The sequence below is a fragment of the Tepidimonas sp. HKU77 genome, from assembly GCF_049728535.1.
Classification (GTDB): domain Bacteria; phylum Pseudomonadota; class Gammaproteobacteria; order Burkholderiales; family Burkholderiaceae_C; genus Tepidimonas.
In genome coordinates, this window is record NZ_CP187300.1 from 733,471 (window position 1) to 1,185,444 (window position 451,974).

At 67.0% G+C, this 451,974-nt stretch carries 420 protein-coding genes, 2 tRNA genes, 1 other RNA gene, 10 pseudogenes and 1 riboswitch (2 of these 434 cut by a window edge); of the genes and pseudogenes, 157 read left to right on the top strand and 276 right to left on the bottom strand.

Annotation, left to right across the window (positions count from 1 at the left end):
- The 8 genes in view from ACPP3B_RS03520 to ACPP3B_RS03555 are tightly spaced (at most 18 nt apart) and all read right to left on the bottom strand, a layout consistent with a single transcriptional unit that may run on beyond the window.
- Positions 1-638, bottom strand: partial view of a deoxyguanosinetriphosphate triphosphohydrolase gene (locus tag ACPP3B_RS03520; RefSeq protein ID WP_424859728.1) — the 5' portion only. Its footprint begins 538 nt before the window's first position; the window shows 638 of its 1,176 coding nt (coding positions 1-638); it begins with the start codon at positions 636-638; the stop codon falls past the left edge of the window.
- Complete coding sequence (gene aroB, locus ACPP3B_RS03525; protein WP_424859729.1) at positions 616-1,788, bottom strand: 3-dehydroquinate synthase; 1,173 nt, start codon at positions 1,786-1,788, stop codon at positions 616-618. The genes ACPP3B_RS03520 and aroB overlap by 23 nt, the downstream gene beginning before the upstream one ends.
- A gap of 10 nt (positions 1,789-1,798) precedes the next feature.
- Complete coding sequence (locus ACPP3B_RS03530) at positions 1,799-2,347, bottom strand: shikimate kinase (protein WP_299018509.1); 549 nt, start codon at positions 2,345-2,347, stop codon at positions 1,799-1,801.
- On the bottom strand, positions 2,347-4,536 hold the full coding sequence (gene pilQ, locus ACPP3B_RS03535; RefSeq protein WP_424859730.1) for a type IV pilus secretin PilQ: 2,190 nt from the start codon (positions 4,534-4,536) through the stop codon (positions 2,347-2,349). The genes ACPP3B_RS03530 and pilQ overlap by 1 nt, the downstream gene beginning before the upstream one ends.
- Positions 4,533-5,093 carry a pilus assembly protein PilP gene (locus ACPP3B_RS03540; RefSeq protein WP_424859731.1) on the bottom strand — a complete coding sequence of 187 codons (561 nt, stop codon included), beginning with the start codon at positions 5,091-5,093 and terminating at the stop codon, positions 4,533-4,535. The genes pilQ and ACPP3B_RS03540 overlap by 4 nt, the downstream gene beginning before the upstream one ends.
- On the bottom strand, positions 5,090-5,776 hold the full coding sequence (locus ACPP3B_RS03545; RefSeq protein ID WP_424859732.1) for a type 4a pilus biogenesis protein PilO: 687 nt from the start codon (positions 5,774-5,776) through the stop codon (positions 5,090-5,092). Before ACPP3B_RS03545 ends, ACPP3B_RS03540 begins: the two co-directional genes overlap by 4 nt.
- Before the next feature lie 18 nt (positions 5,777-5,794).
- Positions 5,795-6,406, bottom strand: a complete 612-nt coding sequence (locus tag ACPP3B_RS03550) for a PilN domain-containing protein (protein WP_424859733.1) — start codon at positions 6,404-6,406, stop codon at positions 5,795-5,797.
- Positions 6,403-7,485, bottom strand: coding sequence for a pilus assembly protein PilM (locus tag ACPP3B_RS03555; protein WP_299018507.1), 1,083 nt, complete (start codon positions 7,483-7,485; stop codon positions 6,403-6,405). Before ACPP3B_RS03555 ends, ACPP3B_RS03550 begins: the two co-directional genes overlap by 4 nt.
- A gap of 197 nt (positions 7,486-7,682) precedes the next feature.
- Here ACPP3B_RS03555 and ACPP3B_RS03560 point away from each other — a divergent pair, with 197 nt between their 5' ends.
- Complete coding sequence (locus ACPP3B_RS03560; protein WP_424859734.1) at positions 7,683-10,052, top strand: penicillin-binding protein 1A; 2,370 nt, start codon at positions 7,683-7,685, stop codon at positions 10,050-10,052.
- A gap of 36 nt (positions 10,053-10,088) precedes the next feature.
- Here the strand turns inward: ACPP3B_RS03560 and cyaY are convergent, their stop codons facing one another.
- Complete coding sequence (gene cyaY / locus ACPP3B_RS03565; RefSeq protein ID WP_299018777.1) at positions 10,089-10,418, bottom strand: iron donor protein CyaY; 330 nt, start codon at positions 10,416-10,418, stop codon at positions 10,089-10,091.
- A 16-nt stretch (positions 10,419-10,434) separates the two neighbouring features.
- Here cyaY and lptM point away from each other — a divergent pair, with 16 nt between their 5' ends.
- Complete coding sequence (lptM, locus tag ACPP3B_RS03570) at positions 10,435-10,599, top strand: LPS translocon maturation chaperone LptM (protein ID WP_424859735.1); 165 nt, start codon at positions 10,435-10,437, stop codon at positions 10,597-10,599.
- Positions 10,586-11,887 (top strand): diaminopimelate decarboxylase, encoded by a 1,302-nt coding sequence (gene lysA / locus ACPP3B_RS03575; protein ID WP_424859736.1) that lies wholly within the window; start codon positions 10,586-10,588, stop codon positions 11,885-11,887. Before lptM ends, lysA begins: the two co-directional genes overlap by 14 nt.
- On the opposite strand, the gene ACPP3B_RS03580 is transcribed toward lysA, so the two are convergent.
- From ACPP3B_RS03580 to ACPP3B_RS03600, 5 genes are all read right to left on the bottom strand, one after another.
- A complete protein-coding gene (locus tag ACPP3B_RS03580) occupies positions 11,844-12,500 on the bottom strand; it encodes a sulfite oxidase heme-binding subunit YedZ (RefSeq protein ID WP_424859737.1) in 657 nt (218 codons plus the stop codon). The two genes, lysA and ACPP3B_RS03580, sit on opposite strands and share 44 nt — an antisense overlap.
- Complete coding sequence (gene msrP / locus ACPP3B_RS03585) at positions 12,469-13,434, bottom strand: protein-methionine-sulfoxide reductase catalytic subunit MsrP (RefSeq protein ID WP_424859738.1); 966 nt, start codon at positions 13,432-13,434, stop codon at positions 12,469-12,471. Before msrP ends, ACPP3B_RS03580 begins: the two co-directional genes overlap by 32 nt.
- A 15-nt stretch (positions 13,435-13,449) precedes the next feature.
- The gene (gene ccsB / locus ACPP3B_RS03590) at positions 13,450-14,817 is read right to left on the bottom strand and encodes a c-type cytochrome biogenesis protein CcsB (RefSeq protein ID WP_424859739.1); all 1,368 of its coding nucleotides are present in this window, start codon (positions 14,815-14,817) and stop codon (positions 13,450-13,452) included.
- Complete coding sequence (locus ACPP3B_RS03595) at positions 14,814-16,958, bottom strand: cytochrome c biogenesis protein ResB (protein ID WP_424859740.1); 2,145 nt, start codon at positions 16,956-16,958, stop codon at positions 14,814-14,816. Before ACPP3B_RS03595 ends, ccsB begins: the two co-directional genes overlap by 4 nt.
- A 189-nt stretch (positions 16,959-17,147) precedes the next feature.
- Entirely contained in the window at positions 17,148-17,762 is a 615-nt protein-coding gene (locus tag ACPP3B_RS03600; protein WP_424859741.1) for a c-type cytochrome, read from the bottom strand.
- 93 nt (positions 17,763-17,855) lie between these two features.
- On the opposite strand from ACPP3B_RS03600, the gene yihA reads away from it, so the two are divergent.
- Positions 17,856-18,506: a ribosome biogenesis GTP-binding protein YihA/YsxC gene (yihA, locus tag ACPP3B_RS03605; RefSeq protein WP_424859742.1), complete on the top strand. Its 651-nt coding sequence runs from the start codon at positions 17,856-17,858 to the stop codon at positions 18,504-18,506.
- 39 nt (positions 18,507-18,545) lie between these two features.
- On the top strand, positions 18,546-19,472 hold the full coding sequence (locus ACPP3B_RS03610; protein ID WP_424859743.1) for an alpha/beta fold hydrolase: 927 nt from the start codon (positions 18,546-18,548) through the stop codon (positions 19,470-19,472).
- Here ACPP3B_RS03610 and ACPP3B_RS03615 read toward each other — a convergent pair.
- Entirely contained in the window at positions 19,452-20,294 is an 843-nt protein-coding gene (locus ACPP3B_RS03615) for a lysophospholipid acyltransferase family protein (protein ID WP_424859744.1), read from the bottom strand. The two genes, ACPP3B_RS03610 and ACPP3B_RS03615, sit on opposite strands and share 21 nt — an antisense overlap.
- A gap of 185 nt (positions 20,295-20,479) precedes the next feature.
- Between ACPP3B_RS03615 and metK the strand changes: the two genes are divergently transcribed.
- Positions 20,480-21,664 (top strand): methionine adenosyltransferase, encoded by a 1,185-nt coding sequence (metK, locus tag ACPP3B_RS03620; protein WP_424859745.1) that lies wholly within the window; start codon positions 20,480-20,482, stop codon positions 21,662-21,664.
- A 59-nt stretch (positions 21,665-21,723) separates the two neighbouring features.
- Here metK and ACPP3B_RS03625 read toward each other — a convergent pair whose 3' ends face one another.
- The 3 genes and pseudogenes from ACPP3B_RS03625 to ACPP3B_RS03635 all read right to left on the bottom strand — a co-directional run.
- Complete coding sequence (locus tag ACPP3B_RS03625; RefSeq protein WP_424859746.1) at positions 21,724-22,824, bottom strand: glycosyltransferase family 4 protein; 1,101 nt, start codon at positions 22,822-22,824, stop codon at positions 21,724-21,726.
- A 34-nt stretch (positions 22,825-22,858) separates the two neighbouring features.
- Positions 22,859-23,071: pseudogene (locus tag ACPP3B_RS03630) on the bottom strand (lytic transglycosylase domain-containing protein); the annotation flags it as partial.
- Between the two features lie 30 nt (positions 23,072-23,101).
- Positions 23,102-23,266 (bottom strand): annotated as a pseudogene (locus ACPP3B_RS03635) (DUF4124 domain-containing protein); the annotation flags it as partial.
- Between the two features lie 98 nt (positions 23,267-23,364).
- Between ACPP3B_RS03635 and ACPP3B_RS03640 the strand changes: the two are divergent.
- The 3 genes from ACPP3B_RS03640 to ACPP3B_RS03650 all read left to right on the top strand — a co-directional run bounded on the left by ACPP3B_RS03640 (position 23,365) and on the right by ACPP3B_RS03650 (position 27,153).
- Entirely contained in the window at positions 23,365-24,354 is a 990-nt protein-coding gene (locus ACPP3B_RS03640) for an IS5 family transposase (protein WP_066708478.1), read from the top strand.
- A gap of 420 nt (positions 24,355-24,774) precedes the next feature.
- Positions 24,775-25,946 (top strand): IS3 family transposase gene (locus tag ACPP3B_RS03645; protein ID WP_424859250.1). Its coding sequence is split into 2 segments (ribosomal slippage): positions 24,775-25,030 and positions 25,030-25,946, totalling 1,173 coding nucleotides; the frame shifts between segments, so codons are not numbered across the junction.
- 11 nt (positions 25,947-25,957) lie between these two features.
- Positions 25,958-27,153, top strand: a protein-coding gene (locus tag ACPP3B_RS03650; protein WP_424859747.1) for an IS3 family transposase whose coding sequence is annotated in 2 segments (ribosomal slippage) — positions 25,958-26,237 and positions 26,237-27,153 — 1,197 coding nt in all. Because the reading frame shifts where the segments join, the coding sequence is not laid out codon by codon here.
- 9 nt (positions 27,154-27,162) lie between these two features.
- Here ACPP3B_RS03650 and ACPP3B_RS03655 read toward each other — a convergent pair.
- The 3 genes from ACPP3B_RS03655 to ACPP3B_RS03665 form a co-directional block, all read right to left on the bottom strand.
- A complete protein-coding gene (locus ACPP3B_RS03655) occupies positions 27,163-28,767 on the bottom strand; it encodes a beta strand repeat-containing protein (RefSeq protein ID WP_424859748.1) in 1,605 nt (534 codons plus the stop codon).
- A gap of 288 nt (positions 28,768-29,055) precedes the next feature.
- Positions 29,056-29,997, bottom strand: coding sequence for an Rpn family recombination-promoting nuclease/putative transposase (locus tag ACPP3B_RS03660; protein ID WP_424859749.1), 942 nt, complete (start codon positions 29,995-29,997; stop codon positions 29,056-29,058).
- A gap of 101 nt (positions 29,998-30,098) precedes the next feature.
- Positions 30,099-30,254 (bottom strand): hypothetical protein, encoded by a 156-nt coding sequence (locus ACPP3B_RS03665; protein ID WP_424859750.1) that lies wholly within the window; start codon positions 30,252-30,254, stop codon positions 30,099-30,101.
- Positions 30,255-30,274: 20 nt separating this feature from the next.
- On the opposite strand from ACPP3B_RS03665, the gene ACPP3B_RS03670 reads away from it, so the two are divergent.
- Complete coding sequence (locus tag ACPP3B_RS03670) at positions 30,275-31,513, top strand: IS256 family transposase (protein WP_132963481.1); 1,239 nt, start codon at positions 30,275-30,277, stop codon at positions 31,511-31,513.
- Here the strand turns inward: ACPP3B_RS03670 and ACPP3B_RS03675 are convergent.
- The 5 genes from ACPP3B_RS03675 to ACPP3B_RS03695 form a co-directional block, all read right to left on the bottom strand.
- Positions 31,478-32,707: a tyrosine-type recombinase/integrase gene (locus ACPP3B_RS03675; protein ID WP_424859751.1), complete on the bottom strand. Its 1,230-nt coding sequence runs from the start codon at positions 32,705-32,707 to the stop codon at positions 31,478-31,480. The genes ACPP3B_RS03670 and ACPP3B_RS03675 overlap by 36 nt on opposite strands.
- Positions 32,708-32,985: 278 nt before the next feature.
- Positions 32,986-33,492: a hypothetical protein gene (locus ACPP3B_RS03680; RefSeq protein ID WP_424859752.1), complete on the bottom strand. Its 507-nt coding sequence runs from the start codon at positions 33,490-33,492 to the stop codon at positions 32,986-32,988.
- Positions 33,470-34,069 carry a helix-turn-helix domain-containing protein gene (locus tag ACPP3B_RS03685; protein WP_424859753.1) on the bottom strand — a complete coding sequence of 200 codons (600 nt, stop codon included), beginning with the start codon at positions 34,067-34,069 and terminating at the stop codon, positions 33,470-33,472. Before ACPP3B_RS03685 ends, ACPP3B_RS03680 begins: the two co-directional genes overlap by 23 nt.
- Before the next feature lie 75 nt (positions 34,070-34,144).
- The gene (locus ACPP3B_RS03690) at positions 34,145-34,633 is read right to left on the bottom strand and encodes a single-stranded DNA-binding protein (RefSeq protein ID WP_424859754.1); all 489 of its coding nucleotides are present in this window, start codon (positions 34,631-34,633) and stop codon (positions 34,145-34,147) included.
- A gap of 39 nt (positions 34,634-34,672) precedes the next feature.
- A protein-coding gene (locus tag ACPP3B_RS03695; RefSeq protein ID WP_424859250.1) for an IS3 family transposase occupies positions 34,673-35,844 on the bottom strand; the annotation gives its coding sequence in 2 pieces (ribosomal slippage) (positions 34,673-35,589 and positions 35,589-35,844; 1,173 coding nt in all).
- A gap of 211 nt (positions 35,845-36,055) precedes the next feature.
- Between ACPP3B_RS03695 and ACPP3B_RS03700 the strand changes: the two genes are divergently transcribed.
- Together ACPP3B_RS03700 and ACPP3B_RS03705 are read left to right on the top strand one after the other, a co-directional pair.
- A complete protein-coding gene (locus tag ACPP3B_RS03700; RefSeq protein WP_424859755.1) occupies positions 36,056-36,415 on the top strand; it encodes a toxin in 360 nt (119 codons plus the stop codon).
- Positions 36,412-36,726 carry a helix-turn-helix domain-containing protein gene (locus ACPP3B_RS03705; protein ID WP_424859756.1) on the top strand — a complete coding sequence of 105 codons (315 nt, stop codon included), beginning with the start codon at positions 36,412-36,414 and terminating at the stop codon, positions 36,724-36,726. Before ACPP3B_RS03700 ends, ACPP3B_RS03705 begins: the two co-directional genes overlap by 4 nt.
- Positions 36,727-36,744: 18 nt before the next feature.
- Here ACPP3B_RS03705 and ACPP3B_RS03710 read toward each other — a convergent pair whose 3' ends face one another.
- The 3 genes from ACPP3B_RS03710 to dcm form a co-directional block, all read right to left on the bottom strand.
- Positions 36,745-37,779 carry a replication-relaxation family protein gene (locus tag ACPP3B_RS03710; RefSeq protein WP_424859757.1) on the bottom strand — a complete coding sequence of 345 codons (1,035 nt, stop codon included), beginning with the start codon at positions 37,777-37,779 and terminating at the stop codon, positions 36,745-36,747.
- A gap of 432 nt (positions 37,780-38,211) precedes the next feature.
- Complete coding sequence (locus ACPP3B_RS03715) at positions 38,212-41,058, bottom strand: UvrD-helicase domain-containing protein (protein ID WP_424859758.1); 2,847 nt, start codon at positions 41,056-41,058, stop codon at positions 38,212-38,214.
- The gene (dcm, locus tag ACPP3B_RS03720) at positions 41,055-42,428 is read right to left on the bottom strand and encodes a DNA (cytosine-5-)-methyltransferase (protein WP_424859759.1); all 1,374 of its coding nucleotides are present in this window, start codon (positions 42,426-42,428) and stop codon (positions 41,055-41,057) included. The genes ACPP3B_RS03715 and dcm overlap by 4 nt, the downstream gene beginning before the upstream one ends.
- 363 nt (positions 42,429-42,791) lie before the next feature.
- On the opposite strand from dcm, the gene ACPP3B_RS03725 reads away from it, so the two are divergent.
- From ACPP3B_RS03725 to ACPP3B_RS03735, 3 genes and pseudogenes are all read left to right on the top strand, one after another.
- Positions 42,792-43,963, top strand: a protein-coding gene (locus ACPP3B_RS03725; RefSeq protein ID WP_424859250.1) for an IS3 family transposase whose coding sequence is annotated in 2 segments (ribosomal slippage) — positions 42,792-43,047 and positions 43,047-43,963 — 1,173 coding nt in all. Because the reading frame shifts where the segments join, the coding sequence is not laid out codon by codon here.
- A 64-nt stretch (positions 43,964-44,027) separates the two neighbouring features.
- Positions 44,028-45,265: pseudogene (locus ACPP3B_RS03730) on the top strand (IS256 family transposase).
- Positions 45,266-45,415: 150 nt separating this feature from the next.
- Positions 45,416-46,597 carry an integrase core domain-containing protein gene (locus ACPP3B_RS03735; RefSeq protein ID WP_424859760.1) on the top strand — a complete coding sequence of 394 codons (1,182 nt, stop codon included), beginning with the start codon at positions 45,416-45,418 and terminating at the stop codon, positions 46,595-46,597.
- Between the two features lie 202 nt (positions 46,598-46,799).
- Here the strand turns inward: ACPP3B_RS03735 and ACPP3B_RS03740 are convergent, their stop codons facing one another.
- The 5 genes from ACPP3B_RS03740 to ACPP3B_RS03760 form a co-directional block, all read right to left on the bottom strand.
- Complete coding sequence (locus ACPP3B_RS03740; protein WP_424859761.1) at positions 46,800-47,093, bottom strand: hypothetical protein; 294 nt, start codon at positions 47,091-47,093, stop codon at positions 46,800-46,802.
- Positions 47,094-47,236: 143 nt separating this feature from the next.
- Positions 47,237-50,194, bottom strand: coding sequence for a beta strand repeat-containing protein (locus ACPP3B_RS03745; protein ID WP_424859762.1), 2,958 nt, complete (start codon positions 50,192-50,194; stop codon positions 47,237-47,239).
- Positions 50,195-50,363: 169 nt separating this feature from the next.
- On the bottom strand, positions 50,364-51,680 hold the full coding sequence (locus tag ACPP3B_RS03750) for a tetratricopeptide repeat protein (RefSeq protein WP_424859763.1): 1,317 nt from the start codon (positions 51,678-51,680) through the stop codon (positions 50,364-50,366).
- Entirely contained in the window at positions 51,677-53,719 is a 2,043-nt protein-coding gene (locus tag ACPP3B_RS03755) for a CHASE2 domain-containing protein (protein ID WP_424859764.1), read from the bottom strand. The genes ACPP3B_RS03750 and ACPP3B_RS03755 overlap by 4 nt, the downstream gene beginning before the upstream one ends.
- Complete coding sequence (locus ACPP3B_RS03760) at positions 53,716-55,050, bottom strand: FecR family protein (protein WP_424859765.1); 1,335 nt, start codon at positions 55,048-55,050, stop codon at positions 53,716-53,718. The genes ACPP3B_RS03755 and ACPP3B_RS03760 overlap by 4 nt, the downstream gene beginning before the upstream one ends.
- 99 nt (positions 55,051-55,149) lie before the next feature.
- Between ACPP3B_RS03760 and ACPP3B_RS03765 the strand changes: the two genes are divergently transcribed.
- Together ACPP3B_RS03765 and ACPP3B_RS03770 are read left to right on the top strand one after the other, a co-directional pair.
- Positions 55,150-55,824, top strand: coding sequence for a Crp/Fnr family transcriptional regulator (locus ACPP3B_RS03765; protein WP_424859766.1), 675 nt, complete (start codon positions 55,150-55,152; stop codon positions 55,822-55,824).
- Complete coding sequence (locus tag ACPP3B_RS03770) at positions 55,821-56,861, top strand: acyltransferase family protein (protein WP_424859767.1); 1,041 nt, start codon at positions 55,821-55,823, stop codon at positions 56,859-56,861. The genes ACPP3B_RS03765 and ACPP3B_RS03770 overlap by 4 nt, the downstream gene beginning before the upstream one ends.
- Here ACPP3B_RS03770 and ACPP3B_RS03775 read toward each other — a convergent pair.
- Together ACPP3B_RS03775 and ACPP3B_RS03780 are read right to left on the bottom strand one after the other, a co-directional pair.
- On the bottom strand, positions 56,834-57,760 hold the full coding sequence (locus ACPP3B_RS03775; protein ID WP_424859768.1) for a GNAT family N-acetyltransferase: 927 nt from the start codon (positions 57,758-57,760) through the stop codon (positions 56,834-56,836). The two genes, ACPP3B_RS03770 and ACPP3B_RS03775, sit on opposite strands and share 28 nt — an antisense overlap.
- Positions 57,761-57,785: 25 nt before the next feature.
- Positions 57,786-59,543 (bottom strand): PIG-L family deacetylase, encoded by a 1,758-nt coding sequence (locus tag ACPP3B_RS03780; protein WP_424859769.1) that lies wholly within the window; start codon positions 59,541-59,543, stop codon positions 57,786-57,788.
- 275 nt (positions 59,544-59,818) lie between these two features.
- Between ACPP3B_RS03780 and ACPP3B_RS03785 the strand changes: the two genes are divergently transcribed.
- The 3 genes from ACPP3B_RS03785 to ACPP3B_RS03795 all read left to right on the top strand — a co-directional run bounded on the left by ACPP3B_RS03785 (position 59,819) and on the right by ACPP3B_RS03795 (position 63,977).
- Entirely contained in the window at positions 59,819-61,729 is a 1,911-nt protein-coding gene (locus ACPP3B_RS03785; RefSeq protein WP_424859770.1) for a glycosyltransferase, read from the top strand.
- Entirely contained in the window at positions 61,726-62,844 is a 1,119-nt protein-coding gene (wecB, locus tag ACPP3B_RS03790) for a non-hydrolyzing UDP-N-acetylglucosamine 2-epimerase (protein WP_424859771.1), read from the top strand. The genes ACPP3B_RS03785 and wecB overlap by 4 nt, the downstream gene beginning before the upstream one ends.
- A 614-nt stretch (positions 62,845-63,458) precedes the next feature.
- Positions 63,459-63,977, top strand: a complete 519-nt coding sequence (locus tag ACPP3B_RS03795; RefSeq protein ID WP_424859772.1) for a hypothetical protein — start codon at positions 63,459-63,461, stop codon at positions 63,975-63,977.
- An 18-nt stretch (positions 63,978-63,995) separates the two neighbouring features.
- On the opposite strand, the gene ACPP3B_RS03800 is transcribed toward ACPP3B_RS03795, so the two are convergent.
- The 12 genes from ACPP3B_RS03800 to rfbB all read right to left on the bottom strand — a co-directional run bounded on the left by ACPP3B_RS03800 (position 63,996) and on the right by rfbB (position 77,354).
- Positions 63,996-65,327, bottom strand: a complete 1,332-nt coding sequence (locus tag ACPP3B_RS03800) for an ABC transporter ATP-binding protein (RefSeq protein ID WP_424859773.1) — start codon at positions 65,325-65,327, stop codon at positions 63,996-63,998.
- Positions 65,245-66,051 (bottom strand): ABC transporter permease, encoded by an 807-nt coding sequence (locus ACPP3B_RS03805; RefSeq protein ID WP_424859774.1) that lies wholly within the window; start codon positions 66,049-66,051, stop codon positions 65,245-65,247. The genes ACPP3B_RS03800 and ACPP3B_RS03805 overlap by 83 nt, the downstream gene beginning before the upstream one ends.
- Complete coding sequence (locus ACPP3B_RS03810; protein ID WP_424859775.1) at positions 66,048-66,869, bottom strand: glycosyltransferase family 2 protein; 822 nt, start codon at positions 66,867-66,869, stop codon at positions 66,048-66,050. The genes ACPP3B_RS03805 and ACPP3B_RS03810 overlap by 4 nt, the downstream gene beginning before the upstream one ends.
- 24 nt (positions 66,870-66,893) lie before the next feature.
- Positions 66,894-68,255 carry a TolC family outer membrane protein gene (locus ACPP3B_RS03815; protein ID WP_424859776.1) on the bottom strand — a complete coding sequence of 454 codons (1,362 nt, stop codon included), beginning with the start codon at positions 68,253-68,255 and terminating at the stop codon, positions 66,894-66,896.
- 3 nt (positions 68,256-68,258) lie between these two features.
- The gene (locus ACPP3B_RS03820) at positions 68,259-69,614 is read right to left on the bottom strand and encodes an HlyD family type I secretion periplasmic adaptor subunit (RefSeq protein WP_424859777.1); all 1,356 of its coding nucleotides are present in this window, start codon (positions 69,612-69,614) and stop codon (positions 68,259-68,261) included.
- Positions 69,615-69,653: 39 nt separating this feature from the next.
- A complete protein-coding gene (locus tag ACPP3B_RS03825) occupies positions 69,654-71,399 on the bottom strand; it encodes a type I secretion system permease/ATPase (protein ID WP_424859778.1) in 1,746 nt (581 codons plus the stop codon).
- Positions 71,396-73,090: a type I secretion system permease/ATPase gene (locus ACPP3B_RS03830; RefSeq protein ID WP_424859779.1), complete on the bottom strand. Its 1,695-nt coding sequence runs from the start codon at positions 73,088-73,090 to the stop codon at positions 71,396-71,398. Before ACPP3B_RS03830 ends, ACPP3B_RS03825 begins: the two co-directional genes overlap by 4 nt.
- Before the next feature lie 47 nt (positions 73,091-73,137).
- Positions 73,138-73,761: a hypothetical protein gene (locus ACPP3B_RS03835; protein WP_424859780.1), complete on the bottom strand. Its 624-nt coding sequence runs from the start codon at positions 73,759-73,761 to the stop codon at positions 73,138-73,140.
- Between the two features lie 96 nt (positions 73,762-73,857).
- Entirely contained in the window at positions 73,858-74,415 is a 558-nt protein-coding gene (gene rfbC / locus ACPP3B_RS03840) for a dTDP-4-dehydrorhamnose 3,5-epimerase (protein WP_424859781.1), read from the bottom strand.
- 5 nt (positions 74,416-74,420) lie between these two features.
- Positions 74,421-75,305, bottom strand: coding sequence for a glucose-1-phosphate thymidylyltransferase RfbA (gene rfbA / locus ACPP3B_RS03845; protein ID WP_424859782.1), 885 nt, complete (start codon positions 75,303-75,305; stop codon positions 74,421-74,423).
- Between the two features lie 4 nt (positions 75,306-75,309).
- On the bottom strand, positions 75,310-76,251 hold the full coding sequence (gene rfbD / locus ACPP3B_RS03850) for a dTDP-4-dehydrorhamnose reductase (RefSeq protein WP_424859783.1): 942 nt from the start codon (positions 76,249-76,251) through the stop codon (positions 75,310-75,312).
- Positions 76,248-77,354, bottom strand: coding sequence for a dTDP-glucose 4,6-dehydratase (rfbB, locus tag ACPP3B_RS03855; protein ID WP_424859784.1), 1,107 nt, complete (start codon positions 77,352-77,354; stop codon positions 76,248-76,250). Before rfbB ends, rfbD begins: the two co-directional genes overlap by 4 nt.
- A gap of 133 nt (positions 77,355-77,487) precedes the next feature.
- On the opposite strand from rfbB, the gene ACPP3B_RS03860 reads away from it, so the two are divergent.
- The 3 genes from ACPP3B_RS03860 (at position 77,488) to ACPP3B_RS03870 (ending at position 78,517) form a co-directional block, all read left to right on the top strand.
- Entirely contained in the window at positions 77,488-77,619 is a 132-nt protein-coding gene (locus ACPP3B_RS03860) for a hypothetical protein (protein WP_424859785.1), read from the top strand.
- A 120-nt stretch (positions 77,620-77,739) separates the two neighbouring features.
- Positions 77,740-78,204 carry a ComEA family DNA-binding protein gene (locus ACPP3B_RS03865; protein WP_424859786.1) on the top strand — a complete coding sequence of 155 codons (465 nt, stop codon included), beginning with the start codon at positions 77,740-77,742 and terminating at the stop codon, positions 78,202-78,204.
- A 55-nt stretch (positions 78,205-78,259) separates the two neighbouring features.
- Positions 78,260-78,517 carry an acyl-CoA-binding protein gene (locus ACPP3B_RS03870; RefSeq protein ID WP_058615462.1) on the top strand — a complete coding sequence of 86 codons (258 nt, stop codon included), beginning with the start codon at positions 78,260-78,262 and terminating at the stop codon, positions 78,515-78,517.
- 15 nt (positions 78,518-78,532) lie between these two features.
- Here the strand turns inward: ACPP3B_RS03870 and ACPP3B_RS03875 are convergent, their stop codons facing one another.
- Positions 78,533-80,614, bottom strand: coding sequence for a molybdopterin-containing oxidoreductase family protein (locus ACPP3B_RS03875; protein WP_424859787.1), 2,082 nt, complete (start codon positions 80,612-80,614; stop codon positions 78,533-78,535).
- 56 nt (positions 80,615-80,670) lie between these two features.
- Between ACPP3B_RS03875 and ACPP3B_RS03880 the strand changes: the two genes are divergently transcribed.
- Positions 80,671-81,882, top strand: a complete 1,212-nt coding sequence (locus ACPP3B_RS03880) for a M20 aminoacylase family protein (protein ID WP_424859788.1) — start codon at positions 80,671-80,673, stop codon at positions 81,880-81,882.
- Positions 81,883-81,901: 19 nt separating this feature from the next.
- Here the strand turns inward: ACPP3B_RS03880 and ACPP3B_RS03885 are convergent, their stop codons facing one another.
- From ACPP3B_RS03885 to ACPP3B_RS03900, 4 genes and pseudogenes are all read right to left on the bottom strand, one after another.
- Positions 81,902-82,783 (bottom strand): type III pantothenate kinase, encoded by an 882-nt coding sequence (locus tag ACPP3B_RS03885; RefSeq protein WP_424859789.1) that lies wholly within the window; start codon positions 82,781-82,783, stop codon positions 81,902-81,904.
- A 52-nt stretch (positions 82,784-82,835) separates the two neighbouring features.
- Positions 82,836-83,198, bottom strand: a complete 363-nt coding sequence (locus ACPP3B_RS03890; protein WP_424860137.1) for a rhodanese-like domain-containing protein — start codon at positions 83,196-83,198, stop codon at positions 82,836-82,838.
- A gap of 72 nt (positions 83,199-83,270) precedes the next feature.
- Positions 83,271-83,975 (bottom strand): annotated as a pseudogene (locus tag ACPP3B_RS03895) (MBL fold metallo-hydrolase); the annotation flags it as partial.
- A 27-nt stretch (positions 83,976-84,002) separates the two neighbouring features.
- Positions 84,003-84,248, bottom strand: coding sequence for a metal-sensitive transcriptional regulator (locus tag ACPP3B_RS03900; protein ID WP_314225891.1), 246 nt, complete (start codon positions 84,246-84,248; stop codon positions 84,003-84,005).
- 209 nt (positions 84,249-84,457) lie between these two features.
- On the opposite strand from ACPP3B_RS03900, the gene icmF reads away from it, so the two are divergent.
- The gene (icmF, locus tag ACPP3B_RS03905; RefSeq protein WP_424859790.1) at positions 84,458-87,763 is read left to right on the top strand and encodes a fused isobutyryl-CoA mutase/GTPase IcmF; all 3,306 of its coding nucleotides are present in this window, start codon (positions 84,458-84,460) and stop codon (positions 87,761-87,763) included.
- 23 nt (positions 87,764-87,786) lie between these two features.
- Here the strand turns inward: icmF and ACPP3B_RS03910 are convergent, their stop codons facing one another.
- Complete coding sequence (locus ACPP3B_RS03910; protein ID WP_299020187.1) at positions 87,787-88,425, bottom strand: 5-formyltetrahydrofolate cyclo-ligase; 639 nt, start codon at positions 88,423-88,425, stop codon at positions 87,787-87,789.
- A 142-nt stretch (positions 88,426-88,567) separates the two neighbouring features.
- Between ACPP3B_RS03910 and ACPP3B_RS03915 the strand changes: the two genes are divergently transcribed.
- On the top strand, positions 88,568-90,526 hold the full coding sequence (locus tag ACPP3B_RS03915) for a transglycosylase SLT domain-containing protein (protein ID WP_424859791.1): 1,959 nt from the start codon (positions 88,568-88,570) through the stop codon (positions 90,524-90,526).
- A gap of 52 nt (positions 90,527-90,578) precedes the next feature.
- A complete protein-coding gene (locus tag ACPP3B_RS03920; protein ID WP_424859792.1) occupies positions 90,579-91,535 on the top strand; it encodes a complex I NDUFA9 subunit family protein in 957 nt (318 codons plus the stop codon).
- 51 nt (positions 91,536-91,586) lie between these two features.
- Here the strand turns inward: ACPP3B_RS03920 and ACPP3B_RS03925 are convergent, their stop codons facing one another.
- On the bottom strand, positions 91,587-92,876 hold the full coding sequence (locus tag ACPP3B_RS03925; RefSeq protein ID WP_424859793.1) for an OmpP1/FadL family transporter: 1,290 nt from the start codon (positions 92,874-92,876) through the stop codon (positions 91,587-91,589).
- Between the two features lie 49 nt (positions 92,877-92,925).
- A complete protein-coding gene (locus ACPP3B_RS03930; RefSeq protein WP_299019270.1) occupies positions 92,926-93,513 on the bottom strand; it encodes a DUF302 domain-containing protein in 588 nt (195 codons plus the stop codon).
- A gap of 225 nt (positions 93,514-93,738) precedes the next feature.
- Here ACPP3B_RS03930 and ACPP3B_RS03935 point away from each other — a divergent pair, with 225 nt between their 5' ends.
- The gene (locus tag ACPP3B_RS03935) at positions 93,739-94,071 is read left to right on the top strand and encodes a metal-sensitive transcriptional regulator (RefSeq protein ID WP_424859794.1); all 333 of its coding nucleotides are present in this window, start codon (positions 93,739-93,741) and stop codon (positions 94,069-94,071) included.
- A 32-nt stretch (positions 94,072-94,103) separates the two neighbouring features.
- Entirely contained in the window at positions 94,104-95,414 is a 1,311-nt protein-coding gene (locus ACPP3B_RS03940; protein ID WP_424859795.1) for a multifunctional CCA addition/repair protein, read from the top strand.
- Positions 95,415-95,440: 26 nt separating this feature from the next.
- Here the strand turns inward: ACPP3B_RS03940 and trxC are convergent, their stop codons facing one another.
- The 3 genes from trxC to ACPP3B_RS03955 all read right to left on the bottom strand — a co-directional run bounded on the left by trxC (position 95,441) and on the right by ACPP3B_RS03955 (position 97,344).
- Positions 95,441-95,890, bottom strand: coding sequence for a thioredoxin TrxC (gene trxC, locus ACPP3B_RS03945; RefSeq protein WP_424859796.1), 450 nt, complete (start codon positions 95,888-95,890; stop codon positions 95,441-95,443).
- Positions 95,891-96,003: 113 nt separating this feature from the next.
- Positions 96,004-96,198, bottom strand: a complete 195-nt coding sequence (locus ACPP3B_RS03950; protein ID WP_299019261.1) for a DUF2905 domain-containing protein — start codon at positions 96,196-96,198, stop codon at positions 96,004-96,006.
- A 15-nt stretch (positions 96,199-96,213) separates the two neighbouring features.
- On the bottom strand, positions 96,214-97,344 hold the full coding sequence (locus tag ACPP3B_RS03955; RefSeq protein ID WP_424859797.1) for a class I SAM-dependent methyltransferase: 1,131 nt from the start codon (positions 97,342-97,344) through the stop codon (positions 96,214-96,216).
- A 40-nt stretch (positions 97,345-97,384) separates the two neighbouring features.
- Between ACPP3B_RS03955 and ACPP3B_RS03960 the strand changes: the two genes are divergently transcribed.
- The 4 genes from ACPP3B_RS03960 (at position 97,385) to ACPP3B_RS03975 (ending at position 100,280) form a co-directional block, all read left to right on the top strand.
- Complete coding sequence (locus ACPP3B_RS03960; protein ID WP_424859798.1) at positions 97,385-98,215, top strand: SDR family oxidoreductase; 831 nt, start codon at positions 97,385-97,387, stop codon at positions 98,213-98,215.
- 17 nt (positions 98,216-98,232) lie between these two features.
- Positions 98,233-98,622 (top strand): dihydroneopterin aldolase, encoded by a 390-nt coding sequence (locus tag ACPP3B_RS03965; protein ID WP_424859799.1) that lies wholly within the window; start codon positions 98,233-98,235, stop codon positions 98,620-98,622.
- Between the two features lie 73 nt (positions 98,623-98,695).
- Positions 98,696-99,631 (top strand): tRNA 2-thiocytidine(32) synthetase TtcA, encoded by a 936-nt coding sequence (gene ttcA, locus ACPP3B_RS03970; RefSeq protein ID WP_424859800.1) that lies wholly within the window; start codon positions 98,696-98,698, stop codon positions 99,629-99,631.
- 1 nt (position 99,632) lies between these two features.
- On the top strand, positions 99,633-100,280 hold the full coding sequence (locus ACPP3B_RS03975) for a hypothetical protein (RefSeq protein ID WP_424859801.1): 648 nt from the start codon (positions 99,633-99,635) through the stop codon (positions 100,278-100,280).
- 14 nt (positions 100,281-100,294) lie between these two features.
- On the opposite strand, the gene ACPP3B_RS03980 is transcribed toward ACPP3B_RS03975, so the two are convergent.
- Positions 100,295-101,281: a chemotaxis protein gene (locus ACPP3B_RS03980; protein WP_424859802.1), complete on the bottom strand. Its 987-nt coding sequence runs from the start codon at positions 101,279-101,281 to the stop codon at positions 100,295-100,297.
- Positions 101,282-101,372: 91 nt separating this feature from the next.
- Between ACPP3B_RS03980 and ACPP3B_RS03985 the strand changes: the two genes are divergently transcribed.
- Complete coding sequence (locus ACPP3B_RS03985) at positions 101,373-102,029, top strand: histidine phosphatase family protein (protein ID WP_424859803.1); 657 nt, start codon at positions 101,373-101,375, stop codon at positions 102,027-102,029.
- Positions 102,030-102,048: 19 nt separating this feature from the next.
- Here the strand turns inward: ACPP3B_RS03985 and ruvB are convergent, their stop codons facing one another.
- Together ruvB and ruvA are read right to left on the bottom strand one after the other, a co-directional pair.
- Positions 102,049-103,113 (bottom strand): Holliday junction branch migration DNA helicase RuvB, encoded by a 1,065-nt coding sequence (gene ruvB, locus ACPP3B_RS03990; RefSeq protein ID WP_424859804.1) that lies wholly within the window; start codon positions 103,111-103,113, stop codon positions 102,049-102,051.
- A 10-nt stretch (positions 103,114-103,123) separates the two neighbouring features.
- On the bottom strand, positions 103,124-103,699 hold the full coding sequence (gene ruvA, locus ACPP3B_RS03995; protein ID WP_299021260.1) for a Holliday junction branch migration protein RuvA: 576 nt from the start codon (positions 103,697-103,699) through the stop codon (positions 103,124-103,126).
- 35 nt (positions 103,700-103,734) lie between these two features.
- On the opposite strand from ruvA, the gene ACPP3B_RS04000 reads away from it, so the two are divergent.
- Entirely contained in the window at positions 103,735-104,676 is a 942-nt protein-coding gene (locus ACPP3B_RS04000) for a PhoH family protein (RefSeq protein ID WP_299021262.1), read from the top strand.
- A 6-nt stretch (positions 104,677-104,682) separates the two neighbouring features.
- Positions 104,683-105,150 carry an rRNA maturation RNase YbeY gene (gene ybeY, locus ACPP3B_RS04005; RefSeq protein ID WP_299021264.1) on the top strand — a complete coding sequence of 156 codons (468 nt, stop codon included), beginning with the start codon at positions 104,683-104,685 and terminating at the stop codon, positions 105,148-105,150.
- A 12-nt stretch (positions 105,151-105,162) separates the two neighbouring features.
- Here ybeY and ACPP3B_RS04010 read toward each other — a convergent pair whose 3' ends face one another.
- Positions 105,163-106,089, bottom strand: a complete 927-nt coding sequence (locus ACPP3B_RS04010; RefSeq protein WP_299021265.1) for a cation diffusion facilitator family transporter — start codon at positions 106,087-106,089, stop codon at positions 105,163-105,165.
- A gap of 16 nt (positions 106,090-106,105) precedes the next feature.
- Complete coding sequence (gene tyrS / locus ACPP3B_RS04015) at positions 106,106-107,362, bottom strand: tyrosine--tRNA ligase (RefSeq protein ID WP_424859805.1); 1,257 nt, start codon at positions 107,360-107,362, stop codon at positions 106,106-106,108.
- A gap of 222 nt (positions 107,363-107,584) precedes the next feature.
- Between tyrS and ACPP3B_RS04020 the strand changes: the two genes are divergently transcribed.
- Complete coding sequence (locus ACPP3B_RS04020; protein ID WP_424859806.1) at positions 107,585-108,931, top strand: M23 family metallopeptidase; 1,347 nt, start codon at positions 107,585-107,587, stop codon at positions 108,929-108,931.
- A 22-nt stretch (positions 108,932-108,953) separates the two neighbouring features.
- A complete protein-coding gene (locus tag ACPP3B_RS04025) occupies positions 108,954-110,102 on the top strand; it encodes an anhydro-N-acetylmuramic acid kinase (RefSeq protein ID WP_424859807.1) in 1,149 nt (382 codons plus the stop codon).
- Between the two features lie 9 nt (positions 110,103-110,111).
- Here ACPP3B_RS04025 and erpA read toward each other — a convergent pair whose 3' ends face one another.
- The 3 genes from erpA to rplM form a co-directional block, all read right to left on the bottom strand.
- Complete coding sequence (gene erpA, locus ACPP3B_RS04030; protein ID WP_299023044.1) at positions 110,112-110,489, bottom strand: iron-sulfur cluster insertion protein ErpA; 378 nt, start codon at positions 110,487-110,489, stop codon at positions 110,112-110,114.
- A gap of 186 nt (positions 110,490-110,675) precedes the next feature.
- Positions 110,676-111,068, bottom strand: coding sequence for a 30S ribosomal protein S9 (gene rpsI, locus ACPP3B_RS04035; protein ID WP_299023045.1), 393 nt, complete (start codon positions 111,066-111,068; stop codon positions 110,676-110,678).
- Positions 111,069-111,077: 9 nt separating this feature from the next.
- Positions 111,078-111,509, bottom strand: a complete 432-nt coding sequence (rplM, locus tag ACPP3B_RS04040) for a 50S ribosomal protein L13 (protein ID WP_299023046.1) — start codon at positions 111,507-111,509, stop codon at positions 111,078-111,080.
- 175 nt (positions 111,510-111,684) lie between these two features.
- On the opposite strand from rplM, the gene ACPP3B_RS04045 reads away from it, so the two are divergent.
- Positions 111,685-112,611 carry a 23S rRNA (adenine(2030)-N(6))-methyltransferase RlmJ gene (locus ACPP3B_RS04045; protein WP_299023047.1) on the top strand — a complete coding sequence of 309 codons (927 nt, stop codon included), beginning with the start codon at positions 111,685-111,687 and terminating at the stop codon, positions 112,609-112,611.
- Positions 112,612-112,655: 44 nt separating this feature from the next.
- Here ACPP3B_RS04045 and ACPP3B_RS04050 read toward each other — a convergent pair whose 3' ends face one another.
- From ACPP3B_RS04050 to ahcY, 4 genes are read right to left on the bottom strand one after another with little or no spacing between them, the layout of a single operon-like run.
- On the bottom strand, positions 112,656-113,927 hold the full coding sequence (locus ACPP3B_RS04050; RefSeq protein ID WP_299023049.1) for an O-acetylhomoserine aminocarboxypropyltransferase/cysteine synthase family protein: 1,272 nt from the start codon (positions 113,925-113,927) through the stop codon (positions 112,656-112,658).
- Positions 113,928-113,966: 39 nt separating this feature from the next.
- Complete coding sequence (gene metF / locus ACPP3B_RS04055; protein ID WP_299023051.1) at positions 113,967-114,809, bottom strand: methylenetetrahydrofolate reductase [NAD(P)H]; 843 nt, start codon at positions 114,807-114,809, stop codon at positions 113,967-113,969.
- The gene (locus ACPP3B_RS04060; protein ID WP_424859808.1) at positions 114,794-115,561 is read right to left on the bottom strand and encodes a TlyA family RNA methyltransferase; all 768 of its coding nucleotides are present in this window, start codon (positions 115,559-115,561) and stop codon (positions 114,794-114,796) included. Before ACPP3B_RS04060 ends, metF begins: the two co-directional genes overlap by 16 nt.
- An 11-nt stretch (positions 115,562-115,572) precedes the next feature.
- The gene (ahcY, locus tag ACPP3B_RS04065) at positions 115,573-117,009 is read right to left on the bottom strand and encodes an adenosylhomocysteinase (protein WP_424859809.1); all 1,437 of its coding nucleotides are present in this window, start codon (positions 117,007-117,009) and stop codon (positions 115,573-115,575) included.
- Positions 117,010-117,069: 60 nt separating this feature from the next.
- A riboswitch (S-adenosyl-L-homocysteine riboswitch) is annotated at positions 117,070-117,179 on the bottom strand.
- 159 nt (positions 117,180-117,338) lie between these two features.
- On the opposite strand from ahcY, the gene ACPP3B_RS04070 reads away from it, so the two are divergent.
- Both ACPP3B_RS04070 and ACPP3B_RS04075 read left to right on the top strand, forming a co-directional pair.
- Positions 117,339-118,283 carry a polyprenyl synthetase family protein gene (locus ACPP3B_RS04070; protein WP_299023055.1) on the top strand — a complete coding sequence of 315 codons (945 nt, stop codon included), beginning with the start codon at positions 117,339-117,341 and terminating at the stop codon, positions 118,281-118,283.
- A gap of 19 nt (positions 118,284-118,302) precedes the next feature.
- Positions 118,303-118,379: transfer RNA gene (locus ACPP3B_RS04075), tRNA-Pro, on the top strand.
- Between the two features lie 78 nt (positions 118,380-118,457).
- Here the strand turns inward: ACPP3B_RS04075 and ACPP3B_RS04080 are convergent.
- Positions 118,458-119,666, bottom strand: a complete 1,209-nt coding sequence (locus ACPP3B_RS04080) for an HD-GYP domain-containing protein (RefSeq protein ID WP_424859810.1) — start codon at positions 119,664-119,666, stop codon at positions 118,458-118,460.
- 114 nt (positions 119,667-119,780) lie between these two features.
- Here ACPP3B_RS04080 and ACPP3B_RS04085 point away from each other — a divergent pair, with 114 nt between their 5' ends.
- Positions 119,781-121,073 carry an HD-GYP domain-containing protein gene (locus ACPP3B_RS04085; RefSeq protein ID WP_424859811.1) on the top strand — a complete coding sequence of 431 codons (1,293 nt, stop codon included), beginning with the start codon at positions 119,781-119,783 and terminating at the stop codon, positions 121,071-121,073.
- Positions 121,070-123,499: an EAL domain-containing protein gene (locus tag ACPP3B_RS04090; protein WP_424859812.1), complete on the top strand. Its 2,430-nt coding sequence runs from the start codon at positions 121,070-121,072 to the stop codon at positions 123,497-123,499. The genes ACPP3B_RS04085 and ACPP3B_RS04090 overlap by 4 nt, the downstream gene beginning before the upstream one ends.
- Positions 123,500-123,507: 8 nt before the next feature.
- Here ACPP3B_RS04090 and ACPP3B_RS04095 read toward each other — a convergent pair whose 3' ends face one another.
- Together ACPP3B_RS04095 and ACPP3B_RS04100 are read right to left on the bottom strand one after the other, a co-directional pair.
- Entirely contained in the window at positions 123,508-124,032 is a 525-nt protein-coding gene (locus tag ACPP3B_RS04095) for a TlpA disulfide reductase family protein (protein WP_424859813.1), read from the bottom strand.
- Positions 124,014-124,649 carry a hypothetical protein gene (locus ACPP3B_RS04100; RefSeq protein WP_424859814.1) on the bottom strand — a complete coding sequence of 212 codons (636 nt, stop codon included), beginning with the start codon at positions 124,647-124,649 and terminating at the stop codon, positions 124,014-124,016. The genes ACPP3B_RS04095 and ACPP3B_RS04100 overlap by 19 nt, the downstream gene beginning before the upstream one ends.
- Before the next feature lie 56 nt (positions 124,650-124,705).
- Between ACPP3B_RS04100 and mpl the strand changes: the two genes are divergently transcribed.
- Complete coding sequence (mpl, locus tag ACPP3B_RS04105; RefSeq protein WP_424859815.1) at positions 124,706-126,133, top strand: UDP-N-acetylmuramate:L-alanyl-gamma-D-glutamyl-meso-diaminopimelate ligase; 1,428 nt, start codon at positions 124,706-124,708, stop codon at positions 126,131-126,133.
- Here the strand turns inward: mpl and ACPP3B_RS04110 are convergent.
- From ACPP3B_RS04110 to rodA, 4 genes are all read right to left on the bottom strand, one after another.
- The gene (locus ACPP3B_RS04110) at positions 126,127-126,447 is read right to left on the bottom strand and encodes a hypothetical protein (RefSeq protein ID WP_299021640.1); all 321 of its coding nucleotides are present in this window, start codon (positions 126,445-126,447) and stop codon (positions 126,127-126,129) included. The genes mpl and ACPP3B_RS04110 overlap by 7 nt on opposite strands.
- A gap of 73 nt (positions 126,448-126,520) precedes the next feature.
- Positions 126,521-127,666: a 3-deoxy-7-phosphoheptulonate synthase gene (locus tag ACPP3B_RS04115; RefSeq protein WP_299021642.1), complete on the bottom strand. Its 1,146-nt coding sequence runs from the start codon at positions 127,664-127,666 to the stop codon at positions 126,521-126,523.
- A 268-nt stretch (positions 127,667-127,934) separates the two neighbouring features.
- Positions 127,935-129,407 carry a metalloprotease TldD gene (gene tldD / locus ACPP3B_RS04120; protein ID WP_424859816.1) on the bottom strand — a complete coding sequence of 491 codons (1,473 nt, stop codon included), beginning with the start codon at positions 129,405-129,407 and terminating at the stop codon, positions 127,935-127,937.
- Positions 129,408-129,454: 47 nt separating this feature from the next.
- Positions 129,455-130,612 carry a rod shape-determining protein RodA gene (gene rodA, locus ACPP3B_RS04125; RefSeq protein ID WP_424859817.1) on the bottom strand — a complete coding sequence of 386 codons (1,158 nt, stop codon included), beginning with the start codon at positions 130,610-130,612 and terminating at the stop codon, positions 129,455-129,457.
- Between the two features lie 24 nt (positions 130,613-130,636).
- Between rodA and ACPP3B_RS04130 the strand changes: the two genes are divergently transcribed.
- From ACPP3B_RS04130 to ruvC, 7 genes are all read left to right on the top strand, one after another.
- Complete coding sequence (locus tag ACPP3B_RS04130; protein ID WP_424859818.1) at positions 130,637-131,263, top strand: YqiA/YcfP family alpha/beta fold hydrolase; 627 nt, start codon at positions 130,637-130,639, stop codon at positions 131,261-131,263.
- Between the two features lie 6 nt (positions 131,264-131,269).
- Positions 131,270-132,679, top strand: a complete 1,410-nt coding sequence (gene radA, locus ACPP3B_RS04135; protein ID WP_424859819.1) for a DNA repair protein RadA — start codon at positions 131,270-131,272, stop codon at positions 132,677-132,679.
- A gap of 93 nt (positions 132,680-132,772) precedes the next feature.
- A complete protein-coding gene (locus tag ACPP3B_RS04140; protein WP_299019074.1) occupies positions 132,773-133,444 on the top strand; it encodes a 7-cyano-7-deazaguanine/7-aminomethyl-7-deazaguanine transporter in 672 nt (223 codons plus the stop codon).
- A 121-nt stretch (positions 133,445-133,565) separates the two neighbouring features.
- Positions 133,566-135,644: a ribonuclease catalytic domain-containing protein gene (locus ACPP3B_RS04145; protein ID WP_424859820.1), complete on the top strand. Its 2,079-nt coding sequence runs from the start codon at positions 133,566-133,568 to the stop codon at positions 135,642-135,644.
- A 24-nt stretch (positions 135,645-135,668) separates the two neighbouring features.
- Positions 135,669-136,547 carry a TonB family protein gene (locus ACPP3B_RS04150; RefSeq protein WP_424859821.1) on the top strand — a complete coding sequence of 293 codons (879 nt, stop codon included), beginning with the start codon at positions 135,669-135,671 and terminating at the stop codon, positions 136,545-136,547.
- Complete coding sequence (gene mtgA, locus ACPP3B_RS04155; protein WP_299019185.1) at positions 136,547-137,287, top strand: monofunctional biosynthetic peptidoglycan transglycosylase; 741 nt, start codon at positions 136,547-136,549, stop codon at positions 137,285-137,287. Before ACPP3B_RS04150 ends, mtgA begins: the two co-directional genes overlap by 1 nt.
- A 28-nt stretch (positions 137,288-137,315) precedes the next feature.
- On the top strand, positions 137,316-137,864 hold the full coding sequence (gene ruvC, locus ACPP3B_RS04160; RefSeq protein ID WP_299019183.1) for a crossover junction endodeoxyribonuclease RuvC: 549 nt from the start codon (positions 137,316-137,318) through the stop codon (positions 137,862-137,864).
- A gap of 25 nt (positions 137,865-137,889) precedes the next feature.
- Here ruvC and ACPP3B_RS04165 read toward each other — a convergent pair whose 3' ends face one another.
- The 32 genes and pseudogenes from ACPP3B_RS04165 to ACPP3B_RS04320 all read right to left on the bottom strand — a co-directional run bounded on the left by ACPP3B_RS04165 (position 137,890) and on the right by ACPP3B_RS04320 (position 170,178).
- Complete coding sequence (locus ACPP3B_RS04165; RefSeq protein WP_299019181.1) at positions 137,890-138,066, bottom strand: hypothetical protein; 177 nt, start codon at positions 138,064-138,066, stop codon at positions 137,890-137,892.
- A 26-nt stretch (positions 138,067-138,092) separates the two neighbouring features.
- Positions 138,093-139,016 (bottom strand): UDP-3-O-acyl-N-acetylglucosamine deacetylase, encoded by a 924-nt coding sequence (gene lpxC, locus ACPP3B_RS04170; RefSeq protein WP_299019179.1) that lies wholly within the window; start codon positions 139,014-139,016, stop codon positions 138,093-138,095.
- A gap of 140 nt (positions 139,017-139,156) precedes the next feature.
- Positions 139,157-140,383 carry a cell division protein FtsZ gene (ftsZ, locus tag ACPP3B_RS04175; RefSeq protein WP_299019177.1) on the bottom strand — a complete coding sequence of 409 codons (1,227 nt, stop codon included), beginning with the start codon at positions 140,381-140,383 and terminating at the stop codon, positions 139,157-139,159.
- A 20-nt stretch (positions 140,384-140,403) separates the two neighbouring features.
- On the bottom strand, positions 140,404-141,633 hold the full coding sequence (ftsA, locus tag ACPP3B_RS04180) for a cell division protein FtsA (protein ID WP_299019175.1): 1,230 nt from the start codon (positions 141,631-141,633) through the stop codon (positions 140,404-140,406).
- 7 nt (positions 141,634-141,640) lie between these two features.
- Complete coding sequence (locus ACPP3B_RS04185) at positions 141,641-142,492, bottom strand: cell division protein FtsQ/DivIB (protein ID WP_299019173.1); 852 nt, start codon at positions 142,490-142,492, stop codon at positions 141,641-141,643.
- A 1-nt stretch (position 142,493) separates the two neighbouring features.
- The gene (locus tag ACPP3B_RS04190) at positions 142,494-143,486 is read right to left on the bottom strand and encodes a D-alanine--D-alanine ligase (RefSeq protein WP_424859822.1); all 993 of its coding nucleotides are present in this window, start codon (positions 143,484-143,486) and stop codon (positions 142,494-142,496) included.
- Complete coding sequence (gene murC, locus ACPP3B_RS04195) at positions 143,483-144,925, bottom strand: UDP-N-acetylmuramate--L-alanine ligase (protein WP_299021930.1); 1,443 nt, start codon at positions 144,923-144,925, stop codon at positions 143,483-143,485. Before murC ends, ACPP3B_RS04190 begins: the two co-directional genes overlap by 4 nt.
- Positions 144,922-146,007: an undecaprenyldiphospho-muramoylpentapeptide beta-N-acetylglucosaminyltransferase gene (gene murG, locus ACPP3B_RS04200; RefSeq protein WP_424859823.1), complete on the bottom strand. Its 1,086-nt coding sequence runs from the start codon at positions 146,005-146,007 to the stop codon at positions 144,922-144,924. The genes murC and murG overlap by 4 nt, the downstream gene beginning before the upstream one ends.
- Positions 146,004-147,206, bottom strand: a complete 1,203-nt coding sequence (gene ftsW / locus ACPP3B_RS04205) for a putative lipid II flippase FtsW (RefSeq protein ID WP_424859824.1) — start codon at positions 147,204-147,206, stop codon at positions 146,004-146,006. The genes murG and ftsW overlap by 4 nt, the downstream gene beginning before the upstream one ends.
- A 92-nt stretch (positions 147,207-147,298) precedes the next feature.
- Positions 147,299-148,855 carry a Mur ligase family protein gene (locus ACPP3B_RS04210; protein WP_424859825.1) on the bottom strand — a complete coding sequence of 519 codons (1,557 nt, stop codon included), beginning with the start codon at positions 148,853-148,855 and terminating at the stop codon, positions 147,299-147,301.
- Positions 148,852-150,030 (bottom strand): phospho-N-acetylmuramoyl-pentapeptide-transferase, encoded by a 1,179-nt coding sequence (gene mraY, locus ACPP3B_RS04215; protein WP_299020694.1) that lies wholly within the window; start codon positions 150,028-150,030, stop codon positions 148,852-148,854. The genes ACPP3B_RS04210 and mraY overlap by 4 nt, the downstream gene beginning before the upstream one ends.
- Positions 150,020-151,459: a UDP-N-acetylmuramoyl-tripeptide--D-alanyl-D-alanine ligase gene (locus ACPP3B_RS04220; protein WP_424860138.1), complete on the bottom strand. Its 1,440-nt coding sequence runs from the start codon at positions 151,457-151,459 to the stop codon at positions 150,020-150,022. Before ACPP3B_RS04220 ends, mraY begins: the two co-directional genes overlap by 11 nt.
- Positions 151,460-151,464: 5 nt before the next feature.
- Complete coding sequence (locus ACPP3B_RS04225; protein ID WP_424859826.1) at positions 151,465-153,027, bottom strand: UDP-N-acetylmuramoyl-L-alanyl-D-glutamate--2,6-diaminopimelate ligase; 1,563 nt, start codon at positions 153,025-153,027, stop codon at positions 151,465-151,467.
- Positions 153,024-154,760 (bottom strand): peptidoglycan D,D-transpeptidase FtsI family protein, encoded by a 1,737-nt coding sequence (locus ACPP3B_RS04230; protein ID WP_299020699.1) that lies wholly within the window; start codon positions 154,758-154,760, stop codon positions 153,024-153,026. Before ACPP3B_RS04230 ends, ACPP3B_RS04225 begins: the two co-directional genes overlap by 4 nt.
- Before the next feature lie 23 nt (positions 154,761-154,783).
- Positions 154,784-155,074 (bottom strand): cell division protein FtsL, encoded by a 291-nt coding sequence (gene ftsL, locus ACPP3B_RS04235; protein ID WP_299020687.1) that lies wholly within the window; start codon positions 155,072-155,074, stop codon positions 154,784-154,786.
- On the bottom strand, positions 155,065-156,012 hold the full coding sequence (gene rsmH / locus ACPP3B_RS04240; RefSeq protein ID WP_424859827.1) for a 16S rRNA (cytosine(1402)-N(4))-methyltransferase RsmH: 948 nt from the start codon (positions 156,010-156,012) through the stop codon (positions 155,065-155,067). Before rsmH ends, ftsL begins: the two co-directional genes overlap by 10 nt.
- Positions 156,013-156,028: 16 nt before the next feature.
- On the bottom strand, positions 156,029-156,457 hold the full coding sequence (gene mraZ, locus ACPP3B_RS04245; RefSeq protein WP_299020681.1) for a division/cell wall cluster transcriptional repressor MraZ: 429 nt from the start codon (positions 156,455-156,457) through the stop codon (positions 156,029-156,031).
- 236 nt (positions 156,458-156,693) lie between these two features.
- Positions 156,694-158,001 carry an ATP-dependent protease ATPase subunit HslU gene (gene hslU, locus ACPP3B_RS04250; protein WP_424860139.1) on the bottom strand — a complete coding sequence of 436 codons (1,308 nt, stop codon included), beginning with the start codon at positions 157,999-158,001 and terminating at the stop codon, positions 156,694-156,696.
- Positions 158,002-158,009: 8 nt separating this feature from the next.
- Positions 158,010-158,588: an ATP-dependent protease subunit HslV gene (hslV, locus tag ACPP3B_RS04255; protein WP_299020714.1), complete on the bottom strand. Its 579-nt coding sequence runs from the start codon at positions 158,586-158,588 to the stop codon at positions 158,010-158,012.
- A 5-nt stretch (positions 158,589-158,593) separates the two neighbouring features.
- Entirely contained in the window at positions 158,594-160,282 is a 1,689-nt protein-coding gene (locus tag ACPP3B_RS04260) for an STAS domain-containing protein (protein WP_424859828.1), read from the bottom strand.
- 47 nt (positions 160,283-160,329) lie between these two features.
- On the bottom strand, positions 160,330-161,181 hold the full coding sequence (gene dksA / locus ACPP3B_RS04265; protein WP_424859829.1) for an RNA polymerase-binding protein DksA: 852 nt from the start codon (positions 161,179-161,181) through the stop codon (positions 160,330-160,332).
- Positions 161,182-161,202: 21 nt separating this feature from the next.
- The gene (locus ACPP3B_RS04270; RefSeq protein ID WP_424859830.1) at positions 161,203-162,273 is read right to left on the bottom strand and encodes a CobW family GTP-binding protein; all 1,071 of its coding nucleotides are present in this window, start codon (positions 162,271-162,273) and stop codon (positions 161,203-161,205) included.
- Positions 162,274-162,294: 21 nt separating this feature from the next.
- Positions 162,295-163,479, bottom strand: coding sequence for a class I SAM-dependent rRNA methyltransferase (locus ACPP3B_RS04275; RefSeq protein ID WP_299020725.1), 1,185 nt, complete (start codon positions 163,477-163,479; stop codon positions 162,295-162,297).
- Positions 163,480-163,524: 45 nt separating this feature from the next.
- Positions 163,525-164,748 carry an RNA-guided endonuclease InsQ/TnpB family protein gene (locus ACPP3B_RS04280; protein WP_299020731.1) on the bottom strand — a complete coding sequence of 408 codons (1,224 nt, stop codon included), beginning with the start codon at positions 164,746-164,748 and terminating at the stop codon, positions 163,525-163,527.
- Complete coding sequence (locus ACPP3B_RS04285) at positions 164,742-165,371, bottom strand: IS607 family transposase (RefSeq protein ID WP_299020734.1); 630 nt, start codon at positions 165,369-165,371, stop codon at positions 164,742-164,744. Before ACPP3B_RS04285 ends, ACPP3B_RS04280 begins: the two co-directional genes overlap by 7 nt.
- Before the next feature lie 2 nt (positions 165,372-165,373).
- Positions 165,374-165,871 carry a hypothetical protein gene (locus ACPP3B_RS04290; protein ID WP_299020737.1) on the bottom strand — a complete coding sequence of 166 codons (498 nt, stop codon included), beginning with the start codon at positions 165,869-165,871 and terminating at the stop codon, positions 165,374-165,376.
- A gap of 187 nt (positions 165,872-166,058) precedes the next feature.
- Positions 166,059-166,259 (bottom strand): annotated as a pseudogene (locus ACPP3B_RS04295) (helix-turn-helix domain-containing protein); the annotation flags it as partial.
- Positions 166,260-166,350: 91 nt separating this feature from the next.
- Positions 166,351-166,779: a DsrE family protein gene (locus ACPP3B_RS04300; protein WP_299022451.1), complete on the bottom strand. Its 429-nt coding sequence runs from the start codon at positions 166,777-166,779 to the stop codon at positions 166,351-166,353.
- 73 nt (positions 166,780-166,852) lie between these two features.
- Positions 166,853-167,878, bottom strand: a complete 1,026-nt coding sequence (locus tag ACPP3B_RS04305; RefSeq protein WP_299022453.1) for a tyrosine recombinase XerC — start codon at positions 167,876-167,878, stop codon at positions 166,853-166,855.
- The gene (locus ACPP3B_RS04310) at positions 167,862-168,629 is read right to left on the bottom strand and encodes a DUF484 family protein (protein ID WP_424859831.1); all 768 of its coding nucleotides are present in this window, start codon (positions 168,627-168,629) and stop codon (positions 167,862-167,864) included. The genes ACPP3B_RS04305 and ACPP3B_RS04310 overlap by 17 nt, the downstream gene beginning before the upstream one ends.
- Complete coding sequence (dapF, locus tag ACPP3B_RS04315) at positions 168,629-169,507, bottom strand: diaminopimelate epimerase (protein WP_299022457.1); 879 nt, start codon at positions 169,505-169,507, stop codon at positions 168,629-168,631. The genes ACPP3B_RS04310 and dapF overlap by 1 nt, the downstream gene beginning before the upstream one ends.
- Positions 169,507-170,178, bottom strand: coding sequence for an OmpA family protein (locus ACPP3B_RS04320; RefSeq protein WP_409934446.1), 672 nt, complete (start codon positions 170,176-170,178; stop codon positions 169,507-169,509). The genes dapF and ACPP3B_RS04320 overlap by 1 nt, the downstream gene beginning before the upstream one ends.
- A gap of 118 nt (positions 170,179-170,296) precedes the next feature.
- Here ACPP3B_RS04320 and ACPP3B_RS04325 point away from each other — a divergent pair, with 118 nt between their 5' ends.
- Positions 170,297-171,976, top strand: a complete 1,680-nt coding sequence (locus ACPP3B_RS04325; RefSeq protein ID WP_424859832.1) for an MBL fold metallo-hydrolase — start codon at positions 170,297-170,299, stop codon at positions 171,974-171,976.
- On the opposite strand, the gene rnpB is transcribed toward ACPP3B_RS04325, so the two are convergent.
- Positions 171,971-172,308, bottom strand: an RNA gene (gene rnpB / locus ACPP3B_RS04330) — RNase P RNA component class A. The two genes, ACPP3B_RS04325 and rnpB, sit on opposite strands and share 6 nt — an antisense overlap.
- An 87-nt stretch (positions 172,309-172,395) precedes the next feature.
- Between rnpB and ACPP3B_RS04335 the strand changes: the two genes are divergently transcribed.
- On the top strand, positions 172,396-174,258 hold the full coding sequence (locus ACPP3B_RS04335) for an NAD(P)/FAD-dependent oxidoreductase (protein ID WP_424859833.1): 1,863 nt from the start codon (positions 172,396-172,398) through the stop codon (positions 174,256-174,258).
- Positions 174,259-174,321: 63 nt separating this feature from the next.
- Here the strand turns inward: ACPP3B_RS04335 and htpX are convergent, their stop codons facing one another.
- The 3 genes from htpX to pyrC form a co-directional block, all read right to left on the bottom strand.
- Complete coding sequence (gene htpX, locus ACPP3B_RS04340) at positions 174,322-175,191, bottom strand: protease HtpX (RefSeq protein WP_299022506.1); 870 nt, start codon at positions 175,189-175,191, stop codon at positions 174,322-174,324.
- A 70-nt stretch (positions 175,192-175,261) separates the two neighbouring features.
- Positions 175,262-176,152: an endonuclease/exonuclease/phosphatase family protein gene (locus tag ACPP3B_RS04345; RefSeq protein WP_424859834.1), complete on the bottom strand. Its 891-nt coding sequence runs from the start codon at positions 176,150-176,152 to the stop codon at positions 175,262-175,264.
- Between the two features lie 38 nt (positions 176,153-176,190).
- Entirely contained in the window at positions 176,191-177,237 is a 1,047-nt protein-coding gene (gene pyrC, locus ACPP3B_RS04350) for a dihydroorotase (protein ID WP_424859835.1), read from the bottom strand.
- A gap of 86 nt (positions 177,238-177,323) precedes the next feature.
- On the opposite strand from pyrC, the gene ACPP3B_RS04355 reads away from it, so the two are divergent.
- Genes ACPP3B_RS04355 through ACPP3B_RS04375 form a run of 5 tightly spaced genes read left to right on the top strand, consistent with a single transcriptional unit; the run spans position 177,324 to position 180,458 of the window.
- Positions 177,324-177,836, top strand: coding sequence for a YeeE/YedE thiosulfate transporter family protein (locus ACPP3B_RS04355; RefSeq protein WP_424859836.1), 513 nt, complete (start codon positions 177,324-177,326; stop codon positions 177,834-177,836).
- A gap of 3 nt (positions 177,837-177,839) precedes the next feature.
- Positions 177,840-178,496 (top strand): DUF6691 family protein, encoded by a 657-nt coding sequence (locus ACPP3B_RS04360; protein WP_424859837.1) that lies wholly within the window; start codon positions 177,840-177,842, stop codon positions 178,494-178,496.
- Between the two features lie 33 nt (positions 178,497-178,529).
- Positions 178,530-178,775, top strand: coding sequence for a hypothetical protein (locus ACPP3B_RS04365; RefSeq protein WP_299018678.1), 246 nt, complete (start codon positions 178,530-178,532; stop codon positions 178,773-178,775).
- A 29-nt stretch (positions 178,776-178,804) separates the two neighbouring features.
- Positions 178,805-179,434 (top strand): DUF6969 family protein, encoded by a 630-nt coding sequence (locus ACPP3B_RS04370; RefSeq protein ID WP_424859838.1) that lies wholly within the window; start codon positions 178,805-178,807, stop codon positions 179,432-179,434.
- A 34-nt stretch (positions 179,435-179,468) separates the two neighbouring features.
- Positions 179,469-180,458, top strand: coding sequence for a sulfurtransferase (locus tag ACPP3B_RS04375; RefSeq protein WP_299018674.1), 990 nt, complete (start codon positions 179,469-179,471; stop codon positions 180,456-180,458).
- Between the two features lie 76 nt (positions 180,459-180,534).
- Here the strand turns inward: ACPP3B_RS04375 and ACPP3B_RS04380 are convergent, their stop codons facing one another.
- The 6 genes from ACPP3B_RS04380 to ACPP3B_RS04405 form a co-directional block, all read right to left on the bottom strand.
- Positions 180,535-181,272 (bottom strand): amino acid ABC transporter ATP-binding protein, encoded by a 738-nt coding sequence (locus ACPP3B_RS04380; RefSeq protein WP_299018682.1) that lies wholly within the window; start codon positions 181,270-181,272, stop codon positions 180,535-180,537.
- 54 nt (positions 181,273-181,326) lie between these two features.
- A complete protein-coding gene (locus tag ACPP3B_RS04385) occupies positions 181,327-181,998 on the bottom strand; it encodes an amino acid ABC transporter permease (protein WP_424859839.1) in 672 nt (223 codons plus the stop codon).
- A gap of 1 nt (position 181,999) precedes the next feature.
- Entirely contained in the window at positions 182,000-182,755 is a 756-nt protein-coding gene (locus ACPP3B_RS04390) for an amino acid ABC transporter permease (RefSeq protein WP_299018671.1), read from the bottom strand.
- An 86-nt stretch (positions 182,756-182,841) separates the two neighbouring features.
- Positions 182,842-183,744 carry an amino acid ABC transporter substrate-binding protein gene (locus ACPP3B_RS04395; protein ID WP_299018669.1) on the bottom strand — a complete coding sequence of 301 codons (903 nt, stop codon included), beginning with the start codon at positions 183,742-183,744 and terminating at the stop codon, positions 182,842-182,844.
- A 91-nt stretch (positions 183,745-183,835) separates the two neighbouring features.
- Positions 183,836-184,753 carry a LysR substrate-binding domain-containing protein gene (locus ACPP3B_RS04400; protein ID WP_424859840.1) on the bottom strand — a complete coding sequence of 306 codons (918 nt, stop codon included), beginning with the start codon at positions 184,751-184,753 and terminating at the stop codon, positions 183,836-183,838.
- Positions 184,754-184,786: 33 nt separating this feature from the next.
- Positions 184,787-186,640, bottom strand: coding sequence for an ABCB family ABC transporter ATP-binding protein/permease (locus tag ACPP3B_RS04405; RefSeq protein ID WP_424859841.1), 1,854 nt, complete (start codon positions 186,638-186,640; stop codon positions 184,787-184,789).
- A gap of 32 nt (positions 186,641-186,672) precedes the next feature.
- Here ACPP3B_RS04405 and ACPP3B_RS04410 point away from each other — a divergent pair, with 32 nt between their 5' ends.
- A complete protein-coding gene (locus ACPP3B_RS04410) occupies positions 186,673-187,116 on the top strand; it encodes an acyl-CoA thioesterase (protein ID WP_299018663.1) in 444 nt (147 codons plus the stop codon).
- Positions 187,117-187,241: 125 nt separating this feature from the next.
- Here ACPP3B_RS04410 and ltrA read toward each other — a convergent pair whose 3' ends face one another.
- Both ltrA and ACPP3B_RS04420 read right to left on the bottom strand, forming a co-directional pair.
- On the bottom strand, positions 187,242-188,606 hold the full coding sequence (ltrA, locus tag ACPP3B_RS04415; protein WP_424859842.1) for a group II intron reverse transcriptase/maturase: 1,365 nt from the start codon (positions 188,604-188,606) through the stop codon (positions 187,242-187,244).
- Between the two features lie 635 nt (positions 188,607-189,241).
- Positions 189,242-190,828 carry an AmpG family muropeptide MFS transporter gene (locus ACPP3B_RS04420; protein ID WP_424859843.1) on the bottom strand — a complete coding sequence of 529 codons (1,587 nt, stop codon included), beginning with the start codon at positions 190,826-190,828 and terminating at the stop codon, positions 189,242-189,244.
- Between the two features lie 112 nt (positions 190,829-190,940).
- Here ACPP3B_RS04420 and ACPP3B_RS04425 point away from each other — a divergent pair, with 112 nt between their 5' ends.
- On the top strand, positions 190,941-191,783 hold the full coding sequence (locus ACPP3B_RS04425; RefSeq protein ID WP_424859844.1) for a M48 family metallopeptidase: 843 nt from the start codon (positions 190,941-190,943) through the stop codon (positions 191,781-191,783).
- A 22-nt stretch (positions 191,784-191,805) separates the two neighbouring features.
- Here the strand turns inward: ACPP3B_RS04425 and ACPP3B_RS04430 are convergent, their stop codons facing one another.
- The gene (locus tag ACPP3B_RS04430; RefSeq protein ID WP_424859845.1) at positions 191,806-192,444 is read right to left on the bottom strand and encodes an MBL fold metallo-hydrolase; all 639 of its coding nucleotides are present in this window, start codon (positions 192,442-192,444) and stop codon (positions 191,806-191,808) included.
- Positions 192,445-192,494: 50 nt separating this feature from the next.
- Between ACPP3B_RS04430 and ACPP3B_RS04435 the strand changes: the two genes are divergently transcribed.
- Positions 192,495-193,274 carry an SDR family oxidoreductase gene (locus ACPP3B_RS04435; RefSeq protein ID WP_424859846.1) on the top strand — a complete coding sequence of 260 codons (780 nt, stop codon included), beginning with the start codon at positions 192,495-192,497 and terminating at the stop codon, positions 193,272-193,274.
- A 9-nt stretch (positions 193,275-193,283) separates the two neighbouring features.
- Here the strand turns inward: ACPP3B_RS04435 and ACPP3B_RS04440 are convergent, their stop codons facing one another.
- Entirely contained in the window at positions 193,284-193,766 is a 483-nt protein-coding gene (locus ACPP3B_RS04440; RefSeq protein WP_424859847.1) for an Lrp/AsnC family transcriptional regulator, read from the bottom strand.
- A 209-nt stretch (positions 193,767-193,975) separates the two neighbouring features.
- Here ACPP3B_RS04440 and hppD point away from each other — a divergent pair, with 209 nt between their 5' ends.
- The 4 genes from hppD to ACPP3B_RS04460 all read left to right on the top strand — a co-directional run bounded on the left by hppD (position 193,976) and on the right by ACPP3B_RS04460 (position 197,772).
- The gene (hppD, locus tag ACPP3B_RS04445; protein ID WP_424859848.1) at positions 193,976-195,079 is read left to right on the top strand and encodes a 4-hydroxyphenylpyruvate dioxygenase; all 1,104 of its coding nucleotides are present in this window, start codon (positions 193,976-193,978) and stop codon (positions 195,077-195,079) included.
- Positions 195,080-195,101: 22 nt separating this feature from the next.
- Complete coding sequence (locus ACPP3B_RS04450) at positions 195,102-195,419, top strand: 4a-hydroxytetrahydrobiopterin dehydratase (protein ID WP_068610844.1); 318 nt, start codon at positions 195,102-195,104, stop codon at positions 195,417-195,419.
- Positions 195,403-196,302 (top strand): phenylalanine 4-monooxygenase, encoded by a 900-nt coding sequence (gene phhA, locus ACPP3B_RS04455; RefSeq protein ID WP_424859849.1) that lies wholly within the window; start codon positions 195,403-195,405, stop codon positions 196,300-196,302. Before ACPP3B_RS04450 ends, phhA begins: the two co-directional genes overlap by 17 nt.
- 276 nt (positions 196,303-196,578) lie before the next feature.
- On the top strand, positions 196,579-197,772 hold the full coding sequence (locus ACPP3B_RS04460; RefSeq protein ID WP_424859850.1) for a porin: 1,194 nt from the start codon (positions 196,579-196,581) through the stop codon (positions 197,770-197,772).
- 179 nt (positions 197,773-197,951) lie between these two features.
- Here the strand turns inward: ACPP3B_RS04460 and ACPP3B_RS04465 are convergent, their stop codons facing one another.
- The 3 genes from ACPP3B_RS04465 to ACPP3B_RS04475 all read right to left on the bottom strand — a co-directional run bounded on the left by ACPP3B_RS04465 (position 197,952) and on the right by ACPP3B_RS04475 (position 201,088).
- Positions 197,952-198,899, bottom strand: a complete 948-nt coding sequence (locus tag ACPP3B_RS04465; protein WP_424859851.1) for a porin — start codon at positions 198,897-198,899, stop codon at positions 197,952-197,954.
- A gap of 232 nt (positions 198,900-199,131) precedes the next feature.
- A complete protein-coding gene (locus ACPP3B_RS04470; protein WP_424859852.1) occupies positions 199,132-200,082 on the bottom strand; it encodes a porin in 951 nt (316 codons plus the stop codon).
- Positions 200,083-200,293: 211 nt separating this feature from the next.
- Positions 200,294-201,088 (bottom strand): exodeoxyribonuclease III, encoded by a 795-nt coding sequence (locus ACPP3B_RS04475; protein ID WP_424859853.1) that lies wholly within the window; start codon positions 201,086-201,088, stop codon positions 200,294-200,296.
- Positions 201,089-201,170: 82 nt separating this feature from the next.
- Between ACPP3B_RS04475 and ACPP3B_RS04480 the strand changes: the two genes are divergently transcribed.
- From ACPP3B_RS04480 to ACPP3B_RS04490, 3 genes are read left to right on the top strand one after another with little or no spacing between them, the layout of a single operon-like run.
- Positions 201,171-201,311 (top strand): AAA family ATPase, encoded by a 141-nt coding sequence (locus ACPP3B_RS04480; protein ID WP_424859854.1) that lies wholly within the window; start codon positions 201,171-201,173, stop codon positions 201,309-201,311.
- An 18-nt stretch (positions 201,312-201,329) separates the two neighbouring features.
- Entirely contained in the window at positions 201,330-202,568 is a 1,239-nt protein-coding gene (locus ACPP3B_RS04485; RefSeq protein ID WP_132963481.1) for an IS256 family transposase, read from the top strand.
- A gap of 57 nt (positions 202,569-202,625) precedes the next feature.
- Positions 202,626-204,077, top strand: coding sequence for an ATP-binding protein (locus tag ACPP3B_RS04490; protein ID WP_424860140.1), 1,452 nt, complete (start codon positions 202,626-202,628; stop codon positions 204,075-204,077).
- Positions 204,078-204,232: 155 nt separating this feature from the next.
- Here ACPP3B_RS04490 and ACPP3B_RS04495 read toward each other — a convergent pair whose 3' ends face one another.
- The 3 genes from ACPP3B_RS04495 to ACPP3B_RS04505 all read right to left on the bottom strand — a co-directional run bounded on the left by ACPP3B_RS04495 (position 204,233) and on the right by ACPP3B_RS04505 (position 205,223).
- The gene (locus tag ACPP3B_RS04495; RefSeq protein ID WP_409786069.1) at positions 204,233-204,469 is read right to left on the bottom strand and encodes a hypothetical protein; all 237 of its coding nucleotides are present in this window, start codon (positions 204,467-204,469) and stop codon (positions 204,233-204,235) included.
- 120 nt (positions 204,470-204,589) lie between these two features.
- Complete coding sequence (locus tag ACPP3B_RS04500) at positions 204,590-204,910, bottom strand: helix-turn-helix domain-containing protein (protein WP_217086332.1); 321 nt, start codon at positions 204,908-204,910, stop codon at positions 204,590-204,592.
- The gene (locus tag ACPP3B_RS04505) at positions 204,891-205,223 is read right to left on the bottom strand and encodes a type II toxin-antitoxin system RelE/ParE family toxin (protein ID WP_424859855.1); all 333 of its coding nucleotides are present in this window, start codon (positions 205,221-205,223) and stop codon (positions 204,891-204,893) included. The genes ACPP3B_RS04500 and ACPP3B_RS04505 overlap by 20 nt, the downstream gene beginning before the upstream one ends.
- A gap of 261 nt (positions 205,224-205,484) precedes the next feature.
- On the opposite strand from ACPP3B_RS04505, the gene ACPP3B_RS04510 reads away from it, so the two are divergent.
- From ACPP3B_RS04510 to ACPP3B_RS04535, 6 genes are all read left to right on the top strand, one after another.
- Positions 205,485-206,656, top strand: a protein-coding gene (locus ACPP3B_RS04510; protein ID WP_424859250.1) for an IS3 family transposase whose coding sequence is annotated in 2 segments (ribosomal slippage) — positions 205,485-205,740 and positions 205,740-206,656 — 1,173 coding nt in all. Because the reading frame shifts where the segments join, the coding sequence is not laid out codon by codon here.
- Positions 206,657-206,814: 158 nt separating this feature from the next.
- Positions 206,815-207,012 carry a helix-turn-helix domain-containing protein gene (locus ACPP3B_RS04515; protein ID WP_424859856.1) on the top strand — a complete coding sequence of 66 codons (198 nt, stop codon included), beginning with the start codon at positions 206,815-206,817 and terminating at the stop codon, positions 207,010-207,012.
- Between the two features lie 520 nt (positions 207,013-207,532).
- A complete protein-coding gene (locus ACPP3B_RS04520) occupies positions 207,533-208,522 on the top strand; it encodes an IS5 family transposase (protein WP_066708478.1) in 990 nt (329 codons plus the stop codon).
- 515 nt (positions 208,523-209,037) lie between these two features.
- Entirely contained in the window at positions 209,038-209,814 is a 777-nt protein-coding gene (locus ACPP3B_RS04525; protein ID WP_424859857.1) for an AAA family ATPase, read from the top strand.
- An 87-nt stretch (positions 209,815-209,901) separates the two neighbouring features.
- Entirely contained in the window at positions 209,902-210,588 is a 687-nt protein-coding gene (locus ACPP3B_RS04530) for a PD-(D/E)XK nuclease domain-containing protein (protein ID WP_424859858.1), read from the top strand.
- 33 nt (positions 210,589-210,621) lie between these two features.
- A protein-coding gene (locus ACPP3B_RS04535; protein ID WP_424859859.1) for an IS5 family transposase occupies positions 210,622-211,379 on the top strand; the annotation gives its coding sequence in 2 pieces (ribosomal slippage) (positions 210,622-210,937 and positions 210,937-211,379; 759 coding nt in all).
- Positions 211,380-211,452: 73 nt separating this feature from the next.
- On the opposite strand, the gene clpS is transcribed toward ACPP3B_RS04535, so the two are convergent.
- Positions 211,453-211,773 carry an ATP-dependent Clp protease adapter ClpS gene (gene clpS, locus ACPP3B_RS04540; protein WP_144326903.1) on the bottom strand — a complete coding sequence of 107 codons (321 nt, stop codon included), beginning with the start codon at positions 211,771-211,773 and terminating at the stop codon, positions 211,453-211,455.
- Between the two features lie 105 nt (positions 211,774-211,878).
- On the opposite strand from clpS, the gene ACPP3B_RS04545 reads away from it, so the two are divergent.
- From ACPP3B_RS04545 to ACPP3B_RS04605, 13 genes are all read left to right on the top strand, one after another.
- Positions 211,879-212,355, top strand: coding sequence for a hypothetical protein (locus tag ACPP3B_RS04545; protein WP_144326904.1), 477 nt, complete (start codon positions 211,879-211,881; stop codon positions 212,353-212,355).
- Position 212,356: 1 nt separating this feature from the next.
- Positions 212,357-212,833 (top strand): NUDIX hydrolase, encoded by a 477-nt coding sequence (locus tag ACPP3B_RS04550; RefSeq protein WP_146472744.1) that lies wholly within the window; start codon positions 212,357-212,359, stop codon positions 212,831-212,833.
- Entirely contained in the window at positions 212,830-213,948 is a 1,119-nt protein-coding gene (gene mnmA, locus ACPP3B_RS04555; protein WP_424859860.1) for a tRNA 2-thiouridine(34) synthase MnmA, read from the top strand. Before ACPP3B_RS04550 ends, mnmA (ACPP3B_RS04555) begins: the two co-directional genes overlap by 4 nt.
- Positions 213,949-213,974: 26 nt before the next feature.
- Complete coding sequence (locus tag ACPP3B_RS04560; RefSeq protein ID WP_424859861.1) at positions 213,975-214,574, top strand: lysogenization protein HflD; 600 nt, start codon at positions 213,975-213,977, stop codon at positions 214,572-214,574.
- A gap of 124 nt (positions 214,575-214,698) precedes the next feature.
- On the top strand, positions 214,699-217,452 hold the full coding sequence (gene acnA / locus ACPP3B_RS04565; RefSeq protein WP_424859862.1) for an aconitate hydratase AcnA: 2,754 nt from the start codon (positions 214,699-214,701) through the stop codon (positions 217,450-217,452).
- Positions 217,453-217,549: 97 nt separating this feature from the next.
- Positions 217,550-218,626 carry an IS5 family transposase gene (locus tag ACPP3B_RS04570; protein ID WP_424859298.1) on the top strand — a complete coding sequence of 359 codons (1,077 nt, stop codon included), beginning with the start codon at positions 217,550-217,552 and terminating at the stop codon, positions 218,624-218,626.
- A gap of 52 nt (positions 218,627-218,678) precedes the next feature.
- Complete coding sequence (locus tag ACPP3B_RS04575) at positions 218,679-219,170, top strand: hypothetical protein (protein WP_424859863.1); 492 nt, start codon at positions 218,679-218,681, stop codon at positions 219,168-219,170.
- Between the two features lie 166 nt (positions 219,171-219,336).
- Entirely contained in the window at positions 219,337-220,662 is a 1,326-nt protein-coding gene (locus tag ACPP3B_RS04580) for a TolC family protein (RefSeq protein ID WP_424859864.1), read from the top strand.
- A gap of 2 nt (positions 220,663-220,664) precedes the next feature.
- Positions 220,665-222,263, top strand: a complete 1,599-nt coding sequence (locus tag ACPP3B_RS04585) for an efflux RND transporter periplasmic adaptor subunit (protein ID WP_424859865.1) — start codon at positions 220,665-220,667, stop codon at positions 222,261-222,263.
- Between the two features lie 16 nt (positions 222,264-222,279).
- Positions 222,280-225,534 (top strand): CusA/CzcA family heavy metal efflux RND transporter, encoded by a 3,255-nt coding sequence (locus tag ACPP3B_RS04590; protein ID WP_424859866.1) that lies wholly within the window; start codon positions 222,280-222,282, stop codon positions 225,532-225,534.
- On the top strand, positions 225,468-226,481 hold the full coding sequence (locus ACPP3B_RS04595; protein ID WP_424859867.1) for an IS5 family transposase: 1,014 nt from the start codon (positions 225,468-225,470) through the stop codon (positions 226,479-226,481). Before ACPP3B_RS04590 ends, ACPP3B_RS04595 begins: the two co-directional genes overlap by 67 nt.
- Before the next feature lie 542 nt (positions 226,482-227,023).
- Positions 227,024-227,242 (top strand): hypothetical protein, encoded by a 219-nt coding sequence (locus ACPP3B_RS04600; protein ID WP_201769622.1) that lies wholly within the window; start codon positions 227,024-227,026, stop codon positions 227,240-227,242.
- A 95-nt stretch (positions 227,243-227,337) separates the two neighbouring features.
- On the top strand, positions 227,338-228,165 hold the full coding sequence (locus ACPP3B_RS04605; RefSeq protein WP_424859868.1) for a three-Cys-motif partner protein TcmP: 828 nt from the start codon (positions 227,338-227,340) through the stop codon (positions 228,163-228,165).
- On the opposite strand, the gene ACPP3B_RS04610 is transcribed toward ACPP3B_RS04605, so the two are convergent.
- The 8 genes from ACPP3B_RS04610 to ACPP3B_RS04645 form a co-directional block, all read right to left on the bottom strand.
- The gene (locus ACPP3B_RS04610; protein ID WP_019562217.1) at positions 228,162-228,908 is read right to left on the bottom strand and encodes a DUF5131 family protein; all 747 of its coding nucleotides are present in this window, start codon (positions 228,906-228,908) and stop codon (positions 228,162-228,164) included. The two genes, ACPP3B_RS04605 and ACPP3B_RS04610, sit on opposite strands and share 4 nt — an antisense overlap.
- 15 nt (positions 228,909-228,923) lie before the next feature.
- Entirely contained in the window at positions 228,924-229,259 is a 336-nt protein-coding gene (locus tag ACPP3B_RS04615) for a helix-turn-helix domain-containing protein (RefSeq protein ID WP_019562218.1), read from the bottom strand.
- 81 nt (positions 229,260-229,340) lie between these two features.
- Positions 229,341-229,736 carry a lysozyme gene (locus tag ACPP3B_RS04620; protein ID WP_424859869.1) on the bottom strand — a complete coding sequence of 132 codons (396 nt, stop codon included), beginning with the start codon at positions 229,734-229,736 and terminating at the stop codon, positions 229,341-229,343.
- A gap of 436 nt (positions 229,737-230,172) precedes the next feature.
- On the bottom strand, positions 230,173-231,153 hold the full coding sequence (locus tag ACPP3B_RS04625) for a phosphonate dehydrogenase (RefSeq protein ID WP_424859870.1): 981 nt from the start codon (positions 231,151-231,153) through the stop codon (positions 230,173-230,175).
- A gap of 17 nt (positions 231,154-231,170) precedes the next feature.
- Complete coding sequence (gene phnE / locus ACPP3B_RS04630) at positions 231,171-231,971, bottom strand: phosphonate ABC transporter, permease protein PhnE (RefSeq protein ID WP_424859871.1); 801 nt, start codon at positions 231,969-231,971, stop codon at positions 231,171-231,173.
- Complete coding sequence (gene phnD / locus ACPP3B_RS04635) at positions 231,968-232,846, bottom strand: phosphate/phosphite/phosphonate ABC transporter substrate-binding protein (protein WP_424859872.1); 879 nt, start codon at positions 232,844-232,846, stop codon at positions 231,968-231,970. The genes phnE and phnD overlap by 4 nt, the downstream gene beginning before the upstream one ends.
- Positions 232,840-233,682 (bottom strand): phosphonate ABC transporter ATP-binding protein, encoded by an 843-nt coding sequence (gene phnC, locus ACPP3B_RS04640; protein ID WP_424859873.1) that lies wholly within the window; start codon positions 233,680-233,682, stop codon positions 232,840-232,842. The genes phnD and phnC overlap by 7 nt, the downstream gene beginning before the upstream one ends.
- 148 nt (positions 233,683-233,830) lie before the next feature.
- Entirely contained in the window at positions 233,831-235,327 is a 1,497-nt protein-coding gene (locus tag ACPP3B_RS04645; protein ID WP_424858771.1) for an IS5 family transposase, read from the bottom strand.
- A gap of 179 nt (positions 235,328-235,506) precedes the next feature.
- Here ACPP3B_RS04645 and ACPP3B_RS04650 point away from each other — a divergent pair.
- From ACPP3B_RS04650 to ACPP3B_RS04685, 8 genes and pseudogenes are all read left to right on the top strand, one after another.
- A pseudogene (locus tag ACPP3B_RS04650) lies at positions 235,507-235,782 on the top strand (transposase); the annotation flags it as partial.
- 204 nt (positions 235,783-235,986) lie between these two features.
- Positions 235,987-236,607: a helix-turn-helix domain-containing protein gene (locus ACPP3B_RS04655; protein ID WP_424859874.1), complete on the top strand. Its 621-nt coding sequence runs from the start codon at positions 235,987-235,989 to the stop codon at positions 236,605-236,607.
- Positions 236,608-236,639: 32 nt separating this feature from the next.
- Positions 236,640-237,878, top strand: a complete 1,239-nt coding sequence (locus tag ACPP3B_RS04660; protein ID WP_132963481.1) for an IS256 family transposase — start codon at positions 236,640-236,642, stop codon at positions 237,876-237,878.
- 367 nt (positions 237,879-238,245) lie between these two features.
- Complete coding sequence (locus ACPP3B_RS04665) at positions 238,246-241,434, top strand: helicase-related protein (protein WP_424859875.1); 3,189 nt, start codon at positions 238,246-238,248, stop codon at positions 241,432-241,434.
- 27 nt (positions 241,435-241,461) lie between these two features.
- Positions 241,462-243,249 (top strand): GmrSD restriction endonuclease domain-containing protein, encoded by a 1,788-nt coding sequence (locus ACPP3B_RS04670; protein WP_072756443.1) that lies wholly within the window; start codon positions 241,462-241,464, stop codon positions 243,247-243,249.
- A complete protein-coding gene (locus ACPP3B_RS04675; protein WP_072756442.1) occupies positions 243,246-244,001 on the top strand; it encodes a DUF4391 domain-containing protein in 756 nt (251 codons plus the stop codon). Before ACPP3B_RS04670 ends, ACPP3B_RS04675 begins: the two co-directional genes overlap by 4 nt.
- Positions 244,002-244,015: 14 nt before the next feature.
- Positions 244,016-245,122 (top strand): site-specific DNA-methyltransferase, encoded by a 1,107-nt coding sequence (locus ACPP3B_RS04680; protein ID WP_424859876.1) that lies wholly within the window; start codon positions 244,016-244,018, stop codon positions 245,120-245,122.
- A complete protein-coding gene (locus tag ACPP3B_RS04685) occupies positions 245,058-246,296 on the top strand; it encodes an IS256 family transposase (RefSeq protein WP_132963481.1) in 1,239 nt (412 codons plus the stop codon). The genes ACPP3B_RS04680 and ACPP3B_RS04685 overlap by 65 nt, the downstream gene beginning before the upstream one ends.
- 253 nt (positions 246,297-246,549) lie before the next feature.
- On the opposite strand, the gene ACPP3B_RS04690 is transcribed toward ACPP3B_RS04685, so the two are convergent.
- Positions 246,550-247,515 carry an IS481 family transposase gene (locus ACPP3B_RS04690; protein WP_424859323.1) on the bottom strand — a complete coding sequence of 322 codons (966 nt, stop codon included), beginning with the start codon at positions 247,513-247,515 and terminating at the stop codon, positions 246,550-246,552.
- Positions 247,516-247,629: 114 nt separating this feature from the next.
- Here ACPP3B_RS04690 and ACPP3B_RS04695 point away from each other — a divergent pair.
- Positions 247,630-248,346, top strand: a pseudogene (locus ACPP3B_RS04695) (DNA methyltransferase); the annotation flags it as partial.
- Between the two features lie 12 nt (positions 248,347-248,358).
- A complete protein-coding gene (locus ACPP3B_RS04700) occupies positions 248,359-251,331 on the top strand; it encodes a type III restriction-modification system endonuclease (RefSeq protein ID WP_424859877.1) in 2,973 nt (990 codons plus the stop codon).
- Between the two features lie 296 nt (positions 251,332-251,627).
- On the opposite strand, the gene ACPP3B_RS04705 is transcribed toward ACPP3B_RS04700, so the two are convergent.
- The 9 genes from ACPP3B_RS04705 to ACPP3B_RS04745 all read right to left on the bottom strand — a co-directional run bounded on the left by ACPP3B_RS04705 (position 251,628) and on the right by ACPP3B_RS04745 (position 263,308).
- Entirely contained in the window at positions 251,628-251,999 is a 372-nt protein-coding gene (locus ACPP3B_RS04705) for a helix-turn-helix domain-containing protein (RefSeq protein ID WP_424859878.1), read from the bottom strand.
- Positions 252,000-252,018: 19 nt separating this feature from the next.
- The gene (locus ACPP3B_RS04710) at positions 252,019-252,321 is read right to left on the bottom strand and encodes a type II toxin-antitoxin system HigB family toxin (protein WP_424859879.1); all 303 of its coding nucleotides are present in this window, start codon (positions 252,319-252,321) and stop codon (positions 252,019-252,021) included.
- Positions 252,322-252,612: 291 nt separating this feature from the next.
- Entirely contained in the window at positions 252,613-253,602 is a 990-nt protein-coding gene (locus ACPP3B_RS04715) for an IS5 family transposase (RefSeq protein WP_066708478.1), read from the bottom strand.
- Positions 253,603-254,130: 528 nt separating this feature from the next.
- Positions 254,131-257,328, bottom strand: a complete 3,198-nt coding sequence (locus ACPP3B_RS04720) for a hypothetical protein (RefSeq protein ID WP_424859880.1) — start codon at positions 257,326-257,328, stop codon at positions 254,131-254,133.
- On the bottom strand, positions 257,325-260,096 hold the full coding sequence (locus tag ACPP3B_RS04725; protein WP_424859881.1) for a hypothetical protein: 2,772 nt from the start codon (positions 260,094-260,096) through the stop codon (positions 257,325-257,327). The genes ACPP3B_RS04720 and ACPP3B_RS04725 overlap by 4 nt, the downstream gene beginning before the upstream one ends.
- Positions 260,086-260,715, bottom strand: a complete 630-nt coding sequence (locus ACPP3B_RS04730; RefSeq protein WP_185969597.1) for a hypothetical protein — start codon at positions 260,713-260,715, stop codon at positions 260,086-260,088. Before ACPP3B_RS04730 ends, ACPP3B_RS04725 begins: the two co-directional genes overlap by 11 nt.
- 86 nt (positions 260,716-260,801) lie before the next feature.
- A complete protein-coding gene (locus ACPP3B_RS04735) occupies positions 260,802-261,791 on the bottom strand; it encodes an HD domain-containing protein (protein ID WP_424859882.1) in 990 nt (329 codons plus the stop codon).
- Positions 261,778-263,079 (bottom strand): Arm DNA-binding domain-containing protein, encoded by a 1,302-nt coding sequence (locus tag ACPP3B_RS04740; RefSeq protein WP_424859883.1) that lies wholly within the window; start codon positions 263,077-263,079, stop codon positions 261,778-261,780. The genes ACPP3B_RS04735 and ACPP3B_RS04740 overlap by 14 nt, the downstream gene beginning before the upstream one ends.
- The gene (locus ACPP3B_RS04745) at positions 263,072-263,308 is read right to left on the bottom strand and encodes a hypothetical protein (protein WP_144326361.1); all 237 of its coding nucleotides are present in this window, start codon (positions 263,306-263,308) and stop codon (positions 263,072-263,074) included. Before ACPP3B_RS04745 ends, ACPP3B_RS04740 begins: the two co-directional genes overlap by 8 nt.
- Positions 263,309-263,465: 157 nt before the next feature.
- Between ACPP3B_RS04745 and ACPP3B_RS04750 the strand changes: the two genes are divergently transcribed.
- Positions 263,466-263,687, top strand: coding sequence for a helix-turn-helix domain-containing protein (locus ACPP3B_RS04750; RefSeq protein WP_144326362.1), 222 nt, complete (start codon positions 263,466-263,468; stop codon positions 263,685-263,687).
- Positions 263,688-263,950: 263 nt separating this feature from the next.
- Here ACPP3B_RS04750 and ACPP3B_RS04755 read toward each other — a convergent pair.
- Positions 263,951-264,026: transfer RNA gene (locus ACPP3B_RS04755), tRNA-Arg, on the bottom strand.
- Positions 264,027-264,238: 212 nt separating this feature from the next.
- Between ACPP3B_RS04755 and ACPP3B_RS04760 the strand changes: the two genes are divergently transcribed.
- Together ACPP3B_RS04760 and aroQ are read left to right on the top strand one after the other, a co-directional pair.
- Positions 264,239-264,748 (top strand): c-type cytochrome, encoded by a 510-nt coding sequence (locus tag ACPP3B_RS04760; RefSeq protein WP_424859884.1) that lies wholly within the window; start codon positions 264,239-264,241, stop codon positions 264,746-264,748.
- Between the two features lie 35 nt (positions 264,749-264,783).
- Positions 264,784-265,251, top strand: a complete 468-nt coding sequence (aroQ, locus tag ACPP3B_RS04765; protein ID WP_424859885.1) for a type II 3-dehydroquinate dehydratase — start codon at positions 264,784-264,786, stop codon at positions 265,249-265,251.
- On the opposite strand, the gene ACPP3B_RS04770 is transcribed toward aroQ, so the two are convergent.
- The 11 genes from ACPP3B_RS04770 to ACPP3B_RS04820 all read right to left on the bottom strand — a co-directional run bounded on the left by ACPP3B_RS04770 (position 265,194) and on the right by ACPP3B_RS04820 (position 274,088).
- A complete protein-coding gene (locus ACPP3B_RS04770) occupies positions 265,194-265,760 on the bottom strand; it encodes a DUF2946 family protein (RefSeq protein WP_299022094.1) in 567 nt (188 codons plus the stop codon). The genes aroQ and ACPP3B_RS04770 overlap by 58 nt on opposite strands.
- A 55-nt stretch (positions 265,761-265,815) precedes the next feature.
- Positions 265,816-266,820 (bottom strand): YheT family hydrolase, encoded by a 1,005-nt coding sequence (locus ACPP3B_RS04775; RefSeq protein ID WP_424859886.1) that lies wholly within the window; start codon positions 266,818-266,820, stop codon positions 265,816-265,818.
- Between the two features lie 10 nt (positions 266,821-266,830).
- Positions 266,831-267,247, bottom strand: a complete 417-nt coding sequence (locus tag ACPP3B_RS04780) for a F0F1 ATP synthase subunit epsilon (RefSeq protein ID WP_299022088.1) — start codon at positions 267,245-267,247, stop codon at positions 266,831-266,833.
- Between the two features lie 74 nt (positions 267,248-267,321).
- Positions 267,322-268,731 carry a F0F1 ATP synthase subunit beta gene (gene atpD, locus ACPP3B_RS04785; protein ID WP_299022085.1) on the bottom strand — a complete coding sequence of 470 codons (1,410 nt, stop codon included), beginning with the start codon at positions 268,729-268,731 and terminating at the stop codon, positions 267,322-267,324.
- Between the two features lie 45 nt (positions 268,732-268,776).
- Positions 268,777-269,649 (bottom strand): F0F1 ATP synthase subunit gamma, encoded by an 873-nt coding sequence (gene atpG / locus ACPP3B_RS04790; protein ID WP_299022082.1) that lies wholly within the window; start codon positions 269,647-269,649, stop codon positions 268,777-268,779.
- 38 nt (positions 269,650-269,687) lie between these two features.
- A complete protein-coding gene (atpA, locus tag ACPP3B_RS04795) occupies positions 269,688-271,244 on the bottom strand; it encodes a F0F1 ATP synthase subunit alpha (protein ID WP_314226901.1) in 1,557 nt (518 codons plus the stop codon).
- A gap of 46 nt (positions 271,245-271,290) precedes the next feature.
- A complete protein-coding gene (locus ACPP3B_RS04800) occupies positions 271,291-271,821 on the bottom strand; it encodes a F0F1 ATP synthase subunit delta (RefSeq protein WP_299022077.1) in 531 nt (176 codons plus the stop codon).
- Between the two features lie 33 nt (positions 271,822-271,854).
- Positions 271,855-272,325: a F0F1 ATP synthase subunit B gene (locus tag ACPP3B_RS04805; protein ID WP_299022075.1), complete on the bottom strand. Its 471-nt coding sequence runs from the start codon at positions 272,323-272,325 to the stop codon at positions 271,855-271,857.
- Between the two features lie 115 nt (positions 272,326-272,440).
- Positions 272,441-272,686 carry a F0F1 ATP synthase subunit C gene (gene atpE / locus ACPP3B_RS04810; RefSeq protein WP_043702567.1) on the bottom strand — a complete coding sequence of 82 codons (246 nt, stop codon included), beginning with the start codon at positions 272,684-272,686 and terminating at the stop codon, positions 272,441-272,443.
- A 50-nt stretch (positions 272,687-272,736) separates the two neighbouring features.
- A complete protein-coding gene (gene atpB, locus ACPP3B_RS04815) occupies positions 272,737-273,606 on the bottom strand; it encodes a F0F1 ATP synthase subunit A (protein WP_299022064.1) in 870 nt (289 codons plus the stop codon).
- 29 nt (positions 273,607-273,635) lie between these two features.
- The gene (locus tag ACPP3B_RS04820; protein ID WP_299022061.1) at positions 273,636-274,088 is read right to left on the bottom strand and encodes an ATP synthase subunit I; all 453 of its coding nucleotides are present in this window, start codon (positions 274,086-274,088) and stop codon (positions 273,636-273,638) included.
- A 267-nt stretch (positions 274,089-274,355) separates the two neighbouring features.
- On the opposite strand from ACPP3B_RS04820, the gene ACPP3B_RS04825 reads away from it, so the two are divergent.
- The 3 genes from ACPP3B_RS04825 to lipA are packed head-to-tail and all read left to right on the top strand — an operon-like array spanning position 274,356 to position 276,309.
- Positions 274,356-274,622, top strand: coding sequence for a YbeD family protein (locus tag ACPP3B_RS04825; protein WP_299022059.1), 267 nt, complete (start codon positions 274,356-274,358; stop codon positions 274,620-274,622).
- 47 nt (positions 274,623-274,669) lie between these two features.
- Positions 274,670-275,293 (top strand): lipoyl(octanoyl) transferase LipB, encoded by a 624-nt coding sequence (lipB, locus tag ACPP3B_RS04830; RefSeq protein ID WP_299022102.1) that lies wholly within the window; start codon positions 274,670-274,672, stop codon positions 275,291-275,293.
- A gap of 41 nt (positions 275,294-275,334) precedes the next feature.
- Positions 275,335-276,309: a lipoyl synthase gene (lipA, locus tag ACPP3B_RS04835; protein ID WP_424859887.1), complete on the top strand. Its 975-nt coding sequence runs from the start codon at positions 275,335-275,337 to the stop codon at positions 276,307-276,309.
- A gap of 26 nt (positions 276,310-276,335) precedes the next feature.
- Here lipA and ACPP3B_RS04840 read toward each other — a convergent pair whose 3' ends face one another.
- The 4 genes from ACPP3B_RS04840 to ACPP3B_RS04855 form a co-directional block, all read right to left on the bottom strand.
- Positions 276,336-278,537 (bottom strand): cellulose synthase subunit BcsC-related outer membrane protein, encoded by a 2,202-nt coding sequence (locus ACPP3B_RS04840; protein ID WP_424859888.1) that lies wholly within the window; start codon positions 278,535-278,537, stop codon positions 276,336-276,338.
- A gap of 98 nt (positions 278,538-278,635) precedes the next feature.
- A complete protein-coding gene (locus ACPP3B_RS04845) occupies positions 278,636-279,676 on the bottom strand; it encodes a glycosyl hydrolase family 8 (protein WP_424859889.1) in 1,041 nt (346 codons plus the stop codon).
- Between the two features lie 90 nt (positions 279,677-279,766).
- Positions 279,767-282,055, bottom strand: coding sequence for a cellulose biosynthesis cyclic di-GMP-binding regulatory protein BcsB (locus ACPP3B_RS04850; RefSeq protein WP_424859890.1), 2,289 nt, complete (start codon positions 282,053-282,055; stop codon positions 279,767-279,769).
- Positions 282,056-282,102: 47 nt separating this feature from the next.
- Positions 282,103-283,647, bottom strand: coding sequence for a glycosyltransferase family 2 protein (locus ACPP3B_RS04855; protein WP_424860141.1), 1,545 nt, complete (start codon positions 283,645-283,647; stop codon positions 282,103-282,105).
- 67 nt (positions 283,648-283,714) lie between these two features.
- Between ACPP3B_RS04855 and ACPP3B_RS04860 the strand changes: the two genes are divergently transcribed.
- Positions 283,715-284,953 carry an IS256 family transposase gene (locus tag ACPP3B_RS04860; protein ID WP_132963481.1) on the top strand — a complete coding sequence of 413 codons (1,239 nt, stop codon included), beginning with the start codon at positions 283,715-283,717 and terminating at the stop codon, positions 284,951-284,953.
- On the opposite strand, the gene ACPP3B_RS04865 is transcribed toward ACPP3B_RS04860, so the two are convergent.
- The 5 genes from ACPP3B_RS04865 to ACPP3B_RS04885 form a co-directional block, all read right to left on the bottom strand.
- The gene (locus ACPP3B_RS04865; RefSeq protein WP_424859891.1) at positions 284,934-285,581 is read right to left on the bottom strand and encodes a hypothetical protein; all 648 of its coding nucleotides are present in this window, start codon (positions 285,579-285,581) and stop codon (positions 284,934-284,936) included. The genes ACPP3B_RS04860 and ACPP3B_RS04865 overlap by 20 nt on opposite strands.
- A 247-nt stretch (positions 285,582-285,828) precedes the next feature.
- A complete protein-coding gene (gene ptsP, locus ACPP3B_RS04870) occupies positions 285,829-287,556 on the bottom strand; it encodes a phosphoenolpyruvate--protein phosphotransferase (protein WP_424859892.1) in 1,728 nt (575 codons plus the stop codon).
- Positions 287,553-287,822, bottom strand: coding sequence for an HPr family phosphocarrier protein (locus ACPP3B_RS04875; protein ID WP_058615903.1), 270 nt, complete (start codon positions 287,820-287,822; stop codon positions 287,553-287,555). The genes ptsP and ACPP3B_RS04875 overlap by 4 nt, the downstream gene beginning before the upstream one ends.
- On the bottom strand, positions 287,791-288,237 hold the full coding sequence (locus ACPP3B_RS04880) for a PTS sugar transporter subunit IIA (protein WP_424859893.1): 447 nt from the start codon (positions 288,235-288,237) through the stop codon (positions 287,791-287,793). Before ACPP3B_RS04880 ends, ACPP3B_RS04875 begins: the two co-directional genes overlap by 32 nt.
- A gap of 21 nt (positions 288,238-288,258) precedes the next feature.
- Positions 288,259-288,849 carry a hypothetical protein gene (locus ACPP3B_RS04885; protein ID WP_153004436.1) on the bottom strand — a complete coding sequence of 197 codons (591 nt, stop codon included), beginning with the start codon at positions 288,847-288,849 and terminating at the stop codon, positions 288,259-288,261.
- Positions 288,850-288,880: 31 nt separating this feature from the next.
- Between ACPP3B_RS04885 and ACPP3B_RS04890 the strand changes: the two genes are divergently transcribed.
- A complete protein-coding gene (locus ACPP3B_RS04890) occupies positions 288,881-289,297 on the top strand; it encodes a thioredoxin family protein (RefSeq protein WP_058615900.1) in 417 nt (138 codons plus the stop codon).
- A gap of 23 nt (positions 289,298-289,320) precedes the next feature.
- Here ACPP3B_RS04890 and ACPP3B_RS04895 read toward each other — a convergent pair whose 3' ends face one another.
- The 3 genes from ACPP3B_RS04895 to ACPP3B_RS04905 are packed head-to-tail and all read right to left on the bottom strand — an operon-like array spanning position 289,321 to position 296,096.
- Complete coding sequence (locus ACPP3B_RS04895; RefSeq protein ID WP_299021949.1) at positions 289,321-290,280, bottom strand: diguanylate cyclase; 960 nt, start codon at positions 290,278-290,280, stop codon at positions 289,321-289,323.
- Positions 290,270-295,675, bottom strand: a complete 5,406-nt coding sequence (locus ACPP3B_RS04900) for a PAS domain S-box protein (RefSeq protein ID WP_424859894.1) — start codon at positions 295,673-295,675, stop codon at positions 290,270-290,272. Before ACPP3B_RS04900 ends, ACPP3B_RS04895 begins: the two co-directional genes overlap by 11 nt.
- Before the next feature lie 43 nt (positions 295,676-295,718).
- A complete protein-coding gene (locus ACPP3B_RS04905) occupies positions 295,719-296,096 on the bottom strand; it encodes a response regulator (RefSeq protein ID WP_058615897.1) in 378 nt (125 codons plus the stop codon).
- 190 nt (positions 296,097-296,286) lie between these two features.
- Between ACPP3B_RS04905 and ACPP3B_RS04910 the strand changes: the two genes are divergently transcribed.
- The gene (locus tag ACPP3B_RS04910; RefSeq protein ID WP_058615896.1) at positions 296,287-296,796 is read left to right on the top strand and encodes a TlpA disulfide reductase family protein; all 510 of its coding nucleotides are present in this window, start codon (positions 296,287-296,289) and stop codon (positions 296,794-296,796) included.
- An 82-nt stretch (positions 296,797-296,878) separates the two neighbouring features.
- On the opposite strand, the gene ACPP3B_RS04915 is transcribed toward ACPP3B_RS04910, so the two are convergent.
- Positions 296,879-297,322, bottom strand: a complete 444-nt coding sequence (locus ACPP3B_RS04915) for a c-type cytochrome (protein ID WP_058615895.1) — start codon at positions 297,320-297,322, stop codon at positions 296,879-296,881.
- 64 nt (positions 297,323-297,386) lie between these two features.
- Here ACPP3B_RS04915 and ACPP3B_RS04920 point away from each other — a divergent pair, with 64 nt between their 5' ends.
- Complete coding sequence (locus ACPP3B_RS04920; RefSeq protein ID WP_058615894.1) at positions 297,387-298,067, top strand: cytochrome b/b6 domain-containing protein; 681 nt, start codon at positions 297,387-297,389, stop codon at positions 298,065-298,067.
- Between the two features lie 61 nt (positions 298,068-298,128).
- Positions 298,129-298,695 carry a GNAT family N-acetyltransferase gene (locus tag ACPP3B_RS04925; RefSeq protein ID WP_424859895.1) on the top strand — a complete coding sequence of 189 codons (567 nt, stop codon included), beginning with the start codon at positions 298,129-298,131 and terminating at the stop codon, positions 298,693-298,695.
- On the opposite strand, the gene ACPP3B_RS04930 is transcribed toward ACPP3B_RS04925, so the two are convergent.
- From ACPP3B_RS04930 to ACPP3B_RS05030, 21 genes are all read right to left on the bottom strand, one after another.
- On the bottom strand, positions 298,640-299,161 hold the full coding sequence (locus ACPP3B_RS04930) for a peroxiredoxin (protein ID WP_058615892.1): 522 nt from the start codon (positions 299,159-299,161) through the stop codon (positions 298,640-298,642). The two genes, ACPP3B_RS04925 and ACPP3B_RS04930, sit on opposite strands and share 56 nt — an antisense overlap.
- Before the next feature lie 101 nt (positions 299,162-299,262).
- Positions 299,263-299,526 carry a 30S ribosomal protein S17 gene (gene rpsQ, locus ACPP3B_RS04935; RefSeq protein WP_424859896.1) on the bottom strand — a complete coding sequence of 88 codons (264 nt, stop codon included), beginning with the start codon at positions 299,524-299,526 and terminating at the stop codon, positions 299,263-299,265.
- 12 nt (positions 299,527-299,538) lie between these two features.
- Positions 299,539-299,739 carry a 50S ribosomal protein L29 gene (rpmC, locus tag ACPP3B_RS04940; protein WP_314227453.1) on the bottom strand — a complete coding sequence of 67 codons (201 nt, stop codon included), beginning with the start codon at positions 299,737-299,739 and terminating at the stop codon, positions 299,539-299,541.
- Positions 299,740-299,752: 13 nt separating this feature from the next.
- Positions 299,753-300,169, bottom strand: a complete 417-nt coding sequence (gene rplP, locus ACPP3B_RS04945) for a 50S ribosomal protein L16 (protein ID WP_424859897.1) — start codon at positions 300,167-300,169, stop codon at positions 299,753-299,755.
- A gap of 2 nt (positions 300,170-300,171) precedes the next feature.
- Positions 300,172-301,029, bottom strand: a complete 858-nt coding sequence (rpsC, locus tag ACPP3B_RS04950) for a 30S ribosomal protein S3 (protein ID WP_424859898.1) — start codon at positions 301,027-301,029, stop codon at positions 300,172-300,174.
- A 16-nt stretch (positions 301,030-301,045) separates the two neighbouring features.
- Positions 301,046-301,375, bottom strand: a complete 330-nt coding sequence (rplV, locus tag ACPP3B_RS04955; RefSeq protein ID WP_043700961.1) for a 50S ribosomal protein L22 — start codon at positions 301,373-301,375, stop codon at positions 301,046-301,048.
- Positions 301,376-301,386: 11 nt separating this feature from the next.
- Positions 301,387-301,662 (bottom strand): 30S ribosomal protein S19, encoded by a 276-nt coding sequence (gene rpsS, locus ACPP3B_RS04960; protein ID WP_424859900.1) that lies wholly within the window; start codon positions 301,660-301,662, stop codon positions 301,387-301,389.
- 11 nt (positions 301,663-301,673) lie between these two features.
- Positions 301,674-302,498, bottom strand: a complete 825-nt coding sequence (rplB, locus tag ACPP3B_RS04965) for a 50S ribosomal protein L2 (protein WP_424859901.1) — start codon at positions 302,496-302,498, stop codon at positions 301,674-301,676.
- A gap of 4 nt (positions 302,499-302,502) precedes the next feature.
- Entirely contained in the window at positions 302,503-302,817 is a 315-nt protein-coding gene (gene rplW, locus ACPP3B_RS04970; protein ID WP_314227459.1) for a 50S ribosomal protein L23, read from the bottom strand.
- Entirely contained in the window at positions 302,814-303,434 is a 621-nt protein-coding gene (gene rplD, locus ACPP3B_RS04975; RefSeq protein WP_424859902.1) for a 50S ribosomal protein L4, read from the bottom strand. Before rplD ends, rplW begins: the two co-directional genes overlap by 4 nt.
- Before the next feature lie 11 nt (positions 303,435-303,445).
- Entirely contained in the window at positions 303,446-304,105 is a 660-nt protein-coding gene (rplC, locus tag ACPP3B_RS04980; protein WP_424859903.1) for a 50S ribosomal protein L3, read from the bottom strand.
- Between the two features lie 192 nt (positions 304,106-304,297).
- On the bottom strand, positions 304,298-304,609 hold the full coding sequence (gene rpsJ / locus ACPP3B_RS04985; RefSeq protein ID WP_144329495.1) for a 30S ribosomal protein S10: 312 nt from the start codon (positions 304,607-304,609) through the stop codon (positions 304,298-304,300).
- Positions 304,610-304,620: 11 nt separating this feature from the next.
- Positions 304,621-305,811, bottom strand: coding sequence for an elongation factor Tu (tuf, locus tag ACPP3B_RS04990; RefSeq protein WP_424859904.1), 1,191 nt, complete (start codon positions 305,809-305,811; stop codon positions 304,621-304,623).
- Positions 305,812-305,932: 121 nt separating this feature from the next.
- Complete coding sequence (gene fusA, locus ACPP3B_RS04995) at positions 305,933-308,035, bottom strand: elongation factor G (protein ID WP_424859905.1); 2,103 nt, start codon at positions 308,033-308,035, stop codon at positions 305,933-305,935.
- Positions 308,036-308,137: 102 nt separating this feature from the next.
- Positions 308,138-308,608, bottom strand: coding sequence for a 30S ribosomal protein S7 (gene rpsG, locus ACPP3B_RS05000; protein ID WP_299021759.1), 471 nt, complete (start codon positions 308,606-308,608; stop codon positions 308,138-308,140).
- Between the two features lie 197 nt (positions 308,609-308,805).
- Positions 308,806-309,183: a 30S ribosomal protein S12 gene (rpsL, locus tag ACPP3B_RS05005; RefSeq protein WP_299021762.1), complete on the bottom strand. Its 378-nt coding sequence runs from the start codon at positions 309,181-309,183 to the stop codon at positions 308,806-308,808.
- 88 nt (positions 309,184-309,271) lie between these two features.
- Positions 309,272-310,411 (bottom strand): D-alanyl-D-alanine carboxypeptidase family protein, encoded by a 1,140-nt coding sequence (locus ACPP3B_RS05010; RefSeq protein WP_424860142.1) that lies wholly within the window; start codon positions 310,409-310,411, stop codon positions 309,272-309,274.
- Between the two features lie 133 nt (positions 310,412-310,544).
- Complete coding sequence (locus ACPP3B_RS05015) at positions 310,545-311,180, bottom strand: alpha/beta hydrolase (RefSeq protein WP_424859906.1); 636 nt, start codon at positions 311,178-311,180, stop codon at positions 310,545-310,547.
- A 22-nt stretch (positions 311,181-311,202) separates the two neighbouring features.
- Positions 311,203-311,565: a (2Fe-2S) ferredoxin domain-containing protein gene (locus tag ACPP3B_RS05020; protein ID WP_424859907.1), complete on the bottom strand. Its 363-nt coding sequence runs from the start codon at positions 311,563-311,565 to the stop codon at positions 311,203-311,205.
- Positions 311,562-312,722, bottom strand: a complete 1,161-nt coding sequence (locus ACPP3B_RS05025) for a VanZ family protein (RefSeq protein WP_424859908.1) — start codon at positions 312,720-312,722, stop codon at positions 311,562-311,564. Before ACPP3B_RS05025 ends, ACPP3B_RS05020 begins: the two co-directional genes overlap by 4 nt.
- Before the next feature lie 10 nt (positions 312,723-312,732).
- Positions 312,733-313,161 (bottom strand): CopD family protein, encoded by a 429-nt coding sequence (locus ACPP3B_RS05030; RefSeq protein ID WP_424860143.1) that lies wholly within the window; start codon positions 313,159-313,161, stop codon positions 312,733-312,735.
- Between the two features lie 46 nt (positions 313,162-313,207).
- Between ACPP3B_RS05030 and ACPP3B_RS05035 the strand changes: the two genes are divergently transcribed.
- The 3 genes from ACPP3B_RS05035 (at position 313,208) to glcF (ending at position 316,678) form a co-directional block, all read left to right on the top strand.
- Complete coding sequence (locus ACPP3B_RS05035; RefSeq protein WP_424859909.1) at positions 313,208-314,158, top strand: SMP-30/gluconolactonase/LRE family protein; 951 nt, start codon at positions 313,208-313,210, stop codon at positions 314,156-314,158.
- 85 nt (positions 314,159-314,243) lie between these two features.
- A complete protein-coding gene (glcE, locus tag ACPP3B_RS05040) occupies positions 314,244-315,398 on the top strand; it encodes a glycolate oxidase subunit GlcE (protein ID WP_424859910.1) in 1,155 nt (384 codons plus the stop codon).
- A gap of 2 nt (positions 315,399-315,400) precedes the next feature.
- The gene (gene glcF / locus ACPP3B_RS05045) at positions 315,401-316,678 is read left to right on the top strand and encodes a glycolate oxidase subunit GlcF (protein ID WP_424859911.1); all 1,278 of its coding nucleotides are present in this window, start codon (positions 315,401-315,403) and stop codon (positions 316,676-316,678) included.
- Positions 316,679-316,758: 80 nt separating this feature from the next.
- On the opposite strand, the gene lplT is transcribed toward glcF, so the two are convergent.
- Positions 316,759-318,039: a lysophospholipid transporter LplT gene (gene lplT / locus ACPP3B_RS05050; protein ID WP_424860144.1), complete on the bottom strand. Its 1,281-nt coding sequence runs from the start codon at positions 318,037-318,039 to the stop codon at positions 316,759-316,761.
- 82 nt (positions 318,040-318,121) lie between these two features.
- Here lplT and alr point away from each other — a divergent pair, with 82 nt between their 5' ends.
- The 7 genes from alr (at position 318,122) to ACPP3B_RS05085 (ending at position 326,241) form a co-directional block, all read left to right on the top strand.
- Positions 318,122-319,288 (top strand): alanine racemase, encoded by a 1,167-nt coding sequence (gene alr, locus ACPP3B_RS05055; RefSeq protein WP_424859912.1) that lies wholly within the window; start codon positions 318,122-318,124, stop codon positions 319,286-319,288.
- 55 nt (positions 319,289-319,343) lie between these two features.
- Positions 319,344-320,450 carry an efflux RND transporter periplasmic adaptor subunit gene (locus ACPP3B_RS05060; RefSeq protein ID WP_424859913.1) on the top strand — a complete coding sequence of 369 codons (1,107 nt, stop codon included), beginning with the start codon at positions 319,344-319,346 and terminating at the stop codon, positions 320,448-320,450.
- A gap of 21 nt (positions 320,451-320,471) precedes the next feature.
- The gene (locus ACPP3B_RS05065; protein WP_424859914.1) at positions 320,472-323,741 is read left to right on the top strand and encodes an efflux RND transporter permease subunit; all 3,270 of its coding nucleotides are present in this window, start codon (positions 320,472-320,474) and stop codon (positions 323,739-323,741) included.
- A gap of 54 nt (positions 323,742-323,795) precedes the next feature.
- Positions 323,796-324,023 (top strand): YgaP family membrane protein, encoded by a 228-nt coding sequence (locus tag ACPP3B_RS05070; protein ID WP_424859915.1) that lies wholly within the window; start codon positions 323,796-323,798, stop codon positions 324,021-324,023.
- Between the two features lie 30 nt (positions 324,024-324,053).
- Entirely contained in the window at positions 324,054-325,070 is a 1,017-nt protein-coding gene (locus ACPP3B_RS05075; protein WP_424859916.1) for an SLAC1 anion channel family protein, read from the top strand.
- A gap of 1 nt (position 325,071) precedes the next feature.
- Positions 325,072-325,827 carry a sulfite exporter TauE/SafE family protein gene (locus tag ACPP3B_RS05080; RefSeq protein WP_424859917.1) on the top strand — a complete coding sequence of 252 codons (756 nt, stop codon included), beginning with the start codon at positions 325,072-325,074 and terminating at the stop codon, positions 325,825-325,827.
- Between the two features lie 84 nt (positions 325,828-325,911).
- Positions 325,912-326,241: a hypothetical protein gene (locus ACPP3B_RS05085; RefSeq protein WP_424859918.1), complete on the top strand. Its 330-nt coding sequence runs from the start codon at positions 325,912-325,914 to the stop codon at positions 326,239-326,241.
- A gap of 9 nt (positions 326,242-326,250) precedes the next feature.
- On the opposite strand, the gene ACPP3B_RS05090 is transcribed toward ACPP3B_RS05085, so the two are convergent.
- Positions 326,251-327,162, bottom strand: coding sequence for a LysR family transcriptional regulator (locus tag ACPP3B_RS05090; RefSeq protein WP_424859919.1), 912 nt, complete (start codon positions 327,160-327,162; stop codon positions 326,251-326,253).
- 110 nt (positions 327,163-327,272) lie between these two features.
- Here ACPP3B_RS05090 and ACPP3B_RS05095 point away from each other — a divergent pair, with 110 nt between their 5' ends.
- Entirely contained in the window at positions 327,273-328,790 is a 1,518-nt protein-coding gene (locus tag ACPP3B_RS05095; RefSeq protein WP_424859920.1) for a CoA-acylating methylmalonate-semialdehyde dehydrogenase, read from the top strand.
- Complete coding sequence (locus ACPP3B_RS05100; RefSeq protein WP_424859921.1) at positions 328,787-330,457, top strand: GMC family oxidoreductase; 1,671 nt, start codon at positions 328,787-328,789, stop codon at positions 330,455-330,457. The genes ACPP3B_RS05095 and ACPP3B_RS05100 overlap by 4 nt, the downstream gene beginning before the upstream one ends.
- 279 nt (positions 330,458-330,736) lie before the next feature.
- Here the strand turns inward: ACPP3B_RS05100 and ACPP3B_RS05105 are convergent, their stop codons facing one another.
- From ACPP3B_RS05105 to ACPP3B_RS05230, 26 genes and pseudogenes are all read right to left on the bottom strand, one after another.
- Complete coding sequence (locus ACPP3B_RS05105) at positions 330,737-331,033, bottom strand: flagellar basal body protein (protein ID WP_299022894.1); 297 nt, start codon at positions 331,031-331,033, stop codon at positions 330,737-330,739.
- A 102-nt stretch (positions 331,034-331,135) separates the two neighbouring features.
- Complete coding sequence (locus ACPP3B_RS05110; RefSeq protein WP_424859922.1) at positions 331,136-332,422, bottom strand: solute carrier family 23 protein; 1,287 nt, start codon at positions 332,420-332,422, stop codon at positions 331,136-331,138.
- Between the two features lie 111 nt (positions 332,423-332,533).
- Positions 332,534-333,883 (bottom strand): PAS domain-containing sensor histidine kinase, encoded by a 1,350-nt coding sequence (locus tag ACPP3B_RS05115; RefSeq protein WP_299022899.1) that lies wholly within the window; start codon positions 333,881-333,883, stop codon positions 332,534-332,536.
- Between the two features lie 21 nt (positions 333,884-333,904).
- Positions 333,905-335,365 (bottom strand): nickel-dependent hydrogenase large subunit, encoded by a 1,461-nt coding sequence (locus tag ACPP3B_RS05120; protein ID WP_299022904.1) that lies wholly within the window; start codon positions 335,363-335,365, stop codon positions 333,905-333,907.
- Positions 335,362-336,357 (bottom strand): HupU protein, encoded by a 996-nt coding sequence (locus ACPP3B_RS05125; protein WP_299022906.1) that lies wholly within the window; start codon positions 336,355-336,357, stop codon positions 335,362-335,364. The genes ACPP3B_RS05120 and ACPP3B_RS05125 overlap by 4 nt, the downstream gene beginning before the upstream one ends.
- Before the next feature lie 57 nt (positions 336,358-336,414).
- On the bottom strand, positions 336,415-337,848 hold the full coding sequence (locus ACPP3B_RS05130) for a sigma-54-dependent transcriptional regulator (RefSeq protein WP_424859923.1): 1,434 nt from the start codon (positions 337,846-337,848) through the stop codon (positions 336,415-336,417).
- A 36-nt stretch (positions 337,849-337,884) separates the two neighbouring features.
- The gene (locus tag ACPP3B_RS05135) at positions 337,885-339,627 is read right to left on the bottom strand and encodes an enoyl-CoA hydratase-related protein (protein ID WP_299022919.1); all 1,743 of its coding nucleotides are present in this window, start codon (positions 339,625-339,627) and stop codon (positions 337,885-337,887) included.
- Positions 339,628-339,652: 25 nt separating this feature from the next.
- Entirely contained in the window at positions 339,653-340,687 is a 1,035-nt protein-coding gene (gene hypE / locus ACPP3B_RS05140) for a hydrogenase expression/formation protein HypE (protein ID WP_424860145.1), read from the bottom strand.
- Between the two features lie 80 nt (positions 340,688-340,767).
- The gene (gene hypD / locus ACPP3B_RS05145; RefSeq protein WP_299022922.1) at positions 340,768-341,931 is read right to left on the bottom strand and encodes a hydrogenase formation protein HypD; all 1,164 of its coding nucleotides are present in this window, start codon (positions 341,929-341,931) and stop codon (positions 340,768-340,770) included.
- Entirely contained in the window at positions 341,928-342,167 is a 240-nt protein-coding gene (locus tag ACPP3B_RS05150; protein ID WP_299022925.1) for a HypC/HybG/HupF family hydrogenase formation chaperone, read from the bottom strand. Before ACPP3B_RS05150 ends, hypD begins: the two co-directional genes overlap by 4 nt.
- Entirely contained in the window at positions 342,158-343,306 is a 1,149-nt protein-coding gene (locus tag ACPP3B_RS05155) for a carbamoyltransferase HypF (RefSeq protein ID WP_424859924.1), read from the bottom strand. The genes ACPP3B_RS05150 and ACPP3B_RS05155 overlap by 10 nt, the downstream gene beginning before the upstream one ends.
- Positions 343,307-343,309: 3 nt before the next feature.
- Positions 343,310-344,269, bottom strand: coding sequence for a hydrogenase nickel incorporation protein HypB (gene hypB, locus ACPP3B_RS05160; RefSeq protein WP_424859925.1), 960 nt, complete (start codon positions 344,267-344,269; stop codon positions 343,310-343,312).
- A gap of 20 nt (positions 344,270-344,289) precedes the next feature.
- A complete protein-coding gene (locus tag ACPP3B_RS05165; protein WP_299021391.1) occupies positions 344,290-344,643 on the bottom strand; it encodes a hydrogenase maturation nickel metallochaperone HypA in 354 nt (117 codons plus the stop codon).
- Complete coding sequence (locus tag ACPP3B_RS05170) at positions 344,636-345,796, bottom strand: hypothetical protein (protein WP_299021394.1); 1,161 nt, start codon at positions 345,794-345,796, stop codon at positions 344,636-344,638. The genes ACPP3B_RS05165 and ACPP3B_RS05170 overlap by 8 nt, the downstream gene beginning before the upstream one ends.
- The gene (gene hybE, locus ACPP3B_RS05175) at positions 345,793-346,350 is read right to left on the bottom strand and encodes a [NiFe]-hydrogenase assembly chaperone HybE (RefSeq protein WP_299021397.1); all 558 of its coding nucleotides are present in this window, start codon (positions 346,348-346,350) and stop codon (positions 345,793-345,795) included. The genes ACPP3B_RS05170 and hybE overlap by 4 nt, the downstream gene beginning before the upstream one ends.
- Positions 346,340-346,621, bottom strand: coding sequence for a rubredoxin (locus ACPP3B_RS05180; protein ID WP_299021414.1), 282 nt, complete (start codon positions 346,619-346,621; stop codon positions 346,340-346,342). The genes hybE and ACPP3B_RS05180 overlap by 11 nt, the downstream gene beginning before the upstream one ends.
- A 44-nt stretch (positions 346,622-346,665) precedes the next feature.
- Entirely contained in the window at positions 346,666-347,544 is an 879-nt protein-coding gene (locus ACPP3B_RS05185; RefSeq protein ID WP_424859926.1) for a hydrogenase expression/formation protein, read from the bottom strand.
- A gap of 10 nt (positions 347,545-347,554) precedes the next feature.
- A complete protein-coding gene (locus ACPP3B_RS05190; protein WP_424859927.1) occupies positions 347,555-348,001 on the bottom strand; it encodes a hydrogenase in 447 nt (148 codons plus the stop codon).
- The gene (locus tag ACPP3B_RS05195; protein ID WP_299021403.1) at positions 347,998-348,324 is read right to left on the bottom strand and encodes a HypC/HybG/HupF family hydrogenase formation chaperone; all 327 of its coding nucleotides are present in this window, start codon (positions 348,322-348,324) and stop codon (positions 347,998-348,000) included. The genes ACPP3B_RS05190 and ACPP3B_RS05195 overlap by 4 nt, the downstream gene beginning before the upstream one ends.
- A 3-nt stretch (positions 348,325-348,327) precedes the next feature.
- The gene (locus tag ACPP3B_RS05200; protein WP_299021405.1) at positions 348,328-348,996 is read right to left on the bottom strand and encodes a HyaD/HybD family hydrogenase maturation endopeptidase; all 669 of its coding nucleotides are present in this window, start codon (positions 348,994-348,996) and stop codon (positions 348,328-348,330) included.
- A 75-nt stretch (positions 348,997-349,071) separates the two neighbouring features.
- Positions 349,072-349,818 (bottom strand): Ni/Fe-hydrogenase, b-type cytochrome subunit, encoded by a 747-nt coding sequence (cybH, locus tag ACPP3B_RS05205; protein ID WP_299021407.1) that lies wholly within the window; start codon positions 349,816-349,818, stop codon positions 349,072-349,074.
- A 36-nt stretch (positions 349,819-349,854) separates the two neighbouring features.
- Entirely contained in the window at positions 349,855-350,457 is a 603-nt protein-coding gene (locus ACPP3B_RS05210; protein WP_299021409.1) for a HupE/UreJ family protein, read from the bottom strand.
- Positions 350,458-350,481: 24 nt separating this feature from the next.
- Positions 350,482-352,341: a nickel-dependent hydrogenase large subunit gene (locus tag ACPP3B_RS05215; protein ID WP_424859928.1), complete on the bottom strand. Its 1,860-nt coding sequence runs from the start codon at positions 352,339-352,341 to the stop codon at positions 350,482-350,484.
- A gap of 18 nt (positions 352,342-352,359) precedes the next feature.
- Positions 352,360-353,226 (bottom strand): annotated as a pseudogene (locus ACPP3B_RS05220) (hydrogenase small subunit); the annotation flags it as partial.
- Between the two features lie 40 nt (positions 353,227-353,266).
- Entirely contained in the window at positions 353,267-354,505 is a 1,239-nt protein-coding gene (locus tag ACPP3B_RS05225; protein ID WP_132963481.1) for an IS256 family transposase, read from the bottom strand.
- Positions 354,506-354,551: 46 nt separating this feature from the next.
- Positions 354,552-354,800, bottom strand: a pseudogene (locus ACPP3B_RS05230) (twin-arginine translocation signal domain-containing protein); the annotation flags it as partial.
- A 352-nt stretch (positions 354,801-355,152) separates the two neighbouring features.
- On the opposite strand from ACPP3B_RS05230, the gene ACPP3B_RS05235 reads away from it, so the two are divergent.
- Entirely contained in the window at positions 355,153-357,228 is a 2,076-nt protein-coding gene (locus tag ACPP3B_RS05235) for an acetoacetate--CoA ligase (protein WP_424859929.1), read from the top strand.
- A complete protein-coding gene (locus ACPP3B_RS05240) occupies positions 357,225-358,094 on the top strand; it encodes an HDOD domain-containing protein (RefSeq protein WP_424859930.1) in 870 nt (289 codons plus the stop codon). The genes ACPP3B_RS05235 and ACPP3B_RS05240 overlap by 4 nt, the downstream gene beginning before the upstream one ends.
- Before the next feature lie 16 nt (positions 358,095-358,110).
- Here ACPP3B_RS05240 and ACPP3B_RS05245 read toward each other — a convergent pair whose 3' ends face one another.
- The 3 genes from ACPP3B_RS05245 to ACPP3B_RS05255 form a co-directional block, all read right to left on the bottom strand.
- A complete protein-coding gene (locus ACPP3B_RS05245; protein ID WP_424859931.1) occupies positions 358,111-359,022 on the bottom strand; it encodes a DMT family transporter in 912 nt (303 codons plus the stop codon).
- Positions 359,019-359,504 (bottom strand): flavin reductase family protein, encoded by a 486-nt coding sequence (locus ACPP3B_RS05250; RefSeq protein WP_424859932.1) that lies wholly within the window; start codon positions 359,502-359,504, stop codon positions 359,019-359,021. Before ACPP3B_RS05250 ends, ACPP3B_RS05245 begins: the two co-directional genes overlap by 4 nt.
- A 98-nt stretch (positions 359,505-359,602) precedes the next feature.
- The gene (locus ACPP3B_RS05255) at positions 359,603-360,943 is read right to left on the bottom strand and encodes a D-amino acid dehydrogenase (RefSeq protein WP_424859933.1); all 1,341 of its coding nucleotides are present in this window, start codon (positions 360,941-360,943) and stop codon (positions 359,603-359,605) included.
- Between the two features lie 145 nt (positions 360,944-361,088).
- Between ACPP3B_RS05255 and ACPP3B_RS05260 the strand changes: the two genes are divergently transcribed.
- Positions 361,089-362,012 (top strand): LysR family transcriptional regulator ArgP, encoded by a 924-nt coding sequence (locus ACPP3B_RS05260; RefSeq protein WP_424859934.1) that lies wholly within the window; start codon positions 361,089-361,091, stop codon positions 362,010-362,012.
- A 23-nt stretch (positions 362,013-362,035) separates the two neighbouring features.
- Here the strand turns inward: ACPP3B_RS05260 and ACPP3B_RS05265 are convergent, their stop codons facing one another.
- Genes ACPP3B_RS05265 through ACPP3B_RS05275 form a run of 3 tightly spaced genes read right to left on the bottom strand, consistent with a single transcriptional unit; the run spans position 362,036 to position 365,161 of the window.
- The gene (locus ACPP3B_RS05265) at positions 362,036-363,274 is read right to left on the bottom strand and encodes an HD-GYP domain-containing protein (protein ID WP_424860146.1); all 1,239 of its coding nucleotides are present in this window, start codon (positions 363,272-363,274) and stop codon (positions 362,036-362,038) included.
- A gap of 25 nt (positions 363,275-363,299) precedes the next feature.
- Positions 363,300-364,196, bottom strand: coding sequence for a metallophosphoesterase (locus ACPP3B_RS05270; protein ID WP_424859935.1), 897 nt, complete (start codon positions 364,194-364,196; stop codon positions 363,300-363,302).
- A complete protein-coding gene (locus ACPP3B_RS05275; RefSeq protein ID WP_424859936.1) occupies positions 364,196-365,161 on the bottom strand; it encodes a LysR family transcriptional regulator in 966 nt (321 codons plus the stop codon). Before ACPP3B_RS05275 ends, ACPP3B_RS05270 begins: the two co-directional genes overlap by 1 nt.
- Positions 365,162-365,266: 105 nt before the next feature.
- Here ACPP3B_RS05275 and ACPP3B_RS05280 point away from each other — a divergent pair, with 105 nt between their 5' ends.
- Positions 365,267-365,800, top strand: a complete 534-nt coding sequence (locus ACPP3B_RS05280) for a hypothetical protein (RefSeq protein WP_424859937.1) — start codon at positions 365,267-365,269, stop codon at positions 365,798-365,800.
- Positions 365,801-365,831: 31 nt separating this feature from the next.
- On the opposite strand, the gene ACPP3B_RS05285 is transcribed toward ACPP3B_RS05280, so the two are convergent.
- Both ACPP3B_RS05285 and ACPP3B_RS05290 read right to left on the bottom strand, forming a co-directional pair.
- Positions 365,832-367,703 carry a phosphoenolpyruvate carboxykinase (GTP) gene (locus ACPP3B_RS05285; protein WP_424859938.1) on the bottom strand — a complete coding sequence of 624 codons (1,872 nt, stop codon included), beginning with the start codon at positions 367,701-367,703 and terminating at the stop codon, positions 365,832-365,834.
- Between the two features lie 419 nt (positions 367,704-368,122).
- Positions 368,123-368,266, bottom strand: a complete 144-nt coding sequence (locus ACPP3B_RS05290; RefSeq protein ID WP_299020275.1) for a hypothetical protein — start codon at positions 368,264-368,266, stop codon at positions 368,123-368,125.
- A 64-nt stretch (positions 368,267-368,330) separates the two neighbouring features.
- Here ACPP3B_RS05290 and ACPP3B_RS05295 point away from each other — a divergent pair, with 64 nt between their 5' ends.
- A complete protein-coding gene (locus tag ACPP3B_RS05295) occupies positions 368,331-369,107 on the top strand; it encodes a nucleotidyltransferase family protein (RefSeq protein WP_424859939.1) in 777 nt (258 codons plus the stop codon).
- Positions 369,104-370,504: an aminopeptidase P N-terminal domain-containing protein gene (locus tag ACPP3B_RS05300; protein WP_424859940.1), complete on the top strand. Its 1,401-nt coding sequence runs from the start codon at positions 369,104-369,106 to the stop codon at positions 370,502-370,504. Before ACPP3B_RS05295 ends, ACPP3B_RS05300 begins: the two co-directional genes overlap by 4 nt.
- A gap of 24 nt (positions 370,505-370,528) precedes the next feature.
- On the opposite strand, the gene ACPP3B_RS05305 is transcribed toward ACPP3B_RS05300, so the two are convergent.
- The gene (locus ACPP3B_RS05305) at positions 370,529-373,033 is read right to left on the bottom strand and encodes a Lon protease family protein (RefSeq protein WP_424859941.1); all 2,505 of its coding nucleotides are present in this window, start codon (positions 373,031-373,033) and stop codon (positions 370,529-370,531) included.
- A gap of 79 nt (positions 373,034-373,112) precedes the next feature.
- On the opposite strand from ACPP3B_RS05305, the gene ACPP3B_RS05310 reads away from it, so the two are divergent.
- Positions 373,113-373,952 carry a UPF0149 family protein gene (locus tag ACPP3B_RS05310; RefSeq protein WP_424859942.1) on the top strand — a complete coding sequence of 280 codons (840 nt, stop codon included), beginning with the start codon at positions 373,113-373,115 and terminating at the stop codon, positions 373,950-373,952.
- A 30-nt stretch (positions 373,953-373,982) separates the two neighbouring features.
- Here the strand turns inward: ACPP3B_RS05310 and ACPP3B_RS05315 are convergent, their stop codons facing one another.
- The 4 genes from ACPP3B_RS05315 to thiL all read right to left on the bottom strand — a co-directional run bounded on the left by ACPP3B_RS05315 (position 373,983) and on the right by thiL (position 377,002).
- Entirely contained in the window at positions 373,983-374,537 is a 555-nt protein-coding gene (locus ACPP3B_RS05315; protein ID WP_424859943.1) for a CinA family protein, read from the bottom strand.
- Between the two features lie 4 nt (positions 374,538-374,541).
- Positions 374,542-375,027, bottom strand: a complete 486-nt coding sequence (locus ACPP3B_RS05320) for a phosphatidylglycerophosphatase A family protein (protein WP_424860147.1) — start codon at positions 375,025-375,027, stop codon at positions 374,542-374,544.
- A gap of 68 nt (positions 375,028-375,095) precedes the next feature.
- Complete coding sequence (locus tag ACPP3B_RS05325) at positions 375,096-375,974, bottom strand: NUDIX hydrolase (RefSeq protein WP_424859944.1); 879 nt, start codon at positions 375,972-375,974, stop codon at positions 375,096-375,098.
- Positions 375,971-377,002, bottom strand: a complete 1,032-nt coding sequence (thiL, locus tag ACPP3B_RS05330; RefSeq protein WP_424859945.1) for a thiamine-phosphate kinase — start codon at positions 377,000-377,002, stop codon at positions 375,971-375,973. Before thiL ends, ACPP3B_RS05325 begins: the two co-directional genes overlap by 4 nt.
- 147 nt (positions 377,003-377,149) lie before the next feature.
- Between thiL and rpe the strand changes: the two genes are divergently transcribed.
- The 4 genes from rpe to ssb all read left to right on the top strand — a co-directional run bounded on the left by rpe (position 377,150) and on the right by ssb (position 382,198).
- Positions 377,150-377,830 carry a ribulose-phosphate 3-epimerase gene (gene rpe / locus ACPP3B_RS05335; RefSeq protein WP_424859946.1) on the top strand — a complete coding sequence of 227 codons (681 nt, stop codon included), beginning with the start codon at positions 377,150-377,152 and terminating at the stop codon, positions 377,828-377,830.
- 100 nt (positions 377,831-377,930) lie between these two features.
- Positions 377,931-380,294 (top strand): methyl-accepting chemotaxis protein, encoded by a 2,364-nt coding sequence (locus tag ACPP3B_RS05340; protein WP_424859947.1) that lies wholly within the window; start codon positions 377,931-377,933, stop codon positions 380,292-380,294.
- Positions 380,295-380,403: 109 nt separating this feature from the next.
- Positions 380,404-381,597 (top strand): MFS transporter, encoded by a 1,194-nt coding sequence (locus ACPP3B_RS05345; RefSeq protein ID WP_424859948.1) that lies wholly within the window; start codon positions 380,404-380,406, stop codon positions 381,595-381,597.
- A gap of 100 nt (positions 381,598-381,697) precedes the next feature.
- Positions 381,698-382,198 carry a single-stranded DNA-binding protein gene (gene ssb, locus ACPP3B_RS05350; protein WP_424859949.1) on the top strand — a complete coding sequence of 167 codons (501 nt, stop codon included), beginning with the start codon at positions 381,698-381,700 and terminating at the stop codon, positions 382,196-382,198.
- Positions 382,199-382,245: 47 nt separating this feature from the next.
- Here the strand turns inward: ssb and ACPP3B_RS05355 are convergent, their stop codons facing one another.
- On the bottom strand, positions 382,246-382,656 hold the full coding sequence (locus ACPP3B_RS05355; protein WP_424859950.1) for an SDR family oxidoreductase: 411 nt from the start codon (positions 382,654-382,656) through the stop codon (positions 382,246-382,248).
- Complete coding sequence (locus ACPP3B_RS05360; protein WP_424859951.1) at positions 382,649-383,848, bottom strand: FAD-binding domain-containing protein; 1,200 nt, start codon at positions 383,846-383,848, stop codon at positions 382,649-382,651. Before ACPP3B_RS05360 ends, ACPP3B_RS05355 begins: the two co-directional genes overlap by 8 nt.
- Before the next feature lie 262 nt (positions 383,849-384,110).
- Here ACPP3B_RS05360 and ACPP3B_RS05365 point away from each other — a divergent pair, with 262 nt between their 5' ends.
- The 6 genes from ACPP3B_RS05365 (at position 384,111) to ACPP3B_RS05390 (ending at position 389,384) form a co-directional block, all read left to right on the top strand.
- A complete protein-coding gene (locus tag ACPP3B_RS05365; RefSeq protein ID WP_299019487.1) occupies positions 384,111-384,242 on the top strand; it encodes a hypothetical protein in 132 nt (43 codons plus the stop codon).
- A gap of 63 nt (positions 384,243-384,305) precedes the next feature.
- Positions 384,306-385,496, top strand: a complete 1,191-nt coding sequence (locus tag ACPP3B_RS05370) for a c-type cytochrome (protein ID WP_424859952.1) — start codon at positions 384,306-384,308, stop codon at positions 385,494-385,496.
- A gap of 4 nt (positions 385,497-385,500) precedes the next feature.
- On the top strand, positions 385,501-386,730 hold the full coding sequence (locus ACPP3B_RS05375; RefSeq protein ID WP_424859953.1) for a hypothetical protein: 1,230 nt from the start codon (positions 385,501-385,503) through the stop codon (positions 386,728-386,730).
- A gap of 19 nt (positions 386,731-386,749) precedes the next feature.
- Positions 386,750-387,274 carry a c-type cytochrome gene (locus ACPP3B_RS05380; protein ID WP_424859954.1) on the top strand — a complete coding sequence of 175 codons (525 nt, stop codon included), beginning with the start codon at positions 386,750-386,752 and terminating at the stop codon, positions 387,272-387,274.
- Positions 387,271-388,635: an FCSD flavin-binding domain-containing protein gene (locus ACPP3B_RS05385; protein ID WP_424859955.1), complete on the top strand. Its 1,365-nt coding sequence runs from the start codon at positions 387,271-387,273 to the stop codon at positions 388,633-388,635. Before ACPP3B_RS05380 ends, ACPP3B_RS05385 begins: the two co-directional genes overlap by 4 nt.
- Positions 388,636-388,646: 11 nt before the next feature.
- A complete protein-coding gene (locus ACPP3B_RS05390) occupies positions 388,647-389,384 on the top strand; it encodes a c-type cytochrome (RefSeq protein ID WP_424859956.1) in 738 nt (245 codons plus the stop codon).
- 23 nt (positions 389,385-389,407) lie between these two features.
- Here the strand turns inward: ACPP3B_RS05390 and ACPP3B_RS05395 are convergent, their stop codons facing one another.
- Together ACPP3B_RS05395 and ACPP3B_RS05400 are read right to left on the bottom strand one after the other, a co-directional pair.
- Positions 389,408-390,160, bottom strand: a complete 753-nt coding sequence (locus ACPP3B_RS05395; RefSeq protein ID WP_424859957.1) for a DUF4395 domain-containing protein — start codon at positions 390,158-390,160, stop codon at positions 389,408-389,410.
- A gap of 112 nt (positions 390,161-390,272) precedes the next feature.
- Positions 390,273-391,643, bottom strand: a complete 1,371-nt coding sequence (locus ACPP3B_RS05400; protein WP_424859958.1) for a sigma-54 interaction domain-containing protein — start codon at positions 391,641-391,643, stop codon at positions 390,273-390,275.
- A 306-nt stretch (positions 391,644-391,949) separates the two neighbouring features.
- Between ACPP3B_RS05400 and ACPP3B_RS05405 the strand changes: the two genes are divergently transcribed.
- Positions 391,950-392,309: a hypothetical protein gene (locus ACPP3B_RS05405; RefSeq protein ID WP_424859959.1), complete on the top strand. Its 360-nt coding sequence runs from the start codon at positions 391,950-391,952 to the stop codon at positions 392,307-392,309.
- On the opposite strand, the gene mnmA (ACPP3B_RS05410) is transcribed toward ACPP3B_RS05405, so the two are convergent.
- Entirely contained in the window at positions 392,227-393,396 is a 1,170-nt protein-coding gene (gene mnmA / locus ACPP3B_RS05410) for a tRNA 2-thiouridine(34) synthase MnmA (protein ID WP_424859960.1), read from the bottom strand. The two genes, ACPP3B_RS05405 and mnmA (ACPP3B_RS05410), sit on opposite strands and share 83 nt — an antisense overlap.
- 112 nt (positions 393,397-393,508) lie before the next feature.
- On the opposite strand from mnmA (ACPP3B_RS05410), the gene ACPP3B_RS05415 reads away from it, so the two are divergent.
- Complete coding sequence (locus ACPP3B_RS05415) at positions 393,509-393,787, top strand: hypothetical protein (protein WP_299019732.1); 279 nt, start codon at positions 393,509-393,511, stop codon at positions 393,785-393,787.
- 409 nt (positions 393,788-394,196) lie between these two features.
- Here the strand turns inward: ACPP3B_RS05415 and bfr are convergent, their stop codons facing one another.
- Both bfr and ACPP3B_RS05425 read right to left on the bottom strand, forming a co-directional pair.
- Entirely contained in the window at positions 394,197-394,673 is a 477-nt protein-coding gene (gene bfr, locus ACPP3B_RS05420; protein WP_299019730.1) for a bacterioferritin, read from the bottom strand.
- A gap of 126 nt (positions 394,674-394,799) precedes the next feature.
- Positions 394,800-395,033, bottom strand: a complete 234-nt coding sequence (locus tag ACPP3B_RS05425; protein WP_424859961.1) for a (2Fe-2S)-binding protein — start codon at positions 395,031-395,033, stop codon at positions 394,800-394,802.
- Between the two features lie 132 nt (positions 395,034-395,165).
- On the opposite strand from ACPP3B_RS05425, the gene ACPP3B_RS05430 reads away from it, so the two are divergent.
- Positions 395,166-395,792 carry a LysE family transporter gene (locus ACPP3B_RS05430; RefSeq protein ID WP_299019726.1) on the top strand — a complete coding sequence of 209 codons (627 nt, stop codon included), beginning with the start codon at positions 395,166-395,168 and terminating at the stop codon, positions 395,790-395,792.
- An 18-nt stretch (positions 395,793-395,810) separates the two neighbouring features.
- Here ACPP3B_RS05430 and ACPP3B_RS05435 read toward each other — a convergent pair whose 3' ends face one another.
- Positions 395,811-397,091: a glutamate-5-semialdehyde dehydrogenase gene (locus ACPP3B_RS05435; protein WP_424859962.1), complete on the bottom strand. Its 1,281-nt coding sequence runs from the start codon at positions 397,089-397,091 to the stop codon at positions 395,811-395,813.
- Positions 397,092-397,197: 106 nt separating this feature from the next.
- Here ACPP3B_RS05435 and ACPP3B_RS05440 point away from each other — a divergent pair, with 106 nt between their 5' ends.
- Positions 397,198-398,409 (top strand): fumarylacetoacetate hydrolase family protein, encoded by a 1,212-nt coding sequence (locus tag ACPP3B_RS05440; protein WP_366139700.1) that lies wholly within the window; start codon positions 397,198-397,200, stop codon positions 398,407-398,409.
- A 9-nt stretch (positions 398,410-398,418) separates the two neighbouring features.
- On the opposite strand, the gene dacB is transcribed toward ACPP3B_RS05440, so the two are convergent.
- Positions 398,419-399,921, bottom strand: a complete 1,503-nt coding sequence (gene dacB / locus ACPP3B_RS05445) for a D-alanyl-D-alanine carboxypeptidase/D-alanyl-D-alanine endopeptidase (protein WP_424859963.1) — start codon at positions 399,919-399,921, stop codon at positions 398,419-398,421.
- 112 nt (positions 399,922-400,033) lie between these two features.
- Between dacB and tsaB the strand changes: the two genes are divergently transcribed.
- Genes tsaB through ACPP3B_RS05460 form a run of 3 tightly spaced genes read left to right on the top strand, consistent with a single transcriptional unit; the run spans position 400,034 to position 402,299 of the window.
- Positions 400,034-400,810 carry a tRNA (adenosine(37)-N6)-threonylcarbamoyltransferase complex dimerization subunit type 1 TsaB gene (tsaB, locus tag ACPP3B_RS05450; RefSeq protein ID WP_424859964.1) on the top strand — a complete coding sequence of 259 codons (777 nt, stop codon included), beginning with the start codon at positions 400,034-400,036 and terminating at the stop codon, positions 400,808-400,810.
- Positions 400,807-401,388: a GNAT family N-acetyltransferase gene (locus ACPP3B_RS05455; protein WP_424859965.1), complete on the top strand. Its 582-nt coding sequence runs from the start codon at positions 400,807-400,809 to the stop codon at positions 401,386-401,388. Before tsaB ends, ACPP3B_RS05455 begins: the two co-directional genes overlap by 4 nt.
- A complete protein-coding gene (locus tag ACPP3B_RS05460) occupies positions 401,388-402,299 on the top strand; it encodes a uracil-DNA glycosylase (RefSeq protein WP_424859966.1) in 912 nt (303 codons plus the stop codon). Before ACPP3B_RS05455 ends, ACPP3B_RS05460 begins: the two co-directional genes overlap by 1 nt.
- Positions 402,300-402,303: 4 nt before the next feature.
- Here ACPP3B_RS05460 and ACPP3B_RS05465 read toward each other — a convergent pair whose 3' ends face one another.
- The 7 genes from ACPP3B_RS05465 to ACPP3B_RS05495 form a co-directional block, all read right to left on the bottom strand.
- Entirely contained in the window at positions 402,304-403,347 is a 1,044-nt protein-coding gene (locus ACPP3B_RS05465; protein ID WP_299019653.1) for an ABC transporter ATP-binding protein, read from the bottom strand.
- Entirely contained in the window at positions 403,344-404,339 is a 996-nt protein-coding gene (locus tag ACPP3B_RS05470; RefSeq protein ID WP_299019655.1) for an ABC transporter ATP-binding protein, read from the bottom strand. The genes ACPP3B_RS05465 and ACPP3B_RS05470 overlap by 4 nt, the downstream gene beginning before the upstream one ends.
- 18 nt (positions 404,340-404,357) lie before the next feature.
- The gene (locus ACPP3B_RS05475; RefSeq protein ID WP_299019657.1) at positions 404,358-405,269 is read right to left on the bottom strand and encodes an ABC transporter permease; all 912 of its coding nucleotides are present in this window, start codon (positions 405,267-405,269) and stop codon (positions 404,358-404,360) included.
- 37 nt (positions 405,270-405,306) lie between these two features.
- Entirely contained in the window at positions 405,307-406,287 is a 981-nt protein-coding gene (locus ACPP3B_RS05480; RefSeq protein ID WP_424859967.1) for an ABC transporter permease, read from the bottom strand.
- 112 nt (positions 406,288-406,399) lie between these two features.
- Positions 406,400-407,971, bottom strand: a complete 1,572-nt coding sequence (locus tag ACPP3B_RS05485; protein WP_424859968.1) for an ABC transporter substrate-binding protein — start codon at positions 407,969-407,971, stop codon at positions 406,400-406,402.
- A gap of 234 nt (positions 407,972-408,205) precedes the next feature.
- Positions 408,206-409,267, bottom strand: a complete 1,062-nt coding sequence (locus ACPP3B_RS05490) for a 6-phosphofructokinase (protein WP_424860148.1) — start codon at positions 409,265-409,267, stop codon at positions 408,206-408,208.
- 44 nt (positions 409,268-409,311) lie between these two features.
- On the bottom strand, positions 409,312-410,673 hold the full coding sequence (locus ACPP3B_RS05495) for an MltA domain-containing protein (RefSeq protein WP_424859969.1): 1,362 nt from the start codon (positions 410,671-410,673) through the stop codon (positions 409,312-409,314).
- Here ACPP3B_RS05495 and ACPP3B_RS05500 point away from each other — a divergent pair.
- Complete coding sequence (locus ACPP3B_RS05500; RefSeq protein WP_299020805.1) at positions 410,606-410,797, top strand: hypothetical protein; 192 nt, start codon at positions 410,606-410,608, stop codon at positions 410,795-410,797. The two genes, ACPP3B_RS05495 and ACPP3B_RS05500, sit on opposite strands and share 68 nt — an antisense overlap.
- Positions 410,798-410,813: 16 nt before the next feature.
- Here ACPP3B_RS05500 and ACPP3B_RS05505 read toward each other — a convergent pair whose 3' ends face one another.
- Positions 410,814-411,620: a carbon-nitrogen hydrolase family protein gene (locus ACPP3B_RS05505; RefSeq protein WP_424859970.1), complete on the bottom strand. Its 807-nt coding sequence runs from the start codon at positions 411,618-411,620 to the stop codon at positions 410,814-410,816.
- Positions 411,617-415,753: a YhdP family protein gene (locus tag ACPP3B_RS05510; RefSeq protein ID WP_424859971.1), complete on the bottom strand. Its 4,137-nt coding sequence runs from the start codon at positions 415,751-415,753 to the stop codon at positions 411,617-411,619. The genes ACPP3B_RS05505 and ACPP3B_RS05510 overlap by 4 nt, the downstream gene beginning before the upstream one ends.
- Positions 415,754-415,755: 2 nt before the next feature.
- Between ACPP3B_RS05510 and glnE the strand changes: the two genes are divergently transcribed.
- Together glnE and ACPP3B_RS05520 are read left to right on the top strand one after the other, a co-directional pair.
- The gene (glnE, locus tag ACPP3B_RS05515) at positions 415,756-418,545 is read left to right on the top strand and encodes a bifunctional [glutamate--ammonia ligase]-adenylyl-L-tyrosine phosphorylase/[glutamate--ammonia-ligase] adenylyltransferase (RefSeq protein ID WP_424859972.1); all 2,790 of its coding nucleotides are present in this window, start codon (positions 415,756-415,758) and stop codon (positions 418,543-418,545) included.
- A gap of 175 nt (positions 418,546-418,720) precedes the next feature.
- Entirely contained in the window at positions 418,721-419,260 is a 540-nt protein-coding gene (locus ACPP3B_RS05520) for a glutathione peroxidase (protein WP_299020800.1), read from the top strand.
- 6 nt (positions 419,261-419,266) lie between these two features.
- Here ACPP3B_RS05520 and ACPP3B_RS05525 read toward each other — a convergent pair whose 3' ends face one another.
- The gene (locus ACPP3B_RS05525) at positions 419,267-419,827 is read right to left on the bottom strand and encodes a C40 family peptidase (RefSeq protein WP_299020799.1); all 561 of its coding nucleotides are present in this window, start codon (positions 419,825-419,827) and stop codon (positions 419,267-419,269) included.
- A 67-nt stretch (positions 419,828-419,894) separates the two neighbouring features.
- Complete coding sequence (holA, locus tag ACPP3B_RS05530) at positions 419,895-420,953, bottom strand: DNA polymerase III subunit delta (protein ID WP_424859973.1); 1,059 nt, start codon at positions 420,951-420,953, stop codon at positions 419,895-419,897.
- Positions 420,954-421,015: 62 nt separating this feature from the next.
- Here holA and rocF point away from each other — a divergent pair, with 62 nt between their 5' ends.
- Positions 421,016-421,966 (top strand): arginase, encoded by a 951-nt coding sequence (gene rocF / locus ACPP3B_RS05535; RefSeq protein WP_424859974.1) that lies wholly within the window; start codon positions 421,016-421,018, stop codon positions 421,964-421,966.
- A gap of 17 nt (positions 421,967-421,983) precedes the next feature.
- On the opposite strand, the gene lptE is transcribed toward rocF, so the two are convergent.
- From lptE to ACPP3B_RS05565, 6 genes are all read right to left on the bottom strand, one after another.
- Complete coding sequence (gene lptE, locus ACPP3B_RS05540) at positions 421,984-422,526, bottom strand: LPS assembly lipoprotein LptE (RefSeq protein WP_424859975.1); 543 nt, start codon at positions 422,524-422,526, stop codon at positions 421,984-421,986.
- A 2-nt stretch (positions 422,527-422,528) separates the two neighbouring features.
- Positions 422,529-425,258 (bottom strand): leucine--tRNA ligase, encoded by a 2,730-nt coding sequence (gene leuS, locus ACPP3B_RS05545; RefSeq protein WP_424859976.1) that lies wholly within the window; start codon positions 425,256-425,258, stop codon positions 422,529-422,531.
- A 117-nt stretch (positions 425,259-425,375) separates the two neighbouring features.
- Positions 425,376-426,095, bottom strand: coding sequence for a dienelactone hydrolase family protein (locus tag ACPP3B_RS05550; protein ID WP_424859977.1), 720 nt, complete (start codon positions 426,093-426,095; stop codon positions 425,376-425,378).
- Positions 426,096-426,237: 142 nt separating this feature from the next.
- Positions 426,238-427,788: a methyl-accepting chemotaxis protein gene (locus ACPP3B_RS05555; RefSeq protein WP_424859978.1), complete on the bottom strand. Its 1,551-nt coding sequence runs from the start codon at positions 427,786-427,788 to the stop codon at positions 426,238-426,240.
- Between the two features lie 112 nt (positions 427,789-427,900).
- Positions 427,901-428,734, bottom strand: coding sequence for a 4-hydroxy-tetrahydrodipicolinate reductase (gene dapB / locus ACPP3B_RS05560; protein WP_299020790.1), 834 nt, complete (start codon positions 428,732-428,734; stop codon positions 427,901-427,903).
- Between the two features lie 22 nt (positions 428,735-428,756).
- On the bottom strand, positions 428,757-429,347 hold the full coding sequence (locus tag ACPP3B_RS05565) for an outer membrane protein assembly factor BamE (protein ID WP_424859979.1): 591 nt from the start codon (positions 429,345-429,347) through the stop codon (positions 428,757-428,759).
- A gap of 108 nt (positions 429,348-429,455) precedes the next feature.
- On the opposite strand from ACPP3B_RS05565, the gene fur reads away from it, so the two are divergent.
- Positions 429,456-429,899 carry a ferric iron uptake transcriptional regulator gene (gene fur / locus ACPP3B_RS05570; RefSeq protein ID WP_299020786.1) on the top strand — a complete coding sequence of 148 codons (444 nt, stop codon included), beginning with the start codon at positions 429,456-429,458 and terminating at the stop codon, positions 429,897-429,899.
- 6 nt (positions 429,900-429,905) lie between these two features.
- Here fur and hprK read toward each other — a convergent pair whose 3' ends face one another.
- The 3 genes from hprK to hpf all read right to left on the bottom strand — a co-directional run bounded on the left by hprK (position 429,906) and on the right by hpf (position 431,828).
- The gene (gene hprK, locus ACPP3B_RS05575) at positions 429,906-430,856 is read right to left on the bottom strand and encodes an HPr(Ser) kinase/phosphatase (protein ID WP_299020784.1); all 951 of its coding nucleotides are present in this window, start codon (positions 430,854-430,856) and stop codon (positions 429,906-429,908) included.
- A 42-nt stretch (positions 430,857-430,898) separates the two neighbouring features.
- The gene (ptsN, locus tag ACPP3B_RS05580) at positions 430,899-431,369 is read right to left on the bottom strand and encodes a PTS IIA-like nitrogen regulatory protein PtsN (RefSeq protein ID WP_299020782.1); all 471 of its coding nucleotides are present in this window, start codon (positions 431,367-431,369) and stop codon (positions 430,899-430,901) included.
- A 126-nt stretch (positions 431,370-431,495) separates the two neighbouring features.
- Positions 431,496-431,828 (bottom strand): ribosome hibernation-promoting factor, HPF/YfiA family, encoded by a 333-nt coding sequence (hpf, locus tag ACPP3B_RS05585; RefSeq protein ID WP_299020781.1) that lies wholly within the window; start codon positions 431,826-431,828, stop codon positions 431,496-431,498.
- A 225-nt stretch (positions 431,829-432,053) separates the two neighbouring features.
- Between hpf and ACPP3B_RS05590 the strand changes: the two genes are divergently transcribed.
- Together ACPP3B_RS05590 and corA are read left to right on the top strand one after the other, a co-directional pair.
- The gene (locus ACPP3B_RS05590) at positions 432,054-433,286 is read left to right on the top strand and encodes a patatin-like phospholipase family protein (protein WP_424859980.1); all 1,233 of its coding nucleotides are present in this window, start codon (positions 432,054-432,056) and stop codon (positions 433,284-433,286) included.
- A 187-nt stretch (positions 433,287-433,473) separates the two neighbouring features.
- On the top strand, positions 433,474-434,460 hold the full coding sequence (corA, locus tag ACPP3B_RS05595; RefSeq protein ID WP_424860149.1) for a magnesium/cobalt transporter CorA: 987 nt from the start codon (positions 433,474-433,476) through the stop codon (positions 434,458-434,460).
- Positions 434,461-434,478: 18 nt separating this feature from the next.
- Here corA and ACPP3B_RS05600 read toward each other — a convergent pair whose 3' ends face one another.
- Entirely contained in the window at positions 434,479-435,231 is a 753-nt protein-coding gene (locus tag ACPP3B_RS05600; RefSeq protein WP_299021980.1) for a 5'-methylthioadenosine/adenosylhomocysteine nucleosidase, read from the bottom strand.
- Positions 435,232-435,252: 21 nt separating this feature from the next.
- Positions 435,253-436,941, bottom strand: a complete 1,689-nt coding sequence (locus ACPP3B_RS05605; protein ID WP_299021982.1) for a long-chain-fatty-acid--CoA ligase — start codon at positions 436,939-436,941, stop codon at positions 435,253-435,255.
- A gap of 304 nt (positions 436,942-437,245) precedes the next feature.
- On the opposite strand from ACPP3B_RS05605, the gene ACPP3B_RS05610 reads away from it, so the two are divergent.
- Positions 437,246-437,536: a type II toxin-antitoxin system RelE/ParE family toxin gene (locus tag ACPP3B_RS05610; RefSeq protein WP_299021985.1), complete on the top strand. Its 291-nt coding sequence runs from the start codon at positions 437,246-437,248 to the stop codon at positions 437,534-437,536.
- Positions 437,537-437,557: 21 nt separating this feature from the next.
- Here the strand turns inward: ACPP3B_RS05610 and ACPP3B_RS05615 are convergent, their stop codons facing one another.
- The 3 genes from ACPP3B_RS05615 to ACPP3B_RS05625 are packed head-to-tail and all read right to left on the bottom strand — an operon-like array spanning position 437,558 to position 440,508.
- The gene (locus ACPP3B_RS05615; RefSeq protein ID WP_424859981.1) at positions 437,558-438,994 is read right to left on the bottom strand and encodes an NAD(P)(+) transhydrogenase (Re/Si-specific) subunit beta; all 1,437 of its coding nucleotides are present in this window, start codon (positions 438,992-438,994) and stop codon (positions 437,558-437,560) included.
- On the bottom strand, positions 438,991-439,317 hold the full coding sequence (locus ACPP3B_RS05620; protein WP_424859982.1) for an NAD(P) transhydrogenase subunit alpha: 327 nt from the start codon (positions 439,315-439,317) through the stop codon (positions 438,991-438,993). The genes ACPP3B_RS05615 and ACPP3B_RS05620 overlap by 4 nt, the downstream gene beginning before the upstream one ends.
- Before the next feature lie 42 nt (positions 439,318-439,359).
- Positions 439,360-440,508: a Re/Si-specific NAD(P)(+) transhydrogenase subunit alpha gene (locus ACPP3B_RS05625; RefSeq protein ID WP_424859983.1), complete on the bottom strand. Its 1,149-nt coding sequence runs from the start codon at positions 440,506-440,508 to the stop codon at positions 439,360-439,362.
- Positions 440,509-440,615: 107 nt separating this feature from the next.
- On the opposite strand from ACPP3B_RS05625, the gene ACPP3B_RS05630 reads away from it, so the two are divergent.
- On the top strand, positions 440,616-441,080 hold the full coding sequence (locus ACPP3B_RS05630; RefSeq protein WP_424859984.1) for a rhodanese-like domain-containing protein: 465 nt from the start codon (positions 440,616-440,618) through the stop codon (positions 441,078-441,080).
- Between the two features lie 78 nt (positions 441,081-441,158).
- Entirely contained in the window at positions 441,159-441,656 is a 498-nt protein-coding gene (locus ACPP3B_RS05635) for an NUDIX hydrolase (protein WP_299021995.1), read from the top strand.
- Between the two features lie 12 nt (positions 441,657-441,668).
- Here the strand turns inward: ACPP3B_RS05635 and ACPP3B_RS05640 are convergent, their stop codons facing one another.
- Together ACPP3B_RS05640 and ACPP3B_RS05645 are read right to left on the bottom strand one after the other, a co-directional pair.
- Positions 441,669-442,400 carry a 16S rRNA (uracil(1498)-N(3))-methyltransferase gene (locus ACPP3B_RS05640; RefSeq protein ID WP_424860150.1) on the bottom strand — a complete coding sequence of 244 codons (732 nt, stop codon included), beginning with the start codon at positions 442,398-442,400 and terminating at the stop codon, positions 441,669-441,671.
- Positions 442,401-442,430: 30 nt separating this feature from the next.
- A complete protein-coding gene (locus tag ACPP3B_RS05645; RefSeq protein ID WP_424859985.1) occupies positions 442,431-443,555 on the bottom strand; it encodes an aminoglycoside phosphotransferase family protein in 1,125 nt (374 codons plus the stop codon).
- A gap of 9 nt (positions 443,556-443,564) precedes the next feature.
- Between ACPP3B_RS05645 and ACPP3B_RS05650 the strand changes: the two genes are divergently transcribed.
- From ACPP3B_RS05650 to rsmA, 3 genes are read left to right on the top strand one after another with little or no spacing between them, the layout of a single operon-like run.
- On the top strand, positions 443,565-446,057 hold the full coding sequence (locus ACPP3B_RS05650) for an LPS-assembly protein LptD (RefSeq protein ID WP_424859986.1): 2,493 nt from the start codon (positions 443,565-443,567) through the stop codon (positions 446,055-446,057).
- Entirely contained in the window at positions 446,050-447,372 is a 1,323-nt protein-coding gene (locus tag ACPP3B_RS05655; protein ID WP_424859987.1) for a peptidylprolyl isomerase, read from the top strand. Before ACPP3B_RS05650 ends, ACPP3B_RS05655 begins: the two co-directional genes overlap by 8 nt.
- Complete coding sequence (gene rsmA, locus ACPP3B_RS05660) at positions 447,369-448,199, top strand: 16S rRNA (adenine(1518)-N(6)/adenine(1519)-N(6))-dimethyltransferase RsmA (RefSeq protein WP_299022009.1); 831 nt, start codon at positions 447,369-447,371, stop codon at positions 448,197-448,199. Before ACPP3B_RS05655 ends, rsmA begins: the two co-directional genes overlap by 4 nt.
- Positions 448,200-448,394: 195 nt before the next feature.
- Here rsmA and ACPP3B_RS05665 read toward each other — a convergent pair.
- From ACPP3B_RS05665 to ACPP3B_RS05680, 4 genes and pseudogenes are all read right to left on the bottom strand, one after another.
- Positions 448,395-448,796 (bottom strand): annotated as a pseudogene (locus ACPP3B_RS05665) (barstar family protein); the annotation flags it as partial.
- Positions 448,797-448,839: 43 nt separating this feature from the next.
- On the bottom strand, positions 448,840-449,172 hold the full coding sequence (locus ACPP3B_RS05670; protein ID WP_424860151.1) for a ribonuclease domain-containing protein: 333 nt from the start codon (positions 449,170-449,172) through the stop codon (positions 448,840-448,842).
- Positions 449,173-449,362: 190 nt separating this feature from the next.
- A complete protein-coding gene (locus tag ACPP3B_RS05675; protein ID WP_424859988.1) occupies positions 449,363-451,708 on the bottom strand; it encodes an NADP-dependent malic enzyme in 2,346 nt (781 codons plus the stop codon).
- A 134-nt stretch (positions 451,709-451,842) separates the two neighbouring features.
- Positions 451,843-451,974 carry the 3' end of a DUF2061 domain-containing protein gene (locus ACPP3B_RS05680; protein ID WP_299022013.1) on the bottom strand. Its footprint extends 147 nt past the window's final position, so only the last 132 of its 279 coding nucleotides appear in the window; the start codon falls outside the window, past its right edge; its stop codon occupies positions 451,843-451,845.

Here is a 451,974-nt window from a genome sequence, read left to right on the forward strand (position 1 = left end):
TTGTAGGCAATCTCGTCGGCCACGTTGGCCAACTGCGCCTCCAGCGACGGCGATTGCCCGCGCAGAAAGCGGGCCCCTACGCCGCCGGGCTCGCGCGCCTCCAGCCACTGGGCGTTGGCGCGGGAGCAGTGCTTGAGGATGCCCTCGCGTGTTTCGAAGCACAGGTTCAGGCCGTCGAAGTCCGGGTAGCGCTCCTCCAGCGCATCCACCACGCGCAGGCTCTGCAGGTTGTGCTCGAAGCCGCCATACGGCTCGTCCTCGCCGGGTGGCTCCAGCGCCGCTGGGCCCGTGTCCTCGTGCAGGCAGGCGTTGAGCGCGTCTTGCCCCGCGTGCCCAAACGGGGTGTGACCCAGGTCGTGCGCGAGCGCGATCGCTTCCACCAAATCCTCGTGCAGCCCCAGCGGCCGAGCGATGCTGCGCCCGAGCTGCGCCACCTCCAGCGAATGGGTCAGCCGCGTGCGAAACAGGTCGCCCTCGTGGTTGAGAAAGACTTGGGTTTTGTACACCAGGCGCCGAAACGCGGTCGAGTGGATCACGCGGTCCCGGTCGCGCTGAAAATCGTTGCGCGTCGGCGCCGCCGGCTCGGGGTGACGGCGGCCGCGACTGCGTGCCGGATCACACGCGTAGGGTGCCAGCATCGGTGTCGCCTCCACCCGCCGCGCAGGCCTCGATCACTTCGGCCACCACCGCGTCGGGCACCGCACGCACGAACGCCTGGCCGCGCTCATCGACAACGACGAAGCGGATCTCGCCCGCCTCGGCCTTTTTGTCCACGCGCATCAGCGACAGGTAGCGCGCCGCGTTGTCGGGCGCCAGCACCGGCGCGCGTGTGGGCAGCCCCGCCGCCGCGACAAGGCGCGTCAGCCGCTCGACATACGCTGGCGACACCAAGCCCAGCCGCTGAGACAGCACGGCGGCCATCACCATGCCGCAGCCCACCGCCTCGCCGTGCAACCACTGGCCATAGCCCAGTCCGGCCTCGATCGCGTGAGCGAAGGTATGCCCAAAATTGAGGATCGCTCGCAGGCCCGACTCGCGCTCGTCCTGCCCGACCACGGCCGCCTTGATCTCGCAACTGCGGCGCACCGCGTGGGCCACGATCGCCGGCTCGCGCGAGCGCAACGCCTCGATGTGGGCCTCGATCCAGTCCAAAAACACGGAGTCGTGGATCGGCCCGTATTTGATCACCTCCGCCAGGCCGGCGCAGTACTCGCGCTCGGGCAGCGTCGCCAACGTCGCCAGGTCGCACACCACCCGGACCGGCTGATAAAAGGCGCCGATCATGTTTTTGCCCAACGGGTGGTTGATCGCGGTCTTGCCGCCCACCGACGAATCCACCTGCGCCAGCAGCGTCGTGGGCACCTGCACGAACGGCACCCCGCGCATGTAGCAGGCGGCGGCAAAACCGGTCATGTCGCCGACGACGCCCCCGCCCAACGCCAACAGCACGGTTTTGCGATCGCACCCGTGCGTGAGCAGCGCATCGAAAATCCGGTTCAGCGTCGCCCAATCCTTGGTCGCCTCGCCATCGGGCAGCACGACCTCCAGCACGCGGGCATAGTGCGGCGCGAGCGCCGCGCGCAGCCGCGCCGCGTACAGCGGCGCCACGATCTCGTTGCTGACCACGACCGCGGTCGAGGCCCGCGGCAGTCCGGCCCAGGTCTGCGGATCGTCGAGCAGGCCGTGCCCAATGAATATCGGGTAGCTGCGCTCACCCAGCTCGATGGTGACCGTGTGCAACAGGGTGGCCGGCGGCGCCGGATCGACGGAAGAACGGGAGGCGACCATACCCCCGAGTTTAGCGGGCCGCGCCGGCGGCCGAATCCGGCACAGCCGCATCGGCGCCCAACTCCAGCTGCATCAAAATCGTGTTGACCAGCGTGGCGACCGACGGGCGGCCCGTCTCGATCACGTAATGCGCCGTCTCGCGATACAGCGGGTCGCGCGCCGCATACAGCTCGCGCAACCGCTGCGCCGGATCGGCCACCTGCAGCAGCGGGCGTGTGCGGTCGTGGCGCAGGCGGCGCATCAAGGCATCAGGGGTCGAACACAGATAAAACACCCGCCCCCGCTCGCGCAGCCGCTGCCGGTTCGCGGGCCGCAACACTGCCCCCCCACCGGTGGACAGCACGCACGGCCCGCCCTGCGTGAGTTCGTCGATCACCGCCTCCTCCAAGTCGCGAAAGGCCTGCTCGCCCTCGCGCTCAAAAAATTCGCGAATGCTGCAGCCGATGCGCTCCTCGATCACCTGGTCGGAATCGAGAAACGGCACCTGCAGCCGCCGCGCGAGCTGGCGGCCGACGGTGGTCTTGCCCGCGCCGGGCAGGCCAATCAAAACCAATCGAATCACTGCGCGGTATCCTGGCCTTCCAAAATGACCGGAGTAATGAAGATCAGCGTCTCTTTTTTCTCCACCTTGTTGGCCCGCACCTTGAAAAGATTACCAATTCCGGGGAGATCGCCGAGGACAGGAACCTTATCCACATCATTGGACTCTTCCTGTTCAAAAATCCCACCAATCATGACGGTACCACCATTGTCGACCATCACCTCCGTGTTGATTTCTTTGACTGCGAGACTCGCCCCAGCCGCACTCAAACTTTGCACACGATTTTTTGTGATATTGAGTTTCAGCAAAACTTTCCCACTAGGAGTGATCTGGGGCTCAACGTCGAGCTGCAAATTCGCATCGACCGTCTCTACACGTGGGGCAGCGTTGTTGCCGCCAGGCAGGATGAGCTTGAGTTGATCGCCCTGTTTGATCTTGGACTTACTCAAGTCACCCGTCACCAACCGAGGGCTGGAGATGATCCGACCACGAGAATCCGACTCGAGCGCCGACAACTCCAACGTTAGGAATCGAGTGGCATTGGGGCTGAAGATGGAGGCTGCAAACGTTGGAACTGCCGCACCCGTCGCCAAAGCGTTGGGCGCAGGCAGGTTGACCATCGCCGCTGGCGGATTACCGGACAAGGTTTGCGAGCTTGGCGATGCACCGATTTGGTTGTAGCTCCCACCCACATTCGCATTGATGCGACTGCCATCGACAGATCCCAGAACCAGACGCTGCCCGCCAACACCGAGGCGGACCCCCAGTGACTTGCCAAACCCTTCCGTCGCCTCGACGATACGCGCCTGAATCATCACCTGCCGCTTGGGGCTGTCCACGCGGCGAATGTAGTCACGCACCGACTCCAGCCGACCGGCGACGTCGGTCACGAAAACCTGGTTGGTACGCACGTCCGCGATCGCCGACCCGCGGGTCGACAGGATGCGGTTGGTGGCACGGTTGTCACCACTACCGCTGGCGGTGGCGTCCTTGAGGGTGTTGGCCACCTCCTCCGCCTTCGCGAAATTGAGGCGGAATACCTCGGTGCGCAAGGGTTCGAGCTCTTCGAGTTTCTTGTTGACCTCGCGCTGCGCCACGGCCTCGGCATCGAGTTCCTTTTTGGGCGCGACGCGAATGACGTTGCCTGTGCGCGTCATGCCCAGCGCTTTGGACTCCAGAATGATGTCCAGCGCTTGGTCCCACGGCACGTCTTTCAGGCGCAGCGTGAGGTTGCCCTGCACGGTGTCGGTCGTGATGATGTTGAAGTTGGTGAAGTCCGCGATCACTTGCAGCAGTGCGCGCACGTCGATATTCTGGAAATTCAGCGACAACTTCTCACCGCTGTATTTGGGCCCCTGGACGAGCTTGTTCGTATCGGCCTTGACCGGCCGCACCTCGAGCACGAACCGGTTGTCGCTCTGGTACGCACTGTGCTCCCAGTCACCGGCGGGCTCGACCAACAGGCGCACACGGTCACCGACTTGGGTCGCCGTGATCATGCGTACCGGCGTGCCGAAGTCCGCCACGTCCAGCCGTCGGCGCAGCCCTTCGGGCAGCGTGGTGCGCAAAAACTCCACCACCAGGTTGCGCCCCTGTTGGCGCACGTCGACGCCGGTCTGCGGGTTGCCCAGCTCGACGATCACACGCCCGGTGCTCTCGTCGCCGCGCCGGAAGTCGATATCGTTGAGGGCGGCCATGCCGGTGGCGCTACTGCCCGCGTCGAAGGTGGTGCCGCCGACTGCCGACGGCGCCGTGCCAGCCACCGCCGGCGGGTTTTGCAACCGGATGCCCAGCACGTTGCCCTGCAACTCGGTGTCGTACGGAACGGCGCGGTTGAGGTTGAGCACCAGCCGCGTGCGCCCGCTTGCCTCGACCAGGTTGACCGAACGCAGGTTGCCCTGGTTGACCTCGATGGTGCTGCGACCCGTGGCATTGACGGCGCCGGGGAAGTCGAGCACGATACGTGCCGGCGTCTGGATGGTGAACGCGGCGGGCAGCTCCTTGAGCGGTTCCGCGGTTTCGATCCGAACGACCTCGAGTCCACCGGAGAGGTTGGCGCTGACCGACCGAATGGCGCCCTGCGCATGCGCCCACCCCATCTGTAGCGCGGCAGCGGCCACGGCGAAGAAGGGCGCCCATCGGCGCAGCCCCCGCGTCACGCTCGATCGCCCGGGGGCGTTGTGTCGGGTTGTGAGGCTCGAGGTCATGGACCGGTTCCTTCTTGTAACTGCAGGGTCGCCGTGCGCTCGATCCACTCGCCAGTGGCGTCTTGCACGATCTCGCGCAGCGCGATTTGATTCTCGGTAATGGCGGTCACCCGCCCGAAGTTTTGCCCCAGACGGGTGCCCACGCTGACCTGATACAGCAGGCCATTGACCCGCACCAACGCCACCCGTCGGCCACCTTTGTCGAGCAGGCCGACCATGACCATCGCATCGAGCGGGAACGCCTCCAGCGGCTCGCGCGGGCGCCGCATTTCGGCCTCGATCAGACGTGATGCGGCGGCCGATGTGTCACTGCGCAGCACGCGGGTCAAGCGCTCTTCGCTGAAGGGCGATACGGCCTCACTGCCCAGATACGCCTGAGGCGTAAAACTGCTCGGAGGCAGCACGGCGGGTACCTTGGGTTGCGCCGACGCGCGCTGCTGCGCCATCCACTGGCTCAGGTCGTCACGCTCGCCATCGGCGCACCCGGACAACAGGCCCGAGGCCGCCAGCGGCACAGCCAGCGCCAGGACCGACCAGGAAAGCGGACGACCCGTCATTTCTTGCCTCCCTGCGCCGCCTTGGTGGTCGCTTTCTGCGCCGACACCTCATCCGGGTCCAGATAGCGGTAGGTGCGCACCGTCGTCTCCATCACCAGCAAGTCGTTGCGGTTGGGGGCGGGGTTGAGCGCCAGATTGCCCAACGTGACGATGCGCGACAGGTGCGCGACGTCGGAGACGAACATCCCGATGTCGTGGTAGGAGCCGCTGACGCGCACCGTGATGGGCAGCTCGGCATAGTAGTCACGCACCACCTCTTGCCCAGGACGAAACAGCTCGAACTGCAAGCCGCGACCGACACCCGCTTGGTTGATGTCGGACAGCAGCGCGTCCATCTCGGCGCGGTTGGGCAACTGCTTCTCGAGCTGGACCACGTACTGCCGCACCTGTTCGAGCTGGGCTTTGAGCGCATCGAGCGCCACCGCCTTGGCCACCTTCTGGGTGTACTGCGCGCGCAACTCACCCTCGCGCTGCTGGGCGGCCTGCAGCGCGTCGCTGCGCTCGGACAGCCAGGCATACCACAGCCCCGCAAGCACAAAACCCGTCACGGCCAGCAGCAGGAGTGCCCGCGGCAGGGGCGGCCAACGCGACGGGTCGTTGGGGTCGAGCCCGCTGAACTGCGCCTGCAGACGCTGCTGCAGGGCAGACCAGTCGACAGAAGGGGAAGTGCGTTTGGAAGCCATGGAGTCGCCCGCTGGGAATCAGACCGCTGCGCCCTGACCGGCTGGGGCGACACCCGCCGCACCGCCAGCCTCGCCTTTGCGCTGCTGCACACGCAGCGAAAAGTTGAACACGCGGCGCTGCCCACCCGGATTGAAGTTCATGGTGCCCGCCGTGATCTCGATGAGCTGCGGCTGATGCAGCCACGGGCTGCGCCCCGACAGGTTGCGCAACAGCTCCGAAACGCGCTCTTGCGATTGGGCCACGCCGCCGAGGGTGATGGCGTCGCCGTCTTGCTTGAGGGAGCGCACGACGACACCATCGGGGAGCTGTCGCACCACTTCGTTGAGCAGGTGCACGGGCATGTTACGGTCGGCCTGCAGGCTTTGCACGGCATCCTGGCGAGCCTTGAGCGCGTCGAGCTCGGTCTGCAGGGTGGCGATTTCCTTGATTTGCCCATCGAGCTTGGCGATTTCCGCCTGCAACTGCCGGTTGCGCCCCTCCTGCATCGCGATGCGGGCCTCGTACACCCCATACACCACGGCCGCAATGCCGATGGCGCCAACCACGGCCAAGCCGAGCTGGAGGTAAAACGCCTCGCGCCGCTTCTTGCGCGCCCACTCGCGGTGGGGCAGCAAATTGATGGCGATCATGACACGAACCTCCGCAGCGCCAGTCCGGTGGCCACCAGGTACGACGTCGCCTCCACAGCCAGGCGGGCCGCCGGCACGCTGGGCGGCAAGGTCATGCCTTCGAAAGGATCGAGCACGCGCGCCACAAACCCCGTCTGGGCCATGACCGCTTCGGCGATACCGGGCAGGCTGGCCGACCCGCCGGACAACAGGACGTGGTCGATCCGGTTGTACGGCGTGCTGGTGAAGAAAAACTGCAGTGCCCGGCCCAACTCCTGCCCCAGCATGTCCAAAAAAGGCTGCAGCACGAGCTGGGGATAGTCGGCCGGCAAGCCCGACCCGAGCTTTTTCTTTTGCTCGGCCTCTTCGATCGACAGACCATACTGGCGCGCGATGAGCTGCGTCAGCGCCGCCCCGCCGACGGGCTGGTCGCGCTCGTAAATCATTTCATCGTTGCGAATCACCTGCAGCGCCGTCGACTGCGAGCCGATCTCGAACAGGGCGACGAGCAGGTTCTTGCCGCCATTGGGCAGCCGCTCGATCGCCCGGCGCGCGGCCAGGCGCGAGGCGTAGGGCTCGACATCCATGATCACGGGGTGCAGGCCGGCGGCCTCGGCTACCCCTTGGCGATCCGCCACCTTTTCCTTGCGTGCAGCCGCCACCAAAACTTCGTCGTATCCCTGCGCATTGGCAGACGGCCCGATGACGCAAAAATCGAGCGCCACCTCCGACAGAGGGAAAGGGATCAACTGCGCGGCCTCGGCCTCGACCTGGATTTGCAGCACATCCTCGGGCAGACCGGCGGGCAGATGCACCTTGCGGGTGATGACCGCCGAGCCGGGCAGTGCCAGCGCCACGTCGCGCGTCTTGGTGCCCGCCTTGCGCACGAGGCGCCGCATGGCCTCGGCCACTTCATCGAATTTCTCGATGTTGCCCTCGACGATCCAGCCTTTTTCCAAGGGTTCGATCGCACAGTGCAGCAGCGCATAGCCCCCATCGCGCCGGCGGCCCAACTCGACCAGCTTGAGCGTCGTCGCGCTGATGTCGATGCCGAGCAGCGGCGCAGGCTCGCGGCTCCACCATGATCCGAGTGCAATCAAATCCCACCCCCATGGGCCACACGGCCCGCTACTGGCACAGTATCTACCCAAGGTATCCTAGCAGCAGTGGCTGCAGTCAGCCAGAAACATCTCATTCGGCATGCGACTATCTCTCCGCTGTTGCCGGCAACCGACAGTTCCGCTGGGTGAGCCGTCCGCGCGTGGGTTCCTATAATACAGAGCCTACCCTGCCTTCCATGTCTGATTCTGGCTCTCCCCCCTCGGCTCCCAAGCCTGCCCGACCCGCCTGGCTGCGTGTGTTGCTGGGCGTTCTCGGTGCGCTGGGAGGGCTTGCGTTGGCGGGACTGATGTTGGTCGCGCTCGGGTTGGCGATGGCGTACCCCAATCTACCCGACGTCAGCGAACTGGCAGACTACCGCCCCAAGCTGCCTCTGCGGGTCTATGCGCGCGACGGCTCGCTGTTGGGCGAGTTCGGCGAGGAACGGCGCAATCTCGTGCCGTTCGAGGACATCCCCCCCGTCATGATCAACGCAGTGCTGGCCATCGAGGACGCCCGCTTCTTCGAACACAGCGGCATCGACTACCGGGGCCTGCTGCGGGCAGCGCTGGCCAACTTGAGCGAAGCCAAGAGCCAGGGCGCGTCCACCATCACCATGCAGGTGGCGCGCAACGTCTACCTCTCCAGCGAAAAAAGCTACCTGCGCAAGATCTACGAGATTTTGCTCACGTTCAAGCTCGAGCACCTGCTGACCAAGGAGCAGATTCTCGAGATTTACATGAACCAGATTTTTCTCGGGCACCGCTCCTATGGCTTTGCGGCGGCAGCACGCACGTATTTCGGCAAGTCCCTGCAGGAACTCACCATTGCCGAAGCCGCCATGCTCGCCGGCCTGCCAAAGGCCCCCTCTGCCTACAACCCCATCAGCAACCCCAAGCGCGCGCGCGCCCGCCAGCTCTACATCATCGATCGCATGCTGGAAAACGGCTTCATCACCGAGGCCGAGGCCAAAGCCGCGCGCGAAGAGCCGTTGCGGCTGCGCCGCTACGACGCGGAACAGGACGTGCACGCCGACTATATTGCCGAGATGGTACGCCAAGCGATCGTCGCGCGCTACGGCGAAGACGCCTACACCGCGGGCCTGCAGGTCCACACCACCATCGACGCGGCGTTGCAGCGCGCCGCGTGGCGTGCGGTGCGCCAAGGGGTGCTCGACTTCGAGCGCAAGCAGCACTATCGGGGCCCAGAGCGGTTCATCGACCTACCCACCGACCCGGCACGGCGCGAGGCCGCCATCGACGAAGCACTGGCGGCCGTGCCGGACAACCCGCCGCTGCTGACTGCCGTCGTGCTGTCGGCCGACCCGCGCCGGGTGGTGGTGGTGCGCGGCGACGACGCGCCGATCGAGATCACCGGCGCCGGGCTGGAGCCCGTGCGCTCCGGACTCGACCCCAGTGCCCCGCCCCACCTGCGCCTGCGTCCCGGTGCCGTGGTGCGCATCGTCAAGGTGTCGCAGGGCTGGTATCTGACCCAGACGCCCGAGGTCGAAGCGGCGTTCGTGGCCGTTGACCCACGCGACGGCGGTATCCGCGCGCTCATCGGCGGTTTCGACTTCGAGCGCAACAAGTTCAACCGCGTCACGCAATCGCAGCGCCAGCCGGGATCGAGCTTCAAGCCCTTCATCTACTCCGCCGCGCTCGAAAAGGGCATCATGCCCCAGACAGTGGTCAATGACGCACCGCTGTTCTTTCCGGCCAGCGTCACGGGGGGTAAGCCCTGGGAGCCCAAAAACTACGACGGCCAGTACGAGGGACCGATGACGGTGCGCACGGCGCTGGCCAAATCCAAGAACATGGTCTCGATCCAGGTGCTGCGGGCTGTGGGCACGCAGTCGGCTCAGCAGTGGATCACGCGCTTTGGACTCGACCCGGCCAAACATCCGCCCTATTTGACGATGGCGCTGGGCGCTGGCGCCGTCACACCGCTGGAGATGGCCGCAGGCTACGGCGTCTTTGCCAACGGCGGGCACTACTTGCCGCCGGTGCTCATCACCCGCATCAGTGACCACAAAGGCCGCGTGCTGCTCGACGTCCCCGCGCAGGCGCCGTCCGAGGACAACCGCACCCTGCCCGAGCGCAACGCCTTCCTCATGAGCCAGTTGCTCAACGAAATCACGCGCTCGGGCACCGCGGCGCGCGCGCAGGCCACGCTCAAGCGACCCGACCTCTACGGCAAGACCGGCACCACCAACGACGCCCAAGATGCGTGGTTCGTGGGCTATCACCCGACGCTGTCTGCTGCCGCCTGGCTGGGCTATGACACGCCACGCAACCTAGGGCGGCGCGCCACGGGTGGCGCCTTGGCGCTGCCGATCTGGATCGATTTCATGGGCCAGGCGCTACGCCATACGCCCGTGCAAGAGCTTATGCCCCCGCCGGGCGTGAGCTTCTCCGGGGGCGACTGGGTGTATGACGAATATGCGGATGGCAGCTATGTGCGGCGGCTGGGCTTCGAGGATGCGGCGACCACGCCTGCAGGGGACGTCCCCCCCGATGCGGACGCCGAGACACGCGAGAAACGCAGCATCCTGGACCTGTTCCGGCCATGAGGGGCCGGGTACGCGCTGTGGCGGCTTCTTGCCTCGTCAAGGGGCGAATGTCAATGTCATGCCAGACTGCGCCGAAGCCTCACGTGACAAATGCTCGAAAAATTCGCCCGCGCCCTTGGTATCCATCCAGCGCTGGCCGTCGAAGCGGTAGTGGTAGCCGCCCGAGCGTGCCGCCATCCAGATCTCGTGCAGCGGCTTTTGCAGGTTGATCACGATCTGGCTGCCGTTGCGAAACGTGAGCGTGACCATGCCGCCGACGCGCTGGTTGTCGATGTCGGCGTCGGTCGTCTCGTTGATGCGGTCACAGCTCAACTCCACCGCCTTCAGCACGGCTTCGGCGCGGTCCAGGTATTCGAGGTCGGTCATCACTACAATCGTCCAGATGCAAACGAGACGGCGCATTGTAGGATGGCGCCCCGCCGCTTGGGGTGCCGTGTTGGCCTTGGCCCTGGTGGGCTGCGGACAAAAGGGGCCGCTGACGCTGCCGACCGCGGCCGCTTCTTCCCCTTCCTCCCCTTCCCATTCCCCATCGCATGTCCCGCGCTGACACACCCCTGACGCCGTATCTGCCCGGCGCTCCCTTCTTTGCTTATCGCGACGACGAGCTCTGGGCCGAAGGCGTGCGCGTCGCCGACTTGGCACGCGAACACGGCACCCCTCTGTTCGTGTACTCGCGCGCGGCCATGCTGGGCGCGTTGAGCGCCTACCAGCGCGGCCTGGCGGGCCGCGACGCGCTGGTGTGCTACGCGATGAAAGCCAATTCGAATCTGGCCATCCTGGAGGTCTTCGCCCGTGCAGGGTGCGGCTTCGACATCGTCTCGGGCGGCGAGCTCGAGCGCGCCTTGCGTGCCGGGGCGGCGCCCGAGCGCATCGTTTTTTCCGGCGTGGGCAAAACGCGAGCCGAGATGCGCCGCGCGCTGCAGGTAGGCATCGGCTGCTTCAACGTCGAAAGCCGCGCCGAGCTGGACGTGCTGGATGCGGTGGCGCGCGAGCTGGGCGCGCGCGCACCGGTGAGCGTGCGCGTCAACCCCGACGTCGACGCGCAGACGCACCCCTACATTTCCACGGGTCTGAAAGACAACAAGTTCGGCATCGCGCACGACGAGGCACTCGACGCCTACCGCCACGCGGCCAGCCTGCCTGGGCTGCAGGTGGTCGGCATCGACTGTCACATCGGCTCGCAGATCACCAGCACGGGGCCCTACCTGGACGCGCTGGAGCGCGTGCTCGACCTGGTGGAGGCGATCGAAGCCGAGGGCATCCGGCTGCACCACCTGGACCTGGGCGGCGGGCTGGGCATTGAATACCACGGCGAACAGCCCCCGGCGGCCGACGCGCTGTGGCAAGCGCTGCTGGCGCGCCTGGACGCGCGCGGGCATGGGCAGCGGCGGCTGCTGCTGGAGCCCGGTCGCTCCCTCGTGGGCAATGCCGGCATCTGCATCACCGAGGTGCTCTACACCAAACCCGGCCCGGTCAAAAACTTTCTGATCGTGGACGCGGCCATGAACGATCTGCCACGCCCAGCCATGTACGACGCCTACCACGCCATCGCGCCGGTACGCCCCCGCACCGAGCCGCCCCAAGTATGGGACGTGGTGGGCCCCGTGTGTGAAAGCGGCGACTGGCTGGGCCGCGAGCGCGCATTGGCCGTGCAGGCCGGCGACTGGCTCGCCGTCGGGTCCGCCGGCGCGTATTGCATGAGCATGGCCAGCCACTACAACTCGCGCGGCAAAGCGGCCGAGGTGTTGGTCAGCGGCGATCGCGCCCAGTTGATCCGCGCGCGCGAGTCGATCAACGACCTGTGGCGGCAGGAGCGCGGCCTCGCGCTCGACTGACGGCGTCCCACACCCGCCAGCCCAGCAGCACTGCCAGCACGGCCGCGTAGGCGATAACCTCGCCGTAGAGCGTCTTGCCGCTGCGCATCCAGAAAAAGTGTAGGATCGCCAGCCCCGCCACCGCGTACACCGCCCGGTGCAAGGCCCGCCAGCGCCGCGCGCCCAGCCAACGGATGGCGGCATCGAACGACGTCGCGGCCAACGGGAATAACAGCAGCACCGCCAGCACGCCGACGAGGATGAACGGCCGCTCGGCCACGTCGCGCAACACGGCGTGCCCATCCCAACCCTGATCCAGCCATGCATAGGCCAGCAGGTGCAGCAGCGCATAAGCAAACGTCCACAGTCCCAGCCCGCGCCGCCATCCGGCGAGCGCCGCCCAGCCGGTCCAGCGCCGCAGCGGGGTAATGGCCAGTGTCAGGCACAGCAGCCGCAGCGTCCAATCGCCCAGACCACGAATCAGCGCCTCGGCCGGGTTTGCACCCAGCCGGTCGGCCAGCGCCATCCCCCACAGCCACAGCGCCGGTGCGGACAGTGCCAGCAGCACCCAGGGCTTGGCCGCGCGCAGCCAGCGATCCACGTCAATAAAAGCGCCGCAGGTCCATGCCCGCATAGAGCTGGCCGACCTGCTCGGCATAGCCGTTGAACAACTGGGTCTTGACACGCGGCGCGAACAGCCCGCCCTGCCCGAGGCGCCGCTCGCTGGCCTGGCTCCAGCGCGGGTGCGGCACATCCGGGTTGACGTTGGCGTAAAAGCCATACTCGTGTGGCGCGGCCACCGTCCAGGCGGTTGCCGGCTGTCTCTCCACGAATCGCACGCGCACGATCGACTTGCCGCTCTTGAAGCCGTACTTCCACGGCACCACCACACGCAGCGGTGCGCCGTTTTGCGGCGGCAACATCTCGCCGTACAGACCAAAGGTCAGCAACGTCAGGGGGTGCCGCGCCTCGTCCAGGCGCAGGCCCTCGACGTAGGGCCACAGCAGCACGTTGGAGCGCAGGCCCGGCATGGACTCGCGGTCGGCGAGGGTGTGGAACTCGACGAACTTCGCACTGCCCAGCGGCTGCACGCGCTCGATGAGTGCGGCCAGCGGGTAACCGATCCACGGCACCACCATCGACCAGCCCTCGACACAGCGCAGCCGGTAAATGCGCTCCTCCATCGGCGCGAGTTTGAGCAGGTCGTCGATGTCCAGCGTCAACGGCTTGGCCACCAGGCCATCGATTTGCACTGTCCATGGCCGCAGGGGCATGCGGTGCGCGAGCCGAGCTGGCTCGTCCTTGTCGACGCCGAACTCGTAAAAATTGTTGTACTGGGTGACCTGCTCGTAGGGCGTCCATGCGTCGGCGGTGCGGGCGCCAGGCAGCGTGCTGGGCACGGCTGCCAACGGCGGGCGCTTGCCTGGCCGAACGACCGCCGAGGTCGATGACGACCATCCCTTTGGCGCCCATGCGGCGGCAGTGACCAGGCCCAGGCGGCGCAGCCAGTCGCGCCGGTTTTCATAGACCGTACGTGGCGTGATCTCGCTGGGCCGCACGGCAGACATGGCTGGGAATCCCCGTCAGAGCGAGCCGTAGCTGTGCAGGCCGCTCAAGAACATGTTGACACCGAGGAAAGCAAAAGTGGTGATGGCCAGCCCCACCAGCGCCCACCAGGCAGCGACCGTTCCACGCAGGCCCTTCATCAAGCGCATGTGCAGCCATGCGGCGTAGTTCAGCCACACGATCAGCGCCCAGGTTTCTTTCGGGTCCCAGCTCCAGTAGCCACCCCACGCCTCCGCCGCCCACAGCGCACCCAGCACGGTGGCGATGGTGAAGAACGCAAATCCGACCGCGATCGCTTTGTACATCACGTCGTCGAGCACCTGCAGGCTGGGCAAGCGCTCGGCAATGCGCCGCCGCGCGGCCAGAATGCCGCCCACGATCAGCGCCGAGACGCCGAAGTACACGAACCAGTAACTGCCTCCCTTGTCTGCCGCCCCTTGACGGAACACCAGCGGCTCGAAGCACAGCACGATCCCCAGCACCCACAGCGGCAGCAGCTTCCACCAGCGCGTCTCCGCTGCGCTTTGCTTGATCAGATAGGCAAACGCCAGCATCGCCGCGATGGCAAACGTGCCATAGCCGATGAAGTTGGCCGGCACGTGCAGCTTCATCCACCAGCTCTGCAGCGCGGGCACGAGCGGCTGAATCTGGTGCGCCTCGCGCACGACGGTGTACCACAGCAAAAAGCCCACCGCCGCACTGACGATCAGCATGGCGAATGCGCCCATACTGCGGGTCTGATAGCGATCCTCGTAATACAGGTAGTACGCCGCGGTCAACCACGAAAACAGCACGAACACTTCATACAGGTTGCTGACCGGAATATGGCCGATCCCCGGGCCGATTTGGTGGCTCTCGTACCAGCGCACCATGGTACCCACCAGCGCCAGCGTCACCGCCGCCCACGCCAGGCGCGAGCCCAGCATCTGCGCGGTCTGCCCACCGCGCGGTGCCAGCAGCCCGATCCAGTAAAACACCGTGCTCATGAAAAAGAGCACGCTCATCCACAGGATGGCCGACTGGCTGGACAAAAAGTACTTGAGCAAAAACACTTGATCGGCACGTGCCAAGTCGGCACGCCCATCGACCTGATACAAGCCGATGGCCAGCAGCGACAGCGCCGCCACCACCACCGTGAGCGCCTGCACCGGGCGCCAGAACCACGCCAGTGCGATCAGGCTGGGCGCCGTGCCAGCCAGGATCGCGCGTTCATAGACGTCCATGCGCGCGCCATAGACGGCAAACGCAACGGCCGTGCCCGCCAGCACCAGCAGGGCGTACAGCCAGTCCCAGCGCGTGCGCGCCACCAGCCAACCACGCCAGCCCGTGGCGCCGGTGCGCTGTTTGTCCAGTTGCAAATCGATCGTCTGCGATGCCGATGTCATGTCGTCCCCTCCTGGGTGGGCGGATGCAGCAAGCCCTTGAGGCCGTCGAATTCACGATCGTTGTCGAGCAGCTTGCGGTTGCTCGACAGCGCCATCGTCGCCTGACTACCCGCGCTGCCAGTGGGCGCCAACCACACCCACAAGCGCCGCTCGCGCACGTACAGCATGGCAAAAACGCCGATGATGAGCAACAGGCAACCGATATAAACAATGGTCTTGCCAGGGGCACGCGCGACCTGAAACACGCTGGCCTGTACGTGCTCGTAGTCGGTCAGCTCGAACGTCAGCGGCGCCGGATAGAAAAACGCATCCGACAGGGCCAGCACCGCTTGCGTCATGAACGCGGCCGTGGCGTCGTTGCGCTCGGCGGGCGGCAGGCCGGCGCGCTCGCGGCTGAGCTGGTGCAGCTCGAACAGCGTGCCATTGAGGATGCGCAGCAACACCTCGCCCGCGCGCTCGCGCTCGGCCTCGGGGACGTTGGCCTCCAGAAAAGCCGACAGCGCTTGCAAGCCGCCCAAGCGCGGGGCGCCGTTGTGCGGCAGGCGCTCGAGCTCGGGGTCGTCGCCGGCAAACAAATTCAAGGTCCTGTGCGCCGACGCGGTCAGCGCCTCGACCACGCTGGCGGGCTGGCCTGCGGCCGCCATCGCCACATAACGCCGCACCGCCATCGTTCGCAACGCGTCGTCCGCTAACGCGGCGCGCAGGCGAATGAAGCCGTCGAGACTGTCCTTCTCGTCCACCGGTACGCGCAGGTAACGAAACGGCTCGGACGGGGATTCCCGCACGCCCAGCAAGTAAACGCGCTGGCCGTCCAAGTCGATCGGCAACTGGTAATTATGAAATTCGCGCGCTTGCCCAGCCTCGTCGCGCAGCCGGTACGTGATGCTGGGACCGACGTTGCGCAGCACCCGTTCGGTCGCGGTCTTGTTGCCCGCCCCCAGGCGCGACTCGATCGCTTGGCGCAAATCGACCTTGCGCACATCGGCGCCGGCGCCGGCGTTGCCACTGAAGTTTTCCACGTTGATGACGCGCAGCCCGGTGAACTCCAGCCGCAGCCGCTGCTCGCCATTGGTCAACGTGGTGGCTTCGCCGATGCGCCCTTGCACTTCGAACGGCTTGACGTTGGCGCCCATCGGCAGCGCCCGCAGCTTGACCAGCGAGCCGCCGTCGTCGAAGCTGGACTGATAGATCTGGATCCCCCGGTACTCGACCGGGTGGTTGACTTCCACCCGTGCTGGGCGCGCCTCACCGGTGTAGCGGTCGTGGATGACGATATCGCTGGCAAACAGCCGCGGCATGCCCGTGTCGTAGTACTCGACGATGAATTTTTTGAGCTCGACGTCGAACGGCAACTCCTGCAGGATCATCCCCTGGGGTTGCGCGAGCACCGCGACGCCAGCGCGCGTGCCTTCAGTGACGAGCAGGTTGCCCCGAAAGGTCGGGTTGGTGTCGCGCAGTCGGTGTTTGTCCGGAATCTCGGCGATCATGCCGCCGCCCTGCAGGGGCTCCTTGCCGCCAAACCACATCTGCGCGCGCACCATGAGGTCGCCATCGAGCAGCCCACCAATGCAGATGATGACAATGGCCGAATGCGCGGCCAGATAGCCGAGCTTGTTGGCGGCCCCTGCCTTGGCCGCCACCATCCAGCCGGTGCCGTGGGGCGTTTCGCGCGATTGCAGCCGCACCTTCCAGCCGCGCGCCAGCAGCGCCTGCCCGATGCGATGGGCCGCACGCTCGGGCGCCTCGGGCAGGGTCGCCTGCGCCTTGTGGTGAAACGCCTGCAGGCTCTGCTCGCGCACGTGCTCTTTGAACTGGCGCAAGTCGGCCAGAATCTTGGGCGTGTTGCGCGCGATGCACAGCGAGGTGCTGACCACCAAGAACGCCAGAATCAGCAAAAACCACCACGCGCTATAGACCGAATACAGATCCAGCGCGTCAAACACCTGCGACCAAAACGGCCCGAACTGGTTGATGTAGTTGTTGATCGGCTCGTGCTGCTTGAGCACCGTGCCCACCACCGACGCGATGCAGATCACCGTCAGCAGCGCGATGGCAAAGCGCATGGACGACAGCAGCTCCACCACCGTGGCGAAACGGCGCGAGGGCAGCTTGAGCTCGATACCGGCGGTGGAGGCGCTCATGCGGGCAGACGACACGAAAAAGGCAGGCCGACGGTGGGCCTGCCTGGATTGAGAGTGGAGCGTCGGGAGAAGGTTCCGAGGGCAGACAAACGACCCGTGCAGATATTACCCGACACTGATATTCCCCTGACCGCCTGCGGGCGTATGGGTGGGCACGTGGTGGGCGCGTCGGGCCACCCACCCCGGCACTCAGCGCAACCCAGCCGTGTACTCGGCCAGGGCCTGGATTTCGCGGTCCGTCAGGTAACGCGCAATCTCGTGCATGGTCTTGTTGTTGGCCCGCTCGTTGCTGCGGAACAGCTTGAGCTGCGTCGCGGTGTACTCGGCATGCTGGCCGCTCAGGCGCGGGTACTCGGCCGGGATGCCAGAGCCCGCCGGCCCGTGGCACCCCGCGCAGGCGGGAATGCGCCGATCGACGATACCACCGCGATAAATCCGCTCACCCAAGCGCACCAGCTCGGCATCGGTGGCAAATCCCGGCGCGCCCTTCTGGCTGGCCAGCCAGTGGGCGATGTCGGTCATGTCCTGGTCGGAGAGCGCGCTCGCAAAACCCACCATCACGGCGTTGGCCCGCTTGCCCGACTTGTATTCCTTGAGCTGCTTGATCAGGTACTCGGGGTGCTGCTGTGCAAGCTTGGGGTTGGCGGCAGTGGTGGAGTTGCCATCCGCGGCATGGCAGGCCACGCACACCTGACCGTAGAGCGCGGCACCGCGTTTGAGGTTGGGCTGCGCGGTCTGCGCTTGGGCGCTCCAGGGCAAGGTGGCGGCCAGGACGGCTCCGATGAGCGTGGCGATGGGTTTCATGGCTGGGTCGCTGAAGGATGGGACGGCACCGGGGCCGACCCCGACGCCCTGTACGGAACGCCCAATTCTACAATGGCGCCAAACACACCCCGTATGACGACCATCAACCCCTCGACAGCAGCACAGGCAATGGCCTGGCTGCACACGGCGCGCTTCCTCACTGAAGCGCCGCAACTGCAAAACCTGCCCACGCTGGACGTGCCCGAGATCGCGTTCGTCGGCCGCTCCAACGCGGGCAAGTCGACCTGCATCAACACGCTCGCGCAACAGCGCCAGCTTGCGTTCGCCTCCAAGATGCCCGGGCGTACCCAGAGCATCGTGCTGTTCGCGCTGGGCAAGCAAGGCGCCACCGATGCCGTGCTGGCCGACCTGCCGGGCTACGGCTACGCCGCCGTGCCACAGGCCGCCAAGCGGCGCTGGCAGCAGGTCATGGCCAACTATCTGGTCAGCCGCCCCAACCTGCGCGCGGTGGTGATGCTGTGTGACGCGCGTCTGGGCCTGACCGAACTCGACCAAGCACTGCTCGACATCATCCGCCCGCGCGTGGAGCAGGGGTTGGATTTTCTCGTGTTGCTCACCAAAGCCGACAAGCTTTCGCGGCCCGAACAAACCAAGGCGCTGTCCATTGCGCGACTCCAAACCCACGGCGGGGATGCGATGCTCTTTTCCGCCCTCAAGCGCCAGGGTGTGGAGGCAGTGGCCCAACGGCTGTGGGATTGGACGCACGCGCCAGCCTCTGCTTGACCCACGGTGCGGCGGGGCCATGCGCCGGAGCCCCTTCCCATGATTGAAACCTTCGATCTACCGCTGCCCCACGGCATCACTCTGAGTGTGCGCGCCGCTGGCGACCCCACTCGCCCAGTGCTGCTGTTTCTGCACGGCTTTCCGCAAGCCGCCTTCGTGTGGGACGACGCGCTGCGCCACTTTGTCGACCCCGCACATGGTGGGTTTCGCTGCATCGCACCCAACCTGCGCGGCTACGAGCGCTCCAGCGCACCCAAGGACGTGCAAGCCTACCGCGCCAAGCACCTGGTGCAAGACATCACGGCACTCATCGAACAGGTGACCGTCCATGGCCCCACACCCGGGCGCGTGGCCGGGCTCGTCGCCCACGACTGGGGTGGCGCCGTTGCCTGGAACCTGGCCGCGCTGCAGCCGCAGCGGCTGGATCGGCTCGTCATCCTCAACTCCCCACACCCGGGCACGTTCTGGCGCGAGCTGCGCACCTCGGCCGCGCAGCAGCAGGCCAGCGCCTACATGAACGTCCTGTGTCGCCCCGACGCCGCACAGTGGCTGGCGGCCAACGGCTACGCCAAGCTGTGGGCTTTTTTTCGGGGGATGTCCGACACGTCCCGGTGGCTCACGCCCGCGCTGCAGGCGCAGCACGAGGCGGTGTGGGCCCTCGGCCTGCAGGGAGGGCTCCACTATTACGCCGCGTCGCCGCTGCGCCCACCCAGTGCCGACGACCCCGGTGCCGCCGGGGTGGAGCTACCCAATGCGCTGCTGCGCGTGTCCGTGCCTACGCTGGCCATCTGGGGCATGCGCGACCAGGCGCTGCTGCCCGGCCTGCTCGAGGGACTGGAGGCGTGGGTCCCGGACTTGCGTATCGAGCGGCTGCCCGACGCCACCCACTGGTTGCTGCACGAGCAACCCGAGCGGGTGCTCGCGTCGATCGAAGCGTTCGTCGCGTCAGCCCAGCGGGCGCGGTGATTTGTAGCGCGCATAACCCCACAAGTACTGGGCCGGGGCTCGCGCGATCAGGCGCTCCATCGCACGGTTGATCTGCGCAGCCGCCAGGGCGGCATCAGCGGCCAGGGGCTCGTCCATCACCTGCGACCACGGCTGCACGTGCACCACATAGCCACGCCCCCAGGGCAGCCGCTGCCCCCACGCCAGCAGCACCTGCACGCCGGGCTGCTGCGCCAGCCGCGCGGCCAGCGTCATGGTGTAGGCCGGGCGACCAAAAAACGGCGCCCACACCCCGAGCCCCTCGGGCGGCACTTGATCGGGCAGCAGACCCACCGCCTCGCCGCGGCGCAAGGCGTGCATCAACTGGCGCACGCCGGCCAGCGAGGTGGGTGCCGCCGCCATGCCAGGGCGCTGTCGGGCTTGGCGCAGCACCGCATCCAGCCCGGCGTGGCGCGCGGGGCGGTACAGCACCGTGATCGGCGCGCCGGCCCGGCCAAAGCGCTCGGCATAAGCGCGCGGCGTGACCTCGAAACACCCCAGGTGCGGCGTCAAGAACAACACCCCACGCCCCTGCGCCAACGCCGCCTCGATGTGCGCCGCCCCCTCCCAACCCACGCGCACCGGCGGCCCAAACCACAGACGCGGCAGCTCCGCCACCTGTTGGCCCGCCGCCCCCACCGACGCCCAGCGCGGCCACCCGCGCAGCCCGGCCAGCCGGGTGTGCTCGCGCCAGCGCCGCCGGTAGGGGGGCGACAACAGCCACACCACCCAGCCGCCCACCCAGCCCAGGGCGTGCAGCAGCGGCAAGGGCCAGCGGGCCAGCAGCGACAACCAACGCATCATGACGGCGGGATTGAGCAAGGGAACGACACATCTCTCGGCGACGCGGATACAATCCGGGCCTATCGCCGAGTTACCGAACTACTTGCGGGCGATTCACAAATGCCGCTAAAGCGTTCGCCACACCACCCGCTCACGGGGCGCCGGCGCAACGCCGGCAGCCAACCCACACACGGAGTGTAAACACCATGGCGAACGACTTCCTCTTCACCAGCGAATCCGTCTCCGAAGGTCACCCGGACAAAGTGGCCGACCAGATCTCGGATGCCATCCTGGACGCCATCCTGGCACAAGACCCGCGCTCGCGCGTGGCGGCCGAGACCCTGTGCAACACCGGCCTGGTGGTGTTGGCGGGCGAAATCACCACCAACGCGCATGTGGACTACATCCAAGTGGCGCGCGACACCATCCAGCGCATCGGCTACGACAACACCGAGTACGGCATCGACTACAAGGGCTGCGCGGTGCTGGTGGCCTACGACAAGCAGAGCAACGACATCGCGCAGGGCGTGGATCACGCGAGTGACGACTACCTCAACACCGGCGCGGGCGACCAGGGGCTGATGTTCGGTTACGCGTGCGACGAAACGCCCGAGCTGATGCCCGCGCCCATCTACTACGCGCACCGCATCGTCGAGCGCCAGGCGCAACTCCGCAAGGACGGGCGCCTGCCCTTTCTGCGCCCGGATGCCAAGAGCCAGATCACGATGCGCTACGTGGATGGCCGCCCACACAGCATCGACACCGTGGTGCTCTCCAGCCAACACAGCCCGGAGATGAGCGACGGCAAGCACATGAAGCCCGCGTTCATCGAGGCGTGCATCGAAGAGATCATCAAGCCCGTGCTGCCCAAGGAGTGGCTCAAGGACACGCGCTACCTCATCAACCCCACGGGGCGCTTCGTCATCGGTGGCCCGCAGGGTGATTGTGGCCTGACCGGGCGCAAGATCATCGTCGACACTTACGGCGGCGCCTGCCCGCACGGCGGCGGCGCCTTTAGCGGCAAAGACCCGACCAAAGTCGACCGTTCCGCGGCCTACGCTGCGCGCTACGTGGCCAAAAACATCGTCGCCGCGGGGCTTGCGCGCCAGTGCCAAATCCAGGTCAGCTACGCCATCGGTGTGGCGCGCCCGATCAACGTGACCGTGTACACCGAAGGCACGGGCGTGATCCCGGATGACAAGATCGCCGCCATCGTCAACGAGGTATTCGACCTGCGGCCCAAAGGCATCATCCAGATGCTGGACCTGCTGCGGCCGATCTACAGCAAAACGGCAGCCTACGGCCACTTCGGCCGCGATGAGCCCGAGTTCACCTGGGAGCACACCGACAAGGTGCAGGTGTTGCGGGATTTGGCGGGAATCAAGGGCTGAGCGTCGCAAGCGGGTGCATTCGGGGTATCGTCGAATCAATGGTCACCGAAACGCATATCTCACCGCCGCAACCAGCGTGGCACCTTGAACCGCACAATCGTCAAATACGCGGCGACGTAGCCCACCACGAATAACCCACACCCCAGCATCAGCACGGGCGTCATGTCCCAAAACAGGACCGCCGGTACGACGGTCGTCATGGCAAAGCCCCACAGGTAGGGAGACGTTCGGTTGTTTCGCATCAACAGTTGCCGCGCGGCATCGTCGTGGAACACGCCGCGCACGATGCGTCGGTAAATCAACTGGTGAAAGTGCAGCGCATCCGCCACCCCTGGAGAATCGCCCCGGACCACTTTGCGATAAACGGAAAAAAGTGTCTCGACGACTGGATACGACAACAGCAACATCGGAAACCAGGGTGACACCGCCGGATTGCGCTGCACCAACGCAATGGCCGCGATGGCCAGCACGCTGCCCCACAGGTAGGCGCCGCCATCCCCTGCAAACAGCAGGCCACGCGGGTAGTTCCACACCAGAAAGCCCGCCGTCGCGCCGGCCAGTGACGACAGCAGCGCCGCCAGCGGCCAGTCGCCGACCTTCAGCGCTACATATGCCAGTGCGGCTGTGATGGCCAATGCCACGGCACCCGCCAACCCATTGTAGCCATCGATCAGGTTGAAGGAGTGTGGCAAACCTGCCACCGCCAGCCATGCCAGGGCGATGCCAAACCACGGCGTCCAACGCCACCATTCGTCGAACCACGGCAAGCCAGAGCGATCGATATTCAACCCCAGCACGGCGACCGCGAGCGTTGCGGAAACACCCGTCAACGCAAAACGAAGAAACGGGCGGAGCCGGTGCGTCAAATCCTCGAAGATCCCCCCCAGCACGGCGGGCAGCACCGTCAACACGACAGCCACCCACACTGGCCATGACACGACCGACAAGCGTAAATCTCCCATGATGGGGTGCACCTGTCGTGCCGAGACCAACACAAACGCGGCGAGCATCGCTACGCCGCCCAAGCGTGGCACGTCCCCCGCGTGGAAACGCTGCGGCGCGTCTGCGGGGTAGCGATGGGCGAACCTGCGGCCTTCGCGTACCAGCCATCCGCATGCGAGCAGTGACACCAGAAAAGAAAGGACCAACTGCGTCAACATGGCGTGGCGTGGTGGGCTCGCTCGACTTAGGGGCTTACCCTGCAGAGCCCGTCAATGCGCGGTAGTAGCGCATGACGCGGGTGACATACTGCTGCGTCTCGGGATAGGGCGGTATGCGCTGACCGTGGCGCAGCACGGCGCCCTCACCCGCGTTGTAGGCCGCGATCGCAAGCTCCAGCTCCCCCTCGAACATGCGCAGCAGATCGGCCAAATAGCGGGTGGCAACCCTGACTTTCACTCGCTCGTCCGGCCCGAGCCACTGCAACCGTTTGACGGGGGGCGGCGCAACGTTACCTATATGGGTAACCCCCTGGGCATCCACGTACGTCCAAAGCCGCGACGCGCACGCCCAAGGGGGCACGCAAACCATCGCGACCGCCAACGCCGCACGCGCCACTTTGCCGCGCATGTTCCACCGAACAACTATCTGCCGATTTCGCATTTTTTCATTCTACGGCAGTCACCCGCCCGTCCAGTCCGACCTCTAGGGAAGGTCTGCAAAACCTTCCTGCCAGACTGCCGGGATGGGACAATAGCGACATGAAGCAGATGAGTCTGGAGGCGCCGATGTATACGGGCTTTGAGCTGCGCGCCAAGCGCACCCGCAAGCGTGCGTTTTTGGAGCAGATGGACCGTGTGGTGCCGTGGGCAGAGTTGGTCGCACTCATCGAGCCGTATGCGCCGAAGGCGGGTCCCAAGGGTGGGCGGCCACCCTTTGCGGTAGAGAAGCTGCTGAGGATTCATTTTTTGCAGCAGTGGTTTGGTCTGTCGGACCCGGCGGTGGAGGAAGCCTTGTACGACACGCCGCTGCTGGCGAGCTTTGTTGGTCTGGACCTGGGGGTGGATGTCGTGCCGGATGAGAGCACCATCCTGCGCTTTCGCCACCTGCTGGAGCAACACGGCCTGAGCCAGCGTATCCTCGAGACGGTCAATCGCATCCTGACCGAGCGTGGCCTCATGCTCAAGAGCGGCACCATCGTGGATGCCACGCTCATTGCTGCTCCCAGCTCGACCAAGAACGCCCGCCGTGAGCGCGACCCTGAGATGCACCAGACGAAGAAGGGCAACCAGTGGTACTTCGGCATGAAAGCGCACGTTGGGGTCGACGCCGAGACAGGGCTGGTACACACGGTGGTGGCCACCGCTGCCAACGTCTCGGATGTGACGCAGGCGCATCGGCTCTTGCACGGGCAAGAGACCGACGTCTTTGCCGATGCGGGCTATCAGGGAGTGGACAAGCGAGCGGAAAACCAGGGCAAGCAAGTCGCTTGGCACGTGGCCATGCGGCCGGGCAAGCGCCGGGCATTGGACAAGCGCACTTTTCTTGGCCAGGTGATGGATGCCTTGGAACGCACCAAGGCGCGCATTCGTGCCAAGGGTGAGCATCCGTTTCGGGTACTCAAATGCCAGTTTGGCTACCGCAAGACGCCCTATCGAGGCTTGGCCAAGAACGGCGCGCAGCTCAACGTCCTGTTTGCGCTGGTCAATCTGTGGCTGGCGCGCAAAGCCTTGCTGGCTGCGACGGGATAAGTGCGCCCGCAGTGGGCTCACTGGGGCCGGATGAGGCTGCAGAGGGCCCACGAAGGGGCTTGCTGGAGCCCAAGAACCGTTCAGCATCTGTTTCGATCCCATCCTACGAAACGATATTGACCCTGAACTCGTCGCCACGAACGAGTGGGCGGGGTAGTGCAGAGGTTCCCTAATATCGACATCAGCGTTAACTGCCGTGACACGGAAGATATAGGCATTGCTATCATTACCGTTGACAACGACGAGGTCTCCCACGGAAAGGTTATTGTCGAAAGCGTTGTCGTTGCCAGCCGTGGGGTTGGTCAGCGCCAGGAAATTGGCAATCAGGGTCGCCTCATCGCTACCTGTCACGTTCATTGACCTTGCCCCTGGAAACCGGATCCCTTGCTGAGTGGTTGAATACAGGCAAGGAGAACGGAAGTGACGAAGGCAACGAGAGCGCGCTACACGCTGGAGTTCAAGCTGGAAGCGGTCAGGCTGGTCAAGGCTGGCCAGAGCATGGCGGCGACGGCGAAGATCCTGGGCATTGCGCAACAGACGCTGCACAACTGGATCCGTGCGGACCGAGACGGTCGTCTGGCGGGGGCTGGAAGCAAGCCGGTGAGCCCAGAGCAGATGGAGATCGCCAGGCTGCGCGCGGAGCTGGCGCGGGTCAAGATGGAGCGCGACATCCTGGGAAAAGCGACGGCGTACTTCGCGAAGGAGCGGGGGTGAAGTACGCCTGGATCGAGCGTAACCGCAAGCGCTGGCCCGTGTCGGTGGCGTGCGCAGTTCTGGGGGTGAGCCCCAGTGGGTACCACGACCACCGTGTGCGCCAGGCACGACCACGACGTGGGATCAGCAACGATGCTCTGCTGGTTCATATCCGAGCGATCCATGCCGAAACGCGTGGCGAGTACGGCTGGCCGCGGATCTGGAAGGAACTGCTGGCACGCGGCATTCGGGTGGGTAAGGAGCGCGTTCGCAAGCTCATGAGCCTGCACGGCATCCGCGCCCGAGGCAAGCGCAAGTTCAAGGCTACGACCGACAGCAACCACAAGCTGCCGGTGGCGCCGAACCTTGTGGATCGGCAGTTCAAGCCGGCCACGCCGAACGCCGTGTGGACGAGCGACATCACGTATGTGGCCACCGACGAGGGCTGGCTGTACCTGGCGGTGATCATCGACCTGTTCAGCCGCCAGGTCGTGGGCTGGTCGATGCAGCCGCACATGCGGCGCGAGCTGGTGATTGACGCGTTGCACATGGCCTGGTTCCGCCGCCATCCGCCGCCGGGACTGATATGCCACAGCGATCGCGGCAGCCAATACTGCAGTGCCGACTTCCAGAAGGCGCTGACCGGCTACGGCATGCGCAGCTCGATGAGTCGCAAGGGGAACTGCTGGGACAATGCGCCCACGGAAAGCCTGTGGGGCTCGCTCAAGGTGGGCAGGCTGCACGGCAAACGCTTCAAGACCCGGCGCGACGCCATGGACGAGATCGTCGACTGGCTGACGTTCTACAACCACCGGCGGCTTCATTCGTCGTTGGGCTATGTCAGTCCGATGCAATTCGAACGGGCTTGGCTTGCCGCCCAGAAAAGGCAGGCTGCGTAACGGTCTCAGCTATGGGATCCGGAACTCGCGGGCAAGGTCAGAAGGCAACGAGAGCGCGCTACACGCTGGAGTTCAAGCTGGAAGCGGTCAGGCTGGTCAAGGCTGGCCAGAGCATGGCGGCGACGGCGAAGATCCTGGGCATTGCGCAACAGACGCTGCACAACTGGATCCGTGCGGACCGAGACGGTCGTCTGGCGGGGGCTGGAAGCAAGCCGGTGAGCCCAGAGCAGATGGAGATCGCCAGGCTGCGCGCGGAGCTGGCGCGGGTCAAGATGGAGCGCGACATCCTGGGAAAAGCGACGGCGTACTTCGCGAAGGAGCGGGGGTGAAGTACGCCTGGATCGAGCGTAACCGCAAGCGCTGGCCCGTGTCGGTGGCGTGCGCAGTTCTGGGGGTGAGCCCCAGTGGGTACCACGACCACCGTGTGCGCCAGGCACGACCACGACGTGGGATCAGCAACGATGCTCTGCTGGTTCATATCCGAGCGATCCATGCCGAAACGCGTGGCGAGTACGGCTGGCCGCGGATCTGGAAGGAACTGCTGGCACGCGGCATTCGGGTGGGTAAGGAGCGCGTTCGCAAGCTCATGAGCCTGCACGGCATCCGCGCCCGAGGCAAGCGCAAGTTCAAGGCTACGACCGACAGCAACCACAAGCTGCCGGTGGCGCCGAACCTTGTGGATCGGCAGTTCAAGCCGGCCACGCCGAACGCCGTGTGGACGAGCGACATCACGTATGTGGCCACCGACGAGGGCTGGCTGTACCTGGCGGTGATCATCGACCTGTTCAGCCGCCAGGTCGTGGGCTGGTCGATGCAGCCGCACATGCGGCGCGAGCTGGTGATTGACGCGTTGCACATGGCCTGGTTCCGCCGCCATCCGCCGCCGGGACTGATATGCCACAGCGATCGCGGCAGCCAATACTGCAGTGCCGACTTCCAGAAGGCGCTGACCGGCTACGGCATGCGCAGCTCGATGAGTCGCAAGGGGAACTGCTGGGACAATGCGCCCACGGAAAGCCTGTGGGGCTCGCTCAAGGTGGGCAGGCTGCACGGCAAACGCTTCAAGACCCGGCGCGACGCCATGGACGAGATCGTCGACTGGCTGACGTTCTACAACCACCGGCGGCTTCATTCGTCGTTGGGCTATGTCAGTCCGATGCAATTCGAACGGGCTTGGCTTGCCGCCCAGAAAAGGCAGGCTGCGTAACGGTCTCAGCTATGGGATCCGGAACTCGCGGGCAAGGTCATTAAGAGCCTTGCTCTCAAAGTTTACAAGACCAGTAAAGTCGATCAAATCCCCACCTACACCGGCGTTGAAGCCGGTAGCGATGAAGAAGCCGTTTGGACCGACCGTTGTGGGGTCCAGGGCGATGGTGTTGGCACCCGTGCCGAGCTGAACCAGCGTGATGTCGTCCGTGCCGTTACCCCCCCCCACGGTGACCACGTTGTTGCCATTGCCGAGCGAAATGGTGACCGACTCGTTCGAGAAGCTGGTATCGATCGTCAGCTTGCCATTGACGCCGGTGGCATCGACGGTGGTCAGCTTGGTCGAGTTGAGCGCAGCATTGAAGGTCAGGTCCTTGGTGGCCTTCAGGGTGAGCGAGGTCAGCGCGGTGTCGGACAGCGTCAGGTTGGCGTTGCCGTTGGCCTGCACGTCGATGGTGACGTTTTCGACGTTGGGCAGGGTGAGGGTGCCGAGGTTGAACGCATTCCCCGTCGCCAGCGCCACTTCAGCGCCGCTCGCGTCCTTGTTATTGACGACCACCGTGGTGGCGTCAGACGAGCCCGTGCCTTTGCCCGGGGCGAGGTTGACGGTGAGGTTGTCAAAGGTCTGGTTGCCGTTCGTTTCATTCCCCTGGTAGCCGACCGTCTGCAGCACCTGTTCGGCGTTGGTGAGGGTGATGGTGTTCGCTCCACCGTCCTCACGCACGATAAAGGTCTTGATGTCGGTGTTGCCACTGAGGTTGAAGGTGAAGGCGGCACCATTGGCGCTCGCCGAAATGGTCTCGATGCCGCTGATCTGGTTCTTGGTGGCGAGGTTGGCATTCAGCGTGACATCGAGGCGGTCGGTGCCGTCACCGCCGGTGACTTTGTCCTTGTCGGTGAAGTCGCCTAGGCCAAATGTGAAGCGGTCATCCCCCTTGCCGCCGGTGGCCGTGATGTCTTTGCCTGCGCCGAACGCTACACGCACGCCGGCCGTGGAGGCGCTGGCATCAAAGGTGGTGATGTCGGCATCGAGGTTCCGGATACGCAGCGCAGCGTCGGCAGCAACGTTGATGGTCTTCAGCGAGCCGCTGGCAACATTGTCGGTGATGTTGTTGATGTCGGACTTGCCGCCGGAGGTCTTGACGTTGACCACTTCGACGCCGTTGCTGACGGTAACGGTTTGCGCTGCCGCGCCTGTCGCGGTGTCGAGCAGTACGGTCACGGCGTCGTTCGAGCCGGCGAGCAAGGCGTTGGACCAGTTGGCGGTCAGGCTTTGCGTGGTGTTGGTGATCCCCACCGCGGTGGAAAGCGAACCGATGTTGCTGATGGTCTGCGCGCCAACGGCATCCTTCATGATGATCTGCTTGGCGCCCGTGACGCCGGTGGCGTTGAATGTAACACCACCACCCGCGCCCACCTGGACGGTGATCGTGTCGACATCGGTGATCGTCGCCGAGCCGGGGTAGCTTGTGCTATCCAGAATCACGCGCAGCTCGTCGCCAACGACGCCGGTGCCGACGATGACGTCACCGGCGTTGAGGGTGGAGACGGAGTTGTTGAAGTCCACGATACCGACGACGGACTTCTGGGCGTTGGACAGGGTGATGTTGTCCACACCCGTTGTGAGCATGAGAATACCGCCGCAAATTCACCAGTAAAATCATATTCGTAAAGCATATAAATATCGTTGTTATGTTTTTATATTGCGACAAACCATCGTTTTTGGCGTTTTACCCGTGTGCTTGCTTTGTCGCTTTGTCGCAAATTTGCAGGGCGTAGCAACTCAGGCGAGCATGGCCACCCACGCAACCATTCACCTCTGCGCGTACACTCAAAACAAAATGGGCCGCCCCAGAACAGGCAGCCCGCTACCAGCTCGTGGGCAGCGACACCCCGCCACCGCTTAGCGCTCGAACAACTCCTCAAGACTGCCCACGCTGAGCATCGCCGCCACCCAGCGCTGTAGTTGCTCGTCGCTTGCTTGTTGAAGCCGCTCATGCGCCCAGCTCGGCAGTTCACCGAAGCGCAGGCGTGCCTGTATGGAAACGGCCTTGGCGAGCCCGTTGTGCTCACCCGCTTCCATCGCTTGGTCGTACCACAAGTCAAGCTTCTCGTGCAGTTTCATCGATGGCTCCAGCCAGTCCACGCGTTGTTCCAGATCGGCGGTAATGCTACCCCGGCGACGGCTGCGGCGCAACCACTGTTTGAGCCACAGCGTCAGGTGCCGGCGCATCGATGCGGAAGCGTCATCGCTGAGCCAACTTTGCAGCGCTGCCAACAACTGCTGCAGTTGCTCGCGGCTTTCCCCTTGCTCCAGCTCGAACACAGCCTGCACCAGGTTGCGCACCGCCGGCACCTCATGCCTGACCAGGAGCCGCTGTTGCAGCAACACGTACTTCAGCCGTGGCAGATACCCTTGCAGGGTCGACAGCGAGGCATCAAAAAGCTCGGCGACATCGGCAGGCGCGTGCCATGCGTTCTCACCCGTGTAGAGCACCACCGGCAGCAACAGCGGCAGACTGCCGTCGTCGTTCATCTGCTTTTCTCGGAGCAGGTGCTGCGCGAGCAATGCTACGTATCCCAGCATGCGCAGCGCCATGTGCTGCTCCGGCTCCTGCTGAAACTCGAGAAGCAGGTACACCCAAACCCAGCGCTGACCCACTCGCAGCCGCCAAACCATATCGTCATGACGTTGCGTCTCGGACGGGTCTACATAGCTGGCGTTGACACGCTCAAGGGTCGAGAAATCGGCTTGGTCCCAGGGGCCGGGCACATACGCCCGCAGGAGGTCTTCAACGAGGCGCGGCTCGCTGAAAAGCCATTTGTAACTGGCGTCGTACGACATGCCGGGAATCATAATGAGCACGGGCCGGGGTCAGCCCCCGGCCCGGCAATCAGACTGTCAATCGCGATGCAGACCCCCGGTGATTTGCTGTGCGGACAGCGTCACACCCCCTGCAGCAGCCGTTGAGCCAAAACCTCTTCCGTCTGCTTGCGAGTCTTGTCGGTCAAGTGCAAGTACTTCATCGTCGTCTTGAGCTGCGTATGCCCCAGCGCTTCTTTGACGAGGGTGTCAGGATTTTTGTGTGAGGGGCCTACCATGACGACTTCCAGGAGCCCCCATGCCACGCAAGAAGACCACCCCCGCCGCGAAGCCGGACGCCATTCTTCCCGACGAGCTGCTTGAGAAGCTGATCCCCGGACCGATGGACGCCGCCGGCGTCGAGGCCGTGTTCCAGAAGCTGAAGAAGGCCGTGATCGAGCGCGCCTTGGGGGCTGAGCTGGGCGTGCACTTGGCCAGCCCCGAGGGCGGCTGCGGGAACCATCGCAACGGCCGCAGCGGCAAGACCGTGCTGACCGACGGCGGGCCGCTGCGGATCGAGGTGCCCCGCGACCGGGCCGGCAGCTTCGAACCGCAGCTGATCCCGAAGCATGAGCGCCGGTTTGCCGGCTTTGACGACCGGATCATCTCGATGTATGCCCGCGGCATGTCGGTGCGCGAGATTCAGGGCCATCTGGCCGAGATGTACGCCATCGAGGTGTCAGCGGAGTTCATCAGCGCCGTCACCGACGCGGTGATGGCCGAGGTGGGGGCCTGGCAGGCCCGGCCGCTGGAGCCGATGTACCCGGTGGTGTTCTTCGATGCCCTGCGGGTGAAGATCCGCGAGGACGGCGTGGTGCGCAACAAGGCGGTGTATCTGGCCTTGGGCGTGCTGCCGGACGGGACCCGCGACATTCTGGGGCTTTGGATCGAGAACACCGAAGGCGCGAAGTTCTGGATGAAGGTGTTCAACGATCTCAAGACCCGCGGGGTCACGGACCTGCTGATCGGCGTGGCCGACGGCCTGAAGGGCCTGCCGGAGGCACTGGAGGCGGTGTTTCCGGCCACGACCCTGCAGACCTGCATCGTGCACCTGATCCGCAACAGCCTCGACTATGCGAGCTGGAAGGACCGTAAGGCGCTGGCCGCGGCGATCAAGCCGATCTACACCGCACCGAGCGCGGAGGCCGCCGAGCGCGCGCTGGACGCGTTCGAGGCAGGGCCGTGGGGCCAGCGCTTCCCGACCGTGGTCGCGGCCTGGCGGCGGGCGTGGAGCCGGGTGATCCCGTTCTTCGCGTTCCCGCCCGAAGTGCGGCGGATCATCTACACCACCAACGCCATCGAGAGCGTGCATTCGCGGTTACGCAAGATCATCAAGAGCCGCGGGCACTTCCCAAGCGACGAGGCGGCCACCAAGCTGATCTGGCTGGCCTTGCGCAACATCACCGCGGACTGGAAGCGGGCGAGCAAGGAGTGGAAATCGGCGATGAACCAGTTCGCGATACTATACGGCGACCGCTTCACCCTCGCACCACGCTGAACGACACGAGGACAGATTCAGAAACCGCCCCACACACAAAAAACAGGACATCCCCTCTTTGACCGCCACGATGTTGACACCCGCCTCCAGCAAAGCCGAAGCAAAGCTGTGCCGCAAGTCGTGCAGCCGCAGACCCGCAAATCCCGCCGCATCGCGCACCGTCTCCCACAAGCAGCGGCGGCTATGGTAGGGCTCACCGGTCTTCGGATTCGCAAAGACCCATCGCGTCTGCAAGCCAGTCTCGGCTTGTGTTGCCCGGCGTCGCTGCAGCATCTGCATGACAGGCGCACTCAGGTGCTTGACGAACGCCTTCTTCTGTTTGACCTCGCTCGGCTCGTAACGAATCAGACCGCGCTCGAAATCGACCTGGTCCCAGCTCAAGCGATAGACGTTGCTGCGGCGCAGTCCGGTCAGAGCAGCCATCAGCAAAGCGTCAGCGAAGTCGGCATCGTGCTCGCGTGCGACCGCCAGCAGCCGGTGGACCTCCTCGGGTTGCAGGAAGCGCCCTTTGACGACCGCCACATCACTGCCCAGCTTCAGTCCTGCGGTTGGGTTATCCACTACGCCTGGCACCTTTTGGCGGCGCGCTTCGTTGAACACATGGCGCACCAGAATCAGCACCCGCTTGACCGTGCCCTCCGACAGCGTCTTTCCCGCCTGCTTCTTCCAGCGCCCCCCGGCAACGGGTTTGCGGCGCAGCTGCTCTTGAAACGCCAGTATGTGCTGCAAAGTGACTTTCGTCATCAACAACTGCCCCAAGACAGACTCGACGTGATTGCGATACAGCGACACGTGGGTCTCCGCGTTTTTGGACTGGGCGCGTAACGTGGCCAAAAATCCCCCGTAGAAGAAGTCTGACAGGGTCAGACCAGTGCCCCGCGCCGGTGGGCGACCGCGCTTGGCACGGGATTGATTGCGCACACTCACCAAAAGCTCGCGCGCCTGCCGTCGTGCTTCATGCGCCGCCAGCTTGCCCACAACGCCGAGTTTGTGCTGGCGACGCTGACCATCCGGGCCGCGCAGGGTGACGAAATAGTTTCCTGTCCCGGTCCGGGTCAGCTGTGCGCCGAACCCCGAGACCTCGGTATCAAACACCTTGACCGCCGGCTTGGCCGTCGGAACGCAGCTCTTGAGCGCTGCTTCTGTGATGTGCAACTTCATAACGTATGCCCTCGATACGCCCACGGCTCCCATCGGTGGAACCGACGCGCTGGCAGGGCCCTCCCCCGCCGCATCCCGTGACCTGAGGGGCGATACCCGGTCACGTATCACGTGTAGCGAAGCGCACTGAAGGTACTTTTCTGGACCGCCGTCGAAGTCGGTCGAAGCCACAGAAGACACATAAGTCATTGATTTGTTTCAACGTACATAAAAGAAAGCCCCCCAAGGCAGGGGGCCTCGAGGGGGTTCAAAATCACAAAACTTTCAGTAGTTTTTGTCTATTGACCTGATTTTTTCGGTTGTTTTAGTATTTACTTTCGTGGATGGACGTCGGGCACGATGAGTCGACGCTCGCTTCCCGGCTCATCCCCGTTCATGCCTGCAAGCAGCGCAAAGACGGCGACGACTTGTGCATCGTCGAGCACGGCGCCGAGCTTCGGGTGCTGTTGAAGCAGCATCCGCTGACAGCGGCCCAACCCAGACGGGCTCACAAAGTCGGTCAGGCGAAGTTGGTGCAGACCCACTCGCAGCGCGACTGCGGGCAGCTTCAGAACCCGTTTGAGCACCGCAACGGCCTCGTCTTCGAGCTCGAGCGGCTTGCCGCGAACAAAGAAGCTTCTCAGTTCCGCCGCGGAAGTGCCCAGGATGACCGCCAAATCGGCGGGCAGCAGGCGCTCTTGCACGGCCTGCCGTGCCAGCAGCCGTTTGACGGGTGTCACTGTATCGCTGGGCAGCAGCGCCGCCCAGGCCGCAATGACCTCTTCCCACGGATTGGCTGGGGGCTCGGGCAGCAGGTCACAGAAGTGTGTCATGGCCATCACGCTCCGACTCGCGGACCTCCTCAGCTGCGAGGCTCGTGGCCAGCCGAAGGGAGGACCAAGTCATCGGCGGCAGGATGCGGCTGACCCCAAAATCCTGCTGCGTCGCTTCTTCATACAAGCTGACCAGCAGTTGCTGGGCATCGGCCGGCAGTGCTCGCAGCAGTGGTTCATCGATGAATCCGGCGTACGCGGGGTCTTCCAGCAACGCTTGCAGGCCCTTGCGAATGCGTCGCTCAGGGTTGCCGGGCGCACTGAAGTCGCTGACATCGATGCTGCCCGACAGCAGCAACACGTTGAGCGTGCTCGTGTCGAGATAGCTCGCACACGCACGCGCGAAGTCGAGCGAGATGCGGCTGACATCGCGCGTGCCCGAGCGCAGTTGCATCAAATAGCCCGAAGTCACGCCCAGATGCTGGGCGAGTTCGACTTGGCTGTGACCGTTCCGACTCGCCTGGCGTCGCAGTGCGACGAGCAAGCGGGGTTCAGGCCGGTCGTGGCGCTGTTCGCTCTCCCGAATCGACGGGGTTGTCTTGGCATTCTGGGCGGGGAGGGTCGTATTCACGGTCGTGTTCATGCTGTGGTTGTCCTCAATAGCTGATGCATGGCCCGCACGCTCGCGGGGCTGCTGGAAGAACGTCACGTCGGTCTTTCACACGAGACTGAGCCACCGGGTGTCGACGTCGTCTGGCACTGCGTGCGGCTTCGAGTCGCACGCAAGCGGCGGCGGTGTCGTCGAACGCTGGCTTGGCGCACCGGGGGCCTTGGCCGCGGGCTGGCTGACGATGTCTTCGCGCTTGCCGTCGCGCGTGATGCGCGTCAGCGCAAACGCCAGCAGCGTCAAAATGCCCATGGGCTTGCCGTCGCGGGCGATGAAGACATCGTTCTTGAGCTTCCCCGTCACACAGACGAAGTCGCCTTTCTTGAGACCGGGGTCTTCGTCGCGGAACAGGCGCACGGTGTACCAAGTCGCCTCAGAATCCCCTTTCACCGATTCCGCGGCGCGGAACTCGTAGTAGGCCTTGCCGCTGGTGGCGGCGACTTTGCGGGTCGGCTCGATAGCGACATTGCAATACACTTGCATCGCGTGTCCTTTCTGTACAGATGTTGGGTCGTTGGGGGTCTGGGGCTGCGGCAACATGACCTTGCCCGCGAGTTCCGGATCCCATAGCTGAGACCGTTACGCAGCCTGCCTTTTCTGGGCGGCAAGCCAAGCCCGTTCGAATTGCATCGGACTGACATAGCCCAACGACGAATGAAGCCGCCGGTGGTTGTAGAACGTCAGCCAGTCGACGATCTCGTCCATGGCGTCGCGCCGGGTCTTGAAGCGTTTGCCGTGCAGCCTGCCCACCTTGAGCGAGCCCCACAGGCTTTCCGTGGGCGCATTGTCCCAGCAGTTCCCCTTGCGACTCATCGAGCTGCGCATGCCGTAGCCGGTCAGCGCCTTCTGGAAGTCGGCACTGCAGTATTGGCTGCCGCGATCGCTGTGGCATATCAGTCCCGGCGGCGGATGGCGGCGGAACCAGGCCATGTGCAACGCGTCAATCACCAGCTCGCGCCGCATGTGCGGCTGCATCGACCAGCCCACGACCTGGCGGCTGAACAGGTCGATGATCACCGCCAGGTACAGCCAGCCCTCGTCGGTGGCCACATACGTGATGTCGCTCGTCCACACGGCGTTCGGCGTGGCCGGCTTGAACTGCCGATCCACAAGGTTCGGCGCCACCGGCAGCTTGTGGTTGCTGTCGGTCGTAGCCTTGAACTTGCGCTTGCCTCGGGCGCGGATGCCGTGCAGGCTCATGAGCTTGCGAACGCGCTCCTTACCCACCCGAATGCCGCGTGCCAGCAGTTCCTTCCAGATCCGCGGCCAGCCGTACTCGCCACGCGTTTCGGCATGGATCGCTCGGATATGAACCAGCAGAGCATCGTTGCTGATCCCACGTCGTGGTCGTGCCTGGCGCACACGGTGGTCGTGGTACCCACTGGGGCTCACCCCCAGAACTGCGCACGCCACCGACACGGGCCAGCGCTTGCGGTTACGCTCGATCCAGGCGTACTTCACCCCCGCTCCTTCGCGAAGTACGCCGTCGCTTTTCCCAGGATGTCGCGCTCCATCTTGACCCGCGCCAGCTCCGCGCGCAGCCTGGCGATCTCCATCTGCTCTGGGCTCACCGGCTTGCTTCCAGCCCCCGCCAGACGACCGTCTCGGTCCGCACGGATCCAGTTGTGCAGCGTCTGTTGCGCAATGCCCAGGATCTTCGCCGTCGCCGCCATGCTCTGGCCAGCCTTGACCAGCCTGACCGCTTCCAGCTTGAACTCCAGCGTGTAGCGCGCTCTCGTTGCCTTCGTCACTTCCGTTCTCCTTGCCTGTATTCAACCACTCAGCAAGGGATCCGGTTTCCAGGGGCAAGGTCAACAGCCGCAGCGGATATGTCCTGTTTCGTATAGCCACCGGGACGTCAAACCGGTCAGGCCCTGCGGGTGCGCCTTGCGGCCCGGCCTCGAAGACTGGCCTTGAAGATTGGCCTTTGCTTTGGGTACGCAATTCACGTACACTTCAACTATGAAAGCCGTCTTCGTGGAGTTGCCTGCGTTTGAGCGTTTGCGGGCCGACTACATGGACGACGAGAGCTACCGGGGGTTGCAGATGGCGCTCATGCGCAACCCCTTGGCTGGCGATGTGATCGAAGGGACGGGTGGTCTGCGCAAGTTGCGGCATGCAGACCCCAGACGCGGCAAGGGCAAGCGCGGGGGGTTGCGCGTCATTTACTACTGGTGGCTCGGCGGCCGTCAGTTCTGGCTGTTCACTGTGTACGACAAGGATGAGGCTGACGATTTGACGCCACAGCAGCGCAAGGCCATCCGACAACTGCTGGATGTGGAACGTCAGCACCGTCAACAACTTGGAGGGTTCAAGTCATGAGCAAGCGCGACGTCTTCGCGGAGGTGATGGAGGGGCTCCAGGCGTTAAAGTCCGAGCGCGAGGGCAAACTCACGCTCCGCCAAGTCCAGGTGAAGTCCAAGCCCGTGCCGGGGTTGGCACCACAGGAGTTGATTGCGGTACGCACGCGGCTCAAACTGTCCCGACCGGTGTTCGCCCGCTACCTGCGCACCAACGAGCGAACGCTGGAGAATTGGGAGCAGGGCCGTGCCAAGCCCAACGCGCAAGCGGTTCTACTGATTCGGATGGTGGCGCAGTTTCCCGACACGATGCAGCGCCTGGAGGCCGTGTGAACCGTGCGTCGACCCATCTCACGGGGTGGCAGTAAAGCCCAGCGGCCGAGAAGGGGGCCATTGGCCGCTCGACAGCGACCAAGGCAACGCGCTGCTGTCAAACCACTCGCGCGGTGACGGCACACTCCAGGGCTGCACGAGCAATCGTGCGCCGACTCGGCGCACTGTCTGCACCCGGCCGCCGCTCAGGCGCTGCTCGGCGTCAACGAGCACGTCGTACAGACCCCCTCCACGCTGGACCAGGCCGCTGTCGCCGGTCAACCCCACAGTGACGCGGGGCAGCAGGTGCGACAGATTCGCCCGGGCGATGCCAGTGCTGCCGGTGAGCACCACAATGCGGCGCAGCGGCATGATGCGCTCGCCCTCGTGGCTGCCACTGCCCGGCACCCGCACCGCGCATCCGGCAGCGCGCACGAGCGCCGTGAGGTCCGCCAGCCGCCGGCTGCCACGCTGACTGCGGTCGATTTCAACCCAGACCAGCTGCGGACCAGAGGCACCGGGCAGCACGATGAACGCATCGGGCCACAGCCCGCGTGGTTTGCCGTCGACAGCAACCGTGAGTGGCGGAGTCTTGAGCAACGCTCGCAGTTCAGTCTCTGTCCACGCGGTCAGCCCCAGAGCTTCGGCGGCGATGACAGTCTGCGATATGAGCAGAGCGTGTTGGGGATTGCTCCTGTCCGCCACCCGCCGCGCGCTCGGTCGAACGGCCGGCCAGGCGGTCCACGGCTGCGGCGGTGTACCCGGGTCGTCACCGCGCAGTTCGACCAGTCGATACGCGCCGCGTTGTGTCAGTGCGTACACCGTCTGGTGCGCGACGACACTGCGCTGCACGAGCCGGTCTTCAACCAACCGGGCCAGTTGGCGCTGCGCCGCCGACATCGCCGCCTCAAACCGCCGGTCCGCGGCGATGGCCGCGGCCACATCCACCGCGCGCAGCAGCCGGTGGCGGTTGAGGTGCTCCAGCACCGCACGCTCCAGGCTTTGCTGCTGTGCGTGCGGATGCGCGTAGCGCTGGGCGTCGTAGTGCACCCGTCGGGCACGGGTTGTGTGCACGGTTTCGGACCGCGTTTGGGATGGACGGTTGAGGCCGGTCATGGGTAGTGCAAGGTCGAGCATCGGGAGGTCTCCTGTTGGGGTCTTGTTGTGTAGCGAACGCCACCGCAAAGCCCGGCCTGACCACGCTCGGACGTGGCATCGGGGTTTCGCGATTCCTGACCCGATGCCGGTGCGTCGGCCTGTGGCCAGGGCCCTGCAGCGTCTGGGTATCTGCCCTTCCGCCGCGACGCTGCATGTGAACGACGGGGGCGAGCGGGGAGGCGCTGTGTGAGCCGCGCGCCGCAGCCGGCGCGCAACCCGGTGGCGGCAGGCGGTGGGCAGAGGATGCGCGTGACTTCGCGACCCCCGGGTTGCGCGCCGCCCGACGTTGCGGCTGCCCCCGTGCGGACGTGGCCCTCCGATACCCGGCTCTCAACGCCTATCGGCGGCTCAGGTGCCGGCATCCGCCCGCTGCCCGACCTCTTGGACATCTGCTGTGCCACGTGAAGCGAACGTGCCGTCCTGCGGGGCTGCTGTGGCTTGCCCACCACGCACCGCGGCCCAGGCGTCCTCGAGCGCCTGGGGCAGCAGACCGACCGACGTCAGCAGGAGTTGCCGCTTCGCACGCGTGATGCCGACGTACCAAGTCTGCAGGGCGTCGTCAGCCGTTTCGCTAGGCTTGCGCATGCCCAGTGCAAGGACGACCGCATCCCATTCCCGGCCTTTCGATGCATGAATAGTCATCACGGGCGCGTCGATGCCGCGCAGTTTTAGGCGAGCCTTGAGCCAGGCAACCTCGGCATTGCTGCGGACCAAGACAGCGGCATCGCGCGCCGTCAGCGTGTCCGAGAGCCACGCAACGATGGTCTCGAGCTCGGCCTCGCGGCTGACGCAGCGCTGCAGCTGCACGCTGCCTGCAGCGTGCAGCGCCTGGGTAGCGGGCATACCAAGCGGCAGCGCGTTGGCCAGCGCGACAATCGGCGCCGCGCAGCGACGGTTGACGCTGAGCGCTGCGCTGCGCAGGTTATCGAACAGTGCGTCTTGGGTCGGCGCGCACTGGCGGGCCCACTGGGTCAACCCGCCCGCTTTCGCCCCCCGCCAAGCGTAAATCGCTTGGCGCTCGTCCCCAACCGCAAACACCGTATGCCCGTGTGCCTCGACCCAGGCCCACTGCGCTTCGCTCAAGTCTTGCGCTTCGTCGACCAGCAGCCATTTGTCCTGACGACCCTGCTCGGCACTGCGCAGCAACCAAGCGTCGAAGTCAGGTTCACCGCCTTTGATGCCGAGCCAGTGCCTGGCCAGCGCATGCATCGTGCCCACCTGCACGCCGTGCACGCCACGCGCGTGCAGCCGCTCGCGCAGGTGCTCGGCTGCCTCGCGAGTGAAAGTGGTCAGCACGAGCTTGTGGGCGGGCACGCCCTGCTGCAGCAGCCACGCCGCCCGTTCGACGAGGAGGTGCGTCTTGCCCGAGCCGGCGGCGGCCAGCACCGCATGATGCCCATCGACGGGCAGCTCAATGGCCTGGCGCTGTTGCGCACTCGACGTATCTTCCTGCGGTCGCCTCGAGCCCGGTTCGACCTGGGAGGTTTCAACTGTTGCTATGTGTACAAGAGCGCCTGCGGCGCTGCCCTGCCCGCCCTGCTCAGCCACCGTCTGCCGGGCAAGTCCCTCGCCGGTGAGCGCAGCCAGCGCCTCGGCGGCTTGCTTGCGCAGCAGCTGGCGGCCCAAGGGCCGCACCAACGCCCTGGCGGTTTTGCTGCGCGCGACATCCTGCACCTGCACACCCACCAGCCGCTCCCCCTCGCCGCCGTATTGCGTGGCTACCTTGACCCGTAACGGCTTGACGACGTAACGCGCTGGCATAGGCGAACAAGCCAGGCCACCCAGCAGCCGCAGGTACTCGGCGAATCCCTGGCCTTTGTCGCGCTGGCAGACTTCGGCCAACTCGGCAACGGCCGGGTCGAGCGCAGCACGCTCGGCCTCGTCATCGAGCCGGACCTGTCTGAGCAAGTCCCAGCAGCTGGCCGCGCCTTTGGGGATGCCGTAAAATTCGATTCCCCGGATGCCCCAGGTGCTGCGGTGCGCGCGCACCCGGGCGGCGGGGCCGGAGTCGATGAGCGAGTCGTCCTGTTCACCGGCGAGTTCGCTGTGCGCCGTGGCATCACCGCCGGGCGTGCGCTGGCCGTCGGCGGCGGGCTGCTCGCCGGGCTGGCCCTGCCGTGGCCGAATGCCAACGCCGCAGGCTTTGGCGACATACTTCAACACATAGCTCGCAAAGCTCGCCACCACCCCTTCGGTGCCGGGCGTGCGGGGTGCTCCCAGGTCGAGCTGGCACTGCGCGCCACGGCGGGCATTGCGGTGAAACCGACCCGTTCGGAAGTCATCGAGGCTGTCGTACTGCCGGATGCGAAACTGCAGCTTGCCCGCTCGGGTACCCACGGCTTCCCGGATTCGCAGGCCGGCTGGAAACTGGGTCAGGGTTGCCTGGCAGATGCGCCGCAGTTCGTCGTCGCTTTTGAAGAAGAACGCGCAGTGCCAATGCGGCGTGCCATCTTGCATGGGCTCCTCTGTCCGCACGCCGCTCAGGATGATGCCGTGCTTGCGTAGCTGCATGCGCAGCCGGTGCCAGCCCTGGGCGATTTCGCGGTGACCGGCATCGGGCAGTTGGCCGTTCCAGCGGTGCTGGCCGTCGTGATGTTTAGGCCGGGCGTGCCAGGCGCTGGGCAGCGTGATGGTCAGCATCGCCCAGCGCAGCCCCGCTTCGACCGCCAGCGCTTCGATGCCCTTCAGAAAGGCGTAGTAGCGCGCCGCGAGCTGCCGTGGGTGGTGCAACCGTTCCTCTAGGGGCTGCATGTGGCCCGTGGCGAGGTCGAAGATGACGCTGTCGCGCGCAAAGCGTCGCGCATGAACTTGGCTGTCTTTGTGCCACGCCAGCGCCACGTCGCTGGCGTAGCGCTGGCCGTCGTGGCCGATACTTCCGGCAGCCAGCAGCGCCGCTTCGCGGGCCTGGCGCAGCTGGCGGGCCCCAGCCCGGCGCCACCACCGGGGGTCGGCGCTTCTGAGCAGGGCTTCCTCGGGGGTCTTGCCCGAGGGCTGCAGATTCCAAACGCTGTCGCGCACCGGGACACCGGCCTGGGCGCTGAGCTGGGCTTGGCGCTTGGCCCAGGCGTCCAGCTCGGCGCGGCCCCAGGCAAGCCGCTCCTGCCCGCCGTCCTCATTTAGGGGATGCGGCTGAGGAGCAGTCGGTTCGTCGGCGTCGGCAGTTATGGGCCAGGGAGTCGGTATCGGGGGCGTCATGCCCCGTCTAGCGAATAGCCCTCGCGAACCGGGCTTGAAGTGCCCATACCCGGTGCGGCCTGAACCCGTGCTTGTAACAGCCCCCACCCAAGCTGGCGCACGACCCCCACGACAATCGCGTTGCCCATGAGCGCCACCCGCTGGGCAGGTCGAATCCCGTCCAGGGCTGTGTGCCCGCGCGCAAACCCCATTAGGGCCTCCACCTCTTCCGGCGTCAGCCGTCGCAGGCGACCATCCGCATGGCGCACGACATGCGTGGTGCGCGAAGGGCTGGCGCCCCCTTCGCTCGTGATGACCGTGCGCGCCGGTCGGTCCAGCGGGTCCGGGAAGGCCATCGCGCCCTCGCTGTAGGTATAGACATGGCCAGTGGCACTCACGCGCGGGATGCGTTTCGCGCCCTTGCACGCTTGCCAGCGAGGCAGTTGGTCCTCGGGGATGAAGAACGCCTCGGGAACGACGGTGGTGCCGGCCACGACGTCGCCTAGCGTGAGAGGCTGCGCTTGCCCCACGAACGCGGTGAAGTCCGCTGAAGACCGCGCCGCAATCGGCGCGGTCCAGACCTGGCCGCAAGCACACAGACCAGCGTTAGCAAAGGGCGACTTGGCGGGACTGAGTTCGGTGTCAGCGAGCAACTGTGGCAGCTCGTGCGGCAGCAGCAGCCCCGTTTCGGTGTTCGTGTCACCTGGTAAGCCACGGGCGATGGCGCCGTCCTGGGTCAACCACTGCCGGGCGCTGTGCGCGTTCGCTGCGGCCGCCAGCGCCGCGCGGCCTAGCGCCGTGTGTTGGTGATGGGCGAGGATGTAGAGCCGCTTGCGCCGCGTCGGGTAGCCGTAGTCTGCAGCGTTGACGACGCGCCACTCGACTGCATACCCGAGCTCCAGAAGGCTGCCGAGGATGACCGTGAAGTCCCGGCCGCGCGCGCCGGCCGGGCTGCTGAGCAAGCGGTCGACGTTCTCCAAGATGAGGTGGGCAACCGGCTGGCCGCGCTCTCGCAGCTGCTTCAGCAGGTCGTGAACGGACCACCAAAGTTGGCCCTTGTCGCCGGCCAGCCCGTGAGCGCGACGGACGGGTTGAGCGACAGAGTAGTCTTGACAGGGGAAGCCACCGACGAGTACATCGGGGCGCAGCTCTTCGAGACGGGCCAGCGTATGCGGGTCGCTGAGCACCGCGCGGATGTCGCGGCCATCCAGTTCGCCTGGCCAGTGCCAGCGGTAGATGTCGGCCGCCCACTGGCGCTTCGCGTCAGGCTCCCACTGGTTTGCCCAGACGACTTGGTAGCCTGGGGCTGGGTCTTCGGTTGATTCCGTTGGGGTCTTGGTGGACTCGAGCGCACAGCGAAATCCACCGACACCGGCAAAGAGTTCGAGCACGCGCAGCGGGCTCTGTTGGGAAACATGGGACACTGGTCACCTCCGGGTTGAGGCCCGGCGGTGACGCGTCGGTGAGCGGTGCGCCCCCTTGGCACACGCTTGGATCGACTCAGTCGGCGCTATCGCGCCGGGCTGAGTCGTCTAGGGAGTGGTTTTAAATTTCGGGGATGAGTGAAGAGAACAAAGGCCGCTGCCGCGCGATGCGACAGCGGCCCGCGAAGGCGCAAGCCGCAGCCGGTGGGGGCTTGCTCAGTCCAGAGTAAATGAGGGTGTCAGGATTTTTGTGTGGGGGGCCTACCATGACCTTGCCCCTGGAAACCGGATCCCTTGCTGAGTGGTTGAATACAGGCAAGGAGAACGGAAGTGACGAAGGCAACGAGAGCGCGCTACACGCTGGAGTTCAAGCTGGAAGCGGTCAGGCTGGTCAAGGCTGGCCAGAGCATGGCGGCGACGGCGAAGATCCTGGGCATTGCGCAACAGACGCTGCACAACTGGATCCGTGCGGACCGAGACGGTCGTCTGGCGGGGGCTGGAAGCAAGCCGGTGAGCCCAGAGCAGATGGAGATCGCCAGGCTGCGCGCGGAGCTGGCGCGGGTCAAGATGGAGCGCGACATCCTGGGAAAAGCGACGGCGTACTTCGCGAAGGAGCGGGGGTGAAGTACGCCTGGATCGAGCGTAACCGCAAGCGCTGGCCCGTGTCGGTGGCGTGCGCAGTTCTGGGGGTGAGCCCCAGTGGGTACCACGACCACCGTGTGCGCCAGGCACGACCACGACGTGGGATCAGCAACGATGCTCTGCTGGTTCATATCCGAGCGATCCATGCCGAAACGCGTGGCGAGTACGGCTGGCCGCGGATCTGGAAGGAACTGCTGGCACGCGGCATTCGGGTGGGTAAGGAGCGCGTTCGCAAGCTCATGAGCCTGCACGGCATCCGCGCCCGAGGCAAGCGCAAGTTCAAGGCTACGACCGACAGCAACCACAAGCTGCCGGTGGCGCCGAACCTTGTGGATCGGCAGTTCAAGCCGGCCACGCCGAACGCCGTGTGGACGAGCGACATCACGTATGTGGCCACCGACGAGGGCTGGCTGTACCTGGCGGTGATCATCGACCTGTTCAGCCGCCAGGTCGTGGGCTGGTCGATGCAGCCGCACATGCGGCGCGAGCTGGTGATTGACGCGTTGCACATGGCCTGGTTCCGCCGCCATCCGCCGCCGGGACTGATATGCCACAGCGATCGCGGCAGCCAATACTGCAGTGCCGACTTCCAGAAGGCGCTGACCGGCTACGGCATGCGCAGCTCGATGAGTCGCAAGGGGAACTGCTGGGACAATGCGCCCACGGAAAGCCTGTGGGGCTCGCTCAAGGTGGGCAGGCTGCACGGCAAACGCTTCAAGACCCGGCGCGACGCCATGGACGAGATCGTCGACTGGCTGACGTTCTACAACCACCGGCGGCTTCATTCGTCGTTGGGCTATGTCAGTCCGATGCAATTCGAACGGGCTTGGCTTGCCGCCCAGAAAAGGCAGGCTGCGTAACGGTCTCAGCTATGGGATCCGGAACTCGCGGGCAAGGTCACCATGACGATGTTCAGGAGCCCCCATGCCACGCAAGAAGACCACCCCCGTCGCGAAGCCGGACGCCATCCTCCCCGACGAGCTTCTTGAGAAGCTGATCCCCGGCCCGATGGACGCCGCCGGCGTCGAGGCCGTGTTCCAGAAGCTGAAGAAGGCCGTGATCGAGCGCGCCTTGGGGGCTGAGCTGGGCGTGCACTTGGCCAGCCCCGAGGGCGGCTGCGGGAACCATCGCAACGGCCGCAGCGGCAAGACCGTGCTGACCGACGGCGGGCCGCTGCGGATCGAGGTGCCCCGCGACCGGGCCGGCAGCTTCGAACCGCAGCTGATCCCGAAGCATGAGCGCCGGTTTGCCGGCTTTGACGACCGGATCATCTCGATGTATGCCCGCGGCATGTCGGTGCGCGAGATTCAGGGCCATCTGGCCGAGATGTACGCCATCGAGGTGTCAGCGGAGTTCATCAGCGCCGTCACCGACGCGGTGATGGCCGAGGTGGGGGCCTGGCAGGCCCGGCCGCTGGAGCCGATGTACCCGGTGGTGTTCTTCGATGCCCTGCGGGTGAAGATCCGCGAGGACGGCGTGGTGCGCAACAAGGCGGTGTATCTGGCCTTGGGCGTGCTGCCGGACGGGACCCGCGACATTCTGGGGCTTTGGATCGAGAACACCGAAGGCGCGAAGTTCTGGATGAAGGTGTTCAACGATCTCAAGACCCGCGGGGTCACGGACCTGCTGATCGGCGTGGCCGACGGCCTGAAGGGCCTGCCGGAGGCACTGGAGGCGGTGTTTCCGGCCACGACCCTGCAGACCTGCATCGTGCACCTGATCCGCAACAGCCTCGACTATGCGAGCTGGAAGGACCGTAAGGCGCTGGCCGCGGCGATCAAGCCGATCTACACCGCACCGAGCGCGGAGGCCGCCGAGCGCGCGCTGGACGCGTTCGAGGCAGGGCCGTGGGGCCAGCGCTTCCCGACCGTGGTCGCGGCCTGGCGGCGGGCGTGGAGCCGGGTGATCCCGTTCTTCGCGTTCCCGCCCGAAGTGCGGCGGATCATCTACACCACCAACGCCATCGAGAGCGTGCATTCGCGGTTACGCAAGATCATCAAGAGCCGCGGGCACTTCCCAAGCGACGAGGCGGCCACCAAGCTGATCTGGCTGGCCTTGCGCAACATCACCGCGGACTGGAAGCGGGCGAGCAAGGAGTGGAAATCGGCGATGAACCAGTTCGCGATACCCCCGGCGACCGCTTCACCCTCGCACCACGCTGAACGACACGAGGACAGATTCAGAAACCGCCCCACACACAAAAAACAGGACATCCCCGAGTAAATCCTCCCAATGAGTTCACAAGGCACACGTTGTAAACAAGAAACCGCTTCGCTTATCCTCTGGGCCTTTTTTGCCCGAAAGGAGGATGCGTGTTGTGGTTATGCTTACCCCTGCTGGCCTTTGCCAGCGGGGTTCTGGTTGGCAGATTAAGCGTGCGCCGCTACCGGCATGATCGTATCGCCTGGGCGCAGCGACGACTGCAACTGAAGGTGCTGTCGCTCGAGCTCAAAAGTCTGCGCAGCAAGGTGGTGTCCAACCAAGGCCGTCGCACACCACCGGCCAAGCGGCGCTTGGTGAGGAAGCGGCCGACGCTGAAATGCTGGCAGCGGCGGCTGATTGCCTGGCTGCGCCTGTATTTTCCCTGGCTGACGCGCTTCATGCGATTCTCGCCCGGTGCCTACATTCGCTGGCTGCAGGCCAAGGCGCGCAGGCGCCACGCCATGAGAATCGCCGAGGGCAAGGCGCGTGGTCGACCGCCCACTCCACCCTTCATCGTCGACGCCATCCTGGCCATCAAGCGCGATAACCCGCGCTACAGCGCCGGGCACATCGCCCGCATGATCTCGGGCGGGGAGCTGAAGTTTCGCATCAGCAAACAGACAGTGGCGCAGATTCTCAAAGCGCACGGCTTCAAGCCCAGGCCAAAGGGCAAGCGCCCGCCTCGGGAAGAAGAGCCCGGCTGGCTGACCACTCTCTACAACCAGCACGTCATGGCCATCGACTTCAAAATCACGGGCGACCTTGCGGGCAACCGGCTTGCCGTGTTTAACCTGATTGACCACGGCCGCCGCGTGCTGCAGTGGTCACGCGCCACCTACAGCCCCACGGCGCAGTGGGTCGCACAGCAACTGCGCAATGCCTTCATGGACATGGACGTGCTGCCCGAAGCCATCGTCATGGACAGAGACAGCATCTTCTTGCCCATCGTCAAGCAGACGCTGCCGGCCATGGGAATAAGGACTATCCGGATTGGCTACAAGTGTCCGTGGCAAAACGCGGTGGTCGAGCGCTTTCATCGCACGCTGGACAATGAGCTGCTGCGCTACGTGCAGCCGCTGAGCGACCGGCATCTCAATCGGCTGCTGGCCGAGTTTCGCCGGTACTACAACACCGCACGGCCGCACATGGCCTGTGGTGTGGAGCCGCCCATCTTGCCGGATGTGACGAACAACCCGGCCGCGAACGATCCCGGCTTCTTCAAGACCCCAAGGAAACTTGTGCGTCAGAAGTGGTTGGGCGGGCTGCACTCCAGCTACCGCTGGGCAGCGTAGCGCTCGAGCGCCCGTTTGCCGCCTCTCGGTCATCGGTGCCGGCAGCCGAGGCTTGCGTGCACCCGGAAATTGGGCGCTTCTGAGGCTTGGCAATGCTCTGTGGCCGGCAAAGGCTTTTACGGCGCTCAGAAGCGCTTTCAGGAAGGCGTCACAGGCGGCTGGCGCCTGGGACCAGATTCACGTGAAAGACACAAAACGTGGCTTATCGGATTTTTTCACCAGCACAGTCGTTGCCGGGTTCTCGACTGGGGCACAGCACGCTGATGAGGTCTTGCGCACTTGCCGGCGCGGCGCGGACGCGCTTTTCAATCAAGTCAATGTAACGTTGCTCACCGGTATCATCATTGGAGTGAGACTCGACCGTAAAGCACCGTCCAACGTCAGGTTGTAAACGATAGCCGTAGCCAACGAGAAATCGTTGCTTGCCAAACAGGTCATAGACGAGCGTCGTCTTACCCCAGTTGTTGAAACCAACGATCAGAAACGCGCGTCGCATCGCTCCTCCTTTTTCATCTCTTCCGTAAGAGCCCTGCCCCAACCGCAAGGCCCTTATGGAAAAAACCCTGCCCCTCGTGAGAAGGACAGGGTTTCAATCACCTCAAGCACCTACCCGAGGGCGGGTGCTTGTCTCCGGGGAGATTAGGCGATGGTCAGAACTTCCGACGCGAAAGCGGAGGTGCTGAGGTCGATGGTACCAGTCAGCTTGATGACGGCATCGGTGCCAGAGGTGAAGCCCGCGCTCGGACCGGTCGTGCCGTTATCGTTGGACACAACGATGTAGGTATCGGTACCGAACTGGAACCACTTGGCAACAGCGTTGGTCGAGCCATCGAATGCTGCGGCAGCATCCAGGTATTGATCCAGGGTCGCAGCTGCACCCAGAGTCACCTTGGCACCCAAAGCACCGTTCGCGATCGTGCCGCTGGAGATGCCAGCCAGGTCGATCTTGTCAGCCTTTGCAGCATCGGCAATGGTCAAGAACGCAGTCTTGGTACCAACTGCATTGACATCAAAGGTGTCCGCACCAGCACCGCCGGTGAACACGTCAGCTCCACCGGTGTAGACCAGGGTATCGGCGCCGTCATTACCAAAGATGCTGTCGTTTGCGGTCGCGCTACCAGTCAGGGAGTCATTACCAGAACCACCCTTGATAGTGACAGCTTCACTAACAGTGGTGTTAGCAGAAACGAAAGTCACAGCCAGAGCAGCTGCATCAGCAGCAGCGCCAGTCACACCACTTGCGTCGAAGCTGGTGATGGCAGTGTTGCCGGTGTTGGTCAGGTTCAGACCAGCGTTACCGGTCACCACAACCGACTTGGCAGCGGTGGCCACCAGGGTCAGCGTGTTTGTATGTGCTGTGGTGTCAGTATCGGTGCTCGTAATGTTGACAGTTTCAACGCCGGCCAGGGCCACGCTACCGGCAGTCAAGGCGGAGGCAGACTTTAGGGTGAGGTTGAAGGTGTCATTCGTGCCGGTGGCGTTCGCCAGCGTCACAGTGGTACCGCCGGTCGGGTTACCCAGAACGGTCAGACCGACACCAGCAGCAACATTGGTGAAGGTCGTCGCACCAGCCGTATTCCCGATTTCCAGCTCGATGAAACCATTGGCGTTATGGCTACCTTGAGCAGCAGCACCTGCAACACGCAGGACTTCGAAGCCACCAAAGGCCGGGTCAGCAATGAAGGAAGAACCGTTGGTGTTGGCAACCAGGGTGTCCTTGCCATCGCCGCCGTTCAGGGTACCACCGGTGCCCAAGGTCGCCGAAGAGAGGGTCACAACGTCATTACCCGCACCCATGTTGATAGCCTTGGTGGTCGCGCCAATCGAGATGGCATCGGCGCCAGCGCCACCAACGAACAGCACGTCGTTAGCCAGAGCGGTGCCCAGCGAAGCGCCGCCGGTGTTGGTCACGGTGATGGTCTTGACATTGGCCATCGTCTGAGCCGTCAGAGTCACCTTGGCGTCGCCAGAGATGTTCAGCGCGGTTGCGTCAGCAGCGATCAGGTCCGCGATGGTGGAAGCGGTACCGGTGGAAGCCAAGTTGATGGTGGTGAAACCATCGTCAGAAGCAGCTTCTGCGTCGGTGATCGCGCCAGCGGTCAGGCCGCTCACGTTCAGGTTCAGCGTGTTGGCGGTCGGGGTAGCGGTCAGTGCGCCACGGCTAATTCCAAGGGTGCCACCAGTACCAGAGAGATTGACGGTGGTCAGCGCGCTGGAGTCGATGGTGGAGTTGCCGTAGTTGTTGAGGGTGACGGTAGCAATCGTGCCTGCAGCAGTAGCCGAAGCAGCGTTGACATCGGTGACAGTCACTTGGCCGTTTACGATTGCTGCACGCCCCACACCAGCGGCGCCAGCGACTCGAGTCTGAGCAGCGGTTTGAGACACGCTAACTTCGGTCGTCGAGGCATTGCCGGTAACGTTGACCGCGCTCAATGTCAATGCATCATTCGCGTCATCCGATCCGCCCGTGACGGTACCCTTCACGTCGACATTAACCTTCGTGCCACCCGTGACGGAGACTTGGCCCATCGTCAGCGTCGTGGCGCCTGCACCATCAGCCAGCGTACCTGCTGCATTAACCACCACTGCACCAGCCGCAGCAGTCGTGCCGCCAACGGTGGTGGTACCGGTGGTCACGCCGGTAGCGTTGACGGTCACATTGTTACCGCCGTTGAAAGAGGTGTTGTTGCCACCCTGCAGGGCAACGGTGGCAACCAGGTTTTGAGTAGCTGCAGCAGTAATGGTCTGGGCAGCACCCGAGGTGTTCGTGTTCAGTGCCGTGGTATCAGCAAAACCAGCGGTAGTATTGAGCGTGATGCCAGCACCAGAGGTGACGTTGACGGTTTCAACGCTGGTCACAGTGACGCCAGTGGGGACGCCGGTAACAGCAGCGGTTTGAATCCAGTTCAGGGTATCGTTGCCTGCACCACCGTTGATCTGGTCGCCAACCGTCAGGGTTGCTACGCCACCGGACTCGCCAGCGGTAAAAGTGTCGTTGCCCGACGTGCCGGTCAGATTGTCCGTACCCGTAGTGAGCGTAAACGTCTGCCCCGTCGCCGCACCGGCCAACACGGCATCCAGCGCCGCCGTCGTCGACACGTCGGTCGTCGGCGTCACGCCAGCAATGACCGACTTGAGGACGGCCAGGTCGGTGGTGTTGCCGAGCTTGACTTCGGTGTAGTACCGCGCAACGGCCACTTGGTTGGCCAGCAGCTTGGCGGTGTTGCCCCAGTCGGGATCCGTCAAGGGCTTGTTGGCCAGGTTGGTGAAGATTTGGTAGATCACGTCGCCCCGGCTCCAGCCGATATTGAGGGCAGCCTCGACGTCGGCCTTGGCTTGCGCCTTGGCGGCGGCGCTGGCGGAGGTGCCAACGACGTTTTCGATCAAGGCGTTCGCGAACTGCGCGTTCGTGTAGAAGTTGGGATACACCGAGGTGAACTGCGGCTTGGTGGTGTAGACGTTGACGATTTGCTTGGTCGTCATGCCAGCCGCGTAGGCGTCGGCGATTTGGTTCATGTAGGTGACGCCGGGGGCGGCACCAAAAGCGATGGCAAAGAACCGATAGGCATCGGTTTGTTGCTGAGTGGTCATAGCCATGGGTTGCACTCCTTGAAAGGAAAGAGATGGATCGACCCCGAAGCAGGCTTAGGCTGCGGGTGCCCGAGCACATTGTATGTCACCGGCCGCCGCCGGCGGTTCCACGGGATGTGATGGCGGTCACACGGTTGCCCGAAAACATGTGGCGTGTGCGCAACAGTACGCGACGTCAACGGCCGTTAGGCAGGGTACGCTGCCACAGCAGCTGCACGTTGTGCTCGCGCCACGCAAATAGGGGCAGGTTGGCGTGCCGACGGGTGGAGGCGAGTTGCAGGGTCCATTGGCCCACAGAGGGGTCGATGGGCAGGCGCCACTGCAGCACGATTTGCCCGGTGAGCAAGCGGCGGCGCGCGCCGTTGGCGAGCAAGGGGCTGTAGCCCGAGGTGTCGCTTTGCCACTGCAGGGCGCCGAGCAGCTGCCAGTGGGGCGCGAGCTGCCACGCCAACTGCGCGCCCAGGCGAACTTGGTTGGGCTGTGTGGCGTGGCGCAGGATGTCGGCCTCGGCCCACGCCTGCGTGGCGGAGGGCCAAGGCCACCGCGCTGCTGGACGAGGGGCGGTTTGGGTGCGTAGCGCGCGCACGAGCAGGCCACGGCGGCCGTTGTTTTCGTCGAACCAACCCAGGCCGCAGAGCCAGACGGTGCCCGTATCGGGCGCGTCAGCGCAGCGGTGGATGAGCTGCAGGTTGGCGCGGGCGCTGTGGTCGAGGTCGCGCTGGGCGCCGAGTTGTAGCGCCCATTGGCTGGCCGCGGCGGGCGTGGCCGCGTCGCCCTGCCCCAGGGGAGCCCAAACCCGCAGCCGCCAGGCGGTCGCAGTGTCGGGCAGGTCGCTGCGGCGCAGCTGCAGGCCCCATTGGCTGCCGTTTGCGGCTTGGTGGGTCACTTCGGTGCTGGCGATGGCGGCGGGTTGGGGACGCTGGCTCAGGGTCGCGAAAACGTCGCCTTCCGGCAGGGTGAGGCGGATTTCGCGCGCGCCGGTGAGGGCGAGCGGATTGCTGCTGCGGCCCAAGCCGACTTGGACGGTGGTGCGCGCGGGGGTGTCGGGCCCAGGCAGAATGGAGCCAACCGCGCTCAGGCGCAGCTGCGCCAGGCGGGCCCGTTGGTCGGCGGGGGTGCGGGGGTCGGCTTCGAGCGCGGCGATGAGGGCTTGCGCGGTCTCGGTACGACCCCGGTGCAGCAGCACGAGCACGAGCTGGATGAGGCTTTCGGCGTGCTCGGGGCTTAGCATGAGGGTACGCTCGAGCCAGAGCTCGGCCTGCACCCAGTCCTGCCGGGCCAGCGCGCTTTGGGCTTCTTGCCAGGCGGCCTGGGCCTCGGGGGATAGATCGGGGGATGGGCGGGCGGTGGATTCCGCGCCGGGGCCGGGCGCGGCGTCGGCCACTGCGGGCTGCGCCACCGCCGGCCCCCAGGCCAACGACGCAGCAAGTATCAGTGCGGGGCCGACCGCGATCGCGCCGCCCGAGCGATGCGCAAGCAAGGGCAACGTCACGGGGCGCACCACCACAGCGGTTGCGACTGGGGCCGATCCGGGAGGAGGAAGTGGCCCAGGGGTTGCAGCGGCGGCGCGGCGTCTGCTTGCTGTAGGCGTTGCGCCGCCGCCGAGCCGACGAGGATGGGGGCTGCCAGTTCGGGCCCGAGGGCGAGCATGGCGGCGACGTCGTTGGCCGCCGGCCCGAGCAGCACGCTGCGGCGGCTGCGGGGGCCGCCGACGAGCCCGAGCAGGTAGCTGCCGCACTCCACGGCGATGTAGGCGGACAGGGGACAGGCCGGGTGCTCGTTTTGGCGCAGCAAAGGCGTGAGCTGGGCATGCAACACGCGGGCGCACGCCAGGACAGCGCGCGCCTCGACCGGGGATTGGCCTGGCCAGCCTAGGTAGAGGATGCCGCCTTGGGCGTGCTCCATGGTGCCGCCGTGCTGCTGGGCGATGTCCTGAACGGTGCTGTGCAGGGCATGAATGAGGGCGAGCGCCTGTAGGCTGTCGACCCGCGCCACCCAGGCGTCGAGCCCCTCGATGCGCAGCGCCAGCAGGCTGCCTTGGCAGGCTTGTCCCAGGCTGTCGCCGTCGGCGGTTTGGTGCGCGATACGGTGCGCGAGCTGTGGCGGCACAAAGCTCTCGAGCATGCGCGCGAGTGCCTGCGCGCGGCGGCGCTGGGCCATCCACTGCGCCCCCAGCAGCACGACCCACAGGCCCATGACGGCAGCCGTGGGAGCCGCCATGGGCAGGGAGAGCCCGGCCTGGAGACGCGCCCAAGCGCTCAGCAGCAGGGGCAGGGCCAGCGCCAGCAGGGCCGAGGCCGCCAGCGTACTGGCACCGTGGGGAGCCCACGCGGCCGCGGATGTGCGGGACCCGCCAGCGTCATGGGGCAACGCGGCCGGCACCGAGCCATGGGTACGCAGGAGGCGCCCACGGAGCCGCACCAACCCCCGCCACCAGGGCCACAGCGCCAAGGCCGCCAGCCCCGTGATGCCCGCGGCCAGCGTCACTGGATGCGGCAGGGGGATGCCGGGCCAGGGCCCGGGGCTGAGCGATTGCGCGACCAGCTCGGCATGGATGCTGACGCCGGGGGCGCGGGGGTGTAACGGGGTGGGAATGACGTCGCCCACGCCCACCGCGGTGGCACCGAGAAAGGCGATGCGCCCTTGCAGCGGGGGCAGCGGTGCGTCGGACTGTAGCAATAGGCGTGCGCTGATGGCGTGCCACTGGGTGTGCGCGCGACGGTACGGGATGTGGAGTTGCCCTTGGGCGTCGAGCGCGAAGCGCCAGCGGCCGCGCTGGAGCCATTGCGGGGCGTCGAGCCAGCCGTCCCCCGAGCGCAGTTGCCAGGACGAGTCGGCCGGGCTGGCCGCTGCCGCCGCCGCCAGGGCGAGCTGGGGGTAGCGCTGCGGCGCGGGGGGCCGTGTTTGCCCGGTTGTTTCGCCGTCTGACGCAGCGGGGTCACAAATGACGGCGGGCAGTCGGCGCAGGCGGCCATCGGCGTCGGGCGTGGCGCTGAGGTGGCCACTCGCGCGTGGCGTCAAGCCTTCGGCCAGGCCGAGGTAGCCATGCAGTGTGATCCCCGGGGTACACAGCGGGGGAGCGTCATCGGCGGCTAGCAGGCGCCCGAGCCGAGGGGGATCGAGGACGGCGGGGTCGATCACGAGAACCTGGCCGAGAACGATGTCCCCCACAGCAAGTTGGCGTTGCAGCTCCGCGTCGCCCGCGGCCGGCTCGGGCAGCAGTAAGTCCCAGACCTGCAGCTGCACGCCCAGGCTGCGCAATCGTTCGGCGATGCGCGCCAGCACGGGGCGCGGCCACGGCCAGGGGCCCAGTTCTTGCAGGCTACGTTCGTCGATGTCGATGAGAATGATGTCGTCTGGCGCCGGTACTGGTGTTTGCCAGCGCGTGAGTTGGTCTTGCCAAAGACGGTCGAGCCCGGCGCTGATGGGCAACCGCGCCAGCACGGCTGCAAGCGCCAGGGACAGCGCCAAGGCCAGCATCCCGGGCACGGCGTGATCACGCCACGCGCGCGCAGCCGCCACGGGGGTCATTTGGCTGACCAGAGCGTCATACCCTGGTACAGGCCCGCGGGCGCTTGAAGGTTGAAGAAGTACCCCGCCTCGCGGCCATTGGCCGTGAGGGCGCCCGCGACACGCTGTTGCGGGCCGAGCGACAGCAAAATACCGTCGCTGTTGACGCTGCCGTTGGCCGACAACGTTTGCTGCGGCTGGCCATCCGCACTGAGCGTCATTTGGGTGGCAAAACGCATGCGGTCGAAGTCGACCGACAACGCGGGGGCGCTGATGCGCACGGGGCTGGCTTGCGTGGCCTGGATGAGCAGGGCATCGGCCGCAGCAAGCGCAAAATCGACCTGCCCGCGCAGATTGCGGTCGAGGCTTGCCCGGGGATCGTCGCGAAACAACGCGAATTGGCCCAACTCCCCGACGGTGGGGTGACGACCAGCCGCGGCAGCGGCGTACTCGAGGGTCAGCCGCCAGGGCAGATCGTCCGCGCCCGAGAAGCGGCCCCAGACGAGCTGCTTGGGCATGGGGGGAACGGCGGGGAGGGGCCGAATCTCGCGGCTGGTCGCCAAGACTTCGGCGACCGAGGGGGTTTGGTTGTCGGCGACATCGAGGCCCGAATCGACGCGACGGGTGTCGAGCGCAGTAGTTTGCGGGGCGCGCGCCGAGGGCTCGGCAGCGGCGGGGCGGCCATTGACAGAGACACGAATGCCGAAGAGGGCTTCGATCTCGGCGGGGGAAACGTGGCGCCGCTCGATCTGGCCGCCGGGCCGTACGACGAGGTATTGCGCCGCGTTGCTGGCGCTCAAGGTCGCCATGGCGCTGAGAGTGCCTTCCGCCTCCAACACTGGCAGGACGACGATCATGCCTTCATGAACGTAGGTTTCGACGGAGCTGTCGCCCACTTTGGCAAGAAAGTCGGTCCCGCGCACGCCAATGACGGCGATGGGGGTGTTGAGGCGGTAGCGCTCTGGCTGCAGCTGCGCACCCTGCCCGGAGATTTGGCGCATGGCGCCGCGAATGAGGTCGATGTGAATGCGGGTATCAACCCCAGCAGGATCGATGCGGTAGCGACGGATGACGAGCTCGGTCTCGGGCCGAACCGCGACCCGGGCCTGGTCGCTAAACACCAGCATGAGCATGCCGTCCTTGCCAGTGACGATACGGTCTTGCTCGGCAAGCTCGGACCCCAGCACTATGGGCTGCGCCTGACCGCGCACATCAATGCGCTGCGCTTGCCCCACGGCAAGCGCCACGCGCGCGACCGGCACCGCGGACGACTGCGCCCACGCGACGGCATGCATCGTCGCGGCGACGATGACCCCAACGAGTGTAAGCAAAAGGCGGACAGGCGTGCACATGATCGGCTCCCGGAGAACCAGCACACAAGGCAAAATATGCCCCGCGACGGTTTCGAATCGTTCCCATTTTACGAAATCTACGCTAAGAGAGGAGCGGATTTGCCGGTCTCAGCCCTGGTTTTGCAGGCCAGCCCTTTTTTTGCCGAGACACCCGAAAACGTGCTGAGCTTCGCTGCCAGCCATATGGAGCTGTGGAGCCTGCGCCGTCGCGAGGTTCTGCCCCCCAATGGAGGGCCGTTTGCGGGTTTTGCGCTGGTGGTTCAGGGAACGGTGCAAGCCGTGGAGCGAACCTTGGATGGCCGCGAGGCGCCGCTGGTCTCTGCCTCTGCGGGCGATGTGCTGGGACTGGCGCAGCTGCTGGCCGATCGCCCGCTGCTCATGCACTGGGTGGCGGTCCAAGGGCCAGCCACGGTGGCGGTTTTGCCACGACCACGGGCCTTGGAATGGCTGCAGATGCCCACCGTGGCGCTGCGCGCCGCGCGGTGGTTGGCGCAGCAAGTCAACGACATGGCAGCATGGCAGAAGTTTTTGGCCATCCACCCGGTGAGTGCGCGGGTGTGCGCCAGCCTGCTGCACCTGATGGAGCCAGGGGGCCGTCTGCGGCTGCCGACCCATGCGGAGCTGGGCTGGCGACTGAATACGACACGCGAGACGGTGACGCGGGTGTTGCAGCGACTGCAGCAGGATGGCGTGGTGCGGCGCGATGGCGAGCGCTGGCAGGTTTATCAACCCGACGCGCTGCGTCGCTTGGCGCAGCCGGAAAGCCCCACATGATTTGGTCGGTAGAGGCATGGCGCGGCGCGGCGGCGCTGCTGGTGGTGTGGGCGCACTGGGCGGTGCCGCTGGGCTTCGAGCCTAACTATGGGCGCTATGCCTTCGTGGGCGTGGATCTGTTTTTTGTGCTGAGCGGTTTTGTGTTTGCGCCGAGTCTGTTCGGCGGCGTGGGGCCGTTGCTGCCGTATGCGGTGCGGCGGGCCACGCGGATGCTACCGGCCTACTGGGTGGCGCTGGCAGTCTATGTCGCCTTGGCTGCCGCTGCCGGAAAGCCGCTGCTGTACCTGCCGCAACATGTGGTGCTGGCACATCTGCAAAGCCGGGAGATGGCGTTTTACTACAACCCGGCGTTTTGGAGCCTGCCCGCGGAGTTGGAGTATTACGCGCTGCTGCCGGTCTTGGCCTGGGTATGTGCGCGCTGGGGTCCGCGGGGGTTCGCCGCGATGCTGGCCGCGGCCATCGCGCTGCGGCTGGGGTTGATGGCAGCGGCGGATGCGCAGTCGCAAAACCTGGCTTACCTCGCGCTGCACCATCTGCCGGGCTTGATACTGGAGTTTTTGCTGGGTGCGTGGGCGTGGCACTGGGGGCGCACAACCAACCAGAGTCGGCGGCCCCTGGCCGCGGTGCTGGGCGCAACACTGGCTGTCGCGACCGTGTGGGCGTACCCGGTGCTCGAGCATTGGGCAGGCGGGCACGATTGGAAGAACGGGCAGCTCGGCGCGGTAACGGGGGCAGCCTTTGCGTTGTGGCTGGCCGGCACGGCCCACGCGACGCCCGTCTGGGGCTGGTTGCGTGATGTGGGTTGGTGGGCTGGGCGACTGAGTTATGGGGTTTATCTGCTGCACATGGCATGGCTGCCGTGGCTGGTGGTTCTGCGATCGGCAGTCGGAGCATGGCAGGCACTGGCGCTGGGTTTGGTGTTGCTTATTTTGAGCGCCGAAGGCTTGCACCGGTTGGTCGAAGCGCCCGCGCGCGCTTGGGGGCGGCAGTGGGCTGCCGCTTGGATTCGTCAAAAGACGTCGGTGTCACCCGGCTGAAACCGGGGCAGCGGCCAGTCGGGGTGGAAGCGTCCGTTGCCGCTGATCTCCACCGCGACGATCGGGGTCGAGACCATCGGAAAATCCCCTGGCAGCCAGCAGCACCAGCCGCCGGTTCGGCTGGCCGCAGCCAAAGCGGCCAGTGCCGGCCGCAGCGGCAGATCTGCGGGCAGACTGGCGTCGATCACCTCGGGTGAGCCGGCTTCTCGCGTGACCAGCCAGCCCCGCGGCGATGCCCAGGCGCGGCGCAGCAGCCACAGGCGGTAGCGCTGCGTGGGATGACGGGCGTAGCGCCAATCGAGGTAGGCGGCGGTTTTGAGCAGGCCGATGCCGGCAACCGATGGCGCCGCGGTGCGGCGCCAGAACGCGGCCAAACCTGGATCGTGCAAGGCAGACCACGGCACGGCCTGCGCACGCCAACCTTGGGTGGCGCGCCAGCGCGCGAGCAGCCCGCGCGGAAGGTCATCGCCTTGCTGCGCCGCACAGGTGTAGAGCCGCCGGTAGAGACCCATGCGCTCGCCCAGGCGCGCGGGGCGTATGCCTGGGAAACCGTAAATAAACATCGGCCACGATGCAGGGCCGAGTGGCTGGAGCGTGTCATCGAGGGCGCGCATGAGCTTGCGGTAGAGGTTGCCCGGGCCCAAATCGCCACGCGCCTGGGGATGGACCATGACATCGCAAACTTGAACCCAGCGCACGGGTTGGTCGCCCCAACGGCCCTCGAACATCTGAGCGCCGGCGTGGGCCAGTAGCTGACCGCTGCCGTTGACAGCGACGATATTGACCGCGCCCAAGCCCGGGGCTTGCGCGAACTTCCAGCGCCACTCTTGTGGACTACGCGGATGGCCAAAAACGGTATGAAAAAGCGCGCAAGCGGACTCGATGTCGTCCGCAGTCATGGGCCGCAGCTGAACCACCACCGCTTTACCCTCCGCGCAGACGCCGTGCCAGCGAGCGCAAAGGCTGCGTCCAGCGCCAGGTCCGCGAACCCAGAACCAAAGCCAGCTCGCTTTCGGTGTGACGCAAGCGGGCCTCGGTGTCGCGCAGGCGAGCCTCTGTAGCGTGCCGGTCCTGTTCGGCGGCGCTTAGCTGCACGTGCGCCCGGGCGAGGTCGGTTTCACGCGCATCGAGGGTGATGGCGTGCCACGCCACCACGTCCGCGATCTGCGCCGCCGACCATCGGTCAGCCGCGCGTTCGAGGATGCGACGATGCCAAACTGACCAGTGATGGGGATGCGCCGGGTTGGCGAGCTGAGAATGGCCCTGCCCCTGGCGGTACAGCGCACTGACGCCGGGCACGTGCTCGAAGGGGCCAAGGGCGGCGAGCTGGCACCAAAAATGCCAATCCTCGAGCACAGGCAGGGTAGGATCGAAACGCGCCCGCGCACGCCGTACCGCGTCACGCCGAAAGAGCACTGCATGGATAGGTAGAAAGTTGATGCCGTGAAGGCGCTGCGGCGCCCATGGCAGGTCGTATTCGCGCACGGTCTGGCCGAGCACATCGATGACGCGCACACCCGCGTAGGCAGCGACCGCCTGAGGGGCTCGCTCCAGCGCGGCGACCAGCCGCTGGATGTGCTCTGGCAGCACAACGTCATCGTCATCCAGAAAAAGGGCCAGGGGGGCATCGCACGCGTCGAGGAGCTGGTTGGCGGCCTCGGCACGCCCTAACGGGGGCGCACCATCGGCAAACGCCCCCGGATTGACGGTGGGCCCGGGCTCGATCAAGCGGCAGGCCAGCGCCGGATCCAGCAATGGAAGAGGCCGGTGCCGACGGCCGCTGGCATTGAGCACCCACACTTCGACGTTCGGATAGGTCTGCGCCGCGACGCTGGCGAGCGCGTCGGCGAGGCAGTCGCGGTCCATGCTGCGGATGAGCACCGCAACGCGCGGCAAATCCGCTGGCTGCAGCGCCAGCGCCAGGGCGCGACGCGGGGCAAACCAGGCTGCGGCAGACGGTCCCTGACGGCGCAGTGTCGCCGCATCCACGAGCAGAAACGCTTCGGCCGCCGCGCAACCGGGATGTCCGAACGCGCGCACACGGGCGAGCGCCTGCGCCTGCTCGAGGTAGGGCTGTAACGCCAGCTGGGACTGGAAGCATTCGATGGCGGCCCATTTGCGCGCAGCCACCGCCGTGATATCGACCCAGGCGTTGGGTACCGTGGGTGCGCCCACTTCGTAAAACAAGATACGCTCGACAGCCTGTCCAGCTTCCAGCGCCTGGACCACCGCGGCCACGCCGGCCAAGGCGACGGCCTGATGGTCGGGGTGAGGCTCGGTGAGCGCCGGCAGCAGCACTGTCTGGCAGGCGTGTTCGGCAAGGGCGCGCACCAGCATGTTTATGAGCGCCGGACCGTAGCGTACGGCGCCGTCGCGAAGACCCGGCACACGAATGGGCGGGGCGTACCCGAGCCGCGCCGCCGCCGCAGCCGACTCCTGCAGTCGATCCTCAACGGGCGGGTTGGCCACTGCGCGGTCGGTGAAGCCCTCCTCGCCAGACGTCAACAGCCACACTCGCGGCTCGAGGCCGGACTCTGCGAGCTGCGCCAGTAAGCCGCCCGCGCCAAGGACCTCGTCGTCCGGATGGGGCGCGACGCACAGGACGCGACCGAGTTCGCGCGGATCCAGTGCCGTCTGGTGGGCCGGGTGCCCCCATGCGGGGTCATGCGGGCGATCGAGCATGGGCGGCACGGCTCTTGAGCGAGCGTTGGGTTCTCATCTCGGTTACAGGTATAGTTTTGTGTTTTGCTAACGCCCTCACGGGCGTGTCATGGGATGTCATGCTTCGCCAACTTTATCACCGTCTCCCACTGCCACCGAGCTGGAAACGTTGGCTGCAAGCCCAGCGCCACCGCTGGCAGGTTGCGCGCGCGAAGGGCGTGTCACACGAGGCAGCGGCCTCGACAGCGGGGAGCGACGCCGGGGCGATCCCCTCTTGGCCATCTGCGCGACCTGGGGTGCGCGACTGGATTTTTTTTGGGGTGATCGATTGGCACTTCCGCCATCAAAGACCGCAGCAGTTGGCGCTGGCGCTGGCGCGACAATGCGAAGCACGGGTTTTTTACCTGACACCGCATCTGCGGCCAGTGGCGGGTGCGGGTTATGCGGCTGAGTGTGTCGATCCCGAGAGGGCGGTGTACCAGATCGCTTTGCACACGGCCCGGATCCCCAACATCTATGAACATGTTGCCGACGGCGAGTCGTTGGACCAGTTGCGCGCCGGTCTCGCACGCCTATGGCTGGATGCCGAGATCGGCTCAGCGGTCTGCGTCGTGCAACACCCGTTTTGGCTGGAGCTGGCCCGCGGCTTTGGCGACGCGCTGCTGGTTTATGACTGCATGGATCACCACGCGGGATTCGACAACACGGCGGACGACCACGCGCCACGGGAGTTGGCACTGCTGGCGCAGAGTGACTTGACGGTGGTCACTTCAGACTTCCTGCAAACCTGGGCACGACCTCACGCGCGCGCGGTAGCAATGATACGTAACGCCGCTGACTACACCCACTTTTCTCGAGCGGCTCGGACGCAAACACCGGCGTCGCCTGCGAAGGCGCGGCCCGTCGTGGGTTACTACGGTGCCATCGCAAGCTGGTTCGACATGGCGCTGATCGATGCCCTTGCCAGCCGCATCCCGGATGTCGACTGGGTACTCATTGGCGAAGACACGGTAGGCGCCCGTCAGTTGTTGGCCCACCATACCCACGTCCGCTTACCCGGCGAAGTGCGCTATGCCGAGCTGCCGTCATGGTTGGCCTCCTTTGATGTGTGTCTCATTCCCTTCAAACGCACACCGCTGACACTGGCTACCAACCCCGTGAAGGTTTACGAGTACTTGAGCGCCGGGAAACCGGTCGTCGCCACGGATCTGCCGGAATTGACCCCTCTCGCCGATGAGGGGTTAGTGGCGCTGGCGAGCGACGTCGATGGCTTCGAGCGCGCGATTCGCAACGCCCTGGCCGAATCGCCAGTTACCCAGACGGTATTGGAAGCGCGGCGGATGGCGTTCGCTCGGCAACAGACGTGGGACGCACGCGCACAGAGCCTGCAGGCGTCACTCAACGATGTATCCGAACCCCGCGTGAGCGTGGTGGTGGTTTGCTACAACCAATGGCCCCTGACCCAGCGCTGTCTCGACAGCCTGCAAGCGTGTACCGATGGGGTGCCCACACAGGTCATCGCGGTTGATAACGCCTCTAGCGACGAGACCGCCCAAGGCCTAAAGCGCTGGCAAGCGCAAGACCCACACCGACGTCGGGCGGTCATCCTCGAAAAAAATCTTGGCTTCGCCGGCGGGGTCAACGCTGGCATGGCCCACGCGACGGGTGACTACCTGGTCGTGCTCAACAACGACACCGTCGTCACGCCGGGATGGGCACGGGGTTTGCGACGGCACTTCGAACGCAACCCGCGGCTGGGATTGCTTTGTCCAGTAACGAACAACATCGGGAATGAGGCCCGGATCGAGTTACCCGCAGATGGACTGGAAGCCGTGTTGCGCGCAGCACGGACTTACACCCGGTGTCATTCCGGGCAGTGTTTTCCTCTGCAAACCGCAGCCTTCTTTTGCGTGATGCTGCCACGTTGGGTATGGGAGCAGATCGGCCCGATGGATGAGCGTTTTTTCCCGGGTTTTTTCGAGGACGATGATTATTGTCGGCGACTGCAGGCCGCGGGATTTGAGATCGGGTGTGCGGAGGACGTGTTCGTCTACCACGAACTGTCGGCAACCTTCGACCAGGAAGGTGCGCGACGCAAGCGGGAAATCTTTGAACGCAATCGGCAGCGATACGAAGAGAAGTGGGGTCGCTGGGAGCCGCACCGCTATCGCATGGCGCCCGTAAATAAACCGGAGACCTCTGTATGAAGCGTTGGCATTTGGCAGTGCTGATAGGTACGCGCCCCGAGGCGATCAAGATGGCACCCGTGGTTCGAGCGATCGAGGCCGAGCATGACGCGCACTGCAGTTTGGTGTTGACCGGGCAGCATCGGGACTTGGTGCAACCGATTTTGGATCTCTTCGGACTGAAAGCCGTACACGATTTGCAGGCGATGCGCGAGCAGCAGTCGCTGGCGGCGCTGACTTCACGGGCATTGGCTGGATTGGATCGCTGGCTCGAGACGGCAAAACCCGATGTGGTACTGGGTCAGGGGGATACGGTGAGCGTACTCGCGGGTTCGCTGGCGAGCTTTTTCCGTCATATCCCGTTTGCCCATGTGGAAGCCGGTTTGCGCACACGCAATCCACTGCTGCCTTTTCCCGAAGAAATGAACCGACGTCTGACGGCACAGGTCGCTCGCTGGCATTTTGCCCCCACCGAAAACGCGCGCGCCGCCTTGTTGCGTGAAGGACACGCCGCGACACAGATTGAAGTTACAGGCAATACGGTGATCGATGCGTTACTCGACGTATTGGCCATGCCCAAGCCAGCGGACCTTCCCGTCGATGAAAACCGCCCTTATGTATTGGTGACTGTACACCGGCGCGAAAATCATGGCGAAGCACTGATTCGGATCGCCAACGCGTTGCGGCAATTGGCAACCCGGTACCCCAGCTTCGATTGGATAGTACCCGTGCATCCGAACCCTGCCGTGCGCGAGTCTCTGCAGCGCCTTCTGAGCGGCGTCAGCAATGTGCGTCTGATCGCGCCGGTTCCCTACGGCAGTTTTTGCTGGCTAATGAAAGGTGCACGGCTCATCCTTTCCGATTCTGGGGGGATACAAGAAGAAGCGCCTGCGCTTGGCGTGCCGGTACTGGTGTTGCGAGAGGAAACCGAGCGCCCCGAAGCCGTGGCCATCGGCGCCAACCGACTTGTGGGTACGCAGACGGAGGATATCGTTGCATCGACCCACGCAGTGTTGGAGGACTCCGCGCTTTACGCCCGCATGGCCGCCGCTGGCTCACCATTCGGAGATGGACACGCGGCTGTTCGCATCGTCGCACGCCTCATGGGCGATCTGCGCGCCGCGGCACGCCAATGAAACTACTCTACCTAGCACCGGTACCACTGGCAAGCTTTGCCCAGAGGCCCCACCATTTCGTCCGGTGGGTGCATGAACGCTTCGGGGCGCGTGTCTTGTGGATCGATCCCCCACCCGCCCGGCTGCCGCGATGGGCTGACGTGCGGCGTTTGATATTAAACTCGGGCGGTAGTGGGGCGCTGGCGAGTCCATGGACGCAGCAACCATGGATCGAGCGGTTGCACCTCCCTGCAATACCACTCGAACCTTGGGCGGTTGGCCGTGCAATCAATGGCCGCCTGCAACGTTCCGCGATCCGCCAGCTCGACCGTTGGGTCGACGAGCACACCTGGCTAGTACTCGCCAAGCCCTGTGCATTGGCGCTGACCCTATGTCGTCGATACGCCAACCGCCCCACGATGTTCGACGTCATGGATGCCGTACCGGAGTTTAGCAGCGGAGCATCTAAGCGTTGGCTGTCTCATTGCGAAGCCTTTCTCGCCACGTGCTGCACACGCGTGGTGGTCTCGGCGCCCTCATTACTGTTTCGGTTGGGAATCGATCCAAATGATCCTCGCGTCAACGTAATCCCTAACGGACTGGAACCACCTCCTCCGAATCACTCGGCTAAACGGGTGTCCACCATCGATCGACCGCCGCGCTTCGTCTATGTCGGCGTGATTGCAGACTGGTTCGACTGGGACGTGGTCACCGCCCTCGCCAGGCGTTTTCCATTTTCACCCATCCGTTTGTACGGCCCCTGTTACCGCAAGCCTCCCCCTGACACACCCTCCAACGTGGTTCTTTGCGGCCCCTTGCCGCACGAGGAACTCCCCACCGTGTTGGAGGAAGCCGACATCGGCCTGATTCCGTTCTTGAGCAATTCGCTCACGCAACATGTCGATCCCGTAAAATATTACGAATACCGTGCGGCAGGACTGGGGGTTCTGAGCACAAGATTTGGAACGATGGCGAATCGCGGCGTCGACGATCAGGTTTTATTCTTCGATACGCAACCCACGGCACAAGAGCTGAAAGCCATCGCGAAGGCAGCATCGCATGAAACTATCCGCCAAAGTTTTTGTGCGCTGAACGCTTGGCCACGGCGGTTCGAACGATTGGCCTCCTGGTTCAGCTCCTCCGCTTCCCTCTGATCAGCTATCGGTCGGCCTCTAGTCGCACTCGCGGCTTGCCTTGGACAACCAACGGCCCTCCCAGACAAAGAATCCTAGATCCGGCGTATCACGATGAAGATTGACGTGAGCAACGGGGTCGATCCACTGGTAGACGTGCATCCCGCGCTCACACAGAACGTAAGCGCCGATGCGGTACCGACCTTTGTTGAATGGAAGACGATCACACTCCATAATCGCGGTTAAACGCCCCTTTCGATCGCGCAACAAAGGACGCCCGCTATCGAGAGAAAATTGGGTAGCTAGAATACGCCCAGATTCCGCAGAAACCACGACTGCCACGGTTGGGGTCGGGATATCAGGATCACTTTCCACATCAATCTCTACTCGCAAATTCGATTCACCACTGCGACCATAAAGCTCATCCCCCATTTGTCCATCGAGAAAAACACGCACCGCTTCTAACCTGGCATGACCACGTGGCGAGGGAGGCGCATGGAGCGGATTGGTTGGTGCTTCCTCTTCGTGCAATCGACCCTTCGCGTCGGACAATTGTCCGGTCGATTGATCAAGAAATTCTTGATATTTCGCTAACACTCGGCTGACCTCTCCCTGCTCACGCACCCGACCCTCGTGCAGCCACATGGCGGTATCGCAGAAGATTTCGACGTGGTAAAGCGCATGGCTGCAAAACAGAATGGTTGCACCACGCTGCCGAATCTCCATAATACGATCAAATGACTTGCGCGCAAACGCACCGTCACCGACCGATAACGCCTCATCGACGATGAGGATATCGGGATCGACGCTCGTGGCGATCGAAAACGCCAGACGGACGTACATCCCGCTTGAGTACGTCTTGACGGGCTGATCGATATGGTGACCGATACCAGAAAAATCGATGATCGCATCCATCCGCTGGGCGATCTCTTGTTCACTCAATCCCAACGTCACTGCGTTCAAATAAATATTTTCACGTCCAGTAAACTCTGGGTTGAAGCCCGACCCAAGTTCCAGCAGTGCCGCAACGCGTCCATGAACTTGCATGCGCCCCTCGCTCGGGGCAAGGGTGCCTGCGACGAGCTGTAATAGCGTCGATTTGCCTGCGCCATTCAGACCGACGATTCCCATCGCCTGGCCGCGAGCCAGGCGAAAGCTCACATCTCGAAGCGCCCAAAAATCTTTTCCAACACTTGCGGCCCGTGGCCACAAGGCATTCAGAAGCCTATCGATCGGTCGCTGAAAAACCCGATAGCACTTACCGATTTGCTCAGCTTCGATGACCCAGTCAGAGCACATCAGAAAACCCTTCACGTAGCCGCTGGAACCACAGGTATCCCACGGCGGCAAATCCAAGCGCAGAAACGCCATGCCAGAAAAGCAAGGAAATATCCGATAGCCGCCCCAACATCAATGTCGAGCGCACGGCCTCCATTGCCCACGCGACGGGATTTGCCCATAGCAACCAATCCCAAGATGGAGGAAAAAAACTACCGGGATAAAATACGGGTGAAATAAACAGAAGGGCCGAACTCACCAAGGGGATAATCTGCGCGGTATCGCGCACATACACACCAAGCGCAGCAAGGCACCACGCCAATCCGACGACATAAACGGCCAAAATAGCCACAATGGCGGGTACAGCGACCCACGCGAGTGTCACTTTTCCCCAAAAAGGGGCAGTTAGCATAACCAAAATCAAGCTTAAGACGGCTTGCACCGCTGCAGCGCCTACGGTTACCACCGGTAGTAGCACCACGGGAAAGCGAACCTTTGTCACTAGATTGGCATGCGAGAGGATCGCTTGCGGCGACCGGTTCAAAACCTCTGCCGTAAAATTGAACACAGCCAACCCCACGAAGACCTGCACAATGTAGTATCCTACGCCCGTAGCAGTTCCGCTCATCCCATCGATAGGCCATCTAATGCCCATGAATTCATGAAACACGAGGGTAAAAAGCATTAACTGCAGCACTGGCTGAATCAATGTCCATGCCACCCCCAACATGGAGCCACGGTAACGACCGTGAATCTCCCGTCTCAGCCATAGTCGGTAGAGATATAGTCCTTGACGGGTGGAAGCAATGAAAGTCATCGCCATACAGATCGAACGGGCTTGCTGATTACAGCACGATAATGGGGTGTATGCCAAAGCATCCACAGACTTTGCAAATGCCACCAGAAATGCTGCCAGTGGCGGTGGCTCGCGCGCCTTGGTGAATGCCGTACTATCGCCTTTGTAGCCACCGCAATCTGCCATCCCTGAGCGCGCATACGCAGGCACAGATCGACGTCCTCACAATACATATAATAGCGTTCATCGAAGCCACCTATGGCTTTGAAGACAACAGATGGAAACAACATAAAGGAACCATTGATCCAGTGTTTGGGGGCTTCTTGCGATTTACCCCAAGGAACATAGCGGCGAAACAACCCCCGCGGAGAGGGCACCTCTCGTGCAAGGTCTTTGGCCGGCCCTCGCCCATCGGTCTGCATGGGGTAAGCACATCCCACGCGCCCATCTTGCAGACGCTCGATGAGGGCGGGAAACGGGTTCCCGATTAGGTGAATATCCGGATTCATCACACAAAAATATTCCGTGTCACACTCGGCAAAGGATTGATTATGGTTGGCCGCAAATCCCTGCGCACGGTCGTTCTGCAACACACGCACAAAAAAAGGCCACGAGCTACTCGTGATCCACCGCAACAGTGTCGGCTCAGGGATATTCAACGTCACTACCACTCGATGGATAGCAGTGGCCCCGTGCTGCGCCAGATCTTGCAGCAGGAGGGGAATCATGTCGCCATGACCATGGCTAACAATGGAAACGGTGACTGTTTTTGTGACAGACATTGAAATATCTTGCCTGACTCGGCACTTGCGTTCGTGCCCGGTATCAGTGATGCCCAATTCCCTTTTCGTTTTTTTGCAATTTTATTGCGCGCCCCGCAGCACGCCATCGACCCCCGCGATCGTGCCTTCTACATCGCCACCCGATAAACTGACCAGCCGCACACGCGCCAGGAGGTATTCATAGCGCGCCTGCGCCAGGTCACGCAGCACGGACTGGCGCTGCTGCTCGGCGTTGAGGACATCCAGCACGGTACGCGTGCCGGCCTCGTACGAGCGGCGGTTGGCGGTAACGACTTGATCGGCGGAGCGCAGGGCTTGCTCGAGGGCACGAATGCGCGCAACGCCTTCGGTGACGGCACGAAATTCTCGGTGCACGCGCAGGCCGAGGTCGCGGCGCGTAGCCTCTAAGGTTTCCTCGACCCGGGTGAGTTCGGCCACGGCTTGGCGCACGCTGGCATCGACCGCCCCCCCGGCATAGAGCGGCACGTTGAGCTGCAGCCCGATGAGTCGGTTGGTGTAGCTGGAGCTAGGGGTGGTGACGTTTTCGCTGGCGCTGCGCGTGATCTGTGCCACGGCATCCAGCGTGGGCAAGTGGCCGGCACGGGCGCGTTCGATCTCTTGCCGGGCGGCATCGCGGCGGGCGCGCAGTGCCGCGAGTTCGGGGCTGTTGGCTTCGGCAGCGGCCTGCCACTCGGCCAGTGTGGACGGTTGCGGGGGTTCGAGCACCAGTCGTTCGGGCGCCAGTGGCCACAGGGTAGACGCGCTCACGCCGGTGAGGTTTTCCAGCTGACGGCGCGCCATGTCGTGCGCTTGGCGCGCGCGCAGCTCGTCGGCACGCAAAAGGTCAAGCCGGGCTTGTATCTCGTCGATGTCCGTGCGTATGCCCGTGCCCACCCTCCAGGCTTTTTCGGCGGCGTCGAGCTGGCGCAACGCCACCTGTTGCTGCTTGAGGACGAGCTCAAGCTGGTCTTGGTTGAGCAGCGCCTCCAGGTACGCTGCGGTAACCCGCTCGGCCAGGCGGTTGGTCTCCGCGGCAAGCACCGCTTCCGCGTCGGCGACCACCGATCGCGCTTGTTCGACACCGGCGCGCAGCGCTGGCCGGTACAGGGGCTGGCGGATCGACAGCGTCGCGTTGTAGCTGGGATATTGCTCGTCGATGCGCTGCGGTCGGCCCAAAAAGTCGGAGGCGGTGCGAGAAAGGTCGTTGTAGACGCGGCTGGCGCCCAAGGCCACGTTGGGCAGCAGCTGGGCCTGCGCCAGAGGCAGACGCTCGCGCTGGACGTCGGCAGCGGCGCGGGCGGCGCGCAGCGTGGCATCGTTTTGCAACGCTAGCCGGTGCGCCTCGGCCAGGCCCATGCCGTGGGCCGCCGGTGCGGCCAATAAGGCCCACAGCAACCAGGGAAGGGGTCGGCGCACGAGCGGCGCCAGCAACGGTGTGAGCACGGTTTACTCCTCGGTCAGGCTGGCAGCGACCCGCCGCGTCAGCGGGCTGAGTAGGTAGGTCAGCAGCGAGCGCTCCCCCGTCTTGACAATGACTTCGGCCGGCATGCCGGGCTGCAGGCGGCGCGCGCCCAGCGTTTGCATGCCTTGGGGCGTCACCGCTACGCGCAGCAGGTAATATGGCACGCCAGTGTGGGGGTCGGCCAGCAGGTCTTTGGAGACGGAGATCACCTCCCCCTCCACCACGAGCTGCGGCGAGTGCGAAAACACCGAAAACCGGATGTCGGTCTTTAGCCCCTCGCGCACCCGGTCGATCAGGTGCGGCTCGAGCTTGGCTTCGATGAGCAGCGGCTCGTTTTCGGGGACGATGTCCATGAGTTTTTGTCCCGGCTGAATCACTGCGCCCACGGTTTGCACGCCCAAGCCGACGACCTGGCCCGCAGCGGGCGCCCGGATGTAGGTGCGGTCCAGGTCGGCTTTGGCCGCGACGTAGCGCTCGGCATCGGCCTGTACGTCCAGGTTGACACGGGTCAGATCGGCTTCGACCTCTTTGCGATAGTCTTGTTGCCGCACTTGGGCGCGTTGCTGCAGCTCGGCGATGGCGCGCTGCACGCGCGCGATGTTGCCCTGCAGCTCGGACAAACTGGCTTGTAGTTCCGCCACTTGCCGCTGCAGCTCGGACTGTCGCACCCGGGGCGCGTAGCCCTCGGCCGCGAGCGCGCTGATGTTGCGCAAGTCTTCTTGCAGCAGCGCGAGCTGTTGCTGTCGGTTGGGCAGCGCCTCGCGCAGCGCCTTGAGCAGCGCTTGTTGGCCCTGAATCGACTCCTCGATGGCCTGCAACTCCGCTTGCAGCGCGGCGCGGCGCGAGCGAAACAGCTGCTCTTGCGCCATCATCTGCGAGCTAATCCACGGGTCATCCTGCGCCGCCAGCAAGTCGGGGTGCCAATCGATACGACCGGCGCCCGCCTGCTCTGCCAACAGGCGACCCTGCATGGCACGCAGCCCCAGGTAGCGCTGCCGCACCGATTCGTAGTTGGCGCGAGAGATGGCCGCATCGAGCACGAACAGCAGTTGATCGGTTTGAACGACATCACCCTCGCGCACGTGGATCTCGCGCACGATGCCGCCGGTGGGGTGCTGTACAGCCTTGCGCTTGGTGTCCAGCGCAATGGTGCCGTGGGTGGGTACGCCTTCGTCCAAGGGGGCAAACGCCGCCCAAGCCAAGAATGCCCCAAACCCCAGCACGAGGGCCAGTGCGCCAATGCGCGCGGCACGGCTGGGGGGCCGCACGGTGGTCGGCGCCCCCAGCACTGCATCGTTCCCGACGTCGGCGGGTTTTGTGATGACTTCGTGGGTTTTCATGGGAGGTGTTTTGCTCATGGTAGTCGTCGACAAGGGGCATTAGGCGGGTGCTGCGGCGCGGTCATCAGGGTCCGGCAAGGGTTGCGACGGAGCGGGGGCGGCAGCGCCCTGCAGTCGGCGCAGCACCGCATCGCGCTCACCGGCGTCCACCACGCGGCCATCGCGCATCAAGACGATGCGATCGGCGACCGCCAGCACGCCCGGGCGGTGCGAAATAACCACCACGGTTTTGCCCATGGTCTTCAAGGTTGCAAGCGCCTTTTGCAGCGCGGCTTCGCCCGCGTCGTCGAGGTTGGCGTTGGGCTCATCCAGCACGATGAGGGAGGGCTGGCCGTAGAGCGCGCGCGCCAACGCCACGCGTTGCCGTTGCCCGCCCGACAGGAGCTGGCCGGCCTCGCCCATCGGGGTGTCGTAGCCTTTCGGAAAGCGCAGAATCACGGCGTGCAACCCTGTGATCTGGGCGGCTTCGATGACGCGCTCGGGGTCAGGCTCGCCCATGCGGGCGATGTTTTGGGCGATTGTGCCGTCGAACAGCTCGACGTCTTGCGGCAGGTAGCCGATGAAGGGACCAATGTCGTCGCGACTCCAGTCTCGGATGGGCTTGTCATCCAACAACACCTCGCCTTCGACCTGTGGCCAAATGCCGATGATGACGCGCGCCAGCGTCGATTTGCCAGAGCCTGACGGTCCCATGATCACAGTCACGGTCCCCGGCGCGAAGGTCAGGTTGATGTCTTGGAGAATGGGGGACATCCTTCCTGCAGCGCGGGCGGCGACACCGCGCAGTTCGACGTCGCCTTTGGGCGCCACGTAGCGCAGCGCTGGGTCTCGGGGAGGGTGGGTGGCGAGCAGCTGTTCCAGACGGGCAAACGCGGCGCGAGCGCTGGCAAACGAGCGCCACGTAGACACCAACAGGTCGATCGGCGCCAGGGCGCGCCCCGCGAGCACGTTAGCCGCGATCATCGCCCCGGGGGTCAATTCGCCTTCGATCGCCAGCAGGGCGCCCGCCCCCAGCACCAAGGACTGTTGGCTGTAACGCACGAATTTGCTGATGGCGGTGAGCCGGTGCTGTAAGCCCTGTGTTTGGCCATGTTGCAGAAGGACGTCGGCATGCCTTTGCAGCCAGCGCTGCTTGAGCCCTTTGAGCATGCCCATGGACTCGACCGCCTCGGCGTTGCGCAGCTTGTTTTGCAGGGTGCGCGCTTCGTCGCCTTGCGCCAGCATCAGGCGCTCGCTAGGCTGCTGAATGAGCCGTTGGCTGGCCCATGCCAACCCACCCTGAACGCAGGCGAATCCAATGGCCAGCCATCCCAAGAGCGGGTGCATGATGAACAGCACCGCGGTATAAATCGGCATCCACGGCAGATCAAAAAATGCAAACACCCCATTGCCAGTGATGAATTGGCGCAGTTCCGTCAGATCGGCAAAGGCCCGGCCCTGTCTGGCTGCATTCGGACGCAGACTGGCATCGAAAGCGGCCTGAAAGACGCGGGTGCTGAGCATATCGTCGATGCGCATGCCCACGCGAACCAACACGCGCGAGCGCATCCATTCGGTCACCGCCATGATGGCCAAGAGCGCCAGCGCAATGATCGAGACCACCAGCAAGGTCAGCTCGCTGCGGCTGACCATGACGCGGTCGAACACCTGCAACATGTACAGCGTGGGAGTCAGCATGAGCACATTGGCAATCATGCTGAAAAGTGCGACCACATAGAATTCGCGCCGAAAGGCCCACAGCGAGGCGCGCAATTCGGAGCGCTGGGCGGTGTCGGAAAAGCTCATGCGGGTTTCACCAACGGTTGTGGGGCGGCAGCGGTCGAACCGGCTTCCGCAGGTAACTGGGCACGACGCAAAGCAGCCAGGACATCGTCACGCGGGCCAAATGCTTTGGTCATTCCATCGGCCAACACGAGGATCTTGTCGATGGCGACCAAGACACTCGTTCGGTGCGTGATGACCACGAACGTCGTGCCGCGCGCTTTAAGGGTGCGAATGGCGTTGACCAGGGCGGCATCCCCCGCTTCGTCCAGGCTGGCGTTGGGCTCGTCCAATACCACAAGCACCGGATCGCCGTAGAGCGCTCGCGCCAGCGCGATGCGCTGCCGCTGGCCGCCAGAGAGGTTGACGCCCTCGGGTCCGACCGGGGTGTCATAGCCCTGGGGCAGGGATTCGATGAACGCGTCCAGCCCGACCAAGCGCGCAGCCTCTCGCACACGGGGCGTGTCTACGTCGCCGAAGCGGGCGATGTTCTCGGCGATCGTGCCCTCAATGAGATCGACCCCCTGAGGGAGGTAGCCGAGGTAGGGGCCCAGCTCGGCCTTGGGCCACGCGTAGACGTCTGCGCCGTCGAGGCGCACTTTGCCCCCCGCCGAGGGCCACAGCCCCACCAGCGCGCGCGCTAGTGTCGTTTTGCCCGACCCTGAGGGCCCAACCACCGCGAGCGCCTCACCGGGCTGCAAGGCAAAGGCCACGCCGCGTAGAATAGGGACCTGGGTGCCGGGGGGAGCCACGATCACCCCCTCGACGCTGAGCGCACCGCGCGGCGCAGGCAGCGACATGACGGGCGGCTGGGGTGGGACTTGTTGCAGCAACTGCTCCAGGCGCTGCCAGGCGTCGCGGGCACCGACCACACCCCGCCACTGGGTCACGAGCTGCACGAGAGGGGCCAACACGCGTGCCGCCAATACCGAGCCGACGATCATCATCGCGGCCCCACCGGGCAGCACGTTCTCGAGCACCAGCCACGCGCCCAGACCCAGCAGCAAGGAGCCCCACACGGTCTGCACCCATTTGGTGATGGCCGCGAAGACCCCGGCGCGATCCGATGCCAGCGCCTGTAAGCGCAAAAATTCCTGCTGCAGGCGCCACCATCGCCCGTGTAGCGCGCGCATCATGCCCATGGCCTCCACGACCTCGGCATTGCGCAGCATGCCGTCAGCGGACTGCTGCGCGGCAATCGCGGTGCGGTTGGCCTGCGTCAGCGGTGGCCGCGTCGTCGACTCGTTCCACCACGCCAAACCCACCTGCAACACCGCACCAATCAGCGCTGCCCAACCCCAGATGGGGTGAATCAAAAACAGCACCAACAAAAAGACGATGCCCACCGGCGCTTCCATGACGGCGGCCACCGCGGGATGATGAAAAAAATCGCGCACCGTGCGCAAATCGTTCAGGGCTTGTATTTGGCCCGCCCCGCCACGCTGAAGATTGAGCACATGAATGGCATCGATCACGCGGGGCACGAGTCGCTCGTCGAACCAGTGTCCCGCCTCGCGCATGATCTCCGACCGGGACCATTCCAACACTTCCATCACGACGTAGACCAGCAGCACCGCCAGGGTCAGCATGGCGAGCGTGGTGACGCTGCGGCTGTTGAGCACACGCCCGTACACCTCGAACATGTAAAACGTTGGGGCGAAGATGAGCAGTGAAGCGACGGTGGCATAAATCCACGCACGGCGAATCGATGGCAAGAGATCTCGCACCGCTTGAGCGAGCTCGGACGACTTCTGAATAGGGGTCATTGCGCTTCCTCGACCATGAGATATTCCGGCCAATCGCTGGACGCCTCTGCCACCCGTTTGGGCGAGCTTCGTTCACCCGACGACTCGTGCTCGTCTTCTTGCAACACAAACGTCAAGTAGTAACGCCCGTCGACACCGCTGGTGAGCATCACTTCACGCAAGCGCAGGGCGCGAAACGCCCGTTCATCATCAGCGCTCAATCCCACATCGAAGCGCAAACGACCTTCGAGCGTGAATAACGACACCCGCCCATTGCGCAGGCTGAGCGTGTGGCGATCAAAGTAGACCGGACAATTGGGGGCAAACCGCAGCAGGGGCAGCGGCCGTTCACCCCAGCGGCTGACGTGAAAAGGGCTGCTCGGGTGTTGAAAAACGAACCGCGCCGCTCGGCACACCGAGTAAATGGCGTTGCACGCCATCTGCGAGCCCAGCTCGGGCATGGCCTCACGCAACGAGCGATAGGCCAGGTGGTGCAGTGCGACGCGGTTCCAGCACCGATGATCCCGTACCATTGGCGCGAGCAGGTTGCACGCGTCGGCGAACGCGCGCTGCAGCGCCCGCAGCTGCTCCACGTGCGGCGCGGCGGCGTCCAGCGGGATGACGATGCGACGAATATTCATATAGGAGTTTCAGTGTAGCACACTCCTCTTTGCGTTACGCTGGTCGCTACGTCGGTGACACTGGCACCGATCAACGGGAGGCGGCCCCGAGCAATGTCACCGATCGGCCGCCGCGCCGAACGGTTGGCCCCGGGCGTCCTTCTCGGAAACCACAGGCGCCCTCCCCCCCAGCGGCCACTCGATGGCCAGCGTCGGGTCGTCCCAGCGGATGCAGCGCTCGTGGGCGGGGCTGTAGTAGTCGGTGGTTTTGTAGAGGAAGTCGGCCTCGTCGCTGAGTGTCAGAAAGCCGTGCGCGAGGCCCGGCGGTATCCAAAGTTGGCGGTGGTTGGATTCGCTGAGCTCGACGCCGACCCAGCGCCCGTAGGTGGGCGAGTCGGGGCGGATGTCGACCGCCACGTCGAAGACGGCACCGCGCACCACGCGCACGAGCTTGCCCTGCGCGTGCGGGGGAACTTGGTAGTGCAGGCCGCGCAGCACGCCGCGCGCGCTGCGGCTGTGGTTGTCCTGCACGAAGGTGACGCCCTGCAGGCCCGTGGCGGCCTCGAAGTCGCGCAGGTTGAAGCTCTCGAAAAAAAAGCCGCGCGCATCGCCAAAGACCCGGGGTTCGAGGATGAGCACGTCGGCGATCGCGGTAGGGGTGACGGTGACGGGCATGTGGCTCACCCCAGCAGCGACAGCAGGTAGCGGCCGTAGCCGGTCTTGCCCAGCGGCGCAGCCAGGCGCTGCAGCTGTGCGTCGTCGATCCAACCGGCTCTCCAGGCGATTTCCTCGGGGCAGGCGACTTTGAGCCCCTGGCGGCGCTCGAGCGTGGCGATGAAGTGGCCGGCATCGAGCAGGCTGTCGTGGGTGCCGGTGTCGAGCCAGGCGTAGCCGCGCTTCATGATCTGGACGTTGAGCTGTCCGCGCTCCAGGTACGCTTGGTTGACGGAGGTGATTTCCAACTCGCCGCGGGCGCTGGGCCGCACGGCGCGGGCGATGTCGACCACCTGCTCGTCGTAAAAGTACAAGCCCGTGACGGCATAGTTCGACCGGGGACGCTGGGGCTTTTCTTCGATGCTGAGCGCCCGCCCCTGCGCGTCGAAGGCGACCACGCCGTAGCGTTCGGGGTCTTGCACGTGGTAGGCAAAGACGGTGGCGCCACTCGCCTGGGCGTTGGCGGCTTGCAACAGCACTTGCAAGTCGTGGCCGTAGAAGATGTTGTCACCCAGCACCAAGGCGCTGGGTTGACCCGAGACGAAGTCGGCACCGATGATGAAGGCTTGCGCCAGTCCGTCGGGGCTGGGCTGCACGGCATACTGCAGATTCATGCCCCATTGGCTGCCATCGCCCAGCAGTTGCGCGAAACGGGAGGTGTCTTGTGGCGTGCTGATGACGAGCACGTCGCGGATGCCCGCCAGCATGAGCGTGCTCAAGGGGTAATACACCATGGGTTTGTCGTACACCGGCAGCAACTGCTTGCTGACCGCGAGCGTAGCGGGATGCAAGCGGGTGCCCGAGCCGCCCGCGAGGATGATGCCTTTGCGCAAAGTGCTTCGAATATTCATACGATCACGAGGTGATTCCCTGGTCGGCGCAAACAGACGACACCCAACGCCGCACGCCGGACTCCCACGGCGGCAGGTGCAGGCCGAACGTCTGGCGCAAGCGTGTGGTATCGAGCCGACTGTTGCGTGGACGCTGGGCCGGTGTGGGGTAGGCGCTGCTCGGAATCGGGTCGATGGCCTGCACGCGCCACGGCGCGTCGGGCCAGCGCCGCCGGGCCTCTTCGATCAGCACGCACGCGTAGCCGTGCCACGACGTGACCCCAGCCGCCGCCAGGTGGTAGGTGCCGCTGCCCTGCCCCGTGGCCAGCGCGTGGCGCAGCGCGTGGACGGTGACGTCGGCGATGAGGTCGGCCCCCGTGGGCGCACCCATCTGGTCGGCCACCACCGTCAGTCGCTCGCGCGTCTGCGCCAGGCGCAGCATGGTGCGGGCGAAATTACCGCCCTGCACGCCATACACCCATTGCGTGCGCAGGATGAGGTGGCGGCAGCCGCTGGCGCGAATGGCCTGCTCGCCTGCCCATTTGGTGCGGCCATAGACGTTGAGCGGGGCGGGCGCGTCGTCCTCGCGCCACGGCCGGTCGCCGCTGCCGTCGAACACATAGTCGGTGCTGTAGTGCACGAGCCACGCCCTAACGTCCGCGGCCGCCTGCGCCAACACGCTCGGGGCCTCGGCATTGATGCGGTGGGCACGCGCCGGCTCGGCCTCGGCCTGGTCCACGGCGGTGTAGGCCGCCGCGTTGACGATGACCGCCGGCCGCAATGCCTGGACGGTCCGGGATATACCGTCGAGGTCGGTCAAGTCCCCACACAGCGGCGCATCGATCCCGGGGACGCTCGCGCCCGCGCGGCCCAGCGCCACGACGTCACCGATGACCCCCAGGCTGCGCTGCAGCTCCCAGCCGACCTGGCCGTCTTTGCCCAACAGCAGGATGACGGGGGCCGTCATGCCAACGATTCCTGGCCGTACTGCCGCTGCACCCATGCTCGATAGGCGCCGCTTTGCACGCGCTGCACCCAGTCGGGATGGTCCAGGTACCACTGGACGGTCTTGCGCAGGCCGCTGTCGAAGGTTTCGGCCGGGCGCCAGTCCAATTCGCGCTCGATTTTGCGCGCGTCCATGGCGTAGCGGCGGTCGTGCCCGGGGCGGTCGGTCACGAAGGTGATGAGCTGCTCGTAGCGCTGCACCGGCGCACCGCTACGCACATCGCACACGCCGCGCGCCGGGGCGGGCGCGAGCGCATCGAGCAGTCGGCAGATCGTGCGCACCACGTCGAGGTTGGTGCGCTCGTTGTGACCGCCGATGTTGTACGTCTCGCCCACGCGGCCGGCCTGCAGCACGCGCCGGATGGCCGCGCAGTGGTCGCCAACGTAGAGCCAGTCGCGCACTTGCTGGCCGTCGCCATAGACGGGCAGCGGCTTGCCCGCCAGGGCGTTGACGATCATGAGCGGAATGAGCTTTTCCGGGAAGTGGTAGGGCCCGTAGTTGTTGGAGCAGTTGGTGGTGAGCACTGGCAGCCCGTAGGTGTGGTGCCAGGCGCGCACCAGATGGTCGCTGGCGGCTTTGCTCGCCGAATACGGGCTGTTGGGCTCGTAGCGGTGGGTTTCGGCAAACGGCGGGTCGTGCGGGCCGAGTGAGCCGAATACCTCGTCGGTGCTCACGTGCAGGAAACGAAACGCCGCCTGCTCTGCCGCCGGTAGTGCCGTCCAGTACGCGCGCACCGCCTCCAACAGGCGAAAGGTGCCCACGACGTTGGTCTGAATAAAGTCCTCGGGTCCGTGGATGGAGCGGTCGACGTGGCTTTCAGCCGCAAAGTGCAGCACCGCGCGCGGCCGGTGCTCGGTCAGCAGGCGCTCGACCAACGCACGGTCGCCAATGTCGCCGTGCACGAAATGGTGCCGTGCATCCCCCTCCAGGCTGGCGAGGTTTTCGCGGTTGCCCGCGTAAGTGAGTTTGTCCAGATTGACGACGGGTTCGTCATGCCGACGCAGCCAGTCGAGCACGAAATTGCTGCCAATGAAGCCGGCGCCGCCGGTGACGAGGATGGTCATGGTTGGGTCCTGAGACTGATCGGCGCGGAGTGTAGCGCGTGCGCAATGGGAACAGGGTCTTGCGCCCAGCGAGGCTGGCAGGGCCAGATGGCGCTGCGCATGCTGGGCGACGTGGCGCTGGCGGCATTCGAGCTTGGGCAGCTGGTTGCGCCGCAGCAGGCTCAACGCTACCATCGACCCCACCACTGCCAGCGACGAGCAGCTGGAGCGTTGCCTGGAGAAGATCCTCTCGGCGCAGACGCTGGAGGAACTGCTGCGCCCGTAGGGAGGAAACATCGCGCGGCCAGACAAGGCGCGGCAGCACCAGGCCCGATCGCGGCTTTGGCTGCACGACAACCAAGGAGGAAGGGTGGGACTCGGGGTGAAGTCTTGGATGAGAAGACGGATGCGCCATACCACCCAACGGGTGGCGGCGCTCTTGGGGTGGTGGTGTTTGTCGGCTTGCGCGGCCCTACCAACGCCCCTTTGGGCCGCATGGCTGGAGGCCAACACGGCCACCGCTGCGCAGTTGCAGACGCTCAAAGGCGTGGGACCCGTCATGGCCGAGCGCATCGTGCATGCGCGCCAGCAGCAGCCGTTTCGCGATTGGGCCGATCTGCAAGCCCGGGTGTCCGGCCTGGGGCCGAAGAGGGCCGAGGCGCTATCGGTGCAGGGCTTGCGCGTCAACGGCACGAGCTGGGGCAGCGAGCTCGCGCGAGGGAGAGATTCGGCGCCGGGCAAAGGCGCGGCACCCGCACCCGCCGGGGTGGGCGCCCCTGCCCCACCGCGTCGGGACGGCACCCGTTCCGACGCGCCCCCGCCTGCGCCGGCCTATCCCCCGATCCCAGGTCTGTCGGCTCCTGCGCGCTGATGGCCGCCAGCGGGCAGCAGTTGAATATTCGAACGAACGTTCGTATCATTGCAGTATGGATAACCCAACCCAAGCTGCCTTCGACACCGCGCTGCAACGCGTCAAAACCCTGACCCAGCGCCCCGACAACAACACCCTGCTGCAACTGTACGCGCTGTACAAGCAGGCGACGGAAGGGGACAACACGACCCCGAAGCCCAGCCTGACCGATGTGGTGGCGCGCGCCAAGTGGGACGCCTGGAACAAGCTCAAGGGCGTGGCGCGCGAGGACGCGATGCAGCGCTACGCAGCACTGGTCGATTCGCTGGCCTGACGGCGCGCTGGTGCCTCAATCGACGCGCCGCACGTCGACGGCGCAGTCGTAGAACGTGGGCGCGCGGCCCAGATCGGTGAGTGCCTGGCTGGTCAGTTCGTTGACGTTGGTGCCACTGGGGCTGAGTTTGCGCCACCAAATGCCCAGCCCCACCACCACCCCGGGACGGGTGCGTGTGCCGACCCGGGCGCGCAGGCGGCAGCAACCCCGGTCGTTGAACGCCTCCACCCAGTCACCGTCGGCGATGCCACGCGCAGCGGCGTCGTCGGGGTGGATGTCCAGCAACGGCTCGCCCTCGGCATCGCGCAGTGAGACGACGTTGACGAAGGTCGAGTTGAGGAAGTGCCGCGCCGGGGGCGAGATCATCGCCAGGGGGTAGCGTGGATCGGCACCGGCGGGCTCGTGGTTGGGCAGTACCTCAGGCAGCGGGTCCAGCCCGAGCGCTGCCAAGCGATCGCTCGCGAATTCGCACCGACCCGATGGGGTGGGAAAGCCCCCGTCGGCAAACGGGGCGTCGGGCACCGGCAACGACACCCAGCCCCGACCCAGCAACGCGTCGAAATCGATCGCGTCACCAAACGCCTGGCGGCACAACGCGAGGTCGTCATCGGCAAAGCAGGGTTCATCGAACCCGAGACGCTGCGCGAGCTGCCGAAACACCCAGGTATTGGGCCGCGCCAAACCCAAGGGTTCGATCGCGGGCCGATTGAGCAGCACGTCGGTGTGGCCGTAGCTGAGGTGGATGTCCCAGTGCTCGAGCTGCGTGGTCGCGGGCAGCACGTAGTCGGCGGTATCGGCGGTGTCGGTCAGGAATTGCTCGAGCACCACGGTGAACAGATCCTCGCGCGCCAGCCCGCGCACCACTTCGCCCGATTGCGGGGCGACCGCCGCCGGGTTGCTGTTGTAAACGACGAGCGCTTGCACCGGCGGGCCGAAGTGGGCGTCGCCGGGATGGCACAGGAGCTGCCCCAGCGTGCTCATGTTGAGCGTGCGCGGCTGCGGGCACGGACTGCGCAGCAGCAAATCGGGGCGCTGTAGCGCGTCGCGTTGCACGGGGTACCAACCCGAGCTGGACAACAGCACCCCCCCTGCCCGGTAACGCCACGCGCCGATGACTGCGGGCAAGCAGGCGATGGCACGCACCGCGTTGCCGCCACCGCGCGTGCGCTGCATGCCGTAGTTGAGCCGGATGGCGACGGGCTGGCGCTGCTGCACACACGCGCCAATGTGCTGCGCCAACGCTTGGATTTGCGCCACGGGCAGACCGCAAACAGCCGCCGCGCGCGCCGGCGGCCATTGCAAGGCGCGCTCGCGCAGCGCAGGCCAGCCGAGCGTGTGGTGCTGCACGTAGTCCTCGTCCACCCAACCGTGCACGATGCACTCGTGCATCAGCGCGTAGGCCAGCGCGGCGTCCGTGCCCGGTAGCAGGGCCAGGTGGTCGTGGCACTTGTCGGCAGTTTCGCTGCGCCGCGGGTCGATGCACACCAGCCGCGCCCCCGCACGCTTGGCCTGCTGCGCGTAGCGCCAGAAGTGCAGGTTGCTGCCCACGCTGTTGCTGCCCCAAATGAGGATCAGGCGGCTGTCGGCGAAATGCTCCACGCGCATGCCAACCTTGGCGCCGATCGTGGCCTCCAGCGCCGCCGCGCCAGCACTGGAGCAGATGGTGCGGTCCAGCAGCGACGCGCCCAAGCGATGAAAAAACCGCGCCGCCATCGACTCGCCCTGCACCAGACCCATGGTGCCCGCGTAGCTGTAGGGCAGGATGGTTTGCGGGTCGTGCGCGGCCAGCGCCCCCAGGCGGGCAGCGATGTCGTCGAGTGCCTCGTCCCAGCCGACGGGCTCGAAGCGGCCCTCGCCCTTGCGGCCCACGCGACGCAGCGGCTGCAACAAACGCTCGGGGTGATAGACCCGCTCCAGATAACGGCTGACCTTGGTGCACAGCACGCCGGCCGTCTGCGGATGGTCGGGGTTGCCCTGCAGATGCACGGCGCGCCCCGCGCGCACCGTGGTCAACAGCGCACAGGTGTCGGGGCAATCGTGCGGGCAGGCGCCCCGGATGGTCTTCGGCTCACTCGGTGCATCAGTGGTGACGGTCATGGGTGCATGGTACGCCAAGGCCCACAGTCATCCCAATCCGCGCTAGCATCCCCTCTATGAAACTGATCGAACCCATCGTCCAGCAGGCAGCGGCCATGACTGCCATCCGGCGCGATCTGCACGCGCACCCGGAACTGTGCTTCGAGGAGGTGCGCACCGCCGACCGCGTGGCCGCGCTGCTGACGCAGTGGGGCATCTCGATCCACCGGGGTCTGGGCAAGACGGGGGTGGTCGGTATCGTCCACGGGCGCGATGGCGGCGCCTGTGGGCGAGCGCTGGGGCTGCGCGCGGACATGGACGCACTGCCGATGACGGAGCGCAACACGTTCGAGCACGCCAGCCGCTACCCCGGGCGCATGCACGCGTGCGGGCACGACGGCCACACCGCGATGCTGCTGGCCGCCGCGCAATACCTGGCCCAGCAGCGCGACTTCGACGGCACGGTGTACCTGATTTTCCAGCCCGCCGAGGAAGGCGGTGGCGGCGCGCGCGAGATGATCGCCGACGGGCTGTTCGAGCGCTTCCCCATGGAGGCCGTCTTTGGCATGCACAACTGGCCGGGGCTGCCCGTGGGCCACTTTGCCGTCAGCCCCGGGCCGGTGATGGCCTCCAGCAACGAATTTGCCATCACGGTGCGCGGCCGCGGCGGCCATGCGGCGCTGCCGCACCATGCGATCGACCCGGTCCCGGTGGCGTGCCAACTCGTGCAGGCGTTTCAGACCATCCTCACACGCAACCTGCGCCCGGTGGAGCCTGGGGTCATTTCGGTCACGATGATCCACGCGGGCGAGGCGACCAACGTCATCCCCGACACCTGCGAGATACGGGGCACGGTGCGCACCTTCTCGCTGCCTGCACTGGATTTGATCGAGACGCGCATGCGCGAGCTGTCCAGCCAGATCTGCGCCGCGTTCGGCGCCGAGGCGACGTTCGAGTTCCGGCGCAACTACCCGCCCACCATCAACCATGAGGCGCAAGCCGCCTTTGCCGCCGAGGTGATGCGCGACATCGTGGGAGCAGACCACGTCGTGGCGCAAGAGCCCACCATGGGCGCCGAGGACTTCGCGTACATGCTGCAAGCCAAGCCAGGGGCGTATGTGTTCATCGGCAACGGCGATGGCAGCCACCGGCACGCACACGGGCCGGGGCACGACGCGGGGCCGTGCACGCTGCACAACCCGCACTACGACTTCAACGATGCGTTGATTCCGCTGGGCGCGACGTTCTGGGTGCGGCTGGCGCAGCGCTGGCTGGCGCGCGGCCAGTGACGCTGCGCGTACCGAGCGCTCACGGCCGACGCGCTGGCGCGGGGGGCACCGGTGCCTGCGCGTTGCCATAGCGCTCGCGCGCAATCGCCAGCAGCCCGTCGAAGATCAGCCCCTCGACCAGCTCGAACGGCACCGTCATGTGCGGCGCCATCTTCCAGCCGGCGCCACCGGTCATCAGGCATACTGGCTCCTGCCCGGTGTGGGCACGCAAATTGTCTACCATGCGCTGCACCGCCCCGGCGATGGCATACGTGCCGCCGCTCGTCAGTGCATCGCTGGTGTTGGTGGGGAACGCGCGCACCTCGCCGGTGGGCACGTGCAGCCCGGCCGTACCGGACTCGAGCGCCCGCAGCATGATGCCGTGGCCAGGCAAGATCAAGCCACCCAGAAAGCGGCCCTCGGCGTCGATGGCTTCTACCGTCACCGCCGTGCCGACCATGACCACCACGCAGGGCCGCCGCTGTCCGCGCGCGAGCAGCCGCTGGCGCGCACCGATCATGGCCACCCAGCGGTCCGACCCCAGGCGCGCCGGATGGTCGTAGCCGTTGACGAGTCCAGCCTCGGTCGCGCTGGGCACCACCCAATGCACCGGTGCATCCCAGAGTTCGAGCTGTTCTTCCACCCGGTGGCGCACGCCAGCACCGGCGACGATGCTGCCCAGCACCCAGTGCGGCGCGCGCAGGGCGCGCCAGTCGCCTTCGGCCAGGGTTTCGATGTTTTCCAGGAATTGCACCCCGTGCGCCAGCAATCGCGCACCGGGGCGCGGCGCCTCGTACAGCGCCCACTTCAGGCGCGTGTTGCCCACGTCGAGCGCCAACAGGGCGGTGCCTCCCGATACGGCTGGGCCATGCGCAGGGGTCGGGGAAGCAAAAACCGGGACGTTCGGCGGCGGCGCTGTCATGCCGCCATCATAAACCCGGCCTCGGAAGGCCGGTGTCACCTGCCGCCACCGCTCAGTTCTGCCGCCACGGCAGACCACGGTAGCGCCAGCCGCCGCGACGTCCGCGCTGGCCATGTTCGTCCAAATCGCCCTCGAAGCCCTCCAGCACGTTGTAGGCGGTGGCGCCCAGCTCGGTGGCGCGCCGTGCCGCCGCGATCGAGCGCGCGCCGCTGCGACACAGCATCAGCAACGGTCGGCCGTCGCCGCGCAGCAGTGAGCGCACACCGTCATCGAAGCCTGGGTTGGGCTGCATGCCGGGCCACTGCTTCCACGCCAGCGGCACCGCACCCGGCACGTAACCCACCCACTCGCGCTCGGCGTCGGTACGCACGTCCACCAGCACGGCGCGGCCCTGCTGCACCCAATCCCACGCCACGGCGGGTGGGACATCGCCCGCATAGCCGTCGGCGGGCTGGGGTGCGTCCAGTGCCGCGCCGTCCGCGTCGTGCCGGATGCCGCCATGCAGGTTGGCCGGCACCGCCTCATCCATGCGGCGGGGGCGCGGCAGGTTCAAGCCGTTCATCAACGCGACGAACTCGTCGAGCGTGCGCCCGGCCACGCGGGCGTTGTGCGCCTTCTCGTGCCCAATGGTGGAGTGCGTGCGCCCCTGGTAGTCGTGCCCCGGCCAGACCACGGTATCGTCGGGCAGGGCGAACAGCACCTCGGTGATGCTGCGGTAGAGCGCCGCCGCGTCGCCCGACTGAAAGTCGGTGCGCCCACAGCCGTCGATGAGCAGCGTGTCGCCGGTGAAGACGTGCCGCTGCACCCCCTGGCTCGTGGCACGCTCCCAAAAGTAGCTCATACTGCCTGCGGTGTGGCCCGGGGTGGCCAGCGCGCGCACGCGCTGGGAACCGAACGTCACCTCGTCGCCGTGCTGCAAGGGGCGGTGCACGGTGGCGATGCCGCAGGCAGCCGGGGCGGCCGTGAGGGCGCCGGTGTGCTCGGCCAGCCGCAGCGCGCTGGTGATGTGGTCGGCGTGGGCATGCGTCTCGAGCACCCAGCGCAGCCGCAAGTCGTGCTCACGCAGCACGGTCAAATCGCGCTCGAGCTGCACATCCACGGGGTCGATGATGAGCGCCTCGCGCGACGCCTCGTCGAACAATACGTAGGTGTAGGTGCAGGAGTCGGGGTCGAAGAGCTGGATCGGGTCCATGTCCGCCATGGTAGCGACGACCCCCGGTTACGCAAAGCGCGACAGCAGCTCGGCCACGTCGTCGGGCGGTGTGTCACCCTGGGCCATGACGCAGCCCACCATCATGAAAAACGATTTGTCCAGCGCCTTGCGGGCAGCCGCCAACTGTTGCGCCACCTTCTCACAATCGGTATCGGCCTCGATCAGGCGCTGGATGCCGCGCAGCTGCCCTTCCACGCGCCGCAGGCGCAGCAACAGGGCCTTTTTTCGCTCGGGGTCGTGGACGGCGGTCATGACATGCCAAACATGGAAAGGTATATACCCGGTATGGTATGACAAACGGTCCGGGCTGCCAAGACCCGCGCACGTGGGCGATGCCCCTCCCGGACCGGGCCAACCCGGTTGGCGAGCCGCGCGGACTCGGGTAATATTGACGTTTACGTAAACGTCAAACACGAACGCCGTCGCGCGTGCCGCCGCCCAGCCACCCCGAGGAGACCTGCATGACCCAGTTGTCTGCCGACTATCAGGCCTTGGCCAACTACCGCCCAACGCACAAGGTGCGCTTCGTCACCGCCGCCAGCCTGTTCGACGGGCACGACGCGGCCATCAACATCATGCGCCGCATCCTGCAGAGCATGGGCGCGGAGGTGATCCACCTGGGCCACAACCGCTCGGTGGACGAGGTGGTGACCGCGGCATTGCAGGAAGACGCGCAGGGCATCGCCGTGAGCTCTTACCAGGGCGGGCACGTCGAATATTTCAAATACATGGTCGATCAGTTGCGCGCGCGCGGCGGCGAGCACGTGCTGGTCTTCGGCGGCGGCGGCGGCGTGATCGTGCCCAGCGAAATCCGCGAGCTGATGGACTATGGCGTGGCGCGCATCTACAGCCCCGAAGACGGCCAGCGCATGGGCCTGCAGGGCATGATCGGCGAGATGGTGATGCGCTGCGACCGCGACCTGTCGGTCTACGCGCCGACATCGCTGGAGGCCATCCGCGGCCACACGGACGCCGCCTGGCGCGCGCTGGCGCAGCTCATCACGGCGCTGGAAAGCGGCCAAGCCGACCCCGGCTTGCGCACGCAACTGCACGAAGCGGCAGCCAGCGCGCGCGTGCCGGTGCTGGGCATCACCGGTACGGGCGGAGCCGGTAAATCGAGCCTGACCGACGAGCTGATCCGGCGCCTGCGGCTGGACCAAGACGATGCGCTGCGCATTGCGGTCGTCAGCATCGACCCCAGCCGCCGCAAGAGTGGCGGCGCGCTGCTGGGCGACCGTATCCGCATGAACGCGATCGGCCCCTGGCAGCAAGGCGCACGTGTGTACATGCGCAGCCTGGCCACGCGCGAGGCGGGCAGCGAGATCTCGGCCGCGCTGCCCGACGTGGTGGCGGCGTGCAAGGTGGCGGGCTTTGACCTCGTCATCGTTGAGACTTCTGGCATCGGCCAGGGCGATGCCGCCATCGTGCCGCACGTGGACGTGCCGCTGTATGTGATGACGCCCGAGTTTGGTGCGGCCAGCCAGCTCGAGAAGATCGACATGCTCGACTTCGCCGAGTTCGTGGCGATCAACAAGTTCGACCGCAAGGGCGCGCTCGACGCGCTGCGCGACGTGGCCAAACAGGTGCAGCGCAATCGCGAAGCATGGGGCAAGCGGCCCGAGGAGATGCCGGTCTTCGGCACGATGGCGGCGCGCTTCAACGACGATGGCGTGACCGCCTTGTATCAGGCGCTGCTGCCGCGCCTGGCCGAGTTGGGCCTGACGCTGCCACTGGGTGCGGACGGCGGCCGGCTGCCGCGCGTGAGCACGCGCCACAGCAGCCAGTTGCACGCGATCGTGCCGCCACAGCGCAGCCGCTACCTGGCCGAGATTGCCGACACCGTGCGCGCCTACAAACGCCGCGTGCGCCAGCAAGCCACGTTGGCGCGCGAGGTGCAGCAGTTGCGCGCCGCCGCCGCCATGCTCAGCGTCGACAAACCGCAGCGCCCCAAGGCAGCCGAGGCGGCGCTCGAACTCGCGACGCAGCGCGAACAGCGGCTCGACGCCGACGCGCGCAAGCTGCTGCAGCAGTGGCCCGACATGCAAAAGGCCTATGCGGGCGACGAGTACGTGGTCAAGATCCGCGACAAGGAGATCCGCACGCGGCTGGTGCACACCACGCTGTCGGGCAACAAAATCCGCAAGGTGGCCCTGCCCAAGTACGAGGACCACGGCGAGCTGCTGCGGTGGCTGATGCTGGAAAACGTCCCCGGCTCCTTCCCGTACACCGCTGGAGTGTTCGCCTTCAAGCGCGAGGGCGAAGACCCGACGCGCATGTTCGCCGGTGAGGGCGACGCCTTTCGCACCAACCGGCGCTTCAAGCTGCTGTCGGAGGGCATGCCGGCCAAGCGGCTGTCCACCGCGTTCGATTCGGTCACGCTCTACGGCCACGACCCCGATCCGCGCCCAGACATCTACGGCAAGATCGGCAACTCCGGCGTGTCGATCGCCACGCTGGACGACATGAAGGTGCTGTATTCGGGCTTCGACCTGTGCGACCCGGCGACCTCGGTGTCGATGACCATCAACGGTCCCGCTCCGACGATCCTCGCGATGTTTTTCAACACCGCCATCGACCAGCAGATCGACAAATTCCGCGCCGACAACGGCCGCGAGCCGACCGACACCGAAATCGCCAAGATCCGCGAGTGGGTGTTGGCCAACGTGCGCGGCACGGTGCAGGCCGACATCCTCAAGGAAGACCAAGGCCAAAACACCTGCATCTTCAGCACCGAGTTCAGCCTGAAGGTGATGGGCGACATCCAAGAATATTTCGTCCACCACAACGTGCGCAATTTCTACTCGGTCTCGATCAGCGGCTACCACATCGCCGAGGCGGGCGCCAACCCGATCAGCCAGCTCGCCTTCACGCTCGCCAACGGCTTCACCTACGTGGAGTCGTATCTGGCGCGCGGCATGCACATCGACGACTTCGCGCCCAACCTGAGCTTTTTCTTCAGCAACGGCATGGACCCGGAGTACACCGTGCTGGGTCGGGTCGCGCGGCGCATTTGGGCCGTGGCCATGCGCGACAAGTACGGGGCCAACGAGCGCAGCCAAAAGCTGAAATACCACATCCAGACCAGCGGCCGCAGCCTGCACGCGCAAGAAATCGCCTTCAACGACATTCGCACCACGCTGCAGGCGCTGATTGCCATCTACGACAACTGCAACAGCCTGCACACCAACGCCTACGACGAAGCCATCACCACGCCGACCGAGGAGTCGGTGCGCCGCGCGATGGCGATTCAGCTCATCATCAACCGTGAGTGGGGCCTGGCCAAGAACGAAAACCCCAACCAGGGCGCCTTCATCATCGAAGAGCTGACCGAACTGGTGGAAGAAGCGGTGCTCCAAGAGTTCGAGCGCATCGCCGAGCGCGGGGGCGTGCTGGGCGCGATGGAGACCGGCTACCAGCGCGGCAAAATCCAAGACGAGAGCATGCACTACGAGATGCTCAAGCACACCGGTGAGCTGCCCATCATCGGCGTCAACACTTTCCGTAACCCGCACGGCGATCCCATCCCCGAGGCGCTGGAGCTGGCGCGCTCGACCGAAGAAGAAAAGCAGTCGCAACTCGCGCGCCTGCGCGACTTCCACGCCCGCCACGCGCACGAAGCCCCGGCGATGCTGCAGCGCCTGAAAGACGCCGCGATCGACAACCGCAACGTGTTCGAGGTGCTGATGGACGCCGTGCGCTGCTGCTCGCTGGGGCAAATCACGCAAGCCTTGTTCGAGGTGGGGGGCCAGTACCGGCGCAACATGTGAGTGTGGCGCGCAGTTTTCGCGCCTCAATCGTCGGTCACGGGCCACGCCACGCCTTGCTCGGTCAGGATGGCGTCCAGCGGCACGTCGTGCGGCTCGGGCTGCAACCACGGCACGAAGCCGTGCGCATAGGCCAGCCCGACGGTAAACGGCCGCGGCTGCAGCGAGGCCAGTGTGCGGTCGTAAAAACCCCCGCCGTAGCCGAGCCGCGTACCGCCCGGCCCGTAGCCCACGCAGGGCACGAACAGCAGCGTGGGCTGCACCACCTCGGTATCCTTGGGCTTGGGGATGCCGTAGGCGTCCTCCTCCATCGGGCAGCCCGGGTACCAGACGTGAAAGCGCAGCGTGCGCGCCACCTTGTCGATGACCGGCAACCCGATGCGGCGGCGCTGCCGCGCGCGGGCGGCGTCGTCGACATCGGCCGCCTCCTGCCAGCGGTGCAGCGCGGGCAGCGGATCGAACTCCCCCTTGATCGGCCAGTACGCCCCCACCACCGTGTCGGTGCGACCCACCATCCACACCCGCATGACGCGCTGCAGCGCCTCGTTGCGCGCGAGTCGATCGGACAGTCGCAGCCGCTCGGCCACCAGACGCTGGCGCCACTGCTGCTTGCGCTGGGCAGCATCGGTGGGTTCCGACTGGCGTGAGGGGTCGATGTTGTCCATAATCGTGGGCATGGGTTCGTTTGTTGGACGCCTCAGGGCGCGTTCGTCGAGCACTGCCGTCTGGCGCACCATCAGGGCCGTGGCGGTCAGGGCGGCTGTCATCTTACCGCTGTGGGGCAGTGGCGCGTGGGTCGCGCCAGCCATGGCGCAGTCGGCGGCCGCGCAGCCGGTCGCCGTCGGCGACGGGGCCCCGCGCGCGGCCGCGGAGCGTGCGCTCGTCGAGATGCGCGCCGCCTTCCAAAAAGGCGATGCGCAACGGCTGGCGCAGCTGCTGCCCCTGGTGCAGGGCCACCCGCTGGAGCCGCTGGCGGCGTACTGGGCGTTGCGGGCGCGGCTGGACAGTGCCAGTGCGGACGAGATCCGCGCCTTTCTGCAGCGCTGGCGCGGCACCTACTGGGAAGACCGCCTGCGCAACGACTGGCTGTTGGTGCTGGGACGGCAACAGGACTGGGCCACGCTGCTGCAAGAGGCCATCGCGTTTCGCATGAACGACGACCCCGAGGTGCGCTGCTACACGGCGCTAGCGCGCGTCGAGACAGCCCGTGCCGCCCCGAGCGAGGTGGCCGCACTGGTGCGCGAGAACTGGCTGGCGCAGCGCACCGCAGCGCCGGGATGCGCCGCCGCCGCGCAACGGCTGATCCAGGCCGGTGCATTGCCGCGCGAGGTGGCCTGGCAGCGCGCACGGTTGGGTGTGGAGGCTGGGCGAATCGGTATCGCCACCCAGGCCGTCGGGCTGCTGGACCCGCAGTGGGTCGGGCTGGTCGATCGCGCCACCCAAAACCCCCAGCGCTACCTGGACGACAAAGTCACTGCGGTGCGCGATCGCACCAAGGAGATCGTCACCCTGGCCTTGATCCGCCTCGCGACGAAGGACCCAGTGGCAGCGGCACAGGCCGCCGACGATCTGCGCTGGCGTGCCCAGCTCACCCCTGAGGAACAGGCCTGGGTGTGGGGAGTGATCGGCAAACGCGCGGCATTGCGCCTGTCGGATGAGGCGGTGCGCTACTTCGCCCGTGCCAACGACGCGCTGCTGCCCGACGAGCTGCGCGCCTGGAAAGTGCGTGCCGCGCTGCGCGCGGGCGACTGGGGCATGGTGCGGCGCACCATCGAGCACATGAGCGAGGCGCAGCGCCGCGACCCCACCTGGACGTATTGGCTCGCGCGCGCCCTGCAAACCAGCCCACGCCCTGAGGACGCCGCGCAGGCCCGCGAGCTGTACGGGCGCATCGCGGGACTGGACGGCTTCTATGAAAAATTGGCGGCAGAAGCGCTGGGCCGCGACGTCGCGCTGCCGCCCGCCCCACCGCCGCCCACGCCGGCCGAGCGGGCGGCCATCCGCGCCCATGCGGGGCTGCAACGCGCGCTGCTCGCCATCGAGCTGGGCCTGCGCGCGGAGGGTGTGCGCGAGTGGAACTACGAAGTCGCCCTCCACACGCCGGGGGGGATGAGCGACCGCGAGCTGCTGGCCGCAGCCGAGTGGGCCTGCGAGCGCGGCGTCTGGGACCGGTGTATCAACACCAGCCTGCGCACGCGCGAGGTGGTCGATATCGCGCAGCGCTTTCCCATGCCGCTGCGCGAGTTGGTCGTGCCGCGTGCGCGCGAAATCGGGCTCGATCCGGCCTACGTCTATGGCCTGATCCGGCAGGAAAGCCGCTTCATCACCGACGCGCGCTCGCACGTTGGCGCCTCGGGGCTGATGCAGGTGATGCCCGCCACCGCGCGCTGGACCGCACGCAAGATCGGCCTGCGAGACTTCGAGCCGCACCAGATCACCGACCCCGACACCAACGTGCGCATCGGCACCGCGTATCTGAAGTTGGCGCTGGACGATTTCGAGGGCTCAATGGCGCTGGCCGCCGCCGCCTACAATGCGGGTCCAGGGCGCCCGCGCCAGTGGCGCCAGGGACCGGAGCTGGAGGCCTCGGTGTGGATCGAGAACATTCCGTTCGACGAAACACGCGACTATGTCAAGCGTGTGTTGTCCAACACCACGGTCTACGCTGCCATCCTGGAGCAGCGACCGCAGCGGCTGAGCAGCCGCTTGGGGCCCATCGGCCCCCGGCCGGCGACGGCACGCGCGCCCGATACCGACCTGCCGTGACGGCGCCGACGCGGCGACGACCACGGCCATGCCCCAGTGGAGCGATGACACCATGAAACACGTGCTGGTACTCGGCGGCACCGGCTTCGTTGGCCGCCACGTTTGCGAATGGCTCAACCGCGTGGGGGTGCGCGTCACCGTGCCGACGCGCCATGCCGAGCACGCCAAATCGATCCAGATGTTGCCGATGGTGGACGTGATCGTCGCCAACGTGCACGACGACCGCGAACTGGAGCGCCTGCTGCCGGGACACGACGCCGTCGTCAACCTGATCGCCATTCTGCACGGCAGTCGCCACCAGTTCGAGCAGGTGCACGTGGCGTTTCCTCAACGCCTGGCGCAAGCCATGTTGGCCGCCCAAATCCAGCGGCTTGTGCACGTCAGCGCACTGGGAGCCGACCCGCAAGGCCCGTCGCTGTACCAGCAGACCAAAGGGGCCGGTGAGGCCGCGCTGTGGTCGATGACCAGCGCGGGGCTGGCGCTGACCGTGCTGCGGCCCAGCGTCATTTTCGGGGCCGAGGATCGATTCCTGAACCTGTTTGCGCGGCTGCAACAAACCCTGCCCGTTGTGCCGCTGGCAGGCGCGCAGGCGCGCTTCCAACCCGTGTGGGTGGGCGATGTCGCCCACGCCATCGTCGAGTGCCTGCGCCGTGAGGACACCATCGGCAAGACGTTCGAATGCGTCGGCCCCGAAGTCTGGACGCTCGCGGATCTGGTGCGCTTGGCCGGACGGCTCAGCGGCCATCCGCGGCCGGTCATTCCGCTGCCGCGTGCGCTGGCGTACTTCCAGGCCCTGCTGATGGAGCTGTTGCCGGGCGAGCCGCTGCTGTCCAGGGACAACCTGCGCTCGATGGAAGTGGACAACGTCGCCACCGGCACGCGACCGACCCTGGCCGACCTTGGCATCACACCCAGCGCGGTGGAGCCGGTAGCGGCGCGCTACCTGGACCTGGACGGCCCGGCCGATCCGCTGATCCAGCTGCGCCGCCGCGCGCACCTGCGACGCTGAAAAAAGAGCCGCCGCCCCGAGCGGACGGCGGCAAGCGGTTGCCCCCAGATATCAGAACTTGCGGCTGTACTGCACACCAAAGCCGTTTTGGTGCATGCCGATGCGCGTGCCTGTCGGGTTCACTCCCGGCGGGTTCGTCGAGAAGTCGACGCTCGGCCCCACCACGGTCTCGCGTCGGCCGTGCCAGAGCGCAAACGTCCACTCGGTCTGCTTGTCGGGCGTGTAGGTCGCACCAAACGTCACGTGCTCGCGGATCACGCCGGGCGCCAGAATGTTGAACATCGCATCCTGGGCGCGAATCGGATTGCCGCCCTTGTTGACGCCGGCACGCAGCGTCCAGCGCTCGTCCATTTGCCACTGCACCCCCAGCTTGACGATGCTGATGTCGCGCCAGCCGAAACCGGGACCGCTGGCCGCGCCCAGCGGCTGGCCTGCCATCACCTGTGACAGGCTGCCGTTGGCGATCGAGGGCACACCGCCGTAGCGGATGCGCGTCGCATCCAGCGCCAGCGTCCAGGCCGGCGTCAGCTGCAGCGCGACACCAACGCCGTAGTTGGCCGGGATGTCCAAATCGCCCGCCCCCGCGAACAAGCCGCGGTATTTGTCGAAGCGCCCCATGCGCACCCGCGGCGAGTAGGCGGCACCGACCGTGACCCGATCGCCCAGTTTGCCCATGTAGCCCACGCGCACGCCGATGCCGGTGCTGTTGTCCTTGCCGCGGTTGGTCAGGTTGGCTGGATCGGACGACATCCCGGCAAACCCCTGTAGCCCATAGGCCTCGAAGCGCTGCCACACCAGCAACGGGGATACACCCAGGGCATGCCCCTCCGCGACTTGGATCGCCAGCGTCGGCGCCACGATGAGCTGCATCAGATCGACGCCGAGTTTGCCTGTGCCGCCCAATAGGTTCTGCCCGTTGGGAAAGGGCGCATACGACGTGTTCATGCCCCCGTTGCCATAGACGGTCAGGCCCACGGCCAATGTCTCGGACAGACGCGCGTTGTAGCCGAACTCCGGAATCAAAAAGGCGGTGCGGCCACTGTCCACCACGGGCGTCTGGCCCACGAACTGCGCGTCGCGGTATGGCCGGAAAATCTCGGCCCCCACGTCCATGCGGCTGCCTGCAAACAGCGCCGCGGCGGGGTTGTTGACCCCGGCAAATCCGTCGTGCGCCAGGGCGATCGACGCGCCACCCATGCCTTTGGCTTTCAGCCCGAATCCGTGCGGGAAGTAGCCATTGGTGGCCTGTGCCGCACCGGCGCACGCCAGCGCCACGGCGGCCAGGGTGATACGGGGAATGCGGCGTGCCGCGAGCGGCCGCCCTTCGGTTGCGTGATGCATGCGGTTCTCCTCTGTCTTTTTGGGTGGGATCGGATCTTGGCCCGTGTGCTCAGAATTCGCCCTTGGAAGCACGCTCCATCATGTCCCAGACGGCCTCGCGCACGCTCCAGGCCTCCTCCTTGAGCGGCGAGGGCAGTTTGCGGCCCATCTTGACCATCATGTCCATGTTGAGCGTGTACAGCCACAATCCGTCGGGGCGCTCGACCAGCGCGATGCGACACGGCATGTAAGCAGCCATGGCCGGACTGAAATCCGCCATGCGACGTGCGATGTTGGGGCTGCAGAACTGGTAGATCGTCAATACCGGCTCCTTCTTGCCGGAGCGGGCTTCCAGTTCCTTGGACAGCGGCAGCGTGCCGACGTCGCGCATATTGCGCTCCACCATCACGGTGCGCATGATCTCCTCGACGTCTGCCACACTCAGGCCGGGCTTGACCTTGCGCTCCCAGGTCGTCGCGACGGCGATGTCACCGCCGCCCTCGATCCAGCGGTCCCACATCTTCATCGCCTCCGCGCCCGCCCCGTCCTCGAGCTTGCCGATGGTGGCCACGGTGCCACAGCCACTGGTCAATCCCACGACAGCGACCATCGCCAGCGCCAGCCAGCTCTTGCGCCATCCTTCACGTGTCATCTTCATGCGTCCAACTCCTCCGCCCCGCAGGGCTTTGATATTTGTCAAGGCACGTGGAGATTAGCAAGGCAGACCGCGCAACGGCATCCGCATTTACCCTAGGGGGTAGGGTTTTGATCAAGGCCACCAAAGGCGCAAGCCGCGATGGGTGCGCCTCGATGGGCACACCACGCTGGGGGCCATGTTTTTTGGCACACTCGGGGCTTGCGTCCGACATCGAAGGATCACCCCATGAAAGCCTCCGCCCCCTCCGGCCACGACACCCGCCCCACTACTACCCATCCGACCGGGGCGCCGTCGTCGCGCTACCGCAGCGAGCACCAGCGCGATGTGGTCAACCGGCTCAAGCGCATCGAAGGCCAGGTGCGCGCGCTCATCGAGATGGTCGAATCCGGCCGCCCGTGCGAGGACGTCGCGCAGCAGATGTCGGCCGCGCGCAAGGCCATGGACAAAGCGTTCTTTCGCATGATGGCGTGCTCCGTGATGGAGTCCGTCGCCGTCTCGGACGACGACACGCTGCGCGAGGTCGAGCGCTCCACGCGCATCCTCGAAAAGTACGCCTGACGCCCCGGGCAGGCTGTGGCGCGAGCATGCCCATGGATATCTATCTCGTCGGCGGCGCCGTGCGCGACGGTCTGCTGGGGCACTTCCACTTGGCACACCAGCGCCCCGACGGCACGGCGCACGCCGACCGGGACTGGGTCGTGGTTGGCGCCACGCCCGAGGCCATGGTCGCGGCCGGTTATGTGCCGGTCGGGCGGGACTTTCCGGTCTTTCTGCACCCGGTCACGCGCGAAGAGTACGCGCTGGCACGCACCGAGCGCAAAACGGCACGCGGCTATCACGGCTTTGCTTTCTTTGCCGACCCCAGTGTGACGCTGGAGCAAGACCTGGCGCGCCGCGACCTGACCATCAACGCCATGGCGCTGCCCGCAGCGGCGCTGGACGCCGACGGGCGCTTCGACCCCAACGATCCGCGGTTGGTCGACCCTTATGGCGGCCGGCGCGACCTGCAGGCCAAAGTGCTGCGCCACGTCACCCCGGCGTTTGCCGAAGACCCGGTGCGCATCCTGCGCATGGCGCGTTTTGCCGCGCGCTGGCCTGATTTCCGTATCGCGCCCGAGACGATGGCGCTGATGCGCGACATGGTGGCGCACGGCGAGGTCGATCACCTGGTACCCGAGCGGGTGTGGCAAGAACTCTCGCGCGGGCTGATGGAACCACGCCCCTCGCGCATGCTGGCTGTGCTGCGCGAGACCGGCGCACTGCGCGTCCTGCTGCCCGAAGTGGACCGCCTCTGGGGCGTGCCGCAACGTGCGGACTACCACCCCGAGGTCGACACCGGCGTGCACCTAGAAATGGTGCTGGACATGAGCGCGCGCCTGAACGCGCCGCTGGCCACGCGCTACGCCTGCCTGTGCCACGACCTGGGCAAGGGGACGACACCGCCCGAGATCCTGCCGCGCCACCTGGGACACGAGGAGCGCAGCGTGCGGCTGCTGCGCCAGGTCAGCGAGCGCTGGCGCGTGCCACGCGACTGCCGCGAACTGGCCGAGGTGGTGGCGCGCGAGCACGGCCACATCCACCGCAGCGACGCGTTGGGGGCCGCCGCCATCCTGCGCTTGCTGCAGCGCTGCGACGCCCTGCGCCGGCCCGAGCGCTTCGAGCAGGTATTGCTAGCCTGCGAATGCGACGCGCGCGGCCGCCTGCATCACGAAGACCGGCCCTACCCCCAGGCGGCACGGCTGCGCCGCGCGCTGCAGGCCGCACTGGCGGTGGACACCGCCGCGCTCGCCCAGCAGGAGCAGGCCCGTCATCCCAGCGCGCACGATCTGGGGCTGCGCATCGGGGCCGCGATCGAACACGCGCGCCAGCGCGCCATCGCCGACGCGCTGCGCGGCGACTGACCGCGGACCGAGCCTGGCGCGTGCCGTCAGCGCGCCTGCGCCAACGCCGCCTGCACCCAGCGCACGATGTCGGCCTGCCCCATCGCGCCGGGCTGGCGGGCCACCTCGCGTCCGCCGACGAAGAGCGCCAGCGTCGGGATGCTGCGAATACCGAAATGCGCCGCCAGCGCCGGCTCGGCCTCGGTGTTGACCTTGGCCAGCCGCACGTGGGGTTCGAGCTGGCGCGCGGCCGCCTCGAACGCCGGCGCCATCATGCGGCACGGCCCGCACCACGGCGCCCAAAAGTCGACCAGCACCGGGATCTGGCTGCGCCCGACGTGGCGCTCGAAGGCCGCCGCGTCGAGCTCGACCGGGTGGCCGTCGAACAACGGCCGGTGGCAGCGACCGCAGTCGGGCGCTTGGTTCAACTGGTCGGCGCGCACGCGATTGGTGGTGTGGCAATGGGGGCAGACGATGTGCAACGGCTCGGCGGACATGCGGGCTCCTGGTGACAACGATAGCCCACACATGGGGCCGAAGTCCGTGGTTTCAAGTCATACCCCTCTGGGTACCGAATCGACGCCCCGTGCCGACGGCCAGTGCCGCACCCTCAGATCCAGCGCGCGATCGCCGCCGCCAGCAGACTGAGCAACACCGTGCTGGCCAGCGGAATGTCCCACTCGCGCCCGAAGAGCCGGAAATGGAGGTCACCCGGCAAGCGCCCAAAGCCCAGACGCCGCAGCCAGGGCGTAAGCCAACTGAAGATCAGCAGCGCCAGACAAACGACGATCAACCAGCGAATCATCGGTACGCTCCGCCGTCACAACGTGTGCGTACGGTCGCCCTGGGCGAACCCGATCGGCACCCAACCGCGGCTGCTCGCGGGCGGCGCCAGACCGATGACCTTGAACAGCTCGCCCATCTCGTGCTCGTGCACCAGCTTGAGCACCGCGGCGCGCTCGGCCAGCGGCGCGTCGTCCAGCCCGTCGAGCACGCCCGCGTTGAGCAAAAAGCGGCCTTGGCTGGTGTAGCCCAGCACCTCCAGCCCGACTTGTTGCGCCGCCAGCGCCACCCCCGTAAAATTGACGTGCGCCGTGATGTCCTTGGCGCCCACGTCGGTCAGCGGGTCGGCGTCGGCCCGGTGGGCGCGGTGGCACATCAGCGTGCCCCCGGCGCGCTGCGGATGGTAGTACTCGTGCTCGGGGAAGCCATAGTCGATGAAAAACGCCGCGCCGCGGCGCAAACGCTCGCCCACGGTGCGCACGAACGCCTCCGCCTGGGGGTGGATCTCGGTCACATAGTCGTGCGTGCCCGCGATCGCCAGCGGCGGCCGCCGGTCGGTCGGCCGATCCACCCACACGAAGCGCGCCTGTTGCGCATCCCACGCCACCCCGCGCTCGTGCCAAACGCCCCCCCGCCGGTGTAGCAACGTCACCGGCATGGCGTCGAGCACTTCGTTGCCGATCAGCACGCCCTCCAGCGCATCTGGCAAGCGCTCGTGCCATGTCACACGCCCGCTCCATGGCGCCAGACATTCGGCCTGCCGCGCGCGCAGCGCGCCCGAGACCTCGACGATGTGGTAGGCCACGCGCGCGCCCCCGCTGTCCGCGGGGGCCAGCGCATCGAGCGCCGCGAGTATCTGAGCCGCCAACGCCCCCGTGCCGGCGCCGAACTCCCACACCGCATGGGTGCCGGTTTCGGCCAGCGCCTGCGCCACCTGCCGCGCCAGCGTCGCGCCAAAGCGGGGGCTGAGCACGGGCGCGGTCACGAAGTCGCTGCCATCGGCCGGGGTGGCGCCAAAGATACGCGCACCGCGCGCATAGTAGCCCTGCCCGGGCGCATAGAGCGCCAACGCCATGAAGCGCTCGAACGGCAGCCAGCCGCCGGTCTCCCGCAGGGCGTGCTGCACCGCCGGCATGGCCGGCCCTGGATCTGGGGCTGCGACTTGCATGGCATGATTGTGCCTTGCCCAACCCCTGACTCACTCGACCATGACGACCGACCCGCCGCCATCGGAGCCCCTGCCTTGCCCCCGTGTGGTGCTGGTCACGGGGGCCGCCCGGCGCTTGGGCCGCGCCATCGCGCTGGCCCTGGCGCGCGCCGGTTGGGACGTGGCGGTGCACTACCGCGGCTCGGCCACTGAGGCCGAGCAGACGGTGCAGGACTGCCGCGCGCTGGGCGTGCGCGCACACGCTTTCGCGGCCGACCTGGCGGACGAGGCGGCCTGCCGCGCGCTGGTCCCCGCCGTGGTGGCGCAGTTCGGCGGGTTGCTCGCGGTGGTCAACTCGGCATCGCGCTTCTCGTATGACGATGCGTTGGGCGCCAGCCCTGCCACCATGCGTGACCACTGGCTGCCCAACACGGCCGCGCCGGTGCTGCTGGCGCAGGGGCTGTATGCCCATGTCCAATCCCGCTTGGCGCTCGCCGAAAGCGAGGACGAGCGCCAAGCGTGGCGTGCGCGCGCTTGCGTGGTCAACCTGCTCGACCAAAAACTCTGGAACCCGAACCCAGACTTTTTCAGCTACACGCTGTCCAAAGCCGCACTGCGCGCCGCCACCGAGCTGCTGGCACTGGCACTGGCGCCATGGGTGCGCGTGGTGGGCGTGGCGCCCGGGCTGACGCTGACCAGCGAGACCCTGCTGGGCGACGCGTTCGAGCGCCTGCATCGGCAGGCCCCGCTGGGGCGCTCGTCCACCCCGCAAGACGTGGCCGAGACCGTGCGTTTCGCGCTGGAGAATCGCTCGCTCACCGGCACCCATCTGCTCGTCGATGGCGGGCAGCACCTGTGGCGCTTCGAGCGCGACTTCTCTTGCATGGTATGAGCGCCGAACGCTTCGGTATGACGACCGCCGCACACCCCACCCACAAAATCGGCCGTCAGGTGCTGACGCTGACGGGCCTGCGCTTTCATGCCAACCTGGGCATCCTGGACCATGAGCGCCAAGGCCCGCAGCCCATCGAGGTGGATGCCGAGATCAACCAGGGCTTGCAGCCGCTGCAGCCGCACGACGACGACATCCGCCACGTGCTCGACTACCGCAAGGTGCGCCAGATCATCATCGACGAGTGCACCGCCGAGCACATCAACCTGCTGGAGACGCTGGTGGGCAAGCTGGCGCTGCGCCTGATGCAGCTGCCGGGCGTGATCGGCGTGCGCGTGCGCATCGCCAAGCTCGAGATCTTCGACGACTGCGAGGTCGCCATCCGCATGGAATGCGGCCAGTGGTAGGCAGGGCGGCCCCGTTTGCGGGACAATCCCAGGCTTGTCGCGGCCTGCCGCATCCGACCGCACCGGACCCCCCATGGACGAGGCTTTTGAAAACCGCAAGCTGGAAAAACGCCTGTGCCGCCTGGTCGGCCAGGCCATCGACGACTACCGCATGATCGAGGACGGCGACCGTGTCATGGTGTGCCTCTCGGGCGGCAAGGACAGCTACTCGCTGCTGGACATCCTGATGCGGCTGCAACGCCGCGCCCCGGCGCGCTTCGAGCTGATCGCGGTCAACCTCGATCAGAAGCAGCCGGGCTTTCCCGCCGACGTGCTGCCGGCCTACCTGCGCCAGCTCGGGGTGCGGTTCCACATCGAAACGCAGGATACGTACTCCATCGTCAAGAAGGTCATCCCCGAAGGCAAGACGATGTGCAGCCTGTGCAGTCGGCTGCGGCGCGGCATCCTGTACCGCGTGGCGCGCGAGCTGGGGGCCACCAAGATCGCGTTGGGGCACCACCGGGATGACATCCTGCAGACGTTGCTGCTCAACATGTTCTTTGGCGCCAAGCTCAAGGGCATGCCACCCAAGCTGGTCAGCGATAACGGCGAGCATGTCGTCATCCGTCCCCTGGCCTACGTACCCGAAAAGGACCTGATCCGCTGGGCGCAGGTGCGGCAGTTCCCCATCATCCCGTGCAACCTGTGCGGCAGCCAGCAGCACCTGCAGCGCAAACAGGTGGGCGACCTGCTGCGCGAGTGGGACAAACGCTTCCCTGGCCGCGTCGACAACATGCTCAAGGCGCTGCAGCACGTCGTGCCCAGCCACCTGATGGACCGCACGCTGTACGACTTCGCGGGGGTGCGCGCCAGCGGCCGCCCGCAAGCCGATGGCGACATCGCCTTCGACGACGAGCCTTTGCCGACCGAGGGCATGGCCGCCCCGGCGGACGATGACGAGACACCGGCCGCCAGTGACGCGGTAGCGCGTCCGCCACGGCCTGTGTTTGCCCTGCTGCCGGAGGATTGACATGCGACGCGGGCTACGCACGTGGCGTTTCATCGCCCTGCTGATCGGGGCGGCGTGGTTGGCCGGCTGCGCCACCCCGCTGCGGCTGGAACACGAGGTGCGCAGCCAGGCCGCGTGGAACGGTGGCGTCCGCCCGGCCGCGGGGGACCGTTATGTATTCGAGCGGCTGCCGTCGCAGCGCAGCGGCGATGCGGCGCGCGAGCAAGAGGCGATCGAAGCGCTGGCCGCAGCCGAGTTGGCCCGCCTGGGTCTGCAGCGCGCCGAGACGGCCAGTGGTGGCGCCCCCAGCGCGGTGCCCTGGGGGGTGCAGATCGTGGCGCGCTCGGTCAAGTATCCCTATGCACCGTGGGACGCCCCCGAGCCCCGCCCGGGCTGGGCCCCGTATGGGCAGGTGATGGTCGGCCGCGGCGTGGTCAGCAGCATCGGCCTGCACTGGACGCTGCGCCCGCCCTACTACGTGCGCGAGTTGACACTGACACTGCGCGACCGCCGCAGCGGCGACGTGGTGTATGAAACCCGGGCCGTGCAAGATGGTCCGCGGTCGGACGCACCAACCCTGTGGCGGGCGCTGCTGCAGGCAGCACTCGATGGATTTCCGGAGCCGCCGTCGAGCCCGCGTCGCGTGGTGGTCGAGTCCCCGCACCCCTGACCACCACTGCGGCGTCAGGCCGCGACGGCCTGCGCCTTGGCCAACACACTGCGCAAGGTGCTAGCCAGCTCTTTCGCCGCAAACTTGGCCACGTACGCATCGGCCCCAGCGCGCTGCACGTGCTGCTCGTTGGTATCCCCGGTCAGCGAGGAGTGGATGACCACTGGAATGGCGCGCAGCGCGGGATCGGCCTTGATCTGGCGCGTGAGCGTGAAGCCGTCCATGTCAGGCATCTCCAGGTCGCTGAGCACCACCGCCACGCGGTCGGTGACCGGTATGCCTTGCGCCTTGCAGTCGGCGGCCATTTCCTGCAGCACCTTCCACGCTTCCTGCCCGTTTTTGGTCATCACGAACGGCAAATTCAGCGCCTTGAGCTCCGACTCGATCATGCTGCGCGCCACGAACGAGTCGTCGGCCGCCAACACCACCGCGCCCGGCTTGAGCCGCAGGGCCGACCCCACATCCTCCTTCTTGACTTCCAGCGCTTCGCTAGGCATGACGCGCTGCAGGATCGACTCCACGTCCAGAATCTGCACCAGCTTGACGCCGCCTTGCCCATCGTCGAGGCGCGCAATGCTGGTCACCAGCCCGCGCGCGACCGACGCGGTGTGGTCGGCGGGCAGAATCTTGCCCCAGTCCAGGCGCACGATATCTTCCACCGACTCGGCGGCAAACGCCTGCGTGGAGCGGGCAAATTCGGTCACCAGCATGAGGTTCAGGCCCGTCTCGGGCGTGCAGCCGATGACGGCAGGCAGGTCGATCACGGGAATCACCTGCCCGCGCAGGTTGACCATGCCCAGCACATGCTGGGGTGCCCCCGCCATGGCGGTCAGCGGCGGCATGGCCACGATCTCGCGCACCTTGAAGACGTTGATACCAAACAGCTCGGACTGCTGGGCGCCGGGCGAGCGCCCAAGGCGAAACAACAGCATCTCGAACTTGTTGGAGCCAGTCAGATTGGTGCGCTCGTCGACTTCTTTTTGAAACGCGGTGCTGCTCATGGATGGGCCTTGCGAGGTTGGGGGCCGGGGCCACTCGGGGCGGGCTGTTACCATTCTAGGCACTTCTTTCCCTTTCCCGCAAGGCAACCCGATGCAGATGACGCGGATTCTGGCCATCCGTCATGGTGAGACCGCCTGGAACCGTGATGCGCGCATCCAAGGCCAGATCGACATCCCACTCAACGATGTGGGGCACTGGCAAGCCGAGCGCACCGCCGAGGCGCTGGCGCACGAGGCGCTGCAAGCGGTCTATGCCAGCGACCTCCGCCGCGCCCACCAGACGGCGGCCGCGGTCGCGCGCCGCCACGGCTTACCGGTGCAGACCCACCCGGGCCTGCGCGAACGCCATTTCGGCGCCTTCCAAGGCCGCACTTGGGCCGAACTGGAGCAGGCCCACCCCGACGTCGTGCGCGCCTGGAAAGCCCGCGACCCCGACTTCGCCCCTCCGGGCGGTGAATCACTGCGGGACTTGCGTCAGCGCGTGGAGACGACGTTTGCCGAGCTGGCGGCGCGCCACCTCGGCGGTCAGATCGTGGTCGTGGCCCACGGCGGGGTGCTCGACATCTTGTACCGGGCCGCCGCACGCGTCGACCTGCAGGCGCCGCGTGCCTGGGCCATGGGCAACGCCGCCATCCACCGCGTGCTGTGGACCGCGGACAGTGGCTTTGCGCTGTTGTCGTGGGGCGATACGCGCCACCTGGAAGAGGCCGACGAAGCCGGCCCGCGCGACGAGTCCGCGTCGGCATGACGCCGACCGCCGCATCACCCTACCCCGCGTCGGCGAACAGCCCGCCCGCGGCCGCCGGCGGCTGCAGCCCCAGATGGCGATACGCGGCCAAGGTGGCGCAGCGGCCGCGCGGCGTGCGCTGCAGGTAGCCCTGCTGGATCAGGTACGGCTCGATCACGTCCTCGATCGTGCCCGGCTCCTCGCCGATGCTGGCGGCGATGTTGTCCAGCCCCACCGGGCCGCCGTCGAACTTGTGGATCACCGCCTCCAGCAGCTTGCGGTCCATCAGGTCCAGCCCGATCGGGTCCACGTCCAGCATCGCCAGCGCGCGCTGCGCGATCTCGCGCGTGATGCGACCCTGGCCCTTGACCTCGGCGTAGTCACGCACGCGGCGCAGCAGCCGGTTGGCGATGCGCGGCGTGCCGCGCGAGCGCCGCGCGATCTCCAGCGCCCCTGCCGGCTCGATCGGCGCACCCAGCAGCCCGGCCGAGCGCGTGACGATGCGAGAGAGCTCCTCCGGCGTGTAGAACTCCAGCCGCGCCACGATGCCGAAGCGATCGCGCAGCGGGTTGGTCAGCATGCCGGCGCGGGTGGTGGCCCCCACCAGCGTGAACGGCTGCAGGTCCAGCTTGATCGAGCGCGCCGCCGGCCCCTCGCCGATCATGATGTCGATCTGGTAGTCCTCCAGCGCCGGATACAGAATCTCCTCGACCACGGGACTCAGCCGATGGATTTCGTCGATGAACAACACATCGTTGGGCTCCAAGGCCGTCAGCAGAGCCGCCAAGTCCTTGGGCTTTTCCAGCACGGGGCCACTCGTCTGGCGCAGATTGACGCCCATCTCGTACGCGATGATGTGCGACAGCGTCGTCTTGCCCAGCCCGGGCGGGCCGAACAGCAGCACGTGGTCCAGCGCTTCGCCGCGCTTCTTGGCCGCGCCGATGAAGATTTCGAGCTGCTCGCGCACCTTGGTCTGGCCCACGTACTCGTCCAAGCCCTTAGGGCGCAACGCGCGCTCCAGGGCCTCCTCGCGGCCTGACTCCGGCGCGGCCGACACCAGCCGCGACCGCGGGCTGGTCGCAAAATCGTCGGTCTCGATCGTCACGGCGACTTCCTCACTTGGCCAGCGCCTTGAGCGCCAGCTTGATGCCCTCGCTCACCCCCACATCGGCAGGCAGCGCCTGCAGCGCCGCCGCCGCCTCGCGCTCGTGGTAGCCCAGCGCCAGCAGCGCCTGCTGGATATCGGCGTGCGCGTCGCTCACCGGGGCCGCCGTGGGCGGTGCCAAATCGGGGGCGAGCTTGCCCTTGAGCTCCAGCAGCAGCCGCTCGGCGGTCTTTTTGCCGATGCCCGGGATCTTGACCAAGCGACCCGCCTCCTGCGCGGCCACCGCCTGCGCGAGTTCCGCCACGCTCAGGCCTGACAGCAGCGCCAGCGCAATGCGCGGACCCACGCCGCTGATCTTGATCAGCGCGCGAAACGCGTCGCGCTCGGCCGCGCTGGCAAAGCCGTACAACAGGTGCGCATCCTCGCGCACCACCAGGTGCGTCAGCAGCGCCACGCGCTCGCCGGTGGCGGGCAGGCCGTAGAACGTGCTCATGGGCACTTCGACCTCGTAGCCCACGCCGTGGCAGTCGACCACGATCTGCGGCGGGTGTTTGTCCAGCAGGGTGCCGGTGAGTTTGCCTATCATTGGGGCCTCTCGTTCAACACCCTGGGATTATCGGCTTGATCCTGCGCCACGCATTCTCCCCCGCCGACAACACGCGGCTGGCCCACCTGTGCGGGCCGCTGGACCAGCACCTGCGCACGGTCGAGGCCGCCCTGCAGGTGCGCATCGCGCACCGCTTCGAACACTTTCGCGTCGAGGGCCCCAAGGCCGCCGCCACCCAGGCGATGGAGGTGCTGCAAGCCCTGTACGAGCTGGCGCGCGAGCCGATCGCGGCCGAGACGGTGCAACTCATGCTCGCCGGTGATGGGCCGCCGGACGCGCCCGGCACCCCCGGCCCGGTGCTGCAAACGCGCCGGGGCGAGATTCGTGGCCGAACCGCCAACCAGGCGCATTACTTGGCCGCCATCGCGAGCCACGACATCACGTTTGGCATCGGGCCGGCGGGCACCGGCAAGACGTACCTGGCCGTGGCCTGCGCGGTGGATGCGCTGCAGCGCAGCGCGGTGCAACGCCTGGTGCTGACGCGCCCGGCGGTGGAGGCCGGCGAGCGGCTGGGCTTTTTGCCCGGCGACCTGGCGCAAAAAGTCGACCCCTACTTGCGACCGCTGTTCGACGCGCTGTACGACCTGATGGGCTTCGAGGCGGTGCAAAAAGCCTTCGAGCGCCAGCAGATCGAGATCGCGCCGCTGGCGTTCATGCGCGGGCGCACGCTCAACCACGCCTTCGTCATCCTGGACGAGGCGCAAAACACCACGCCTGAGCAAATGAAGATGTTTTTGACGCGCATCGGCTTTGGATCGAAGGCCGTGATCACGGGCGACGTCAGCCAGATCGACCTGCCGCGCTCGCAACTCTCGGGCTTGATCGACGCCGAGCGCGTGCTGCGGCGCGTGCAAGGCATCGCGTTTGCGCGCCTGACCAGCGCCGACGTGGTGCGCCATCCGCTGGTGGCGCGCATCGTCGATGCCTACGAAGCCCGCCCACCCGCGGCGGCTTGACCTGCCATGCCCCTGCCCACGCTCACCCTGTCGTTGCAGTTTGCCCGTTTCGACGACGCAGCCGCGCACCGCGCCGCGCTACCGCGCCATGCGGTCGCGCGCTGGATCCGCCACGCGCTCGAGCGCGATGCCGAGATCGCCGTGCGCATCGTCGATGCCGAGGAAGGCCGCGCGCTCAACCGCGACTACCGGCACAAAGACTACGCGACCAATGTGCTGACCTTCGACTACGCCACCGAACCCGTGGTGCAGGCCGATCTGGTGTTGTGCGCGCCGGTGGTGGCCCGCGAGGCCGCCGAGCAGGGCAAGTCGCTACAGGCCCACTACGCCCACTTGCTGGTGCACGGCACACTGCACGCCCAGGGCTGGGATCACGAGACCAGTGACGCCGACGCTGAGGCGATGGAGGCGCGTGAAATCGCCATCTTGACCCGGCTGGGCTTTGCCAACCCCTACGCCGCGCGTGACCGCTGACGCTGGGCCCGATCATTTGAGGTCGTGCGTGTCGTCGAAGTGCGCCTCCACGTCCGTGGGCAGCAATTGGATGGTGGCGCGCAACCCGGGTACTGCGCTCATGAGCGCCTGCTCGACGCTGGCGCGCAAGGCCGCGGCGCGCCCCAGCGTCCAATGCGCGGGCATGTGCATGTGCAGATCGACGTAGCGGCGCTGGCCGGCCTTGCGCGTGTGCACATGATCGAAGCGGATGATCTCGGCGCCGCCGCGGGTGTGCGCAAAGTCGGCCAACACCGCATCGATGGCGGCGCGCACCTCGGGCTCGACCGCTTCATCCATCAACCCCTGGCTGGAACGCCACAGAAGATGCACGCCCTCGCGGGCGATGTTGATCGCCACCGCGATGGCAATCAGGGGATCGAGCCACCACCAGCCGGTGGCCACCACCAGCCCCAAGCCCACCACCACGCCGGCCGAGGTCCACACGTCGGTAAACAGGTGGCGCGCATCGGCCTCCAGCGCCAACGACCGGTGCACGCGGCTGGCGCGCAGCATCACCCACGCCAGCGCCCCGTTGAGCGCGGCACTGAACACCGACAGCACCAACCCCCAATCGAGCCGCTGCAACGGCTGCGGCGACCACAGGCGATCGAGCGCCGCCCAGACGATACCCAGCGCCGCCACGATGATGAGGATGCCCTCGAAGCCGGAAGAAAAATACTCTGCCTTGTGGTGGCCGTAAGGGTGATCGTCGTCGGCCGGGCGCGCCGCGACCGTCACCATCCACAGGCCAAACAGCGCTGCCGCCAGATTGACGCCCGACTCCATGGCGTCGGACAGCAGACCCACCGAGCCGGTCAGCCACCACGCCAGGGTCTTGAGCGCGATCGTGGCCAGCGCCACCGCGACCGAGACGGCCAGCAAGCGCTTCGGGGTCAGCCGCTGCCACATGCGTGCCATCGCTGCCGGGCCGTTTTCAGGCCAGCGTCACGCGGGCAAACTTGCGCTTGCCCACCTGCACCACGTAGGTGCCCGCCGACAGCTTGAGCCCCTTGTCACTGATCACACTGCCGTCCACGCGCACGCCGCCGCCGTCGATGAGGCGGTTGGCCTCGCTCGTCGAGGGCGCGAGCCCCGCCGACTTCAGCAGCACCCCAATGCCCATCGGCGCGCCGCTGAGCGCGACCTCGGGAATCTCCTGCGGCACCCCGCCCCTGGCGCGCAACTCGAAATCCTGCTGCGCCGCCTCGGCCGCGGCGGGGCTGTGAAAGCGCGCGGTGATCTCCTTGGCCAGCAATACCTTGACCTCTTTCGGGTTGCGGCCTTGCACCACCTCGCGCTGCAGCTGCTCGATCTCGGCCAGCGAGCGCCGCGACAGCAGCGTATACCAGCGCCACATCAGCTCGTCGCTGATCGACATCACCTTGGCGAACATGGTGTTGGCGTCCTCGGTGATGCCGATGTAGTTGCCCTTGGACTTGGACATTTTGTCCACGCCGTCCAAGCCCTCCAGCAGCGGCATGGTCAGGATGCACTGCGGCTCCTGCCCATACTCTTGCTGCAGGTGCCGGCCCATGAGCAGGTTGAACTTCTGGTCGGTGCCGCCCAGCTCCAGGTCGGCGCGCAGCGCCACCGAGTCGTAGCCCTGCATCAGGGGGTAGAGAAACTCGTGAATCGAAATCGGCGTGCCGGCCTTGAAGCGCTTGGTGAAGTCGTCACGCTCCATCATGCGCGCCACCGTGTATTTGGCGGCGAGCTGGATCATGCCGCGCGCGCCCAGCGCGTCGCTCCACTCGCTGTTGTAGCGGATCTCGGTGCGCGCGGGATCCAGCACCAGGCTGGCCTGGCGGTAGTAGGTGTCGGCGTTGGCCTGGATCTGCTCGGGCGTCAGCGGCGGGCGCGTGCTGTTGCGCCCGGACGGATCACCGATGAGCGAGGTGAAATCCCCGATGAGGAAAATGACCTGATGCCCCAAGTCCTGCAACTGGCGCAGCTTGTTGAGCACCACCGTGTGCCCCAGGTGGATGTCGGGGGCCGTGGGGTCCAGCCCCAGTTTGATGCGCAGCGGCTGTCCCGTCGCTTCGCTGCGACGCAGCTTGCGCACCCAATCGACCACCGGTAGCAGCTCATCGCAGCCACGCAGGGTGATGGCCAGCGCCGCGCGCACCGCATCCGAGGCGCCCTGCAAGGCCTCTTCGGTCGCCGCGTCGGTGGATACTGTGGAAATATTCATTCGGGTTTACACAGATGACGGCGGTGGAAGAGCCGGTATACTCCGCCCATTCGCCCGCCGCAGATTGCGATTCGGCGCAGCTCGGTAGCCTCGAGCGCCAGCCGCGGTCCCGATTGTAGACGGCGGATCCAACCCTCCATGCGCGCCCTGCGGGCCTGCCAAGCAGGCTCGAGGTCCGGGTGAGTGTCGTCTCGCGCGGCCCACCCCCTCACTGGATACGGCATGATCGAACGATTGCAAGAACGGCTGCAACTCTGGCAGCGCCGGCTGCAGCGGCATCCGCGGCGTGTCGTGGCAGCCCTGGGTGTTCTGCTCTTGGGCACGGGCATCACCGCCTTCGGTACCGACCCGCTGGACGCCGCCCTCGACCGGCTGCCACAGCGCGAGCTCGTCGAGGCGGTGCCCGTCGCCTTCACCCCCGCAGACACCGAGACCCCGACCGCCCCTTTCATCCTCTACCGCACCGACACCACGCGCCGCGACGACACGCTGGCCACGTTGCTGCAGCGGCTGGGCGTCAGCGACGCCCAAGCCGCGGAGTTTTTGCGCCGCCACCCTGACGCGGCCCCGCTGTGGCGCGGACGGCCCGGCAAGTTGGTCAGCGCCGAGGTCGACGATGATGGGCGGCTGCTGCGCCTGACCGCGCGCTGGCTGCCGCGCGACGACAGTCCCACCTTCCAGCGCCTGACGGTACAGCGCGACGGCGGCGTGTGGCGCGCACGCCTGGAGTCCGCACCGCTCGTCGCCTCCGTCCACCTGGCCAGCGGTACCATCCGCACCTCGCTGTTTGCCGCCACCGACGCGGCCCGCCTGCCCGACAGCGTCGCCTCGCAGCTGGCCGATCTGTTCGGCGGCGAGATCGATTTCCGGCGCGACCTGCGCGCGGGCGACACCTTCCACGTCGTCTACGAAGCGCTGTCCGCCGACGGCGAGGTGCTGCGCTACGGCCGCCTGCTGGGCGCCGAGTTTGTCAACGCGGGTCGGCGCCACCAACTCGTGTGGTTCCAGCCGCCGGGTGGTGCCAAGGGGGGCTACTACAACTTCCAGGGCGAGAGCCTGCAGCGCGCCTTCCTTGCCTCGCCGCTGGCTTTTTCGCGCGTCAGCAGCGGCTACGGCATGCGCTTTCACCCCGTCTATGGCGATCGGCGTGCACACTTGGGCGTGGACTACGCCGCGCCCACGGGCACACCGGTGCGCAGCGTGGCCGATGCGGTGGTCGAATTCGCGGGCTGGCAGCGCGGCTACGGCAATGTCGTCATCCTGCAGCACAAGCAGGACCGCAAAACGATCTACGCGCACCTGAGCCGCATCGAGGTGCGCAAGGGCCAACGCGTGGAACAGGGGCAGACCATCGGCGCCGTGGGCGCCACCGGCACCGCCACCGGGCCGCACCTGCACTTCGAATACATCGTCGCTGGCGCGCACCGCGACCCGTTGACGATCGCGCGTGACAACAGTGGCGGCGAACCCCTGGAGGCACGCTGGCGGTCCGCGTTCGAGCGCGTCGCTGCGACCATGCGCGAACAGCTCGCGGCGGCGGCCACGGTGGTGCAGGCCAGCGCGGAATAACCCCCCGATCGCGCAACGGGCCATGCACTGCATCGGGCTGATGTCCGGCACTTCGCTGGACGGCGTCGATGGTGTCTTGGTGGATTTCGGCCCGGAAGGCGACAGTGGCACGGGACGCGTCGTCGCCGACGCCAGTGTGCCCCTGACCGACGCTTTGCGCGCCGCGCTGCTGGCCCTGCAACACCCGGGGCCTGACGAGCTACACCGCGCGGCCCAGGCCGCGGCCCAACTCACCACGGTCTATGCCGACGTCGTCGAGCGGCTGTTGACCGCGGCCGACATGGCGCCGACGCAGGTGGCGGCCATCGGTGCGCACGGGCAAACCGTGCGCCACCTGCCGCCTGGACATCCCGGGCTGGGCGAGGACGAAGCCCCTTATACCCTGCAACTGCTAGCCCCGGCCCGTCTGGCCGAAGCGACCGGCATCGCCGTCGTGGCGGACTTTCGCAGCCGCGACATCGCGGCCGGGGGCCAAGGTGCTCCCCTCGTGCCCGCCTTTCACCGCGCGGCCTTTGGGCGCGCGGGGGAGGGGGTCGCCGTGGTCAACATCGGCGGCATCGCCAATCTAACTGCCCTGCGCGCCGACGGTGGCGTGCTAGGCTGCGACAGCGGGCCGGGCAACGTCTTGCTCGACGGCTGGTGCGAGCGCCATACCGGGGCGCGCTACGACGCTGACGGCGCCTGGGCGCGGCAGGGGCGCGTGCTGCCGGCGCTGCTCGCCGATCTGCTGGCCGACCCCTATTTTTCCCGCACCGGTGTGCGCAGCACCGGACGCGATCACTTCCACCTGGGCTGGCTCGACGCCATCCTGACGCGGCACCCGGGCGTGGCACCCGTGGATGTGCAGGCCACGTTGGTGGCGTTGACGGTCGAAGGCATCGCCCGCGCGCTGGAAACCTTGGATTGGGGAAACGAACCAACCCTGGCCCCGCGGCAGGTGCTCGTCTGTGGGGGCGGCGCGCGCAACCAAGCCATCATGGCCGCGCTGTCGCAGCGCCTGCCCGCGGTCACCATCGACACGACGGCCCGCCTGGGTTGGCCCGTGCAGTGGGTGGAAGCGGCCGCCTTTGCTTGGCTGGCACGCCAGCGCCTGTTGGGCCGCAGCGGCAACCTTTCCGCCGTCACGGGGGCACGGGGCGAGCGCGTGCTGGGCGCGCTCTACGCCCCTTGAGCCGACGCTTCAGCCGACGCTGAAGCTCGAGCCGCAGCCACAGGTGGTGGTGGCGTTGGGGTTGCGGATGACGAACTGCGCCCCCTGCAGATCTTCTTTGTAGTCGATCTCGGCGCCGACCAGGTACTGGTAGCTCATCGCATCGATCAGCAGCGTGACACCATTTTTGGTCATCACCGTGTCGTCTTCGTTGACCACCTCGTCGAAGGTAAAGCCGTACTGGAAGCCCGAGCAACCGCCACCTTGCACGAAGACGCGCAGCTTGAGGTCCGGATTGCCCTCCTCGGCGATCAGGTCGGCAACCTTGGCCGCGGCGGCATCGGTGAACACCAACGGCGCGGGCATCTCGGTTTCAGTGGTGGACGGGGTTTCGGCGACAGCGGACATGGTGGCGTTCCTGATGATGACAAGATACTTGAAGGATAGCAAAGGAGCACGGCAGACCCCAAATCCGTTCCACACAAAAGCCATGACGGGGCCAGTGCCTTGTGGCGCGCGGCGCGGCGCTTCGCCCGCCAACAAAAAACCGCCCCCGACGAAGCGAAGGGCGGTTTTCCTGCAAGACCGTGCAAATCAGCGCTTGCTGAACTGCTTGGCGCGGCGGGCCTTGCGCAGACCCACCTTCTTGCGCTCGACTTCGCGCGCATCGCGGGTGACGTAGCCGGCCGCGCTCAGCGCGGGCTTGAGGCTAGCGTCGTAGTCGATCAGCGCTCGGGTGATGCCGTGGCGCACCGCACCGGCCTGGCCCGACTCACCGCCGCCGTGCACGTTGACCTGGATGTCAAACGTCTCGAGGTGGTTGGTCAGCACCAGCGGCTGCTTGGCGATCATGATCGAGGTTTCGCGACCGAAATAGTCCTGGATGTCGCGTCCGTTGATCGTGATCTTGCCGGAGCCCTTCTTGAGGAACACGCGCGCGACGCTGGACTTGCGACGGCCCGTGCCATTGTTCCATTCACCAATCATGGCCGCTCCTTAGATTTCCAACGCCTTGGGCTGCTGCGCGCTGTGCGGATGCTCGGGGCCGGCGTAGACCTTGAGCTTCTTGATCATGGCGTAGCCCAGCGGCCCCTTGGGCAGCATGCCCTTGACGGCCTTCTCGAGCGCGCGGCCCGGGTGCTTGGCCTGCATGTCGCGGAAGTTGATCGAGCGGATGCCGCCGGGGTAGCCGGTGTGGCGGTAGTAGATCTTGTCGAGGGCCTTGTTGCCCGTGACCTTGATCTTGTCGGCGTTGACGACGATGATGAAGTCGCCCGTGTCGACGTGAGGGGTGTAGATGGCCTTGTGCTTGCCGCGCAGTCGGCGTGCCACTTCGCTGGCGACACGTCCGAGCACCTTGTCGGTGGCGTCAATCACAAACCACTCATGCACCACCTCAGCGGGTTTGGCGCTGAAGGTTTTGGTCATGTCAGTTTCCTGTGGTTTGGGCAGACCCTTTTCCACGGTCGGCGCTGCTCTGCTGGCAGCCTCTTAGGTGGGGTGGAACGTTTCGCCGCGGGGCCCAGCCGTATCGCTGCGAAGCCCAACATTGTATCGCAATCAGCGACTAGGCCGCAAAGCCTACCTCGGCTACCATCGCCGCATGTTCAGTTACCGCCACGCATTTCATGCCGGCAATCATGCCGACGTTCTCAAGCACATCGCCCTGCTGGCCGCCCTGCGCCACTTGCAGGGCAAGGAAGGGGGGCTGCTGCTGGTAGACACGCACGCCGGGGCGGGGCAGTACCGGCTGGACCACGAGCACGCGCGCACCTCCGGCGAGGCGGCGCAGGGTATCGCCGCGGTGTGGGACGCGGCCATGGCGGCGCACGCCCGCGGCGACGCGTTGCCACCCGCCGTACAAGACTATTGGCAACAGATACAGGCCGCCAATCCCCACGGGTTGCTGCAGCACTACCCAGGCTCACCCGCCCTGATGCAGGCACTGTTGCGCCCGCAGGACCGGCTGCAGCTGTTCGAGTGGCACCCCACCGACGGGCGGCTGCTGGATCGGACCGTGCAGCAGTGGCGCGCGCGCGAGCCGCACCCCGCCATCGAGCTACGGCGCGACAACGGCTTCGAGGGTCTGCGGCGACTGCTGCCGCCGCCGTCGCGCCGGGCGCTGGTGCTGATCGACCCCAGCTACGAGCTCAAGTCGGACTACGGGCACGTGTTCGCCACCGCGGCCGAGGCACTGCGCCGCTTCGCCCAAGGGTGCTATCTGGTGTGGTATCCCGTGATAGGACGGCCCGAGGCGCACGCGCTGCCGCGCCGGCTGCGCGCCTTGGCGCAGCGCGCCCAGCGACCGTGGTTGCAAGCCGAGCTCAACATCGGCGCCCAGCCCGATGCGCAGGCCAAGGCGCAGGCTGCGCGTGGCCGGCCCGTGGGGGGTCTGCGCGCCAGCGGCGTTTTCGTCATCAACCCGCCGTACACGTTGGCCCCGCAGCTGCGCGAGGCGCTGCCTTGGGTACTTTCTGCGCTGCGGCAGGGGCGCGGCGCGGCCTGGACGGTCGAGGCGGCCGAGGGTTGACGCGGGGCGTGCCGGACTGCCCAGGCGCACGCGCCGCGCCACGGTCAAGCCGCGGCCAGCGCCTGCGCCAGATCGGCGCGCAGGTCGTCGATGTGCTCGATGCCCACGCACAGGCGCACGGTGTCCTCGGTCACGCCCGCTTGGGCCAGCTCTTCTGGCGAAAGCTGGCGGTGCGTGGTGGACGCCGGGTGCGTGGCCAGCGAGCGCACGTCGCCGATATTGACCAAGCGAGTGAACAGCTGCAGCGCATCCAAGAAACGCTCGCCTGCGGTGCGCCCACCCTCGATGCCGAACGTGAGCAACCCCGAGGCACGCCCGCCCAAATAACGCTGCGCCAGCGCGTGGTACGGGTCGTCGGGCAAGCCGGCGTAGCGCACCCAGCGCACCTTGGGGTGTTGTTTCAGGTATTGCGCCACTGCCAGCGTGTTGTCGCAGATGCGGTCCATGCGTAGCGGCAGCGTCTCGATGCCCTGCAGGATCAAAAATGCGTTGAACGGCGAGATGGCCGCACCCATGTTGCGCAGCGGCACCACACGCGCGCGCCCGATGTAGGCCGCCGGTCCCAGCGCCTCGGTGTAGACGACACCGTGGTAGCTGACATCGGGTTCATTCAGGCGCCGAAAGCGCGCCCGGTGCTCGGCCCACGGGAATTTGCCCGAATCGACGATGGCGCCGCCCACGCTGTTGCCGTGGCCGCCCAGGTATTTGGTCAGCGAGTGCACCACGATGTCGGCACCGTGCTCGAACGGGCGGCACAGGTAGGGGCTGGGCACGGTGTTGTCGACGATGAGGGGCACCCCGTGGCGGTGCGCGATGGCCGCCAGCGCCGCGATGTCGGTGACGTTGCCGCGCGGGTTGCCCATCGATTCGCAGTAAAGCGCTTTGGTGCGCGCATCGATCAACGACTCGAACGTCTCGGGCCGGTCGCTGTCCGCAAACCGCACCTCGATGCCGACCTGCGGCAGGGTGTGCGCAAATAGGTTGTACGTGCCGCCATAGAGCGCACTGGCCGAGACGATGTTGTCGCCCGCCTCGGTGATGGTTTGGATGGCGTAGGTGATCGCTGCCTGGCCCGAGGCCAGCGCCAGCGCGCCGATACCCCCCTCCAGCGCTGCCAGGCGCTCCTCCAGCACCGCCTGCGTCGGGTTCATGATGCGGGTGTAGATGTTGCCCGGCACCTTCAAGTCGAACAGATCGGCGCCGTGCTGCGCGCTGTCGAACGCGTAGGCCACGGTCTGGTAGATGGGCGGGACGACCGCTTTCGTGGTCGGGTCGGGGCGGTAGCCGGCATGCACGGCCTGGGTTTCGAAACGCATGGGGTCTCCTTGCTGTCGTGGCGGGTTAGGGTAAGGGGGTCAGTGCGCGGCGGGCAACAAGCCCAACCGCTGCAGAATGGTGAGCGTCGCGTCCGCCTGGTTCATGGTATAGAAGTGCAGCCCCGGCACGCCCGCGGTACGCAACTGGTCGCACAAGTCGGTGACGACATCCAGCCCGAAGGCGCGGATGGACGCCGTGTCGTCGCCATACCCCTGCAGGCGCAGCCGGATCCAGCGCGGAACTTCGGCGCCGCAAGCGTCGGAGAAGCGCAGCAGCTGCGACGCATTGGTGATGGGCATGATACCGGGCACGATGGGAATGTCCACCCCCAGCGCGTAGGCGTCGTCGACGAAGCGGAAGTAGGCGTCGGTGTTGAAAAAATATTGCGTGATGGCCGAGTCGGCCCCCGCACGCACCTTGGTGGCGAAGGCCTGCAGATCCGCCTGGGGCGAGCGCGCCTGCGGATGCATCTCGGGGTAGGCCGCCACCTCGATGTGGAAGGCAGACCCAAACTCGGCGCGGATGAAGGCCACCAGATCGCTGGCGTAGCTAAATTCGCCGCCCAGGCCGTAGCCGCTGGGCAGGTCGCCGCGCAACGCCACCAGGCGGCGCACGCCCATGGCCTGCAGCTGCGCGAGCTGCTCGCGCACCCGCGCGCGCGTCGCCCCGACACACGAAAAGTGCGCCGCTGCCGGTACCCCTTCGGCCAGGATGTCGGCCACCGTGGCGATGGTGCCCTCTTGCGTGGAGCCGCCCGCACCATAGGTGACGGAACAAAACTCGGGGCGCGCCGCATACAGCTGCTGGCGCACCGCACGCAGCTTTTGCGCCCCTTCGGGCGTCTTGGGTGGAAAAAACTCGAAACTCAACGGCAAAGCCATACCAAAAACTCCCGGTTGCCATCGCCGCCCTCGATGGGGCTATCAAAGTAGTCGCGCAACTGCAGACCCAGCGCCTGCGCCGCTTGCGCGATGCGTGCCTGCACCCGCGCGTAGGCGGACGGATCCTTGACCAAGCCACCCTTGCCGATATCGGCGGGCTGCAGCTCGAACTGCGGCTTGACCAACATCAGCATCTGCCCGTGCGCGGCCAGCAGCGGCACCAATGCCGGCCACACCAGGGTCTGCGAGATGAAGGACAGGTCGCCGACGATCAAGTCGAACGGCGGGGCGGCCGCTGGACCCGCGGCATCCCGCAGTGCCTCGGCGGTGAGGTCGCGCGCGTTGCAGCGCTCCAGCACCCGCACCCGCGGGTCGGCACGCAGGCGGGGGTGCAACTGGCCGTGCCCCACGTCGACCCCCACCACGGCCGCGGCGCCGTGCTGCAGCAGGCAGTCGGTAAAGCCGCCCGTGCTCTGGCCGACGTCCAAGCAGCGCCAGCCGCGCACGTCCAGCCGGGTGCGCGCCAGCGCCGCCTCGAGCTTGAGCCCACCGCGCGAGACGTAGCGCAGCTCCGCGTCGTCCAGCAGCGCCAGCTCGGCCTGCGCAGGCAGCTCGTCACCCCCTTTGCGCACCGGCTGCCAGGGCGCGCCCACGTGCGCGCGCCAGCGCACGGCCCCGCGCGCGATCAGGCGCTGCGCCGCCGAGCGTGACGGCGCCAGCGCCTGCTGCACCAGCTGTTGGTCGGCGCGCACGGCGGGACGGATCAATAGCGGTAGCTGTCGGGCTTGTACGGCCCCTCCTTGGGCACGCCGATGTAGGCGGCCTGCTCATCGGTCAGTTCGGTGAGGCGGGCGCCGAGTTTTTTCAGCTGCAGTCGCGCCACCTTCTCGTCCAGGTGCTTGGGTAGCACGTAGACCTTGCCCACTTCGTAATAGTCGCGGTGGGTGAAGAGCTCGATCTGCGCGATGGTCTGGTTGGCAAACGAGCTGCTCATCACGTAGCTGGGGTGGCCGGTGGCGCAACCCAGGTTGACCAAGCGCCCCTTTGCCAGCAGGATGATGCGCTTGCCGTCTTCGAAGATGACGTGATCGACCTGGGGCTTGATCTCCTCCCAGCGGCAGCGTGCCTCGAGCGAGGCGACGTCGATCTCGTTGTCGAAGTGCCCGATGTTGCACACGATGGCCTGGTCCTTCATGCGCCCCATGTGCTCGTAGGTGATGACGTGCTTGTTGCCGGTGGCGGTGACGAAGATATCGGCCTTGTCGCACGCCTCGTCCATGGTGACGACCTTGTAGCCCTCCATGGCGGCTTGCAGCGCACAGATGGGATCGATCTCGGTCACCCACACCTGGGCCGAGAGCGCGCGCAGCGCCTGCGCCGAGCCCTTGCCCACGTCACCATAGCCGCACACGACGGCGATCTTGCCGGCGATCATCACGTCGGTGGCGCGCTTGATGCCGTCCACCAACGATTCCCGGCAGCCGTAGAGGTTGTCGAACTTGCTCTTGGTGACCGAGTCGTTGACGTTGATGGCGCGAAACATCAGCTCACCGCGCGCAGCCATCTGCTGCAGGCGCTTGACGCCGGTGGTGGTCTCCTCGGTCACGCCGATGATCTGCGCGCTCTTGCGGCTGTACCAGGTGGGATCTTGCGCCAGGCGCTGGCGGATGGCGGCAAACAGCACGCGCTCTTCGTCGCTGGTCGGACGGTCGAGGACGGACGGGTCTTTTTCCGCACGCTTGCCCAGGTGCATCAGCAGCGTGGCGTCGCCGCCGTCGTCCAGGATCATGTTCGGGCCCTCATCCGGCGCACCCGCGGGCCCGAACTCGAAGATGCGGTGCGTGTAGTCCCAGTACTGCTCCAAGGTCTCGCCTTTGAAGGCGAACACCGGCGTACCTGCGGCGGCAATGGCCGCGGCCGCGTGGTCCTGCGTGGAAAAGATGTTGCACGAGGCCCAGCGCACCTGCGCTCCCAGCGCCTGCAGCGTCTCGATCAGCACGGCGGTCTGGATGGTCATGTGCAGGCTGCCCGCGATGCGCGCGCCTTTGAGCGGATGGCTGGGGGCGTATTCCTCGCGGATCGCCATCAGGCCGGGCATTTCGGTTTCCGCGATGCGGATTTCCTTGCGGCCCCAATCGGCCAGGCCGATGTCGGCGATCACACAATCGGTGGGGAGGGTCTGTTTCAGCGGTGCGTTCATGGGATGACTCCTTCGATGGTCATCCACCGCCGTGGCGCACACGGTTGCTCACGCCACGTCGGTGGGTGAGCGTCGTTGTGCCAGAGAGCCGCCATCCCAGCACGGGCGCGGCCGCGTCCCCCGAGCCTCGCGCTGGCGGTGAGGCCAACGCTGCAACGCTCCTCGAAGAACGACCCCATTATAGGCGGTCGGGGCCGGCCGTGTGGCCTTCCTATAATTGCCGGGTTGATCGGCGCCCGGCCGCCCCGGGTACCCGGACGTCACGCCCCATCTTGAACGCCACCCCGCCCTCCTCCCCCGCGCACGCGCTGTCCCTGGTCGCCGCCGACATGCAGGCGGTGGATGCCGTCATCCAGCAGCGCCTGGGCAGCGAGGTACCGTTGGTGGGTCAGGTGGCGCACTACATCATCGGTGCCGGGGGCAAGCGGGTGCGGCCCGCGCTGCTGTTGCTGCTGTGCGGCGCGCTGGGCTGCCACGACCCGCGCCGCCACACGCTGGCGGCGGTCGTCGAGTTCATCCACACCGCCACGCTGCTGCACGACGACGTGGTGGACGAGTCCACCCTGCGCCGCGGACGCGATACCGCCAACCAAGTGTTCGGCAACGCGGCCAGCGTGCTGGTGGGCGACTTTTTGTACTCGCGCGCCTTTCAGATGATGGTGGATTGCGGCGACATGCGCATCATGCGCGTGCTGGCCGATGCCACCAACGTGATCGCCGAAGGAGAGGTGCTGCAGCTGATGAACATGCACGACGCGCACCTGGACGAGGCGGCGTACCTGCGCGTCATCCGCGCCAAGACAGCAAAGCTGTTCGAAGCGAGCGCACGCCTGGCCGCGATATTGGCGGGCGCCGATGCCGAGACGGAGGAACGTTGCGCCACCGTCGGCCAAGCGCTGGGGGCGGCGTTCCAGATCGTCGATGACGTGCTGGATTACGAGGGCGACGCCGCCGAGTTGGGCAAAAACCTGGGCGACGACCTGCGCGAAGGCAAGGTGACGTTGCCCCTGATTTGCACGCTGCGCCGCTGCACCCCGGACGAAGCGACCCTGATCCGCCAGGCAATCGAAGCCGGCGACGCGGAGCGGCTCGACGACATTTTTTCCATCGTACGGCGCAGCGGCGGCCTGGACGAGGCGCGCGCCCATGCCGCCGCCGAGGCGCAGCGGGCCATCGACGCGGCCGCGGCGCTGCCTGCGGGCAGCGCCGCGCAGGAATTGCACCGGCAAGCTCTGCTACAATTAGCGGCTCAGCTATTGCAGCGCCGCTCTTGAGGGCAGCGCTGGAGCACATCGGGGTGTAGCTTAGCCTGGTAGAGCGCTACGTTCGGGACGTAGAGGCCGGAGGTTCGAATCCTCTCACCCCGACCAGGAATCGCCCGCGCGCATCGCGATCTCCCGCGGGGTAGCCGAGCTGCCCAGAGCACCTCGACAAAGACGCTCCCTTCCTCAAATCCTCACCAACAACCGCGACGGCTGAATTCGGATTTTGACCGCATCGGCTTCGACCGCCCGCCGCACGGCATAGGCCGGGTCGGCGGTATCGCGCAGCGGCGGCTCGCCGCGCGGCAAGCCGTCGCGCGTGGTCAGGGCAAACACCAGTGGCACGTTGGCGCGCCGCCCGCGGCGCGCCACGACGGCGATCTCGCCGCTGGCCAGCTCGACATACGTGCCGGGCAGGTACAGGCCCAGCGCCTTGACGAACGCCGACCCGAGCGGCGTGGGCATGCCGCTGGCATCCAGGTAGACGTCGCGCACGGCACGCGGGGCCGGCAGCCCGGCACGGCTCAGACGCGGGCTGATGCGCGCGACGAACACATCGGCCATGCGCAGCAGTTGGGCATCGTCGCTGACGACGACCCGGCCCAGCGGGTACCCTGCGCCACCCAGCTGCTCGTGGTGGTCGCGCACCAGCTCCAGCCAGGCCTCGTCGCGCACGCCCACGGCGCGCAGCAGCGCCTCGCCACGCACCGGATGGTCGAAGACGACGCGCCGCTGATCGCGCGTCAGCGGGGTGTCCTGCCGCGCCAGATCGTCGTGCAGCCGCGCCATGCCGACGTTCATGGTCATGGCGGCGCGCTGCAGCGCCTGCAGACGCGGCGCCGCCCAGCCCAACGTCTGCCCCACCAGCCGCACCACCAGACCACACAGCAAGGCATGGCTGGCACTGTAGCCCTGGCGGCGGTCCATCAACATCTGCACCAGCACGAACAGGCTGTCGTCGATGCGCAAGCGCGTCAGCGCCAGCACGCGCTGTTCGATGCGCAAGAAGCGGTCGCCAAAGTCATGGACCGCCTGCCCCTGGTGCAGCAGCAGGGTGAGCTGCTCGTGCACGTCGGCCCAGTGCTCCTCGATCGGCCGCTGCTCGGGATCGGGCGCGGGCGCCTCCGCCACGCCCATGGGCCGCGCGACGGCCGCGATGTCCTCCAGCGGCTGCTCGCCACGCAGCGCGCGGTCGATGGCCGCGGTATAGCGGTAGGTCCAGTCGCGAAACTCGTCACTTTTGACCTGTGCGTTGTGCAGGCGTAACCATTCGCGATGGCGCTCATCGCGAACCGGCTGCCCCTTGCGCAGCAGCAGCTGGCCGTGGCCATCCCAGACGTCGACCGGCAGCGGCTCGCCCAGGGTGATGTCATCGATCGGCAATGGAACGTACATAGAGTGGCATCCAACCCATACTGTAGTACGACCGACAGTGCCGCAAGCCGCAAAAAGCACTCGAATCGGGGTTTCGTTGCGATAATCCCTTCATGTTGACCCGAGGACCCCAGGATGCCTGACGCGTCGCTACCCCTGATCCCCGTAGCGGATCTGCGGGTCGGGCACTACGTCCTGCTCGACCTCGGCTGGATGGAGCATCCGTTTCCGCGCAACCAGTTTCGGCTGACGTCGCAGCGGCAGATCGAGACCATCCAGGCGCTGGGCCTGACCCGGGTGCGCATCGACCCCGCGCGCAGCGACCTGGAGGCACTGGAAGCGCCCGCGCCGCCCGGCGCGGATCGGCGCCGCGCGGATACCCCAGCGGCCGAGGCCTCCACCCCTCGTACGCCCTCCGACCCGCGCGCCCAGGCGCTGGCCGAGCAACGCCGGTCGCTGCAGCGCTGCGAGCGCCAATATCACGAAGGGGCACGGCGCTATCGGGCGCTGCAAGAGGCGGTGGAGCGCGATCCCCGGGCCGCTGCGGCCGAGGCGCACACGCTGGTCGGGTCGCTGCTGGCCGACATCGACGGCCAGGGCGAGTCGGCCATCCGTCTGCTGGGCGATGTGCAGGGTGACCGCGGCGCGCAGCACGCGATGAACGTAACGGTGCTGGCGCTGCTGCTCGGCCGCGCGATGGGGCTGAGCGCCGACGAACAGACGGCGCTGGGCCTGGCAGCGTTCGTGCACGACATCGGCAAGGTGCGCCTGCCCGACTTGGTGCGCTACAAAGACGATGCCTTCACCGCGACGCAGCTCAAGGTGTACCAGGAGCACGTCGAGCACGGCGTGACGCTGGCGCAGGCGATGGCCTTGGCGCCTGCCGTGGTGCAGGCGATCGCGCAGCACCACGAGGCGGCCGACGGCAGCGGCTTTCCCCGGGGATGCAGCGGTGCGGAGATGTCCCCTGCGGCCCACGTTCTGGCGCTCATCAACCGCTACGACGGGATGTGCAACCCCCTCAACCCGGCGCGGGCCCTGACGCCGCACGAGGCACTGTCACGGCTGTTTGCCATGCACAAGTCGCGCTTCGATGCCAAGACCTTGAGCGCCTTCATCCGCATGGTCGGCGTTTATCCGCCAGGCTCGATCGTGCAACTCAGCGACGGGCGCTTTGCGCAAGTGCAGGCGGTCAACGCGGCTCGCCCGCTCAAGCCGCGCGTGCTGGTGCACGATCCACGCACGCCACGCAGCGAAGCGCTGCTGCTCGACCTGCAAGACACGCCAGACCTATCCATCCAACGCAGTCTGCGCCCTGATCAGCTGCCGCGCGCCGCGCTCGACTATTTGGAGCCGCGACCCCGGTACTGCTATTTTTTCGAGCGCGCGCTTCGACCCGAGGGCGAGGCCCGGGAGGCCGCGGCATGAGTTATGTGCACTGGGCACCGATCATCGAGGGGCTGCTGGAGGCGGTATGGGTGATCGACCCGCGCACGCTGCGCGTGCTGACGGTCAACGCGTCGGCCGCGCGGCTGCTGGGCGTGCCGCGCGAGACGCTGCTGGGCAGCCCGGTGCAGGACTGGATCGCCGACCCGCAGGACCATGTGTACTGGCAGGAGTGGCAGGCCGGCATCGTGCAGACGCTAGAGTCCGAAGCCACGGTGCGCCGGGCCGACGGCTCGCTGGTGCGCGTGCAGCGGCGCATCACCCCCGTGACGCCCGACGGCGGCGAGACGGTGGTGCTGGTGGCGATGCAGGACTGCCGTGAATGGCAGCAAACCTGTCAGCAGCTCGAAGCATTGCTGACCGAGCTGCGCGCGGCGCTGGAGTCCACCTCGGACGGCATTCTGGTGTGCGACCTGCAAGGCCACATCCGCGCGTTCAACCGCCCGTTTGCCGCACTGTGGGGGCTGCCGGACGAGCTGCTCACACACCAGGACGACGCCGCGATCTGGGCCCATCTGGCCAGCAGCGTGTCCGATCCGACGGGTTTTCAGAGCCGGCTCGGCGAGCTGCAACGCGCCCCGCTGCTCGAGGCGCACGATGTCATCGTGCTGCGCAACGGCCGCATCCTCGAGCGGGCCTCACGCCCGCAACTGGCGCGCGGCCGCCCGATCGGGCGCGTCTACACCCACCGCGACGTGACCGAACGCGCCGCCACCGACGCCAAACTGCGCTTGGCGGCCAAGCTGTTCGAAGCCAGCCTCGACCCGATCGTCCTGACCGACCCGCGGCACCGCATCGTCGCCTGCAATCCCGCCGCCCTGCGGCTGGCGGGGCTGGATGCGGCAGACCCACAGGGCGATTCGGTGGAGGCCCTGCTATACGCCCCTGGGCGGCCGGACTGGCTGCAGGAGGTAGACACCGCGCTGCAAGCCAAGGGCTATTGGGAAGGCGAGCTTTGGCTGCGCCGGCGTGAGGCACCCGGCGTGGCGTTGCTGGCGTCGTGGGTGCTGCTGCGCGACGGCCAAGGCCAGCCCTTGCACACGGTGTTGTTTGCCAAGGATTTGTCGGAAAAACTCGAGGCCCAACGCCGCATCGAACAACTGGCCTACACCGACCCGCTGACGGGCCTGCCCAACCGCCTGATGTTGGGTGAGCGCGTCGGGCACGCCGTGCGGCTGGCACAGCGCCATGGCCGCGGCTTTGCGCTGCTGTTCCTCGATTTGGACCGCTTCAAGAGCATCAACGACTCGCTCGGGCACCTGTTTGGTGACCGCGTGTTGGTCGAGGTGGCCGCGCGCCTGCAGCGCTGTCTGCGCCAGACCGACACGCTGGCGCGCCTGGGTGGCGACGAGTTCGTCATCCACCTGCACGACGCCGACCGCCGTGCCGCGGAGATCACCGCACGACGCATCATCGAGGCGATCGAGCAGCCGGTCTCGATCGAGGAAATGCAGTTCACACTCTCGTGCAGCATCGGCATCGCGATGTATCCCGACGATGGCGCGACCCTGGATGAGCTGATCCAGCACGCCGACACCGCGATGTACCAGGTCAAGGAGCGCGGCAAAGGGCACTATCGCTTCTACCAAGCCGACATGAATGCCGACCTGCTCGCACGCATCCAGATGGACCACGCGATGCGGCAGGGCCTGGAACGCGGCGAGTTTATGCTGCACTACCAGCCCCGGGTAGAGCTGCGCACCGGCCGGGCCACGGGCTGCGAGGCCCTGCTGCGCTGGCAGCGCCCGGGCGAGGGGTTGGTGATGCCGGGCACCTTCATCGCCGTCGCCGAGGAAACGGGGCTGATCGCCTTGCTGGGGCAATGGGTGCTGGACAGCGCCATCGCGCAGGCCGCCCAATGGGCGGCACAAGGCCGCCCACTGCAAGTGGCCGTCAACGTGTCGGCGTTGCAGTTTCAGCAGGCCGACTTCGTACAGGACGTGGCCGATGCGCTGCAGCGGCACGGCTTGCCACCGCAGTGGCTGGAGTTGGAACTGACCGAGTCGATCCTGATCCGTGACACCGACGAGGCGCTGGCCAAGCTGCAGGCGCTCGCCGACCTGGGGGTGACCCTGGCACTGGACGACTTCGGCACCGGTTTCTCCAGCTTGGTGTATTTGCGACGCTTTCCGCTGCACCGGCTCAAGATCGACCGCAGCTTCATCACAGCGGTGCCAGAAAACCCGACCGATGCGGCGATCGTGGCCGCCATCGTGCAAATGGGTCATGCCCTGTCGATGGAAACCGTGGCCGAGGGCGTGGAGCGGCCCGAGCAGGTGCAGGCGCTGCTCGATTTGGATTGCGACCACTGCCAAGGCTTTTTGTACGCGCGCCCGATGCCCGCCGACGCGCTGCAGGACTGGCTGCAGCAGCGATCCGCCGAGCCGTCACGCCCGGCAGCGGCGTGACCCGGCGCTCATCGAATCGCGTCGGCCCAGGCCTGCAAATCCGACAGCTTGACCTGCCCCAGCTTGCGCTGCACCACCCGGCCGCTGCGATCGAGCACCACGGTAAACGGCAGCGCCCCTGTGGTGTTGCCCAACGACCGCGCGAGTTCCGTGCCACCCAAGCCCGCCAGCCCGATGGGGAACGACAACGGCTGGCGCTGCAGAAACTGGCGCACCGCACTCGGCTGATCGATCGCCAGCGCCAGCACCTGCCAGCCCTGGGCCTGCCGCTCGCGGTAGAAGCGCTCCAGTAACGGCAGTTCCTCGACACACGGCGGGCACCAGGTGCCCCAGAAATTGACCAGCAGCGCCCGGCCGCGAAAGGCCTGCGCTTGGATCTCGCCGCCGTCGGGCGCGTCCCAGCGCAGCGCCCAAAACGCCTGCTCGGCCCCGGCGGCGGGATCGGTCGGCGCCAGCCGCCACCACGACAGCGCGCCGCCAGCGGCCGCCGCCGCGGCCGCCACGGCAGCGATCGTCACGGTCCGTCGTTGCATGTCTCGCATCCTTTCGCCGCGTCGGATTCGGCCGCCGCGAGCAAGTTTCGCAGTTCGGCACGCGTGCCGCGCGGTACCCGCCCCAGCGCGTCGGGCAGGCGCGCGCCGCGCTGGGCCTGCGCATCGTTGACCCACAGGTGCAGGCCGACCGCCTCGCCCAGTCCATCGCAGCGCACGGTCAGGCTCAGCACACTCGTCTCCTTGCCTTGCAAACCCGGCGCGCAGCGCGCGTCGTAATCCAGCCCCGCGTTGATGAGTGCGATTTCCACCGCCTTCGGGTCGTCGCTGAAGAGCTGCAGGTGAATGTCAGACAGGCGCGTTGCCGTGCCGTGCCAGACGGCACCCCCCAGCAAGGGCTCGAACGCCGCCAGCCGCTCCATCCAGGCGAGCGCCGTCTCGCGCAAGGCACGCAACTCGGCGGGCTGCGTGTCGGCGTGAAAGATCGCCAAGTGCTCGCGCACCGCGGCATCGATCATGGCAGGCCCGGGCGGCGGCGTACGGGCGGGCAGGCGCAACCGGGTCAGCGCGCGCTGCAGCGCCCGGCGCGCCTCCAGCCCCTCGTCCACCATCAAGGCGGCAGCGACCGCCGCCCATTCCCGCTGCACGTCGTCATCCATGCCCGCATTGTCCGCCATCGGCGCGAGACCCCAGGCGCGGCCGCGATAATGCCGGGATGCACATCCACATTTTGGGTATTGGTGGCACCTTCATGGGCGGGCTGGCGGCGCTGGCGCGCGAAGCGGGCCACCGGGTGACCGGCTGCGACGCCGGCGTTTATCCGCCCATGAGCGATCAACTGCGCGCCTTGGGCATCGACCTGATCGAAGGCTATGGCGCCGATCAGTTGGCGCTGCGGCCCGACCTGTACGTGGTGGGCAATGTGGTCAGCCGCGCCCGGCTGGCCGACGGCTCGCCGAAGTTTCCGTTGATGGAGGCGATTCTGGACGCCGGGGCGCGCTACACCAGTGGCCCCCAGTGGCTGGGCGAGCACGTGCTGCACGGCCGCCACGTGCTGGCGGTCGCTGGCACGCACGGCAAGACGACGACCACCGCGATGCTGGCGTGGATCCTGGCGCACGCCGGGTGCGAGCCGGGCTTTCTGGTCGGGGGCGTGCCGCACGATTTTGGCGTCTCGGCCCGCTTGGGGCGGCTGCCGACACCCGACGAACGCACGCCGTTCGTGATCGAGGCCGACGAGTACGACACCGCATTTTTCGACAAGCGCAGCAAGTTCGTGCACTACCGGCCGCGCACGGCGGTGCTCAACAACCTGGAATTCGACCACGCCGACATCTTCGACGATTTGGCGGCCATCGAGCGGCAGTTTCACCACCTGCTGCGCACCGTGCCCGCCAGCGGCCGCGTGATCGCCAACGGGTTGGAGGAGAGCCTGACCCGCGTGCTTCACCAAGGATGTTGGAGCGAGCTGCGCACCTTCGGCGCCACCGACAGCGATTACACGGCCGAGGGCGAGCCGCAGGATTTCACGGTGCTGCGCCGCGGGCAGCCGGTGGCGCGGGTGCGCTGGTCGCTGGCCGGGGTGCACAACCAGCTCAACGCGCTGGCCGCCATCGCGGCCGCCGAGCACGTGGGCGTCGATCCGGCGCAGGCGGCCGAGGCCCTGGCAGCGTTTCAAGGCGTGCGGCGGCGGCTGGAGGTGCGCGGGCGCGTGGCCCTGCCCGGTGGCGAGGTGACGGTGTACGACGACTTCGCCCACCACCCGACGGCGATACGCACCACGATCGACGGCTTGCACCGACGCCTGCAGCGCGAGGGGCGTGCGCACGAGCGGATTCTTGCCATTTTCGAGCCGCGCTCCAATACCATGAAGCTGGGCACGATGAAAGCCCAGCTGCCGTGGGCGCTGGCGGGGGCCGAGTGGGCGTTTTGCCACGCCGGCGGGCTGGACTGGGACGCGGCCGCCGCACTGGCCCCACTGGGCGAGCGGGCCAAGGTGGCGCCCGACATCGACACCCTGGTCACGCAGGTGCTGGCCACGGTGCAGCCGGGCGACCACCTGTTGTGCATGAGCAACGGCAGCTTCGGCGGCGTGCACGAGCGGCTGTTGGCAGCGCTGCGCGCGCGCGCTGGCGCTCAGTAGCCCACGGTCATCGCCGGCACGTCCACCTTGACGACGGGCTTGCCGAGCAGGCTGCTGGCGGCGCGCGCGTACACCATGGCCCAGGGCCGGTGGGCCGGGTCGGCAAAGCGCTCCTCGCCCACGGTCTGGGCGATGGCCAGCACCTTGTCGGCCGTCAGCACCTTGCCGCTCAGACGCAGCGGCTCGCAGCCCAGCTCGATGAATTGCTGATCGAGCCACTGCCGCGCCAGCTCGTGCGGCATGGGCTGCACCTCGTCGAGGTCGAACGTGTACTCCCGATCGGGGCCGAAGTGAACGATGACGTGGTTGCGCATGGCAGGGCTTTGCGGGGTGGGACGATGGGTGCCTATCCTACCCGAGACCCGTCGGCCGCGTGCCCCACTCTGCTCATGCCCGCTTGGCCTTGCGCGAGCGCCGCTGCGCGACGGCATCGGCCAGCATCTGCAGCACCTGAACCGAGGTGTCCCAGTCGATGCAGGCGTCGGTGATGCTGCGGCCGTATTCCAGCGTGGCCGGGTCGTCCTTGCCGGGCGTGAATTTCTGCGCCCCAGCCCGCAAGTGGCTCTCGACCATGATGCCAAAGATGCGGTCCGACCCCGCCGCGATCTGACCAGCGATGTCGCGCGCCACGTCCACCTGGCGCTCGTGCTGTTTTTGGCTGTTGCCGTGGCTGCAGTCGACCATCACGCGCGCGGGCAGTTTGGCCTCTTGCAATTGCTGGCAGGCGATGGCCACGCTATCGGCGTCGTAGTTGGGCAGCTTGCCGCCGCGCAAGATGACGTGGCAATCGGTATTGCCCTTGGTGCGTACGATGGCGACCTGGCCATTTTTGTGCACCGACAGGAAATGGTGCGGCCGGCTAGCGGCCTGAATGGCGTCGGTGGCGATGCGGATGTTGCCGTCGGTGCCATTCTTGAAACCGATGGGCGCGCTCAGCCCCGAGGCCAGCTCACGGTGCACCTGGCTCTCGGTGGTACGGGCGCCGATCGCACCCCAGGCAATCAGGTCGGCGATGTACTGCGGGCTGATGACGTCGAGAAATTCGCTCGCCGCCGGCAGCCCCAGCCGATTGATGTCGATGAGGAGCTGGCGCGCGATACGCAGGCCTTCATCGATGCGAAAACTCTCGTCCAGGTAGGGATCGTTGATCAGCCCTTTCCAGCCCACCGTGGTGCGTGGCTTTTCGAAATACACGCGCATCACCACCTCCAGCGTGTCGGCGTGCTGATCGCGCAGCGCCTTCAGACGCCGGGCGTAGTCCATGGCCGCGGCCGGGTCATGGATGGAGCACGGCCCGATGATGACGAGCAGCCGGTCATCCTTGCCGTGCAGGATTTGGTGGATGGCGCGGCGCGTGTGGGTGATGAGCTTTTCGATCGCGGTACCGCGAATCGGAAAGAAGCGAATCAGATGCTCGGGCGGCGGCAGCACGGTGATGTCCTCGATGCGTTGGTCGTCGGTCTGACTGGTGCGGTCGGCCGGGTGCGGATACCACGCATCGGTGCTGCTGGCTTTGCTGGGGCTCGGGCTCATGGGTCGCTCCTTGGAGAGGGTGGGAGATGAAGTCAAAAAAAAACCGCCGGTGGGGACCGACGGTTTCGAGTTCAGTGGGCTGTTACAGGGCGCTTTCAGACCTCTCTGCCGTCGGTGACGCGTGAGAACCAAAAGGTGCCGAAGTAAAAGCCGCGCAGTTGCATAGGCCTGACTGTAGCACAGCCTGCATGACACGATGCTGACAACCCGCACGCACCGCGCCGTTGTCGTGCGGGTGCAACGCTCGGGCGCGCTGCGACGGTGGCCATCAGGCCGTCCCCCCCACGGTCAGCCCGTCCAGGCGCAGGGTCGGCTGCCCAACGCCCACGGGCACGCTCTGGCCCTCTTTGCCGCAGGTGCCGATGCCGCTGTCGAGCGCGAGGTCACGGCCGATCAGGACCACGCGCTTGAGCGCTTCCGGCCCGCTGCCGATGAGGGTCGCGCCCTTGACCGGATAGACGGGGCGGCCGTTTTCCACCCACCACGCGCTGCTGGCCGAAAAGACGAACTTGCCACTGGTGATATCGACCTGTCCGCCGCCGAACTGGGTGGCGTACAGACCGCGGCGCACACTGGCGATGATTTCCTGCGGGTCGTGCTCGCCCGCCAGCATGTAGGTGTTGGTCATGCGCGGCATGGGCAAGTGGGCATAGCTCTCGCGCCGACCGTTGCCGGTGGGGGCCACCCCCATCAGGCGGGCGTTGAGCCGGTCCTGCAAGTAGCCGCGCAAGATACCGTCCTCGATGAGCACGTTGCGCTGGCTGGCGTTGCCCTCGTCGTCCATGTTGAGCGAGCCGCGTCGGCCCTCGAGGGTGCCGTCGTCGAGCACGGTCACACCCTTGGCCGCGACGCGCTCGCCGATGCGACCGGCAAACGCGCTGGAACCTTTGCGATTGAAATCCCCCTCCAGCCCGTGGCCCACGGCCTCGTGCAGCAGCACGCCAGGCCACCCGGGGCCCAACACCACGGTCATCTCGCCCGCCGGGGCGGGGCGCGACTCCAGGTTGGTCAGCGCGGCCTGCACCGCCTCGTCCACGTAGCGCGCCAGCAGCGCGTCGTCGAAGCGGTCGAGCCCAAAGCGACCGCCGCCGCCCGAGGTGCCGACCTCGCGCCGCTCGCCTTGCTGCGCGATCACGGTCAGCGACAGCCGCACCAAGGGCCGCACATCGGCCGCCAGCACACCATCGGCGCGCGCCACCAGCACCACGTCGTACTCCGCTGCCAGCCCGGCCATCACCTGCACGATACGCGGGTCGCGCGCGCGCGCCATCTTCTCGACGCGTTCGAGCAGCGCCACTTTGGCGGCGCTCTCCAGCGTGGCGATGGGGTCGTGCCCCCCGTAGAGCTGGCGCGACGGCGCCACCGAAGGGCGCGTCCGGCGCCGCCCGACGCGCGCACACTGTGCCCCGCCCTGGCGGCCGATGGCGCGCACACTCTCGGCCGCCTCGCGCAGCGCGGCCCACGACAAGTCGTCGGAGTAGGCAAATGCCGTCTTGTCGCCGCTGACGGCGCGCACGCCGACCCCCTGGTCGATACTGAACGACCCGGTCTTGACGATGCCCTCCTCCAGGCTCCAGCCCTCGCTGCGCGTGTACTGGAAGTACAGGTCGGCGTCATCGACACCGGGCGCCATGATGGCCGACAGCGCGCGGCGCAGATGGGTTTCGTCCAAGCCATAAGGCTCGAGCAACAAAGCGCGCGCCGTGGCCAGGCGCGCTAGGGTGGGTTCGACGGCGATCATGACGGCATTGTAGGCAGCCCCGTCCGACCGTGCACGGGGACACTCCCTCAAGTGGGAATCAGGCGCTTGTGGCGGCCCACCGACAGCATCATGCCAAGGCTGGCTCCCAGCGTGACCATGGCGGTGCCACCGTAGCTCAAAAACGGCAGCGGCACGCCCACCACGGGCAAGATGCCGCTGACCATGCCCATATTGACAAACGCGTAGACCGCCGGCACCAATATCAGCGCTCCCGCCAGCAGGCGCCCAAACAAGGTGGACGCCTCGGCCGCCAGCATCAGCCCGCGCGCGATGAAATAGGTGTACGCCGCCAGCAATATCAGCACCCCGACGAAGCCAAACTCCTCGGCAAACGCCGCGAAGATGAAATCCGTGCTGCGCTCGGGCACGAAGTCCAGGTGCGTCTGCGTCCCCTGCATGAAACCTTTTCCCCACAGGCCGCCCGAGCCAATGGCGATGAGGCCCTGCAGGATATGAAACCCCTTACCGAGCGGGTCACGGGTCGGATCCAGCAGCGTGCACACGCGCTGGCGCTGGTATTCGTGCAGCACCACCCAATCGACCCCCGGCGCGCACCACTGGGGCTCCATCACGATCAGCGTGACGATGCCCACGGCCCCCAGCAGCAGCGGCGGCACGATCAGCTTCCAACTCAGCCCGGCCAGATAAATGACGAACAAGCCCGAGGCCGCCACCAACAGCGCCGTGCCCAAATCGGGCTGCTTGAGGATGAGCGCGACGGGCACGGCCAACAAGCCCAGCGCCACCGCGAATTCGCGCGCCTGCAGCCGCCCCTCGCGGCGCTGGAACCACCACGCCAGCATCAGTGGCATCGCGATCTTCATGATCTCGCTGGGCTGGATGGTGATGACGCCCAAGTCGAGCCAGCGCTGCGCCCCCTTGCGCGTGACGCCAAACAGTTCCACGGCCACCAGCAGGACGACACCGGCGGCGTAGGTGGGCACCGCCAGCGCCTGCAGCCGCTGCGGCGGTATCTGCGCGACCGCAAACATGACCACGGCCGCGATGAGCAGGTTGCGCAGGTGGTCGGCGTAGCGCCCGGGGATGTCGTACGCCACCGACCACATCACCCCCTGGCCGATGAGCGCCAGCAGCGCCACGGCGAGTAAAAACCGCCCATCAAAGCCGCGCACCAGCGGCGCCAGACGCGACAGCAGCGGGGGTTTTTGCAGGACGACAGCCATGGGGCATGGATTATGCTGCGCGCCATGGCATCCGCACCAACGCCCCGTCCATCGCTGCCGGCGCTCGCGCCCGTGAGCCATTTGCTGTACTTGCACGGCTTTCGCTCGTCGCCGCGCTCGACCAAGGCGCGCATGGTCGCCGAGCGCGTCGCGCGCGACCACCCGCGCGTGACCTGGTGCTGCCCCCAGTTGCCGCCGTCGCCCGCGGCGGCCTGGGCTTTGATCGAGCGCAGCGTGGCAGACTGGCCCCGGGGCGCGATGGGCGTCATCGGCTCCTCGCTGGGCGGCTTTTACGCCACCCGGCTGGCGGCGCTGACCGGCTGCCGCGCGGTGCTGCTCAACCCGGCGGTGGACCCGGCGCGTGACCTGGCTCGGCACATCGGCGAGCACACCGCGTGGCACGACCCACAGGAGCGCTTTTTCTTTCGCCCCGAATACGTGCAGGAGCTGCGCGCGCTGGCAGTGGGTGCCCTGCCCGAGCCGGCGCGCGTGCTGCTGGTGGCCGCCACCGGGGACGAGGTCTTGGACTGGCGCGAGATGGTGGCGCGCTACCCCGGCAGCCCGCAGCGCATCGTGCCCGGCAGCGATCACGCGCTGTCGGACTTCGCGGCGCACCTGGACGCGGTGCTGGCGCACCTGCATCTGATTTGAGACCGCATGGCCAAGGACAAAACCACCTACATTTGCAGCGAATGCGGCGGCAGCAGCCCGCGCTGGCTGGGCAAGTGCCCGCACTGCGGCGCCTGGAATACGCTGGTAGAGGCGCTGGCCGAGCCGGCCCCGGGCAGGCACCGCCTCAGCGCCCTACGCCAGGGGCTGGCCAGCACCGGCACGCTGACGCGGCTGGGCGACATCGAGGCCGCCGACGTGGCGCGCACGCCCACCGGCTTGCCTGAGCTCGACCGGGTGCTGGGCGGCGGCATCGTCGCCGGCGCGGTGGTGCTCATCGGCGGCGACCCCGGCATCGGCAAATCCACGCTGCTGTTGCAGGCGCTGGATGCGCTGCAACGTGCGGGGCTGCCCACGCTGTATGTGACCGGCGAGGAAAGCGGCGCCCAGGTGGCGCTGCGCGCGCGCCGACTGGGCCTTATCGACAGCCAGGTGCCGGTGCTGGCCGAAATCCAGCTCGAGCGCATCGTCGCCACGCTGGAGCGCGAGCGGCCCGCAGTAGCGGTGATCGACTCGATCCAGACCGTCTATACCGAACAGCTCGCCTCGGCACCGGGGTCGGTCGCGCAGGTGCGTGAGTGTGCAGCGCACCTGACGCGACTGGCCAAATCGGGCGGCGACGGGCAGCGCAGCACGACCCTGGTGCTGGTGGGCCACGTGACCAAGGAAGGCGCGCTGGCCGGCCCGCGCGTGCTCGAGCACATGGTCGATACCGTGCTGTACTTCGAAGGCGACACGCACAGCAGCTTCCGTTTGGTGCGTGCGATCAAAAACCGGTTCGGCGCCGTCAACGAGATGGGCGTGTTTGCGATGACCGAGCGCGGCTTGAAAGGCGTGAGCAACCCGAGCGCGCTGTTCCTGAGCCAACATCCCCAGCCGGTACCGGGCAGCTGCGTGCTGGTGACGTTGGAAGGCACGCGCCCGCTGCTGGTGGAAATCCAGGCGCTGGTCGACGGCGGGGGCGCCGCGCCGCGGCGGCTGTCCGTGGGGCTGGAGCGCGACCGGCTGGCCATGCTGCTGGCCGTGCTGCACCGCCACGCGGGGCTGGCGTGCGCGGATCAGGATGTGTTCGTCAACGCCGTGGGCGGTGTGCGCATCGCCGAGCCCGCGGCCGACCTGGCGGTGTTGCTGGCCATCCAGTCGTCGCTGCGCGGCCGCGCGCTGCCGACGCGCTTCGTCGCCTTTGGCGAGGTGGGGTTGGCCGGCGAGGTGCGCCCCGCGCCGCGGGGACTGGAGCGGTTGCGCGAGGCGGCCAAGCTGGGCTTTCGCGTCGCGCTGGTGCCGGCGGCCAACCTGCCACGCAAGCCCGACGCGGCCACGCGCGAGGTGCTCGACGCGATGGAGGTGCACCCGATCGGCCGCATCGAGGAAGCGCTCGACATCGTGCGCGCGTGGTGAGGTCAGTCATCTCGGGCCGATTTCGGGTATGCTCCGCATCCCGTCGGATGGGTTCCCTCACCCCATCGTCATCGCAAAAAAAAAGGACTTCTCATGCACTCGACCCCTATCGCCGCCGGCCAGCGGCCCGGCTGGCTGGGGCTGCCCACGCTGGTGGCCCTCCACATCGTCATCATCATCGCCAGCAACTACCTGGTGCAATTGCCGTTTCAGCTGTTCGGCGTGCACACCACGTGGGGGGCGTTCACCTTCCCGCTCATCTTCGTCATCACCGACCTGACGGTTCGGCTGATCGGCGCACCGGCCGCACGGCGCGTGGTGGCGCGCGTCATGCTGCCGGCACTGGTGGCGTCCTACGTCGTCTCGGTGCTGTTTTTCGAGGGCCGCTTCAACGGCTGGGCGGCGCTCGGCGAGTTCAATGCCTTCGTCTTTCGCATTGCGCTGGCCAGCTTCATCGCCTACGTCGTCGGGCAGCTGGCCGACATCGCCGTGTTTGCCCGCCTGCGCGCGCTGCCACAGTGGTGGATCGCCCCGGCCGCCTCGACCGTGATCGGCAGCCTGCTCGACACGTTCGTCTTTTTCTCGGTCGCGTTCTGGCGCAGCGCCGACCCGTTCATGGCCGAGCACTGGGTCGAAATCGCCTGGGTGGACTACGCCACCAAGCTGGCGTTCAGCCTGCTGGCGCTGCTGCCGCTGTACGGCGCGGCGCTACGTGCGCTGCTGCGCTGGCTGCCCGCGCCACCGCCGCCGGTGCGCACGGCCTGACGGCGCAGGCACCGCGCGGCGTGCCGCAATCGGTGGGCAAGTCGGTACACTGTGGGGCCGCATCGACCCCAACCGGCGCGCCCGCCCGTGTGGCGTGCGCCCCCGCACGAGAGTCCACACGTTGTTTGCCCTGTTTGAAGATGCCGGCAAATTGCTCGCCGGCCGTATCCTGTCATCTGCCGAAGCCTCGCACCAGATCGAGCTGGAGTCGGGCAAGCGGCTCAAGGTCAAGGCCGCCCATGTGGTGCTGACCTTTGCCCAACCCACCCCTGCGGCGCTGCTGGCCGACGCCAGCGCGCTCAGCGGCGATATCGACCTCGACCTGGCGTGGGAATTCGCACCGGAGGCCGATTTCGGCTTCGACGAGCTGGCGCGTGACTACTTCGGTAACGGCGCGACGCTGGCGCAGCAAACCGCCATGCTGTTGCGCCTGCACGAAGCGCCCCACTACTTTCGCCGCGCGGGCAAGGGGCGGTTTCGCAAGGCGCCCGCGGACGTGCTGCAACAAGCGCTCGCCGCCATCGAGCGCAAGAAGGCCCTACAGGCGCAAATCGATGCCTGGGCCGCCGAACTGGCAGCAGGCAGCTGCCCCGAGCCGATCCGCGCGCAGCTCTACCGCATTCTGTTCAAGCCGGACAAAAATGCCCCCGAGTACAAGGCGGTCGTGCACGCCGCGCGCGAGACGCACCTGGCGCCGCTGGCGCTGCTGCAACGCGCCGGGGCCATCACCAGCGCCTACCAGTTCCACTGGCAGCGCTTCCTGCACGAGTTTTTTCCGCGCGGCACGGGATTTCCCGCGCTGCCGGCGCCACCCGCGCCCGACGACCTGCCGTTCGCCGAGGGGGTGGCCGCGTTTTCGATCGACGACTCCAGCACCACCGAAATCGACGACGCCCTGAGTGTGCAGGGGCTGGGCAGCGGCACCGTGACGCTGGGCATCCACATCGCCGCACCGGGCCTGGCGATCACACCCGACAGTGCGCTGGACCGCTTGGCGCGCGAGCGGCTATCCACGGTGTACATGCCGGGGCACAAGATCACCATGCTGCCCGATGAGGTGGTGCGAACCTACACGCTGGAGGCTGGCGCAGCCCGGCCGGCGCTGTCGCTGTATCTGACGCTCGATGAGGCGTCGCTGGAGATCCGCAGTCACCACACGCGCCTCGAGCGCGTGCCGATCGCGCACAACCTGCGCCACGACCAGATCGACGCGGCCATCACCCCGGCGTGGCTGGAAGACCCCAGCGCCCCGGCGGGGGCCCCGGTGCCCGCCGAGGTGGAGGCGCTGCGGCCGACGCTGGCGTTTCTGTGGCGGCTGGCGCAGGCGTGCAAGGCACGGCGCGAGGCGGTCCGCGGTCGGCCCGAGACCTTCACCCGCCCCGACTACACGTTCAAGCTCGACGGTGTCGGCCCCGACGGCCCCACCGGCGAGGAGACGGTCATCATCGGCACGCGCTCGCGTGGCGCCCCGCTCGACTTGATCGTGGCCGAGGCGATGATCCTGGCCAACCAAACCTGGGGCGGCTGGCTGGCCGAGCTGGGTGTACCCGGCATTTACCGCAGCCAGGCGAGCCTGGCGCCTGGCATCAAGGTGCGCATGGGCACCAAGCCGCTGCCGCACGCGGGCATCGGCGTGCCCTGCTACGCATGGAGCACCTCGCCGCTGCGGCGCTACACCGATTTGGTCAACCAGTGGCAGCTCATCGCCTGCGCGCGCCACGGCGCCACCGCCGCACTGGCGGCGCCGTTCAAGCCCAAGGACGCGGCGCTGATGGCCATCATCAGCGCGTTCGACGCCGCCTACACCGCTTACGCCCAGTTCCAGAGCAGCATGGAGCGCTATTGGACGCTGCGCTACCTGCGCCAGCACGGCATCACCGAGCTGGAGGCGGCGTTCCTGAAAGACAACCTGGTGCGCGCCGAGACGCTGCCACTGGTGTTTGCGGTGCTGGGCACCGACGGGCTGCAGCGCGGTGAGCGCGTGCGCGTGCGGCTGGGCGCGATCGACGAGCTGACGCTGGAAGTCACGGGCACCGTCATCGAGCGGCTGGGCGACACCGAACCCGTGGCCGAGGTCGAGGACACGCTGGAGGGCGAGCCCGACGACGCGCTCGCCGCCCCGCTGACCATCGCCGTGGCCGTGGATGACGGCGAAACCGATGCCGGTCCCCAAGGGGCGGCGGGCGAGACGCCGCGTTAGGACGGCATCGGGAGATCGCTGCCGATGACGGCCCGTGCCAGCGCCTTTGCCACCCTCGGCGCCCGCGTGCGCGCCGACCCACTGCCGTGGGCGCTGGCGTTTTCAGTGGCGGTGCACGCGGTGGTGCTGACGGTGCGCTTCGTGCCGCCACTGCGGCCCGAGCGTGTGTTGCAGGACACGCCGCTGGAAGTCATTCTGGTCAACGCCCGCGGCGACCAAGCGCCTGAGCGGGCGCAGGCCATCGCGCAAGCCAACCTGGCCGGTGGCGGCGACGCCGAGCGCGGACGCGCCCAATCGCCGCTGCCGCCGGCGATGCGGATGCGCGCGGGTGACGCGCTGGACGAGGAGGAGCAGCGCATCGAGGCCATGAAGGCGCAACAAAACCGCCTGCTGGCCCAGCTGCGGCGAGAAATCGCGCAACTGAGCGCGGCGCCGCCGGCGGATGTGGCCCAGGCCCAGGCGCGCGAGCAACGCCGACAGGCGCTGGTAAAGGCGCTGGCCGAAATCGAAAAGCGCATCGAAGAAGAAAACGCCCGCCCACGGCGCCGCTACATCAGCCCGGCCACCCGCGAAGCGGTCTATGCCCTGTACTACGACGAGCTGCGCCGGCGCATCGAGGACCGCGGCACGGCCCAGTTTCCCGAGCAGGGCGGGCGCAAGCTGTACGGCGAACTGACCATGGTCATCACCGTCAACCACGACGGCCGCGTGCTCGATACCGAGGTGGTACAGGGTTCGGGGAATCCGTATCTGGACGAGCGCGCGCAGGCCATCGTGCGCAGCCTGCAGTTTGCGCGCTTCAATCAGGCCATGCGCCAGCGTGCCGACCAGATCGTCGTCGTCTCCCGCTTCCGCTTCACACGCGAGGCGGGCTTGCAGACGCAGCTAGGGGAATCCCGCTGATGGGGCGAGTCGGGCGCGCGCTGTGGCACGTGCTGGGCTGGATCGCGCTGGCGGCGCTGCTGTTGCAAGTCTGGTTTGTCGCACGCATCGCGCTCATGGCGGTGGTGGATCCGCAGAGCACCGCGTTTCAGCGCTCCGAGGCGTGGCGGCTGTGGCAAGAAGACGGCGGCTGGCAGCGCTGGCGCCAGCGCTGGGTACCCTACGACCAGATCTCGCCGCACCTCAAGCGCGCGGTCATCGCCGCCGAGGATGCCGGCTTCGTCGAGCATTTCGGCGTGGACTGGGAGGCGGTACAGGCCGCGCGCGAGCGCAACGAACGCCGAATGGCGCAGGCGCAACGCCGCGCCAGCAGCGGCCCCGTGCGCCCAGCACGGCTGGCGGGCGGCTCGACCATCACGCAACAACTGGCCAAGAATCTGCTGCTCTCCGGCGAGCGCACGCTGTGGCGCAAGGGGCAGGAGCTGCTGTTGACCTGGATGCTGGAGGCCACGCTGGACAAGCGCCGCATTCTGGAGATCTACCTCAACGCGGTGGAGTGGGGCGATGGCATCTTCGGCGCCGAGGCTGCCGCCCAGCACTACTTCCGCAAGCCCGCCGCCCGCCTAACGCCGGCCGAGGCAGCCCGACTGGCGGTGCTGCTGCCCGCCCCGAAGCGCTACGGGGCGCGGCTCGGTTCGGGCTATCTCGAGAGCCGCACGCAAACCATTCTGGCGCGCATGGGCGCCGTTCGGGTGCCCTGATGGCGGGCCGCCCGGCTAAGATCGCGCCATGCGCATTCTTGGTATCGACCCTGGCCTGACCGCCACCGGCTTTGGCGTGGTGGACGCCGAGGGCCCCCACCTGCGCTACGTCGCCAGTGGCACCATCCGCACCAGCCCCGACGGTGGAGCGCTATTGCCGCAGCGGCTGCGCACGCTGTTCGACGGCATTGGCGAAGTGGTGCGGCGCTACCAGCCCACGGTGGCGGCGCTGGAGATCGTATTCGTCAACGTCAACCCGCAGGCCACGCTCATCCTGGGCCAGGCGCGCGGCTGCTGCCTGACGGCGCTGGTGGCCAACGACCTGCCAGTGGCCGAATACACCGCGCTGCAGCTCAAAAAAGCCGTCGTCGGCTACGGCAAGGCGCACAAAGCCCAGGTGCAGGAGATGGTGCGCCGGCTGCTCGACCTGCCGGGGCTACCCGGCAAGGACGCGGCGGACGCGCTGGGCCTGTGCATCACACACGCGCAGGTGGCCCGCACCACCCAAGCCATCCGCGAGGTGGCGCCGTTGCGCGCGCGCACCCATGCGGCTTACAAGGACGGACGCCATTACTGAGTCGCCCGCTCGGCACGGCCCACCGCTACCCGATGCGCGACAAGATCAACACGGCAAAGAAGGCCAAGGCGGCGATGACCGTCCACTTCAGAATCACGAGGCCCCAGCGCAGATAGTGCCGCCGCCCGGTGCCCAAATAAAACGCAAAGCACAACGCCGCCCCGCCCAGCAGGGCAAACATCAGGAAGCGGAAGATGAACACGGCGCGGACTCCAGCGGCGTGGGGCGTCAGCGCGCCAAGGCCAGTTGGGCAAAGCCCGGCGGGGCACGGCGCTCGTCTTCGAAGGTGACGATCTCGGTCGCGTCCGGTTGCGCCAGCAGCGCGCGCAGCAGCCGGTTGTTGAGCGCGTGCCCGCCCCGATAGGCGCTGTAGGCGGCCAGCAGAGGCCGCCCCACCAGGTACAGGTCACCCATCGCGTCGAGGATTTTGTGCTTGGCGAACTCGTCGTCGTAGCGCAGGCCGTCGGCGTTGAGGACCTTAACGTCGTCGAGCACGATGGCGTTGTCCAGCCCGCCGCCCAGGGCCAGCCCTTGCGAGCGCATGTGCTCCACATCGCGCGTGAAGCCAAAGGTGCGCGCACGCGCGATCTCGCGCGCGTACTGCCCGCTGCCCAGATCGAAAGTGACACACTGCCCGGTCGCACTGACGGCGGGGTGATCGAACTCGATTTCGAACTGCAGCCGAAACCCGTGGTACGGCTCCAGCCGCGCCCATTTGAGGCTGCGGCCCTCGCCTTCGCGCACCTCCACCGGGCGCGTCACCCGCAAAAAGCGTCGCGGCGCGCGCTGCACTTCGATGCCCGCGCTTTGCAACAGATAAACGAACGACGCCGCCGAGCCGTCCAGAATCGGGACCTCCTCGGCCGTGATGTCGATGATGAGGTTGTCGATGCCCAGGCCACAGCAGGCGCTCATGAGGTGCTCGACGGTGTGCACGCGCACGCCATCGCGTGACAAAGTGGAGGCCAGCCGCGTATCGGTCACCGCCGTGGCACTGACTGGGATGTCCACCGGATCGGCCAAATCGACCCGGCGAAAAACGATGCCCGTATCGGGCGCCGCGGGACGCAGCGTGAGCTCGACCCGCTCACCGCTGTGCAGGCCCACGCCCACGGCGCGCGTGAGGGTCTTGAGGGTGCGTTGCGCAATCATGTCGGCATTGTAGGCGCGGGGTCGGATCCGCGCCCATCCGGTCGGTCATGCCCTGCCGCCGCGCAGGGCGCGCGCCGGTGAGCCGCGTCGGCAAGACGGCCCACCGGCTGATCGAGGCGTTCCAGGCGTATGCGCGTGCTTTAGTCCGCCTGCTTGCGCAGGAAGGCGGGGATTTCGAAGTCGTCCATGCCGCTGGAAGCCAGCGCCTCGACGCGCGCAGCCGCGTTGCGGGTGCGCCAGACGCTGGGCACGGCTGGATTGCCCGCCGTGGCCGCGCCACCGCCCGTGCCGGCGGCGCCCGTCGGCACCGCCTGGTTGAGCGTCGGGATGAACGGCATGTTGTCGGTCCCCGTGCGCAGGCCCTGGTGCGGCTGGGATTGCACCACGGTCAGCGGCTGGCGCTGGCCGTTGCGGTTCAGGCCGGTGGCGACCACGGTCACGCGCAGCGCATCGCCCAGCGACTCGTCGTACGCAGTGCCGTAGATGACGTGCGCGTCCGGCGCGGCAAAGGCGCGAATGGTATTCATCGCCAGCTTGGATTCGGACAGCTTGAGCGACCCCTTGGCCGCGCTGATGAGCACCAGCACGCCCTTGGCGCCACGCATGTCCACGCCCTCCAGCAGCGGGCAGGCCACGGCCTGCTCGGCGGCGATGCGCGCACGATCCGGACCGCTGGCCACCGCCGTGCCCATCATGGCCTTGCCGGGCTCGCCCATCACGGTACGCACGTCCTCGAAGTCGACGTTGACCAGCGCCTCGACGTTGATGATCTCGGCGATGCCGCCGACGGCGTTCTTGAGCACGTCGTTGGCGGCGGCAAACGCTTCGTCTTGCGTGACGTCCTCACCCAGCTCCTCGTGCAGCTTGTCGTTGAGCACGACGATGAGCGAATCGACGCTTTGCTCCAGCTCGGCCAGGCCCTCCTCGGCGTTGGCCATGCGCCGGCCGCCTTCCCAGTCGAAGGGCTTGGTCACCACACCCACGGTCAAAATGCCCATTTCCTTGGCCATCTTGGCGATCACGGGGGCCGCGCCGGTGCCGGTGCCGCCGCCCATGCCGGCGGTGATGAACAGCATGTGCGCACCCTCGATCGCCTCGCGGATGTCGGCTTCGGCCATCAACGCCGCCTCGCGGCCCTTGTCGGGCTTGCTGCCCGCACCCAGCCCGGTGCGACCGAGCTGGATCAACCGGTGCGCCGACGAGCGCGCCAGCGCCTGCGCGTCGGTGTTGGCACAAATGAACTCCACGCCCTGCACCCGGCTTTGGATCATGTGCTCGACGGCATTGCTGCCGCCACCACCCACGCCGATCACCTTGATCTGCGTGCCGCGGTTGAATTCTTCGACTTCGATCATCTCGATGCTCATGGAACGCTCCTTGCCTGTGTTCAGAAATTGCCGACGAACCACTCTTTGACGCGCGTCAGCAGGCCCCCGACCGAGCCCGCCTTCTGCGCCACCTTGTGCCCGCGCAGGCGCGCCAGGCGCGCCTCCTCGAGCAAACCCATCACCGTGGCCGCGCGCGGCTGCGCGACCATGTCCCCGAGGGCACCGGCGTACTGGGGCACGCCGCGCCGCACGGGTTTGAGAAAAATGTCCTCGCCCAGCTCGACCATGCCAGGCATGACTGCGCTGCCACCGGTGAGCACGATGCCGCTGGAGAGCAGCTCCTCGTGCCCCGATTCGCGAATCACGGCTTGCACCAGCGCAAAAATCTCCTCCACGCGCGGCTCGATCACACCGGCGAGCGCCTGGCGGCTGAGCAGGCGCGGCCCGCGATCCCCGAGGCCAGGGACTTCCACCTGCTGATCCGGATCGGCCAGCAACTGCTTGGCGCAGCCACTCTCGACTTTGATGTCCTCTGCATCCTTGGTGGGGGTGCGCAGCGCCATCGCGATGTCGTTGGTGATCAGATCCCCCGCGATGGGGATGGCCGCCGTGTGGCGGATGGCACCGCCGGCGAAGATCGCCACGTCGGTGGTGCCCGCGCCGATGTCCACCAGCGCCACGCCCAGCTCTTTTTCGTCCTCCGTCAGTACGGCCTGCGCCGCCGCCAGCGGATTGAGCATGAGCTGGTCCACCTCCAAGCCACAGCGGCGCACGCACTTGAGAATGTTTTCGGCAGCGCTCTGGGCGCCGGTGACGATGTGCACCTTGGCCTCGAGCCGGATGCCACTCATGCCGATCGGCTCTTTGACCTCTTGGCCGTCGATGATGAATTCCTGCGGTTCGACCAACAGCAAACGCTGGTCGGTGGAGATATTGATCGCTTTGGCCGTCTCGATGACGCGCGCGACGTCGGCCGGGCTGACCTCGCGGTCTTTGATCGCCACCATGCCGCTGGAGTTGATGCCGCGAATGTGGCTGCCGGTGATGCCGGTGTAGACACGCGCGATGCGGCAGTCGGCCATCAGCTCGGCTTCTTTGAGGGCCTGCTGGATGCTGGCCACGGTGGCGTCGATATTGACGACCACCCCGCGCTTGAGACCATTGCTGGGGGCGACACCCAGACCGGCGAGCTTGAGCTCGCCACCTGGCAGGACTTCGGCCACCACCACCATGATCTTGGCGGTGCCGATGTCGAGTCCGACCACGATGTCCTTGTATTCCTTGGCCATGATGCGTTCAGCGGGTGGGTTGACGGGCAGACGCGGGCGCGGGCCGTGCGGTGGCGGGGGCACGCGCTCGCGGGCTTGCGGGGGCGTCGGGCTGGGTGGACACGCCGCGCAGCTGCAGCGCGTATCCGTTGGGGTAGCGCAGGTCGGCGCTGACGATGTCGCGCGCGCCGTAGCGGGCGCGCAGCGCGGCCTGGGTGGTGGCAAAGCGCTGCAGGCGCTCGACGACCTCGGCCTCGCCGCGGCCAAGCTCGATCGGCGCGCCGCTGTCGAGCGTCAGCCGCCAACTGCCGCGGCCCGACAGCTCCAGCCGTCCGACGTCACGCCCCAACCGCTCGACGAGGGGCGACAGGCGGCGGTACATCGCCACCACGGCTTCGGCTTCGCCTGCGGGCCCATACAGCACGCCCCATTGGTCGGCGGCGGGGTCGTCGGGGTCGGCCTCGAACACCTCACCACGCACGCTCACCAAGCGCCCCCCACCGGCCTCACCCCACCACGCCAGCGGCTCGTGCTCGCGCAGTGTGACGCGCAGACGGTTCGGAAACTCGCGCTCCACCACGGCCTCGCGCACCCACGGCAGCGCCTCGAAGCGGGCGCGGGCCTCGGCCAGATCCAGCGTCAGGAAGGTACCGCGCAGGTGCGGCACCACGAGCGCGCGCACCGTCACCGCGTTTTGGTGGGTCAAGTCGCCGTGCAGGGTGATGGCCTGCAGCGTCCACAGCGGATGCCGCGCCACCCACACCCCCAGCGCCACCACGACGGCCCCCGCGGCGAGCGCCCACAGCGCCGCGGCCACGGCGTTCATCCAGCGCACATCGGCCGGCATGGGCGTGGGAGGGGTCGCGGCGCGCGTCGCCATCTCAGCGCTCTCCTCCAGACGCGGTGTCGGCGGACGGCGGGTTGTCCAACGTGGCCGCCGCCAGCAGGCGCAGGCACAGCGCACCGTAGTCCAGCCCGACGGCTTGCGCGGCCATGGGTACCAGCGAATGCCCGGTCATGCCGGGCGAGGTATTCATCTCCAGCAAATAGGGACGGCGCGTGGCGGCGTCGATCATCACGTCGGCGCGCGCCCAGCCGCGGCAGCCCAATGCGCGGTAGGCCGCCAGTACCAAGGTCTGGATGGCCGCCTCCTCGTGCGCGGGCAGACCGCTGGGGATGAGGTAGCGCGTCTCGTCGCTGAAATATTTGTGCTCGTAGTCGTAGTTGCCACCGGGCGCCACGATGCGAATGAGCGGCAGTGCCTGCGCCTCGCGGCCGCTGCCCAGCACCGCGCACGTGACTTCGTCACCGGCGATGAACTGCTCACACAGCACCTGTGCATCGTGACGCGCCGCCAGCAGGTAGGCATCGGCGCACTGCCCCCGGGCGGTGACCTTGGTCAGGCCGATCGTGGAGCCCTCGCGCGCCGGCTTGACGATCATCGGCGCGCCCAGCGCGTCGAACGCCGCCTGCGTCTCCTCGACGCTGCCGACCAGGCGCCAGTCCGGCGTGGGCAGCCCTTCGGCGCGCCACAGGCGCTTGGTCATGGTCTTGTCGATGGCCAGGCTCGACGCCAGCACGCCCGAGCCGGTGTAGGGGATGCCCATCAGCTCCAGCGCGCCTTGCACGGTGCCATCTTCGCCATAGCGCCCGTGCAGCGCGATGAAGGCGCGCGCAAACCCCTCTTGCGCCAGCATCCACAGCGAGCGCTCGGCGGGATCGAAGGCGTGCGCGTCCACGCCCGCGCTGCGCAACGCTTGCAGCACCCCCTGCCCGGACATGAGCGAGACCTCGCGCTCGGCCGAGCGGCCACCCATGAGCACCGCGACCTTGCCAAAGGCGCGCGGATCGGGCATCGTGTCGTGGCGCGTCATGTCGTCGCCTCCCCGGCCAGGGTGGGGGTCGCCAGCGTCTGTGCCTGCGCCAGCGCCACCACCTGGGCCGCCACCGCGCCAATCGAGCCCGCCCCCATGCACAGCACCACGTCCCCGTCGCGCGCGTGTTGCAGGATGGCCTGCGGCAGCTCGGCCACGTCGGGTACGAACTGCGGCTCCACCCGGCCTGCCACGCGCAGCGCGCGCGCCAGGCTGCGGCCATCCGCCGCCACGATCGGGGGCTCACCGGCGGCGTACACCTCAGTCAGCAACACGGCGTCGGCTTGCCCCAGCACGCGCACGAAGTCCTCGAAGCAATCGCGCGTGCGGGTGTAGCGGTGCGGCTGAAACGCCAGCACCAGCCGCCGGCCCGGGTAGGCACCACGCGCCGCGGCCATGGTCGCGGCCATCTCCACCGGATGGTGGCCGTAGTCGTCGATCACCGTGGCGTGCCCGCCGGCAGGCAGCGCCACCTCGCCATGGCGTTGGAAGCGCCGTCCCACCCCTTTGAACTCTGCCAGCGCCTGCAGCACCGCCGCATCCGGCACGCCCAGCTCCACCGCCACCGCGATGGCGGCCAGTGCGTTGCGCACGTTGTGCTCGCCGGGCAGGTTCAGCACGACGTCCAGATCGGGCAGATCGATGCCGTTGCGCCGCTGCACGCGAAAATGCATCTGCGCGCCCACCGCCCGTACGTCGAGCGCGCGCACCTGCGCGTCGTCGCTCAACCCATACGGCGTGATGGGGCGCTGGATGGCCGGCAGCAGCGCGCGCACGTGCGGGTCGTCGATACACACCACCGCCGCGCCATAAAACGGCATGCGGTGCAGGAAGTCCACGAACGCCTGCTGCAGGCGACCGAAGTCGTGGCCATACGTGTCCATGTGGTCGGCGTCGATGTTGGTGACCACGGCCATGATCGGCAGCAGGTTCAGGAACGACGCGTCCGATTCATCGGCCTCCACCACGATGTATTCGCCCTGGCCGAGTCGGGCGTGGGCTCCCACGCTGTTGAGCCGTCCGCCAATCACGAAGGTGGGATCGAGCCCCGCGGCGGCCAGCACGCTGGCGACCAAACTCGTGGTGGTCGTCTTGCCATGCGTGCCGGCGATGGCGATGCCTTTTTTCATGCGCATCAGCTCGGCCAGCATGACCGCGCGCGGTACCACCGGCAGCATGCGCGCCTGCGCAGCCTGCACCTCTGGGTTGCTGGGCTGCACCGCGCTGGAGACGACGACGCAGTCGGCGCCCTCGATGTGCGCGGCGTCGTGCCCGATGAGCACACGCGCACCCAACTGACGCAGGCGACGCGTGGCGGCATTGTCGGCAAGGTCGGAGCCCGAGACGGTGTACCCCAGCGTGAGCAGCACCTCGGCGATGCCGCTCATGCCGGCACCGCCGATGCCCACGAAGTGAATGTGTCGAATCGCGTGTTTCATGTCGGGGTTTGAGTCTGCTTGGCAGCCAACGCGGTACAGGCGCGCACCATGGCATCCACGGCGCCGGTCTGGCGGTGCGCCCAGGCACGCTCGGCGCGCTGCGCCAGGTCCTGGCGCGTCAGGCCACGCAGCCAGTCGGCCAGCCATTCGGGCGTCAGTTCCGACTGCGAACGCAGCCAGGCTGCGCCGTCGTCGCTCAGAAAGCGGGCATTGGCGGTCTGGTGGTCGTCCACCGCATGCGGAAACGGCACGAACAGCGCCGCGGCGCCCACCGCGGCAATTTCGGTCACGGTGCTGGCCCCCGCGCGCGCGATGATCACGTCGGCGTCGGCAAAGGCGCGCGCGGTGTCGTCGATGAAGGCCACGCATTGCGCTTCTACCCCGGCCTGCGCGTAGGCCGCACGCAACGCGTCCAGGTGCCGCTCGCCGCTTTGGTGCCACACCATCGGCCGCTGTGATGGCGGCAGCAGGGCCAGTGCGCGGGGCACGGTCTCGTTGAGCGCCTGCGCTCCCAGGCTGCCCCCGACCACCAGCAGCCGCAGCGGCCCCTGCCGCCCGGCAAACCGCCGTGCCGGTGGGTCCTGCTGCAAAAACGCGGCGCGCAACGGATTGCCGATCCACTGGCCACCAGGCAGCGCGCCGGGGAAGGCGCAAAACACCCGGTCGGCAACCTGCGCCAACACCCGGTTGGCCAGTCCTGCCACCGAATTCTGTTCGTGCAGCACCAGGGGCCGGCCAGCCAGCACGGCCATCATCCCGCCGGGGAAGGTGATGTAGCCGCCCAGGCCGACGACCACGTCCGGCCGCACCCGGCGCACCACGCGCCACGCTTGCCAAAACGCACGCAGCAGGCGCACGGGCAACCATGCCAGCGTCAGCGGTCCCTTGCCGCGCACGCCGCCAAAATCCACGGGCTCGAACGGAAAGCCGCGCGGCGGCACCAGACGCGCCTCCATGCTGCCGGGTGCGCCCAGCCAGTGCACGCGCCAGCCCTCGGCGCGCAGCGCCTCGGCCACCGCCAGCCCGGGAAAGATATGGCCCCCGGTGCCGCCCGCCATCACCAGTGCGCAACGCGCCGTCATGCCCGCCTCCCGTGCATGCGCAATTTGTTTTCCCAGTCCACCCGCAGCACGAACGCCAGCGCCACCAGGTTCATCAGAATGGCCGACCCGCCGTAGCTCATCAGCGGCAACGTCAACCCCTTGGTGGGTAGGGCACCCAGGTTGACGCCAATGTTGATGAACGCCTGAAACCCGATCCACAGGCCCACGCCCTGCGCGGCCAACCCGGCAAACACCAGGTCCAGCGCGATGGCCTGCCGCCCGATCTGCATGATGCGACGCGTCAGCCACATGAACAGCACGATGAGCGTGAGCACGCCCACGAAGCCGAATTCCTCGCCGATGACGGCGAGCAAAAAGTCGGTGTGCGCCTCGGGCAGCCAGTGCAGCTTCTCGACGCTGGCACCCAGCCCGACGCCGAACCACTCGCCACGGCCCAGGGCGATGAGCGCGTGCGTGAGCTGATACCCCTTGCCGAGTGCGTGCTGCTCGCTCCAGGGGTCGAGGTAGGCGAAGATGCGCTCGCGCCGCCATTCGTTGGTTAGCACCACCATCGCAAACGCCGCCACCACCACCAGCGCGATGAGGAAGAACATGCGCGCGTTGACCCCGCCCAGGAACAAGATACCCATGGCGATGACCGCGATCACCATGAACGCGCCCATGTCGGGCTCGGCCAACAGCAGCACCCCCACCAGACCGACCGCCAAGGCCATCGGCCACACCGCCCGGAAAAATTGCTCCTTGACCTCCATGCGGCGCACCATGTAGCTGGCGGCGTAGAGCACGACGGCGAACTTGGCCAGCTCCGACGGCTGGAAGTTCATGAACCCCAGCGGGATCCAGCGCCGTGCGCCGTTGACGCCCTTGCCGATGAACGGCACCAGGACGATGACCAGCAACGCCAGCGCGAGCACGAACAGCGGGTTGGCCCACTGCTGCCAGCGCTCGGTGGGAATCTGGAATACGACCGTGGCGGCCACCGCGCCGATGCCGATGGCCAGCGCATGCCGCAGCACAAAGTGAGTCGGGCTGTAGTTCGCAAAACGCGGGTTGTCCGGCAGCGCGATGGAGGCGGAGTACACCATCACCAGCCCCCAGCACAGCAGCGCCACGATCACCCACAGCAGGGGCTGGTCGATGCCGCTGGCACTGGCCGCCGGCGCGGGCGCGCGCGCCCAGTCGCGACGCATCAGGCGCACGGGCAGGTCAGCGGTCATGGTCCCGCCGCTGGCGTGCCCCCCGCCTGGCAGCCACCGCGCCAGTACCTTTCGTGTGGATGCCTGCCACCGCTGCCAACGATCGATCACGCTCATGCGGGTGTCCCCTCGTCGTGCTGCAGCGCACGCACCGCGTCCACGAACACCTGGGCCCGGTGCGCGTAATCGCGAAACATGTCCAGACTGGCACACGCAGGCGACAGCAGCACCGCGTCGCCGGGTTGTGCCTGGGCCGCGCACCAGCGCACGGCGGCTGGCAAATCGTCGAACCGGGCCCGTGGCACGTCCGTGTTGGCCAGCGCGGCCTCGATGGCGGGGGCGTCGCGGCCGATCAGCGCGACCGCGCGCGCGTAACGGCGCACCGGCGCCGCCAGCGGCGCGAAATCCTGTCCCTTGCCGTCCCCGCCCAAGATCACCACCAAGCGACGCTGTGGCCCCAGCCCTTCGATGGCAGCCAGCGTGGCGCCGACGTTGGTGCCCTTGCTGTCGTCGATGTATTCGACATCGCCGACGATGGCCACGGACTCGACCCGGTGCGGCTCGCCGCGGTAGTCGCGCAGCGAGTGCAGCAGTGGCGCCAACGGCGCGCCCGCCGCCGTGGCCAGCGCCAGCGCCGCCAGCGCATTGGTGGCATTGTGGCGGCCCTGGATGCGCAGCGCCTCGGCGGGCATGAGCCGCTGCAGCGGCAGCGAATCGGCCGCTGCTGCTGCAGCCCCACGCACCGGCGCATCGTCGTCGGGCCGGGCACGCACCAGCCAAGTGATGCCGTTGACGGTCTCCAGCCCCCATTCGCCCGGGCGCTGTGGCAGCCCGGCACCGAAACTCGTCCACGCCCGTGCCGGCACCGGCGGCGCACGGCGACCACGCACCGGCTCGGGCGGGGGCGGCTGCCAGGCCGCGACGATGGGATCGTCGCGGTTGAGGATCATCTGCCCGTGCTGGCCGAAGATGCGCGCCTTGGCGGCCGCGTAGGCCTGCAGGGTGCCGTGCCAGTCCAGGTGATCCTGGGTCACGTTGAGCACCACGGCCGCCGTGGGCTCGAAGCCCTCCACCCCGTCGAGCTGAAAACTCGACAGCTCCAGCACCCAGACCCGCGGCAGTGCGTCGGCGGCAAGCCGATCGGCCAGGGTGTCGAGCAGGGTCGGGCCGATATTCCCGGCCACGGCCACGTCCCAGCCGATGCTGCGCAGCAGGTGGCCGGTGAGCGCAGTGGTGGTGGTTTTGCCGTTGGTGCCGGTGACAGCCAGCACCGCGGGGCGGTAGGCCCGCGCCTCGGCGAGGGTGCGCAGGGCGTGAGCAAACAGGTCCAGCTCACCGCGCACCGGCACGCCCACGGCGGCCGCGGCGTCGCGCAGCGGCGCCAGCTGCGCGGGGGCGATGCCCGGGCTGCGCGCCACCAGCGCCCAGGGCGCGCGCGCAAAGAGATCGGCGTCGAACGCGACGCCACGCAGCAGCGTGCTGCCCGGGGCCACCGCCTGCAGCGCGTCGGCCTGCGGCGGCTCGGCGCGCGTGTCGGCCACGGTCACGCGCGCCCCAGCAGCGTGCAGCCAGCGCGCCAGCGCCCGCCCCGAGGCACCCAGCCCCAGCACGAGCACATCGCGCTCGCGCACACCGGGCAGCAGGTCGTGGGTCCAGACGGTCGTGTTCATCGCAGCTTGAGGGTGGACAGGCCGATGAGGCACAACAGCATGGTGATGATCCAGAAGCGCACGACGACCTGCGTCTCGCGCCAGCCGGATTTTTCGAAGTGATGGTGCAGCGGCGCCATCTTGAACAGGCGCCGGCCCTCGCCCCAGCGGCGTTTGGTGTATTTGAACCACGCCACCTGCAGCATCACCGACAGCGCCTCGGCGACGAAGATGCCGCCCATGATCGCCAGCACGATCTCTTGGCGCACGATAACGGCGATCGTGCCCAGGGCGGCACCCAGCGCCAGCGCACCGACGTCGCCCATGAATACCTGCGCGGGATAGGCGTTGAACCACAGAAAGGCCAGGCCCGCCCCGGCCATGGCGGCGCAAAAGACCAACAGCTCGCCCGTGCCTGGGATGTAGGGCAGCAGCAGATAGCGCGCAAACACCGCGTTGCCCGTCACATAGGCAAAGACGCCCAGCGCCGAGCCCACCATCACCACCGGCATAATGGCCAAGCCATCCAGGCCATCGGTCAGGTTGACCGCGTTGCTCGAGCCCACGATGACCAGGTAGGTCAGAATCACAAACCCGGTCACCCCCAGCGGGTAGCTGATCTCTTTGAAAAACGGCACCATCAGTCCGGCCTGCTGCGGCAGCTCGACCTGAAAACCGGAGCGGACCCACTCGACGAACAATGCCCACACCCGCGCGTTGGAGCTCTCGGAGATGGCAAACACCAAATAGAACGCCGCCACCAGGCCGATGACGGACTGCCAGAAATATTTCTCGCGCGAGCGCATACCCTCCGGGTCTTTACGCACCACCTTACGCCAATCGTCCACCCAGCCGATGGCCCCCATCGCCAAGGTCACGGCCAGCACGATCCACACGAAACGGTTCGACCACTCGAACCACAACAGCGTCGCGACCGTGATGGCAAACAGGATCAGCACCCCTCCCATGGTGGGCGTGCCGCTCTTGCTGAGGTGGCTCTGCACGCCGTAGGCGCGCACGGGCTGGCCGATCTTGAGCGCGGTCAGGCGCCGAATGAACCACGGCCCCGCCGTCACACCGACCAGCAGCGCCGTCATGGCCGCCATGACAGCGCGAAACGTCAGGTACTGAAAGACCCGCAGAAAGCCCAGCTCGGGCCAAATGCCCTGCAGCCACTGTGCCAGACTAGGCAGCATGGGGGGCCTCCTCCTCGTCCGCGAGCGCGTGCATGGCGGCCAGTGCCGCCACCACCCGCTCCATGCGCATGAAGCGCGATCCCTTGACCAACACACTGCCCCCGCCGGCGGGCACGGCGTCCGTGAGCGCCGACAGCAGCGCCTCGGCCGTGGCAAAGTGCTGCAGGCGCAGCGGTGCGGTATCCAGCGTCGCCGCGGCTCGGCCCATCCAGTCGCCCAGCAGCCACACGCGCTCGATGCCCTGTGCCAGCGCGTGCTGCAGCACCTCTCGATGGAAGGCCAAGGCTTGCGCGCCCACTTCGCCCATGTCGCCCAGCAGCAGCCAGCGCGGCCCCGGCAAGGCGGCCAACATATCGATGGCAGCGCGCACCGAGTCTGGATTGGCGTTGTAGGTGTCGTCGACCACCGTCCAGCGCGCACCGTGCAGCGTCAACACCCGGGTGCGGCAGCGGCCCGCCACCGGCTCGAAGGCAGCCAAACCCGCCGCGATCGCCGCCAACGGCACCCCGGCCGCCAACGCGCACGCCGTGGCCGCCAAGGCGTTGCGCACGTGGTGCCGACCGGCGATGCGCAAGCGTGTCTCGAACGCGCCCTGTGGCGTGTGGATGCGCAGCGACCACGCGCCGTCGATCCACTCGGCGCCGATGAGCTGCACATCGGCACCGTGCTCGCCAAAAGACAACGTGGCACGCGCACCCGCAAGCGTGCGCCACAGGGGGGTGTAGACATCGTCCGCCGGAAAGACCGCCGTGCCTTGCGCAGGCAGGGCGGCGAGCACCGCGCCGTTTTCTCGCGCCACGGCCTCGACGCTGGCCATGAACTCCTGGTGCTCGCGCTGCGCGTTGTTGACCAGTGCCACCGTGGGCTGCGCCATCGCAGCCAGGTGGGCGATCTCGCCGGGATGGTTCATGCCCAGCTCGACCACCGCCAGCCGGTGGCTGGGTCGCAGGCGCAGCAGCGTCAGCGGCACACCGATGTCGTTGTTCAGGTTGCCGTGCGTGGCCAGCGCCGCCTCGCCCACTGCGGCGCGCAAAATGGCGGCCGTCATCTGCGTCACCGTCGTCTTGCCATTGCTGCCAGTGACGGCAATCAACCCCCCTGACCAGCGCGCCCGCCACGCGGTCGCCAGCGCGCCGAGCGCCGTGCGGCTGTCGGGCACCTCCACGCCGCTGAGCCCCGCGGCGGCCAGTCCATGCTCGGCCAGCGCGCCGACGGCACCCGCTGCCGCCGCCTGTGGCAAGAAGTCGTGTGCGTCGAAACGCTCGCCGCGCAACGCGACGAACAAATCGCCGGCCTGCAGCGTGCGCGTGTCGGTGTGCACGCGCAGCGGCGCCAGCGGCGCCACGTCGCCCACGGCGCGCGCGCCGGGCAGCGACCCCAGTAGCTCCCCCAAGCCGTGCATGGGCGCGGGGGCCGGATTCATCGGCATCTCGGTCATCCCTGTGCCTCCCGGCGTTGGCGCAGCGCCGCGTGCGCATGGGCGCGATCGCTAAAAGGTCGGCGCACGCCGGCCACTTCCTGATAGTCCTCGTGCCCCTTGCCCGCCAGCAGCACCACGTCGGCAGCGGCAGCGTGCTGTACCGTCCAGCGGATGGCTGCGGCACGGTCGGGCTCGACGATGGCGGCGGCAGGATCGGCCAGCCCCGCACGCATCTGGGCCAGGATATGCAGCGGGTCCTCGCTGCGCGGGTTGTCACTCGTCAGTACGACCCGATCGGCGCCGCGTTCGGCAGCGGCGGCCATGAGCGGGCGCTTGCCCGGGTCACGGTCACCACCGCAGCCCAGCACGCACCACAGGCGTCCGCCCCGGCGCACCGCCAGCGCGCGCACCGCCTGCAGCGCCTTGGCCACCGCGTCGGGCGTGTGCGCATAGTCGATGAGCACCAGCGGCAAGCCCTCGTCGGGGCCGTCGTCGGCACTCCAGGCGGACTGCATGCGGCCCGGCACGGCCCCGAGTGCCCGGCTGCTGCGCTCGATGACGGGCCAGGACAGGCCGCGGCTGCGCAGCACGGCCATGGCCGCCAGCAAATTGGCGACGTTGTAGTCGCCCACGACGGGCAATTCGAACGTCGCGCGCGCTTCGCCCTCGGCGACCGTAAAGCGCACGCCCTGCGCGCGCCACTCGCGCTGCAGCAGGCGCAAGCGGGCCGGCGTCTCGGGCTGCGTGGCCACGGTCCAGAGTTCCACGCCCGCCTCACCCGTGCGGCACGCGAGCGCCTGCGCCAATTCGTGACCATACGGGTCGTCCACGCACACCACCGCCACCTGGAGCCCCGGCCAGTCGAACAGGCGGCGCTTGGCGGCCCAGTAAGACGCCATCGTGCCGTGGTAGTCCAAGTGGTCTTGCGTCAGGTTGGTAAAGACCGCGGTGTGCACGGCAGTGCCGTCGAGCCGCCCTTCTTCGATGCCGATCGACGATGCTTCCATCACCACGGCACGCACGCCGTCGTCGGCAAAGGTGCGCAGGGCACGTTGCAGGGTCACGGGGTCGGGCGTCGTCAGGCCAGTGGGGACCAACGCCGCACCGGGGCGTCCCATGCCCAGCGTGCCGATCAGTGCTGCCTCGACTCCCGCGGCCTGCAGCCACTGCGCCGTCCACCACGCGGTGGACGTCTTGCCGTTGGTGCCGGTGATCGCCACCACGTCCAGCGCTTGGCTGGGGGCGTGCCAAAAAGCACTGGCTAGGGCGCCGACCACGCCGCGCAGGCCGCGGAAGGTCGCGACCCGAGCCGACCCTGGCTCGCCTCGATCGAATGCCGCCTCGGGGTGCGCTTGCTGCCACTCGGCCAGGCCCTCGGCCTCCACCACCACCGCGACGGCGCCCGCGTCGAGCGCAGCGGGCACGAACCGGCGCGCATCGACCGCCGCCCCGGGCCAAGCGATGAAAGCGTCGCCGGGCCGCAGCGCGCGGCTGTCGGCGCACAGCCCAGTGGCGCCGCACGCACGCAACCACGCCACCAGGGCATCCAGCGACTCGAAGGATGGCAGCGCGCTCACACCGGATCCTCCTCGATGGCATCGGCCACGATCTGCGGCTGCACACGCATGTCAGGCGGCACCCCCAGCAGGCGCAGCGTCTGCTGGGCGACGTCCGAAAACACCGGCGCCGCCACGGCGCCACCGTAGATCACGCCGTTGCTGGGCTCGTCGATCATCACCGCGATCACCACGCGCGGCTGATCGATGGGCGCCAGGCCGACGAAAAAGCTGCGGTACTTGCGGGCGGCGTAACCCTTGCCCTCCTGCTTGCGCGCGGTGCCGGTCTTGCCCCCCACGGAGTAACCCACCGTCTGCGCCAGTTGCGCCGTGCCGCCGGGGCCGGCGGCCATGTGCAGCATGTGCCGCACCGCCAACGCATGGCGCTCGCTGAACACGCGCACGCCATGCGCGGGCTGGTCGGTGCGCAACAGGGTGATGGGCACCAGCTCGCCATCGCGCGCGAACACGGTGTAGGCCTGCGCCAGCTGCAGCAGCGACACCGACAACCCATAGCCATAGCTCATGGTGGCCTGCTCGATCGGGCGCCACGTTTTGTACGGCCGCAGTCGGCCGCTGGTGGCACCCGGAAACGGTACTGGTGGCTTGTGCCCGAAGCCGGCGCGGGTGTAAGCCTCCCACATGTCGCGCGGCTGCAACTGCATGGCCATCTTTACCGTGCCGACGTTGCTGGACTTCTGAATCACCTCGTTGACCGTCAACACGCCATAGGGGTGCACATCGGAAATCGTGAAGCCCCCCATCTGCAGCCGCCCCGGAGCGGTGGGGATCGGTGTCTCGGGCGTGACCAGCCCCTTGTCCAGCGCCAGCGCGGCGATGAACGGCTTCATGGTCGAGCCAGGCTCGAAGCTGTCGGTCAGCGCCCGGTTGCGCAGTTGCTCGCCGGTCAAGCTGCGGCGGTCGTTGGGGTTGTAGCTGGGGTAGTTGGCCAACGCCAGCACCTCGCCCGTGTGCGCATCCAGCACCACCGCACTGCCCCCGCGGGCGTTGTGCTGTAGCACCGCGTCTTTCAGGCGCTGGTAGGCAAAGTACTGGACCTTGCCGTCGATCGACAGCTGCAGGTCTCGGCCATCGACCGGCGGCACGATGTCGCGCACATCCTCGACGATGCGGCCCAGCCGATCCTTGATCACGCGGCGCGAACCGGGACGACCGCTGAGCTCGCGGTCGAACGCCAACTCGACCCCCTCTTGGCCACGGTCTTCGACGTTGGTGAAACCCACCACGTGCGCCAGCGCTTCCCCCTGCGGGTACTGGCGCTTGTACTCCTTGCGCAGGTACAGGCCCTTGATGCCCAGCGCCTGCACCTGACGCGCCACCGGCTCGTCCACCTGGCGCTTGATCCAGACAAAGTTTCGCTCACCCACCTGCAGCCGGCGCTGGAGTTCGGCCAGCGGCATCTCCAGCAACCGTGCCGCTTCGCGCAATCGGGGGTGGTTGGGATCGACGTCCTCGGGGTCGGCCCAGACGCTCTGCGCCACCACGCTGGTGGCCAAAATCATGCCGTTGCGGTCCAGGATGCGGCCGCGGCTGGCGGGCAGCTCCAGCGTGCGGGCATAGCGCACCTCGCCCTGGCGTTGGAAGAAGTCGTTGCCGATGACCTGCACGTACGCCGCCCGCGCCGCCAGCCCGGCAAAGGCCAGCGCCAGCATGGCGACGATGAAGCGGCTGCGCCATACGGGCGTGGCGCTGGTCAACAGCGGACTGCTCCCGTAGGCGATGCTGCGCGGCACCGGGGCGGGCGTCGGCTTGCGGCTCACGGCTGCCCCCCCGGCTCGACCACGGTGGTCGCCAACGTCACGTATTCGGTGATGCCCGGGTGCGCGGGACGCATTTGCAACTGGCGTTGTGCCATCTGCTGCACACGCGACGGGGCGGCCAGCGCACGCTGCTGCGCCACCAGCCGCTCGTGCTCGGCGGCCAGGCGGTTGGCCTCGGCGCGCGCACGCTCGTTGGCAACGTACAGGCGGCGCGAGTCGTACTGCAGCGTCACCAGATAGAAACAGCTGGCCAACAGCGCCAGCAACAGCACGAGGTTCAAGCGCATCGCGGCCCCCTCGTATCGGCTGGCGCCGGTGCAGCGGTGCGGGTGGCCGCGCGCATCACGGCGCTGCGCGCACGCGGGTTGGCCTCGACCTCTGCCGGGGACGGCAGGGTGCGCGTGACGTGTGCCAGCAACGCGGGCGGCGGCTCGACCACGGGAGCGCGGCGATCGACCGATGGCCGCGCGTGCGCCACCATGAAGCGCTTGACGCAGCGGTCTTCCAGCGAGTGGAAGCTGATCACCACCAGCCGCCCGCCCGGGCGCAGCAGCACGAGCGACGCCTTCAGCGCCTGTTGCAGCTCTTCAAGCTCGGCGTTGACGTAAATCCGAATAGCCTGAAATGTGCGCGTTGCAGGGTCCTTGCCCGGCTCGCGGGTTTTGACCGCGCCAGCCACGATTTCGGCCAGCTCGGCGGTGGTTCGAACAGGCCCCCGTTCCTGTCGGCGACGATCAATCGCCTTTGCAACCGATGCAGCAAACCGCTCTTCGCCGTATTCACGAAACACCTCCGTCATCTCGGCCACGCTGGCCGTGGCCAGCCACTGGGCGGCGCTGAACCCGCGCGTGGGATCCATGCGCATGTCCAGCGGCCCGTCGTGGCGGAAGGAAAAGCCGCGCGCCGGATCGTCCAGTTGCGGCGAGCTGACCCCCAAATCCATCAGCAGTCCGTCCGCGCTGGCCGGCGGCAGCGTGCCCAGGGCCGCAAAGCCCTCGTGCCGCACCGCCACCCGCGGGTCGGTCGCCGCCAGCGCCTGGGCCACCGCAATCGCCTCGGGGTCCTTGTCGAACACCGTCAGGCGCCCCCGCGGCGACAAGCGCTGCAAAATCGCGCGGCTGTGACCGCCGCGGCCAAACGTCGCGTCGATGTAGTGACCGTCCGGTTGGATCTGAAGGGCCTCGACCGCTTCGTTCAACAGGACGGTGCGATGGGGATGGGTCATCGGCACCGCCCGCTCCTCAGAACGAAAAGTCCTGGAAGGCCTCGGGCATCTCGCCCTTCATGGCCTCGGCCTCCTGGGCCGCGTACGTGGCCGCATCCCAGAGTTCGAAGTGATTGCCCATGCCCAGCAGCATGGCCTCTTTGGTGATGCCGGCCGCCGCGCGCAACTCGGGCGCAATCAGCACGCGCCCCTGGGCGTCCATCTCGACGTCCTGCGCATTGCCCAAGAAGATGCGCTTCCACCACTGCGCCGACATGGGCAGCTGCGCGATGCGCTGGCGAAACGCCTCCCACTCCGGGCGGGGAAAGATCATCAGACAGCCGTGCGGGTGCTTGGTGATGGTGAGCAGACCGCCCGCCGTGGCGCTGAGGACGTCGCGATGCCGGGTCGGCACCGAGAGCCGACCTTTGGCATCGAGACTGAGGGACGAGGCGCCTTGGAACACGGATCAGATCCCGCCGTGAAAAACCACTTTTCACCACTTTTTTGCACTAGCTCCCACTTTAGCACCAAAAACCTCCGCACGACAAGTCCGCCGCGGGTTTTTTCTCGTGAAATCAAAGAGTTAAGGCCAATTGGGCACCCCAATCGGCCTTAAAAAACAGACGCCGAATCAAATGCTTACAAGGCAGCGTGCAAGCAGCTTGTCAAGAAGCGCGGCGCCCTCGCGCGCGGCGCCGGTCAGAGGATGAAGCGCGACAAATCCTCGTGCCGGGCCAGCTCGCCCAGCCGGGCGTCGACCATGGCGGCATCCACCGTGACGGTCTGGCCGCTGTGGCGCACCGCGTCGAAGCTGATCTCGTCGAGCAGCCGCTCCATGACCGTGGCCAGACGGCGCGCCCCGATGTTTTCGGTGCGCTCGTTGACCTCGTAGGCGATGGTGGCGATGCGCCGGATGGCGTCGTCGGCAAACACCAGTTGCACCCCTTCGGTGGCCAACAGTGCCTGGTACTGGCGCACCAGGCTGGCGTGCGTCTGGGTCAGGATCGCCTCGAAATCCTGCACCGACAGCGGCTGCAGCTCCACCCGGATCGGAAAGCGCCCTTGGAGCTCCGGGATCAGGTCACTGGGCTTGCTCAGGTGAAACGCGCCGCTGGCGATGAAGAGGATGTGGTCGGTCTTGACCGGCCCGTATTTGGTGGAGACGGTGGTGCCCTCCACCAGCGGCAGCAGGTCGCGCTGCACGCCCTGGCGCGACACGTCGGCGCCGCCGACCTCGCTGCGCGTGGCCACCTTGTCGATCTCGTCGATGAAGACGATGCCGTTTTGCTCAAGGTTATGGATCGCCTCGGCACGAATGTCCTCCTCGTTGACGAGCTTGGCGGCCTCCTCCTCGATGAGCAGGCGGCGTGCCTCGGCGATGCGCAGGCGGCGCGTCTTGCGCCGCCCCAGGTTGAGCTGACCGAACAGCCCCTTGATCTGCTCGGCCATCTCTTCCATGCCGGCGGGCGTCATCACCTCCAACTGCGGCTGGCTCGCCGCCAGCTCGATATCGATTTCCTTGTCGTCGAGCTGACCCTCACGCAGCTTTTTGCGAAACACCTGGCGCGCCGCGCCGTCGCGCTCCACGTCGCCGTCGCGCGGCGGGGGCAGCAGCGCATCCAGGATGCGGTCTTCGGCCACATCCTCGGCGCGCGTGCGCACGCGCGCCATCGCGGCCTCGCGCGTTTGCTTGACGGCGATGTCGGCCAGGTCGCGGATGATGCTGTCGACGTCCTTGCCGACGTAGCCGACCTCGGTGAACTTGGTGGCCTCGACCTTGATGAAGGGCGCGCCAGCGAGCCGGGCCAGCCGCCGCGCGATCTCGGTCTTGCCCACGCCGGTCGGGCCGATCATCAGGATGTTCTTGGGTGTGATCTCGGCGCGCAGCTTGGGGTCGACCTGCTGGCGCCGCCAGCGGTTGCGCAGCGCGATGGCCACCGCGCGCTTGGCCGCCTGCTGGCCTACGATGTGCTCGTCGAGCTCGGAGACGATCTCCTGCGGGGTCATGGCAGCACTCACGACAGCACCTCCACGGTGTGGTGTTGGTTGGTGTAGATGCACAGGTCGCCCGCGATGCGCAGCGCCTCGCGCACCACGGCCTCGGCCGGCAGCGCCGTGTGGTCGAGCAGCGCCAGCGCCGCCGCCTGCGCGTAGGCGCCACCGGAGCCGATAGCCACGATACCGCGCTCGGGCTCGAGCACATCGCCGTTGCCCGTGATGACCAGGCTGGTGCTGCGATCGGCCACGGCCAGCATCGCCTCCAGCCGACGCAGCACGCGGTCGGTGCGCCAGTCCTTGGTTAGCTCGACCGCGGCGCGCAGCAGGTGGCCCTGGTGCTTGTCCAGCTTGGCTTCGAACCGCTCGAACAGGGTGAAGGCGTCGGCCGTCGCGCCCGCAAAACCGGCCAACACCTGGTCGCGGTAGAGCCGGCGCACCTTGCGCGCACTGCCCTTGACCACGATGTGGCCAAGCGTGACCTGGCCGTCGCCGCCCATGGCGACCTGCACGCGGCCGGGGTCGGCCGGATCGGGGCGCCGCACACTGACGATGGTGGTGCCGTGAAAGACGGCAGAAGAGGACGAGGGGCTTTCCATGCCCGCTATTGTCGCAGGCGCACGGTGGCCAACTCGTCGATGCCGACCACATGGAAGAGCACCGCCAACAGCGGGCTCACGCCGTCGAACTCGACCCACACGCCGCGCCCGCGTGCCGCCAACAGCCACTGCAGCAAGGCCCCCGCGGCCGCGAAATCGACCCGCTGCAGCCGCCGGGCATCGAGGACGAGCCGCCGTTGCACGTCGGCGTCTCGAAGCGCCGCATCCCACGCGGCCAGCACCGCGGCGATGTCGCCGAGCAGCACCCCCTCCAACCGCAACACGGGCGCGGCCTCGGGGCCGTGCGTGGGCACCGACCAACCCGATGCCTGCACCGTGGGTACAGCGGGAAACTCGGACTCGGCCGCCGGCAGTGCCGACGTGGCGAGCTCGGGCCACGCAGCGACCTCGTCCAGTGACGCCGCGGGCTGGGCCGGCGCCAATGGCGCGGGCGCTGGCGGCAGCTCGGGCCAGGCGTCCGTGGCCTCGACCCGCGCCACCGGCTCCCGCCAGGTGGGGGGTAGCTCGCCGTAGGTCACACACCAGTCGAGCGCGACCAGATCGAATTCGTCGCGCCGCCCCATCAGGTGCAGGGCCGCCAGCCGCAGGCGCCACCACACGGGGTGATTCTCGCGCCGCCCGGACGGCGTGCTGGCCTTCAAGCGTCGCCGCAGCACGGCGCAGCCGCGCCAACGCATGACGAGTGGCCGCTGGGCCCACTGGGCCAACACCGTCGCCAGCCGTTCGGCAGCCTCGATATCGGCCGACAGCAGATCCGTCCAGTCCAGCCACACCACGCCGTCGGCGTCGTCCACCCGCTGCGCCATCGCTTCGACGGCGGCCGCATCGAGCAGGGGCGGGCAAACCCACGCCACCGGCGCCCCCGTCGGCTCGGCCGGCATGGAGGCGGGCGTCGCCGCTGCCGCGGGCGGCAGCACCACAGGCCAGCGCGGCACCGGCTGCCCGAAACGATCCGCCCACTCTGCGGCCCATTCGTCGAACCCCTCGACGTCGCCCGCCGCCCACAACAGATCGAGCAGCATGCGCCCCGCCACGCGGGCCAGCGGCGAACGCACTTCTTGCGCCTGCAGGGCCTCCAGTGCGCGCCGCGCCTCGTCCAACCGGCCGTTGGCGAATCGCACCGCCGCCTCGGTCAACACCGGATGCGCGAGCCACGTTTCCAGCGCCGCCTCCGGGGGGGTGGTCTCGTGCGCCACCAAGTCGATGCTCATGCGAGGAGCCCCGGCACGCGCCTGCAAATGGCCACTGACGATCGGTCCCGCTCGGGCGTCTCCCGGCGCGCCGATGCGCAGACCCGGCGCGTCCGTGGCGCGGGGCATCCAGTGCTGCGCCATCTGGGCCTCGATGCGCGCGATTTGCTCGATGGTGCGGGATTTGTCCGGCCCAGAGCGGTGCCAGCCACTGCGGGCGTGGCTACTGCTGGACGGCGAAGCCACCGGCTCGGACGCAGTGCCTGCCGCCGGCCGCACCCTCATCAGCTCGCGCAGCTCATCGAGTTCCTGGTGGCGCACGCGATCGTTGCGCCGTTTGCGCAAAATGGCCGCCTTGAGGGCGCGCCGCTCCTCGTCCAGCCCGGCAACACCGCCATCGCGGCGCGCGCCCGGGCGCCACCAGCGCTGCCACAGCTGCCGCCACCAGCCAGCACTGGTGGGCGTCGTGGGCTGGTCAGGCATGGGGTGCACCCTCGCAAAAACGCCGGGCTCGCCAGCCCGTTGGCGCGTCAGTCGCCAAACAGCTTTTGCTTGAGTTCCCGTCGCTGCTGGGCCTCGATCGACAGGCTCGCCGTCGGCCGCGCCAGCAGCCGTCCGACCCCGATGGGCTCGCCGGTCTCTTCGCAATAACCGTAGTCGCCACTGTCGATACGCGCCAGCGCCTGCTCGATCTTTTTGAGCAGCTTGCGTTCGCGGTCGCGCGTGCGCAGCTCGAGCGCGTGCTCTTCCTCGATGGTGGCGCGGTCGGCCGGGTCGGGCACCACCACCGTGTCTTCACGCAGGTGCTCGGTGGTCTCGCCGGCATTGCTGAGGATGTCGGCCTTGAGCGCGAGCAGCTTGCGGCGGAAATACGCCAGCTGCACATCGTTCATGTACTCGCTGTCGGGCATGGCCAGGATGTCGGCGTCGGTCAGCTGCTCGACGGGCAGCTTTTTCCAGTTATCGGCCCGGGCGGGATCTTTGCGCAGGGCGGAGGCGGTCGTCGGGGCAACGGTGGTCGTCATGGCAGGTTCGGGGGCATAGCTGGCCTTGGCCGCGCGCGGGTCGTGCGTGGGCGCCACCGCTTCGGTGGTCTGCGCATGCATGGCGGCCTTCTCGGCGCGGCGCGAGGCCGCCACCGACGGTTTGCGCGCCGCGCGCGGCTTGGCCTCACCACCGCCCCCGTCGGACGGGGCGGCCGAGGCGGCATCGGAGGACGGGACCTCGCTCGATGGCGAACGGTTCTTCACGGCGCATCTCCTCTGGTCTGAACGGGTGCGGACGCTGAGCGGCGACACCCTGGCGGCCTCCCCGCCGCCTGGGCACACCCGACCGAATGGGCGCCGATTGTAAGCGCAGTCGGGGCTGCGCTGGCCCCGCATGTGGCAGCAGGCCGACGCGCGTCACGCCAGCGATTGTTCCAACCCCTGCACCAGGATGTCGCGCGGCAGGTCGATGCCGATGAACACCATCTTGCTCTCGCGCGTCTCGCCCGGCTTCCACACCGGCCCGAGGTCGCTGCCCATCAGTTGGTGCACGCCCTGAAAGATGACCTTGCGGTCGGTGCCCTGCATGTACAACACCCCTTTGTAGCGCAGCAGCTTCGGCCCCCAGACCTGCACCACCGCACCCAGGAAGTCCTCCAGCTTGTACGGATCGAACGGACGCTGGCTGCGCCAGACGAAGCTCTGGACATCGTCGTCGTGGTGATGGTGCTTGCCGTGGCCATGGCCATGCCCGTGCTCGTGCGCGCAATGGCCGTGCTCATGGTCGCAGTGGCGGTGGTCGTCGTGCTCGTGGTCGTGCGCGTGCCCGTCGGCCTGCAGAAAGTCCGGGTCGATCTCGAGCTTGGCGTTGAGGTTGAAGCCGCGCAAATCGAGTACCTTGGACAGCGGCACCTGGCCGAAGTGCACCGGCTCGATGGGCGCGCGCGGGTTCATGTGCTTGAGGCGATGGATGAGCGCATCGAGCGCCTCGGGCGTTACCAGATCGGCCTTGCTGATGAAAATCTGGTCCGCAAAGCCCACCTGGCGGCGCGCCTCCTGCCGCTCGTCGAGCTGCTGCGGGGCGTGCTTGGCGTCCACCAAGGTCACGATCGCGTCGAGCAGGTAGCTCTCGGCGATCTCGTCGTCCATGAAAAACGTCTGCGCCACCGGCCCCGGATCGGCCAGCCCGGTGGTCTCGATGATCACGCGATCGAACGCCAGCAGGCCCTTGCGCCGCTTGGCCGCCAGCAGCGACAGCGTGCTGCGCAGGTCTTCGCGGATGGTGCAGCACACGCAGCCATTGCTCATCTGCACGATTTGTTCCTCGGTGTCGGCCACCAGGATCTCGTTGTCGATGTTTTCGGCGCCGAACTCGTTTTCGATCACGGCGATGCGCTGGCCGTGCGCCTCGGTGAGCACGCGCTTGAGCAGCGTGGTCTTGCCCGAGCCCAGAAAACCGGTGAGGATGGTTGCAGGAATGAGTGCCATGGGATCAGTGTAGAGCAGGTGTCAAGGCCGGCGCCACAGCACCAGCCCCTTGAGGTACTCGCCCTCGGGAAAGGCGAGCCCGGTCGGATGGTCGGGGGCACCGCCGTGCCGCGCCACGATGGTGGCGTCCACCCCCGCCTCGTGCGCGGCGCTGGCGATGATTTTCTGAAACAACTCGACCCCCACCGCGCCCGAACACGAATACGTCAGCAGCAAACCACCCGGGCGCAGTAGCTTGAAGCCCAGCCGATTGACGTCTTTATATGCCCGCGCGGCGCGCTCCAGGTGCGTCGCCGACGGCGCGAGCTTGGGCGGATCGAGCACGATCAGGTCGAACTGCCGCCCCTCGGTCGCGAAGGCGCGCAGACTCGCGTTGACATCGGCGTCCAAAAAGGTACAGCGTGCCGCCTCGAAGCCGTTGAGCGCCACGTTGCGTTGCGCGCGCGCCAGTGCCGGGGCGGAGGAGTCGATCGACGTCACGTGGCGCGCCCCACCGGCGAGTGCCGCCACCGTGAACCCCCCGGTGTAGCAATAACAGTTGAGCACCTCCGCCACCCCAAAGCGGCGCGTCAGGTGCGCGCAATCGCGCCGGCTGTCGCGCTGGTCCAAGTAGTAGCCCGTCTTGTGTCCCTCGGCCACGTCCAGACTCAGGCGCCAGCCGTTTTCTTGGATCACGCACTCGGTGGGGCCGGTACCCCGCAGCCAGCCCGTCACCGGCGGCAGCCCTTCGCGCTGGCGCACGCTGGCGTCGGAACGCTCGTACAGTCGCGTCAGGCCCGTCACCCGCAACAGCGCGTCGGCGATCGCGGCCTTGTGCCGCTCGGCGCCGCTGCTGCCAAACTGCGCGACCAGCGTCTCGCCGTAGCGATCCACGACCAAGCCCGGCAGCCCATCGGACTCGCCGTGCACCAGCCGCACGCCGTCGCTGTCGATGGCCAGCCGCGAGCGCAGCTCGACCGCAGCGCGCAGACGCCGCTCGAAAAACGCGCCGTCGATGCGCTCGGCCTCGTCGAAGCTCCAGACGCGCACGCGGATCTTGGAGCGCGGCGCATACGCGCCCCAGGCCAGAAAGCGCCCGTCGGCGCTCTCCACCCGCACGGTCTCGCCGGCATCCGCCTGACCGCGCTCGATCGCGCCATCGAACACCCACGGGTGGTGGCGCAGTAGCGAGCGCTCCTTGCCCGCTTTCAGTCGAATCGTCTTCATGGGGATGGATTGTCCCACCGTTCCATCAGACTTACTCATTCCTGCTCACGCAGGAACGAAGCTGACTTCCTGCTTCACAGAGGCTGGTTTCGTCTTGAGCTTGCGCCCAAGGCCAGAGCCTGCCTCTCCACAGGCTTGACATCCGGCGGAACTCGCCGTAGGGCCGCTTAGGGCGGCCAGGCCATACGCCAGGAGATTCCTGGCGGCATTCACATCGCGATCATGGATGATTCCACAGTCCGGGCACGTCCATTCACGCACCGACAGCGGCAAATCATCGAGCCTGTGCCCGCACGCCGAGCACGTCTTGCTGCTCGCAAAGAAGCGATCTGCCACCACCACCTGCCCGCCGCGCATCGCGGCCTTGTATTGCAGTTGCCGCCGGAACTCGAAGAATCCCATGTCCATGATGGAGCGGGCCAGATGGCGGTTCTTTGCCATGCCGCGCACGTTCAGATCCTCGATGCCGATGGTGTGAAACCGGCGCGTGAGGTCTGTCGTGAGCTTGTGCAGCGCGTCCGCGCGGATGTTGACGATCCTGGCATGCAGCTTTGCCAGTCTGGCTCTGGCCTTCTTGCGGTTGGCCGAGCCTTTTTGCTTGCGACTCAGGCTGCGCGAGAGCCTTCGCAATCGGTCCAGCAGCGCCTTGTGGGGCTTCGGGCTGGGAAACATCTCTCCCGTCGAGAGCGCGGCGAGTGCCGACACACCCAGATCGACGCCTACCGCGCCTTGGTTCTCGGCTTTGGGCAGGTGCGACGTGTCGGATGTGTCCACGGTGATGCTGGCAAACCAGCGGTCGGCCACACGGGAGATGGTGGCCGACATGAGCTTGCCAGCGAAACGCAACGGCTCGCGCATGCGCACCCATCCCAGACTGGGGATGCGGATGCGACAGCCGTCGATGCTGAACTGGTCGTTGGTGAGCGTGAAGCGGTCATGCACGCCCTTCTTGCGAAACTGCGGATAGCGGGCACGGCCTGCAAAGAAGTTCTGGAACGCCTGCCCCAACTGGATGATTGCCATCTGCGGAGCGCACTTGGTCACCTCCAGCATCCAAGGGAACTGCTCACGCTTGATGGCGTTGAGCTGTCGACGCAAGGACTGCTGCGATGGCTTGGGCAGGCTAGGGTTGGCTTTCCATACCTCGTACTGGCGCTTCCACTCGACTAGTGCCCAGTTGTAGGCAAAGCGCGCAACACCGCACGCACGGGCAAAGTAGGTCGCCTGTGCGTTGTTCGGATCGAGCGCGATGCGGTGGGCAATCAGCATTGCGCAGCCTCCACGGCAGCCCGCACGCCTTCGATGAGCTTCTGGTTCTTGCGGGAGCGGCTGCCATAGAGCCGGGCACTGAAGACGGTGATGATCTCCAGCACGTCTTTTGCCAAGTCTTCCTCGAACGTCGTGTCCTCGCCCTGGTTGAGGATCACGACTTCGACGTTCTTCGCCTCGCAGATGGCAAACACCAGTTCCGCGCCCAAGCGCAGCAGCCGGTCTTTGTGCGTGATGACCAAGCGCCCGACCTGCCCGTCGATGATTGCATCGAGCAGGCGCTTGAGGCCCTTCTTGTGATAGTTCATGCCGGAACCCAGGTCGGCAATGACCTCGAACGTCCAGCCTTGGCGGGCGCAGTAGCGTTCGAGCACCTGCTTTTGCCGCTCTAGGTCGTCTTTCTGGTCGTGGCTGGAGACCCGTGCGTAGGCGATGGTGCGCCGCGCCGTTTCCGCTGCGCGGAATTGCTCTGGCCGAAGCCGCGCAAGGTCGTAGCGACGCCGGCCACCCGGCGTGCGTTCATCGGGCAAAAGCCGACCTTCGCGCTCCCAGCGGCGCAGAGTCTGCGGCGACACGCCCACGAACTCGGCGGCCTCTTGAATGCTGACCATCTTGCGAGACATGATCAAAATATACACTTCTGCGCAATAACAGTCAACTTTTTATATGAGTCCAGTACCTTTGGCACTCGGGTTGATGTTGCAAGAAGAAGGATAGCGGTGAACGCTGGCCGAGGGTGTGGTGCGGACGCTGAAGCGTTGTAGAAGACGAGCCAGTCGGCGAGCTTGCGGTTGAAGAGGGCGAGGTCGGTAAAGAGCAACTCCTCGTGGTCGTCCACGAAGGACTCCTGGATCGTGCGATGGAAGCGCTCGGCGTGGGCGGGCGTCCGGGCGTTTTGGGGTAGGTGTACCAGCGCTTGACGCCGCGCTCCTTCAAGGAGCTGGGCGAAGTCGGCTTCGAACTCGCTGCCGTTGTCGGACAGCACCGTCGTGGGGCTCTGGGGCAGCAGGGACAGGCCCCGTTCGAGGGCGCGGGCGGTGTACCGGGCGTGCTTGGAGGGTAGCCCCACGGCAAAAGCAAAGTGTGAAACTGGATCGATGAAGGTGACGATGTAGCGGGGCATGCCGCAAGCGACTGCGCTCGCGGGTAGAGCAGGCCAGCACCTCCAGGGCTTGGGCTTTGACCTTGGTGGGGTGGAGGGTGCGTAGCCGCCGGATTTCGCTCACCAGGCGCGGGTCGGTCTTGGGCACCCTGCGCTTTCGTGGAGCGCAGGATTGTGCGGCCAGGGCAGCCGGGTTGCCGCCTTGGGCTTTGAGGGCGGCTTTCCAGCGGTAGAGGGTGCGGCGCGAGACACCGAAGGCGTCACGGGTCGCGGCCAGTCCGTGCTTGTCGAAGAAACGAAGAATTTCAAGGCGTCTGTGGGCATCTTTGGGTGTCATGTCCCAAAGATGCCCCAGAGCCGCTACCCGGTAAAACCCCCGGATGCGGTACCCACCGCGGTGGATTTGCATGGCACTCCTCTTGGTTCACAGGAGTGCCAAAGGTTTCTGAGCTTATGCATGCACTTTTATCTAAGCTGTTCGCCCCGCCCACCGCCCCCGCTCAGGGACGCAGATACACGAAGCCCTCGCGTGCCTGTAACTTCGCCACCTCGGCCACGCCTGAGGGCACGATCTTCGCCTCCGGCAGCAGCTTGGCCGCGTCGATCTTGCGCGCCACCAGCGTGTTGTTGCAGACGCGGAACTCGACCCCCTTGTTGGCCAAGTCCGCCACCGCACCGGCAAACGGCTGGTCTTGCTGGTTGGTTGCCCCCTCGAGCAGAAAGTCGATCCCCAAGCCGTGCGTGACGACGACGATCTTGGCCGAGGGATCGGCCGCGAGGTGGTTGCGGATATTGCCAATCGCCCGCGAAGCTTGCGGGATGCCTTCGCTCAGGTGGTACACGACCTTGATCGGCTCGGCCGCGCGGGCGGCTGACGCCAGGGTCAGCGAAACGACGAATACGGTCAACCAACGCCACAACCACGTCATGATCTATGCATCCAACGATCGACTGGGCGCACCCCCAGCCAGCGCGACGATTGTGGCGCAAAATACCAACCGGCTACACCCCGGGGTTTCCCGAACCATCACCCCTGGCAGGGGTTTCGGCGCATCCCCGCTCGGTGGGGGCCGGCGCCGTTCGGCGCGCGCGCGGATGCGCCGCTTCGTAGATGCGGCTCAGGTGCTGGAAGTCCAGCCGGGTGTAGACCTGCGTGCTGGCGATGCTGGCGTGCCCGAGCAGCTCCTGTACCCCGCGCAGGTCGCCGCTGGACTGCAGCACGTGGCTGGCAAAGCTGTGGCGCAACACGTGCGGGTGCACGTGCACACCCACGCCCGTCTGGGCACTCCAAGCCGCCAAACGGCGGCGCGCCACTTGCGGCGTCAAGCGCTCGCCACGCGCGCCCAGAAAGACCGCCCCAGGGTCGGTGCCACGCACCCACGTCGGGCGCACCCGCAGCCACGCCGTCAACGCCGCCACGGCCGGTGGGCCCATCGGCACGCTGCGCCGCTTGCCGCCTTTGCCCACGACATGCACCTCGCCCGCGGCCAGGTCGATCCAGCCGCCACCGTCGCGCCCGGGCTGCAGATCGAGCCCGAGCAGCTCGCCGATGCGCAGGCCGCAGCCGTACAGCAGTTCGACCATGGCGTGGTCGCGCTGCGCCTCGGCCTGCGCCTGCGGCGACGCGGTGGGCGCGGGCGGCGGCGCGCCCTGCACCAGTTGCAGGGCCGCCTCCACGGGCAACGCCTTGGGCAAAGGACGCGCCGCCTTGGGCGCGCGCACGCCCTGCAAGGGATGCTGCGCGATGCCTCCCTGCCGGCCGAGCCAGTCGTAAAAACCGCGCCAGCTCGACAGCACGAGCGCAATGCCGCGTGGCGCGCGCCCCGCCGCGTGCAGCTGCGCCACCCAGCGCCGCACATGCGAGGCGCGCACGGCGCCCAGCGTCAACCCTTGCGCGTGGGCGCGATGGCACAAGTCCTGCAGGTGGCGTTCGTACAGGGCCACGGTGCGCGCGGCCAAGCGTTTTTCGACCCGCACATGGGTCAGGTATGCCGCCACCCGCGCGGCGTCGTCAGCGACTGCATCCATCGGCCCCATCTCCCGGGGGCAACAGGCGGCCCAGGGCGACTGCGGCCAGCTCGCCGATGCGCGCCAGAAAGTCGGTGCCGGCACTGGCCTGGAAGCGCCGTGCATCGGGCGAACCCAAGACCAGTAGCCCAAAGGCGGGCTGCTGTACCGCGCGGCGCAGCGGCAGCAACGCCACCGAGGCCACCGCCGCCGGATCGGGCAGCCACTGCACCGCCTCCACACCCGGATTGGCCCCGCAGTAGGGTTGCGGCAGTGACGAGGCGAACGCGCGGGCGTCGTCACTGACGCCCTGGGCAAACGGGGCATTCGTCCACGGCACATCGACGCCCCAAACCTTGAGCGCCACCATGGGCACGTCGAACTCGCGCTGCAAGCCCTCGATCACCGCCGCCGGCAACGCGTCGGGCGCGTCGACCGCGAGCAACCCACACGTCCAACGGTGCAGCCGCTGCAGCAGCGCGGTGTTGTCCTGTCCGTGGCGGATCATCTCGGCCGTGCGCAGCTCGAGCTGCCGCAGCCGCTCACGCAGGATCTCGACTTGGCGCTCCAACAGGCTGACGGCCCTGCCCGCGTGCGGGCTGGTCAGCTGCACCGAGGCCAGCACATCCGCATGCCGCTCGAAAAAATCGGGGCTGTTGACCAGAAACTGGACGATATCGTCTTCGGTGATCGGTTGCAGCGGGGCGGTGGGATTCAAGGGCGTCTCCTGCGGTCGCCGCGCCAAGGCGGCTTGACGCGGATTGTCGCGCATCAGCAGCTATCCGGCACATCCACCACGCCGCTGAATACCGGCTCGGCCGGACCGGTCATGCGCACCGTGCTGTGCAGCCCCTGGTGCGCCGGCCACTCGATGGTCAAGCGCCCCCCCGGCAAATCGACGTCCACGCGCTCGTCGAACCACCCCAGACGAATACCCGCCACCACCGCGGCACAGGCCCCCGTGCCGCAGGCCAGCGTTTCGCCGGCGCCACGCTCGTACACGCGCAGCCGGGCGCGCCCGCGATCGAGCACCTGCACGAAACCCGCGTTGACCCGGCGCGGGAAGCGCGGATGCGACTCGATCCACGGCCCCCACTGCGCCACCGGGGCCTTGTCCACGTCGTCGACACGCAGCACGGCATGGGGGTTGCCCATCGACAACACGGCCAGCCAACACTCGGGGCCGCCGTCCGGTGGGGTCAGCGGCCAGCGGCACCAGTCCCCTTCGGCCCGTGGCACGAGCCCTGCGGTGTCGAACGGCACGCGCGCCGGCTCGAACACGGGCGCGCCCATGTCCACTGTCACGCGCCCGTCGTCTTGACGCAACAGCGTCAGCACCCCGGCGCGGGTCTGCACCCGCACCGACCGGGCCTGCGTCAGCCCGGCATCGTGCACATAGCGCGCAAAGCAGCGCGCGCCGTTGCCGCAGTTTTCCACCTCACCGCCGTCGGCGTTGTGGATCACGTATTCGAAATCCACGCCCGCGTGCGGCGCGGGCCGCACGCGCAGGATCTGGTCGGCACCGACCCCGAAATGCCGGTCGGCCAGCCAGCGGATCTGCGCTTCATTCAGGGGATAGCGCGTGCGCGTCTCGTCAAGCACGATGAAATCGTTGCCCGCCCCCTGCATCTTGGTAAACGGCACCCGCATCAACTCGCCTGCTCCGCGACGAAGATCTCCACCCGGCGGTTGCGCGCGCGGCCTTCGGCGGTGTCGTTGCTGGCCACTGGCTCGCGCGAGCCACGCCCATCGATGGCGATGCGCTGGATCGCCACCCCGCGCGTGACCAGGTAGTCGCGCACGGCTGCCGCGCGATTGATCGACAGCGGGTTGTTGATGGCGTCGCTGCCCGTGCTGTCGGTGTGGCCGACGATGGTCACGCGCGCCGCCGGGTTGCGCTTGAGGCCCTCGGCAAAAGTGTCGAGCACGGAGCGGAAGTTGGGCTTGATGTCAGCACGGCCGACGTCGAACGAAATGTCGCTCGGGATCTCGAGCTTGAGCCGGTTGTCCGCCGTCTGCGTCACGGCCACGCCGGTGCCCGCGGTGGCGGCTTCCATCTCGCGCTTTTGCTGCTCCATGCGGCTGGACCAGACGTAGCCGCCCAGCGCCCCGGCCCCGGCCCCGATCGCCGCCCCGCGCACCGCGCCCTTGCTGCCGTCGGTCACCGCGCCCAGCACGGCCCCCGCCGCCGCGCCGATCATCGCGCCCTTAGCGGTGCCGGACTTTTGCTCTTCCGACATATTGGCACAGCCCGCCAGCAGCACGGCACTGGCCGCGGCCATCGCCATCGATCCGCGCATGAATGTCCGTCGAATCGTCATCACCGTCTCCTTGTCTTGCGCGCCCCAAGGCGCGATTCATTACCATTGTGCGCCAGCTTCGCGCGCAAGGCCACCCTGCCCGCGGCTTTGTTACCAACGGTCACACTCGACACCCACCATGGTCCGACCGCATCTGCGCCTGCGTCCGCCCGCACCGCCCGCCGAGCCGCGGCCGGCCTCCACTTTGCTGTTGGTGCGCGATGGCCCGCAGGGGCTGGAAATACTGATGACCCGGCGCTCGGCGCGCGCCCGCTTCGCGCCAGGGGCCTACGTCTTCCCCGGCGGGGCGATCGACGAGGCGGACCGGGCGGCCATCGACGACCCCGCCCTGGCCTGGCGGCGCGACCAGGAGGCGGCCGTGCGCCCCGCATTGCTGGCCGCCGTGCGCGAGACCTTCGAGGAACTGGGCATCTTGCTGGCACGAGACGCCCACGGTCGGTGGGCATCCCCCGACACGCTCGCGCGCCTGCAACGGCACCAGCCGCTGCTACCCCAATGCCACAACCGCGGGCTGACGCTGGCGCTGGACGAGCTGTGGTGGCTCGCGCACTGGATCACGGACCGCGACCTGCCGATTCGCTTCGACGTGCCGTTTTTCGTCGCCCCCATGCCGCCGGGCCAAACACCGCTGGCCGATGACCACGAGCAATTCGAGCCCGTCTGGATCACACCCCAGGCGGCGCTGCAGCGGCACGCGGCGGGCGACTTCCCGCTGGTCTATCCCACGGTGCGCACGCTGCAATACCTGCAGCGGCACGCCGACAGCGCCGCCTTGCTCGAGGCTTGCGCGGCGCACGGCGGCCCGCAGTGGGTCAGTTGTCCGCGCGCCGGCTGGTGGCAGGGGCGCGAGGCGCGCTTCATGGAACACGAACCCCCGTTTGGCGAGCTGGAGCTGACCTGCCCCGATGGCCAGCTCGAACACCACCTGGACTGGCGCCACGACGCCCCCGTCGCCCTGCTGCGGCACGTGCAACGCCTGACCGCCCCCAACCCGGGCACCATGACCGGCCCGGGCACCAACAGCTACCTGGTCGGCGAGCCCGAGACCGGCCACCTCGTCATCGACCCGGGGCCCCACGATGAGGCCCACCTGCAACGCCTGTTCGACGCCGCCGGGGGCGACATCCGCGCCATCGTCTGCACCCACTCGCACCCTGATCACGCACCGGGCGCCTACCCGCTGCAGGCGCTGTGCACCGCCGCTGGCCGGCCTACGCCAGCGGTGCTCGGGTTGCCCAGCGCCCCGACCACGCGCCCCGACAGCCGTTTCCAGCCCGAACGTGCCCTGGCCGACGGCGAAACGCTCGTGCTGCACGCTCCGGATGGCAGCCACCGACACACCCTGCGCGTGCTGCACACCCCCGGCCATGCAGCGAATCACCTGTGCCTGGTACTGGAAGAAGACGGCCTGCTGTTCAGCGGCGACCACATCCTCAACGGCAGCACCACCGTCATCGACCCACCCGATGGCAACATGGATGCCTACCTGGCGTCGCTGCAGCGCCTGCGCGCCGCCTGCGACACCTTCCGCATCCGCTACATTCTGCCCGCCCACGGGTACGTGCTGGGCGACGCAGCGCGCGCCATCGAGCGGCTGCACGCCCACCGCCTGCAACGCGAGGCCAAGATCGCGCGCGTCCTGGCGCAATACCCCGACGGGGATCTGGACACGTGGGTGCGGTACGCCTACGATGACGTGCCCGAGTCGCTGTGGCCGGTGGCCCGGCGCTCGCTGCTGGCGCACGTACAGCGGCTGCGGGGCCTCGCCGCGCGCCCCGGAAACCCTGAAAATGGGTGAAGCCTGCCGATACGCCGGATTCTGTGCGCCGGGGTTGCCCCCGGCGTGACCGTCATTCCTCTGGGCCGCCGGTCACCCGGTCGGCTCGGTGCCACCTACCCGCCAGCACGGCCCGCGGGCCACGGGCAGGGGTTGCCCCCAGGCTGGCCTACTTGGTGTTGCTGCGCGTAGAGATTGCCGCGTTTCACCCCGGTCTGAACCGGCTCGTCTCTGTGGCTCTGATCCGCACCTCGCGGTGGAGAGGCGTTACCTCCTACGCTGCCCTTTGCAGTCCGGACGTTCCTCCAGCGCACCCTTGCGGGCCTTGCGCCAGCGACGGTCTGGCAGACTTCACACCGCTATTATCCCGCAACGCCGGGCTGGCTGCACGCGTATCATCGGCACCGCTGCCCGATGACCACGGGCCCCGAGGACCCGACATGATCCGTATCGCCGAACTGAAACTCCCGCTGGAGGCGCTGCCGGTCGAAGTGCGCCGGGCCGCCGATGCGCCCGCCGAGACCGACGCCGACCGTGCGCCGCCGCCCCACCCGCTGGATGCCCTGCGCGCGCTGGCGGCGCAGACGCTGGGCATCGCGCCCGGCGCCATTGCGGCGCTGCAGGTGCACAAGCGCAGCTTCGACGCACGCGGCGCCGCCCTGCGCGCGGTCTACATCGTCGACGTGGCGCTGGCCGACCCCGCCCAGGAAGCGACGCTGCTGCAGCGCCTGGCGCGCCACCCGCACGTACAGCCCACGCCGGACATGGCGTGGCACCCGCCGGCCCGTGCCGCGCAAGACTGGGTACCGTCAGCGGGCGAGCGGCCGGTGGTGGTGGGGTTTGGCCCGTGCGGCATCTTCGCCGCGCTGACGCTGGCCGAGATGGGGTTGCGCCCGCTCGTGCTCGAGCGTGGCCGCCCAGTGCGCCGGCGCACCCAGGACACCTGGGGTCTGTGGCGGCGTGGCGTGCTCGACCCGGCGTCGAACGTGCAATTCGGCGAAGGCGGTGCGGGACTGTTCTCCGACGGCAAGCTCTACAGCCAGATCAAAGACCCCCGCCACCTGGGCCGGCGTGTCATGCGCGCCTTCGTCGACGCCGGTGCCCCGCCGGAAATCCTCTACGACGCCCATCCCCACATCGGGACCTTCAAGCTCGTCAAAGTGGTCGAGGCGTTGCGCGCACGCATCGTGGCGTTGGGGGGCGAGGTGCGTTTCGAGCAGCAGGTGACGGACTTCGTCGTGGAACGCGACAGCGATGGCCGTCTGCACCTGCAAGGGTTGCGCGTGCGCGATCTGGCGCACGGTAGCGAGATCACGCTACCCGCGCAGCGCGTGCTGCTGGCGCTGGGCCACAGCGCGCGCGACACCTTCGAGCAGCTGCACCTGCACGGCGTCTTTCTGGAGGCCAAGCCGTTTTCGATCGGGGTGCGCATCGAGCACCCGCAATCCCTCATCGACCGCGCGCGCTGGGGACGACACGCCGGGCACCCGCTGCTGGGCGCAGCGGCGTACAAGCTGGTCCACCACGCCGCCAACGGCCGCGCGGTCTACAGCTTTTGCATGTGTCCAGGCGGCACGGTCGTGGCCGCCACCAGCGAGCCCGAACGCGTCGTCACCAACGGCATGAGCCAATATTCACGCGCCGAGCGCAACGCCAACGCCGGGTTGGTCGTGGGCATCGGGCCCGCCGACTACCCGCAGGGTGACCGCGACGCCTGGCACGCCGCGTTCGGCGCCGAACGCGGCGATCGCTACGCCGCGCAAGCCCGGGACTGCGTCAGCCGCGGCGTCACCCATCCGCTGGCGGGCATCGTGCTGCAGCGCCAACTCGAGCGCGCCGCCTACCATGCGGGCGGGGGTGGCTATCGGGCCCCGGGCCAGCAAGTCGGCGACTTTTTGGTCGGGCGCCCCTCCAGCGGCTGGGGCGACGTGCTGCCCTCGTACCGGCCCGGCGTCACCCCGGGCGATTTGGCGACGGTACTGCCCGCCTACGCGGTGGCCGCCATGCGCGAGGCGCTGCCGGCGTTTGGCCGCCAGATCCGGGGCTACGACCGCCCCGACGCCGTCCTGACCGGGGTCGAGACGCGCACCTCGTCGCCGCTGCGCATCACGCGCGGGGCCGACTACCAGAGCCTCAACACCCGCGGGCTGTACCCCGCAGGCGAAGGCGCCGGCTACGCCGGTGGCATTCTGTCGGCCGCGGTCGATGGCATCCGCGTGGCCGAGGCACTGGGCTGCGACTTGCTCGGCGTGCCTGCCCCGCCACCCGACCGCACCGTCCACGCCGGCGTCGCCTACGGTTGACGGTGCACCAAACGAAAGGGCGCCCATCTCTGGGCGCCCAACGTCGGGTCGGCCTGCTGCCGCTCACAACGCCTGCAGGGCGGCGATGCGCTCCTCGATCGGCGGGTGGGTGGCGAACAGCTTGCCGAGGCTGCCGGTAATGCCCAGTGCCTGCATCCCCTGCGGCAACGCACCGGGCTCCAAGCCACCCAAGCGCGCCAGTGCGTTGATCATGGGCTGCTTGCGCCCCATCAGCATGGCCGCCCCCGCGTCCGCGCGGAATTCACGCTGGCGGCTGAACCACGCCACGATGATGGCGGCCAGGAACCCCAGCACGACCTCCATCACGATGCTGGTGACCAGATAGCCGATCCCCGGGCCGGAGGACTCGCTGTCCCCGCGACGCAAGAAGCTGTCGACCACGTAGCCGATGACGCGGCTCAAGAACACCACGAACGTGTTCATCACGCCTTGGATCAGCGTCATGGTCACCATGTCGCCGTTGGCAATGTGCGCCACCTCGTGCGCCAGCACCGCTTCCACTTCCTCGCGCGTCATGTTGGCCAGCAGCCCGGTGGATACACCCACCAGCGCGTCGTTCTTGAACGCGCCCGTGGCAAACGCGTTGGGCTCACCCTCATAGATGCCGACCTCGGGCATGCCGATGCCGGCCTTGTCGGCGAGTTTGCGCACGGTGGCCAGCAGCCACGCCTCGTCCGCGTTGCGCGGCTGGTCGATGATGACCATGCCCGTGCTCCACTTGGCCATGGGCTTGCTGATGAGCAGCGAGATGAACGCGCCACCAAAGCCGATCACCAGCGAGAAGACGGCCAGCGCCGTCACATCCAGCCCGTTGGCGGTCAGGAACCGATCCACCCCGAGGATGCGGGTGGTGATCAACAGCACCGCCATGACGGCGAGGTTGGTCAGAACCAGCAGCAAAATGCGTTTCATGGGATCTCCAGTCAGCGTAACAGGGGTGGTGGTTGCGGTGCTATCGAGATGGGGCCACGGCGACCCGTTTTCAACCGTGGGCGTGGCCTGCGATTCCGTCGGCGCCCCGAAGTTCCACCAGCAACGGCTGATGATCTGACCACAGGGTAGCAGAATCGATCTGCACGCGCATGACGCGCGCGCGCAGGCCGGCGCTGACGAACGCGTAGTCGCACGTCACCGGATGGACACCATCCTCGTGCACGCGAAAAGTGGGCGGCTGCGCGGTCTCAGGCCGACACAGCCGCCAGGCGTCCCACCACAGGGGCTGGCCAACGGGACTGACAGCGCCCGTCAGCACGCCATACGCCGGATCGTCCGGGGCCGCGTTGAAGTCGCCCATCAGCACCGCATCCGCCGCGTGCGGGCGCGTCTGGAAAGGGGTATCCGCGCGCTCCTCGCCCAGGATGGGGGGATGGGCCGCCAGCTCGGCGGCCTCCTGCTGCCAGGCCAGCAGGGCGCGCGCCTGCGCCGTGCGCTGACGCAGGCTGTAATACGCCAGGTGGGTGCTGCCCACACGCAGCGGCCCCCAGGGGGCTTGCACCGTCAGCGCCGCCAGTACGCGCGGCATCGAGGGCACGCACGGGTCGGCCGGGTACGGCAGCGCCACATGCTGCACGCGCCAAACGGGCAGGCGGGTGGCGATCAAGTTGCCAAAGCGCTGACGCTGCGCCAACCCGGGGCGCCATTCGTCCAGCGCCGGGGCGTAAAACACCTCATACCCCGGCAGCGCCGCCCGCACCTGCGCCAACTGGTCGGCGCCGTCGTGGCCCACCAGACCCGGGTATCCCTGCGCCACCTCCTGCAGGGCGATCACATCGGGCTGCTGCCCCCACGCCAGCACGTGCGCGAGCACGCGGGCCACGTCCACGCGGCCATCCATGCCGCAAAACCACTGCACGTTCCAGCTCAACAGTCGCATCGGCGCCTCCTTGTGCCCGTGGCGCGGGCGGCCCCCGCTCAGGCCGCGGGCACGACGCGCCAAGCGAGCGTCTCGCCCGCGCGCAGGGGCTTGACCACGGCGTCCCCCAACGGGTAGCCCTGCGGCACGACCCACGGCTCACGCCGCAGCGTGAGCGTGCCGCGGTTGCGCGGCAGGCCGTAGAAATCCGGCCCGTACCAGCTCGCAAAACCCTCCAGCTTATCCAAGGCCCCCGCGGCCTCGAACGCCTGCGCATACAGCTCCAGGGCGGCGGGCGCGGTGTAGCAGCCCGCGCAACCCACCGCGTGCTCCTTCAGGTGCGCCGCGTGCGGGGCGCTGTCGGTGCCCAGAAAGAAGCGCGGCGAGCCACTGGTGGCTGCCGCCACCAGCGCCTGGCGGTGTATCTCGCGCTTGAGCACGGGCAAACAGTAATAGTGGGGCCGAATGCCCCCCGTGAACAAGGCGTTGCGGTTGTAGAGCAGGTGATGCGCGGTGATCGTGGCGGCCAGATTCGGCCCGCCGTCGGCCACGTACTGTGCCGCCTCGCGTGTGGTGATGTGCTCCAGCACGATCTTGAGGCCTGGAAAATCGCGTCGCAACGGCTCGAGCACACGCTCGATGAACACCGCCTCGCGGTCGAAGATGTCGATCTCGCCATCCGTGACCTCGCCGTGGATGAGCAGCAGCAGCCCCTCGCGCTGCATCGCCTCCAGCGTGCGGTAGGTCTTGCGGATGTCCGTCACGCCCGCGTCACTGTGGGTGGTGGCGCCAGCCGGGTACAGCTTGCAGGCCACCACGCCGGCTTCGCGCGCGCGCGCGATCTCGTCCGGCGGCAGATGGTCGGTCAGGTACAGCGTCATGAGCGGCTCGAACGACACCCCTGGTGGCACGGCGGCGAGGATGCGCTCGCGATACGCCCGCGCCTGCGCCGCCGTGGTCACCGGCGGCTTGAGGTTGGGCATGACGATGGCACGCCCGAACTGCGCGGCCGTGTGCGGCACGGTCGTGGCCAGCGCCGCACCGTCACGCAGGTGCACATGCCAGTCGTCGGGTCGGGTGAGGGTCAGAGAGTCGCGGGTCGTCATGGAAGGGTATTGTCGCACCGCCCCTTGTCTTTCCCCAAACCCGCCCCTATACTCAACCCGGTATTGTTCATATCCGGAAACAGACGATGCAGACCACCACCTCTCCCAAACCTTTTTGGAATCCGTGGCTGGCCGGCGTGGCGCTCGGCATCACGTTGCTGGCCACGTTCATCCTCACCGGGCACGGACTGGGCGCCACCGGCTTTACCACCCGGCTGAGCGCCTGGCTGGGCCTGCAGGTCGCGCCCGAGGCCATACAGGCCAACCCCTACCTGGGCGCCATGGCGCGCCCCGACATCCTCGACGGCTGGATCACCTGGCAGGTGCTGGGGGTGTTCGCCGGGGCGCTGCTCGGGGCCTTCATGGCCGGGCGGCTGCGCGTGCAATTCGACGGCGCCCAGCGCGTCGGCACCGGCAAGCGGGTGGCGACCGCGCTCATCGGGGGGCTGTTGGCCGGTTTCGGGGCGCGCGTGGCAGCGGGCTGCACCAGCGGCCTGGGCCTGTCGGGCGCCGCCACGCTGTCCATCGCGGCGTTCGTCTTTCTCGGCGCCTTTTTCGTCACCGGGCTCATCGTCAGCCGCTGGGTCAAAGGAGTCTGAACCATGTTTCCCATGACCGAAACCGTCTGGTCCGCCCTGCTGGTCGGCGTGGCCTTTGGCTATATCCTGGAGAACGCCGGTTTTGGCAGCCCGTGCAAATTGACGGGGCAGTTCACGTTGCGCGACTGGTCCGTGCTCAAGGTGATGTTCACCGCCATCGTGGTCGCAGCCGCCGGACTGCAGGGGCTGGCCGCGCTCGGTGTGCTCGACATCGACGCCGTCTTCGTGCCGACGTCACTGATGGTGGCCTCGGCCGTGGGCGGCGTGCTGGTGGGGGCTGGCTTTGCCATCGGTGGCTACTGCCCCGGCACCTCGGTCGTGGGGGTGGCCTCGGGTCGGTTGGACGCCTTGGTTTTCTTCGTCGGCCTGATCGTGGGCACGTTTGCCTTCGCCGGCCTGTACGGGCCCACCATCGAGGCCCTCATGGCCATGGGCGAAGTCGAATCGGCCGACACGCTGCACGACGCGTGGGGCATCTCACCGTGGTGGATCATCGTGGCCATGGGCGCCGCCTTGGTCGGCGTGTACTACCTGGGCCGCTGGTTCGAAGCCCGCCACGGCGGCCCCATCTCGGCCGATGAAGCGGTCTGTGGCCAACCCAGCTGCACCCCGACGCAGGCCACCGATACCCCGCCAGGCGCGCGCTCGGCGCACGGCTGATCCCTTGACCGACACCATCACGGAGTGTGTTCGATGAAAACCAAAACGACGACCCTTGCCCAAACCCTGACCGCCTTGCTGGTCTCGACCAGTTTGGTTGCCCCCGCCGCGATGGCGCAGCCAGCGCCCAAAGCCGACGGCAAACCGGCCGCCAGCAGCGCCGGCAACCCCTGTGCACCGGGCAACCCCTGCGCGCCCGGCGAAAAGAAAAAGAAAAAGAAGCGCACCGAGGGGGACAACCCTTGCGCGCCGGCCAACCCGTGCGCGCCCAAGCGCTGACGCCACCCCTGCCCGCCCCTTGACAGTGCATGGACGCTGCTGCGTGGACCCCGTGGGCCGAAGTGGCGCTGCAAGTGCCGCTGGCCTACGCGCGCCGCGGCCAGACGCTGGCCCAGGCCGCGCTGGCCGGGGCCAAGCGCTTCGTGGAGCTGCGCCACTACCCGGCGCGCGATGTGGTGGACACCCGACACGCCACGCGCGCCTACTACCACGCCCACGACGGTGCCACGCGCTGGGGGCCGGACCAGCCGCCCGAGCACGGGCACTTTCATTTGTTCTGGGACGGCCCGCAGCCCGACATGCACGTGCACCTGGTGGCGCTGGCGCTGGATACGCGCGGCCAGCCGTTGCACTGGTTCACCACCAACCGTTGGGTAACGGCGGGGCGCTGGGAGCCAGCGGCAGCGTTGATCGATCGCCTGCCCACGTTCGCCCTGCACACGCGCGGGCGGCTGGCCCCGCTGGCACGCTGGCTGACGGCGATGGTGCATTTGTTTAGCGACGACTTGGCTGCCCTGCTGCAGGCGCGCGATGCCGCGCTCGCCCCCTACACGCGGCACCAGCGCCTAGAAGCGGTGCTAGAAGACCGCCGCATCGACATCCTCAGCCACTGCAGCGCATCGCTACCCGCGCGCCTGCAGCGGCTGGGCCTGACCTGACCCTATGCAAACCCACGTTCGAGGAGGACAACCCATGAAAACCCTGAAACGACTCGCGACCGCCGTCGGCGCCGGGCTGCTGGCCGCCAGCGCCTGGGCGCAAGGCATCCTGCCCGGCCCGGTAGTCAGCACCCAGTGGCTGGCCGACCATCTGGACAAGGTGCAGGTGGTCGAGATCCGCAACGACCCCAAGAGCTTCACCCGTGAGCCCGAGTTCGAAACCACCAAGGACGGCAAGAAGGTCCTGGACGAGTTTGGCGGCCACATTCCCGACTCGCGCCTGTTCCTGGCCAAAGAGCTGCGCACCGAACGTGACATCGCCGGCAACAAGGTCAAGTACCTGCTGCCCGAAAAAGCTGCGTTCGAGCGCGTGGCGCAAGCGGCGGGCATCCTGGCCGACAAGCCGATCGTGGTCGTGCCCGAAGGGCAGAAAATCGCCGACTTCAACGACGCCGCGCGCCTGATCATCCTGCTCAAGGCTTACGCCGACACGCCGGTGGCCATGCTCGACGGGGGCATGGTCGCTTGGCTGCTAGAAGGGCGTCCTTGGAGCAAAGGCGCACCCACGACCATGGCTGGTACCTGGAAGGCCAGCGCCGACCGCTTTGCCCGTTATGTGGCCGACTCGCCCGACGTCGCCGCTGCCATGGAAAAGAAAGACGTGCAGCTGCTCGACGCCCGCGCGCCGTCGATGTACCTGGGTCTGTTCAAGCGCGACTACGTGTATGGGTACGGGCATATCCCGGCGGCGCGCAACGTACCGCTGGAGACGCTGTTCGTCACGCGCGGCGGCGTCATCCGGCTGCTGACGCCCGAGATCTACCGCGCCGTCTTCCAGGCGCAGGGGATCGATCCGTCCAAGCCCGTCATCACCTACTGCAACAGCGGCAACGACTCGTCGCTGCCGTGGTTCGTGCTGTCGGAAGTGCTGGGCAACCCCCAAGCGCGCAACTACGACGGCTCGCTGCACCAGTGGACGCTGGAAAAGCGCGCCATGACGGCACCCGTGCCCGCCGCCATGTGAGCGCCCCTGGCCACCCACAGCCCAAGGCCGCCCGCGGGCGGCCTTTTTCTTGGCCACCCGCGTCACGCCACAACCGTCAGTGCGACAGGATCTTGTTGAGGAAGTCTTTGGTGCGCGGCTGACGCGCCTCGGGGTTGCCGAAAAACTCCTCCTTCGGGCAATCTTCCAAAATCTTGCCGCCCACGTCCATGAAGATGACGCGGTGGCTGACCTTGCGCGCAAACCCCATCTCGTGCGTCACGCACATCATGGTCATGCCCTCTTGCGCCAGGCTCACCATCACGTCCAGTACCTCTCCCACCATCTCCGGATCCAGCGCCGAGGTAGGCTCGTCGAACAGCATCACGATCGGGTCCATCGACAGCGCGCGCGCAATCGCCACGCGCTGCTGCTGACCGCCCGAGAGTTGGCCCGGATACTTGTCCTTGTGCGCGAGCAACCCGACGCGCTCCAGGTACTTCAAGCCGTGCTTTTTCGCGTCCTCCGGCGAGCGGCCGAGCACCTTGATTTGCGCCAGCGTCAGGTTTTCGGTCACCGTCAGGTGCGGAAACAGCTCGAAATGCTGAAACACCATCCCCACCTGCGCGCGCAGCTTGGGCAGGTTGGTTTTCGGGTCGTGCACCGGCTGTCCGTTGACCCAGATTTCGCCCTTCTGGATGGGCTCGAGCGCGTTGATGGTCTTGATGAGCGTGGACTTGCCCGAGCCCGACGGGCCACAGACCACCACCACTTCACCCTTGTGGATCGTGGTGGAGCAGTCGCTGAGCACCTGCACCGGGCCGTACCATTTGGAGACGTTTTTCAGTTCGATCATCGGTCGTTCCATGACGACGTCCTTTTTTACGACGAAAGGGGGCAACAGCGCCGTTTAGCGGATGATGGCGATGCGCGCATGTAACCGCTTGACCAGCGCCGACAGGCTGTAGCAGATCACGAAGTACACGACGGCCGCCGCGAGATACGCCTCGATGGGGCGGCCGTAGTTCTTGCCCGCCACCTCGAAGCCCTTGAGCAAGTCATACGCCCCGATCGCATAGACCAGCGACGTGTCCTGAAACAGGATGATGGTCTGCGTCAGGAATACCGGCAGCATGTTGCGAAACGCCTGCGGCAAGATGACGTAGCGCATGTTCTGCCCGTAGGTCAGCCCAAGCGCCTGGCCGGCATAAACCTGGCCACGCGGAATGGACTGGATACCGGCACGCACGATCTCACTGAAATACGCCGCCTCGAACGCGATGAAGGTGATCACCGCCGACCACTCCGCCCCCAGCGGGCGACCGATGACCAGCGGTACCAGCAGGAAGAACCACAGGATCACCATCACCAGCGGGATGCTGCGCATGCCGTTGACGTACACCGTAGCCGGCCACGCCAGCCACGGACGGCCCGACAGCCGCATCAGCGCCAGCACCGTGCCAAACGCGACCCCGCCCAGCGTGGCCACCACCGTCAGCATCACGCTGAACTGCAGCCCCTTGAGCACGAAGCCGCTGAGCACGTCCCAGTTGTAGAAGGACCAGTCGAGGTTGTCGAGCATCTCAGTGCCCCCCCGCGCCGCCGGCGGCGATCAAACCGGGCACGCGCACGCGGCGCTCGATAGCCGCCATCACCCGGTTGATGGTGAAGGCCGACACGATGTACAGCCCCGTGACCGCGAGGTAAATCTCGATGCCGCGCGCGGTCTCCTCCTGCGCCTGCATCGCAAACATGGTCAGCTCGGCCACGGACACCGCAAACGCCACCGACGAGTTCTTGAAGATGTTCATCGTCTCGCTGGTCAGTGGCGGGATGATGATGCGAAACGCCATGGGAAGCAGCACGTAGCGGTAGGCTTGCGCCTGCGTCAGCCCGAGCGCCAGCGCCGCGGCCCGCTGCCCGCGCGGCAGCGACTGGATGCCGGACTTGACCTGCTCGGCAATGCGCGCCGAGGTGAACAGTCCCAGGGCCACCACGACCAGGACGAAACCGGGCACCCCCTTGAGCGCCGGCACCAGCGCCGGGATCACGTGATACCACAAAAAAATCTGCACCAGCAGCGGAATGTTGCGAAACAGCTCCACCCACGCATTGCCCAGGCGCACCAGCCACGGCGCGCCCGGCAGCGTGCGCAGCGTGCCGATCAGGCTGCCCGTGACCAGCGCCAACACCAGCGCCAACACAGACACCGACACCGTCCAGCCCCAGGCCGACAGCATCCATTCCAGGTAGGTGATGTCACCCCCCTGCCCGAAACAGCGCGGCTGCAGCTCGCGCGTGAGGGTGTCTTCGCAGAAGACTTGCCAATCCCATTGCATGCGGAAGGCTCCCAAGAAACCAAACAAAAGACCCCGGGGCACCGTGGGGTGCCCGGGGTTGCGTGTGCACCGCCTTCGTCAGGCCGTCACTTGGCCTGGTAGGCCTCCATCGGTCGGTCGTTGGGGTTGGCAATCGCCGCCTTGAGGGCGTCGCTCATGGGCATGTTCATGCGCACGCCGTTGGGCGGGGTGGGCTGCATGAACCATTTGTCGTAGATCTTGGCCAGCTCGCCCGACTTCATCATGGCGATGATGGAGTCATCGACCGCCTTCTTGAAGGCCGGATCGTCCTTGCGGAACATGATGGCGATCGGCTCGACGCTGAGCACCTCACCCACGATCTTGAAGTCAGACGGGTTCTTGGAGCGCGCGATCAGCCCTGCGAGCAAGGAGCCATCCATCACGAAGGCGTCAGCACGGCCCGACTCCAGCAGCAAGAAACTGTCGGCGTGATCCTTGCCGTAGACCTCCTTGAAGTCCACGCCACCGGCGCGCTCGTGGCGGCGCAGCGTCTGCACCGACGTGGTGCCAGTGGTGGTGGCCACGTTCTTGCCGTTGAGGTCTTTGATCGAGTTGATGCCCGAGTTGGCCTTGACCGCGATGCGCACCTCCTCGATGAAGGTGGTCACGGCAAACGCCACGTCGCGCTGGCGCGCCTGGTTGTTGGTCGTGGAGCCGCACTCGATGTCGACGGTGCCGTTTTGCACCAACGGAATGCGGTTTTGCGACGTGACCGGCTGGTATTTGATGTCGAGCTTGGCCAAGCCGAGCTGCTTTTGGATGTCGCCCAGCACGCGCTGGCATATTTCGACGTGGTAGCCCGTGTACTTGCCATCGCCCAGCGTGTACGAGAGCACGCCCGACGATTCGCGCACGCCCATGGTGACCGTGCCGGTAGACTTGATCTTGCCCAGGGTATCGTTGGCCTGCGCCAGGGCAGCGGTGGCCGCCAAGGCCGTCAGAGCCAGTGCCAGCAATGGTTTTTTCATGCGGCAGTCCTTTCAGAGTGGTGGTTGGTGACGCGAATCTTACAAGCATTCGCCATGCCAGCGGACGGGAAAAACCCTGCCGTCTCACCGGCTAGCTGCCGGCCAAGCGCCACACGTCGTCCCAGAACCGCTGCGCAGCCGCCTTGGGCCGCGCCCCGCGCGCCCGATACAGGCGGATGTCGAGCTCACCCTGCCAGCATCCGGTAGCAGGTGCCGCCGGCACCAGCCGGCCATCGGCCAGCGCCGGCTGCACCGCGCTGGTGGGCAAAAAGGCCAACCCATGGCCCTCGATGGCCATCGCCTTCAGACTCTCGGCCATGTCGGTTTCGTACACGCGGTCCAGGTGCGCGGGCTCACCCGCCTGGCGCAGCACCCAGTCCACGACCCGGCCCAGATACGCCCCCGGCGCATAGGCCAGGTAGGGCACCGGGGCGCGCGCCGTGCCCGGCAGGCGCATCAACGGCTGCCCATCGGGCCCGGGGCGGCTGAAGGGGGCCAGAACCTCGCGCCCCAGCGGCAGCATCTCGTAGCGGGTGCCGTCGAGCTCGATGGGCTGGGAGGCGTGGTGATAGGCCAGCAGCAGGTCGCAGCCGCCCTCGGTCAGGCGCAGCACCGCGTCATGCACGTTGAGCGCCACCAGCCGTGTCTTGATCGGCCCCAATACGGTGCGCAGCCGCGACAGCCAGCTGGGGAAAAAGGTGAACGCCAGCGTGTGCGGCACGGCGAATTCGATCGTGTCCTTGGCCACCGCGGTGTGCTGTCGCAGCAGCGCGCGCGTGGTGTGCAGCGTCTGCAGCAGCTCGATCGCCTGCGCGTACAGGGTTTGACCCGCCTCGGTCAGGCGCGTGGGGTAACAGGTGCGGTCCACCAGATCGACACCGGCCCAAGCCTCCAGCGACTGGATGCGGCGCGAAAACGCCGGCTGCGTGACGTGGCGCAACTGGGCCGAGCGGCTGAAGCTGCGCGTCTCGGCCAGACTGACGAAATCCTCCAACCATTTGGTTTCCATGGGGCATGCTCTCCAACGCGGGGGGCTGGCGGGTCAGTCGAGGGCACCGCTTTGCTGCAGCGCCCACATCTGGGCGTAACGGCCGCCCTGCGCCAGCAAGTCGGCGTGGCGGCCGCGCTCGACGATGCGCCCGTGCTCCAGCACCAGGATTTCGTGCGCATCGACCACGGTCGACAGGCGGTGCGCGATCACGAGCGTGGTGCGATCGCTGGCCAGCCGGCGCAGCTCGGCCTGGATGGCGCGCTCGTTAGCCGAGTCGAGCGCCGACGTGGCCTCGTCCAAAATCAGAATTGGGGGGTTCTTCAGCAGCGTGCGCGCGATGGCGACACGCTGCTTCTCGCCACCCGACAGCTTCAGCCCGCGCTCGCCCACCACCGTCTGCCAGCCCTGCGGCAGGCGCTCAATGAAGTCGAGCAACTGCGCCGAGCGCGCGGCCTCGCGCACCTCGTCGAACGAAGCGTCGGGCCGACCGTAGCGGATGTTGTACTCGATGGTGTCGTTGAACAGCACCGTATCCTGCGGCACGATACCGATCGCGCGCCGCAGACTGGCTTGCGTGAGGGTGCGGATGTCGTGGCCATCGACGGTGATGCGCCCCGCCGCCGCCCGCGCCGCGGCATCGTCACCGGGGCGGCCTACGTCATAAAACCGGTAGAGCAGCCGCGCCAGCGTCGATTTGCCCGAACCCGACGGCCCCACCACCGCCACCGTGCGGCCGGCCGGGATCACGAAGTCCACGCCATGCAAAATCTCGCGCTGCGGCTCGTAGCCGAAGTGCACCGCTTCGAAGCGCACCTCGGGCGCACGCGTCAGCACCAACGGGCGGGCATCCGGAGCGTCGCACACCTCGCACTCGCGCTCCAGCAAGTCGAACATGCGGCCCAGGTCGGTCAAGCTCTGGCGGATCTCGCGGTAGAGCACCCCCAAAAAATTGAGCGGCATGTAGAGCTGGATCATGAACGCGTTGATCATCACCAGGTCGCCCAGGGTCAGCCGCCCCTCGGTGACACCGACCGTGGCGCGCCAGAGCATGGCCACCAACGCCACCGCGATGATGAGCTGCTGGCCCACGTTGAGCAGCGACAGCGACGCCTGCGTGCGCACCCGCGCGCGGCGCAAGCGCTCCAGGCTGTCGGCATAGCGGCGTGCCTCCCACGCCTCGTTGTCGAAGTATTTGACCGTCTCGTAATTGAGCAGCGCGTCGATGGCGCGCGCTTGGCTGGCGGACTCCAGCTCGTTCATCTGGCGACGGATGTGGGTGCGCCACTGCGTCACCTGCACGGTAAAGACCACATAGGCCAGCAACGCGGCCAGCGTGGTCCAGACGTACCACGCCTCGAAGCGCAGGCCCAAAATGGCCAGCACCAGCGCCACCTCGACCAGCGTGGGCACCACGCTGTAGAGCGAGTACGACACGAGCGACTGCACCGCGCGCGTGCCGCGCTCGATGTCACGCGTCAGTGCCCCGGTCTGGCGCTCCAGATGAAAGCGCAGGCTCAGCGCATGCAGATGCTCGAACACCTGCAACGCGATGGTGCGCGTGGCACCCTCGGTGGCCTTGAGGAAAACCAGCTCGCGCAGCTCGGCCAGCAGCGTCGTGCCCAGCCGCAGCCCGCCATACGCCAGCAGCAACCCCACCGGCACCACCAGCGCCGCGGTGGCTTCGGCCGACAGTCCAGGCAGCGGCGTGAGCGCATCGACCAGCGCCTTGAGCAGCAGCGGCACCCCGACGGTCGCCAGCTTGGCCGCCACCATCAACAGCAGCGCCACCGCCACCCGCCAGCGGTATGTCCACAGGTAGGGCAGCAGGCGGCGCAGCGTCTGGGCATCGCTGCGCCCGGGGGTAGGGGCGGGGGCCGGCAGCCGCGCCGCGGCTGACGACGGCATGGCTCGCTCGCGCATCGTCGACAATTCCGTGTATGACAGACGCCATCGTACCCCCAACCCCAACCATCCCGGCGCCCCCGAATGGGCTACCCCAGGACAAAGAACTGGTGCTGCGCGTGATCCCCATGCCCGCCGACGTCAATGCCAACGGCGACATCTTTGGTGGCTGGGTGATGGCGCAGGTGGACCTGGCCGGCTCCGTCCTGCCCGCCCGGCACATGGGCGGGCGTTTCGCCACCGTCGCCGTCAACCAGTTTTTGTTCAAGCAACCGGTCAAGGTGGGCGACCTGCTGAGCTTTTACGGCTCCATCGTGCGCATCGGCAACACCTCGATCACGGTCCAGGTCGAGGTGTGGGCCGAGCGCCAGCGGCCGCAGTACACCTGCGTCAAGGTGACGGAAGCGACGCTAACCTACGTCGCCATCGACGAAAACGGTCGACCGCGCCCGGTGCCGCGTCCGGCCACCGGGGCCTGACACCCGTCACCCCGTCCGCTCGACCCTTCCAGACAATCGGGATAGGGGCGGTCAGGATACCTGACCGGGCCCCTCCCACACCACCCGGCATGCGGGTCCGCACCGGGCGGTTCGAGAAGTTGAGGTCATGAGAGACGGGGAACGCCAAGTTTGTCGAAGTAGGCAATGGTCAGCACCCGGTTGAGCTCGCCCGCGCTATTCCGCCACCAGCAGCGGGAATTGCCTGCCACCCGCTTTGCCACGTGTTCGGACGCGCCTAGGTTGAGCAGTTCCCGGTAGATCGTGCTACCCCGCTTCCAGTGCTTGAGGTGGATCGCCCGTAGTCGGTGGCGCAGCCATTCGTCCAGCGATCGCCAGACGCCCGGTGTTTGCGCCAGCCCAAAGTAGGCTTTCCATCCCAACAGATAAGGTTTCAGTCGCTCAATGACCTCCGCCATGCTGCGTCCGCCTGAGCGCCGGGTCAGTTGCCTCACCCGCTGCTTGAACGTCGCCATCGGCTTGTCGGCCACCCTGCGCTTGACGCCCTCCTTGCCAAACCAGAAGCTGTAGCCCAAGAACTTCCTTCCCTTGACGCTGGCCACCGCACTCTTGGCTTCATTGATCTTGAGCCTCAGCTTGCCGTAACACTTGCGCAGCAGCGCCATGACCCGTTCGCCAGCTTTCCGACTACGGACATAGACGTTGCAGTCGTCGGCATAGCGCGCAAAGCAGTGGCCGTGCTTCTCCAGTACCTTATCCACTTCGTCCAGCATCACATTCGCCAGCAGCGGCGACAGCGGCCCACCTTGCGGCGTGCCTTGATACCGCTCAAACACTACGCCATCGCTCATGATGCCGCTGTTCAGGTACGCCCGTATCAGCCGAATGATTCCAGCATCGTCGATGCGTTTGCGTAGGCGGTCGATGAGGATGTCGTGGTTGACTCGATCAAAGAATTTCTCCAGATCGACATCAACCACGATCTTCCGTCCGGACTGGATGTAGCCCTGCGCCGCCAGTATCGCGTCGTGGGCTCGTCGGCCCGGCCGGAAGCCGTAGCTGCACTCGCTGAATGTCGGGTCAAGTAGCGGTTGCAGCACTTGCAGCAGTGCTTGCTGGATCAGCCGATCCGTGACCGTCGGAATGCCGAGCTCGCGCTCGCCACCGTCCGGCTTCGGGATCGTTACCCGTCGTACCGGACTGGGCCGGTACCTCCCCTGCAGCAGTTGTTCCCGAATCAATGGCCACGCCGTCACCAGATGGCGGGCGGTCTGGTCAATGTCCAGCCCATCCACGCCGGCTGCGCCTTTGTTGGCTTTGACTCTCTTCCATGCTCGCCGCAGGTTCTCTCTCGCCAGAACCGCTTGCAGCAGTCCCGGCCCTGTGCTCTCGGTGTCCCGTCGCGGGCCGGCCGCTTCGTCGCTGACAGGTTCCCGCCCGGCTTCACCGTGCGCTACCCCCGCCCGCTCTGCTTGCGCAGACTTCTGACGCCTTGCTTCCAGCATCGACATGGTCTCAAGCACTCCTTCTCGTTCGGCCCTTCGCCCACGACTGGCAGCTACTATGGCCTCTGCTGACTTCTCGCTCCGTGTCACCACGTCGCCCTTTCAGGCATAAGGCGAGATCTCCCCGGGTAAGAACGCACTCCTTCACTGCACAACCGCCGGATTTACGCCGCTTCGCCTTGATCACGAGAGCTTCGCGGATTCATGCCCGCTCGCCCTGCTCGGCAGCGCCTTCTATCCGGTTCTTGTCCATCGGCTCGCAGTTTCGCTCCACGCTTCCTCCCCACACTCGGTCGCCCTCATGCAGTTGCGCTTCGCTTCGTTCGCTGTGATCAACTTACGGTGGGACTTTCACCCACAAGAGTGCGCCCGTGCCGGGCGCACAGAAAAAAGCCGCCTCGGTGGTGCACCGTGGCGGCAAAGTCCATCAGGACGTCGTTGGGACTGGCACTCGCCGCCACCCGACACCCCAGGCAAACGCGTCGTTTACGCTGGTGACGGGGCCGGCACGACCGCGGTGTAAACCGCGGCCATGCCGAGCCACCGACGCCCCTCTTGTGAGCTTCGTTTTAGGGGCCTTTGTGGACACGTGACAGCGAACGTTTGGCATTATCTGCCAAAAATGGCATTTACCGGCTCCCCTATTTGGGGGAGGCCGAGGCCAGATGCGCCTGCTCGCGCTGCGCCACGCGGCGCGCGATCCCGCTCACCAGCGCCAGCACCGGCAGCCCCAGCGCCGCGGTCAGCACGAAAAAGCCCGGGTAGCCCAGCGCGTCCACCATGGCGCCCGAGTAGCCGCCCAGCGCCTTGGGCAGCAGCGTCATGAGCGAGCTGAAGATGGCGTACTGCACCGCCGTAAAGCGCACCTGCGTCAGGCTGGACAAAAAGGCCACGAACGCCGCACTGGCAAAACCCGCCGCCAGGTTGTCCGCCGCCACCACGGCGTACAGCAGCGGCCGCTGTGGCCCAGCCAACGCCAGCGCCACGAACGCCAGATTGGTCAGCGCCGACAGCAACGCCCCCCACCACAACGCGCGCAGCACCCCCAGCCGCAGCGCCAGTAACCCGCCCAAAAAACCGCCGGCGATGCTCACCACTACCCCGAACGTCTTGACCGCGGTGGCGATGTCCGGCTTGGAAAAGCCCAGGTCTTGATAAAACACGTTGGAGATGACCCCCAGCACGATGTCCGAGATACGGTACAAACCGATCAAGGCGAGCAGCAACGCTGCATCGACCCAGCCATGGCGCTCGAAAAACGCCTGCACCGGCTCGACCCAAGTCTGGCGCGCCGCGGCGCGGCTGGCCAGCCCAGCACGCACCAGCACCGCCCCCGCGCCGAAGGCCGCCGCCAGCGCCAGCGCCAGGCGCAGCCCCTCCAACGCGAGCGCGGCCAGCGGCCCCGGGGCCGCCCACCCCCACGCCGCCCACACGTGGCCCACACCCCAAAACACCGCCACGAACGCCGCGACCGCGCAGGCAAACACCCCCAGCAGCCAGGCGTGCTCGCCCGCCGGGGCGCTCGCCACGGCTGCCGACGCACGCGGCTCCGGCACCAGCAGCGTGGTGACCAGCCCCGTGGCCATGGCGAGCGCCGCCACCCCATAGGCGGCCGACCAGGCACCGTAGTCGTAGGCGCCCTTGGCAGACCCCCACGCCGCGGCCAAAAACAGCACGCCCGCCCCCGCCACCACCATGCCGATGCGGTAGCCCGCGATGTACGCCGACGACAGCACGCCCTGTTGCTCGGCAGCCGCGATTTCGATGCGGTAAGCGTCGATGACGATGTCCTGCGTCGCCGACATGAAGCCAAGCAGCACGGCAAACCCTGCCATGCGCGCCAACGCCGCTGGCCCCGCGGCCGGGTCGGTGGCCGCCATGCCCAGAATGGCCACCACCACCCCCAACTGTGCGGCCAGCAGCCACGCGCGGCGCCGCCCGAGTCGTGCCGACAGCCCCGGCAGCGGCAGCCGATCCACCAGCGGCGCCCAGATGAATTTGAACGAATACGCCAGCGCCGCCCAACTGAAAAACGTCACCGCGCGCCGCTCCACCCCGGCCTCGCCCAGCCACAGCGACAGCGACGAAAAAATCAGCAACAGCGGCAACCCCGCCGAAAAGCCCAGCGCCACCATGGCGGCGACGCGCCAGTCCCACAATACGCGCCACCACGCAGGAGCGGAACGTGGCGCTTCGGGACGTGGTGACGCAGCGGGGGGCGTGGGCATGGACGGGACAGTGATGGATGGCAACGAGGGGCGTGGAGAGCAGCGATGCAACCGTTACCGATGACACAAACCGCTTACACCGCCCCCTTGCGATTGTGCCTATGATGGCACCATGTGCTGGATGTGCAACGCCCGGATTCCATTGGCCGCACGCCGCGGCTTTCTGCGTGCTGCCGCCGCTGCGGCCGGCGCCACCGCCCTGGCTCCCGCATGGGGACAAGTGCAAGTGGGGCCACCGTCCAAGCTGCGCTCGCTCGTGCCCGCGCAACAGCTCGAGGCAGCGGCCGCGCAGCAGTACGCACAAATGTTGGCGCAAGCCCGCGCCCAGGGGGCGCTCGCGCCGGACGACCACCCCCAACTGCGGCGGCTGCGCGCCATTGCGCGCCAGCTCATTCCGCACGCGCTGCCCTGGAACGAGCGCGCGCGCCAATGGCGCTGGGAGGTCAACCTCATCGGCAGCCGCCAGATCAATGCTTTTTGCATGCCGGGCGGCAAGATCGCGTTTTTCACCGGTATCCTGGACCAGCTACGCCTGGCGGACGACGAGGCGGCCATGGTCATGGGGCACGAAATGGCGCACGCTCTGCGCGAACACGCGCGCGAGCGCATCGCCAAAACGCAGGCCACCGGCCTGGGCCTGTCGCTGGGCGCGCAGTTACTGGGCTTGGGCGACCTGGGCCGGCTGGCGGCCGACTTGGGCACGCAGTTGCTGAGCCTGAAGTTCAGCCGCGAAGACGAGGTCGAAGCCGACCTGGTCGGGCTGGAGCTGGCCGCGCGCGGCGCCTACGACCCGCGCGCCAGCGTCACGCTGTGGCAAAAGATGGCCGCCGCCTCGGGCAACAACGGACTGGAGTTTCTGTCCACCCACCCCAGCGGACCCAACCGCATCCGCGAGCTGGAGGCCAACATCCCCAAGGTCGAGGCCCTGTACGAACAAGCGCGCCGCGCCGGTTGACGCTGCGCTGCCCCGCGCCGGCTCACGTGCCGCCCACGAACGGATTCGTACGCCGCTCGCGGCCGAACGTACTCTCCGGCCCGTGGCCCGGGATGAACACCGTGTCGTCCCCCATGGGCCACAGCCGCTGCGTGATGCTGTCGATCAGCTGCTGGTAGTCGCCCCCAGGGAAGTCGGTGCGGCCGATGCTGCCCGCAAACAGCACGTCCCCCACGAAAGCACGCCGCGCCTCGGGCGAATGAAACACCACGTGCCCCGGCGTGTGCCCCGGGCAGTGCCGCACCTGCAGCGTGCATTCGCCCACCGTCACCGTGTCGCCATCGAACAGCCAGCGCGTGGGCGTGAACGCGCGCGCCGGCGGGAAACCAAACATCTGGCTTTGCTGCGGCAGCCCGTCGATCCAGAACTGATCCCCCGGATGCGGGCCGACGATGGGTACGCCCAGCCGCTCGGCCAATTCACCCGCACCGCCCGCATGGTCGATGTGCGCATGGGTCAGCCAAATCTGGCGCAGATCCAACCCCAGTCGTTCGGCGGTGGCGAGCACCGTGTCCAGGTCGCCGCCGGGGTCGATGACGGCGGCCTGCCGCGTGGCGTCGCACCACACGAGCGAACAGTTTTGGGCAAAGGGCGTAACGGGTATCGTCTGGTAGCGCAGCATGGTGGCGTCATTGTGCCCGCATGCGCGCCCGTGTGCGCGACAATCGCTCCATGAACACGGGTCTTTCCCCTCAGGGCATCGCCCTCGTCACCGGCGCAGGTAGCGGCATCGGCCGCGCTTGCGCCATCGCACTGTTGCATGACGGCTGGACCGTCTGGCTCGTGGGCCGGCGCGTGCCCGCCCTGCACGAGACCGCGGTACTCGCCGACGCGACCCAGCCGGGCTCGCTCGCGCGGGCCCACGCGCACGCGGCCGACGTCGGCGACCCCGCTCAGGTACAGGCCGTCTTCGACGCCGTGCGCGCTGCCCATGGACGATTGGACCTGTTGTTCAACAACGCCGGCATCTTCACACCCACCGCCACGCCCGACGCGGTGGCGCTGGAGGACTGGCAGCGCGCCGTGCGCACCAACCTCGATGGCATGTTCTACTGTCTGCGCGCGGCCTTCGCCCTCATGCGCGAACAACGCCCACAGGGCGGGCGCATCATCAACAACGGCTCCATCTCGGCCCACACGCCGCGCCCGGGCTCCATCGCCTACACCGCCACCAAGCACGCCATCACCGGCTTGACCAAAGCCGCCGCACTCGACGGCCGCGCCTTTCACATCGCCGTGGGCCAGATCGACATCGGCAATGTGGCCAGCGACATGACCGAGGCCATGGCTGCCGGCGTGCTGCAGGCCGACGGCAGCATCCGCCCCGAGGCGCGCATGGACATGGACGCGGTGGTTCAAACCTTCATGACCATGGCGCGCCTGCCGCTGCAAGCCAACGTGCTGTTCACCACCGTGCTGGCCACGCAGATGCCCTTCGTCGGCCGCGGCTAGCCTGGGGGGCTAGTCCAGCGGCAGCGCGCTGGTGCACTTGATCTCGTCCAGGCACACGCTGGAGCGCACCCCATTGACCCCGGGCAGCTGCGCCAGCGTGCCCAGCAAAAAATCCGACAAGCTTTTGAGGTCACGCGCCACCACCTTGAGCACGTAGTCGAAGTCGCCGGTGACGGCATAGCACTCCTGCACCTGTGTCATGGCGCGCACCCGCTCGCGAAACTTCTCCACTTCGCGGATGTGGCCACGCTCCATGGTCACGTGCACGAAAGCCGTCACCCCCAGCCCCAGTCGCGGCGCGTCCAGCCGCGCCTCGTAGCGGCGAATCAGGCCCAGCTCTTCCAGCCGGCGGTGGCGCCGGTTGCACTGCGCCGGCGACAGGTGCACCGCCTCGGCCAGCGCCTGGTTGGTAATGCGCCCGTCCTCTTGCAGACGGGTCAACATGCGACGGTCTACTGCATCGAGCACAGCGGGCGGTACGGCTGCGGACATGACGGACTCCAGACGAACGGTTGCGCCGGGGCACGGCGCGCACCAGCACCGCAGGCAAAGCGCGGCTGGGCGTAATTTTCTCTCGTTAATTACGATAAACGCACAAGAATCTTACAAATCTTCGGGTTTTTCCGGCAGCACGATGCAAACCCATTGCGCCATTGCAGGCATATGCTCTACCCCATGATCATTGCTATTGGAGTGTTGCCATGACCACCCCGTTCGACAACCCCATGGGCTTGTGCGGCTTCGAATTCGTCGAATTCGCCTCGCCCCGCCCCAACGTGCTCGAACCGCTGTTTCAAGCCCTGGGCTTCACCCTCGTGGCGCGCCACCGCTCCAAAGACGTCGAGCTCTGGCGCCAGGGCGGCATCAACTTCATCCTCAACCGCGAGCCCAAAAGCCTGGCGTACTACTTCGCGCAGGAACACGGCCCCAGCGCCTGTGGCTTGGCCTTCCGCGTGAAGGACGCCCACAAGGCCTACTACCGCGCGCTGGAGCTGGGCGCGCAACCCATCGACATCCCCACCGGCCCGATGGAGCTGCGCCTGCCGGCGATCAAAGGCATTGGCGGCGCGCCGCTGTACCTGATCGACCGCTACGAGGACGGCAAGAGCATCTACGACATCGACTTCGAGTTCCTGCCCGGCTTCGAGGACCCGGCCAACCGCCACCCCGTGGGGCATGGGTTCAAAATCATCGACCACCTCACGCACAACGTCTACCGCGGGCGCATGGCCTACTGGGCACAGTTTTACGAGCGCCTGTTCAACTTCCGCGAGATCCGCTACTTCGACATCCAGGGTGAGTACACGGGCCTCAAGAGCCGCGCAATGACCGCGCCCGACGGCCTCATCCGCATTCCGCTCAATGAGGAAGGCGGCTCCGGTGGCAACGGCCAGATCGAAGAATTCCTGATGCAGTTCAACGGCGAGGGCATCCAGCACATCGCCCTGCTGACGGACGACCTGCTGGCCAGCGTGGACGCCCTGCAGATGGCCGGCGTGCCGCTGATGAGCGCGCCCAACGACATTTACTACGACATGTTGGAAGAACGCCTGCCGGGCCACGGCGAGCCGGTGGCCGAGCTGCAGGCCCGCGGCATTCTGCTGGACGGCTCCACCGCGGGTGGTGACAAGCGCCTGCTGCTGCAGATCTTCAGCCAGCCGCTGCTCGGGCCGGTGTTCTTCGAATTCATCCAGCGCAAGAACGACGAGGGCTTTGGCGAAGGCAACTTCAAGGCCCTTTTCGAAAGCCTGGAACGCGACCAGATCCGACGCGGCACGCTCAAGGTCGAGACCGCCGCAGCCTGATCCCCACAGAAGGAAAACCACCATGACCAAGCTCGAAGGCCCCGCCCTGCAAGCCGCTCTCGCCCAATTGCCCGCCTGGACGTTCGACGCCGAGCGGCACGCCATCCGCCGGGCGCTGCGCTTTGCGGACTTCAACGCGGCCTTCGGCTTCATGACACGCGCCGCCCTGGAGGCCGAGCGCCGCGACCACCACCCGGAGTGGTTCAACGTCTACAACCGGGTGGACATCCTGTTTTCCACGCACGATGCCGGGGGGCTGACCGAGCGCGACATCGCGTTTGCGCGCTGGGTCGACGCGACCGCCCCGGCCATGGGGGCGATCGATGAGCGCAACCGCTGACACCGTCCTGCACGGCCTGGCCGCCGGCGAGGCCGGACGCCCGGACAGCCCGGACTGGACCATCCCGCAAAACTGGGCCGCCTACACCCCGCAGGAACACGCCACCTGGGCCACGCTGTACCAGCGCCAGATGGCCCTGCTGCCCGGCCGCGCCTGTGAGGCCTTCGTGGACGGCATGCGCCGCCTGCCCATCGAGCCCGACCGAATCCCGGACTTCGAGCGCCTGTCCGAGGTACTCATGCGCCACACCGGCTGGCAGGTGGTCGCCGTGCCCGGACTGGTGCCCGACGACGTGTTCTTCGAGCACCTAGCCCACCGGCGCTTTCCGGCCGGACAGTTCATCCGCCGCGCCGACCAGTTGGACTATCTGCAGGAGCCCGACGTTTTCCACGACGTCTTTGGCCACGTCCCGATGCTGATGCACCCGGTGATGGCCGACTTCATCCAGGCCTATGGACACGGTGGCCTGCGCGCGCAGCGCCTGGGCGCGCTGGACATGCTGGCCCGCGTGTACTGGTACACGGTGGAGTTTGGCCTGGTGCGAGAAAGCGGCGCGCTGCGCATCTACGGCGCAGGCATCGTGTCGTCTGCGTCCGAGAGCCGCTTTTGCCTGGAATCCCCCTCGCCCCACCGCCTGGGCTTCGATCTGGCGCGGGTGATGCGCACCCGCTACCGCATCGACGACTTTCAGCAAACCTACTTCGTGCTCGACCGTCTGGACGACCTGCTGCGGCTGGCCGAGATCGACTTCGCCCCGCTGTACGAACAAGTGAGCCGTTTGGACACTCTGAGCGCCGACGCGGTGCTGCCGCAGGATACGGTGATTACGCGGGGCGACGGGCGCTACCACCGACAGCGCGCGCTTGAGCTTCAGGATCGCTGATTCACAACTCTCGGGGCGCTCGCCGAGGCCGAGCCAGCAACAGCCACGCCAAAACCACGGACCGCGGAAAAGCCTTGGTAACCTGTGCGCCGCGCTGGCAACCAAGGGAAAACCCCTGTGGCGAAAATCACGAATTTTTTCTAACGATCGTTCGCTTCTAGGGCGCCATTGACTACCATAACGTTGCAGTATGCCGACCGGGCTGCAGTATGCCGACCGGGCCATACCGCCCCATCGTTTTTCGCGCACAACTTCAATCCAAGAGGAGTCTGTCGTATGCAAAAGAAAATTGTGGCTGCCCTGGCGCTGTGCGGCGCGGGCGTGGCAATGGCCCAGTCCGCCGGTACCAGCAAGGTGGAGCTGTGGGGTATCGTGGATGCCGCCGTGCGCCACACCAACAACGAAGGTGCCGGCAAGGATGGCCTGACGAGGATGATCGGTGGCGGCATGTCGCAAAGCCGCTGGGGTATCAATGTGGAGGAGGACCTGGGTAGCGGGTCCAAGGCCCTGGTGGTGCTGGAAAACCGTCTCAATGCCGATGACGGCAGTGTTTCCACCCCCTTCTTCCAACTGTCCTATCTGGGTCTGCAAGGCCCTTATGGCCGCCTGACTGCCGGACGTCAGTGGAACGTCCTGTTCGACGTGGTGACCAGCACCTACGCTTCGTTCCCGTACTCCCCCTACATGGAAGCCTACAAGCCTGAGTTGGGAATGGCCATGGGCGCGCGTACCAGCAACATGCTGAAGTACACCTTCGCAACGCCGGACCGCAGCTTCGTAGGCTCGCTGCAATATTCGTTTGACGAGAACAACGACACCAAGGCATTGGAAGCTGGCCTGCCTGCCTCGCAGGCGCAAGTGCCTGCCTTCGTTGCAGGCACCCTGGGTGGTGGCGCCTGGAAGACGGTTGGCGGCTACCTGCGCTACTCCGCGAGCGGGTTTGCCGTCGGCGGCGGCTACATGCGCACGACGCTGCCAGGCGGCACCGACGTAGACGCCTGGACTCTGGGCGGTTCGTACCGCACGGGTCCGTGGTACTTCAGTACAGGCTATGGCCTGAACAAGGCGAAATACGCTAAGGTGACCAACCCGATCCAGGGTTTCCGTAATACCGTCGACGGAGCGATCCTGGGGCAATTCTGGGCCGGCCAGACCAATGGCGGCTTCCAGCCGGGCGACGCCAACAAGCGCCAGCTGTTCAAGGTGGGCGTGGGCTATCAGCTGACTCCTCAGCTCAACCTGGGCGCGCACTACTTCCGCGGTAAGCAGTCGGGCTCGGCCACGGGTGCTTCCAACGGCAACGCCAACTTCTACGTGGCCGTGGCGGACTATGCCTTCAGCAAGCGCACCGATGCCTACTTCGGCGTGGACCACACCAGCATCAGCGGCGGCAGCGCGGTCGTGCTGGATCAGGCGAGCCGCGCACGCAGCCGTACCGGCATCACCGTGGGTGTCCGCCATCGCTTCTAACGCGTATTGAGTGGACAGGGGAAGGGTCCTTGTGGGCCCGCCACGATTTCAAACAACCTCCTTCGGGAGGTTGTTTTTTATGTGCGCCCGTGCCGGGCGCACATAAAAAAGCCGCGGCGTATTTTCCGCGGCTTCGGTCGTTCTGTGGATGCATGCGGCCCGATCGGGCCGCTGGGGACTCAGAACGTATGCTTCAGGCCGATGCCAAAGCGGCTGTCCGGAGTTTTGGCAATCGTACCGGCGCGGCCCGTGACGGCAGCGGCATTGGCGTCGAAGAAGCCGGCGTACGCCGTGGTCCGCTTGGACAGAGCGTAGGCAGCCGCCACGCTCCAGCCACGCTCGGCCTTGCCGCCGTCTTTCTTGCTCTGCGCGTAGCCAACCGACACGACCAGGTTGGTCGCGACCGGCACGTCGGCGCCGACCGACCACTCATCCACATCCTCGTTCTTGACGCGGCCGTAGGTGCCCAGCAGCTTGGCCACGCCCAGGTCGTAGGACGCGCCGAGGCGGGTGTACTTCTCGTTGGTCTGCTCGTCATCCTGATAACCCAGCGCGACGAACAGCGGGCCACCTTCGTACTTGACGTGGAAGGCCGACACACGGCTGTTGGCCACGCCTTCGCGCAGGTTGGTGCTGAACGCACCGCTGAAGCCACCGAACGACGGCGAAGCGTAGTAGAAGCCGTTGTTCGGGTTGAGGGTGTACCCGTACCAGCTTTGGAAGATCAGGGCAATCGGGCCCAGGAGGTAGGCGTTGAACGCCGCGTCGGTGGCGCCACTGATGTCGTCGTACGCGGTCCAGATCTTGCCCAGCTTGACCTCACCAAAACCACCGGAGAGGCTCAGGTAGGTTTGACGGTTAAAGCCAGGGCCGGCAGCGCCGTTGTCGAGGGCAATCCCTTGCTCGTACAGGAAGCCGGCCTTCAGACCGCCACCCAGATCTTCCTCGCCCTTGATGCCCCAACGGCTAAGGGAGACACCACCGCTGGTCACGCTGGTCAGCTTGGCGGAGGCGTTCTTGTCCTTGTGCAGAACCATGTCCGCAACACCGTACAGCGTCACGGACGACTGGGCCATGGCAGCGCCCGAGGCGGCCAACACGGCCAGCGCAATCAGAGTCTTCTTCATGAGGTTCACCTTTCGACGGGTTGAGGGTGTTCGCCGCATCCGGCAGGAATGCAGCACACAGCCCAATGGTAGTGGCATTTTCTTGACGATCAGGGTTTTCCCCCATTTTGGGCATCCCGTTCGTTGCAAAGCCGCAACACGCCCGGTCCTCAGACACCCCACCTCACGCCCCGCTCCAACAAAAAACCCGCTGCCGAAGCAGCGGGTTTCTCAGCCGTCAGACGACCGTCGATCAGAAGTTGTGGCGGATACCCAGACCGAAGCCGTTGACATTCTTGCCGACAGTGGCAGCATTGAACGCACCGTTCTTCTTCTTGCCGTCCTGCAGGTAAGCGGCGTAAGCGAAGGTGCGCTTGGACAGCGGGTACTTGGCTTCCAGCAGGAAGTCGGTGTCGTCGGCGTTCGTATCACGCGCGAATTCCGCCAACAGCGACACGGTGCCGAGCTTGACGGTACCGCCAATCACAAAGCCCTTCGCAACACCCGCTGGATCGGCCCACGCACCGGCCAGCTTGAAGCCGCCGAAGTCGTAGCTGGCGCCGAGGTGCTTGTTGCTGCCCGGCACGTTGGATTGTTTGTTATAGTCGAACGCCACCGACAGCGGGCCTTGCGCATAGCGCAACGACAGATCGTTGATCGCGCCCACACCGGCGTCACCCTTGAGCACATGACCGAACTGCACGGTCAGCCCGCTGAACGACGGCGAGGTGTACATGATCATGTCGCTGTAGCGAAAGCCGCGCACCGCAGCGCCGAACTGACTAAAGCCGGCCAAGTAGTTGGCATAGCCGGTCAGTGCCCAAGCCTCAGCGGTGTAGTACGCCGGGTTCAGACGACGACCCAGGCTCAGCTCGCCGAAGCCACCTGCCAGGGTCATGTAGGCAGCGCGCGAGAAGTAGTTGCCACCGCCACCGCTTTGGCCCGTCTTACCGTCGTCGAGCGACAGACCCGCTTCAAAGTTGAAGCCCGCCTTCAGGCCGCCACCCAGATCTTCCGTACCACGGATGCCCCAACGGGAGTTGCCGTTGTTCATCGTGGCCGAGCTGTTCAGTTGCAGCTTGCTGCCCGGGGCATTGGTGTCTTGCAAACCGATATCCGCCACACCATACAGGGTGACCGACGACTGGGCGAAGGCGGCTCCGGCAGCGGCCAAGGTAGCCAGGGCAATGAGGGTCTTTTTCATCGAAATCTCTCCAAGAGTTGTCCAGGGTTTGGAACAGGGGCCGGGGCAGACCCGACCGGCCTCCGTGGGGAAGCTGCCCCGTATTGCACCAGAAGTGGGCCAACGTGGGGATAGGTAAGCCCCGAAAAAGGGGCAAAACGTTGCAACCACGCAACACTCGACCCCAAACGCACACCCAAGGACCGCACCAGGCAAGCCCCAAGCCGCCCGCTCACCACAGCGGCCCCTCGTACCCCACCGTCAACGGTGCATGGTCGCTGAAGCGCTGCGCCTTATACACCTGCGCGCTGCGCGCGCGCTCGGCCAGCGCCGGCGTGGCCAACTGGTAGTCGATGCGCCAGCCCACGTTGTTGGCCCAGGCCTGGCCGCGGTGGCTCCACCAGGTGTAGCCCTCGCCTTCGGCGTCGGGGTACAGGCGGCGGTACACGTCCACCCAGGCGCCGCTGCCCAGTAGCCCGGTCATCCAAGCGCGCTCCTCGGGCAAAAAGCCGCTGTTTTTTTGGTTGCTGCGCCAGTTTTTCAAGTCGCGCTCGGTGTGGGCGATGTTGATGTCGCCGCACACCAGCGCCTCGCGCCCTTGCGCCAGGCGCGCCAGCACCGGCGCCACCTGGTCCAGAAAGCGAAATTTGGCTTGCTGCCGCTCCTCGCCCGACGAGCCACTGGGGAAATAGACGCTGACCACGCTCAGCCGCCGCGCGGGGGTGTCGAAGCGCAGCTCGATCCAGCGCCCTTCGTCGTCGAACTCTGGCACGCCGATGCCGGTGATGACGTCGCTGGGCTCGTGCCGGGTGTAGATGCCCACACCCGAGTAGCCCTTTCTCTTGGCGAAATGAAAATACCCGCGCAACCCCGCCAGGGTGTCATAACGACCCGCCATGTCGGCGGCCTGTGCCTTGAGTTCTTGCACGCACAGCAAGTCGGGGGCGGTGGCGGCGACCCAGTCGGGCAGGCCCTTGGCCACGGCCGAGCGGATGCCGTTGAGGTTGAGGGTGGTGATGCGCCACATAGGGCGCCTATCATGCCTGAACGCGGGTGGGCGGCTCGGGCAGGTGGGTGCTGCACGGCCTTTGCGCCCCATAATCAGCGCCATGAAGCGCAAGAAGCTGCCCATCGGCATCCAGACCTTCCGCGACATCCGCGAAGGGGGCTACTACTACGTCGACAAGACCGCGTTTGCGCACCGGCTGGCCAGAGGGTGTCAGGATTTTTGTGTGAGGGGCCTACCATGACGACTTCCAGGAGCCCCCATGCCACGCAAGAAGACCACCCCCGCCGCGAAGCCGGACGCCATTCTTCCCGACGAGCTGCTTGAGAAGCTGATCCCCGGACCGATGGACGCCGCCGGCGTCGAGGCCGTGTTCCAGAAGCTGAAGAAGGCCGTGATCGAGCGCGCCTTGGGGGCTGAGCTGGGCGTGCACTTGGCCAGCCCCGAGGGCGGCTGCGGGAACCATCGCAACGGCCGCAGCGGCAAGACCGTGCTGACCGACGGCGGGCCGCTGCGGATCGAGGTGCCCCGCGACCGGGCCGGCAGCTTCGAACCGCAGCTGATCCCGAAGCATGAGCGCCGGTTTGCCGGCTTTGACGACCGGATCATCTCGATGTATGCCCGCGGCATGTCGGTGCGCGAGATTCAGGGCCATCTGGCCGAGATGTACGCCATCGAGGTGTCAGCGGAGTTCATCAGCGCCGTCACCGACGCGGTGATGGCCGAGGTGGGGGCCTGGCAGGCCCGGCCGCTGGAGCCGATGTACCCGGTGGTGTTCTTCGATGCCCTGCGGGTGAAGATCCGCGAGGACGGCGTGGTGCGCAACAAGGCGGTGTATCTGGCCTTGGGCGTGCTGCCGGACGGGACCCGCGACATTCTGGGGCTTTGGATCGAGAACACCGAAGGCGCGAAGTTCTGGATGAAGGTGTTCAACGATCTCAAGACCCGCGGGGTCACGGACCTGCTGATCGGCGTGGCCGACGGCCTGAAGGGCCTGCCGGAGGCACTGGAGGCGGTGTTTCCGGCCACGACCCTGCAGACCTGCATCGTGCACCTGATCCGCAACAGCCTCGACTATGCGAGCTGGAAGGACCGTAAGGCGCTGGCCGCGGCGATCAAGCCGATCTACACCGCACCGAGCGCGGAGGCCGCCGAGCGCGCGCTGGACGCGTTCGAGGCAGGGCCGTGGGGCCAGCGCTTCCCGACCGTGGTCGCGGCCTGGCGGCGGGCGTGGAGCCGGGTGATCCCGTTCTTCGCGTTCCCGCCCGAAGTGCGGCGGATCATCTACACCACCAACGCCATCGAGAGCGTGCATTCGCGGTTACGCAAGATCATCAAGAGCCGCGGGCACTTCCCAAGCGACGAGGCGGCCACCAAGCTGATCTGGCTGGCCTTGCGCAACATCACCGCGGACTGGAAGCGGGCGAGCAAGGAGTGGAAATCGGCGATGAACCAGTTCGCGATACTATACGGCGACCGCTTCACCCTCGCACCACGCTGAACGACACGAGGACAGATTCAGAAACCGCCCCACACACAAAAAACAGGACATCCCCGGCTGGCCACCACAGGCAAGTACTACTTCCTCTCGCGCCCGCGGCGCTTCGGCAAATCGCTCTTTTTGGACACGCTCGCCGAACTCTTCGCCGGCAACGAGCCGCTCTTTCGCGGGCTGTATTGCCACGACAAGTGGGATTGGGGGAAGAAACATCCCGTCATTCGGATCAGCTTCGCCGAAGGGCGGCTGGAGAGCCGAGAGCAACTGGATGAGCGCATTCGCGAACTGCTCGACAACCACCAGCGCTCCCTTGGAATCCACTGCGAGCACCGCTCCATCCCGGGCAGCTTTGGCGAGCTCATCGAGCGGGCCACGCAAAAATACGGCCAACGCGCCGTCGTCTTGGTCGATGAATACGACAAGCCCATCCTCGACAACCTCACCGACCCCGACATCGCCCGCGCCATGCGCGATGGGCTGATGAACCTCTACTCGGTGATCAAGGACCAGGATGCCCACATTGAGTTTGCCTTTCTCACCGGGGTCTCCAAGTTGAGAACAGCGTCGATCTTCTCGGGCCTGAACAACCTCAACGACATCACGGTCGATGCGGCCTACTCGGCCATCTGTGGCTATACGGAAGCGGATGTCGATACCGTCTTCGCGCCGGAACTGGAAGGACTCGACCGCCAGGCGATCCGCGACTGGTACAACGGCTACAACTGGTTGGGGGATTCGGTCTACAACCCCTTCGATCTATTGCTGTTCTTCCAGGAACGCGTCTTTCGCCCCTACTGGTTCGAGACGGGCACGCCGACGTTCCTCATCGACGTGTTGACGCAGCGCGGCTGCTTCACCCCGGAGCTGGCGTCGCTGCGGGCGGATGACGAGCTGCTCAACAGCTTCGATGTCGAGGGCATGACCACCGAGGCGCTGCTGTGGCAGACCGGCTATCTGACGTTTCGCAGCCAGCGCCGCACTGGCGCGCGCATCGAGTACACCTTGGGCTACCCCAACCTGGAGGTCGAAAGCGCCCTCAACGACGCGCTGGTCAAGGCGCTGGTGGGTGCGCCGTCGGCGGCGGGACGGGCGATCAGTCGGCTCTACGACGTGCTGCACGCGGGTGACCTATCGGGCCTCAGAACCCATATCGACAGCCTCTACGCCGCCATCCCGCACGACTGGTACCGCAACAACCCGATCGCGCAGTACGAGGGCTACTGGGCCAGCGTCTTCTACAGCCACATCGCGGCGCTGGGGCTGGATTTGATCGCCGAAGACGTGACGAGCCAAGGCCGTATCGACCTCACGGTCAAACTGCCTGAGCGGATCTACCTGTTCGAGTTCAAAGTGGTCGAGCTGGAGCCGGAAGGGAAGGCCCTCGCGCAACTGAAAACCAAAGACTACGCCGCCAAGTACCGCGCTGCGCGCGTGCCCATCCACCTGGTGGGCATCGAGTTCAGCAAGGAGAGCCGACGGGTGGTGGGGTTCGAGGCCGAGACGGGCGGTTGACGTGTCTTGGGGTTGGCGCGGCTGGGCGCATGCCGCATCTTGTCGGGCGCTTTCGCGATGATGCGGCCAATGGTGGAGACAGTGGGTCGCGCGATGCCATGCCTGGCGCACCTAGGGCCAAGGAGCACGTGGAGTTTGGTCTTGCCGAGATTGGGTTATAGCGTGCGCAGGCGGCGGATCTCCATCACCAGCCTGGGGTCGGTCTTGGGGGTTCGGCGCTTTTTGGGCGCGCAGGACTTCGCTGCCAGGGAAGCCGGGTTGCCGCCTTGGGCTTTGAGGGTGGCCTTCCAGCGGTAGAGCGTGCGGCGCGAGACACCGAAGGCGTCACGGGTCGCGGCCAGTCCGTGCTTGTCGAAGAAACGAAGAATTTCAAGAACGGGGTGGATTTGCATGGCACTCCTCCTGATTCATAGGAGTGCCAAAGATTTCTGAGCTTATGCTCGTTATCGCGCACTACGAATGCCATCCTTCCCGGCCCTTTCGCGAAGCACAGCGCGCCCATCTGGTTTAGCCTACAGCACGGCTTCAAGCCCCTTGCGTTCGATCAGGTTGAGAAGTTTCAAGGACGGACCACTGGGCTTCTTGTCACCCACCTCCCACTTTTGCACCGTTGACAGGCTGGTGTTCAGCACGGCGGCGAGCACGGCCTGGCTGATACGCGCCCGCTCACGCAGGGACTTGATCTTTTGCGGGGGCATCTCGTGGACATCGAGATGGCACAGCGCATCGAACTCGCCCATACGGCGCTTGCTGATCAGTCCTGCGCTGTACAGCCCACGCGCGGTCTCGTGCATTTCATCCAGAATTCGACTCTTACGTTTCGTCGTTGCCATGACACACCTCCACGATCTCGCCCGCCATCAGAGCGGTCGCCAGTTGCCGATCATCGAAACCCAACAGTTCCTTTGCCATCTCCCGGAACACCTTCAATTCGTCCTGGTCGATGTTGGCGCGCTCGTTCTTGCCGAACCCGTACAGAAAAAACCACCGCTCAGCCAGCTTGGTCGCCACGATGGTCCTCGCTCCGCCCCGCTTGCCCTGGCCAGCCAGTGCAACCCGCTTCTTGACCACATGGCCGCCTAAGTCCGCGTCGACAAGGCCCTGACTCATCTCGGCGACGGCTTCCCACAAGGCTTCGTCGGTCAAACCGGACTTCGCCATCCAGCGGGTGAAGGTGCGGGTTCGGAATACCCTTCTCATAAAAAGTATACCACTTAGTGCAATAGATTGCCAGTCAATGTATGAGTCCAGTACCTTTGGCACTCGGGTTGATGTTGCAGGAGGAAGGATAGCGGGGATTGCTGGCCGAGGGTGTGGTGCGGACGCTCGGCGTTGTAGAAGACCTGACCTTGCCCCTGGAAACCGGATCCCTTGCTGAGTGGTTGAATACAGGCAAGGAGAACGGAAGTGACGAAGGCAACGAGAGCGCGCTACACGCTGGAGTTCAAGCTGGAAGCGGTCAGGCTGGTCAAGGCTGGCCAGAGCATGGCGGCGACGGCGAAGATCCTGGGCATTGCGCAACAGACGCTGCACAACTGGATCCGTGCGGACCGAGACGGTCGTCTGGCGGGGGCTGGAAGCAAGCCGGTGAGCCCAGAGCAGATGGAGATCGCCAGGCTGCGCGCGGAGCTGGCGCGGGTCAAGATGGAGCGCGACATCCTGGGAAAAGCGACGGCGTACTTCGCGAAGGAGCGGGGGTGAAGTACGCCTGGATCGAGCGTAACCGCAAGCGCTGGCCCGTGTCGGTGGCGTGCGCAGTTCTGGGGGTGAGCCCCAGTGGGTACCACGACCACCGTGTGCGCCAGGCACGACCACGACGTGGGATCAGCAACGATGCTCTGCTGGTTCATATCCGAGCGATCCATGCCGAAACGCGTGGCGAGTACGGCTGGCCGCGGATCTGGAAGGAACTGCTGGCACGCGGCATTCGGGTGGGTAAGGAGCGCGTTCGCAAGCTCATGAGCCTGCACGGCATCCGCGCCCGAGGCAAGCGCAAGTTCAAGGCTACGACCGACAGCAACCACAAGCTGCCGGTGGCGCCGAACCTTGTGGATCGGCAGTTCAAGCCGGCCACGCCGAACGCCGTGTGGACGAGCGACATCACGTATGTGGCCACCGACGAGGGCTGGCTGTACCTGGCGGTGATCATCGACCTGTTCAGCCGCCAGGTCGTGGGCTGGTCGATGCAGCCGCACATGCGGCGCGAGCTGGTGATTGACGCGTTGCACATGGCCTGGTTCCGCCGCCATCCGCCGCCGGGACTGATATGCCACAGCGATCGCGGCAGCCAATACTGCAGTGCCGACTTCCAGAAGGCGCTGACCGGCTACGGCATGCGCAGCTCGATGAGTCGCAAGGGGAACTGCTGGGACAATGCGCCCACGGAAAGCCTGTGGGGCTCGCTCAAGGTGGGCAGGCTGCACGGCAAACGCTTCAAGACCCGGCGCGACGCCATGGACGAGATCGTCGACTGGCTGACGTTCTACAACCACCGGCGGCTTCATTCGTCGTTGGGCTATGTCAGTCCGATGCAATTCGAACGGGCTTGGCTTGCCGCCCAGAAAAGGCAGGCTGCGTAACGGTCTCAGCTATGGGATCCGGAACTCGCGGGCAAGGTCACCCAACCGGTAAATTACCCCCCCCCGCCGCCCCCCCTTGAGCGCCAATGCCATCGTGACCGCTGTCACCCACGGGAAACACTGCCCAGCCTGGGCGTAGGTGCCACTTGTCCTGACTGATGGGAGAGCGCAAGCGCAAGCTCAAGATCAGCGACGTCGCCCGAGACACGGGCTTGCACCGCAACACCGTGGCGTTGCTCTACCACGAGACGGCGACGCGGGTCGATCTTCCCGCAGTCGAGGCCCTGTGCCGTTACTTCGGCATCCAAGTCGGTGACCTGTTCGAAGTCGTCGACAATGCTGCTGAGGGTACGTGATCGACACGACGGCATGCCGAAGGCGACGCCCGGCTACTGGTGGCGCACTATCTAGCGATAGCGATGGGCCATCGAGCCTATGGTCGAAAATCAGAGCAGTCCCAGCCTGCTCGGGCCACGGTTGGGCCACGAATGGGCCACGCGTTTGGCGGCACGCTTTACCCGGACCACAAGTCTTTTTTTCGGCGCAGCCTCCGCGGACACATTGCGCCGGTTGCACAACTCCGTCATGCGTATTCGCCAGGAGCGGTTGGATGCGCGTAACCCATTGATTTGGCGCGGCTGGCGGGGATCGAACCCACGACCTTTGGCTTCGGAGGCCAAACAACACACGTGACACCAATGTACGTACAACGGCCCTGCGTGCTTTTAATCTATATTTTTCAGCGTCTTGCACTGCCCCTACATCGCAGGCAAAGATCCCTTGTGAATAACTTTACGTCATTTGACGACACAGTTTCTTGTTAAGGAAGGTCTGCAAAACCTTCCTGCCAGACTGCCGGGATGGGACAATAGCGACATGAAGCAGATGAGTCTGGAGGCGCCGATGTATACGGGCTTTGAGCTGCGCGCCAAGCGCACCCGCAAGCGTGCGTTTTTGGAGCAGATGGACCGTGTGGTGCCGTGGGCAGAGTTGGTCGCACTCATCGAGCCGTATGCGCCGAAGGCGGGTCCCAAGGGTGGGCGGCCACCCTTTGCGGTAGAGAAGCTGCTGAGGATTCATTTTTTGCAGCAGTGGTTTGGTCTGTCGGACCCGGCGGTGGAGGAAGCCTTGTACGACACGCCGCTGCTGGCGAGCTTTGTTGGTCTGGACCTGGGGGTGGATGTCGTGCCGGATGAGAGCACCATCCTGCGCTTTCGCCACCTGCTGGAGCAACACGGCCTGAGCCAGCGTATCCTCGAGACGGTCAATCGCATCCTGACCGAGCGTGGCCTCATGCTCAAGAGCGGCACCATCGTGGATGCCACGCTCATTGCTGCTCCCAGCTCGACCAAGAACGCCCGCCGTGAGCGCGACCCTGAGATGCACCAGACGAAGAAGGGCAACCAGTGGTACTTCGGCATGAAAGCGCACGTTGGGGTCGACGCCGAGACAGGGCTGGTACACACGGTGGTGGCCACCGCTGCCAACGTCTCGGATGTGACGCAGGCGCATCGGCTCTTGCACGGGCAAGAGACCGACGTCTTTGCCGATGCGGGCTATCAGGGAGTGGACAAGCGAGCGGAAAACCAGGGCAAGCAAGTCGCTTGGCACGTGGCCATGCGGCCGGGCAAGCGCCGGGCATTGGACAAGCGCACTTTTCTTGGCCAGGTGATGGATGCCTTGGAACGCACCAAGGCGCGCATTCGTGCCAAGGGTGAGCATCCGTTTCGGGTACTCAAATGCCAGTTTGGCTACCGCAAGACGCCCTATCGAGGCTTGGCCAAGAACGGCGCGCAGCTCAACGTCCTGTTTGCGCTGGTCAATCTGTGGCTGGCGCGCAAAGCCTTGCTGGCTGCGACGGGATAAGTGCGCCCGCAGTGGGCTCACTGGGGCCGGATGAGGCTGCAGAGGGCCCACGAAGGGGCTTGCTGGAGCCCAAGAACCGTTCAGCATCTGTTTCGATCCCATCCTACGAAACGATATTGACCCTGAACTCGTCGCCACGAACGAGTGGGCGGGGTAGTGCAGAGGTTCCTTAACGATATTTTTTGCATCTCTGACCACAAGCTCGCCGCGCTTTTTTGGCTTCCTCGGACGAGGGATACGATTTGAGGAGCAGTCAGCGCACGGACCCAGGCGCGCCGCCCCTGGGCCCGTGGGGAGAATGAGGCTTGTCGTGCACCAGCGGATCGACCCGAGCAGCTCGCGCATGGGGGCCACGCACTCAGCACAGAATTCTTCCTCCCGCTCGGACGTGGCGTTTCTGTCCTCTCTTGACCGAGCGCCATTGCTGGTGCCGCACCCGCGTCTATCTCTCGGTGGACTGCGTCCCTTCAGTGCGCACCGCCCACTGCGGCAAGGGGCGGTGACATAATCACTGCGTGCAACGCCAAAAGCTCCCCATCGGCATCCAGACCCTGCGCGAGATCCGCGAGGAGGGCTACTACTACGTCGACAAGACGGCGTTTGCGCACCGGCTGGCTGCCAGTGGCAAGTACTACTTCCTCTCGCGCCCGCGCCGCTTTGGCAAAAGCCTCTTTCTCGACACGCTGGCCGAGCTCTTCGCCGGCAACGAGCCGCTCTTTCGCGGCCTGTTCGTACACGACAAGTGGGACTGGAGCCGCAAGCACCCGGTGATCCGCTTGAGCTTTGGCGGTGGGCGGCTGCACGACGGGCGGGGGCTGGACGAACACATCCACGCCCTGCTCGATGACAACGCGCAGCGCCTGGGGGTGGAGCTACCCCCACCGCCGCAAGACGTGCACCTGCGCTTCAAGCGCCTGATCGAGCGCGCGGTCGCGCACCATGGCCAGCGTGCCGTGGTGCTGGTCGATGAATACGACAAACCGATCCTGGACAACTTGAGCGACCCCGAAGTGGCACGAACCCTGCGCGAGGGGCTGCGCAATCTGTACTCGGTGATCAAAGACAGCGACGCGCACATCCGCTTTGCGTTTCTGACCGGCGTGTCCAAAATCAGCAAGGTCTCGATCTTCTCAGGGCTGAACAACCTCAACGACATCACGGTCGATGCGGCCTACTCGGCCATTTGTGGCTACACCGAGACTGATCTCGATACGGTCTTCGCACCGGAGCTGCAGGGGCTGGACCGGCAAGCCATTCGCGACTGGTACAACGGCTACAACTGGCTGGGCTAGGCGGTCTACAACCCGTTCGACCTGCTGCTGCTGTTTGACAAACGCGAATTCCGCCCCTACTGGTTCGAGACCGGCACGCCGACCTTTTTGGTCGAGTGGCTGCGCCGCCACCGCACCTTCACGCCCAAGCTCGAGCGCCTGTTTGCCACCGACGAACTGCTGTCGGCCTTTGATGTGGAGCACATGCGCGCGGAGGCCCTGCTGTGGCAGACGGGTTATTTGACGTTTGCCGAGCGCCTAAGCGGCCCCGGCCTGCCCGAGTATTACCTGCGACTGCCCAACCAGGAAGTGCGTACGGCGCTCAACCACGCGCTGTTGCACGCCTGGTTGCCCCCGGATGGAGACTGGGCCGCCGGGGTGCGGTTCCTGCGCGAAGCGCTGCAGCGCGCCGATGCCAGCGCCCTGCGCCACCACTTGGAAAGCCTCTACGCCGCCATCCCGCACGACTGGTACCGCAACAACCCCATCACGCAGTACGAGGGCTACTGGGCCAGCGTCTTCTACAGCCACTTGGCCGCGCTGGGCCTGGAGCTGATTGCCGAAGACGTCACCAACCAGGGCTGCATCGACCTCACCGTGAAACTCCCTGAGCGCATCTATCTGTTCGAGTTCAAGGTGGTGCCCGACCAGGCCACCGGGCAGGCGCTGGCGCAGCTGCGGGCCAAGGCTTATGCGGACAAATACCGCGCCGATGGCCGGCCGCTGCATCTGGTCGGCATCGAGTTCAGCCGCCAGCAGCGCAATGTGGTGGGGTTCGAGGTCGAGACGCGCTAGGGCCTGTTAACACTACGTGCTAACATACTGCGCATGGAACTTACGCCTGCGCAATTCGCGCGTATCGAGGATTGCCTGCCGCGGCAGCGGGGCAATGTGTCGCTGGACAACCTTCAAGTGCTCAACGCGATCCTGTTCGTGGCCGAAAATGGCTGCAAGTGGCGGGCCCTGCCCAAGCGGTTCGGCAACTGGCACACGATCTACACGCGGATGAACCGGTGGGCCAAGGCCGGGGTCCTGGATCGGGTCTTCGAGCGCATGCAGGCCGAACAGCTGCTCCGGGTGCGGCTGGAGGCGGTCAGCCTGGACAGCACGATCGTCAAGGTCCACCCGGACGGCACCGGCGCACGAAAAAAAACGGCCCGCAGGCCATCGGCCGCTCCCGCGCAGGCTGGACCACCAAAATTCATATGGCTGCCGCGGATTCCCGCTGCGCGTTAGCCTTCTCGCTTTCGCCGGGCCAGGCGGGCGATGCCCCAGCCGGTCGCGCCCTGCTGCATGCCCTGCCACCCCTGAGCGCGCGCTGCCATCTGGTCATGGATCGCGCCTACGAGGGCAATGAAACCCGGCAGCTCGCGCTGGATCTGGGCCTGGATCCGGTCGTGCCCCCGCATCCGCTGCGGGCCCAGCCATGGGCGTACAACACCGAGATCTACAAGCGCCGCAACGAAATCGAGCGCCTGTTGCGCCGTCTGAAAGGGTTCCGCCGCATCTTCAGCCGCTTCGACAAGCTCGACGTCATGTTCGCGGCCTTCATCCACTTCGCACTGATCGTCGAATCGTTGCGATAGTGTTAACAGGCCCTAGGTGGGGGCACCCGTCCGCTTTTCCATCTCCGGAGCCGACGCCGCCGTACGGCTCTTCTTAGGCCCTTTCCATGGTGCACAACAGGGGGTGCTGGTGCAGTCTTGAATATTCGTTCACCTGCGCCACCTTCGACTCTGCGATCTCGCGGGTGAACACGCCGCAGACGCCGCGACCGCGCGTGTGCACGTGGAGCATGATCTGCGTCGCCTGTTCGATGTTGAGCGGGAAGAAACGCATCAGGACTTCCACCACGAAGTCCATCGGCGTGTAGTCGTCGTTCAGCAGCACCACCGAGTACAGCGGCGGACGCGCGAGCTCCGGCTTGCCGGTCTCCACGAGTACGCCGTGGTGATGTTCGTGCTCGGTTTTCTTTGACATGCGAACCAGTATACGAAGCGTGAGCGCGGCCGACGGTGCGCGCAAGCGGCGTGGACGGGCTCCCGGTTTCCCCGCACAATCGTTCAGCCAACCGGAGACACCGCCATGCGCCCTGCCGTCGTCCTTGCCGTGCTCGCAACCCTCTGTCTCGCTCCGGTGGCGGCCGCCGCCGCCGAGCCCGACCCTCTCATCGGCCGCCAGCTCAAATCCCTTGATTACCAGTACGAAATCGACGACGACGGCGATTACCAGCTCGTCTTCGAACTGGACGACGGCCGTACCCAGCTCGTGTTCGTGCGGTCGACCTTGGAGAGCTTCGGCTCGGTGCGTGTGCGCGAGATCTGGTCGCCCGGCTACGAATCCAAGGGCTCCGACCTGCCGGCCGCGGTGGCCAACCGCCTGCTGGCCGACAGCCAGGACAGCAAGCTCGGCGGCTGGGTGAAGCAGGACAAGTACGGCGTGTTCGTGGTCAAGATCCCGGCCGACGCCGATGCCGAGACCCTCGACGACGCCATGGCAGCCGCCTTCCGCACGGCCGACCAGATGGAAGCCGAGCTGACGCCCGGCAAGGACGCGTTCTGAGGTGAGCTACCGGGAGGGCCGCTTCTGGCAGCCGGACGTGACCGTCGCCACGATCGTCGTGGACGGCGGGCGGCTGCTGATGGTCGAGGAGGCGGTGCGCGGGGCGCTGGTGCTGAACCAGCCGGCCGGGCACCTGGAACCCGACGAGACCCTGCTGCAGGCGGCCCGCCGCGAGACGCTCGAGGAAACCGGCTGGGAGGTCGAGCTCACCGCGTTCGTCGGCGCCTACCAGTGGAAGGCGCCGGACGGACCGGACGGTCCCGGCCGGCACTACCTGCGGTTCGCCTTCGCCGCGGTGCCGGTGCGGCACGACTCCGTCCGCACCCTCGACGAGGGCATCGTCCGCGCGCTGTGGATGACCCCCGCCGAGCTGCGCGATGCCCGCCCGCGCCACCGCAGCCCGCTGGTCTGGCAGGCGGTCGCCGACTTCCTGGGCGGGCAGCGCCACCCGCTGCACCTGGCTCGCCACCTCGCATGAGCGGGGTGCGCACGATCGTCGGCATCTCGGGCGGCGTCGATTCCTCGGTCGCCGCCCTGCTGCTGCGCGACGCCGGCGAACCCGTCGCCGGCCTGTTCATGAGCAACTGGGCCGACGACGGCAGCGGCGACTGCCGCGCCGAGGACGACCGCCGCGACGCCGTGGCGGTGTGCGGGCGCCTGGGCATTCCGATCCACTTCCGCGATTTCTCGCGCGAATACCGGGACGGCGTGTTCGCGCATTTCCTCGCCGAGTACGCCGCCGGACGCACGCCCAATCCGGACGTGCTGTGCAACCGCGAGATCAAGTTCAAGCATTTCCTCGACGCCGCGCACGCGCTCGGCGCCGGGTTCATCGCCACCGGGCACTACGCCCGGGTGGAGCGCCGCGGCGACCGCCACCTGCTGCTGCGCGCGGTCGACCGCAGCAAGGACCAGAGCTACTTCCTGCACCAGCTCGGCCAGGCGCAACTGGCCGCCACCCGCTTCCCGCTCGGCGGCCTGCTCAAGCGCGAGGTGCGCCGCATCGCCGCCGAGGCCGGTCTGCCGACCGCGGCCAAGCGCGACTCGACCGGCATCTGTTTCATCGGCGAACGCGACTTCCGCGAGTTCCTGTCGCGCTACCTGCCCGCCCGCGCGGGCGAGATCCGCACCCCGGCGGGCGACCGCATCGGCGAGCACCCGGGGGTGTTCTACTTCACCCTCGGCCAGCGCGAAGGGCTGAACATCGGCGGCGTGCGCGGCTATGCCGCGGCGCCGTGGTACGTGGTCGGCAAGGACGTGCGAGGCAACGTGCTGTACGTCGACCAGGGCGCGGACAGCCCGTACCTGCGTTCGCGGCGCCTGTGGTCGGAGCCCGCGCACTGGATCGCCGGCCAGCCGCCCGCGTCCGTGTTCCGCTGCTCGGCCCAGACCCGCTATCGCCAGGCGGACGAGCCCTGCGAAGTCCGGGTGAACGACGACGGCCGGCTTGAAGTCCGCTTCGACCGCCCGCAACGTGCGGTCACCCCCGGCCAGTCGGTCGTGCTGTACGACGGCGAGATCTGCCTCGGCGGGGCGGTGATCGAACGAACCGACGCTCCGCTGGAGCAACGCTTGGGAGCACATGCCGCATGACGCCTGGCCCGTCGCGACCGCAACCGATGTCCGAGCGCGCGCTGGCGCTGGCCGGACTCGTCCAGGCGCTGGCCCAGGTGCGCCGCATCGCCGAGACCGGCCAGGCCCACGCCGCCACCCTGGCGACCGCGATCGATTCGGTGTTCCGCTTCCAGGCGCCCAGCACCGCCGCGGTGTACGGCGGCGCCGAGCGCGTGCGCGACGGGCTGGTGCTCCTTCGCGATTACTTCGAAAGCCGCGGCCGGGACGAGCAGTTGCCGCGTCTGGCCCTGTCCGTGCTGCAACTGGAACGGCGGTTCGCGCAGGACGAGGACATGATGCGGCGGGTCCGGGAGGGACTGCAGGCGCAGACCGCGCGCGCCGCGCAGCTCGGCGGCACGCATCCGGACGTGCTGTCCGCGCTCGGCGCGCTCTACGCCGACACCCTGAGCCACCTGCGTCCGCGCGTGCTCGTGCAGGGCAATCCGCATTACCTCGGACAGCCCGGGGTGGTCGCCGAAGTGTGCGCCGTGCTGCTCGCCGCCGTGCGCTCGGCCATGCTCTGGCGGCAGCTCGGCGGCAGCCTGTGGGACCTCACGCTGCGGCGCCGCGCGCTGCTGGAAGCGGTGCGCGCGCACCTCGGCTGAGACCGCGCAGGCGTGCCGATCGCTGCAGGAAGGTCGCCATTTCCGGCATAATTGGGCGCTTGACGCCGGCGCCGTCTCCGCGCGCCGCGCGCCCCCCCTCCTCGCTGCAGCCACGGAGCCCCACATGGCCGACTCCTTCGCCACCCGCGCGCATCTCGACCTCAACGGCAAGACCTACACCTACTACAGCCTGCCGAAACTGGCCCAGCGATTCGATCTGGCGAAGCTGCCGTACTCGATGAAGATCCTGCTGGAGAACCTGCTCCGGCACGAGGACGGCATCACCGTGCTGCCCGAGCACATCGAGGCGGTCGCGAAGTGGGATCCGCTGAAGGAGCCGGACACCGAGATCGCGTTCATGCCCGCCCGCGTGGTGCTGCAGGACTTCACCGGCGTGCCCTGCGTGGTCGACCTCGCCGCGATGCGCGACGCGGTGACGCGGCTCGGCGGCAACCCGGCCCAGATCAATCCGCTGATCCCGTCCGAGCTGGTGATCGACCACTCGGTGCAGGTCGACGTGTTCGGCCGTCCGGACGCGCTCGACCTCAACGGCAAGATCGAGTTCGAGCGCAACAAGGAGCGCTACAGCTTCCTGCGCTGGGGCCAGAAGGCGTTCCGCAACTTCAAGGTGGTGCCGCCCAACACCGGCATTGTGCACCAGGTGAACCTCGAGTACCTCGCGCGCGTGGTCGTCGAGCGCGAAGTGGACGGCGTGCTGCAGGCGTTCCCGGACACCGTGTTCGGCACCGACTCGCACACCACCATGATCAACGGCATCGGCGTGCTCGGCTGGGGCGTCGGCGGCATCGAGGCGGAAGCGGCGATGCTCGGCCAGCCCTCGTCGATGCTGATTCCGCAGGTGGTCGGCTTCAAGCTGACCGGCCGGCTGCCGGAGGGCTCCACCGCCACCGACCTCGTGCTCACCGTCACCCAGATGCTGCGCAAGCTCGGTGTGGTCGGAAAGTTCGTCGAGTTCTTCGGCGACGGCCTGCAGCACCTGCCGCTGGCCGACCGCGCCACCATCGCCAACATGGCGCCCGAGTACGGCGCCACCTGCGGCATCTTCCCGATCGACGCCGAGGCGCTGAACTACCTGCGCCTGTCCGGCCGTCCGGAGGCGCAGATCGCGCTGGTCGAGGCCTACGCCAAGGCGCAGGGCCTGTGGCACGAGCCCGGCCAGGCGGAAGCGCAGTACTCCGCGGTGCTGCATCTCGACCTCGGCGACGTCAAGCCGTCGCTGGCCGGCCCGAAGCGCCCGCAGGACCGCGTGCTGCTGCAGGACGTGCAGGCCAACGCGCGCGACGCGATCGCCGGCCTCACCGCCAAGCGCACGCCGAAGGCGGCGGTCGAGACCATGGCCGCCGAGGGCGGTGCGCAGCCGCAGGCCGCGCACCTGGCCGCCCGTCCGATCTCGAAGCTGCGCATCCAGGACCAGGACTGCGAGCTCACCGACGGCTCGGTGGTGATCGCCGCGATCACCTCCTGCACCAACACCTCCAACCCGGCGGTGATGCTCGGTGCCGGCCTGCTCGCGCGCAACGCCGCGCGACTGGGCCTGAAGGCCAAGCCGTGGGTCAAGACCTCGCTCGCACCGGGCTCGCGGGTGGTCACCGACTACCTGAAGAAGGCCGGCGTGCTCGACGATCTGGAGAAGCTCGGCTTCTACGTGGTCGCCTACGGCTGCACCACCTGCATCGGCAACTCCGGCCCGCTGCCGGACGAGGTCTCGCGCGCGATCGCCGAGAACGACCTCGTGGTCGCCTCGGTGCTGTCGGGCAACCGCAACTTCGAGGGCCGCGTGCACCCCGAGGTGAAGATGAACTACCTCGCCTCGCCGCCGCTGGTGGTCGCCTACGCGATCGCGGGCACGGTCGACATCGACCTGAGCAAGGACCCGCTGGCGCACACGCCCGACGGCAAGCCGGTCTATCTGCGCGACATCTGGCCGAGCAACAAGGAGATCGGCGACGTCATCGCCGCGACCATCGGCCCGGAGATGTTCGCCAAGAACTACGCCGACGTGTTCAAGGGCGACACCCGCTGGAACCAGATCGAATCGCCGGAGGGCGAGTCGTACAAGTGGGACGCCTCGTCGACCTACATCAAGAACCCGCCCTATTTCGACGGCATGAGCATGAACGTCGGCACCATCGACGACGTGCACGGCGCGCGCGTGCTGGGTCTGTTCGGCGACTCGATCACCACCGACCACATCTCCCCGGCCGGCAGCATCAAGAAGGACTCGCCGGCGGGCCGCTACCTGATCTCGCGCGGCGTGCAGCCGGCCGACTTCAACAGCTACGGCTCGCGCCGCGGCAACGACGAAGTGATGGTGCGCGGCACCTTCGCCAACATCCGCATCAAGAACCTGATGCTGGGCGGCGAGGAAGGCGGCAACACGATCTACTTCGGCAAGGACGGCTCGCGCGAGAAGCTGGCGATCTACGACGCGGCGATGAAGTACAAGGCCGACGGCGTGCCGCTGGTGGTGATCGCCGGCAAGGAATACGGCACCGGCTCCTCGCGCGACTGGGCGGCCAAGGGCACCAAACTGCTGGGCGTGAAGGCGGTGATCGCCGAGAGTTTCGAGCGCATCCACCGCTCCAACCTGGTCGGCATGGGCGTGTTGCCGCTGCAGTTCCTCGACGGCCAGAACGCGCAGACGCTCGGCCTCGACGGCACCGAGACCTACGACATCGTCGGCCTCGCCGACGGCCAGTCGAAGACCGCCACCGTCATCGCCCGCAAGGCCGACGGCGGCGAGGTCCGCTTCGAGGTGCGCGTGCTGCTGCTGACGCCGAAGGAAGTCGAATACTTCCGCCACGGCGGCATCCTGCATTACGTGCTGCGCCAGCTCGCCGCGAAGAAGGCCGCCTAAGCTGCTGCGGATCGGGCGGTCGCGCCATGTCACGCCATAGGGCACTTCTCGAAACCTCCCTAACCGTTGTCGCCAGTGAGCCGGCATGATGTCGCCCATGATCACCCCGCGCATCAAGCCCTCGTCCTTCTGGCGCTCTCAGCCCGGCGCTGACCTGTTCGTGCAAGACCAACGCCAAGCCAAGCTCGGCGGCTTCATCGCCAACCTGGCAGCAATGGACGAACTGATCGACTTCGCGGCCATTGCCGCCCGGGTCGACACCGCCTGCCCTCGCGCTGACCGTAGCAAAGGCGGGCGCCCGCCGTACCCCACCGAGGTGATGGTGCGGCTGCTGTTCATCCAGTCGCTGTACAACCTCAGCGACGAGGACTGCGAGTACCAGGTGCTGGACCGCATGAGCTTGCCGCACTTCTGCCGCCTGGACGCAGCACTGCACATCCCCGATGCGCGCACGCTGTGGAGTTTCAAGCAGCGCTTGGCCCAAGGCGGTCTGGGCGGCCGCGCCATCTTCGAGGCGGTGAGCCTGCAGTTGCAGCAGCACGGCTACATCCCGCGCGGCGGGCAGATCGTGGATGCCAGCATCGTGCAGGCACCGCTCACCCAGGCGAACAAGGACGAGCGCGAAGCGCTCAACGAAGGCCGCAGGCCCGAGGGCTGGAATGCCAAGCGGCTGCAGCACACCGACCGCGACGCGCGCTGGACCAAGAAGCACGGCAAGAGCTTCTACGGCTACAAGGTGCACGCCAACGCGGACGCGCGCTACAAGCTGATCCGCCGGGTCAAGGTCACGCCGGCCAATGTCGATGACGGCCAGACGCTCAAGGAGGTGCTGGACCGCGCCAACACCGGCGCGCGGCTGCTGGCCGACCGAGGCTACGACGCGCAGACCAACCGCCAGTTGCTGCAGGCCCACGGGCTGCGCGACGGCATCGCGCGGCGTGCCAAGCCCGGGCAGGAGCGGCGCGTGCGACTGGACGCGCGCAACAAGGCGATCAACCGCGTCCGCGCCAGAGGCGAACATGTGTTCGCCGGCCTCGAGCAGTTGGGCGGCAAGTGCGTGCGGGCGATGACGCTGGCGAGAAACGAACTGGCGATCCTGCTGAAGTGCGCGGCGTACAACGCCAAGCGGCTGGTCTGGCTGGTGCGCCATGACCCGTGCGGGTGTGCGCGATGAAGGCAGAGGTGCGCCCGCTGCAGCCTGCAAACGCCGTTTTGCAGGGCCTCGGGTGCCCGCCAAGGCGGCGATCACGGGGCTTGGCGGCACCGAGAACCCCGAACTGAACGACGCGAGCGCCCTCATGCCGGTTCAGCTCTCGGAAATGGGGTTTTGCGAAGTGCCCTGTAGCTGCTACACTGTTACCCCTATGCGCAAATGGCTGGCCATCGTCTTGCTGGTGTTCTTGCCGCTTCAATTCAGTTGGGCGGCAGTGGCCAGTTATTGCCAGCATGAAACCGGAGCTGCGGCCAAGCACTTCGGCCACCATGCGCATCAGCACAAGGCGGCCGACGGCCAGGATGCCAGCCCTGATCCGGCCAAGACCCTGGGTGGCGATCCTGATTGCGCGTCCTGTCATGCCGGGTGCTTCTCGGTCTTGTCAGGGGATGTCAAGCTGGCGTCGCCGGTCAGCCCGTCCCTGGATACGGGGTATCCCCCGGAGCACCTTGCTGCGCCTCCACCTGAACGTTTAGAGCGCCCTCAGTGGCGTGTCCTCGCCTGATCGGCGGGGAGCGCGTTCCTTTCCCTTCGTCCTCACCCCTGCCGTCGCGCATGGCGCGCTACGGTATCCAGCCGGCTTCGCGCGGCTGATGTGATGACGTTGCTGGCGATCATCTGGATCGCCCCCCGCCGATTCCCTTGTGTATTTCAAATCACTGGAGAATCGGATGCTGAAGGATATTCACAATTACAACGCGAGGGCGGTTGCGGCAGGCTTGCTCCTTGCGCTCATGACGGGGACGGCTTTCGCTCAGTTATTGCCGACGGCACCAGCTCTTGGGCAGAGCGCCAACGGCGTAGAGCAGATTGAAGCAGCAACGCCCCTGACCCTGCAAAAGGCCGTCGCGCTGGCTTTGGAGGCGAATCTTGACCTGACTGTCGCCCAACGGGAGATCGAGGCCGTGGAGGGCCAGGTAATTCAGGGACGAGTACGTCCTAATCCCGAGCTGGCGTACTCGCTCGAAGACCAACGCACGCCAACCCGCACGCAAAGCGTCCAGATCAATCTGCCCATCGAGCTGGGGGGCAAGCGCGCTGCCCGCATTGCCGCGGCAGAGCGAGGGCGCGACATCGCAGTGGAAGACCTGAATGTGCGGCGCATCGAAATCCGCGCCGCTGTGGTCGCCGCCTTCTTCGAAACGCTGGCAGCCCAGGAGCGTGTAGCACTGGCTCTTGACAGTGTCGATTTGGCGAGAAAAGCGACCGACGCGGTTGCCAAGCGCGTGGCAGCGGGTAAGGTTTCTCCCGTCGAAGAATCAAAGGCCCGGGTGGCTGAGGCCGGGGTGCGCGTTGAACTCGCCCAGGCGCAAAGCGAGCTGCGCAACGCTCGGGAACGTCTTGCCAGCTTGCTGGGTGCCAATCCACCTCGCTTCACCCTCGTCGCGGGCAATATTGAAGCGCTCCCGCCCGTTCCAAGCTTCGACAGTGTCCAGCAACGCCTGTCTGTCTCGCCAATCTTGCGTCGTGCGCAGCTAGAGATGGAACGCCGCAGATCACTGGTCGATTTGGAGCGCAGCAAGCGGGTACCCGATGTCACCTTCAGCCTAGGGGTGAAACGCCCCACCGAACTGCAGCGTGATCAGCTGCTGTTCGGCGTCTCCGTGCCGTTGCCGTTGTTTGATCGCAATCAGGGCAACTTGCTGGAAGCGCTGAAGCGCGAAGACAAAGCCCGGGACGAACTCCAGGCGTTGAACGTGCGAGTCGGCACTGAAGTGATGCAAGCCCGCGAGCGGCTGGACGCCATTCGCAGGGAAGTCGAGGTCTTGCAACGGGACGTACTCCCCGGGGCTAAGAGTGCCTACGACGCAGCCACCATCGGATTCGAGAACGGCAAGTTCAACTTCCTCGAAGTGCTAGACGCGCAGCGCACCTACTTCGCCGCCAAGTCCCAATACCTCAAGGCACTGGCCGAAGCGCATCGCGCGGCGGCGGACATTGACCGGGTGCTCGGCGACTCCACCCCGAATGCCGACAAGCCATCCAATCAGGAATGAATATGAAAATCGACACAAAAAAACTGAACATCAGCAAAAAGCAGTTGGTCGCCATCGCTGCAATTGCCGTGACTGGCGTAGTGCTTGGCACCGCCATTCTGAGCAACAAGACAAGCAAGACGGCGGAAGATGATGGCCACGGTCATGGCAGCCACGTTGAAGCGAAAGCGCACAGTGATGGTGAGCACCACGGCAAGACGAGTGGCGATGGGCACGATCATGACAAAGGCCACGCTGACGGCGAGCACCACGAAGGCCCCAGCAAGGGGCCTCATGGCGGCAAGCTGTTCAAGGAAGGAGATTTTGGGCTGGAGGCTTTGCTGGCCGAGGACGGAGGCGAACCACGCCTGCGGATCTGGCTGTTCAGCAAAGATAAGCCGCTTCCAAACAATGCAGCCAAAGTCAGCGCCACCATCACGCGCTTGACCGGAGAGACGCAGACCCTCAACTTTGCACCTGACAAGGACAGCCTGGTGAGCCGTGAGGTGGTGCCCGAGCCACACGCGTTCGAGATCAGCATCGTTGCCCAGACTGCCACCGAGTCCTTCATGTTCGTCCTGAACCAAGAGGAAGGGAAGGTCGAGCTTAGCGATGCACAAATCAAGGCCGCATCCATTGGCATCGACACGGCAGGTCCTGCGCGCATCAAGTCTGTTTTGCAATTGCCAGGCGAAATTCGTCTGAATGAAGACCGGACTTCGCACATTGTTCCGCGCATTGCGGGGGTGGTCGAGAGTGTGCAGGTCAGTCTGGGGCAGGCGGTCAGACGAGGCCAAGTTTTGGCCGTCATCGCCAGCCCGGCGGCATCAGAGCTGCGCAGCGAGTTGCAGACAGCACAAAAGCGATTGACCTTGGCCAAGACCACGTATGAGCGTGAAAAGCGGCTCTGGGAGCAGAAGATCTCTGCCGAGCAGGACTACCTGCAAGCCAAGCAAGCCTTACACGAGGCAGAGGTCGCCGTGGCCAACGCCCAGCAGAAGCTGTCCGCCTTGGGTCTGACATCAGGATCTTCGGGGGGGCTCAATCGCTTCGAGCTGCGCGCGCCATTCGACGGCTTGGTGATTGAAAAGCATCTGAGCCTGGGTGAAGCCGTCAAGGAAGACGCCGCCGTGTTTACCGTGTCCGATCTGGGGCAGGTTTGGGCTGAAATCAACGTGCCAGCCAAGGACTTGCCGCTGGTTAGAGTCGGCGAAAAAGTGACCATCAAGGCAACTGCATTCGATGCCAGCGCTACTGGCGTCATCACCTTTGTTGGGTCGCTGATTGGCGAACAAACCCGCATGGCCAAGGCCCGCGTGGTTTTGTCCAACCCCAAGGGCGTTTGGCGTCCTGGTCTGTTTGTCAGTGTGGAGGTGACTGCATCGGAGGCGGAAGTACCCGTGACTGTGGCCAGTGACGCCATTCAGACCTTGGGCGACAAGCCCGTGGTGTTCCTGAAAGTGAACGGAGGCTTCATTGCCCAGCCCGTGCAGTTGGGCCGCAGTGATGGCAAGCGGGTCGAGGTGGTGCAAGGACTCAAGCCGGGGGCTCCCTACGCGGCAGCAGGAAGTTTTGTCGTGAAGTCTGAGCTCGGCAAAGCCTCTGCCGAACACACCCATTGATACCGGAGTCGCGCACATGTTTGAAAAACTTATTCGAGCAGCCATCGAACATCGATGGTTGGTGTTGCTAGCAGTCATCGGTATGGCGGCCGTCGGCGTATTCAACTACCAGAAGCTCCCCATCGATGCAGTGCCGGACATCACCAACGTCCAAGTGCAGATTAACACCCAAGCGCCGGGATATTCCCCTCTGGAAATCGAGCAGCGTGTGACTTACCCGATTGAAACCGCGATGGCGGGTCTTCCCAATCTGGAGCAGACCCGTTCCTTGTCCCGCTACGGGCTGTCGCAAGTGACTGTGATCTTCAAGGATGGCACCGACATCTACTTTGCGCGCCAATTGGTCAACGAACGCATCCAGGAGGCGCGCGACAAGTTGCCCCCCGGAATTACCCCGACCATGGGTCCGATTTCGACCGGCTTGGGCGAGATCTACCTGTGGACGGTCGAAGCCAAGGATGGTGCGAAGAAGCCTGATGGCCAACCCTATACGGCCACCGATCTGCGCGAGATTCAGGACTGGATCATCAAGCCACAGTTGCGCAACGTGCCCGGCGTCACAGAAATCAACTCCATTGGCGGCTATTCCAAGGAATACCAGATCGCCCCTAATCCTGAGCGCCTCACCTCGCTGGGCGTCACCTTGCAGGACATCGTGACGGCATTGGAGCGCAACAACGGCAACGTGGGCGCGGGCTATATCGAAAAGCGTGGCGAGCAATATCTGATTCGAGCGCCCGGTCAGGTCAAAACCTTGGAGGACATCAGCAACGTGATCGTCAGCAGCGTCGGTGGTGTGCCGATCCGGGTGCGTGACGTGGCCGAGGTTGGGCTGGGGCGTGAACTGCGCACGGGTGCCGCCACAGCCAACGGGCGCGAAGTGGTGCTGGGCACGGCCTTCATGCTCATCGGGCAAAACAGCCGAACGGTTTCCCAGGCCGTCGACAAAAAAATGAAAGAAATCAACCGCAGCCTGCCTGAAGGCGTGCATGCGGTCACCGTTTACGACCGTACCGTGTTGGTGGATAAAGCCATCAGCACGGTGAAGAAGAATTTGTTGGAAGGTGCGATCCTGGTGATCGTGATCCTGTTCCTATTCCTGGGCAACATTCGAGCGGCCATCATCACGGCGACCGTGATTCCCTTGTCAATGCTGTTCACCTTCACGGGGATGGTGACCAACAAGGTGAGTGCCAATCTGATGAGCCTCGGGGCGCTGGACTTCGGCATCATCATCGACGGTGCGGTTGTGATTGTCGAGAACTGTGTCCGTCGTCTCGCGCATGCGCAAGCTCAATACGGCAGGCCGTTGACGCGGGCGGAACGCTTTCACGAGGTGTTCCTGGCATCGAAGGAATCACGCCGCGCGCTGCTGTTCGGGCAACTCATCATCATGGTGGTCTACCTGCCCATCTTCGCCCTGACGGGGGTGGAAGGGAAGATGTTCCACCCGATGGCGTTCACGGTGGTGGCTGCACTCGTGGGGGCCATGATCCTGTCGGTGACCTTCATTCCGGCTGCGGTCGCACTGTTCATTGGCAACCGCGTCAGCGAGAAGGAAAACTTCTTGATGGTGCAAGCCAAGCGCTGGTATGGCCCGCTGCTGGATCGCGTGATGGAGGCCAAGGCTGTTGTGTTGGCTGCCGCAGCCGTGGCAGTGGTGCTGTGCGGTTTGATCGCAACGCGCATGGGCAGTGAGTTCGTGCCCAGCTTGAACGAAGGAGACTTCGCCATTCAGGCCTTGCGCATTCCTGGCACCAGTTTGTCGCAATCGGTGGCGATGCAGCAGCAACTGGAAGCAACGCTGAAAGCCAAATTTCCAGAGATCGACCGTGTATTTGCACGCACTGGAACGGCGGAAATTGCCTCCGACCCCATGCCACCGAACATTTCTGACGGCTACATCATGCTCAAGCCAATGTCTGAGTGGCCCGAGCCGCGCAAGTCGCGCGACGAATTGCTGGCGGCCATTCAGGAGGTCGTGGGCAAGATACCGGGTAACAACTACGAATTCTCCCAGCCGATCCAACTTCGATTCAACGAACTCATCTCGGGGGTGCGCAGCGATGTGGCGGTGAAGATTTTTGGCGACGACATGGATGTCTTGAACAAGACGGCCGAGGAGGTCTCGTCCATGCTGCAGAAGATTCCCGGCGCTTCCGAAGTCAAGGTGGAGCAGACCACCGGCTTGCCGATGCTGACCGTGAACATCGACCGCCAGAAAGCCGCGCGCTATGGGCTGAACGTGGCCGACATCCAGGACGCCGTGGCCACCGCCATCGGTGGGCGCGAGGCCGGCACGCTGTTCGAGGGCGACCGCCGCTTCGACATTCTGGTGCGCTTGCCCGAGTCCTTGCGTAATGACTTGGAAAGCATGAAGCGCCTGCCGATTCCTCTGCCGCGCGCAACGGGTGGCGCGGGCGGCGGCGAGGGCCGAACCAACTTCATCCAACTGGCCGAGGTGGCGAGCTTCGAGCTGGCGCCCGGCCCCAACCAGATCAGCCGGGAAAACGGCAAGCGCCGCATCGTGGTCAGCGCCAACGTGCGTGGCCGTGATGTCGGTTCCTTTGTGGCCGATGCTGAAGCTGCTTTGGCGCAGGTCAAGATTCCCGCAGGCTACTGGACGAGCTGGGGTGGCACATTTGAAAACCTGCAGTCCGCGACACAGCGATTGCAAATCGTCGTCCCTGTGTCGTTGCTTCTGGTCTTCGTATTGCTGTTTGCAATGTTCGGCAATGTCAAGGATGGTTTGCTGGTCTTCACCGGTATTCCGTTTGCCTTGACCGGCGGCATTCTGGCGCTGTGGCTGCGCGACATTCCTCTGTCGATTTCCGCTGCCGTGGGCTTCATCGCGCTGTCAGGTGTGGCCGTGCTCAATGGCCTAGTGATGATTTCCTACATCCGCAGCTTGCGCGAGGACGGAACGCCGCTGGATGAAGCCATCCGCGAGGGCGCGCTGACACGCTTGCGGCCGGTGCTGATGACGGCCCTAGTGGCGTCGCTGGGTTTCATCCCGATGGCGATTGCCACGGGAACAGGCGCGGAAGTGCAACGCCCGCTGGCTACCGTAGTGATCGGAGGCATCTTGTCTTCCACCGTGCTGACGCTGCTGGTGCTACCGATTCTGTATCGGCTGGCCCATCGTCCAGACGAGGAAATGGAGGATGTCACTGCCGAACCGGTACATCCGCAGGCTGCGGCTTCGTGCAGGACCAGCGCCAAGCCAAGCTCGGCGGCTTCATCGCCAACCTGGCAGCAATGGACGAACTGATCGACTTCGCGGCCATTGCCGCCCGGGTCGACACCGCCTGCCCTCGCGCTGACCGTAGCAAAGGCGGGCGCCCGCCGTACCCCACCGAGGTGATGGTGCGGCTGCTGTTCATCCAGTCGCTGTACAACCTCAGCGACGAGGACTGCGAGTACCAGGTGCTGGACCGCATGAGCTTGCCGCACTTCTGCCGCCTGGACGCAGCACTGCACATCCCCGATGCGCGCACGCTGTGGAGTTTCAAGCAGCGCTTGGCCCAAGGCGGGCTGGGCGGCCGCGCCATCTTCGAGGCGGTGAGCCTGCAGTTGCAGCAGCACGGCTACATCCCGCGCGGCGGGCAGATCGTGGATGCCAGCATCGTGCAGGCACCGCTCACCCAGGCGAACAAGGACGAGCGCGAAGCGCTCAACGAAGGCCGCAGGCCCGAGGGCTGGAATGCCAAGCGGCTGCAGCACACCGACCGCGACGCGCGCTGGACCAAGAAGCACGGCAAGAGCTTCTACGGCTACAAGGTGCACGCCAACGCGGACGCGCGCTACAAGCTGATCCGCCGGGTCAAGGTCACGCCGGCCAATGTCGATGACGGCCAGACGCTCAAGGAGGTGCTGGACCGCGCCAACACCGGCGCGCGGCTGCTGGCCGACCGAGGCTACGACGCGCAGACCAACCGCCAGTTGCTGCAGGCCCACGGGCTGCGCGACGGCATCGCGCGGCGTGCCAAGCCCGGGCAGGAGCGGCGCGTGCGACTGGACGCGCGCAACAAGGCGATCAACCGCGTCCGCGCCAGAGGCGAACATGTGTTCGCCGGCCTCGAGCAGTTGGGCGGCAAGTGCGTGCGGGCGATGACGCTGGCGAGAAACGAACTGGCGATCCTGCTGAAGTGCGCGGCGTACAACGCCAAGCGGCTGGTCTGGCTGGTGCGCCATGACCCGTGCGGGTGTGCGCGATGAAGGCAGAGGTGCGCCCGCTGCAGCCTGCAAACGCCGTTTTGCAGGGCCTCGGGCGCCCGCCAAGGCTGCGATGACGGGGCCTGAGCGGCACCGAGAACCCCGAACTGAACGACGCGGGCGCCCTCATGCCGGTTCAGCCTTCGGAAATGGGGTTATGCGAAGTGCCCTACTACAAGCAGGTCAAGGATGGAAACCGTCATCCTTACGAGGAGTTCTTCGCCAGGAACTCGAAGAACCCGGAACTGGCGCTGCGCGACGCGCTGGAGTGGTGGCACGAGGCCGACTTCGACCACTCGTTTGAAGAGCGCACGATCTATGAGTGGTCGCCCCGGCTGCGCGAGCTGCTGGCACGCGATCGCATTCTCAAACTGACCGAACAGGAGTTCGTGGATGCCGTTTCCCGGGTGCACGCGATCCGAGATCACGCGATCAAGCAGGAAAACGAGCACTTGGGCTTGCCCGACCGACCGCAGGCTGGCGACGACAAGGTGCAGAAGTTCGGCGAGTGGCTGTGGAAGCAACGCTCGCGCGAAGGCAAGACGATGCTCGATCTGCTGAACTACGTTGTGTGGGGAAGTGGCCATGTGGCAGAGCGCATTTGGAATGCCATTCGCAGTGACGACTGGGCAATCCCTCATATCGGTCTGAGCAGTCTTGGCGAGATCGTCGGCTGGGCCAGGCCTGACGAGTATCCGCCGAGGAACATGCGTACGAGTAAGGGACTGCGAGCGCTTGGGTACAACGTCAAGATTGGGATGTGATGCCCACTGCAGCCAGCAGGCCCAAGACCGTAGATCGACCGACACCGTAAGAGCAGGTCCAGATCGAAGAACCAGAGGGGACGAGGTGATCATCGATGGGAAAGTTGATCGAAGGTGACGACGGGATGCCGGCTGAGGAGGTGGGCAGCTGGGCCAAAGAGAAGCATGACTACCTTTGCCGGTACATCGACATCTCCCGCGCAACCCGAGCAAAGTACATCGGTGATCGAAAAGGGGGCGCCACGTTCATCGACCTCTTCTGCGGACCAGGCAGGTGCCAGGTCCGGGAGACTGGGGATTGGATTGACGGTGGCGTTGTTGCTGCGTGGAAGAAAAGCTGTGAAGGCGGAGCACCCTTCACGCAGATCTACATTGCCGACCTCGATGCACAACGGCGGCGGGCGGCCGCCGAACGACTGCGGCAGTTGAATGCACCAGTCATTGAAATTGATGGTGCTGCAGCACAGGCCGTGAAAGAGGTCGTCACCCGGGTGAATCCCTACGGCCTGAATTTTGCCTTCCTTGATCCGTTTGACCTGGCCAACCTGAGCTTCGACATCATCGTCGCGTTGGCCAGCCTGAAGCGAATCGACATGCTGATTCACGTCAGTCAAATGGACTTGCAGCGGAATGCGGTTTCCTACGCGATTGCCGATGAATCTGCCTTCGATTCCTTCGCGCCGGGATGGCGGGACAAGGTAGCCCGCGACCAATCGCAGCAAGCGTTGCGGCAACAGGTCCTCCAGTATTGGCGAGGAAAGGTAGCAGACCTCGGGGTGTGGCCATCCACCGAGATGAGGCTGCTCAAGGGCGGGAAGAACCAGCCCCTGTATTGGTTGTTGCTAGCAGCGAAACACGAGCTCGCACACAAGTTCTGGGCAACCGCGTCCAACGTGGAAGGCCAGGGTAAGTTCGACTTCTAAGCGCAAGTCATCGCTTCCGGGTACTCGTCCCACGTGCGGCCCCGGAAGATGCGGCCGTTTGCCTTCTTGTGGCGCTTGACACCGTCGGCACCCCAGCCGCCCCATTGCTTGAAAAAGAATGCCGCACCAGCAGCCTCGGCCTGGGCCTGTACGTTCGCCACCCATTCTTCTCGCATCGGCCGGGCTTTGTGCCCGGACTCGCCACCGACGATGACCCAGTGAATGTCGCGCAGGTCGATTCGTCCGAGGTCTTCCAGCAGCGGCTCGACGGACAAGAATCGAATATGCGCATCTACCTTGCGCAGGTGTGCGATGCGCGGAACGCCGTACTTCTTGTCTTCGACCGACACTCCAAGCCAAACATTTCTCGGGCAGGCACGGCGAGCAAAGTACTCCGGTAACCGTTCCGCGCGCTTGGTGAGGATCTGGTACGTGTGGTGAGGGGTACGCTCGATGATCGAGAACACACGATCCAGGAAGGCGTCCGGAACGGCCTCGTGGAACAGATCGCTCATGCTGTTGACGAAGTACGTTGTCGGCTTTTTGCGCAGCAGGGGCTGTTCGAGCCGGGTCTCATGCAACGTGAGCTTGAACCCGTTCTCGTAGCCGGGCGCGCCCATGGCGTGGAGCCGGCGCGCCATCACTTCCGCGTAGCAGTTCTTGCACCCCGGTGAAACCTTGGTGCAACCGGTGGTTGGGTTCCACGTCTGCTCAGTCCACTCGATGGTCGATTGAGTCGCCACGTCAGCCTCCAGTGATCATTGAGGCGCAGCACGCGTAACGCGAGTCTGCGCGTGTTCGGACACAAAGGCATCCACCAACCGAGATAGCGCCAAGCGCGCCTGCCGCAGGTCGGGGTCCGCCAGGGCGGCGCGAATGCGTTCTGCCAGTTGGTCGGCGGTGGGGGCGTCTTCCGCGTTTGCCGCATGCACCAGCTGCATGCACTGCTCGATCACTCGGATCGGTGGGCTTGCCTTGCCGCTCTCGTAGCGGCTCACCGAGGACTGTTTCACGCCCAGGAAGGCAGCGAACTCTTTCTGGCTGCGCCCGTTGCGGGCGGCTTTGACCAGTTCTCCCACGCTGGTGATCGCCATTGCCTTAGCCGTTGATGCGTCAAGAGCATAATTTATCACGTCAATGCACATAATGCATGCACGTCCCTGCTCCCGGATCTGTTACCCGTGCACGAGAAGACGCGCCTCGGCTTCCCGTCGAGCAACAAGTCCTGGCAACACCCTGCCACCGCCGTACACCCACCGGCGAAGTTCAGCGGCGGCGGCTGACCAGTCCCGCTGATTGACCCGCCGCCGCAGCGTCGATGTCTGCAGCCGCCCGGCGCCGAGGTTGAACGTGAAGTCTGTAATGGCCGCCAGCCGTCCCTCGGGCTCCGCGGCCAGCACCGGGCAGTACCGCAACGTGGCAGCAAGCGCCACCTTCAGATCCTGGGCGAGGTAGGCCTCGGCCTCGCCTTCCGTGATCGGCGGGTGCTTCGGGTCGCACAGATGCCCGTAGCCGATGACCCGTGCGGGTGTGCGCGATGAAGGCAGAGGTGCGCCCGCTGCAGCCTGCAAACGCCGTTTTGCAGGGCCTCGGGCGCCCGCCAAGGCTGCGATGACGGGGCCTGAGCGGCACCGAGAACCCCGAACCGAGTGACGCGGGCGCCCTTATTTCGGTTCAGCTCTCGGAAATGGGGTTTTGCGAAGTGCCCGAATGTAATGACCTCAGCTGAAACGTCCTGGGTTGAAACCACTATCAGAGGCCAAGAACGATCAGTGTTGTAGCCTGACCCCTCGAAGTATCTGGTGTTTGCCATGCGCCCATTTGGGCTTACCCCATGAGCTGCGCCGTGCAGAGAACATCATCGCTAAACCACTTCGATGATGACTCAAGTCATTTCCCCTTGGCGAGCAGAATGGCATCACACGGGCAGGTTGCACCCAGCCATAGGACATAGGCTCTGAAGCCGCGCCCATTTCAGCTGGCGTGCAAACCGCCGAGCAACCATACCTATGCTGCCGCGCTGGCCTCGACAGCAACATCACTCAAACTCTCGCCCCTGAGTGAGCGGACTAGGTTCTCAGCAGCCCGCATTTCAATTTCGAACCGTACGCGTCTCACAGCCGAGCCGATGTGGGGAGTGAGTACTGTTCTGGGGTTGTTGATCAATCCCGGATGAATTTCGCGAGGTCTGTCTGGAAGTAGCCAATCTTCCATCTCATAGACGTCAGCGGCGTACGCGCCAAGTTGCTCATTCGCCAAGGCATCGACAACCGCCCTTTCGTCGACCACAGACCCCCTACCCACGTTTACAAGGATCTGGCCCTTTTTCGATAGTTGAAGCACCCTGGAGTCAACCAGGTGGCGCGTATCGCTAACAAGAGGCACTGCCAGGAACACATAGTCCGATGTGCTGAAAGCCTCATCGAGCGTGACCAGTTCGACCTGATCTAGACGCACATTTGGGTCTACACCAAGCAGCCGCGCGCAGCCAAAGCCCGCGAGTCGCGCCAATATGGCCTGCCCAACTTTTCCGAGACCGATCACGCTGGCCACCGACCCATGAAGCCCGGTTCCGTATAGAGCTGGCCTCCACCCAGAGTAGCCTGCTCTTGTAGCGGCGTCACCCTGAAGCACGTTCCTGCCAGCAGCAATAGCCAATCCGATGGCCAGCTCGGCTGTGGGCTCTGTGAGGAGGTCAGGAACAAAGGTGACGGTCACCCCGGCTTGTGCGCAAGCCCTCAGGTCAAAGTTGTCATACCCCTTCAGGGCGCAAGCGATGGTCTTGAGCCTGGGAGCGTGCAACAGGGTTCGCTGATCTACCCAGTCAGACATGAAAGCCATCATTGCGTCGGCATCCTTCAGATGACGGTGGAGCTCGGCCTCGCTCCACGGCTCAGGACCGGGATTCATCACCACTTCACCAACCTGCATAAGACGCGCCAGTACCTCTTCATGGATGGGCTGCGTCACCACAATTTTCGGCATCATTACCTTCCTCTCTCTTTCTATTTCAGATGTTTGCGAAGCGCCGACCCAATGCCGTCGACCACGAGCACGCATATGAGGATGGACAGCAAAATGGCTGAGACCTCGTCATACTTGACAAGGCGAAGTGCTGCCATCAGCTCGAAGCCGATGCCGCCCGCACCCACGATGCCCATCACTGCCGATGCGCGAAAGTGATATTCCCATCGGTAGATGGTGATGTCCGCCAACTGGGGCAAAACCTGCGGTAACACAGCATGGGTGATGACCTGAAACCGGCTTGCGCCCGCGGCCTTAGCGGCCTCCAGAGGTTTCGGGTCCACGTGCTCTATGGCTTCGGCGTAGAACTTGGCTACCATGCCCGTGGAATGCAGGGCCAACGCCAGCACACCCGGCAGAGCGCCGAAACCAACGGCCGCGACGAACAGAATGCCCAGGATAATTTCAGGCACAGACCGGAATGCCGCCAGGATGACTCTGGCCACTCTTCCCACCAAAGGATTGGGGGTGGTGTTTGGAGCCGCCAGGAGCGCCAGCGGAAGTGAAAGCACGATAGTCAGTGCTGTGCCGGCAATCGACATCGCCAAGGTGTCCCTCAGCGGGATGACCCAGTGCTCCCAGCGGTCGAAGTTGGGAGGGACCATCTCAGATAAGAGCTGCTTGACAGCCGGGGCGCCTTCGATGAACCGCTGTGCATCGAAGAACCCCGTGACGTACAGGGCTACAAGGCAAACCAGAAGGACGAACGCTGTATTGCGCAGTCCAATGAACTGCTCCCGCTTGTCGCGACTGATGATGTTCTCGAATGCAGCCGAGGTCATTGCATACGGCCCAAATCAAGCTTCAGGATGGTTGCGGTATCCCTAAGGACGTCATATGCAGCGTCATCAGTGGGGGCAAACGCCTGGACACGAAACGCCTTGAGCACCTCAGCATCCTTCATGTCCAGAAAGGCAGAGCGGATGGCAGCTTTGAGCTCAGGCTTGAGGTCCCCCTGCATGACGACCGGATAGTTTGGAATGGGAGCAGAAAGGTCAAGCTGAACAATCTTCGTGGCATCAATGCTTCCTCGAGCGATGAGGTTGTCCAGAATCGGCTTGGACAGAGCCCCGGCTGGAATCTGACCCGACTGCACCGCACGTGCGACCGCGTCATGTGCCCCAAGGTGAACTGGCCGATAGTCCTTCTCACCATCAAGCTTGTACTTCTTGAGCAGGTGTGCACGTGGTACAAGGTGGCTTGATGTGGACGCCTGGTCGCCAAATCCGAAGGGCTTGCCGCGCACGTCTTCAAGCGTTTTCACCGGCCCTCCGGCCGTTGCGATGAAGACCGACTGGTATGTGGGCGACCCACGTTCAACGCCCACCGCAAAGGGCTCAATCCCGGGCGCCTTAGATTTGGCCAAAACGTACGAAAACGGTCCAAAGTACGCTACCTCAATCCGACCGAACCGCATTGCCTCGATCATCGAGGAGTAATCGGTAGTCACCACAATCTCAACATCCTTCTTGAGCCGCTGTTCAAGATAGCGCTTAAGAGGCTGCGCGTTCTGGATGATGCTGGCAGCGTTCTCATCTGGAAGAAGGGCGACACGAAGCTTTGATGGATCCTTTCCCTGCGCATGAGCCCACAGAGGAAGGAGTGCAGCAAAAGAAGCTGCGCTGACAACAAGACAGAAGTTACGGCGATTCAGCATGGCAAGAGCTCCTTGGTTTGACTGGATTGAAGAGTTCGGGGGCTATCAGTGGACGCACTCGTGTTGGAAGCGTTGGACTGCTTTGCATAGAGGTTCCGCACAACATCAGGACTCAGCTGCTCTGCCCTACCCTCGAATACAACAGCTCCCTGGCGGAGCCCAATGATTCGGTCTGCAAACGAGCGCGCGAGCTCCACCTGGTGAAGACTCACGATTGCGGTGAGGTGGTCCTTCTTGCAGATCTCATGCAACAAGGTGAGCACGCTATGTGCGGTTACCGGGTCCAGGCTGGCAACAGGCTCATCGGCCAGCAGGATTCGTGGCTTCTGTATTAGCGCCCTAGCTATGCCTACGCGCTGCTGCTCCCCCCCAGACAAGGCATCAGCCCGGGAGAGCGCCTTTTCGAGCAGCCCGACACGCTCAATCACTGTGAGCGCCTCCAGCTTGTCCTTCTTGCTCCACGGCCATAGCGAAGCGAATGCACCCCTGTCACCGAGCTTTCCCATCAGAACATTCCTGAGGACCGACTGACGTCCAATCAGATGATGCTGCTGGAAAACCATCCCACAGCGCTTGCGGTGCTCTCTCAGCGTCTTTGCGTTGACTACCCCACCTGCCAGGCCAGGTATCGATACCTCGCCTTTTGTGGGCAGCACCAGTCCATTGATGCTTCGTAACAAGGTGGACTTCCCTGCGCCCGAGGCGCCCAGAAGCACCAAAAACTCTCCCTGCTTCACATCCAGACTCGTCGGGTGCAAGGCCACGGTCGAGTCACCGTAGCGGACGGAAACTCCCTTGAGACTCAGAACGACGTCTCGGTCCTTCTCCAACTTCATGTTGTTACCTTTGCAAGTTTCTGCCTGCGAGCAGCGCGAGAGCGCTTATGACGCACATTTGCCGCAGAAAGAAGTTCGATACGGCTAGGCATGCGTGCAGTTTATTCGTGGAATGTGACATCAATAGTCGTCCCTGAAAAATTCATTTTCACGCCGCCCTTAGCCGCAGCTGGGCAGGGTTGGCGCCACTGGTCTCGGTTGGCCGCCGCTGGGCGAGCCACCGGCCGATGAGGCGCACGGCCGCAATGAGGCGCAAAAAAGCTCGCCTCAAGAAGGGCACGCCCTTGTTGGCGATCATGCGCAGCAGCCAGCGGATGTTGTAGCCCGCCGCGCACAGCACCGCGTGCAGCCGGTCACCCTGCTCGCCCTTGAGGTGGCACCTGTCCATGCGGTGATCCTGCTTCAAGTGCCCGATGACCGGCTCGATGGCCTGGCGGCGCTTGAGCAGTCTGCGCTCCTCGTGCGTCAGGCGCTTGATCTTGCCGCGGTGCACCAGGCGCACATCCGCAATGTCGGCCTCCACCCCGCGGTAGCCCAAGTCGGCATAGGCCGTGTTGGGCTTGATGCCGCTGTCCTGCATCAGGATCGTGGCCTGCTCCAGCTGCGCTTGCAGCGTGTGCCCGTCGTAGGGGTTGCCATGGAAGGCCCGGGCTCCGACGATGAGGCTGTGCTTCAGGGTGCTGGCAATGCCGACCTTGACGCCGAACTCGTAAGGGCAGCGGGCCTTGCCCTTGTTGATGCACTCCACCTCCGGCGCGTGCCAGGCGTAGAGCTTTCGAGTCCCGTCGGCGGTCTTTCGGTTGGCAGTCTGCGCCACCAGACGCGCCGCCTTGTTGAGGGTGTGGCCAAGAGCGCTCTGGATGGCCTGCCCCAGGCGGCTGGCCTTGCGCTCGATCTCGCGCTGCAGCCTGGCCACGATCGTGCGCTGACGCTTGATGACCCGGCGCATGCGCGCAAACTGCCGCGCGTGCGCATAGCGTCCTGCCTTGCGGGCCAGCTCCTTGCCTTCCTTGGCAAAGGTCTGCTTCAAGGCGATGCCGGCGGCCTTGGCCGCCTCCACCAGCTTGGTGCGTGCGGTCTGCAGCAACCGGCTGTCGGTCGGATGGGCCACCGCCTTGGGCTGCACGGTCGTGTCCACCACCACGCGCTTGAGTTCCTGCGGCTTGATGAGTCCGGTTTCCACCGCCACGTTGATCGTCTGCGCCAGGAGTTCTTCCACCCCCTCCTCGCCCAGCAGCCGGCGAAACTTCACCAGCGTCGTGGCGTCGCACGGCCGGCGATGTTCAAAGTACGCCCGCCCCGAGAAGAACTGCCATGTGGGGGTTTCGCCCCAGCGCTCGACCACCCCTTCGTCCGACTCGTTGAAGGCGTGCTTCAGATACAGCAGCGCGATCATCACGCGCAGCGGCACGCGGGGTCGGCCTGCGTTGGACGCCCGAGCTGCGCGCACCGGAGATTCGCCAAAGAGGTCCAGATCGGGCATCGCGACACCTGCGCGCGCTTTGCGCATGAACAGGTGCGACAGCCTTGCTTCCAACTCCTGCCACGGCATGCGTGAGGACAACACCGCCAGCGGATGGCGCAGGTCGATCATCTGATCGAGCCGGGCGCGGAAGAAGTCCTCGGTGGCAGGGCAGGCAAACATCGCAAAACTCCCAGAAAACGGCGCATCAGACCATCAAATCTGGGGGAAATTGTACTCGCAAACAGACAATAACACAAGAAAAATCATGAGGTTATGAATATTTCAGGGGCGACTCAATATGAAACTTGCACCCCGAAAAATAGGGGTATCTATAGATAACACCTATGTCTGGACTCACGCTCATCAAGGCGGCAGCACCCCAGGCGCGCGACTTCACCAACCGGCGCGTGCGCAAGCCCGACGGGCAGGACGAGGCCGAGCGGCTGCGCAACCGCACCAAGAGCCGCGCTCGGGCGCGCGTGGAGCACCCGTTTCACGTGCTCAAGCGCCTGTGGGGGTTCGTCAAGGTGCGCTACCGCGGACTTGCCAAGAACGCCAACCGCGTCTTCACGGCGCTAGCGATGGTCAATCTGTATATGGCCGCGCGGCGCGTGCCGGCGTTGGTGCGCCCATAGTGCGCCCAATGCGGGCCAGGTGGCCCGAAAACGGGCCCGCAGGGGCCGCCAGAGCGAGCAAAATCGTGCCGCCCAAGCCCGTACAGCCCGCATCGCTACCCCTGCTGCAACTTGATCAGCGTTTCCCTAGGTGTCAGGCGACACCGTAAATTGACCCCCTAGCGACACGAGGAACTGACCCCCTCGTTCGCAAGGAGGCCATCGTTGGAAACGAAGCACATTGAGGTAGATCCTGTGCGCCGTGTGGTTTGCGGAGTGCAGGAGATGTTGGAGCCGGAAGCGATCACGACGATCGTTCGCTTGGGGCAGTCGGGGTGGGGCGCGAAGCGGATCGCCAGGACGTTGGGCGTCGCGCGCAACACGGTGCGGCGGTATCTGAACGCGGGTGGGCCGGTGCCGTATAAGCGGCCACAGCGCACCGGCGTTTTGGTCGGTCATGAAGCATGGCTGCGGGAGCGCTACCTGCAGCACCGGGGTAACTGCGACGTGGTGCGTCAGCAGTTGAGCAAGGAGCTTGGGATCGACACGAGCCTGCGCACGGTCGAGCGCGCGTGCCGAGGGTTCCGCCAGGAACTCGAAGCGAGTCGCCGTGCGACGATCCGCTTCGAGACCGCGCCGGGTGAGCAAATGCAGATCGACTTTGGGCAGACGCGCGTGATGATCGGCGGCGAGTCGGTACGGGTGTTCCTCTTTGTGGCCACACTGGGCTACTCACGCAAGGGGTTTGCCTGCGCATTCCGCCACGAGCGCCAAAGCGCCTGGTTCGCTGGCATCGAGGCGGCGTTCGCCCACTTCGGCGGAGAGGGTGTCAGGATTTTTGTGTGAGGGGCCTACCATGACGACTTCCAGGAGCCCCCATGCCACGCAAGAAGACCACCCCCGCCGCGAAGCCGGACGCCATTCTTCCCGACGAGCTGCTTGAGAAGCTGATCCCCGGACCGATGGACGCCGCCGGCGTCGAGGCCGTGTTCCAGAAGCTGAAGAAGGCCGTGATCGAGCGCGCCTTGGGGGCTGAGCTGGGCGTGCACTTGGCCAGCCCCGAGGGCGGCTGCGGGAACCATCGCAACGGCCGCAGCGGCAAGACCGTGCTGACCGACGGCGGGCCGCTGCGGATCGAGGTGCCCCGCGACCGGGCCGGCAGCTTCGAACCGCAGCTGATCCCGAAGCATGAGCGCCGGTTTGCCGGCTTTGACGACCGGATCATCTCGATGTATGCCCGCGGCATGTCGGTGCGCGAGATTCAGGGCCATCTGGCCGAGATGTACGCCATCGAGGTGTCAGCGGAGTTCATCAGCGCCGTCACCGACGCGGTGATGGCCGAGGTGGGGGCCTGGCAGGCCCGGCCGCTGGAGCCGATGTACCCGGTGGTGTTCTTCGATGCCCTGCGGGTGAAGATCCGCGAGGACGGCGTGGTGCGCAACAAGGCGGTGTATCTGGCCTTGGGCGTGCTGCCGGACGGGACCCGCGACATTCTGGGGCTTTGGATCGAGAACACCGAAGGCGCGAAGTTCTGGATGAAGGTGTTCAACGATCTCAAGACCCGCGGGGTCACGGACCTGCTGATCGGCGTGGCCGACGGCCTGAAGGGCCTGCCGGAGGCACTGGAGGCGGTGTTTCCGGCCACGACCCTGCAGACCTGCATCGTGCACCTGATCCGCAACAGCCTCGACTATGCGAGCTGGAAGGACCGTAAGGCGCTGGCCGCGGCGATCAAGCCGATCTACACCGCACCGAGCGCGGAGGCCGCCGAGCGCGCGCTGGACGCGTTCGAGGCAGGGCCGTGGGGCCAGCGCTTCCCGACCGTGGTCGCGGCCTGGCGGCGGGCGTGGAGCCGGGTGATCCCGTTCTTCGCGTTCCCGCCCGAAGTGCGGCGGATCATCTACACCACCAACGCCATCGAGAGCGTGCATTCGCGGTTACGCAAGATCATCAAGAGCCGCGGGCACTTCCCAAGCGACGAGGCGGCCACCAAGCTGATCTGGCTGGCCTTGCGCAACATCACCGCGGACTGGAAGCGGGCGAGCAAGGAGTGGAAATCGGCGATGAACCAGTTCGCGATACTATACGGCGACCGCTTCACCCTCGCACCACGCTGAACGACACGAGGACAGATTCAGAAACCGCCCCACACACAAAAAACAGGACATCCCCCAGCTACCTCAGCCCGATGCAGTACGAGCAGCGCTGGTACGAGGCACAGCGTAAAAAGGCCGCGTGAACCGTGGGTTAAGAGCTACACGAAACAGGGGCAAGGTCACTTGCGGCTTCACGATTTCCAAAGACATTCGCCTGCACGTACAGCACGACAAGAAACTCAAATGGGCCAACCGAAAAAGAACAGCAACAAAGCTCAGCCGCCACCGTCGGCTATGAAGCCGCGCACCGGTACATGACCGACACGCTGCACGGCTCGACGGACTCCGCCGGTCAGTCCGGCGAAGGCAACATCCGGAACGCAACCCGATGAGACTTGTCCGCAACACTGGAAGCGACCGCGTTGTCGACATCGTCCGGCCACACCTTGGCGATGGCATGTCCATCGACGCGGTGTCTCCGGCTCTCTCCATATTCGGTTTCGGCGAGCTGATCGGCAGCCTGAATCGTGGCCCGGCCTGTCGGTTGGTGTTGCCGGCGGGCCTCGACGGCCACGCCCTTATTGGCACGGCCAATGAGCGTACCGCCCGCAATCAGCTGCAGGCGCGCTGGCTCGCGGCCCGTCTACTCCAGTGGCTCAATGACAACGTGACCGTGCGTTTGGCCCGGGGCGGCGTCCCCCAGGGAACGCTCGTGTTGCGCGACCGATCCGGAGCCTCCGTGCAAGCCTTGCTTGGAGCTGTCGGGCTCACGTCTGAAGGGCTTGGGCTGGCTCCCGGGAATCCTCTGAACCTGATCCAGGCATCGGAATCAGCCGACGAAGCCGGGATGCTCGCCCAATGGTTCGAGAGCCAATGGGCGATTCTTCCCGACACGCGTGCAGCAAAGGACGAACTGTTGCGTCACATTACGGCGCTCGCCCGCCATCGGGACCCGCACCTGATCTACGCACTGGTGTTGCACCATCTCTTCTCCAGTCGCGGCGACGCACTCGACGAAGAGCAGGTCATCAAGTCGGCGACAGGCATACGGAATACCGTCGTCTGGAAGAAGCTCTACAAGTTCCAGCGCGACGGCGTGGTCGGCGCGATCGACAAGCTGAACCGCTTCGGCGGCTGCATCATCGCGGACAGCGTCGGCTTGGGGAAGACCTTCGAGGCTCTCGCGATCATCAAGTACTACGAGTTGCGCAACGACCGGGTACTCGTGCTCTGCCCCAAGCGGCTGCGGGATAACTGGACGCTGTACAAATCCAATGACCGGCGCAATGTCCTCGCTTCCGACCGCTTCAACTACGATGTCCTGAACCACACCGACCTCTCGCGTGATCGCGGGATGTCTGGAGACATCGACCTCGCGCACGTCAACTGGGGCAACTACGACCTCGTCGTCATCGACGAATCGCACAACTTCCGCAACAAGAAAACCCCACAGGCCGGCGGTGAGACCCGCTACGACCGCCTGATGCGCAAGATCATCCGCGAGGGCGTGAAGACGCGCGTGTTGATGCTTTCGGCCACGCCCGTCAACAACCGCATGGCCGACCTGCGCAATCAGATTGTATTCGCGACGGAGGGTGACGATACGGCACTGCTGGAGCACGGCATCAGCAGCATCGACAGCACCACGCGCCTGGCGCAGAAGCAGTTCAACCGCTGGCTCGAACTGCCTGAGGCCGAGCGCACGCCGGCGAAACTGGTGGAGATGCTGGGGTTCGACTACTTCACGCTGCTCGACCTGCTGACCATCGCCCGGTCCCGAAAACACATTGCGAAGTACTATGGCGTCACGGAGACCGGCCGGTTCCCCGAACGTCTCAAGCCTATCAACATCAAGGCCGACGTCGATCTTCGTGGCACGTTTCCTCCGATTCGCGACATCAACCTCGAAATCCGTCGCCTGAACCTCGCTGCCTACGCACCGTTGCGGTACGTGCTGTCCCACAAACAGGACGCCTACGACAGGAAATACAGCACCGAGGTTAAGGGCGGCACGGGCTTCTTCCGCCAGGTGGACCGCGAGGAAAGCCTCATTCACCTCCTCCGCGTGAACATCCTCAAGCGGATGGAGAGCTCCGTTGTGTCTTTTGCCCTGACCGTCGAACGCCAGCTACGGGATGTCGAAGACACCCTGCGCCGCATCGAGGCCCAGGTCGAGGAGCTGGAAGAGATCGACATCGAGGATGTCGACATCGAGGACCCGGCCTTCGAGAGCCTGCTGGTCGGGCGCAAGGTCAAGGTGCTGCTGTCGGATGTGGATATCGTGCGCTGGAAACAGGACCTGCTCGAGGACCGCAACCGGCTTGCGAACCTACTCGCCGCTGCCCGCGAGATCAGCCCGGAACGGGATGCCAAGTTGGCCGCCCTGCGCGAAATCATTGCGAACAAGCACCGCCAACCCATCAACCAGGGCAACCGTAAAGTCATCGTCTTCACCGCCTTCGCCGACACCGCGAACTACCTGTTCGAGCAGCTCGCACCCTGGGCAAGGGAAACGCTGGGGGTGGAGAGTGCGCTGGTCACCGGCACGGGCAGCAACAAGACCACCCTTCCGAGGCTGCGCCGCGACCTCGGTTCCATCCTCACCGCTTTTTCACCGCGTTCCAAGGAACGCCCCGAGGAGTTGGCAAGCGAGGGCGACATCGACCTCCTCATCGCCACGGACTGCATCTCCGAGGGGCAGAATCTCCAGGACTGCGACTGGCTGGTCAACTACGACATCCATTGGAATCCCGTCCGCATCATCCAGCGTTTCGGGCGCATCGACCGCATCGGCTCACCCAACGAGCGCATCCAGCTCGTGAACTTCTGGCCCAACATGGAGCTGGAGGAGTACATCAACCTCGAACAGCGCGTCAGCGGACGCATGGTGCTGCTCGACATCTCGGCCACGGGCGAGGAGAACCTGATCGAGCAGCAGTCCGGCAACCCAATGAACGACCTGGAGTACCGGCGCAAGCAGCTGCTCAAGCTCCAGGACGCGGTGATCGATCTCGAGGACCTCTCGAGCGGCGTCTCCATCGCCGACCTGACATTGACCGATTTCCGGATCGACCTTGCAGAGTATCGCAAGGCGCATCCGGGGGTTCTGGAATCGGTGCCGCTCGGGGCATTCGCCGTCACGACCACGAGCGAGGCGGAGATCCCGCCCGGCATCGTGTTCTGCCTGCGTGCGGAAGGAGCGGCCGCCGCGCGCTTGCCGGAGGGAGGCTATCCCCTCGCGCCGCATTATCTGGTGCATGTCGCGGATGACGGAGCGGTGTTGCTGGCGTACCCGCAGGCCAAGCATATTCTCGACCGGTTGAAGCGTCTCTGCGTCGGGCGGGACCTGCCCGACGCCGGCGCCTGCGCCCGCTTCGACAAGGCGACGAAGAACGGCCAGGACATGCGCCACCCGCAGAAGCTGCTGGCGGCAGCCGTCTCCTCCGTGGTCGGCAAGAGCGAGGAGCGCGCCGTGGCCAGTCTGTTCACGCCGGGAGGCACTCATGCCCTGACGGGTGAGTTCGCCGGCATCGACGACTTCGAGGTTGTGGCATTTCTTGTGGTGCTGCCTGAGTAGTCAGGCAATTGAAAAACAGGAGAGAGGATGAGCTTTCGCACCGCCGAACCCGCACTGAAAGATGTGCTCGATGGCATCGCCTCGGGGCAAATCCAGCTCCCCGACTTCCAGCGTGGCTGGGTCTGGGATGACAACCATATTCGCTCGCTGATCTCTAGCCTCACGTTGTCCTATCCGATTGGTGCCGTAATGTTTCTTGAAGCGGGCGGCGTACCATTCAAGCCTCGTCTGTTCGCCGGCGTGAGCTTGCAGCCGGCACCTGCCCCCAAGACCCTGGTGCTCGACGGTCAGCAACGTCTGACCTCCCTGTACTTGGCGCTGCGCAGCGGCCAGCCCGTGCCCACACGCACGGAGAAAGGCGCGGATATCCGTCGCGTCTACTTCCTTGACATGGCTAAATGTCTTGACGAATCGGCAGACCGTGAAGAGGCCGTTCTCTCCATACCGGAGACCTTACAGATTTCGTCCGACTTCGGCCGCAAGATCGAGCTGGATGTCAGCACGCCAGAATTGCAGTACAGCCAGCGGCTGTTCCCTGTGGCGTTGCTGTTCGATATCCAGAGATTTATGGCATGGGAAAGTGGCTTTAGCGCTCATTATCAGTTTGCGGCAGAAGCCATGCAGTTTATGCAACGTTTCCGCCATGAGATCTGGCAGCGTTTCCATGAGTTCAAGGTTCCCGTCATCGAACTGAGTAAGAACACACCGCGCGAAGCCGTCTGCCAAATCTTCGAGAAGGTCAATACCGGCGGGGTGACGCTGACTGTCTTCGAGTTGATGACGGCGACCTTCGCAGCCGATGAGTTCAATCTTCGCCAAGATTGGGAAGCCCGCCGAAAGCGGCTGACCGCCAAGCATGACGTTCTCAAAGCCGTGGACGGCACCAGTTTCCTCACGGCAGTGACCTTGCTGGCCAGCTATCGGCGGCACAAGGAACAAGGTACGCCCGTCAGTTGCAAACGCGCCGACGTGTTGAAACTTACACTGGCTGAGTTCAAGTCGCTCGAGTCCGCCCTGGAACAAGGGTTTAAGCGGGCGGCCGAATTGTTGGCCGAAGAAAAAATATTCGATGCCCGAAGCCTGCCTTATGCGACTCAATTGATCCCTTTATCAACAATCTGCGCCTACTTGGGAGAACGCACCACGCAGCACGGTGTCAAACAGAAACTGTTGCGTTGGTATTGGTGTGGAGTTCTGGGGGAACTGTACGGCGGCGCCAATGAAACGCGCTTTGCCATGGACATCCAGGACGTTGTGGCCTGGGTTGACGGTGGCGGTGAACCGCGCACGGTTCGCGATGCCAATTTCGCGCCGACGAGGCTGCTTTCCCTGCAAAGCCGCCTGGCTGCAGCGTACAAAGGGCTGGCTGCGCTGCTCATGAAACACGGTGCCCGCGATTTCGTCAGCGGCACGCCCATTGATCTCAATACCTACTTCAACAACGCCATCGACATCCACCACGTCTTTCCCCGCGCCTGGTGTGAAAAGCAGAAGCTCCCCAAGGAGAAGTGGAACAGTGTGGTGAACAAGGCGCCGCTGGCGGCAGGCACCAACCGCTTTATCAGTGGCGATGCCCCCAGCGTCTACCTTGCGCGTATCCAAAAGGCCAAGCAGGTTGCCCCCGACAGTCTGGATGAATTCCTGGCTTCGCATGTGATCCCGGTACAGGCGCTGCGCTCGGACGACTTTGATTCCTTTATCCGCCAACGCGCTGCTGCGCTGTTGAAGCTCATCGAACAGGCCATGGGCAAAGCCATTGCCGGGCGCGACAGCGAAGAAACTATCAAGGCCTTTGGTGCGGAACTGTCGTCATGAACCGGACGGACGTCGTTGCCGCACTGTGTCTCCCCGCCGCCGCACGCGTGGATCGCCGAGTGCCCAAGACGCTGCTGGTGGAGCATGGCGCGCCGACAGCGGCCGACCGCCGCCAGGTCAACGAGGGCATCGAGCACATCCAGTGGGTGGCCGCGCTGAAGCCGACCACCATTGGCGTTGCCGCCTTTCGCGATGATGCGCGTGAGTACCTGGAGATCGCCGTCATCCGCGTCGCGCTGCGGGAGGATGCCAGGACACAGCGGCTGGTGGAACTGCTGCACCGGGCGATCCCCTACCCTGTGTTCGCCGTGACCGAACAGGGCGAGTCGGTGGCGTTGTCCGTCGCACACAAGCGCTGGTCGCAGGCGGAGGCCCAGAAGACCGTCCTCGACGGCGAACCGGTCACGGTGGCGGCGCCTCACGAGCGCGAGCCCTACGCAGGCGCATTCGCGGCGGCGCTGGCGCTGGGCGGCCAACCGCAGGCATCGTTGCACGCGCTGTACCAAGGCTGGCTCGATACCCTGCTGGCCCTGCAGGCCGCCAGGGTGTCGGGCGTTTTCAGGATCCTGCCGGACGCCGACCGGCGTGCCGCCCGCAGAGATGCCCTCGCCGAGTGCGAGCGCCTCGACGTCGAGATCGCGCGCCTGCGCGCAGCGGCGAAGAAGGAAAAGCAGATGGCGCGACAAGTCGCGATCAATCAGGAACTCAAGCGCGCCGAGGCGGCCCGTGCCGTGGCGCTTGCCCGTTTGTGAAGACCGAGAAGACGATGAAGAAATTGACCCCGAACGATCCTGAAACCCGCTCGATCGATGGCGTCGCCGAGAACATTCGGCGGCTGAAGGCGCTCTTCCCGGAGCTCGTGACCGAGGGACCGAATGGCGCCGCGGTGAACGTGGACGTGCTCAAGGCGCTGGTGGGTGACGCCACCGTCACCGACGCCGACGAGAAGTACGGTCTCAACTGGCACGGCAAACGGCGCGCGCGTCAACTCGCGCTCACGCCCTCCACCGGTACGCTGCGTCCGTGCCCGGAGGACAGCGTGGACTGGGACACCACGCAGAACCTGATGATCGAGGGTGACAACCTCGAGGTGCTGAAGCTCCTGCAGAAGAGCTATGCGGGCAAGGTGAAGCTCATCTACATCGACCCGCCCTACAACACCGGGAACGACTTCGTCTATCCCGATGACTACCAGGACAGCATCAAGAACTACCTTGAGCTGACCGGGCAGGTGGAAGGCGGGAAGAAGATCAGCAGCAATACCGAGGCCAGTGGGCGGTTTCACACGGATTGGCTGAACATGATGTATCCGCGACTAAAGCTCGCTCGCACTCTGCTCCGCGAAGATGGTTTGCTGCTGGTTAGTATTGACGAGTCGGAGTTCGCAAACCTTCAGGCAATCTGCTCAGAGGTCTTTGGCGATGAGAATCGTATCTGTGACTTCGTCTGGAAGAGCAAGAGCGGCGGCGCGAACGATAGCCGGCATGTAGCAATTGACCATGAGTACATTCTTGTGTTCGCCCGCAATGCCAAACTGGTGTCCTTCAAGCTGGACACCGACGCCGAGGTCACAACAAATTACAACTATCGCGATGAACGAGGTGAGTATTCCCTCGATCGATTGGACAAGCAAAGCCTCGGATACATTGAAAGCCTAGACTTTCCAATTGTGGGCCCAGATGGCGTTACCTACCGTGTTGAGCACAAGAATCCTGAGCAAAAGGTTGCGCGTTGGCGATGGAGCAGGGAAACGAGGGTGTCAGGATTTTTGTGTGAGGGGCCTACCATGACGACTTCCAGGAGCCCCCATGCCACGCAAGAAGACCACCCCCGCCGCGAAGCCGGACGCCATTCTTCCCGACGAGCTGCTTGAGAAGCTGATCCCCGGACCGATGGACGCCGCCGGCGTCGAGGCCGTGTTCCAGAAGCTGAAGAAGGCCGTGATCGAGCGCGCCTTGGGGGCTGAGCTGGGCGTGCACTTGGCCAGCCCCGAGGGCGGCTGCGGGAACCATCGCAACGGCCGCAGCGGCAAGACCGTGCTGACCGACGGCGGGCCGCTGCGGATCGAGGTGCCCCGCGACCGGGCCGGCAGCTTCGAACCGCAGCTGATCCCGAAGCATGAGCGCCGGTTTGCCGGCTTTGACGACCGGATCATCTCGATGTATGCCCGCGGCATGTCGGTGCGCGAGATTCAGGGCCATCTGGCCGAGATGTACGCCATCGAGGTGTCAGCGGAGTTCATCAGCGCCGTCACCGACGCGGTGATGGCCGAGGTGGGGGCCTGGCAGGCCCGGCCGCTGGAGCCGATGTACCCGGTGGTGTTCTTCGATGCCCTGCGGGTGAAGATCCGCGAGGACGGCGTGGTGCGCAACAAGGCGGTGTATCTGGCCTTGGGCGTGCTGCCGGACGGGACCCGCGACATTCTGGGGCTTTGGATCGAGAACACCGAAGGCGCGAAGTTCTGGATGAAGGTGTTCAACGATCTCAAGACCCGCGGGGTCACGGACCTGCTGATCGGCGTGGCCGACGGCCTGAAGGGCCTGCCGGAGGCACTGGAGGCGGTGTTTCCGGCCACGACCCTGCAGACCTGCATCGTGCACCTGATCCGCAACAGCCTCGACTATGCGAGCTGGAAGGACCGTAAGGCGCTGGCCGCGGCGATCAAGCCGATCTACACCGCACCGAGCGCGGAGGCCGCCGAGCGCGCGCTGGACGCGTTCGAGGCAGGGCCGTGGGGCCAGCGCTTCCCGACCGTGGTCGCGGCCTGGCGGCGGGCGTGGAGCCGGGTGATCCCGTTCTTCGCGTTCCCGCCCGAAGTGCGGCGGATCATCTACACCACCAACGCCATCGAGAGCGTGCATTCGCGGTTACGCAAGATCATCAAGAGCCGCGGGCACTTCCCAAGCGACGAGGCGGCCACCAAGCTGATCTGGCTGGCCTTGCGCAACATCACCGCGGACTGGAAGCGGGCGAGCAAGGAGTGGAAATCGGCGATGAACCAGTTCGCGATACTATACGGCGACCGCTTCACCCTCGCACCACGCTGAACGACACGAGGACAGATTCAGAAACCGCCCCACACACAAAAAACAGGACATCCCCAGGGAAACCGTCGCCGCACGGTACGATGAGCTCGTATTCAAGGATGGTTACGTCTATACAAAGAACTACCGCAAAGATGGAGCGATTCCGCGAAGTCTTCTTATAGACGATCGGTTCGGACGAACTCGAACCGGGAAGACCGAGCTTGCGCATCTAATGGGATTGCAATTATTTGACAATCCAAAGCCCACTAAATTGCTATCTGTCAGGTCCCGGACGATTACGTGGTTTGAAGATGAAAAGATCGGGGCGTTGAGCGTACCACTTTTTCAAGGCCTCCAGAGGTGTTATGTGTCCGATTGCCTTCTGGGGTAAATGATGGTTGTACAGCCAAACATAACGGGTCAAGGTAGTCTCGAGGTCCTCGGCGCTGTTGAAGTGATGGGTGGCAAGGACCTCGGCAATACGGCCGTTGAAGCGTTCGACCATGCCATTGGTCTGAGGGTGTCTGGGCTTGGTGAGGCGATGCTCGATGCCAAGGGCCTGGCAGAGCTGATCGAACTCGTGCTTCCCGGACGGTGCGCGCGCGCCTGAGGCGAAGAGGCGATCCGTGAACTCCTTGCCGTTGTCGGTGAGGATGTGCGTGATTCTGACCGGGCAGGTCTTGTGCAAGGCCTTCAGGAAGCTTCTGGCCGCGGCTGCGGTCTTGTTTGGCTTAATCTGGATGAAGACCCAACGGGTGGCGCGGTCAATGGCGACGAAGAGATAACGCCTCTGATGTTCGTCGGGCATCTGCGGCAGGTACTTGACGTCGATGTGCAGGTAGCCCGGCATGTAGGTCTTGAATGGCTTGGAAGCAGGCGCATCCTTGGCTTCACTGGGCAGTTGGGATAGGCCATGGCGCTTGAGCAGACGATACAGCCCAGAACGTGAGGCCCGGGGGTTGATGAACTCCCGTGTGACCACCAGCAGATCGTCAAGGGGTAGCTGGAGGGTCTTGCGCAGCTCCACCACCAAAAGCTCCTGCGCCGGGGTGAGCGTCGTCTGCAAACGATGCGCGGTATGCGGGCGATCTTCCACAAAGTCCCGACGCTTCCAGCGGCGGATGGTGTCTTCGGATACGCCCAACTCGGCTGCCAAGGCCGCAACCGACAAGGACGAGGACTGGATGTAGGCGCGGGTGGCGGGGGTTGTGGTGGCGTTTTTGTGTAGGCGAATAATCATGGTTGAGCGCTCCGGAGGTTGTCGATCAGCTCTCGCATCACTGCGCGACTAACGAAGAGTGCACGACGCGAAGGATCTATGCAATCGTCCGGAACCCTACAGCTATCCTTTCTGTTATCGATCACGAGCGACAAGGATTCCGTCGTTTTGGACTTCTTTGCTGGGTCTGGCACTACCGGCCATGCTGTCATGGCGCAGAACGCCGCCGATGGTGGCAATCGCCGCTACATCCTCGCCCAGCTTCCAGAGCGACTCGACTCGGATAACAAGGATCAGAAGGTTGCCGCCGATTTCTGCGACAAACTCAATAAGCCTCGCAACATCGCCGAGCTGACCAAGGAGCGCCTCCGCCGCGCCGCAAAGAAGATCAAGGACGAGAACCCGACGTACACGGGCGACCTCGGCTTCCGTGTCTTCAAGCTCGATTCCAGCAACATCCGCGCGTGGGAGCCCGACCGCGACAACCTTGACCAGACGCTCCTTGAGTCCATAGAACACATCAAGGCCGATCGCACCGAGTCCGATGTGCTGTACGAGCTGCTGCTCAAGCTCGGCCTCGACCTCTGCGTCCCCATCGAGACACGCACGTTCGCCGGCAAGGAGGTTCACTCCGTCGGCGGGGGCGTGCTGATGGCATGCCTCGCGCCAAAGATCGAGCGGGCCGAAGTGGAAGCGCTGGCGCAGGGCATCGTGGACTGGCACAAGGCGCTCGCGCCCGCCGGCGACACGACCTGCGTTTTCCGCGACAGCGCCTTCGCCGACGACGTGGCCAAGACCAACATGGCCGCGATCCTCGAGCAGCACGGTATCACCAACGTTCGGAGTCTGTGAGTACGCGCGCCCATGAAACTGCACTTCGAACCCGATCTCGACTACCAGCTCCAGGCCATCGAGGCGGTCTGCGACCTGTTTCGCGGGCAGGAAATCTGCCGCACCGAATTCACGGTTACGCGCGACCCTGCGGACACGCAGATGCGCCTTGGCTTCGCGCATAACGACCTTGGCATCGGCAACCGCCTGACGCTGCTCGACGAGGAACTGCTGGCCAACCTCCAGGCCATCCAGCTTCGCAACGGCATCGCTCCGTCCGAAACGCTCGCCTCAGGCGACTTCACGGTGGAGATGGAGACCGGCACCGGCAAGACCTACGTCTACCTGCGCACGATCTTCGAGCTCAACAAACGCTACGGATTCACCAAGTTCGTGATCGTGGTGCCGTCCATCGCCATCAAGGAAGGCGTCTACAAGTCGCTCCAGATCATGGAGGATCACTTCAGGAGCCTTTACGCAGGCGTGCCCTTCGACTACTTCCTCTACGACTCCGCCAAGCTCGGACAGGTGCGCAACTTCGCCACCAACGCACACATCCAGATCATGGTGGTGACGGTCGGCGCCATCAACAAGAAGGACGTCAACAACCTCTATAAGGACAGCGAGAAGACCGGCGGTGAAAAGCCCATCGACCTGATCAAGGCCACGCGCCCGATCGTGATCGTGGACGAGCCGCAGAGCGTGGACGGCGGGCTGACGGGCGCGGGCAAGCAGGCGCTGGATGCCATGAACCCGCTCTGCACCCTGCGCTACTCCGCCACGCACGTGGACAAGCACCACATGGTCTACCGCCTCGACGCGGTGGACGCCTACGAGCGTCGGCTGGTCAAGCAGATCGAGGTCGCGTCGGCAACGGTGGAAGACGCGCACAACAGGCCGTTCGTGCGTCTGGTGTCGGTCAGCAACAAACGCGGCAGCATCAGCGCCAGGGTGGAGCTGGATGTGGAGACAGCCACCGGCGTGCAGCGCCGCGAGGTCACCGTGTACGACGGCGACGACCTGGAGCAGACGACCCGCCGTCCCATCTACCGCGACTGTCGCATCGGCGAGATCTGCGTTGCCAAAGGAAATGAGTTCCTCGAGCTTCGGGTGCCCGGCGGGGAGCAGTACCTGCGCCCGGGCCAGGCATGGGGTGACGTTGATCCGCTGGCCGTTCAGCGCGAAATGATCCGCCGCACCATCAAGGAACATCTGGACAAGGAGAAGCGCCTGCGCCCGCTCGGGATCAAGGTGCTGTCCCTGTTCTTCATCGACGAAGTCGCGAAGTACAGGCAGTACGACGACGACGGCAATCCGGTCAAAGGCGACTACGCGCGCATCTTCGAGGAGGAGTACAAGCGCCTCGCGAACCATCCCGACTACCGGCCGCTGTTCCAGGAAGTAGACCTGAGCCGCGCCGCAGAGGAGGTTCACGAGGGGTACTTTTCCATCGACAAGAAGTCCAAGCGCGCGGTGGATACGACCGAGAGCAATCAAGCCGGTCGCGAGGCGGCAGAGCAGGCTTACAACCTGATCATGAAGGACAAGGAAAGACTCCTCTCCTTCGACACCCCGCTCAAGTTCATCTTCTCCCACTCGGCGCTGCGCGAGGGCTGGGACAACCCGAACGTGTTCCAGATCTGCACGCTGCGCGACATCAGGACGGAGCGCGAGCGGCGGCAGACCATCGGCCGGGGGCTGCGGCTTTCCGTGAACCAGGATGGCCAGCGCGTTCGCGGGTTCGATGTCAACACGTTGACCGTGATCGCGACCGAAAGCTACGAACAATTCGCCGAGAACCTGCAGAAGGAGATCGAGGCCGAGACCGGCATCCGGTTCGGCATCCTGGAAGCGCACCACTTCGTGGCCGTGAAGGTTACCTCTGAGAGCGGCGAGATGACGCCACTGGGGCTCGAAAAATCGAAGGCGCTCTGGGAGCATCTCAGGTCGGCCGGGTATATCGACGCCCGCGGCAAGGTTCAGGAGTCCCTGAAACAGGCGCTGGCCAACGGCCATATCGAGCTGCCGGATGAGTTCCGTCCGCACCATGCCCAGATCGCCGACATCATCGCGAAGGTCGCCGGTCGCCTCGAGATCAAGAACGCCGACGAACGCCGGCAGGTGCGGCCGCGCCAGGCCATCCTCCACAGTCCGGAGTTCAAGGCGCTGTGGGACCGGATCAAGGACAAGACCACCTACCGGGTCGAATTCGACAACGAGAAGCTGGTCGAGGCGTGCATCAAGGCGCTGCGCGACGCGCCGCCGCTTCCGAAAACGCGGTTGCAGTGGCGAAAGGCGGACATCGCCATTGGCAAGGGGGGCGTGGAAGCGACCGAACGTGACGGCGCACAAACGGTGGTCCTGGACGAAACCGACATCGAGCTTCCCGACCTGCTCACCCAGCTCCAGGACCGCACGCAGCTCACGCGTCGCACCATCTGCCGCGTCCTCACTGGCTGCGGGAGATTGGATGACTTCAAGCGGAACCCGCAGGCCTTCATCGAGCTGGCCGCCGAAGCGATCAATCGATGCAAGCGGCTGGCGATCGTGGATGGGATCAAGTACCAACGGCTCGGCGATGAGTACTACTACGCGCAGGAGCTCTTCGAACAGGAAGAGCTGACCGGCTACATCAGGAACATGCTCACCGAAACCAGGAAGTCCGTATTCGAGAGTGTCGTTTACGACTCGGGCACGGAAGCCGCATTTGCGGACGGCCTCGAGAAGAACGAGGCGGTCAAGGTCTACGCCAAGCTTCCCGGCTGGTTCAAGGTACCGACACCGCTCGGGTCGTATAACCCGGACTGGGCAGTTCTGGTGGAGAAGGATGGTGCCGAGCGGCTCTACCTCGTGGTCGAGACCAAGAGCAGCCTGTTCATGGACGATCTCGGCGACAAGGAGAGCGCGAAGATCAAATGCGGGAAGGCGCACTTCAAGGCATTGGAGGTTCGAGAGACACCGGCTCGATATGTGGTGGCCCGAACCGTTGATGACATTATTGCGTAGGAGCGATAAGAGATTGGTTAAACGCCGTATGAATCTTCTCCACTGAATCGCCCCGCCTTTCCCGGAGGCTCCAAACCTTGAGAGGATGGAGCCATGAGCAACAAATTGACGAGGTACGCACCCGAGGTGCGTGAACGGGCGGTGCGGAGGCGCCAGCGCCGCAGGGTTTTCAGGCTGATCTTCCAGCGGAAGGCAAGTTGCCTTTCGGTCATCACGGGGTAGTGCATCTTCTTCTCCAAAACAGGTGCCCCATGACAACGCTGTTCAACGTGGAAGCCAAGTTCCGTGTTCGATGATCACCCTGCGGCCGTCTCCGCAATCAGCACGTCGGCCGGGATGCCCAGGCTCTTGTGCAGCCTGCGGATCATGGCCAGAGTCAGCGGGCGCTTGCGGCTCAGGACTTCGTAGACGCGGTTGCTTTTGCCGATGATCGGCTCAAGGTCTTTGACGGACAGGCCGCTCTGATCCATCCGGAATTTGATGGCTTCCACCGGATCGGGCGCGGTGATGGGTACGTGCTTGGCCTCGTAGGCTTGCACCAGCGTGGCCAGGATGTCCAGGCGATCACCCTCTGGCGTACCCAGATCGGGGTCGGACTCCATCAAGGCCGAAATCTCTTTGAGCGTGGCCTTGTAGTCTGCTTCGGTGCGGATGGGGCGGATGTCCATGTTTTTCCTCCGTGGCCGGTCAGGCCGCATCAATGGTTTCGGCGTCCACCGCGTCGTACTCCTTGTGGGTGCCGACGAACTTCACGTAGACGATCTGCAACTTGTACGCAACGGCCACGATCAGCCGGTAGTCATTGCCTTTGATATTGAAGACCACGCGACGGTTCTTCAGCACGCTGGCGCTGCGGTACTGCGCCTTGATGTCGGCGGGCTGGGTCCAGGTCGCATTCGTTGCCTCCTCATACCAAGCCTTCAGCGGCTGCTCAGCGTCGGGATGGCGCTCCCAGAAGGCTCGAAGAGTGGACACGGCAATCACGCGCATGAGTCGCAGTGTAGTCCCATTTTGGGACTATCGCAACCCTGCACCGACCGGGCCTGGAGTTTTCACGATGCAAACCGGCCATTTGATAGAGGCGAGCGCCCTCCAGATCAGTGCTTTGCTAAGGAACCTCTGCACTACCCCGCCCACTCGTTCGTGGCGACGAGTTCAGGGTCAATATCGTTTCGTAGGATGGGATCGAAACAGATGCTGAACGGTTCTTGGGCTCCAGCAAGCCCCTTCGTGGGCCCTCTGCAGCCTCATCCGGCCCCAGTGAGCCCACTGCGGGCGCACTTATCCCGTCGCAGCCAGCAAGGCTTTGCGCGCCAGCCACAGATTGACCAGCGCAAACAGGACGTTGAGCTGCGCGCCGTTCTTGGCCAAGCCTCGATAGGGCGTCTTGCGGTAGCCAAACTGGCATTTGAGTACCCGAAACGGATGCTCACCCTTGGCACGAATGCGCGCCTTGGTGCGTTCCAAGGCATCCATCACCTGGCCAAGAAAAGTGCGCTTGTCCAATGCCCGGCGCTTGCCCGGCCGCATGGCCACGTGCCAAGCGACTTGCTTGCCCTGGTTTTCCGCTCGCTTGTCCACTCCCTGATAGCCCGCATCGGCAAAGACGTCGGTCTCTTGCCCGTGCAAGAGCCGATGCGCCTGCGTCACATCCGAGACGTTGGCAGCGGTGGCCACCACCGTGTGTACCAGCCCTGTCTCGGCGTCGACCCCAACGTGCGCTTTCATGCCGAAGTACCACTGGTTGCCCTTCTTCGTCTGGTGCATCTCAGGGTCGCGCTCACGGCGGGCGTTCTTGGTCGAGCTGGGAGCAGCAATGAGCGTGGCATCCACGATGGTGCCGCTCTTGAGCATGAGGCCACGCTCGGTCAGGATGCGATTGACCGTCTCGAGGATACGCTGGCTCAGGCCGTGTTGCTCCAGCAGGTGGCGAAAGCGCAGGATGGTGCTCTCATCCGGCACGACATCCACCCCCAGGTCCAGACCAACAAAGCTCGCCAGCAGCGGCGTGTCGTACAAGGCTTCCTCCACCGCCGGGTCCGACAGACCAAACCACTGCTGCAAAAAATGAATCCTCAGCAGCTTCTCTACCGCAAAGGGTGGCCGCCCACCCTTGGGACCCGCCTTCGGCGCATACGGCTCGATGAGTGCGACCAACTCTGCCCACGGCACCACACGGTCCATCTGCTCCAAAAACGCACGCTTGCGGGTGCGCTTGGCGCGCAGCTCAAAGCCCGTATACATCGGCGCCTCCAGACTCATCTGCTTCATGTCGCTATTGTCCCATCCCGGCAGTCTGGCAGGAAGGTTTTGCAGACCTTCCCTAAAGAACCGCATACTCGGACGCGGGTTCGGTTCCGTGTTCCGCCTCGCTCTTCCTACCCTCGACGACCAACTCCGCTGACGCACGCAGACTTGCTCAGGAACCCGCAGTAGCGAAATAGCAAGCGACGCTCGCAGCACCAAGCTTTCACGCGCTGCTCGACGGTTCCCCGGCGAATTGAGGCCCAGCCCCCGATGCGAGCCGACGAAGGTGCCGCGACTGGCACGGGCTGCGGCCAGCAACTGGCCCCAGTCCGACAGCGGGCGGCTACCGGCGAGCCGCCTGCGGAACGCGAGGCGATCCCCCTCTCCACGAAAGTTCTCATCCGTGTCGAAGCCTGTTGCGATCACTACGGGCGCACGTTCGACCCGAGGTTATCTGGACCCGTTGCCGCTCGCGCAACGCTGGTGCGGGCGCAGCGCAAAACGACAGCGTGAACCATATTGAACACGAGCGCCAGCACATGACAGGCGCATTCACGACCACGCCAGCGGCGCCTCGCCCGCGCTGAGCAGCCCGAGCAAGATCAATGCGGTGGTCAGCGTGTCGGGCCGGGCGTTGCGGCCCGCGCTCCACTCCAGCCCCAGCCAGCGCGCAAAGGCACCGGCGCGGCCCGCATCCTTGACCGCGAGGCCGACGCGCGGCAGCCGCTGCAGCACTTGGCGCAGCGCGGGCTCGGGCACGGCCCCGTGCACCCAGGGCGGCAAGTCGGTGCTGCCATCGGCGCGGCGCAGCACCACGCGCAGCCCATCGTCGTGCAGGCCCAGCCCCACCAGCAGCCGCACATGGGTCTGCAGGGCGCTTGCTTGCTCCGCCCCCCAGAAAGCGACGTCGCGCCGGCGCGGAGTGGTGCGCAGCAGATGAATGCGCAAGGCGGGCAGCGCCAGAGCGCGGATGTCGGCATTACGCGGCCAGCGCCGCTGCCACTGCTGCAGCCAAGCCGGCGCGCGCAGGCTCGGCAGCGCGAGGTAGGGGCCGTGCGGCCCGTCGCGCACCCAAGCGCGGCGCACGCCGGTGGGCCAGCGGAAGGCAGGATCGTCGTCACGTCTGAGGCAGTGCGCCAGTTCGGCGGCGCGCTGCAGCAGTGCGTGGGCCTGCGGCTCGCTCAGCTCCAAAGCGGGCAGGTGCGCGCGCACGCGATCCACGCAAGCGACGGCATCGCCCTGGGTCGCCTGCAACTGGCCGAGCACGGCGTAGGCGCCGGGCAAGGGCCAGTGCGCGGGCACGGCGGCAGCAGCCGACCCGATCGATGCGGGTGCGGCCGCCACACTGCCGGCGGCCTCGGTCGCAGCGGGGGCGCTGGTGACAGCGCACGCCCGCAGCGCCCGCTGCGCCACGCCGTCGCGGTCGCCGAGCTGCGCCAAGCGCTCGCACTCGCGCACCGCCAGCGCCCAGGTGACGATGGCCTGGGCGTGGATGTAGTGCTCGAGCGACACCAGCGGCGAGGTGTGTCCGAGCAGCCGCGCCACGGCGAAGGCCGCTTGGCGCGCGCTGCCCGATGGTCCCCCGAGCAAGGCGCGGTGCAGCTCGGCGCCGCGGCGCAGCAGGGCTTGCGTGTCGGGGTCGCCAGCGAAGACATCGATGATGGGCGGCAGCTCCACGGCGCGCAAGGCCAGGTAGGTCCAGGTGGCGAAGGCGTGGCGCAAGTGGTGGATGTGCGCGCCGGCAAGAGCGTCGGCCAGCGCCTCGATGATTCGCTCGGCGGTGCGCTCGGCCGAGGCGCGGGTGCGGCCGAGGTCGAGGTCGAACAGCGGCACTTGCGCCCGAGCGGGTGCGAACGCAGCGCGGGGATCGGCGCCAATCTGGGCCCAGCGCTGGTGCACCCAGGCCAGCAAGCGCTGGCGCTCGGCGGGCAGCAGCAGCGCGCCAGCGGGGATGATGCGCTGCGCATGCGCGGTCTTGAGCCGCCGCTGGGCGGTGGGGCGCACGACGATCGTCAGGTCCGGCTCGGGAGAGATGTCGAGCAGCCGCAGGCCCAGGATCTCGGCGCGGCGCATGCCGGTGCGAAACGCCAGCACCGCGCTGAGCCAGGCCATCTCCCACAACGCCGGCGGACTCTGCGGGTCGCGCTGCAGCAGCGCTTGACGCTGCAGGGTCTGCAGCGCCCGCATCAAGACGCCGGCCGGCAGCGGCCGCGCATCGACGCCGTCGGGCACGCGCTCGCGCGCTCGGCTGCGGCCGGCGACGGTGCGCTCGATACTGCGGCGCAGCCCCGCCCAGGCAAGGCGCAGCGTGCGCTGGCGCCGTGCGCTGGCCGACGCCAGCAGCAGCTGCTCGGCGCTGTCGAGCTCCTCGTGCGACCACTGGGTGGGGTCGGGCAGCGGCGGCTCATCGCCGCCGTCTGGCTCGGCGCCGGCGTCGGCTGCTTCGGCGCTGCCCAGCTGGCCGAGCACCGCCACCCATGCCGGCAGCAGGGTGTGCACCTGGTGCGCGATGCGCCGTTGCACCGACGGGCTTTGCTGGGCGCGCCGCACCGCCAGCGCCGCCAGCCAGCGCAGCAGCACCGCTTGGGTGTCGGGCAGCGCGGTGCCTGCGGCCTGCAGCCGCTGCTGCCACGCCGACTCTTCGGTCGGCCAGGGGCCGTCGGCAGCGGCGATGGTGCACAGGCCGTCCAGCCACGGGTACAGCAGCGCGGCGTCCGCCGCCCAAGGCTGGGCCTCCTCGGCGGTGGCCTCGTCCTCCTCGTCGTCGGCAGGCGCGATGAGCCGTGCGGCCGCGCGCGGCTGCTCGTCAGCCCCCAGCGACGCGCTCAATTGCTGCCACAGCCGCGGCTCGATATCGTGGGTGGGGTAGTGTCCGCGCATGAGCTGCACGTCCAGCGCCGTGCCCCAGCGCAGCCACAGGACGCTGGCGCCTTCGATGAGGTCGTCGAGGTCGCGCGGCGCGTGGGCACTGCCCAGCAGACGGCGCCACTGCGCCGGCAGCGACGACGGCGCGACGATGTCACCACCCGGGCGGTGCTCGAGCAGCCAGGCGCTGACCGGATCGAACAGCCAGCGCTGCAGTCGCGCGCGCTGCGCGCCGCGCGCGGGGTGCTCGATGTCGAGGTAGGGCACGCCCAAGCCGGTGCGCGGCAGCGCCGCGTTCGCGCACAGGCACGCGCGCAGCACCTGCAGGGCGCGCCGCTGAAGCAAGCCGCCGAGCAGGGTCGCGCTGAGCAGCATCGCCGCCAGCCACCGCGGGGCGCTCGAGACCGATGCGGGCCGGCGCAAGGCCTCGAGCAAGGCAGCACGCCAGCGCTCGGCGCGCTGCAGCCGCTGCAGCGCCTGCCCGGCGAAGGGGCTCTCGGGTGGGTGCACGGCGGCCAGCAGCAGTGTCGGCGCCGGCGGCTCGACGACGGCGGCGCGCGCGGCCGCGCGCAGCGCCCGCACGAGCTGGTAGACCCAGCGCAGCCACTGCGCGGCGCGCTGCAGCCCCGCGTGGTGGCGCGCACGCGCCGACGGCGCTGCCGCGTCGGGCTGATTCAGACAGTGTTGCACCAGCGCCTCGCACAGCGCGCTGGCGCTGCTGGCGTCGGCCATCGGGCCGACGCCCTCGCACAACCACTGCGCATGGGGATTGTCGGCGTGCTCGCGCAGCACGGCGCGCAGCGCGGCCAGCGACGCGGTGGCCTGCGCGCTTTGGCCGTGCGCCAGGCGCGCCCACAGGGCCTCGATGTCGGCCACGGGTTTCATGCCGGTGAGCGAGTGGGTGCGGCCAGGGCACTGACCAGGGGCACGATGCCCAGGGACTGGAGGTCGTGCTCGATGGCGACGCAGAGATCGGCGAGGGCGCCGCGCCAGTCGAAGGTGCTCAGCGGCCCCCAGGGCCACTCGCCCTGACGCGCGTGGCCGAGGTAGGCGTCGATCACCTCGGCGCGCATGCCAGCACCGAGCAGCCGCGAGCGCAGCCGCGCACGCGCGAAGTTGGGCGGCACCAGATCGTCGGCACCGGGCGCGAGCGCGGCTGAGGATGCGCTCGGCGCGGTCGCGGCGGCCGAGACGGTGTGCAGGCGGCGCGCCAGCTGCTGCCCCATCCAGTAGGCGCCGACACTGCTGAGGGCGGGCTGTTGGGCATCGCCGTCGAAGACGGCCAGCCCGTTGGCCTCATCCAGCGGCCACAGCACCCCGTACTCGGCCAGGCGCTGCTGCAGCCCCTGCAGGTGGCGGCGGTGCTGGGCGAAGTGCGCCGTCAGCGCCGCCGGCAGCCACACCACGCGCGTGCGGTCGTGCCAGGCTGGGGCCTTGTCGCTGAGCGCGCACAGTTGCGAGCCGGCCGCGTCGATCATCTGCCGCCAGGCCTGCCACGGCCCGAGCAGGTCGCGCTGCGCGCGCATGCCGGTGCACAGCAGCTGCAGCAGTACGGTGTAGAACACCCAGGTCTCGTGGTACTCGCGCAGCTGCGCCCAGCTGCGCACCTTGGTCGCCAGGCGCCGCTGGGTGTCGCGCACGAGCGCCTGCAGCCACGCTTCTTGCAGCACGAAGCGCGCCCCCGCGCGCCAGATGGGCCAGGCGGGCGCTGCCTCTGCCTCTGCCTTTGCCGCTGCGGGTGTGGGTGGCAGCACGGCGCTTGGGTGCGGTGCGTTTGCTGGCTGCGGCGGCCCCAGGGCGGCCAGCCACGGCGCCAGCCGTGCGCAGCCCTGCGTCCAGGCCTGGGCGATGTGCGCCAGCGTGTGCTGGGTGTAGTGCAGGCGGGGCTCGCCGGCGTGCTGCGTCTGCGCCAGCGTCAGCCACACGCAGCTGGCGTCTGCCGTGACGTGCAGCAGGATCGCTGGCATCGTCTGCGCGATGCGCTGCGGCGTGATGCGCGGCTCACCGATGGCCTGCAGCAGCGCCTGCGCTTGGGCGTCGAGCGTGCTCGGTTGGGTGCTGAACACCAGCTTGGCGTGGCTGTGCGGCCGCGCGCGCTCGGGCGCGCCGCTGGCGCGCAGCACGAGCGCCCACCAGTGGGTGGCGCCGGGCAGAAACACCGCTGCGGCCACCGGCTCGCCCCAGGCCTGCACCGCCTCGGGCAGCGGGACGCGGTAGCGTGGCTGCAGCGCCGGCAGCACGCATCCGAGCGGCTCGGGCGGCGCCGCCTCGTGCCCCGGCGGGCCCCAGCACAGCAGGGTGGGCGCATCGATGAGCGCCTGGCGCAGGACCGCAACCAGGGCGTCTTCGGCGCTGGGCGCGTGCACCCAACGCCAGCGCAGCGTGCGCGCTTGCTCCAGGCTGCGGCCCAGCAGCAGCGCGACCAGTACGAGCGCGCCGGCCTGCGCGCGCGCACCACCGGCGGCGCCGCGCTGCTGGCCAGCGTCGAGCGCCGCGCGCACGGCCCGCCCCAGACACTGCAGCTCCCACGGTGTGAGCACGCGCCAGTCCCAGCCGAAGCGCTGTGCGGCGCTTTGCCGCGTCGGCTGCCCCCAGCGGCCGGCAAACAAGCGTGCGCCGCAGGCGCGCGCATCGAGGAGCTCGTACAGCGGCTCGGCCGTCTCCAGCGGCGAGGCCCCCAGCGCTTGCTCCTGGCCGATGACGTCGGCGAGCTCGCGCTCGTCGCGCGGCAGGTCGTCGTACCACCACAGCGCCTCCTCGTCTTCGTCTTGCGGTGGCAGCAGCTCCGGGGCTTGACGCCGCATCGCAGGCCCGATCAAGCCGACCCAGCCGTGCACGGGCTGGCGCGGGCCGCGACCGCCGCCGCGGCGGCGCGCGCGCGGGCGCACCCGACCCACGCAGCGCTGGGCCCAGGCGATGAGGTAGCCCAGATAGAGTGCCCAACGGTGGCGCTGCCGCGCAGACGCGGGCGCGGCGCTGTGCGCAGCCGCCAGCGCCAGCAGGGCCTCACGCCGGGCGCGGGCCAGTGTCTGCAAGAAGGTGGCAGTGTCCTGCGCCACCGGCAAGGCTGCGAGCAAGGGCTCGGCACGGGCCAGGCTGCACTCGCGCACCACCAGCGCCGCGTTGGCCAGCGTCGCGCTCGGCAGGGCGTCGCGTGCCGCAGCCGACGAGTGCCGATCGCGCAGCAGCGCCAAGCTGCCCAGCAGCAGGTGGCCTTGCAGCCGCGCCAGGCTCGGCGCCGCCGCGCTGCCCGGCCGCTCGTGTTCGTTCCACAGCGCCGACACCAGTGGTGCGGCGCGGATGCCATGCCGCATGAGCGGGTGGCCGCGTGCACCGGCAGCGCCGTGCAGCAGCGGCGCCAGCAGCGGGTGTTGCCGCAGGTCGGCGGCGTGGGCTCGGGTCCAATCGGCGGCCCAGCGTGCCCCCTCCAGCCACTGGCGCAGGCGCTCGGGCGGCAGCGCGGGCAGCGCGCCGAAGTCACCGCGCTGGGCATGCTGCAGGATCGCGGCCATACACGCGAAGATGCGGGCATGGCCGATGAGTTCGGGGTGCGCGCGCACGTCGTGCAGCAGCGCGCGCAGCGCCGCAGCGTCGGCGCCGTCGGCGACAGCGGCGTCGATGAGCGCGCGCCAAGCCGGCGGTTCATGGCTCATGGCGCTCACTCCGCAGGGCTTTGGCCAGCGCCGCGGTGGTGCAGCCCAGCGCCTGTGCCAGGGTTTGGAGTTGGGCATCACGCAGCATCGGCAGCGGCGCGCTCGGCAGCCGCTCGTAGCGCTCGCGCAGCGCGTTGAGGCCCGCAGCCCAGCGGTGCAGCGCCCGCTGCCCCACGGCGTCCAGCGCCGCCAGCAAGGCACGCACCGCGGGTGCCTGGGATCGGGGGCAGCTCAGCACCAGCACCACGACCTCGGCGTCGCGGCCCAGACATTGCCACAGCATGGCCCAGGTGCGCGCTCCGGCCAGCAGCCGCCACTGGCCGCCGCGGGTGCGCCGCACGACGATGGGGCTCAGCAGCGCCAGCAGCTGCACCGCCGGCAACGTCCAGGCGTTCCAGTCGACGATCGCCGCGCCCGGCTCGCCCTGCAGGTCCGCCTCGGCGTCGGCCACGATGGCCGCCAGTGGCACCCGTGCCAGCTGCAGCTGCACCGCCCACGGGTGGTCAGCCGCGATGATCCACGGCAGCGGTGCGCCGCACGATGCGGTATCCGCTGACGCGGCAGGGGCGGGCGCGGCGGGAGTGGTTGGGCAGGCGGCGGTGGCGGGGCGACGGGACATGGCGGCGCGGTGCAAGCGGAAGGTCGCACGCGCGCATGCTACCCAAAACGGCGCAGCGCGTGGGCGCGCCCTGCCCGCCCGCGCGCTCAGGTCGCCGTCGCAGACGCCCCCAGCCCCCAGTAGACCCGCGTGCCCAGCGCCGGCACGTAGCGTCCTGCCGGCGCGCCGCGGGCGCGACACTGCTCGATCAGGTCGATTTGGCCGGAAAGGGCATCGACGCTGCCCAGCACCAGCGCCTCGGGAGTGCGCGGTCGGCGCAGCCCGACCCAGTCCGGGGCCCAGCAGGCATGGATGGCGTGGTGCACCGCCATCTCGCGCAGCGCCTGCGGCCGCGATGCGAGGGGCAGCTCGGCCAGCGCTTCGGTCATCCACTGCAGGGTGCTCAGGCGGTGCCCGATCAGCTCGCCGCGCAGCGTCAGCCGCCAGCGCCGCTGCGCCGCATCCCACCGGTATTCGTCGGCCTTGCCCAGGTCGTGGAGCAAGGCGGCCATGATCAGCACCTCGGCGTCGACGCTGGGGTCGCCGGCGGCCAGCCGCAGCGCGCGCTGCGCGCAGTCCAGGCTGTGCTGCAGCAGACCGTGCGCGCGCGCGTGGTGGTGCTGCAGCGAGGCGCGCGCCTGGACAAAGGCCCACAGGCGCTGCGGGTGGCGCCAAAACAGGGCGTTGAACCAGGCGCGCATCGGCTCGCTCAGGCGCTGCCACAGGAGCGCAAAGGCGGCGCGGGTGTGCGCCGCCTGCGGGCCCAGCCACGCATCGGGCACGGTCTGCAGCAGATCGACGTCGGCCGCCAGCGCCGCGGGCCACACGCGCAGCGCCTCGATGGGCGCGGTAGCGGCGAGGTCCGCTTCGGCGACGGCCGCGCGCGCCAGCCGTCCCGGCGCGAGGGTGTCAGCGCGCAGCGGCTGGCTCCAGTGCAGGGTGCGCGTGCCCTGCCCGGGCACCCAGACCTCGGCGCGCAGCCGGCGCCGGCCGCCATCGGGCACGCCGCGCGGGCGCAGCAGCCGCACCAGTACGTGGCGCGCCACGCCCGGGCACGCCGTCGCCGGCATCAGCGCCGGCGGTTCATACGCGCTCATGGCTGCCCTCCCAGGCACCATGGTCGACATCGGTGGCGACGGCGGCGGCACCCGCGCCGACCACGCCCACTGGCCCGAGGTGCTGGCACAGCAACCGCTCGAAGGCCGAGCCATCGCGCCGTGTGAGGTTGGGCACGAAGCGCGAGTAGATGCGAAACAGCATCTCGGTGCTGCTGTGCCCGAGCTGGCGCGCGATCCACTCGGGCGACTCGCCGGCGGCCAGCCACAGCGTGGCGGCGGTGTGGCGCATCTGGTAGGGCCGCCGCGGCGCCAAATCGAGGTGGCGCAGCAGCGGGTACCACACCCGCGTCATGAAGTTCTTGTTGTCGATGGGGCGCCCAGCGCGGTTGGCAAACACGTACAGCGCGTCTTCGCGGCTGGCGCGGCGCTGCGCGGCCAGCGCCTCGTAGACCATTTGGTTCATCTGGATGTCGCGCATGGAGCCGTCGGTCTTGAGCTCGTCGTCTTCGCCCAGCACGAAGGATTCGCGCACCAGGATGAGGCGACGCTCGAAGTCGACGTGGTGCCATTTGAGCCCGTGCACTTCGCCCGTGCGCATGCCGGTGAAGAAGCGCACCACGAAGTAGTTGCGCCAGTCCGGGCGCACCGCCCGCAAGATGCGCTGCACCTCCTCCAGTGTGAAGGGCATGACGTCGCTGCGCTTGATCTTGAGCGGCTTGATGTTGCGAAAGGCCGAGGTAAACTCGAATCGGTCGGCGGCTTCGTTGAGGATCTGGCGCAGCGGTTTCATGATCGCGTTGATGCGTCGGTGCGACAAGGTGCCCTGGCGGCCTCGGGCGGGTACTTTGGCGAGTGTTGCCCGAAACGCCAGGACATCGGCCTTGGTGATGCTGCCGACCGCCCGATCTCCGAAGTGCGGCAGCAGGTATCGATCCAGCACGCCGCGCTGTGTGATGACGTAGCTGCGCCGCCACGCGACGCTGGCCTCGGCGAACCACTGCTCGGCAAAGTCGGCAAAGCGCGGTGTTGCCGACGCTGCGGCGGCCGACGCGGCAGGGGCTGCCGCCGGCACGAGCTCACTGGCTGGCACTGGTGGCAACAGCTCCTTGGACGCGGCCGATGCCGCCGGCGCCGGCCGCCCGAAGATGCGCTCGTAGTCGAAGGTGCCAGCGGCGATCTCGGCCTCGATGCGGTCCAGAACCTTTTGCAGACGGCGGCGGTTGGCGGGGGTGTCGGGCAGTGCGGTGTATTCCCGATAGCGCCGACCTCCCACGCGAAAGTCCATAAATAGCGTGCCCTTGGTGGGCAAGACGCGGATACTAGCCATGGATGGCACCTCCCCCCAGCAGCGGAATCGCGAAGGCATCGTTCTGTGACGCCTTGGCCATGTCGGCCTCGATGTGCTCCCAGATGTAGAGCGTCTTGCGCCCGCCGAAAGGTCGGATGTAGTGCCGCCCCTCCAGCAAGACGCTGTCTTTGAGCCGGTTGCGTATCGTGCGCGGGTCGTACTTGATCCGCCGGGCCAGCTCGTCAGTCGTGAGATAGGTACAACTCATCGTTCAAGCCTCCTTTGACGAAACAGGGTTCATGCACAGGATAGCCAAACGACATCGTGAATGATGTTTTGCTATCCTGGATCGCATTATAGCATGGATTTTGGCGTTTGCAACAGCGTTGTGCTATCCTGCATGAAACTTTTCTACAGAGACAAACATGATCCGCTGCCATCTCTCGCGCTTGATGGGCGAGCGCAAGCTCAAGATCAGTGATGTCGCACGTCAGACGGGCCTAAACCGAAACACCGTCACGTTGCTGTACTACGAGCGAGCGACCCGCGTTGATCTGGATGCCATCGATCGCCTGTGCACCCTGTTCAACGTGTCCGTGGGGGATCTGTTCGAGCACGTGCCCGGGAACGCCAGTCAAGCCGATTGACTTCGTCGGCGTGCGCCGCGCTGGACGTCGCTGGTTGCCGACGGAACAGTCTCAATGGGCCACGAGACCGATGGTCACGAAGGGAAGCGAATCGAGCCGCCATGGGCTACGGCTGGGCCACGGATGGGCCATGGCAAGGTCGCTTTTGAGGAGATGACCATCGGTCGACCGATGAGATCGGCGGCAGAATCGGCGTCGAAGCCGTCATCAATGGTCTAAAACTCGGGCATGACATCATCCCGGGATCTCATAAGTGCTTGATTTGGCGCGGCTGGCGGGGATCGAACCCACGACCTTCGGCTTCGGAGGCCGACACTCTATCCACTGAGCTACAGCCGCGTTGGGCACTGAGACCTGTCGTCAAATTTTCGTGCGTTGCCTGGACGACCACAGGCTTCGGAGGCCAACACTCTATCCACTGAGCTACAGCCGCACACAAAGAAAGCCACATTCTAGCAGGGCCGGCCATGCCGCAGGGGCAGGGCCGCCGCGGGCTCGTTGACCCCGATATAATGCAAGGGTTTACTCATCGCCTGCCTAGAAGGGACACCATGAGCGAGCATGCGCACGACAGCCACACTGGCCCGATCAAAACCCCGAAGCAACTGTGGTGGACGGCCTTTTTCTCGTTCGTCGTCCCGGTGGCGTTGATCATCGGTCTCGTGTCGTACGTCACCCGCGACGCCAAGCCGCAGGCCGGCGTGGTCAACCCCGAGCTGGCAACCGCGCAGCGGATACAAAAAGTCGGCACGGTCGAGCTGCGCGACGCCAACCGGCCGTTGGCGGCCGGTGCAGACGTCTACAAAGCCCAGTGTGCGGCCTGCCACGACGCGGGGTTGGTCGGCGCACCGAAAATTGGCGACAAAGCCGCATGGGCGCCGCGCATCACGCAAGGCTTCGATACGCTGGTGAACTCGGCCCTCAAAGGCAAAGGCGCCATGGGTGCGCAAGGCGGTGGCGCGTTCCGCGACATTGAGATCGCCCGCGCCGTGGCCTACATGGCCAACGAGGCTGGCGCCAACTTCCCTGAGCCCGAAGCACCTGCGGGCAACGGCAAGTAAGCACCATCCGCGCCCCCTCGCGCAGGTAGCTCACCATGGCGCGCGTGCTGGTCCTCAACGGGCCGAATCTGAACCTGCTAGGTGCCCGCGAACCCAGCGTGTATGGGGCCGATACGCTGGCCGACCTGGAGGCGCGCTGCCGCGCCCATGGCGAACGGCTGGGCGTGGCGGTCGAGTGCGTGCAGAGCAACCACGAAGGGGTCCTGCTGGATCACCTGCACGCGTGGGGGCAGCACTACCGCGATAGGCAGGCGGTCGGTGTGGTGTTCAACCCCGGGGCCTACACCCACACCTCGATCGCCCTGCACGACGCCATCAAGGGTGTGGCGCCCATGCCCGTGATCGAGGTCCACCTGTCCAACGTACACGCGAGGGAGCCGTTCCGGCACCATTCTTGGGTCGCGCCGGTCGCGGCGGGGAGCATCATCGGCTTTGGGGTCGACGGTTATCTGCTGGCGCTCGACGCGCTGGCGCGGCGTAGGGCGGCGGGGCTGAGCACGTAGCCGTAGCGCGTCGCGAGTTCGGCAGCCTGGCACGGCTGCGGATTCCAAAGGCCGGACGCGACCGCATCGGCGGCCAGGTGCATGTCTTGGCTATGGACGATCCCGACCCCCAACGGCCCAGCCAAATACAGATAACCCGCTTCGTCGAGCCACGCGTCGTCGATCGTGGTTTCGACCCCCGTGTGGCTCACGACTTTCCCATCGGCGCTGACGCGCCACACCCACGGCGCCCGTTCGAGCTCGACGAACACTCGCTGTGGGCCGTTCTGAAAGTACCAACACCCGCGCTCGTCCGCAGCGTAGTTGCGCCCGATGAAGGCAATCAGCTTTTCGTGGCGCAGCTGCGCCCCGCGGCTCGCCGGTGTGGCCCCGGGACCGGCGAACGGCCCCGCCGCCTGGGCGGCTTCATCCCGCATCCACCAACGCCCACGCGCGTCCAACCCGAGCCAACCATAGCAGTCCGGCACGTTGGGCCACTTGGCCATGGCGGCTTTGACGATCTCGTCCATCGCTGCGTCTCTTTCTGCCCGGCACGGACGCCGAGCCTTCAGCGCCGCGATTGTGTCACGCCAGCGGTATTTGCGCTGCCCGCGCCAGCCACGGCAACACCTGCGCGGGCAGCGCCGCGACGTCGCCCCGCCAGTCGCCGGGTGCGATCGGTTCGGCAAAGCCGACGTGACCACCCCGGGCGGGCTGCCATAGGTGCACGTCCGCGCTCACCTGCTGGGGCGTGGGCAGGCTGGCCGCGGGCACGAAGGGATCGTTGCGGGCATTGAGCACCAGGGTCGGCACGCGCACCGCGTGCAGGTGCGGCTTGGCGGAGGCGCGGCGCCAGTAATCGTCCACGCCCCGAAAGCCGTGCAGCGGCGCGGTGAAGGCGTCGTCAAATTCGCGCAAGGTGCGCGCCGCCAGGGCGCGCTGCAGGTCGAACAGGCCGGGGTAGCGCGCGGCTTTTTCCTGCGCCTTGCGTCGCATGGTGCGCAAGAAATGGCGCGCGTACAGCAGGCGGTTCCACCCCTGGTCGATGGCCGCGCCCGCGGCCGCCAGGTCTAGCGGCGCCGAAATCGCCGCGGCGGCGCGCACCGTGGCCTTGGCGGACTCGCCTGCCTCTTGCAACCAGCGCAGCAACGCGTTGCCGCCCAGCGACACCCCCGCGGCCACACGCGGCAGCATCGGCCACTGCTGGGCGGCACGGGCCAGCATCCAGCCCACCTCCTCGTAGTCCCCAGAATGGTAGGCGCGAGGGGCCCAGTTCGGTTCGCCCGAGCAACCGCGAAAATGCGGCACGGCGATGCCCCAGCCGCGCTGCGTCGCCACCGCCGCGAACGCCCCCGCGTAGTGGCTCGCGGACGAACCCTCCAGTCCATGAAACAACACCACCAGCGCCACGGCGCCGGGGGGCACCGCGTGATCGACGTCGATGAAGTCGCCGTCTGGCGTGAGCCAGCGCGTGCGCCGCCAACGCACGGCAGTCGAGCCGCCTGCGCGGCCCCACAGCGCAGCACCAATCGTTTGCCAGTGGCCGTTGTGCTGCCACACCGGGGGCCGTGGCCAGTCGGTGGGCCACATCGCGCGCGCGTCAGCGCTTCTGGCGATATTTGCGCAACGCGGCGATCTGCGCCGCCATGATGGCGAGCTCCGACTGCGCCTTGGCCAGATCGACCTCGCTCTTGGCGTTTTTGAGCGCCTCTTCGGCCGCCTTGCGCGCCTCGTTGGCCTTGGCCTCGTCCAGGTCCTTGCCACGAATGGCGGTGTCGGACAGCACGGTCACGACCTTGGGCTGCACCTCCAGGATGCCCCCGGCGACGAAGACGAACTCCTCCTCGCCGTCGGCCTTCTCGATGCGCACGGCACCGGGCTTGATGCGCGTGATCAGCGGCACGTGGCCGGGCAGGATGCCCAGCTCGCCCGCTTCGCCGGGCAGCGCGACGAATTTGGCCGGACCGCTGAAGATCGACTCTTCGGCGCTGACCACTTCGACCTGTATCGTGTTCATCTCGACTCCTGTTCAATCACCGGGGGGCGCCGCGCCGACGACTCGGCCGCGACGACCGCACCCGGCGGGGCCGATCAGGCGGCCAGCTTCTTGGCCTTCTCGAAGGCGTCGTCGATGGTGCCGACCATATAAAACGCCTGCTCCGGCAGGTGGTCGCATTCGCCGTTGACGATCATCTTGAAGCCGCGGATGGTTTCCTTCAGCGGCACATATTTGCCAGGCTGACCCGTGAACACTTCCGCCACGTGGAACGGCTGCGACAGAAAGCGCTGGATCTTGCGCGCGCGCGCCACGATCAGCTTGTCCTCGGGCGACAGCTCGTCCATGCCCAGAATCGCGATGATGTCGCGCAGTTCCTTGTAGCGCTGGAGCACGGCCTGCACCGAGCGGGTCGTGGTGTAGTGCTCTTCGCCCACGATGTTGGGGTCGACTTGACGGCTGGTGGAGTCCAGCGGATCCACCGCGGGGTAGATACCGAGCGCGGCGATGTCGCGCGACAACACCACGGTCGCATCCAAGTGCGCGAAGGTGGTGGCGGGCGACGGGTCGGTCAGGTCGTCCGCAGGCACGTACACGGCCTGGATCGAGGTGATGGAGCCGACCTTGGTCGAGGTGATGCGCTCTTGCAGCTTGCCCATTTCTTCGGCCAGCGTGGGCTGATAACCCACGGCCGAGGGCATACGGCCCAGCAGCGCGGACACTTCGGTACCGGCCAGCGTGTAGCGGTAGATGTTGTCCACGAAGAACAACACGTCGCGGCCTTCGTCGCGGAACGACTCGGCGATGGTCAGGCCGGTCAGCGCCACGCGCAGGCGGTTGCCCGGCGGCTCGTTCATCTGGCCGTACACCATGGCCACCTTGGACTCGCTCAGGTTGTCGGCAACGACGACCTTGGACTCCATCATCTCGTGGTAGAAGTCGTTGCCCTCGCGGGTACGCTCACCCACACCGGCAAACACCGACAGACCCGAGTGCGCCTTGGCGATGTTATTGATGAGCTCCATCATGTTGACGGTCTTGCCCACGCCGGCACCGCCGAACAGGCCCACCTTCCCGCCCTTGGCGAACGGGCAGATCAAGTCGATCACCTTGATGCCGGTCTCGAGCAGCTCGGTCGAGGGCGACAGCTCGTCGTAGGCCGGCGCCTTGCGGTGGATGGAGCTGGTCAGCGACTGGTCGATGGGGCCGCGCTCGTCGATCGGCTGACCCAGCACGTCCATGATGCGCCCCAGCGTTGCCTTACCCACCGGCACGGTGATGGGCGCGCCCGTGTTGTAGACGGTCATGCCGCGGCGCAGGCCGTCGGACGAACCGAGCGCAATGGTGCGCACCACGCCGTCCCCGAGCTGCTGCTGCACTTCCAGCGTCAGCGGCGAGCCTTCCATTTTCAGCGCGTCGTAGACCTTGGGCATCTGGTCGCGCGGAAACTCCACGTCCACCACGGCGCCGATGCACTGAACGATCTTGCCTTGAACTTGAGCCATGATTGAAACCTTGTCGATAGGGAAAAGACGAGAGGGCGGACGGCGTCAGACGGCCGCGGCACCGGCGACGATCTCCGACAGCTCTTTGGTGATGCTGGCCTGGCGCGTCTTGTTGTAGACCAGCTTGAGCTCGCTGATCAGGTTGCCGGCGTTGTCGGTGGCGGCCTTCATGGCGACCATGCGGGCCGACTGCTCGGAGGCCATGTTCTCGGCCACCGCCTGATAGACCTGCGACTCGACGTAGCGCACGAGCAGCTCGTCGATGACGGTGGGCGCGTCGGGCTCGTAGATGTAGTCCCAGTCGTACGCGGCGTCACCGCCCTGCTCCAACTCGGCCGCCGTCAGGGGCAGCAGCTGCTGCACCACCGGCTCCTGCTTCATCGTGTTGATGAACTTGGTGTAGCACAGATAGACGGCGTTGAGCTTGCCCTGGGCGTAGGCGTCGAGCAGCACCTTGACCGGCCCGATCAGGCGCTCCAGGTGCGGCGTGTCGCCCAGCCCGGTGACGTGCGAGACCACCGGCGCGCCGATGCGGTTCATAAAGCCGAAGCCTTTGTTGCCGATCGCCACCACCTGGGCCGTGTGGCCCTTGGACTGCAGCTCACGGAACTGATGGGTCACCGCGCGCAGCAGGTTGGTGTTGAGGCCGCCGCACAGGCCCTTGTCGGTCGTCACCACGATCATGCCACTGACGGTGGCATCCGGGTGTTCGACCATAAACGGGTGCACGTACTCCGGGTTGGCCCGGCTGAGGTTGGCCGCGATCTGGCGCACCTTCTCGCTGTACGGCCGGGCGGTGCGCATGCGCTCTTGCGCCTTGCGCATCTTGGAGGCGGCGACCATCTCCATGGCCTTGGTGATCTTCTTGGTGTTTTCCACCGATTTGATCTTGCCGCGTATTTCCTTGCCTGCTGCCATCGCTGCTCCTTCGGGGGGATTCCCGGTTGCGCCCGGAATCAGTAGGTGCCGGTCTGCTTGAAGGCGCGGATAGCGGCGTCGAGCTCGGCCTCGGCGTCCTTGTCCATCGCCTTTTGCGTCTCGAGCTTGTCCAGCAGCGCCGCGTGCTTGTCCTTCAGGTACGCGTGCAGCCCGGCCTCGAACGGCAGCACCTTCTTGACGTCGATGTCGTCCAGGTAGCCCTTGTTGGCGGCATACAGCGACGCGGCCATCAGGCTGATGGGCAGCGGGCTGTACTGCGGCTGCTTGAGCAGCTCGGTCACGCGCGCGCCGCGGTCGAGCTGCTTCTTGGTCGCCGCGTCCAGGTCGGACGCAAACTGGGCAAACGCCGCCAGTTCGCGGTACTGCGCCAAGTCGGTACGAATACCGCCCGAGAGCGACTTGATCAGCTTGGTCTGCGCCGCACCACCGACGCGGGACACCGAGATACCGGCGTTGATCGCGGGACGGATGCCGCTGTTGAAGAGGTTGGTCTCGAGGAAGATCTGGCCGTCGGTGATCGAGATCACGTTGGTGGGCACGAAGGCCGACACGTCACCGGCTTGCGTCTCGATGATGGGCAGCGCCGTCAGCGACCCGGTCTTGCCCTTGACTTCACCGTTGGTGAACTTCTCGACGTACTCGGCATTGACGCGCGCCGCGCGCTCCAGCAGGCGGCTGTGCAGGTAGAAGATGTCGCCCGGGTAGGCTTCGCGCCCCGGCGGGCGGCGCAGCAGCAGCGACACCTGACGGTAGGCCACGGCCTGCTTGGACAGGTCGTCATAGATGATGAGGGCGTCTTGGCCGCGGTCACGGAAGTATTCGCCCATCGTACAGCCCGAGTACGGCGCGAGGAACTGCATCGCGGCCGACTCGGACGCGGATGCGGCCACGACGATGGTGTAGTCCATCGCCCCGTGCTGCTCCAGGGCCCGCACCACGCTCTTGATCGACGACGCCTTCTGACCGATGGCGACGTAGATACAGACCATGTTCTGGCCCTTTTGGTTGATGATGGTGTCAATGGCCACCGCGGTCTTGCCGGTCTGGCGGTCACCAATGATCAGCTCACGCTGGCCGCGGCCGATCGGCACCATGGAGTCGATCGCCTTGAGACCCGTCTGCACCGGCTGGTCCACGCTCTTGCGCGCGATCACGCCCGGCGCCACCTTTTCGACCACATCGGTCAGCTTGGCGTTGATCGGGCCCTTGCCATCGATGGGGCGGCCCAGCGCGTCGACCACGCGGCCGATCAGCTCGGGGCCCACCGGCACTTCCAGAATGCGGCCGGTGCACTTGACGGTGTCGCCCTCGGAGATGTGTTCGTATTCGCCCAGGATCACGGCGCCGACCGAGTCACGCTCCAGGTTCAGCGCCAGGCCAAAGGTGGGTTGGCCATCCTTGCCGGCGGGAAACTCGAGCATTTCGCCCTGCATGGCGTCCGACAGGCCGTGGATGCGCACGATGCCATCGGTCACGGACACGACGGTGCCCTGGTTACGCACGTCGGTCGACGGGGCCAGCCCTTCGATGCGGGACTTGATCAGTTCGGAGATTTCAGCGGGATTGAGTTGCATGACGCTTTCCTTTTCGGAGGTTCGACTTCAGGCGTTGGGCCAGCCGTCAGGCCGTCAGCGCCACACGCATGTGTTCCAAGCGGGCCTTGACCGAGGTGTCGAGGACTTCATCGCCCACCACCACGCGCACCCCGCCGATGAGCTCGGGGCGCAGCTGCACGTGCAGCCGCAGCTGGCGGCCAAACCGCCGCTCGAGCACGCCTTGCAGCTCGGCCAACTGCGCCGCATCGATGGGGAAGGCGCTCTCGACGGTGGCATCGGCCACGCCGCGCTGCGCGTTGACGCGCTCGCGGAACTGACGCGCGATCTCGGGCAGCGCCGCGACACGGTCGTTGTCGATGACGGTGCGCAGAAAACGACGGCCGATCTCCGGCAGCGGCGCCTTCATCACACCCGTGATGACGTCGAACACCTGATCCGGGCGGACCTTGGGGTCGGCGGCAAAGGCCGCGAGTGCCGGCTCGGCCGCGATGGCGGCCAGTTCATCGAGCCATTCACAGGCGTCGCCCGCCTGCGCGCCAGCGGCCTGGAACAGCGCTTCGGCGTAGGGTCGTGCAATGGTGGCAAGTTCGGCCATGGTTCAACCTTCGGACGCGCGGGTCGTTGGGGGTCAGAGTTCGGTCTTGAGGCGCTGCAGCAGCTCGGCATGCACGCCCGCGTCGACCTCGCGCCGCAGGATTTGCTCGGCACCCTTGACGGCCAACAGCGCCACCTGCTCACGCAGCGCTTCGCGCGCCTGGACGGCTTGCTGCTCGGCCTCGGCCTTGGCCGCGGCGATGATCTTGGCGGCTTCTTCGGCCGCGCGCGCCTTGGCTTCTTCGATCGTGGCCTGGGCGCGGCGCTCGGCGTCGGCCAGACGGGCCGCGGCTTCGTTGCGCGACTGCACCAGCGCATCCTCGACACGCTTGTTGACCACGGCGAGCTCGGTCTTGGCCTTTTCGGCGGCGGCCAGACCTTCGGAAATCTTTTGCGCACGCTCGTCCAGCGCCTTGGCGATCGGCGGCCACACGAACTTCATCGTGAACCACACCAGGATCGCAAAGACGATGGCCTGCGCAAAGAGGGTTGCATTGATGTTCATCGCAACGCCTTTCGGATGGAGTGCGGGGTGGGCAGCGAGAGACTGATGCCGGGTTCGATCGGCGTGCACTCGGGGCTTGACGCGCCCGAGCGCACCCTTCCTCACCGCAGAACGATCAGATCGCGAACGGGTTGGCGAACGCGAACAGCAGCGCGATGGCCACGCCGATCAGGAAGGCCGCGTCGATCAGACCGGCCAGAATGAACATCTTGGTCTGCAGATCGTTCATCAGCTCGGGCTGACGAGCGGAGGACTCGAGGAACTTGCCACCCATCAGGGCGATGCCGATCGACGCGCCGATGGCACCCAGACCGACGATGATGCCGCAAGCCAGAGCAACGAGACCCAGAATGTTTTCCATGATGGTTCCTTTTGGAGGTTGAGAGGAAGGTTTAGGGGAAAAACGAACCGTCAGTGCGCATCATGCGCCTGACCCAGATAAATCAGGGCCAGCATCATGAAGATGAACGCCTGCAGGGTGATCACGAGGATGTGGAAGATGGCCCACACCGTGCCCGCGATCAGGTGTCCGACGAAGAGCAGGCCACCCGTGAACGACAGCGCGGCGAAGCCACCGAGCAGCGCGATCAGCATGAAGACCAACTCACCCGCGAACATGTTGCCAAACAACCGCATGCCGTGGGACACCGTCTTCGCCACGAACTCGATCATTTGCATCAGGAAGTTCACCACACCCAGCAGCAGCGCCCAAAACGGGTTCTTGCTGGTGCCAAACGGCGCGGTGACCAGCTCGTGCGCCCAGCCACCCAGGCCCTTGATCTTGATGTTGTAGTACAGGCACATCAACAACACCGACACCGACAGCCCCAGCGTGGTGGACAGGTCGGCGGTGGGCACCACGCGCAGGTAGTCGGGGTAGCCCAGCGCCGGGCCCACGGCGTGCCAGATGGCCGGCAGCAAGTCCACCGGCAGCAGGTCCATGGCGTTCATGAAGAAGATCCACACGAACACCGTCAGCGCCATGGGCGCGATGACCCTGCGGCTGGCGGCGTTGTGAATCACACCTTTCGCTTGCGTCTCGACGAGCTCGACGAGGATTTCGACCGCGGCCTGGAAGCGCCCCGGCACCCCGGCGGTGGCGCGGCGCGCGCCCAACCACAACAGCCACACGCCCAGCAGCCCCGTTAGCACGGAAAACACCACCGAGTCGATGTTGATCACCGAAAAATCGACGATGAAGCCTTGCTTCTGGTTGGTCAGGTGAACCAGGTGATGCCGGATGTACTCACCCGCGGTCGGTGCATGTCCTTCTGCTGCCATTCGTCATCCCATTCCAGTTTCGTCAAACCTTACGCCCGCCCTCGCGCCGTTGGCCGCACCGCCCAGGCCAGCCAGTACGACTTGAGGACCACCACCAGCCCGGCCACCAGGCCCAGCCAGCTCAGGTCCGGGATCCAGCGCGGCGCCGACCACAGCATGGCCAGCGTCAACAACACCTTGACCCCTTCCCACCATAACCAACCCGCCAGCGACGCCCGCGCCACACCGGGCGCGGCACGCTGCAGCCAACGCGTCAGCGCGCTGGATGTCATGCCCCACGCCATGGCCGCGGACGGCAGCACGACACACAGCCCGCCGTATGCCACCGACGCCACCATCGACGTGCCGCCCATGCCAGCCCACACGCCGACCCCAGCCACGCCCGCCGCCAACACGGTCAGCGCGACCTGCCACGCTACCACCCGCCACACCGACGGCGCGGAGTACCGCGCGCGCCATTCACGAGCCTCTTCGGGCGTCAAGGGCTTGCAATCCAGCGCATCATCCCCATCTTCGACCTCATCCCACCCGTTAGCCGCAGCCAATCCCGCCTTGCGGGGCGACACCCTTGCGGACGACTCGGGATCCAAAGAGGAATCGGAACGTTGCGCTGACACTGCCAAACCCGCGATGATCGACACTTCGCATGACGTGCGCCTGACAGCGGACGCGGCACCAGCTGGGCTTGTGGCCACGCTGGCAAAGCTCCTTATTATAGAGGCAAACCCCAACCAACGATTCGCCACCGCATGCACGACGCCAAACCGCTGCTCGATTTCCCCTGCCACTTCCCGCTCAAGGTGATGGGCGCGCACGCCGAGGGCTTCGCCGAGGCCATGGCGCACGTCGCACGGCAGTTCGACCCCGACTTCGACGCCACCACCATCGAACGGCGCGCAAGCCGCGGTGGGCGCTACCTGGGCCTGACACTCGTGGTGCGCGTGACCTCGCGCGAGCAGCTCGACGAGCTCTACCGCACGCTCACCACCCACCCCATGGTGCGGGTGGTGCTGTGATCGTGCGCGCACTCGGGTGCGTGCCCTACGCCCCGACCTACGAGGCGATGCAGGCGTTCACCGCGCAACGCCAGCCCACCACCCCGGATGAGCTGTGGCTGTGCGAACACCCCCCGGTCTTCACCCTGGGGCTGGCGGCCCAGCGCGAACACCTGCTGTCCCCGGGCGACATTCCGGTGGTGGCCACCAACCGCGGCGGGCAGGTCACGTACCACGGCCCGGGGCAAGTGGTCGCCTACCCGCTGATCGACCTGCGCCGCGCGGGCTACTTCGTCAAGGAATACGTGCACCGGCTGGAGGAGGCGGTCATCCGCACCCTCGCCGCGTGGGGCGTGACCGGGCACCGCGTGGCGGGCGCTCCGGGTATCTACGTGCGGCTGGATGATCCGTTTGCGCACGCCGCCCTGACCGGCCCCCGACCAGGTGGGGACCCGTTCGCCGGTCTGGGCAAGATCGCGGCGCTGGGCATCAAGGTGCACCGCCACTGCACCTACCACGGCGTCGCGCTCAACGTGGCGATGGACTTGAGCCCCTTTTCCCGTATCAACCCTTGCGGTTACGCGGGCCTGCGCACGGTTGACCTTGCTACCATTGGGGTGCCCGCGTCGGTGTCCGCCGTGCAGGCGGAACTGGCCCAACAACTGCAAGCGCTCCTCGCGCCGCGCTGCTGAATGCGGCAGCGAGTGCGCCGCGCGCCTGCCGAAATCGCCCCATGAATACCCCGACCGCCACCCCCACCGCCACCGCCTACGACCCGAGCGCCAAGCAAAAGAGCGCGGCCAAGACGATGCGCATCCCGATCAAGGTCGAGGCGGCACCCGCGCTCAAAAAGCCGCAGTGGATCCGCGTCAAGGCGGGCAGCCCCAGCACGCGCTTTTACGAAATCAAAGACATCCTGCGCGCCAACCGGCTGGTCACTGTGTGCGAAGAAGCGTCGTGCCCCAACATCGGCGAGTGCTTCGGCAAAGGCACGGCGACGTTCATGATCATGGGTGACAAATGCACGCGCCGCTGCCCGTTTTGCGACGTGGGCCACGGCCGCCCCGACCCGCTCGACCCCGACGAGCCAGAAAACCTGGCGCGCACCATTGCCGCCCTGCAACTGCGCTATGTCGTCATCACCAGCGTGGACCGCGACGACCTGCGCGACGGCGGTGCGGGGCACTTCGTGGCGTGTATCCAGCGCGTGCGCGCGCTCTCACCCCAGACACGCATCGAGATCCTGGTGCCCGACTTCCGCGGCCGCGACGACCGCGCGCTCGACATTCTGCAAGCCGCGCCGCCCGACGTGATGAACCACAACCTGGAGACGGTGCCGCGCCTGTACAAGCAAGCACGCCCGGGGTCGGACTATGCGTTCAGCCTGAACCTGCTGCGCAAGTTCAAGGAACGCTTTCCGCACATCCCGACCAAGAGCGGCCTGATGGTGGGCTTGGGTGAGACCGACGAGGAAATCCTGCAGGTCATGCGCGATCTGCGCGCCCACGGCGTGGACATGCTCACCATCGGGCAATACCTGGCGCCCAGCACGCACCACCTGCCGGTGCGCCGCTACGTGCCCCCGGAGACGTTTCGGATGTTCGAACGAGAAGCAGCGGCGATGGGCTTTACCCACGCCGCCGTCGGCCCGCTGGTGCGCAGCAGCTACCACGCCGACCAGCAGGCGCATGCGGCGGGGGTGGCCTGAGCCGGGCCGTTGCGCTGGCAGGCGTATCAGCGCAACGGTGCGGGCAGATCTTGCCCCACGATCGGGCCCCGGGGAGCCCAGTGGTAGCGCAGCCCAAGGGTCCAGCTGTGTTCCCGGTATGACGGCGCGGAACGGAGCAAGACGCTGCCGACCAGCGCCCAGCGCGGATCCAGCCGCCACGCACCCTGCAATGCCAAGCTGCCCGTCCAACCGGCGTTCCGGCTGGCGGACAGCCCCTCACACGGGCCGGGCGTGATCGGCGGCGGCAAGGCAAAACACGGTGCGGCGTCTTCACGAAGGGTTTGCCATCCCACCTGTGCCTGCCCCGCCAAGACCCACGCGTGCGGCTCTCGCGTCTGCCATGCTGCTCTTATCCCACTGCTGAGCAAGCGCTGGGGGCTGAAATACCCCCCGTGCCCCCAGTGATAGTCCGACAGGCGCCGCCCGTATTGCTCGAACGTGATGTAGGGACCGACAGCGGCCCAACGCATGGACGGCAAAGACCCGTCGTGCATCCAACTGAAGTCAACCGAGCGATGGGTGTTGGACGCGACGTTCACGCCGCTGAGGCGCTCCCAGAGCCATTCCGCGCCGATACGCTGCCCGGGCGTCGGCCACGCCATATTGCCCTCGATGCGCACCCCCTGTCCCAGCACGCGCCCCCAAGGCTGGCCGCCGGCCGGATCGCGCCATCCTGTGGCGGCAAGGCGCGACTCCTGTATCGCGCGGCGAAACCCCTGCGCCTCCCACGCGCGGTCGTCCGTTTGCTGGCGCCAACCGATTGCGCCCGTCCACGTGGCGGGCAAATCAACGCTGTGCGCAGTGGAGCCGAGGCGAAACCGCCATCCCTGTGGCCCCAACGCGCGGCCTTGGAGTTCCCAGCCCCAGCCCCGCTCCGCGACGGCCGGTGGCGATCCGTTCTCGAGCGCGCTGCCCACGCGCGACAATGGTATCGGGCCCCGCACGTCGAACTGCTGCTGCTCGACCGTGAGCGTCCATGCCGCGCCGTATCCCCACCACTGCCATTGCAGGGAGGGCTGCCGCTGCACTCGCAGCCGACTCGTGCCGACCTCGCCCGAGCGCTCCTGCTGCGCCCACGCCAGCGTCAGGCGCGGCTGCGCCAGCCCTTGCAGACCTGGGTCGGCCGATTCGTCTAGGGCAGCCGCATCGATGGCCAACCCCACATCGCGCCAGCGCCGGGCACGCTCGCGCCGGTCCACGCGTGCCAGCGCGGGCAGCTCCTCCAGCCATCGGGGGTCTGCGGGGTGGGAGCCGTCACCGCGCAACGCCAGCCACAGCCCTTGCGCCAGATCGTCGTCCTCTGGATGACGCCGCAAGAGCGCCTCGAACCGCTGCACCGCCTCGAACCGCTGCACCGCCTCGGCAGCTTCCCCGCCTTGCAACGACGTCCAGGCCAGCAGGCGCTCGACATCCTCGTCGCGTCGCCCTTCGCTTTGGGCCCGCTCGAGCCAGGCGCGCGCCTGCGCCCACTCGCCACGCTCTCGGGCGCTCAGCGCCAGCTCCACGGCCAGATCGGCCCGCGCGCGTGCCAAACCGGCCACCGGCTCTGCCACGGTGAGCGCCTCCTCCCACAATCCGAGCCGTCGCCAGGTGTAAAAAAGTCCCTCTCGGGCGGGCAGGGATTCGGGCTGCGCGGCCAGCACTCGCCGAAACCAATCCGCTGCCTCGCGGTCGTGTTGCTGGCGATACAGCGCCCACGCCACCCGTAGCCAGCGATCGGGGTCTTGGCTGGCCAACAAATCAGGCGCTGCTTGGCTCACCCTTTCGGACAGATCAGGCACCGGATCGCCCGCCTCGCTGCGCTGCAACGCATCCTCCAGCGGTGCCGACGGCGTTGCGCGGTCGGTGTCGATCCCGGCTCGCGCCGCTCGCTCGCCAACGGGCGACGTCTGCAGCAGCCAGTCCAAGCGCAACTGAATACCGGGTGCGGGCTCACGCCGATCGGTGGCGAGCGGGCGGCGGCGCGCTTCTCTCGTCGCCGTTGGCGCAGGTGTTGGGGCCTGCGCCTCGCGGGGCTGCGGCGGCGCGTCGATGCCGAATATCGGCGGTGACGCCCGTTCGGGTGCCTTCTGCAGCCGGATCAGGGGTTGGGCTGTTCGTCGCCAATCCGCGGCAGGCGGCAGCTGACGGACTTCCTCGACGCTGCCCGGTGGTCGTTGCCGCAGATACAGCAATGTCTCTTCGGCAGACGCCGCCCCAACTCCCACCACTGCCTGGCAGACCAGGACGACCGGCCAACAAGGCCCTCGGGCTCGGGGCCGCCCGATAGGGTCGGGCAGGGCGGCAAGCGATCGAGGGATTCGCTTCATAGAGTCAAGGGGGAATGGGTTTCGCGCATGAGGGAGACGACCCGTTGCCTTCGTGCCGCCGGCCATCGGGACGCCGCCACAGTCAGCATTCCGATCGTCGCCGAGTAGTACCCTGAGCGTATCAAACCCTCTCGGTCGGCGACGACGGGTGGGTTGCGCGACTCCACCCAATCCCGGATCAAGCGAGCCCCGGGGCTGGCTGCCTCTGAACTCAAGCACGGGTTGTGTAAATCGACCCAGGCCGGCATAAAGCCCGCGCGCGGAAACTGCGCCCAGAAATCCCGCCATGGCTGCATGCGCTGCGGCGTTGCCATGCCCGCCCAAACAAGATAGAGGGGTATGCGAACGCCTTCATACCCGTACCGGGCTGGGCGCTCGGGCGCCGGTATCAGCGGATCGACGAGCAGCAACCAATCCGGCGGCAGCCCCCAAGTGCCGAAGCGAGCCAGCGCCAGCAGCTTGTGACCACTGGCAATCAGTTCACCCCAGACCGGGTCAGGGTCCAACTCGGGGAGATCCAACAACGCGGGATAAACCCAATACGAAAGGTTGACGACCAGCCCGCGCGGCGTCTCGAACCCCTGCGCAGCCGGCAGCAAAACGGTCCCCCAGTTGGTAGATCGCACCGCATGACGCCGAATCGACTGGGCCAGCGCCCGAGCCGGTTCACGCCACGACGGTCGATGCCGGGCCTCCAATGCCAGGCCCCACGCCACCAGCAAGTCGCCGTCGGTCGCGTTGTTGCGGTCGGTCACCCCCTCGCCGGGAGACCAGCGCCACGCCAGCAAACCGTCGTCGCGCACCGCCAGATGGGTCCGCGTCCACTGCCACATCGACTCCAGCCCCTGCTGATCGCCCGCGGCCCATGCCAGCAGCATGCCGTAGCCTTGACCCTCCGATGTGGTGATGCCCTGTTGGCCATCATCCACGACGCGCCCCGAGGGTTGTACGAACGCCGCTTTCCATGCGGCATACAGACTGGACCACTCCCGACCGGCAAGGGCTGCACGCGCCTCGAAACCCCCAAGCGCAGCCATCAAACCCGCAGCCGTCCAAACGGCGGCCTGTCGGCGGGTACACCCTTTATCGAAGAGCGTGTCGGCTCGTTGCGCCACGACCATGGGTATTCAACCTTTCTCTGTTGTCATCCGCGCGTCGCCAGGCGCAGAAGATGCCCCCCGCCAACGGCGCAACAGGTTCCACGTAACCCACGCCAGCACCAACACGAACAACGCCAGTGCACCCAAACCCATCCAAGGTCGGCGCCAAAGTGCAAAACTCAGCTCCTGCCAAATCGACGCGTCCCCCACGGTATATCGATCGAACCATGACTGCGTGAAGATATCGTCGCGTCCCTGCCACCAAGCGACGTCCCCGCGTAACTGTCCCCAAACCGCCGGATCGACGAGCGCATCGGTCTGATTCTGCAGCCCGGATGGCTCGTCCGCCGTCAGTAGCGTGAGCGCGCCCGCCGAACGCCCAGGGAGCGCCGTCTGCAACAACAAGGCTCCCTCGCCCAACAGACCGCCCTGCAATACGTCCCAGATCGCGGTCGCCTGCACCGTCGGCCCTGCGGCCGACGCCCTCAGGGCAACCCCCTCCAGCCAGGTACCACCCCCCTTGCGCAACAAAGCACTCGGCTGCAGGTCAGGGGGCAAATCGGCCCATGCTCCCACCAATAAAACGTGATCATGATTCCAGCGGCCGTCCAGCCCCGCCTGCCAGTGAGCCTCGAGCCACGGGGATCCCTGCACCTGGGCGAGCTTGGCCGCCAACATCCAGGCTGCGGCCATCGCCTGGGGCTTCGGTTCCGCCACCACGACTGACGTACGCCTGCCCCACGCGACGCTGGCGTGCGGAAACGCGGCGCGCTGCCACAGCTCCAGATCGGGCAGTTGTGTCAGGCGGGCCGCTTGGGGCCATTCGATACGGGAGTCATCGAACAACGTCAAGCGTAGGTTGTCGGTTTGCAACCATTCGCACCGACCGCTACGGGTGGGCACCATGGACACGGCGAACGTCAACTCGTTGCGGCCGGAGCGAAAGACGGATATCGGCAGCGAGATGGCGTAATCCCGCATGTACCCGCCGTCAGGCTGCCGCAGCGCAACGGCGGTTTGAAACAGCCCATTGACGAAGACATTGATGACCGAGTCCTCGCGCAAACCGGCGCCGACCGCAAATCGCAGGCGCAGACGAGCACTCGACTCATCTGGCGAATAAAGGTCGGCGGGCAAAACCAGGGGCACGGTTAACTCACCAAAGCGGCCTTGCCACTGAACCGTGCGCACGCCCAATTGCGCGAACGTGACAGATTGTCCTGGCAGCACGCGATCCGCCCCCGGCGGCTCCGACAACGATGGCCACTGCAGGGCGGAGACGACGGCAGCCGACGCCCGCGGCAGCGGGGTGCGCATGAGCGCCAATGCGTGGAGCGCCTGATCGACTTCCTGTTCGGTCGCGCCGCTGACAACCAGGGCAAACCGCCCTGGGCGCTCCGGAAGAGGCCATAACGCCAGAAAAGGACCGCGAATACGCGCGTGCCAATTGGCCTCGAGCAGGGGCTGCAACGATGCCGCCGTGCCGATCAACACCGCATCGGCATCGGGCCACTCGGCACTGGCGACGCGCACGGGTGTGGTGCGATCTCCCGTGTCGCCACCGCCGGGTCTGGCCAATACAGAGCGAACCCTCAGTGGAACGTAAGCCAGCCGCAGGGCGGCCGCTTGCGCTGCCAAGCCCCCCCAGCGCAGCTGTTGCGTCACGGTGGCGCCAGGCGTCGCCACTAGCAGTGTCTGCGGTCCCCACAAGCGATTATCGAATACTGCACCCCACTCGGCCACGGTCGGCTGCCACTGGCGCAGCCCACCTTCGAGCTGAATCCACGATCGCTCGGTGTCGATCTCCGTCCACAGCTCAGGGGCAGAGGGGTCTTCGCACTCCATGGTGTAGTGCTGCGCGACCGCGAATGTCAATGCGTGGTAACCGGGCTTGACTTCGCGCAGCGGCAATGCGATTTGCGCCTCCAATTGGGGCAACCGCGGGTCTAGTGGCACCTGAGCCACAACTCGCCCACCTAGACGCACCTGTAGCTGGGATCGCCCCTGCAGAAGAGACAACGAATTCTTAGCCACCAAATGCAACACTGCGCGACGCACCTCCAGCCGCGTGGCAATGGGTAGGAATACCGTCGCCTGCCCGTCGGTGCCCCGCAACGTCAGTGGCCCTGGACTCGGCATAAACGCGCGCAACGGTGCCGCCAGCAGCGTCGCGTCGCGCGGTGCGGACGCCGCCGCAGCCGCCGCGACCACGGCCGCCGTCGGTTGTGCCGTAGGTTTCGCCCACCCAACCGTCGCTGCTAGGAGTGATACGCCAACGAGCCAGCACCGCCAGGCGATTGTTTTCTTCATGATCATGAAATGCTTTTTTGATAGACGAAAAAGCTCAATGAGCCAGGATCGGTTCAGCTATGCCTTGGCGTAACGCCACGTTCTTGTCGGCGAAGTATAAAGCGCAGCGCGCCTTGAACGCCTTCTCGACCCAGCTGCCACAGATGCGCCGCTGTGCCGGACCAACCGTGACGCACAAGAAACCAGGCTGCTGACAAAATGGGACGCTCCTGGGACTCTCGCTGCTGTCGGAACGCTACCCAGCGTCGGCTATCGCCGTAGCCGAGCGCGACGATGTCGCGCTGCATGGCAACCGATTCAGGTTCGAAATGCAATCCCATCTCCTGCCCCCTTATCCAAGCCACCCGAGTGGGTATCAAGATCGTCCGCTGCAACACATCGACGTGAACTTCGAGCGTCATCTCATCTCCATAGCGCCCAGCCACTGACTGATCCAAAATCAAGCGGCAGCCTGAAGCGGAAAGATCAGCGAACCGGGCGTTGACCTGCGCACCATTGCCCACCCACAAAGACGCTCGCGCATCCGAAGGCATACGGGGCGCGACACGGCGCTGCTGCCGCTCCAGCAAAACCCCCATAACGCCAGCGAGCAAAATCAGGTTGAAAATTTGCCATGCCACCGTGATAATTACGGTTTCACGCGCAGCCGGATCATTTATCCAACGCCAAGCCGCAAACCCCAGCGCCAAAAACCCGATAAGTATGAGCACATAAAACGGCCTCGCCAATTGAGAGATGAAAACCTGTTCTCGCTGCTCGCCCTTGGGAGTCACGAGAAACCGTGGTGATCGGGGATTGCGCAACACACGCCAAATACCAGAAGCCGCGTAGAAAGACTGTGCCAGCTCGTAGAGCTCCGAAATAAACGCCCAGCGCACACGCCCATATAGCACCTGATTGGTCAACAGGGCGGCAGCGAGATGAGGCAGGGCATAGGAAAAAAATTGTGCCAAATTGGCTTGATAGACATGCAAACCAAAAATCAGATACAAGGCAGGCGCGAGCATAAAAACCAAACGCGCCCATGGAAACAACCAGAAAAAAACACTATTGAAATATGCCAAACGCTGCCACCAACGCAAACCCGGCAAAGTCAACGGATTGTGTATAAGCATGATTTGCATCATGCCCTGCGCCCAACGCACTCGTTGGGAGACGAAACTAGAATAAGTCTCAGGCTGCAGGCCCGCCACCATCGGGCGATCGATGTAGGCACTGCGCCAGCCGTTGGCGTGCAGCAACAGCGCAGCCTCGGCATCTTCCGTGATAGATTGCCCGGGCAACCCCCCGATCGACAACAAGGCTTTGCGCCGCAACACCGCCGCCGAACCACAAAAGAACGAAGCATCCCACGAATCCAGACCATGCTGAATGACGTGATAGAACATGTCATTTTCGCTGGGAATACGGCCAAACACCCGCCAGTTGTGTTCCAGTGGATCGGGGTTGACGAAAAAGTGGGGGGTTTGCACCAAGAATAGCTTTGGATCGGCGCAGAATGCGCCCACCGTGCGCTCCAAAAAGTCGACGGTTGGCACGTGGTCGGCATCGAAGACTGCCACGAGATCGCCATGGATGCGGGGCAAAGCAGCATTGATATTGCCCGCCTGAGGGTGTCAGGATTTTTGTGTGAGGGGCCTACCATGACGACTTCCAGGAGCCCCCATGCCACGCAAGAAGACCACCCCCGCCGCGAAGCCGGACGCCATTCTTCCCGACGAGCTGCTTGAGAAGCTGATCCCCGGACCGATGGACGCCGCCGGCGTCGAGGCCGTGTTCCAGAAGCTGAAGAAGGCCGTGATCGAGCGCGCCTTGGGGGCTGAGCTGGGCGTGCACTTGGCCAGCCCCGAGGGCGGCTGCGGGAACCATCGCAACGGCCGCAGCGGCAAGACCGTGCTGACCGACGGCGGGCCGCTGCGGATCGAGGTGCCCCGCGACCGGGCCGGCAGCTTCGAACCGCAGCTGATCCCGAAGCATGAGCGCCGGTTTGCCGGCTTTGACGACCGGATCATCTCGATGTATGCCCGCGGCATGTCGGTGCGCGAGATTCAGGGCCATCTGGCCGAGATGTACGCCATCGAGGTGTCAGCGGAGTTCATCAGCGCCGTCACCGACGCGGTGATGGCCGAGGTGGGGGCCTGGCAGGCCCGGCCGCTGGAGCCGATGTACCCGGTGGTGTTCTTCGATGCCCTGCGGGTGAAGATCCGCGAGGACGGCGTGGTGCGCAACAAGGCGGTGTATCTGGCCTTGGGCGTGCTGCCGGACGGGACCCGCGACATTCTGGGGCTTTGGATCGAGAACACCGAAGGCGCGAAGTTCTGGATGAAGGTGTTCAACGATCTCAAGACCCGCGGGGTCACGGACCTGCTGATCGGCGTGGCCGACGGCCTGAAGGGCCTGCCGGAGGCACTGGAGGCGGTGTTTCCGGCCACGACCCTGCAGACCTGCATCGTGCACCTGATCCGCAACAGCCTCGACTATGCGAGCTGGAAGGACCGTAAGGCGCTGGCCGCGGCGATCAAGCCGATCTACACCGCACCGAGCGCGGAGGCCGCCGAGCGCGCGCTGGACGCGTTCGAGGCAGGGCCGTGGGGCCAGCGCTTCCCGACCGTGGTCGCGGCCTGGCGGCGGGCGTGGAGCCGGGTGATCCCGTTCTTCGCGTTCCCGCCCGAAGTGCGGCGGATCATCTACACCACCAACGCCATCGAGAGCGTGCATTCGCGGTTACGCAAGATCATCAAGAGCCGCGGGCACTTCCCAAGCGACGAGGCGGCCACCAAGCTGATCTGGCTGGCCTTGCGCAACATCACCGCGGACTGGAAGCGGGCGAGCAAGGAGTGGAAATCGGCGATGAACCAGTTCGCGATACTATACGGCGACCGCTTCACCCTCGCACCACGCTGAACGACACGAGGACAGATTCAGAAACCGCCCCACACACAAAAAACAGGACATCCCCGCCCGCCTTGGCCCCGCGGTTGTCGTCCCGGGTCAAATACTGGACCCCCAACCGCTGACAAAGCGCGCGCAGGGTCTGCGCCCGCTCTTGCGCCGCCGCTGCACGCACAGGGTCCGGATCGTTGCAGCGCTGCCGGGTTCCACCGTCGTCCAATAAATAAACCGTGAGTTTTCCCGGGGCGTAGCGCATGTTTAGCGCGCCGAGCAACGTCGTCTCGAGCAACTCTGGACTTTCGTTGTAAGTGGGCACCAAGACATCGACCGTTGGCCAATCGGCAGGGTCTGCAGGCAACGGTACCGGCCGCCGCACCTTGGGATACACATTGACGAACAACCCCAAGGCGTAGATCGCGATGCCGTAGAGTTCCGCGGCAAACAGTAGCACCGCCGCGACCCACGACAGCGGATCGTGAAAACCCAGTGTTTCCGTGGTGCGCCAAACGAGGTAGCGCGCTGTCACCCAGGCGGCAAGGCAGAGTACCACCAACCGCGCCAACGGCTTGTGCCGCGCCCACGGCTGCATGCAGGCGACCAAAACCACAACGCCCCACGCCAAAACCGCCTGAGTCGCCACGGGGACCGGGATCCATGCCAAGAACACCCAGACGAAGGCAAGTAAGACCCACGCCCAACCCCACGCGCGCCACGGCTCACGCGCCCACGGGTGGAACCCTTGTAATTTCATGGATCTCTTTGCGCTTCGGTGCTGGAACGATCGTTGACGTTTGGAAGACGACGATAGATTATCGGCCAGAAGCCCGACTTCTTTATGTCGACATCGCGGAAACATCCGGTGGCAGACCTCGGCCACCCCTTCAGACTCAATCCCCCAACAGCAACGCCGGCTCGTCGCTGCCGACCACCTGCTGCGCCCAGGCGCGCAGCTTGCGCGTGTCGCTGCGCAGCACCTGCTGCTTGACGGCCAGGATTTGCGTCGGGTGCATGGAAAAGCTGCGCAGGCCCAGCCCGAGCAGCAAGCGGGTCAGCGTGACGTCACCGGCCATTTCGCCGCAGACGCTGACCGGTTTGCCCGCCTCGCAGCAGGCGACGATGGTGTCGGCCACCAAGCGCAGCACCGCCGGGTGCAGCGGGTCGTACAGGTGCGCGACCGACTCATCCACACGGTCGATGGCCAGCGAGTACTGGATCAGGTCGTTGGTGCCGATGGACAAAAAGTCGAAGTGGCGCACGAACAGCCGCACGGCTAGCGCGGCGGCGGGCACTTCGATCATGGCGCCCACGCGCACGGGGCCGTAGACCGCGCCGCGGCGGTCGAGCTGCTCGCGTGCCTTGGTCAGCATGGCGTGTACCTGGCGGATTTCGCTCAGGTGCGCCAGCATCGGGATGAGCAGGTTGACCTTGCCGTGCGCGGCCGCGCGCAGGATGGCGCGCAGCTGGGTCAGAAACATCGCCGGCTCGGCCAGGCTCCAGCGGATGGCGCGCAACCCCAGCGCGGGGTTGAGGTGCTCGTCGCGCCGGTGGTGGTCCAGCGGCTTGTCCGCACCCACGTCCACGGTGCGGATGGTCACCGGCAGGCCGTGCATGCCCTCCACCGCGCGGCGATAGGCGTCGTACTGTTCCTCTTCGTCGGGCAGCTTGCCGCCCCGCCCCATGAACAGAAATTCGGTGCGAAAGAGGCCTACGCCGACCGCGCCGACCGACAACGCGGGCAAGGTGTCTTCGGGCTGCTCGATGTTGGCCAGCAGCTCGATGCGCTCGCCGTCCAGCGTCACGGCGGGGGTGTTTTTGATGCGCGCGAGCCGCTCACGCTCGATCACGCCCTGGCGCTGGCGGTAGCCGTACTCGGCCAGCACCATCGGCGTGGGGTTGACGATGAGCACGCCCGCATCGCCATCGACGATGACCCAGTCGTCTTGGCAAACGAGCTGGCTGGCGTGGCGCGCCCCCACCACGGCCGGGATGTCCAGGCTGCGCGCGACGATGGCGGTGTGGCTGGTCTTGCCACCGACGTCGGTGACGAAGCCGGCAAAGACGCTTTGCTTGAACTGCAGCATGTCCGCCGGCGACAGGTCGTGCGCCACCAGCACCAGGGGGTCGCCCTCCACCCCCGGGGTCGCGGCCGCCACCGGCGAGGCCACGCCGCGCATGGCGCGCAGCATGCGCTCGACGAGCTGCTCCAGATCCGCCTTGCGCTCGCGCAGGTAAGGATCGGCCATCTCGTCGAACTGCTTGGCCACCAGCTCCAGCTGCGCTGTCAGCGCCCACTCGGCGTTGTAGTGGCGCTCGGTCACCCAGTGCTTGACGCCTTCGTGCAGGTGCTCGTCCTGCAGCAGCATCAGGTGCACCTCCAGCAGCGCGGCCAGCTCGGTATGGGTCTCCATCGCTTCGGCCTGCGCCAGCCCTTGCTGCAAGCGACGAATCTCGTCCATCACCGCGTCACGCGCACCGCGCAAGCGGATCAGCTCGGCCTCCACTTGTTCGGGCGCGATGAAGTAGTGCGCCACGTCGATGCGGCTGGACGCCACCAGCACCGCACGCCCGATGGCCACCCCGCGCGAGACGGCCTGCCCGTGCAGCGTGAACGTCATTCCCCCTCCCCAAATTTGTCGTCGATGAGCGCCACGATGGCGTCCATGGCCGCCTGCTCGTCCGGGCCGTCGGTTTCGATCTCGACCGTACTGCCCAACCCGGCCGCCAGCATCATCACGCCCATGATGCTCTTGGCGTTGACGCGCCGCCCGTTGCGGCTGAGCCAGACCTCGCACGCAAACGAGCTGGCGAGCTTGGTGAGCTTGGCCGAGGCGCGGGCGTGCAGGCCGAGCTTATTGCTGATGGTCGCGGTGCGCTGGATCATGGGCAGGTCGGCGGGATTGGTTCTGGGGTGCGGTGGGCGACAGCGGCATCACGCCTTGCGTGCCCCCCAGCGTGGCGCGCGCCACCAGGGTATCGATGGGCTCGTGGCGGTAGGTCACGGCCCGCAGCAGCATCGGCAGATTCACGCCCGTGACCAGCCGCGTGTGCACGCGGTCGATGAGCTGGGCGGCGACGTTGCAGGGGGTGGCACCGAAGACGTCGGTCAACACCAGCGTATCGTCGGCCCCCTGCAGGGCGATCAGGTGCCGGGCTTGGGCCAGCGTCACCTCGGGCGGCTGGTGCGGCGGCACGTCCAGCGCGCTGACCGCCAGCGCTGCATCCGGAAAGACGTGCAACACACACTGCCGCAGGGCAGACGCCAGCGGTTCGTGGGCGATGACGAGGATGCCGTTCACAACCCGTGATTATGGGCGGGTTCAGCGCAGCGCGACGCCGCCGAAAAACAGCGCGTGCACCTCGGGCGGCAGGCTCGGCCCATAGAGCGCCATTTGCACCAGCCAGCGGCCGTTGCTGGCCCAGTGCAGCTCGGCCGCCACCGGCTGGCCATCCGGCCCTTGGCCGCTGCCGCGCCAGCAGCGCGACCAGGCGGCATCGCGCAGCGCACACGGCACGGCCTGCCAGCCCGCGGGCGCCGGCGCCGCGCCGGCATCGACGCGCAGCGTGGCCCAGCTGGCGCGCTGCCAGGTCTCGATCCAATCCATGGGCGGGGTCGAGGCCGCCGCCGCGCCCGCTGCCGGGGCATCGGGCAGCCGCACCGCCGCCACCGCGAAGGTCCGCCCCGCTGCCTGGCAACTGAGCATGTGCAGCGCCACGGGCGGCTGCTGCGGGCCGCGCAGCGGCACCTCGCGCGTGGCCCGTTCCGGCTTGCACGGCAGCGTTGCCTCCACCGGCGCCGCCTCGAAGCGCGCGGTGCGCCAGTCCAGCGCCGGGCTGCAGCCGGCGACGAACACGAAACCCATGGCCGCCCACACGACGGCGGCAGACGGCCTATCATGGCACCATTGCATACTCCGCATCCTACCCCAGAGGGCTACGCGCATGTCCACCCGCACCGATGACCAGTTGCCCGTCCCTGCATCGCTGCCCGACGCGGCGCGCGCCGCCGCCGCCCGTGGCGAGCCCTTGGTGGTCATGGTCACGCTCAAAGGTTGCGCGTTCTGCGACGTGGTGCGCCGCAGCCACCTGCTGCCCATGCTGCGCCGCGGAGAAGTCGCCGCAGTGCAGGTGGACATGCTGGACCGGCAAACGCCCATCGTCGGCTTCGACCAGCGCCCCACCACGGGCCAGGCGCTGGCGCGGCAATGGCGCATCGGCGTGGCGCCCACCTTGCTGTTCGTGGACGCCCAAGGGCGGGAACTGGCCGAACGCATGGAGGGCATGGGGCTGGCGGACTTTTACGGGCCTTACTTGGACGAGCGCTTACGCCAGGCGCGCCAGCGATTGGCGCCGCGCTAGTTCGGCACCCCGCGGGGAGCGGCTCAAACCCCCCCGTCTTCGCCCAACACCGCCGCGCACACGCGCGCCCGCCCGGCGCGCTTGGCCTCGTAGAGCTGCGCATCGGCCAAGCCCAGCAGGGTGGCGGCCTGCCAGCCTGGCTGCGCCGGACCGCGGCGCGTGGCCACACCCAGGCTGATGGTCAGCACGCCGCCTTCCGTCCCAAGCCGGTGCGGGATGGCCATGAGCCGCACGGCGTCCAGCAGTTGCCCGGCGAGCCGCACCGCATCGTCGGCGTCGGTGTCGGGCAGCAGGCAGACGAACTCTTCGCCCCCATAGCGCGCCACCAGATCGGTGCCGCGGCGCACCGATTCGCGCAGGCAGGCCGCCACCCGGCGCAGCGCCTCGTCACCCGCTTGGTGGCCGACGTGGTCGTTGTAGGCCTTGAAGTGGTCCACGTCCGCCAAAATCAGGCTCAGCGGCGTACCGTGGCGTTGCGCGCGCGCCCATTCCACGGCCAACCGCTCGTCGAACTGGCGCCGGTTGGCCACCCCCGTCAAGCCATCGACGAAGGCGAGGGAGCGTAGCAGGTCGGACTGAAATTTGAGCGTCAGGTGGGTGCGCACGCGCGCGCGCACGACGCTGGCGTTGATGGGCTTGGTGATGAAGTCGACCGCTCCCTCCTCCAAGCAGCGGGTCTCGATGTCTTCGCCAGTGTGCGCGGTGACGAACATCACCGGCATGTCGCGCGTCAGCGGATCGGCCCGCATGGCCTGCAAAACGGCAAAACCATCCATGTCTTCCATGACGATGTCGAGCAGCATCAGGTCGGGCTGCTGTTCGCGCGCCACCTTCAGGGCTTGGGCACCGCTGGTGGCCATGAAGAGCTGGTAGTCACCGCCGAGCGCGCGGTGCAGCACCTGCAGGTGCACGCGCTGGTCGTCCACCAGCAGCACGCGCGGCTTGCGCACGGGCCAAGCGGTCGTGATGGCGTCAGGTGGCATCGGACTCTCCTGGTGCGCTGGCGAGCAGCGCCTGTGCCGCGGCAGCTGCGGCCTCGAAATCCATGGCCTCCATCGCCTGATGCAGCGGCGCCCAACGCGCATCCTGCGCCACGGCGGGGTCGGCCAGCAGCTGGTCGTGCAGGTCTAGCGCTTCCATGTCGCTGGCCTGCAGCAGCGTGTACAGGCGCTGCAGCGACTCGCGCCAGCGCGCGGGATCGGCGTCGGCCCCGGCGCGCGTGGCCTCGGCCCCAGACTCGGGTGGCACCAGGCCGCGCGCAACCAGCTCGGCCAGCACGCGCGGCAGGGCCTCGGCCGTGGCCTGCAGCGCCTGCGCGAGCGCCGGCCACCAGGGCGGCACCACGGCCGGCACGGCCCCGGCCCCATCGGCCAGTGCCGCCTTGACGGCGCGCTCGGCCTGGGCGGCCACGTCCGCCAGCGGCTGCGCGCCGATGGTGGCCGCCGTGCCCTTGAGCGTGTGCAGGGCCGCGGCCAGGGCACCGTCGGGGGACTGACTCAGGCGGGTCTGCAGGTCCGCCTGCGTGTGCGGCAGCCCTTGCAGGAAGCTACGCGCGATGCGCTGGTACAGGCGCGGATCGCCCCCTAGGCGCTCCAGCGCCGCCGGGACGTCCACCCAATCGGCGTCGGGCCAGGGCGCGTGCACGGCCGCGGCGTCGGTTGCTCCGGCGGCGGACGGCGTCTCCGGGGGGGCAGCGTCTTCGTCAGCCCCGTCCAGCGATGCGCGCACCGCGTGCGGCGCCCACCGCAGCAGCACCTGCACCAGTTGATCGATGGCAAAGGGCTTGCCCACGTGGTCGTTCATGCCCGCAGCCAGGCACGCCTCGCGGTCGCTGGCCATGGCGTTGGCGGTCATGGCCACGATGGGCAAGTCGGTCAAGCCGAGCTGGTGCCGGATGGCTTGGGTCGCCTGCAGCCCGTCCATGACGGGCATTTGCATGTCCATCAGCACCACGTCCCAACCGTCGGGGCGCGCACGCAGCTGGTCCAGCGCCGCCTGTCCGTGGTCGGCCACCGATACCCGCGCGCCTTCGCGTTGCAACAGCTCGCGCGCCACTTGCTGGTTGATCGGGTTGTCCTCCACCAGCAGGATGCGCATGCCCGCCAGCCGCCGGGTGCCTTGGATGGGGGCCTGCTGGGGCGCGGGCCCCGCCTGCTGGGCGCGCGCCATGCGCACCGCCTCCAGCAACATCGACGCCGTGACCGGTTTGACCAAGAAGCCGTCGAGCGCGGCCTGCCGCTGCGCCGGCACCTGCGCCAGCACGTCGCGGCCGCTGGCGGTGACCATCACCACCGCCGAGCGCTGCGCCGGCGGCAGGGTCGTGCGCAACCGCTCGGCCAGGGTCAGGCCGTCCATGCCGGGCAGCGACCAGTCGACGAAGATCGCGTCGTACGGCGCGTCGGCGGCGCGCACGCGCTGCAGCGCGGCCTCGGCATCGGCCACCGCGTCGCACTGCCAGCCGAGCTGCTGCACCGTGTGGCACAGCAGCTCGCGCGCCAGCGGGTGGTCATCCACCACCAGGCAGCGCAGCGACTGCAGCTCGGGCGGCACGCCTTCCGCAGCCAGCGCCGCGGGCACCTCGCGCGCCACCCCTAACTCGACCTCGAAGGCAAACGTGCTGCCCTGCCCGGGCGTGCTGTCGACGGTGATGTCGCCCCCCATCATCTGCACCAGCCGGCGGCTGATGGCCAGCCCCAGCCCGGTGCCGCCAAAGCGCCGCGTGGTGGAACTTTCGGCCTGCGTGAAGGCGGAAAACAACCGCGCCTGTGCCTCGGGCGCGATGCAGATGCCGGTGTCGATGACGGCGATGCGCAGCCGCACGCGCTGCGATCCGTCGGGATCGGTGTGCCGCTGCAGCAGCCGTGCCCGTACGGTGACGCTGCCCGCGGCGGTGAATTTGATGGCGTTGCCGGCCAGATTGATGAGCACCTGCTGCAGGCGCATCGCGTCGCCCACCAGCACGCGCGGGATGGCGGGGTCCAGGTCGAACAGCAGCTCCAGCCGTTTGCCCTTGAGGCTGGCGGCCATGATGGTGGCCACGTCGCGCCACAGCCGGTCGATGGCGAACGGCTCGGGGTCGAGCTCGAGTTTGCCGGCCTCGATCTTGGAAAAGTCCAGAATGTCGTTGAGGATGCCCAACACCGACTTGGCGGCGGACTCGGCCTTTTCCGCATAGTCGCGCTGGCGCGCGTCCAGCGCCGTGCCCAGCAGCAGCTGCAGCATACCCAGCACCGCGTTCATGGGGGTGCGGATTTCGTGGCTCATGTTGGCCACGAACTGGCTCTTGGCCTGGCTGGCCTCCTCGGCTGCGCGGCGGGCGTTTTCCAGCTCGGTGACGTCGTAGCGCAGCCCGACGTGTAGCCCGGCCGGCGTGATGCGCTCCACGATGCGCAGCGCTCGCCCGTCCTCGAGCCGCACCACACGGTCGGTGGTGCCGGTGCGAAACTCGGCCAGTCGCCGCGCGAGCCATGCCTCGGCGTCCAGGCCGCCCAGGTCGATGCCACCACGCTGAACCCCGGTGCGAATGAAGGTCTCGAACGGCACGCCGGGCTGGAGGATGTCGGCCAGCGCCGCGTGCATGTAGTAGAAGCGCTCATTGGCCCACAGCAGGTGCTCGTCCATGTCGAACACGCACAGGGCGGCGCCCGCCGCGTCGAGCGCGCTCTCGAGCAACTGACGCGCCGACTCGGCCTCGCTGCGTGCACGCTCCAATTCGGTGATGTCGATGCAAAAACCGACGATATACCCTTCCGGCGTGCGCCGCTCGACGATGCGGATGACGCGCCCGCTGGCCAGGCGCTGCACCAGGCTGGATACCCCGCTGCGGTGCTGCGCCAGCCGCTCGGCCACCCACTCCTCGACGCGCCCGACCGCCGCCGGGTACTCGCCGCGCTCGGCCCCGTAGCGGATGATTTCCTCGAACGTGCGTCCCGGCTCCATCAGAGGCGCCGCGATGGGGTAGATCTGGCGGTAGGTCTCGTTGCAGTAGACGAGGCGATCGTCCGGGTCGTAGAGCACGAAGCCCTCGTCGATGGTGTCGATGGCGCTGCGCAGCAGCCGCTCGGCGCGCTGTGCGTGCTCCTCGGCGGCCTTGACGTCGCTGATGTCCAGGTTGGCCCCATAGAGCGCGCGGGCGCGTCCGCTGGCATCGCGCTCGAACGCCTCGGCACGCGTGCGCACCCACACCCAGCGGCCGTCGCGGTGGCGCATGCGCAGCGTGGCCTCGAACGCCTCGCTCATGCCCTCGACATAGGCCTGCAGCGCCAGCTGCACGCCGGGCAGATCGTCGGGGTGCACGCGCTCGGCCCAGGTGGCCATGCCGATGAACGGGGGACCGCCTGGCTCACCCAGTATCGCCCACCAACGCGCATCGACCTCGGCGTCGCCCGTGTCCGGATCCAGCACCCAGGTGCCCGCACCCGTGGCGCGCACCAGGTTGTCCAGCCGCTGCTGCGCCGCGCGCCGTTGCGCCTCGGCCTCCTTGCGCGCGGTGATGTCGAAGCGGATCGACAAATAGCGCTCGATCTGCCCCTGCGCGTCGAACAGCGGCGCGACGATGCTGTCGACCCAATAAAGCCGCCCATCCTTGGCGCGGTTGCAGATTTCGCCGCGCCAGGCACGGCCGCTGGCGATCGTCGTCCAGAAATCGTGCCAGAACGCCGCGTCGTGGTGGCCCGAGTTGATGATGCGGTGTGGCGCGCCGATGAGCTCGTCGCGCGTGTAGCCGCTGATGGCGCAAAAGGCCTCGTTGGCGTCGACGATGGTGCCGTCCGGCGCCGCTTGGCTGACGATGGCGTGTTGGCGCACGGTGTCCATCAGCGTCTGGGCCTCTTGCAGCGCCACGCGCAGGCGCTCCTCGCTGCGCACCCGTTCGGTGATGTCGATCTCCACCGCCATGAAGCCGGTGCAGGTGCCCGTCTCGTCGCGCAGGGGCACCAGCTCGACGTTGATCCAATATTCGCGCCCGTCCTTGGCGCGGTTGAGGATGTCGACCTCGCACGGCTCGGCGCGCTGCACCGCCTCGCGCAAGCGGGCCACGGCGGCCGGATCGGTGCGCTCGCACTGCAGCAGCTTACCCGGTACCTGGCCGCGCAGCTCGTCCAGCGTGTAGCCGGTCAGCGCCTCGCACGCCGCGTTGACCCAGGTCACGCGCCCCGCGCGGTCGGTGAAGATGATCGCATTGTGGGTGTAGCGCGCCACCAGCGACAGGCGCTGCACGTCGCTGCGCAGCGCCTCCAGACGTTCGTGCTCGGCACGGCGCAGGCGAAAGGCGGCCAGCGTCGCCCAGCCTGCCAGCAGGCCGATGGGCAAGGCACCCACGGCAATGAGCGCCGACGCGACCGGCCACCATTGCCGCTCCAACGCCGGGGTGCTGCGCACGCCCAGCACGTATTCGCGCTGGCCGACGGTAAGGGTGCGCTGCACCGCGGCGTCGGCAGCACCTTGCCAATACGCGCGATCACTCAGCAGCGCCTCGGGCCCATGACCGTCGGAATCGTGCAATGCCACGCCGCGGCGGCCATCGTCAGGTGGTACGGGCTGGCCTGGTGCGGCCACAGCCAGGGTTGGCGACGCCTTGGGATCCACCCAGTGCCAGTCGTATTTGGGGTTGAGCAGGCCCGCGTCGCGAACCAGCTCGGCCGCCGGCACACCGGTGACGATGAAGCCGCGCAACTGCCGCCAGCGCTCGGGCACACTGGCAGGAGTCCACCCGCCCTCATAGACTGGCATCACCAGCAACAGGCCGTACTCGAGCCGCTCGGTATTGGCCAATCGCACCGGCGCCGTCACGGCCCAGTCGCCCGTGACGACCGCACGCTGCATGGCCTCCCAGCGCACGGGGTCGCTCGCGATATCCAGTCCGATCAAACGCTCCTGCCCCGAGGGCTCGATGCAGTCGATGATGAAGCGGTCGCGCTCGGGGTCGGGGTCGGGCCGCAAACGCCGGTATTGCACGTCCACCGGCAATCCCCGCGTGCGCGCCTCGGCCAGCCAGTCGTCCACGGCCGCGGGTGCCACGCGGCGCGCGAAGGCCAGACCACTGGCGGCCGGATACCGCTCGGGCAGCTCCAGCGGCCCCACGAACTCGCGCGCGTCGCGCCAACCGGCGCCCGGATTGGCGTGCAACCAGGCACGCGTGGCCAGCAGGAGGGCGCCATAGCGTTCGAAGGCACTGTCCAGCCGCCGTTCGGCCAAGTCCATCTCGTGTTGCAGCTGTTGCTGCAGATCGTCTTGCGCGCGCTGGTACAGCCATGTGGAGATGGCCGCGGCCAGCACCCACACCAGCAACACGGCCAGTGCCGCCATCCAGGCAGCACCGCGCTGCACCGGCTGCCCCGTCATCGGCGGCGGCGCGTCGGGGTGCGATCGGCTCTCCATCGTCAACAGCTCCTGCTCAACGCGGCGGGTTCGCAACCTCGGGTCACGGCACCACGCGCGCCAGCTCGGCCGCGAGCCGCTCGGCGTCGAGCGGCTTGGCCACGTAGCCATCCGCCCCCGCATCGAGCAGGCGACGGCGGTCCTCGGGCAGGTCGTAGGCCGTGACCATGATGACCGGGGTGTGGCGCCGGCCGGCGCGCTCCAGCGCGCGCAGCTCGGCCAGCGCCTCCAGCCCGCCCATGTCGGGCATGGTCACATCGAGCAACATGACGTCGAAGGCCTGCGTCTGCAGGGCCTGCAACGCCTGCCGGCCACCGTTGACCAACACGCCACTGTGGCCCATGTCACGCAGCAAGCGCGCGGCGATGCGTAGGTTGAGGGGGTTGTCGTCGGCGACCAAAACGCGCAAGGGTCGGGCCATGGGTGCTTTATAACGAGAATGCCGTGTGTGCACCCTATTGTGAGGCCAAAATCGACGCTGTCGAACTTTTACCGCCGCGGCACGCTCCCATACCCGCAGGGGCAGGCGCTCGCCGACACCGCGCTTGCCGTGGTCTCATCCCCAGGCCCCGCCCCTGGTGCTGACGCTGACGAACGAAGGAATGATACCGATGACCCCACGATGGCGACCCTGGCTGCTGACCGCCCCCGTATGGCTGGCGGTGGGCGCCTCCCTGAGCTTGGGCGGCTGTGGCGCCGCCGAACGCGCACCGCAGTCCACCTTCCGACTGCTCGACGGCAGCACGCTGACGAGCGCCGACCTGGCCGGGCGCGTGTTGCTGGTCAACTTCTGGGCCACCACGTGCGTGAGCTGCGTCAAGGAGATGCCACAACTGGTCGAGCTGTACCGGCGCTACCACGCGCGCGGCTTCGAGACGGTGGCGGTGGCGATGAGCTATGACCCGCCGGAGTGGGTGGCCAACTTCACCCGCACGCGGCAACTGCCGTTCAAGGTGGCGCTCGATACCGATGGCAGCCTGGCGCGTGACTGGGGGGAGGTCAAACTGACCCCCACCACTTACATCGTGGACCGGCAGGGCCGCATCGTCAAGCGCTACGTGGGCGAGCCCGACTTCCAGGCGTTGGCTGCTCTGCTTGAAAAGCTGCTGGCCGAGGGGTGACCGCCGCCACCACGCCCGGCACCGCCGGTGCAACCTCGCGCGCAGACGGCGCGACCGAGGCCGTCCGCGCTGGCCCGTGAGGTCACTCCCGATAGGCGTCGTGGCACGCCTTGCAGGTGGCCGCTGCGTCACCGAAGGTCTTTTTGATCGCGTCCAGGTTGCCCGTGCGGGCGGCCGCGTCCAGATCGGCGACGGCTTTCATCATCTTGTCCGCACCGGCGCGCACCTTGTCCATCTCCATCCAGGCTTCGGGCTTGGTGCGGCTTTTGATCTTTTCGGTGTCCGGCGTGAACCCCTGCCACGGCAACTTGGCCATCGTGGCCACGATGGCGGCGTTTTCCTGCGCGGCCTTGGCGTCGAACGGCACGCGCCCCTGCACCATGGCGCCGATGCGGCTGAAGTGGGCCCCCATCACGTTGAAGGCCGACTGGCGGTAACGGACCGCATCCTCAGGCTTTTGAAACTGGGCGTGCGCCGCACCACTGAGCGCGAGCGCCGCCACGGCCAACAGAAGTCGATGCTGCATGAGAACACCTCCTGGTGTAGAGTTGGGGGAATCCTCAGTGTATGCGAATGTGCCGAACTCTGCCATGACAACGCCCGCCGAGACCGTACCCGTGCGCGTGTGGGATCTGCCCACGCGACTGTTTCACTGGCTGCTGGTGCTGGCCGTGGTGGGGCTGGTCATCACCGGTAACCTGGGCGGCAACTGGATGACCTGGCACCAGCGCTTGGGCTATGCAGTGCTGGCGCTGTTGATCTTTCGCGTGCTGTGGGGGCTGGTGGGCGGGCGTTGGTCGCGCTTCGTCGCCTTTCTGTATGGCCCAGGGTCGCTGTGGGCCTACCTGCGCGGCCGCGGCGACCCGCTGTGGTCGGTGGGGCATTCGCCGTTGGGGGCGCTGTCGGTCTTTGCATTGTTGACGGTGCTCGCGGTGCAAGTGGGCACCGGGCTGATCAGCGACGACGAGATCGCCTTCGTCGGTCCACTGGCGCGCTTCGTGTCGTCAGAGACGGCGTACGCCGCCACGGCCTACCACAAGCAATGGGGCAAGCTGCTGGTGCTGGGGCTGGTGGTGCTGCACGTGGCCGCCATCGTCGTGTACCGGCTGCGGGGGCAATCCCTGGTGCCGCCCATGATCCACGGCGACAAGCCGCTGCCGCCGGGCACCCCCGCCAGCGCCGATGGCTGGCGCGAGCGGCTGCGGGCCCTGGCCGTGGCGGCCGTCAGCGTCGCCGTCACCGTTTGGATCGTTTCGTTGGGCGCTGCCTAGGGTCGCCTGTCCTGCATCGCACGCGCCACCCAGGCGCCGCGCTTGGCTCTATCATCGCGGCATGAACGAGGCATCCGACCCGCCGCCGTGTGGTGACGCGGCCGCCGAACCGGACATTCGCTTGTGGGTGGCACCGCAAGGCCCGGCGCTCGACGCGGTGCGCACGCTATTTTTGGAGTATCAGGACGACATCGGCATCGATTTGGGCTTCCAGGGCTTTGCCGAGGAGCTGGCCACGCTGCCAGGTGTCTACGCGCCGCCGCAGGGCGCACTGGTGTTGGCCACGGTCGATGGCGAGCCGGCCGGCTGCTGCGCGATGCGCCCCCTGCTGGAGAGCGACCACGGCAACGCCTGCGAGATGAAGCGGCTGTTCGTGCGTCGGCCGTTTCGGGGCTTTGGGCTGGGGCGGCAGCTGGCCGAACGGATCGTGCTGTTGGCCGAGCAGGCGGGCTACGACTGCATGCTGCTCGACACCTTGCGCGACATGGAGGCAGCGCGCGCCCTCTACCACGAGTTGGGGTTTGAGGAAATCCCGCCCTACTACCACAACCCGTTGCCGGGCGCGCACTACCTCAAGCGGCGGCTTGGAGTCGACGCGCCTGCGCCAGCAGCGTATCGGCGTCGCTGACGGCGAATTCGCCCGGCCCCTCGACGTTGAGCGTGCGCACCACGCCGTCTTGCACCAACATCGAGTACCGGTTGCTGCGCAACCCCAGGCCGCGGGCGGTCAGATCCAGCGTCAGCCCCGTGGCGCGGGCGAACGCCGCGCTGCCGTCGGCCAGCATGCGTATCTTGCCAGCGCACCCTTGGTCCCGGGCCCACGCGCCCATGACGAACACATCGTTGACGCTGACGCACCAAATTTCGTCCACGCCAGCCGCGCGCAGCTCGTCGTAGCGCTGCAGATACCCTGGCACGTGCTGCGCCGAGCAAGTGGGCGTGAACGCGCCAGGCACGGCAAAGAGCGCGATCGTCTTGCCCGCCGCTTCGGCGCGCACGGGTACGGGGCGCGGGCCGATGCTGCAGCCCTCGCCTTCGGTCTCGACGAACTCCATCAGCGTCACGTCGGGCAGGGTATCACCCACTTGGATCATGGAAAACCTCCTCGCTAAGTAAAAAAGGACGACCGCATTGTCGGTCGTCCCCTTTGCCCTGACAACAGGGCAGGATTTCCGGGCCGGCGCCGCGCTGGGCGTCAGACCTCGGAGGCCTTTTGCACCAGGCGCGTGGCCACCCAGTTTTTGGTTTTGGACAGCGGACGGCTCTCGGTGATCTCGACGATGTCGCCCAGCTTGTACTCGCCGTTTTCGTCGTGGGCGTGGTACTTGCTCGACTTGATCACGATCTTGTCGTAGAGCTCGTGCTTGACGCGGCGCTCGACCAGCACGGTGATGGTCTTGGCGCGCTTGTCGCTGACCACCTTGCCAATCAGCGTACGCTTGACTTTGGTTTGCGTCATGGTGGTCTCTCCTTACTGGCCGGCGGCCGCCAGCTTTTCGGCCAGGATGGTCTTGGCGCGCGCGATGGCGCGGCGGGTTTGCCGCAGCGCCGCGGTGTTGGCCAACTGCTGCGTGGCCTTTTGCATGCGCAGGTTGAAGTGGGCCTTTTGCAGCGACTGGATTTCGGCCTGCAGGGCGGCGACGTCTTTTTGGCGCAGTTCAGCGGATTTCATGGTCGGCTCCTCCTCACTGGCCCAACATGCGGGTCACGAACGTGGTGCGCAGCGGCAGCTTGGCCGCGGCGAGCTGGAACGCCTCACGGGCGAGCTGCTCGGGCACGCCGACGATCTCGTACAGCACCTTGCCGGGCTGGATCTCGGCGACGTAGAACTCCACGTTGCCCTTGCCGTTGCCCATGCGGACCTCGGCCGGCTTTTTCGTGATGGGCTTGTCCGGGAAGACGCGGATCCAAATCCGTCCCCCCCGCTTGACGTGGCGCGAGATGGCGCGACGCGCCGCCTCGATCTGGCGCGCGGTCAGGCGGCCGCGGTCGGTGGCCTTGAGGCCGAAATCACCGAACACCACCGTGGTGCCGCTGGTGGCGACCCCGGTGTTGCGGCCCTTGTGTTCCTTGCGGAATTTGCGACGGGCTGGTTGCAACATGTTTATTCTCCTTTGCCGTCCGCTGCTGCAGATGCGGGTGCGTCGGACCGAACGCGCTTAACGGCGGGTTGTGCAGTGGCCTCGGCGGGCTTGTCGCTGCCGTCGGCCGGTGCGGCATTGCTGCCACGGCGGGCGCTGCCACGGGCCGGGCGCGCGCCGTCGCGGCGCGGGCCGCGCGGACGGCGCTCGTCGTCGGGGCGCGGCGTGCTGTCGAGCGACGGCACGTCGTTGCGGCCCAGGTTGTCACCCTTGTAGACCCAGACCTTGACACCGATGGTGCCATACGTGGTCTTGGCCACCGAGGTGCCGTAGTCGATGTCGGCGCGCAGCGTGTGCAGCGGCACGCGACCTTCGCGGTACCACTCGGTGCGCGCGATCTCGATGCCGTTCAAGCGGCCCGACGACATGATCTTGACCCCCTGCGCGCCGAGCCGCATCGCGTTTTGCATCGCGCGCTTCATCGCGCGGCGGAACATGATGCGCTTCTCCAGCTGCTGGGTGATGCTGTCGGCGATGAGCTGCGCGTCGACTTCGGGCTTGCGGATTTCCTCGATGTTGACGGCCACCGGCACGCCCAGCATCGCGGCCAGATCCTTCTTCAGGCGCTCGATGTCCTCGCCCTTCTTGCCAATCACCACACCCGGGCGCGCCGAGTGGATGGTGATGCGGGCGTTCTTGGCGGGACGCTCGATGACGATGCGCGAGACGGCGGCGTTCTTGAGCTTGTCACGCAGGTATTGGCGCACCTTGATGTCGTCGGCCAACATGCCGGCGAACTCGCGGTTGCTGGCGTACCAGCGGCTGGCCCAGTTGCGGCTGACGGACAGGCGGAAGCCGGTCGGATGGATTTTCTGTCCCATGGTCTTCCTTTCCTGGTCAGTTGCCGACGGTCACGTAGATGTGACAGGTGGGCTTGCTGATGCGGTTGCCGCGGCCTTTGGCGCGCGCCGTGAAGCGCTTGAGCGTGGTGCCTTGCTCGACGTGGATGGTCTTGACCTTCAGCTCGTCGATGTCGGCACCGTCGTTGTGCTCGGCGTTGGCGATGGCCGACAGCAACGCCTTTTTGATGATGCCGGCGGCTTTCTTGGGCGTGAAGGTCAGGATCTGCAGCGCCTGATCCACCTTCTTGCCGCGGATCAGGTCGGCGACCAGCCGGCCTTTGTCGGCCGACAGGCGAACGCCGCGAACGATACAGCGGGTTTCCATGGATGCAATCCTCACTTCTTGGCTTTCTTGTCGCCGGGGTGGCCCTTGAACGAGCGCGTCAGCGAAAACTCACCCAGCTTGTGGCCGACCATCTGCTCGGTCACGTACACCGGCACGTGTTGCTTGCCGTTGTGCACGGCGATCGTCAAGCCGATGAACTCGGGCAGGATCGTCGAGCGCCGCGACCAGGTCTTGATGGGCTTTTTGTCCTTGGCAGCCAGCGCCTTCTCGACCTTGGCCATCAGGTGATGGTCAACGAAGGGACCTTTTTTCAGAGAACGGGACATGGCTCAACCCTTTACTTCTTGCGGCGCGACACGATCATGTTTTGCGTGCGGCGGTTGCTGCGGGTGCGGTAACCCTTGGTCAGGTTGCCCCACGGATCCACCGGCGGCTTGCCGGTACCGGTGCGGCCCTCACCACCACCGTGCGGGTGGTCGATCGGGTTCATCGCCACGCCACGCACCGTCGGGCGGATGCCCATGTGGCGCTTGACACCGGCCTTGCCGAGCTGGCGCAGGCTGTGCTCGGGGTTGGAGACCTCACCGATGGTGGCGCGGCAGTCCACGTGCACCTTGCGCACTTCGCCCGAACGCAGACGCACCTGGGCATAGACACCCTCACGCGCCAGCAGCACGGCCGAAGCGCCCGCCGAGCGCGCCAGCTGCGCGCCCTTGCCGGGCTTGAGCTCGATGCAGTGGATGGTCGAACCCACCGGGATGTTGCGGATCGGCAACGTGTTGCCGACACGGATCGGCGACTCGGCACCACTGACGAGGGTCTGGCCGACCTCGATGCCACGCGGCGCGATGATGTAGCGACGCTCGCCATCGGCATAGCACAGCAGCGCGATGTGCGCGGTGCGGTTCGGGTCGTACTCCAGGCGCTCCACCTTGGCCGGGATACCGTCCTTGTTGCGACGGAAGTCCACGATGCGGTAGTGGTGCTTGGCGCCGCCACCCTTGTGGCGCACGGTGATGTGGCCGTTGTTGTTTCGGCCCGCCGTCTTGGCCAGCGGCTCCAGCAGCGGCGCGTAGGCAGGGCCCTTGTACAGGTTTTCGCGCGTGACCTTGACCATGCCGCGACGGCCTGGCGAGGTCGGCTTCATCTTGATGACTGCCATGATGTCAGATCCCTTCAGCGCCGAACTGGATCTCCTGACCGGCGGCCAGGGTCACATAGGCCTTGCGCACGTGGTCGCGGCGACCGATGGTCTTGCCGAAGCGCTTGACCTTGCCTTTTTGGTTCAGCACGTTGACGTCCTGAACCTTGACGTTGAACAGCAGCTCCACCGCGGCCTTGATCTCGGGCTTGCTGGCATTGCGCAGCACCTTGAACAGAACCGTGTTGGAGTTCTCGCCCACGCGGGTGGCCTTCTCCGAGATGATCGGCGCCACCAGCACCTGCATCAGGCGACCTTGGTCGAACTTGGGCTGGCTCATGCGAACATCTCCTTGATCTGGTCCAGCGCACCCTTGGTGACGAGCACCTTCTTGAAGTGCACCAGCGACACCGGGTCGGCGTAGCGCGGCTCGACCACCAGCACGTTGGGCAGGTTGCGCGACGCCAAGTAGAGGTTTTCGTCGATCTCGTCGGCGATGATGAGCGCCGAGTTCAGGTTCATGGCCTTGAGCTTGCTGGCCAGCAGCTTGGTCTTGGGCGCTTCGACCTTGATCGAATCGACCACCGACAGCCGCCCTTCACGCACGAGCTGCGAGAAGATGGACGCCATGCCAGCGCGGTACATCTTCTTGTTGAGCTTTTGGCTGAAGTTTTCGTTGGGGCTGCTCGGGAAGATCTTGCCGCCCCCGCGCCACAGCGGCGACGAGGTCATACCGGCACGCGCATTGCCCGTGCCCTTTTGACGGAACGGCTTCTTGGTGGAGTGCTTGACAGCGCCCCGGTCCTTTTGCGCGCGCGTGCCTTGGCGGGCGTTGGCCTGATAGGCCACCACCAGCTGGTGCACCAGCGCTTCGTTGAATTCGCGACCAAACACGGTTTCGGGCACCTCGACGGTGGAGGCGGCCTGACCCTGGTCGTTGAGGAGTTCGACTTGCATCCGTGCGCTCCTTACTTGGCGGCCTTGACGGCCGGACGGACGGTCACGAAGCCGCCCTTGGCACCGGGAACGGCCCCCTTGATCAGGAGCAGTTGGCGTTCGGCATCGACGCGCACCACGTCGAGATTCTGGGTGGTAACGGTGTCGCAACCCATGTGGCCGGTCATGCGCTTGCCCGGGAACACACGGCCCGGATCTTGTGCCATCGAGATGGAGCCCGGCACGTTGTGCGAACGGCTGTTGCCGTGCGAGGCGCGCTGCGAACCGAAGTTGTGGCGCTTGATGGTGCCCGCGAAGCCCTTACCGATGGTCGTGCCTTGCACGTCCACCTTTTGACCCGGCTGGAACAGCTCGGCCACGGGGATGACGGCGCCCGGGGTGAACTTCGCCGCGACCTCGGCGCTGACGCGGAATTCCTGAAGGATTTCACCGGCTTCGACACCGGCCTTGGCATAGTGACCCGCCATCGGCTTGGTCACGCGCGAGGCGCGCCGCTTGCCAAACGCCACCTGCAGGGCGTCATAGCCATCGACGGCCTGGGTCTTGACTTGCGCCACCCGGTTGTTCGACACATCGACCACCGTGACGGGCACTGCGTCCCCGTCTTCGGTGAACAGACGCATCATGCCCACCTTGCGGCCCAACAACCCGAGAGAGTTGCTCAGACTCATGGTTTTCTCCGTTCCCGACTGCAATTGGCCGGGTCTGATGGCCCACTCCAGCCGCATCGCCAAGCTGCGATGCCCCGCTGGCAGCGGGCAGGTTACAGGTTTTCCTCGCCCCAAAAAGGACGAAGCCCGCAACTATACCGTGCGGGCTTGCGTTCGTCAAGCGCTTCGCGCAGCGCTCGACACTGGCGTGCATCACTGCAGCTTGATTTCGACGTCCACGCCAGCGGGCAGATCCAGCTTCATGAGCGCGTCGACGGTCTTGTCGGTCGGATCGACGATGTCCATCAGGCGCTGGTGGGTGCGGATCTCGAACTGGTCGCGGCTGGTCTTGTTGACGTGCGGCGAGCGCAGGATGTCGAAGCGCTTCATGCGCGTCGGCAGCGGCACGGGGCCGCGCACGATGGCGCCGGTGCGCTTGGCGGTATCGACGATCTCGGCCGCCGAGGCGTCGATCAGCTTGTAGTCGAACGCCTTGAGGCGGATGCGGATCTTTTGCTTGTTCATGGGGGCCAGCCTCACTCGATGATCTTGGACACCACGCCGGCGCCGACGGTGCGGCCGCCTTCGCGGATCGCAAAGCGCAGGCCCTCTTCCATCGCGATCGGGGCGATCAGCTTGACCGTGATGGTCACGTTGTCACCCGGCATCACCATCTCTTTGTCCTTGGGCAGCTCGATGGCACCCGTGACATCGGTGGTGCGGAAGTAGAACTGCGGCCGGTAGTTGTTGAAAAACGGGGTGTGGCGGCCGCCTTCTTCCTTGGACAGCACGTAGACTTCACCCACGAAGTGGGTGTGCGGCGTGATGGAGCCGGGCTTGGCCAGCACTTGGCCGCGCTCGACTTCTTCGCGCTTGGTGCCGCGCAGCAGAATGCCCACGTTGTCGCCCGCTTGACCTTGGTCGAGCAGCTTGCGGAACATCTCCACACCGGTGCAGGTGGTCTTGAGGGTGGGGCGCAGGCCGACGATTTCGACTTCGTCACCGACCTTGATGATGCCGCGCTCGATGCGGCCGGTCACGACGGTGCCGCGGCCCGAGATGGAGAAGACGTCTTCCACGGGCATGAGGAAGGCGCCGTCAATCGCGCGCTCGGGCGTGGGGATGTAGCTGTCCAGGGCTTCGGCCAGCTTCAGGATGGCTTGCTCACCGAGCTCGCCTTTGTCGCCTTCGAGCGCTTTGAGTGCGGAGCCCTTGATGATGGGGATGTCATCACCGGGGAAGTCGTACTTGGAGAGCAGCTCGCGCACTTCCATCTCGACGAGTTCGAGCAGCTCGGCGTCGTCGACCATGTCGCACTTGTTGAGGAAGACGATGATGTAGGGCACACCAACCTGGCGCGCCAGCAGGATGTGCTCGCGGGTTTGCGGCATGGGGCCGTCGGCGGCCGACACGACCAGGATGGCGCCGTCCATCTGGGCGGCACCCGTGATCATGTTCTTGACGTAGTCAGCGTGGCCGGGGCAGTCGACGTGCGCGTAGTGGCGGTTGGCGGTTTCGTATTCGACGTGCGCGGTGTTGATGGTGATGCCGCGCGCCTTTTCTTCGGGCGCCGCGTCGATTTCGTCGTACTTCTTGGCTTGGCCGCCAAACTTGGACGCCAGCACCGTCGTGATCGCCGCCGTCAGCGTCGTCTTGCCGTGGTCCACGTGACCAATCGTGCCCACGTTGACGTGCGGCTTGGTCCGCTCGAATTTCTCTTTTGCCATGATGGATTCCTTCAATCAAAGAACGATGCCCGTGTGGGTTTTACGTCTGCGGCACGGGCCCGCCACGGGCAGCGGGCCCACCCCGAAGGGCGCCTCAGACCAAAGGGATGGGCAGCGCCGGTTACTTGGCGCGCGCGGCGATGATGGCTTCTTGCACGTTGCGCGGCGCCTCGGCGTAGTGCTTGAACTCCATCGTATACGTGGCGCGGCCCTGCGACATCGAGCGCAGCGTGGTGGAGTAGCCGAACATCTCCGACAGCGGCACCTCGGCCTTGATGACTTTGCCGCCGCCCGGCAGATCGTCCATGCCCTGCACCATGCCGCGGCGGGACGACAGGTCGCCCATGACGTTGCCCGCGTATTCCTCGGGCGTTTCCACCTCGACCGCCATCATCGGCTCAAGGATCACCGGGTTGGCCTTCTTGCAGCCTTCCTTGAAGCCGAAGATGGCCGCCATCTTGAACGCCTGCTCGGACGAGTCGACCTCGTGGTACGAACCGAAGTGCAGCGTGACCTTGACGTCGACCACGGGATAGCCGGCCAGCACGCCGGCCTGCAGCGCCTCTTCGACACCCTTTTGCACCGCGGGGATGTACTCGCGCGGCACCACACCGCCCTTGATGGCGTCGATGAACTCGAAACCCTTACCGGGCTCGTTGGGCTCGATCTTGAACACCACGTGACCGTACTGGCCTTTACCACCCGACTGGCGCACGAACTTGCCTTCGGCTTCGTTGACGGTGCTGCGGATGGTTTCGCGGTAGGCGACCTGCGGCTTGCCGACGTTGGCCTCGACGCCGAATTCGCGCTTCATGCGGTCGACGATGATCTCCAGGTGCAGCTCGCCCATGCCGGCGATGATGGTCTGGCCCGACTCTTCGTCGGTGTAGACGCGCAGCGACGGGTCTTCGGCCGCCAGGCGCGACAGGGCGATGCCCATCTTTTCCTGGTCGGCCTTGGCCTTGGGCTCGACGGCCTGGCGGATGACGGGCTCGGGAAACTGCATGCGCTCCAGCACGATCGGTGCGGCCGGGTCGCACAGCGTCTCGCCGGTGGTGACTTCCTTGAGACCGACGCAGGCGGCGATGTCGCCGGCGCGGATTTCCTCGATCTCCTGGCGGTTGTTGGCGTGCATCTGCACGATGCGGCCGATGCGCTCTTTCTTGCCCTTGACCGAGTTGAGCACGGTGTCGCCCTTGCGCAGCACACCCGAGTACACGCGCACGAAGGTTAGCTGCCCCACGAACGGGTCACTCATGAGCTTGAACGCCAGGGCCGAGAGCTTCTCGTCATCGCTGGCCTTGCGCGTGACGGGCTGCTCGTTTTCGTCGGTGCCCTGCACGGGCGGGATGTCCACCGGCGACGGCAGGAACTGGATCACCGCGTCGAGCATGCGCTGCACACCCTTGTTCTTGAACGCGGTGCCGCACAGCATGGGCTGGATCTCGACCGCAATCGTGCGCTGGCGCAGGCCGGCGATGATCTCGTCTTCGCTGAGCTCGCCGGTCTCGAGGTATTTGTTCATCAGCTCTTCGCTGGCCTCGGCGGCGGCCTCGACCATCTTCTCGCGCCATTCGTTGGCCTGATCCACCAAGTCGGCCGGGATGTCGCGATACTCGAACTTCATGCCTTGCGACGCCTCGTCCCAGATGATGGCTTTCATCTTGATGAGGTCCACCACACCCTGGAAGTTTTCCTCGGCACCGATCGGGATCACGATGGGCACCGGGTTGCCCTTCAGGCGCGTCTTGATCTGCTCATAGACCTTGAAGAAGTTGGCGCCGGTGCGGTCCATCTTGTTGACGAACGCGAGCCGCGGCACGCGGTACTTGTTGGCCTGGCGCCAGACGGTCTCGGACTGCGGCTGCACGCCACCGACCGCACAATAGACCATGCAGGCGCCGTCGAGCACGCGCATCGAGCGCTCGACCTCGATGGTGAAGTCCACGTGGCCCGGGGTGTCGATGATGTTGAAGCGGTGCTCGGGATAGTTCAAGTCCATCCCGCGCCAGTAGCAGGTGGTGGCCGCCGAGGTGATGGTGATGCCGCGCTCTTGCTCCTGCTCCATCCAGTCCATGGTGGCGGCACCGTCGTGCACCTCACCGATCTTGTGGTTGACGCCGGTGTAGTACAGGATGCGCTCGGTCGTGGTGGTCTTGCCGGCATCGATGTGCGCCGAAATGCCGATGTTGCGGTAACGCTCGATGGGCGTGGTACGTGCCATGAAAAAACTCCAGATTCGGATGGGCAAAGCCCGCCGACCTCGTGTGTGGGGGTGGCGGGCTCGAGGGAACGGGGGACGCGGCCTGGACGAGCAGTCGCAGCGTCAGAAACGGAAGTGGCTGAACGCGCGGTTGGCTTCGGCCATGCGGTGCACTTCATCACGCTTCTTCATCGCGCCGCCGCGGCCTTCGGTGGCCTCGATCAGCTCGTTGGCCAGACGCAGCGCCATGGATTTTTCGCTGCGCTTGCGCGCGGCTTGCTTGACCCAGCGCATGGCCAAGGCTTGGCGACGCACGGGGCGCACCTCGACCGGCACTTGGTAGTTGGCGCCACCGACGCGGCGAGACTTGACCTCGACCAGCGGCTTGACGTTGTTGATGGCTGTGGTGAACACCTCGAGCGGGTCCTTGCCCGTTTTCTTCTCGATGTGCTCGAGCGCGCCGTAGACGATGCGCTCGGCCACCGCTTTCTTGCCGCTCTCCATGATGACGTTCATGAATTTGGAGAGCTCGACATTGCCGAACTTGGGATCCGGCAGGATTTCACGTTTAGGGACTTCGCGACGACGTGGCATGTTCGTATCCTTTTTGCTTCAGTTGGCACCACTGGGTGCCGCGAGGGCCGACGGGGACCCCCACTTACTCGACCACCGGCGCACCAAGGGCGTCCGGGGCCACACTGCCGAAACACCCGCCAGCCAGGCATTTCGACACCGATGCGTGACAGGCCGATGACGGCCGCCCACGCGAAAACGCGCTTCGCGGGCGCGGCTCAGGCCTTCTTGGGCCGCTTGGCGCCGTACTTGGAGCGCGCTTGCTTGCGGTCCTTGACCCCTTGCAGGTCGAGCGAGCCGCGCACGATGTGGTAGCGCACACCCGGCAGGTCCTTGACGCGGCCGCCGCGCACGAGCACCACCGAGTGCTCCTGCAGGTTGTGGCCTTCACCGCCGATGTAGGAGATGACCTCGAAGCCGTTGGTCAGGCGCACCTTGGCGACCTTACGCAGCGCCGAGTTCGGCTTCTTGGGCGTCGTGGTGTAGACACGCGTACACACGCCCCGGCGCTGGGGGCAGTTTTGCATCGCCGGGCTCTTGGACTTGTCCTTCTCGACCGTCCGCCCGTGGCGCACGAGTTGGTTGATGGTTGGCATAACGTCCCTAAACGTCAAAAGTGAACGATCCGCCCTCGGGCAGACCCGAAAAGCCCTCTACTGTAGCACGACACGTCCCGGGATGCAATCACCGGATCCACAACCGCAACGCGCCCCACAGGCGGCCGAGCAGCCCCGCCTCTTCCACCGGCTCCAGCACCGTCAGCGGCACCTCGGCCAGGGTCACGCCGCCCGCCGAGAGCACGCGCAGCGTGCCCAGCGGCTGGCCTTTGAGCAGCGGCGCCACCAGTGGATCGGGGCGCACGACCTCGGTGCGCAGGCCCTTGGCCGTGCCAGCCGGCACCGACACGACGATGCCCTCCGGGCGGCCCAGCCGCACGTCGCTCGTGCGTCCCTTCCACACCGGCGGCGTGGCGATGGGCTGGCCCGGGGCCGTCAGGCGCACGGCCTCGAAGGCGCTGAAACCCCAGTTGAGCAGTTTCTGGCTCTCGGCCGCGCGCGCGTTTTCGCTGGCCGCACCCAGCACGACGCTGATCAGGCGGCGCTGCCCCGCCGGACCCTCGCCCAACCCGGGCTGGGGGCGGCGCGCCGTGGCCACCAGGCAGTAGCCCGCGGCGGCGGTGTAGCCGGTCTTGAGGCCATCGACCGTGGGATCCCGAAACAGCAGCAGGTTGCGGTTGGTGTCGTTGGCTGCCGGCGTGCCAGGGTAGCGGTAGCGCTGGATGGCGTAGTACCCCACGTACTGCGGAAAATCCTGTATCAGCCGCTGCGCCAGGGTGGCCAAATCGCGCGCCGTGGTGGTGTGGCCCGGCGCGGGCAACCCCTCGGGGTTCTGGTAACGCGTGCGCGTCAACCCCAGCGCCTTGGCCTGCTGGTTCATCAGCTCCACGAAGCGCTCGACCGTGCCCCCCACACCCTCGGCCAGCGCCACAGTCGCGTCGTTGCCGGACTGCACGATCATGCCCTTGAGCAGGTCCTCTACCGGGATTTGCTGATTGGGCTGGATGAACATGCGCGAGCCGGGCATGCGCCACGCGCGCTCACTGACGGTGAGCTTTTGGTCCAGCGTGAGCTTGCCCGCCTTGAGCGCATCGAACACCACATAGGCGGTCATCAGCTTGGTCAGCGAGGCAGGTTCGACCGGCTCATCCGGGTCCTTGGCCGCCAGCACCTGCCCGCTGGTGGCATCCAGCAGCAGCCAGGCGCGCGCCGCGATCTCGGGCGGCTGCGGCGCCTGGGCATGCGCCATCGGTATCCACGCCAGCATCAGCGCGACGAGCCACGCGGTCGCGCCCGTTCGGCGCCCGGTGCGGCGGGCACAGGCTTGACTCAGGATTCGGATTCGTTGCAGTACAGACACGTCGATCGTTCCTTGCGAGCCACCCAGGCCGGGGCGGCCGTCAATCCAGCGCGCGCAAATGGCGCAGGGTCAGGGACTTCAGCAGCGGCAGGCGGCCATGAAAAAAATGCTCGCCCCCCGGCACCACGGTCACCGGCAACCCCATGGGGCGCGCCCAGTCGAGCACCGCGGCCAGTCGCACGGTGTCGTCCGCCTCGCCATGCACGACCAGCGTGCGCGCCTGGAGTTCCTCGGGCAACGGGGGCAATTCGAAGCGACTCGCCGCGGGCGCGATCAGGCACAAGGCGTGCGCCGGCTGCTGCGGCCACAAGCGAGCCGCAGCAGCCGCGGCCACATAGCCGCCGAAGGAAAACCCCGCCAACACCAGCGGCACCCCCGAGGCCCGCGCCGCCACCACGGCCAGCAGGTCATCGACCTCGCCCACCCCATGGTCGTGCACCCCAGCGCTGCCCCCGACGCCGCGAAAGTGAAAGCGCACCGCCTCCCAGCCCTGTTGCACACAGGCGCGCGCGAGCGTCTGCACGACTTTGTTGTGCAGCGTGCCGCCAAACAGCGGGTGCGGGTGGGCGATCACGGCCACGCCGCCGCCGGGCCGCGCGAGCGCGGGCCGGTCGATGGCCAGCTCCAGCGCGCCGGCGGGGCCCGGGATGGTGATAAAGGTGGTTTGCGCGTTCATCGCCGACAACAGCGGCGCCGCCTCAGCGGCCCACGTCGGGCGGCAGACACAGCCGCTCAACGACCACGCCGTCGCGCAGGTGCGAGGTGACGATCTCGTCGATATCGGCCAAATCGACGTAGGTGTACCAGACCCCCTCTGGATACACCACCGCCACCGGCCCGCCGGCGCAGCGGTCCAAACAGCCCGCCTTGTTGACCCGCACCTGGCCGGGTCCGGCCAGGCCGAGCGCGCGCACTTGCGCCTTGCAGTGCTCGAAGGCAGCCTGTGCGGCGTGCTGCGCACAACAGGCTTGGCCGTTGTCGCGCTGGTTGAGGCAAAAAAAGATGTGCCGGCGGTAGTACGGCGCGGTGGGGTTGGGATCGTTGGCGACAGCGTCGGTCATAGGCGGCGATTGTAGGATGGGCCGCGCCCCGCGTGGCCGTCGCGGCGCAACGCGAGCCGGGCGGCCACCACCAGCGCCGCCCAGGGCCAGATCCAGCCCAGCCACTGCGATACGCCATGGAAGCGACTGAAGCGCCCCTGCTCCCAGGTCTGCAGCGCCACATCCAGATACGCGGGATCGGGAACGCGGTTGACCAGCCCTAGCATCAGGCCCCCGATCAGCACCACCAGCAACGCGGCCGCCCGCGCGCCCAGTAGCAGCGCAAACAGCGACATGGCCGCGGCGGCGGCCAAGCCCAACTGGGCGGGCGGGGTCAACCACGCCCAGGCGTGGGAGGGGCCGAAGGTCAGCACCGCCGACAAGGTGCCGACGCCCCACGCCGCCGCACCAAACAGCAGCGCGAACAGCACGCGCTGGCCGACCCGGCGCAGGCTGGCGTAGCCCAGCAGCACGGGCAACCACAGGCTCAGCGCGACCAGCAGCGCCTCGGTCAACGGGCTGGGTGGCGACAGCGGGGCGCTCTGCGGCAACCAGGCTTGCAGGGGCGAGCCCTCGGCGGCCCGCCACAACGCCGCCTCTAGGCGGGGCCAGAACTGCCCCGTCGCGAAAGGCACCGAGGTCGGGTACAGCACCGCCCACGGCCACAGCAGCAACACACCCCATGCCCATTGGGCGCCGGGCTGCTGCCACTCGGCGCGAAACTGCCCCCACGACCCCAGCCAACGCCAGCGCAACAGCAGCAGCGCCACCCCCGTGCCGAGCAGCGCACCCGCGGCATTGAGCAGCGCATCCAGCTGTGAAGGCACCCGCTGCGGCAAGTAGGTTTGCAGCGCCTCCATGGTCAGCGAGAGCAGCGTCGGGACCGCGACCCCCAAAACAGGCGCCAGCCGGGGCCAGCCCGTGCGCGTCAGCGCGACGGTCAACAACGCGCCTAGCGGCGCGTAGCCCAGCAGATTGGCCAGGATATCGAAACCGCTCCAATAACGCGGCCACGGCGCCAGCAGAAACGCCCACGGCGCCACGCCCTGCGAGCGCCACCCCTCGAAGGGAAACAGGCTGGCATAGACGACCAGGACCGCGTAACTGAGCAACAGCGGCCACGCGAGCGAGCCGTGCCGCTGCGCGCCCATGGCCACCGCCTGCCGCGTACGCGCCACTCGCCGTCCTTTAGAAGGGCTTGATGACCACCAGCGCCACCGCCACGACCATGAGGATCACCGGCACTTCGTTGAACCAGCGGTACCAGTGGTGGCTGCGGCGGTTGGCCCCCGCCTCGAACGCGCGCAGCAAACGCGCGCACGCCACGTGATAGCCGATGAGCACGAGCACGACCGCCAACTTGGCGTGCATCCAGCCGTTGCCCGGCCCCAGGCCGATGCCATAGCCCAGCCACAACCACAGCCCCAGCCCCAAGGCGGGCACGGCCAGCAGCGTCATGAAGCGCAGCAGCTTGCGCGCCATCAGCAGCAACCGCTCGCGCTCGGCGACGCTGCCCGGATCGACCATCGCCAGGTTGACGAAGATGCGCGGCAGGTAAAACAACCCAGCGAACCAACTGGCGATGAAGACGATGTGAAAGGTTTTGACCCACAGCATGCGCGCAGTGTATGCCACACCCGCGGGGATGGCATAAGATGGGGCCATGGCTGCGCCTGCGACCCCATCGCGCCCGCCGGAGCCCCCTGCGGCAGGGGGCTGGGCGCCCGTGACGCCCCCGGTCAGCGCCCGGGGGGCGGCACCCGTGTGGCGCGGGCTGGAAGATCGGCTGTACTGGATCGACCAGGGCCTGCAGCGCCTGTGGCGCATGCATGTCCCCAGTGGGCGCAGCGAGGCCATGGAGCTGCCGCAAACACCCGCGGCGCTCGTGCCGTGCCGGCGCGGCGGCTGGTTGATCGCGCTGCGCGACGGCATCTTCCACCTGCCCGACTGGAACCTGCCGCTGCAACGCGTGATCGATGCCCCCTACGACACGCGGCGGGTGTGCTTCGTCGATGGCGTTTGCGACCCCTGGGGACGACTGTGGCTGGCCGCGTGCGCCGAAACCGGCGATGACCCGGCAGCCACGCTGTATTGCCTGCGCACGGGCGAGCGCCACCGGGCCGAGCTCGCCCGGATCGGACCGGCTGCGGCAGCCTGCGCCGGGCTGGCTTGGTCAGCCGACGGCACGCTGCTGTACAGCGCAGATGGCGTGGCGCGCATCGTGTACACCCAGCCGATGCACACCGCCGGTCGGTGGCCGCCGGAATTGGGTGTGCGATTGCCCCTGCGGCGCCTGGCCTCTCCTGCGCCCGGCGGCGGCGAGCATCCCGCGGGCGCGGCGGTGGACCGGGCCGGCCGCTACTGGCTGGCCCTGGAGGGTGGTGCGCGCGTGGTGTGCCTGACGGCGGAGGGGCAGATCGCCAGCGAATGGCCACTGCCCGCGCAGTGCCCGACCGGCTTGTGCTTTGGCGGGCCCGGCCTGCGCACGCTGTTCGTCACCACCGCCCGGCAGCACCGCCCGGCGGACGAGTTGGCGCAGTATCCCGACAGCGGTGCCGTGCTCGCGCATCCGCTGGACGCACCCGGGCTGCCTGCCCCACTGTACGGGGATTGAACGGCAGGGGCCGCGCCGTCGCCGTTCACAGCGATCATTCAAATTCTTCACACGGCGCCTGCCGGGGCGGGCTACCATTGCCCCCATGGTCGAATCCCAGCCCCTTTTACGCGCCGACACGCCGGCCGGCGATGATGCCCTGCTGCAGGCATGGGCCGAGCGCATCCGCGCGGCGGCCGCCGGCGGACCGCGCTTGCGCATCCGCGGCGGTGGCAGCAAGGCGTTTTACGGCAACCCCCTAGACGCGGAATGCGAAGTCCTCGACACCCAGGCCTACGCCGGCATCGTCAACCATGAGCCGACCGAGCTGGTGGTGACCGCACGCTGCGGCACCCCTCTGGCCGAGCTGGAAGCCGTGCTCGCCCGCCACGGCCAGTGCCTGCCGTTCGAGCCCCCGCACTTCGGACCCAGCGCCACCGTGGGGGGCATGGTGGCGGCGGGGCTGGCCGGCCCGGCACGCGCCGCGGTAGGCGCCGTGCGCGACTATGTGCTGGGCGTGCGCCTGCTCGACGGCCGGGGCGAGGACTTGCACTTCGGCGGTCAGGTGATGAAGAACGTCGCGGGCTACGACGTCAGCCGCGCCTTGGCCGGCAGCCTGGGTACGCTGGGCGTCATCACCGAGGTGTCGCTGAAGGTGCTGCCGGTGGCCGCGGGGGAGGCCACCCTGTGCGCGGCGCTGCCCGCCGACGCCGCGCTGGAACGCCTGGCGCACTGGCGCAGCCAGCCCCTGCCGCTCAATGCCAGCCTCTGGTCGCCCCACGCCGGCGGCACGCTGTGGCTGCGGCTGCGCGGGGCCGCTGCGGCGGTGGAGGCCGCCAGCGAGCGGCTGCTGCGCGAAACCGGCGGCCAGCGCCTGGAGCCAGCCGCGGCAGCCACTGTGTGGCACAGCGTGCGCGAACAGACGTCGGACTTCTTCGCCCAGCCGCCGTCAGACGAGCACGGGCTGTGGCGGCTGTCCGTCGCACCCACCACACCGATGCTGGCCTGGCCCGGTGATACCGTGATCGAATGGTTCGGTGGCCAGCGCTGGGTCTGGGCCCCGGTGTCGGCGGCCGAGGCGCTGCGCGCCCTGGCCCGCCAGGGCGGTGGGCACGCCACGCTGTTTCGCCCCCCCGCGGCGCAGCCCGAAGCGCACGAGCGCTTCACGCCGCCCGAGGCCACGCTGCGCACCCTGCAGCAGCGCGTGCGCGCCGCGTTCGACCCGCACCGGATTTTTCAGCCCGGCATCTGGGGATACTGAGGATGCAGACCCAACTCGCTGCCGAATTTCGAGACACGCCCGATGGCCAGACCGCCGAGGCGATCTTGCGCCGCTGCGTGCACTGCGGCTTTTGCACCGCCACCTGCCCCACCTACCAACTGCTGGGCGACGAGCTCGACGGCCCGCGTGGCCGCATCTACCTGATCAAGCAGGTGCTCGAAGGTGCGCCACCGACGCGCGCCACCCAGCGCCACCTGGATCGCTGCCTGACCTGCCGCAATTGCGAAACCACCTGCCCCAGCGGCGTCGAATACGGACACCTGCTCGACATCGGCCGCAAGGTGGTGGAGACGCGCGTCGAGCGCCCCGTGGGTGAGCGCGCCGTGCGCTGGCTGCTGCGCGAGGGCCTGACGTCGCCGCTGTTTGCGCCCGCCATGCGGTTAGGGCAAAGTGTGCGCGCCCTGCTGCCCGAGACCCTGCGCGCCAAGGTACCCGAGCGGCGCGACCCTGGCGTCTGGCCCACGACGACGCACCCGCGGCGTGTGCTGCTGTTGGCCGGTTGCGTGCAGCCCGCGATGCTGCCCCAGATCAATGCTGCCACGGCACGGGTGCTCGACGCAGCCGGCATCCAGACCCTCATCGCGCCGAAGGCGGGCTGCTGCGGGGCGCTGCGCTTTCACCTCGACGACCAGGTCGGCGCGCTGGCCGACATGCGCGCCAATATCGACGCGTGGTGGCCATGGATCGCACCGACCGACGGCAGCCCTGGGGTGGAGGCGATCGTGATGAACGCCTCTGGCTGCGGCGTGATGGTCAAAGACTACGCGCACGCGCTGCGTCATGACCCCGACTACGCCGACAAGGCGCGCCGGGTGAGCGAGCTAACGCGCGACCTGAGCGAGCTGCTGCCCGATCTGGTACCGGCCTGGAAAGCCCGGCTGGGCGACACGCTGCCCGACGGGATCGCGCGCCGGGTCGTCTTTCACCCGCCCTGCACGCTGCAGCACGGGCAAAAGCTGCGTGGCGGCGTCGAGCGGTATCTGGGTGAGCTGGGGTTCACGGTGACCCTGGCGCGCCAGGAGTCGCACCTGTGCTGCGGCTCGGCCGGCACCTACAGCGTGCTGCAGCCCGGGCTGAGCCAGCAGCTGCGCGACCGCAAACTCACCCACTTGCAGGCCGAGTCGCCGCAGGTGATCGTCTCGGCCAACATCGGCTGCATCACCCACCTGCAGAGCGGCACCGACACCCCGGTGCGCCACTGGGTCGAGCTGGTGGACGCCGCGCTGGCGTCAGCACCGCCACATGGCCCAACAGTCTAGGCGGCCTTTGCTGTACCCAAGCCGCCAGACCGGGTGGGCGCATGTGGCGCGTCTCTCCGGCTAAGCACCGGACTCCCCGCTCACCCGTGCAAATCGTCGCGCCGCGCAATCTCGAACAGCCGTTGCAACTCATGCGGGTAGCGGCGCAGGTTGGCGGCGTGCCATCGCTGAATCCCCCACATCACCAACGCCACCAAGGCGCCGAAGGCCGCGATGGCGCCGAACGCCGACACCCCCACCCCGGTGGCGGCGGTGTACAGAAAGCCCAGGCCCAGGATGCACGCCTGTTCGTTGAAGTTTTGCACTGCGATGGAGCGCCCCGCGCCCATCAGGTTATGGCCGCGGTGTTGCAGCAGCGCGTTCATCGGCACCACCAAAAAGCCCCCTAGCGCCCCCAGCAGCATCAGAAACGGCGCAGCCACCCAGACGTTGTCGATGGCGTTCATGGCGATCACCAGCACCCCCATCGCGATGCCCAGCGGCATGACGCGCGGGGCATGCTCCAGCCGCATGCGCAGCGATGCCACCACGGCCCCCAACGCGGTGCCGATGGCCACCACCCCCACCAGCGACGACGCCTGCGTCGTGCCATAGCCCAGCGCCGCCGCCGCCCAGGCCAGCACGATGTAGCGCAGGTTGCCACTCACGCCCCAGAACAGCGTGGTCGTGGCCAGCGAGATCTGGCCCAAGTGGTCGCGCCACAGGCGCAGGTTGCAGCGCCAGAAGTCGCCCAGCAACGCCAATGGGTTGGCCGGCAGATGGCGCAACGGCGCCGTGGTACGCGGGATGCGCAGGTTGAACGCGGCCGCCAGCGCATACACGAAAACCAGCCCGATGATGGCCGCCTCGGGTGCTGAGGCGGTGTGCCCGATCAACGGGATGCCCAACCCGCGCAACCAGCCTGAGACGGTGGGCCCCACGAGCTGCCCCCCCAGCACCACGCCCAGGATGATGGAGGCGATCGTCAGCCCCTCGATCCAGCCGTTGGCCTTGACCAACTGCGACGGCGGCAGCAGCTCGGTGAGGATGCCGTACTTGGCCGGAGAGTACGCCGCCGCCCCCAACCCAACCAAGCTGTAGGCCAGCAGCGGGTGCACAGGGGTGAGCATCAGCAAGCAGCCCACCACCTTGATCGCGTTGCTGATGAACATGACGTGGCCTTTGGGGCGGGCGTCGGCGAAGGCGCCGACGAACGGCGCCAGCACCACGTAGAACAGCGCGAACATCGGCACCAGCGCGGCCGCCTGCCACTCGGGCGCGCCGCGGCTGCGCAGCAGCTCGACCGCCACCACGAACAGCGCGTTGTCGGCCAACGAGCTGCAAAACTGCGCCGTCATGATGGTGTAGAAGCCGCGCTTCATGCCGGTGAAAGAGGATCGTAGGCGCTGCGCCAGCAGCGCATTTTGTGCGAAAGTGCGCGCGTTTATAGCACGCCGTCTTGCCATGCCCCGTCCCATCCACGCCACCGTCCATCTCGATGCCCTGCGCCACAACCTGCAACGCTGCCGCGCCGCAGCGGGATCGGCCCGCCTGTGGGCCGTGGTCAAGGCCAACGCCTACGGGCACGGCATCGAGCACGTCTTCCATGCCCTGCGCGCGGCCGACGGGTTTGCACTGCTCGACCTGGCCGAAGCCGAACGCCTGCGCGCGCTCGGCTGGCGGGGCCCCGTCCTGCTGTTGGAAGGGTGTTTCGAGCCGCGCGACCTCGAGGTCTGCTCGCGACTGAACCTGTGGCACGTGGTGCATTGCGAGGAACAAATCGAGTGGCTGGGGGCGCACAAAACCCACCAACCCCACCGTGTCTTTTTGAAAATGAACTCGGGGATGAACCGGCTCGGCTTTCGGCCCGAGGCGTTTCGCGCCGCCTGGGCGCGGTTGCAAGCGCTGCCGCAGGTCGACGAGGTGAGCCTCATGACGCACTTCAGCGACGCCGATGGCCTGCGCTGGGGGCGCGAGGGCATCGCGCATCAGGTCGAGGCCTTCGTGCGCGCCACGGCCGACCTGCCCGGCGAGCGCAGCCTGTGCAACAGCGCCGCGCTGCTGCGCCATGCGCAGTCGGCGCGGCTGCTGGGGCCGAACGACACCCTGGCCTTGGCTGCCGATTGGGTACGCGCGGGCATCGCCCTGTACGGCAGCGCACCGGACCACCCCCATCACGACACTGCCCACTGGGATTTGCAGCCCACCCTGACGCTGACCAGCCGCCTGATCGCCATCCAGGACGTGCGCGCCGGGGAAACCGTGGGCTACGGCTCGACCTACACGGCCCCCCGCGACATGCGGGTGGGGATCGTGGCCTGCGGATACGCGGATGGGTATCCCCGCCACGCCAGCCAGGGCCAAGACCACGGCGCCCCGGTGCTGGTGCGCGGCGTGCGCACGCGGCTGGTGGGGCGCGTCAGCATGGACATGCTGGCGGTTGACCTCACCCCGGTCGAAGCCGCCGGCGGCCCGTGCCAGCTGGGCGACGAAGTGGTGCTGTGGGGGCGCAGCGTGCACGGGCCCGTGCTGGCCGTCGACGAGGTAGCGCGCGCCGCGGGTACCATCGCCTACGAACTGTTGTGTGCACTGGCCGCGCGTGTGCCGGTGCGCGTGGACGGCGATGGATAGCCACTTGTACTCCCTGGGGTATCTTGGTATACTGATCGGCATGAGGAGTCCGTCCATGTCCATGCCGCGTCCGCCCCTCCGTGCCGACACCACCGCCCCGCGACCATTGGGGCGCCGCCACTGGCTGGCCACTGCCGCCGTGGCACTGTCCGCCGCACTGCCTGCCGCCTGGGCCGCCGAGGGCCCGCGGGTCGACGTGCAAACCGTCAGCCGTCAGCCCGTGGCGCAGGGGTTGGTGCTGGACGGCACGCTGCAGGCGGTGCAGCAAAGCACGCTGGCGGCGCAGGCCGCCGGCCGCATCGTGCAGCTGCCTGTCAAGGCCGGTGACCGGGTGCGCGCCGGGCAGGTGCTGGCCGTGATCGACGACCGCGAAACCAGTGCGGGCGTGCAGCGCGCACAGGCCGCGGTGCAGCAGGCCGAGGCCGAGGCGCGCAACGCCGACGCCCACCTGAAGCGCACGCGCGAATTGCGGGCACAGGGATTCGTGTCGCAGGCAGCACTGGACACCGCCCAGGCACAGGCCGACGCCGCGCGGGCGGCGCTCGCGCAAGCGCGCGCGGCGCAGTCCCAGTCGGCGCTGGCGCAAGGGTTTACGCGCCTGACGGCACCGTACGACGGGTATGTGTTGGCCACCCATGCCGAAGTGGGTGACCTGGCGGCACCAGGCCGACCCATCCTGACGCTGCACGCGCCGCAGCCGCTGCGCGCGGTCGTACACGTCCCGGCCTCGCGCGCAGCGCTTGCCGGGGCGGCGCACCAGGTGCAGGTGCGCTTGCCGGATGGACGCTGGGTCGCGCCGCAGGCGCAGACTCGGCTGCCCGCGGCCGACCCGGTGGCGCAAACCGTGGAGTGGCGACTGGATTTGGCCCCGGCGGACACGGCCTCGCACGTGCCCGGGCAGGCGGTCAAGGTACGCTTCGTGGCCAGCGCCGAGGAGCGCCTGGTGGTACCGGCGCGCGCGGTGCTGCGCCGCGGCGAGTTGACCGCCGTCTACGTCGCCTCTCCCGCCGGGGCGGCCAGCGGCTTCGTGCTGCGGGCGGTACGCCTGGGCACCGATCACGGCGACAACATCGAAGTGCTGTCCGGCGTGCAGCCCGGCGAGCGCGTGGCCCTGGACCCCGTGCGCGCCGGTCTGGCGGGCGCCCAACCGGCCCAACGCTGACCTCGAGGGACGCGCCGTACCATGACACCCAAATCGGATTCCGTCGAACGCCTGGGCTTCTCCGGCGCGGTGGCGCGCCTGTTCCAGGCCAACGCCATCACCCCGCTGCTGGCGCTGGTGGCGCTGCTGCTGGGGCTGTTTGCCGTGCTGGTCACCCCGCGCGAGGAAGAGCCGCAGATCAACGTGACCATGGCCAACGTCATCATCCCCTTCCCCGGCGCGTCGGCCGCGGACGTGGAAAAGATGGTGGCGCAGCCCGCGGAGCACGTGCTGTCGCAGATCCACGGTATCGAGCACACGTACAGCGTCTCGCGCCCGGGCGTGGCGGTGCTGACCGTGCAGTTTCAGGTGGGCGTGCCGCGCACCGAGGCGCTGGTGCGCTTGTACGACGTGCTCAACGCCAACCAGGACTGGCTGCCGCAAGGGCTCGGGGTGCTGCCACCCATCGTCAAGCCCAAAGGCATCGATGACGTGCCCGTGCTGGCGGCCACACTCTGGAGCCCGGACGGGCGCAGCGCGCTCGATATCGAACGCGTGGCACATGCCATCGAAACCGAACTCAAGCGCGTGCCGGGCACACGCGAAGTACAAACCATCGGTGGCCCGGGCCGGGCGGTACATGTCTGGCTCGACCCTGCCCAGTTGCGCGCACGCGGCGTGCCAGTGCAGGCACTGTACCAGGCCATCCAGGCGGCCAACCAGGCACTGCCGGCGGGCACGGTGGCCAACCCGCAAGCGGGCCAACCAGGGCAACCTGGCTTGTTGACGGTGGAGACGGGCGAATTCCTGCGCTCGGCGCAGGAGGTGGGCGACATCGTGGTGGGCGTGCACGACGGCAAGCCGGTCTATCTGCGCGAGGTCGCCCGCGTGGAGGAAGGGGCCCAGCTGCCCCGCCGCTACGTGTGGCACACGCCAGGGCCGGGTGACGCGCTGCCCGCCGGGGCTCAGGTCGGGCAATCGTACCCGGCCGTCACCGTCATCGTGACCAAAAAACCGGGCCAAAACGCGGTGGATGTAGCGCAAGCGGCACGCGCCCAGATCGAGCGCTTGCGCAACACCCTCATCCCCGAGGGCGTCGAGGTCACCATCAGCCGCGACTACGGCGCCACCGCGGCCGACAAAGCCAACAAGCTGATCCAAAAACTCATCTTTGCCACCGCCAGCGTCATCGTGTTGGTGGGCGTGGCCTTGGGGCGGCGCGAGGCCGTCATCGTGGGCGCCGCGGTCATTCTGACATTGACCGCCACGCTGTTTGCCTCTTGGGCGTGGGGCTTCACGCTCAACCGTGTTTCGCTCTTTGCCCTCATCTTCTCCATCGGCATTCTGGTGGACGACGCCATCGTGGTGGTGGAAAATATCCACCGCCACCGGCAACTCACGCCCGACGCCCCGCTGAGCGAGATCATCCCGCGCGCGGTCGACGAGGTCGGTGGACCCACCATCCTGGCCACGCTGACCGTGATCGCCGCCTTGCTGCCAATGGCGTTCGTCACCGGCCTGATGGGGCCGTACATGAGCCCCATCCCCATCAACGCCAGCATGGGTATGGCGATTTCGCTGGCGATCGCCTTCACGGTCACGCCCTGGCTGGCGCTGCACCTGACGCGCTCGCACGGGCACGCCGCGCACGCCCCCTCGCGCCTGACGCGCGGGCTGCAAGCGTTCTTTACCCGCACGCTGACACCGTTTTTGCACAGCGCGCGCCACCGCTGGCTGCTCGCGGCCGGGGTGCTCGCCGGCTTGGTGCTGTCGGTCGGGCTGGTGGTGGTGCAGGCGGTGATCCTGAAGATGCTGCCGTTCGACAACAAGAGCGAATTCCAGGTCGTGCTGGAAATGCCCGCCGGCAGCGCGCTGGAAGACACCGCGGCCGCCTTGCAGGACATGACGGCCTTTCTGGCCCAGCAGCCCGAAGTCACGCACGTGCAAGGCTACGCGGGCACGGCCAGCCCGATCACCTTCAACGGGCTGGTGCGGCAGTACTACCTGCGCGCCGACCCGGAGCAAGGCGACCTGCAGGTCAACCTGGTCGATTCGCGCCACCGGCATGAGAAGAGCCACGCCATCGCGCAACGCCTGCGCCCGGGCCTGGAAGCGATTGCGCAGGCGCACGGTGGCCGCATCAAGGTGGTGGAAGTGCCCCCGGGCCCGCCGGTGCTTGCGCCCATCGTGGCCGAGGTCTACGGCCCGGATGAGGCCGGTCGCGCCGAGCTGGCCCGCCGCGTGGCCCAGGCGTTTGCCGCCACCCCGGACATTGTTGGCATCGACACCACGCTCAAAGAAGACGCGCCGCGCACCTTCCTGCGCATCGAGCGCGCGCGCGCGGAGGCGCTGGGCATCCCGGCGCAGGTGATCGCGCAAACCGTCTACACCGCCCTGTCGGGCATGGACGCCGCCTATTTGCACGACGGCTACGCCAAGTTCGCCGTGCCGGTGCGGCTGCAGCTGCCGCGCGAGGCGCAGGTGGGCTTGGATGCGGTGCTGGCGCTGCCGTTGCGCGCCGCCAACGGGCGCATGGTGCCCCTGTCCGAGCTGGTGCGCGTCGAACACGGCGTCATCGACGCGCCGCGCTTCAGCAAGGACCTGCTGCCGGTGGTGTACGTGCTGGGCGACATGGCAGGCCGCACCGACTCGCCGCTGTACGGGCTGTTCGGCATTCGCCCGCAACTGGCGCAGGCCGCCCTGCCCGACGCGGGCGAGCTAGGTGAATACTGGATTCGCCAGCCCACCGACCCGTGGCGGCAATACGCCATCAAGTGGGACGGCGAGTGGCAGATCACCTACGAAACGTTCCGGGACATGGGGGCGGCCTACGCCGTCGGGTTGGTGCTGATCTACCTGCTCGTCGTGGCCCAGTTCAAGAGCTACCTGACCCCGCTCATCATCATGGCTCCGATCCCGTTGACCCTGATCGGCATCATGCCCGGGCACGCACTGCTGGGGGCACAGTTCACCGCCACCAGCATGATCGGCATGATCGCGCTGGCGGGCATCATCGTGCGCAACTCGATCCTGTTGGTCGATTTCATCGAGCTGGAGACCGCCAAGGGCGTGCCGTTTGCGCAGGCGGTGGTGCAGTCGGCGGCGGTGCGCGCGCAGCCGATCGCACTCACCGCGTTGGCCGCGATGATGGGGGCGTTCTTCATCCTGGACGACCCCATCTTCAACGGCCTGGCCGTGTCCTTGATCTTTGGCATCGCGGTCTCCACCTTGCTGACGCTGGTGGTGATTCCGGTGTTGTACTACGCCGTCTACCGTCGCCGCTACGCGGCGCAGGCGGCGGGCAACGCCTGATTGCTGCCACCCCACTGCTGTTTCTTGTCCAACCCTGTCAAGGAGTCTTTCATCATGACGGTCGAACGCTATATCCGCATCATCGCCGGTCTGTTCGTATTCGTGTCGGTGGCGCTGGGGACGCCCTCCAGCCCGCTGTTCGTCAGCGAGTGGTTTTTGGCCTTCACCGCGTTCGTGGGGCTGAATCTGTTCCAATTTGGGTTTACCAATTTCTGCCCGCTGGCCATCATCCTCAAAAAGCTGGGCGTGCCTGAGAGCGCCCTGCCCTGCAAAGCTTGCTGATTCGTTCGCCCTCTTGCCACACGGTGCCCCATGACACCTTCTGCCACACCGCTGAAATATCTGCACCCGGGTTGGTTTTCGCTCGTCATGGGACTGACGGGTCTGGCCTTGGCCTGGCACGCCGCCGGTCACTGGCTGGGTGAGTGGGCGCAGGGCGCGTCGCTCGTGTTGGGCGTGTTGGCGGCCGCGGTATTCGGGGTGCTGCTGGTGGGCTCGGCCGTGCGGGCACAACGCCACCCGCCAGCATTGGCGGAAGACCTGCGTCACCCGGTGCGCCACACCTTTGTGGCAGCGCTGCCGGTGTCGGCGCTGCTGCTGGCGACGTGGATGCAGGCCATGGAGCTGTGGCGGGACGGTGCGCACGGGCTGTGGTGGCTGGGCGCGCTGGGCCAGTTGGCCGTCACGGTATGGGTACTGGGGCGCTGGCTCGCGCCCACGGTGGCCCACGCGCCAGATGCGCAATCGCTCTGGAACGGCATCACCCCGGTGCTCTACATCCCCGTGGTGGGCAATGTGGTCGCACCGCTGGCCGGGGTCGGGTTCGGCCACGAGGTGTGGTCGGCCGTTCACCTCGGTATCGGCGTCTTTTTCTGGCCGGTGGTGTTTGCGCTGCTGGTGGCGCGGCGCCTGGCGCATGGGCCCATCCCTCCGCGGCTGCATCCCACCTGGTTCATCACGCTGGCACCGGCGTCCGTGGTGGGGTTGTGCCTGCTGCGCTATGGCGCAGCGCCACTGGTGGCCGTGGCCGTGTGGGGTGTGGGTCTGTTCACCTTGCTGTGGGTCGGCACGCAGGCACGGCGCTTCTTTGCGCAGCCGTTCGGCGTGCCGTTTTGGAGCGTTTCGTTTCCGCTGGCGGCCTTCACCACCCTGACCGTGCGGCTGGCCGAGGCGCTGGCGCTGCCCCCACTGCGCATGGTGGCGCTGGTACTGCTGGCGCTGACGTCGGTGGTGATCGCGGCGCTGCTGCTGGCCACCGTCAAGGGCCTGCGCGAGGGCACGCTGCTCGCGCCCGAGCCGGTAGCCCCCATCGTGCCGGCATCGAACTGACATGACGCCCGCCGACGCGCCACTCCTGGCCGTGGCGGCCTTTGCGGCGGGCGTGCTCAATGCCATCGCCGGTGGCGGCAGTTTTCTGACGTTTCCCGCGCTCGTCTTCACGGGCATTCCGCCCATCGTAGCCAACGCCACGAGCGCGGTGGCGGTCAGTCCAGGATATCTCGGCAGCACCCTGGGGTTTCGTCGCGAGCTGGCGGCGCTGCCGCGCCGGCGGCTGCTCGTCGAAGCCGGCATCGCCGCCGCCGGTGGCGTGCTGGGCGCAGCGCTGCTGCTGGTGACGCCCGCCAGCGCCTTTCGCGCGCTGGTGCCCTGGCTGCTCTTGTTTGCCACCGCGGTCTTCCTGGCCGGACCGTATGCCGTGCGCTGGCTGGCTGCGCACGACCCGAATACGGGCGGTGCCGCCGCCCGCCACGGGGGTCTGCTGGCCGTGGCCATCTACGGCGGCTACTTCAACGGCGGCCTGGGTATTTTGTTGATGGCACTCTACACCGTCACTGGCGAGTCGCGTATCCACACCGCCAACGCGCTCAAAAACCTGAACTCGCTGGTGCTGTCGCTGCTGTCGGTGGCCACGTTTGCCGTGGCCGGAGCCATCGCCTGGACACCGGCGCTGCTAATGATGGCCGCCGCGACGATGGGCGGCTACGCGGGTGCGCGCTGGGCGCAACGCTTGCCGGCGGCGGCGGTGCGCGGGATCGTCATCGCCACGGGACTGGCCATGAGCGCGGTGTTTTTCTGGCGCGGCTGAATACCGGGGCGGCCATGATGGCCGAAATCGATCCGGGCTGCTACGATTGCATGCATCCATCGTCCATTCGTCCGCTGAGCCACCATGGACCGCCTGCCCGATGTCCTCGAGGGCCGACTCGAACAAATCGCTTATCCGCACATTCGCCAGCGGCTGTTGCAGCTGCGCGATGATCCCCAGGCCATGCTGGATTACGTCAACCACCTCTTCCTCGATACCCGCGGCGGCACGCGGCGTGGTTTCGACTTCACGACGGCAGCGGCGTTGATGGACATCAAACACGATTTGATGGTACGACTGGACGAGTTCACACGCATTCGGGAAGAGATTTTGCCGCGCGACCCGCTGTTCAAGGCTGTCACGGATCAGCCGGCAACCCGCGCAAACTCAATCAAGCTGCCCAAAAACTGGTGATTCGCGGGGTCAAGTTTTTTCCATCTGCGGCTCCCCCCACACGCGCCCCAGTGCCGACCACGCCGCCGCAATGACCGGCTCGGCCGCGCGCTCGGCTAGGCTCACGAAGGTCAGCTCGCACGGCAGCGACACCCGGTCGGCCACGACCAGCCCGCGCGCCTGCGCCTCGCGAATCGCCACCGCGTCACGCACCAGGCTAAGCCCCACGCCCGAGCGTACGAGGTCGAGCATCGACGCCTCTTGGTCCACCAGGGCCACACGCCGCACGCGCACGCCCAGCGGTTGCAACACGCGCGCGAGCAGCCGGTGGTGGGCCGACGCTGGCGGGGTTTCGATCCACGGCAGCGCTGCCAGCTCGGGCCAGCCCTTGCCATGCACCTGCGGCCCCCAGCCTGCCGGGGCCAACACCCGGTAGGTAAACGGGGTGAGCGACTGCACGCGGTAGCGATCCGGCACGCCACGGTCGGTGTTGGGGTCACCCAGGTAGTAGCCCACGTCGTGCTCGCCGGCGTCGAGCCTCTGCAGCACCTCACCGCTCATGCCTTGGCGCAGCGCGGTCTGCACGTGCGGCGCCGTCTCTACCAACTCGCGCAAAAAGGCGCCGAGCCGTGTGAACTCCGGATCCAGGATGGTGCCGATGGCCAGTTCACCCCGCACCTGTTGGCGCAGGCGCTGCGCGGCGCCGTCGAACTCGCGCTGCGCCGCCAACACGCGATCGGCCAACGGCAGCAAAGCGGCGCCGTCGGGCGTGAGTCGCATGCCGCGCGCGGTGCGCTCGAACAGGCGCACGCCCAGGCGCTCCTGCAGCGATTTGAGTTGCAGGCTCACGGCCGGCTGCGTCAGATGCAGCCGCTGGGCCGCGCGCGACAGGCTGCCTTCGCGGGCCACGGTGACGAAGGCGCGCAATGCGGTGTGATCCATGGTTTTGGATATTAGATGGCGTTATGCCTTACTTTAGAAAAACTCGCTGGTCGAGCGCAATGGCTTTCGCTACAGTGGGTTCTTTGTCATCAGCTTTTTTTATCCTCGATATGCATGCCACCCCCACCGCGATCGGCCACTATGTCGGCGGTCGCCTGCTCGCTGGCCACAGCGGTCGCCAACAAGACGTCTTCAACCCCGCCACGGGCACCGTCACCGGACGGGTCGCCCTGGCCGATGCGGCCGAGGTGCACGCCGCGGTGGCCGCCGCCCACGCCGCCTTCCCTGCCTGGGCCGAGGTGCCGCCATTGCGCCGCGCGCGCATCCTCTTTCGCTTTCTGGAGTTGCTGCACCAGCATCGCGACGAGCTGGCGCGCCTGATCACCGCGGAGCACGGCAAGGTCTTCGCCGACGCGCAAGGCGAGGTCACGCGCGGCATCGAGATCGTCGAATTCGCCTGCGGCATCCCGCAACTGCTCAAGGGCGATTACACCGAGCAGGTCTCCACCGGCATCGACAACTGGACGCTGCGCCAGCCGCTGGGGGTGGTGGCGGGCATCACGCCGTTCAACTTCCCCGTGATGGTGCCGATGTGGATGTTTCCGATCGCGCTGGCGTGCGGCAACACCTTCGTGCTCAAGCCCAGCCCGATCGATCCCTCGCCGTCGCTGCGCCTGGCCGAGCTGCTGCAGCAAGCGGGCCTACCGGATGGGGTGTTCAACGTGGTGCAGGGCGACAAGGTGGCGGTCGATGCGCTGCTCGAACACCCGGATGTGCGCGCCATCAGCTTCGTCGGCTCCACCCCGATCGCGCAGCACATCTATGAGACGGGCGCGCGCCACGGCAAACGGGTGCAAGCGCTGGGCGGGGCCAAAAACCACATGGTGGTCATGCCCGATGTGGATCTGGACCAGGCAGTCGACGCGCTGATCGGCGCCGCGTTCGGTTCGGCCGGCGAGCGTTGCATGGCCATCAGCGTGGCCGTGCTGGTGGGCGACGTGGCCGAGCGCATCATGCCGCGGCTGGTCGAGCGCACGCGCGCGCTGCAGGTCCTCGACGGCATGAATCCCCAGGCGGAGATGGGCCCGATCGTGACCGACAGCGCGCGCCAGCGCATCACCGGCTACATCGAGGCCGGCTTGCGCGAGGGAGCACTGTTACGGGTGGACGGCCGCGACTTCGACGCGCGGCGCGCGGGGCCGGGGTGCGAGCGTGGCTTCTGGTTGGGCGGCACGCTGTTCGACCATGTCACGCCGTCGATGTCGATCTACCGCGAGGAAATCTTCGGGCCAGTGTTGTCGTGCGTGCGCGTGCCGGACTTCGCGGCCGCGCTGCAGCTCGTCAACGACCATCCATACGGCAATGGCACGGCGTGCTTCACGCGCGACGGCCACATCGCGCGCGAGTTTGCCCGGCGCGTGCGTGTGGGCATGGTCGGCATCAACGTGCCGATCCCTGTGCCGATGGCGTGGCACGGCTTCGGCGGCTGGAAAAAGAGCCTCTTTGGCGACCTGCACGCCTATGGCGAGGAAGGCGTGCGCTTCTATACCGCGCAAAAGAGCGTGATGCAGCGCTGGCCCGAGAGCACGCCCAAGGGCGCCGAATTCGCCATGCCGACCGCGCAGTGAACACGTTCGACTTCATCGTCGTCGGGGCAGGCACCGCGGGTTGCCTGCTGGCCAACCGCCTGTCGGCTCATCCCCAGCACCGGGTGTTGCTGATCGAAGCCGGCGGGCGCGACAACTACCCATGGGTGCACATCCCGGTGGGTTACTTGTACTGCATCGGCAACCCGCGCACCGACTGGTTGTACCAAACCGAAGCCGACGCCGGCCTCAACGGTCGGCGGCTGCGCTACCCGCGCGGCAAGGTGCTGGGGGGCTGCTCCAGCATCAACGGCATGATCTACATGCGCGGGCAAGCGCGCGACTATGACCAGTGGGCACGCCTGACGGGCGACGACGACTGGAGCTGGGCGCGCTGCCTGCCCGACTTCAAGGCGCACGAGGATCATTACCGACTGGACGCCGATACCGACCCTGCGTTCGCCGCGCTGCATGGCCATCGCCGCACCGGCAGCACCGGCGAGTGGCGGGTCGAAAAACAACGCCTGCGCTGGGACATCCTGGACGCCTTTGCCCGCGCGGCGCAGCAAGCGGGCATTCCCGCCACCGACGACTTCAACCGCGGCGACAACGAAGGGGTGGGCTACTTCGAGGTCAACCAAAAGCGCGGCTGGCGCTGGAACGCGGCCAAGGCGTTTTTGCGCCCGGCGTGTGAGCGCCGCCCCAACTTCACCCTTTGGACGCAGGCGCAAGTCAAACGGCTGCTCTTCGAGCGAGGCGCGGATGGCGCGCTGCGCTGCCGCGGCGTCGAGGTCTGGACCCGCGATGGGACGGTGACCGCCCACGCTGCGCGCGAGGTGGTGCTCAGCGCCGGCGCCATCGGCAGTCCGCAAATCCTGCAGCTGTCGGGTATCGGGCCCGCCTCCGTTCTGCAGCCGCTGGGTATCGACGTGCTGGCCGACCTGCCGGGGGTGGGCGCCAACCTGCAAGACCATTTGCAGATCCGCGCCGTATTCAAGGTGCACGGCGTGCCCACGCTCAACACCCTGGCGCACAGCCTGTGGGGAAAGGCGCGCATCGGCCTGCAATACCTGCTCACGCGCAGCGGGCCGATGAGCATGGCCCCCAGCCAGCTCGGCGCCTTCACACGCAGCGCGCCGGATCGGCCCTGGCCCAATATCGAGTATCACGTGCAACCCTTGAGCCTCGATGCGTTCGGCGAGCCGCTGCACTCTTTCCCCGCGTTCACGGCCAGCGTGTGCAACCTCAATCCCACCAGCCGCGGCACGGTACGCATCCGCAGCCCGCACTTTCAAGAGGCCCCGGCCATCGCGCCGCACTACCTGTCCACCGACGAAGACCGACAGGTGGCGGTCGAGAGCCTGCGCCTGACGCGGCGCATCGTCGCGCAACCGGCGCTGGCACCGTACCAGCCCCAGGAATACAAACCTGGCGTGCAGTACCAGCGCGACGAGGACCTGGCCAAACTGGCGGGCGACATCGCCACCACCATCTTCCACCCCGTGGGCACCACGGCCATGGGCCGCGACGGCGACCCCATGGCCGTGACGGACCCGCACCTGCGCGTGCGCGACGGGCGTGGGGGACGCATCGCTGGCTTACGCGTGGTGGATGCGGGCATCATGCCCACCATCACCAGCGGCAACACCAACAGCCCAACCCTCATGATCGCGGAGAAGGCCGCGCGCTGGATCCTGGCCGGCCAATGAGCGCCGCGGACCGGTGGGGTTCGGGTTAGTCCCATGCCCGTGCGGCCCAGTGCGCCTCTAGAATGGGCATATTCGGTCGTCGCGCGCCGCGCTCGCGGCAACGGCGGCTCCAAGAGGGCCGAGGAGACAGCCCCACCGTGCCAGAGGACGGCAAGCAGACCATCCACGTCAGGGTGGAGACACCATTGGCATCACGAGCACGCGCCGTCAAAGGGCCGCAATGACAAACACCGGCGAGCCCGGTGTTTTTATTGCGGCGCCGACTATTGAGCGTGCCTGCTACGAGCGGGCATCGAGCAGCCGACCCAAGGCCTGATCGGCGGCCTTGAAGACCTGCAAGTTGGCGGCAAACGCGTTGGCGGCCTGCTTTTGCGCCACCAGGTCGGCGGCCAGATCTGCGCCGGGCGTGGGCAGCCGGTCGATTTGCGTGCGCACGCCGCCTGCGAGATCAGCGCTGGCGCGCACCTGCTGGCGCCGAAAGCCCTCGGTCTGGGCATTGGCGATGTTGTGGGCTGCACTGTCCAGCCGCACCTGGGCGGCGCGCAGGCCCGACAGCGTGGTCGAGATCACGTCCATGGCGGCAGTGTAGTCCCGCCGCCTCGCCAACGCGCGCGCTCCCGACGAACGGCGGCACACCCCGCAGGCACGCCACGCCCAGGCCCGGCGCGCCACGTGGCGTCACGCCGAACGCCGGCGGTTGATCAGCGCGTACAGCCCGATGGCACCAAACGTCGCGGTGCCGATGCCGCCCAAGGCAAAGTCGCCAAACTTCAGCGTGAAGTCACCCGTGCCCAGCACCAGCGTGATGGCCGCGACCAACAGGTTCTTGTTGTCGGAGAAGTCCACCCGGTTGTCCACCCAGATCTTGGCGCCCGCGACTGCGATCAGGCCGAACACCACGATCGACACCCCGCCCATGACCGCCAGCGGGATGGCCTGGATGAGCGCGCCGAACTTGGGGCTGAAGCCCAACAGAATGGCCATCAGGCCCGCGACCACGAAGATCGCGGTCGAATAGATCTTGGTCGCCGCCATGACGCCGATGTTTTCGGCGTAGGTCGTCACGCCCGTGCCACCGACACTGCCAGCGACCATGGTGGCCACGCCGTCGCCCATGAAGGCACGGCCCATGTAGACGTCCAGATTCTTGCCGGTCATCGCCGTCACCGCCTTGATGTGGCCCAGGTTTTCGGCCACCAAGATGACCGCCACCGGCGCGATCAGCAGCATGGCGTGGGCGCTGAACACCGGCGTGCTGAACTGGGGCAGCCCAAACCACGGCGCGTTGGCCACCCCCGACAGATCGAGCGGCTTGCCCAACCCCAAGCCGTTGGCCAACACCGCGTACACCACACTGGCCACGATCAGGCCCATGAGGATGAGCAAGCGCTGCACCATGCCGCGCGTGAACACCGCGACCAGCCCGACGCAAACGAAAGTGACAGCCTGCATCCAGGCATCGAACGGCGTGGGAGCCATGTTCTTGACCGGAATGTGCGCGAGGTTGAGCCCGATCACGGCCACCACCGCGCCCGTGACGACGGGGGGCATCAAGCGCTCGATCCAGCCCGTGCCCACCGCCTGCACGATGGCACCGATGATCAAGTACAGCAGCCCGCAGGCAATGATGCCGCCCAGCGCCACGCCGATGTTGGCATTGGGCCCCGGCCCGGCGTAACCGGTGGCCGCGATCACCACGCCGATGAAGGCAAAGCTCGACCCAAGGTAGCTGGGCACCTTGCCGCCGGTGAACAGGAAGAACAGCAGCGTGCCAATGCCACTCATGAGCACGGCGACGTTGGGGTCGAACCCCATCAGAATGGGCGCGAGCACCGTGGCGCCGAACATCGCAATCAGGTGCTGCACGCCCAGCATCGCCGTCTGCGGCCAAGGCAGCCGCTCGTCGGGGCCGATGACGCCGCCGGCGGCCAGCGCCGCGTCGGATTTGGGGGTCCATTGGAACATGATGGCTCTCACTCCTCGTCAATGTGGCTGAAAACGGGGCACGATTCTGCCTGCAACTGCGGCAGCGGGGGTAGCAGGACCAAAAACCCCGCCGACGCAACCCCTATCCCTTCAGGTGCGAGCGCACGGCAACTCGAGCACGAAGAGAGCGCCGCCTCCCTCGGCATTCGCCGCGCTCAGTCGCCCGCCGTGCTGCTCGACGATGCCGTAGCTGATCGACAACCCCAGGCCAGTGCCCTTGCCGATCGGTTTGGTGGTGAAGAATGGGTCGAAGATGCGCAGTAGATGCTCCGCGGCGATGCCTGGACCGTTGTCGCGGACGGTCACCTGCACCCGTGGCGGCCCATCGTCGATGCTTCGCAGCTCGACCCACACGGTCGGCTGAGGCACACCCGCCACCGCGTCGAACGCGTTTTGCAGCAGGTTCATCATCACCTGCTGCAGCTGCCCCGCGCTACCCAACACCGTGCAACCACACTGAGGAGCCCAGTGGACTTGCACGGGTGAAGGCCGCCCTTTTTGCACCCAATGAATGGCGCGCTCGATGACCGGCACCAGATCGACGGGCCGGCGCTCCTCGGAATCCATGGCCGAGAAGCGCTTGAGACCTTGCACGATATCGGCGGTACGCTGCGCACCCTCCAGCGTACCCTCGATCAACGAAGGCAAATCCGACAACAGATGCTCCACACGCAGCCGCCGGCGCAGGACATCGATCTCGTCGTCCTGCACCCGGTCTTGCAGGGCTTGTAGATACACCTGCAGCCGCTCGCAGTACTTGCGCAGCGCGTGCACATTGCCAAGCACGAAGCTGATGGGATTGTTGAGCTCGTGCGCCACCCCGGCCACGAGTTGCCCCAATGACGCCATTTTCTCGGAGTGCAGCAGCTGTTGCTGGGTGCGCTTGAGAGCTTCGTGTGCAGAGCGCAGCTCATGGTAGGCACGCTTGAGCTCGGCCATTGGCCGGCCCACCCAGACCGTGCCCAGTCGTTTTCCGTTGCCCCCAAGACGCGGCGCACAACTCGCATCTACGGGAACCGCTTGCCCTGTCCGATCCAACAACTGCAGCTCGATCCCTTGTCGGGCATTCACGCCATCGACCTGGGCCATGGCAGCGCGAGCCATGGCGGCGCTGCCGTCGTCAGCCAGCAGCTCCACGAACCGCACACCGCACAGACTCTCTTCGGACCTACCCACCAGTTGGCACAGCGCGGCATTGACCTGCTCGATACGCCCCTGCCCGTCGCAGACGATCAACACGTCCGACATGGCACCGAGCACGCTCAGGATGAACTGCTGCGACTGTTCCAGTTCGGCGTTCTTTTTCTCCAGCTCGACCTCGTCGGCGATCAGACGGGTGTAGACCTCGTCCATTTTCTGGATCACATCCAGCCAGGTCGACTCGTCCACGCCGTCGAGCGTCGCGGCAGGCGCCTCGATGCGGGAGCGATCTCTACTCACGATTCGACCCTCTCTCGTCTTCTAATGGACGGTACAGACCATGCAGGGATCGAACGAGCGCACGATGTGCTGAACCGCCACCGGCGTCGTCTCGCCCGGCACGACGGGTGCCCCGACCAGCGCCTGCTCGAGCGCGCCAGGCGTTCCCTGCGCGTCGCGAGGCGAAAAATTCCAGCTCGTCGGTGCGACGATCTGATAGTTGGCAATCCTGCCGTCACGCACCACGAGCCAGTGACCCAAAGCGCCGCGCGCGGCTTCGGACAATCCGGCCGCGCGACCCTCCGCGGGCAGATTGGCTGGCACGCAATACGGCTGCCCCGGGCGCAACGCGTGCAACCAAGCCTCCATCCACCCAATCACCCGCGCCAGCTCCAGCACGCGCGCCAAGACCCGGGTGAATACCGTGCCGCCGTGGCGAGCCAGTGCATCACGCAGCAACGGGTGACCGTCGACGACCTGCCGGGCAATGGCACCGGTCTCCACCACCTCTCCAGCCAGCCGAGGGGCCTTGTTCCAGGTATACGCGCCGGCTTTGTCCGCGTCCGGCTCGGTACGACCCTGCCACGGATGCAGGGCGCCATTCCCATGCTCGAGCCAGGCACAGGTGGCGTCCTCCGAAATCGAGCCGACATCGACGGTGTCGAGCCGGTGTTGCGCTTGGCGCCATACACCGCGAGGTAACGCGAACGAACCATCGGGCTGCGGGTAGGCGCCGAAACTTAGGTAACGACCGGGGCCCGGCCCCAGGTTCTGCAAACCCAACTCGCTCGCCAGTGTCAGAAAAAACCGCAGATCCCCCCCGAGGGGCGCCCGCGCATGCCAAGACCAAAGCGCGGCTTCGCTGTCCAGGTGGATGAAGGCGTCCAGTGAGTCGCCAATCCACTCCCGCTCCACGAAAAAACGAAATTCGCGTACCGTGGCCAGCAGGCGGAGTCGCTCCGCGTTGTCGATCGCGCGCGTCGATCCACCAGGCTGAACACTGTGTGTATGCGGCCACCGACCACCGAGCGTGCCCAAAATAGTCAGCCAACGCTGGCGCGCTGCCGTCGCCGCGCGAATCTGTTGCCCCCCATCGGGCGCGAAGCGCCGCACTGCCTCTGCGTGCCAGGGTCTGTCAGCATACACGGGGCGCGTGAAATCCGGCATGAAAAACCGGTAGAAGTGCGTGAGGTGGTCGGCCAGGTTTTCGGTCGCCAACATCAGATTGATGGTGTGTCGACCGTTGGGGGGCATCGCCACGCCGGCCAGTTCGGCCAAGGCGTGCGCTGCCGCCACCGACTGGGATACCGAGCAGATCCCACAGATGCGGGGCACGAATACCAAGGCGTCCTGTGGCACCTTGCCGCGCAGGATCTGCTCGAACCCTCGGAACATCGGCGCGTTGACGCGTGCGTCCTGCACACGCCCATCGCTGATTTGCAGCGCCACCTCCAAATCCCCCTCGACACGATTGAAGGGGCCGACCAACAGGCGCGATGTCATGTGAGCCGGGTCCGCCGGATGGCAGGTTTCTCGACCAAGTGATCGGCCACGGCGTTGACCCGAACGCGCTTGGGCGTTGCACTCTTGGACAGCGAGGCCAGCGCGACGAACCACGCCTTGGGCATGTCCGTGGGCAGGCCAACCGGAATGCCGGCGATCTTGGGTGTTTGATGGAAGGGATGGCCAGGCTCTTGAAAACCCGGCTCGGTGCAAGCCACGCAGGCGTAACCGGCACGAGTGCAGCTACCCTCGCCATTCCAGAGCCGGGTGTTGCAGTCGGCGTGGACCTGTGTACCCTTGCAGCCAAGGTGCTCCATCAGGCAGCCCAGGTCCGATGGTTTGACGGCACTGGCTTTGAACTCGTAGTACTCGTTGCGTGTGCAACCGTGGTGCACCAAATGATCGGCGTAAAACCGCGGGCGCGCGTAGGCATCGAGGTCTTGCGCCGCGATTTCGGACGCGGCCAGGGCCATCAAGGTGTCGATCACCCAACCGGGATGCGTGGGACAACCCGCAACATTGATCACCGGCAGTCCACTGCTGGATCGAAACTCCGCACCCAGCAAACCACCGGGGATCTCGTCGTCGTACTGCAGGCCACAGGCGTCGGTGGGGTTGGGCCCACCAGCGGTGACGCCACCCCAGGCGGCACAGCTGCCGATGGCCAATACATAAGACGCCCGCGTCGCGAGCTCGCGCACCCAATCGATCATTGGTCGCCCGGTGCCGGCGAGCACGTGAAAGCGGCCGGTGCCGTTTGGACCGCGCAGCAGGGCGCCTTCTACACAAAGTGCATCGAGTGGTGTCGCACCGTCGAGCACCGATTGCAGCAGCGCACGGACCTCCTCACCACTGGCCAACGACAGCGAGGGGTGCCACAACAGATCGATGCCCGCGGCGCGCAACTGTCCATCGAAATCGGCCGTATTCGCGCACAACAGCGACATGCTGCATCCCCCACAGCCGCCAGATTGCAGCCACAACACGTTCATGGGCAACTCTCCTCAGCTCATCCGGCGTGCCGAGACACGATGCACCAGGCTCGGCCTTCATGGGTGATCCAACCCAAAGCGGCGCATCTTGGCGCGCAAACCGACCCTCGACAGTCCCAGCTCGGCCGCCGTACGGGTCTTGTTCCAGCGATGCCGCAGCAAAGCGTCTCGCAAGATCACGGCTTCGACCACCTCGAGCCGCTCGCTAAGGGTACCACTGCCGGGCTCGGTGATCCAGCCGCGCCCACCGGCACCACTCCCCCGCCCCTGACGCACGCGAAGCGAAAACACATCCGAGGACAATACCGCGCCGTCATGCAGCGTCATCGCGCGCGCCAACTCGTTGCGCAACTCGCGGATGTTGCCCGGCCAGGGGTAAGCAAGCAGACACGCCAGCGCCTCGTCGGAGAGCTGCACACCGGGATGACCCAACTCGGCGGCCACGTCCTGCACGATCTGGCGCGCGATGGCCGGAATGTCTCCCACGCGCTCGCGCAACGGGGGTAAAGTAAGCGTGACGGCAGCGATGCGGTAATACAAGTCCTCGCGAAACAATCCCTCGCGCACCCTTTGCTCCAGGTCGCGGTGCGTGGCCGCAATGATGCGCACATCGACCGGTACCGGTCGTGCCGCGCCCACCGGGCGCACCTCCCCTTCCTGCAAGACGCGCAGCAACTTGACCTGAAAAGCCGGCGACGTTTCGCCGATCTCGTCGAGAAATATCGTGCCACCGTTGGCGCGCTGGAACAGGCCGACGTGGTCCTCGAAGGCCCCCGTAAAAGCCCCGCGCTTGTGACCGAACAGTTCCGACTCGAGCAAGGTATCCGGAATGGCGGCACAGTTTTCGACCACGAAAGGCCCTGCACAACGCGGGCTCGCGTAGTGGATGGCACGCGCCAGTAACTCTTTACCCGTCCCGGATTCGCCCTGCAACAACACCGAGATGTCGTAGCGCGCGACACGTTCGGCCATGGCGCACACGCCATCGAGGGGGCTGCCTGGCATGCGCACGAGGCGATCGAAACCAAACTGCTGCTGCACCAGCGACAGCTGTGTCGCTATGCGCTGCCGCAGCGCACGTGTACTGGTGCGCAGCTCCAAGTCCAGGCGCGCGGTCTGCTGCTGCAGCGCCAGTGCCTCGACCGCACTGCGCACCGACTCCAGCAAATGATCCGGCAACCAAGGCTTGAGGATGTAGCGGTGAATGCCCGCCTCGTTGACGCCAGCGATGATTTCCTCGCTGTCGGCATATCCCGAAATGATGATGCGCACGACGTCGGGCCAGCGCTCGCGTACCTCGCGCAGAAACTGCACACCGGTCTGTCCCGGCATGCGCTGATCACACAGAATGACGTGGACTGGGTGCTCTTCCAAGAGGCAGCGGGCATCGTCCGCACTGCTGGCGGTGATGACGGTGAAGTCATCCTCAAGCGTGCGACGCAGCGCTTCCTGCGAACGCTGCTCGTCATCCACGATCAAAACCGTAGGCATCGCAGGCTGCGCTAGGGGACGAGACATGACGATCGGTCAGCGGTGTATGGCCAGATGGCGCGGCGTCCATGCGGGAGGTAACTTGTGCACGAAATGGTGCCTGGCCACGTGGTAGCTGGGATCGAATCCATAAAAGTTGCGATGCATGCGCTGCAGCTCTTGTTCACGGTACCACGATAGCGGTCGAATCGCCTCGTCGGCCTGCCGCTGCCGTTGTTTCGCCGCTATGCGCTCGACGTGATCCGCGGCGGCCGCCAGCGCCAACGCTCGTGCCAACACCTCGGATTCCAGCACATGCCGCGGCCCCTCAACGCAGGCATCGATCAACCCCATCTGCCAGGCATCACGGGCCCGCATCGGCAGCCGAGTCGCCATGAGGGCACGCGCGCCATCATCCCCCAAGCGACGCGGTAGCGCGTAGGTCCAATACTCCGATCCATACAGATTGCCCATGTTCTTGTAGTGTGGGTTGAGCACCACGGCCTCGTGGGCCCACACGAGATCGGCCGCCAGCGCCAAAAAGACACCTCCCGCCCCTGCATTGCCACGCATCACGCTGACCGTGACGCGGTCGGTCATCTGCAAAATGGCCAGCGCCACGTCATCGATGGCCTGGATGTTGCGCCATGACGCATCGGCCGCACTGTCTCCGGGACACTGCGCCGCCGCCTCGATGGCGTTGAGATCGATGCCGTTGCTGAAAAAATCTTCACCGCCCAACAACAGCAGCACCCGCAGCGGCCGTTGGCGCACCCATTGCAACGCCCGGAGCAAGCGCTCGCAGCGCACGGTGGTCATTGCTCCATTGTAGAAGTCGAACGACAGGCAACCCACTCGGGCGTCCTCGGGGCCATGTTCCCGGTAGCGCAATTCACCCCACTCGTCGTCGGGTCGCGTCAGCGGCGCGGGGGAGTGCGCAAGGGCATGCACCTGCTCGGCAAATACGTCCGCCGCCACCTGCTTGACATGCCCGAGTCCCGCCGCGGTGCCGGGGGGATCGGCCAAACGCACGTGCCCAATCCAGACACCGCCATCCACCGTGCGCCGCAACAGCGCGCCGTCGCGCACTGCCAACACGCGCCCGGGCCGATGATTGGTAAACGCCGCCATGGTGGCGGCACTGGCCTCGTGCGCGTCATACAGATAGCAAGGTTGCCCCCAGAGGGCGTCGAGAACCCCGGGCTGCCCGTCAGCGCAGCGCAAGCGGGCCATCACGGTCGCGGTGTCGTCGCACTCCCAGTCGGTGGCACGGTCGGCTTGCCGCATCGCTGGCTGCCAACGCATCGTGGGGGACGGCCCTGCGGGCGGCGTGCGCACGCCAGACTCGAATCGGGCCAACATAGCCAACGTCGCCTGCAGCGCCGCCTCGGTCACTTCGCGCCGGTAGAGGCTGCTCTTGGTGGCCGCTCGCGTGGCGAAATCGGCATGGGCCCACACCGGGCCTGCATCGAATTCTCCGTTCGCCTGTAACACGGTGACCCCCCAGTGGGAGAGCCGTTCCCGCACCGCCCAGTCCAATGCGCTCGGCCCGCGGTCTCCGGGTGGCCCCGGATGGACCACGAAACACGGCACGCGTTGCCAGACGGTATCGGGAATACGCCGCTTCAAAAACGGCGCCAGCACCAGGTCGGGCGCAAACAGGGACACCGCCTCTTCGGTCACTCGGTCGGCGATATCGAGCTCGACGCTCACGGTATGGCCGCGCGCGCGCAGCTCGGCATACAGCCGCTGGCTCAGGCTGTTGAAGCCGTGGCACAGCAACAAAATACGCAGCGCCATGACGAACCAACCGTTGCTTTGCCCTTCAACAAATACGCGGCAACGGCTCACCGCTGAGCCAATCGACCACACGGCGGCCGCCGAAGCGGGTAGCCATCTGCACGAAGTGGTGGGGATCGGCGATCACCTGGCCGATGCAGGCGGCGTCGCGTCCGAGCGGATGCGCACGCATGGCTTGCAGCACACGCTCGGCCACCTCCGGCGCCACCAGGGCCACGAGCTTGCCCTCGTTGGCAACGTACAGCGGATCCAGCCCGAGCAGCTCGCAGGCGGCTTCGACCTGCGGCTTGACCGGGATCGCGGCCTCTTGGAGCACCATGCCCACACCGGACTGGCGCGCGATCTCGTTGAGCGTGGTGGCCAAGCCCCCACGAGTCGGATCCCGCAACACGTGCACACCCCCTGGCGCCGCCGCCAGCATCGCCGCCACCAACGTGTGCAGGGCAGCGCTGTCGCTCTCGATGGTGGTCTCGAACTGCAGGCCGGCACGCTGCGACAGTACGGCTACGCCATGGTCACCGATGCTGCCCGACAGCAGGATCGCGTCGCCCGCACGCGCGTTGCGCCCGCTGATGTGTACGCCGGGGGCAAGCACCCCCACGCCCGTGGTGCTGATAAAGACGCCGTCACCCTTGCCGCGCTCGACCACCTTGGTGTCGCCCGTGACGATGGGCACCCCTGCCGCGCGCGCCGCCGCCCCCATGCTGTACACGATGCGTTGCAGGTCCGCCAGCGCCAAGCCCTCCTCCAGAATGAAGCTCGCGCTCAGGTACAGCGGCTGCGCGCCCATCATGGCCACGTCGTTGAGGGTGCCGTTCACCGCCAGGCTGCCAATGTCGCCACCGGGGAAGAACAGCGGCGAAATCACGTGCCCGTCGGTGGCCATGACCAGCCGCCCCTGTGTGGGGTCGAAAGCGGGCAACGCCAACACCGCGCCATCGTCGCCCTGGCGCAGCGCTTCGTTGTCGAAAGCGGCCAGAAACAGCTCTTCGATCAACTGCATGGCCGCCTTGCCGCCAGCGCCGTGGGCGGCGTCGATGCGTCCGTGGCGGATCGACAGCGGTCGGCTGTACGCTCGGGTCGGGTCGGCCGCCGGCGCATCGAGCGCCACGGGTGCTGTGGAAAGGGGGAGATTCGCCGTCACGAAACGTTCTCCTCGACACCAGCGCCGGCATGCACGATCGGGATGTCCCGGAAGCGCCCATACGTGTAGTGCGCCGCGCACGCGCCCTCGCTCGACACCATGCACGAGCCGACCGGGTGTTCCGGTGTGCAAACGGTGCCAAAGATTTTGCAATCCGTCGGCCGCTTGACCCCGCGCAGAATGGCTCCGCATTCGCACGCCTTGTTGTCGGGCACGGGTCGGTATGTCAAGCCGAACCGCCGCTCCGCGTCGAAGGCCGCAAAGCGCTCGCGAATCTGCAGCGCGCTGTAGGGCACCGTGCCCAGACCGCGCCACTCGAACTGCGCTCGCAGCTCGAACACCTGCGACACGATCCCCTGTGCACGCTGGTTGCCCTCGCGCGTGACGGCGCGCGTGAACTCGTTTTCCACCTGCGCGCGACCCTCATTGACCTGCCGCACCAACATCAGGATGGCCTGCATCACGTCCAGTGGCTCGAATCCGGCGATCACGACAGGCTTGCGGTATTCCTCGCTGAAATGCTCATACGGCTCGGTGCCGATGACGATGCTCACGTGCGCGGGTCCGATGAAGCCGTCGAGCGGGACGGTGCCGAATTCGCGTACCTCGGGCGACTGCAGGATGTGCGTGATGGCCGCTGGCGTGAGCACATGACAACACAGCACGCTGAAGTTTGGCAGACCCTCGCGCTGTGCCTCCAGGATCACCAACGCCGTCGGCGGGGTGGTGGTCTCGAAACCGATGGCGAAAAAAACCACTTCGCGCTCGGGGTGCGCGCGCGCCACGGCCAGCGCATCGGCGGCCGAATACACCATGCGGATGTCACCACCGCGCGCCTTGGCCTTGGCGAGCGACAGCCCGTCACTGGCCGGCACGCGCAGGGTGTCGCCATACGCGCAGACGATCGCACCGCGCTCCAGCGCCAGCCGGATGGCTTGGTCGATGCGGCCGATCGGCAGCACACACACCGGACAACCGGGCCCGTGCACCATGTGCACGTTGGGCGGCAGCAGGTCCTGCACCCCGTAGCGGCTGATCGCATGGGTGTGTCCGCCGCAAAACTCCATGAAATGGTAGTGCCGCTCGCCGACCTCATCGTGGATCGCGGCGGCGATGCGCCGCGCGAGCTGGCCGTCACGGAATTCATCCACGTACTTCATGGCGCCCCCTGCGCATCGCCCATGGCCTGCCACTGGGCAAACATCGCCAGCGTCTGGCGAGCCTCCTCTGGGTCGAGCAGACCCAACGCATAGCCGACGTGCACGATGACATAGTCGCCGACCTGCGCCTCGGGCACCAGCGCCGTCGAGATGGTCTTGCGTATGCCGCCCAGGTCGACCGCGGCCTGTTCGCCGTCGAGTTTTTCGACCACGCGCGCGGGTATGGCTAGACACATGCGATGAACTCCTTGGTCACATTGCGAGGGCGGGGCAGGGCAAGCCGGTGCGCGGCCACCCACGCCTGGCCGATGGCCAAACCGGCATCCCCGCACCCCATGGCGCCCGGCAGAAATACGTCCATCCCTGCCGCTTGCAGCCGCTGCACGCAGCGCTCGCGCAGGATTCGGTTGAAAAAGCAGCCGCCCCCGAGCAGCGCATGGCGCACGCCGCGCACCCGCGCCGCCGCCAGCAGCGCGTCGCACAGCGCATCGGCCAGCGCCAGATGAAAGCCCGCCGCGGCCACACCGACGTCCCGCGGATCGCGGATGTCGAATAATGGGGCGACGACCGTGCGCAGGTCGACACACCCGTCCGGGTGAACGACCGCCCCCGGCAAAGGCACTGCCTGGGGCCATTGCGCCAGCGCTGCGGCCGCCACACGCTCCAGTGCCACCGCCGCCTGGGCCTCGTCGGTTTGTCGCAGGCACAGCCCCAGCGCTGCCGCGGCAGCGTCGAACCAGCGCCCGGCGCTGCTGGTGGTGGGACAGTTCAGCCCCCGCTGCAGCAGCTGCTGCACACCCGCGGCCACCCCGGCGCCGACGCCGTGAACGAAGCGCGGCACGATTTCATCGCCACGCCCTAGCGCGTGCAAGACGCTGGCGGCCATGCGCCAGGGCTCGCGCGCCGCGCGATCACCCCCCGGCAGCGCCAGCGGCTGCAGGTGGCCCAGGCGCTCGAAGGTCGCCCCGTCGGTCCAGAGCAGCTCCCCCCCCCAGGCCGCGCCATCCGTACCGAGACCTACGCCGTCGAGCGCGAGCCCCAGCGCGGGCGCCTCGATCCCGTGCTCGGCCATGACAGCCGCCAAGTGCGCATGGTGGTGCTGGACCCCCACAGCAGCCACCCCCAACGTGTCAGCCATCCGCAGCGCCAGCCAAGTACTGAAAAAATCCGGATGCCAATCGTGCGCGATGGCCCGCACCGGTCGACCCCGGCTCGACGCCGAGCGAATCAGCGCCTGCACCGACGATTCCAGCGCCGCACAGGCCTGCGGATCGCTCAGGTCTCCGTGCAGCTCGGACCATTCGACGCCGTCGTCGCCCATCCGGCAAGCCCGGTTTTTGAGCCAGGCGCCGACCGCCAAGACCGAAGCCCCCATGGCTCAACGCTCCGCCAGCGCGGCCCTGGCCTGCGCCAGTTCGGCCTCGAGCCGCGAAATCCGCGCGCGCAAAGCCTCCGCGTCGGCCTCTGACGCCTGACGGTGCTCGCTGTCAACCACCCGGGCCAGCCAATCCTGCCACACCGGCATCCCCTCGCCAGAGGTGGCCGACAAGGCGATGACCTCGATGGTGGGGTTGACGCGACGCGCCATCTCGATGCAACGATTGACATCGAACCGAACATGTGGCAACAAGTCGACTTTGTTGATGATCATCAGCCGCGCGGCGGCAAACATGTCGGGATACTTCAGGGGCTTGTCATCCCCCTCGGTCACTGACAGGACCGCGACCTTGGCCGTCTCGCCCAGATCCCACATCGCGGGGCACACCAAATTGCCCACGTTTTCGATGAACAACAGACGACGCACCGCTGCGTGCCCATGCTCGTGCCCGTCCCCGTGGTGATGGAAGTGCGCGTGCAGACGCGCAAACGCCTCCGCCACCATCGGCGCGTCGAGGTGACAGCCCTTGCCGGTGTTGACCTGAATCGCAGGTACGCCGGTGGCTCGGATGCGCTCGGCATCGAAACTGGTCTGCTGGTCGCCCTCGATGACGGCCACCTCCCACTGCGGCCCCTGCTGCCGCAGCGCTTCGATGGTGGCGCACAGCAGGGTGGTCTTGCCCGAACCCGGACTGGACACCAGGTTGAGCGCCGACACACCGTGTGCCCGGAAGTGGGCCCGGTTTTGCTGCGCCACCCGATCGTTGGCACCCAGGATATCGCGCTCGAGCCTAATGGCACGCTCTTGACTCAAGCCAGGCACCGACACCCGGGCCACCCCCGTGCCAAAGTGCAGGGTATCGCGCGCCGTCTCGGCAGCAGCAGCGTCCGCCTGTTGGCCCAGCATCGCATGATGGGCGTGCCCCGCGCCGCCCTCACTGCAACCACACACGACACACATCGTTCACTCCTTTGGTCGAATCACGCATCCGCGTCGCTGACCCGCAAGTCGACGACGCGCAACTCCATCCCCCCCGTTGGCTGCAGCTGGTAACCCCCACAGACGGGGCAAGCCTCGCCCCGCTGGGCCAACGGCACGCTTTGGCTGCAGGACAAACACCACGCCTGCCCCGCGGGCTCGTCGATGTGGATCTGTGCGCCCTCGAGCAGGGTGCCTGGCGCCAGGCTCTCGAGCGCAAAGCGCAGCGCCCGCACATCGACGCCCGAGAGCTGCCCGGCTTCCAGCCGCAGCTCGAGCACCCGTCGGAAACCCTCGCGCTGCGCCACCTCTTCCACCAGCTGCAACACGCCACCGGCCAAACTTGCTTCATGCATGACTGCTCTCTTGGTATCCTGCAGTATCCTCGTTCGGCGCGCAGATCTCAACCGGCACACAAGGATCCAGCGCGGCGGTGAGAAGATTCACCCGAGCGCGTACTTCGGGATCGTCGATCGACAGCGTGGCGAGCACCTGCGCGGCCAACCCCGCCGGATGAAAATTCCACTCGGTCGGCGCCACGACGTGGTAGTCCAGCACCGTTGCCACCGCTCCCGACTGGGGCTGCCCGAGGCGCACGAGGTGGATCAGCAGCCCTCGCGCCATTTCCACCCAGGCCAAGCATTGGCGCTCTCCCACGGCAACCACCCCCCAACCCAGCCACTGCGCGCCTGACTCACCCTCAGCATCCGGCAAACACAGGCGCACCAACTCGGCAAGCCGATAACCCAGCAATTCCCCAACACTCCGAGGCACGGGTTCGGCTGGCTGCCGCAAACGCGCCCACGAACCCGTGCTCGCGGGCGCATCCCGCCACTGCGGCAGACGGTCGAACCCCGGCCGTGACGCGATGTCTGCCGCCAGCCGGCGCAGCTCGACCTCGCTGCCGTGCGCGAACAAAGGGCGCAGGACGACTCCCCGCGGCCACGCCACGTCCGCCTGTCGGGCCGTGCGCAGCAACGCGCCCAGCCACCCGGTATGCCGCCGACTCCACGCGTGGAACCAATCGATACCCTCGGCCAGCCATGCCTGCAACCAGCGCGCGGGATCGGTATGCAACCACTCGTCCCGCAACCAATGACTCAGGGCTGGCCAGAGCTGCGCCGGCGATGCTCGCGCGCCAGCCAACGGGCAGCGCTGCATCGAAGCCAGTGCGGCCGTTGCCAGTGCACCGCCGTCGCCCCCGGCCAGCAATCGCGGCCAATCGAGTGCAATCCGATACAGATGCTCCCGTACCGTCTCGCGATGCAGCATGGTATCGATGGTGCCCTTGGCCGAACCGGGCATCGCCGCCGCCGCCTCGATGGCGAGCGTGCTGGCGCAGCGATGCGCGGCCCCGCACAGACTCAGCACAGTGGCCACCAGCCCCGGCACTTGGTCGATGGGCCGCCCCTGCACCAGCGGTGACACCCAATTCCGCCTCGTGCTGCGCACGTTGTGGGGGGCGGCAACGCCCGGGCGCATCTCCAGGCTGCCGGCGATGGCAGTCATGACGACGCACCCGCGCGCCGCCCCAGCAAAAACGCCCGGCGCGACGCCCTATCACCCGGTGCCACAGAGGTCTTCTGGCCCTCGGCAAACAGCGATGCCAACACCGCGCACGCCGTCTCGCGCGCCAGTTCGTGCCGATCGAATCCCCCCATGGGTGAAAACAACGCGCATGCCTCGTGCCAACCGATCGCGGGGTCGTGCGCACCGATGAACTCGAAGCATTGGTTACCAAACGCACGCTCACGCTTGCAACCGATGCGCTGCCCGCCATCCTGCCATGTCAAGGGCAGACACACCAGACTCATGAACCACGGTGTGATGAGCACCCCTCCCGCGACCATGCCATCGCCATCGAGCAGCCGAAAACCCACCGCCTCCACCTGAAGGGCAGGATTGAGGATCGGGAGCCCCTGCATGCGCTCGGTGTGTACCCAGCGGTAAAACGCCTCCAATTGTTCGACGCGGCTTGCCAGCCCGGCGGGGCCGCCAACACGCGCGGTTGCCGATATCCGCAGGGCCGCCGTCGGCCCGAAGGGGTGGGCGTCAGTTGCCATCGCGTTCATCGGGCAAGAGCAGAAACTGTCGCGCATCCCCGTCGCACTGCGGGCAACGCCAGTGCGACGGCAACTCAGCAAACGGGGTTCCGGACGGGATCTGCCATTGCGGATCGCCCTCGTTGGGGTCGTAGACCCACCAGCAGATTTTGCACTCCAGCCGCGACCAGGGCCGCAGCTGCTCCCGCTTCCCCAGGTAGCTACCCTCGAAGCCGTGACCACCGCTGGCATCCTGACCAATGGGGGCGGACGGCGCATCTCCCGCCGTCATTGCGACGACCCTCGAGTCATCGCCGGGTGCCAGTGGACTGTGGTTCATGCCGACTCCAGATACGACAAGACATCAGCGAGGCGCGCATGGGAATCCCGAAGATCCTCCGGCGCTGCCAGCGCCACCGCCGGCATGTCGACCACCTCGACGGTGTTCAAAATGACCTTGTCCATCGAGTTGTAGTAGACGACACGCCAGCAGTTCGGCAACCGCGTGTTGGAGATGCGGCAGTTGCCATAGCCGCGCGCCAACAAACGGATGCGGCCAGTCCCCAAGTGGTGGTCCAAAAAGGCAATGTCTTCGGCCGAGACGGGCAGCAGCGACAGGTTGACCACATGCGCCGCTTGCCCCGGTTGCCAGCGCGCCACCCGGTCACGAATTTCGGTGAGCAACAGCGGGGCGTTTTGCACGTTGGGTGGCAACTCACCCTCCCAAACGGGGAAGCGCTCCCAGACATCTTGCGCCGCCACCGCGCCGAACAACGAGGGCACTGGACCGACTTCGATCGCATCGTCCACCAGCTCGACCGTGCCACACTCGCCGGTGCGCCAGGTCATGAGCCGCCAGACACCGGTAAAGATGGCTTCCTGGACGTGCACCTCCAGTCGCCCCGGCTCGAGCGGAACCACAACGCTCGTTTCACCTTCACCCAACACCTGATTGAGGACGGCCACCTCCCGCTCGGAGAGCCCCTCCAGCCGCAACCGTTCCGCGGTACCGGTATCGGCAACCCGCTGCAGCAGCCCCAATACCTGCTGCAAGGTCAGGCATGCCCGATCCAGGCCCAGCAGCTCTTGCGGCTGGGGCAGCACGGGAGGGGCGTAGGTGTGCATGCCCTTGGGCATCGGCAGATAGTCGAGCGCCTCGTCCTCGGCCGACACGCCCGCACCCTCCGCGACGACGGGAATGGGAAACGCTACCATGGACACTCCTTCAATGACAGTGAGCCCCGGAGAGGGAGACCACGGGGATGCCGATGCTCGGCGGGCGAGAAGGAGGCATGGCCAGCGCAGCCGCCACCTGGGCCAAATACACGTCCCAGTCCTGCATGCCGGCGATGGCCGTCACATACTGACCCTCGCGAAAAAACAACAGCGTGGGCCAGCGCTGCGTGCCATACCGACGCGCCACGGCTTCTTCCCGTGCCTGTGGCACGACCGCGATCACGAAACGACCCGGGAACGCCTTCATGAGCTCGGGTAGCACGACGGCCACATCGACGCCCTCCGGAAAACGCACCGGGTCCCCTGCCAGCAGTAGGACCCGGTCACCCTCTCCGGCCACCCAGTCGCCAACGCTGTGTTCATCGACCCAAGTTGCTCCGTGGACCTGCACCAACCGCTCGATCAGCGGGGCATGTAACTGTGTTTCGTTCATCATCGGTTCTCCGGACGATAGGGGGCGCCCGTCAAGGCGCGCATCTCTTCGGCACTCATCTGCGACGGAAGCACGAAGTCGGCATGCTGGTGGGGTCGACGATGCCCCTGCATGGCGGCCTCCAGCAGATCCAGCGCCGCGTTTACTTCGGCGGCACGCTGGGCGTCGATGCGCTCTCGCGCATCATCCAGAAATACCAGGAGCCAATCGCCCGCCGACACCTCATCGACCAGCACGGTGCGAATACGCCGCCGCTCGCCACGGCCGTGGCACAACGCAAACGCGCCGTCGACCTGAAGGACTTGCATGGGTACGCCGATACACATGCATCACCCTCCCGCAGGCGCGAAAAAGCGCTCGTCGCCAGTGCGGCACGCGGCGTCGGGCCCGGGACGCTGCGCCTCATAGGTGGCCAGAGCCAGCTCTGCGCACGTGACGGACTCGGCCGGTACCGGCCGCAAGGGGCGGGGCGCCGGGTCAGCTCCCCAGCGCTGCAGCTCGACGAGCGCCAACGCGAGCGCTTGCTCCACCGCCGCCCGCACGACCGGCCGCAGACTCCCGCCATAGTCTTCGAGCTCTTGCGGCTGACAGCCAATGAGCAGAACCTGCGAGGGATATTTCCCCGTGAGCTGTGCCAGCGACAGAACCTCTTGAAAACCCGTCTGGTGCAGGCTCATCTTCTTGGCCCCCATGAAGCGCGGAACATCGTCGTCACGCACCAGCCGCAGCGTGCCCGGCGCGAGCCCGTAGTCGATGGCGTCGAAGATCAACAGCCGATCGGCTTCCTGGACATACGGCAACAGGTACAACCCCTGCGTGCCACCATCGATCACATGGACGTGGTCGGCAAAGGTGTAGCGTTGATGCAGCGCCTCGACACACCGCACCCCGAAACCTTCGTCGGCCCACAGCAGGTTTCCGATCCCCAGCACGACGATACGGTGTTGCGGGCTGTCCGACCCGGGGTGGCAAGTCGATGCGGGCGTCGCGAAGTCCATGGCGATCGTTACCCATCAGAAATCGATGGCAAGCGGTGCAAACCGGCGCTAGCTGCAGACGGATGCCATGGGGCATCAGTCCTTGAACGTGCGGTGGCCCGAGATCATCGTCGAGACGATCGACTGACGCCCCATGATGTCCTCGCGAATCGCCGCGTACACATGCAACATCACGAAGATGACCATCGCCCACATCCCCATCCGGTGCCACGTGTGCACATCCTGGCTTTGACCAAACAGCGGAATCACCCACCCGAACAGCCAGTCCTGCCACGAGCCAGCACCCGCGCCTTCGCTGTAGAGCGCAAAGCCGGTGACGATCATGAAAATCGACAGCATCAGGTAGCCGCTGAACATGGCCAGCCGCGCCAGTGGGTTGTGGCCAACGTACTGGTTGGGCCTGGGAATGATGAACAGGTACCACAGCAGCATCCTGAACACCTCGGTCCAATAGGCCTTCTGAAACAACGGCACCCAAAACAGCTCGCGCGCATGGTGGTTGCCAACCAGCGCCCAGTAGGCCCGGCCCAACAGCCCCACGGCCATGATGTAGCCGGCCGCAAAGTGGGCAAACCGGACATACCCCATCACATAGTGGTCGCTGGCTTCACCCGGCATGGTCGGCAGCGGCACACCAATGAAGTAGCCCGTGATGCACAACACGGTGATGGCGAAGGCATTGACCCAATGCCAGATGCGCACTGGCGCTTCATACACATACACCGACTTGGTGATCTGGCCATGCGAGACGGCTTCGGTGTCGGTCCCAGTGACATCGGCCAGGCGTTGCCGGGTCCGTTGGTCGGCAGGCAAGGTAGACATGGAGCACTCCTTCCTGTGCGAGGGGGAGGGGAAGCATCAGGCGGCCAACTGGCCGAACAGGTAGAGCCCTGCGGCGCCGACGGCAGCACCCAGCCCGCCCAGCACGGCGCCACGGCGCTCGGCCAGCCAGCGCTGGATGGCCAGGCCGACACCGACGCCGCTGATGTGCAGCACCGCGGTGGTCAGCATGAAGCCGGCGGCGTAACCCGCGAAGCCGGTTTCGGGCGTTTCGGCACCGTGGGCCAGACCGTGCAGCGACGAGGCGGCGGCGATCAGCCCCAGGCCCAGCGCCACCGGCATCGCGCGCTGGGCAACGACCAGCATCAGGCCGAACAGCACCACGCTCAGGGAGATGGCGTGCTCCAGGTACGGCACGGTGACACCGGCCGCGCCCAGGGCGGCGCTGATGACCAGCGCGAGCAGGAAGGTGGCCGGCCCCTGCCAGGCTTTGCCCTGCGGCAAGGCGGACACCGACCAGACGCCCACGGCCACCATGGCCAGCAGGTGATCCAGCCCGAACGGGTGCAGCAGACCCTCCATCAGGCTGTGGGTGCCGTGGCCGGTGTGAGCCTGCGCAACACCGGCCAGACTGACCAGCAGCACGGCGGCGGAGATTTGGCGGATGCTTGTGGCTTGCATGGGTTTCTCCTTCTGCGGGGACGTTCAGCGGACGGTGATCCTGGCCATCTCCTGACCGTCGGGGCTCATCACATGGGTAGAGCAGGCCAAGCAAGGATCGAAACTATGCAGCGTACGCAAAATCTCGAGAGGTTGTTCCGGATTGACCATCGGTGTGTTGAGCAAAGAGGCCTCGAAGGCCCCGATCTGACCCTTGACGTCTCGCGGTGAGCCGTTCCACGTGGTCGGTACCACGCATTGGTAGTTCTCGATCTTGCCGTCTTTGATCTTGATCCAGTGGCCCAACATGCCACGCGGCGCGGCCACGGTGCCCACGCCTTTGGCCTCTTTCGGCCACGTGGCTGGGTCCCATTTCTCGACGTTGGCGGTGCTCGTATCTCCGGCCTTGATGTTGGCGACCAGCTGCTTGAAATCGTCCATCATCATTTCAGCGCTGTATTGACTCTCCAGTGCGCGAGCCAATGTACGGCCGATGGTGGTGGGCAACAACTGCTTCAGGGTGTATTGCGTAGTTGGCAGACCCAACGCCTTGGGCAACGCGCTGTTGACCATCTCCGCGGAGTATTCCAGCTGCTCTTTGACGCGCTGGCAATATTTGTTCCCCCGCCGGGCGTGGGCATAAGCCAGAATGTAGCGCGACAGCGGCCCCACCTCCACCGCATGGCCACGCCAGCGTGGGGCCTTGATCCAAGAGTATTTCGCCGACTCGTCGACCCTCTCGATCTTCGTTCGCGACCCCTTGAAGTTGGGCCCCTCGGGTTTGAAGTCAGCCTCTGTCACACCGTCCCAGGGATGCAATCCCTTGGTCTCATCGGCGTACTTGTACCAGCTGTGGGCAACGAACTCCTGCACCTGCTCGGGATCACGCGGTTCGATCTCATGGATCTCGTCCCAATTGCCACCCAGAATCACCCCTCCAGGCAACTGTTGTGTGCTCGAATCGTAAGGCACCTTTTCGTAGGTGCCGTAGTCGGCGACGTTGGTCGCGGCCAGACCACCGCCATAGAGCCAGCCGGCCTGCTTGTACAGGGTGCCGATGGCCAGCACATCGGGGATGTAAACGTTATTGTTGAATTCGATCATCTCCTTGATGCGAGCCTCGACGAAGTTGAGACGCTCCATGTTGATGGGCGCACCGGATGCGAGATTGCCATCAATGTTGATAGCGCAAGGAACGCCACCCACCAAATAATTGGGATGGGGGTTTTTTCCGCCAAAAATGGTATGAACCTTGACCCACTCCTTCTGCAGATCCAGCGCTTCCAGGTAGTGGGTCACTGCCATCAAATTGGCTTCCGGCGGCAGCACATAGGCCTTGGACCCCCAATACCCATTGGCAAATGGCCCCAACTGCCCAGACTCGACGAATTTCTTGAGCCGATTCTGCACGTCGCGAAAATAGCCCGGGCTCGACAAGGGATGTGACGGCGAGACCAGCTGCTGCAATTCGCTGGTCTTCTTCGGGTCCGCTTTCAGAGCTGACACCACATCGACCCAGTCCAGTGCGTGCAGGTGATAGAAATGCACGGCGTGGTCGTGCACCTGCAACGTCTTGGCCATCATGTCGCGGATCAGATGGGCGTTGAGCGGGATGCGTATGCCCAACGCATCCTCCACGGCCCGCACCGAAGCCAGTGCGTGACACCCCGTGCACACCCCGCAAATGCGCTCAACAAAGGCCCACGCGTCGCGCGGATCTCGCCCTTTGAGGATGACCTCCAACCCGCGCCACATCGTGCCGGTCGAGACGGCGTTGCGGATCACATTGTTGGCGTCGACATTGACCTCGCACCGCAAATGTCCCTCGATACGGGTCACGGGATCGACGACGATGCGCCGACCGGCGTCGTCGAGCTTGAAGCCCTGAGTTTCGTATGCACCCATGATGTGGTCCTCTGTGCGTCACGCGTTGTGCTGGAATTTTTCTTTGGACGTGTCGCGCGCCCGTTTGGCCACCGAGATGGCAGCATGGGCGGCCACTGCTGCGCCTACGACCGCTGCGGCCGTGCCGCCGATCTGATCGGCATTGGCCTCGATGCCAAAGGCATGGATGTTGGTCAGGCGGTCGTAAAACGATCCCTTGTCCCAAAAACCGTCCTCCGAGCAGCCGATGCACCCGTGCCCGGCCTTGATCGGGAAGCTGGTGCCCTCGTTCCACTGCACCGTGGAGCAAGCGTTGTAGGTCGTCGGCCCCTTGCAGCCGACCTTGTACAGGCAGTACCCCTTGCGCGCGGACTCGTCGTCCCAGGCCTCGACGAACTGACCGGCGTCGAAGTGCGGTCGGCGGTAACACTTGTCGTGGATGCGTTGGCTGTAGAACATCTTGGGCCGGCCCTGGCGATCCAGTTCGGGGACGCGGTCAAACGTCAGCATGTAGGTGATCACGCCTGTCATCACCTCGGGAATGGGTGGACATCCCGGCACCTTGATGATGGGTTTGTCGGTGATGACTTTGTGAATCGGCGTGGCTTGGGTCGGGTTGGGCTTGGCGGCTTGTACGCAGCCCCAGGATGCACACGAACCCCAGGCGATGATGGCCTTGGCGTCTTTGGCGACGTGCTTAAGTTTCTCGATGAACGGCTTGCCCGACTGGATGCAGAACATGCCGCCTTCATTGAGCGGCGGGTTGCCCTCCACCGCCAGAATGTAGTTGCCCTTGTACCGGGTCATGACCTCTTCCAGAATGGCTTCGGCCTGATAGCCTGCTGCAGCCATTAGGGTGTCGTCATAGTCCAGGCTGATCATGGACAGCACGGGGATGTCCTGTTTTTTGTGTGTGGGGCGGTTTCTGAATCTGTCCTCGTGTCGTTCAGCGTGGTGCGAGGGTGAAGCGGTCGCCGTATAGTATCGCGAACTGGTTCATCGCCGATTTCCACTCCTTGCTCGCCCGCTTCCAGTCCGCGGTGATGTTGCGCAAGGCCAGCCAGATCAGCTTGGTGGCCGCCTCGTCGCTTGGGAAGTGCCCGCGGCTCTTGATGATCTTGCGTAACCGCGAATGCACGCTCTCGATGGCGTTGGTGGTGTAGATGATCCGCCGCACTTCGGGCGGGAACGCGAAGAACGGGATCACCCGGCTCCACGCCCGCCGCCAGGCCGCGACCACGGTCGGGAAGCGCTGGCCCCACGGCCCTGCCTCGAACGCGTCCAGCGCGCGCTCGGCGGCCTCCGCGCTCGGTGCGGTGTAGATCGGCTTGATCGCCGCGGCCAGCGCCTTACGGTCCTTCCAGCTCGCATAGTCGAGGCTGTTGCGGATCAGGTGCACGATGCAGGTCTGCAGGGTCGTGGCCGGAAACACCGCCTCCAGTGCCTCCGGCAGGCCCTTCAGGCCGTCGGCCACGCCGATCAGCAGGTCCGTGACCCCGCGGGTCTTGAGATCGTTGAACACCTTCATCCAGAACTTCGCGCCTTCGGTGTTCTCGATCCAAAGCCCCAGAATGTCGCGGGTCCCGTCCGGCAGCACGCCCAAGGCCAGATACACCGCCTTGTTGCGCACCACGCCGTCCTCGCGGATCTTCACCCGCAGGGCATCGAAGAACACCACCGGGTACATCGGCTCCAGCGGCCGGGCCTGCCAGGCCCCCACCTCGGCCATCACCGCGTCGGTGACGGCGCTGATGAACTCCGCTGACACCTCGATGGCGTACATCTCGGCCAGATGGCCCTGAATCTCGCGCACCGACATGCCGCGGGCATACATCGAGATGATCCGGTCGTCAAAGCCGGCAAACCGGCGCTCATGCTTCGGGATCAGCTGCGGTTCGAAGCTGCCGGCCCGGTCGCGGGGCACCTCGATCCGCAGCGGCCCGCCGTCGGTCAGCACGGTCTTGCCGCTGCGGCCGTTGCGATGGTTCCCGCAGCCGCCCTCGGGGCTGGCCAAGTGCACGCCCAGCTCAGCCCCCAAGGCGCGCTCGATCACGGCCTTCTTCAGCTTCTGGAACACGGCCTCGACGCCGGCGGCGTCCATCGGTCCGGGGATCAGCTTCTCAAGCAGCTCGTCGGGAAGAATGGCGTCCGGCTTCGCGGCGGGGGTGGTCTTCTTGCGTGGCATGGGGGCTCCTGGAAGTCGTCATGGTAGGCCCCTCACACAAAAATCCTGACACCCTCGACAGCACCACGTCCTTGGCCAGCGGGTGCGCCGAGCGGATGAACGACTCGGTACAGCACGTGCACTCCAGTCCATGCAACCACAGCACCGGCGTGCGCGGCTTGGTCTCCATGGCGTGGGCAATCTGCGGCACAAAGCTCGGCGCCAGCCCCAGCGAGGTGGCGGTGAGCGAGCAGTACTTCATGAAACTGCGTCGCGAGATGCCCTTGCGGCGCATGACTTCGTAGAACGTTTCCATGGCAGGGTGTCTCCAGGTGTTGGGGACCGCTGCGCCGTACACCTCGAACGGATGCAGCAGACATGCATCTGACCAGTTGCAAACCTTGGACCAGACCACGCCCGATTCGGGTAAACACTGATGCGCGTCTTTATGACGTTGTCATAACACACGTTTTTTTCTTGCCTCGAATACATGTGCTCTGACCCTGGCAACATACCGGATCACAACCGGTTATTGAAAATCCACCGTTAAAAACGCTTTGAAAACCAAGCTTCCACCATCAGCGCCCCGCCTGACACCCAGGTGACGGCGCTGACCCTACGGATTTCGATACCCTTGTCACCCCGCACCACCGCTGCCCGCAAACCCGATGTCCAGCCCCTACGTACCGCAAATCCACCGCTACCAAGCCTGGTTGCACGAACAGCGCGGCTTGGTCTTTGCCGACTACGACGCGCTGTGGCGCTGGTCGAGCACCGATCTGGCCGCCTTCTGGCAAAGCGTGTGGGACTACTTCGATCTGCAGTCGCCCACGTCGCACCGGGCGGTGCTGGAGGGCGACGTCATGCCGCACGTGCGCTGGTTCCCCGGCGCACAGGTCAACTACGCGCGGCAGGTGTTTCGCCACGTCGCGCGGGCCGAGGCCGCGGGGCAGCCCGCCATCATTGCCGAGGACGAACTGGGCCGCGTGCGCACGCTGGGTTGGCACGAACTGCAGCGCCAAGTGGCGGCGCTGGCGGTGGGGCTGCGCGCCCTGGGCGTGCAGCGCGGCGACCGCGTGGCGGCCTACCTGCCGAACCGCATCGAGACGGTGGTGGCCTTTTTGGCCTGCGCCAGCATCGGCGCCATCTGGAGCGTATGCGCGCCGGACATGGGCACGGCCGCGGTACTGGACCGTTTCCGGCAAATCGAGCCCACCGTGTTGATCGCCGCCGACGGTGTGCACTACGGTGGCCGGCCGCTGGACCGCAGCACCACGGTGCGCGAGCTGCGTGCGGGTTTGCCCACGCTGCAGCACGTGGTCACGTTGCGCACGCCCTATGCGGCCGAGCGTGTGGCCGACACGCACGACTTCACCGCGCTGGTGGACCGCGACGACGCGGCCGTACACGCTTTCGAGCCCGAATGGCTGGCCTTCGACCACCCGCTATGGATCGTCTACTCCAGCGGCACCACGGGCCTGCCCAAACCCATCGTGCATGGGCACGGGGGCATCGTGCTGACGTCGCTGGCACTGAAGACCCTGCACAACGACATCGGCCCCAGCTACGACGACAACAGCTTTGGCGAGCGCTTTCACTGGTACAGCTCCACCGGCTGGGTGATGTGGAACGCACAAGTCGCGGGGCTGCTGGGTGGCACCACGATCGTGCTCTACGACGGCAGCCCTGGCGGGCGCAAGGACGAGCCCGACTGGAGCGTGCTGTGGCGCTTTGCGGCACGGCACCGCGTCACCTTCTTCGGCGCCGGCGCGGCCCTTTATGGCAATGCGATGAAAACCGGCGTCGACCTGGCGGCGCTACAAGCCGCGGGATACGACCTGTCGGCGATCCGCGCGTTGGGCTCGACCGGCTCGCCGCTGCCGCCGGACGTGCAGCGCTGGGGCAGCGCGCAGTTCGAGCGCGTGCATGCGCTGGCAGGACGAAGCCGCGATCCCACAGCACTGCCTGGCGGTCCCGGGGGACCCGTCTGGTGGTGCAACATCTCTGGCGGCACTGACTTCTGCGGCGCGTTCATCGGCGGCCACCGTGGGCTGCCGCAGGTGCCAGGCCAGATGCAGTGCCGCCAACTCGGCTGCGCGGTCGAGGCGTGGGACGAGAACGGTCGCGCCGTCACCGGCCAAGTCGGCGAGCTGGTCTGCGTGCGCCCCATCCCCTCGATGCCGTTGTACTTTTGGAACGACGAAGGCCACGCGCGCTACCTGTCGAGCTACTTCGACACCTATCCTGGCGTATGGCGCCACGGCGACTGGCTGGAGGTACGGGCGGACGGCGGTTGCGTGATCTACGGTCGCTCGGACGCCACCCTCAACCGCCATGGCCTGCGTATGGGCACCAGCGAAATCTATGCCGCCGTGGAAGCCCTGCCCGAGGTGCTCGACAGCCTGGTCATCGATCTCGAATTCCTAGGGCGTGAGAGCTTCATGCCGCTGTTCGTGGTGCTGCGCCCGGGGCTGACGCTGGACGAGCCCCTGCGCGAGCGCATCCGCGACGCGATCCGGCGCGCGCTGTCACCACGCTTCGTCCCTGACGCCATCGAACAGGCGCCCGATATCCCGCGCACCCTCTCGGGCAAGAAGCAGGAGCTGCCGATCAAAAAGCTGCTACTCGGCCAGCCGCTGGAGCGGGTGCTCAACCGCGACGCGATGGCCAACCCGCAGTGCCTGGACTGGTACGTCGCCTACGCTGCCGAACGGTCAAAAAGCGCGGGCACAATGGCGGCATGAGCGACCACACCATCGAAGCCGAGCTGGACCAGGTCCGCACGCGGGGCCCGGTGCGCGACATCGTCATTCCCCCCTGCCCGGAACTGCTGCGCCGGCTGCAGGAGGCCACCGCCCGCGGCGAACCGGACCCGGCGGAGTTGGAGGCCATCGCCGCCAGTGACGTGGCCATGGCGGCCGCGCTGATCCGCCAGGCCAACAGCCCCCTGTACGGGCTACAGACGCCCGTGGTGACGGTGGGCCAGGCGCTGACCGTGCTGGGCATGCGCCCGGCGGTGCAACTGCTGCTCGGTTTTTTGACGCGGCAGGCGCTGCATGTGCAGTCGCCGGTACTCGCGCATTTTTGGGAAAGCTCGACGCGGCGCGCGATCGCCTGTGAACACATCGGCACCCAGCTCTACGACATGGACCCGGGACTGGCATATACCTTCGGGCTGTTTTGCCACGTCGGGATGCCGGTACTGCTGCGCGGCGTACGGGGCTACGCGGCCACCATCGCCGAGGCATTGGCCCGCAAGGACCGCACCTTTACCCAAACCGAAAACGCCAACCACCGCACCGATCACGCGGTGGTGGGCGCGATCGTTGCGCGCACGTGGCGGCTGCCCGCACCAGTGGCGGTGGCCATCCGGCTGCACCACGATTTCACCTGCCTGGGCGACATGCGCTACAGCGACACCGTGCGCCACCTGGTGGCCATGGCGCTGGTGGCCGACCACTTGGTGCAGCAACACGAAAACGTACCGCCATCGGCCGACTGGACGGCGCATGGCCCCGCGTGCCTGCAACACCTGCAGATCGGCGCGGCCGAAGTGGATCTGTGGGTCGACGCGCTGTACCCGGCATTCGAGGCGGTACAGGCGGCATAGCGGGCACAGTGGCCTGTCAGCGCCGACTGACCAGCACGATGCCCAGCGCCACCCCAGCCAGTGCCAACACGAGCTGTAGCGTCAACGGCTCGCCCAACAACAGCACGCCAAACACCAGCGCAAACAGCGGCGTCAGGAAGGTAAAGGTGGACAGCTGCGTCGCGGGATAGTGGCGCAGCATCCACATCCAGGCCAAGTAGCTGGCAAACGCCCCCACCGCGGTTTGCAGGAACACCGCCCCCCAGGCCAACGCAGAATAGTCCAGCGACCACGTCTCGCCCAGGGCCAGCGACAGCAGCGGGGCCGCCACGGCTGTGACACCCAGTTGGTAGAACAGGCATTTCTCCGCCGACACGGTGGCGATGCGCGTGGTGCGAATGGCCACCGTCGTCAAGCCCCAGAACAGTCCTGCGGCCAGCCCCATCGCGTCGCCGATCCATTGATCCGGCGTGCCGGGCCGCAACAGCGCCTCGCCAAACGCCGCGGCCACGGCCACGAATGCCAGGCACAGGCCGATCCACTGCGTGCGCCGCAGCGCCTCGGCGCGCACGAAACGCGGCACCAGCAGCGCTACCCAGAACGGGCTGGTGTAGAGAAAGACCGTCAACCGCGAGGCGTTGGTGTACTGCAGACCCAGGTAGATGAAGACGAACTCCGCCGCAAACAGCGTGCCCACCAGCAACCCACCGCGTAGCGAGCCGTCGTGCTCGAACAACGCCACCCCGCGCCAGCGGCACCACAGCCACAGCAGCGCCGTGGCACCCCACATGCGCATCGACGCCTGCCACAGCGGCGCCATCTCGCGCCCAGCAAACTTGATCAGGATCTGCTGAAACCCCCAAAACGCGCAACACGCGATGAGCAACGACACCGCGAGGGTGTCGAGCCGGGTCTTGCGCTGCGGTTGGGTGAGGACGGCGGTCGTCACGGCGAGAGATGGGTGTGGAAGCGCCCGCCATGGTACAGCAGCACCGGGGCGGCAGCGTCGTGGGCGCAACGCAGCACCTCGCCCACCCAAATCACGTGATCGCCCTCCGGGTAACGGCTGCGGCTGCGGCACTCGAACACCGCAGCCACCCCCGGCAACAACGGCACGCCGCCCAAGCCGGGCTGCCAGTCGACACCCGCCCAGCGGTCCACGTCACGGCTGGCGAAACGCTCCGCCAGCGCCTGTTGTTCCGCACTCAGCACGTGGATCGCGTAGTGCGACGCGCGCTCGAAGACCGGCAGCGCGCGCGAGCGCAGATCTTGGCTCCAGAGCACCAGCGGGGGCTCGAGCGAGACGGAATTGAAGGAACTGACGGTCAGGCCGACCGGTGCGCCGTCCGCCGCCCGGGTGGTGACGATGGTCACGCCGGTGGCAAAGCGCCCAAGAGCGGCCCGAAACCGCTCGGGCACAGGATCGAACATGGGACCCGATTGTGCCGCGCCGCACAACGGCGCACCGCCCGCTACCGCCATGCCCCCACCACCGGCGGTGGCGGCTGCAGGATCGCAAGGCGGCGCGCTCACGCCGCGGCCGAGGGAGCCGATGCTGCCGTCGCCGCTCGGCGACGGCTCTCGAAGCCGACGAAATCCATCGCCACGGCCGGCCGCTGGCCGCTCATGAGCTCGGCCAGCGCGCGCCCGGAGCCCGCGCCGTGCGTCCACCCCAGCGTGCCGTGGCCGGCGTTGATCCACAGCCGCTGCAGCGGCAAGCGGCCGATGAGCGGAATATTGGTCGGCGTGGCCGGGCGCAGGCCACACCAGAAATGCGGCTCGCCGCCTTGCTCGGGCGTGCGCGTGTCGGCCACGCCCGGAAACAGCTCTTCGATGCGCTGCAGCAGCATGTGGCAGCGCGCCCGCGCCACTGGCGTGTCCAAGCGCAGATCGAACCCCGCCAGCTCGATCGTCCCGGCCACACGCAACCGGTCGCCCAGGCGTGACATCGCGATCTTGCGTCCGTCGTCGAGCAGGCTGACCTGCGGCGCGCGCGCCGGATCGCGCAGCGCCAACGTGGCGCTGTAGCCCTTGCCCGGGTAAATGGGCACGCGAATGCCCACCGTCGCCAACAACGGCGTGGTGTATGAGCCACAGGCCACCACGAACGCATCGGCCTGCAGCGCGCGCACGGTGCCGTCCGCGCGGGCGCGCAAGTGCACCCGCTGGACCGCGCCGCCGACCACCTCCAGCCGCTCGATATCGTGGCCAAACAGCAATTCGGCCCCACGCTCGGCGCACCGGCGCGCCAGCGCCTGCGTGAACACGCGCGCATCGCCATGTTCGTCGGTCGGCGTGTAGGTGCCGCCCACCACCTGGTCGCCAGCGGCCCTCAGGGCCGGCTCGATACGCAGCAGCTCCTCGCGGCTGACGACGCGCCGCTGCACGCCGTGGCGGCGCATCAACTCCGCGGCCTGCGCCGCCTCCTCGAACGCGCGGGCGTCGGTGTAGACGTGCGCGATGCCGCGCTCGCTGCGCGGGTAGTCGATGCCGGCCTCGACGATCATGCGCTTGAGGGTGGCATGGCTGTACGCCCCCAGCGACACCAGCTGCGCCACGTTGCGCTCGAACGCACGGTCCGTGCACTGCCCCAGAAACTGCAACAACCAGCGCCACTGGGCCACGTCCCACTGGGGGCGCCACAACAACGGGGCTTGCTTGTCGAACATCCATTTGAGCGCCTTCAGCGGCGCTTGCCGGTTGGCCCACGGCTCGCAGTAGCTCACCGAAATCTGCGCCGCGTTGGCGTAACTCGTCTCCAGCGCCGCGTCGGGCTGGCGGTCCACCAGCACCACCTCGTGCCCGCGCTGCAGCAGGTGCCACGCCGTCGATGTGCCGATGATGCCGGCCCCCAAAACCACCACTCGCATCCGTCGTCTCCTGCGGCGGTCGCTGCGCGCCCGCGCGCGGCCCAAGCGACCCCCCAACATGGGCGCAAGTGTGCGCGAGCCCACGACAAAGATAAAGCATCATTCACCAAACGGCGGTAACATCAGCCCATCTAATGGAGCAACCATGAGCACCCCCTTCGACCCCGATGCGCTCGAATGCCTGGCGGCGATCGTCGAAGAGGGCGGCTTCGAGCGCGCCGCGCAGCGGCTGTCCATCACGCAGTCAGCCGTCTCGCAGCGGCTGCGCTCGCTGGAGGCGCAAGTCGGCACCGTGCTGCTGGTGCGCAGCCGCCCGCTCAAGCCCACGCCCGCAGGCCAGTTGCTGATCAAGCACGCCAAGATGATGCGCCTGCTGCGCGCGGACCTGGAGCACGACTTGCGCGAGCTAGCCCCGACGCTGGCGCATCGCGCGCGCGACGAAGGCCGCGTCTCGGTGGCGATCAACGCCGACAGCATCGCGAGCTGGGCGCTGCCCGCGGTCACGCCGCTGGTGCGCGATGGCGTACCGTTGGAAATCATCCACGACGACCAGGACTTCACGCACGAGTGGCTGCGCGAGGGGCAGGTCATGGGCTGCGTGACGTCGCTGGCGCAGCCACTGCGCGGCTGTCGGCTCGAGCCCCTGGGCCGGATGGCGTACGTGACCGTCGCCAGCCCGGCGTTCGCCGCCAGCGCGCTGCAGGGGCGGCTGACGCGCCACAACTTCCACCGCGTACCCTTCGTCGCCTTCAACCGCAAGGACGATCTGCAACGCGACTTTGTCTGCCAGACGTTTGGACTGACGCAAGTCGGGCTGCAGCAGTGCCACGTGCCGTCGTCCGAGGGGCAGGTGCGCGCCGCACTGGACGGTTGGGGCGTGACCGTGGTGCCCCGGCTGGTGGCGGGCCCGGCGCTGGCGGCGGGGACGTTGGTGGACGTGGCACCGGACAGCCATTACACGGTGCCGCTGTACTGGCACTGCTGGAACTTGGATTCGGACGTGCTGGCGCGACTGACTCGCGCGCTGCGCGAGGCGGCCGCACGGGCGCTGGAGCCGATGGCCGGCTGAGCTGGGGGCTTCGCAGCAGTGCCTCAGGCCCGACCCAAACCAGGGATGCCAGACCAGATTTCGTCGAGGTCCGGAATCTTCCATTGCGCCGGGTCTTCGCGCTGCACGATGGTGATGCGGCAGCCCGGCGCCGACAGGTCGATGCGCTCGGGCACGACCCGCTCCCCCGAGCGGGTCGACAGCACCGTCTTGACCACGGGCTTGAGCAGGCTGTCAGGCGACTGCTCGGTCACCACGGCCAAGCGCCCGTTGCTCAACAACACCAGCGACCCCGTGGGGTAAATACCGAGGCTGCGCACGAACGCCTGGAATACCCGCGTGTCGAAATGCCCTTGCCACGACGCCATGCGCTTGAGCGACTCGGCCGGGTCCCAGCCCGCCTTATACGGCCGGTTGGACGTGATCGCGTCATACACGTCGCACACCGCGCCCATGCGGGCCACGAGCGTGATCGCCTCACCGGCCAGTCCGTCGGGGTAGCCCTTGCCATCCATGCGCTCGTGGTGGTGCAGGCACACGTCCAGCGCCACGTCGTCCGTGATGCCCGCATCACGCAGCCGCTGCCAGCCACGGCGCGGGTGCTCACGCACGATGGCAAATTCGTCGTCCGTGAGCTTGCCAGGCTTGTTGAGGATCTCCAGCGGAATATCCATCTTGCCCACGTCGTGCAGCAGGCCAGCAAAGCCCGCCGCGCGCGCCTGCTCGTCCGGCAGGCCAAGCTGGCGCGCCAGCGCCACCATCAGCGCGCACACCGCCACCGAGTGCAGGTAGGTGTAGTCGTCGGCGGTCTTCAGACGCGCCAAACTGATGAGCGCCCCCCTGTTGCGCGTGACCGAGTCCGCAATGTCGGCCGCCACCGCCTGCATGACCTGGCGGTCGATCGCGCGCCCCATGCGCGCATCGCGGAACATGCTGGCCACCGCATCGCGGGCGCTGTGCAGCAATCGGTGCGCACGCTGCAGTTCGACATCGTGGGGGGTGGGAGCGAGGTCTGCGGGCCTCGGCGCCGCAACGGCAGCGGGCGACTCCACCTCGGCGGCGTCGGGCGCCTCGGCGGTCACCACGGCATCGTCGGCCACGTCTGCGCCCTGGGCCACGTCGATCCAGACCTCCCGCACGGCACTGGCGCGAATGCGGCGCAGATCCTCGGGATCGTCGAGCAAAAACCGGTTGCGCCAAAACGGATGATCCAGCCACGATCCGGCAAACCCGTGGATGAACATGCCCAGGCGGACGTCTTCGACGCGAATGCGCTTCAACATGGATGCCATACCCCGGCGCGCATTATCACCCGCCGCCGGCGGCCCCAGGCACCCGTGCGTGCGGGGGCGGCACGTCGATGAGCTTGGTCGGATCGAAGCCGGCCTGCTCGTCCTTGTCGGCATACCCCAGCGGCTGGGCCACCACCCGGCAGCGGCCCACGCGGTAGTCGTGTCGGCAGTGCAGGTGACCATGCAACCAGAGGTCCGCCTGCGCAAGCAGCTCGTCGAGCGCATTGCAAAACCCCGCCGTACCCGGCTGCAGGCCATAGCGGGGATCCGCGCTGCGCAGGGAAGGCGCAAAGTGCGTCACCACCACGGTGGGGCCATCGAACGGCGCGGCCAGCGCCGCGCGCAACCATGCTTGGCAGCGCAGGGCCTCCTCGCGCATGGCGGCGGCGTCGAACAAGCAACCGGCGCGTTGCGTGGCCATTTTGGTCAGGTAAAAATTGGCTGCTCGAAACGCGCGCTCGCGCTGCCGCAAGCGGTGGGCCTGCGCATCGGCGATCGGCCGTGGCCGCCCACGGCGCAGCAGCGGCACCTCGGCCAGCGCGTCGTAGTCGGCCCACAGCGTCGTGCCCACGAAGCGCACGCCGTCGATCACGGTCGCCTCGCGCTCCAGCCAAACAATGCCCAGCCGCTCGCAGGTGGCACGCAGCGCAGCGTGCGCTTCGTCCCAGTCCAGCCCGTCGTATTCGTGGTTGCCCGGCACGTACAGCACCGGGGTCGGCCAGGCACCATACTGCGGCAAGGGCGAAAAGGCGCGCAAACCCCAGTCGGGCACTGCCCACACCGAACCGTCGCTGCGGCGCTGGTACGAGCCGATGTCACCCGCCAGCACGAGCACGTCGGCACCGGGCGCCGGCATCGGCACGAAATCGGGGTTGACCTCCAGATGCAGGTCGGACAACAGTTGCAGGCGCATCAGCAGGCGTCCTCGTGGGGGGCCGCGGCGACCGCGCGCACCACCGCTTCGCGCAACCAGCGCTGGGCGCTGCCGACCTCGCGCGAGCGGTGCCACAGCATGTCCACGTGCACCGCCGGCACCTCGATCGGCAACGGCTGCACCGCCAGCTCGGCCGCCCGACCGGTGCTGCTCAGAAAGTGGCGCGGCAACACCGTCAGCAGGTCTGACGTCGCGACGACCTGCCCAGCGGTAAAAAATTGATTGACGGTCAGCACGATACGCCGGCGGCGCGAGCGCGCAGCCAGCGCCTCATCGACGAAACCGAACGGCCGCCCGGAAAAGCTCACCAGCAGGTGACGGGCCGCGCAATACGCGTCGAGCGTCAGCGGCCCCCGGGCCAGCGGATGCCCGCGGCGCATGACGACCACGTAGTGCCCCTCATACAGGCGCCGCGACAGAAAGCGCGGCGCCTGCTCCTGCAAGTGGGTGGCGCCCAGCTCCGCCAGCACGCCCGGAAAGTAGCCGATCGCCAGATCGACCCCACCGTCTTCCAACAGCGGGCGCGGATCGCGCGTCGTCAGGGGCAGCACGCGCAGGGTCACGCCCGGTGCCTCGCGGTCCAGGATCGCCACCAACCCCGGTGCAATCTTGGACGCGGTGGCGTCGGCCATGGCCAGTACGAACGTGTCCTGCGCGCGCGCGGGGTCGAACGCTCCCGGCGCCAGCGACTCGCGCAACCGCTGTAGCGCCTCGCGCACGGCTGGCCACAGCTGCAGCGCCAGCGGTGTGGGCTCGACCCCGTAGCCCGCACGCCGCACCAAGTCGTCGCCCAGCGCCTCGCGCAGGCGGCGCAAGGCGTGACTGACCGCCGGTTGCGACAGGGCCAGATTGTGCGCCGCCCGCGTCAGGTTGCGTTCGGCCATCACCTCGTCGAACACGCGCAGCAGGTTCAGGTCGAGCGTGCGGAAATTGAGTTCATTCATTCTTCGGATGAATGTATGACATTCCGAAAAATCAGTTGCCATCACTCCGGGAAAACCCTAGTATAGGGCCACATTTGCTGCAACGCAGCATTCACGGAGTCGACCATGAACCCCTCGCTGACCTCTACCTCTCCCTCGGCGGCCGGCGCGTCGCACGTCGATGCGGCGCGTCGGGCGGTGGCGCCGCGGGCGCTGGCCACGCTGCTGTTGGCCGCGGGCGTCGCCGCGCTGGCGGTGGTGACCGAACGCCTGATCGACACCTGGGCCGACGGGCATCTGCTGGCCGCCTGGGTTCTGATGTGGGCGGTGGTCTTTTTGGGCAGCCTGCTGCTGGCCAGCCCCGCGCGCCACGCTGCCCATCGCGCCATGGCAGCCCTCAACGCTTGGGCGCTGCGACGGGCGCGGGCACGCGCCGAGGCGCGCACGCAGGCATTGGCGCGGCACGATGCCCGTTTGCAGGCCGAGCTGGCCGCCATGCGCCTGCGCCAGGAAACCCCGGCGCAAGCCTGGGCCCGTGCGCTGGCGCCACTGGGGCCAGAAATCTCGCTCCCTACCCGGGAGCAGCACATCGGGGCCGCCAGCCCCCGCGGGCTGGCCGCCTTCCCGAGCGGGCAGCGCTACCGCCTGTTCTACGTCTGAACACCGCGACCGCGCCCGGCGCGGCCGCTCATCAGCCCAGCAGGCGCTGAGCCAGCTGGGCCTTCGTGTCAGCCAGTGCAGCCGGCAAGTGGTCTGCCAATTGGTCGAACAACGCCTGGTGCATGTCGAACTCGCGCACCCAGTGGTCGCGCTCGATTCGGGTGACGGCGTCAAAGCGGTCGCGCCCGAAGGCCAATCCGTCCCAGTGCATCTCGTCGTAGGTCGGGCTGATACCCAGCGCGTGCTCCACCCCCGGAGCGCGGCCCTCCAGGCGGTCGATCATCCAACGCAGCACGCGCATGTTCTCGCCGTAGCCAGGCCAGATGAAACGGCTATCGGCATCTTTGCGGAACCAGTTGACGCAGAAGATGCGCGGCAGCGCGTGGCCCCTCTGCTGCAACTGCCGCCCCATGTTCAGCCAGTGCTGGAAATAGTCGCCCATGTGGTAGCCACAGAAGGGCAGCATGGCAAACGGGTCGCGGCGCACCACGCCCTGCGCCCCGAAAGCCGCTGCCGTGGTCTCAGACCCCATGGTGGCCGCCATGTAGACACCCTCTTGCCAGCTGCGCGCCTCGGTCACCAGCGGTACCGTATCGGAGCGCCGCCCGCCGAAGATGAAAGCGTCGATCGGCACGCCCGACGGGTCGTCCCAATGCGCATCGAGTGCAGGGTTGTTGGTGGCGGCAACGGTGAAGCGGGCATTGGGATGCGCAGCCTTGCGGCCCGCTGCGCCGTCAGCGGGCGTCCAGTCGCGCCCCTGCCAGTCCCGGCAATGCGCCGGCGGCTCGCCCATGCCCTCCCACCACACGTCGCCGTCGTCGGTCAGCGCCACGTTGGTGAAGATGACGTCGCGCGTCAGACTCGCCATGCAGTTGGGATTGGTCAGCGTGTTGGTGCCGGGTGCGACACCAAAATAGCCCGCCTCCGGGTTGATCGCGTACAGGCGCCCGTCCGGCCCGGGCTTGATCCACGCGATGTCGTCACCGATGGTAGTCACCTTCCAGCCGTCGAAGCCCTGGGGCGGCACAAGCATGGCGAAGTTGGTCTTGCCGCAGGCGCTGGGGAAGGCGGCGGCAACGTGGTAGCGCTTGCCCTCGGGGCTGGTCACGCCCAGAATCAACATGTGCTCGGCGAGCCACCCTTGGTCGCGCCCCATGACGGAGGCGATACGCAGCGCCAGGCATTTTTTGCCCAGCAGCGCGTTGCCGCCATAGCCCGATCCGTAGGACCAGATCTCGCGCGTCTCGGGGTAGTGGACGATGTATTTGGTGGTCGGGTTGCAGGGCCACGGCACGTCGCGTTGCCCCGGCGCCAAGGGGGCGCCCACCGTGTGCATGCACGGCACGAAGTCGCCATCGCGGCCCAGCACGTCATAGACGGCGCGGCCCATGCGGGTCATGAGCCGCATGTTGACCACCACGTAGGGGCTGTCGGTGAGCTCGACGCCGATGTGGGCAATCGGCGAGCCCAGCGGCCCCATGCTGAACGGGATGACATACATCGTGCGGCCGCGCATGCAGCCATCGAACAGGCCAGGCTGGCCGTCGCGCCCGTGCTGCAGGATGGCGCGCATCTCGTCGGGGGCCATCCAGTGGTTGGTGGGGCCCGCGTCCTCGGGCCGCGCCGAGCAGATGAAGGTGCGGTCCTCGACCCGCGCCACGTCGGACGGATCGGTCCACGCCAGATAAGAGTTGGGGCGCTTGACGGGGTCGAGGCGCTTGAGCGTGCCGGCCGCGACCATCTGGTCGCACAGGCGGTCGTACTCGGCCTGACTGCCGTCACACCACTCGATGCGATCGGGCTTGCACAACGCGGCCATCTCGGCCACCCAGGCTATCAGGCGCGGATGTTGAACATACGCAGGAATATGCAACGGCAGGCCCTGCATCACGGGAGCATTCATGGAGGCAAACACCCATACTCACACGGTCTGGACCAAGGGCGCCGCTGCGCCCACGACCAGATCGCGGCAACCAGTGGACAAAGGCGGCCGATACGCGCACGCCGCCTGCGAACCCGCCCCGCCGCCCGCCACCGGGGATGCCGGTGGCAAACCAAGAACGGCGCGCCCACGGGTTGGCCTGGACGCGCATCGGCATGACGGGGTTGACGGCATTGTAGAAAGCGGGGCTGCACGGTGGCTGACTTTCGTCGCATGCGTCATGCAAAATTTGCATCGCATCATGACAGCCCCGTGACGTGGCGGCGGGCGGCCGAAAAACGAATCCCGCCGGACCGACGCCCGGCGGGACCGAAGAAGGAGGGGCTTGGCGAACGAGGCCCACCCAGGCACCGGCCCGGGCCAGGCCAGGTCGGTACCCGTCAGGCCATGACCACGGCGATGAAGGCCAACAAGAACATCAAAATGGCGCCGGCCACCGGGATCAGCCAGGGAATCACGTGAACGATCGCTTCGGCCGGATCGGCCGCGTCGGCAGTGTGCTCGGTGGAGGGGGCTTGCGCCATGGACGACTCCTGAACAGTGGCAGTGAAAGAAAACCCGTTGCTTGATTTTAGTCAAAATCCCCCCATGCGTCACCCCACCCCGCCCGCGACGACGCGCGCCGACGCCCTGCTGCTGGCCGCCGGCCGTGGCGAGCGCATGCGCCCGCTCACCGACACCTGCCCCAAACCGTTGTTGACCGTGCGCGGCCGGCCGCTGCTGGCCTGGCACCTGGACGCACTGGCCCGCGCGGGGGTATGGCAGGTGCTTATCAACACCGCCTGGCTGGGTGAGCGCATCCCAGCCGCCCTGGGTCACACCTATCGCAGCCCGTTCGGCCCGGTGACCCTGTCGTATTCGATGGAAGGTCGCGACTTCGGCCGTGCGCTGGAGACCGCTGGCGGCATCGCGCGCGCGCTGCCGCATCTCGAAGAGGTCTTCTGGCTGGCGGCGGGCGACGTGTTCATGCCCGACTTTCCGTTCGAGGCGGCGGCACGGCAACGCTTTGCCGCCAGCGACGCGCTGGCCCATCTGTGGCTGGTGCCCAACCCGCCGCACCATCCCCGGGGCGACTTTGGCCTGGATGCACAGGGGCGCGCGCTCGACCTGCCCGCCGACGACCCCCGCCCGCGCTGGACCTACTCCAGCGTGGCGCTGCTGCGGCGTGCGCTGTTTGCGCCGCCCTGGTGCGACATCCCGGCCGGCAACCCACAAGGCGTCAGCGCACCGCTGGCCACCGTCTTGCGGCGGGCCATGGCCGAGGGCCGCGTCACGGCCGAGGTCTGGAGCGGCACCTGGGCCGACGTGGGCACGCCCGAGCGCTTGGCGGCGCTCAACCGCGACGGCCTATCATCACCGCCATGACGACCCCCATTCCCCACCAAACCCTCTACGCCCAGCGGCGCGCACGCCTGGCCGCCCAGCTCGGTGATGGCGGCATCGCCATCATCCCCACCGCGCCGGAGCGCATCCGCAACCGCGACAGCGAATACCTGTTTCGCTTCGACAGCTATTTCTACTACCTGACGGGCTTTACCGAGCCGCGCGCCTGGCTGGTGCTGACCGCCGACGGCCACAGCACGCTCTTTTGCCAGCCCAAGGATTTGGAGCGCGAAATCTGGGACGGCTACCGCCTCGGGCCCGAGGCGGCCCCCGCCGCACTCGGCGTCGATGAGGCCTATCCCGTCGACGAACTGGACACCCGCCTGCCCCCGCTGCTGGAAAACCGCAGCAGCGTGTGGTATCCCTTTGCCACCCACGCCGGGCTGGAGACACGCATCGAGGGCTGGCTGCAGAAGGTGCGCGCGCGCGTGCGCTACGGCGTGCTGTGCCCGCAGGCGCTGCGCGACGCGTGCGCGCTGCTGGACGAGATGCGACTCATCAAGGACGCGCACGAGCTCGACGTCATGCGCCGCGCCGCACGCATCAGCGCGCACGCCCACGTCCGCGCCATGCAACGCTGCGCGGCCATGATCCGCGCCGGCGAGGACGTGCGCGAATACCACCTGGACGCCGAGCTGCTGCACGAATTTCGTCGCCACGGCTCGCAATACCCCGCTTACGGCAGCATCGTCGCTGCGGGTGCCAACGCCTGCGTGCTGCACTACCGCGCCGACGCAGCTCCGGTGCGCGCGGGCGAATTGGTGCTCATCGACGCCGGTTGCGAGCTCGACGGCTACGCCAGCGACATCACCCGCACCTTTCCGGCCAACGGACGCTTCACCGGCCCGCAGCGCGACTTGTACGAGCTGGTGCGCGCCGCGCAGCAAGCCGCCATCGACGCCACCCGGCCCGGTGCGCGCTTCGTCGACGCGCATGACGCGGCGGTCAAGGTGCTGGCCCAGGGCATGTTGGATCTGGGCTTGCTCGACCGCAACGACGTCGGTCACCTGGACGACGTGATCGAGCAGCGGCACTACTTTCGCTTCTACATGCACCGCACCGGCCACTGGCTGGGGCTGGACGTGCACGACGTCGGCAGCTACGTCGAGCCCAGCGAGGTCGGCCAGACCAGCGAGCGGCGGGACTCGCTCAGCGGCGAAATCATCCGCGACCGCCCCAGCCGCATCCTGCGCCCGGGCATGGTGCTGACCATCGAGCCCGGCCTGTACGTCAGCCCCTCCAGTGGCGCGCCCGCGCATTTTTGGAACCTGGGCATCCGCATCGAAGACGACGCGGTGGTCACCGACACCGGCTGCGAACTCATCACGCGCGACGTACCCGTCGAGCCGGACGCGATCGAGGCGCTGATGCGGGGGTGAGGGGCTGGCTTCAGATGACAGCACTCACCCCCCGCGCTGCCGCCAGGCGCGCGGGTTGCCTGCGCGCAGGCACGCGCGGCGGTAGGCCGCAAGGGTGGCGGCCGCGCGACCCAGTACCGTATCGGGGACAAAAGCGTCCTGCGCCGCAGTGACGGCGCCGCCGGCAGCGCGTGAGGCGTCGGCGCCAAAGGGCACACCGGTCAGCAACGCCATGCCGTCGGCGACATGGTCGACGGTCCAGATGTGAAAGCGCTGCGTCGCCACCGCTTCGCACACCTCGTCGGCCAACATCAGGTGGCGCCAGTTGCGCGCCGGGATGAGCACGCCCTGTGTGCCGTCAAGCCCGGCGGTGGCGCAGACTTTGAAAAATCCCTCGATCTTTTCGTTGACGCCGCCGATCGGCAGCACCTCGCCAAACGCATTGATCGCCCCGGTCACGGCAATGCCTTGGCGCAGCGGCAAACCGGACAACGACGACAGCAGGGCGTAGAACTCGGCGCACGACGCCGAGTCGCCCTCGATGCCGGCGTACTCCTGCTCGAACACGATGGAGGCGGTCAGCGCCAGCGGTGCCAGCGGCGCGAACAGGGCCGACAGATAGCTGTGCAGGACGAGCACCGCCTTGTCGTGGATGGGGCCAGACAGGGCCACCTCGCGCTCAATGTTGAGCAGGCCTTCGGTGCCGGGCACGGTGCGCGCGGCCACGCGGATCGGCAAGCCGAAGCGGTAGTCCCCGAGGTCGATGACGGACAGGCCGTTGAGCTGGCCCACGCGCGCACCGTACAGATGCACCAGACGGTCGCCATCGGCCACGGCTTCGCGCAGCCGCTGGTCGGGATAGTCGTGCCGATGGTTGCGCGCGGCGATCGCCGCCGCCACGTCGTCGCGCTCGACGCGCCGTGCGCCGCGGCGGCGTGCCAGCTCGGCCGCTTCGATGGCCAGCGCCTCGGTGCGTGCGAATGCCGCACTCTGGCGCGTGCGGTCCTCCGCCTCGCGGTGGCTGTCTTCGATGAGGCACGCCACCGCCGCCGCACCAAACGGCAGCAGCCCCAGCCGACGCGCCGTGTGGGCGATGAAAATCCCGGTGGCGCGCCAGGTGTCGGGGTTGGCGCTGAACGTCTCGGCAAAGTCCACCTTGATACGGAAATGCCGCGCGAACTCCGGGTCGACCTCCTGCAGCGCGTAGAACTGTTCGTTGGAGCCGATCAGTACCAATTTGACATCGACATCGACCGCCTCCGGCTCGAGCGAGGTGGTGGCCAGCGCTGAAAACATCGTCCCGGGCTCTTCGATCTGCAAGCGGCCGCTGCGCAGAAAACGCCGCAACTTCTCCCACACCAAATCATCGGCCAGCAAATCACGCAGGTGCAGCATCAAAAAGCCGCCGTGCGCGCGCAGCAGGCTGCCGGCGCGGATGCGCGAAAAATCGGTCACCAGCACATCGTTGTCGGTCTGGTACTCGATGCTGCCGAACAGCGGCCGGTACAGCGGGTTGTTCTCGATGATGACGGGGGCGCCCACCGTCTCGGCGTTGTCGACCACCAGATTGACGCGGTAGCGCTGCAACTGGCGCTCCAACGCCGCGCGGCGCTCGGCCTCCTCGTCGGCATCGGCAGGCTCGAACAGCGCCAGGTGTTCCAGCACATCCTGCTCCACCGCGTCCAGCCACTGCCCCAGCTTGCGCGTGTCTTTGAACTGTTTGCGCAAGCCTTGCCGGATGGCGTCGAGCTCGCGATCGAGCAGTGGCCGCACCGCCTGCCGACGCAACGCCTCCACCCCGTCACGCAGGGCACGCTCCAAGGGCGCCGTCACTTCCAGAAAACGCAGAATCTCGGCGCGCAACTCGCGTTCGCCCTCGTCGTAGGCGGCCCGTCGCTCGGGCTCGAGCGCGGCCATGGCCTCGGCGGTCAGCGGTTCGCCCTGATCGTCGATGAGGGTGAAGATGAGCTGCCCGCCCTCACGCCGCAGGGCGAAGTGCCGCGCCCGTGCGTAGGCAGACAGGGCCGCGAACGCCTCCGCCTCGCGATCGCTGTACGTCTTTTCCAGCGCCGACAGCGCGGCCTTGAAACTGGGCTCACTCAGCCGCTTGGGAATTTCGACCTGCAGCCGGCGACAAAACTCGGCCATGCGCTGGCGCAGCGCCCGCCCCTGACCCGCGGGCAGCCGCAGCGCCCGCGGCCGCTCGGGGGCGGCAAAGTGGTGCAGATAGCACAGGTCGGGGGGCACCGGTCGGCTGGCGGCGGCAGCACGCATCTCCTGCTCCAGCAGTGTCGAGCGCCCGGTGCCGATCTCGCCCAGCACGAACAGGTGGTAGTGCGGCTGGTCGATCGCCAGCCCAAAGCGGGCGGCGGTCTGGGCCCGCGCCTGCCCAATCCAGGGCAACGGCTCGTGCTCCAGCGCCGACGTGTCATCGAAGCCCAAACACGCCGGGTCGATGCGCAGGCGCAGCGCCTCGGGCGCCAAGCGCTGCGCACCCACGGGCGCCTGGGGCGTGTCGGTGGTCTCGTCGTGCCGGGGTATCTCTTGCATGCGCCCAGTCTAGCGCCGTTCATCGGCCGTGCCGGCAGCACGCCCGCCGCTGGAGAGCCGCCCACGCTACACTGCGGCGATGGATCCACAACCCCGCCCGCCCTTCCAGATGCTCGCCACCCCCGACTCGCCCCCCTTGGGCGACGAGGACTACCAGCGGCTGGAAACGATTTTGGACGACCTCGCCTCGCGCAGCGACGGCATCCCGCGCTCATGGGAGTACTGCGACGGCTTTCTGACAGCGCTGCTGTGCTGCCGTCGCTCGATCCCGCCGAGCGAGTATTTCCCGGTGCTGTTTGGCGGTGACGGCGCGGGCGGCCCAGGGTTCGGACAGGCGCAATTTCGCGACGAGGCACAGTTACAGGACTTCGTTGGGTTGTGGTTTCGGCGCTGGAACGAGGTGGCCGCCGCACTGCAAGCCCCCATCGAGTCGCTGGACGACGAGCGGGCGCTGGTGCCCTACCTCATCGACGTGCGCGCGGCGGTGGCCGCACTGCCCCCGGCGGAGCGCGAAGCGCTGACCGAACGCAGCGACGAAGTGCTGCCGGCGTTTAGCCAATACTGGGCTATCGGCTTTACCGACGTGGTGGAGGCTTGGCTCGACGACTGGCGCGCGCCGCGCGAGCGCGAGCTGGCCGAGGCCTGGGGCGACGCGCTCGACACCGTCTACGCGTTGACCGAGGACGACGCCGACCCGCCTGCCCTCAACCCGGGCAACGCCGACGGGCCGCCGACGGTGAGTGAGGCGCGCTGGGCGCTGTTTGGCGAGGCGCTGTGGGCGGTGTACGACCTGTACGACATCGCACGCGAGGTGGGGCCACCGATCGAGCCCATCCGCCGCGCCGTGACCCCCGGCCGCAACGACCCTTGCCCTTGCGGCAGCGGCAAGAAGTACAAGAAGTGTTGCGGCGCGGCGTGACGCCTTGCCGTCACGGACGCGCCCGGCCGGTCAGGCGCAGGCCCTGAGGCGCGCCAGCAGGCCCGCCAGGGCGTGCTCGGCCGCCGCGGCGCGCACGGCAGCGCGGTCGCCGTCGAAGCGCTGGCATTCGGCGTGCACCAGGCCGTCCACGCACCAGCCAAACCACACGGTACCCACCGGCTTGGCGGCGCTGCCGCCACTGGGGCCAGCGATGCCGGTGATGGCCAGCGCCACCCGCACGCCAGCCACGGCCGCGGCGCCATGCGCCATGGCGCGCGCCACGGGCTCGCTGACCGCGCCGTGGGCGGCCAGCAGATCGGGCGCCACGCCCAACTCGGCCACTTTGGCGGCGTTCGAGTAGGTGACGTAGCCACGCTCGAACCAGTCGCTCGAGCCCGGCAGCGCGGTGCAGCAGGCCGCCACCAGCCCACCCGTGCAGCTCTCGGCGCACACGAGGCGCTCGCCGCGCCCGAGCAGGGCTTGTGCCAGGTCGTGCAACAGCGGCCAGACCGCCGGTGGCACCCACAGCAGCCCGCTGCCGCCGCCGTCGGCGGGCACGGTAGCGCGGCAAGACCCTGGGTTCATCGCCTCAGCTCCCCCAGACGAAGCGCCACAACGCCACCACCAGGAGCGTGCAAAACGCGGCCACCAGGTCGTCGAACATCACGCCCCAGCCGCCGCGCCAGCCGCTGCCCTTGAACACCTGGTCGGCCCAGGCCACGGGGCCGGGCTTGGCGGCGTCGAAATATCGAAACAGCGCAAAGCACACCGCTTGCCCCCACAGGCTGGTGGGCGCGGCCATCCACAGCACCAGCCAGAACGCCACCACTTCGTCCACCACGACGAACGACGGGTCGGCGATGCCGCTGCGGCGCGCGGTCTGCGTGCTGGCCCACCAACCCACCAACACCCCCACACCGATGATCAGCGCCCAGCCACGGTCGCCCGGCGCGGCCAGCGCATCGATGAGCACGAATGCCGCCCACGCCCACAGCGTGCCCACGGTGCCAGGGGCGGTGCGCGACAGCCCGGCGCCAAACCCCATGGCGACGAGGTGCGACAGGCGCGCCCACATGAAGCGCGCACTGGCCACCGGCCAGGGCAGCGGCGCCGGCACTTCGACCACGTCCACCCGCTCGGGCTTCACCGGAACCACCCTTCGAATCCGTCCTCGGGCTCGAAACGCCCGTTGACCCACCGCAGCCGCGTCGGGCCCGGCAGCGCCCGCTCGCGCACCGGATGGCACGCGTCGCCGGGGTAGCAGATGGCACGCACCTCACCGTCACGAAACGTGTGCGGCAGGATACACGGCGGCGGGCGCTGGGCGGCTTCGGCCCAAGCGGAGGCCACACTCGCGTGCCGCGCGAGCTGCGCCAGGCTCATGAGTTGCGGCGGGATGAGGTCGATCTCCCGCGCCCAGTACCGCGCCAGCGCCTCGCGCGGGGTCATCCACGCGCTGTCGGTGGTCTCGTGGTCGTCGTGCTGCGCCCGGGCACCGTCGGGCAGGCGCGCCAGAAAGAAGCGCGTGTCGAAGCGTGGCGTGCCCACCGGCGGATCGAGCGGCGTGATCCAGCGCGACCACGGGCGCAGCGCCTGCGTGGCCAGCCGCACCCCGGCGCCCGCGAGCGCCGTGCGCCACGCGGTCGTCGCCGTCCGTGGCACCGCGTCGGCCCAGCGCGTGGGCGCATCCACCAGGGCCACGCCGGCTTCCTCCCACAGCTCGCGCGCAGCCGCCACGTACAGCGCCTGCGCCTGCGCCGGGGTCAAACCGGGCTCGCCCAGCCCCGCCACCAGCGCCTCGGGCGGCCGATCCAGCCACGGGGCCCAATCGGGGGCGGCATCATCGGCGTCGACCTTGCCACCCGGAAAGACGTATACGCCCCCCAGCACGCGGGCGTCGGCGTGGCGGCGCAGCAGGAGCACCTGCAACCCAGCGCCCGCTTCGCGCAGCAGCACGACGGAGGCGGATGCGCGCGGGGCAGCCACGGTACTGGGGATGGGCATCGGCGCGGAATCCGTCATGCCGACATGGTAGCGAAATGGTCGAAGCCGGCGAGCGACACCCCGGCGGGCAGATCGAACGGCCGCCCCGCGGCGTCGCACAGCTGCACGCGGGACGTGCCGTCGGTCAAGGGATGCGACGCAGGCGGGCCGGGCTCGATGCGGCCGATGCGCGCCACCGGCGTTTGCGCACGCGCAGCGGCGGCCTCGATGGCGGGGCGCTGGGCCGCCGGTGCGGTAAACACCAACTCATAATCATCCCCCCCGGCCAGGGCATAGTGCCAAGCCAGTGGCGCGGGCAAGCGGTGCAGCGCCGGGGCCAGGGCGGACTGCCACAAACCCGCCGCGTCGAGCCGCGCCACCACGCCCGAAGCGGCGCAGATGTGGCCCAGATCGGCCGCCAGCCCGTCGCTGACGTCGGCCGCGGCATGGATGAACCCACGCAAGGCCAACCCCAGCGCCACGCGCGGTGTGGGGCGCAGCAAGCGCTCGCGCGCGGCGTCGGCGTCTGGCCCCGAGAAGGACTGCTCGCCGCGCAGCAGGGCCAGCCCCAAGCGGGCCAGCCCCAGTGCGCCACTGACCCAAATCTCGTCGCCCGGTTGGGCACGGTGGCGCGCGCTGGCCTGCGGCGCGGGCACTTCGCCCAGCACGGTTACGCACAGCGTCAGCGGCCCGGCGGTGGTGTCGCCACCCACCAGCGGGCACCCATGCGCCTGCGCCAGCGCCAGAAAACCCCGCGCCAGCGCGGCCGACCACGCCTCAGTCGGCGCACCGGGCAGCGCCAGCGCCAGCGTGCACGCCAGCGGCCGCGCACCCATGGCCGCCAGGTCGCTCAAGTTGACCGCCAGTGCCTTGTGCCCCAGGTCTTCGGGATCGACGTCGGGCAAAAAATGCCGCCCCTGCACCAGCATGTCGCTGCTAACGGCCAGCGCCATGCCCGGCGTCGGCTGCAGCAGGGCCGCGTCATCGCCGTTGCCCAGCACCACATGCGGCGGCCAGGGGCCTGCGGGGCACCAGTGGCGCGCGATCCAGTCGAACTCACCGGCCATGGGCTACTCCCCACGCCCCCGGTGCGGCCCCCACAGCGGATCAGGGTTTTCACGCATGGCGGAGGTTTTACCACAACCCCCTCACCGATCGCTGCCACAATACGCGCCAGCACGATACCCCCCGCCCCTGCACTGCCAACCCACGCCATGCCTCACTACCGCATCGCCCCCTCCATCCTCTCGGCTGATTTCGCCCGCTTGGGTGAAGAAGTGCGCACCGTCATCGCCGCCGGCGCCGACTGGATCCACTTCGACGTGATGGACAACCACTACGTGCCCAACCTGACCATCGGGCCGGCGGTGGCGCAGGCGCTCAAGCCGCACTGCGTGGCGCCCGACGGCCGCCGTATCCCGCTGGACGTGCACCTGATGGTGCAGCCGGTGGACGCACTGGCGCAGATGTTTGCCGATGCGGGCGCGGACCTCATCAGCTTCCATCCCGACGCCAGCACGCACGTGCACCGCAGCATCCAGGCCATCCGCGCGCGCGGCTGTCAGGTGGGTCTGGTCTTCAACCCCGCCGCGCCGCTGGACGTGCTCGACTGGGTCATCGACGACATCGACCTCATCCTCATCATGAGCGTCAACCCGGGCTTTGGCGGTCAGAGCTTCATCGACAGCGCGCTGCGCAAGATCGAGCAGGCGCGCCGGCGCATCGACGCCTGCGGCAAGGACATCCGGCTGGAGGTGGACGGCGGCATCAAGGCCGACAACATCCGCCGCGTGGCCGACGCCGGAGCCGACACCTTCGTGGCGGGCAGCGCCATCTTTGGGCAGCCCGACTACCGCGCGGTGATCGAGCGCATGCGTGCGGCGCTTTCGGCCTGATCCGCCCGCGGCCTGCGCCTCGCCTGGACCCTCAACCCACGCGACCGCGTTGGGGTTTTCGACGACTCGCCGGCGTGCTTTTTTGGCCGATACTCAACCCATGCGCATCGACCCCTTTCAACCAGCCGTCGCGTTGTTGCAACGGCTGCCGATGACCCTGAAGATGCTCGGGATGGCGGGTGTGGTGGCGATTCCCCTGCTGGTCGTCGCCTGGCTGCTGTCGGCAGACGCCTGGCAACAGGCCCAGCGGGCCGCGCAGGCGGCGCAAGGGGCGGACCGGGTGCACGCCCTGCAACGTCTGTCCCGACAACTGCAGGAGTGGCGTGACACCGCACAGCCGATCGCCGGCGTGCCCGACGTCGCCGCTCGGCACGAGGCGGCGCAACGCGCGGTGGTCGAGGCGCTGCAGGCACTCGACGCGCCGATGCGGCAAGACAGTGCCGGCCTTGGCGGTGCATGGGCACCCGTGTTCGAGAGCGTGCAACAGCTCATGCAAGACGGCAAGCTGGCGCCGTCGGCTCGCCACGCGCAGGCCACGGCGGCACTGGAGCGCCTGCAGCGGCTGTCCAACGCCGTCGCCGAAGGCTCGGGCCTGAGCCTGGATGCTGACCCGCTGGTCGTGCACCAAGTCGCGCTGGCCACCGACCTGCTGCCCGTGGCGCGCGAGACGGTGAGTTTCGTGCGCGGGCGCGCCAGCGTGCAGTTGGCCGACCCGAATGCGATGACCGATTCGGTCATCATCTCCGACATCGTGCGGCTGGCGGGCGAGGCCGCGCGCGTGCAGGCCCTGCTGCCCGCCATGCAAGAGCGCCTGGACAGCCTGCAGCGGCGCGGCATGGCGGCGCCCACCGAATGGGCCGCGTTTCGCACCGAGACCGACGAGTGGCTGCGCGCGGTGGACGCCCACCTGCGCACCGCGGCCATGACCATCGAGGCTCCCGCGTTTTTTCGATTGTCCGAGCGGGCAATCGCAGCGCAGATCGCGCTGGAAGACACCTTGCTGACGCAGGCCGAGGCACGGCTGACCGATCGGGCACGAGCGCTGCAACGGCGGCTGACATGGGTGGTGGCCGGATGCGCGGTCGTGCTGTTGGTGCTGGGCTACGGCATAGTGGCGTTTTACCGCGCCACCGTCGGGGGGCTTCAGCACCTGAATCAGGCCATCGACCGGGCGACCGAAGGCGACCTCACGGGCGACGCGGTGCTGCCGGGCAGCGACGAGATGGCCGACATGAGCCAGCGTCTGCGCAACATGCTGGCGCATTTGTCGGAATTGGTGGCCGACGTGCGCAGCGCCGCGGCGGTGCTGGGACACGTGGGGCTGCAACTCGTACAAGACAGCCAACAACTGGCCGACCGCACGCAGAGCCAGGCCGCGAGCCTAGAGCAAGCTACGGCCAACGTGCGCCAGGTGGCCGAAACGGTGAGCAGCAATGCCGAATCGGCGCAGGAAGTGCGGCGGTTGACCGCGGAACTCAACGCCGAAACCGAGCGCGCCGGCGAGCTGATGCAGCACACCGTCGGCGGACTGGGTTCGTTGCAGGCCACCTCGCAGCGCATGACCGAAATCATCGGCACCATCGACGGTATCGCCTTCCAGACCAACATCCTGGCGCTCAACGCAGCGGTGGAAGCCGCGCGCGCCGGAGAGGCGGGACGCGGCTTTGCCGTCGTGGCCAGCGAAGTCCGTCGCTTGGCGCAACGCAGCCAAGAGGCTGCCAACGAAGTGCGCCAGCTCATCGCCGAGTCAGCCGAGCGCGTACAGGGCACGGTGACCGAGATTCGCACCGTCAGCGACGCGATGGGCAAGCTGGTGCAAGGCATTCGCGACATCGCAGCGCGCATCGGTACCATGGCCGATGCCAGCCGGCAGCAAAGCACCGCCCTGGCCGAAGTGGTGGCGGCGGTGGGTGACCTGGACAAGGTGACCTACGAGAACTCGGCCATGGTCGAGCGCACGACGCACCGTGCCAACCGACTCATGGAGCGCACGCGCGATCTGGACGAAGCGGTGCACCACATGAAGCTGCGCCAGGGCACCGCTGACGAGGCGTACGAGTTGGTGCAAAAAGCCCTGGCCCACATTCAGGCAGTCGGCTACGATCAAGCGGCACGAGACATGCAAAACCGCGAAGGCCCCTTCGTCGATCGGGATCTGTATATCTTCGTGCTCGACCGCGAGGGCACCTACCGCGTCATGGGGCTGGATCCGGCGAAGGTGGGCACGCGCGTGCACGACGCACCGGGCATCGATGCCGACGCCTTCATGGCCGACGTCTTGCACCGCGTCGAGCAAGGGGGCGGCTGGGTCGAGTACAACATCATCAATCCGGTCACCGGACAAGTGCGGGCGAAATCGTCTTTCGTCGCGCCGCTGCCCAATGGCCTCATCATCGGCTGTGGCGCGTACCGTAGCGCCATGAAATCGACCGCCGAGCGCCAGCGCACGTCGCTGGGTGACTGACCCCGCGGGCAGTGGGCCGCCCGCGCGTGCGGCACAATCGCGGCTTCGTCATTGAATCGCTCTGTCCGTCTCCGTGGTCCCGGATCGCGCACCCCCTCATCCCGAACGCATGCAGCCCGCAGAGCGCCGCGCCAGCCTGGCGCTGGCGGGCATTTTTGCGCTGCGCATGCTCGGGCTGTTTTTGGTGCTGCCGGTCTTCGCGCTGGAAGCGGCCCGGCTGCCCGGGGGCGACGATCCGGCGCGCGTCGGGCTGGCCATGGGTGTGTACGGTTTGGCTCAGGCGTTGCTGCAAATCCCGCTGGGCATGGCGTCGGACCGTTACGGACGCAAGCGAGTCATCCTCATGGGATTGGCGTTGTTCGCCCTGGGCAGTGCGTGGGCGGCGTTGGCCACCAGAATCGAGACGCTGATCCTGGCGCGCGCACTGCAGGGCGCGGGCGCCATCTCGGCTGCCGTGACCGCGCTGCTGGCCGATTTGACGCGCGACACCGTGCGCACCAAGGCGATGGCGCTGGTGGGCGTGAGCATCGCCGCGGTGTTTGCGCTGTCGCTGGTCGTCGCGCCGCCGCTGGCGGCGGCCATCGGGCTGTCGGGCTTGTTCTGGGTGACGGGTGTGCTCGCGCTGGTGGGCATGGCGGTCGTGGCCTGGGTGGTGCCGGCAGAGCCGGCACGCCCCGTCGGCCCCGATCGCGCCGGGTTGCGCGACGTGCTGCGTGACCCCAATCTGCTGCGGCTCGACGTGGGCGTGCTGGTGCTGCACACGGTGCAAATGGCGATGTGGATCGCCGTCCCCGGTTTATTGCTGGGCGCTGGTTTGCCCAAGGCCCACCACTGGCAGGTCTATTTGCCGGCGCTGCTCGTGTCGTTCCTGGTCATGGGCGGCTTGCTGTTTCGTCTGGAGCGCCGGGGGTACCTCACCGCCGTGTTACGCGGTGCCATCGCGCTGCTGCTGGTGGCGCAGCTGGGGCTGACATGGGTGGCACACGCGGAGGTCGCGAGTGTGCTCACGCTGGGCGCATGCCTCGTGGTGTTTTTTCTGGGCTTCAACACGCTGGAAGCCAGCCAACCCAGCCTGACGTCGCGGCTTGCGCCCGCCCATGCGCGCGGCGCGGCACTCGGCGTGTACAACACGCTGCAGTCGATGGGGCTGTTTGCCGGTGGCGCCGTGGGCGGCTGGCTGCAATCACAATGGGGCCCCAGCGGTGTGATGCTTGCTGGCGCGGGTTGCTGCGCGCTGTGGCTGACCATCAGCTGGGGGCTGCGCGCGCCGGCGCCCAAGCCGGTGGCGGTCCAGTCGTCTTGAAGGCAGGAAAGCTGTGCCTCCCCGCATCGGGGGATGGTCGGCACCAGCGAATCAGGCACAATCGACGACATCGACGGTCACCCCTACGCAAGGACACCCCATGGCATCGGTCAATAAAGTCATCCTGGTCGGCAATTGCGGCCGCGACCCCGAGATTCGCTACCTCCCCTCCGGCCAACCCGTGGCCAGCGTCAGCATCGCCACCTCCAGCCGCCGCAAGGACCGCAACACCGGCGAGATGGTCGAAGACACCCAATGGCACCGCGTCACGTTTTATGACCGCTTGGCCGAGATCGCGGGTGAATACCTCAAAAAAGGCCGCTCCGTTTATGTCGAGGGACGGCTCAAGTACGGCAAATACACGGGACAAGACGGCATCGAGCGAAACACGGTCGACATCATCGCCACCGAGCTGCAACTGCTGGGCAACCGCGAAGGGCTGGGCGCCCCCGCCGACGAGGGCGGCATCGCGCCCCGGGCGGCCGCACCGGCACGCGCGGCGGCGGCATCCGCACCCGCCGCCGGGCGGCCGGCTGCCCCCACCACCCCGGCGCCCGCAGCCAGCGGCTTCGAGGATATGGACGACGATATTCCTTTCTAGGAATATCCAACGGGGGCGTTGGCATGATGCCCCTGTCTGGCTGCGCTTCACTTGACCAGCGGCCGGACATGGCTGAAGCCGCCATCGACCGGCAGCACATGGCCGGTGATACGGCTGGCAGCGTCTGACAGCAGCCAGGCCATGGCTTGCGCGACCTGATCGGGTGTTTGCACGCCGCCGAGCGGATATTGCTTGCCCGCGCCTTCACGCATCGCCGGGACTTTGAGCATGCCCGCCGTCATCGGCGTGTCGGTCATGCCCGGCGCCACCGCGTTGACCCGTAGCCCCAGCCCCGCATAGGTGGCCGCGGCGCTGCGCACCAGCCCTTCGACCCCGGCCTTGGCCGCAGCGATCGCCTCGTGGTTGGCGACACCAATGCCAGCGACCACCGAACTCACCAGCACGGCGGCACCCAGCGCCTGCGCTGCGCGGCGCGACTCGATCCACGCTTCAGTCATGGAATAGCTCTCCAGTGGTGGGGCTGCTCGCCGAATGGCGACGAACCTGGGCCCAGTACGCCGAAAACGATCGGCAGCGCACGGCGGGCTCGGGCCAGGGGACCGGCGGTGGTGGCAACTTGAGGGCCGCCCAGGCCGGCGCGCTCAGGTGCGCGTCATGCCAGCCGCGCACGCTGCGGGCGGCCTGCAAGGCCTCGACCAGCTCGGCGGCCGGCGCGAACCAGCGCAGCGCCGCGATACGGTGCAAACGGGTCGAGACGAAGGCCCAGCGCCGTTGCGACCACGGCCAGCGCGCATGCCAGTCGGCGTCGAGCACGGCCACGGGCAGGCAACCCGCCGGTGGGTCGGCCAGCGACCACGGGTGGACCAGCCAGACGTTCTGCCCCGCGATCGTAGCCGGGTCGGGCGCACCGTAGCCGCCTTCGAGCGGGTACGGGAAACGAGGCGGCTCCGACACTCTCGGGTGCGCGCCGGGCTCAGGCGGCAGCGCCGTGCCGCTGCGGGCCAAGGTGTCGAGCACGGCGTAGGACTGGTCGATGGCGGTACCGACGCTGTGCCAGTCTGGCGTCGCGTATTTGGCCACATTGTCGGCGTTGAACAGATAGGGCTTGGCGCTCGCCGTGCCTGCCACCCATTGCCAGGAGAGATGGTTGCTGCCCAAATCGCCGTCGAGCAGGTGCGCGACCATCCAGTCGGCACCCGCGCGCCAGTGCACTTTGCGAATGTGCACGAGGTAGGACGCCAGCCACATCCGCGTGTGGTTGTGCAGATAGCCGGTCGCGTAGAGCGTGCGCGCCGCCTGGTCGATGACCGGCACGCCGGTGGCACCGGCCCGCACGTCTTCGGGCACGGCGGTGCCATACGCGGCATCGGGCAAGGGGCCGGGGTGCAGCGATTCCAGAATGCGCTCGCCGTCGTGCCGCCAGGCATGGCGGAAGAAGGCGCGCCAGCCCAGCTCATGCATCAGCTTGTGGGTCAGCGGCAGGCGATGCGCGGTGCGCAGCGTGTCGACCACCTCGGCCAGCGCCAGCAGTCCGTGCGTCAGGTATGGCGACAGCCGGGTGACCGCGCCGTTCAAATGGTTGCGGCTGCGCGCATAGTCAGCGGGGCGCACCGCGGCAAGCCGCGCGCGGGCCGCCTCGACCGTGGGCGGGAAGTCACGCGGGACAGCGGGCATTGCGGCAGACGGCATGCCCTGGATTGTCGCGCGGTGCGATTGCCCCTAGAGCGGCTGCAGCCAGACCACGCCCGCTCGACCAGCGGGTCTGACAGCCCTCTGTCAGCGCTGTCATGACAAATCGCGTGCCGTTGGTCGAGGGTGGCGCCGGAATGATCACAAGCGACTGATTTACAAGAATTTTTAACCGTTGGCACAGACCGGCACGCCTTTTGCGTTCGTGTCATGCAAGGTGGTGTAGTCAGCTACAGCACCAGCTTTCGGTCAAGGAGCATCCATGGACATGATCGGCCTTTATCCCACGTGGTTCGAGCCAGGGCTGGGCAGCGGTTGGATCGTCGGCATCATCGCCACCGCGCACGTGTTGTTCTCACACACATCGGTTGGCGCCGCGATCTTTTTCGCCTGACTGGCCAACTACGCCTATCGGCACGACAAGCCGCAGTATCTGGAGTTTGTCCGACGCTACGGCTTGTTCCTGCTGGTCTTTAGCTACGTGCTGGGCTCCATCACCCGGCCTGGCATCTGGTACTCCACCACCGTGGCGAGCCCGCGTGGCATCTCGGCCCTGATCCACACATTCGTCTGGATGTGGGCCACCGAGTGGGTGGTCTTCGTCATCGAGGTGGTGGGCGTGTACATGCTGGTCTACCTCGTGGGTCGCGTGGATTGCCAAACCCACACCCGCATCGCGTTGGTGTTCGGCCTGGCGTCTTACACCACGATGCTCATCATCGTGGGCATCCTCAGCTCCATGATGTGGCCGGGCAAGGCCGAATGGGCCACAACCGGCGGTGTGCTCAACGCCTTTTACGGTGGCAACACGTTCGCACAGCTGGGCATGCGAGCTCCCTTCATGTTCGCAATCACCGCGGTGGTGGACGGCATCGTGACGGCGCGCTTCGAGGATGCGCAGCTCAAGCGTGACATCGCCCGCAAACTCTCGGTGCTCGGCATCGTGGCGACGCTGGCCGGCGCAGCCATGCTGCAGTGGTACCTGGCCACGCTGCCCGAGTCGGCCGGGGTGGTGCTGGAAAACCGCCTGCCGGAACACTTTCCGCTGGCCATGGCGGTGGCCGTGGGCGCGGCGCTCGTGTACTTCTTGGTGACGTATGTGCAGCCCCGCGCGCTGGTGTCGTCGGTCGCCGCGGCCATGACGGTGGTCATCCTGGTGGCGGGCTTGTGGCCCGAAGAAGTCGCGCGCGAATCGTTGCGCAAACCTTGGGTGGCCGGCCAGTATGTGTACTCCAACCAGGTGGTGGGCGCGGATGTGCCCAGCGTGGGCGTGCGCTCGGAAATCCCCACCATCGAGGCGCACGGTTTTCTCAAGACGCACATCTTCGTGCCCGAGAAACTGCGCACCATCGACGACGGCAACCGGGTGGAAGCGGGTCGCCTGTTGGCACTGACGACCTGCGCCAACTGCCATTCGCTGACCGCTACCGGGATGCGCCCATTGCAGCGCTACTTCGGGCCCGGCCACAGCGAGCGCGACGTGGCCGAGTATCTGCAAGCCGCGCTGGCGGGCGGCAACACGCTGTACATGCCGCAAATCCCGCTCAACGACGACCAAGCGCGCGCCCTGGCCGCTTGGATTCTGAGCACGATGTCCGGACAGGGCGCTGCGCAGGCCGCAGCCCAACCCACGATCCGCACGGAGTGACGCCATGACACCCGAAATGCTATATGCCCTTCGTGACCAAGCGGGCGTTCCCGCGCACCCACTGATCTTTCTGGTGCTGGGGGTGCTGACCTTTGCGCTGCACATGGTGGCCGTACAAGTGATGTTGGGCGCCAGTGCGCTGACGCTGCGCGGTGCGATCAGTACCGATGCCTCTTGGCGCCGCCTGGCCGCCGCCATGTTGACTACCGCCAAGATCGCTGTGTCGGTGGCCATCGTGCTGGGCGTGGCGCCACTGCTGTTCGTGCAGGTCATCTACGACCCGTTCTGGTACACCTCCAACGTGCTGTCGGCCTGGTGGGTGATGGGCTTCATCGGCTTGCTCATCGTGGGCTACATCGCGATGTACGCTTTCTATTGGAAGAACCCCGATCTGGCGCAGATGGGGGGGCGCTCGACGGGATGGATGGTGCTGTCGGTGCTGGCGCTGCTGGGGGTGGGCTTCATCGTGCACAGCCTGACGTACCAGGCGCTGTTTCCCCAGCAATGGATGACGTGGTACGCCCCCGGAGGCACGGTGGATCCGAGCGGGCGTTCGTTGCACCTGTGGCACCTGCCGCGCTTTGGCTTCTTCATCGCGCTGTCCGCACCGGTGGCGGGGGCGTGGCTGCTGGCCTATCGTCGCTACCTGCAAGGCGCGCAGGAGCCAGATACGGGCTACCTCGCGTTCCTGCTTCAGCTGGGGCAGCGCATGATGCGGGTCGGTGCTGCCGTTGCGGGTGCGCTGGGAGCGCTGTGGATGGCGACGCTGCCCCCGGAGATGGCGTGGTTTGCCACGTCGCCGTGGATGGGCGTCGGCGCACTGGCCGTGCTGGCGTTGCTGCTGCTGCCAACGCTGCTGCGTACGCAGCTCGACGGTGGCTGGAGGGGTTACACCGCGTTCGGGGTGGCGACCCTGGCCCTGATCGCGCTGGCCAGCGCGCGCGAAGCGCTGTGCTACTTCACGCTCACCGGTGCCCATGGCTACGACGCGCTGGACTACCGCGTGCAAATGGACTGGTACAGCACAGTGCTGTTCTTCTTCACCTTCGCCGCATTGGGCGGGGCCGCGCTGGGTTATTTCCTGACCGTGGCCTGGCAGGCCGGGCAGCACCGCGGGCCCCAACCGTACACGCCCCCTGCCGCCGTCACGCGTCTGGGTACCTGGACCATCGGCCTGCTGGTCGCGTGGACGCTGGCCTATTTCGGCGTGGGCTTGTGGGTGTGGCTGCGCTGATCCTGACGGAGGTAGACAGATGAATACGCCCCTCAATACCAGTCAACGCGCCCGCCGCTTGGAAGCCATCGCGGTCGCACTCGGGATCGTGGTCGTGACCGCCGGCGCAGGCGGAGTCTCGCTCATCGCTCGCGCGACCGCCACCGCGGCCTCCGCGGCAGAGCTGTCCGCGCAGGCTACCGCCGCGGGCGCTTCCCCCGCTGCGGCGACCAATACGGGTAGCACCCCAGTCGCTCCTCCCGAGCCGTCACCCGCACTCAACCCCCAGCCGGTGCCGGCCGACGTCATGGCCCACACCTGTGCGGCCTGCCATGGCACCCACGGCCAGCTGGGGGACGAGTATTTCAAACCACTGGCGGGCATGCCGGTGGAGCAATTCGTGCGCACCATGATCGATTTTCGCGAGGGTCGGCGCCCTTCGACCCTGATGGGCCACGTCGCGCGGGGCTTCACCAACGCCGATATCGAGGCGATGGCGCAATGGTTCGCCGCGCAACCACCCGCCCCCTTGGCCGCGCGCGCCGACAAAGGAGCCGCATCATGAACCATCCCGAATCCCTGTCCAGCCCCCAGCGGCGCGCCTGGCTGGGGCACATGCTGGGCCTGTTGGCCGCGTGCTCGGCACCGAGTCTGGCCTTTGCCCAAGAGCGCGCCCATGTCGTGGTGGTCGGTGGCGGTGTGGGAGGTGCCACCACGGCCAAGTATCTCAAGCTGTTCAACCCCGCGCTGCGCGTCACCCTCATCGAGCGCCACCCCGTCTACATCCGCCCTTACGGATCGTCGGAGGTGCTCAACGGCCACGTCACCATGGCCGACCTGGAGGTCCGCTACGACACGCTGCGCGAGCGCTACGGCATCGAGATCGTCATCGACACCGTCACCGGGCTCGACGCAGCGGCGCGCGTGGTCACCACCGCCGGGCGGCGGCGCATCGGCTACGACCGCCTGGTCGTCTCGCCCGGCATCGAACTGTTGTACGACGCGTACCCGGGCTACTCCGAAGCCGTGGCGCGTACTGCGGTGCCCTCGGGCTGGATCCCGGGCGAGCAGACCGCGCTGCTGGCACGCCAACTGCAAGGCATGCGCCCGGGTGGCGTGTTTGTGCTGGCCGCACCCCCCAACCCCTACCGCTGCCCGCCGGGTCCGTACGAGCGCGCCGCGCTCATGACCGAATGGTTCATGACGCACAACCCCACGGCCAAGGTCATCATCGTCGACCCGAAAGACGCCTTCGTCACCGACGAAACGATGATGTTGGGCTGGAACCGGCTCTACCGCTTCAACCTGCCCGACGATTACGCCAAGCGCATGGCCACCAAGGTGGAAATCCAGCGACACCCCGGCCCCGGCATGCTGACCTGGGTGCGTGGCAAGGAAGGGGGCCGCCCGCTGCGCATCGACGGGCGGCGCATGCGCATCGAAACCGAGGGCGAGACCATCCAGGCCGACGTCATCAATGTCATTCCCCCGATGCGCGCGGGCAAGTTGGCCGCCACGCTGGGCTTGACCGACGGCAGCGGCTTTTGCCCCGTCGATCGGCGCACCTTCGCCTCGACCATGGTGCCGCAGGTGCACGTCATCGGCGACGCCAGCATCGCCGACGCCATGCCCAAGAGCGGCTTTTCGGCCAACACGCAGGCCAAGGTGGTGGCCCGCGCCATCGTCGAGGAGCTGGCCGGCCGCCCCGCCCCCGAGCCGCTGTGGGAAAACACCTGCTACGCCCTGGCCGGCAAAGACTATGGCCTGTTCGTGGCCGATGTGTTCAAGATCGTGGACGGCAAGATCGCCCGCATCAACGGCGCATCGCGCTATCTGCCGCTGGATGCGTCACCGATGCAGATCAAGCTCGGCGCGCGCTACCAGCAGGCGTGGCTGTGCACCTTCACCCAAGACTGCTTTGCCTGATGGAGTCTGCCATGACCACCCGATACATCCGCTCGTGGGTCGGTTTGGCCGCCGATCTGGCCGCTTGGTTGCCCATCGCTGCCCTGGCCAGTGCGCCGGCGCCGGCACCTGCGCCCGCATGGACGCCCGCCAGCCTGCGCGCCGCGCTGGCCGAACTGCCATCCGGGGACACCCAGCGGGGGCGCCGCGTGCACGAGGAGCTGTTTTGCGCCTCCTGTCACGGTGGGCAGGGCCAGGCGCCAACGTTCAACTGGCCGCACACCGCCAGCCAACGCGCCACCTACACCGCCAAGATGCTGCTGGATTACCAGCGCGGCCTGCGCCGGGACAACCGTGGCGCGCAACTGATGCACGACGTGGCGGTGGCCATGACGCCGCAGCAAATCGCCGACGTGGCGGCGTACTACGCCAGCCTGCCCGCCCCGCACGATGCCGTCACGCCGCGCCCCGGCGCGGCCAGTGCCGAAGCGGAACAGGCGGCGCTTCGCTTGGTCACGAAAGGCGACCCCGCGCGCCTAATCACACCGTGCGCGAGCTGTCACGGAGTCAAGGGCCAGGGCGGCAAGTGGGAAGCCCCCGCGCTGGCCGGTCAAAACCCGCTGTACTTCGTGCGCACCATGCTCGACTACCACGGCGGGCAGCGCACCAACGACGCGGCCAAAGGCATGCGGGTGTTCGCACAGCGCCTGACCGCCACCGAAATCGACGCGCTAGCGCGCTACTACGCCGACCTGCCTCGGCAGCGTTGAGGAGACACGCGCGGGGATGCGGCTTAGCTGCAGCCGTTGTGCCGCTTCCACATCTCCTCGTGACCGATGGCCTTGGCAAAGGCTGGCACTTCGCAGCGCTGGCGCTCCGCGGCCGAGGACGCGCCGGGCGTGGGCTGCAAGCCCATCTCCAGCGTGGCCATCTCGTCGAAACCTTGCAGCGGGCCGGTGCGGTCGACCCAGTTTTTGGCGGCGACCGTCAGGCCCGCGAAGGCCACCAGCACCAGCGCCTGGGGCAGCGACAAGCCCCACCCCCGCGCCGAGGCGGGCACTTCGCACACGCCGCCCGGGCATAGCTGAGCCTTTTCGCGGTGGAATACGTTGTAGAGCCGACAGCCCAGGCAAATGCCAAAGGCGGTTTCGAAAAACATCAGCAACAGACAAGCACCGCAGATGAGCATATTGGCCGGCCCCATGTAGCGGTTGAGCACCATGAGGTACAGCATGGCCAGGCCCAATAGCAGCCCCAAACCCCACGCAAACCGTTTTTGCGCCGCGCCCACCCACTCTGGCGTCTGGTGGCGCACGATCCAGCCGCCCACGATCATGCTGGGCGACCAACGCGGGCTGAGCACGCGCAGCGTCATGTCCACCAAAAACACCACGATGAACCACCGGGTGTACTGAAAGTTGCCCAGCAGAAACGAGTGCATGAACGACACCACGGCCGGGAAGAACAGCAGCCCGGCCGCAGCGCGCACCTGGCGCTCGTTGACCACGGGCACGGGATAGCCATCGACCACCTCACCAAACGCCAACCAACGGTTGATCGCAACACCCTGCGTTTTGATACGGATGGGGGTTTATAGCGCAATCGCGGGCGTTGTACCATCGGGCCCCGCCCTGAGGTCTATCCGAGCTCATGGTCGATCACGGCCGGTCGCTGCCGCCGGTCGACGCCAAACCCAGTGCCTTGAGTTTGCGGTAGAGCGTGCGCTCGCTCATCCCCAGCTGGCGCGCCAGCTCCGCGCGCGTGCCGCGGTGGCGCTGCACGGCTTCGCGCAGCGCCTGGGCCTCGCGCGTGCGCCAAGCGGTCGCCACGGGCGTGTCACCAGGGGCCACGACATCGGCCGCCGTTGGAGGGGCGAGCACTGGCTCGCGCCGCAGACCGATGCGGCCGGCGTCGATCGCTTCGCGCACGGTGTCGGCATCCAGCACCGGCTGGTCGCTCAGCAAGACGGCCCGCTCTAGCACGTTGCGCAGCTCGCGCACATTGCCGGGATAGTCGTAGGCCATCAGCGCCTGCAACGCCGCCGGAGCCAGCGTGCGCGGGCGCTGGGGATCGATGCGCTGCAGCAAGGCTTCGGCCAGCAGCGGCAGGTCCGCGCGGCGTTCGCGCAGGGGCGGCAAGTGGACCGGGAAGGTCGCGAGCCGGTAATACAAGTCCTCGCGAAACCGCCCTTGTCGCACCATCGAGACCAAATCGCGGTGCGTGGCCGCCACCACGCGAATATCGGCGTGGCGAATCTCGTTGCTGCCCACCCGCCGGTACGTGCCCGCCTCCAGCAGACGCAGCAGCTTGACCTGCATGGACAGCGGAATGTCACCCACCTCATCCAGAAACAGGGTGCCTCCGCTGGCGGCCTCGACCAAACCGGCACGCGCACCGCTGGCACCGGTGAACGCGCCGCGCTCATGCCCAAACAGCTCTGACTCAAACAGGCTCTCGGGGAGACTCGAGCATTCCACGGGCACCAACGCCTTGCCCGCGCGGGGACTGGCTTCATGGATGGCGCGCGCCACCATCTCCTTGCCCGTCCCCGACTCGCCCAGCAGCAGCACACTGGCGCGCGAGGGAGCCACGCGTGCCACCAGCGCCAACATGCGCTGGAACGTGGGCGAACGCCCAATCAAGCCCTGACGATCGGGCCGCCCGTGTGCGCCGGGCAAGGTCTCCATCTTTTCGACGAAGTACGCCGGTGCGCCGCCCTCACCCGGCAATGGCGTGAGCTCGATGTTGACATACTCCTCACCCACCGGCGTGTGATGCAGGTGCAAAACGTGCTCGCGTTGGCCCGACTGGCGCGCACGCGCCAGGGGACAGGTTTCGCCTGCCTGATCGCAGGGCACGGAGAAGTGATGCGACACCTCGTAGCAGCGTCGTCCCACCACACTGTGCTGCGAGCCGAAGGCGCGTCGGTACGCCTCGTTGGCCGCCAAGATGCGGTACTCGGCATCGAACAAGATGTGCGGCTCGGAAAGGTTTTCGAGATACGCCGTCAGTAGGCTCAAAGGTTTCATGACGCGAAGGACTGGCGCCTGGCGGTGACATTGAGCTGCCATTTTCTGTCACACGTGACAGACCCGGTGCGCCCGGGGGGTTTTCTGTGCGAGGGTTTACCCGCGGGCGGAGCCGGTACACCCGCCACGGTGATGGCTGGCACGGTTTTTGTTACGGACCAAGAGGAGAAAACGATCACGGCAGAACCATGAACCCGACACCGACCCTCACGGAGCCAGGCCCTGCCCACTTGGCGCGCGACGTCAATGCGATCCGGTCAACGGCACCCGGCTCGCCGGTGGGGATGCGGCGGCAGGGGGCTGACCATGCTGTTTCGGATCTTGCACGACGAAGCCAGCGGGGTGCTCAGCTACTTGCTGGGCGACGAGGCGACGCGCGAGGCCGTGCTGATCGATCCGCGCAGCAGCGACCGCGTCGTGCTGGACGCCGTGCTGCACGCCGAGCGGCTGAAGTTGCGCTGGATCTTGCGCACCCACGACCACGAGGGCGCGCAACCACACGAAGCGCGCCGCCTGCTGGCGTGGCGGGTACCGCTGGTACAAGGGCGCGAGCGAACCGGGGTGACCGTCCCTAGCGCGACGCCTATCTGGCGCGCATGGCCGCGAAAGTGCGTGGCGTCGGCAGCGCAGGCAACGGCCGCTCGGTCGCTTCGGCCCGGTGAATGATGGCGCCGCCCAGGCACACGTCGCCGTCGTACAGCACGGCACTTTGCCCCGGCGTGACGGCCCATTGCGGCTCGTCGAAGGCCAGGCGCACCCCCTCCGGGGTCAGCGCCAGCTCGCACGCGGCGTCCACTTGGCGGTAGCGCGTCTTGGCACGGTAGCGCCCCGAGGCGGGCGGCTCACCCGCGATCCAGCTCACGTCTTGCGCCAGCAGCCAGCGCGAGAGCAACCACGGGTGGTCGTGCCCCTGCACGGCCCACAGTGTATTCGTGGTGGGCTGCTTGCGCGCGACGAACCACGGCGCATGCTCCCCTGGCCCACGGCCCGCCGCGTCGCCTTTGACCCCGCCGATGCCCAGCCCCTGTCGCTGGCCCAAGGTATAAAAGCTCAGGCCCACATGGCGGCCCACCTCGCGCCCGTGCTCGTCCACGATCGGGCCAGGCGTGGCCGCGAGATAGCGTTGCAGGAAAGCCCGAAACGGCCGCTCGCCGATGAAGCAAATGCCCGTCGAGTCTTTCTTTTTGGCGTTGGGCAAGCCAATGTCGGCGGCGATGCGGCGCACCTCGGTCTTGCGCAATTCGCCCACTGGGAAGACGGTGCGAGCCAGCTGGCTCTGCTCGAGGCGGTGCAGGAAGTAGCTCTGGTCCTTGGTGGGGTCGACACCCTTGAGCAGCTCGTAGCGGCCCGTGGCATCGTTGAAGCGCACGCGCGCGTAGTGGCCGGTGGCGATCTTGTCCGCCCCGAGCCGCATCGCATGGTCCAGAAACGCCTTGAACTTGATCTCGGCGTTGCACAAGATGTCTGGGTTTGGCGTGCGCCCGGCCTCATACTCGCGCAAGAATTCCGCAAAGACGCGGTCCTTGTACTCGGCCGCAAAGTTGACGTGCTCGACGTCGATGCCGATCACATCCGCCACGCTGGCCGCGTCGAGCCAGTCCTGTCGGCTGGAGCAGTACTCGCTGTCGTCGTCATCTTCCCAGTTCTTCATGAAGATGCCGACTACCTCGTGGCCCTGCTGCTTGAGCAAGTAGGCACTGACGGCCGAGTCCACCCCGCCCGAAAGCCCGACGACGATACGTTGCTTGATCATGGCCCGATTATCGGGCCCCAAAGATCAGCCGTTCCCTCCGTGAGGTATTGTCATTGCGAATGATTTGCATTACGATCGGTGGTCGGCTCGTGGTGAGTCGCAAGGAGCCCCCATGGAATGGCAGACTGAACCCCTCGAACCCCTGCTGGCTGGAACGCTGGCCCTGCTCCATTTGCACGCGACGAGCGATCTCGATCGTCCCGTGTGTCCCAGGGCCGCCTTCAAGCTGGCACACAATCTGCACCGGCTGGCCAACCACCCGGCATGGAGCGACGCCATGGCCACGGTGCTGGCACGCCTGTCAGGCGCTTGGCGCGAGCGCGCCCATCAAGCCGCGATCGCGGGCGATGCCGACGGGCCGTCGGGGCGTGATGGCCCCCTGTATCACTGACGTAGCGCAACACCTTGGGAAACGGCGATGGAATGGATGGAAGAATACACAGCGGTCTGCCGCGAGTGGGCACGCGCGCAACGCCTCACCGAAATCTGTCAACGTCAGTGGTTGGCAGAGCGCATGGCTTTGGAGTCGGAATTGCTGCGGCTTCGGGGTGCGCTGCTGGTGTTGCGCACCGCTTGGCTGTGGGGGCTGAAGCCACAAGGGTCCTGCTGGCCGCGCCAACACCATGCCACGAGCGCGGCGCCAACATCTGACCGCACCGACCGTCTATCGGCTACCGCGATCGCACAGCGCGCGCTGTGCCAAGCCGGATGCCAAGGCCACGGCCACACGTGGCTAGGCGATGATGGTCGGTGCCGCCTTCTAGGCACGCCTTGCGACGGAGTCACCGCCAACGCCGCCCTTACGACGGCTCGCCCATGAGGCTTTGCAGGTAGTTGGGCAATCCTACCTTCTCGATCAGCTCGAGCTGGGTTTCCAGGAAATCGATGTGCTCTTCCGTATCTTCGAGAATGCCCTGCAACACATCACGGGAAACGAAGTCACGCGCGGCTTCGCAGGTCGCAATACCATCTTTGATGGTTTGCTGCGCCGCACGCTCCAATGCCAGGTCAGCCTGCAAGATCTCAGGTACGGTCTCACCCACCTGAAGCTTGCCCAAATCCTGCAAATTGGGCAGCCCGTCGAGCATGAAGATGCGCGCCATGAGTCGGTCGGCGTGCTTCATCTCGCCGATCGATTCCGAATACTCTTTCTTGGCCAGCTTGGTCAAGCCCCAGTGGTCGAGCATCCGGTAATGCACGAAATACTGGTTGATGGCGGTCAGTTCGTTTTTGAGCTGGGCTTGCAGTGCAGCCAGTACGTCGGGCGAGCCTTTCACGGGGTTGTGCCTTTCATTGACGGGTAACGGTAACCTGATCATGTTACACGCTCTACACGCTCGGCGCACAGCGTTCGGGAACCTGCACCCTCTCGAGGCTGCCCACCCACGGGCACGTCTGCACCCTCAGAGAGCAACGCCCAGCGCGGCGGGCGCTGCGGCGCCCCCCACGCCAGGCCCGGCGCCGAGTAAGCGCTGCGAACAGCGCGCCTGCGCCCAGATGTCGCGCGCGCACGCTTCGCAGCGCCCGCAACAGGTCGCCACCCCGTGCTCGAATTGCAAATCCTCGAACGCTTGTCCTTGCCGTGCGGCGGCACGGATGGTGCGGTCGCTGACGCGATGACAGATGCAGACAATCATGGCCAACGGTGCAAAGTGGTCGTTACGTCAATGATACTGATTCCCATTTGATGTGTAAAGGGTGGGTGCTCGCGGGCGTTGATAATGGATCCCTGTGCCAACCGCACCCGCTCGGACCCATCAGCCGCCCCCATGGAACTCTCCACCTGGCTCGCCCTCTTCGCCGCCTCCTGGGCCATCAGCCTGTCGCCGGGCGCCGGTGCCGTCGCGGCGATGAGCGCGGGGCTCAATCACGGCTTTCGGCGTGGCTACCTGACCACGATCGGGCTGGTGGCGGGCATCTGGACCCAGCTCGCCGTCGTCGGTGCCGGGCTGGGCGCGGTGGTAGCCGCTTCCAGCACGGCGTTCCAGGTCGTCAAGTGGGTGGGGGTGGCTTATTTGGTATGGCTGGGTGTGCAGCAGTGGCGTGCGCCCGCGCGCCCGTTGACGGCGGCAGCGGGTGCAGCGCCCGTGCGCGCGCGCGACGCCATTGTGCGCGGCTGGATGGTCAACGCCGTCAACCCCAAGGGCACGGTCTTTCTGCTGGCCGTGGTGCCGCAGTTTCTCGACCCCCATGCGCCACTCCTGTGGCAATACGTCATCGTCGGCTTGACGTTGGGCTTTACCGACTTGGTGGTCATGGGCGGCTACACGGCCCTCGCCGCGCGGCTGCTGGCGTCGCTGAAGTCGCCCGCATACATGCGGGCGCTCAACCACGTGTTTGGCTCGCTGTTCGTGGCCGCCGGGGCATGGCTGGCGGCGTTCAAGCGCGGGGTCTGAAAACGCTGGTTGGTTCGCTCAGCCCCGCACCTCGCCCTCGCCGAGCACGACGTATTTGAGCGACGTCAGCCCCGCGACACCCACGGGGCCGCGGGCGTGGAATTTGTCGGTGCTGATGCCGATTTCCGCACCCAGCCCGTACTCGAAGCCGTCGGCAAAGCGGGTGCTGGTGTTGACCATGACGCTGCTGGAGTCCACCTCGCGCAAGAAGCGCTGGGCGTGGCGGTGGTCGGTGGTCAGAATCGCGTCCGTGTGGTGACTGCCGTAGCGGTTGATCCAGTCGATGGCCTCATCCAACCCCGCCACCACTTTGACGCTGATGATGGGGGCGAGGTATTCGGTGGACCAATCTTCCTCGGTGGCATCGACCACATGCGCCCCCGGCACCGCCGCCAGCAGGGCTTTGGCTTCGGGGCAGCACCGCATCTCGACCCCTTTGGCGGCAAAGACGGCACCGATGCGCGGCAAAAACGCCGCCGCCACCCCGCGCGCCACCAGCAGGCTCTCGGTCGCGTTGCACGGGCTGTACTTTTGCGTCTTGGCGTTGTCGGTGACTTTGACCGCGAGGTCGAGATCGCACGGGTCGTCCACGTAGGTGTGGCAGTTGCCGTCTAGGTGCTTGATGACGGGCACCTTGGCCTCGCGGCTGATGCGCTCGATGAGGCCCTTGCCCCCACGCGGGATGATGACGTCCACGTACTGCGGCATGGCGATCAGGTGACCCACGGCCTCGCGGTCGGTGGTGGGCACGAGCTGCACCGCCTCGCTGGGCAGTCCGGCGTCGCGCAGCGCCTGCTGTACCAGAGCTGCCAGCGCCTGGTTGGACGCGATCGCCTCCGACCCCCCGCGCAAAATGCAGGCGTTGCCGCTCTTGATCGACAGCGACGCCGCTTCGATGGTCACGTTGGGGCGGCTCTCGTAGATCATGCCAAAGACGCCGATGGGCACGCGCATCTGCCCAACCCGAATGCCGCTAGGCTGCTGCTGCAGGCCGATGACCTCGCCAATGATGTCGGGCATGGCGGCCAATTGCTCGCAGCCTTGGGCGCAGGTCTCGATGACTTTGGGCGTCAGGCGCAGGCGGTCCACCATCGGTTCGGCCAGGCCGCTGGCGCGGGCGCGCTCGACGTCCTGGGCGTTGGCGGCTTGCAGCGCGTCAACGTTGGCGCGCAACAGCGCCGCCAAACCCCGCAAAGCGGCGTTTTTGTGCGCCGTGCTGGCCCGGGCCATCACGGCCGAAGCGGCGCGGGCCTGCCGGCCCAGCCCTTGCATCAAGTCGGAAACGGACAGCGTGTTCATGAGCGCGATTGTCGCACCACGCCGCGCGTCGCGCCCGCGCCGCCGCACGCCCGTGACGGGGGCGGCGTTGGCGCACAATCACGGGCATCGACCCGCCTCCCAAGCTATGACGACCTACCTCTGGACCCCTCCGCCCGTGGCCGCGCTGGCTGTGCAGGGCAACGCTGCGCGCCTGCCGGTCAACCGCCTGTTCTTCGTCGGGCGTAACTACCACGCCCACGCCCGCGAGATGGGCGTGACCATCGACAAGACCACGGCGCGACCGTTTTATTTCACCAAATCGCCCGCGCACCTGCTGGCGTCGGGGGCGGTGTTGCCCTACCCGCCACAGACGCACGACTTCCACCACGAGGTCGAACTGGTAGCGGTGTTGGGCCGTGGCGGGTTCGGCGTCGCCGCCGAGCAAGCGCACGAGTTGATCTACGGCTATGCCGTGGGGCTGGACATGACGCGTCGCGACGTGCAGCAGCGCCTGCGCGACAAAAGCCACCCCTGGTGCCTGGGCAAGGACGTGGAGGGCAGCGCCGTCTGCGGCGCGGTACGGCCGATGCCGGGCACCGTGCTGACGGGCGGCGAGATCGCGCTCGAGGTCAACGGCGTCGTGCGCCAGCGCGCCGACCTGGGCGATCTGATCTGGAACCTGCGCGAGCTGATCGCGGACCTGTCGCAGTTCTACCACCTGCAACCCGGGGACGTGATCTACACCGGCACACCGGAAGGCGTGGGCCCGGTGCAGCCCGGCGACCGGCTGCACGGCCGCGTGCAGGGGGTGGGCGAGGTGGCGCTGACCCTCGGCCCGGTGCGCCAGCCCACCGGGGTCGACCCGGCCCCACGCGCGGCGTCGGCGGTCCTGCCCGGTCGCCTCGCGGCGCTCGATTACCTGGGTCGTATGCTGTCGCTGGCGGAGCGGCGCGGCAGCACCGTCACGGTGATGGTGGTCGCTATCGATGACGTGGCGGGCGACCGTACCCATGACGCGACCGACGCCGAGCGGCTGATCGCCCAGCGGCTGGCGTCGCGCCTGCGCACCCACGAATTGCTCGCCCACTGGGAGCCGGGGCAGTTCCTCGTCGTGCTGCCGGACGCGGACACCGCCAGCGCGCTGGTGCTGGCCAGTGACCTGCGCCAGTGCGCCGCTGCAGCCGAGGCGACCGGGCCATCGCCGCAGCCGCGCAGCGTGAGCATCGGGCTGCACAGCCGTCGCCCCACCCCGGACCAAGACCTGCGTGAACTGGCCGCCGAGATGGTGGTCGCGGCGCAGCGCGTGCTGGAGGTCACTCAGGCCAACGGCCCCGGGCGCATCGAAATCGAACCTTGAGCCGCCGCTTCAGCGCAGGGCCGCGGCCCACTGCACCAGCGCATCCAGCGCGGCGCGGCCGGCGCGCGCATTGGGGTGGTTGACGATGGCGACCAGCACGCGGCGCTGACCGTCGGCCCCGTGCACATACCCAGCGAGCGCCTGCACGTCGGCCAGACTGCCGGTTTTCAGGTGCGCCACGCCGCGGCCCATGGCGCTGCGCCGCAGCGTGCCATCCACGCCCGCGATGGGCAGGGACGCCATCAGCTCGGGCATCCAGGGGCTGGCGTACACCCACTGCAGCAGTCGCGCCAGCGCCAACGCCGTGGCGCGCGCCTCGCGGCTCAGGCCCGCCCCGTTGTCGATCTGGGGCGGCGGCACATCGGGGCCGATACGGGTGCGCCACCAGTCGCGCAGCACGGAGCGGGCGGCCTCGAACGTGGCGGGCGCGGTCGGCCCTTGGGCATTCGCCCCCTCAGGCCCCACTCCCTGGGTGGCCGTCGCGGCGGCCAGCGTCAGCAGCAACTGCTGCGCCATCACGTTGTTGCTGAACTTGTTGATATCACGCACCACATCGGCGAGCGGCTGCGATTCGAACACCAGGCGCGGCGTCAACCCAGCGGGAACCGTGCCCTCACGCACGCGCCCCTCCAGCCCACCCCCCAATTGGGCCCACATGCCCGCCACGGCACGCGCGGCAAAGCGCTCCGGCTCGGGGTGGGCGAGCGGCCAGATGCGCTCGCCGCAAGCCAGCGGGTAACGCCCCGCGAAGCGCGGACGGCGCGCGTCGGACCAATCCGCCTGCAATGCTGCGCGCCAGTCACCGCACGGCCCATCGGCCAACGGCACCGTGCCCGGCACGGTCACCTCGGCCAAGGGGGGATCGGCCTGCACGCGCGCCACGCCCGCGGCCGCATCGGGCACGAAGGTCCACACCTGCGTCCGAAAATTGACCAGCAGCGCGTCCGGCGCGGCGTTGTAGGGGCGCAGCGGCTCGCCGTCGAACGCGGCTGGGTCGTGCGGCGGCAGCGCGAACGCGCTGCGATCCAGCACGATGTCGCCGCCGATGTGCCGAATCCCCAACCCCTGCACCCGCCGCAGCAGCAGCCACAGGCGCTCCGTCACCAGCTTGGGGTCACCCTCGCCGCGCAGATACAGCGATCCCGCCAATACCCCGTCGCGCACCGGCCCGTCGGTATAGACCGCCGTGCGCCAGGTGTATGCGGGCCCCAGCCAATCGAGTGCTGCAGCGGTGGTCACCAGCTTCATGACCGAGGCGGGGTTCATCGGCGCCTCGGCTCGGTGCGCGAGGTACGTCTTCCCTCCCGGCACCGCATCGGCCACCACGACCGCCAGCGCCGCCGGCGGCACCCCGGCGCGCTCGAGCGCCTGCTGGACGGCGGGGGGCAGGACTTGGGCCGCGGCTTGCACGCCTGCTGCGGCCAGCAGTAGTGCCCCCGCAGCGCGCACGCGGCAGCCCGAACCCAGACATGACCATCGATACCGATCGAACACCACGCCCCAGAAACGCATCCCCGCTTCCTCTCAAAAAGGCCGGCACCGCGCCGCCGCCGACCGGCTACTGAGTGTACGGACAGAACCGCGGCCTGCGCTGCGGGCCGCGACCCACGGATAATTCCCCACCATGAATGGCAGCAGACCCCTATCCCCGCCGGCGCTGGCCCGCTGGCTGGCGGTGGATACCAGCACGGACCGGCTCAGCGTCGCCGTGGGCGCGGCGGGTGCCGCCGCGCCACTCGCGCAGCACGACGGCCCCGGGGGGCCCCAGGCGTCGGTGGCGCTGCTGCCTGCCATCCGTGCCCTGCTGCAGACCGTGGGCTGGACGCTGGCCTCCTTGGATGGCATCGCCTTTGGCCGCGGGCCGGGGTCGTTCACCGGGCTGCGCACCGCCTGCGCGGTGGTGCAGGGGTTGGCGGTGGCCGCGCGGCCCGGGGGCATCCCGGTGTTGCCCCTCGACACCCTGCTGGCCGTGGCCGAAGCCGCGCGCCACGACCACGCGCCGGATGCGCGCGCACTGCGCGTGGTGGCTGCGCTCGACGCTCGCATGGGCGAGGTTTACGCGGCGGTCTATGACTGGCACGCCGAGCGGGGGTGGACGACGGTGGCACCCGCGCACCTGACACCCCCGGAGGATGTCTCCTGGGCCGCGGACGCAACATCCCCGGTGCTGCTGGCAGGCAACGTGCGCCCGGTCTATGGCGAGCGGCTGCCTACGGCCTGGCAGCACCGGGGCGTGCCGGCCCACCCCAGCGCGGCGGCCTTGCTGCGCCTGGCGGCCGCGGGCGTGGCGGCCGGCCAGTGTGTACCGGCGGCGGCGGCGCAACCCCTGTACGTGCGCGACAAGGTGGCGCTGACCACCACCGAACAAGCCGCGCTGCGAGCGCAGCGCGCCAGCGCATGAGTGCCCCTTCGTCGCCCCCCGTGGTGGGCACACCCGCCCAGCGGGCCGAACGCGCGGTCTGGCGCGCCATGACGCTCGCCGACATCCCGCTGCTGGCGGAGGTGGCCAAGACCGCCCACGCCCACCCGTGGCGGGCACGGCACTTCGAAGACTCGCTGGCCACCGGCCACTGGTGCCGTGTGCTGACGTTGCCCCCAGACCCGACAACCGACCCGCCCCAGTGGGTGCACGCGCCGCGTACCGCGCAGGGGCACTGGCTGCTGGGCAGCCTGGTGGCCATGCGCGGCGTGGACGAAGCGCACCTGCTCGACGTCACCGTCACGCCCGCCCACCAACGCCATGGCTGGGGCCGCTGGATGCTGCAGGCGCTCATCGGCTGGGCACGCGAGCAGGGGGCCGCCTGTGTGTGGCTGGAGGTGCGCGCGAGCAATACGCCCGCGCGCACCCTCTATACCGCCATGGGCTGGCAAGCGGTGGGCGTGCGCCGGGGGTACTATCCGGATGGCGCGCACCGGCGCGAGGATGCCATCGTGATGCGGCTGGACCTGCTGCCCCCACCCCCGACGGAGGCCCATTGATGGCCACCACGCTACCCCGCGCCTTGCCGCACCTAGATGAGCGCCAGACCGCCATGCTGGCCGAGATGGGCATCGCCCCGTGGTGGGCACCGCGTGCGCTGCTGCCGCAGCCACGCGTGGCGACGGCAGCGGCCGAACGCGCACCCGAACCACCCGTGCTACCGCGCCCGCCCGCGGCAACGCCTGCCACCCCCCCCGCCGTTCCCCCGACGTCCCCGAACAGGCCGACCGTGGCGCCGCCACCGATGGCCACCGCCGCCCCTATCCGCCCCCACGCCGCCGCCGCTGCGTTGGACATCGACGCCCTGGACTGGGACGCGCTGCACGCCGCCATCCACGCCTGCCAGCGTTGCGCGCTGGCGGGTTGCCGCCAGCGGGGGGTGCCCGGCGTGGGAGACCGGCGGCCGGACTGGCTGATCGTGGGCGAAGCCCCGGGCGAAGAGGAGGACCGCCAAGGCGAACCGTTCGTCGGCCGGGCCGGGCAATTGCTCGACCGCATGCTCGCCGCCATGGGGCTGCGGCGCGGGCAGGGGGTCTATATCGCCAACGTCATCAAATGCCGACCGCCGCGCAACCGCAACCCCGAGCCCGACGAGATCGCGCGCTGCACGCCCTATCTGTTGCGCCAGATTGCGCTGCTGCAGCCGCGCCTCGTGCTGGCCATGGGCCGGTTTGCGGCGCAAACCTTGCTGGCCGAGGGCGGCTGCGACAGCCCCGACACCCTGCTGCGCACGCCGCTGGGCCGCCTGCGCGGGCGCGTGTACACGGCGCGGCTGGCCGGGCTGGCGCTGCCCGTGGTGGTGACGTACCACCCGGCGTACCTGCTGCGCAACCCCGCCGACAAGGCCAAGGCCTGGGCCGATCTGTGCCTCGCGCTCGACACCGCCGAGGCACTGCCCGCCCCCGGCTGAAGGCTCAAATCCGCCCTTCCTCCACCGCGTGGCAGGCCACGCGCACGCCGCCGAGGGTTTGCATCGCAGGACGCTCGGCGCTGCAGCGAGCGTTGGCGTGTGGGCAGCGCGGATGGAAGGCACAGCCGCTGGGAGGGTTAAGCGGGTTGGGCACCTCGCCTTGCACCGGCGTGCGCGCGCGGCCCGTGTCGTGCAGCTTGGGGATGGCGTCGAGCAACATGCGCGTGTAGGGGTGACGCGGCTGTGTGAACAGCGTGCGCTTGTCCGCCAGCTCCACCAGCCGCCCCAGGTACATCACGCCCACCTGGTCGCTCACGTGCCGCACCACGGCCAGGTTGTGGCTGATGAACAAATAGGTCAGCCCCTGCTGGCGCTGCAGGTCCTTCATGATGTTGAGCACCTGCGCCTGCACCGAGACGTCCAGCGCCGAGGTTGGTTCGTCGCACACCAGAAAATCGGGCCGCGTGGCCAGCGCGCGCGCGATCGAGATGCGCTGGCGCTGCCCACCCGAAAATTGGTGCGGGTACTTGACCATGTCGTGCGGGCTCAAGCCCACCGAGCGCAGCAGCTCGCCCACGCGCTCGCGCAGCGCTTTCGGGTCGCTCAGCAGGCCATGCTCGCGCAGCGGCTCGGCGACGATGTCCTCCACCCGCCAGCGCGGGTTGAGGCTGGCATAGGGGTCTTGAAAGATCATTTGGATGCGCCGCCGCAACAGCCGCCCGGGGGCGCCGCTGCGGTAGGCGGCGTGCGCGTCTTGGCCGTCAAACATAAACCGCCCGCGCGTGGGCGCATACAGCCCCACCAGCAAGCGCGCCACCGTGCTCTTGCCACAGCCGGACTCGCCCACCAGGGCCAGCGTCTGGCCGCGCGCGATCTCGAAGCTCACACCGTCGACGGCGTGCAACAACTGGCGCGGCTTGCGCTCCAGCACGCGGTTGAGCCACGGCGCCGAGACGTCGAACGTGCGCGCCAAATCCTGCGCCACCACCAACGGGGCGCTGGCGGTGGGCGTCACCGCCGGGGCCATCTCCATGACCGGATTGCTCATCGGGACATCTCCTGGGCGGCCGCGGTGGCGGCCACGTCGTGCAGCCAGCACGCGGCGCGGGTGGCACCGGCGGGCATCAGTTCGGGGCGCTGGTCGTGACAGCGCAGCATGGCTTTGTCGCAGCGCGGGTGAAAGGCACAACCGCGCGGGATCTCGGTCAGGCGCGGCATGGCACCGTCGATCTGGTGCAGCCGCTCGCGCTCCACCTCCATGTCGGGGATGCAACTCATCAACCCGGCGGTGTAGGGGTGCGCCGGGCGGTGGATGACCTCGTGCACGGGGCCGATTTCGGCCACGCGGCCGGCGTACATGACGGCCACGCGGTCGCAGGTCTCGGCGATCACGCCCATGTCGTGCGTGACCAGCATGACCGCCGCGCCACGCTGGCGGCAGATGCGCTTGAGCAGCGTGATGATCTGCGCCTGGATGGACACGTCCAACGCCGTGGTCGGCTCATCGGCCACCACCAGTTGCGGCTCGGCCGCCAGCGCCAGCGCGATCACCACCCGCTGGCGCATGCCACCCGAAAACTGGTGCGGGTAGTGGTCGATACGTTCTTCCGCGGCGGGGATGCCGGTGTCGCGCAGCAGCTGGATGGCGCGCTCGCGCGCCTCGGCCGGCGTGACGTCCAGGTGCGTCAGGATCGTCTCGGTGAGTTGGCGGCCGATCGAGTACAGCGGGTTGAGCGAAGTCAGCGGATCTTGGAAAATCGCGCCAATGCGCCGGCCACGGATGCGGCGCATTGGCGCCGGGGGCAGGTTGTCGATGCGCTGGCCCTGCAGGCGGATTTCGCCGCCCGCGATGCGGCCTGGCGGCTCCAACAGGCCAATGATGGCCGCGCCGGTGAGCGACTTGCCCGCGCCCGACTCGCCCACCACGCCCAGGATTTCGCCGGGCGCGATGTCGAACGAGACGCCGTCGAGTGCGCGCAACACGCCGCGGCGGGTGGGAAACTCGACCACCAGGTCTTTGACTTCGAGCAGTTTGTCCATGTCGGTGCTCCGCCGGTTTCAGCGCAGGCGCGGGTTGAGGGCGTCGCGCAGCCAGTCGCCCAGCAGGTTGACCGACAGCGCAATGAGCACCAGCATCACGCCGGGGAAGATGGTGATCCACCACTCACCCGAGAACAGATAGTCATTGCCGATGCGAATGAGGGTGCCCAGCGACGGCGACGTGGGTGGCGCCCCCACGCCCAAAAAGCTCAGCGTCGCCTCGGTGATGATGGCGGTGGCCACCTGGATGGTGGCCAGCACCAGTACCGGCCCGAGCACATTGGGCAGCACGTGGCGGCGCATGATGCGCAGCGGCGCCACGCCGATCACGCGCGCGGCTTGCACGTACTCCTTTTGCCGCTCCACCAGCGTGGAGCCGCGCACCGTGCGTGCGTACTGCACCCAGCCGGTGAGCGTAATGGACAAGATGAGCACGCCGAAGGCCAACGTCTCGTGCGCGTTGGGAAACAGCGCCCGCCCGACACCCGCAATCAGCAGCGCGATCAGGATCGCCGGAAACGACAGCATCACGTCGCACAGGCGCATCAGCACGGCGTCCACCCAGCCGCCCAAAAAGCCAGCCAGCAACCCCAGCGTCACACCCAACAGCACCGACAGCAGCACCGACGCCAGCCCGACGAACAGCGAAATGCGCGCGCCGTAGATGAGCGCCGACAGGATGTCACGGCCCTGGTCGTCGGTGCCGAGCGGAAAGGCCCATTGGCCTTCGGCGTACCACACCGGCGGCAGCCGGGCATTGCTCAGCTCCAGACTGGCCAGATCGAACGGGTTGTGCGGCGCCACCCAGGGCGCGAACAAGGCCGACAGCCCGCACACGAGCGCGATCAGCGCCGCCACGATGGCCGCGGGCGACGTGCGAAAGCTGTAGCCGATGTCGCTGTCCCACCAGCGCATCCACCATGTTTTCATGAGGGGTTCCTTTCGTTTCAGCGATCGCCCGGCGCCGTCAGTGACCACCGGCGCGGTCGACGCGCAGGCGCGGATCGACGGCGAAATACAGCAGATCGACGATGAGGTTGATGACCACGAAGATGAACGCGATCAAACACAGGTAGGCCGCCATCACGGGAATGTCGGCAAACGTGACGGCCTGAATGAACAGCAGCCCCATGCCCGGCCATTGAAACACCGTCTCGGTGATGATGGCGAACGCGATCAGCCCCCCGAGCTGCAAGCCCGTGATCGTCATCACCGGCACCAGCGTGTTCTTGAGCGCGTGGCCGAAGTGCACCGCCCGGTCGCTCAGACCACGCGCGCGCGCGAACTTGATGTAATCGGTGCGCAGCACCTCCAGCATCTCGGCACGCACCAGGCGCATGATGAGGGTGAGCTGGAAGATCGCCAGCGTCACCGCAGGCAGCACCAGGTGGCGCCAGCCCTTGGGCGACAGCAGACCCGTGGTCCAGCCCCCCAGGTCGGTCACCTCGCCGCGCCCGAAGCTGGGCAGCCAGCCCAATTGCACCGAAAAAATCAGGATCAACACGATGCCGATCAGGAACGTGGGCAGCGACACCCCCAGCAGCGAAAAGGTCATGAACACCTGAGCGAGCCACGTGCCGCGCCGCAGCGCGGCATACACCCCCATCGGGATGCCGACCGCCAGGGCCAGCACGGCCGCCACCAGCGCCAGCTCCAGCGTGGCCGGAAAGCGCTCGGCGATCAGACTCGCCACCGGCACCCCCTGGTGGATGCTCATGCCGAAATTACCCTGCAGTGCGTTGAGCACGAACTGCCAAAACTGCACGAAAAAGGGCTGATCGAGCCCCAACTCGGCGCGCACGGCGGCCACCTGCTCTGGCGTGGCGTCCTGCCCCAGCACCTGTAGCACCGGGTCGCCCACGTACTGAAACAGCATGAAGGCCACGAAGGCCACGGCCAACATGACCAGCGCCGCCTGCGCCAGACGTCGCAAAATGAAGGCAAGCATGAAAGCACTCCAGCGGAGGCCCGCCGACGGGCCCCCGCGACTTCACAGAGCGGATTGCGCACCCGGGGCCACCCGCCACTGGCAGCGCGGCCACCGATTGCGCAGCGGGTGATCAGTTGACCTTGAGCACGCGCCAGTCGATGCGGTTGTCGGCGCGATGCACCACGTCGATCGACTTTTTCATCGCCCAGGGGATGATCTGGTTGTGCAGCGGGATGTGCGCCACGTCGTCGTTTTGCAGTTGCAGCGCCTCGGTCAGCAGACGCGGGCGGATGTAGGGATCGGTCTCGGTCTTGGCGCGGTCGATGATCGCGTCCATTTTGGGGTTGCTGTAGCGGCCGACGTTGTAGTTGCCGTCGCCGCCCGGGCCCGGCGTGCGCAGCAGCGACTGCAGGGTGTAGAGCGCATCGAACGTCGGCACGCCCCAACCCAACATGTAGATGCTGGCCTCATAGCGCTGGATCATCGGGAAGTACGTCACCAGCGGCAGCGTGCGCAGCTTGGCCTTGACGCCGATCTTGGCCCACATCGAGGCCACCGCCTGACAGATCTGTTCGTCGTTGATGTAGCGGTTGTTGGGGCAGGCGAAATCGACTTCGAAGCCGTCTTTGTAGCCCGCCTCGGCCAGCAGCCGCTTGGCCGCTTCGACGTCGTAGGGATAGCGCTTGTGCACCGACTCGCTCCAGCCCGCCACCTGCGGCGCCACCAGCGCGCCGGTGGGCTGGCTCAAGCCCCGCATGGTCACGCGGTGGATGGTGTCGATGTCGATGGCTTGGTACAGCGCCTTGCGCACGCGCACGTCCTTCAGCGGGTTTTTGCCCTTGACGTTGCTGCCCGGCAGCTCGTCGCGGTGCTGGTCCATGCCGAAGAAGATGGTGCGGTTTTCCACGCCATCGATGACCTTGAGGTTGGCGTTGTTGCGCAGGCGCGGCAGGTCTTGCGGCGTGGGGTCGAGCACGAAGTCCACCTCACCCGACAGCAGCGCAGCCATGCGCGTGGCGTCGGACTTGATGGGGTTATAGACGATCTGGGTCACATTGGTGTCGAGTTTGCCCCAATAGTTGGGGTTGCGCTCGAGCACCATGCGCTGATCTGGCACCCACTCTTTCAAGATGTAGGGGCCGGTGCCCATGGCGTTGCGGTGCGCGAACGTCTCTTCGTTGCCTTTGATGTCGCGCGGCTCGGTGGCGCGGTTTTTCTCGGCCCAGGCTTTGCTCATGATGCGCAGCTCGGTGAGCTGGTTGAGCAGCACCGGGTTGGGGCCCTTGAGGATGATGTCCACCGTGTTCGCATCGACTTTGACCACCTTGTCGATGCCTTGGGTGTAGATGGCGAAGTTCGACGTCTTGGCCATCGCGCGCTGAATGGAAAACACAACGTCATCCGCGGTCAGCGGCGAGCCGTCGTGAAACTTGACGCCCTTGCGCAGGGAAAAACGCACCTGCGTGGGGCTGATCTCGCGCCACGACTCGGCCAGCACCGGCTCGACCTTGAACGTCTTGCTGTTGTAGTAGACCAGCGACTCGTAAACGGCGGCGTGGATGCCGTTTTGCAGCGCGTTGTTCTGCGAGTGGATATCCCAGGTGGCGATCTCGCCCGCGCTGGACCACTTGAACGGCTTGGCATGCACCAGCGGCATCCCCAGGACGAGCGCCGCCCCGAACGCGATGAGTGTTCGTTTCATTGCGAAACCTTGCAAAAGTTGAACGTGCCGTAACTATGCACGAGTCGTGCCAGCCTCCTGGCCCGGGTTTACCCGTAAACCTGGCCGTCGGGCCCCACCCAGACACCCGATGTCGGTTTGGCGACACTTTCGTGGCACTCCGCATACCGCCGGCGCGCGCACTGCATCCACGACGCGGACCGACATATCCCGTGGTGGCGCGCGGTGCGTTTTTGCGCCCACGGGCAGCATCGCTCAGGCCAGGGTATCGCCCAACGAGACCCCGATCTGGCGCGCGGCGCGCAGCAAAGGATGGTCCAGTGGCACCGTGCGTGTGCCATGCACCACGTCGGCCAGTGCGACATGCCCCAGCCGCCCACCGTGCAGCGTGACCATGCGGTTGTATTGGCCCTGCATAATGAGCTGCGCCGCCTCGTTGCCGAACTGGGTGGCCAGCACACGGTCGAACGGCGTGGGCGAGCCGCCCCGCTGCACGTGGCCGAGCACGGTGGCGCGCACCTCCGAATCGAGCCGCGGCTGCAGCTGCTCGCGCAGCACGTGCGCCACGCCGCCCAGGCGGATTGGGTCGGGGCTGTCGGCGATGCGCTGCTGCACGGTGCGCTCACCCCCCCGGGGTTTGGCGCCCTCACCGATGCAGATAATGGTGTAGCGCTGGCGCCGCTCGCGCGCGCGGCAGACGGCTGCCACCGCATCGAGGTCGAAATCGATCTCGGGCAGCAGGATCGCGTCCGCCGCGCCGGCCAGCCCCGCCTCCAGCGCGATCCAGCCTGCGTAGCGGCCCATGGTCTCGACGATCATCACCCGGCTGTGGCTCTGCGCGGTGGTCTGCAGCCGCTCGATCGCCTCGGTCACCGTGGCCACCGCAGTGTCGAACCCAAAACTGCGCTCGCAGCCCACGATGTCGTTGTCGATCGTCTTGGGCACGCCCACGATGGGCAAGCCACGCTGCGCCAGACCGTGCGCGATGGCCATGCTGCCGTCGCCGCCGATCACCACCAGCGCCTGCAGCCCCAGGGCGCGCGCGTGGGCCAGCACGCGTTCGGTGTCGGCCTCGCTGCGCAGCGGGTTGGCACGGTTGCTGGTGCCCAAAATGGTGCCGCCCCGCATCAAGATGCCGCTGACCGACTCCCAGGTCAGCTCGCGCACGCGCGGCGTGTCGGCCATCAGGCCGCCAAAACCGTCTTCGATACCGATGACCTGCGCGCCACACTGGCGCAACAGCGATTTGGCCACCGCGCGAATGACGGCGTTGAGGCCGGGGCAGTCACCGCCGCCGGTCAGGATTCCGATACGCATCGTCATGAACAGCTCACTCCTGGATCGTTGGGAAGGGGTCGGACTCAGCGTTGCGCGCGCGGCCACAAAGCCCACAGTTGCAGCGGTTGCTTCAGGCCCGCCGCCAGCGGATAGGCGGCATCGCCCCAGCCGACGAAAAAATCGGCGCGCACGGCACCCACGATGGCGCTGCCTGTGTCCTGCGCCAGCACCAGCCGCTGCAGCCGCGCCACGGACCCGCTGGAAGCCAGCCACAACGGGGTGCCGTAGGGAATCGCATCGCGATCGACCGCGACCGAGCGGCCCGGGGTGAGCGCCACGCCCTGCGCCCCGCGAGGGCCGAACTGGGTGTCGAGCGCGCTCAGCGGCTCTTCACGAAAGAAGACGACGCGCGGGTTGACCCACAGCAGCTCGTCGAGGCGCTGCGGGTTGGCCGCGGCCCACGCGCGGATGGCTTCCCAGGTGCCATCGCGGATCTCGCGCCGCTCCAGCAGCCAGCGACCGACGCTCTGGTACGGGTGCCCGTTGTGCGCGGCAAACGCCAGCCGCACGAGCGAAATGCGCCCGTCGGGCTCGAGGATGCGCAGCCGCCCCGAACCCTGGATTTGCAGCAGCAGCGCATCGAGCGGGTCGGCCAGCCAGGCCAGCACCTGGCCCTGCAACAGCTGCTGCACCTGCGGATCGCTGTCGATTTGCTGCCGCGTGTACCACGGCCGCCCGGCGGCACTGGCCAGCGCGGCCGGCGGTGCGTAGAGCGGGACGCGGTAGGGTCCGTGCGCCACCCGGCTGGCCAGCAGCTCGGGCTCGTAGTAGCCGGTCAGCAAGCCGGGCCGGTTGGCCCCGTCCGGCGCCAGCACGCGGTAGGGCTGCAGGCGCTGCATGATCCAGGCATGGCGCTCGGCCTCGTCGCCCAGCGTCAGGCGCCGCATCTCGGCGCAGATGGGGCCCCACGGCGGGGCGGGTCGCTCGCAGCTGCGCAGCCAGGCGTTCCATGCCTCGTGCAGGGCGTCCCGTCCCCAGCCGGGCAGTTCGCTCCAGCGCACCGGCTGCCACAGCGCGGCCCCGCGCCGCACGGGGGGCGGCAGCGGCCTCGCATCGGCCGCCTGCCACGCCGCGTCGAGGGGGGTGAGCACGGCCGGTCCCTCGCCATCCACCGGGACAGGCAGGGCAACCGCGGGCGGTTGGGGAACCTGCAGAGGGGCTGCCGGCTCCACTGCGGGGAGCGTGGGCGCGGGCGGCGACGCATCGGTGACCGCGACGGGTACGCTGCCACAGCCCGCCATGGCGCCCACGACGATGACCGCCCCCCAGCCAGCCACCCGCCGCACCGCCCGACCGATTCTCTTACCCGTTGCCGTCATGACCCTGTTGCTGCTCGAAGCGCTAGGCGCCCTGTTGTTGTTCATCTTCATCGTCTGGTGGACCATGTTCGCGGGCCGCAAGCGGGGCGAGCCGCCCGAGGCCGCGCCCGCACCGGATGCGGCACCCCCGGCGCCTGAGCGCGCGCCCGGGTCTCGGCCACCACCCCCGCCCCCGTCCCCGCACGAGTAAGCGCGCCCACCACGGCTCACAGGCGCCGGTGGCTCAGCGCCGGCAGCCGGCGCCTCACGTCGAGCAGCCGCTCGCGTTCGAGCTCGGCCACCACCACCCCAGGCCCCGTGGCCTGCTGCGCCAGTACCACCCCCCAGGGGTCGACGATCATGCTCTGGCCCCACGTCTGGCGGCCGTTTTCGTGGCGGCCCCCTTGGGCGCTGGCGATCACGTAGGCCTGGTTTTCGATGGCGCGCGCGCGCAGCAGCACCTCCCAGTGCGCTTGTCCCGTCACATGGGTAAACGCGGCCGGCACCACCAGCACGTCCGCCGCCAACAATCGATACAACTCGGGAAAGCGCAAGTCGTAACACACGCTCAAGCCCACGCGCCAGTCGGTGCCGGACCGGTCGCGCAGGGTGAACGCCACCGGCCGCTCCCCAGCTTGCAGCACGGCCGCTTCGTCGTAGCCCTGCTGCCCGTCGTGAAAGCGAAACAGGTGAATCTTGTCGTAGCGTGCCACGCAGCGCCCGTGCGGGTCGAACGCGAGCGACGCGTTGGCCGCGTGCTGCGGATCGTCAGTGGCCAGCGGCACCGTGCCGCCCACGATCCACAGCCCCAGCTCGCGCGCGGCGTCGGACAAAAAATCCTGCATCTTGCCCAGGCCCGGCGGCTCGGCCAGCAACAGTTTGTCGGCGTCGCGCGCGCCCATGAAGCCGAAGTACTCTGGCAACACGGCCAGCTCGGCACCCGCGTGGCGGGCTTGGTCGAGCAGTTCGTGCGCCTGCGTCAGGTTGTGCTCCAGGCTGACGCCGGAGACCATTTGAATGGCGGCGACTTTCATCGGTTTGGCTCCGGGTTGGCATCGGTCGGGTTGGCAACGGGTATCGTACGCGCAATGCGCTCCACCTGGGGGTCGGCCCAGGTGCCCGTGATGCGAAACGTTTGCGTGGCCGCCGCTTGCAGCGGCTCGCGCAGCAGCCACTGCGCAAGGAACGTCCCCAGCCCGGTGACCGGGTTGATCGCTGCGGCCACCAGCGACGCCGTACCGGCGTTGAGTTCCGGCACGACGACGACGGTGAGGTCCTGCGTCTCGCGCACCAGGTCAGCGCGGCCTTCGATGAGCACGGCGGCGCTGACTCCCTTCATTTGCAAATTGTTGGTGCTGGCCACGCCGCCCTCGATGCGGGCATGGCCGCGCACGAAGTCGAACGCAAACCCCTCGCTGAAGACGTCGCGAAAATCCAGTGTCAGTCTCCGCGGCAGCGACTGCAGGCTCAGCACCCCCAGCAGCTTGGCAATGCCGGGGTCGGCCTTGAGGAATTGCCCCCGCTGCACGTCGAGCGCGAGCTCGCCGGACAGGCTGGGCAAGTGTAGCGCCAGCGGCGCGCCTAGCCAGCCGATCGAGCCCTCCAGCCGGCCCCGTCCGCCGCGCAGCGTGCCCGCAAAACCGAAGCGATCCAACAGCGCGCCCGCATCGTCGATGTCGAGCCGTACCTGCAGCGCCGTGCGGCGCGCGCTGGCCGCCTGTCCGGGGGCCGTCAGCGCCGCTGCGGTGGGTGCCCAATTGCCAGTGGCGCTCAGGCGCGCTTCGGGCACGCTCAGGCGCAGCGTCTGCAGCCGCCACTCGCGCGCCGCGACGCCACCCTGCGTGGCATCGCGATTGACGGCCTGCAGCTCCAACCGCCCCAGGCGACGCCCGGCCAGTTCAAAATCGTCCACCACCACGTCCAACGCCGGCATCGAACGCGGCTGACCAGCCAGTCGCTCGACGTCGTCCGCTGCGCTGGGCGGCAGCTGCAGCCGCGCCAGCCGTGCCATCAGCCGCTCCTGCGTGCCGCCGTCGTACTCCAGATAACCGTTGAATTGGCGCGCCACCACCGACAAACGCCAGGCGTCGCCCGCACGCGTGCCGCCGGCCACCAGGGCGTCGAACGGCCGCCCCCCCAGCACCAGCCGATCCAGCGTGATGCCAAACTGGGTTGGCCAATAGGCGGTACCGTCGCGCCAGCCAACGGCGGCGCTGCGCGCGCCAGCCGCCACTGGCGCGGCCGGCTCCAGCGCCGCCGCCCACGCATCGGCGTCCAGCGCGCGCAGGCGCACGACGCCCGCCACCCCCGACACCGGCCAATCGGGCCACTCGGCTCCCAGGGCCAGCCGCCCGCGGCGCACCGTGGTGACGTCGCCTCGATGCTCGCGCTCAAACTCGGCGCGCAGCGGCACCCCATCGGCTGCGGGCTCGATGCTCAGACGCAGCCGATCGCGGGTGAGTGCCGCGCCCGGCTCGGGGCGGGGCTGCGCCTGGATCGCCAGCGCGACGCGCCAGGCCGATTCCGCCGGCTTGACCAGCGGCGCGGGCAGCGCCAGGGCCATGCCGCGCAGGTCGGTGTCCACCTGCAGATCCATCCCGTTGGGGCCGAAAGTCAGCCCGAGCGTGTAGCGTGTCGCGCCCTGCGCGTACTGCCCCAGCCAGCGCGCCCAACCCCACGCAGGCGCCGACTGCAGGCCGACGGCGCTGGCGCTGCCCTGGCCCTGCACGCGGATCACGGCCGCGCCGTCGCGGCGCGTCATGCCACCGGCAAAGCGCAGCTCACCCCCGAGCGCACGGGCGCTCGCCGACGAGAGGTCGAACCCCTGATCGGTGAAGTCGATAACCGCCCGCACACCCTGCAATGCAGGCAGATCCGGCCCCCATTGCACGTCGTTGCCCGCCAGCCGCACCTGTCCGCGCACTTGCGTGCGGTCGGTGTCGTCCAGCGGGATGCGCAGCTGCAACGGCACCTCGACGGTGCCGTCGGCGCGCACCTCGTCGAGCGCCCCGTCGGTCATGGCGCGCAGCGGGGACGCGGCGACGAAGCGCAGCGCCTCCGCGGCCGGGCCACGGATGAGGCCATCGACTTGCAGCAGCGGGGCATCGGCCATGTAGTCGGCGATCACCGCGTCGGCCTGCACCACGCGCAGCGCGGGCTGGCCAAGCACGCCGCCGCTGGCGCGGGCCACCTGCAAGCGATGGCCATCGATGCGCAACTCGGCGTCGAGCGGCGCCAGCGCGGGCCACGGCGCGCTGCCCGCGGGCAGCAGCGACGGCGGCGCGTAGTCGAGCACCACGTCCTGCAGCTGCGCGCGCACCTCGAACGTGCCTTGGCGCGCGGCGGCGAATGGAAAGTCCCACAGATCGCCATCGACGCGAAACGTCGCCTGGGCCACCCGCCCGGCCCGGATCGCCGCACGCAGATACTGCCGTGTATCGGCCCCCACGGTCAGCGGCAGATAACGCACCACGCGCGTGCCGTCGGCGCGCGTGAGCCGCAGGTCGAGCTGCAGCAGCCCGGGAAAGCGATCGCGCGCCGCGCTGCGCGCCGGGTCGGCGGTGCGCCAGCGCAGGCGGCCGCTGCCCGCCGCGTCAGCGTTGGCAAAGCTCAGTTGCTCGACGTCGAGCGCGATGTCCGGGCCGTCGAGCGTCCAGCGCAGCTGCGCGTTCAGCTCGTCGAACGCCAGACGCGGTTCCTCGAAAACACCAGGGAACGTCAGCGCCCCGCGCCGCAGCGCCACGCTGGCGCGGCCGCCGCGCTCGTCGAAGGCAAATTCGGCGTCCACGCCCTCGACCCCCGGACGCCCGTAGGCGGGCGCCTTGTTGGCGTTGTCGCCCGGTACCACGGCCGCCGCTGCGCCAGGGCGCAAGGCCAGCCCCTGCACCCGCCCGCGCGCCGACCAGCGCTCGGGCGCGCCCGGGCGCTCCGCGGCCGACCAGCGCACCACGAGCCCTTCGGCGATGCCCGCGGGCTGCGTGGCCAAGGCCCAACGGTTGACCGCGTCGCCCAGCGGCAGCACGCGCGCGAGCCGTTGCAGCACTCCCAAATCCAGTCGGTCCGACGTCAGCATCCAGCGGCGCAGCGCGCCATCGCCCGCCTGCGCCAGCTCGAAGCGCACATCGCCACGTGGCCATTCGGCACCGTCGGCGGTGGTGATGGTCAGGCCCTGCGTGGTCCAGACCATCGTGTCGCCATCGCGCTGCACCCCGAGCCGCCCGCCCAGGTGGGCCACGGCCAGCGGCTCGATGTTGGTTTCCGCTGTGCGCGCCCAGGCAATCTGCACGTCGCTCCACTGCACGTCCGCGACGGCCGCGCGCCATTGGCCGCGCTGCACGTCGGCCCACAGCCGCAAGGCCCCCGTGGCCCGCCCCGCGCGCACGCCCCACAGCGCCGCGGTATCCACGTACTGCCCCAGCCGCTGCAGGTCCAGCCGCGGCGCCTCGAGGTACGCCTCGCCCGACCAGTCGCGCCAGCGCCCAGGGTGGGTCTGCCACAGCGGGCGGCTGAAGCGCCCCCGCACACTGAAGCGCTCGCCCCACTCGGGTGGCGGCGTGGCGTCGAGCCGAAATTCGTGCCGCCAGCCGGGATTGCGCACGACGATATCCACCTGCTCGAGCACCAGGGGCGGGGCATCTGGGCGCTGCTCATCGACCCAGCGCACGCGTCCGCCGCGCAGCGCAAACTCGCGCTGCCCGAAAAACCAGTCGGCCGCCCGGCTGTCGCCGGGGGTGGCGTTGACGTCCAGTCCCGCGACCTGCAATCGGCCATCTGCGAGTCGCCGCACCTCGAGCACCGCCCCCTCGATGGCGAGCTGCTCGAATCCCACGCGCCACAGCGACGCCACCGACAGCGCCGCTTGCACCCGCGGCAGGTGCAGCGCCTCATGGCCTTGGGCATCATGCAGCCGCACGTCGCGCAGCGTCAACCCTGGCACCGGCCCAGTGGCAGCTGCCTCGATCGCCCCCACCGTCACCCGCACCCCCAGGGCGCGTGTGGCCACCGCCTCCAGCGCCGGACGCCATGCCTCGGCCCGCGGCACAATCCAGAACTGGAGAGCCCCCCACGCCACCCCGAGCAACAACCAAACGGCCACCACCCCTGCGAAGAGGAGCTGCGTCGCCCGTGCCCACAGGCGCAGGCGGCGAGACGCGGGAGAGGAGGCCATCGATGCAGTCACACGAAATTATGATGTCGAGCGCTTGCGTTGGTTCGCCCAACGCCGACCACAGCCGGTTCGTGCAACGCATCCGGCGCCGCTACGAGACCGAACGCCACTGGTTGCCGCCGGGTGTGCCTGACGCTGCTTCGTTGCGCCAAACTTGGCAAACGCTGCGTGCACACGGCCACGACGTGCCGGCGGCCCTGCGCATCGTGCGCCACCTGACGCTGGAGCGATTGGCGGTACTCGACTGTGAACAAGGCGCGCCATTGTCGGCCATCACACACGCCATGACCGCGCTGGCCGAACTGGTGCTCGATGAAGCCGCGCGCGCCGCACGCGCCGAACTCGACGCCATCCACGGCCCCCCGCAGGCCGGCCCCCAGCGGGCGGGCACGCCGCTGCCCCCCGATTTGCAGGCCGAGCCTGGGCGCTGCGGCTGGTGGATCGTCGGCATGGGCAAGCTGGGCGCGCGCGAGCTTAACGTCTCCAGCGACATCGACCTCATCTACGTCTACGAGACCGACGGCGAGACGCGCGGCGATGCCCAGGGGCGCCAGCGCATCACCAACCACGAATATTTCGCCAAGCTGGTCAAGCGCATGCAGGCGCTCATCAGCGAGGTGACCGAGCATGGGCAGGCGTTTCGCGTCGATCTGGCGCTGCGCCCCAACGGCAACTCGGGCCCGCCGGCGGTACCCCTGGGCGCGTTGGAGGACTACTTCCAGGCACACGGCCGCGAGTGGGAGCGCTTCGCCTGGCTCAAAAGCCGCGTCGTCGCCCCGGCCGACAGCGCCTGCCGCGACGGCAGCGGTGCCTGGCTGCGCCCGGTGGTGCTGCCCTTCGTCTTTCGGCGCTACCTGGACTACGCGGTGTTCGACGCCCTGCGGCGTCTGCACCAGCAAATTCGCGAACACGCGGTGCGGCGCGCGGCCGGCCACCCCGAGCGCGCGCACGACGTCAAGCTCTCGCGTGGCGGCATCCGCGAAATCGAGTTCATCGTGCAACTGCTGCAGGTGGTGCGCGGCGGGCAATTCCCCGAGCTGCGCACGCGTCCCACACTGCAAGCGCTGCAGCGCGTGGCCGATGCCGGCCTGATGCCCGCCGACAAGGCGCGCCAGTTGGCCGACGCTTATGAGTTTTTGCGGCGCGTGGAGCACCGCATCCAATACCTGGACGATCAGCAGACGCACATCCTACCCACCCGCGACGACGACTTGCTGTGGATTGCCCACACCATGGGTTTTGACGGAGTGCCCGGGTTTTTGAGCGCCCTCGATGCCCACCGCGAGGTGGTAGCGCACGAGTTCGACACGCTGCTCGGCGGCCACGGCAACGGGGGGTGCGCCGGCAAGGGGTGCCACGGCACCCGCGCCGAGCCCGACGACCTCACGAGCCTGCTACCCGACTGCCCCCCGGCCTTGGCCGAGCGTTTGCAGCCGTGGATCGACCACCCGCGCGTGCTGGCCTTGCGCGACGAGGCGCGACAGCGGCTGGTGCGGCTATTGCAGCGCACCGTGGCATGGATCGACAACGGGCGCGTCAGTGTCGAGGCCGCCGTGCGCTTGGTGGACTGGATCGAGCCCTTGCTGCGGCGCGAGAGCTACCTGGCCCTGCTGCAAGAGCGGCCCGCGGTACACGAGCGGCTGCTGCGCGTGTTGGGTGCGGCGCGCTGGCCTGCCCGCTACCTGCTGCGCCACCCCGGCGTCATCGACGAACTGGCCAGCGCCGAGCTCTACGCCACGCGCTTCGACCCCCAGGCGTTCATGGCCGACCTGGAAGCGCGCCGCTGGGCCCTGCACAAGACCGGCGAAGACGACGACGAGGCGCTGCTCGACTTGCTGCGCCGCGCGCACCACGCCGAGGTGTTTCGCACCCTGGCGCGCGACGTGGAGGGCGTGCTGACGGTGGAGCAGGTGGCCGACGACTTGAGCGCGCTGGCCGACGCGGTGCTGGACATCACCGGCCGCTGGTGCTGGCAACGCCTGAAAAACCGCCACCGCGACGAACCGCGCCACGCCATCATCGGCTACGGCAAACTGGGCGGCAAGGAACTGGGCTACGGCAGCGACCTCGACATCGTCTTCGTGTATGACGACGACGATGAGCGCGCGCCCGAGGTGTACGCGGCCTTCGTGCGCAAACTGATCAACTGGCTGACCGTCAAGACCGGCGAGGGCGACCTGTTCGAAATCGACACCGCTTTGCGGCCCAACGGCAACTCGGGCCTGCTCGTGACCAGCTTCACGGCTTTCGAGAATTACCAGCAAAACCGCGGCAGCAACACCGCGTGGACCTGGGAACACCAAGCCATGACGCGCGCACGCTTCGTGGTGGGCGCGCCTGACCTGCGCGTGCGCTTCGACGCCGTGCGCGAGGCCGTCATCACCGCCGAGCGCGACCGCGCCGCGCTGGCGGCCGAAATCCGTGCCATGCGCCAGCGCTTGTACGACGCCCACCCCGTGCGCGCGGGGCGCTTCGACCTCAAGCACAGCCCCGGGGGCATGATCGATGTCGAATTCGCCGTGCAGTACCTGGTGTTGGCACACAGCCGCAAGCACCCCGCCTTGCGCGACAACGCGGGCAACATCGCGTTGTTGCAGCGGGCCGAATCCGCGGGGCTGCTGCCAACGGGCGTGGGGTTGGCTGCCGCCGACGCCTACCGGCGCCTGCGCCAGCTGCAGCACCGCGCCCGCTTGGACGACGCCAGCACGCAGGTCGACCCCGATGCGGTGCGCGACGAGGCGCGGGCGGTGCGGCGGCTATGGACACAGGTCCTAGGCGAAACCACGGGCTGAGGCAGGGCCGCCGCATACCCCCTGTGCCAACGCAGCCTTGTCACCGCCCCGCCCTGACGACGAGCGACGCTCGTAGGATGGTGGCTCGGTTCAATGTTCATCCGTCGAGAATCGCACGGTGAAGGCCCCCTGGTATCCTCTCCTCGCGGCACTGGCTGCCGTGGTCCTGCTGCCCATGAGCACCCCTATCCACGCCTCTGCCCAAGCGGCCAACACCGCTGCGAAAACCGATTGCCCCGCCATCTTGCAGCACCGCTTCGACCGGCTGCAGGATGAAAAGCCGCAAGATCTTTGCCAGTACGCGGGCAAAGTGGTGCTGGTCGTCAACACCGCCAGCTACTGCGGCTTCACCGACCAGTACAAGGGCTTGGAGGCGCTGTACCGCCGCTACCGAAACCGGGGACTGGTCGTGCTCGGTTTCCCGTCCAACGACTTCGGGCAACAGGAGCCGGGCAGCAACCAACAAATCGCCGAGTTCTGCGAAAACACCTACGGGGTGCAGTTCCCGATGTTCGCCAAGAGCAGCGTGCGCGGCCCGCAAGCCAACCCGCTGTTCAAACAGTTGGTCGAGCGCACCGGCACCACGCCGAAGTGGAACTTTTACAAATACCTGATCAGCCGCGACGGTCGCACGGTGCTGGCGTACAACAGCCTGGTTTCGCCGGAAAGCGACACCCTGCGACGTGACATAGAGCGGCTGCTGGTCAATCCTTGATGGGGCTCAGCGTGCGCCTACTGACGCGTTTTCAAGCGCTTCCACCCGGCGCGCGCCGTTGAAGCGGCGCGCCCAGTAGCGGTCGTTCATGTCGCTGACCTTGACGCTGTCCCCCTTGCTGGGTGCGTGGACAAATTTGCCATCGCCCAAATACACGCCCACGTGGCTGAAGGCGCGGCGCATGGTGTTGAAAAACACCAAATCCCCTGGGCGCAGTTCGTCCTTGGTGACCGGCGTGGTGACTTCGGCCTGCTCGGCCGCACGGCGCGGCAACCACAAGCCCAGCGTGTTGGCGTACACGTAGCGCACGAAACCGCTGCAGTCAAACCCCGTCTCGGCAGATCCACCGCCAAAACGGTAGGGCACCCCGATCAAGCCCAGCGCCGTGCCCAGCAAGCGGCCCGCGACATCGCTCGTCTCGCTACCAACGGTGTGCAGCTGGCCCATCCACGCATCGATGGCTCCCCGTGCTGGCGCGGCCTCTGCTGCACCCTCGACCCCGAGAGGAGCGGCATGGACGGCCAGGCTCAACAGCCCGGCCAGACAGACAAAGACGATGCGTCGCATGGCGCGGCATCGTACCAGAACCGAAAACCGACCCGGCCGTGCTTGCCCGACTGCGGGGGTGATCCCCTCAAGCACCGGCGCTCGCGCACGCCAGGGCGACGCCGACGGCCAGCCGATGCAGCGCCTGCCAGGGGTCGGCCGGCCAATCCGGCGCCGTCAACCCTTTGACGATACCGTCCACCGTCTGCGCCTCGACCAGCCAGCGCCCGGTCTGCGTGCTGCGCAAGCGCGGCAACAACCGCTCGTAGCGCCGCTCGCGCGCACCCCACACGCGGGCTTCGCGCAGCGCCAGTGGCATGGGCTGCCCCTGATCCAGCGCCAGCCGCACCCGGTGCAGCGCGCGCACCTCCTCGGCCAGCGCCCAGTGCACGGGCACGGGCGCCACACCTTCGGCCCGTAGCCCGTCCAGCATGCGTTGCACGCGGGCCACGGCACCATCGAGCACCGCCTCGGGCAGACCGAAGGGGTCGTAGCGCGCCACGTCCAACACGGCCGTGCGCACCTGCTCGAAGGACAGCTCCCCGGGTGGATACAGCAGCCCCAGCTTGGCGATCTCTTGATGCGCCGCCAACAGGTTGCCTTCGACCCGATCAACCAAAAAGGCCAACGTGCGCTGCCCTTCGTCACCCGCGGCAACGTGTTGGCCCTGGGCTTGCAGGCGTTGCGCGATCCACATCGGTAACTGGGCACGCTCGACGGGATCGACGCGTACCACCACACCGTACGCCTGCAAGGCGGCAAACCATGGGCTCTTGAGCGTCGCCGCGTCCAGCCGTGGCAGCAGCACCAGGGTCACGGTATCCGCCGCAGCAGCGGCCGACTCGGCCAGACGCTGCAACGCCAGCGCCCCGTCTTTTCCCGGTTTGCCAGACGGGATGCGGACCTCGATGAGGCGCTTGTCGGAAAACAGGCTGAGCGCCGAGCCGGCCGCCAGGATCGCGCTCCAGTCGGTGTGCGCACCGGCGACCGTGTAGACTGTGCGCTCGCTGTGCCCCGCGGCACGCACCGCGGCCCGGATGGCGTCGGCCGCCTCCTGTGCCAGCAGCGGCTCGTCGCCGTGCACGACGTACAACGGCGCCAGCCCGCGCCGAAGCTGAGCCGTCAACTGGGCGTGGCCGATTTGCATGGGCGAATTGTAGAAGCCGTGTCACACTACGGGCCTGTCTGTTTTGACACCCTGAATCGATCATGACAACGACGGTTGGTATCGAAACCGTGGCGCTCGTGGGCGCGCCCACGGACATCGGCGCTGGCGCGCGAGGCGCCTCGATGGGCCCGGAGGCACTGCGCGTCGCTGGACTGCAGGCCGCACTGGAGTCCCACGGCCTGCGGGTACTCGATCGCGGCAATCTCGGCGGCCCGCCCAACCCGTGGCAGCCAGCGGTGCAGGGCTACCGCCACTTGTCAGAGGTGGTGGCGTGGAACCGTGCCGTGCACGAGGCGGTGTATGCCGAGCTCGCGCAGGGCCATCTGCCCATCCTGCTGGGCGGCGACCACTGTCTGGCCATGGGCTCGATCAGTGCGGTCGCACGCCACTGCCGCGCACAGGGCAAAAAGCTGCGCGTGCTGTGGCTGGATGCGCACGCCGACTTCAACACCGCGGCGCTGACACCAAGCGGCAATCTGCACGGTATGCCGGTCGCATGCCTATGCGGCTTCGGCCCCGAAGCGCTGGTGCGCCTGGGCGGCGACGCCCCTGCACTGCACCCGAGTCAGGTGCGCCAGATCGGTATCCGCAGCGTCGATCCGGGCGAGAAGCGCTTCGTGCACGAGCAGGGCCTGGAGGTGTACGACATGCGCTACATCGACGAGATGGGCATGCGCCACACGATGGAAATGGCGCTCGCCGGGCTGGACGCCGACACGCACCTGCACGTCAGCTTCGACGTCGATTTTCTCGACCCCGAGATCGCCCCGGGTGTGGGCACGACGGTACCCGGCGGGCCCACCTACCGCGAAGCGCAACTGTGCATGGAAATGATCGCCGACACGGGGCGGCTGGCCAGCCTGGACGTGATGGAGCTCAACCCCGCGCTGGACGTGCGCAATCGCACGGCGTTGTTGGCGGTGGACCTGATCGAGAGCCTGTTCGGCAAGAGCACGCTGATGCGCGAACACCAGGCGCGACGCGGCAGCTGAAGCGCTGCGCCCCGCGTTCAGCGCAGCGGCACGGCAGCAAGCCGCACCAACCACTGGCGCACGATCGCCGTGCGCATGTCGTCGAACAGCAGCGCCTCTTCGGCTTCCTTGCCCAGCACCACGGTCTCGGAAAAGCTCAGCTCGCGCTCCTGCGAGAGTTCGGTCTCTGGGATCAGTTCGACCCCCGCCGGCGTGCGCAGGGCGAAACGCACGCGCCGCCGCAGCGCCAGCTCGCGCACCTGACCCGCCGCAGTGGTGCCCACCACGACGCGCTCGCGCTGGTCTTGCAATACCTGCAGGATCACATCCGCCGCCGGTGGCGGCGCGGCGGGCGTGGTGGTGGCAGCCGCCACGCCCGTGCCCGTGACCACCACCCCGGCCGCTTGCAGCTGCGCGCGCAGGCTCTGCAGCACGTCGCTGTCGGCCGCGGCCTGCAGGCGCAGGGTGCGAAAGCCGAAGCGCCAGCCGGTGCCACGCAGCCGAAACCCGCAGCCCCCCAGCCCAGCCGCGGAGATGAGCACGCCCCCTGCCGCTGCCAGCCAGGCGCGTCGCGCGACCATGGTCACACCACCACGTTGACGAGGCGGCCCGGCACCACCACCACCTTGCGCGCGGGACGGCCCTCGCCGTACTTGGCGAACTCCGGCGACGCCAGCGCTGCCGCCTCGATCGCGGCGCGGTCGGCCTCGGCCGGCACGGTCAGGCTGCCGCGCAGCTTGCCGTTGATTTGCAGCACCAGCTCGATTTCGTCACGGCGCAACGCGGCCTCGTCCACCGTCGGCCACGGCGCATCGAGCAAGTCGCCCATCGTTTGGGCATACCCCAGCGCCTGCCACAAATGGCTGGTCAGGTGCGGGGTGACCGGATACAGGCAGCGCAGCAAGATGCCCATGCCCTCGATCAGCGCCACCCCACCGCCGGGCTCGTCGCTGGAATCGAACGCCTCCAGCGCGTTGAGCATCTTCATGCAGCCCGACACCACGGTGTTGTACTGCATGCGCTGGTAGTCGTAGTCCACCTGCTTGAGCACGGTGTGGATTTCGCAGCGCAGCGCCTGCGCCCGCTTGCCAAAGCGCACCTCGGCCAGCGACGACGCCCCTTGCACCGACTGGGTGGCCGCGCTCCAGTCGGACTGGGCCAGGCGCTGCCCCAGCGCCCAGACGCGGCGCAAGAAGCGGTGGCTGCCTTCCACTGCCGCGTCGTTCCACTCCAGCGTGGCCTCGGGCGGCGCGGTAAACATCGTGTACAGGCGCGCGGTGTCGGCGCCGTAGCGGTCGATCAGGTCTTGCGGATCGACGCCGTTGTTCTTGGACTTGGACATCGTGCCCACGCCCTCGTAATCGATGGGCGTGCCGGCGGGCAGCACGCCGTCGGCGCTGGGCACGTCGCGCTTGAGGCGCGCGCCCACGGTCTTGCCGCTGGCGTCGAGCACGGGCTCGACGTCGTGCGGCCAGAAGTATTCCTTGGCCCCCTTGGCGGTGCGGCGGCTGTAGATGTGGTTGAGCACCATGCCCTGCGTGAGCAGGCGCTGGAATGGCTCGTCGATCGCCACCAGCCCCAGATCGCGCATGACCTTGGTCCAAAAGCGCGCGTAGAGCAGGTGCAAAATGGCATGCTCGATGCCGCCGATGTACTGGTCCATCGGCATCCAGTAGCGCGTGCCCTCGCCCACCATGGCGTCGGACAGCTGCGGGTCGCAGTAGCGCATGAAGTACCACGAACTGTCGACGAAGGTGTCCATGGTGTCGGTCTCGCGCCGCGCGGGCTTGCCACAACGCGGGCACGGCACGTTCAGGAACGCCTCGCACTTGGCCAGCGGGTTGCCGCTGCCATCGGGCACCAGATCTTCGGGCAGCACCACGGGCAGATCCTCGTAGGGTACGGGCACCGGGCCGCAGTCGTCGCAGTGGATGATGGGGATCGGCGTGCCCCAGTAGCGCTGGCGGCTGATGCCCCAGTCGCGCAGACGGTACGTCACCTTTTTCTCGCCCAGCCCTTGGGCCGCCAGCAGCTCGGCCACCTTGTCCACCGCCGCCTGGTGGGGCAGGCCGTCGAGCACACCCGAATTCACACACACCAGCGCGCCCGACTTGTCCGCGTACCAGTCTTGCCAACGCGTGGGGTCGAACGTCAGCGCCGCCTCTGAGCCGGGCGCCGGGCCGATGACCTGTTTGATCGGCAGGCCGTACTTGCGCGCGAACGCGAAATCGCGCTCGTCGTGCGCAGGCACGCCCATGACGGCGCCGTCGCCATAGCCCATGAGCACATAGTTGCCCACCCACACCGGCACCGCCTCACCGGTGAGCGGGTGGCGCACCACCAGCCCCGTGGGCATGCCCTCCTTCTCCTTGAGCGCGAGTTCCGCCTCGGTGGTGCCGCCTTGCTTGCAGCGCTCGATGAAGGCAGCGAGCGCCGGGTCGCGGCGCGCCGCCAACTGCGCCAGCGGATGCTCGGGCGCCACGGCGCAAAACGTCACCCCCATGATGGTGTCGGCGCGGGTGGTGAACACGTGCAGCCGCCCGTCCTGGATCAGGCGGCCGTCCTCGTCGCGGATGTCGTGCGGGAAGGCAAAGCGCACGCCGACGCTCTTGCCAATCCAGTTCTCCTGCATCAGGCGCACGCGCTCGGGCCAGCCGTGCAAGAAGTTGGGATCATCCGGGTTGGCCACGGCCGACAGCAGCTCTTCGGCGTAGCGCGTGATGGCCAGGTAGTAGCCGGGGATCTCGCGCTTTTCCACCAGCGCCCCGGTGCGCCAGCCGCGCCCGTCGATGACCTGCTCATTGGCCAGCACCGTCTGGTCTACCGGGTCCCAGTTGACCACTTGGGTCTGCCGGTAGGCGATGCCCTTTTCCAGCATCTTCAGAAACAGCCACTGGTTCCATTTGTAGTAGTCGGGGGAACACGTGGCGATCTCGCGGCTCCAGTCGATGGCCAGGCCCATGGCCTGCATCTGCCGCTTCATGTAAGCGATGTTGTCGTACGTCCAGCGCGCGGGCGGCACGCCGTTTTTGATGGCCGCGTTTTCCGCTGGCAGCCCGAAGGCGTCCCAGCCCATGGGCATGAGCACGTTGTAGCCCTTCATGCGCAGCTGGCGCGCCATCATGTCGTTGATGGTGTAGTTGCGCACGTGCCCCATATGCAGCTTGCCGCTGGGGTAGGGCAGCATGGAGCAGGCGTAAAACTTGGGGCGCGACGCGTCTTCGCGCACGCGGTAAGCGTCGCGCGCGGCCCACTGGGCCTGCATGGCGGCCTCCAGGTCACGTGGCGAGTAAGGAGCGGTAGCAGCGGTCATGGAAGCGAAAAGGATTGGCACACGGGACGCAATCCCGCGACGGGTTTGCCGCGATTGTAGAGGGGGCCGTGCGCCAGATACCACCCGGGCCCCGCGCACCGCCAGTGCAGGCAGCGCTCAGGCCAGCACTTCGGCCAGGAACTGGCGCATGGCCTGCCACGAGCGCGCATCCGCGCGCGCGCTGTAGACGGTGCCGAAGCCGGGATCGTTGGCCTCGGGGTTGGTGAAGGCATGCATCGTGGCGCCATAGGCGTGCAGCTGCCAGTCGGCGCCCGCTTGCGTCATCTCGCGCGCAAACGCCAGCACCGCCTCCGGCGTGGCCATCGGGTCGTCCCATCCGTGCAGCGCCAGCACTTTGGCGCTGATGGCACGGCCCGCGGTGTTGCCCGGCGGGGTGAACAGCCCATGAAAACTCACCACCCCGCGCAGCGGCAACCCCGTGCGCGCCATGTCCAGCACGCTCAGGCCGCCAAAGCAAAAGCCGATGGCCGCCAGCCGCTGCGCGTCCACCTGCGGCTGTGCCGCCAGCGTCTGCAGCGACGCCGCCAGGCGCGCTTGCAAGCGGGCCCGGTCCTGCACCAGCGGGGTCATGAGGGCGGCGTTTTCCTCTTTGGTGCGACCGCGGCGGCCCTTGCCGTACACGTCCATGGCAAAGCCCACGTAGCCCAGCTCCGCCAGCGCGCGCGCCTTGCCGTCCTCGAACGCGCTGCGCCCGGCCCAGGCGTGGGCCACGGCTACCGCGGGGCGGGGGCCCGGCTGGCGGTCGTCCCACGCCAGCAGTCCTTCGAACACGTCGCCGTCGTGGGTGTACTCGATGGTGCGGGTTTGGATGGTCATGGGCGTCTGTCTCCTGTGCTGCTCGTGGGGCCCGATGGGCGCAACGGTGACTGCACGGCATGCCCCGGGCCCACGCAGGCACCCCGCGCAGGCATTGTAGGCGAGCGCCCCGGGCGGGACCCACTGCCAGCGCGCTGCCCGTTTACGCGGCCGGCACGCGAAACCGCTCCACCAATGCCGTCAGGTGTGTGGCTTGCTCGCGCATCGCCAGCGCGGCGGCGGCGATTTCTTCGACCAGCGCCGCGTTTTGCTGCGTCATGCGGTCGAGCTGGCCAATGGCCTCGTTCATCTCGTCGACCCCATTCGCCTGCTCCTGACTGGCCTGTGCACCTTCGGCGATCGATTCACCCAGCCGGTGCACTTCGTCGCGCATGCGCTCGATGGTGGCGCGCGCCTGTTCGACCTGATGGGTCCCCTGCTGCACGTCGGCCACACTGTGTTCGATCAAGCCACGGATCTCGCGCGCGGCCTCGGCGCTGCGCTGGGCGAGGCCGCGCACCTCCCCCGCCACGACGGCAAACCCCCGGCCCGCCTCACCGGCTCGGGCCGCCTCCACCGCCGCGTTCAAGGCCAGGATGTTGGTCTGGAACGCGATGCCGTCGATCACGGCGGTGATAGCGGCGATGCGGTCGCTGCTCTGGCGGATGGCCTCCATCGTGGCCACGAGCTGGGCCACCGCCTGATCGCTCTCGCGCGCCCGCTGCCCCAAGGCCTGCGCTTGCTCGCTGGCGCGACGGGCGCTGGCAGCCGCTTCGCGGATGCGCTCGGTCAACGCTTCCATATTGGCCGCGGCTTCCTGCAAATTGCTGGCGGCTCGCTCGGTGCGGTCCGACAGATCTTGGTTGCCGTGCGCGATTTCCTCCGTGGTCTCTTGCAGCTGGGTGCTGGCGTGGCGCACTTCCCGCACCAGGGCAGCCAGTTCGCCTCGCATGGTTTCCAGCGCTCGGGTCATCTCGCCAAATTCATCGCGCCGCCGGGTATCGAGGGCGTACGTGAGATCCCCTCCGGCCAGCGTGGACGCAAACGATACCGTGCGCTGCAGCGGCTGGCGGATGTGCCGGATCAGCCCCCACGCGCCGATGAGGATGCCCAACACCAGCAGGCCCATCGCGGTGGAGCCGAAGATCATGTTCTGGCGACGCTTGCTTTCGTAGTACGCCTGCACGGTGGCAAGCTGGGCGCGTTGGTAATCGGCAAACTCGCGCAGCGCGTGCAAATACGCCGGGATGCGCGGGGTGTAGCGCGCCTCCAGCACGGCCAACGCGCGCTCCTCGTCGCCCGCCTCGCGCAAGCGCTGCGCCTCCTCGAACGCCGCTTCGATCTCGCGCCGCAGCGCCATCACGGCATCCAGCAGCGCTCGCTCACGGGCGTCGCTCACCTTCTCGACGATGCTGGCCTCCAGCTCGGCCATACGTTTGCGCCCCTCGGCCATGGGCACCAGATAGAGGGTCTGCAGGATCGGGTCGCGCGCGATGAACATGGCCTGCGCGCGCGTCAGATCGGTTTCGACCAACCCCGCCCACAGCGACGCGGCAAACAGCCGCTCGGTGCGCGCCCGAATCGCCGCTTCCGATGCGCGGCTCGTCAGTGCCGATTGCGCCGACACCGTCACCACCACCGCGACGATGGCCGCAACCAACACCCCTACGCCCGTCCACAGCTTGGTGGACAGCCGCCAGTCCTTCACACGCATGCGATTTCCCCGATGTCGATGCCCAGACGTTCGACCGGGGGGTCGGAACCGCCCGGGCACACAGGGGCGACACTCTAGCGCAGGGGTGGGCCGATCCCCATGAGGGATTTCCCTAAACGAACGTTCGTTCTTTTTTCAAGCCCAGCACGTCGGCCATGTCGTACAGCCCGGGCGGCTGTTGGGCCAGAAAGCGCACCGCGCGCAGGCTGCCTTGGGCATAGGTGGCGCGGCTGCTGGATTTGTGCGAGATTTCGATGCGCTCGCCCATGCCCAGAAACATCACCGTGTGGTCGCCCACCACATCGCCCCCGCGCACGGTGGCAAAGCCGATGGTGCCCGGTTCGCGCTCGCCGGTGTGGCCGACGCGCTGATAGACGGCGCAATCTTGGAGGCTGCGGCCTTGCGCTGCGGCGATGACCTCGCCCATCTGCAGCGCCGTACCGCTGGGCGCGTCGACCTTGTGGCGGTGGTGGGCTTCGACGATCTCGATGTCGTAGCCGCTGGACAGGGCGCGCGCGGCCATCTCCAACAGCTTGAGCGTGACGTTGACGCCCACGCTCATGTTGGGCGCGAGCACGATGGGCACTTGCTGCGCCGCCTCGGCGATCGCCGCTTTTTGCGCCGGGTCGAAGCCGGTGGTACCGATGACCAGCGCGGTGCCGTGGCGCACGGCGGCCGCCACGTGCGCCATCGTGCCCTGCGGGCGGGTGAAGTCGATGAGGACGTCGCTGGCCGACAGCGCCACGTCGATGTCTGCGGCGATGCGCACCCCGCTGGATTGCCCCAAAAAGGCGGCCGCATCCTGCCCCAGCGCGGGGCTGTCGGGCCGGTCGAGTGCAGCCGTCAGCACACAGTCGTCGGCCGCCAACACGGCTTCGATCAACATACGGCCCATGCGGCCGCTGGCGCCGGCGATGGCGACGCGATGGGGGGTGGAGGCGGTCATGGTGCGAGCAAGGGGCAAACGTTCAACGCGGCTCGAGGGGCGGATAGGACGTCGCAGGCGCGGGGGCGGGAGCGGGAGCCGCCGATGCGGGCTCCACCGGCGCCCGGGAGGCAGCCGGTGCCTTGGACTCCGCGGCCTGGAGCTGCTCCTCGGTGGCTTCGAGCACCGGCACCCGCCCGGGCGGGCGGCGCACCTGCAGCGACGCCACGAACTCCTCTTCCGTGGGTAGCTCATCGGCCTGCACGCGCTCGAGCCGGTCGTCGCGGAAAAAGACGGTCACCACGCGCCGCTGTGGCGGCTGGCCCTGGCGCTGGAAGGTAAAGACATAGTCCCAGCGGTGGGCGTGGAAGACGCTGGCCACCAACGGCGTACCCAGGATGGCTTGCACCTGCTCGCGCGTCATGCCCGGCTGCAACGCCTGCACCTGCTCGCGCACCACCACGTTGCCTTGCAAGATATCCATCCGATACGGGGTGATAAGCCCGCCCAGGTTGGACAAGCGCGCCGATGCCCCGTCGAGGGCCGAGCAGCCAGACAGCGTCAACAGCAGCGGCACCGCCCAGACGGCCGCACGCCGGAGGGTCGATGTCGGGTCAAGGCGGGCAGGGTTCATGGCAGTCGTCAGAAATGGGCACACGGATACACGCAAACCGGTGCGTGGTTATATCATCTCGCCCATTGTAGTGTCGCGCGCCCGCGGCCCAACCCAACACCCCCACGCATGACTGGTATCGACGAACTCAAGAGCACGGGGCTCAAGGCCACGCTGCCGCGCCTGAAGATCCTGGAAATTTTTCAGTCCGGGCGGCAGCGGCACATGACGGCCGAAGACGTCTTCAAGGCGCTGCTCGAGGAGCAGTCCGACATCGGGCTGGCCACGGTCTATCGCGTGCTGATGCAGTTCGAGCAGGCCGGCATCTTGGTACGCAGCAACTTCGAGTCGGGCAAGGCCGTCTACGAGCTCAATGAAGGCCAGCACCACGACCACCTGGTATGCCTGGACTGCGGCCGCGTCGAGGAGTTTTACGACGCCGAAATCGAACGTCGGCAGCAGGCGATCGCGCAAGAACGAGGGTTTGCGCTGCAGGAGCACGCGCTCTCACTGTATGCGCACTGCCAGCGTCAAGACTGCCCGCACCGTGGCAATCGCGCGCGCCGGGGTTGAGCGCGCCTAGCCGTCGCGCAGCATGGCGGCGCGCTGGCGCTGCACGAACTCCTGGTACGTATCGATGCCGCGCAGTTGCAATATCGCGTTGCGCACCGCGGCTTCAACGAGCACGGCGATGTTGCGCCCCGCCACCACGGGAATGACCGCTTTGCGGATCGCCACCCCCAGCACGTCCTGATACATCGGCTCGCTGGGCAGCCGCTCGTAGTCACGCTCCAGTGTGGACAGCCGCACCAGATGCACGATCAGGCGCAACCGCATTTTGCGGCGCACCGCCGTCTCGCCAAAGATGGCCTTGATGTCGAGCAGGCCGATCCCGCGCACCTCCAGCAGGTTTTGCAGCAAGTCTGGGCAGCGCCCTTCGATCGTCGTTTGACTGACGCGGTAGAGATCGACCGCATCGTCGGCGACCAGGCCGTGTCCGCGCGTGATCAGCTCCAGCCCCAGCTCGCTCTTGCCCAGACCGGACTCGCCCGTGATGAGCACGCCCAGGCCCAAAATGTCCATGAACACGCCGTGCAGGGTGGTGCGCTCGGCGAAGTGGCGCGAGAGGTAGGCGCGCAGCACATCGATGACGAATCCGGCCGAGGCCGCGGTGGCAAACAGCGGTATGTGCGCGCGCTCGCACATCGCCACCAACTCGGGCGGCGGGGGCTGGTCGTCGGCCACGACCAGCAGCGGCGGCTCGAGCGTGACGATGCGCGCCACGCGCCGACGGCAGTCCTCGGCGGTGGCGTTGTGCAGATACGCCACCTCGCGCGCCCCCAACACCTGGGCGCGATAGGGGTGGATGTAGTTGAGATAGCCCACCAGATCCGCGCCCGAGCGCGCTTCGGCCACGGCTTTGTCGTCGAAGCGACGCTCGGAGGCCGACTGGCCCGCGACCCACTGCCACTTCAGGGTCTCGCGGTGGTCCTCGAACAGGGCATCGGCGCTGACGGCGCTGGGTTTCATGGCCGGGGGGCGCGCGTCGGGATCATGCGCGCGGGCGGCGCATCAGGCGGCGGCATGGGCCGACTGCCAGCCCGCGATCAGGCCGTGCAGCGTGGCGGCGTTGTCGGCGCTGCGCAGCTTTTCGCGCAGCGTGGTGTCGCTGAGCAGTTCGGCGATCTCGGAGAGGATTTCGAGATGCTTTTGCGTGGCCGCCTCGGGCACGAGCAGAAAGATCAGAAGATTGACGGGTTGCTCGTCCGGCGCGTCGAAACCAATCGGCTGCGCCAGCTGGAATACCGCGGCCATGGGCTGCTTGAGGCCCTTGATGCGCCCATGCGGAATGGCCACGCCGTGCCCCAGTCCGGTCGAGCCCAGTCGCTCGCGCGCAAACAGGCTGTCGGTCACGAGCGCGCGGTTGAGCCCGTGCAGGGATTCGAACAGCAAGCCAGCCTCCTCGAACGCACGCTTCTTGCTCGTGGCCTCGACGGCCACCTGCACGTGCTCAGGCGGAAGGATCGCAGAAAGTCGGTTCATCGCTGTGCCTCGGAACGAGGGCCCATTATGCCGCCAACTCGGCGGCCCTGCATCGGCCTAGAAAGGACAAACCGCTTGCCGAAGCAAGCGGTTTGTGCGCCACAGCACGGGCTGCCTGCAGTGTGTTCAGGCGATTTCGCGCTTGACGGGCAGGTGATGGTGCTCTTGGACCTTGTCCTTGTAGCGCAACACCTGGCGATCGAGCTTGTCGGCCAGCTCATCGACCGCCGCGTACAGATCGGCGTGCGTGCTCTCCGCGTAGATGTCCTTGCCTTTGACGTGAATATTGCACTCGGCCTTCTGCCGGTGATCCTTGTCCTTGATCTTGTCGACGGTGAGCAGGACACGGATGTCCACCACTTGGTCGAAATGGCGCGAGATACGCTCCAGCTTGCTGGTGACGTAGCTGCGCAGGGCGGGCGTGACTTCGAGGTGGTGTCCGCTGATGGTCAGGTTCATGACGGGGCCTCCTATCGTTGCCTCAATGGACTGGACCCGGCCGCCGACCGACCGGGTTCGCCTTGTGGGGCGGCAGCCCGTGCGGCTGACCCCACACCCTTACTATGCCCGTTTGACGGCGTCGTGACAAGCGCCCCGCCGCGCCCAACCCGGCCCCGGGATAGTCCCGATGGCCGCCGCGCCCACGCCACATCGATACTGAATCGAATCGACCCGCCAAGCCCCATGGCCCTGGACACCTTGCTTGCCACCGCCTTGCCCGCCGATGCCCCCCCACCCCCGGGGCGGCGGGCGCTGGTGCTGATGGGCGGCGGTGCGCGCACCGCCTACCAAGTGGGGGTGCTGCGCGCGCTGGCGCGCCTGCTGCCGGGCCCACGGCTGCCGTTCGACGTGCTGGTGGGCACCTCGGCCGGCGCGCTCAACGCCACCTTCGTGGCCAGTTGCGCCGACGAAGGCTTGCACGCGCTGGACCGGCTGACGTCGTTTTGGAGCCGGCTGCGCTCCGAGCAGGTGTACCGCTTGCAGGCGCTGCGCCTGGGCCGTCCGAACCTGCTCAGCGCCGGGCTGACGTTGATGCGCCAGGTCCGCCGCCACCGCGCGCTGCTGGACAGCCTGCCGCTGGTGGACACGCTGCACCGCGCCATCGACCTGCCGCGGCTGGCCGCGGCCATCGACAACGGCGTGCTGTTCGCGCTGGGCGTGACAGCCTCCAGCTACACCACGGGCGAGCATTGGACGTTTTTTCAGGTCCGCGACGGCGCGCTGCCGCCCTGGCGCCGCCCGGGGCGGCGCGCCGAGCCGGCCGTCATCGGCCTCGAGCACCTGATGGCCTCGGCCGCCATCCCGTTTCTGTTCCCCGCCGTGCCGCTGTGGGTCGATGACCACAAGGAGTATTTCGGCGACGGCTCGATGCGCCAGCTCTCGCCGCTGTCGGCGGCCATCCACGCCGGTGCCGACCGCATCCTGGTCATTGGCGTCGGCCAGCCGCAACGGGCCGCGCTGGGCCGCAGCAGCGCCGCCGGCGGCGAGCCCAGCGCCGGCACCATCGCCGGCCACGCCCTGGCCAGCGTGTTCCACGACACGCTGCAGGCCGACGTGGAGCAGGCCCAGCGCGTCAGCCGGGCGTTGCGCGCGCTGCCCCCCGCCGTGGCGCAGGCGTTGCCCTACCGCCCGGTGGATGTGCTGGCCATCCAACCCAGCGCGTCGCTGGACGAGCTGGCGCTGCAACACGCGCACGCGCTGCCGCGCGCCACCCGCGACACGCTGGCCGGCCTGGGGGCGCTGGACACGCGCCGCGGCAGCGCGGGCAGCGCCGCCGCGCTGGCCAGCTACCTGCTGTTCGAGCCGCCCTTCGTGCACGCCCTGATGCGCCTGGGCGAAGCCGACGCCCAGGCGCACGCCGCCGCGCTGCGCGCGCTGCTGGCCGACCGTCCCCAACCGGCCGCCGAAGTGCCATAATGCAGGCTTCACCGTAGCCTTGGAGCCCACCGTGGAAAGCAGCCCTAGTCGCGTGCTTGCGGTGCCGGCGCCCGGCCTGCGGCGCGACGGCTGACGGCGCCCACGTGGCGCGGCCTTGCGTGTGTGGGTGGGGTGCGCACCGCCGCAAGCGCTTGCCCTCCCCAACACCGACCCGTCCCGCGCCGCCATGCTCAACGTCTTCACGCTCGTCAACGGCCGCCTGTTCCAGGAAGAAATCGAATCCCTGGAGGATCTGGCCCGCTTTCAACCGATCTGGGTCGACATGGAGTCGCCCACCTCCGAGGAGCGCCGCTGGGTACGGCAGCACTTCGGCCTGTCCATCCCCGAAGACGCGATGGACGACGACATCGAGGAGTCGGCGCGCTTCTTTGAGGAAGACAACGGCGAGCTGCACGTGCGCTCGGACTTCCTCATCGACGACGACGATGGCCCGCGCCATGTGCGGGTGGCCTTCATTCTGAACGACCGCAATCCGGACCTCAAAAGCCACGGGGTGCTGTTTTCGATTCACGACGAGGACCTGCCGGTGTTTCGGTTGTTGCGCCTGCGCGCGCGCCGCATGCCGGGCCTGATCGACGACGCCAAAGACGTGTTGCTGGCGTTGTTCGACACCGACGTCGAGTACTGCGCCGACATCCTGGAAGGCATCCACGACGACCTGGAACACATCAGCACCCAGGTGCTGTCGGGTCAGCTCACCGACGACGTCGCGCAACAGGTGCTGGCGGCCATCGCCCGCCACGAGGACCTATCGGGCCGCATCCGGCGCGACATGATGGACACCCGGCGCGCCATCAGCTTCCTGATGCGCATGCGGCTGCTGTCGGCCGAGCAATTCGAAGACGCGCGCCAGATCCTGCGCGACATCGACTCGCTCGAGGGTCACACGTCGTTCTTGTTCGACAAGATCAACTTCTTGATGGACGCCACCATCGGCTTCATCAACATCAACCAGAACAAGATCATCAAGATCTTCTCAGTGGCCTCGGTCGCCTTGCTGCCGCCCACGCTGATCGCCAGCATCTACGGCATGAACTTCGAGTACATGCCGGAGCTGTCGCAGAAGTGGGGTTACCCGGCGGCGCTGCTGCTGATGGTGGCCAGCGCCGTGGGGCCGATGCTGTATTTCCGCAAGCGCGGCTGGCTCAAGTAAAGCGGCTCGGCAGCGCGCTCACAGCAGGTTGAGCGCCTTGCGCACGATGCGCGCGCTGTAGTGGCGGGCCACGTCGCGCATGAAGGCCTGGAAGTCCACGTGCGCCTCGTCGTCGGCACGATCCGACAGCGTGCGCACGGCGCCAAACGGTGTGCCATAGTCCCAGCACACCTGGGCCACGGCAGCGCTTTCCATGTCCACTGCCAGCGCCTCGGGCAGCGCCTCGCGCAACGCCTGCGACTCGGCCGCGCTGGTGATGAAGCGGTCGCCACTGATGATCAAACCGCGGTGTACCGTGGGCCGGTGCAGCCCCAGTGCGCGCAGCGTCTCCTCACTGACCAGCTTGGGCAGCCACGTCACCGCGTCGCGCGCGGCTTCTTCCAGCACCTGCGCCAGCACCAAATCGGCGTCGAAGTGCATCTTGCCGGTGCCCGGCACCTCCCAGCGCGGAAACAGCGGCGCCGCACTCAAGTCGTGCTGCAGGTAGCGCGTGCCCACCACGACGTCGCCCACCTCGGCCCCCAGCGCCAAGCCGCCGGCCACGCCAGTGAACAAGATGTATTGCGGCGCGAAGCGCTCGTGCAACACCGTAGCCGTCGTCGCCGCCGCCACCTTGCCGATACCGCTGAGCACGGCCACCACTTCGTGGCCCTGCAGATGGCCTTGCCAGAACTCGCGCCCCGCCACCGTCACCTTGCGCTCGTCGGGCATGAGCTGCAGGATTTCGGCCAACTCTTCGTGAACGGCACTGATGACGGCGACACGGGCCATGCGACCACCTCCGGGACAACGTTACTTTTTGTCCCGCAATTCTCGCCGCAAAATCTTGCCCACGGGCGTCTTGGGCAACTCGGTGCGGAACTCGATCACCTTAGGGCGCTTGTAGCCCGTCAGGCGCGCTTCACAGAACTCGCGGATGTGCGCCTCGGTCAGCGCCGGGTCTTTCTTGACCACGACCAGCTTGACTGCCTCGCCCGAGTGCTCATCGGGGATGCCCACCACCGCGCACTCCAGCACGCCGTCGCACTGCGCCACCACGTCCTCGATCTCGTTGGGGTAGACGTTGAAGCCCGACACCAGGATCATGTCCTTCTTGCGGTCGACAATTCTGAAGTAGCCGCGCTCGTCCATGACGCCGATGTCACCGGTGCGGAACCACCCGTCCGCCGTCATGACCTTGGCCGTTTCATCCGGGCGCTGCCAGTAACCCGCCATCACCTGCGGGCCACGGATGGCGATTTCGCCCGGGGTGCCCATCGGCACCTCGTTGCCGTTGTCGTCCACGCACTTGAGCTCGGTGCTGGGGATGGGCACCCCGATCGTGCCCGAAAACTCTTTGACCGTGACCGGGTTACAACAGGCCGACGGGCTGGTTTCACTCAAGCCGTAGCCTTCGCAGATTGGGCAGCCGGTGCGCTCCAGCCAACGCTTGGCCACCGCCGCTTGCACCGCCATGCCCCCACCCAGCGAGACGCGCAGGTTGCGCCAGTTGACGGTGTCAAAGTCCGGATGGTTGAGCAGCGCGTTGAACAGGGTGTTGACCGCCGGAAAGCTGTGAAACGTGTGGTTGCGCAGCTCCTTGAGCACCGCCGGGATGTCGCGCGGGTTGGGGATGAGAATGGTCTTGCCGCCGGTGCGCATGCCCAACATCATGTTGACCGTGAAGGCGAAGATGTGATAGAGCGGCAGTGCGCAGACAGCGGTGGGCTGTTCGTGGGGAGGAATGGTCTTGCGCGCCGGCGCCTCCCACGCCTCGGACTGCAGCACGTTGGCGATCAGGTTGCGGTGCAGCAGCACGGCGCCCTTGCTCACCCCGGTCGTGCCGCCCGTGTACTGCAGCACTGCCACGTCGTCGGGCCCGACCTCTACGGGCTTGAAGCCGGCGCGCCGCCCGCGCGCCAGCGCGTCGTTGAATCGCACCGCCTGCGGCAGCTCGAACGGCGGCACCAGCTTTTTGACGTGCCGCACCACCAGGTTGACGATCACGCCCTTGATGCCCAACAGATCGCCCATCGCGGCCAGCACCACGTGCTGCACTGGCGTGTTGGCGATGCACTGCTGCAGCGTGTGGGCGAAGTTTTCGATGATGACGATGGCCTTGGCACCGCTGTCCTTGAGCTGGTGCTCCAGCTCACGCGCGGTATAGAGCGGGTTGACGTTGACCAGGATGTAGCCCGCGCGCAGGATGGCGGCCACCGCAATGGGGTATTGCGGCACGTTGGGCATCATCACCGCCACGCGATCACCGCGCTGCAGGCCCAGGCTCTGCAAATACCCGGCAAACGCGCGCGAGGCCTCGTCGATCTCGCGGTACGTCCACTCCTTGCCCAGAAAACTGTACGCGGGCCGGTCGGCGTACTTGGCAAAGCTCTCTTCCATCAACGCCACCAGCGACCGGTACTGGCCGGGGTCGATGGTCGCGGGCACGCCCTCGGGGTACTGTTGGAGCCAAGGTTTGTCGGCAGCGGTCACGGTGGTCATGGGGGTGTCTCCAGTCGATGAACAGAGTCAGCCGCGGCTCTGCGGCCTGACGCCAGGCTGACGGCTACGGGCATTATTCCCCAAAAAGCCCCGACGAGAACGCTATATTGGGGTTTTTCCGAACGATCGTTCGCTGGTTGGAGGGGGAGAGATGCTGCCCGCGTGAAGAAAGACGGGAGACATTCAAGCAGGATGCCCTACGTGCCTGGGACGACTATCAGCACACCGGCCTGCACCTGACGGCAGAAGAGGCCGATGCCTGGCTGGCGAAGTTGGAAGCGGGCGACGATGCGGAGCCCCCCAAATGCCACGGCTGATCTGGACCCCGCCGGCGCTGGCAGATGTGCAACGACTCTTTCGCTTCCTCGCATCCAAAGACACGCGTGCCACGCAACGCGCGGTAGCGGCGATACGAGCGGGGGTCGAGGTTTTGGCCCAGCAGCCGCACCTCGGCCGCCCGGTGGAGGACATGCACCCGGCGTTTCGGGAATGGCTGATCGACTTCGGCAGCAGTGGCTACGTCGCTCTTTATCACTTCGACGCGCAGTACATTGCCATTCTCGCGGTCCGGCATCAAAAAGAAGCCGGGTATTGAGTCGCCTCGCCCACCGCCCCCTCACTCGATCGCCTTGACGATGTCCTCCACCACCTTCTTGGCGTCGCCGAACACCATCATCGTCTTGTCCATGTAGAACAGCTCGTTGTCCAGGCCGGCGTAGCCCGCGGCCATGGAGCGCTTGTTGACGATGACGGTGCGTGCTTTGTACGCCTCCAGGATGGGCATGCCGTAGATGGGGCTGCCTTTTTGCAGCGCGGCCGGGTTGACCACGTCGTTGGCGCCCAGGATGACCGCGACATCGGTCTGGCCGAATTCGGCGTTGATGTCCTCCATCTCGAACACCTGGTCGTACGGGATCTCGGCCTCGGCCAGCAGCACGTTCATGTGGCCCGGCATGCGCCCGGCCACGGGGTGGATGGCGAACTTGACGCTGATGCCTTTTTCGGTGAGCTTTTGCGCCAGCTCCTTGACCGCGTGCTGCGCGCGCGCCACCGCCAGGCCGTAGCCGGGCACGATGATGACGCTCTCGGCGTTGGACAGGATGAACGCCGCATCGTCGGCACTGCCGCTGCGCACGGTACGCTGGGGCTGGTCGGCCTGTGCGCCACTCGCGGCATCCCCGCCAAAGCCACCCAGGATGACGTTGATGAACGAGCGGTTCATCGCCTTGCACATGATGTAGCTCAGGATCGCACCCGAGGAGCCCACCAGCGAGCCGGCGATGATGAGCATGGGGTTGTTGAGCGAAAAACCGATGCCCGCCGCCGCCCAGCCGGAGTAGCTGTTGAGCATGGACACCACCACCGGCATGTCCGCCCCGCCGATGGGGATGATGATGAGCACGCCCAACACGAAACTCAGCGCCGTCAGCACCGCGAACGCGGTCCCATTGCCGGTGAGCGCAAACACCACGCCCAGCGCGATGATGACCAGCCCCAGCACCAGGTTGAGCAGATGCTGGCCGGGAAACACCACCGGCGCGCCGCGAAAGAGCCGGAATTTGACCTTGCCCGACAGCTTGCCAAACGCGATGACCGAGCCGCTGAAGGTGATGGCGCCGATGGCCGAGCCCAGGAACAGCTCGACCTTGTTGCCGACGGGGATGTCGCCGCCCTTGGCCGCTAGGTCGAACGCCCACGGCTCGACCACCACCGCGATGGCGATGCACACCGCGGCCAGGCCGACCATGCTGTGCATGAAGGCCACCAGCTCCGGCATTTTGGTCATCTCGACCCGGCGGGCCATGATGGCGCCCGCCGTGCCACCCGCGACCAGTCCCAGCGCCACCCAGGCCAGCCCCATGGCTTCGTCCAGCGCCATGCGCTCGGCCAGGGTGGTGATCAGGCCCATGGTGGTAACGATGGCGATGGCCATGCCGACCATGCCGAAGACGTTGCCGCGAATCGAGGTGGTGGGGTGGCTCAGGCCCTTGAGCGCCTGGATGAAACAGACGCTGGCCACCAGGTACAGCAAAACGACGACATTCATGCTCATCGGGCGGCTCCTTCATCGGCCGGGTTGGCCTTGCGCTCTTTTTTCTTGAACATTTCCAGCATGCGGCGCGTGACCAGAAAGCCACCGAAGACGTTGACGGCGGCCAGCGCCACCGCCAGCACGCCCATGGTCTTGGCCAGGCCGGTTTCGGTCAGCGCCGCCGCCAGCATGGCACCGACGATGACGATGGCCGAAATGGCGTTGGTGACCGCCATCAGCGGCGTATGCAGGGCCGGGGTGACGTTCCACACCACGTGGTAGCCCACGTAGATGGCCAGCACGAAGATGATGAGGTTGAAGACGACGGGGGAGATGGCTTCCATGGCAAACCTCGAACGGTGGAGTGATCGGGCACGACGCCGCATTCAAGCGCGACGCTTGACCTCGCCGCCTTGCGTGACGAGGCAGGCGCTGACGATGTCGTCCTCCAGCGGCACCTGCACGGCCGTGGCGTCCTTGGGACAGATGAGCTTGAGGAAATCCAGCACGTTGCGCGCGTACAGCGCCGAGCTGTCGGCGGCCACCAGCGCGGGCAGGTTGGTGTGTCCGATGATGGTCACGCCATGCACGGTGACCACTTGGTCGGGCACGGTCAACGGGCAGTTGCCCCCGGGTTGCCCGTGCGGACCGACCGGACCGCGACCCGCGGCGATATCCACGATGACCGAGCCCGGCTTCATGCTGCGTACCATGTCTTCGGTGACCAGCGTTGGGGCAGGGCGGCCAGGGATGAGCGCGGTAGAGATGACCACGTCGGCCTGCGCCACGCGCTTGGCGACTTCGACCTTTTGGCGCTCGAGCCAGCTCTGCGGCATGGGGCGCGCATAGCCGCCGACGCCTTGTGCGCATTCGCGCTCCTCGTCGGTCTCGTAGGGCACATCGATAAATTTGGCCCCCAGCGACTCGACCTGCTCTTTGACCGCTGGCCGCACGTCGGACGCCTCGATCACCGCGCCCAGTCGCTTGGCGGTGGCGATGGCTTGCAGGCCCGCCACCCCCACGCCCAGCACCACGACCCGCGCGGCCTTGATGGTGCCCGCTGCGGTCATGAGCATCGGAAACAGGCGCTGGTAGTGGTTGGCCGCCAGCATCACGGCTTTGTAGCCGGCGATGTTGGCCTGGCTGGACAGCACGTCCATGCTCTGCGCGCGCGTGGTGCGCGGCATGGCCTCGAGTGCAAACGCGGTCAGCCCTGCGGCCGCCAGTCGCTGCAGCCCCTCGGCATCGAAGGGGTTGAGCATGCCCACGAGGGTGGCGCCCGACTTCATGCGCGCGAGCTCGTCCGCCGACGGCGCGCGCACCTTGAGCACCAGCTCGGCACCCAGGGCGGCGTCGGCATCGACGATCTCGGCGCCTGCCGCGCGGTAGGCCTCATCCGGTGCGCTGGCCGCCACACCGGCGCCGCTTTGAACCAGCACGGTGTGGCCTTGCGCCACGAGTTTTTTGACTGTCTCCGGGGTGGCGGCCACCCGGGTCTCGAGTGCCGCCGTTTCGGCGGGCACGCCTATGCGCATGGTGGGTTCTCCTCTGTTGGGTCGATCGCCGATCGCATCGTGCGAGCGGTGGCGTTGTCGGCCAATATATCATCGCCGACCCGCCTTCGATCTCACCGGAGCTTTCCATGACTGTGCGCGCCGCTGCCGTGTCTGCCGCATTCGCTTGCAGCCTGCTGGCTGCCCCGTTGGCCCACGCCGACCCGAAAGCCACCGCCATCGACGAGATGGCCGCGTACTTGGAGTTCGTCGATTACGGCGGCGGCGTCATCTTCGCTGAGCAGATCCCGAAGGAGGACTGGACGCGCTTCTTTATCATCGACGCCCGCGATGCCGGTCAATACGCGAAGGGCCACATTCCCGGTGCCGTCCATATGGAATGGCGGCAGGTGTTGGCGCGGCGCAACGAAATCCCCAAAGACCGACCGGTGCTGATCTACTGCAACACCGGCTCGCTGTCGGCGCAAGCGGGTTTTGCGCTGCGCGTGGCGGGCTGGGACAATGTGCGCATCCTGCAGGGCGGCATGCAGGAGTGGCTGGCCAAGGGCGGGTTCGACGCCGCGGGTCGCGCCGCAACCCCCGCCCGGCATTGATCCGCGGACCGAGTCGCGTTCGCGCCGGCGGCCATTCTCCCCACCGCCGACATTCTCCCCACCGCGGATAATGTTGATATGACCGAACGTTGGAAACCCAGTGTCACCGTGGCAGCGATCATCGAGCGCGCGGGGCGATATCTATTGGTGGAAGAACACACCCCCGATGGCCTGCGGCTCAACAACCCTGCGGGTCACCTGGACCCGGGCGAGGGCCCCGTGCAGGCCTGCGCGCGCGAGGTGTTGGAAGAAACGGCCCACCGTTTCACGCCCACGGCGCTGCTCGGGATCTACCTGTCGCGCTTCCAGCGCCCCGAGCGGGGAGAGGACGTGACCTACCTGCGCTTGGCGTTCACGGGTGAGCTGGGCGAGGTGGTGGCGGGGCGCGCGTTGGACGCGGGCATCGTGCGCACCGTGTGGCTGACGCGCGACGAGGTGCGCGCCAGTTGCGAGCGCCACCGCAGTCCGCTGGTGTGGCGCTGCATCGAGGACCACGCGGCCGGCCGCCGCTGGCCGCTAGAGGTGATTGACACCGATCCCTCGATCACGGCACTCGGCCCGCTGTTGCACGGCTGACGGCACCCCCGCTCAGGTCAGGGTCAGCACGGCCAGCGCGGCCACGGCCGCGGTTTCACTGCGCAGCACGCGCGCGCCCAGCGAGAGGGGCTGCCAGCCCGCGGCCTGCAACGCGGCCTCCTCGGCGGCGGTGAGGCCGCCCTCGGGCCCCAGCACCACGCGGCAGGCCGGGCCGATGGCCTGCGCCCACGCCGCACAAGGCAGCGCCCCGTTGCTCAGCGACAGGTAGGCGCCCGGCACGCCGTCGGCCAGCGCCCCGGCGTGCGCCAGCCAATCGCGCCACTCGCGCACCGGGTGCAGGAGCGGCACCCGGTTGCCGCCGCACTGTTCGCACGCCGCCACCGCCACCGCCTGCCAGTGGGCCACTTTTTTGGCGGCACGCTCGCCGGTCAGGCGCAGTACGGTGCGTGCGCTCACCAGGGGCTGCACGCTGGCGACGCCCAGCTCGGTGGCCTTTTCGATCAACCAGTCCATGCGTTCGTTGGCGGGCATGCCCACGGCCAGGTGCACCGCCCGCGCGGGCTCGCGTTCGACGGCGTGGTGCGCCAGCACCTGCACTTGCACCTGCTGGCGCCCCATGGTGGTCACGCGCGCGTGCCACTCCCCACCGCGCACGGGGTCGCCAAACAGGGTGAGCGCGTCGCCGGGCTGCAAGCGCAGCACCTGCACGTGGCGGCTGGCCGCTGACGGCAAGGTCAGCAGCACGCCGGGCTGCAGCGGCTCGGGGTGGTGGATGCGCGGCACGGGCATGCGCTCGGCTCCGGTGGCGCCGTGTCAGCCCAGGCGGCCAAAGGAGTACGCCGTCGGGGAGTCCTGCCCTTCGATGGCGTCGAGCAGGCGCAGCAGCGGGGCCAGCTCGCGGTAGCGGGCAGCGGTGTGGCGGATATAGCCGATAAAACGCGGCGCATCGGCCAGGTAGCGCGGCTTGCCGTCGCGCAGCGTCAAGCGGGCAAAGATGCCAGCGACTTTCAGGTGCCGTTGCAACCCCATCCACTCCACCGCGCGGTAAAAGGCGCCGAAGTCCTGCGCCCAACCCTCGGCGTCGAGCAAGCCGGCGCGGCGCGCTGCTTCCCAGTAGCGGATGGTGACGTCGAGCACCACCTCCTCGTCCCAGCTCAGGAAGGCGTCGCGCATCAGGCTGGCGATGTCGTAGGTCAGTGGCCCGTGCACCGCGTCCTGAAAATCCAGCACGCCCAACCGCCCGTCGGGCCGCGTGGGGTCGAAGTCGCCGTGGGGCAGCATGAGGTTGCGCGGCATGAAGTCGCGGTGCACCCATACCGTGGGCTGCGCCAGCACGCGCTGCACGATGAGGTCGAACGTCGCGGCCAGCGTCTGGCGTTGGGCGTCCGTCAGCGTCAAGCCCCGGTGACGCGCCACGTACCAGTCGGAAAAGAGCGCGAGTTCGCGCCGCAGCAGCGCCTCGTCGTACGGCGGCAACTCGCCAGGGCGCGAGGCTTGCTGCCACGCCACCAGGGCGGCGATCGCGTCCTTGAAGTAGGGCAGCGCCGCCTCCGGCCGCGCCGGATCGAGCGCGTCCAACAGGGTCTGCTCGCCCAGGTCGGTCAGCAACAGAAACCCCTGCGCCTCGTCCCACGCCAACACCCGCGGCGCGCGCACGCCCGCAGCGTGCATGAGCGCGGCCACGCGCACGAAGGGGCGACAGTCCTCGTGGGCGGGCGGCGCGTCCATCACGATGAGGGTGCCGTCGGGTGTTTGCGCGCTGTCGACGCGAAAGTAACGCCGGAAACTCGCGTCCGCGCTGGCCAGCCGCAGCGTGTCGGGCTGCACGCCATGCTCGGCTGCGAGGCCCTGCAACCATTGGTCGAACGCGCGGGCGCGTGCCGCATCGGGCCAATCGATGGGAGCGGGGGAGGCAGAGGGGGAGTGGGATGTGCTCATGGATAATCGATGGCATTCTACGAAGGCTTCGACCCTCGCTCACCGACCGTGCCGATACGCCTCGCCGCCCATCCCTCGCCCGCCCGGCGCTCGACCGCCGGGCGCGGTCGGTTGCGTGTCGGCTGGTGGCTGGGGCTGCTGGGTCTGGCGGGCTCGGCCGCCGCCGAGCCCCTGCTGCTGCAACCGTCACTGACGCTGCTGGAGCAGCTACCCCCCGCGCTGCGCGGCAAAACGCCGACGACCGTCGAAGGGCAGCGTATCGAGGGTAAGGTCGATGAGGTCACGGTCGTGGAAGGCGCCGCCGTGTTGCGCCGGCACGACGTCACCGTGCGCGCCGAGCGACTCGAGCACCGCGCCACGGACGACACGGCACTGGCCAGCGGGGGCGTGCGCATCCACCGCCAGGGCGACGTCTACGAAGGCGCGCGGCTGCAACTCAAGCTCGACACCTTCGAGGGGCGCTTCGACGACGTGCGCTTCCAATTCCTGCGCACGGGCGGGCAGGGCGAAGCCAGCCGCGTCGACTTTCTGGACGAGAACCGCGCCGTGGCGCACGATGTGCGCTACAGCACCTGCGAGCGCCCGCCCGGATCGCGCTGGACACCGGCGTGGGCGGTAACGGCGGACGAGGTGCGCTTCGATCTGTCCACCGACACCGGCGAGGCCGTCGGCGGGCGGTTGGAGTTTCAAGGTGTGCCGCTGTTGGCCGCGCCGTGGATCAGCTTCCCGCTGTCGGATGCGCGCAAGACGGGACTGCTGCCGCCGACCTTCAACCTGGACAACCGCAGCGGCTTCGAGACCACGGTCCCGTACTACCTGAACCTGGCCCCCAACCGCGACGCCACGCTGTACCCGACGCTGATGACCAAGCGCGGCGTGGACCTTGGCGGCGAATACCGCTACCTGGAGCGCACGTACGGCGGACAGGTGCGCGCGGCGTGGATGGGCAACGACCGCCTGCGCGACCGCGACCGCTGGGCCTACGCCATCCAGCACCAGCACGCGCTGCCGCCCATCGAATGGCTGCCGGGTGCGGGCGTGCGGCTCAACCTCAACCGCGTCAGCGACGACGACTACTGGCGCGACTTCCCGCGCACCGCGGTCATCACCAACCTGGCGGCGCGGCTGTTGCTCAACGAGGCCGTGCTCAGTGGCGGGGCGGGGCCGTGGTCGTACAGCCTGGCCGCACAGCGCTGGCAAACGCTGGGCGCGTCGCGCACGCTGGTGCCGATCGGCTCGGATCAAATCGTGGCACCCTACGACCGGCTACCCAGCGTAGCGCTGCGCTACCGCCCGGGCCGGTTAGCGCTGGCCGGCTTGGACGGCTGGCGCCTGACGGCCGACGCGGAGCTCACGCATTTCGCCACCGACCGGCTGCCCACCGTGTGGGACGGCGTGTCGGCGGGCGACCAGCGCACCGACGTCGATGGCACGCGCGCATTGGGGGTGGTGCGGCTAAGCCGCCGCTGGGAGGCCCCGGGTTGGTACGTCGAGCCCAGCCTGCAAGCGCACGTTCGGCACTACCGGTTCGATCAGCCCATCGGCGACGGGCGACGCAGCACCAGCGTGGCACTGCCCACGGCGGCACTGGATGCGGGCTTGTTCTTCGAGCGCGAGACCGTGCTGTTCGACCGTGCCGTGGCACAAACGCTGGAACCGCGCGTGCTGCTGTCGGCCACCCCGTACCGCGACCAGCGCTTGCTGCCGGTGTACGACAGCGCGGTGTTCGACTTCAACCCGGCGACGATTTTTGCGCCCAACCCCTATGGCGGGCACGACCGCATCGCCGACCTGCGCGCGCTGACCTACGGGTTGAGCACGCGCCTGTACGCGCTGGACGACGGGCGCGAGCTCGCTTCCATCGGCCTGGCACAGCGGCTGCGCTTGCAAGACCAGCGCGTGACGCTGCCCAACGAAGGCGTGGCCGCCGAAGGCCGCAGCGACATCCTGATCGGCGCCACCGTCAACTGGACGCCCGCGTGGGCCCTGGGGGGCACGTGGCAGTACAACACGGCGCGCCGCACGTCGGTGCGCACGCTGCTGTCGGCGCGCTACATGCCGGGCCCGTACCGGGTGCTGAGCGTGGCGTACCGCAACAATGAAACCACCACCGCCCGCAGCCGCCAGCTCGACCTCGGCTGGCAGTGGCCGCTGGCGGCCCTGCTGGGCGAGCGAGCGCCCGCCGCCGTGCCGGGCCGCGCGCTGGGCCCCGGCCAGTGGTACGGTGTGGGCCGGATCAACTACAGCTTCACCGACCGGCGCATCGTCGATCTGGTCGCGGGCTTCGAATACGATGCTGGTTGCTGGATCGGGCGCGTGGTGCTCGAGCGCCTGCAGCAAAGCCGCACCAGCGCCAACCAGCGCATCCTGTTCCAGCTCGAATTCTCGGGTTTCTCCCGCTTGGGCAGCAACCCGTTGCAGACCTTGCGCACGCAGATTCCGCGCTACCGCTACCTGCGCGAGGACGTCAACCCGCCCAGCCGCTTCGAACGCTATGAATGAGTCCCTCCCGATCCGCCGTGCTGCCGCGAGCCTGCTGTGTGCCCTGGCGCTCGCGGCCCCTTTGACCGCCCCGGCCCAGATGCCGGCCGGCGCGGCGGCGACGGCCGACTACGTCGTGGCCCTGGTCAACGGGGAGCCGATCGCCGCCTCGGAGCTGCGCGCGCGGCTGGCGCGCATCGAAGTCCCCGCCAACGCGTCGCCTGCCGAACGTACCGCCCTGGCACGCCAGGTGCTCGATCAGCTCATCGACGAAAAGGTGCTGCTGCAATGGGCTGCCGACAGTGGTATCCGCGTGGACGAGGCGGCCATCGACGCTGCCGAGGCCGAGGTGGCACGCCGCAATGGGCTCAGCGTCGCCGAGCTGCGTGCGCGCCTGCCGCAAGCCGGGCTGACACCGGCCACGCTGCGTGCCAACCTGCGCAACGAGCTGCTGCTGCAGCGCCTGCGCGAGCGCGAGGCGTCGCAGGCCCGCGTCAGCGAAAGCGAGATCGACGCCTACCTGCGCCAACACCAGGCGGGCGCCGACCCAACGCGCACCGCGCTGGAGCTGGCGCAAGTGTTGATCGCGGTGCCCGACAACGCCAGTGGCGAGGCGCTGGCGCGCGCGCGCCAGCAAGCCGAAGAGATCGCGCAGCGCGCCCGGGCCGGTGAGGACTTTGCCGCCCTGGCACGGCGCCACTCGCAGGCGCCCGAAGCCGCCAACGGCGGACGCCTGGGCCTGCGCAGCGCCGACCGCTATCCCACCCTGTTCTGGGAAGCGGTACGCGACCTGCGCCCGGGCGACGTCGCGGGTCCGCTGCGCAGCGGCGCGGGCTTTCACGTGCTCAAGGTCTTGACCAAGCGGCACGTCGATCTGCCCGAGCCCACGGTCACGCAAACCCGCGTGCGCCACATTCTGCTGCGCGCCAACGACGAGGCCAGCCAGCGCGCCGCCATCGCACGCCTGCAGGCGGTGCGCGAACGCATCGTGTCGGGACAAACGAGCTTCGACGCCGCGGCGCGCGAGATCAGCGAGGACGCCTCGGCCCGTGACGGCGGCGCGCTTGGCTGGGCCACGCCGGGGATGTTCGTGCCCGAGTTCGAGGAGGCGATGGACGCGCTCGCCCCTGGGCAGGTGTCGGCCCCGGTGGTGTCGCGCTTTGGCGTGCACCTGATCGAGGTGCAGGAGCGCCGCACGGTCGAGCGCAGCCCGCGCGAGCTGCGCGACGCCGTACGTTCCCTGTTGCGGGAGCGCAAGGCCGATGAAACCCTGGCCGAGCGGTTGCGCGAGCAACGCAGCCGTGCCTATATCGAAATCCGCGAGGCACCGCAGTGAAGCCGTCCCGCCGCGTCACTGGCAACACCCACGGTCACCGGGCCCGCAAACGCTTCGGACAACATTTTCTAAGCGACCCCGCGGTCATCGACGCCATCGTGCGCGCGATCGACCCCGAGCCGGGTGACTGCATGGTGGAAATCGGCCCCGGCCTGGGGGCGCTCACGCAGCCCTTGGTCGAGCGGCTGGGGCGGCTAACGGTGATCGAGCTCGACCGCGACCTCGCTGCGCGCCTGCGCCGTCACCCGCAGCTGGAGGTGGTCGAAGCCGACGTGCTACAGGTGGACTTCGGAGCCCTCGCCGCGCACTGCGGCAACACACCGGGAGCGGCCGTCCCACGGCGCCTGCGCGTGGTCGGCAACTTGCCGTACAACATCTCCACCCCCATCCTGTTTCACGTGCTGGCCTGGGCCGACCGCGTGCTGGACCAACACTTCATGCTGCAAAAGGAAGTGGTCGACCGCATGGTGGCCACGCCCGCCACCGCGGCCTATGGGCGGCTGAGCGTCATGCTGCAATGGCGCTATGCCATGGAGACGGTGCTGCTCGTGCCGCCGCAGGCGTTCGAGCCGCCCCCGCGCGTGGACAGCGCCGTCGTACGCATGGTGCCCTGGCCCACGCCCGCGGCGCTGGACGTGGCGCTGCTGGAAGCGCTGGTGCAAGTGGCGTTTTCGCAGCGGCGCAAGCTGCTGCGCCACACCCTGGGCCCTTGGCTCGAGGCGCGGGGCTACGGCGGGGCTTTCGACACGCAGCGCCGCGCCGAGGAGGTGCCCGTGGCCGAATACGTGGCGCTGGCGCAAGCGTTGGGCGGCCCCGCGCACCCCTGAACCCCGAGGCAGGACTCCCGAGCAGGACGGGACCGCCGCCCCGGGGCCAGGCGGTCAGGCCGCGCTGAGCCAGTAGCCCGCGTTGAACGGGCTGCTCATGCGCAACGCCTGCGGGCTGACGTCGACCAGCTTGTCGGTCAACAACGGCTCGTCGGTGGCGGCCAGATCGGCCGGCTTGGGCGCCCGCGCCACCGAGAACGAATAAAAACAGCGGAACGGCACCTTGCGCTCAGCCCAAAAGTCGGCCACATCACGGAAGACGTCGAGCAGCTGCTCGCGCGCTTCCTTGTCGAACTTGGGGCTCGTGGGGATGTGCTCCAGCACCACGATGAAGCCGGTCTGCGGCCCCGACTTGTAGACCGTATCGGTCAGGCAGTCGTACAAGGCATCCAGGTTTTTGCCGTTGTGCGGCGGCAGCTGATACTGATTCGAGATCAGCTCCAGGATGTCCTGCTTGTTCTGGGCCGTGGCCAGGTTGGCGTACAGGAAGTGGTGGCCCAGCGCCTCGGCGGCGGCCTGCAGGTCTTTGACCGTGAAGGCGCGAATCGACTGGACGATGTTGGGTCGAACGTTGCGCAGCGGCTGTTCCATGGTCATTGGGTCCAAGCGAGAGATCGATGGAAAAACGGATTCCTGCGCGTCACGGCACAATGCGGCGAAAGCTCGCGTAGTGATCGGCCGTGTAGTAGCAGGCGTCGGGCACGGTGGGCGTCCAGCCGCCGCAGACGATGCGGCGCGCACCCCGGTGCGTCAAACCAGGCGTGGGTACCGTGTACTCGCGGTAGTAGCCCCGTTTTTGGGCGGGCAGCAATCGCTCGCGGTTGAAAAACACCGTGCCGTCCTTCTCGTACGGAAAGGGCCCCCCTTGTCGGATCAGGCGCATGACCACCTGTGCCTCGCGCGGCAGCTCGGCCAGCGCGACCACGGGCATCTCGGCCGCCGCCGGTGTCGGCTCGACGTCGCCGCGCGCCAGCGTCGGCAGCGCCACCGCCCACCAGACCAAAGCCGCGAGCCAGGCCAGCCACGACCAACGCCACCCGTTGCGCACCCGATCCTCTCTTGGGGTAAACCCTGAAATCAAGCGCGCAAGTGTGCCTGAACCGTCCGCGGATTGCAAGATCTTGACAAATCGGAAGTCTTGTGCTGCGGATGGGCGTGCGCGCTCAGGCGCGGCCGGATGGCTCGCCCGTGCCGTCGGCGGCGCCCACCGCGCGCGGCCCCACGTTGGCCTCGGCGACGGTCAGCGCCGTCATGTTGACGATGCGGCGCACCGTGGAGCTGGCGGTCAAGATGTGCACGGGTTTGGCCACCCCCAGCAGCATCGGGCCGATGGCGATACCGCCACCGGCCGCGGTCTTGAGCAGGTTGTAGGCGATGTTGGCCGCGTCCACATTGGGACACACCAGCAGGTTGGCCTCACCCTGCAAAGTGCTGCGCGGCATGATCTGCTGGCGCGCGGCCGCGTCCAGCGCCACGTCGCCGTGCATCTCGCCGTCCACCTCCAGCCAAGGGGCCTGCTCACGCAGCATGGCCAGCACCTTGCGCATCTTGACCGCGCTCGGGGCATCGGATGAACCAAAATTGGAATGCGACAGCAGCGCCGCCTTGGGCGTGATGCCAAAGCGCATGATCTTGCGCGCGGCCATCTGCGTGATCTCGGCCAGTTGCTCGGCGCTGGGGTCGATGTTGACGTGGGTGTCGACCAAGAACACCTGCCGCCCGGGCAGCAAGATGGCGTTCATGGCCGCATAGGCCTGCGCGCCCGGGCGTTTGCCGATCACCTGATCGATATAGTGCAGGTGCATGGCCGGCGTGCCCCAGGTGCCGCAAATGAGCCCATGCACTTCGCCATGGCGCAGCAGCATGGCCCCGATGAGCGTGAGGCGGCGGCGCATCTCGATCTTGGCCATCTGCGGCGTCACGCCGCGGCGCTCCATCAGCTGGTGGTAGTCCTGCCAGAAGGTGCGGTAGCGGTGATCCTGCTCGACGTTGACCACGTCGTAATCGTCGCCGGCGCGCAGCCGCAGCCCAAAGCGCTCGATGCGCTGGGCGATCACGGCGGGCCGCCCGATGAGCACCGGACGCGCCAGCCCCTCGTCGACCACCACCTGCGCGGCGCGCAGCACGCGCTCCTCCTCGCCCTCGGCATAGGCCACGCTCTTGTAGCGCGCCTGCTTGGCGATGGCAACCACCGGCTTCATCAGCGTGCCCGACGCGAACACGAAGGTCTGCAGCCGCTCGCGGTAGGCATCCAGGTCAGCGATGGGCCGCTGGGCGACGCCACTGCGCGCCGCCGCCTCGGCCACCGCAGGGGCGATGCGCATCATCAGCCGCGGGTCGAACGGCTTGGGGATCAGGTACTCCGGCCCAAAGGCGAGCTTCTCCCCCGCGTACGCCTGGGCCACCACTTCGCTTTGCTCGGCGCGCGCCAGCTCGGCGATCGCGTGCACGGCGGCGATTTCCATTTCGTCGGTGATGGTGGTGGCCCCGCAATCGAGCGCCCCCCGGAAGATGTACGGAAAGCACAGAACATTGTTGACCTGATTCGGGTAGTCGCTGCGCCCCGTGGCCATGATGGCGTCATCGCGCACCGCGCGCACCTGCTCGGGCAGGATTTCGGGTGTCGGGTTGGCCAGCGCAAAGATGAGCGGACGCGGCGCCATGCGCGCCACCATCTCGGGCTTGAGCACACCGCCTGCGGACAGGCCCAGAAAGACGTCGGCCCCCTCGATGACCTCGGCCAGCGTGCGCGCGTCGGTGCGCTGCGCAAAGGGGGCCTTGTCCGGGTCCATCAGTTCGGTGCGGCCCTCGTACACCACACCCGCCAGGTCGGTCACCCAGATGTTTTGGCGCGGCAAACCCAGTTTGACGAGCAGGTTCAGGCACGCCAGCGCCGCCGCCCCGGCACCCGACGTCACCAGCTTGATGTCCTGCAGCGACTTGCCCACCACGTGCAGGCCATTGAGCAGCGCCGCGCCCACGACGATGGCCGTGCCGTGCTGATCGTCGTGAAACACCGGGATCTTCATGCGCTCGCGCAACCGGCGCTCGATGTAGAAGCAGTCGGGTGCCTTGATGTCCTCGAGGTTGACGCCGCCAAACGTGGGCTCCAGTGCGGCGATGATGTCCACCAGTCGATCGGGGTCTTTTTCGTTGACTTCGATGTCGAAAACGTCGATGCCGGCGAACTTTTTGAACAGCACCGCCTTGCCTTCCATGACCGGCTTGGCCGCCAGCGGCCCGATGTCGCCCAGACCCAGCACCGCCGTGCCGTTGGTGATCACCGCCACCAAGTTGCCGCGGCCGGTGTAGCGAAAGGCGTTGGCCGGGTCGGCGACGATCTCCTCACAGGGCGCGGCCACCCCGGGCGAATACGCCAGCGCCAAGTCACGTTGGTTGGACAGTGCCTTGGTCGGCGTCACCGACAGTTTGCCCGGTGTGGGGTGCTCGTGGTAATCGAGCGCGGCGCGCTTGAGCTGCGCGCGCGAGTCCGATGGGGATTCGGCCATGGTGGAACCTCCTGGGGGTCGTCGCCTGCGCAACGGCGACAGGCGGCAGCATGAGGCTCCGATTGTAGAAAGCCCCCACGGGCCCCACGCGCCGGTGGCGGCAGCCGTGACTGCATTGGCGCCAATGCACCCGTTCAGCCCAGCGCCGATGAACCCGCGGCAACGGACGGTGCAAGGCGCGGCGTCTGCCGCGGTTGCGCGCGCGCCACCACCCGCGCCCAGGCGCGCTCGTGGAAAAAGTACGCTACTGCCTGCACCGTGGGCTC

Bases quoted from the DNA above. Each gene is read 5' to 3' on its own strand.
- hprK (WP_299020784.1), bottom strand. From the start codon at position 430,856: ATGAAACCCAGCGCCGTCAGCGCCGATGCCCTGTTCGAGGACCACCGC.
- ACPP3B_RS04645 (WP_424858771.1), bottom strand. From the start codon at position 235,327: ATGTTTGCCTGCCCTGCCACCGAGGACTTCTTCCGCGCCCGGCTCGAT.
- ACPP3B_RS04095 (WP_424859813.1), bottom strand. From the start codon at position 124,032: ATGCAACGACGGACCGTGACGATCGCTGCCGTGGCGGCCGCGGCGGCG.
- murG (WP_424859823.1), bottom strand. From the start codon at position 146,007: ATGACGGCGCGTTGCGCACTGGTGATGGCGGGCGGCACCGGGGGCCAT.
- ACPP3B_RS04545 (WP_144326904.1), top strand. From the start codon at position 211,879: ATGCGCCCTGCCGTCGTCCTTGCCGTGCTCGCAACCCTCTGTCTCGCT.
- ACPP3B_RS05460 (WP_424859966.1), top strand. From the start codon at position 401,388: ATGGCCACCACGCTACCCCGCGCCTTGCCGCACCTAGATGAGCGCCAG.
- ACPP3B_RS04715 (WP_066708478.1), bottom strand. From the start codon at position 253,602: ATGAAGCAGATGAGTCTGGAGGCGCCGATGTATACGGGCTTTGAGCTG.
- ACPP3B_RS05375 (WP_424859953.1), top strand. From the start codon at position 385,501: ATGACACCCGAAATGCTATATGCCCTTCGTGACCAAGCGGGCGTTCCC.
- ttcA (WP_424859800.1), top strand. From the start codon at position 98,696: ATGGACGAGGCTTTTGAAAACCGCAAGCTGGAAAAACGCCTGTGCCGC.
- ACPP3B_RS04735 (WP_424859882.1), bottom strand. From the start codon at position 261,791: ATGAGCGCGTATGAACCGCCGGCGCTGATGCCGGCGACGGCGTGCCCG.
- ACPP3B_RS04070 (WP_299023055.1), top strand. From the start codon at position 117,339: ATGCAGGCGGTGGATGCCGTCATCCAGCAGCGCCTGGGCAGCGAGGTA.
- pyrC (WP_424859835.1), bottom strand. From the start codon at position 177,237: ATGACGACCCGCGACTCTCTGACCCTCACCCGACCCGACGACTGGCAT.
- ACPP3B_RS05565 (WP_424859979.1), bottom strand. From the start codon at position 429,347: ATGAACCCTGCCCGCCTTGACCCGACATCGACCCTCCGGCGTGCGGCC.
- ACPP3B_RS05305 (WP_424859941.1), bottom strand. From the start codon at position 373,033: ATGCAAGAGATACCCCGGCACGACGAGACCACCGACACGCCCCAGGCG.
- mraY (WP_299020694.1), bottom strand. From the start codon at position 150,030: ATGCTGCCTAGTCTGGCACAGTGGCTGCAGGGCATTTGGCCCGAGCTG.
- ACPP3B_RS04740 (WP_424859883.1), bottom strand. From the start codon at position 263,079: ATGGCTAGTATCCGCGTCTTGCCCACCAAGGGCACGCTATTTATGGAC.
- ACPP3B_RS04890 (WP_058615900.1), top strand. From the start codon at position 288,881: ATGTCCACCCGCACCGATGACCAGTTGCCCGTCCCTGCATCGCTGCCC.
- ACPP3B_RS05485 (WP_424859968.1), bottom strand. From the start codon at position 407,971: ATGAAACGAACACTCATCGCGTTCGGGGCGGCGCTCGTCCTGGGGATG.
- ACPP3B_RS05200 (WP_299021405.1), bottom strand. From the start codon at position 348,996: ATGGACTTCGCGACGCCCGCATCGACTTGCCACCCCGGGTCGGACAGC.
- ACPP3B_RS03670 (WP_132963481.1), top strand. From the start codon at position 30,275: ATGCCACGCAAGAAGACCACCCCCGCCGCGAAGCCGGACGCCATTCTT.
- ACPP3B_RS03755 (WP_424859764.1), bottom strand. From the start codon at position 53,719: ATGACCCCCGTGGCGGCTGCGCGCGCGTGGCGTGATCACGCCGTGCCC.
- ACPP3B_RS03775 (WP_424859768.1), bottom strand. From the start codon at position 57,760: ATGACTGCGGACGACATCGAGTCCGCTTGCGCGCTTTTTCATACCGTT.
- ACPP3B_RS05505 (WP_424859970.1), bottom strand. From the start codon at position 411,620: ATGAAAGTCGCCGCCATTCAAATGGTCTCCGGCGTCAGCCTGGAGCAC.
- ACPP3B_RS04850 (WP_424859890.1), bottom strand. From the start codon at position 282,055: ATGATCATGAAGAAAACAATCGCCTGGCGGTGCTGGCTCGTTGGCGTA.
- ACPP3B_RS04560 (WP_424859861.1), top strand. From the start codon at position 213,975: ATGTCCGAGCGCGCGCTGGCGCTGGCCGGACTCGTCCAGGCGCTGGCC.
- ACPP3B_RS05590 (WP_424859980.1), top strand. From the start codon at position 432,054: ATGGCCCTGGACACCTTGCTTGCCACCGCCTTGCCCGCCGATGCCCCC.
- glnE (WP_424859972.1), top strand. From the start codon at position 415,756: ATGCAGTCACACGAAATTATGATGTCGAGCGCTTGCGTTGGTTCGCCC.
- leuS (WP_424859976.1), bottom strand. From the start codon at position 425,258: ATGACCGCTGCTACCGCTCCTTACTCGCCACGTGACCTGGAGGCCGCC.
- ACPP3B_RS04300 (WP_299022451.1), bottom strand. From the start codon at position 166,779: ATGACGTGGTTGTGGCGTTGGTTGACCGTATTCGTCGTTTCGCTGACC.
- ACPP3B_RS05250 (WP_424859932.1), bottom strand. From the start codon at position 359,504: ATGTTCGATCCTGTGCCCGAGCGGTTTCGGGCCGCTCTTGGGCGCTTT.
- icmF (WP_424859790.1), top strand. From the start codon at position 84,458: ATGACCCAGTTGTCTGCCGACTATCAGGCCTTGGCCAACTACCGCCCA.
- ACPP3B_RS03865 (WP_424859786.1), top strand. From the start codon at position 77,740: ATGCGCCATACCACCCAACGGGTGGCGGCGCTCTTGGGGTGGTGGTGT.
- ACPP3B_RS04355 (WP_424859836.1), top strand. From the start codon at position 177,324: ATGCAGACCACCACCTCTCCCAAACCTTTTTGGAATCCGTGGCTGGCC.
- ACPP3B_RS04370 (WP_424859838.1), top strand. From the start codon at position 178,805: ATGGACGCTGCTGCGTGGACCCCGTGGGCCGAAGTGGCGCTGCAAGTG.
- ACPP3B_RS03690 (WP_424859754.1), bottom strand. From the start codon at position 34,633: ATGTTGCCGCAGCCCCAGACCCCCAACGACCCAACATCTGTACAGAAA.
- rfbC (WP_424859781.1), bottom strand. From the start codon at position 74,415: ATGCCCGTCACCGTCACCCCTACCGCGATCGCCGACGTGCTCATCCTC.
- ACPP3B_RS05615 (WP_424859981.1), bottom strand. From the start codon at position 438,994: ATGAGCATGAATGTCGTCGTTTTGCTGTACCTGGTGGCCAGCGTCTGT.
- ACPP3B_RS04930 (WP_058615892.1), bottom strand. From the start codon at position 299,161: ATGATCCAAGTGGGTGATACCCTGCCCGACGTGACGCTGATGGAGTTC.
- ACPP3B_RS05180 (WP_299021414.1), bottom strand. From the start codon at position 346,621: ATGACGGCGGGAGATGCGCCGTCCGCCCCCATTGGTCAGGATGCCAGC.
- tsaB (WP_424859964.1), top strand. From the start codon at position 400,034: ATGAATGGCAGCAGACCCCTATCCCCGCCGGCGCTGGCCCGCTGGCTG.
- ACPP3B_RS05075 (WP_424859916.1), top strand. From the start codon at position 324,054: ATGACACCTTCTGCCACACCGCTGAAATATCTGCACCCGGGTTGGTTT.
- ACPP3B_RS04475 (WP_424859853.1), bottom strand. From the start codon at position 201,088: ATGTGGCGCATCACCACCCTCAACCTCAACGGCATCCGCTCGGCCGTG.
- ACPP3B_RS04280 (WP_299020731.1), bottom strand. From the start codon at position 164,748: ATGCTGATTGCCCACCGCATCGCGCTCGATCCGAACAACGCACAGGCG.
- ACPP3B_RS05195 (WP_299021403.1), bottom strand. From the start codon at position 348,324: ATGTGTATCGGCGTACCCATGCAAGTCCTTCAGGTCGACGGCGCGTTT.
- hypB (WP_424859925.1), bottom strand. From the start codon at position 344,269: ATGTGTGTCGTGTGTGGTTGCAGTGAGGGCGGCGCGGGGCACGCCCAT.
- ACPP3B_RS04345 (WP_424859834.1), bottom strand. From the start codon at position 176,152: ATGCGACTGTTGAGCTGGAACGTGCAGTGGTTTTGCGGCATGGATGGC.
- lipA (WP_424859887.1), top strand. From the start codon at position 275,335: ATGAATACCCCGACCGCCACCCCCACCGCCACCGCCTACGACCCGAGC.
- atpG (WP_299022082.1), bottom strand. From the start codon at position 269,649: ATGGCAGCAGGCAAGGAAATACGCGGCAAGATCAAATCGGTGGAAAAC.
- ACPP3B_RS05360 (WP_424859951.1), bottom strand. From the start codon at position 383,848: ATGCCGTCTGCCGCAATGCCCGCTGTCCCGCGTGACTTCCCGCCCACG.
- murC (WP_299021930.1), bottom strand. From the start codon at position 144,925: ATGAAACACGCGATTCGACACATTCACTTCGTGGGCATCGGCGGTGCC.
- yihA (WP_424859742.1), top strand. From the start codon at position 17,856: ATGACGACCATCAACCCCTCGACAGCAGCACAGGCAATGGCCTGGCTG.
- ACPP3B_RS03960 (WP_424859798.1), top strand. From the start codon at position 97,385: ATGACGACCGACCCGCCGCCATCGGAGCCCCTGCCTTGCCCCCGTGTG.
- ACPP3B_RS05210 (WP_299021409.1), bottom strand. From the start codon at position 350,457: ATGCAAGCCACAAGCATCCGCCAAATCTCCGCCGCCGTGCTGCTGGTC.
- ACPP3B_RS04100 (WP_424859814.1), bottom strand. From the start codon at position 124,649: ATGGATGACGACGTGCAGCGGGAATGGGCGGCGGTCGCTGCCGCCTTG.
- ACPP3B_RS04260 (WP_424859828.1), bottom strand. From the start codon at position 160,282: ATGCCTGACCAGCCCACGACGCCCACCAGTGCTGGCTGGTGGCGGCAG.
- rpsC (WP_424859898.1), bottom strand. From the start codon at position 301,029: ATGGGACAGAAAATCCATCCGACCGGCTTCCGCCTGTCCGTCAGCCGC.
- tldD (WP_424859816.1), bottom strand. From the start codon at position 129,407: ATGATCGCCGTCGAACCCACCCTAGCGCGCCTGGCCACGGCGCGCGCT.
- ACPP3B_RS05130 (WP_424859923.1), bottom strand. From the start codon at position 337,848: ATGCCTACGGTTTTGATCGTGGATGACGAGCAGCGTTCGCAGGAAGCG.
- phnC (WP_424859873.1), bottom strand. From the start codon at position 233,682: ATGAAGTTGGAGAAGGACCGAGACGTCGTTCTGAGTCTCAAGGGAGTT.
- ACPP3B_RS04920 (WP_058615894.1), top strand. From the start codon at position 297,387: ATGACAACGCCCGCCGAGACCGTACCCGTGCGCGTGTGGGATCTGCCC.
- ACPP3B_RS04725 (WP_424859881.1), bottom strand. From the start codon at position 260,096: ATGAGCCATGAACCGCCGGCTTGGCGCGCGCTCATCGACGCCGCTGTC.
- glcE (WP_424859910.1), top strand. From the start codon at position 314,244: ATGGTCGAATCCCAGCCCCTTTTACGCGCCGACACGCCGGCCGGCGAT.
- pilQ (WP_424859730.1), bottom strand. From the start codon at position 4,536: ATGACCTCGAGCCTCACAACCCGACACAACGCCCCCGGGCGATCGAGC.
- ACPP3B_RS04480 (WP_424859854.1), top strand. From the start codon at position 201,171: ATGAAGCGCAAGAAGCTGCCCATCGGCATCCAGACCTTCCGCGACATC.
- ACPP3B_RS03740 (WP_424859761.1), bottom strand. From the start codon at position 47,093: ATGCGACGCGCGTTTCTGATCGTTGGTTTCAACAACTGGGGTAAGACG.
- ACPP3B_RS04685 (WP_132963481.1), top strand. From the start codon at position 245,058: ATGCCACGCAAGAAGACCACCCCCGCCGCGAAGCCGGACGCCATTCTT.
- ACPP3B_RS05235 (WP_424859929.1), top strand. From the start codon at position 355,153: ATGTCCAGCCCCTACGTACCGCAAATCCACCGCTACCAAGCCTGGTTG.
- cyaY (WP_299018777.1), bottom strand. From the start codon at position 10,418: ATGACCGACCTCGAATACCTGGACCGCGCCGAAGCCGTGCTGAAGGCG.
- ACPP3B_RS05290 (WP_299020275.1), bottom strand. From the start codon at position 368,266: ATGGCGCAAGCCCCCTCCACCGAGCACACTGCCGACGCGGCCGATCCG.
- ACPP3B_RS05555 (WP_424859978.1), bottom strand. From the start codon at position 427,788: ATGCGTGTGAAGGACTGGCGGCTGTCCACCAAGCTGTGGACGGGCGTA.
- ACPP3B_RS03870 (WP_058615462.1), top strand. From the start codon at position 78,260: ATGGATAACCCAACCCAAGCTGCCTTCGACACCGCGCTGCAACGCGTC.
- ACPP3B_RS05475 (WP_299019657.1), bottom strand. From the start codon at position 405,269: ATGAAAACATGGTGGATGCGCTGGTGGGACAGCGACATCGGCTACAGC.
- ACPP3B_RS05015 (WP_424859906.1), bottom strand. From the start codon at position 311,180: ATGAACGCGCAAACCACCTTTATCACCATCCCGGGCCCCGCCGGCGCG.
- ACPP3B_RS03715 (WP_424859758.1), bottom strand. From the start codon at position 41,058: ATGACGCCCCCGATACCGACTCCCTGGCCCATAACTGCCGACGCCGAC.
- ACPP3B_RS05090 (WP_424859919.1), bottom strand. From the start codon at position 327,162: ATGGATCACACCGCATTGCGCGCCTTCGTCACCGTGGCCCGCGAAGGC.
- ACPP3B_RS03805 (WP_424859774.1), bottom strand. From the start codon at position 66,051: ATGACTTTCATTGCTTCCACCCGTCAAGGACTATATCTCTACCGACTA.
- ACPP3B_RS05385 (WP_424859955.1), top strand. From the start codon at position 387,271: ATGAACCATCCCGAATCCCTGTCCAGCCCCCAGCGGCGCGCCTGGCTG.
- rsmH (WP_424859827.1), bottom strand. From the start codon at position 156,012: ATGACCCATCCCCATCGCACCGTCCTGTTGAACGAAGCGGTCGAGGCC.
- corA (WP_424860149.1), top strand. From the start codon at position 433,474: ATGCTCAACGTCTTCACGCTCGTCAACGGCCGCCTGTTCCAGGAAGAA.
- ACPP3B_RS04050 (WP_299023049.1), bottom strand. From the start codon at position 113,927: ATGCGTTTCGAAACCCAGGCCGTGCATGCCGGCTACCGCCCCGACCCG.
- hslU (WP_424860139.1), bottom strand. From the start codon at position 158,001: ATGACCCCGCAGGAGATCGTCTCCGAGCTCGACGAGCACATCGTAGGC.
- wecB (WP_424859771.1), top strand. From the start codon at position 61,726: ATGAAGCGTTGGCATTTGGCAGTGCTGATAGGTACGCGCCCCGAGGCG.
- ACPP3B_RS03965 (WP_424859799.1), top strand. From the start codon at position 98,233: ATGACGACCGCCGCACACCCCACCCACAAAATCGGCCGTCAGGTGCTG.
- cybH (WP_299021407.1), bottom strand. From the start codon at position 349,818: ATGTCTACCTTGCCTGCCGACCAACGGACCCGGCAACGCCTGGCCGAT.
- ACPP3B_RS03985 (WP_424859803.1), top strand. From the start codon at position 101,373: ATGCAGATGACGCGGATTCTGGCCATCCGTCATGGTGAGACCGCCTGG.
- mnmA (WP_424859860.1), top strand. From the start codon at position 212,830: ATGAGCGGGGTGCGCACGATCGTCGGCATCTCGGGCGGCGTCGATTCC.
- ACPP3B_RS03770 (WP_424859767.1), top strand. From the start codon at position 55,821: ATGATTTGGTCGGTAGAGGCATGGCGCGGCGCGGCGGCGCTGCTGGTG.
- ACPP3B_RS04780 (WP_299022088.1), bottom strand. From the start codon at position 267,247: ATGAACACGATACAGGTCGAAGTGGTCAGCGCCGAAGAGTCGATCTTC.
- ACPP3B_RS03595 (WP_424859740.1), bottom strand. From the start codon at position 16,958: ATGAGCGCCTCCACCGCCGGTATCGAGCTCAAGCTGCCCTCGCGCCGT.
- ACPP3B_RS04845 (WP_424859889.1), bottom strand. From the start codon at position 279,676: ATGGCTGCGCTTGGGGGTTTCGAGGCGCGTGCAGCCCTTGCCGGTCGG.
- ACPP3B_RS04320 (WP_409934446.1), bottom strand. From the start codon at position 170,178: ATGACGATTCGACGGACATTCATGCGCGGATCGATGGCGATGGCCGCG.
- ACPP3B_RS04010 (WP_299021265.1), bottom strand. From the start codon at position 106,089: ATGGCACGCATGTGGCAGCGGCTGACCCCGAAGCGCTTGCTGGCCGTC.
- ahcY (WP_424859809.1), bottom strand. From the start codon at position 117,009: ATGAACGCACCGCTGAAACAGACCCTCCCCACCGATTGTGTGATCGCC.
- ACPP3B_RS03975 (WP_424859801.1), top strand. From the start codon at position 99,633: ATGCGACGCGGGCTACGCACGTGGCGTTTCATCGCCCTGCTGATCGGG.
- ptsN (WP_299020782.1), bottom strand. From the start codon at position 431,369: ATGAACCGACTTTCTGCGATCCTTCCGCCTGAGCACGTGCAGGTGGCC.
- ACPP3B_RS03700 (WP_424859755.1), top strand. From the start codon at position 36,056: ATGAAAGCCGTCTTCGTGGAGTTGCCTGCGTTTGAGCGTTTGCGGGCC.
- ACPP3B_RS04220 (WP_424860138.1), bottom strand. From the start codon at position 151,459: ATGCCGATGAATCCGGCCCCCGCGCCCATGCACGGCTTGGGGGAGCTA.
- ACPP3B_RS03825 (WP_424859778.1), bottom strand. From the start codon at position 71,399: ATGAGCTTTTCCGACACCGCCCAGCGCTCCGAATTGCGCGCCTCGCTG.
- dapB (WP_299020790.1), bottom strand. From the start codon at position 428,734: ATGACCGCCTCCACCCCCCATCGCGTCGCCATCGCCGGCGCCAGCGGC.
- ACPP3B_RS04305 (WP_299022453.1), bottom strand. From the start codon at position 167,878: ATGGATGCAGTCGCTGACGACGCCGCGCGGGTGGCGGCATACCTGACC.
- ACPP3B_RS05470 (WP_299019655.1), bottom strand. From the start codon at position 404,339: ATGGACAAACTGCTCGAAGTCAAAGACCTGGTGGTCGAGTTTCCCACC.
- ACPP3B_RS03835 (WP_424859780.1), bottom strand. From the start codon at position 73,761: ATGAATATTCGTCGCATCGTCATCCCGCTGGACGCCGCCGCGCCGCAC.
- ACPP3B_RS03705 (WP_424859756.1), top strand. From the start codon at position 36,412: ATGAGCAAGCGCGACGTCTTCGCGGAGGTGATGGAGGGGCTCCAGGCG.
- ACPP3B_RS05600 (WP_299021980.1), bottom strand. From the start codon at position 435,231: ATGGCCCGTGTCGCCGTCATCAGTGCCGTTCACGAAGAGTTGGCCGAA.
- ACPP3B_RS04665 (WP_424859875.1), top strand. From the start codon at position 238,246: ATGAGACTTGTCCGCAACACTGGAAGCGACCGCGTTGTCGACATCGTC.
- ACPP3B_RS04805 (WP_299022075.1), bottom strand. From the start codon at position 272,325: ATGAACATCAATGCAACCCTCTTTGCGCAGGCCATCGTCTTTGCGATC.
- ACPP3B_RS04900 (WP_424859894.1), bottom strand. From the start codon at position 295,675: ATGGAGAGCCGATCGCACCCCGACGCGCCGCCGCCGATGACGGGGCAG.
- ACPP3B_RS04405 (WP_424859841.1), bottom strand. From the start codon at position 186,640: ATGCCGTCGTCAGCCGCGGCGCGGCTGCCGGCCCCCGCCCCTACCCCC.
- ACPP3B_RS05650 (WP_424859986.1), top strand. From the start codon at position 443,565: ATGGCATTCTACGAAGGCTTCGACCCTCGCTCACCGACCGTGCCGATA.
- rfbD (WP_424859783.1), bottom strand. From the start codon at position 76,251: ATGACGGCCCCCGTCATCCTGCTGTTGGGCAAAGACGGCCAGGTCGGC.
- ACPP3B_RS05435 (WP_424859962.1), bottom strand. From the start codon at position 397,091: ATGAACACGCTGTCCGTTTCCGACTTGATGCAAGGGCTGGGCCGGCAG.
- ACPP3B_RS04460 (WP_424859850.1), top strand. From the start codon at position 196,579: ATGCAAAAGAAAATTGTGGCTGCCCTGGCGCTGTGCGGCGCGGGCGTG.
- ACPP3B_RS05170 (WP_299021394.1), bottom strand. From the start codon at position 345,796: ATGACTGCCATCGCCGGCAGCCTGGAGATGCGCCCGGGCGTTGCCGCC.
- ACPP3B_RS04085 (WP_424859811.1), top strand. From the start codon at position 119,781: ATGCCTGACGCGTCGCTACCCCTGATCCCCGTAGCGGATCTGCGGGTC.
- ACPP3B_RS05495 (WP_424859969.1), bottom strand. From the start codon at position 410,673: ATGGTCCACCAGACGATGAAGATGAACAACAACAGGGCGCCTAGCGCT.
- ACPP3B_RS05020 (WP_424859907.1), bottom strand. From the start codon at position 311,565: ATGACCGACGCTGTCGCCAACGATCCCAACCCCACCGCGCCGTACTAC.
- ACPP3B_RS04420 (WP_424859843.1), bottom strand. From the start codon at position 190,828: ATGCCCACGCCCCCCGCTGCGTCACCACGTCCCGAAGCGCCACGTTCC.
- ruvC (WP_299019183.1), top strand. From the start codon at position 137,316: ATGCGCATTCTTGGTATCGACCCTGGCCTGACCGCCACCGGCTTTGGC.
- ACPP3B_RS04410 (WP_299018663.1), top strand. From the start codon at position 186,673: ATGACAGACGCCATCGTACCCCCAACCCCAACCATCCCGGCGCCCCCG.
- ACPP3B_RS05165 (WP_299021391.1), bottom strand. From the start codon at position 344,643: ATGCATGAAGCAAGTTTGGCCGGTGGCGTGTTGCAGCTGGTGGAAGAG.
- ACPP3B_RS04570 (WP_424859298.1), top strand. From the start codon at position 217,550: ATGATCACCCCGCGCATCAAGCCCTCGTCCTTCTGGCGCTCTCAGCCC.
- ACPP3B_RS05655 (WP_424859987.1), top strand. From the start codon at position 446,050: ATGAATGAGTCCCTCCCGATCCGCCGTGCTGCCGCGAGCCTGCTGTGT.
- ACPP3B_RS04885 (WP_153004436.1), bottom strand. From the start codon at position 288,849: ATGCAATGGTGCCATGATAGGCCGTCTGCCGCCGTCGTGTGGGCGGCC.
- ACPP3B_RS04485 (WP_132963481.1), top strand. From the start codon at position 201,330: ATGCCACGCAAGAAGACCACCCCCGCCGCGAAGCCGGACGCCATTCTT.
- rfbA (WP_424859782.1), bottom strand. From the start codon at position 75,305: ATGAATATTCGAAGCACTTTGCGCAAAGGCATCATCCTCGCGGGCGGC.
- ACPP3B_RS05425 (WP_424859961.1), bottom strand. From the start codon at position 395,033: ATGATTGTCTGCATCTGTCATCGCGTCAGCGACCGCACCATCCGTGCC.
- ACPP3B_RS05255 (WP_424859933.1), bottom strand. From the start codon at position 360,943: ATGCGAGTGGTGGTTTTGGGGGCCGGCATCATCGGCACATCGACGGCG.
- ACPP3B_RS03915 (WP_424859791.1), top strand. From the start codon at position 88,568: ATGGCGCAGTCGGCGGCCGCGCAGCCGGTCGCCGTCGGCGACGGGGCC.
- ACPP3B_RS05275 (WP_424859936.1), bottom strand. From the start codon at position 365,161: ATGAATGAACTCAATTTCCGCACGCTCGACCTGAACCTGCTGCGCGTG.
- ACPP3B_RS03980 (WP_424859802.1), bottom strand. From the start codon at position 101,281: ATGAGCAGCACCGCGTTTCAAAAAGAAGTCGACGAGCGCACCAATCTG.
- ACPP3B_RS05455 (WP_424859965.1), top strand. From the start codon at position 400,807: ATGAGTGCCCCTTCGTCGCCCCCCGTGGTGGGCACACCCGCCCAGCGG.
- ACPP3B_RS05270 (WP_424859935.1), bottom strand. From the start codon at position 364,196: ATGCGCCTGCAACTGTTGTCCGACCTGCATCTGGAGGTCAACCCCGAT.
- aroB (WP_424859729.1), bottom strand. From the start codon at position 1,788: ATGGTCGCCTCCCGTTCTTCCGTCGATCCGGCGCCGCCGGCCACCCTG.
- ACPP3B_RS05185 (WP_424859926.1), bottom strand. From the start codon at position 347,544: ATGGTAGCGTTTCCCATTCCCGTCGTCGCGGAGGGTGCGGGCGTGTCG.
- ACPP3B_RS03685 (WP_424859753.1), bottom strand. From the start codon at position 34,069: ATGAACACGACCGTGAATACGACCCTCCCCGCCCAGAATGCCAAGACA.
- rplP (WP_424859897.1), bottom strand. From the start codon at position 300,169: ATGTTGCAACCAGCCCGTCGCAAATTCCGCAAGGAACACAAGGGCCGC.
- atpA (WP_314226901.1), bottom strand. From the start codon at position 271,244: ATGCAACTCAATCCCGCTGAAATCTCCGAACTGATCAAGTCCCGCATC.
- ACPP3B_RS04185 (WP_299019173.1), bottom strand. From the start codon at position 142,492: ATGGCGACGCGCGCCGCGACCCCTCCCACGCCCATGCCGGCCGATGTG.
- lpxC (WP_299019179.1), bottom strand. From the start codon at position 139,016: ATGATTGCGCAACGCACCCTCAAGACCCTCACGCGCGCCGTGGGCGTG.
- ACPP3B_RS05500 (WP_299020805.1), top strand. From the start codon at position 410,606: ATGACCCTGTTGCTGCTCGAAGCGCTAGGCGCCCTGTTGTTGTTCATC.
- acnA (WP_424859862.1), top strand. From the start codon at position 214,699: ATGGCCGACTCCTTCGCCACCCGCGCGCATCTCGACCTCAACGGCAAG.
- ACPP3B_RS04710 (WP_424859879.1), bottom strand. From the start codon at position 252,321: ATGCGCGTGATTGCCGTGTCCACTCTTCGAGCCTTCTGGGAGCGCCAT.
- ACPP3B_RS04515 (WP_424859856.1), top strand. From the start codon at position 206,815: ATGGGAGAGCGCAAGCGCAAGCTCAAGATCAGCGACGTCGCCCGAGAC.
- ACPP3B_RS04395 (WP_299018669.1), bottom strand. From the start codon at position 183,744: ATGAAAAAACCATTGCTGGCACTGGCTCTGACGGCCTTGGCGGCCACC.
- ACPP3B_RS04020 (WP_424859806.1), top strand. From the start codon at position 107,585: ATGATCGAACGATTGCAAGAACGGCTGCAACTCTGGCAGCGCCGGCTG.
- dksA (WP_424859829.1), bottom strand. From the start codon at position 161,181: ATGCGGGGCCAGCGCAGCCCCGACTGCGCTTACAATCGGCGCCCATTC.
- ACPP3B_RS04905 (WP_058615897.1), bottom strand. From the start codon at position 296,096: ATGGCCCGACCCTTGCGCGTTTTGGTCGCCGACGACAACCCCCTCAAC.
- ACPP3B_RS04915 (WP_058615895.1), bottom strand. From the start codon at position 297,322: ATGCAGCATCGACTTCTGTTGGCCGTGGCGGCGCTCGCGCTCAGTGGT.
- ruvA (WP_299021260.1), bottom strand. From the start codon at position 103,699: ATGATAGGCAAACTCACCGGCACCCTGCTGGACAAACACCCGCCGCAG.
- mpl (WP_424859815.1), top strand. From the start codon at position 124,706: ATGCACATCCACATTTTGGGTATTGGTGGCACCTTCATGGGCGGGCTG.
- phnD (WP_424859872.1), bottom strand. From the start codon at position 232,846: ATGCTGAATCGCCGTAACTTCTGTCTTGTTGTCAGCGCAGCTTCTTTT.
- lipB (WP_299022102.1), top strand. From the start codon at position 274,670: ATGCAGGCGTTCACCGCGCAACGCCAGCCCACCACCCCGGATGAGCTG.
- ACPP3B_RS05355 (WP_424859950.1), bottom strand. From the start codon at position 382,656: ATGACTGAAGCGTGGATCGAGTCGCGCCGCGCAGCGCAGGCGCTGGGT.
- ACPP3B_RS05605 (WP_299021982.1), bottom strand. From the start codon at position 436,941: ATGACCACCGTGACCGCTGCCGACAAACCTTGGCTCCAACAGTACCCC.
- ACPP3B_RS05080 (WP_424859917.1), top strand. From the start codon at position 325,072: ATGACGCCCGCCGACGCGCCACTCCTGGCCGTGGCGGCCTTTGCGGCG.
- rpsJ (WP_144329495.1), bottom strand. From the start codon at position 304,609: ATGAACAAGCAAAAGATCCGCATCCGCCTCAAGGCGTTCGACTACAAG.
- rpmC (WP_314227453.1), bottom strand. From the start codon at position 299,739: ATGAAATCCGCTGAACTGCGCCAAAAAGACGTCGCCGCCCTGCAGGCC.
- ptsP (WP_424859892.1), bottom strand. From the start codon at position 287,556: ATGACGTTCACGCTGCACGGGCAGGCCGTCTCGCGCGGGGTGGCCATC.
- ACPP3B_RS04440 (WP_424859847.1), bottom strand. From the start codon at position 193,766: ATGTCCGCAGCCGTACCGCCCGCTGTGCTCGATGCAGTAGACCGTCGC.
- ACPP3B_RS04500 (WP_217086332.1), bottom strand. From the start codon at position 204,910: ATGGCAACGACGAAACGTAAGAGTCGAATTCTGGATGAAATGCACGAG.
- ACPP3B_RS04450 (WP_068610844.1), top strand. From the start codon at position 195,102: ATGACCAAGCTCGAAGGCCCCGCCCTGCAAGCCGCTCTCGCCCAATTG.
- ACPP3B_RS03780 (WP_424859769.1), bottom strand. From the start codon at position 59,543: ATGCTCGATCGCCCGCATGACCCCGCATGGGGGCACCCGGCCCACCAG.
- alr (WP_424859912.1), top strand. From the start codon at position 318,122: ATGCCCCGTCCCATCCACGCCACCGTCCATCTCGATGCCCTGCGCCAC.
- ACPP3B_RS05295 (WP_424859939.1), top strand. From the start codon at position 368,331: ATGCGTCACCCCACCCCGCCCGCGACGACGCGCGCCGACGCCCTGCTG.
- metF (WP_299023051.1), bottom strand. From the start codon at position 114,809: ATGGCTTTGCCGTTGAGTTTCGAGTTTTTTCCACCCAAGACGCCCGAA.
- atpE (WP_043702567.1), bottom strand. From the start codon at position 272,686: ATGGAAAACATTCTGGGTCTCGTTGCTCTGGCTTGCGGCATCATCGTC.
- ACPP3B_RS05190 (WP_424859927.1), bottom strand. From the start codon at position 348,001: ATGATGAACGAAACACAGTTACATGCCCCGCTGATCGAGCGGTTGGTG.
- glcF (WP_424859911.1), top strand. From the start codon at position 315,401: ATGCAGACCCAACTCGCTGCCGAATTTCGAGACACGCCCGATGGCCAG.
- ACPP3B_RS04770 (WP_299022094.1), bottom strand. From the start codon at position 265,760: ATGGACGAGATCGTCAAAGCCGCCATGGCCAAGTGGCCCAACGTGCCG.
- ACPP3B_RS04600 (WP_201769622.1), top strand. From the start codon at position 227,024: ATGCTCGATCTGCTGAACTACGTTGTGTGGGGAAGTGGCCATGTGGCA.
- rplM (WP_299023046.1), bottom strand. From the start codon at position 111,509: ATGACCAAAACCTTCAGCGCCAAACCCGCTGAGGTGGTGCATGAGTGG.
- ACPP3B_RS04605 (WP_424859868.1), top strand. From the start codon at position 227,338: ATGGGAAAGTTGATCGAAGGTGACGACGGGATGCCGGCTGAGGAGGTG.
- lysA (WP_424859736.1), top strand. From the start codon at position 10,586: ATGTCCCGCGCTGACACACCCCTGACGCCGTATCTGCCCGGCGCTCCC.
- ACPP3B_RS05265 (WP_424860146.1), bottom strand. From the start codon at position 363,274: ATGTTGAAGCGCATTCGCGTCGAAGACGTCCGCCTGGGCATGTTCATC.
- ACPP3B_RS05150 (WP_299022925.1), bottom strand. From the start codon at position 342,167: ATGTGTCTAGCCATACCCGCGCGCGTGGTCGAAAAACTCGACGGCGAA.
- hypD (WP_299022922.1), bottom strand. From the start codon at position 341,931: ATGAAGTACGTGGATGAATTCCGTGACGGCCAGCTCGCGCGGCGCATC.
- ACPP3B_RS05340 (WP_424859947.1), top strand. From the start codon at position 377,931: ATGCGCATCGACCCCTTTCAACCAGCCGTCGCGTTGTTGCAACGGCTG.
- ACPP3B_RS03800 (WP_424859773.1), bottom strand. From the start codon at position 65,327: ATGGCGTTTCTGCGCTTGGATTTGCCGCCGTGGGATACCTGTGGTTCC.
- ltrA (WP_424859842.1), bottom strand. From the start codon at position 188,606: ATGTCGATGCTGGAAGCAAGGCGTCAGAAGTCTGCGCAAGCAGAGCGG.
- ACPP3B_RS03640 (WP_066708478.1), top strand. From the start codon at position 23,365: ATGAAGCAGATGAGTCTGGAGGCGCCGATGTATACGGGCTTTGAGCTG.
- rpsQ (WP_424859896.1), bottom strand. From the start codon at position 299,526: ATGACGCAAACCAAAGTCAAGCGTACGCTGATTGGCAAGGTGGTCAGC.
- ACPP3B_RS04435 (WP_424859846.1), top strand. From the start codon at position 192,495: ATGAACACGGGTCTTTCCCCTCAGGGCATCGCCCTCGTCACCGGCGCA.
- ACPP3B_RS04115 (WP_299021642.1), bottom strand. From the start codon at position 127,666: ATGAGCCCGAGCCCCAGCAAAGCCAGCAGCACCGATGCGTGGTATCCG.
- ftsZ (WP_299019177.1), bottom strand. From the start codon at position 140,383: ATGAGCATCGAGATGATCGAAGTCGAAGAATTCAACCGCGGCACGCAG.
- ACPP3B_RS05610 (WP_299021985.1), top strand. From the start codon at position 437,246: ATGCCACGGCTGATCTGGACCCCGCCGGCGCTGGCAGATGTGCAACGA.
- ACPP3B_RS03935 (WP_424859794.1), top strand. From the start codon at position 93,739: ATGAAAGCCTCCGCCCCCTCCGGCCACGACACCCGCCCCACTACTACC.
- ACPP3B_RS04210 (WP_424859825.1), bottom strand. From the start codon at position 148,855: ATGAACACGACCGTCTGGACCCACGACCTGCTGCCCGGTGTGCGCGAG.
- ACPP3B_RS04325 (WP_424859832.1), top strand. From the start codon at position 170,297: ATGGTCCGACCGCATCTGCGCCTGCGTCCGCCCGCACCGCCCGCCGAG.
- ACPP3B_RS05060 (WP_424859913.1), top strand. From the start codon at position 319,344: ATGTCCATGCCGCGTCCGCCCCTCCGTGCCGACACCACCGCCCCGCGA.
- msrP (WP_424859738.1), bottom strand. From the start codon at position 13,434: ATGTCTGCCGTGCGGCCCAGCGAGATCACGCCACGTACGGTCTATGAA.
- ACPP3B_RS05380 (WP_424859954.1), top strand. From the start codon at position 386,750: ATGAATACGCCCCTCAATACCAGTCAACGCGCCCGCCGCTTGGAAGCC.
- ACPP3B_RS05465 (WP_299019653.1), bottom strand. From the start codon at position 403,347: ATGAGCAATCCGGTCATGGAGATGGCCCCGGCGGTGACGCCCACCGCC.
- ACPP3B_RS05390 (WP_424859956.1), top strand. From the start codon at position 388,647: ATGACCACCCGATACATCCGCTCGTGGGTCGGTTTGGCCGCCGATCTG.
- ACPP3B_RS03820 (WP_424859777.1), bottom strand. From the start codon at position 69,614: ATGAAAACCCACGAAGTCATCACAAAACCCGCCGACGTCGGGAACGAT.
- rpsI (WP_299023045.1), bottom strand. From the start codon at position 111,068: ATGATTGGTGAATGGAACAATGGCACGGGCCGTCGCAAGTCCAGCGTC.
- ACPP3B_RS05240 (WP_424859930.1), top strand. From the start codon at position 357,225: ATGAGCGACCACACCATCGAAGCCGAGCTGGACCAGGTCCGCACGCGG.
- ACPP3B_RS04285 (WP_299020734.1), bottom strand. From the start codon at position 165,371: ATGTCTCGCAAGATGGTCAGCATTCAAGAGGCCGCCGAGTTCGTGGGC.
- ACPP3B_RS05430 (WP_299019726.1), top strand. From the start codon at position 395,166: ATGGAACTCTCCACCTGGCTCGCCCTCTTCGCCGCCTCCTGGGCCATC.
- thiL (WP_424859945.1), bottom strand. From the start codon at position 377,002: ATGGCCGGTGAGTTCGACTGGATCGCGCGCCACTGGTGCCCCGCAGGC.
- rplC (WP_424859903.1), bottom strand. From the start codon at position 304,105: ATGAGTCTGAGCAACTCTCTCGGGTTGTTGGGCCGCAAGGTGGGCATG.
- fur (WP_299020786.1), top strand. From the start codon at position 429,456: ATGACTGGTATCGACGAACTCAAGAGCACGGGGCTCAAGGCCACGCTG.
- mtgA (WP_299019185.1), top strand. From the start codon at position 136,547: ATGGGGCGAGTCGGGCGCGCGCTGTGGCACGTGCTGGGCTGGATCGCG.
- ACPP3B_RS04720 (WP_424859880.1), bottom strand. From the start codon at position 257,328: ATGAAACCCGTGGCCGACATCGAGGCCCTGTGGGCGCGCCTGGCGCAC.
- ACPP3B_RS04910 (WP_058615896.1), top strand. From the start codon at position 296,287: ATGACCCCACGATGGCGACCCTGGCTGCTGACCGCCCCCGTATGGCTG.
- ACPP3B_RS05280 (WP_424859937.1), top strand. From the start codon at position 365,267: ATGAACCCCTCGCTGACCTCTACCTCTCCCTCGGCGGCCGGCGCGTCG.
- ACPP3B_RS05030 (WP_424860143.1), bottom strand. From the start codon at position 313,161: ATGCTGTGGGTCAAAACCTTTCACATCGTCTTCATCGCCAGTTGGTTC.
- ACPP3B_RS05135 (WP_299022919.1), bottom strand. From the start codon at position 339,627: ATGGCGCTGCGTATTTTGTTGCTGTGCCACGGCTTCAACAGCCTGAGC.
- ACPP3B_RS04660 (WP_132963481.1), top strand. From the start codon at position 236,640: ATGCCACGCAAGAAGACCACCCCCGCCGCGAAGCCGGACGCCATTCTT.
- ACPP3B_RS04290 (WP_299020737.1), bottom strand. From the start codon at position 165,871: ATGCCCCGCTACATCGTCACCTTCATCGATCCAGTTTCACACTTTGCT.
- ACPP3B_RS04750 (WP_144326362.1), top strand. From the start codon at position 263,466: ATGATCCGCTGCCATCTCTCGCGCTTGATGGGCGAGCGCAAGCTCAAG.
- hslV (WP_299020714.1), bottom strand. From the start codon at position 158,588: ATGGAAAGCCCCTCGTCCTCTTCTGCCGTCTTTCACGGCACCACCATC.
- ACPP3B_RS04470 (WP_424859852.1), bottom strand. From the start codon at position 200,082: ATGAAAAAGACCCTCATTGCCCTGGCTACCTTGGCCGCTGCCGGAGCC.
- phhA (WP_424859849.1), top strand. From the start codon at position 195,403: ATGAGCGCAACCGCTGACACCGTCCTGCACGGCCTGGCCGCCGGCGAG.
- ACPP3B_RS04925 (WP_424859895.1), top strand. From the start codon at position 298,129: ATGAACGAGGCATCCGACCCGCCGCCGTGTGGTGACGCGGCCGCCGAA.
- ACPP3B_RS05440 (WP_366139700.1), top strand. From the start codon at position 397,198: ATGACGACCTACCTCTGGACCCCTCCGCCCGTGGCCGCGCTGGCTGTG.
- atpD (WP_299022085.1), bottom strand. From the start codon at position 268,731: ATGGCTCAAGTTCAAGGCAAGATCGTTCAGTGCATCGGCGCCGTGGTG.
- atpB (WP_299022064.1), bottom strand. From the start codon at position 273,606: ATGGCAGCAGAAGGACATGCACCGACCGCGGGTGAGTACATCCGGCAT.
- ACPP3B_RS05085 (WP_424859918.1), top strand. From the start codon at position 325,912: ATGGACCGCCTGCCCGATGTCCTCGAGGGCCGACTCGAACAAATCGCT.
- ACPP3B_RS04375 (WP_299018674.1), top strand. From the start codon at position 179,469: ATGAAAACCCTGAAACGACTCGCGACCGCCGTCGGCGCCGGGCTGCTG.
- ACPP3B_RS04045 (WP_299023047.1), top strand. From the start codon at position 111,685: ATGTTCAGTTACCGCCACGCATTTCATGCCGGCAATCATGCCGACGTT.
- ACPP3B_RS04140 (WP_299019074.1), top strand. From the start codon at position 132,773: ATGCACTCGACCCCTATCGCCGCCGGCCAGCGGCCCGGCTGGCTGGGG.
- ACPP3B_RS03560 (WP_424859734.1), top strand. From the start codon at position 7,683: ATGTCTGATTCTGGCTCTCCCCCCTCGGCTCCCAAGCCTGCCCGACCC.
- ACPP3B_RS03540 (WP_424859731.1), bottom strand. From the start codon at position 5,093: ATGACGGGTCGTCCGCTTTCCTGGTCGGTCCTGGCGCTGGCTGTGCCG.
- ACPP3B_RS03760 (WP_424859765.1), bottom strand. From the start codon at position 55,050: ATGTGCACGCCTGTCCGCCTTTTGCTTACACTCGTTGGGGTCATCGTC.
- ACPP3B_RS03875 (WP_424859787.1), bottom strand. From the start codon at position 80,614: ATGACCGTCACCACTGATGCACCGAGTGAGCCGAAGACCATCCGGGGC.
- ACPP3B_RS03925 (WP_424859793.1), bottom strand. From the start codon at position 92,876: ATGCATCACGCAACCGAAGGGCGGCCGCTCGCGGCACGCCGCATTCCC.
- ACPP3B_RS05510 (WP_424859971.1), bottom strand. From the start codon at position 415,753: ATGGCCTCCTCTCCCGCGTCTCGCCGCCTGCGCCTGTGGGCACGGGCG.
- ACPP3B_RS04360 (WP_424859837.1), top strand. From the start codon at position 177,840: ATGTTTCCCATGACCGAAACCGTCTGGTCCGCCCTGCTGGTCGGCGTG.
- ACPP3B_RS05010 (WP_424860142.1), bottom strand. From the start codon at position 310,411: ATGCTGGCGTGGATACCGATGGCGCATGCCCAGGCGCCGCAGCCGCCC.
- ACPP3B_RS04800 (WP_299022077.1), bottom strand. From the start codon at position 271,821: ATGGCCGAACTTGCCACCATTGCACGACCCTACGCCGAAGCGCTGTTC.
- ACPP3B_RS04270 (WP_424859830.1), bottom strand. From the start codon at position 162,273: ATGGCACTCATTCCTGCAACCATCCTCACCGGTTTTCTGGGCTCGGGC.
- ACPP3B_RS03580 (WP_424859737.1), bottom strand. From the start codon at position 12,500: ATGCGGGCATGGACCTGCGGCGCTTTTATTGACGTGGATCGCTGGCTG.
- ACPP3B_RS05490 (WP_424860148.1), bottom strand. From the start codon at position 409,267: ATGCGTATCGGAATCCTGACCGGCGGCGGTGACTGCCCCGGCCTCAAC.
- ACPP3B_RS03660 (WP_424859749.1), bottom strand. From the start codon at position 29,997: ATGTCGTACGACGCCAGTTACAAATGGCTTTTCAGCGAGCCGCGCCTC.
- hybE (WP_299021397.1), bottom strand. From the start codon at position 346,350: ATGGCAACTGACGCCCACCCCTTCGGGCCGACGGCGGCCCTGCGGATA.
- ACPP3B_RS04130 (WP_424859818.1), top strand. From the start codon at position 130,637: ATGGCATCCGCACCAACGCCCCGTCCATCGCTGCCGGCGCTCGCGCCC.
- trxC (WP_424859796.1), bottom strand. From the start codon at position 95,890: ATGTCCGCCGAGCCGTTGCACATCGTCTGCCCCCATTGCCACACCACC.
- aroQ (WP_424859885.1), top strand. From the start codon at position 264,784: ATGGCGCGCGTGCTGGTCCTCAACGGGCCGAATCTGAACCTGCTAGGT.
- rplV (WP_043700961.1), bottom strand. From the start codon at position 301,375: ATGGAAACCCGCTGTATCGTTCGCGGCGTTCGCCTGTCGGCCGACAAA.
- ACPP3B_RS05645 (WP_424859985.1), bottom strand. From the start codon at position 443,555: ATGAGCACATCCCACTCCCCCTCTGCCTCCCCCGCTCCCATCGATTGG.
- ACPP3B_RS05315 (WP_424859943.1), bottom strand. From the start codon at position 374,537: ATGAACCCAGGGTCTTGCCGCGCTACCGTGCCCGCCGACGGCGGCGGC.
- ACPP3B_RS04590 (WP_424859866.1), top strand. From the start codon at position 222,280: ATGTTTGAAAAACTTATTCGAGCAGCCATCGAACATCGATGGTTGGTG.
- ACPP3B_RS05095 (WP_424859920.1), top strand. From the start codon at position 327,273: ATGCATGCCACCCCCACCGCGATCGGCCACTATGTCGGCGGTCGCCTG.
- ACPP3B_RS04080 (WP_424859810.1), bottom strand. From the start codon at position 119,666: ATGTACGTTCCATTGCCGATCGATGACATCACCCTGGGCGAGCCGCTG.
- dacB (WP_424859963.1), bottom strand. From the start codon at position 399,921: ATGCGTTTCTGGGGCGTGGTGTTCGATCGGTATCGATGGTCATGTCTG.
- ccsB (WP_424859739.1), bottom strand. From the start codon at position 14,817: ATGACATCGGCATCGCAGACGATCGATTTGCAACTGGACAAACAGCGC.
- ACPP3B_RS04190 (WP_424859822.1), bottom strand. From the start codon at position 143,486: ATGACGCGCCACGACACGATGCCCGATCCGCGCGCCTTTGGCAAGGTC.
- ACPP3B_RS04585 (WP_424859865.1), top strand. From the start codon at position 220,665: ATGAAAATCGACACAAAAAAACTGAACATCAGCAAAAAGCAGTTGGTC.
- ACPP3B_RS05400 (WP_424859958.1), bottom strand. From the start codon at position 391,643: ATGAAACCTTTGAGCCTACTGACGGCGTATCTCGAAAACCTTTCCGAG.
- ACPP3B_RS03615 (WP_424859744.1), bottom strand. From the start codon at position 20,294: ATGATGCGTTGGTTGTCGCTGCTGGCCCGCTGGCCCTTGCCGCTGCTG.
- ACPP3B_RS05550 (WP_424859977.1), bottom strand. From the start codon at position 426,095: ATGACCATCCAAACCCGCACCATCGAGTACACCCACGACGGCGACGTG.
- ACPP3B_RS04670 (WP_072756443.1), top strand. From the start codon at position 241,462: ATGAGCTTTCGCACCGCCGAACCCGCACTGAAAGATGTGCTCGATGGC.
- ACPP3B_RS05635 (WP_299021995.1), top strand. From the start codon at position 441,159: ATGACCGAACGTTGGAAACCCAGTGTCACCGTGGCAGCGATCATCGAG.
- ACPP3B_RS03545 (WP_424859732.1), bottom strand. From the start codon at position 5,776: ATGGCTTCCAAACGCACTTCCCCTTCTGTCGACTGGTCTGCCCTGCAG.
- tyrS (WP_424859805.1), bottom strand. From the start codon at position 107,362: ATGAATATTTCCACAGTATCCACCGACGCGGCGACCGAAGAGGCCTTG.
- ACPP3B_RS05675 (WP_424859988.1), bottom strand. From the start codon at position 451,708: ATGGCCGAATCCCCATCGGACTCGCGCGCGCAGCTCAAGCGCGCCGCG.
- ACPP3B_RS05325 (WP_424859944.1), bottom strand. From the start codon at position 375,974: ATGACGGATTCCGCGCCGATGCCCATCCCCAGTACCGTGGCTGCCCCG.
- ACPP3B_RS04110 (WP_299021640.1), bottom strand. From the start codon at position 126,447: ATGCGCAACCACGTCATCGTTCACTTCGGCCCCGATCGGGAGTACACG.
- ftsA (WP_299019175.1), bottom strand. From the start codon at position 141,633: ATGGCCAAGGAATACAAGGACATCGTGGTCGGACTCGACATCGGCACC.
- ACPP3B_RS04465 (WP_424859851.1), bottom strand. From the start codon at position 198,899: ATGAAGAAGACTCTGATTGCGCTGGCCGTGTTGGCCGCCTCGGGCGCT.
- ACPP3B_RS05120 (WP_299022904.1), bottom strand. From the start codon at position 335,365: ATGACATCGCGCCTGTTGGTCGGCCCCTTCAATCGTGTCGAGGGGGAT.
- radA (WP_424859819.1), top strand. From the start codon at position 131,270: ATGGCCAAGGACAAAACCACCTACATTTGCAGCGAATGCGGCGGCAGC.
- ACPP3B_RS04390 (WP_299018671.1), bottom strand. From the start codon at position 182,755: ATGCAATGGGATTGGCAAGTCTTCTGCGAAGACACCCTCACGCGCGAG.
- ACPP3B_RS05125 (WP_299022906.1), bottom strand. From the start codon at position 336,357: ATGAACGTGTTGTGGCTGCAATCTGGCGGCTGTGGGGGATGCAGCATG.
- ACPP3B_RS04895 (WP_299021949.1), bottom strand. From the start codon at position 290,280: ATGCCACCTGACGCCATCACGACCGCTTGGCCCGTGCGCAAGCCGCGC.
- ACPP3B_RS04825 (WP_299022059.1), top strand. From the start codon at position 274,356: ATGCACGACGCCAAACCGCTGCTCGATTTCCCCTGCCACTTCCCGCTC.
- htpX (WP_299022506.1), bottom strand. From the start codon at position 175,191: ATGAAACGCATTTTGCTGCTGGTTCTGACCAACCTCGCCGTCATGGCG.
- ACPP3B_RS04760 (WP_424859884.1), top strand. From the start codon at position 264,239: ATGAGCGAGCATGCGCACGACAGCCACACTGGCCCGATCAAAACCCCG.
- ACPP3B_RS03900 (WP_314225891.1), bottom strand. From the start codon at position 84,248: ATGACCGCCGTCCACGACCCCGAGCGAAAAAAGGCCCTGTTGCTGCGC.
- ACPP3B_RS05300 (WP_424859940.1), top strand. From the start codon at position 369,104: ATGACGACCCCCATTCCCCACCAAACCCTCTACGCCCAGCGGCGCGCA.
- ACPP3B_RS04675 (WP_072756442.1), top strand. From the start codon at position 243,246: ATGAACCGGACGGACGTCGTTGCCGCACTGTGTCTCCCCGCCGCCGCA.
- ACPP3B_RS04775 (WP_424859886.1), bottom strand. From the start codon at position 266,820: ATGTGGCCCACCGACTGGCCACGGCCCCCGGTGTGGCAGCACAACGGC.
- phnE (WP_424859871.1), bottom strand. From the start codon at position 231,971: ATGACCTCGGCTGCATTCGAGAACATCATCAGTCGCGACAAGCGGGAG.
- ACPP3B_RS04090 (WP_424859812.1), top strand. From the start codon at position 121,070: ATGAGTTATGTGCACTGGGCACCGATCATCGAGGGGCTGCTGGAGGCG.
- rpsG (WP_299021759.1), bottom strand. From the start codon at position 308,608: ATGCCACGTCGTCGCGAAGTCCCTAAACGTGAAATCCTGCCGGATCCC.
- mnmA (WP_424859960.1), bottom strand. From the start codon at position 393,396: ATGATCAAGCAACGTATCGTCGTCGGGCTTTCGGGCGGGGTGGACTCG.
- ACPP3B_RS05480 (WP_424859967.1), bottom strand. From the start codon at position 406,287: ATGCTTGCCTTCATTTTGCGACGTCTGGCGCAGGCGGCGCTGGTCATG.
- ACPP3B_RS05065 (WP_424859914.1), top strand. From the start codon at position 320,472: ATGACACCCAAATCGGATTCCGTCGAACGCCTGGGCTTCTCCGGCGCG.
- ACPP3B_RS05310 (WP_424859942.1), top strand. From the start codon at position 373,113: ATGGATCCACAACCCCGCCCGCCCTTCCAGATGCTCGCCACCCCCGAC.
- ACPP3B_RS05365 (WP_299019487.1), top strand. From the start codon at position 384,111: ATGGACATGATCGGCCTTTATCCCACGTGGTTCGAGCCAGGGCTGGGC.
- ACPP3B_RS05260 (WP_424859934.1), top strand. From the start codon at position 361,089: ATGAGCACCCCCTTCGACCCCGATGCGCTCGAATGCCTGGCGGCGATC.
- ACPP3B_RS03920 (WP_424859792.1), top strand. From the start codon at position 90,579: ATGAAACACGTGCTGGTACTCGGCGGCACCGGCTTCGTTGGCCGCCAC.
- ACPP3B_RS03940 (WP_424859795.1), top strand. From the start codon at position 94,104: ATGGATATCTATCTCGTCGGCGGCGCCGTGCGCGACGGTCTGCTGGGG.
- lptM (WP_424859735.1), top strand. From the start codon at position 10,435: ATGCAAACGAGACGGCGCATTGTAGGATGGCGCCCCGCCGCTTGGGGT.
- rpe (WP_424859946.1), top strand. From the start codon at position 377,150: ATGCCTCACTACCGCATCGCCCCCTCCATCCTCTCGGCTGATTTCGCC.
- ACPP3B_RS04425 (WP_424859844.1), top strand. From the start codon at position 190,941: ATGTGCTGGATGTGCAACGCCCGGATTCCATTGGCCGCACGCCGCGGC.
- ACPP3B_RS05625 (WP_424859983.1), bottom strand. From the start codon at position 440,508: ATGCGCATAGGCGTGCCCGCCGAAACGGCGGCACTCGAGACCCGGGTG.
- ACPP3B_RS03625 (WP_424859746.1), bottom strand. From the start codon at position 22,824: ATGTTGACGCAGTTGGTCCTTTCTTTTCTGGTGTCACTGCTCGCATGC.
- erpA (WP_299023044.1), bottom strand. From the start codon at position 110,489: ATGTCCGCTGTCGCCGAAACCCCGTCCACCACTGAAACCGAGATGCCC.
- ACPP3B_RS04745 (WP_144326361.1), bottom strand. From the start codon at position 263,308: ATGAGTTGTACCTATCTCACGACTGACGAGCTGGCCCGGCGGATCAAG.
- ACPP3B_RS04400 (WP_424859840.1), bottom strand. From the start codon at position 184,753: ATGGAAACCAAATGGTTGGAGGATTTCGTCAGTCTGGCCGAGACGCGC.
- ACPP3B_RS05155 (WP_424859924.1), bottom strand. From the start codon at position 343,306: ATGGGGGCTTCGGTCTTGGCGGTCGGCGCCTGGCTCAAAAACCGGGCT.
- ACPP3B_RS04860 (WP_132963481.1), top strand. From the start codon at position 283,715: ATGCCACGCAAGAAGACCACCCCCGCCGCGAAGCCGGACGCCATTCTT.
- ACPP3B_RS03950 (WP_299019261.1), bottom strand. From the start codon at position 96,198: ATGATTCGCTGGTTGATCGTCGTTTGTCTGGCGCTGCTGATCTTCAGT.
- ACPP3B_RS03680 (WP_424859752.1), bottom strand. From the start codon at position 33,492: ATGGCCATGACACACTTCTGTGACCTGCTGCCCGAGCCCCCAGCCAAT.
- ACPP3B_RS04690 (WP_424859323.1), bottom strand. From the start codon at position 247,515: ATGATTATTCGCCTACACAAAAACGCCACCACAACCCCCGCCACCCGC.
- ACPP3B_RS05225 (WP_132963481.1), bottom strand. From the start codon at position 354,505: ATGCCACGCAAGAAGACCACCCCCGCCGCGAAGCCGGACGCCATTCTT.
- rplB (WP_424859901.1), bottom strand. From the start codon at position 302,498: ATGGCAGTCATCAAGATGAAGCCGACCTCGCCAGGCCGTCGCGGCATG.
- ACPP3B_RS03910 (WP_299020187.1), bottom strand. From the start codon at position 88,425: ATGGACAACATCGACCCCTCACGCCAGTCGGAACCCACCGATGCTGCC.
- ACPP3B_RS05035 (WP_424859909.1), top strand. From the start codon at position 313,208: ATGGCTGCGCCTGCGACCCCATCGCGCCCGCCGGAGCCCCCTGCGGCA.
- ACPP3B_RS03885 (WP_424859789.1), bottom strand. From the start codon at position 82,783: ATGACAGCGCCGCCGCCGAACGTCCCGGTTTTTGCTTCCCCGACCCCT.
- ACPP3B_RS04615 (WP_019562218.1), bottom strand. From the start codon at position 229,259: ATGGCGATCACCAGCGTGGGAGAACTGGTCAAAGCCGCCCGCAACGGG.
- ACPP3B_RS03665 (WP_424859750.1), bottom strand. From the start codon at position 30,254: ATGGTAGGCCCCTCACACAAAAATCCTGACACCCTCGTCAAAGAAGCG.
- ACPP3B_RS05620 (WP_424859982.1), bottom strand. From the start codon at position 439,317: ATGGAAGCCATCTCCCCCGTCGTCTTCAACCTCATCATCTTCGTGCTG.
- ACPP3B_RS04025 (WP_424859807.1), top strand. From the start codon at position 108,954: ATGCACTGCATCGGGCTGATGTCCGGCACTTCGCTGGACGGCGTCGAT.
- ACPP3B_RS04730 (WP_185969597.1), bottom strand. From the start codon at position 260,715: ATGTCCCGTCGCCCCGCCACCGCCGCCTGCCCAACCACTCCCGCCGCG.
- rfbB (WP_424859784.1), bottom strand. From the start codon at position 77,354: ATGACCATCCTCGTCACCGGCGGCGCCGGCTTCATTGGCAGCAATTTC.
- ssb (WP_424859949.1), top strand. From the start codon at position 381,698: ATGGCATCGGTCAATAAAGTCATCCTGGTCGGCAATTGCGGCCGCGAC.
- ACPP3B_RS03930 (WP_299019270.1), bottom strand. From the start codon at position 93,513: ATGAAGATGACACGTGAAGGATGGCGCAAGAGCTGGCTGGCGCTGGCG.
- ACPP3B_RS04380 (WP_299018682.1), bottom strand. From the start codon at position 181,272: ATGATCGAACTGAAAAACGTCTCCAAATGGTACGGCCCGGTGCAGGTG.
- ACPP3B_RS04430 (WP_424859845.1), bottom strand. From the start codon at position 192,444: ATGCTGCGCTACCAGACGATACCCGTTACGCCCTTTGCCCAAAACTGT.
- ACPP3B_RS04335 (WP_424859833.1), top strand. From the start codon at position 172,396: ATGATCCGTATCGCCGAACTGAAACTCCCGCTGGAGGCGCTGCCGGTC.
- ACPP3B_RS04385 (WP_424859839.1), bottom strand. From the start codon at position 181,998: ATGCTCGACAACCTCGACTGGTCCTTCTACAACTGGGACGTGCTCAGC.
- ACPP3B_RS05405 (WP_424859959.1), top strand. From the start codon at position 391,950: ATGCTGTTTCGGATCTTGCACGACGAAGCCAGCGGGGTGCTCAGCTAC.
- ACPP3B_RS05415 (WP_299019732.1), top strand. From the start codon at position 393,509: ATGGAATGGCAGACTGAACCCCTCGAACCCCTGCTGGCTGGAACGCTG.
- ACPP3B_RS05320 (WP_424860147.1), bottom strand. From the start codon at position 375,027: ATGTGGGCGCGCCTGTCGCACCTCGTCGCCATGGGGTTTGGCGCCGGG.
- rpsL (WP_299021762.1), bottom strand. From the start codon at position 309,183: ATGCCAACCATCAACCAACTCGTGCGCCACGGGCGGACGGTCGAGAAG.
- ACPP3B_RS05105 (WP_299022894.1), bottom strand. From the start codon at position 331,033: ATGGACGTGATCTCGACCACGCTGTCGGGCCTGCGCGCCGCCCAGGTG.
- rodA (WP_424859817.1), bottom strand. From the start codon at position 130,612: ATGGCTGTCGTCCTGCAAAAACCCCCGCTGCTGTCGCGTCTGGCGCCG.
- rpsS (WP_424859900.1), bottom strand. From the start codon at position 301,662: ATGTCCCGTTCTCTGAAAAAAGGTCCCTTCGTTGACCATCACCTGATG.
- ACPP3B_RS05285 (WP_424859938.1), bottom strand. From the start codon at position 367,703: ATGAATGCTCCCGTGATGCAGGGCCTGCCGTTGCATATTCCTGCGTAT.
- rplW (WP_314227459.1), bottom strand. From the start codon at position 302,817: ATGAGCCAGCCCAAGTTCGACCAAGGTCGCCTGATGCAGGTGCTGGTG.
- ACPP3B_RS03955 (WP_424859797.1), bottom strand. From the start codon at position 97,344: ATGCAAGTCGCAGCCCCAGATCCAGGGCCGGCCATGCCGGCGGTGCAG.
- ACPP3B_RS04875 (WP_058615903.1), bottom strand. From the start codon at position 287,822: ATGATCCAGCGCACCGCGACCATCAGCAATAAGCTCGGCCTGCACGCC.
- ACPP3B_RS05520 (WP_299020800.1), top strand. From the start codon at position 418,721: ATGAGCACCCCTATCCACGCCTCTGCCCAAGCGGCCAACACCGCTGCG.
- dapF (WP_299022457.1), bottom strand. From the start codon at position 169,507: ATGCGGGTGCCGTTTACCAAGATGCAGGGGGCGGGCAACGATTTCATC.
- ACPP3B_RS04275 (WP_299020725.1), bottom strand. From the start codon at position 163,479: ATGAAGACGATTCGACTGAAAGCGGGCAAGGAGCGCTCGCTACTGCGC.
- ACPP3B_RS03675 (WP_424859751.1), bottom strand. From the start codon at position 32,707: ATGGGAGCCGTGGGCGTATCGAGGGCATACGTTATGAAGTTGCACATC.
- ACPP3B_RS04680 (WP_424859876.1), top strand. From the start codon at position 244,016: ATGAAGAAATTGACCCCGAACGATCCTGAAACCCGCTCGATCGATGGC.
- ACPP3B_RS05070 (WP_424859915.1), top strand. From the start codon at position 323,796: ATGACGGTCGAACGCTATATCCGCATCATCGCCGGTCTGTTCGTATTC.
- ACPP3B_RS03880 (WP_424859788.1), top strand. From the start codon at position 80,671: ATGAAACTGATCGAACCCATCGTCCAGCAGGCAGCGGCCATGACTGCC.
- ACPP3B_RS05345 (WP_424859948.1), top strand. From the start codon at position 380,404: ATGCAGCCCGCAGAGCGCCGCGCCAGCCTGGCGCTGGCGGGCATTTTT.
- ACPP3B_RS04310 (WP_424859831.1), bottom strand. From the start codon at position 168,629: ATGCGCGACAATCCGCGTCAAGCCGCCTTGGCGCGGCGACCGCAGGAG.
- ACPP3B_RS04520 (WP_066708478.1), top strand. From the start codon at position 207,533: ATGAAGCAGATGAGTCTGGAGGCGCCGATGTATACGGGCTTTGAGCTG.
- lplT (WP_424860144.1), bottom strand. From the start codon at position 318,039: ATGAAGCGCGGCTTCTACACCATCATGACGGCGCAGTTTTGCAGCTCG.
- rplD (WP_424859902.1), bottom strand. From the start codon at position 303,434: ATGCAAGTCGAACTCCTCAACGACCAGGGTCAGGCCGCCTCCACCGTC.
- hpf (WP_299020781.1), bottom strand. From the start codon at position 431,828: ATGAACCTGACCATCAGCGGACACCACCTCGAAGTCACGCCCGCCCTG.
- ACPP3B_RS05630 (WP_424859984.1), top strand. From the start codon at position 440,616: ATGACTGTGCGCGCCGCTGCCGTGTCTGCCGCATTCGCTTGCAGCCTG.
- ACPP3B_RS04700 (WP_424859877.1), top strand. From the start codon at position 248,359: ATGAAACTGCACTTCGAACCCGATCTCGACTACCAGCTCCAGGCCATC.
- holA (WP_424859973.1), bottom strand. From the start codon at position 420,953: ATGCAAATCGGCCACGCCCAGTTGACGGCTCAGCTTCGGCGCGGGCTG.
- ACPP3B_RS04365 (WP_299018678.1), top strand. From the start codon at position 178,530: ATGAAAACCAAAACGACGACCCTTGCCCAAACCCTGACCGCCTTGCTG.
- ACPP3B_RS04150 (WP_424859821.1), top strand. From the start codon at position 135,669: ATGACGGCCCGTGCCAGCGCCTTTGCCACCCTCGGCGCCCGCGTGCGC.
- ftsW (WP_424859824.1), bottom strand. From the start codon at position 147,206: ATGACCGCTGACCTGCCCGTGCGCCTGATGCGTCGCGACTGGGCGCGC.
- ACPP3B_RS05110 (WP_424859922.1), bottom strand. From the start codon at position 332,422: ATGTTCCAATGGACCCCCAAATCCGACGCGGCGCTGGCCGCCGGCGGC.
- ACPP3B_RS04705 (WP_424859878.1), bottom strand. From the start codon at position 251,999: ATGGACATCCGCCCCATCCGCACCGAAGCAGACTACAAGGCCACGCTC.
- ACPP3B_RS04580 (WP_424859864.1), top strand. From the start codon at position 219,337: ATGCTGAAGGATATTCACAATTACAACGCGAGGGCGGTTGCGGCAGGC.
- lptE (WP_424859975.1), bottom strand. From the start codon at position 422,526: ATGGTCGCGCGACGCGCCTGGCTGGCAGCGGCAGGGGGCGTGCTCATC.
- ACPP3B_RS03610 (WP_424859743.1), top strand. From the start codon at position 18,546: ATGATTGAAACCTTCGATCTACCGCTGCCCCACGGCATCACTCTGAGT.
- ACPP3B_RS04625 (WP_424859870.1), bottom strand. From the start codon at position 231,153: ATGATGCCGAAAATTGTGGTGACGCAGCCCATCCATGAAGAGGTACTG.
- hppD (WP_424859848.1), top strand. From the start codon at position 193,976: ATGACCACCCCGTTCGACAACCCCATGGGCTTGTGCGGCTTCGAATTC.
- metK (WP_424859745.1), top strand. From the start codon at position 20,480: ATGGCGAACGACTTCCTCTTCACCAGCGAATCCGTCTCCGAAGGTCAC.
- ACPP3B_RS05525 (WP_299020799.1), bottom strand. From the start codon at position 419,827: ATGCGACGCATCGTCTTTGTCTGTCTGGCCGGGCTGTTGAGCCTGGCC.
- ACPP3B_RS04495 (WP_409786069.1), bottom strand. From the start codon at position 204,469: ATGCAAATCCACCCCGTTCTTGAAATTCTTCGTTTCTTCGACAAGCAC.
- ACPP3B_RS03600 (WP_424859741.1), bottom strand. From the start codon at position 17,762: ATGAAACCCATCGCCACGCTCATCGGAGCCGTCCTGGCCGCCACCTTG.
- ftsL (WP_299020687.1), bottom strand. From the start codon at position 155,074: ATGCGCTTGAACCTCGTGCTGTTGCTGGCGCTGTTGGCCAGCTGTTTC.
- fusA (WP_424859905.1), bottom strand. From the start codon at position 308,035: ATGGCACGTACCACGCCCATCGAGCGTTACCGCAACATCGGCATTTCG.
- rocF (WP_424859974.1), top strand. From the start codon at position 421,016: ATGACAACGACGGTTGGTATCGAAACCGTGGCGCTCGTGGGCGCGCCC.
- ACPP3B_RS05215 (WP_424859928.1), bottom strand. From the start codon at position 352,341: ATGGGTGCATACGAAACTCAGGGCTTCAAGCTCGACGACGCCGGTCGG.
- ACPP3B_RS03550 (WP_424859733.1), bottom strand. From the start codon at position 6,406: ATGATCGCCATCAATTTGCTGCCCCACCGCGAGTGGGCGCGCAAGAAG.
- ybeY (WP_299021264.1), top strand. From the start codon at position 104,683: ATGCCCCTGCCCACGCTCACCCTGTCGTTGCAGTTTGCCCGTTTCGAC.
- clpS (WP_144326903.1), bottom strand. From the start codon at position 211,773: ATGTCAAAGAAAACCGAGCACGAACATCACCACGGCGTACTCGTGGAG.
- tuf (WP_424859904.1), bottom strand. From the start codon at position 305,811: ATGGCAAAAGAGAAATTCGAGCGGACCAAGCCGCACGTCAACGTGGGC.
- ACPP3B_RS03745 (WP_424859762.1), bottom strand. From the start codon at position 50,194: ATGGCTATGACCACTCAGCAACAAACCGATGCCTATCGGTTCTTTGCC.